The organism is Corallococcus sp. BB11-1 (genome assembly GCF_026626625.1).
GTDB lineage: Bacteria > Myxococcota > Myxococcia > Myxococcales > Myxococcaceae > Corallococcus > Corallococcus soli.
In genome coordinates, this window is the sequence record NZ_JAPNJY010000028.1 from 456,818 (window position 1) to 918,190 (window position 461,373).

Annotated in this window: 333 protein-coding genes, 3 tRNA genes, 1 other RNA gene and 3 pseudogenes (2 of these 340 only partly in view); 179 read left to right on the plus strand and 161 right to left on the minus strand. The window is 70.9% G+C overall.

Features of this window, described 5'->3' with window-relative positions; genetic code table 11:
* The 3 genes from OV207_RS23230 to OV207_RS23240 all read left to right on the plus strand — a co-directional run.
* Positions 1 to 323, plus strand: the 3' portion of a protein-coding gene (locus OV207_RS23230; RefSeq protein WP_120533476.1) for a DUF507 family protein. It extends 196 nt beyond the left edge of the window; only the last 323 of its 519 coding nucleotides appear in the window; its start codon lies beyond the left edge, outside the window; it ends in the stop codon at positions 321 to 323.
* Between the two features lie 60 nt (positions 324 to 383).
* Positions 384 to 1,739, plus strand: coding sequence for a hypothetical protein (locus OV207_RS23235; RefSeq protein WP_267557324.1), 1,356 nt, complete (start codon positions 384 to 386; stop codon positions 1,737 to 1,739).
* 183 nt (positions 1,740 to 1,922) lie between these two features.
* Positions 1,923 to 2,273: a hypothetical protein gene (locus OV207_RS23240; RefSeq protein WP_193429753.1), complete on the plus strand. Its 351-nt coding sequence runs from the start codon at positions 1,923 to 1,925 to the stop codon at positions 2,271 to 2,273.
* 76 nt (positions 2,274 to 2,349) lie between these two features.
* Here OV207_RS23240 and OV207_RS23245 read toward each other — a convergent pair whose 3' ends face one another.
* The 3 genes from OV207_RS23245 to OV207_RS23255 all read right to left on the minus strand — a co-directional run bounded on the left by OV207_RS23245 (position 2,350) and on the right by OV207_RS23255 (position 5,864).
* A complete protein-coding gene (locus tag OV207_RS23245; protein WP_267557327.1) occupies positions 2,350 to 3,321 on the minus strand; it encodes a DUF3108 domain-containing protein in 972 nt (323 codons plus the stop codon).
* 24 nt (positions 3,322 to 3,345) lie between these two features.
* Positions 3,346 to 4,965 (minus strand): DUF4091 domain-containing protein, encoded by a 1,620-nt coding sequence (locus tag OV207_RS23250; RefSeq protein WP_324291558.1) that lies wholly within the window; start codon positions 4,963 to 4,965, stop codon positions 3,346 to 3,348.
* 101 nt (positions 4,966 to 5,066) lie between these two features.
* Complete coding sequence (locus OV207_RS23255) at positions 5,067 to 5,864, minus strand: DUF3108 domain-containing protein (protein ID WP_267557330.1); 798 nt, start codon at positions 5,862 to 5,864, stop codon at positions 5,067 to 5,069.
* A gap of 340 nt (positions 5,865 to 6,204) precedes the next feature.
* Between OV207_RS23255 and OV207_RS23260 the strand changes: the two genes are divergently transcribed.
* Positions 6,205 to 6,423, plus strand: coding sequence for a hypothetical protein (locus tag OV207_RS23260; RefSeq protein ID WP_193429757.1), 219 nt, complete (start codon positions 6,205 to 6,207; stop codon positions 6,421 to 6,423).
* 22 nt (positions 6,424 to 6,445) lie between these two features.
* On the opposite strand, the gene OV207_RS23265 is transcribed toward OV207_RS23260, so the two are convergent.
* Together OV207_RS23265 and OV207_RS23270 are read right to left on the minus strand one after the other, a co-directional pair.
* Positions 6,446 to 7,117 (minus strand): YggS family pyridoxal phosphate-dependent enzyme, encoded by a 672-nt coding sequence (locus OV207_RS23265; protein ID WP_267557332.1) that lies wholly within the window; start codon positions 7,115 to 7,117, stop codon positions 6,446 to 6,448.
* Positions 7,114 to 7,710, minus strand: coding sequence for a Maf family protein (locus tag OV207_RS23270; protein ID WP_193429759.1), 597 nt, complete (start codon positions 7,708 to 7,710; stop codon positions 7,114 to 7,116). The genes OV207_RS23265 and OV207_RS23270 overlap by 4 nt, the downstream gene beginning before the upstream one ends.
* 61 nt (positions 7,711 to 7,771) lie before the next feature.
* Between OV207_RS23270 and OV207_RS23275 the strand changes: the two genes are divergently transcribed.
* Positions 7,772 to 8,866 (plus strand): sensor domain-containing diguanylate cyclase, encoded by a 1,095-nt coding sequence (locus tag OV207_RS23275; protein WP_193429760.1) that lies wholly within the window; start codon positions 7,772 to 7,774, stop codon positions 8,864 to 8,866.
* Positions 8,867 to 8,890: 24 nt separating this feature from the next.
* Here OV207_RS23275 and OV207_RS23280 read toward each other — a convergent pair whose 3' ends face one another.
* The gene (locus OV207_RS23280; RefSeq protein ID WP_267557336.1) at positions 8,891 to 10,471 is read right to left on the minus strand and encodes a peptidylprolyl isomerase; all 1,581 of its coding nucleotides are present in this window, start codon (positions 10,469 to 10,471) and stop codon (positions 8,891 to 8,893) included.
* 228 nt (positions 10,472 to 10,699) lie between these two features.
* Between OV207_RS23280 and mreC the strand changes: the two genes are divergently transcribed.
* From mreC to OV207_RS23305, 5 genes are read left to right on the plus strand one after another with little or no spacing between them, the layout of a single operon-like run.
* On the plus strand, positions 10,700 to 11,563 hold the full coding sequence (gene mreC / locus OV207_RS23285; RefSeq protein WP_193429762.1) for a rod shape-determining protein MreC: 864 nt from the start codon (positions 10,700 to 10,702) through the stop codon (positions 11,561 to 11,563).
* On the plus strand, positions 11,560 to 12,060 hold the full coding sequence (locus tag OV207_RS23290) for a hypothetical protein (RefSeq protein WP_267557339.1): 501 nt from the start codon (positions 11,560 to 11,562) through the stop codon (positions 12,058 to 12,060). Before mreC ends, OV207_RS23290 begins: the two co-directional genes overlap by 4 nt.
* Complete coding sequence (gene mrdA / locus OV207_RS23295) at positions 12,057 to 14,117, plus strand: penicillin-binding protein 2 (RefSeq protein ID WP_193429764.1); 2,061 nt, start codon at positions 12,057 to 12,059, stop codon at positions 14,115 to 14,117. Before OV207_RS23290 ends, mrdA begins: the two co-directional genes overlap by 4 nt.
* 7 nt (positions 14,118 to 14,124) lie before the next feature.
* The gene (gene rodA / locus OV207_RS23300) at positions 14,125 to 15,252 is read left to right on the plus strand and encodes a rod shape-determining protein RodA (protein WP_267557639.1); all 1,128 of its coding nucleotides are present in this window, start codon (positions 14,125 to 14,127) and stop codon (positions 15,250 to 15,252) included.
* Positions 15,253 to 15,273: 21 nt separating this feature from the next.
* Positions 15,274 to 15,921, plus strand: a complete 648-nt coding sequence (locus OV207_RS23305) for a PilZ domain-containing protein (RefSeq protein WP_420715257.1) — start codon at positions 15,274 to 15,276, stop codon at positions 15,919 to 15,921.
* 12 nt (positions 15,922 to 15,933) lie between these two features.
* On the opposite strand, the gene OV207_RS23310 is transcribed toward OV207_RS23305, so the two are convergent.
* Complete coding sequence (locus OV207_RS23310) at positions 15,934 to 16,275, minus strand: hypothetical protein (RefSeq protein WP_193429765.1); 342 nt, start codon at positions 16,273 to 16,275, stop codon at positions 15,934 to 15,936.
* 447 nt (positions 16,276 to 16,722) lie between these two features.
* Entirely contained in the window at positions 16,723 to 17,049 is a 327-nt protein-coding gene (gene trxA, locus OV207_RS23315) for a thioredoxin (protein ID WP_193429766.1), read from the minus strand.
* 104 nt (positions 17,050 to 17,153) lie between these two features.
* On the opposite strand from trxA, the gene OV207_RS23320 reads away from it, so the two are divergent.
* From OV207_RS23320 to OV207_RS23350, 7 genes are all read left to right on the plus strand, one after another.
* Complete coding sequence (locus tag OV207_RS23320) at positions 17,154 to 17,591, plus strand: hypothetical protein (RefSeq protein ID WP_193429767.1); 438 nt, start codon at positions 17,154 to 17,156, stop codon at positions 17,589 to 17,591.
* A gap of 45 nt (positions 17,592 to 17,636) precedes the next feature.
* Positions 17,637 to 18,449 (plus strand): cytochrome C assembly family protein, encoded by an 813-nt coding sequence (locus OV207_RS23325; protein WP_267557346.1) that lies wholly within the window; start codon positions 17,637 to 17,639, stop codon positions 18,447 to 18,449.
* Positions 18,450 to 18,451: 2 nt separating this feature from the next.
* Positions 18,452 to 19,780, plus strand: a complete 1,329-nt coding sequence (gene hemA, locus OV207_RS23330) for a glutamyl-tRNA reductase (RefSeq protein WP_267557348.1) — start codon at positions 18,452 to 18,454, stop codon at positions 19,778 to 19,780.
* The gene (hemC, locus tag OV207_RS23335) at positions 19,777 to 20,718 is read left to right on the plus strand and encodes a hydroxymethylbilane synthase (RefSeq protein WP_193429770.1); all 942 of its coding nucleotides are present in this window, start codon (positions 19,777 to 19,779) and stop codon (positions 20,716 to 20,718) included. The genes hemA and hemC overlap by 4 nt, the downstream gene beginning before the upstream one ends.
* Positions 20,719 to 20,729: 11 nt before the next feature.
* On the plus strand, positions 20,730 to 21,491 hold the full coding sequence (locus tag OV207_RS23340; protein ID WP_193429771.1) for a uroporphyrinogen-III synthase: 762 nt from the start codon (positions 20,730 to 20,732) through the stop codon (positions 21,489 to 21,491).
* A gap of 71 nt (positions 21,492 to 21,562) precedes the next feature.
* Positions 21,563 to 23,332 carry an MYXO-CTERM sorting domain-containing protein gene (locus tag OV207_RS23345; protein WP_267557351.1) on the plus strand — a complete coding sequence of 590 codons (1,770 nt, stop codon included), beginning with the start codon at positions 21,563 to 21,565 and terminating at the stop codon, positions 23,330 to 23,332.
* A 77-nt stretch (positions 23,333 to 23,409) separates the two neighbouring features.
* The gene (locus OV207_RS23350) at positions 23,410 to 25,170 is read left to right on the plus strand and encodes a GspE/PulE family protein (protein WP_227027962.1); all 1,761 of its coding nucleotides are present in this window, start codon (positions 23,410 to 23,412) and stop codon (positions 25,168 to 25,170) included.
* A gap of 63 nt (positions 25,171 to 25,233) precedes the next feature.
* Here OV207_RS23350 and OV207_RS23355 read toward each other — a convergent pair whose 3' ends face one another.
* The 3 genes from OV207_RS23355 to OV207_RS23365 form a co-directional block, all read right to left on the minus strand.
* Positions 25,234 to 26,763: a hypothetical protein gene (locus tag OV207_RS23355; protein ID WP_193429774.1), complete on the minus strand. Its 1,530-nt coding sequence runs from the start codon at positions 26,761 to 26,763 to the stop codon at positions 25,234 to 25,236.
* Between the two features lie 89 nt (positions 26,764 to 26,852).
* Positions 26,853 to 28,835 carry a hypothetical protein gene (locus tag OV207_RS23360; RefSeq protein WP_267557354.1) on the minus strand — a complete coding sequence of 661 codons (1,983 nt, stop codon included), beginning with the start codon at positions 28,833 to 28,835 and terminating at the stop codon, positions 26,853 to 26,855.
* Entirely contained in the window at positions 28,835 to 31,111 is a 2,277-nt protein-coding gene (locus tag OV207_RS23365) for a bifunctional metallophosphatase/5'-nucleotidase (RefSeq protein ID WP_267557355.1), read from the minus strand. Before OV207_RS23365 ends, OV207_RS23360 begins: the two co-directional genes overlap by 1 nt.
* A gap of 231 nt (positions 31,112 to 31,342) precedes the next feature.
* Between OV207_RS23365 and OV207_RS23370 the strand changes: the two genes are divergently transcribed.
* From OV207_RS23370 to OV207_RS23400, 7 genes are all read left to right on the plus strand, one after another.
* Complete coding sequence (locus OV207_RS23370) at positions 31,343 to 32,023, plus strand: NUDIX hydrolase (RefSeq protein WP_267557356.1); 681 nt, start codon at positions 31,343 to 31,345, stop codon at positions 32,021 to 32,023.
* A 127-nt stretch (positions 32,024 to 32,150) separates the two neighbouring features.
* Positions 32,151 to 33,620: an MFS transporter gene (locus OV207_RS23375; protein ID WP_267557357.1), complete on the plus strand. Its 1,470-nt coding sequence runs from the start codon at positions 32,151 to 32,153 to the stop codon at positions 33,618 to 33,620.
* 102 nt (positions 33,621 to 33,722) lie between these two features.
* Complete coding sequence (locus OV207_RS23380) at positions 33,723 to 35,294, plus strand: hypothetical protein (protein ID WP_193429779.1); 1,572 nt, start codon at positions 33,723 to 33,725, stop codon at positions 35,292 to 35,294.
* Between the two features lie 45 nt (positions 35,295 to 35,339).
* Entirely contained in the window at positions 35,340 to 36,107 is a 768-nt protein-coding gene (locus OV207_RS23385; RefSeq protein ID WP_267557359.1) for a hypothetical protein, read from the plus strand.
* A gap of 129 nt (positions 36,108 to 36,236) precedes the next feature.
* The gene (pdhA, locus tag OV207_RS23390) at positions 36,237 to 37,364 is read left to right on the plus strand and encodes a pyruvate dehydrogenase (acetyl-transferring) E1 component subunit alpha (RefSeq protein ID WP_267557360.1); all 1,128 of its coding nucleotides are present in this window, start codon (positions 36,237 to 36,239) and stop codon (positions 37,362 to 37,364) included.
* Between the two features lie 57 nt (positions 37,365 to 37,421).
* Positions 37,422 to 38,408: a pyruvate dehydrogenase complex E1 component subunit beta gene (locus OV207_RS23395; RefSeq protein ID WP_120531808.1), complete on the plus strand. Its 987-nt coding sequence runs from the start codon at positions 37,422 to 37,424 to the stop codon at positions 38,406 to 38,408.
* A 3-nt stretch (positions 38,409 to 38,411) separates the two neighbouring features.
* The gene (locus OV207_RS23400; protein ID WP_267557361.1) at positions 38,412 to 40,055 is read left to right on the plus strand and encodes a pyruvate dehydrogenase complex dihydrolipoamide acetyltransferase; all 1,644 of its coding nucleotides are present in this window, start codon (positions 38,412 to 38,414) and stop codon (positions 40,053 to 40,055) included.
* A 64-nt stretch (positions 40,056 to 40,119) separates the two neighbouring features.
* Here OV207_RS23400 and OV207_RS23405 read toward each other — a convergent pair whose 3' ends face one another.
* Entirely contained in the window at positions 40,120 to 40,326 is a 207-nt protein-coding gene (locus tag OV207_RS23405) for a hypothetical protein (protein WP_267557362.1), read from the minus strand.
* A 195-nt stretch (positions 40,327 to 40,521) separates the two neighbouring features.
* Between OV207_RS23405 and OV207_RS23410 the strand changes: the two genes are divergently transcribed.
* Both OV207_RS23410 and OV207_RS23415 read left to right on the plus strand, forming a co-directional pair.
* Positions 40,522 to 40,782, plus strand: a complete 261-nt coding sequence (locus OV207_RS23410) for a DUF2795 domain-containing protein (RefSeq protein ID WP_227027942.1) — start codon at positions 40,522 to 40,524, stop codon at positions 40,780 to 40,782.
* A 146-nt stretch (positions 40,783 to 40,928) separates the two neighbouring features.
* On the plus strand, positions 40,929 to 42,086 hold the full coding sequence (locus tag OV207_RS23415; protein ID WP_193429785.1) for a sensor histidine kinase: 1,158 nt from the start codon (positions 40,929 to 40,931) through the stop codon (positions 42,084 to 42,086).
* On the opposite strand, the gene OV207_RS23420 is transcribed toward OV207_RS23415, so the two are convergent.
* Positions 42,058 to 42,636, minus strand: a complete 579-nt coding sequence (locus tag OV207_RS23420; protein ID WP_267557363.1) for a hypothetical protein — start codon at positions 42,634 to 42,636, stop codon at positions 42,058 to 42,060. The two genes, OV207_RS23415 and OV207_RS23420, sit on opposite strands and share 29 nt — an antisense overlap.
* Positions 42,637 to 42,708: 72 nt before the next feature.
* Here OV207_RS23420 and OV207_RS23425 point away from each other — a divergent pair, with 72 nt between their 5' ends.
* Positions 42,709 to 43,674 (plus strand): response regulator, encoded by a 966-nt coding sequence (locus OV207_RS23425; protein ID WP_193429787.1) that lies wholly within the window; start codon positions 42,709 to 42,711, stop codon positions 43,672 to 43,674.
* 109 nt (positions 43,675 to 43,783) lie between these two features.
* Here OV207_RS23425 and OV207_RS23430 read toward each other — a convergent pair.
* The 4 genes from OV207_RS23430 to gltX form a co-directional block, all read right to left on the minus strand.
* A tRNA-Glu gene (locus tag OV207_RS23430) sits at positions 43,784 to 43,855 on the minus strand.
* Between the two features lie 76 nt (positions 43,856 to 43,931).
* Positions 43,932 to 44,002, minus strand: a tRNA-Gln gene (locus tag OV207_RS23435).
* A 61-nt stretch (positions 44,003 to 44,063) separates the two neighbouring features.
* Positions 44,064 to 44,471, minus strand: a complete 408-nt coding sequence (locus tag OV207_RS23440; RefSeq protein ID WP_267557365.1) for a hypothetical protein — start codon at positions 44,469 to 44,471, stop codon at positions 44,064 to 44,066.
* Between the two features lie 46 nt (positions 44,472 to 44,517).
* Complete coding sequence (gltX, locus tag OV207_RS23445; RefSeq protein ID WP_267557366.1) at positions 44,518 to 45,960, minus strand: glutamate--tRNA ligase; 1,443 nt, start codon at positions 45,958 to 45,960, stop codon at positions 44,518 to 44,520.
* 89 nt (positions 45,961 to 46,049) lie between these two features.
* Here gltX and OV207_RS23450 point away from each other — a divergent pair, with 89 nt between their 5' ends.
* From OV207_RS23450 to OV207_RS23465, 4 genes are read left to right on the plus strand one after another with little or no spacing between them, the layout of a single operon-like run.
* Complete coding sequence (locus tag OV207_RS23450) at positions 46,050 to 46,649, plus strand: hypothetical protein (RefSeq protein WP_267557367.1); 600 nt, start codon at positions 46,050 to 46,052, stop codon at positions 46,647 to 46,649.
* Entirely contained in the window at positions 46,649 to 47,542 is an 894-nt protein-coding gene (locus OV207_RS23455; RefSeq protein WP_267557640.1) for a myxosortase-dependent metalloprotease, MXAN_2677/MXAN_2678 family, read from the plus strand. The genes OV207_RS23450 and OV207_RS23455 overlap by 1 nt, the downstream gene beginning before the upstream one ends.
* Complete coding sequence (locus tag OV207_RS23460) at positions 47,539 to 48,513, plus strand: myxosortase-dependent metalloprotease, MXAN_2677/MXAN_2678 family (protein WP_267557368.1); 975 nt, start codon at positions 47,539 to 47,541, stop codon at positions 48,511 to 48,513. Before OV207_RS23455 ends, OV207_RS23460 begins: the two co-directional genes overlap by 4 nt.
* 9 nt (positions 48,514 to 48,522) lie before the next feature.
* The gene (locus OV207_RS23465; RefSeq protein WP_267557369.1) at positions 48,523 to 49,242 is read left to right on the plus strand and encodes an HAD family hydrolase; all 720 of its coding nucleotides are present in this window, start codon (positions 48,523 to 48,525) and stop codon (positions 49,240 to 49,242) included.
* A 33-nt stretch (positions 49,243 to 49,275) separates the two neighbouring features.
* On the opposite strand, the gene OV207_RS23470 is transcribed toward OV207_RS23465, so the two are convergent.
* Positions 49,276 to 51,324 carry a TonB family protein gene (locus OV207_RS23470; RefSeq protein ID WP_267557371.1) on the minus strand — a complete coding sequence of 683 codons (2,049 nt, stop codon included), beginning with the start codon at positions 51,322 to 51,324 and terminating at the stop codon, positions 49,276 to 49,278.
* 245 nt (positions 51,325 to 51,569) lie between these two features.
* On the opposite strand from OV207_RS23470, the gene OV207_RS23475 reads away from it, so the two are divergent.
* The 6 genes from OV207_RS23475 to OV207_RS23500 are packed head-to-tail and all read left to right on the plus strand — an operon-like array spanning position 51,570 to position 58,783.
* Complete coding sequence (locus tag OV207_RS23475) at positions 51,570 to 52,133, plus strand: chemotaxis protein CheW (protein WP_267557373.1); 564 nt, start codon at positions 51,570 to 51,572, stop codon at positions 52,131 to 52,133.
* A complete protein-coding gene (locus OV207_RS23480; protein ID WP_267557374.1) occupies positions 52,130 to 53,590 on the plus strand; it encodes a CheR family methyltransferase in 1,461 nt (486 codons plus the stop codon). The genes OV207_RS23475 and OV207_RS23480 overlap by 4 nt, the downstream gene beginning before the upstream one ends.
* A 32-nt stretch (positions 53,591 to 53,622) precedes the next feature.
* Positions 53,623 to 55,230: a methyl-accepting chemotaxis protein gene (locus OV207_RS23485; protein ID WP_415835084.1), complete on the plus strand. Its 1,608-nt coding sequence runs from the start codon at positions 53,623 to 53,625 to the stop codon at positions 55,228 to 55,230.
* Positions 55,227 to 55,640 carry a response regulator gene (locus OV207_RS23490; protein ID WP_120531825.1) on the plus strand — a complete coding sequence of 138 codons (414 nt, stop codon included), beginning with the start codon at positions 55,227 to 55,229 and terminating at the stop codon, positions 55,638 to 55,640. Before OV207_RS23485 ends, OV207_RS23490 begins: the two co-directional genes overlap by 4 nt.
* A gap of 4 nt (positions 55,641 to 55,644) precedes the next feature.
* Positions 55,645 to 56,226, plus strand: coding sequence for a chemotaxis protein CheW (locus tag OV207_RS23495; protein WP_193429797.1), 582 nt, complete (start codon positions 55,645 to 55,647; stop codon positions 56,224 to 56,226).
* 16 nt (positions 56,227 to 56,242) lie between these two features.
* Positions 56,243 to 58,783, plus strand: coding sequence for a hybrid sensor histidine kinase/response regulator (locus OV207_RS23500; RefSeq protein ID WP_267557375.1), 2,541 nt, complete (start codon positions 56,243 to 56,245; stop codon positions 58,781 to 58,783).
* Positions 58,784 to 58,876: 93 nt separating this feature from the next.
* Here OV207_RS23500 and OV207_RS23505 read toward each other — a convergent pair whose 3' ends face one another.
* From OV207_RS23505 to OV207_RS23515, 3 genes are all read right to left on the minus strand, one after another.
* Positions 58,877 to 59,086 (minus strand): hypothetical protein, encoded by a 210-nt coding sequence (locus OV207_RS23505; protein WP_193429799.1) that lies wholly within the window; start codon positions 59,084 to 59,086, stop codon positions 58,877 to 58,879.
* Positions 59,083 to 59,718 (minus strand): hypothetical protein, encoded by a 636-nt coding sequence (locus OV207_RS23510; protein WP_267557376.1) that lies wholly within the window; start codon positions 59,716 to 59,718, stop codon positions 59,083 to 59,085. Before OV207_RS23510 ends, OV207_RS23505 begins: the two co-directional genes overlap by 4 nt.
* 125 nt (positions 59,719 to 59,843) lie before the next feature.
* A complete protein-coding gene (locus OV207_RS23515) occupies positions 59,844 to 60,803 on the minus strand; it encodes a histidine kinase dimerization/phospho-acceptor domain-containing protein (RefSeq protein ID WP_267557383.1) in 960 nt (319 codons plus the stop codon).
* A gap of 279 nt (positions 60,804 to 61,082) precedes the next feature.
* Here OV207_RS23515 and OV207_RS23520 point away from each other — a divergent pair, with 279 nt between their 5' ends.
* The 3 genes from OV207_RS23520 (at position 61,083) to OV207_RS23530 (ending at position 66,403) form a co-directional block, all read left to right on the plus strand.
* On the plus strand, positions 61,083 to 63,158 hold the full coding sequence (locus tag OV207_RS23520) for a heparinase II/III family protein (protein WP_267557385.1): 2,076 nt from the start codon (positions 61,083 to 61,085) through the stop codon (positions 63,156 to 63,158).
* Positions 63,159 to 63,229: 71 nt separating this feature from the next.
* The gene (locus OV207_RS23525; RefSeq protein ID WP_324291565.1) at positions 63,230 to 64,549 is read left to right on the plus strand and encodes a nucleotide sugar dehydrogenase; all 1,320 of its coding nucleotides are present in this window, start codon (positions 63,230 to 63,232) and stop codon (positions 64,547 to 64,549) included.
* 162 nt (positions 64,550 to 64,711) lie between these two features.
* The gene (locus tag OV207_RS23530; RefSeq protein ID WP_193429908.1) at positions 64,712 to 66,403 is read left to right on the plus strand and encodes a TldD/PmbA family protein; all 1,692 of its coding nucleotides are present in this window, start codon (positions 64,712 to 64,714) and stop codon (positions 66,401 to 66,403) included.
* On the opposite strand, the gene OV207_RS23535 is transcribed toward OV207_RS23530, so the two are convergent.
* The 3 genes from OV207_RS23535 to OV207_RS23545 form a co-directional block, all read right to left on the minus strand.
* A complete protein-coding gene (locus OV207_RS23535) occupies positions 66,400 to 69,495 on the minus strand; it encodes an alpha amylase C-terminal domain-containing protein (protein WP_267557387.1) in 3,096 nt (1,031 codons plus the stop codon). The genes OV207_RS23530 and OV207_RS23535 overlap by 4 nt on opposite strands.
* An 84-nt stretch (positions 69,496 to 69,579) precedes the next feature.
* Positions 69,580 to 70,500 (minus strand): hypothetical protein, encoded by a 921-nt coding sequence (locus tag OV207_RS23540; RefSeq protein WP_267557389.1) that lies wholly within the window; start codon positions 70,498 to 70,500, stop codon positions 69,580 to 69,582.
* 10 nt (positions 70,501 to 70,510) lie between these two features.
* On the minus strand, positions 70,511 to 71,446 hold the full coding sequence (locus tag OV207_RS23545; RefSeq protein WP_267557392.1) for a metalloenzyme: 936 nt from the start codon (positions 71,444 to 71,446) through the stop codon (positions 70,511 to 70,513).
* A gap of 32 nt (positions 71,447 to 71,478) precedes the next feature.
* Between OV207_RS23545 and OV207_RS23550 the strand changes: the two genes are divergently transcribed.
* Positions 71,479 to 72,564 (plus strand): DUF4388 domain-containing protein, encoded by a 1,086-nt coding sequence (locus tag OV207_RS23550; RefSeq protein ID WP_193429804.1) that lies wholly within the window; start codon positions 71,479 to 71,481, stop codon positions 72,562 to 72,564.
* 14 nt (positions 72,565 to 72,578) lie between these two features.
* Here OV207_RS23550 and OV207_RS23555 read toward each other — a convergent pair whose 3' ends face one another.
* The 16 genes from OV207_RS23555 to OV207_RS23630 form a co-directional block, all read right to left on the minus strand.
* Positions 72,579 to 74,735, minus strand: coding sequence for an ABC transporter ATP-binding protein (locus tag OV207_RS23555; RefSeq protein WP_267557396.1), 2,157 nt, complete (start codon positions 74,733 to 74,735; stop codon positions 72,579 to 72,581).
* The gene (locus tag OV207_RS23560) at positions 74,732 to 77,566 is read right to left on the minus strand and encodes an ATP-binding cassette domain-containing protein (protein ID WP_267557398.1); all 2,835 of its coding nucleotides are present in this window, start codon (positions 77,564 to 77,566) and stop codon (positions 74,732 to 74,734) included. Before OV207_RS23560 ends, OV207_RS23555 begins: the two co-directional genes overlap by 4 nt.
* On the minus strand, positions 77,563 to 78,714 hold the full coding sequence (locus OV207_RS23565; protein ID WP_267557400.1) for an HlyD family secretion protein: 1,152 nt from the start codon (positions 78,712 to 78,714) through the stop codon (positions 77,563 to 77,565). Before OV207_RS23565 ends, OV207_RS23560 begins: the two co-directional genes overlap by 4 nt.
* Positions 78,715 to 78,726: 12 nt before the next feature.
* A complete protein-coding gene (locus OV207_RS23570) occupies positions 78,727 to 80,469 on the minus strand; it encodes a WD40 repeat domain-containing protein (protein WP_267557401.1) in 1,743 nt (580 codons plus the stop codon).
* Entirely contained in the window at positions 80,466 to 82,397 is a 1,932-nt protein-coding gene (locus OV207_RS23575) for a WD40 repeat domain-containing protein (protein ID WP_267557403.1), read from the minus strand. The genes OV207_RS23570 and OV207_RS23575 overlap by 4 nt, the downstream gene beginning before the upstream one ends.
* Before the next feature lie 43 nt (positions 82,398 to 82,440).
* On the minus strand, positions 82,441 to 83,265 hold the full coding sequence (locus OV207_RS23580) for a formylglycine-generating enzyme family protein (protein WP_267557406.1): 825 nt from the start codon (positions 83,263 to 83,265) through the stop codon (positions 82,441 to 82,443).
* 28 nt (positions 83,266 to 83,293) lie between these two features.
* Positions 83,294 to 83,464, minus strand: a complete 171-nt coding sequence (locus OV207_RS23585) for a hypothetical protein (protein ID WP_158625138.1) — start codon at positions 83,462 to 83,464, stop codon at positions 83,294 to 83,296.
* A gap of 136 nt (positions 83,465 to 83,600) precedes the next feature.
* On the minus strand, positions 83,601 to 84,212 hold the full coding sequence (locus OV207_RS23590) for an NADPH-dependent FMN reductase (RefSeq protein ID WP_267557410.1): 612 nt from the start codon (positions 84,210 to 84,212) through the stop codon (positions 83,601 to 83,603).
* 25 nt (positions 84,213 to 84,237) lie between these two features.
* On the minus strand, positions 84,238 to 84,858 hold the full coding sequence (ribA, locus tag OV207_RS23595) for a GTP cyclohydrolase II (RefSeq protein ID WP_267557412.1): 621 nt from the start codon (positions 84,856 to 84,858) through the stop codon (positions 84,238 to 84,240).
* Positions 84,858 to 85,991 carry a bifunctional diaminohydroxyphosphoribosylaminopyrimidine deaminase/5-amino-6-(5-phosphoribosylamino)uracil reductase RibD gene (ribD, locus tag OV207_RS23600; protein ID WP_324291559.1) on the minus strand — a complete coding sequence of 378 codons (1,134 nt, stop codon included), beginning with the start codon at positions 85,989 to 85,991 and terminating at the stop codon, positions 84,858 to 84,860. Before ribD ends, ribA begins: the two co-directional genes overlap by 1 nt.
* A 116-nt stretch (positions 85,992 to 86,107) precedes the next feature.
* On the minus strand, positions 86,108 to 87,253 hold the full coding sequence (locus OV207_RS23605) for a GTP-binding protein (RefSeq protein WP_267557417.1): 1,146 nt from the start codon (positions 87,251 to 87,253) through the stop codon (positions 86,108 to 86,110).
* The gene (locus OV207_RS23610; protein WP_267557418.1) at positions 87,250 to 88,413 is read right to left on the minus strand and encodes an anhydro-N-acetylmuramic acid kinase; all 1,164 of its coding nucleotides are present in this window, start codon (positions 88,411 to 88,413) and stop codon (positions 87,250 to 87,252) included. The genes OV207_RS23605 and OV207_RS23610 overlap by 4 nt, the downstream gene beginning before the upstream one ends.
* A 65-nt stretch (positions 88,414 to 88,478) precedes the next feature.
* Positions 88,479 to 89,441, minus strand: a complete 963-nt coding sequence (murQ, locus tag OV207_RS23615; RefSeq protein WP_267557420.1) for an N-acetylmuramic acid 6-phosphate etherase — start codon at positions 89,439 to 89,441, stop codon at positions 88,479 to 88,481.
* Between the two features lie 17 nt (positions 89,442 to 89,458).
* Positions 89,459 to 89,650: a 50S ribosomal protein L28 gene (gene rpmB / locus OV207_RS23620; protein ID WP_120540363.1), complete on the minus strand. Its 192-nt coding sequence runs from the start codon at positions 89,648 to 89,650 to the stop codon at positions 89,459 to 89,461.
* Positions 89,651 to 89,755: 105 nt separating this feature from the next.
* Entirely contained in the window at positions 89,756 to 91,276 is a 1,521-nt protein-coding gene (locus OV207_RS23625) for an NAD(P)-binding protein (protein WP_193429808.1), read from the minus strand.
* Positions 91,277 to 91,332: 56 nt separating this feature from the next.
* Complete coding sequence (locus OV207_RS23630; RefSeq protein ID WP_267557424.1) at positions 91,333 to 92,022, minus strand: HAD family hydrolase; 690 nt, start codon at positions 92,020 to 92,022, stop codon at positions 91,333 to 91,335.
* An 81-nt stretch (positions 92,023 to 92,103) separates the two neighbouring features.
* On the opposite strand from OV207_RS23630, the gene OV207_RS23635 reads away from it, so the two are divergent.
* A complete protein-coding gene (locus OV207_RS23635) occupies positions 92,104 to 93,177 on the plus strand; it encodes an enoyl-CoA hydratase/isomerase family protein (protein WP_267557426.1) in 1,074 nt (357 codons plus the stop codon).
* A 17-nt stretch (positions 93,178 to 93,194) separates the two neighbouring features.
* Here the strand turns inward: OV207_RS23635 and OV207_RS23640 are convergent, their stop codons facing one another.
* The 3 genes from OV207_RS23640 to purM form a co-directional block, all read right to left on the minus strand.
* Positions 93,195 to 93,695 carry a DUF523 domain-containing protein gene (locus tag OV207_RS23640; protein ID WP_267557428.1) on the minus strand — a complete coding sequence of 167 codons (501 nt, stop codon included), beginning with the start codon at positions 93,693 to 93,695 and terminating at the stop codon, positions 93,195 to 93,197.
* A 62-nt stretch (positions 93,696 to 93,757) separates the two neighbouring features.
* Positions 93,758 to 94,423, minus strand: a complete 666-nt coding sequence (purN, locus tag OV207_RS23645; RefSeq protein WP_267557431.1) for a phosphoribosylglycinamide formyltransferase — start codon at positions 94,421 to 94,423, stop codon at positions 93,758 to 93,760.
* Positions 94,420 to 95,457, minus strand: a complete 1,038-nt coding sequence (gene purM / locus OV207_RS23650) for a phosphoribosylformylglycinamidine cyclo-ligase (protein ID WP_267557434.1) — start codon at positions 95,455 to 95,457, stop codon at positions 94,420 to 94,422. The genes purN and purM overlap by 4 nt, the downstream gene beginning before the upstream one ends.
* A 154-nt stretch (positions 95,458 to 95,611) precedes the next feature.
* Between purM and OV207_RS23655 the strand changes: the two genes are divergently transcribed.
* The 10 genes from OV207_RS23655 to OV207_RS23700 all read left to right on the plus strand — a co-directional run bounded on the left by OV207_RS23655 (position 95,612) and on the right by OV207_RS23700 (position 106,968).
* Positions 95,612 to 96,262, plus strand: a complete 651-nt coding sequence (locus OV207_RS23655; protein ID WP_193429813.1) for a Crp/Fnr family transcriptional regulator — start codon at positions 95,612 to 95,614, stop codon at positions 96,260 to 96,262.
* 1 nt (position 96,263) lies between these two features.
* The gene (locus OV207_RS23660; protein WP_267557437.1) at positions 96,264 to 97,019 is read left to right on the plus strand and encodes an MBL fold metallo-hydrolase; all 756 of its coding nucleotides are present in this window, start codon (positions 96,264 to 96,266) and stop codon (positions 97,017 to 97,019) included.
* 95 nt (positions 97,020 to 97,114) lie between these two features.
* Positions 97,115 to 97,966 (plus strand): acetyl-CoA carboxylase, carboxyltransferase subunit beta, encoded by an 852-nt coding sequence (accD, locus tag OV207_RS23665; protein ID WP_193429815.1) that lies wholly within the window; start codon positions 97,115 to 97,117, stop codon positions 97,964 to 97,966.
* A 19-nt stretch (positions 97,967 to 97,985) separates the two neighbouring features.
* Entirely contained in the window at positions 97,986 to 99,269 is a 1,284-nt protein-coding gene (locus OV207_RS23670; protein ID WP_267557440.1) for a bifunctional folylpolyglutamate synthase/dihydrofolate synthase, read from the plus strand.
* Positions 99,270 to 99,308: 39 nt separating this feature from the next.
* Positions 99,309 to 100,580: an alpha/beta fold hydrolase gene (locus tag OV207_RS23675; RefSeq protein ID WP_324291560.1), complete on the plus strand. Its 1,272-nt coding sequence runs from the start codon at positions 99,309 to 99,311 to the stop codon at positions 100,578 to 100,580.
* 92 nt (positions 100,581 to 100,672) lie between these two features.
* Positions 100,673 to 102,160, plus strand: a complete 1,488-nt coding sequence (locus OV207_RS23680; protein WP_267557445.1) for an AMIN domain-containing protein — start codon at positions 100,673 to 100,675, stop codon at positions 102,158 to 102,160.
* 51 nt (positions 102,161 to 102,211) lie between these two features.
* Positions 102,212 to 104,893, plus strand: a complete 2,682-nt coding sequence (locus OV207_RS23685) for an LPS-assembly protein LptD (RefSeq protein ID WP_267557447.1) — start codon at positions 102,212 to 102,214, stop codon at positions 104,891 to 104,893.
* A gap of 64 nt (positions 104,894 to 104,957) precedes the next feature.
* Complete coding sequence (locus OV207_RS23690) at positions 104,958 to 105,308, plus strand: helix-turn-helix domain-containing protein (protein ID WP_014398120.1); 351 nt, start codon at positions 104,958 to 104,960, stop codon at positions 105,306 to 105,308.
* A gap of 149 nt (positions 105,309 to 105,457) precedes the next feature.
* Positions 105,458 to 106,237: a TetR/AcrR family transcriptional regulator gene (locus OV207_RS23695; protein ID WP_267557452.1), complete on the plus strand. Its 780-nt coding sequence runs from the start codon at positions 105,458 to 105,460 to the stop codon at positions 106,235 to 106,237.
* On the plus strand, positions 106,186 to 106,968 hold the full coding sequence (locus tag OV207_RS23700) for an enoyl-CoA hydratase/isomerase family protein (protein WP_267557455.1): 783 nt from the start codon (positions 106,186 to 106,188) through the stop codon (positions 106,966 to 106,968). The genes OV207_RS23695 and OV207_RS23700 overlap by 52 nt, the downstream gene beginning before the upstream one ends.
* A gap of 74 nt (positions 106,969 to 107,042) precedes the next feature.
* On the opposite strand, the gene OV207_RS23705 is transcribed toward OV207_RS23700, so the two are convergent.
* Positions 107,043 to 108,092 carry a M23 family metallopeptidase gene (locus tag OV207_RS23705; RefSeq protein ID WP_267557457.1) on the minus strand — a complete coding sequence of 350 codons (1,050 nt, stop codon included), beginning with the start codon at positions 108,090 to 108,092 and terminating at the stop codon, positions 107,043 to 107,045.
* Positions 108,093 to 108,406: 314 nt separating this feature from the next.
* Between OV207_RS23705 and OV207_RS23710 the strand changes: the two genes are divergently transcribed.
* The 8 genes from OV207_RS23710 to OV207_RS23745 all read left to right on the plus strand — a co-directional run bounded on the left by OV207_RS23710 (position 108,407) and on the right by OV207_RS23745 (position 112,776).
* Positions 108,407 to 108,919: a hypothetical protein gene (locus OV207_RS23710; RefSeq protein WP_267557460.1), complete on the plus strand. Its 513-nt coding sequence runs from the start codon at positions 108,407 to 108,409 to the stop codon at positions 108,917 to 108,919.
* A 22-nt stretch (positions 108,920 to 108,941) separates the two neighbouring features.
* Complete coding sequence (locus OV207_RS23715) at positions 108,942 to 109,706, plus strand: endonuclease/exonuclease/phosphatase family protein (protein WP_193429823.1); 765 nt, start codon at positions 108,942 to 108,944, stop codon at positions 109,704 to 109,706.
* A 179-nt stretch (positions 109,707 to 109,885) separates the two neighbouring features.
* Positions 109,886 to 110,356: a phage holin family protein gene (locus OV207_RS23720; protein ID WP_267557462.1), complete on the plus strand. Its 471-nt coding sequence runs from the start codon at positions 109,886 to 109,888 to the stop codon at positions 110,354 to 110,356.
* Complete coding sequence (locus tag OV207_RS23725; protein ID WP_193429825.1) at positions 110,346 to 110,555, plus strand: DUF3618 domain-containing protein; 210 nt, start codon at positions 110,346 to 110,348, stop codon at positions 110,553 to 110,555. Before OV207_RS23720 ends, OV207_RS23725 begins: the two co-directional genes overlap by 11 nt.
* Before the next feature lie 76 nt (positions 110,556 to 110,631).
* Positions 110,632 to 110,829, plus strand: coding sequence for a hypothetical protein (locus OV207_RS23730; protein ID WP_120532066.1), 198 nt, complete (start codon positions 110,632 to 110,634; stop codon positions 110,827 to 110,829).
* 36 nt (positions 110,830 to 110,865) lie between these two features.
* Positions 110,866 to 111,249, plus strand: coding sequence for a hypothetical protein (locus OV207_RS23735; RefSeq protein ID WP_193429826.1), 384 nt, complete (start codon positions 110,866 to 110,868; stop codon positions 111,247 to 111,249).
* Positions 111,250 to 111,310: 61 nt separating this feature from the next.
* Positions 111,311 to 111,619: a YtxH domain-containing protein gene (locus OV207_RS23740; protein WP_193429827.1), complete on the plus strand. Its 309-nt coding sequence runs from the start codon at positions 111,311 to 111,313 to the stop codon at positions 111,617 to 111,619.
* Positions 111,620 to 111,903: 284 nt separating this feature from the next.
* A complete protein-coding gene (locus tag OV207_RS23745; RefSeq protein WP_267557642.1) occupies positions 111,904 to 112,776 on the plus strand; it encodes a hypothetical protein in 873 nt (290 codons plus the stop codon).
* A 7-nt stretch (positions 112,777 to 112,783) separates the two neighbouring features.
* On the opposite strand, the gene OV207_RS23750 is transcribed toward OV207_RS23745, so the two are convergent.
* The gene (locus OV207_RS23750) at positions 112,784 to 113,650 is read right to left on the minus strand and encodes a hypothetical protein (protein WP_267557465.1); all 867 of its coding nucleotides are present in this window, start codon (positions 113,648 to 113,650) and stop codon (positions 112,784 to 112,786) included.
* A gap of 107 nt (positions 113,651 to 113,757) precedes the next feature.
* On the opposite strand from OV207_RS23750, the gene OV207_RS23755 reads away from it, so the two are divergent.
* Positions 113,758 to 116,364 carry an adenylate/guanylate cyclase domain-containing protein gene (locus tag OV207_RS23755; protein ID WP_267557466.1) on the plus strand — a complete coding sequence of 869 codons (2,607 nt, stop codon included), beginning with the start codon at positions 113,758 to 113,760 and terminating at the stop codon, positions 116,362 to 116,364.
* On the opposite strand, the gene OV207_RS23760 is transcribed toward OV207_RS23755, so the two are convergent.
* From OV207_RS23760 to OV207_RS23790, 7 genes are all read right to left on the minus strand, one after another.
* On the minus strand, positions 116,357 to 116,728 hold the full coding sequence (locus OV207_RS23760) for a (2Fe-2S) ferredoxin domain-containing protein (protein WP_267557467.1): 372 nt from the start codon (positions 116,726 to 116,728) through the stop codon (positions 116,357 to 116,359). The genes OV207_RS23755 and OV207_RS23760 overlap by 8 nt on opposite strands.
* 174 nt (positions 116,729 to 116,902) lie before the next feature.
* Entirely contained in the window at positions 116,903 to 117,679 is a 777-nt protein-coding gene (locus OV207_RS23765) for a NuoI/complex I 23 kDa subunit family protein (protein WP_267557468.1), read from the minus strand.
* Positions 117,680 to 117,727: 48 nt separating this feature from the next.
* Complete coding sequence (locus OV207_RS23770; protein ID WP_193429833.1) at positions 117,728 to 119,173, minus strand: complex I subunit 1/NuoH family protein; 1,446 nt, start codon at positions 119,171 to 119,173, stop codon at positions 117,728 to 117,730.
* A 2-nt stretch (positions 119,174 to 119,175) separates the two neighbouring features.
* Positions 119,176 to 121,056 carry a 2Fe-2S iron-sulfur cluster-binding protein gene (locus OV207_RS23775; RefSeq protein WP_267557470.1) on the minus strand — a complete coding sequence of 627 codons (1,881 nt, stop codon included), beginning with the start codon at positions 121,054 to 121,056 and terminating at the stop codon, positions 119,176 to 119,178.
* On the minus strand, positions 121,053 to 122,312 hold the full coding sequence (nuoD, locus tag OV207_RS23780; RefSeq protein WP_193429835.1) for an NADH dehydrogenase (quinone) subunit D: 1,260 nt from the start codon (positions 122,310 to 122,312) through the stop codon (positions 121,053 to 121,055). The genes OV207_RS23775 and nuoD overlap by 4 nt, the downstream gene beginning before the upstream one ends.
* An 11-nt stretch (positions 122,313 to 122,323) precedes the next feature.
* On the minus strand, positions 122,324 to 122,842 hold the full coding sequence (locus OV207_RS23785) for an NADH-quinone oxidoreductase subunit C (protein WP_120532092.1): 519 nt from the start codon (positions 122,840 to 122,842) through the stop codon (positions 122,324 to 122,326).
* A 170-nt stretch (positions 122,843 to 123,012) separates the two neighbouring features.
* On the minus strand, positions 123,013 to 124,326 hold the full coding sequence (locus tag OV207_RS23790) for an adenylate/guanylate cyclase domain-containing protein (RefSeq protein WP_267557471.1): 1,314 nt from the start codon (positions 124,324 to 124,326) through the stop codon (positions 123,013 to 123,015).
* 114 nt (positions 124,327 to 124,440) lie between these two features.
* Between OV207_RS23790 and OV207_RS23795 the strand changes: the two genes are divergently transcribed.
* Both OV207_RS23795 and OV207_RS23800 read left to right on the plus strand, forming a co-directional pair.
* The gene (locus OV207_RS23795) at positions 124,441 to 126,621 is read left to right on the plus strand and encodes a sulfatase-like hydrolase/transferase (protein ID WP_267557472.1); all 2,181 of its coding nucleotides are present in this window, start codon (positions 124,441 to 124,443) and stop codon (positions 126,619 to 126,621) included.
* Positions 126,608 to 127,081, plus strand: coding sequence for a PaaI family thioesterase (locus OV207_RS23800; protein ID WP_193429837.1), 474 nt, complete (start codon positions 126,608 to 126,610; stop codon positions 127,079 to 127,081). Before OV207_RS23795 ends, OV207_RS23800 begins: the two co-directional genes overlap by 14 nt.
* Before the next feature lie 88 nt (positions 127,082 to 127,169).
* On the opposite strand, the gene OV207_RS23805 is transcribed toward OV207_RS23800, so the two are convergent.
* Both OV207_RS23805 and OV207_RS23810 read right to left on the minus strand, forming a co-directional pair.
* Entirely contained in the window at positions 127,170 to 127,733 is a 564-nt protein-coding gene (locus OV207_RS23805; protein WP_193429838.1) for an NADH-quinone oxidoreductase subunit B, read from the minus strand.
* 6 nt (positions 127,734 to 127,739) lie between these two features.
* Positions 127,740 to 128,108 carry an NADH-quinone oxidoreductase subunit A gene (locus OV207_RS23810; RefSeq protein WP_193429839.1) on the minus strand — a complete coding sequence of 123 codons (369 nt, stop codon included), beginning with the start codon at positions 128,106 to 128,108 and terminating at the stop codon, positions 127,740 to 127,742.
* A 244-nt stretch (positions 128,109 to 128,352) separates the two neighbouring features.
* On the opposite strand from OV207_RS23810, the gene OV207_RS23815 reads away from it, so the two are divergent.
* Positions 128,353 to 129,900, plus strand: a complete 1,548-nt coding sequence (locus OV207_RS23815) for a methyl-accepting chemotaxis protein (RefSeq protein WP_267557473.1) — start codon at positions 128,353 to 128,355, stop codon at positions 129,898 to 129,900.
* A gap of 13 nt (positions 129,901 to 129,913) precedes the next feature.
* Here OV207_RS23815 and OV207_RS23820 read toward each other — a convergent pair whose 3' ends face one another.
* Positions 129,914 to 130,741, minus strand: coding sequence for a PHP domain-containing protein (locus OV207_RS23820; RefSeq protein WP_267557474.1), 828 nt, complete (start codon positions 130,739 to 130,741; stop codon positions 129,914 to 129,916).
* A gap of 197 nt (positions 130,742 to 130,938) precedes the next feature.
* On the opposite strand from OV207_RS23820, the gene OV207_RS23825 reads away from it, so the two are divergent.
* The 3 genes from OV207_RS23825 to OV207_RS23835 all read left to right on the plus strand — a co-directional run bounded on the left by OV207_RS23825 (position 130,939) and on the right by OV207_RS23835 (position 133,308).
* Complete coding sequence (locus OV207_RS23825; protein WP_193429842.1) at positions 130,939 to 132,162, plus strand: deoxyhypusine synthase family protein; 1,224 nt, start codon at positions 130,939 to 130,941, stop codon at positions 132,160 to 132,162.
* Positions 132,163 to 132,208: 46 nt separating this feature from the next.
* The gene (locus OV207_RS23830; protein ID WP_193429843.1) at positions 132,209 to 132,646 is read left to right on the plus strand and encodes an OsmC family protein; all 438 of its coding nucleotides are present in this window, start codon (positions 132,209 to 132,211) and stop codon (positions 132,644 to 132,646) included.
* Positions 132,647 to 132,780: 134 nt separating this feature from the next.
* Positions 132,781 to 133,308, plus strand: coding sequence for a hypothetical protein (locus OV207_RS23835; protein ID WP_193429844.1), 528 nt, complete (start codon positions 132,781 to 132,783; stop codon positions 133,306 to 133,308).
* Between the two features lie 18 nt (positions 133,309 to 133,326).
* Here the strand turns inward: OV207_RS23835 and speA are convergent, their stop codons facing one another.
* On the minus strand, positions 133,327 to 135,336 hold the full coding sequence (gene speA / locus OV207_RS23840) for a biosynthetic arginine decarboxylase (protein WP_193429845.1): 2,010 nt from the start codon (positions 135,334 to 135,336) through the stop codon (positions 133,327 to 133,329).
* Between the two features lie 231 nt (positions 135,337 to 135,567).
* Between speA and clpX the strand changes: the two genes are divergently transcribed.
* Complete coding sequence (gene clpX / locus OV207_RS23845) at positions 135,568 to 136,641, plus strand: ATP-dependent Clp protease ATP-binding subunit ClpX (protein ID WP_267557475.1); 1,074 nt, start codon at positions 135,568 to 135,570, stop codon at positions 136,639 to 136,641.
* Here the strand turns inward: clpX and OV207_RS23850 are convergent.
* Positions 136,631 to 137,392, minus strand: a complete 762-nt coding sequence (locus tag OV207_RS23850; protein WP_267557477.1) for a CvpA family protein — start codon at positions 137,390 to 137,392, stop codon at positions 136,631 to 136,633. The two genes, clpX and OV207_RS23850, sit on opposite strands and share 11 nt — an antisense overlap.
* A gap of 27 nt (positions 137,393 to 137,419) precedes the next feature.
* Positions 137,420 to 138,391, minus strand: a complete 972-nt coding sequence (locus tag OV207_RS23855; protein WP_267557479.1) for a J domain-containing protein — start codon at positions 138,389 to 138,391, stop codon at positions 137,420 to 137,422.
* A gap of 238 nt (positions 138,392 to 138,629) precedes the next feature.
* Between OV207_RS23855 and OV207_RS23860 the strand changes: the two genes are divergently transcribed.
* Together OV207_RS23860 and OV207_RS23865 are read left to right on the plus strand one after the other, a co-directional pair.
* Positions 138,630 to 138,989 carry a hypothetical protein gene (locus tag OV207_RS23860; RefSeq protein WP_267557481.1) on the plus strand — a complete coding sequence of 120 codons (360 nt, stop codon included), beginning with the start codon at positions 138,630 to 138,632 and terminating at the stop codon, positions 138,987 to 138,989.
* Between the two features lie 6 nt (positions 138,990 to 138,995).
* Positions 138,996 to 139,904 carry a hypothetical protein gene (locus OV207_RS23865; RefSeq protein ID WP_267557483.1) on the plus strand — a complete coding sequence of 303 codons (909 nt, stop codon included), beginning with the start codon at positions 138,996 to 138,998 and terminating at the stop codon, positions 139,902 to 139,904.
* Here OV207_RS23865 and dnaK read toward each other — a convergent pair.
* Positions 139,901 to 141,508 carry a molecular chaperone DnaK gene (dnaK, locus tag OV207_RS23870; protein ID WP_193429850.1) on the minus strand — a complete coding sequence of 536 codons (1,608 nt, stop codon included), beginning with the start codon at positions 141,506 to 141,508 and terminating at the stop codon, positions 139,901 to 139,903. The two genes, OV207_RS23865 and dnaK, sit on opposite strands and share 4 nt — an antisense overlap.
* A 214-nt stretch (positions 141,509 to 141,722) precedes the next feature.
* Between dnaK and OV207_RS23875 the strand changes: the two genes are divergently transcribed.
* Positions 141,723 to 142,556, plus strand: a complete 834-nt coding sequence (locus tag OV207_RS23875) for a class II glutamine amidotransferase (protein WP_193429851.1) — start codon at positions 141,723 to 141,725, stop codon at positions 142,554 to 142,556.
* 22 nt (positions 142,557 to 142,578) lie between these two features.
* Here OV207_RS23875 and mrtX read toward each other — a convergent pair whose 3' ends face one another.
* Genes mrtX through polX form a run of 3 tightly spaced genes read right to left on the minus strand, consistent with a single transcriptional unit; the run spans position 142,579 to position 145,698 of the window.
* Positions 142,579 to 143,304 (minus strand): myxosortase MrtX, encoded by a 726-nt coding sequence (gene mrtX, locus OV207_RS23880; protein WP_193429852.1) that lies wholly within the window; start codon positions 143,302 to 143,304, stop codon positions 142,579 to 142,581.
* Complete coding sequence (locus OV207_RS23885; protein ID WP_267557487.1) at positions 143,301 to 143,918, minus strand: serine protease; 618 nt, start codon at positions 143,916 to 143,918, stop codon at positions 143,301 to 143,303. Before OV207_RS23885 ends, mrtX begins: the two co-directional genes overlap by 4 nt.
* Positions 143,919 to 143,937: 19 nt before the next feature.
* The gene (gene polX, locus OV207_RS23890) at positions 143,938 to 145,698 is read right to left on the minus strand and encodes a DNA polymerase/3'-5' exonuclease PolX (protein WP_267557489.1); all 1,761 of its coding nucleotides are present in this window, start codon (positions 145,696 to 145,698) and stop codon (positions 143,938 to 143,940) included.
* An 80-nt stretch (positions 145,699 to 145,778) separates the two neighbouring features.
* On the opposite strand from polX, the gene OV207_RS23895 reads away from it, so the two are divergent.
* The 6 genes from OV207_RS23895 to eutB all read left to right on the plus strand — a co-directional run bounded on the left by OV207_RS23895 (position 145,779) and on the right by eutB (position 153,469).
* Complete coding sequence (locus tag OV207_RS23895; RefSeq protein WP_267557490.1) at positions 145,779 to 146,093, plus strand: Rieske (2Fe-2S) protein; 315 nt, start codon at positions 145,779 to 145,781, stop codon at positions 146,091 to 146,093.
* A gap of 308 nt (positions 146,094 to 146,401) precedes the next feature.
* Complete coding sequence (locus tag OV207_RS23900) at positions 146,402 to 146,869, plus strand: MogA/MoaB family molybdenum cofactor biosynthesis protein (RefSeq protein ID WP_193429914.1); 468 nt, start codon at positions 146,402 to 146,404, stop codon at positions 146,867 to 146,869.
* A 60-nt stretch (positions 146,870 to 146,929) separates the two neighbouring features.
* Complete coding sequence (locus OV207_RS23905) at positions 146,930 to 147,859, plus strand: TIGR02757 family protein (RefSeq protein WP_267557491.1); 930 nt, start codon at positions 146,930 to 146,932, stop codon at positions 147,857 to 147,859.
* A gap of 138 nt (positions 147,860 to 147,997) precedes the next feature.
* Entirely contained in the window at positions 147,998 to 149,881 is a 1,884-nt protein-coding gene (locus OV207_RS23910; protein WP_193429915.1) for an ATP-binding protein, read from the plus strand.
* Positions 149,878 to 151,032: a hypothetical protein gene (locus OV207_RS23915; RefSeq protein ID WP_267557492.1), complete on the plus strand. Its 1,155-nt coding sequence runs from the start codon at positions 149,878 to 149,880 to the stop codon at positions 151,030 to 151,032. Before OV207_RS23910 ends, OV207_RS23915 begins: the two co-directional genes overlap by 4 nt.
* Before the next feature lie 133 nt (positions 151,033 to 151,165).
* The gene (gene eutB, locus OV207_RS23920) at positions 151,166 to 153,469 is read left to right on the plus strand and encodes an ethanolamine ammonia-lyase subunit EutB (protein ID WP_267557493.1); all 2,304 of its coding nucleotides are present in this window, start codon (positions 151,166 to 151,168) and stop codon (positions 153,467 to 153,469) included.
* A 16-nt stretch (positions 153,470 to 153,485) separates the two neighbouring features.
* On the opposite strand, the gene OV207_RS23925 is transcribed toward eutB, so the two are convergent.
* The 4 genes from OV207_RS23925 to OV207_RS23940 form a co-directional block, all read right to left on the minus strand.
* A complete protein-coding gene (locus OV207_RS23925; RefSeq protein WP_267557494.1) occupies positions 153,486 to 154,973 on the minus strand; it encodes a phytoene desaturase family protein in 1,488 nt (495 codons plus the stop codon).
* A gap of 186 nt (positions 154,974 to 155,159) precedes the next feature.
* Positions 155,160 to 155,927 (minus strand): energy transducer TonB, encoded by a 768-nt coding sequence (locus tag OV207_RS23930; RefSeq protein ID WP_267557495.1) that lies wholly within the window; start codon positions 155,925 to 155,927, stop codon positions 155,160 to 155,162.
* Positions 155,928 to 156,043: 116 nt separating this feature from the next.
* Positions 156,044 to 156,766, minus strand: coding sequence for a response regulator transcription factor (locus OV207_RS23935; RefSeq protein WP_267557496.1), 723 nt, complete (start codon positions 156,764 to 156,766; stop codon positions 156,044 to 156,046).
* Positions 156,763 to 158,592, minus strand: a complete 1,830-nt coding sequence (locus OV207_RS23940) for a sensor histidine kinase (protein WP_267557497.1) — start codon at positions 158,590 to 158,592, stop codon at positions 156,763 to 156,765. Before OV207_RS23940 ends, OV207_RS23935 begins: the two co-directional genes overlap by 4 nt.
* Positions 158,593 to 158,708: 116 nt before the next feature.
* Here OV207_RS23940 and OV207_RS23945 point away from each other — a divergent pair, with 116 nt between their 5' ends.
* Complete coding sequence (locus tag OV207_RS23945) at positions 158,709 to 160,199, plus strand: hypothetical protein (protein ID WP_267557498.1); 1,491 nt, start codon at positions 158,709 to 158,711, stop codon at positions 160,197 to 160,199.
* A 19-nt stretch (positions 160,200 to 160,218) separates the two neighbouring features.
* Here OV207_RS23945 and OV207_RS23950 read toward each other — a convergent pair whose 3' ends face one another.
* Positions 160,219 to 161,247: a lipoate--protein ligase gene (locus tag OV207_RS23950; protein ID WP_193429862.1), complete on the minus strand. Its 1,029-nt coding sequence runs from the start codon at positions 161,245 to 161,247 to the stop codon at positions 160,219 to 160,221.
* A 141-nt stretch (positions 161,248 to 161,388) separates the two neighbouring features.
* On the opposite strand from OV207_RS23950, the gene OV207_RS23955 reads away from it, so the two are divergent.
* Positions 161,389 to 162,141 carry a hypothetical protein gene (locus OV207_RS23955; protein WP_193429863.1) on the plus strand — a complete coding sequence of 251 codons (753 nt, stop codon included), beginning with the start codon at positions 161,389 to 161,391 and terminating at the stop codon, positions 162,139 to 162,141.
* A gap of 8 nt (positions 162,142 to 162,149) precedes the next feature.
* On the opposite strand, the gene OV207_RS23960 is transcribed toward OV207_RS23955, so the two are convergent.
* Positions 162,150 to 162,935 (minus strand): hypothetical protein, encoded by a 786-nt coding sequence (locus OV207_RS23960; RefSeq protein WP_267557499.1) that lies wholly within the window; start codon positions 162,933 to 162,935, stop codon positions 162,150 to 162,152.
* 256 nt (positions 162,936 to 163,191) lie between these two features.
* Between OV207_RS23960 and OV207_RS23965 the strand changes: the two genes are divergently transcribed.
* Together OV207_RS23965 and OV207_RS23970 are read left to right on the plus strand one after the other, a co-directional pair.
* A complete protein-coding gene (locus tag OV207_RS23965; RefSeq protein WP_193429865.1) occupies positions 163,192 to 164,118 on the plus strand; it encodes an esterase/lipase family protein in 927 nt (308 codons plus the stop codon).
* Positions 164,119 to 164,136: 18 nt separating this feature from the next.
* Entirely contained in the window at positions 164,137 to 165,183 is a 1,047-nt protein-coding gene (locus OV207_RS23970; RefSeq protein ID WP_267557500.1) for a lipase secretion chaperone, read from the plus strand.
* A 9-nt stretch (positions 165,184 to 165,192) separates the two neighbouring features.
* Here the strand turns inward: OV207_RS23970 and nadE are convergent, their stop codons facing one another.
* The 8 genes from nadE to OV207_RS24010 form a co-directional block, all read right to left on the minus strand.
* Positions 165,193 to 166,188 (minus strand): NAD(+) synthase, encoded by a 996-nt coding sequence (gene nadE, locus OV207_RS23975; protein WP_193429916.1) that lies wholly within the window; start codon positions 166,186 to 166,188, stop codon positions 165,193 to 165,195.
* Positions 166,189 to 166,190: 2 nt separating this feature from the next.
* The gene (locus OV207_RS23980; protein ID WP_267557501.1) at positions 166,191 to 167,786 is read right to left on the minus strand and encodes a class I adenylate-forming enzyme family protein; all 1,596 of its coding nucleotides are present in this window, start codon (positions 167,784 to 167,786) and stop codon (positions 166,191 to 166,193) included.
* A complete protein-coding gene (asnB, locus tag OV207_RS23985) occupies positions 167,783 to 169,753 on the minus strand; it encodes an asparagine synthase (glutamine-hydrolyzing) (RefSeq protein ID WP_267557502.1) in 1,971 nt (656 codons plus the stop codon). Before asnB ends, OV207_RS23980 begins: the two co-directional genes overlap by 4 nt.
* A gap of 7 nt (positions 169,754 to 169,760) precedes the next feature.
* The gene (locus OV207_RS23990; RefSeq protein WP_267557503.1) at positions 169,761 to 170,009 is read right to left on the minus strand and encodes an acyl carrier protein; all 249 of its coding nucleotides are present in this window, start codon (positions 170,007 to 170,009) and stop codon (positions 169,761 to 169,763) included.
* Between the two features lie 99 nt (positions 170,010 to 170,108).
* The gene (locus tag OV207_RS23995) at positions 170,109 to 170,705 is read right to left on the minus strand and encodes an acyltransferase (protein ID WP_193429870.1); all 597 of its coding nucleotides are present in this window, start codon (positions 170,703 to 170,705) and stop codon (positions 170,109 to 170,111) included.
* On the minus strand, positions 170,702 to 171,244 hold the full coding sequence (locus OV207_RS24000) for an acyltransferase (RefSeq protein ID WP_267557504.1): 543 nt from the start codon (positions 171,242 to 171,244) through the stop codon (positions 170,702 to 170,704). Before OV207_RS24000 ends, OV207_RS23995 begins: the two co-directional genes overlap by 4 nt.
* A gap of 3 nt (positions 171,245 to 171,247) precedes the next feature.
* Entirely contained in the window at positions 171,248 to 172,117 is an 870-nt protein-coding gene (locus OV207_RS24005; protein ID WP_267557505.1) for a hypothetical protein, read from the minus strand.
* A gap of 145 nt (positions 172,118 to 172,262) precedes the next feature.
* A complete protein-coding gene (locus OV207_RS24010) occupies positions 172,263 to 173,720 on the minus strand; it encodes a mechanosensitive ion channel family protein (RefSeq protein ID WP_267557506.1) in 1,458 nt (485 codons plus the stop codon).
* A 115-nt stretch (positions 173,721 to 173,835) separates the two neighbouring features.
* Between OV207_RS24010 and holB the strand changes: the two genes are divergently transcribed.
* From holB to OV207_RS24035, 5 genes are all read left to right on the plus strand, one after another.
* Positions 173,836 to 174,870 carry a DNA polymerase III subunit delta' gene (holB, locus tag OV207_RS24015; protein ID WP_267557507.1) on the plus strand — a complete coding sequence of 345 codons (1,035 nt, stop codon included), beginning with the start codon at positions 173,836 to 173,838 and terminating at the stop codon, positions 174,868 to 174,870.
* A gap of 8 nt (positions 174,871 to 174,878) precedes the next feature.
* Positions 174,879 to 176,183, plus strand: coding sequence for a DNA polymerase III subunit delta (gene holA / locus OV207_RS24020; protein WP_420715258.1), 1,305 nt, complete (start codon positions 174,879 to 174,881; stop codon positions 176,181 to 176,183).
* A 70-nt stretch (positions 176,184 to 176,253) separates the two neighbouring features.
* Positions 176,254 to 176,703 (plus strand): hypothetical protein, encoded by a 450-nt coding sequence (locus tag OV207_RS24025; protein WP_193429876.1) that lies wholly within the window; start codon positions 176,254 to 176,256, stop codon positions 176,701 to 176,703.
* 337 nt (positions 176,704 to 177,040) lie between these two features.
* Positions 177,041 to 178,948, plus strand: coding sequence for a M4 family metallopeptidase (locus tag OV207_RS24030; RefSeq protein WP_193429877.1), 1,908 nt, complete (start codon positions 177,041 to 177,043; stop codon positions 178,946 to 178,948).
* Positions 178,949 to 179,208: 260 nt separating this feature from the next.
* Positions 179,209 to 180,105 carry a patatin-like phospholipase family protein gene (locus tag OV207_RS24035; RefSeq protein WP_267557509.1) on the plus strand — a complete coding sequence of 299 codons (897 nt, stop codon included), beginning with the start codon at positions 179,209 to 179,211 and terminating at the stop codon, positions 180,103 to 180,105.
* Positions 180,106 to 180,116: 11 nt separating this feature from the next.
* Here the strand turns inward: OV207_RS24035 and OV207_RS24040 are convergent, their stop codons facing one another.
* Complete coding sequence (locus tag OV207_RS24040) at positions 180,117 to 180,911, minus strand: NRDE family protein (protein WP_267557643.1); 795 nt, start codon at positions 180,909 to 180,911, stop codon at positions 180,117 to 180,119.
* Between the two features lie 111 nt (positions 180,912 to 181,022).
* Here OV207_RS24040 and metG point away from each other — a divergent pair, with 111 nt between their 5' ends.
* The 3 genes from metG to OV207_RS24055 all read left to right on the plus strand — a co-directional run bounded on the left by metG (position 181,023) and on the right by OV207_RS24055 (position 185,208).
* Positions 181,023 to 183,176, plus strand: coding sequence for a methionine--tRNA ligase (gene metG, locus OV207_RS24045; RefSeq protein WP_267557510.1), 2,154 nt, complete (start codon positions 181,023 to 181,025; stop codon positions 183,174 to 183,176).
* Positions 183,177 to 183,460: 284 nt separating this feature from the next.
* Positions 183,461 to 184,435: a HEAT repeat domain-containing protein gene (locus tag OV207_RS24050; RefSeq protein WP_267557511.1), complete on the plus strand. Its 975-nt coding sequence runs from the start codon at positions 183,461 to 183,463 to the stop codon at positions 184,433 to 184,435.
* Positions 184,432 to 185,208 carry a TatD family hydrolase gene (locus OV207_RS24055; protein WP_193429881.1) on the plus strand — a complete coding sequence of 259 codons (777 nt, stop codon included), beginning with the start codon at positions 184,432 to 184,434 and terminating at the stop codon, positions 185,206 to 185,208. The genes OV207_RS24050 and OV207_RS24055 overlap by 4 nt, the downstream gene beginning before the upstream one ends.
* Here OV207_RS24055 and OV207_RS24060 read toward each other — a convergent pair.
* The 5 genes from OV207_RS24060 to OV207_RS24080 form a co-directional block, all read right to left on the minus strand.
* Complete coding sequence (locus tag OV207_RS24060) at positions 185,195 to 187,156, minus strand: HD domain-containing phosphohydrolase (protein ID WP_193429882.1); 1,962 nt, start codon at positions 187,154 to 187,156, stop codon at positions 185,195 to 185,197. The genes OV207_RS24055 and OV207_RS24060 overlap by 14 nt on opposite strands.
* 5 nt (positions 187,157 to 187,161) lie before the next feature.
* A complete protein-coding gene (locus tag OV207_RS24065; protein WP_267557512.1) occupies positions 187,162 to 188,685 on the minus strand; it encodes an HD domain-containing protein in 1,524 nt (507 codons plus the stop codon).
* 73 nt (positions 188,686 to 188,758) lie between these two features.
* Entirely contained in the window at positions 188,759 to 189,898 is a 1,140-nt protein-coding gene (locus tag OV207_RS24070) for a class I SAM-dependent rRNA methyltransferase (protein ID WP_267557513.1), read from the minus strand.
* A gap of 127 nt (positions 189,899 to 190,025) precedes the next feature.
* Positions 190,026 to 190,397 carry a hypothetical protein gene (locus tag OV207_RS24075; RefSeq protein ID WP_267557514.1) on the minus strand — a complete coding sequence of 124 codons (372 nt, stop codon included), beginning with the start codon at positions 190,395 to 190,397 and terminating at the stop codon, positions 190,026 to 190,028.
* Positions 190,398 to 190,443: 46 nt separating this feature from the next.
* Positions 190,444 to 192,039, minus strand: coding sequence for an NAD(P)/FAD-dependent oxidoreductase (locus OV207_RS24080; protein WP_193429886.1), 1,596 nt, complete (start codon positions 192,037 to 192,039; stop codon positions 190,444 to 190,446).
* A 331-nt stretch (positions 192,040 to 192,370) separates the two neighbouring features.
* On the opposite strand from OV207_RS24080, the gene OV207_RS24085 reads away from it, so the two are divergent.
* Entirely contained in the window at positions 192,371 to 192,574 is a 204-nt protein-coding gene (locus OV207_RS24085) for a hypothetical protein (RefSeq protein ID WP_267557515.1), read from the plus strand.
* Positions 192,575 to 192,721: 147 nt separating this feature from the next.
* Here the strand turns inward: OV207_RS24085 and OV207_RS24090 are convergent, their stop codons facing one another.
* Positions 192,722 to 193,366 (minus strand): diacylglycerol kinase family protein, encoded by a 645-nt coding sequence (locus OV207_RS24090; RefSeq protein WP_267557516.1) that lies wholly within the window; start codon positions 193,364 to 193,366, stop codon positions 192,722 to 192,724.
* Between the two features lie 80 nt (positions 193,367 to 193,446).
* Here OV207_RS24090 and OV207_RS24095 point away from each other — a divergent pair, with 80 nt between their 5' ends.
* The 8 genes from OV207_RS24095 (at position 193,447) to OV207_RS24130 (ending at position 222,134) form a co-directional block, all read left to right on the plus strand.
* Positions 193,447 to 196,344 (plus strand): N-acetylmuramoyl-L-alanine amidase, encoded by a 2,898-nt coding sequence (locus tag OV207_RS24095; RefSeq protein ID WP_267557517.1) that lies wholly within the window; start codon positions 193,447 to 193,449, stop codon positions 196,342 to 196,344.
* A gap of 100 nt (positions 196,345 to 196,444) precedes the next feature.
* Positions 196,445 to 197,455 carry a type I glyceraldehyde-3-phosphate dehydrogenase gene (gene gap / locus OV207_RS24100; RefSeq protein ID WP_193429889.1) on the plus strand — a complete coding sequence of 337 codons (1,011 nt, stop codon included), beginning with the start codon at positions 196,445 to 196,447 and terminating at the stop codon, positions 197,453 to 197,455.
* Positions 197,456 to 197,523: 68 nt separating this feature from the next.
* The gene (locus OV207_RS24105; protein WP_267557518.1) at positions 197,524 to 198,717 is read left to right on the plus strand and encodes a phosphoglycerate kinase; all 1,194 of its coding nucleotides are present in this window, start codon (positions 197,524 to 197,526) and stop codon (positions 198,715 to 198,717) included.
* Between the two features lie 50 nt (positions 198,718 to 198,767).
* Positions 198,768 to 199,538 (plus strand): triose-phosphate isomerase, encoded by a 771-nt coding sequence (gene tpiA, locus OV207_RS24110; RefSeq protein ID WP_193429891.1) that lies wholly within the window; start codon positions 198,768 to 198,770, stop codon positions 199,536 to 199,538.
* A gap of 84 nt (positions 199,539 to 199,622) precedes the next feature.
* The gene (gene secG / locus OV207_RS24115; protein WP_193429892.1) at positions 199,623 to 200,018 is read left to right on the plus strand and encodes a preprotein translocase subunit SecG; all 396 of its coding nucleotides are present in this window, start codon (positions 199,623 to 199,625) and stop codon (positions 200,016 to 200,018) included.
* Positions 200,019 to 200,102: 84 nt separating this feature from the next.
* Positions 200,103 to 200,184 (plus strand) — tRNA-Leu (locus OV207_RS24120).
* Between the two features lie 360 nt (positions 200,185 to 200,544).
* Positions 200,545 to 217,347 carry a non-ribosomal peptide synthetase/type I polyketide synthase gene (locus OV207_RS24125; protein WP_267557519.1) on the plus strand — a complete coding sequence of 5,601 codons (16,803 nt, stop codon included), beginning with the start codon at positions 200,545 to 200,547 and terminating at the stop codon, positions 217,345 to 217,347.
* A complete protein-coding gene (locus tag OV207_RS24130) occupies positions 217,344 to 222,134 on the plus strand; it encodes an SDR family NAD(P)-dependent oxidoreductase (RefSeq protein ID WP_267557520.1) in 4,791 nt (1,596 codons plus the stop codon). Before OV207_RS24125 ends, OV207_RS24130 begins: the two co-directional genes overlap by 4 nt.
* 9 nt (positions 222,135 to 222,143) lie before the next feature.
* Here the strand turns inward: OV207_RS24130 and OV207_RS24135 are convergent, their stop codons facing one another.
* Both OV207_RS24135 and OV207_RS24140 read right to left on the minus strand, forming a co-directional pair.
* Positions 222,144 to 222,683 (minus strand): MepB family protein, encoded by a 540-nt coding sequence (locus OV207_RS24135; RefSeq protein WP_267557521.1) that lies wholly within the window; start codon positions 222,681 to 222,683, stop codon positions 222,144 to 222,146.
* 107 nt (positions 222,684 to 222,790) lie between these two features.
* On the minus strand, positions 222,791 to 223,435 hold the full coding sequence (locus OV207_RS24140; protein ID WP_193429067.1) for a class I SAM-dependent methyltransferase: 645 nt from the start codon (positions 223,433 to 223,435) through the stop codon (positions 222,791 to 222,793).
* Between the two features lie 304 nt (positions 223,436 to 223,739).
* Here OV207_RS24140 and OV207_RS24145 point away from each other — a divergent pair, with 304 nt between their 5' ends.
* From OV207_RS24145 to OV207_RS24200, 12 genes are all read left to right on the plus strand, one after another.
* Positions 223,740 to 224,009 carry a hypothetical protein gene (locus OV207_RS24145; RefSeq protein WP_267557522.1) on the plus strand — a complete coding sequence of 90 codons (270 nt, stop codon included), beginning with the start codon at positions 223,740 to 223,742 and terminating at the stop codon, positions 224,007 to 224,009.
* Between the two features lie 16 nt (positions 224,010 to 224,025).
* The gene (locus OV207_RS24150; protein WP_267557523.1) at positions 224,026 to 243,924 is read left to right on the plus strand and encodes an SDR family NAD(P)-dependent oxidoreductase; all 19,899 of its coding nucleotides are present in this window, start codon (positions 224,026 to 224,028) and stop codon (positions 243,922 to 243,924) included.
* Between the two features lie 8 nt (positions 243,925 to 243,932).
* Positions 243,933 to 253,046 (plus strand): SDR family NAD(P)-dependent oxidoreductase, encoded by a 9,114-nt coding sequence (locus tag OV207_RS24155; RefSeq protein ID WP_267557524.1) that lies wholly within the window; start codon positions 243,933 to 243,935, stop codon positions 253,044 to 253,046.
* An 11-nt stretch (positions 253,047 to 253,057) separates the two neighbouring features.
* Entirely contained in the window at positions 253,058 to 269,641 is a 16,584-nt protein-coding gene (locus OV207_RS24160; RefSeq protein ID WP_267557525.1) for an SDR family NAD(P)-dependent oxidoreductase, read from the plus strand.
* Between the two features lie 68 nt (positions 269,642 to 269,709).
* On the plus strand, positions 269,710 to 275,046 hold the full coding sequence (locus OV207_RS24165; protein ID WP_267557526.1) for an aminotransferase class I/II-fold pyridoxal phosphate-dependent enzyme: 5,337 nt from the start codon (positions 269,710 to 269,712) through the stop codon (positions 275,044 to 275,046).
* Between the two features lie 34 nt (positions 275,047 to 275,080).
* The gene (locus tag OV207_RS24170) at positions 275,081 to 275,770 is read left to right on the plus strand and encodes an ABC transporter ATP-binding protein (RefSeq protein WP_193429072.1); all 690 of its coding nucleotides are present in this window, start codon (positions 275,081 to 275,083) and stop codon (positions 275,768 to 275,770) included.
* Positions 275,767 to 276,999, plus strand: a complete 1,233-nt coding sequence (locus OV207_RS24175) for an ABC transporter permease (RefSeq protein ID WP_267557527.1) — start codon at positions 275,767 to 275,769, stop codon at positions 276,997 to 276,999. Before OV207_RS24170 ends, OV207_RS24175 begins: the two co-directional genes overlap by 4 nt.
* A gap of 69 nt (positions 277,000 to 277,068) precedes the next feature.
* Positions 277,069 to 277,806 (plus strand): outer membrane lipoprotein-sorting protein, encoded by a 738-nt coding sequence (locus OV207_RS24180; RefSeq protein ID WP_193429074.1) that lies wholly within the window; start codon positions 277,069 to 277,071, stop codon positions 277,804 to 277,806.
* Between the two features lie 56 nt (positions 277,807 to 277,862).
* Positions 277,863 to 279,365, plus strand: coding sequence for a hypothetical protein (locus tag OV207_RS24185; protein WP_267557528.1), 1,503 nt, complete (start codon positions 277,863 to 277,865; stop codon positions 279,363 to 279,365).
* Between the two features lie 16 nt (positions 279,366 to 279,381).
* Positions 279,382 to 281,859, plus strand: coding sequence for an ACP S-malonyltransferase (fabD, locus tag OV207_RS24190; protein WP_267557529.1), 2,478 nt, complete (start codon positions 279,382 to 279,384; stop codon positions 281,857 to 281,859).
* Between the two features lie 20 nt (positions 281,860 to 281,879).
* Positions 281,880 to 282,827, plus strand: coding sequence for an acyltransferase domain-containing protein (locus tag OV207_RS24195; protein ID WP_267557530.1), 948 nt, complete (start codon positions 281,880 to 281,882; stop codon positions 282,825 to 282,827).
* Between the two features lie 23 nt (positions 282,828 to 282,850).
* Positions 282,851 to 283,963, plus strand: a complete 1,113-nt coding sequence (locus OV207_RS24200) for a hypothetical protein (protein ID WP_267557531.1) — start codon at positions 282,851 to 282,853, stop codon at positions 283,961 to 283,963.
* Between the two features lie 7 nt (positions 283,964 to 283,970).
* Here the strand turns inward: OV207_RS24200 and OV207_RS24205 are convergent, their stop codons facing one another.
* The gene (locus tag OV207_RS24205) at positions 283,971 to 284,333 is read right to left on the minus strand and encodes a cytochrome c oxidase assembly factor Coa1 family protein (protein WP_193429079.1); all 363 of its coding nucleotides are present in this window, start codon (positions 284,331 to 284,333) and stop codon (positions 283,971 to 283,973) included.
* Positions 284,334 to 284,624: 291 nt separating this feature from the next.
* On the opposite strand from OV207_RS24205, the gene OV207_RS24210 reads away from it, so the two are divergent.
* Together OV207_RS24210 and OV207_RS24215 are read left to right on the plus strand one after the other, a co-directional pair.
* Positions 284,625 to 285,167, plus strand: a complete 543-nt coding sequence (locus tag OV207_RS24210; protein WP_193429080.1) for a DUF2378 family protein — start codon at positions 284,625 to 284,627, stop codon at positions 285,165 to 285,167.
* A gap of 104 nt (positions 285,168 to 285,271) precedes the next feature.
* Entirely contained in the window at positions 285,272 to 286,837 is a 1,566-nt protein-coding gene (locus tag OV207_RS24215) for a fibronectin type III domain-containing protein (RefSeq protein ID WP_267557532.1), read from the plus strand.
* An 84-nt stretch (positions 286,838 to 286,921) separates the two neighbouring features.
* Here OV207_RS24215 and OV207_RS24220 read toward each other — a convergent pair whose 3' ends face one another.
* Both OV207_RS24220 and OV207_RS24225 read right to left on the minus strand, forming a co-directional pair.
* Positions 286,922 to 287,617 carry a pirin family protein gene (locus tag OV207_RS24220; RefSeq protein ID WP_193429082.1) on the minus strand — a complete coding sequence of 232 codons (696 nt, stop codon included), beginning with the start codon at positions 287,615 to 287,617 and terminating at the stop codon, positions 286,922 to 286,924.
* 109 nt (positions 287,618 to 287,726) lie between these two features.
* The gene (locus tag OV207_RS24225) at positions 287,727 to 288,635 is read right to left on the minus strand and encodes a LysR family transcriptional regulator (protein ID WP_267557533.1); all 909 of its coding nucleotides are present in this window, start codon (positions 288,633 to 288,635) and stop codon (positions 287,727 to 287,729) included.
* 135 nt (positions 288,636 to 288,770) lie between these two features.
* On the opposite strand from OV207_RS24225, the gene OV207_RS24230 reads away from it, so the two are divergent.
* A complete protein-coding gene (locus tag OV207_RS24230) occupies positions 288,771 to 289,322 on the plus strand; it encodes a YceI family protein (RefSeq protein WP_267557534.1) in 552 nt (183 codons plus the stop codon).
* Between the two features lie 13 nt (positions 289,323 to 289,335).
* On the opposite strand, the gene OV207_RS24235 is transcribed toward OV207_RS24230, so the two are convergent.
* The 6 genes from OV207_RS24235 to OV207_RS24260 all read right to left on the minus strand — a co-directional run bounded on the left by OV207_RS24235 (position 289,336) and on the right by OV207_RS24260 (position 294,841).
* Positions 289,336 to 290,268: a DUF4382 domain-containing protein gene (locus tag OV207_RS24235; RefSeq protein WP_267557535.1), complete on the minus strand. Its 933-nt coding sequence runs from the start codon at positions 290,266 to 290,268 to the stop codon at positions 289,336 to 289,338.
* Between the two features lie 68 nt (positions 290,269 to 290,336).
* Positions 290,337 to 291,257, minus strand: coding sequence for a carboxypeptidase-like regulatory domain-containing protein (locus tag OV207_RS24240; protein WP_267557536.1), 921 nt, complete (start codon positions 291,255 to 291,257; stop codon positions 290,337 to 290,339).
* Positions 291,257 to 292,903 carry a caspase family protein gene (locus OV207_RS24245; protein WP_267557537.1) on the minus strand — a complete coding sequence of 549 codons (1,647 nt, stop codon included), beginning with the start codon at positions 292,901 to 292,903 and terminating at the stop codon, positions 291,257 to 291,259. The genes OV207_RS24240 and OV207_RS24245 overlap by 1 nt, the downstream gene beginning before the upstream one ends.
* Positions 292,900 to 293,718, minus strand: coding sequence for a hypothetical protein (locus OV207_RS24250; protein WP_267557538.1), 819 nt, complete (start codon positions 293,716 to 293,718; stop codon positions 292,900 to 292,902). The genes OV207_RS24245 and OV207_RS24250 overlap by 4 nt, the downstream gene beginning before the upstream one ends.
* Positions 293,719 to 293,721: 3 nt before the next feature.
* Positions 293,722 to 294,297: an RNA polymerase sigma factor gene (locus tag OV207_RS24255; RefSeq protein ID WP_193429089.1), complete on the minus strand. Its 576-nt coding sequence runs from the start codon at positions 294,295 to 294,297 to the stop codon at positions 293,722 to 293,724.
* A 118-nt stretch (positions 294,298 to 294,415) separates the two neighbouring features.
* A complete protein-coding gene (locus OV207_RS24260) occupies positions 294,416 to 294,841 on the minus strand; it encodes an OsmC family protein (protein WP_193429090.1) in 426 nt (141 codons plus the stop codon).
* 196 nt (positions 294,842 to 295,037) lie between these two features.
* On the opposite strand from OV207_RS24260, the gene OV207_RS24265 reads away from it, so the two are divergent.
* The gene (locus tag OV207_RS24265; protein ID WP_193429091.1) at positions 295,038 to 295,382 is read left to right on the plus strand and encodes a hypothetical protein; all 345 of its coding nucleotides are present in this window, start codon (positions 295,038 to 295,040) and stop codon (positions 295,380 to 295,382) included.
* Between the two features lie 45 nt (positions 295,383 to 295,427).
* On the opposite strand, the gene OV207_RS24270 is transcribed toward OV207_RS24265, so the two are convergent.
* From OV207_RS24270 to OV207_RS24285, 4 genes are all read right to left on the minus strand, one after another.
* Positions 295,428 to 296,738: a PQQ-dependent sugar dehydrogenase gene (locus OV207_RS24270; RefSeq protein WP_267557539.1), complete on the minus strand. Its 1,311-nt coding sequence runs from the start codon at positions 296,736 to 296,738 to the stop codon at positions 295,428 to 295,430.
* Between the two features lie 183 nt (positions 296,739 to 296,921).
* Positions 296,922 to 298,157 (minus strand): FAD-dependent oxidoreductase, encoded by a 1,236-nt coding sequence (locus OV207_RS24275; protein WP_193429093.1) that lies wholly within the window; start codon positions 298,155 to 298,157, stop codon positions 296,922 to 296,924.
* Positions 298,158 to 298,556: 399 nt separating this feature from the next.
* Positions 298,557 to 299,192 (minus strand): PAQR family membrane homeostasis protein TrhA, encoded by a 636-nt coding sequence (trhA, locus tag OV207_RS24280; protein ID WP_267557540.1) that lies wholly within the window; start codon positions 299,190 to 299,192, stop codon positions 298,557 to 298,559.
* 95 nt (positions 299,193 to 299,287) lie between these two features.
* Entirely contained in the window at positions 299,288 to 301,369 is a 2,082-nt protein-coding gene (locus tag OV207_RS24285) for a methyl-accepting chemotaxis protein (protein WP_267557541.1), read from the minus strand.
* A gap of 526 nt (positions 301,370 to 301,895) precedes the next feature.
* On the opposite strand from OV207_RS24285, the gene OV207_RS24290 reads away from it, so the two are divergent.
* Positions 301,896 to 302,186, plus strand: coding sequence for an alpha/beta fold hydrolase (locus OV207_RS24290; protein ID WP_267557644.1), 291 nt, complete (start codon positions 301,896 to 301,898; stop codon positions 302,184 to 302,186).
* Between the two features lie 205 nt (positions 302,187 to 302,391).
* Entirely contained in the window at positions 302,392 to 303,951 is a 1,560-nt protein-coding gene (locus OV207_RS24295) for a carboxylesterase/lipase family protein (RefSeq protein ID WP_267557542.1), read from the plus strand.
* Between the two features lie 77 nt (positions 303,952 to 304,028).
* On the opposite strand, the gene OV207_RS24300 is transcribed toward OV207_RS24295, so the two are convergent.
* From OV207_RS24300 to OV207_RS24330, 7 genes and pseudogenes are all read right to left on the minus strand, one after another.
* The gene (locus tag OV207_RS24300) at positions 304,029 to 304,421 is read right to left on the minus strand and encodes a hypothetical protein (protein WP_193429098.1); all 393 of its coding nucleotides are present in this window, start codon (positions 304,419 to 304,421) and stop codon (positions 304,029 to 304,031) included.
* 76 nt (positions 304,422 to 304,497) lie between these two features.
* Positions 304,498 to 305,514: a hypothetical protein gene (locus tag OV207_RS24305; protein ID WP_267557543.1), complete on the minus strand. Its 1,017-nt coding sequence runs from the start codon at positions 305,512 to 305,514 to the stop codon at positions 304,498 to 304,500.
* Positions 305,515 to 305,610: 96 nt separating this feature from the next.
* Complete coding sequence (locus OV207_RS24310) at positions 305,611 to 305,991, minus strand: response regulator (RefSeq protein WP_193429100.1); 381 nt, start codon at positions 305,989 to 305,991, stop codon at positions 305,611 to 305,613.
* Between the two features lie 97 nt (positions 305,992 to 306,088).
* Positions 306,089 to 306,316, minus strand: a pseudogene (locus OV207_RS24315) (MATE family efflux transporter); the annotation flags it as partial.
* Positions 306,317 to 306,344: 28 nt separating this feature from the next.
* The gene (locus tag OV207_RS24320) at positions 306,345 to 306,701 is read right to left on the minus strand and encodes a response regulator (protein ID WP_267557544.1); all 357 of its coding nucleotides are present in this window, start codon (positions 306,699 to 306,701) and stop codon (positions 306,345 to 306,347) included.
* Positions 306,698 to 308,368, minus strand: coding sequence for an RAD55 family ATPase (locus OV207_RS24325; protein ID WP_267557545.1), 1,671 nt, complete (start codon positions 308,366 to 308,368; stop codon positions 306,698 to 306,700). The genes OV207_RS24320 and OV207_RS24325 overlap by 4 nt, the downstream gene beginning before the upstream one ends.
* A gap of 23 nt (positions 308,369 to 308,391) precedes the next feature.
* The gene (locus OV207_RS24330) at positions 308,392 to 309,525 is read right to left on the minus strand and encodes a hybrid sensor histidine kinase/response regulator (RefSeq protein ID WP_267557546.1); all 1,134 of its coding nucleotides are present in this window, start codon (positions 309,523 to 309,525) and stop codon (positions 308,392 to 308,394) included.
* Between the two features lie 221 nt (positions 309,526 to 309,746).
* Between OV207_RS24330 and OV207_RS24335 the strand changes: the two genes are divergently transcribed.
* Complete coding sequence (locus tag OV207_RS24335; RefSeq protein ID WP_267557547.1) at positions 309,747 to 310,508, plus strand: alpha/beta fold hydrolase; 762 nt, start codon at positions 309,747 to 309,749, stop codon at positions 310,506 to 310,508.
* A 24-nt stretch (positions 310,509 to 310,532) separates the two neighbouring features.
* Here OV207_RS24335 and OV207_RS24340 read toward each other — a convergent pair whose 3' ends face one another.
* From OV207_RS24340 to OV207_RS24360, 5 genes are all read right to left on the minus strand, one after another.
* Positions 310,533 to 312,443: an RICIN domain-containing protein gene (locus OV207_RS24340; protein WP_267557548.1), complete on the minus strand. Its 1,911-nt coding sequence runs from the start codon at positions 312,441 to 312,443 to the stop codon at positions 310,533 to 310,535.
* Between the two features lie 53 nt (positions 312,444 to 312,496).
* Complete coding sequence (locus OV207_RS24345) at positions 312,497 to 314,728, minus strand: FUSC family protein (RefSeq protein WP_267557549.1); 2,232 nt, start codon at positions 314,726 to 314,728, stop codon at positions 312,497 to 312,499.
* A gap of 66 nt (positions 314,729 to 314,794) precedes the next feature.
* Positions 314,795 to 315,832: a D-alanine--D-alanine ligase family protein gene (locus OV207_RS24350; RefSeq protein ID WP_267557550.1), complete on the minus strand. Its 1,038-nt coding sequence runs from the start codon at positions 315,830 to 315,832 to the stop codon at positions 314,795 to 314,797.
* Between the two features lie 3 nt (positions 315,833 to 315,835).
* Entirely contained in the window at positions 315,836 to 316,906 is a 1,071-nt protein-coding gene (locus OV207_RS24355; RefSeq protein WP_267557551.1) for a putative zinc-binding metallopeptidase, read from the minus strand.
* An 89-nt stretch (positions 316,907 to 316,995) separates the two neighbouring features.
* Positions 316,996 to 317,868: an aldo/keto reductase family oxidoreductase gene (locus OV207_RS24360; protein WP_267557552.1), complete on the minus strand. Its 873-nt coding sequence runs from the start codon at positions 317,866 to 317,868 to the stop codon at positions 316,996 to 316,998.
* A 103-nt stretch (positions 317,869 to 317,971) separates the two neighbouring features.
* Here OV207_RS24360 and OV207_RS24365 point away from each other — a divergent pair, with 103 nt between their 5' ends.
* On the plus strand, positions 317,972 to 318,895 hold the full coding sequence (locus OV207_RS24365; RefSeq protein WP_267557553.1) for a LysR family transcriptional regulator: 924 nt from the start codon (positions 317,972 to 317,974) through the stop codon (positions 318,893 to 318,895).
* A 197-nt stretch (positions 318,896 to 319,092) separates the two neighbouring features.
* Positions 319,093 to 322,089, plus strand: coding sequence for an ATP-binding protein (locus OV207_RS24370; RefSeq protein WP_267557554.1), 2,997 nt, complete (start codon positions 319,093 to 319,095; stop codon positions 322,087 to 322,089).
* Between the two features lie 68 nt (positions 322,090 to 322,157).
* On the opposite strand, the gene OV207_RS24375 is transcribed toward OV207_RS24370, so the two are convergent.
* The 4 genes from OV207_RS24375 to OV207_RS24390 form a co-directional block, all read right to left on the minus strand.
* Positions 322,158 to 324,221: a M20/M25/M40 family metallo-hydrolase gene (locus OV207_RS24375; protein ID WP_267557555.1), complete on the minus strand. Its 2,064-nt coding sequence runs from the start codon at positions 324,219 to 324,221 to the stop codon at positions 322,158 to 322,160.
* Positions 324,222 to 324,570: 349 nt separating this feature from the next.
* Positions 324,571 to 324,867 carry a hypothetical protein gene (locus tag OV207_RS24380; RefSeq protein WP_267557556.1) on the minus strand — a complete coding sequence of 99 codons (297 nt, stop codon included), beginning with the start codon at positions 324,865 to 324,867 and terminating at the stop codon, positions 324,571 to 324,573.
* A gap of 411 nt (positions 324,868 to 325,278) precedes the next feature.
* Positions 325,279 to 328,842: an endopeptidase gene (locus tag OV207_RS24385; protein ID WP_267557557.1), complete on the minus strand. Its 3,564-nt coding sequence runs from the start codon at positions 328,840 to 328,842 to the stop codon at positions 325,279 to 325,281.
* Positions 328,843 to 329,063: 221 nt separating this feature from the next.
* Entirely contained in the window at positions 329,064 to 330,563 is a 1,500-nt protein-coding gene (locus tag OV207_RS24390) for an ArnT family glycosyltransferase (RefSeq protein ID WP_267557558.1), read from the minus strand.
* Positions 330,564 to 330,665: 102 nt separating this feature from the next.
* Here OV207_RS24390 and tesB point away from each other — a divergent pair, with 102 nt between their 5' ends.
* The gene (tesB, locus tag OV207_RS24395) at positions 330,666 to 331,535 is read left to right on the plus strand and encodes an acyl-CoA thioesterase II (RefSeq protein ID WP_193429111.1); all 870 of its coding nucleotides are present in this window, start codon (positions 330,666 to 330,668) and stop codon (positions 331,533 to 331,535) included.
* 9 nt (positions 331,536 to 331,544) lie between these two features.
* Here tesB and OV207_RS24400 read toward each other — a convergent pair whose 3' ends face one another.
* The gene (locus OV207_RS24400; protein WP_267557559.1) at positions 331,545 to 332,111 is read right to left on the minus strand and encodes a hypothetical protein; all 567 of its coding nucleotides are present in this window, start codon (positions 332,109 to 332,111) and stop codon (positions 331,545 to 331,547) included.
* A gap of 80 nt (positions 332,112 to 332,191) precedes the next feature.
* Positions 332,192 to 333,409 carry a heparin lyase I family protein gene (locus OV207_RS24405; RefSeq protein WP_267557560.1) on the minus strand — a complete coding sequence of 406 codons (1,218 nt, stop codon included), beginning with the start codon at positions 333,407 to 333,409 and terminating at the stop codon, positions 332,192 to 332,194.
* Positions 333,410 to 334,026: 617 nt separating this feature from the next.
* Between OV207_RS24405 and OV207_RS24410 the strand changes: the two genes are divergently transcribed.
* Positions 334,027 to 335,820, plus strand: a complete 1,794-nt coding sequence (locus tag OV207_RS24410; RefSeq protein ID WP_193429114.1) for a sigma 54-interacting transcriptional regulator — start codon at positions 334,027 to 334,029, stop codon at positions 335,818 to 335,820.
* Positions 335,821 to 335,836: 16 nt separating this feature from the next.
* Here OV207_RS24410 and OV207_RS24415 read toward each other — a convergent pair whose 3' ends face one another.
* Entirely contained in the window at positions 335,837 to 337,246 is a 1,410-nt protein-coding gene (locus OV207_RS24415) for a hypothetical protein (RefSeq protein WP_267557561.1), read from the minus strand.
* Between the two features lie 439 nt (positions 337,247 to 337,685).
* Here OV207_RS24415 and OV207_RS24420 point away from each other — a divergent pair, with 439 nt between their 5' ends.
* Together OV207_RS24420 and OV207_RS24425 are read left to right on the plus strand one after the other, a co-directional pair.
* Entirely contained in the window at positions 337,686 to 338,402 is a 717-nt protein-coding gene (locus OV207_RS24420) for a class I SAM-dependent DNA methyltransferase (RefSeq protein WP_267557562.1), read from the plus strand.
* 12 nt (positions 338,403 to 338,414) lie between these two features.
* Positions 338,415 to 339,254 carry a ThiF family adenylyltransferase gene (locus OV207_RS24425; protein ID WP_267557563.1) on the plus strand — a complete coding sequence of 280 codons (840 nt, stop codon included), beginning with the start codon at positions 338,415 to 338,417 and terminating at the stop codon, positions 339,252 to 339,254.
* Positions 339,255 to 339,372: 118 nt separating this feature from the next.
* On the opposite strand, the gene OV207_RS24430 is transcribed toward OV207_RS24425, so the two are convergent.
* Both OV207_RS24430 and OV207_RS24435 read right to left on the minus strand, forming a co-directional pair.
* On the minus strand, positions 339,373 to 339,822 hold the full coding sequence (locus OV207_RS24430) for a DofA protein (protein WP_193429118.1): 450 nt from the start codon (positions 339,820 to 339,822) through the stop codon (positions 339,373 to 339,375).
* 339 nt (positions 339,823 to 340,161) lie between these two features.
* Positions 340,162 to 342,726 carry an acylase gene (locus OV207_RS24435; protein ID WP_267557564.1) on the minus strand — a complete coding sequence of 855 codons (2,565 nt, stop codon included), beginning with the start codon at positions 342,724 to 342,726 and terminating at the stop codon, positions 340,162 to 340,164.
* 141 nt (positions 342,727 to 342,867) lie between these two features.
* Here OV207_RS24435 and OV207_RS24440 point away from each other — a divergent pair, with 141 nt between their 5' ends.
* The 12 genes from OV207_RS24440 to OV207_RS24495 all read left to right on the plus strand — a co-directional run bounded on the left by OV207_RS24440 (position 342,868) and on the right by OV207_RS24495 (position 361,602).
* Positions 342,868 to 343,518 carry a CDP-alcohol phosphatidyltransferase family protein gene (locus OV207_RS24440; protein ID WP_267557565.1) on the plus strand — a complete coding sequence of 217 codons (651 nt, stop codon included), beginning with the start codon at positions 342,868 to 342,870 and terminating at the stop codon, positions 343,516 to 343,518.
* Between the two features lie 201 nt (positions 343,519 to 343,719).
* Positions 343,720 to 346,671: a choice-of-anchor D domain-containing protein gene (locus OV207_RS24445; RefSeq protein WP_267557645.1), complete on the plus strand. Its 2,952-nt coding sequence runs from the start codon at positions 343,720 to 343,722 to the stop codon at positions 346,669 to 346,671.
* 211 nt (positions 346,672 to 346,882) lie between these two features.
* Positions 346,883 to 347,188: a hypothetical protein gene (locus OV207_RS24450; RefSeq protein WP_324291566.1), complete on the plus strand. Its 306-nt coding sequence runs from the start codon at positions 346,883 to 346,885 to the stop codon at positions 347,186 to 347,188.
* A gap of 103 nt (positions 347,189 to 347,291) precedes the next feature.
* Complete coding sequence (locus OV207_RS24455; RefSeq protein ID WP_267557567.1) at positions 347,292 to 350,060, plus strand: protein kinase domain-containing protein; 2,769 nt, start codon at positions 347,292 to 347,294, stop codon at positions 350,058 to 350,060.
* Between the two features lie 18 nt (positions 350,061 to 350,078).
* Positions 350,079 to 352,193, plus strand: coding sequence for a serine/threonine protein kinase (locus OV207_RS24460; protein ID WP_267557568.1), 2,115 nt, complete (start codon positions 350,079 to 350,081; stop codon positions 352,191 to 352,193).
* Between the two features lie 201 nt (positions 352,194 to 352,394).
* Positions 352,395 to 352,919: a MerR family transcriptional regulator gene (locus OV207_RS24465; protein WP_014397953.1), complete on the plus strand. Its 525-nt coding sequence runs from the start codon at positions 352,395 to 352,397 to the stop codon at positions 352,917 to 352,919.
* A gap of 54 nt (positions 352,920 to 352,973) precedes the next feature.
* On the plus strand, positions 352,974 to 353,468 hold the full coding sequence (locus OV207_RS24470) for a sigma factor-like helix-turn-helix DNA-binding protein (RefSeq protein ID WP_193429122.1): 495 nt from the start codon (positions 352,974 to 352,976) through the stop codon (positions 353,466 to 353,468).
* 106 nt (positions 353,469 to 353,574) lie between these two features.
* Positions 353,575 to 355,119, plus strand: a complete 1,545-nt coding sequence (gene purH / locus OV207_RS24475; RefSeq protein ID WP_267557569.1) for a bifunctional phosphoribosylaminoimidazolecarboxamide formyltransferase/IMP cyclohydrolase — start codon at positions 353,575 to 353,577, stop codon at positions 355,117 to 355,119.
* A 4-nt stretch (positions 355,120 to 355,123) separates the two neighbouring features.
* A complete protein-coding gene (locus OV207_RS24480; protein ID WP_267557570.1) occupies positions 355,124 to 358,120 on the plus strand; it encodes a zinc-ribbon domain-containing protein in 2,997 nt (998 codons plus the stop codon).
* A 1-nt stretch (position 358,121) separates the two neighbouring features.
* Positions 358,122 to 359,381 carry a phosphoribosylamine--glycine ligase gene (purD, locus tag OV207_RS24485; protein ID WP_267557571.1) on the plus strand — a complete coding sequence of 420 codons (1,260 nt, stop codon included), beginning with the start codon at positions 358,122 to 358,124 and terminating at the stop codon, positions 359,379 to 359,381.
* A complete protein-coding gene (locus OV207_RS24490; protein ID WP_193429126.1) occupies positions 359,378 to 360,490 on the plus strand; it encodes an LptF/LptG family permease in 1,113 nt (370 codons plus the stop codon). The genes purD and OV207_RS24490 overlap by 4 nt, the downstream gene beginning before the upstream one ends.
* Positions 360,487 to 361,602 (plus strand): LptF/LptG family permease, encoded by a 1,116-nt coding sequence (locus OV207_RS24495; RefSeq protein ID WP_193429127.1) that lies wholly within the window; start codon positions 360,487 to 360,489, stop codon positions 361,600 to 361,602. Before OV207_RS24490 ends, OV207_RS24495 begins: the two co-directional genes overlap by 4 nt.
* A 23-nt stretch (positions 361,603 to 361,625) precedes the next feature.
* On the opposite strand, the gene OV207_RS24500 is transcribed toward OV207_RS24495, so the two are convergent.
* From OV207_RS24500 to OV207_RS24510, 3 genes are all read right to left on the minus strand, one after another.
* Positions 361,626 to 362,801 (minus strand): acetate/propionate family kinase, encoded by a 1,176-nt coding sequence (locus OV207_RS24500; protein WP_267557572.1) that lies wholly within the window; start codon positions 362,799 to 362,801, stop codon positions 361,626 to 361,628.
* Positions 362,798 to 365,158 (minus strand): phosphoketolase, encoded by a 2,361-nt coding sequence (locus OV207_RS24505; protein WP_267557573.1) that lies wholly within the window; start codon positions 365,156 to 365,158, stop codon positions 362,798 to 362,800. The genes OV207_RS24500 and OV207_RS24505 overlap by 4 nt, the downstream gene beginning before the upstream one ends.
* Positions 365,159 to 365,314: 156 nt before the next feature.
* Positions 365,315 to 366,784 carry an MDR family MFS transporter gene (locus OV207_RS24510; protein WP_267557574.1) on the minus strand — a complete coding sequence of 490 codons (1,470 nt, stop codon included), beginning with the start codon at positions 366,782 to 366,784 and terminating at the stop codon, positions 365,315 to 365,317.
* Between the two features lie 198 nt (positions 366,785 to 366,982).
* On the opposite strand from OV207_RS24510, the gene OV207_RS24515 reads away from it, so the two are divergent.
* Positions 366,983 to 368,320, plus strand: coding sequence for an O-antigen ligase family protein (locus tag OV207_RS24515; RefSeq protein WP_267557575.1), 1,338 nt, complete (start codon positions 366,983 to 366,985; stop codon positions 368,318 to 368,320).
* On the opposite strand, the gene OV207_RS24520 is transcribed toward OV207_RS24515, so the two are convergent.
* The 4 genes from OV207_RS24520 to OV207_RS24535 are packed head-to-tail and all read right to left on the minus strand — an operon-like array spanning position 368,231 to position 371,966.
* Complete coding sequence (locus OV207_RS24520) at positions 368,231 to 368,986, minus strand: SMI1/KNR4 family protein (protein ID WP_267557576.1); 756 nt, start codon at positions 368,984 to 368,986, stop codon at positions 368,231 to 368,233. The genes OV207_RS24515 and OV207_RS24520 overlap by 90 nt on opposite strands.
* Positions 368,968 to 369,855: a hypothetical protein gene (locus OV207_RS24525; protein WP_267557577.1), complete on the minus strand. Its 888-nt coding sequence runs from the start codon at positions 369,853 to 369,855 to the stop codon at positions 368,968 to 368,970. The genes OV207_RS24520 and OV207_RS24525 overlap by 19 nt, the downstream gene beginning before the upstream one ends.
* Positions 369,856 to 369,909: 54 nt before the next feature.
* Positions 369,910 to 370,959 carry a hypothetical protein gene (locus OV207_RS24530; protein ID WP_267557578.1) on the minus strand — a complete coding sequence of 350 codons (1,050 nt, stop codon included), beginning with the start codon at positions 370,957 to 370,959 and terminating at the stop codon, positions 369,910 to 369,912.
* Positions 370,956 to 371,966, minus strand: coding sequence for a DUF2169 family type VI secretion system accessory protein (locus tag OV207_RS24535; protein ID WP_267557579.1), 1,011 nt, complete (start codon positions 371,964 to 371,966; stop codon positions 370,956 to 370,958). The genes OV207_RS24530 and OV207_RS24535 overlap by 4 nt, the downstream gene beginning before the upstream one ends.
* 125 nt (positions 371,967 to 372,091) lie before the next feature.
* Between OV207_RS24535 and OV207_RS24540 the strand changes: the two genes are divergently transcribed.
* From OV207_RS24540 to OV207_RS24600, 13 genes are all read left to right on the plus strand, one after another.
* Positions 372,092 to 372,967 carry a GNAT family N-acetyltransferase gene (locus OV207_RS24540; protein ID WP_267557580.1) on the plus strand — a complete coding sequence of 292 codons (876 nt, stop codon included), beginning with the start codon at positions 372,092 to 372,094 and terminating at the stop codon, positions 372,965 to 372,967.
* A 275-nt stretch (positions 372,968 to 373,242) separates the two neighbouring features.
* Entirely contained in the window at positions 373,243 to 374,091 is an 849-nt protein-coding gene (locus tag OV207_RS24545; RefSeq protein ID WP_193429133.1) for an HpcH/HpaI aldolase/citrate lyase family protein, read from the plus strand.
* Positions 374,092 to 374,147: 56 nt separating this feature from the next.
* Positions 374,148 to 375,380 (plus strand): aminotransferase class I/II-fold pyridoxal phosphate-dependent enzyme, encoded by a 1,233-nt coding sequence (locus OV207_RS24550; protein ID WP_267557581.1) that lies wholly within the window; start codon positions 374,148 to 374,150, stop codon positions 375,378 to 375,380.
* A 31-nt stretch (positions 375,381 to 375,411) separates the two neighbouring features.
* The gene (locus tag OV207_RS24555; protein WP_193429135.1) at positions 375,412 to 375,933 is read left to right on the plus strand and encodes a MaoC family dehydratase; all 522 of its coding nucleotides are present in this window, start codon (positions 375,412 to 375,414) and stop codon (positions 375,931 to 375,933) included.
* A gap of 5 nt (positions 375,934 to 375,938) precedes the next feature.
* Positions 375,939 to 376,922, plus strand: a complete 984-nt coding sequence (locus tag OV207_RS24560) for an NAD(P)H-quinone oxidoreductase (RefSeq protein WP_267557582.1) — start codon at positions 375,939 to 375,941, stop codon at positions 376,920 to 376,922.
* Positions 376,919 to 377,398 carry an aminoacyl-tRNA deacylase gene (locus tag OV207_RS24565; RefSeq protein WP_267557583.1) on the plus strand — a complete coding sequence of 160 codons (480 nt, stop codon included), beginning with the start codon at positions 376,919 to 376,921 and terminating at the stop codon, positions 377,396 to 377,398. The genes OV207_RS24560 and OV207_RS24565 overlap by 4 nt, the downstream gene beginning before the upstream one ends.
* Before the next feature lie 14 nt (positions 377,399 to 377,412).
* Positions 377,413 to 377,685 (plus strand): acyl carrier protein, encoded by a 273-nt coding sequence (locus OV207_RS24570; RefSeq protein WP_120543509.1) that lies wholly within the window; start codon positions 377,413 to 377,415, stop codon positions 377,683 to 377,685.
* Positions 377,682 to 379,070: an aminotransferase class III-fold pyridoxal phosphate-dependent enzyme gene (locus OV207_RS24575; RefSeq protein ID WP_267557584.1), complete on the plus strand. Its 1,389-nt coding sequence runs from the start codon at positions 377,682 to 377,684 to the stop codon at positions 379,068 to 379,070. The genes OV207_RS24570 and OV207_RS24575 overlap by 4 nt, the downstream gene beginning before the upstream one ends.
* On the plus strand, positions 379,067 to 379,504 hold the full coding sequence (locus OV207_RS24580) for an acyl-CoA thioesterase (protein ID WP_267557585.1): 438 nt from the start codon (positions 379,067 to 379,069) through the stop codon (positions 379,502 to 379,504). Before OV207_RS24575 ends, OV207_RS24580 begins: the two co-directional genes overlap by 4 nt.
* On the plus strand, positions 379,459 to 379,983 hold the full coding sequence (locus tag OV207_RS24585; RefSeq protein ID WP_267557586.1) for a 3-hydroxyacyl-ACP dehydratase FabZ family protein: 525 nt from the start codon (positions 379,459 to 379,461) through the stop codon (positions 379,981 to 379,983). Before OV207_RS24580 ends, OV207_RS24585 begins: the two co-directional genes overlap by 46 nt.
* Positions 379,977 to 381,236 carry a beta-ketoacyl-[acyl-carrier-protein] synthase family protein gene (locus OV207_RS24590; RefSeq protein ID WP_193429140.1) on the plus strand — a complete coding sequence of 420 codons (1,260 nt, stop codon included), beginning with the start codon at positions 379,977 to 379,979 and terminating at the stop codon, positions 381,234 to 381,236. The genes OV207_RS24585 and OV207_RS24590 overlap by 7 nt, the downstream gene beginning before the upstream one ends.
* The gene (locus tag OV207_RS24595; RefSeq protein ID WP_267557587.1) at positions 381,233 to 381,799 is read left to right on the plus strand and encodes a coronafacic acid synthetase; all 567 of its coding nucleotides are present in this window, start codon (positions 381,233 to 381,235) and stop codon (positions 381,797 to 381,799) included. The genes OV207_RS24590 and OV207_RS24595 overlap by 4 nt, the downstream gene beginning before the upstream one ends.
* A gap of 2 nt (positions 381,800 to 381,801) precedes the next feature.
* The gene (locus tag OV207_RS24600; protein ID WP_267557588.1) at positions 381,802 to 383,211 is read left to right on the plus strand and encodes a class I adenylate-forming enzyme family protein; all 1,410 of its coding nucleotides are present in this window, start codon (positions 381,802 to 381,804) and stop codon (positions 383,209 to 383,211) included.
* 26 nt (positions 383,212 to 383,237) lie between these two features.
* Here OV207_RS24600 and OV207_RS24605 read toward each other — a convergent pair whose 3' ends face one another.
* The 3 genes from OV207_RS24605 to OV207_RS24615 form a co-directional block, all read right to left on the minus strand.
* Positions 383,238 to 383,984 (minus strand): DUF5953 family protein, encoded by a 747-nt coding sequence (locus tag OV207_RS24605; protein ID WP_267557589.1) that lies wholly within the window; start codon positions 383,982 to 383,984, stop codon positions 383,238 to 383,240.
* Positions 383,981 to 384,904 carry a DUF6310 domain-containing protein gene (locus OV207_RS24610; protein ID WP_267557646.1) on the minus strand — a complete coding sequence of 308 codons (924 nt, stop codon included), beginning with the start codon at positions 384,902 to 384,904 and terminating at the stop codon, positions 383,981 to 383,983. Before OV207_RS24610 ends, OV207_RS24605 begins: the two co-directional genes overlap by 4 nt.
* A gap of 197 nt (positions 384,905 to 385,101) precedes the next feature.
* Positions 385,102 to 392,181, minus strand: a complete 7,080-nt coding sequence (locus OV207_RS24615; protein ID WP_267557590.1) for an amino acid adenylation domain-containing protein — start codon at positions 392,179 to 392,181, stop codon at positions 385,102 to 385,104.
* 196 nt (positions 392,182 to 392,377) lie between these two features.
* Between OV207_RS24615 and OV207_RS24620 the strand changes: the two genes are divergently transcribed.
* The 4 genes and pseudogenes from OV207_RS24620 to OV207_RS37820 form a co-directional block, all read left to right on the plus strand.
* Entirely contained in the window at positions 392,378 to 392,941 is a 564-nt protein-coding gene (locus OV207_RS24620; protein ID WP_267557591.1) for a hypothetical protein, read from the plus strand.
* Between the two features lie 96 nt (positions 392,942 to 393,037).
* The gene (locus OV207_RS24625; protein ID WP_267557592.1) at positions 393,038 to 393,259 is read left to right on the plus strand and encodes a hypothetical protein; all 222 of its coding nucleotides are present in this window, start codon (positions 393,038 to 393,040) and stop codon (positions 393,257 to 393,259) included.
* A 92-nt stretch (positions 393,260 to 393,351) separates the two neighbouring features.
* Positions 393,352 to 394,701, plus strand: a complete 1,350-nt coding sequence (locus tag OV207_RS24630) for a hypothetical protein (protein WP_267557593.1) — start codon at positions 393,352 to 393,354, stop codon at positions 394,699 to 394,701.
* A gap of 243 nt (positions 394,702 to 394,944) precedes the next feature.
* Positions 394,945 to 395,271 (plus strand): annotated as a pseudogene (locus OV207_RS37820) (IS5 family transposase); the annotation flags it as partial.
* Between the two features lie 136 nt (positions 395,272 to 395,407).
* Here the strand turns inward: OV207_RS37820 and OV207_RS24635 are convergent.
* The 3 genes and pseudogenes from OV207_RS24635 to OV207_RS24645 all read right to left on the minus strand — a co-directional run.
* Positions 395,408 to 395,599, minus strand: a pseudogene (locus OV207_RS24635) (transposase domain-containing protein); the annotation flags it as partial.
* A 92-nt stretch (positions 395,600 to 395,691) separates the two neighbouring features.
* Entirely contained in the window at positions 395,692 to 396,396 is a 705-nt protein-coding gene (locus OV207_RS24640) for a hypothetical protein (protein WP_267557594.1), read from the minus strand.
* Positions 396,393 to 397,478, minus strand: a complete 1,086-nt coding sequence (locus OV207_RS24645; protein ID WP_267557595.1) for a glycosyltransferase family 4 protein — start codon at positions 397,476 to 397,478, stop codon at positions 396,393 to 396,395. The genes OV207_RS24640 and OV207_RS24645 overlap by 4 nt, the downstream gene beginning before the upstream one ends.
* A gap of 64 nt (positions 397,479 to 397,542) precedes the next feature.
* On the opposite strand from OV207_RS24645, the gene OV207_RS24650 reads away from it, so the two are divergent.
* The 3 genes from OV207_RS24650 to OV207_RS37690 all read left to right on the plus strand — a co-directional run bounded on the left by OV207_RS24650 (position 397,543) and on the right by OV207_RS37690 (position 404,757).
* Positions 397,543 to 398,673 (plus strand): glycosyltransferase, encoded by a 1,131-nt coding sequence (locus tag OV207_RS24650; RefSeq protein WP_267557596.1) that lies wholly within the window; start codon positions 397,543 to 397,545, stop codon positions 398,671 to 398,673.
* A gap of 225 nt (positions 398,674 to 398,898) precedes the next feature.
* On the plus strand, positions 398,899 to 400,293 hold the full coding sequence (locus OV207_RS24655) for an undecaprenyl-phosphate glucose phosphotransferase (protein WP_267557597.1): 1,395 nt from the start codon (positions 398,899 to 398,901) through the stop codon (positions 400,291 to 400,293).
* A 120-nt stretch (positions 400,294 to 400,413) separates the two neighbouring features.
* On the plus strand, positions 400,414 to 404,757 hold the full coding sequence (locus OV207_RS37690) for a hypothetical protein (protein WP_324291562.1): 4,344 nt from the start codon (positions 400,414 to 400,416) through the stop codon (positions 404,755 to 404,757).
* A 143-nt stretch (positions 404,758 to 404,900) separates the two neighbouring features.
* Here the strand turns inward: OV207_RS37690 and OV207_RS24670 are convergent, their stop codons facing one another.
* On the minus strand, positions 404,901 to 407,696 hold the full coding sequence (locus tag OV207_RS24670) for a vitamin B12-dependent ribonucleotide reductase (protein WP_267557598.1): 2,796 nt from the start codon (positions 407,694 to 407,696) through the stop codon (positions 404,901 to 404,903).
* A gap of 614 nt (positions 407,697 to 408,310) precedes the next feature.
* Between OV207_RS24670 and OV207_RS24675 the strand changes: the two genes are divergently transcribed.
* Positions 408,311 to 408,646 carry a (2Fe-2S) ferredoxin domain-containing protein gene (locus OV207_RS24675; protein ID WP_193429153.1) on the plus strand — a complete coding sequence of 112 codons (336 nt, stop codon included), beginning with the start codon at positions 408,311 to 408,313 and terminating at the stop codon, positions 408,644 to 408,646.
* 69 nt (positions 408,647 to 408,715) lie between these two features.
* On the opposite strand, the gene OV207_RS24680 is transcribed toward OV207_RS24675, so the two are convergent.
* Both OV207_RS24680 and OV207_RS24685 read right to left on the minus strand, forming a co-directional pair.
* The gene (locus tag OV207_RS24680; protein ID WP_193429154.1) at positions 408,716 to 409,429 is read right to left on the minus strand and encodes a Bax inhibitor-1/YccA family protein; all 714 of its coding nucleotides are present in this window, start codon (positions 409,427 to 409,429) and stop codon (positions 408,716 to 408,718) included.
* Positions 409,430 to 409,507: 78 nt separating this feature from the next.
* Complete coding sequence (locus OV207_RS24685) at positions 409,508 to 410,977, minus strand: hypothetical protein (RefSeq protein ID WP_267557599.1); 1,470 nt, start codon at positions 410,975 to 410,977, stop codon at positions 409,508 to 409,510.
* 232 nt (positions 410,978 to 411,209) lie between these two features.
* On the opposite strand from OV207_RS24685, the gene OV207_RS24690 reads away from it, so the two are divergent.
* The 6 genes from OV207_RS24690 to OV207_RS24715 all read left to right on the plus strand — a co-directional run bounded on the left by OV207_RS24690 (position 411,210) and on the right by OV207_RS24715 (position 415,881).
* Positions 411,210 to 411,659, plus strand: coding sequence for a hypothetical protein (locus OV207_RS24690; protein ID WP_267557600.1), 450 nt, complete (start codon positions 411,210 to 411,212; stop codon positions 411,657 to 411,659).
* 289 nt (positions 411,660 to 411,948) lie between these two features.
* Complete coding sequence (locus OV207_RS24695; protein WP_193429156.1) at positions 411,949 to 412,443, plus strand: hypothetical protein; 495 nt, start codon at positions 411,949 to 411,951, stop codon at positions 412,441 to 412,443.
* Positions 412,444 to 412,480: 37 nt separating this feature from the next.
* On the plus strand, positions 412,481 to 412,864 hold the full coding sequence (locus OV207_RS24700) for a hypothetical protein (protein WP_267557601.1): 384 nt from the start codon (positions 412,481 to 412,483) through the stop codon (positions 412,862 to 412,864).
* 111 nt (positions 412,865 to 412,975) lie between these two features.
* Positions 412,976 to 413,509 (plus strand): hypothetical protein, encoded by a 534-nt coding sequence (locus tag OV207_RS24705; protein ID WP_267557647.1) that lies wholly within the window; start codon positions 412,976 to 412,978, stop codon positions 413,507 to 413,509.
* A gap of 10 nt (positions 413,510 to 413,519) precedes the next feature.
* Positions 413,520 to 415,259 (plus strand): hypothetical protein, encoded by a 1,740-nt coding sequence (locus tag OV207_RS24710; protein WP_267557602.1) that lies wholly within the window; start codon positions 413,520 to 413,522, stop codon positions 415,257 to 415,259.
* Positions 415,260 to 415,332: 73 nt separating this feature from the next.
* Positions 415,333 to 415,881 carry an isochorismatase family protein gene (locus OV207_RS24715; RefSeq protein WP_267557603.1) on the plus strand — a complete coding sequence of 183 codons (549 nt, stop codon included), beginning with the start codon at positions 415,333 to 415,335 and terminating at the stop codon, positions 415,879 to 415,881.
* A gap of 28 nt (positions 415,882 to 415,909) precedes the next feature.
* On the opposite strand, the gene OV207_RS24720 is transcribed toward OV207_RS24715, so the two are convergent.
* The 6 genes from OV207_RS24720 to OV207_RS24745 all read right to left on the minus strand — a co-directional run bounded on the left by OV207_RS24720 (position 415,910) and on the right by OV207_RS24745 (position 421,299).
* Positions 415,910 to 416,782, minus strand: coding sequence for a metal ABC transporter permease (locus OV207_RS24720; protein ID WP_193429161.1), 873 nt, complete (start codon positions 416,780 to 416,782; stop codon positions 415,910 to 415,912).
* Positions 416,763 to 417,557, minus strand: a complete 795-nt coding sequence (locus tag OV207_RS24725; protein WP_193429275.1) for a metal ABC transporter ATP-binding protein — start codon at positions 417,555 to 417,557, stop codon at positions 416,763 to 416,765. The genes OV207_RS24720 and OV207_RS24725 overlap by 20 nt, the downstream gene beginning before the upstream one ends.
* A gap of 13 nt (positions 417,558 to 417,570) precedes the next feature.
* Positions 417,571 to 418,422 (minus strand): hypothetical protein, encoded by an 852-nt coding sequence (locus tag OV207_RS24730; RefSeq protein WP_267557604.1) that lies wholly within the window; start codon positions 418,420 to 418,422, stop codon positions 417,571 to 417,573.
* A 4-nt stretch (positions 418,423 to 418,426) separates the two neighbouring features.
* Positions 418,427 to 419,350 carry a metal ABC transporter substrate-binding protein gene (locus OV207_RS24735; protein ID WP_267557605.1) on the minus strand — a complete coding sequence of 308 codons (924 nt, stop codon included), beginning with the start codon at positions 419,348 to 419,350 and terminating at the stop codon, positions 418,427 to 418,429.
* A 22-nt stretch (positions 419,351 to 419,372) separates the two neighbouring features.
* On the minus strand, positions 419,373 to 420,560 hold the full coding sequence (locus tag OV207_RS24740) for a zinc-regulated TonB-dependent outer membrane receptor (RefSeq protein WP_324291563.1): 1,188 nt from the start codon (positions 420,558 to 420,560) through the stop codon (positions 419,373 to 419,375).
* Positions 420,561 to 420,879: 319 nt separating this feature from the next.
* Positions 420,880 to 421,299, minus strand: a complete 420-nt coding sequence (locus tag OV207_RS24745) for a hypothetical protein (protein ID WP_267557606.1) — start codon at positions 421,297 to 421,299, stop codon at positions 420,880 to 420,882.
* Positions 421,300 to 421,635: 336 nt separating this feature from the next.
* On the opposite strand from OV207_RS24745, the gene folE reads away from it, so the two are divergent.
* From folE to OV207_RS24770, 5 genes are all read left to right on the plus strand, one after another.
* Positions 421,636 to 422,193, plus strand: a complete 558-nt coding sequence (gene folE / locus OV207_RS24750) for a GTP cyclohydrolase I (protein WP_227027819.1) — start codon at positions 421,636 to 421,638, stop codon at positions 422,191 to 422,193.
* A complete protein-coding gene (locus OV207_RS24755; protein ID WP_267557608.1) occupies positions 422,190 to 423,620 on the plus strand; it encodes an FAD-binding oxidoreductase in 1,431 nt (476 codons plus the stop codon). The genes folE and OV207_RS24755 overlap by 4 nt, the downstream gene beginning before the upstream one ends.
* A gap of 232 nt (positions 423,621 to 423,852) precedes the next feature.
* Positions 423,853 to 424,593, plus strand: a complete 741-nt coding sequence (locus OV207_RS24760) for a sigma-70 family RNA polymerase sigma factor (RefSeq protein ID WP_193429168.1) — start codon at positions 423,853 to 423,855, stop codon at positions 424,591 to 424,593.
* A 181-nt stretch (positions 424,594 to 424,774) separates the two neighbouring features.
* The gene (locus OV207_RS24765) at positions 424,775 to 425,503 is read left to right on the plus strand and encodes a tetratricopeptide repeat protein (RefSeq protein ID WP_324291564.1); all 729 of its coding nucleotides are present in this window, start codon (positions 424,775 to 424,777) and stop codon (positions 425,501 to 425,503) included.
* The gene (locus OV207_RS24770; RefSeq protein WP_193429170.1) at positions 425,500 to 427,368 is read left to right on the plus strand and encodes an AMP-dependent synthetase/ligase; all 1,869 of its coding nucleotides are present in this window, start codon (positions 425,500 to 425,502) and stop codon (positions 427,366 to 427,368) included. The genes OV207_RS24765 and OV207_RS24770 overlap by 4 nt, the downstream gene beginning before the upstream one ends.
* Before the next feature lie 174 nt (positions 427,369 to 427,542).
* Here OV207_RS24770 and OV207_RS24775 read toward each other — a convergent pair whose 3' ends face one another.
* Together OV207_RS24775 and OV207_RS24780 are read right to left on the minus strand one after the other, a co-directional pair.
* The gene (locus tag OV207_RS24775; protein WP_193429171.1) at positions 427,543 to 427,779 is read right to left on the minus strand and encodes a twin-arginine translocase TatA/TatE family subunit; all 237 of its coding nucleotides are present in this window, start codon (positions 427,777 to 427,779) and stop codon (positions 427,543 to 427,545) included.
* Positions 427,780 to 427,856: 77 nt separating this feature from the next.
* A complete protein-coding gene (locus tag OV207_RS24780; RefSeq protein ID WP_267557649.1) occupies positions 427,857 to 428,864 on the minus strand; it encodes a sensor histidine kinase in 1,008 nt (335 codons plus the stop codon).
* Positions 428,865 to 429,071: 207 nt separating this feature from the next.
* Here OV207_RS24780 and OV207_RS24785 point away from each other — a divergent pair, with 207 nt between their 5' ends.
* The 3 genes from OV207_RS24785 to OV207_RS24795 all read left to right on the plus strand — a co-directional run bounded on the left by OV207_RS24785 (position 429,072) and on the right by OV207_RS24795 (position 431,153).
* Positions 429,072 to 429,446 (plus strand): response regulator, encoded by a 375-nt coding sequence (locus tag OV207_RS24785; protein ID WP_193429172.1) that lies wholly within the window; start codon positions 429,072 to 429,074, stop codon positions 429,444 to 429,446.
* Positions 429,447 to 429,541: 95 nt separating this feature from the next.
* Positions 429,542 to 429,871: an SCP2 sterol-binding domain-containing protein gene (locus OV207_RS24790; RefSeq protein WP_193429173.1), complete on the plus strand. Its 330-nt coding sequence runs from the start codon at positions 429,542 to 429,544 to the stop codon at positions 429,869 to 429,871.
* Between the two features lie 103 nt (positions 429,872 to 429,974).
* On the plus strand, positions 429,975 to 431,153 hold the full coding sequence (locus tag OV207_RS24795) for a CaiB/BaiF CoA transferase family protein (RefSeq protein WP_267557610.1): 1,179 nt from the start codon (positions 429,975 to 429,977) through the stop codon (positions 431,151 to 431,153).
* Between the two features lie 12 nt (positions 431,154 to 431,165).
* Here the strand turns inward: OV207_RS24795 and OV207_RS24800 are convergent, their stop codons facing one another.
* From OV207_RS24800 to OV207_RS24815, 4 genes are read right to left on the minus strand one after another with little or no spacing between them, the layout of a single operon-like run.
* Positions 431,166 to 432,275, minus strand: coding sequence for a hypothetical protein (locus tag OV207_RS24800; protein ID WP_267557611.1), 1,110 nt, complete (start codon positions 432,273 to 432,275; stop codon positions 431,166 to 431,168).
* 51 nt (positions 432,276 to 432,326) lie between these two features.
* A complete protein-coding gene (locus tag OV207_RS24805; RefSeq protein ID WP_193429175.1) occupies positions 432,327 to 432,902 on the minus strand; it encodes a MarR family winged helix-turn-helix transcriptional regulator in 576 nt (191 codons plus the stop codon).
* Positions 432,902 to 436,051, minus strand: a complete 3,150-nt coding sequence (locus OV207_RS24810) for an efflux RND transporter permease subunit (RefSeq protein WP_267557612.1) — start codon at positions 436,049 to 436,051, stop codon at positions 432,902 to 432,904. Before OV207_RS24810 ends, OV207_RS24805 begins: the two co-directional genes overlap by 1 nt.
* Positions 436,052 to 436,095: 44 nt before the next feature.
* Positions 436,096 to 437,199, minus strand: coding sequence for an efflux RND transporter periplasmic adaptor subunit (locus tag OV207_RS24815; protein WP_193429177.1), 1,104 nt, complete (start codon positions 437,197 to 437,199; stop codon positions 436,096 to 436,098).
* Positions 437,200 to 437,534: 335 nt separating this feature from the next.
* Between OV207_RS24815 and OV207_RS24820 the strand changes: the two genes are divergently transcribed.
* Positions 437,535 to 438,674 carry an acyl-CoA dehydrogenase family protein gene (locus OV207_RS24820; RefSeq protein ID WP_193429178.1) on the plus strand — a complete coding sequence of 380 codons (1,140 nt, stop codon included), beginning with the start codon at positions 437,535 to 437,537 and terminating at the stop codon, positions 438,672 to 438,674.
* Here the strand turns inward: OV207_RS24820 and OV207_RS24825 are convergent, their stop codons facing one another.
* Positions 438,675 to 438,962, minus strand: coding sequence for a hypothetical protein (locus tag OV207_RS24825; protein ID WP_120539867.1), 288 nt, complete (start codon positions 438,960 to 438,962; stop codon positions 438,675 to 438,677).
* A gap of 72 nt (positions 438,963 to 439,034) precedes the next feature.
* Positions 439,035 to 439,442 (minus strand): hypothetical protein, encoded by a 408-nt coding sequence (locus tag OV207_RS24830; RefSeq protein WP_193429179.1) that lies wholly within the window; start codon positions 439,440 to 439,442, stop codon positions 439,035 to 439,037.
* 80 nt (positions 439,443 to 439,522) lie between these two features.
* Between OV207_RS24830 and OV207_RS24835 the strand changes: the two genes are divergently transcribed.
* Positions 439,523 to 440,167, plus strand: coding sequence for an SAM-dependent methyltransferase (locus tag OV207_RS24835; protein ID WP_193429180.1), 645 nt, complete (start codon positions 439,523 to 439,525; stop codon positions 440,165 to 440,167).
* 50 nt (positions 440,168 to 440,217) lie between these two features.
* Positions 440,218 to 446,256: an alpha-2-macroglobulin family protein gene (locus tag OV207_RS24840; protein WP_267557613.1), complete on the plus strand. Its 6,039-nt coding sequence runs from the start codon at positions 440,218 to 440,220 to the stop codon at positions 446,254 to 446,256.
* Between the two features lie 196 nt (positions 446,257 to 446,452).
* Here OV207_RS24840 and OV207_RS24845 read toward each other — a convergent pair whose 3' ends face one another.
* A complete protein-coding gene (locus OV207_RS24845; protein ID WP_267557614.1) occupies positions 446,453 to 447,649 on the minus strand; it encodes an EndoU domain-containing protein in 1,197 nt (398 codons plus the stop codon).
* An 86-nt stretch (positions 447,650 to 447,735) separates the two neighbouring features.
* Here OV207_RS24845 and OV207_RS24850 point away from each other — a divergent pair, with 86 nt between their 5' ends.
* Complete coding sequence (locus OV207_RS24850) at positions 447,736 to 448,560, plus strand: SDR family NAD(P)-dependent oxidoreductase (protein WP_267557615.1); 825 nt, start codon at positions 447,736 to 447,738, stop codon at positions 448,558 to 448,560.
* A 49-nt stretch (positions 448,561 to 448,609) separates the two neighbouring features.
* Here OV207_RS24850 and tyrS read toward each other — a convergent pair whose 3' ends face one another.
* From tyrS to ssrS, 3 genes are all read right to left on the minus strand, one after another.
* On the minus strand, positions 448,610 to 449,872 hold the full coding sequence (gene tyrS, locus OV207_RS24855; RefSeq protein ID WP_267557616.1) for a tyrosine--tRNA ligase: 1,263 nt from the start codon (positions 449,870 to 449,872) through the stop codon (positions 448,610 to 448,612).
* Between the two features lie 85 nt (positions 449,873 to 449,957).
* On the minus strand, positions 449,958 to 450,590 hold the full coding sequence (locus tag OV207_RS24860; protein WP_193429185.1) for a 5-formyltetrahydrofolate cyclo-ligase: 633 nt from the start codon (positions 450,588 to 450,590) through the stop codon (positions 449,958 to 449,960).
* A gap of 20 nt (positions 450,591 to 450,610) precedes the next feature.
* A non-coding RNA gene (gene ssrS / locus OV207_RS24865) (6S RNA) lies at positions 450,611 to 450,801 on the minus strand.
* 273 nt (positions 450,802 to 451,074) lie between these two features.
* Between ssrS and OV207_RS24870 the strand changes: the two genes are divergently transcribed.
* The 3 genes from OV207_RS24870 to OV207_RS24880 all read left to right on the plus strand — a co-directional run bounded on the left by OV207_RS24870 (position 451,075) and on the right by OV207_RS24880 (position 453,226).
* Positions 451,075 to 451,953 carry a hypothetical protein gene (locus OV207_RS24870; RefSeq protein WP_267557617.1) on the plus strand — a complete coding sequence of 293 codons (879 nt, stop codon included), beginning with the start codon at positions 451,075 to 451,077 and terminating at the stop codon, positions 451,951 to 451,953.
* Positions 451,950 to 452,942, plus strand: coding sequence for a serine/threonine-protein kinase (locus OV207_RS24875; protein WP_267557618.1), 993 nt, complete (start codon positions 451,950 to 451,952; stop codon positions 452,940 to 452,942). Before OV207_RS24870 ends, OV207_RS24875 begins: the two co-directional genes overlap by 4 nt.
* Positions 452,943 to 453,049: 107 nt before the next feature.
* Positions 453,050 to 453,226 (plus strand): hypothetical protein, encoded by a 177-nt coding sequence (locus OV207_RS24880; RefSeq protein WP_193429188.1) that lies wholly within the window; start codon positions 453,050 to 453,052, stop codon positions 453,224 to 453,226.
* Between the two features lie 25 nt (positions 453,227 to 453,251).
* Here OV207_RS24880 and OV207_RS24885 read toward each other — a convergent pair whose 3' ends face one another.
* The 7 genes from OV207_RS24885 to OV207_RS24915 form a co-directional block, all read right to left on the minus strand.
* Positions 453,252 to 454,412, minus strand: coding sequence for a cysteine desulfurase family protein (locus OV207_RS24885; protein ID WP_267557619.1), 1,161 nt, complete (start codon positions 454,410 to 454,412; stop codon positions 453,252 to 453,254).
* Positions 454,409 to 455,530: a DHH family phosphoesterase gene (locus OV207_RS24890; protein WP_193429190.1), complete on the minus strand. Its 1,122-nt coding sequence runs from the start codon at positions 455,528 to 455,530 to the stop codon at positions 454,409 to 454,411. Before OV207_RS24890 ends, OV207_RS24885 begins: the two co-directional genes overlap by 4 nt.
* A 13-nt stretch (positions 455,531 to 455,543) precedes the next feature.
* Positions 455,544 to 456,377 (minus strand): deoxyribonuclease IV, encoded by an 834-nt coding sequence (locus OV207_RS24895; RefSeq protein ID WP_267557620.1) that lies wholly within the window; start codon positions 456,375 to 456,377, stop codon positions 455,544 to 455,546.
* Positions 456,378 to 456,382: 5 nt separating this feature from the next.
* Positions 456,383 to 457,222 carry a Fic family protein gene (locus OV207_RS24900; protein ID WP_120531867.1) on the minus strand — a complete coding sequence of 280 codons (840 nt, stop codon included), beginning with the start codon at positions 457,220 to 457,222 and terminating at the stop codon, positions 456,383 to 456,385.
* A 120-nt stretch (positions 457,223 to 457,342) separates the two neighbouring features.
* Positions 457,343 to 458,683 (minus strand): AAA family ATPase, encoded by a 1,341-nt coding sequence (locus OV207_RS24905; RefSeq protein ID WP_267557621.1) that lies wholly within the window; start codon positions 458,681 to 458,683, stop codon positions 457,343 to 457,345.
* 59 nt (positions 458,684 to 458,742) lie between these two features.
* A complete protein-coding gene (locus OV207_RS24910) occupies positions 458,743 to 459,690 on the minus strand; it encodes a branched-chain amino acid transaminase (RefSeq protein WP_267557622.1) in 948 nt (315 codons plus the stop codon).
* A 177-nt stretch (positions 459,691 to 459,867) separates the two neighbouring features.
* Positions 459,868 to 460,809 carry an AAA family ATPase gene (locus OV207_RS24915; protein ID WP_267557623.1) on the minus strand — a complete coding sequence of 314 codons (942 nt, stop codon included), beginning with the start codon at positions 460,807 to 460,809 and terminating at the stop codon, positions 459,868 to 459,870.
* A 192-nt stretch (positions 460,810 to 461,001) separates the two neighbouring features.
* Here OV207_RS24915 and OV207_RS24920 point away from each other — a divergent pair, with 192 nt between their 5' ends.
* A complete protein-coding gene (locus tag OV207_RS24920) occupies positions 461,002 to 461,226 on the plus strand; it encodes a hypothetical protein (protein ID WP_267557624.1) in 225 nt (74 codons plus the stop codon).
* A gap of 118 nt (positions 461,227 to 461,344) precedes the next feature.
* Here the strand turns inward: OV207_RS24920 and OV207_RS24925 are convergent, their stop codons facing one another.
* Positions 461,345 to 461,373, minus strand: partial view of a response regulator gene (locus tag OV207_RS24925; RefSeq protein WP_267557625.1) — the end only. 4,561 nt of this gene lie beyond the right edge of the window; the window shows 29 of its 4,590 coding nt (coding positions 4,562-4,590); its start codon lies off the right edge, out of view; the stop codon is at positions 461,345 to 461,347.

Here is a 461,373-nt window from a genome sequence, read left to right on the forward strand (position 1 = left end):
ATGACTACTCCAAGTTCAACCAGGTGAAGCGCGAGATGGCGGACGTGCGCGGCTTCAAGATGGGGGACGAGGGCATCGAGTACGTCATCAACCAGATGATCGAATTCCTCCTCATCAGCCGGAACGTGGAGGAGGTCTTCTCCCCCGACAACGTGCTGCGTCAGAAGATGTTCCAGGGAATGAAGAAGCACCTGGACGTGGACGACGAGATCGACCGGGAGGCCCGCTCGCGGCTGAAGCACCTGCAGGAAGGCACGAGCGCCTTCGACATCGAGTACAACAAGACCGTCGAGCAGATCCGCCGCGCTCGCGGCCTGATTTAGTCCGGGGCGTGCCACGGCCCGCTCCGCTGCCTACCTTCAACTCCAAGGGAGGCAGCGTCGATGGCGGGTCCAATCATCACGAGCATCTTGATGTCCGGTGTCCTGGCGGCGGCGCCAGGGGGCGGCGGGTTCACGTTCGAGGGCCGGGAGGCCAGCGCGAGGACCGAGCAACCGGGCGGGTACTTCATCCAGGGTTCGCTTCCATTCAGTGACCTGGCCGAGCGCGGTACGGGGCAGGCGTCCCTGTCCGTGCAGGACCGCGTCGGCATGGCCAACGCCACGTTCGGCGACAAGGCCCAGCTCAGCGCGAGCCTGCGTCTGGGGGGCACGGACTACCGAGTGGAGCTGACGCAGACGGGCTTCCCGCCCGCCCAGGCGATGGCGCAGGCACCCGCCGGGCCGCTTCCCCAGGCTCCGCCGCACGTCATCGAGGGTGGCGTGCTGATGGGCACGCCGCTCTACGGCGACAGCGGCATCGGCTGGCGGGCCACGACGCGGGCGCATGCGGCCATGGCCGTGTGGGGCATTGGCAGCGTGTGGCGCAACGGGACGCTGCTAACGGACTCGGCGCTGGTGCACGCGGCGGCGCTGGACGCGGGCACGTTCGCGGACGACGACGCCAAGGGCATCCTGCGCCAGGCGCGCCCGGGTGACGCGGAGCTGGTGGTGGTGGTGTGGAACCTGCCGGCGGAGCAGGAGCCGCGCGGGTTCCTCCAGTTCGTCTTCGACGAGGTCTCCATCGAGGTGGAAGGGGTGGCGATTCCGAGCGTGGCGGTGGTGCCGAGCGAAGGGGCGCTGCCGGCCGACCTGGCGACGCTCACGCCGGTGGCGCCCACGGCGTTCCCGACGGCGGTGGCCCCGGTGGCCCCTCCGCGCTTCGCTCCGGCCCCGCAGGGGACGGGAGGCAGCGGGACGTCGGGCACGGGGCCGGTGGGCTCCACGGCGACGGCGCCCGCGTCGCCGGCGGACGCGCCGTCCACGTTCAGCGGCGCATTCGGGCCGGCCGCGCCGGCGAATCCGCCCGCGATCGTGTCGGGCGTGGCGCCGGGCTCCACGGACACGGTGGGGCAGGGGACGTTCGCCACGCCGCCCACCGTGGGTGGGGTGTCCGTGGGGGGCTTCACGACGCCGCAAATCTCCGCGCCGGACTTCAACAACTTCGTCGGCACCGGCCAGGTGAGCCCGGGAATCATCGCCACGGTGCCGCCGCTGTCGCAGTCCTCGAGCACGCCGCCGTCGCCCATCCTGGGGACGCCCGCCCCGCTCAACACCGGCACGCCCACGCCGCTGCTGACGACGCCCGCGCCGCTGAACGCCTCCCCGAGCACCGCGCTGCCGGCCACGCCAGCTCCGGCCAACGCCGCGCCCGCGACAGGTGCCCCGGCGGCCCCGGCGGCGGCCCCGGCCGGGCGCTGACGCGGCTTCGGGCCCTCCAGAAGGGTCGAGGCCCCAAGGCCTCGGACCCTCCTGGGGGCTCGTCGTCTCCGCTTCGGACGCAGCGCACGGCTGCCGCACCCCTGCGCTGGCGTGGGGCTTTCGCACCGGAGGGCAGGCGGTGGGAAAATTGACCGGACGCTACGGGCCTGTAGCGTCCTGGGCATGCCCTCTCCCGTCGCAGCCCTCGCCACCACCGCGATGTTGCGCCGCACCGACCCCGTCAGCGGGGCGGTGGAGCGTCTGGCCCAGGCGCTGCCAGCGCGCGCGGACGCCACCGTCCTGCTGGACTTCGTGGAGGACGACCTTCGCGAGGGGCTGGACGCGCTGGGCGACGTGCAGGCCCACTTCCACGACCTGCTCCAGGCCCTCCAGCGTGACACGCTCACGCCGGGGGCCCTGTTGAACGCGGGCGAGGACCTCCACGTGCTCCAGCGCCTGGAGGACCTTCACGAAGCGGTGACGCACCTGCGCCGCCGGATGTCCCAGGCCGCCGGGATGATGCGCCGCGGGTAGTCCTCGCGCCCCAGGTGGCCTCCGTCGTTGGCGTCAGCCTCGAAGGCGGGCCGCTTGAGCGGGGCTCAACCCCGCGTCACCACTTGAGATCTTCCTTGCCCTGGGCCTCCATGGGCTTCTCCCCGGGGCGCTTGACGCCGGACAGGGTGAGGCGCACGGCGCCCAGGTCGATGGCGCCCACGGCGGCCAGCGGCAGGCGGCGCTCGTCGTCGGTGATCCAGACGTGCACGTCGCGCGTCTGGGACGGGCGGTCCAGGCGCACGGCGGTGCCGGACAGGTGCCAGGCCTCGAACTCGCCCAGGGGCAGCGACACGTGCTCGCGCTCCACCACGGTGGCCGTCAGGCGCCACATGCGGCGGATGCCGTACACGTCGAAGCACACCGGCAGGTCCTTCTTCAGGGGCAACTGGCGGATGAGGTAGATGGCGCCCGCGACGTCCAGGCCGTCCTTGTCCCAGGTGTAGTTGAACTGGCCCTTGGGCCGGTCCGCGATCTGGTAGTCCACCTTGACGCTGCGCTCCTGCGCGCCGAAGACCACGTTCACCTTGCGGCGCTGCTCGTTCTCCACCGCGTCCTCGGTGTAGCGCGAGGGCCTCAGCGTGCGAGGGTGCAGGTAGCTGGTCGCGCTGCCGCGCACCCGGCGCACCTTGGAGAACAGTGTGTTCGTCTGCGCCTCCACCAGCACCGGCAGCGAGCCGTTGGCCTGCCGCTGCACGCGCATGGTGAGCTTGCCCGCCTTGGCGCCCATGGCGTCCATGTCGAACTCGAGCAGCTCCCCGGGCTTGAACGCGAGCGGCGTCTTCAGCGCGGGCAGGCCCTGCTCACAGGGCTTCACCGCGATGGGGCGCTCGTTCGGGGGCGCGGGTGCCGCCGCATCCCCGGTGTTCGCCTCCGCCCCGGCCCCCGTCCCGGCATCGGGCGCGTTGGCTGGCGCGTCCGACACGGGGTGCAGCAGGGGAGGCATCTTGAAGCCATTGGGCTCTTGGGCCCAGGCGGTGGCGGCGCTGAAGGCCAGACAGGCCGCGACGAGGGTGCGCATGGAGATCATTCTGCTTCCTCCCAGGGGGAGTGACTACGGGGTGCCCCCGGAAGTCCGACGTCCGGGGCCCTTCGCTTGTTCAGACGTCCACCGCTTCGCGAGCCGCGCCGTCACCTCCCGGCGCACCTGCTCCCATTCTCCCGGGTCCTGGGAGATTTCATACCCCGAACGCGCGAGCCGCTTCGCCGCCGTCCGGGCGAAGTCGCCGTCGCCCAGCTGCGTGAGCAGGCGCAGGTATTCGTAGTCCTCCAGGCCGTCGCGGATGTGCTTCAGCCGCAGGGACACCACCGGCTGGTGCTCGCCGCCCCCCAGCTTCGCGGGCGTGCCCGGGTAGAAGAGCGTGCCGTCTCCGTTGCCGCCGAACTCGAAGAGGTCCGTCCAGACATCCTTCTTCGTGTTGTAGGCGAAGACGGTGTCGAAATAGAGCTCGCCGTCCACGCCGCTGGAGAAGGCCAGCACCCCCATGGCCCGGTTGAGCGGGGCGGGGTGGTCCACCATGTACGAGGCCCAGTCGCTGTAGGCCCGGTCCAGCTTCGCGTCCGGGGGCGTGCCGCCGGTGCAGCCGTGCGAATTGCAGCTCTGGTACCACCACACCTTCGCGCGCGGCGGCAGGCGCGTGCGCACCTGCGCGGTGTTCGCCACCGCGCGGCACGTCTGCGGGCCCTCGCGCGGATAGAAGCAGTTGAGCGTGGGCGTGAGGATGTCCGCGGCGCCCTGCAGCGCGGCGTCCAGGGGCGTGGTGACGAGCACCGGGATGCCGCCCCCCGCGTCCCGCACGCGCTTGGACTGCGCCTTCACCAGCGGCACGTCCTCCGGCTTGGGTTCGTCCTTGGCGTAGAAGAAGAGCTGCGCGGGCCAGCCCTTGTCCTGGAAGTGCTGCTGGAAGGCGCGGTAGTACGCCGTCTTCTCCGCGTCCGTGGACGCCTTCTTGCTGTCGCGCACGTCGCTCGTGGTGAAGCGCGCGCCGGAGGGCAGCAGGCTGCCGTCCAGGAAGGGCGCCATCTCCGCGTCGTACGCGGTCCAGTCCAGCACCGCGCGGCCGTCCTGGAACTTCACGCCCGGCGGATCCATGCCCATGCCGTGCGCGCTCACCCGGTGCTCCAGGAGCGCCTTGCCGTACGCGCGCAGCAGCCCCTTCGCCTCCGGTGACTCGGCCGCCAGGCCGTGCCCCTTCGCGATGCTGTACAGCGAGATGCCGAAGCTGTTGGGCAGCGAGGACGTGGCCGGCAGTTCGAACGGCTGCACCTCCACGGTGAAGGGCACCTCCGGCAGGGGCTTGCCGTCCGCCGCCGCGCTCAGGCTTCCGGCATAGGTGCCCGCGGCCTGCTTCCTGGGAGCGCACACCTCCACGTAGACGACGGTGGGGTGTCTGGGATTGGCGGGCGCCGACAGCGGCACGAGCGCGTCCGGCCACGGCCCTGGCCGTCCCTGGCCGTTGGAGGGCGTCTTCACGTCCAGGTAGGCCTCGCGCCACGCCTCCGCGGTGAGCGGCGCGCCCGGGCCCTTGAGGGCCAGGGGCTTCATGGTCACGCGCGTCACCCCCTTGGGGAGCACCACCTGCGTGGCCTCGCACTCGCCGCGCGCCACGCTCAGGTGGGCCTTGGCGGCGCCCTTCGGCGTCGCGTCCGGCCGCACCTTCACGAGCGGTGACACCACCTGCGGTCCACCCGGGGCGGCTGAAAGCACCGCCGACACTGCCCACGCCCAACCCACGCCCATGCCTGCCCCTTGGGACGACCTTCCCGTCGCCCGCGTCAGTCGTCCGCGCGGGCCACCGCCACCGCGCGGCCCGGCTTGTAGTCGGTCATCTCCACCACGATGGAGCCCAGCGCGAACTCCGCCTCCATGCGCAGCGGCACGTGGCGCGCGTCCGTCGTGAAGTACGCGGTGAGGTCGCGCTTGGACTCCAGGTTGCCGCCGAACTCGGTGTGCACGCGCACGCGGAAGGCGTCGCGAGGCCCCATCTGCGTGGCGAGCGTCTCGCGCGCCTCCACCGTGGCGCTCATCGTGAACAGCCTGCTGCCGGTGAACACCGGGTACGTGTACGTGCGGCCCACCGTCAGGTCCTGGCCGCGCAGCGAGAACGCCGCGCCCGTCATGTCCAGCGCGCCGTCCGGCAGCTCGTGGTTCGTCTCGCGCGGCGGGTCGCTCTCCTTCTGCTTCACGACCTTCGCGCCCTTGCTGTCCGGCGTGAGCTGGATGCGCTGACGGCGGCGCTTGCGGTTCTCCTCCGAATGCAGGTCGCTGCCCGTGATCCGCTGGGTCGCGGCATTCCAGTACGTCACGTAGCGGCTCTTGACGGGGTACAGGCCGACGATGTCGTCGGACTTCGCCAGCGCGACGATGGGCCACACGCTCTGGCCCCACTGCGTCATGGGCGCGCCCACCGTCACCGTCGCGGTGCCCGCCGTCATCCCCAGGTACTTCACCCGGTACTGCGCCTGCTCACCCGGCCCGAACGCCGGCGCGGCGGGCTCCTGGGCGTGCGCGATCGCGGACCCCATGAGTCCGACCATCGCCGCCGTGAACCCCCACCTGGACAGACTGCGCATCGGGTGTGCTCCCTTGCTTGCAAGTTAGGTGGCCGGCCCGCCCAAGCCAACCGCGCAACGCAACCGACCCCACCACCGGACATTTCCAGGACGGGCCCATGTCCAGGGGCATTCAAAGTCGTCCGGCCGCCCCCCGGGCGCTCCAGCGACAGCGGGTGCTGGAGGAGGGCGGGGGCACAGGGGTACACGCCGGCGCCCCGCGCTGACAAATGCAGGACAGGCCTCCGCGCCCGCCTGGATGCTTGAGAAGGACGGCTTCCGCGGCCTCCCGGTGCGTCACGCGGGCCGGGACTGGTAGCCTTCCGGGCCCCGTCCACGCCCTCCCCAGGAGCCAAGGCCCATGTCCGGCAATTCCCATTTCGATGACGACGACTTCGCCAAGGAGGCAAGCGCCGCGGGCGGTCGCTCGTTCGATGAGTTCGACTGCCCCGACTGCAGCGCCAACAACGTCAACGTGGAGAACTTCTCCGACGGGGACGAGGTGCGCTGCATGTACTGCGGCAACGAGTACGTGGCCCGCATCAGCGCCGAGGGCAAGCTCAAGTTCAAGTCGGCGTGAGGGCCCCGGCGGGCGGAAGGCCTTACGCCCGCTCGCCGAAGATGGCGGTGCCCACGCGCACGACGGTGGCGCCTTCCAGGATGGCCTGCTCGAAGTCGTGCGTGGTGCCCATGGACAGCGACGGCAGCGCATGGGCCCGTGCCAGTTCGCGCAGCCGGGCGAACCCCTCGCGCATCCGCGCCACGTCGTCCGTGGGCGGCGGCAGCGCCATCAGGCCCACCGGCTGGAGGTTCGGCAGCGCGCGCACCTGGGTGAGGAAGTCCCCCAGCGCCTCCGGGGCCAGCCCGTGCTTGGTGTCCTCCTGGCCCAGGTTGAGCTCCACGTAGCAGGGCAGGGGGGCCACGCCTTCGCGCCGCTTGGACAGCTCGGCGGCGACCTCCCACCGCTCCAGCGCGTGGAAGGCGTGCGCGACGCGGGCCACGTACTTCACCTTGTTCGTCTGCAGCGCGCCAATGGCGTGCCAGCGCAGGCCGTCCAGGTCCTGGAGCTCCACCGCCTTGTCGCGCAGCTCCTGGGCGTAGTTCTCCCCGAAGTCGCGCTGCCCGGCCGCGTACGCCTCGCGGATGAGGGAAGCGGGCTTGAGCTTGGACACCGCCACCAGCGTCACCGACGACTCCGGCCGCCCCGCGCTCGCGCAGGCCTTCGCCACGCGCTCGCGCACCCTCGCCAGGTTGTCCGCCACCGTGCCGCTCATGTGGGACCCGCCTTCTTCCATGGCAGGGGGAACCCGGCCTCCTGGAGGAGGGCCAGCGTTTCGCCCAGCGGCAGGCCAATGACGTTGGTGGGGCTGCCGTCCACGGACGCCACCAGGAAGCCGCCCTTGCCCTGGATGGCGTAGGCCCCCGCCTTGTCCAGGGGCTCGCCGGTGTCCGCGTACCAGGCGATCTCCTCCGGAGAGAGCGCCCGGAAGGTCACCTGGGTGCGGACGACCTGGGACGCCCGGGCCCGGCCCGCCACCGCGATGCCCGTGAAGACCTCATGGGTGTGGCCAGACAGCCGACCCAGCATGTCGCGCGCCTCGGCCGCGTCCCGGGGCTTGCCGAGCAGCTCCGACCCCAGGGCCACCGTGGTGTCCGCGGCCAGGACCCACGCGTCCGGGTGCCGGCCGGCCACCGTCCGCGCCTTCTCCTCCGCGAGCCGTTTCACATAGTTTCGCGCAATTTCTCCGGCCGTCGGCGTTTCATCGATATCCGCTGCTGTCACGGTGAAGCGCAGGCCCAGCTGGGCCAATAAATCCTTGCGCCGGGGCGAAGCGGAGGCGAGAACGAGCAAAGCGGTTGGATCCATGGGCGGGTCAGGTTTCCTGACTCGCGGGCCTTAGCAGAAGCGCGCTCCGGAGGGCATCCCGATGAACCCCGCGGACCTCCTGTCGGCCATGAAGCGGACAGTGGAACAACTGGCCGCCTTCAATGAGATGGCCAAGGCGCTGACCTCCACGTTGGAGCTGCGCGAAGTCCTCACGCTGGTGATGCAGAAGGTCAGCGCGCTGCTCCGGCCGCGCAACTGGTCGCTCATCCTGCAGGACGAGCGCAGCGGGAAGCTCTACTTCGAGATCGCGGTGGGCGAGGGCGCCGAGGCGCTCAAGGGCCTGCAGCTCAACCCCGGGGAGGGCATCGCCGGGGCGGTGTTCGCGTCCGCCACCCCCAGGCTGGTGCACGACGTGGGCGGAGACCCCAGCTTCGCGCCCCGCTTCGACGAGGCCTCCGCCTTCCACACCCGCTCCCTGCTCGCCGTGCCGCTGGTGGCGCGCGAGCGGGTGCTGGGCGTCATCGAGCTGGTCAACGGCCCCACCGAGCCGGGCTTCACGCCCGAGGACCTCACCACCCTCACGGCCATCGCGGACTACGCGGCCATCGCCATCGAGAACGCGCGCAACTTCCGCCGCGTGCAGGAGCTCACCATCACCGACGAGCACACCGGCTGCTTCAACGCGCGGCACCTGCGCGCGCAATTGGAGCAGGAGGTGAAGCGCTCGGCGCGCTTCCGCCACCCGCTGTCGCTCGTGTTCCTGGACCTGGACCACTTCAAGTCCATCAACGACAGGCATGGGCACCTGGTGGGCAGCGCCACGCTCAAGGAGGTGGGCGACCTGCTCATCAGCCTGGGCCGCCACAACCTGGACGCCGTGTTCCGCTACGGCGGCGACGAGTTCGCTGTGATGTTGATTGAGACGGACACCGACGGGGCCCGCGTCATCGCCCAGCGCATCTGCGAGGCCTTCCGTGCCCAGCGCTTCCTGCGCGAGCAGGGGCTGGACGTGGCGCTCACCGCGAGCGTCGGCGTCGCGTCCTTCCCGGACCACGCCACGTCCTCCACGGACCTCATCCGCGCGGCGGACTTCGCCATGTACGCGGCCAAGGCCAAGGGGCGTGACGCCGTCGCCGTCGCTGAACGCGTGACGGGCGAAGAGGTCCCCCGCATGGAGGTCCCCTTCGCCCGCTGAAACACCCCGCGCTGTCCGGCGGGACTACCCCGCGGCGCCCAGCACCGAGTCGATGGCTTCGGTGTTCATCACGACGTTGCCGCTCTTGCGCAGCGACTTGAGGAAGGACTCCGTCAGTTCAATCTGCTTGGCCTGACGGGCCTGGGTGCGCAGCTCCTCCTTGCGCTTGTCGAAGCCCGCAGTGTCCGGCTTCTCCCGCTCCACCACCTGCGCGACGACGTTCGCCTCGCCCACGGTGAAGACCTCTTCCAGCGGCTTGGGGGCGGACGCCTCGAAGGTGGCCTTCACCAGGCCGGGCGCCGGGCCCAGGTGCGGCACGGAGTCACCCGCCGCGGTGAAGCTGTCCGTCTCCACCGCCTCCGGCTTCGTCTCCGTCTCGAAGCGCAGCAGCGCCGGCTGCTGGCCCTCGGCGACCGGGAACAGCTCCTTCAGCGACTTGCCGGCCTTCACCGCCGCCAGCGCCTTGTCCGCCTCCGCCTTCGCCAGGCCCCTGGCCTTGTCCTGCTTGTAGAGGGTGGTGGCGATCTCCGCCTTCACGTCCTCCAGCTTCTTGTTCTGCGCCTCCCGCTTCTCCTCCACCTTCACCAGGTGCACGCCCAGCGGCGACTCCACCGGCTGCGTCACCTCGCCGGCCTTCAGCGCGAACGCCGCGTTGGCCAGGATGGGGTCCCACGAGTTGCGCTCCACCCAGCCCAGCTCGCCGCCCTTGGCCTTGGTGACGTCGTCGTCGCTGCTGGCGCGCGCCACGGTCGCGAAGTCCTTGCCCGCCTCCACCTCCTTGCGCAGCCCCTCCGCCTTCGCCTTCGCCTCGGCCTTCTGCTCGGCCGTCGCGTCCGGCGCCACCTTCACCAGGATCTGCCGGGCCCGGATGCGCTCCGGCACGTTGTAGACGAAGCTGTTGGCCGTGTAGTAGTCGGCGATCTCCTTCTCGTGCGCCTTCTGGAACTCCGCCAGCTGCGCGGGCGTGGGCGCCGGGACCTTGTCCGCGAACATCGTGGGCAGGAAGCGCGCGAACACCAGCTTCGCCTGGTTGCCGTCCTTCTCGTAGCGCGCGCGGACCTCGTCATCCGACACCACGGCACCCGTGCGCACCACGTCGAGCATCTTCTGCGCGGCCATCTGCCGGCGCAGCTCCTGCTCGTACTCCTGCGGCGTGCGGCGGTAGAAGTCGCGCAGCACCTGCTGGTAGCGCGCGAAGTCGAACCCGCCGTCCTTGATATGGAAGTCGGTGTTCTGGTGGATGAGCTTGCGCAGCTCCTCGTCCGACGGGTTGATGCCGTGGCGCTCCGCCGACTGGGCGAGCAGCTCCGCGTTCACCAGGCGGTCGAGCACCTGCTTGTCCATGCCGAACTGGCGCGCCATCGACTCCGGGATGGGGCTGCCCTGGGAGCGCAGGAAGTTCATCTGCCGCGACCAGGCCATGCTGAAGTCGCGCAGGGGGATCTCCTTGCCGTTCACCACCGCGGCCGCGCCAGCGGAGGCCGGCGCGGCGTCACCGCCCGTGCTGAACCCGTTGCTGCCAGGCCCGAACTGGAGCGTGAACACCACGGCGATGCCGAAGATGAACAGGAGGGAGAAGACCTTCCGGAGATTCAAACCGTCCATTGTCGTCACTTCACGGTCGGAAGCGCCCGCGATTCACCCTTGCGGAAGGTCTCGCGGCGCCGTGTTGTTGGTAGCCCGGCCGGTGGGGGGTGGACCTGCATTCCCCCCTCATCCGGGCCTTGACTGCCTAGGACAACAGACCGGAAAATGCAAGCGATTCAGAGAGTTTAGCCCACCCCTTCCCCCCTCTTCCGCAGTCCCCCGTCCACCCCGGGAAAGCCCCCGTCCGTGCTGTCTCTTCTCAAGCGGTACCGCCGCTTCCTCCTCGTGGCCGCCCTCCTCCTGTACCCGCTCGGCGCCTTCCTGCTGGGGGGGCGGCGGGGCAGGGATCCGAACTTCATCGACCGGGGCGTCATCGCCCTGACGGCACCCGTGCAGCAGGGCCTCACCGCCGGCATCGAGGGCATCGTCGGCACGGTGCGCAACTACCTGGACCTGCGCGGCGTGCGTCAGGACAATGACGCGCTGCGACTGGAGAACCTCCAGCTGCGGGCCACGGTGCAGGTGCTGGGGGAGACGCGCTCGGAGAACGGGCGGCTGCGCAAGCTCCTGGCCTACTCAGAGGCGGCGCCGGGCCCGGAGATTCCGGCCCGGGTGGTGGGCGTCAACCCGGTGGCGAAGCTGCTGTCGGTGCGGATCAGCAGCGGGGAGAAGGACGGGGTGTTCCGGGGCATGTCGGTGGTCACGCCGGACGGCATCGTGGGGCAGGTCATCCGCTCCACCGGCGGCTACGCGGACGTGGCGCTGGTGACGGATCCGCAGAGCCGGGTGGCCGTGCGGGTGCAGCGCTCGCGGGCGCGCGGCACGGCGGCGGGCGCGGGCAACGGGCCGCTCAACCTGGAGAACATGCTGCGCACCGAGGACGTGGAGAACGGCGACCTCATCATCACCTCCGGCACGGACGGCATCTATCCGCCGGGGCTCGTGGTGGGACGGGTGACACACCTGGAGAAGAAGGAACACGGCATGTTCCAGGGCGCGGACATCCAGCCGGCGGTGGACACCAGCCGTCTGGAGGAGGTGCTCGTGGTGGGCAGTCCCTACAGTGAGATGGGCTCCGGCGGGGCCTCGGCGGAAGGCGCGCAGAAATGAAGTTCCTGGTGACAGTGGCCCTCGCCCTGGCGTTGCTCACATTGGAGTCGGTGTTCGTCCAGCAGGCGGGGCTGGTGCTGGGCCGCGTGGACGTCACCGTGGTGCTGGTGGCCTTCCTCGCCCTGCGCGCCAGCCTCACCGAAGGCGCGTGCTCCGCCTTCGCGGTGGGCTACCTGCTGGACCTGATGAGCGGCCAGCCCACCGGCCTGTTCACGTTCCTGGCCGTGTTCACCTTCCTGGTGGGCCGGCTGGTGGCGTCGTTCGTGGACGTGCGCGGCCCGGTGGCCTTCGCGCTGTTCGCCATGGGCGCGGACCTGGGCCATGCCCTGCTGGCCACGTTCTTCACCTGGCTCACGGTGAAGGAGGGCTCCACGGCGCCGCTGTTCGCGGGCATGCCGGTGCAGCTGGCGCTCACGGGCGTGGCGGCGCTGCTGCTCTTCCCGCTCTTCAAGCGCTTCGAAGTGGCCCAGGAGCGCCCGGTGGGGATGCTCCGTTGACGCCTCCGACGATTGGCAACACCACCCCGGGCCGCGACCTGAAGCGCCGCTTCCTGTGGCTGGGTCTGGCGATGTCGCTGGGCATGGTGGCGCTGGCCATCCAGCTCTACCGCCTGCAGCTCATCCGGCACGACGAGTACGCCGCCAAGAGCGTGGCGAACTTCGTGAAGGAGGTGCGCCTGCGCGCCGACCGCGGCGTCATCAAGGACGCGCGCGGCACCATCCTGGTGGACAGCCGCCCCTCCTTCGACGCCTTCGTGACGCCCGCCTTCTGCACGGACTGCTTCGAGCAGGTGATCCCCCGCCTGGGCGAGCTGCTCCAGTGGGACCCCGACCAGCGCAAGAAGATTGAAGACCTGGTGCGCTCCAGCCGCCGCAACGCGCCCTTCATGCCGGTGCCCGTGCGGGTGGACCTGACGCGCGACGAGTACGATCGGCTCAACGCCCGGCGCGACATCCTGGACGGCGTGGAGGTGGTGCCCGTGCCGCACCGCAACTACCGCGCGGACACGGTGCTGTCGCACGTGCTGGGCTACATGAACGAAATCACCCAGGAGGAGCTGGAGCGCCTCAACGGGGACGGCGCGAAGTACGCGCTGGGCGACTACATCGGCCGGCGCGGCCTGGAGCGCTACTTCGAATCCAAGCTGCGGGGCCAGGACGGCGTGCGCAAGGAAGTGGTGAACGCACGCGGCCAGACGATTGAAGAGCTCAACGTCAAGCTGGGGGAGCATTCAGTGATTCCGCCCACGGCCGGCGGCAACCTGGTGCTGTCGCTCGACATGCGGCTGCAGGAGGCTGCGGAGCGCTCCTTCCCGGGTGTGACGGGCGCGGTGGTGGCCATCGACGTGAACACCGGCTTCATCAAGGCGCTGGTGTCCCGCCCCGGCTTCGACCCGAACCTCCTGACGGGCCGCGTGACGCCGTCGCAGATGGCCACGCTGGCCAGAGACCCGCTCCACCCGATGATCAACCGCGTGGCGGCCGAGCACTACAGCCCGGGCTCCACGTTCAAGGTCATCACCCAGCTGGCCGCCTTCAAGTCCGGCATGTTCCGTCCGGAGACGGTGGTGCAGTGCTCCGGCGGCTACCGGCTGGGCGCGCGCGTCTGGCGTTGCCACAAGGACAGCGGCCACGGGCCCATGGACGGCAGGGCCGCGATGAAGGCGTCGTGCGACCCGTGGTTCTACAAGGTGGCGGACACCATCGGCCTGGACCCCATCGCGGAGATGGGCAAGTCGCTGGGCCTGGGCCGTCCCACCGGCATCGGCGTGGTCGCGGAGGTGCCGGGCATCATGCCGTCCAGCGCGTACCACGACAAGGCGTCCCCCGGCGGCTACACCAAGGGCATGGCGCTCAACAGCGCCATCGGGCAGGGCGACGACAACGTGACGCCGCTGCAGCTGGCCCTGGTGTACGCGGCCATCGCCAACGGCGGGAAGCTCTACAAGCCGCAGATGGTGCTGCGGCTGGAGAACCTGGACGGCCAGGTGATGGAGGAGTTCAAGCCGGAGGTGGTGAGCCAGGTGGACATCAACCCCGCGCACCTGAAGGTCATCGTGGAGGGGCTCGTCGCGGTGGCGCAGGAGCCCGGCGGCACCGCGTACCGCGCGAAGCTGAAGTCGGGCCTGCCGCCGGAGATGTCCATCGCGGCGAAGACGGGCACCGCGCAGGTGGCGCGCATTGGCGCCATCCGCCTGAAGACGCACCAGATGAGCTACTTCGAGCGCGACCACGCGTGGTTCGCGGGCTTCGCCCCGGCGGACAAGCCGGAGCTGGCGGTGGTGGTGCTCAACGAGCATGGCGGCCACGGCGGCGTGGACGCGGCGCCCACGGCGATGGCCGTGCTGAAGAAGTACTTCGAACTGAAGGCCGAGGACGCCACGTCCCCGCCGCCCCGCGCCAACCAGCCCTACACCCCGTCGCTGCCGCCGGCGCCCAGCCTGGACACGACGACGCTCACGCGCGCCGTGGTGCGGCCACCCCGCGTGAACCTGCCCGGGGAACCCATCCAGCCGCCCTCGGAAACCGGAGACGACAGTGCAACTGCGGATTGAGCGCCGGATGATGCCCCACGTGCCGTGGGGGCTCGTCGTGTGCGTGCTGGGCGTGTGCCTGCTGGGCATCTGGAACCTGGCGTCCGCGTCCCGGCCCCCCATGGCGCCCGTCTGGACGAGCCAGGCGCTCTACCTGGCCGTGGGCCTGGGCGCGGTGATGATGGTGTGCCTGGTGGACTACCGCTGGATCCAGCGGATGGCCTTCCCCATCTACGTGGCCAACATCCTGGCGCTGCTGGCGCTGCGCGTCTTCGGACACACGGCGAAGGGCGCGGAGAGCTGGTTCGTCATCGGCCCGTTCCGCCTGCAGCCCGCGGAGTTCATGAAGATTGGCGTCGTGCTGATGCTCGCCAAGGTCTACCACGACGACTTCCAGCCCAACCAACCGTCCTACGGGCTCATGCGCCTGTGGAAGCCGGTGCTGGTGGTGATGGTGCCCTTCGTGCTGGTGCTGGTGCAGCCGGACCTGGGCACCGCGCTGATGATCTTCCTGTCCTCCGGCACCGTCATCCTCTTCGGCAAGGTGCGCTGGTACCTGGCCGGCACGCTGGTGCTGGGCGTCCTGGTGGGCGGTCTCATCATCTGGAACGACTACGTGCGGGAGATGCCCGAGCCGCGCTCCACCGTCGTGCGCCACCACCTGAAGAAGCACCAGAGCCAGCGCATCTCCGGCTGGTTGGATCCAGAGGCGGACCTGCGCGGCTCCGGCTACCACGCCGCGCAGTCGAAGATCGCCGTGGGCAGTGGCGGCCTCACCGGCAAGGGCTGGCGCGAGGGAACCCAGACAGGGCTGCGCTTCCTGCCGGAACAGCACACGGACTTCATCTTTTCCGTGTGGGCCGAGGAACACGGCTTCTTCTCATGCTTGCTGCTCTTGCTGCTCTACGGCGGCATCTTCATCCTCGGGCTGGGCGTGGGCTTCAGCGCGCGGGACCGTTTTGGAGCGTTCGTTGCGGTGGGGGTGGTGGCCACACTTTTCTGGCAGGTGTTCGAAAACATCGGCATGGTCATTGGCCTGTTGCCGGTGACGGGCATCACGCTGCCCCTCATGAGCTACGGCGGCTCCTCGATGCTGTCGGTGATGTTGTGCATCGGGCTGCTGGTGAACATCAGCATGCGCCGTCACATGTTCTGACGACGGCCGGAGGCTTCGATGGTGCAGAGGAAGGGTGCCGTGAAGGCCAGCCCGGGTGTCCGGGAGCTGGGGGGCGCGGTGGCGCCGCGCGCGTTCGTCCCGCCGGTGGGGCCTGGGGCAGGCCCGGCGGCCTCGCGCGTCGTGCCCACGCCCGGCGTGGCCCCGCGCATCGAAATGAACCAGGGCGAGCCGGAGCACCGGCACTTCCCGCGCGCGCAGCTGGCCACGCACTTCGACCTCTGGATGGAGGATGGGGAGGGAGGCCGGCGCTTCTCCGCCAACCTCGTCTCCATCAACGTGAGCGTCAGCGGCGCCTTCCTGGCGAGCACGTTCTTCCTGCCCATGGGCACCGTGCTGCGCGCGCGCTTCGCCCTGGAGGAGGGCGCGGCGCCCGTGGAGACCCGCGCGGAGATCGTCCGTGAGGAGCGGGGTCCGGAGGAAGAGGGCAAGAGTGGCTTCGCCCTGCGCTTCCTGGACTTCTCCGGTCAGACGGAGGTGGCGCTGGCCCGGCTCTTCCTGGGCGCGCGCCTGCGGGCCTTCACGGAGGACTATCTCAAATCCGCCCGCGCCCGCTCCCTGCCCAATGAGCTGGAGCGGGTCATCGACGTGATGGCGGCCTGGGAGCTGCTCAAGGCCACCACGCCCGGCGATCCCTGGCGCGGCGAGTAGGTCCCCCGACGCTCAGGCGGGCTTGCCGGTGGCGATCTGCCGCCGACGCTCGGCCTGGTAGTGCGCGGAACACAGGCCCTTGGAGCGCTGCTCGCGGGTGCAGCCATTCACCGTGCAGCGGCGATCCATGGGCACCGGCCCGCCCGCCACCGTCTTGGGAGGACGGCCCCGGCGGCGGCCCGCCATCACCGCGCCGTTGCCCGGCGACGGCGCCACGCTACCCATTGCCGGCATCCCCGTGTTCAGCGCGCGCAGCATGCCGCGGCCGATGGCGTCACCCAACGCCTCCGCCCACGACGTGAGGGCAGGGGTCAGCGGCGCTTGTGAGGTCAATTCTTTGCGAAGGCGTGCCATGAAGAACTCCTGTTGAAACTCGCCAATCAAGACAGGCGTGTACCTTTGCCTTGTGTCTGGTGTGGCGAACTCTGTCAACAAGACACGTTGGGGTCTTGTTTGACTCGCAATGTAATTTCAATGTCTGTTGAACAAAACACGACGGGAGGATCGCCCTCCCGTCCTGTCAGGGCGTTTGTCTCAACACCAGAGAAACGGCTCTCTCGAGGGGCGTTTGGCACCCGGTACGTGAAAGCCCTTACGGTCCCGGTGAGTTGTCTTTCTACAGACAGAACGAACGCGTGAGCTGTCACAAGCGGGTGTCTTCTGCCGTCCGTGCCCGCGGCTGGAGGGGGCCGGACGCGACACGTCCCCTCGCACCGCGCGCGGGGCCAGAGCGGGGCCCGGTGCGTCATCGGCGGGAGGGGACGTGAAGGGCGGGACGGGAGGGTTCGTCCGCCCGTGCGGCTAGAGGCTCTTCTTGACGGCGTCTTCAATCTTCGACTTGGGCACCGCGCCGACGATCTGCTCCACGACCTTGCCGCCCTTGAAGATCAGCAGGGTGGGGATGGAGCGGATGCCGAACTTCTGGGGCGTGTCCTGGTTCTCGTCGATGTTCATCTTCGTGAAGCGCACCTGGCCCTTGTACTGGGTGGACAGCGCATCCACGGAGGGCGCGATGGCCCGGCAGGGCGCGCACCAGGTGGCCCAGAAGTCCACGAGCACGGGTTCCTGGGAGTCCAGCACCTGCTGCTGGAAGTTCGCATCGTTGATTTCCTGCACTTCGCCAGCCATGTCGTCTCCTCGGGCGGTCCACACTCTGCCGACGGGGCGCCCTGTTAGTACGCGTCCGGGGGCCCCGCAAGCCGCGGGAGCGGGCCCGGCCCCCGCCACAACGGATGCGGAGGGCGCCGGGGGGTTGCACCCATTTCACAGCCCGCCCGGTGGGGCGCTGGTGTAGACTGAACGGTGTGACGAAGCTCTTTCTGTCCCAGGCGCAGCTCGAGGAGTGGGCGCTGGCGGACAAAGCAGACCTGCGCGAGGGCCGCCTGGTGGTGGCGGCCGAGGGAGGGACCGACTGGCCCCTCACCCCCGCCGTCCACGTCCTGCAGTTGGTGTCCGGCGAGGACACCCACCAGCTGGTGTCGAAGGTGAAGACGGAGGAGCAGCTCGCCCGGCTGGGGGCCGAACAGATGGCCGACTCCATCCTGGTGGGGGACTCCGCCTACGAGGTCGTTCCGGGCTATGTCGCGGAAGTGGGCGCGCCGGCGCCGGAGCGCAAGCCCAACTCGGAGACCGATCTGCTGGCGGCCTTCATTCTCAACAAAATGGGCTGAGGACGGGCTGAATGCCTCCTCGGCCGGGGTTATGAGCCTGCCGCCATGAGCCACATGCTCGTCTCTCTTGCCTGCCATGCCTACGGGCTGGCCGCGCTCGTCTACCTTGCGTACCTGGTGCGCCAGTCGCAGGTGCTCGCCGTCTCCGGGCGGGTGCTCGTGGGGACCGGGCTGCTGATGCATTGCGTCGCGCTGGTGGAGCTGCTGGGGGCCCAGGGAGGCCGGCCGGTGGGGCCCGCGCAGGGCATGTCCGCCTTCGCCTTCCTGCTGCTGGCGCTGTTCCTGGCGTTGGACATGCGCTACCGCAAGCCGGTCATCGGGGCGTTCCTCACGCCGCTGGCGGTGGCGGTGCTGCTCGTCGGCATGCTGTTGCATGGCGGGCCGGCGCCGCTCCCGGCCGCGGTGCGTCAGCCGTTGTTGCCGGTGCACGTCACCATCGCGCTGCTGGGGATGACGGCTTTTGGCGTCGCGGCGGGGGTGGGGGTCATGTACCTGCTGATGGAGCGGCAGGTGAAGGCCAAGCACTTCGGCCTGCTCTTCGCGCGGCTGCCTTCGTTGGAGTTCCTGGACACGCTGAACCGGCGGCTGGTGGTGTGGGGTTTCATCGCGTTGTCGCTGACGCTGGCGACGGGGGCGCTGTTCGTCTCCACGGTGCCCGGGCTCGCGTGGAGCCTGGACGCCAAGCAGCTGGCGACGTTCGTGGCCTGGGGTGTCTTCGCCGCGCTCGTCATCGCGCGCATCTTCGCGGGGTGGCGCGGTCGTCGCGTCGCCCTGCTCACCATGGCCGGCTTCTGCCTGGTGCTGGTGTCCTTCCTGTCGTCCTACGACTTGTCCGCCGCTGGCCCGGGGATGCCGTAGCCATGGATTTCATCTGTATCGGCGTCTCGCATCGCACCGCCCCGCTGGGCATCCGGGAGCGGCTGGCATTGCCCGAAGCCCGGCAGACAGAGCTGTTGCAGCGGCTGGCCCAGGCGCCCGTGGAGGCGCTCTGGGTGTCCACCTGCAACCGCGTGGAGGTGTACCTGGCGGCGCCCACCGCGGAGCAGGCGCGGGAGCGCGCGCGTGAGGCGTTGCGCTCCCTGGGGGGCGAGGAGGCGCTGGAGCACCTCTACGAACACCAGGGCGAGGCGGCGCTCGTGCACCTGTTCCGCGTGGCCTCCAGCCTGGACTCCATGGTGCTGGGCGAGGCCCAGATATTGGGGCAGGTGAAGGACGCCTTCGAGCGGGGCCAGGGCGCGGGCGCGGTGCGCGGGGAGCTGACGCGCGCGTGCGCGGCGGCGTTCGGCTGCGCCAAGCGCGTGCGCACGGAGACGGCCGTGGGGCGCGCGGCCACGTCCATGGCGTCCGCGGCCGTGCAGCTGGCGAGCAAGGTGTTCGACGGGCTCAAGGACAAGACGGTGCTGGTGGTGGGCGCGGGGGAGATGGGCGAGCTCGCGGCGCGGCACTTGATGAACGCGGGCGCGGGCAAGCTCATCGTGACCAACCGCACGCTGGCGCGCGCGGAGGCCCTGGTGGCGCAGGTGGGCGGCGTCGCCCGGCCCTTCGAGGAACTCTTCACGCTGCTGTTGTCCGCGGACGTGGTGGTGACGAGCACCGCGTCGCCGGTGCCGCTGTTCACCCGGGAGAACGTGGGCTCGCTGGGCAAGGCCCGCCGGGGCCGGCCGCTGTTCCTGGTGGACCTGGCGGTGCCGCGCGACGTCGACCCGGCGGTGGGCACGCTGGACTGGGTGCACGCGTACGACGTGGATGACATCCAGAAGTTCGTCGCGGACAACGCCGCCCAGCGCGCGGAAGAGGCGCACAAGGCGGGCGGACTGGTGGCGCAGGAGGTCGCGCGCTTCGCACGGGAGCGCGCGCTGCGCGAAGGCATGCCGGTGCTGGCGCGGCTGCGGCAGCGCGCGGAGGCCATCGCGCGCGCGGAGGTGGAGCGCACGCTGCTGGGATTGGGCGACGGGCTGTCCGACAAGCAGCGCAAGAGCATTGAAGCCATGGGGCGCGCCATCGTGAACAAGCTGTTGCATGAGCCCACCGCGCGGCTGCGCGCCGTGGGGCCGCAGGGAGAGGGCAACCGCCTGGCGGGCGCCGCCGCGGAGCTGTTCGGCCTGACGGAGGAGGAGGCCGCCGCCATCGCGCCGGAGCCGGAGGCCGTGCCGCTGGCGAACGTGGTGGCCACCGGGAGCCGGCGATGAAGGCCGTGCGGATCGCGACGCGGCAGAGCCCGCTGGCGCTCTGGCAGGCGCGCCACGTGGCGGCGCTGCTCACCCGGCACAACCCGGGTTTGGAGGTGTCGCTGGTGGAGATGACCACCGAGGGTGACCGCTTCCTGTCCGCGCCCCTGTCCGCCGTCGGGGGCAAGGGGCTGTTCGTGAAGGAGATTGAGCAGGCCCTGCTCGACGGCCGTGCGGACGTGGCGGTGCACAGCCTCAAGGACATGACGTCGGTGTTCCCGGACGGTCTGATATTGGCGGCGGTGCCTGCGCGCGAGGATCCGCGCGACGCGTTCTGCAGCCCGGACGGGCACACGCTGGAGCTGCTGCCGCCGGGCGCGAAGGTGGGCACGTCGTCCCTGCGCCGCAGCTGCATCCTGCGCTCGCGCCGCCCGGACCTGGAGATCGTCTCGCTGCGCGGCAACGTGCAGTCGCGGCTCCAGAAGACGCGCGACCTGGGGCTCGCGGGGGCGATGCTCGCCGCGGCGGGCCTCAAGCGCCTGGGTCTGGAGCACCACATCACGCAGGTGGTGCCCGTGGCGGACAGCCTGCCCGCGGTGGGGCAGGGCGTGCTGGCCATCCAGTGCCGCGGCGAGGACGCGGACCTGCGCGCGCTGCTCGCGCCCCTGGAGGACCTCACCACGCGCGGCGCGGTGCGGGCCGAGCGCGCCTTCCTGGCGAAGCTGGAGGGCGGCTGCTCCGTGCCTCTGGCGGGCCATGCCACGGTGGTGGACGGCCAGGTGCACCTGCGCGGCCTGGTGGGCCGTCCGGACGGCACGCACGTCGTGCGCGGCGAGGTGCGGGGCCCCGTGCCGGAGGCGGAGCGGCTGGGGGAGGCGCTCGCGGACGAGCTGCTGTCACGCGGCGCGGGTGACATCCTGCGCGATTTCGGCCGACGCGACGGCGCGTCCCGCGCCTAGAGTGCCGGCCCGTGGACCGGCGACTGGAAGGCATCCGAGTTTTGGTGACGCGCCCGCGTGAGCGGGCCGAGGAGCTGTGCTTCCTGCTGGAGGACGAAGGCGCGGACGTCTTCAGCCTTCCGCTGCTGGAATTGCGCCCCCCGGAGGACCCCCGGCCGCTCGCGTCCGCGGCCGAGCACGTGCAGCGCTACCACTGGGTGCTGTTCGCCAGCCCCTCCGCGGTGGAGGCCTTCCTGGAGGCCCTGCGGCTGGCGGGCACCCTGGACCGGCTCGCGCGCGTGAAGCTGGCCGCGGTGGGGCCGCGCACCGCGAGGACGGTGGAGGCCTTTGGCCTGACGGTGGCCGCGGAGCCCTCCGAAGGCACGGGGGCGGCGCTGTTCACCGCCCTGAAGGACCTGCTCGGCCCCGACGACGACGTGCTCCTGCCGTCCGCGGAAGAGGGCCGGCGCGAACTGGAGGACGGCCTGCGCGACCTGGGCGTGCGCGTCACGCGCGTGACGGCCTACCGCTCCACGCCCGCGCCGCTGCCGCCGGAGGCCCTGGCCCACCTGACGGAGGCGCCGCCGCAGGTGGTGCTCTTCGCCTCGCCGCGCACCGCGGAGGCCTTCCTGGAGGGGGCGGGCCGCGAACCGCTGGCGGCCGCGAAGGTGGTGGCCATTGGCCCCACCACGGCCACCGCGCTGGGGCAGCTGGGCATCGACGTGGCCACGGTCGCGGAGCGCCCCACGCCCGAAGCGCTCGTGGATGCCACCGTCCGCGCCGTTCACGGCTAGACTGCCCGCCCGGTGACGCTCCGGGTGCCAGTCAGGTGCCCGCGCGCGCGTGACGCGAAGAGGTGCGGGTGATGAAGCGTGGCTTGCAGCGGAGTGTCTTCCTGCTCGGACTGCTGGCGCTGGCCGCGACGGCGAGCGCGCAGGATCCTGTGGAGTACAAGTACCTGGACCACTGGGTGCTCAACAACAGCCAGGATCCGTTCCCGTACTACCTGGATTCGACCAACGCGCAGCCGGGTGGCAACAGCCTGTCGTTGGTGGAAGACGCGGTGAAGAAGGCCTTCCAGGTCTGGCAGGACGCGGACTGCGCGTGGCCCGCCTTCACCTACAAGGGCCGCTCCACCACCGTCCCCATCCCCAACGTCGCCGACCGGCTGGATGGTTTCAGCGTCTCCGCCATCTTCATCAACGACTCCACGAGCGCCAGCTACAAGGACGTGCTCAACGAGGGCGACAGCGTGTCGGAGACGGTGGTGCTGTCGCACGCGGGCTACGTCTACCAGTGCGACATCTACCTCAACGACGTGGACTACAACTTCACGACGCTCAACCCCACCCCGGCGAACTTCGTGGACCTGCAGACCGCGATGATGCGCGAGGTGGGTCACTGCCTGGGGCTCGCCAGCACGTACAGCGACGAGAATGCGGTGATGTATTTCAACCTGGGACCGGGCTTCCAGCAGCGCACCCTGACGGCCTACGACCGGGGCGCCTTCTGCCAGCGCTATCCCCAGACGGGCGCCGTGGGCTCGCCGTGTGACAGCAATTCCTGCTCGGCGGGACTCACCTGCGTCTCCACCCCGTCCACCACCAGCGGCGCGTCCCTGCGCATCTGCGCCAAGGCCTGCCCGGACGGCGTGCCTGGCTTCTGCCCCGACCCCTACGTGTGCCGCGCCTCCACCGTGGTCGCGGGCTCGTCGTTCGCCTGCCTCCCGGCGCTGGGGGGCGGGACGAAGGTCGGCAATCCCTGCACCAGTCCCAGCCAGTGCGGCGCGGCGGAGTCGCGCTGCCTCACGCCCTCCGACATCACCACCGGCTTCCCCAGCTGGAAGGAAGGCTACTGCACCGAGTCCTGCGTCTCTGGCGCGGACTGCCCCCGGGGGTCGACCTGCGCGGACGTGGGCGGCGCCGTCGGCAAGCGCTGTCTCAAGGACTGCCGTCCGGGAACGGGCGACTGTCGCAGCGGCTACACGTGCACCACCGTGGCCGAGGGCCGGGACGTGTGCGTCGCGGACTGTGCCACCAACAGTGACTGCGGCGGCAACTTCGCCTGCCGCTCCTGCGACCACGCCTGCATCAAGCAGCAGACCGGGAGCCGCAACGTGGGCGACCCCTGCACGCAGGACACCGAGTGCGGAACCAACCAGCAGTGCCTGAAGGTCAACGGCAACCCGCAGGGCGTCTGCGCGGAGCCGTGCTCGGTGGCCACGTGCACGTGCAGCCCCGGCAACACCTGCCGCCCCGCGGGCACCGGTGGCGACCGCTTCTGCTTCCACGACTGCTCGGACGGCACCTGTGCCTCTCCGCTGCAGTGCGTGCCGTTCGCGGAAGGGACCGCCTGCCTCGCGCCCTGCCGCAACAGCCAGGACTGCCCCAACGGCCTGTACTGCGGCAACGGCGGCAAGTGCTACGACCCGTTCGCCCAGACGGATGGCGGCACCTGCGCCCTGTGCGGTGACGCGGGTGTCCCCCCGCCGCCGCCGCCCACGGATGGCGGGACGGGCGGCCCCGCGGACGGGCCGGATGGCTGCGGCTGCCAGGGCGCGCCCACCTCCGCCGCGGCATTCCTCGCGGGGCTCGGGGTGTTGCTCCTGGCCACCCGAAAGAGGAGGAACGGTTGACCCAGGCATCCCCCCCCGGAAGCGGCGGCCCGTCCCGTAGCAGCACCGACTTCACCCTCGCCTTCCTGCTGGAGGCGATGGTGGCCCAGCGCCTGCTCACCCCGCAGCAGGCGCAGGAGGTGCTGGTGCGGGAGCCGGCGGCGCGCGCCCGCGTGCTCAAGACGCAGGGTGGGGCGGGCAAGGACGCGGCCCGCTACGACGTGTCGCCCGTGGAGCTCATCGCGGCCTTCCAGATCCCCGCGCCGGGCGGGCGGGGCGTGCTGGACGAGGACCGCGTCACGGAGGCCGCGGCGCGCGCGGCGGGGCTGGAGTACCGCAAGCTGGACCCGCTGAAGATGGACATGGCGCTGGCCACCCGCACGGTGTCCCGGCCCTACGCGCAGAAGCACGTGCTGCTGCCCCTGGAGCGCACCGAACAGGGGCGGCTGCGCGTGGCGGTGGCCAACCCCTTCGACCGGGAGCTGTTCGAAAGCTTCCACCGGCTCACCGGCGAGCCGGTGGAGCCGGTGCTGTCAGCGAAGGCGGACATCCTCAAGTCCATCGCGGACATCTACGGCTTCAAGAAGACGCTGGCGCGCGCGGCGGACGACTTCGGCGGCACGCAGGCGCAGCCGATGAGCAACTTCGAGCAGCTGGTGTCGCTCAGCGGCACCCAGGAGCTGGAAGCCTCCGACAGGCCGGTGGTGCAGGCGGTGGACTACCTGCTGCGCTACGCGTTCGACAACCGCGCGTCGGACATCCACCTGGAGCCCAAGCGCGCCACCAGCGTGGTGCGGCTGCGCATCGACGGCGTGCTGCACCCCGTCTACACGCTGCCCGCGCAGGTGCACGCGCCCATCGTGTCGCGCGTGAAGATGCTGTCGCGCATCGACATCTCCGAGAAGCGCCGCCCCCAGGACGGCCGCATCAAGACGGAGCGCGACGGCCGCGAGGTGGAGCTGCGCGTCTCCACGCTGCCCACCGCCTTCGGCGAGAAGGTGGTCATCCGCATCTTCGACCCGGAGACGCTGGTGCAGGACATCGCCCAGCTGGGCTTCGAGCCGGATGAGAAGGGCCACTTCGAGTCGTGGATCGACCAGCCCCACGGCCTCATCCTGGTGACGGGCCCCACGGGCAGCGGCAAGACGACGACGCTCTACTCCGCGCTCAAGGCGGTGGCGGGCCCGGACGTCAACGTCACCACGATTGAAGACCCCATTGAAATGGTGTGGGACGCCTTCAACCAGGTGCAGGTGCAGCCCAAGGTGGGCCTGGACTTCGCCGGGGCCCTGCGCCACATCCTGCGCCAGGACCCGGACGTCATCATGGTGGGCGAAATCCGCGACGCGGAGACGGCGGAGAACGCGCTCCAGGCCGCGCTCACCGGCCACCTGGTGCTCTCCACGCTGCACACCAACGACGCGCTGGGCGCGGTGGCGCGCATGAAGGACCTGGGCGTGCCCGCCTTCCTCCTGGCGCAGAGCCTGCTGGGCGTCATGGCCCAGCGCCTGCTCCGCCGCGTCTGCGTGCACTGCGCGGAGGAGGCGGTCCTCACGTCGGATGAGCTGCAGGCGCTCCAGGCGCCCCTGCCGCTGCTGCCGGGCGGGGTGCGGCTCTTGAAGGGCGCGGGGTGCGTGCGCTGCCGGGGCACCGGCTACACGGGCCGCACCGGCGTCTTTGAAATCGTCTCCACCACGCACGAGGTGCGGGAGCTCATCGCCCAGGAGGCCCCGTACGAGCAGCTGGTGAAGGCCGCCCGCAAGAACGGCATGCGCACCCTGCGCGAGGCCGCCGTGCGCAAGCTGGCCCAGGGCCTCACCGCCTTCGACGAGGTGGTGCGGATGACGTCCGCCCTCTGAAACACGAAGGGCCCGCCGTGATGCACGGCGGGCCCCGGATGCGACACGACGGAAGGCCAGGGCCTAGAAGCGCGCCTGCAGCAGCGTGTTGAAGCCCAGCGCGTGCGGCTTCTCGAAGTTCGGCTGCGCGATGCCGGTGACGTCGTCCTCGAACGTCGTCCGGTTGGTGTCGTAGGTGTAATAGACCTCACCCACGGCGGCCACGGACTCGGACAGGTCCCACCGGAACGTCGCCTTCGCGGAGAGGATGGGCTCCGCCTCGCACACGCCGCTGCCGCAGGTGCTGGGCAGGATGCTCAGCTGGTTGGCGTCACGCACCACGACGGTGCGCGTGCCGCTGATGCCCAGCGGCGGGTTGCTGCCGCCAATGAGCGGCTGCGGGCTGCGGAAGGACGCCGGCTGCTGCACGCCCAGGATGAAGCCCGGCGTCAGGTGCAGGTCCGGCAGGTGGTAGTCCGCGCCCACCGCGACGAACATCTCCGGCTTCAGCTCCGTGCCTGTGGGGAAGTCCTGGAACGGCGGGAAGCCCGGCACGTCGAACTGGATGAAGGACAGGCTGCGGTAGAGCGCCAGCACGTTGAAGCGCAGCAGGTTGAACTTCGCGCGGCCCTGCAGCGCGAGCGCCGTGGCGCCCTGGGGCTTGGTGGCGCCGAACGTGTCCGGGTCCTGCAGCGTCTGCGTCAGGTAGCTGCCCTCCAGCGACACGGAGTAGGACAGGCCACCCGGGTACTGCTCCGGCGCGAAGAAGCGCTGGTAGATTTCCGGGTCGTTCTTGTAGAGCCGGAAGTCGATGCTCGTCCCGACGGGGACACCCACGTGGTAGACGATCTGGCCGGACACGCCCGCGGCGTTGACGCTCGCCTCGATGCCCTGGTTGGCCAGGCCCGGGACGATGCCCTTCTGGAAGAAGCCGCCACCGGCCTCCACGCGCAGCGTCTCCAGGATGTCCCAGCCGGCGCCGCCCATCACGCCGTAGAGCGTCTCCTGCTCCAGCACCAGGTCGTTGAGCACCAGCGCCGTCTTGCCGCCCAGGTACGCGTACCAGGTGTCGCGGGTGAGCTGGAGCTTGGCGCCCGGCACGCCCGCCGCGGCGGCGCGGTTGGTGAAGATGGGGCTGCCGCCCCAGGAGATGCGGTACGCGTAGCCCAGACGGAAGCGGTCCGCGGACACCGGGAAGCCGGTGAGCGACAGGCCTTCCTTCTCACCCCAGCCGGGCGGCTGGTAGTTCAGGCGCACGTAGCTGGAGTTGTCGAGGATGTCGACGCCGCCAGAGGGCCGCTCCAGCACCAGCAGCGTGAGGGCCGCCTCGGTGGTGAGGCCCTCGAAGAACGCCGGCATGCGCTTGTAGAGCACGATGTTCGACAGCGACTCGAACCCGGAGAACTTGGTGTTGAAGTTGTCGTAGAACTGCGTGTTCTGGTTGCCCGCGCCAAACCGCGCGTTCGGGCTGTTGGGCGTGGTTTCACCCGCGCCCGCGAGCACGTTGTCGTCCGCGAAGACGAACGACAAACGGGTGTCCACGAAGTCCCCGGCCCATGCGGGCGCGGAAAGAGCTGTCAGGCCCGTCAGGGCCAGCGTCTGCAACGTTTTCAATGTCCCTCCAGGAAGCGGTCCGGGGGAGACCGCTCCTCCCTGCGCCCCGGCATCCACCGGGGCGCGATGCGACTTTTAAAAGTGAAAGACTACGGGCACGGCTTGATGGGCTTCGGGCACTCCAGGCCGGGCCCGGGGTAGCAGCACAGGTCGTCCTGGTCACGCGGCAACACGTTCCACCGGGGCCGCGCGGGGCCTACATGCTTCAGGTGGCCCACGACGTCGAAGGTGGCCGCGTGCAACTGCTTGCACTGGAGGGCCCTCGCCGCGTCGGCGTCGCTCTCGCTGCAGTCCGGGTTGAGGTCCGGCACGGCGTCCTTGATCTGCAGGCTGATGCGCGTGCGGGAGTCCGGCGCGTACTGGCAGGTGGCGTCGGCGGTGGCCGTGGCATCCCGCACCACCGCGACCGTCGTCTCAGAGCCCTTGAGGGTGTACTCCAGGGCGGTGTTGGCCGCGAGCAGCGTGTCGCCCGCGGTCGCCGTCACCCCGCCCTGGCCGAAGCGCACGCGCACCGGCTGATCACAGACGAGGTTGAGCCGGGTGCCTTCGGACAGCAGCTTGTTGGAGTTGACGGAGGTGGTGCCCGCGGTGAGCTTGGTGATGCGGCCGGGGACGGACGCGTCCAGGTTGGCGGAGGCCGGACCGGAGGCGTTCATCTCCACCACGAACTGACCGAAGCTCGTGTACGTCGTGCGCTCCGCGCAGATGGTGCCGGCGAACTCGCCGATGCCCAGCGTGCAGTCGATGACGCACTGGCGCTCCGGCAGGTCCGGATCATCCGGCGGCTCCTCGAAGCAGTTCTTCCACGTCCGCGACGCGCCGCTGCCGGACGGGCAGAACATGGGCATGTCGTTGTTGCCGTTGGCGTCGCAGTTCTTGAAGACGCGGGGGAACTTCACCCGGCGCAGCTTCACGAGCGACGACTCCAGGCTCTCCATCTTGAAGTTCTTGTAGCTGTAGCCGCACAGCAGGTCGTCCAGGTACGGGGACCCGCTGAAGCCGCACAGCCGGCCGTTGATCTCCACCGGCGGCACCTGGTCCAGGTACTTGTTCCACTCCGTCTGGGGCAGCAGCCGGACGTTCTCGCGCAGCGTCCAGGCGGGGAAGCTCACCTGCGTGGTGTTGGTGAACTCCGCCACGGTGCCGGACAGCGTCCAGATGAGGTCGCCGGAGTCCAGCCCTTCCGGGAACTGGTAGTTGTAGACGTAGAGGCTGTTGAAGCGGCCCGGGTTGAAGCCGTCCGGCTCCGGCGTCTGGATGTTCGCGCCAGAGACGCTCTTCTCCAGCACGCGGCAGGCCGTCATGTCCGTGACGTAGAAGCCGCTGGAGTCGGTGCCCGTCACCAGCAGCTTCATCTGCTGGCCGTTGTTCGGATCCGACGGGTCGCAGTTCTGCACCAGGGGCTCGCCTGCCTCCGGGTTGCGCCCGATGCGCAGGAACTGCTTCACGAAGACGCTCGTCTCCGTGCCGCCCTCCGGCGTCTGGAGGCTGGCGATGCTGGGCTCCTCGAAGCGGATGGGGTTGGACAGGCCCGTCGCGAACGTGCGCGTGGCGGGCTCCTGGGGCACCTGGGTCAGGTCGCCCACGACGCCGCCATCCGAATAGTCCAGGTCGAAGGGCTGGTCCTGCACCCAGACGTGCGTCTCGCCGTACAGGTGGGCCACGCGCACGCTGCCGGTGCCCTTGCCGTCGGTCAGCATGGCCCAGCGCTGGCTGTAGTCGCCGGTGAGGTCACCCGGGACGACGCGGAAGGAGACCGGTCCGTTGAAGGAGGTCATCTCCCCGCCGTTGCCGTCCAGCGCGGTGATGGTCAGCCCGATGTCGATGTTGCCGCGGGGCAGGTTGTAGAGGCACTCCGGGGTGCCGCGCACGGAGGGCGGCACCGCCGCCTGGTCGTTGCCGTACCGGGCGACGCACGCGTTCACCACCGGCAGCAGCGCGGCGGCGGAGTCGCCGGTGGTCACCTTCGTGACCTCCACGCGGAAGGAGGTGAGGCCGGTCGGCTCCTCGGACTCCTTCGTGTAGCAGCCGGCGCTCAGGGCCAGGGACGTCAGGAGCAGCAGTCGCTTCATCACTTCACCCTCCGCCCGATGCGGCCATCCTCGATGGCGTTCGCGATGGGCATGGCAGTGGGCTTCTCACAGAACGAACGCAGCTGGCTCGTCACGGTGCCGCAGGTGGGATTGTTTCCGGTGAGCAGGTCGCGGCAGCTGCAGCGGCCCGTGTACGGGCCCTGGGGCACCGCGCACTGGGCCTGGATGGCCTCCGGCGTCAGGTCCGGCACGCCGCAGCGCTGCGAGGCATCCGCCGGCAGCTTGATGAGGTCCAGGCAGGAGCAGCTTCCAATCGTCTTGTTGAGGGCGGCCTCGAAGGCCTGCGACTCCCGGCAGGAGCCCAGCGTCTTCTCATCCACCGTCCAGGCGCCGTTGACGAGCGAGCCGCAGCGCGTGCCGTTGCTGGACGTCTCACGGCCGGCGAGCAGGTCCGAACAGGAGCAGAAGCCCTGCATGTAGCCGATGAGCGAGTCGCGCAGGCTGATTCCCGTCTCGATGCGCGTGGTGTTGCGCTTGAGCACCGTGAAGCCGGAGCCGCCCTTGGCGATGTAGTCGTTCACCGCGATCTTGTACGTGCCGGTGATGTCCAGCGGCTTGCCGTTGATCTGGATGTCGATGCCGGTGTGGGCCCAGCAGCGCGAACCGCTGGTGTCCTCCAGGCACTGCCACTTGGCGTGGCCCTCGCGGCCCGTCTGCGGGCAGTCCTGCTCCACCGTCTGCGGCGTGCAGGGGATGCGCAGCTCGTTGAGCTGCACCTGGGCGCAGTCCATGGTGAAGCGGGCGCCGGAGACCTGCGCCTGGCTCACGCACCCGCGCTCGGCGGAGCGGTCGGTGACGAAGTCGAACATCTCCTGCATCTCCGCGCCGGACAGGTACATGATGTTGATGGTGTTCTCGAACGGGAACACGTTGAACATCGCCTCCTGCGTCACCACGCCCGCGTAGAGGTTGTCGCGGATGCCCAGCGAGTTGGTGAGCGCCATCTCCGCCTCCACGCGGTTGCGCTTGCGCATGGAGTCCGCCGCGATGTTCCCCAGCGGCGAGTCACCGCCGTTGGAGTTGTTGCGGCGCTGCACGTCGAGCGGCGCGTAGGAGAAGATGGACGTCAGCTGCAGCTTGAAGTCCATGCCCAGCACGTAGGGGATGAGCATGTCGGAGACGGCCGGATCCTCCTGCCTGCGGCACTCCTCGATGGCCTCGCGCACGCCGGGGCGCTGGATGAACTCGCCCGGATCCCAGAACTCGTTGGCGTCGAAGCGCAGCTTGCGCATCGCCTCGTTGCACCAGAGGCCGTCCACCGGGAACGCGCGGTAGTCCTGGCTGATGATCTCCGCGCCCTCGTCCGCGCCCTTCTGCGAGGGCATCTTCACGACCAGCTCCAGGCGGCCCACGTACTTGGCGAACGCGCCCGAGTGCGCCAGCACGACCTTGCGGCCGCTGGGGTCGCTGACGACCTGCGGGGGGTTGAGCACCACGTGCAGGTGGCCGCCCATCACCGCGTCCAGGCCGCTGACGCCCGCGATGTGCACGCGCACCACCGACTTGTCGTCGCCCACGGGGCCGAACCACTCCAGCACCTTCCAGGCGTCCTTCGCGCGCTCCACGAAGGGCTTCGCGCGGCTGTACTCGTAGAAGGCCTCGTAGCCCTGGATCATGTCCTGGTCCTCATGGAGGCCCAGGTGGCTGACCGCGATGATGACGTCCGTCACCGGGCGCAGCAACTCCACATAAGAGCGCGCGACCTCGTTCTGCTCCAGCGGGGTGACCTGCAGGCTGTTGCCACCCTCCACGATGGAGTTGAGCGAGGAGATGTTGGCCATGCCGATGATGCCCACCCGCAGGCCCTTCACGGTCCGGATGCTGTACGGGGCGGTGACCATGGACGTGCCGTTGCTGCCCACGGCCTTCGGGTCATCCCACTGGTAGTTGGCGGCCAGCAGCGGGAAGTTGGCGAAGTTGCGCGCCTTCTGGGTGAAGTTGAGCGCGCCGGCGTCGAACTCGTGGTTGCCCACCACGGCCGCGTCCAGGCGCACCTCGGAGAGGAAGCGGAACTCCGCCTCGCCCGTGTTCACGTTGAAGATGGGCGCGCCCTGGAAGCAGTCGCCGGAGTCCACGTGCAGCACGCGGTCGCCGCGCTTGCGCTCGCGCTTGAGGATGGACGCCATGCGCGTCGCACCGCCAAACGGGCCGGCCTCCGGAATGAGTTCCAGGTCCTGGTCCGTCTTCAGGGGGGTGAAGTCGTACGGAACGAGGCGCGAGTGGATGTCAGAGGTATGAAGGAGGGTAAGACGCACCTCTTGACCTTCGAGGTGGTAATCCTGGCCTTCCAGCACAGGCATGCACGAGGCGAGGGCCAGGGCGCAGGCACAGAAGAGGCCGAGCAGTGCGCGACACATTCGTGGCGGATCCGTGATTCAAGAGAGTGACGACTTGAGGACGGCGCAACCTACGGGATCAAGGGTGCACGGGCAAGCAACGCCACCGTGGCACCTCCACCTACCAGGGCAGCAGGAGAGCAGGCAGACATGCGTCCCAGCAGTTCCAATGTGACTGACATCGAGATCATCGAGGACTTCTCCGCCACGGCGCGTTGTGACGAAGGTTTTCTCCGGGTGCGGCGTCTGCGGTGCAGGAACCGGCGCGCGGACGGGTCGTCCTCGTCGGTGTACCGGGTGGACGTGGTGGACCGGCCCCGGCTGGACGCGGTGTCGGTGCTCGTCTACCGCCGTGCGTCAGACGGAAACCTGGAAGTCCTGACCCGGCTGAACCTGCGGCCGGCGGCGTACTTCCGGCGCGAGCAGACGTCGTCCATGACGGTGCCGGACCCGGTGAGCTACCTGCGCGTGGAGGAGATCGTCGCGGGGCTGCTGGAGCCGTCCGACAAGGGCGAGGAGGGGCTTCGCCGCCGCGCGGCGGAGGAGGTGAAGGAGGAGGCGGGCTACGCGGTGCGTCCGGAGGACATCCAGCTCTTGGGCGGCGCGTTCTTCCTCGCGCCGGGCATCCTGTCGGAGAAGGTCTTCCCGGCGGCGGTGGACGTGACGGGCGTGGCGCAGGGGGAGGTGGAAGGCGATGGCTCGCCTCTAGAGGAGGGCATCCACCTCCAATGGCGGCCGGTGGCCACGGTGCTGGAGGCGTGCCGGCGCGGCGACATCGCGGACGCGAAGACGGAGGTCTCCCTCACGCGGCTGCTCGCCCGGCTGGGCTGAGCCGCCAGGGGTAGTGGGCGCCGGGGGCCGGTGCCCCGCGTCCTATGTGGCTTGCGACTTTCCGGGGTGTGGACGGACGGGGTAGGGTGCCCCCCGTTCGTTCTCTCCCCCAGGTGAGGTTCGTCGCATGCCGTCGTTGCCCCCGTGGCTGACCCAGCTGTTGCCCATCGTCATCCTGCTCGGGGCCATTGGCCTGGTGCTCTCGCGGCTGCCCCGTGTCGAGCTGGGGCACAGCGACGCGTTCCGCCGCCGCCGCTTCTTCAACTGGTTCCCGCTGGGGCTCACGTACGCGTTCCTCTACATGGGGCGCTACAACCTCAACGTGGCGACCAGCGCCATGGGGCAGCAGACGTCCAACGCGGACTTCGCGACCATCTTCTTCTGGGGGACGCTCACCTACGGCGTGGCCTTCCTGATCAACGGCCCGCTGACGGACAAGCTGGGAGGGCGCTTCACCATCCTGCTGTCGGCGGCGGGCTCCGCGGCGGCGAACGTGGCCATGGGCGGCGTCGTCTACGCGGTGCTGAAGAACGGCTGGGCGCCCCCGGGCGGCGTCGTCGCGTGGCTGGCGTTCCTCTACAGCGTCAACATGTACTTCCAGAGCTTCGGCGCGGTCTCCATCGTCAAGGTGAACGCGGCCTGGTTCCACGTGCGCGAGCGCGGCCAGCTGGGCGGCGTGTTCGGCATCCTCATCTCGCTGGGCCTGTACTTCGCGTTCGACTGGTGCCGCTTCATCGCGGACGCGGCGCCGGTGTGGTGGGTGTTCTTCGTGCCCGCCGGGATGCTGGTGGCCTTCCTGGTGCTGGACTCGTTCGTCATCCGCGACACGCCCTCCCAGACGGGCCACCCGGACTTCGACACCCAGGATGCGTCCAGCGGTGACACGGGCCCCGCGCCCTCCGTGCCGGAGCTGTTCAAGAAGCTGTTGAGCAACCGCGTCATCCTCATCATCCTGGGCGTGGAGTTCTGCAGCGGCTTCCTGCGCAACGCGGTGATGCAGTGGTACCCCAAGTACGCCAAGGCGGTGGGCGAGGGCGGCGCCTTCGTCGCGTCCAACTGGGGCATGCTGTCGTGCGTCGCCGGCATCCTGGGCGGCATGTTCGCGGGCGTCATCAGCGACCGCATCTTCGACTCGCGCCGCGGGCCCGTCTCCACGGTGCTCTACGCGGGCCTGCTGCTGGGCGCGGTGGCCGCGGTGTTCCTGCTGGGCACGCCGGGCGCGGGCTGGGCCGTGGTCTTCATGTCCCTGTGCGTCATCGGCGTGCACGGCATGCTGTCCGGCACGGCGACCATGGACTTCGGCGGCAAGAAGAACGCGGGCGTCGTGGTGGGCATCATCGACGGCGCGGTGTACGCGGGCACGGCCATCCACGCGCTCGTCTACGGGCGCATCCTGCCCACGGGCGACGCGATGAAGGACCCGGCCAACTGGAGCCCCTGGCCCCTGGCCATGCTGCCCCTGGCGGTGGTGGGCCTGGTGCTGGCCTCGCGGGTGTGGAACGCGAAGCCGCAGCCCAGGGCCGCGCCGCTGCCCGTGGGCGACGTCGTCCCGGGGGCCGTGCCGGGTGCGTCCTCTCGTACGGGGACCAACGGTTAGCGGCCAACACCGGAGGCGTCAGGGGTGTGTCTCCCCTGACGCTCTCCATCCGTTCGTCCAGGGTGGCTCCCGTGTGACAGGCGCGTGACGTAGAGTGGGGCCGTGTCCCAGGTCCCTGAAGCGCTCCACAGCCGGTTCGACGTCCACGACCGGAAGCAATTCGAGATAAAGCTCGAGTACCAGCCCACGGGCGCGGACGAGACGCGCTATCTCGTGGAGGCCTATCTCTTCCTCCCGTCGAGCCTGAACATCGACTCGGAGACGTACCCGCGCGCGGACTTCTACGCGGACATCCACAACTACGTGCGCTTCAAGACGCCGGTGATGGGCCTGGCGGAGATCCTCGCGTCGGAGGGCTCGCCGCTCATGAAGCTGGAGGCGTGGCAGCGCACGGGGCTGGCGCCGGAGGCGGACGTCGTCTACCAGGCGAAGCTGCTGTCCTGCGTCCTGCGCGGCGCGCTGCGCAGGTTCGCCACCACGGTGGAGACGCGCTGCGAGGCGAAGACGGGCGATGCGGCCCGCGCGGACCTGGAGACGGTGGTGCGCTCCGCGGGCGAGTGCGTGCCCGCGGTGCTGGAGCGCTTCCGCGCGTGGCTGCGCGCGACGGGGGAGGCGAAGCTGCAGGAGAAGACGCGCGCGTCGCTGCGGCTCGTGGACGAGTACGTCAGCCTGCTGGTGGAGCAGTTCTTCCGCCGCGCGGTGGCGGACATGGACGCGCTGCCGCGCACCGGGCCCTGGCTGCCGCTGCGCAAGGGGCTGATGGAGGCGGTGCTGCGCGAGGAGTCCTACCGCAAGGAGCACCGGCTGCGCAGCGTCCTCAGTCCCACGGGGGACAACGAGGAGTACATGCAGCGGCTGGGCTTCCTGAAGAAGTTCTGCATGAACGTGCTCTTCCTGTCCTCGCGTCGGCGCCAGCGCCGGCAGGGCTGGGAGGAGGTGCTGTTCGCCATCGCGGCGGGCGTGGCCATGGCCTTCGCCACGTCGGTGGCCATCTGGGCGCAGGTGCGCTTCACGCAGGTGAGCCTCAACTTCTTCCTGGTGGCCGTGGTCGGCTACATGATGAAGGACCGCATCAAGGAAGGTCTGCGGCGCATGTTCAGCCGCTTCGCCGCCACGCACCTGTACGACAGGACCACGGACCTGGTGGACCCCGTCACGGCGCGCGCCATCGGCATCTGCGAGGAGCGGGTGGACTACGGCGCGGCGGTGAAGGTGCCCGCCGGGGTGTCCGCCCTGCGGCTGCACGACGACTTCCTCACCGTGTCCCAGGGGGAGCTGTCCGAAGCGGTCATCCGCTACCAGAAGCGCATCGTGCTGGACGCGCGCCTGCTGCCCCGCTCCGAGCGGGGCCTCACGGGCGTCACCGACATCCTGCGGCTCAACGTGGGGCGCTTCCTGCGCGACATGGACGAGCCGGAGTTCGCGCTGGAATACGTGGACCTGGAGGACTTCTCCGTGGGCCACATCCGGGGCGCGAAGCGCTACCCGGTGGACCTGGTGTTCCGCTTCACGGTGATGGAGGCGGGCACGCGCAAGGAGTCCGCGCAGCGGGTCCGGCTGGTTTTGGATCGCAACGGCATCCAGCGCATGCAGAACTTCCCGCAGCCCGTCGCGGCCCCGGAGGCCGCAGGGACCGTGCCCGTCCAGCCAGCCGCCCTGCGCGCCCGCGCGTGATTTGGGCACCAGCCCCGCGCCGGGGGCATGTATCTTCCGGCGCCCATGGCTTTTGAAGACCTCAAGCAGCGAATCCGCCCTGACTGGCGCGACACCCTGAAGGGCATCCTGGAGAGGGCCCGCTCGCTCGGTCCCCAGGCCGTGCTGGCGTTCGACCTGGACTCCACGCTCTTCGACAACCGGCCCCGGCAGGCGCGCATCCTGCGCGAGTACGGCGACGCGCGGGCCCTGGGCCTGCTGTCCGCGTGCGAGCCCCACCACTGGGAGACGGGCTGGGACATGCGCGCCGCCATGCGCGCGTGCGGCCTGGAGGGCGCGGACGTGGAGCAGCGCTTCGCGGACGCGCGCGCCTTCTGGCAGGAGCGCTTCTTCACCAGCGCCTATTGCGTGTCCGACGAGGCCATTGAGGGGGCCGGGGCCTTCATGCAGGCGGTGGCCGCCACTGGCGCCCAGGTCGTGTACCTGACGGGCCGCCACGAGGCCATGCGCGAGGGCACCGTCGCGTGCCTCGCCCGGTGCGGCATGGTGACGCCCCCCGGCGAGGGCGGACGCGTGCACCTGGTGATGAAGCCCACGCTCAAGGAGGACGACGACGCCTTCAAGCGCGAGGCGCACGCGCGCCTGGGGCGGATGGGCACCGTGGTGGCCGCGTTCGACAACGAGCCCACCCATGCCAATGACTACCGCCAGCGCTTCCCGGAGGCGACCGTCATCCACCTGGCCACGGACCACTCCGGCCGGGCCGTGGAGCTGCTGGACGGCATCGTGTCGGTGCCCCATTTTGCCCTGGAGGACGTGACGCACCGCGCCTGAAAGAAAGGCGTGGCGGAGGGTGGTTCTGAAAGGCTTTGGAAGTCCCTTGGCCGCGCGCTAAGAGGCGCACGGCGTTGCCGCCCTTCCCCCTCGGGTCCACAGGGGCGGCCCAGATGGAGGCATGCCGCGGTGGCCAGCGCGTACTCGAAGGACCTGTTGTTGAAGATGTACCGGAAGATGTACCTGCTGCGTCGCTTTGAAGAGCGCGCGGGCCAGCAATACACGCTGGGGAAGATCGCCGGGTTCTGCCACCTGTACATCGGCCAGGAGGCCGTGGCGGTGGGCTGCAATGAAGCCATCCGTACGGATGACTACATGCTGTCCGCCTACCGCGACCACGGCCAGCCGCTCGCCCGCGGCAGCGACGCCGGGATGGTCATGGCGGAGCTGTTCGGCCGGGGCTCCGGCTACAGCAAGGGCAAGGGCGGCTCGATGCACATCTTCGACATCGAGCACCACTTCTACGGAGGCTACGGCATCGTCGGCGGGCAGATTCCGCTCGCGGCCGGCATGGCCTTCGCGGCGCGCTACCGCAACGAGGACCGCGTCACGGTGTGCTTCTTCGGCGACGCGGCCGCGAACCAGGGCGCGTTCCACGAAACCTTCAACATGGCGCAGAAGTGGAAGCTGCCGGTCATCTACATCTGCGAGAACAACCGCTACGGCATGGGCACGGCCATCGCGCGCACGTCGGCGGTGCCGGAGATCCACAAGCGCGCCTCCGCGTACGGCATGCGGGGCGAGGCCGTGGACGGCATGGACGTCCTCAAGATGTACGAGGCGGTGAAGGACGCGGCGGAGTACTGCCGCGCGGGCAAGGGCCCGGTGCTGATGGAGGCGAACACGTACCGCTTCCGTGGCCACTCCATGGCGGACCCGGCCAACTACCGCTCCAAGCAGGAGGTGGAGGACGAGCGCCGCAACGACCCCATCCCCAAGCTGCGCGAGTACGCGCTGAAGCAGGGCCTGGGGCTGTCGGACGCGGACTTCGAATCCATTGAGGAGGAGGAGAAGCGCACGGTGGACGCGGCGGTGAAGTTCGCCGACGAGTCGCCGGAGCCCAGCGTGGACGAGCTGTGGCGCGACACCATCGTGGAGCCGGGTGAGGAGGACGTGCGCCCGCGCGAGCGCGTGCTGGGCGTGAAGGTCACCAACTGGCCGAAGTACCCGTCCGGTCAGGAGCTGAAGGTGACGTGGGACCTGGAGCCTCGCGCAGAGGCCGAGGCCGCTGACAAGAAGGCGGGCCTGAGCCGCTAGCGCTCGGGTCCTTCCCCCCAGGCACAACCCTTTCGAGTTCGAGTTTCGGAGCCGACGATGCCCGAGTTGATGTATCGCGAAGCGTTGAACCAGGCGCTCGCCGAGGAGATGGAGCGCGACGCCAATGTGTTCCTCATTGGCGAGGAGGTGGGTCGCTACAACGGCGCCTTCAAGGTGTCCCAGGGCCTGCTGGACAAGTTTGGCAGCGCGCGCATCATCGACGCGCCCATCAGCGAGCTGGGCTTCACCGGCCTGAGCGTGGGCGCCGCCGCCGTGGGCCTGCGCCCGGTGGTGGAGATGATGACGTGGAACTTCGCCATCCTGGCGATGGACCAGATCGTCAACAACGCGGCCAAGCTGCGCCACATGAGCGGCGGCCAGCTGAGATGCCCCATCGTGTTCCGCGGCCCGGGCGGCGCGGGCGGCCGGCTGTCCAGCCAGCACAGCCAGTCGCTGGAGGCCAACTACGCGCACTTCCCCGGCCTGAAGGTCATCGCGCCGGCGACGCCCGCGGATGCCAAGGGCATGCTCAAGAGCGCCATCCGGGACGAGAACCCGGTCATCATGTTCGAGGGCGAGCGGCTCTACGCGCTCAAGGGCGAGGTGCCGGAGGGTGAGCACATCGTCCCGCTGGGTGTCGCGGACGTGAAGCGTGAGGGCACCGACGTCACGCTCATCACCTGGAGCCGGATGTACTACTTCTGCATGGAGGCCGCGGAGGCCCTGGAGAAGGAAGGCATCAGCGTGGAGGTGCTGGATCTGCGCACCCTGCGCCCGCTGGACGAGGAGGCCATCCTCAAGAGCGTGCGCAAGACGAACCGCGCGGTCATCTGCGAGGAGGGCTGGGCGCTGGCCGGCATTGGCGCGTCCGTGGTGGACCTCATCCAGTCCCAGGCGTTCGACGAGCTGGACGCGCCGGTCGTGCGCGTCACCGGGCTCGATGTGAACATGTCGTATGCGGCGAATCTGGAGAACGCGACCCAGCCGGACGCGCCCAAGATCATCGCCGCCATCAAGAAGGTCCTGTACCGCGAGGGAGCCTGAGCGATGGCGACGCCCATCCAGATGCCCAGCCTGTCCCCGACGATGAAGGAGGGGAAGATCGTCAAGTGGCTGAAGAAGGTCGGCGACAAGGTCTCCTCCGGAGACGCCATCGCCGAGGTGGAGACGGACAAGTCCAACCTCGAGGTCGAGGCCTTCGACGACGGCTACCTGCTGCAGATCTCCGTGCCCGAGGGCGAGGTCGCGACGGTGGGAGCCCCCATCGGCTACCTCGGCGCCAAGGGCGAGAAGGTCTCCGGCGGAGCCCCGGCTCCGGCGGCCGCCGCGCCCCCGAAGGCCGCGGCCCCGTCCGCGCCCAAGGCGGAGTCGCCCGCCGCGAAGCCCGCCCAGCAGGCCCCCGCCGCTGGCGGCGGTGAGGGCATCGCCATCCTGATGCCCTCGCTCTCCCCGACGATGAAGGAGGGGAAGATCGTCAAGTGGCTGAAGAAGGCCGGCGACAAGGTCTCCTCCGGGGACGCCATCGCAGAGGTGGAGACGGACAAGTCCAACCTCGAGGTGGAGGCGTACGACGACGGCACGCTCGCGCGCATCGTCGTGAACGAGGGCGACCTGGCCACCGTCGGTGCGCCCATCGCGTTCCTAACGCCCAAGGGCGCCAAGGCCGGGGCCTCCGCTCCGGCGGCCGCGCCCGCCGCGCCGAAGGCCGCACCCCAGGCTCCCGCCGCCGCGGCTCCGTCCGCGACCGCCGGGGGACAGGGCGGCGCGCCGCGCCGTGAGGCCGCTCCGACCGCGAGCGGGGGAGGCCGGCTTCGCGCCAGCCCCCTGGCGAAGCGCATCGCGCAGGAGCGCGGGCTGGACCTCTCCCAGGTGCGTGGCTCCGGTCCGCTCGGGCGCGTGGTGAAGCGCGACGTGGAGCAGGCGCTGGGGCAGGGCCTGACGAAGGCCCCCGCCCAGGCGGCCCCGGCGAAGAAGGCCGGTGCGCAGCCCGAGGCCCGCGCCTTCGGCACGCGTCCGGAGCCGCAGTCCGTGCCCATGTCCTCCATGCGCAAGGTGATTGGCCAGCGCATGTCGGAGGTGAAGCCCGGCGTGCCGCACTTCTATCTCACCGTGGAGGTGGAGATGGAGGCCGCGGTGAAGATCCGCGAGGAGGCCAAGGCGCTGGACGTGAAGGTGTCCGTCAACGACATCATCGTGAAGGCGGCGGCCATCGCGCTGCGCCGCTCCCCGAAGATGAACGTGTCGCTCCAGGGCGACCAGGTGCTGCACTACGGCACCGTGGACGTGGGCATCGCGGTCGCCATCGAGGACGGGCTCATCACGCCCATCATCCGCGACGCGGACCTCAAGGGCCTGCAGACCATCTCCGCCGAGTCCCGCGACATGGCGGAGCGCGCCCGCAAGCGCGCCCTGAAGCCCGCCGAGTACACCGGCGGGTCGCTCACGGTGAGCAACCTGGGCATGTACGGCATCGACCAGTTCATCGCCGTCATCAACCCGCCCCAGTCCGCCATCCTCGCGGTGGGCGCGGTGGCGGAGAAGGCCGTGGCGCGCGACGGACAGGTCGTGGTGCGCAAGGTGATGACGGTGACGCTGTCGGGTGACCACCGCGTCATCGACGGGGCTACCGGCGCGGAGTACCTGCGCGAGCTGAAGGGCCTGCTGGAGCACCCCACGCGGCTGCTGTTCTAGCGGTCGAGCGGCCGCCCGCCCTTTGCCCCCGTGCGTCATGCACGGGGGCAGGGGAGGGCGCTGGCTACTCCCGCGTCTTCTCGTCCGCTTCGACGTCCTCTTCCAGCTTGCGCTGCGCGTCGGTGACGCTGGCCTGGTCCGCCCGCTTCGTGTCGGTGTCCAGCTCCGCCTCGTGGTCCTGCGAGCGGCCCTGGATGCCGGGCCACGGGTCCGGGCGGGTCGCCTGGACGTGCTTCACGGCCTTCGGGTCCTGATGCTTCTTGTCCGCCATGTGTCACTTCCTCCCCCCGGAAGTCGGGGCGTGAAGGGCCTTGTCGTGGCGGTACGGTGGGATGCCCACGCCCCTGTGGCCACCCGGAGGCGTGTGGGCGGGGAGGGCTCGCCTGCCTGACTCCCTTCGGATGGCGAAAAAAGATCGGCAGGCGGCGCGGTTCGCTGCTTAACTTCTCACTCAATGAACGACGACATGACTCGCGAGCGCCTGGGGCTTGGACTGCGGGAGGTGGAGCCTTCGCCGGTTCCCCTGGTTCCGTCGGTGTCCCTGGCGCACTCACTGCAGCAGGCGCTTCACGGCGCCGTGTTCCCGCTCACCGCGGAGCAGTTGACGTGGGTGGCGCGTGAGAACGAAGCGCCGGCGCACGTGGTGTCACTGCTGGGCTCGCTGCCACGGGGGCGTTTCTCCTCGGTGGAGGCCGTGGCCCACGCCCTCGAGGACACCGCCGGCTGAGTCGGGGATGGCCCCCGGTTTGACTTCCACCGCTCGCTTCCGGGCGTGGGTGGAAGCTACCCCCAGGCGCGCGGTCGGACGCGCGCGGTATCTTCGCGCGACCAGCCTGCCTTCCGGATGAGGAAGCCACGGTCTGGAGGAGCTCCATGAACGCCTCGGACCTGCCCGCCGTGCTGTACGTGGACGACGACGCCCTCAACCTGAGGGTGTTCGACGCCAACTTCGGGCAGAAGTTTCGCATCTTCCGGTGCTCGTCCCCCAACGAGGCCCTGGCGCTGCTGGAGCAGCGGCGCGGGGAGATTGGCGTGGTGCTGTCGGACCAGCGCATGCCGGGCATGACGGGCGTGGAGCTGCTGGAGCGCGCCCGCACCATCGCGCCGGACGCCAAGCGCATGCTCGTCACGGCGTACGCGGACATGCAGGCCGTCATCGACGCGGTGAACCGCGGTCAGGTGACGCGCTACTTCGTGAAGCCGTGGGACCGCGCGGAGCTGCTGGCGGCGCTGGAGGACGCGCTCAAGATTGCCCGGCTGGAGCTGCGCATCCGCGAGGTGGAAGGCCGGATGATGAAGTCCGAGCGTCTGGCCACGCTGGGGCAGGTGACCGCCGGCATCGCGCACGAGCTGATGGGCCCGGTGGGCTACCTCACGCAGAACGTGTCCTCGCTCCAGCGCGACATGCAGCGGGTGGTGCAGTACGTGTCGCGCCACCTGGCGACGGACCCGGACGCGGAGGTGTCCTCCACCATCGAGGACCTGCCGGCGCTCATCAAGGACCTGTCGGAGGGCGCGGGCCACCTGAGGGAGGTGGCGCTGGGCCTGAGGACGCAGGCGCGCGGCGAGGACCTGGAGGCCACCGCGGACGTGGCCGAAGTGGTGTCCTTCGCGGTGAAGCTGGCGCGGGCGGAGGTGCGGGACAGGGCGCGTCTGACGAGCAGCGGCGACCCGGTGCGCATCATCTTCGGGCCGGTGAAGCTGTGCCAGGTGCTGCTCAACCTCATCGTCAACGCCGCGCAGGCCATGGAGGGCACGGGCCGCACGGGCCGCATCGACGTGCGCTGGGCGGCGACCGAGTCCGACGTGGTGCTGTCGGTGGTGGACAACGGCTGCGGCATCCCCGCCGCCCTGCAGGAGCGCGTGTTCCAGCCGCTCTTCACCACCAAGCCCGTGGGCGTCGGCACGGGCCTGGGCCTGTCCATCTGCCGGGAGCTGGTGACGCAGTTCGGAGGCCAGCTCCGCCTGTCGTCCACGCCGGGCGAGGGGACGGAGATAGAGCTCACCTTCCGGCGAGCCCCGCCCCCTTGAGCCCGAAGGCGTTGTGCAGCAGGCGCCACACCCGGTGGAGGGTTTCGCCTTCCTGGGGCCGCACGCCCCGCACCAACAGTGCGCGCTGGGGCGCTTCTTCGGGGCCGTACTCCACCACGAGTGAATAGCGGCCGCCCGGAGGCTGGACGATGTGCACCGCGCGCACGTCGTCGAAGGGCAGCGTCTGCGTGCGGGCGGCCCCGGGCGCCCAGGCGAGCGTCTCCAGCCGCAGCGACTCCGTCTTGAAGTGCAGCACGAAGCGGCGGCGCTTGAGCCGCGCCTCCAGCACGAGCGCCCCCACGACGAGCGCGCCCGCGAGGCCCAGCAGCAGGGACGCGGCGCCGGGAGTCCGGGCCGTGTCCAGCACGAGCATCACCATGCCCACGACGGTGCTCACCCCGGCCAGCCCCAGGCACAGCGAGGGCAGGACCCGCAGCGTCCAGGGCGGCGGCAGGGACTCTCCCACCAGCCGCCCCCCGTCGTAGAACAGCCGCACGTCACCCAGCAGCGGCGGCACCCGGTTCTCCCGGAGCGCGTCTTCGAAGCTCACTCCCTGAGCATAGGCACACCACCGTGTTCCCACCCTCGAAGTTGGACGTGAGCTGTGCGATCCTCCCAATTCATGGATCTCCCGTTCGAGACCGGTGCAGGTGAAGGGGAAGGGCGGGGGACGCTCGCCTCGAAGGTGCTGTTGGTGGATGACGAGCCGGTGGTGCTCGACATCTGCGTGCGCCTTCTGGGGCGCGAGGCGGACCTCGTCGTGTTCCCGGTGGGCAGTGCGGAAGAGGCGTTGACCCTCTTGAGGGACCAGCGCATCGACGTGTTGGTGACGGACAAGAACCTGCCCGGCATGGGCGGGGTGGAGCTCATCTCGGAGGCGCGCCGGATGCAGCCCGCGCTGGAGGCGGTGATGATCACCGCCTACGCCAGCTCCGAGTCCGTCATCGCCGCGTTCGCCGCGGGCGCCAGCGACTACATCCTCAAGCCCTTCGACGACTTGCGCGTGCTGCGCGCCAAGGTGCGCGCCGCGCTGGAGCGCCGCACCGAGCGCGTGCGCACGCGCAACGGCGCCCGTGAGATGGCCCGTCAGGCCGCGGCGCTGCTGGACGCGGGCCGCGACGCGCCAGAGCCCGCGCACGTGGCGCTGGAGTCGGAGCTGCGCAACTACGAGGAGACGGTGCGCCTGGTCCAGCACGGCAGCGTGGCCGTGGTGGGCAGCAGCGAGGCCGTGAAGGTGCTGAAGGAAGCGCACTTCGAGGTGCTGGACCTGCCGCCTTACTCCCCCCAACTGGAGAGCGCGGACGTGGTGGTGGTGGAGACCGGGGATCCGCAGTGGCGCACGCTGGCCGAGCGCCTCCAGGGGCGCTCTCCCGACGTGGTGCTCCTGGCCGGCGCGGACGCCGACCTGAGCGACCTGCTGGAGGCCATCACCCTGCGCATGGACCTGGTGGGCTACGGCCAGGCCAACGCCACCCGTGCGCTGCCGGACAAGGTGCGCATGCTGCTGATGCGCCGGGGCATCCAGCGCGCCCAGGAGAAGCTCACCGCGGCCCTGGACACCTTCCGCCAGAGCATCACGTCGGCCTGAGCCCGGGGGCGGGGGCGGCGCTTCCGCCCCTTCCCGCGGCGCCGCGCCTGCCATCCCAAGCCCGCAAAAGCGAAACGCCCACCTTCTTTTCAGAAGGTGGGCGTCTCAGTGACCCTGCCGGGATTCGAACCCGAGTTTGAGCCGTGAGAGGGCTCCGTCCTAACCACTAGACGACAGGGCCGACTTTCCTACAACCGCGCCTTTGCTGCCGGCGCTTCCTACATTTTCTGGTTGCTGACGTCAACCAGGAACTTCAGCTGGGGAACTAGGATTCGAACCTAGATAAGCAGAGTCAGAGTCTGCTGTCCTGCCGTTAGACGATTCCCCAAGGACCTGCGGGACCTGCGACTTCGGGCGCTTCTACTACCCACTTCTCTGCTCGACTTCAACTACTTCGTTTTCCTGACCGGCTTCGTTTCTTTCTTCGCCGGTTTGGCCGCCCCCTGCAGCGGGACGATGTAGATGCGAACCTCTTCGTTCGCCTCGTAAATGTTCAACCCCTCGAAGTTCTTCCCCGACGGGTTGCTGATGTGCACCGCCTTGACGCCCGGCTGGTTGACGATCGACCGCCTCGGGTAGTTCGAGGACGGATAGACCGTCTTGTAGTAGTCGAGCGTCGCCTCGTAGTCGCGCGATGCCCGGTACCGGTTTTCGCCCACCTTCTGGACGCCATCCGGGAGTTGGGCGCCGTTCACCACGTCGGCGCCCGACGCCGTTGCCCAGAGGGCGAGCAGCACCACCCCGAGCGGGCGCGCCTTATAGAAATGGGGTCGCAGGCTGTCAAGCGGTCGCGTCATCGCCGGCCAAGATAGGGCCCGGCGACGCCCGCGTCCACCGTCAATCTCACCCGCCGCGCGCGAGCGCCGCGTCGATGCGCCGCAGGGCTTCCTCGCGCCCCGCGAAGAGCAGCGTCTCACCGATGCCGGGGCTGGTGGTGTTGCCGGTGATGGCGACGCGCAGGGGCTGGGCCACCTTGCCCATGCCCACGCCGGCCGCCTCGCTCACCGCCTTCACCACGCCATCCAGCAGCTCCACCGTCCAGGCGGGCAGCGCCTCCAGCCGCTCCCGGGCCTGGCGCAGCAGGCCCAGGGAGTCCCCGGTCAGGTGCTTGGCGGCGGCCTTCTCATCCAGCGTCACGCCTGAGCGGAAGTAGATGGACGCGGTGTTCGCCATCTCCTCCAGCGTCTGCGAGCGCTCGCGCAGCGCGACCACCATCGGCTCCAGCCGCGCGTCGCCCCGGGCCTCGAAGCCGCGGGCGTCCAGGAAGGGCAGGAGCCGCTCCGCGATGACGGCGGCGGGCAGGCGCTTGAGCCACTCCTGGTTGAACCACTTGAGCTTGACCGGATCCCACACGCCGGAGGTGCTGCCCACGCCGTCGAAGTCGAACCACTCCACCATCTGCTCGCGGGAGATGACCTCGTCGTTGCCGTGGCTCCAGCCCAGGCGGATGACGAAGTTGAGCAGGCCCTCCGGCAGGATGCCGGTGCGCGCGTGGAGCATCACGTCCGCCTCCGGGTGCTTGCGCTTGGAGAGCTTCTCCCGATCCGGCCCCAGGATGAGCGGCAGGTGCGCGAACTGGGGCGGAGTCCACCCCAGCGCCTGGTAGAGCATCAGCTGGGGGAAGGTGGAGTTGATGTGCTCCTGGCCGCGCGCCACCAGGGAGATCTCCATCAGGTGGTCGTCGATGACGCAGCCGTAGTTGTAGAGCGGGATGCCGTCCGCGCGCATCATGACCCAGTCATCCAGGTCCGAGTACGGCTTGGTGATGACGCCCAGGACCTTGTCGTCGTACGACACCTTGCCGTCGCCCGTGGGCATGCGGAAGCGGATGACCGCGTCCTCCAGCTTCCTGCCCTCCGGCGGGGCCTTCAGGTCGTAGCAGGTGCCCTCGTAGCGGTAGGCGCGCTTCTCCTTGTCCGCCACCTCACGCCGGGCCGCGATCTCCTCGCGCGTGCAGTAGCAGCGAAAGGCCTTGCCCTCGGAGATGAGCTGGTCGGCGTGGGCGCGGTAGGTGTCCAGCCGCTGGGTCTGGAAGTAGGGGCCGAAGCCGCCCTCCTTGCCGGGGCCTTCGTCCCAGTCCAGGCCCAGCCAGTTGAGGCCGTCCAGGATGGCCTTGACCGACTCCGGGGTGGAGCGCTCCTGGTCCGTGTCTTCGATGCGCAGGATGAAGGTGCCGCCGTAACGCCGCGCGTAGAGGTAGTTGAAGAGCGCGGTGCGGGCACCGCCGATGTGGAGGTATCCAGTAGGTGACGGAGCGAAGCGGACGCGAGGTTTGGACGGGGCCATAGGACAGGCGCGCGATAGCAGGAGGACTGCACGAGGGTCAACGCAAGCCGCCCTCTTGGAGTTAGGCTTCGCGGCCAAGGAGACTTCACATGTCGATTCGACACGCAGTTCGCACGCTGGTGCTGGCCGCCCTGCTCGGGGGGCTGCCGGTGGGGGCCACGACGATGCTGCGCGCGGACCTTCCCCAGATGGCGCAGGCTTCCGACGCGGTGGTGCAGGGCGTCGTCCGGCGCGTGCAGAGCCGGTGGAGCGGCGACAAGCGGCGCATCGTCACCGACGTGGAGATCGAAGTCACCGAGTCCCTCAAGGGCGAGCCCGGCGGCACGGTGCTCGTCACCCAGCCGGGAGGCCGGGTGGGCGACATCGGGCAGGTGGTGGGCGGGCTCGCCACGTTCTCCGAGGGCGAGGAGGTCGTCGTCTTCCTGGAGAAGAAGGGCGCGGCGGCGTTCCAGCTGTCGGGCATGGCGCAGGGCAAGTACCAGGTGCGGCGCTCCGCTTCCGGCTCCGGTTCGGACGTCGGCGCCATGGCGGTTCCGGCCCCCACCGGGGACGCGGTGCTCGTCGATCCGAAGACGCATCAGGAGAGCGCGTCGAACGCGAAGCCGGTGACGCTCGCGCAGCTCAAGAGCGCCATCCGCGCGGCGCTCCAGGCGCAGCAGGCCGTGCCCGCGAAGAAGGGGGCGAAGTGATGGGCGCGCTCGCGTCATGGGTGGTGTTGGCGGTGGCGCTGGGGCAGAGCTCCGCGCCGTACGTGCGCAGCCGGGTGACGCCCGGGGATGCGGCCACGCAGTGCCTGTACTGGACGCAGAACCGCGTCGTCTGGCAGCAGAGCACCGTGGGCAACCAGAAGGTGACGAACCACACGGAGTTCAAGGCCATCTCCGACTCGTTCCAGAGCTGGCAGGACGTCTTCGCCAACTGCGGGAACCTGACGCTGGCGGAGGGCCCGCGTGTCGACAGCCGGACGGTGGGCTACGCGCGCACCGGCGACAACATCAACCTCATCCTCTTCCGCAGCCGGAGCTGCCGGGATGTCGTGGCCCCCACGGACGCGTGCTTCGCGGACGACACCTGCGCGAACACCTACGACTGCTGGGACGACAGCAACGGCACCATCGCCATCACGCTGACCACCTACGACGAGCGCACCGGCATCGTCTACGACTCCGACATCTCCTTCAACGCCGCGGCCTTCAACTTCACCACCGGCAACGGCGGGCCGTGCGGCATCGTGGCCAACCCGGACTGCGTGGAGACGGACGTGCAGAACACGGCCACGCACGAGGTGGGCCACTTCGTCGGCCTGGACCACACGCTGGCGACCGGCTCCACGATGAACCCCAGCGCGCCGCCGGGCGAGGTGTCCAAGCGCATCCTGGACACCGGCTCGAAGTCCTTCGTGTGCGCCGCGTACCCCAGGGGCAGCGCGAGCCAGCCCTGCATCCCGCTGCCGCCGGACCCCAATGGGGGCGGGGACGATGACGACGACGGCTGCTCCGCGGCGACGGGGGGGCTGGCCGTGCTGCCGCTCCTGGCCGCCGCGTCGCTGCTCGCGCGCCGCCGCCGTCGGGGGATGCGGTGAGTCGTCACCTCCTGCTGCTCGCGGTGCTCCTGGGCGCGCAGGTGGCGGGGGCGCAGCAGGACTCCAGGCGCACGCTCGTGCCGGGCCGGCCGCTGTGCCTCGTGTGGCCGGGGCGTGACTACGTCTACCACCTGGACGTGGCCGGCAGCACGCGCGCGCCCGACGCCACGGAGTTCTCCGCCATCGAGGCCGCGTTCGACGCGTGGCGTGCGGTGTCCGCGACGTGCAGCGACTTCCGCTTCATCCGGGGCGACGACTGGCGACGCACGGTGGACATCGGCTACGACGAGGAACACCCCTTCGACAACTACAACGTCGTCACCTTCCGTGAGCGCAACTGCCAGGACGTCGCCCCCGCGGACGACGTGTGCTGGGCGGACGAGACGTGCGGCAACGTGTACCAGTGCTGGGCGCACGGGGGCGCCACCATCGCCCTCACCACGTCGTCGTTCAGCTTCAAGGACGGGCGCGTGGTGGACTCGGACATCGAGCTCAACGCGGCGGAGACGGCCTGGGGGCCCACCTTCTTCTTCACCACCGTCAACGGTCCGCCGTGCGGCGCTGACGGGCCGGCCGCCACCTGCGTCGCCATGGACGTGCAGAACACGATGACGCACGAGATTGGCCACGTCGTCGGCCTGGACCACGTCTTCTCCGCGGGCTCCACCATGGAGGCCACGGCCTCACAGGGGGAGACGTCCAAGCGCATCATCGACGCGGGCTCCGCCGCCGGCTTCTGTGCCATCTATCCGCGCGGCCTGCCCCCCACCCAGTGCCGCGTCCCGGAGGATCCGGGCCTCAAGCTGGTGGCGGAGGGGAAGGGCTCCGGCTGCGGGGCCACCGCGGGAGGGCCCGGGGTGGCGGCCCTGCTGCTCTGGGCCACGGCGCTCCTGCGACGTCGTGGGGGCCAGCGCGCGGGGGGCCTGCCTCCCGGCTCGCTCCAGGCTGCCCGGGAATGGCGACGCGGTTAGACTGTGGGCGTGGCTGTCGCCTTCTTCGACCTCGACCGGACGCTGCTCGCCGCCAACTCGGCGTCGCTGTGGGTGCGTCGCGAGCTGTCGCTCGGGCACATCTCCCGGTGGCAGGCGCTGCGCGCCAGCGTGCTGCTGGCCCGCTATCACCTGGGCTTCGTGGCCATGGAGGACGTGCTGCTGCGCGCCACGGCCCTGCTCACGGGCTCGGAAGCGCGTGAGCTGGAGCTGCGCTCCGAGGACTTCTACACGGCGCTGGTGCGGGGGCAGTACCGGCCGGGCGCCCTGGCCGCGCTGGAGGCGCACCGCCAGGCAGGCGACCAGCTGGTGCTCCTGACGGCGTCCTCCAGCTACCTGTCCGAGCTGGTGGGGCGCGAGCTGCGCCTGGACGGCGTGCTGTGCAACCGCTTCGAATTGGACGCGGAGGGGCGACACACCGGCCGCCCGCTGGGCCGCATCTGCTTCGGCGAGGGCAAGCGGCACTACGCGGAGGCCACCGCGAAGGCGGCGGGCGTGCCGCTGTCCGAGTGCGCCTTCTACACGGACTCGTACACGGACCTGCCGGTGCTGGAGGTGGTGGGGCGTCCGGTGGTGGTGAACCCCGACCACCGGCTGCGGCGCGCGGCCCGGCGGCGGGGCTGGCCGGTGGTGGACTGGGGCGTGCCTCCCGGAGGCGCCGCCTCGTCCGTCCCACCCTCGCCGCCGCTGCTGCCCTCCACCGGTCCCTGAGGCCCAGGGACGCGGCGGGGGCTGGCCGCGGCTTCAGCGCTTCGGGGCGACGAGGCGCATGGTGAACGTGTAGTCCACGTTCACCGGACGGCCCTGGTACTGGATGGGCTTGTAGACGCGGGACTGGAGCGAATCCAGCACCGAGCGCTCCATGTGCTGCACCATCTTCAGGACGCGGCAATTCTCCACGCGGCCCTTGGTGGTGATGGTGCAGCGCACCGCCACGAGCCCCTCCGACTTGGTGGCGAGGGCTTCGCGCGAGTAGGCCATGGACCGGCCCTCCTCCAGCATCACCGGGCGCTCCATGCCTTCGTTGAAGGGGATGACGGCGTCGGCCCGGACGGGCGCCAGCGCGCCGGTCGTCAGCGAGGGCACCGCGAGGCTGCCCGCGGCGCTCACCTGCACCGTCGCGGCCGAAGCGCCGAGCGCGCCCGCGGACGTGTCGCTCGCGGTGGCGGGCACGGCGGCGTTGGCCGAACTCGCCTGCATCATCACCGGCGCGGCCAGGCCGCCCGGCGTCGCGGGGGCCACGTTCTCGAAGTCCTCCGGGGTGGTGGCGTTGTTCAGCTCCACGCGGCCCGGACGCTCCGAACCGCCCCGGCGCTTCGACAGCTTCTGCGACAGCACCACCTCGCCGGAGCCGCCGGTGACGACCGTCTCCGTCTGGTAGCCCTCCATCACGAACGTCAGCTCCGCGGTGATGCTGCCCTCGTTGCCCAGCGGCAGCTCCAGGATGAAGGGCGTGGTGCCCTTCTCCTTGCCCTTGTGGAAGACGCGCGCGCCGGACGGCTGGCTCATCAGCCGGAAGCGCACCTTGCCCGCCGCGGGGGCCGCCTGGGCCTCCGCCACCGCCGGCTGGGCGGGCGCGGCCGCCTGGGCCACCGGCTGCGCGGGCTTGTCCTCCGAGCCGCCGCGCATGAAGAACAGCAGCGTGCCGACGAGGCCCGCCACCACCACGCCACCGACGAGGCCGCCCATCAGGAGCGTGCGCTGGCGGGCGCGCTGCACGTCTTGCGGCACCTCCACGCTGATGTCCACCGCGAGCCCGTCGTTGCCGTCGTGGTTGCCCACGTTGGCGAAGATGGGGGACGCGTAGGGGCCCGTCGTCGGCGGAGAGGGGTAGGGGCCGGTGGTGCTGGCGCCGCCCATCCGGCGGAACACGCCGCTGTTGCCGCCTGCGGACATGTGCGCCTCGCGCAGGCCCTCCAGCAATTCATCCATCGTCTGGAAGCGCCGGGACGGCTCCTTCTCCAGACAGCGGCGCACCACCATCTCGATTTCCGGCGGCACCGCGAGGTCCGGGCGCACGGCCTGGAACGTGGGAGGCGGTTCCTTGTAGTGGGCGAAGATGAGCTCGATGTGGTCGCGCGCGATGAACGGCGGGCGGCCCATCAGCATCTGGAAGAGCATGATGCCCAGCGAGTACACGTCGCTGCGCGCGTCGGCCACGTTGCGCGCCTGCTCGGGCGCCATGTACTGCGGCGAGCCCAGGAACGTGCCGTTCTGGGTGATTTCAGGGCTGACCGGCCCCTCCTGCGGCGCCACCGACTTCACGAGCCCGAAGTCCAGGACCTTCACCAGCTCCTGATCCGACTCGCTGAGGATCATGATGTTCGCGGGCTTCAGGTCGCGGTGGATGATGCCCAGGCTGTGCGCCTCGCGCAGCGAGCGGCACACCTGCTGCGCGACGGACACCGCGCGCATCCATGGCAGCGGGCCCACCTGGCCCAGCACCTGCGCGAGCGTGCGGCCCTCCAGGTACTCCATCGCGATGTAGTAGATGCCGTCGTCCGTCTGCCCGTAGTCGATGACGGTGACGGTGTTCGGGTGCCGCAGCTTGGACGTCAGCGACGCTTCCCGGAGGAAGCGCTTCTGGAAGCCCGGGTCGCGGCTGCTCGGGAAGTTGGGGTTGAGCACCTTGAGCGCCACCACGCGCTCCAGCGGTGCCTGCAGGGCGCGGTACACCTTGCCCATGCCGCCCACTCCAAGGGGCTCCAGAATGCTGAAGCGGCCGTTCAACGTCCGGCCGATGAGCGGATCCGTTCCCGGGGCTTCTGGGCTCGGGGAATCGCTCTTGATCATTCGTGTCCCCTGGATGCTTGCAGCATGGTTTCTCCGGCAATCACGACAGGTCCTCATCCAAGCACAGTTCCACGGTCGGGCGCACCCCAAGGGGGTCCAGAATCCACCACGTCGGGGCAACACCGACCCGGCGCTTGAGGGCAGGGCCCGGGCGGGCAACTTCTGGCTGCCCCGCATTGCGTTGGACGGGCCTCCCGGTTTACGGTTTTTGTCCCTGCCCGCCTTGTGGTGGGCGGAGTTCCCTGATGGCCGAAACCCCCAAATCCCCCGTTCAACCCCAGGTCCGCCGGGTCTCCGTGCAGCAGCGGCTGACCGCCTTGGAGGCGGAGCAGGTGCTGCTGCGGCAGGAGCTTGCCTCCCTGCAGGGCGAGCTGCGTCTGCCCGGCCTCTACCTGACCGTGGAAGCAGGCAACACGTCCGCGCTGGTGCCTGCCCGGCTGGTGCGCGAGGTGGTGCGGCTGGTGGCGTTGGATCCGCTCCCCGGCGCGCCCGCGCACGTGGCGGGGACGTTCGTGTACCGCGGCAGCCCGGCGGTGGTGGTGGACCTGGCGCGGATGCTGGGCGTCAAGCGCGTGCCGGACCTGGACTCGCACCTGGTGGTGGTGGAGACGGGCCGCACGGTGGCGCTGCTGGTGGACCGCGTGCGCGACCTGGTGGAGACGCCGGTGCTGCTGGACGGCACTCCGGGCGGCGAGGAGGCCCTGCCGTGGGACGGCACCGGGCTGATGGCGGGGCTGTGCCGCACCCCTGAAGGCCTGCGTCCGCTGCTGCGCACGAGCGCCGTGCTGACCGGGATGGAGGGCCTGTGAGCGACGGGCTCCTCGACGACGCCACGCTCGCGAAGGTCGAGGAGGTGCTCCAGGGCGCCTGCGGCCTGACGCTCGCGAGCAGCCTGCGTCGCTCGTTGGAGCCCGCGCTGTCCCGCGCGGCGCTGGCGCGGGGCCTGTCGGAGGTGACCTTCCTGCGCCAGTTGCTGCTGCGCGAGCCGGTGGCGGTGGAGGCGTTCATCGAGCACGCCGTCATTGGCGAGACGTACTTCTTCCGCCACCCGGAGCACCTGCGCGCGCTGGCGTCGCGGGCGCGCGTCCACCCGGGCACGTTCCACGTCTGGAGCGCGGGCTGCGCGAGCGGCGAGGAGCCCTACAGCATCGCCATGGCGCTGATGGCCGCGGGGCTGGGGGACGGTGGGCGCTTCCGCGTGCTGGCGACGGACGTGTCGGGCCGGGCGCTGCTGCGCGCGAAGACGGCCGTGTACAGCCCGTGGTCGCTGCGCCGCATCGAGCCGGACCTGGAGCGGCGCTTCCTCACCCTGCTGCCGGGCCAGCCGGGCCAGGATCCGCAGCACGGCGTGGTGCCGGAGGTGATGCGCGCGGTGGACTTCCGCCGCCACAACCTGGCCACGGACGCGGTGCCGTCCATGGGGTTCCAGGCCATCTTCTGCCGCAACGTCCTCATCTACTTCACGCCGGAGCTGGTGCGCGTGGTGCTGGCGCGGCTGGTGTCCGCGCTCGCGCCGGGCGGGCTGCTCTTCGTGTCGCCCGCGGAGGTGCCGCTCACCAACGGGCTGGGGCTGGAGACGCTGGACGCGGAGGGCACGCCCGTGCTGCGCGTGCCGCTGGAGCCGTGGCCCGCGCTGGAGGCCGCGTCCGCGCACGCGCGCCGGGACACGCCGGTGTCCCTGACCGCCGCCGCGCTCCGCCGGGACACGCCGCCTCCGGCCAACGTGGTGCGGCTGGAGTCGCGCCGTCCCGCGCCCGCGCCCGCGTCGCGCCCTCCCGTGCCCCCGGCCGCGGCGTCCGTGGCAAGGCCGCCCCCGTCGCCCCCGCCTCCTGGCATGGCGAAGGCCCGGCCCGGAGACGAGAACGGCCTGCTGACGCGCGCGCTGGCGGCGGCGCAGGCGGGGAACTTCGAGGACGCCGAGGCCCTGGCGCGCGAGGCGGCCCGCTCGATGTGCCCGGAGGCCTACCTGCTGCTGGCGATGGTGGCCGAGGCGCGGGGCGACCTGTTCGCGGCGGTGGAGGCGGTGCGCAAGGCGCTGTACCTGGAGCCGCAATTGGCGATGGGACATGCGACGCTGGTGGCGCTCTACAGCCGCCTGGACCGGCGCGACGAGGCGGAGCGCGCGCGGCAGAACGCGCTGCGTGCGCTGGATGGATTGGATGACGAGCACCCGCTGCGAGGGGTGGAGACGACGATGACCGCGGGCGGGCTCCGACAGGCGCTCTCTCCGCGGCCTTCGCAGGTGGGTTGGCAGGGCGCGCGCTGACGGCGTCCGTCCGGACGTGAGGTGGAGACAACGTGGAAGTGCAAGGGATGAAGGTGGCGCTGCCCGAAGGGCTGGACTCGGCGCGGCTCAGCCTGCGGACGAAGATCCTCGTCGGCACGGGCATGTTCGGCATCGTGCTGGTCGGCATCCTGACCTTCGCGTTCTGGATGCAGATGAGTGACGGCCTGCTGGACGAACTCACCAAGCGCTCGCGCGCGGTGGGGCTGGCCATGGCGTTCAACGTGGCCGCGCCCACCGCCGCCCAGGACGCGGCGGCGCTGCAGCAGGCCACCGACATGGCCCTCAAGAGCATGCCGGACGTCGCGTACATCGTCGTGCGGGACGCGTCCGGCAAGGTGCTGGCGCGCGCGTCGGGCGAAAGCTTCGCGAGCGCCACGGCGGTGGAGCCGGCGGACGGCGACGCGGCGGTGGACCGCCAGCTGACCGTGGGCACGCTGCCCGTGGTGGAGACGACGGCGCCCGTCCTCTTCGCCCGGCCGGGGGCCACGGCCCTGCGCGTGGGCACCGTGCAACTGGCGGTGGACCGCGCGGCGCTGGTGGCGTCGCTCTCCTCGAGCACCTGGCGCACGGCGGGCATCGGCCTGCTGGTGCTGGTGGTGGGCCTGCTGGCGGCGGCCGGCATGGCGGGCCTCTTCATCGTGCCGCTGGAGCGGCTGGCCCGCGCGGCGGTGGGCATCGCGGCGGGGGACCTGCGCCAGCAGATCGACACCGCCGGGACGGACGAGATTGGCGAGCTGGCGCGCAGCTTCGCCACCATGGCGGACGCGCTGGCGCACCTGCTCCATGACCTGCGGGGCGCGGCGACGGACCTGGAGTTCGAGGCGGCGAACGTGCTGGCCACGTCCACGCAGCAGTCCGCGATGGCGCACCAGCAGGCGTCCGCCATCAACGAGACCAGCACCACCGTGGCGGAGATCGCCCAGACGTCCAAGCAGGCCACGTCCTACGCGGACGCGGTCATCGCCCAGACGCAGAAGTCGGAGTCGCTCAGCGCGGAGGGCCAGAAGGTCGTCACGGAGAGCGTGACGGGCATGGAGAAGCTGGGCGAGCAGGTGAAGGCCATCGCCCTGGCCATCACCGACCTGAACGAGCGCACGCTGCAGATCAGCGACATCATCGGGCAGGTGAAGGACGTGGCGGAGCAGTCCAACCTGCTGGCCCTCAACGCCTCCATCGAGGCGGCGAAGGCGGGCGAGCACGGCCGCGGCTTCGCGGTGGTGGCCACGGAGATGCGCACGCTGGCGGAGCAGTCCCGCATGGCGGCCGAACAGGTGCGCGTGCTGCTGGGCGAGGTGCAGAAGGGCACCCGCGTGGCGGTGACGACGACGGACGAAGGCAGCAGGCGGGCACAGGCCGCGATGGAGCTGGCGCGCAGCGCTGGCAACACCATCCTGGGACTGTCGGAGGTCATCCGGGAGTCCTCGGGCGCCGCGCGGCAGATCGCCGGCAACACGCGGCAGCAGACCATCGGGGTGGAGCAGATCGCCACGGCGATGGGCGAACTGACTTCCGCCATGAGTGATTCGGTGGAGGGCACCCGGCGCATCGAACAGGTGGCCGGCAACCTCTCCACCTTGTCGAAGCGCTTCTCGGATCTAGTGGGCAGGTACCAGCTATGAACAGCAACGTGACGGGCGGGGCCAAGAAGGCCGCAAAGGTGCTCATCGTGGAGGACACGAAGACCATCACCAACCTCCTCCAGGTGTACCTGATGGGCTGGGGGCTGGACTTCGTGGACGCGCCCAACGGCGCGGTGGGGCTCAAGCGGGCGCGCGAGCAGAAGCCGGACCTCATCATCTCCGACGTGCAGATGCCGGAGATGGACGGCTTCGCGCTGTGCGCCGCCATCCGCAGCGACCCGAAGCTGAGCGAAACGCCCTTCCTGCTGCTCACGTCCCTGAAGGACGACGCGAGCCGGCAGAAGGGCAAGCTCGTGGGCGCGAGCGCGTTCCTCAACAAGCCGGTTTCGGTGGATGATCTGCGCTCGAAGGTGCGGGACTTCCTCAAGCTGCCGGCCACCAAGTACTAAAGCGATGCCAGCCGACGACCCCAATTTCCAGCCCATCGACTTCGAGGAGCTGAAGGCTTCGCTCGACGCGGCGCAGATGCTGCTCGAGGGGGGCCAGGTGGTGAGCGCCCACAGGCGGCGCGAGGTGCTGCACACGCGCGCGGTGGCGCTGGCCAACTCGCGTCACGAGACGCGCCAGGAGGTCGTCACGGTGCTGGCCTTCCAGGTGGGCGGCGAGCGGTACGCGGTGCGCATCGAAATGGTGGACCACGTGCTGGAGGCGCGCGGCATGTGCGCGCTGCCTGGGGCGCCGCGTCACGTGCTGGGGGCGCTGGTGAGCCGCTCGCGCATCGTGCCGGTGTTGGACCTGCGGCAGCTGCTGGGGCTGGAGGGCGGCGGCATGTCCGACCTCAGCAAGGTGCTGGTGGTGGAGGTGGAGGACGAGGCGTTCGGCCTGGCGGCGGAAGTGGTGGATGGACGCAAGGAGCTGCCGCGCGCGGAGCTGTCCCAGCCGCCGCCGGGCCCGTTCCTGTTCCTGACGCCGGACCGGCTCACGGTGCTGGACCTGACACAGCTGGGCAACCCGGCGGCCGCTCGACGCGGCTAGAGGGGACTGGGGTTTCATGGATCCGCAGTTGTTGCGCAGCATCTGGCCGGTGTTCGCCGCGGAGACGCGGGAGCAGATTCAAGCCATCGGGTCGAAGGTGCTGGGGCTGGAGCAGCCGGCCACCGCTCGCGAGCCGGACCTCCTGCCGTCGCTCAAGCGCGTGGTGCACAGCCTCAAGGGCTCCGCGGCCAGCCTGGGACTCGACGACATCGAACGCATCGTCCACGCCATCGAGGACGGGCTGTCGCACGTCAACGTGGAGGAGCCCATCTCCCGCACCGCCGTGGAGGCGATGCTGCGGGGCCTGTCCGCCATCGAGAACGCCCTCAACCGGGGCGATGCGGGGGAGCAGCCCGTGGTGGACGGCGTCCAGGCGCTGCTCCAGGCCCTGGGCCATGGCGACGCGGCGACGGCGGCGTCGGACGACGGCCCGGACTCCGGCGCGCTGGGTTCGGAGGGCTTGAAGATCCTCTCCGCGCTGGAGGCCGCGCTGGGCCGGCTGGTGTCTCCCAAGGTGGAGGACCGGGCGGGCGCGGTGCGCGCGGCGGTGGAGCGGGCGCACGCCCTGCGCCAGAGCGCGGAGGCCGCGCAGGCGGAGCAGGTGGCGTCGCTGGCGGAGGCCGCGGCGCTGGGCTTCACGCGCATGGAGGAGGGCGGGGACGCGGCGGGGCAGGCGGCGTCGGAGGTGGCGGGCGCGCTGGTGGACCTGCGGGTGGCGCTGGGCCTGTCGGAGGACCCGGGCGAGGCCCCGTCCTCGGCTCCCGCGCCCATGGCGACGCCGGTGGTGCCGAAGCCCGCGGCGCGCGCGACGGCGGCGTCCGAGGCGCGGGGCGGGGCGGTGGACCGCGCGGTGCGCGTGTCGGTGAAGACGCTGGACTCGCTCGCGCTCCAGGTGGAGCACCTGGTGGCGGGCCGCGCGCAGCAGGGCCGGCGCACGGAGGGCTACCGCGCGCTGACGGATCAGGCGCATGAGGTGCTGCTGCACCTGGAGCGCGTCGCCTCGCAGCTCGCGCTGTCCGGCGGGGGGACGGCGCTGGAGCAGCTGCGCACGGGCGTGAACCTGATGCGCCAGATGCAGAAGCGCCTCCTGGAGCAGGCGAAGGAGGCGCACCGCGACGGCGAGCAGCACGCGCTGGTGGCGCAGGTGGTGCGCGACGACCTGCGCGACCTGCGCATGGTGCCGGCCTCGCAGGTGCTGGAGCCCCTGCGGCGCACCGTGCGCGAGACGGCGTCGCGGCTGGGCAAGGAGGTGGTGCTGGAGCTGGGCGGCACCGACGTGCGGTTGGACCGGCGCATCGTGGACGCGCTGAAGGATCCGCTCGTGCACCTGGTGCGCAACGCCATCGACCACGGGCTGGAGATGCCGGCGGCGCGGCGCGCGGCGGGCAAGCCGGATTCGGGCCGGCTGACCGTGCGCGTGGAGGCGCGCGGCACCCGCATTGGCGTCATCGTGGAGGACGACGGGGCGGGCCTGGATCCGGTGCGCGTGCGCGCGACGGCGGTGCGCCGGGGCCTGATGAACCAGGAGGCGGCGGACAAGCTGACGGACGCGCAGGCCGCGCGGCTCATCTTCCAGCCGGGCTTCTCCACGCGCGACGAGGTGACGTCCACGTCGGGCCGTGGCGTGGGCCTGGACGTGGTGCTGGCCACCGCGCAGCGGCTCCAGGGCTCCGCGGACGTGGAGTACACGCCGGGCAAGGGCACGCGCTTCATCGTGGACCTGCCGCTCACGCTGGCGGCCGCGCTGGGCCTGCTGGTGCGCACCGGCAACACCATCACCGCGATCCCCTCCGACACCGTGAAGCGGGTGCTGCGGCTGGACCGGGACGACATCGGCACGGTGGCCGGACGCGTGGTGGCGCGGCTGGATGGCGAACAGCTCACGTTCCTGACGCTGTCGGAGGCCATCGGGTTGCCCCGCCTGGAGCTGGCGCTGGAGTCCGGGCGGCGGCAGACGGCGGTGCTGCTGGCGCTGGGGGACGAGCGCGTGCTGTACGCCATCGACGAGGTGGTGGGGCAGCAGGAGCTGGTCGTCCGGGCGCTGGGCAAGCACCTGCAGGGCGTCCCCCACCTGGCGGGCGCGGCGGTGCTGGACGACGGCCGCGTGGTGCCGGTGCTCAACGCGCTGGAGCTCTTGCGCGCGGCGAAGCCGGACATGCGCTCGGCCGTGGGCGAGACGAAGATGCCGCGCATCCTGGTGTGCGACGACTCGCTCACGACGCGCTTCGCGATGAAGTCGCTGCTGGAGATCGCCGGCTACCCGGTGGTGACGGCGGCGGACGGCGAGGAGGCCTGGTCCGTGCTGGACCGCGTCCACTGCCAGCTCGTCGTCAGCGACTGGCAGATGCCCCGGCTGGACGGCGTGGGCCTGGCGCGGCGGATGAAGAGGCACCCCATGTTCCGCCGCACGCCCATCATCCTGGTGACGTCGCTGGACAGCCAGGAGGACCGGATGGAGGGCCTGGAGGCCGGCGCGGACGGCTACCTCGTCAAGCGCGAGGTGGAGCGCGGCAAGCTGCTGGACCTGGTGCGGCAGCTGCTGCCGACCTCGGGCTGACCGCCCGCGCGCGGGGCGGGCACGAAAGACGACGCCCCGTCCCCGCGCGAGCGTTGGGACAGGGCGTCGGTACGGCCCGGGGGGGCGGACACGTCACTTCGACGGACGGCTCCAGGCCTTGGGCCAGTCGTCGAACTGCGCGACCTCCTGCTCCCCGACGAGCAGCGTGTACATGGACTCCTCGGGGAAGTCGCCGATGCGGATGCGCAGCTCCTGCCCGTCCGCCTTGGCGCGCAGCGGGTGCAGCACGTCCGTCGTCTTCACCCATTCCAGCTTCTGCTTCAGGAGTTGCTCACCGTTCATAGCTTGGCCTGCGGATTGGCGAAGTGGTTGTTCACGGTCTGGTTGGTGCGCTTCGAGCTGTCGATAAGGCTCTGGTAGACGTCGTCCCCAGTCAACCCCTTCGCCTTGGCGCCCTTGACCAGCTGGTCGAAGGAGGGCCCGTCCAGCCGGCCGTAGGTGAAGAAGTCACGCGCCTTGAGCATCATGACTTCGAGCGGGTTGCTCATGAAGCTGCGCGCCTCCAGGCGGGCCTCGTGGCGGATCTTCACCGCCGCCTTCGCGCGGTCCTCCAGGGACGCGCCCTGCGCCGCGAGCTTCGCGTCGTTCGCGGGGATGCTGGCGACCTTCTGGTTGTACCAGTTGCGGATCTCGCTGTTGGTCGTGGGCTTCTTCACCGGGGCCGCGTCCGGGCCATTCACCCGCGCGGCGCCGTCCGGGTCGCGCGGACGCGTGCGCGACGGGCCGCCCGTCACGTCCGCGGGCTGCGGCCGCGCGGGCGGGGGCGCCGAGTTCGAGCGCGTGGGCCGCGTCGGGGACGACGTCGTCGTCGTGTTCGGCTTCGAATCCACGGAGTTGCTGCGGCGCGGAGGCGGGGACGACGGCGCCGAGTCGGACTTCGTGGAGCGGACGCTCGAGTTCCGGGAGAGCTTCATGGGGGAGGCCTTCGAGGGTAGGAAGAAATACAGCTTTCCCTTTTATCGCAGTCACGGGTAGGCGAGTTGCGACCTCTGCCTACCTTTCGTGCGAAGCCCTGACGTCTCCCTGCAATCCCGCACGCTTAGCGGTGGGCAGGCACGGCGAAGACCTCATCCCGCGGACAGCGCAGGGTGATTTCGAGCCGGGGCTCCCGCTGCACGGCCAGCGTGCCTCCCAGGCGCCCTGCCAGGTGGCGCAGCACGGACTCGGTGCGCGGGGGCAGGGGCGTGCCCGGACAGGCCTGGACCCGCAGCTGCCACTGGGACGCGTCCGGCGCGGGGCCCAGGTGGACGTCCACGGCCACGGCGTTGGCGGTGCTCCGGGCCACGGTGCGGGTGAGCAGCTCCCAGTCCGCGCGGGCGCCCTTGACGCTCACCGGCTGCTGCGCCGGCAGCGTCAGCAGGGGCGGCCCCCGGCGGCGCCCGGGCGTGGGCGCGAAGGCGCGCTCCAGCACGGGGCGCAGGTCGTCCAGGCCCGGGGCCAGGGGTGACAGCCGCCGGTCGATGAGCTCCTTCTGCTCCGTGCCGGACTTCGCCAGCCGCTCCAGGTAGCGCTGCATCTGCGCGTTGAGCGGCCCCGCGGTGCCCTTGAGCATCATGTCCACGTAGCCCCGGATGACCATCAGGGGCGTGCGCAGGTCATGCGCCGCGCGGGAGCGACGCTTCTCCAGCGTCACCACCGTGCGCTCCAGGCGCAGCTTCGCTTCAAGCAGGCGCGCCTGCCGCTCGCCCTGGGCCACCTCCCGCGCGTGCGCCTTGAGCAGCGCGGGGGCGAACGCATTGAAGCGCGCGACCACGTGGCGCTGGGACGTCGTCAGCGGCGCCGGCCAGATGTGGAGGGCGGCGTTTCGCGCGCCCGGCTTCGTTGTCGCGTCGTGATGCGCGGGGGGACGCCCCACCTTCATCACGCACGCCCGTCCTTCGTAGAGGGCCGCGCCGGTAGCGCCGGTCAGCCGCAATGTCGCCTTCAGGAGGGCCTCCAGGCCCGCGCGCGTTCCCTTGCGCAGCGCCTGCTCGGCCACCGCCGTCAGCGTCGTTTCCACCCTGGCATCGAGGTCGTCCTCGATGCGCCGCCCCATCCAAGCCCCAGCCCGCACGCGCCAAGGAATGGCCATGCCCCGGTGGAGGCGCAACGGGTTCCCGTGCTGGGAACTTCGCGCGCCGCGGGTCGGCAATCCTTTCTCCAACGTGATCGGCAGAAGCGGACATTTTTACCGCCGTTCGGGTGCCCCACCTGCGCCAACCCCTTGCTCCCATTGGGAAAAGGTTTTGGCCGGGCCCTTGCTATCAGCCCTCCTCGTCAGGCGGTCCGGAAGGGGCGGATGGGAACTCTCGAGTACTACGCGGCGATTGCTCGGATGGCGCCAGGGGCCCTGGCGAAGAGCGCGGTCCGCCGTGTCCAGGGTGTCGCGCGGCAGGCGCTCTACCGCCGTCGCGAGCAGGTGGACGAGGCCCAGTTGCTGGAGTCCTTCGGTGCCACCCGGGCCGAGGAGCTGGTGTCGCTGGCGCTGGATCACCGCTCCTCGCGCGCCTGGTGCGAGGTGTCCCAGCGCGAGTCCGTGCGCGCCGCCATCGCGAAGCTGCCGGGCGCGCAGGAGCGCACGCAGGCCCGCGCGGCGCAGGCGCTCAAGCAGGAGTGGAACGTCTTCGGCACGCCGGTGTCCTTCGGCGAGGGCCGCCCGGTGGACTGGTCGTTGGATCCGCTGAGCGGTGAGCGCTATCCCGTGGAGGCCGTGGAGTCGCTGCGGCTGCTCGTGCCGGGCATGGATCCGAAGTACCCCTGGGTGATGGGCCGGCTCGACAGCGTGGTGGCGCTGGCCCAGGGCGCGTGGGTGACGGACTCCGCCGAGGAGCGCTCGCGGCTGGCGACGGCGTTCGTCGCGCAGACGCTGGACTTCCTCCAGGCGAACCCCGTGGGCATGGGCGTCCACTGGACGTGCCCCATGGAGATTGCCCTGCGCGCGGCCAACGTCGCGCAGGCGCTGGTGATGTTCGCGGACGCGCCGCGGGTGCGCCGCCCGGAGTTCCTGGTGCCCGTGCTGGGGGCGCTCGCGGAGCACTGCGCGTGGGTGGAGGCCCACCTGGAGGACCACGGCGCGGTGCCCAACAACCACCTGGTGTCCAACCACGTCGGGCTGGCCGTGGTGGGCCTGCTGTTCCCGGAGCTGCCGGGCGCGCCCCGTCAGGTGGCGCTCGCCGTGAACGGGCTGCGCGCGCAGATGGACGCGCAGGTGCATCCGGAGGGCACGTCCTTCGAGGGCTCCATTCCCTACCACCGCCTGTCGGTGGAGCTGTTCACGCTGGCCTTCGTGGTCGCGCGCGGCGCGGGCGTGTCCCTGGGGCCGGCGTACGAGGCGCGTCTGCGATTGATGTATGTCGCGTCGCGCGCGTGGTCTTCCGAAGCGGGCCTGGCGCCGCAGGTGGGCGACAATGATTCGGGCCGCGTGTTTCCCTTCCAGGACCGGGATGATCGCGAGCAGGGCTATCTGTCCGGCCTGGGCGCGGCGCTCTTCAACGACGCGGGGCTGTCCGGCGGCGTGTTCCCGGACGAGGCGGCGTGGCTGCTGGGCAGCGCGGGCCTGACGCGTTTCCTCGCGCTGCCCGTGGCGCCGGCGCCCGTGTCGGTGAGCTTCCCGGAAGGTGGATTTCACACCTTGCGCGGCGCTGGGGTCGTGCTCACTGTCTCGGCCGGAAAACAAGGGCAACGGGGCGTCGGGGGACACAGCCACAACGACAAGCTTTCCTTCGAGCTCCATGTCGACGGCCGCCCCGTCATCGTCGACCCGGGAACCGGTTCGTACACGCGGGATCCGGCGCTGCGCAACGCGATGCGGAGCACCGCGGCGCACAACACGCTTCAGGTGGATGGGGCCGAACAGGCCCCGCTGGATCCGGCGCGGTTGTTCGCGCTGCCGGAGGACGCACGGGCTCGCGTCGTGGCCTTCCAGCCCGGCGCGCGGCATGACCGGCTGGTGGTGCGCCACGACGGCTACCGCCACCTGGCGTCGCCGGTAGGCATTGAGAGGACCTTCCTCCTGGACCGGCACGTTCGCGCGCTGGCCGTGGGAGACCGGCTCATCGGTACGGGCCGTCATGAAGTGGTGGGACGTTTGCATCTGCCCGATGGGCAGGCGCGGTGGTGCGAGCCCGACGCGGCGGTGCTGGCGCGGGCCCAGCGCGTGCAGGAAGGACCTCAATCCTTCGAGGCACGGGCTGTCGAGATTGGACCGGCGCGGGCGCCCGTGGGTTGGGTGCTGCTGGAGCGGGGGTTGGAGACCTCGCTCGTGCCGTCGAAGTACTCGCCCGGGTATGGGCGGGTGGTGTCGTCGGTGTCGGTGGAGTTCCGGAGGCAGCAGACGCCTCCGGCGAGGCTGGGGTGGGTGTTCGTCTTCAGGTGAACGGTGTGGGTCGGGACAGGTGAGCCGGCGAGGCCGCCTGTCAATTGCTGGGAGTAACGACAATGCGCGTGATGGTTGGCAACCCCTTGCTGGAGCGGATCAGCAATCGGGAGGCGAAGGTGGGCGTGGTGGGGCTCGGTTATGTCGGTCTTCCCCTGGGCATGGCGTTCGCGGACGCCGGCTTCATGGTGACCGGCCTGGACGTGGATCAGCGCAAGATTGAGAAGATCACGAAGGGTGAGAGCTACATCAAGCACATCCCCAGCGAGCCGCTGGCGAAGCTCACCCAGGCGGGAAAGCTCACGGCGAGCAACGAGTTCGCCAAGTCGCGTGAGCTGGACTGCGTCATCATCTGCGTGCCCACGCCGCTGACCGCGTCGCGTGAGCCGGACATGAGCTTCATCATCGCCACGGGCGAGGCGCTGGCGCCGTACGTGCGTCCCGGCCAGCTCTTCATCCTGGAGTCCACCACCTACCCGGGCACCACCGAGGAGATCCTCAAGCCCCTGCTGGAGAAGGGCGGCCTCAAGGCGGGCGTGGACTTCTTCCTGGCCTTCAGCCCGGAGCGCGAGGACCCGGGCAACAAGGGCTTCAACACCAAGACGATCCCGAAGGTCGTCGGCGGCTACTCGCCCGCGTGCCTTGAAGTCGCGGTGGCGCTCTACGGCAGCGCGCTGAAGGAGGTCGTCCCGGTGTCCTCCACGCGCGTGGCGGAGCTCTCCAAGCTGCTGGAGAACATCTACCGCTGCGTGAACATCGCGATGGTCAACGAGATGAAGATGCTCTGCGACCGCATGAACGTGGACGTCTGGGAGGTCATCCAGGCCGCCAGCACGAAGCCCTTCGGCTTCCAGCCGTTCTACCCGGGCCCCGGCCTGGGCGGGCACTGCATCCCCATCGACCCGTTCTACCTGACGTGGAAGGCGCGCGAGTTCGAGTTCCACACCAAGTTCATCGAGCTGGCCGGCGAGGTGAACTGGCAGATGCCGTACTACGTGGTGCAGCGCACGATGGAGGCGCTCAACGCGGGCAAGAAGGTCCTCAACGGCGCGAAGGTCCTCTGCCTGGGCGCGGCGTACAAGAAGGACATCGACGACTTCCGTGAGTCCCCGTCGCTGCGCGTGATGACGCTCCTGAAGGAGAAGGGCGCGGACATCAGCTACCACGACCCGTTCGTGAAGGAGCTGCACAAGGGCCACGGCTTCAACATGGAGATGAAGTCCGTCCCCCTGGATGCGGAGACCCTGGGCCAGTACGACGCGGTCATCATCCTGACCGACCACTCGCACATCGACTACAACGAGCTGGTCCAGCGCTCGAACATCGTCATCGACACGCGCAACGCGACGAAGGCCGTCACGGAGGGACGCGAGAAGATCATCAAGGCGTAGGGCTGGAAGGTACAGCTTCCAGGCGAGAGGGTCCTCGCTTCACGCGCCGCCGGGAGGGGCTGCGCGTGAGGGGAGGGCCCTCGTCCTTTTTTGGCTACAGTGCGCGCCGTGCCCAGAGCCTCCCGTCCCCTGTTCCCGCTGTTCGTGGCCGCGTCCCTGTTGATGGGCGCGGCGCCCGCGCCGGATCCGCGCTCCCAGCTGCTGGAGGCGATGTCCACGGAGCTGACGCGCAACCAGCAGCAGCTGAAGGTGACCGGCCACGAAGCGCCGTACTTCATCAGCTACCTGGTGAAGGACTACGAGTCGCGGCTGCTCGTCGCGCGCTACGGCGCGGTGTTCCAGGACGACGACTACCGCGAGCGCAAGCTGGGCGTGGACGTGCGCGTGGGCAGCTACGACTTCGACAGCTCCGTCGCGGACTCGCTCGACTTCGGCTTCAGCACCAGCAAGGGCGCGAGCTTCACCGCGCGCAAGGAGGGGCCGCTGGACGCGTCCCCGCTGGCGCTGCGCACCGCGCTGTGGCTCGTCACCGACGAGAAGTACAAGGCCGCGCTCTTCCAGTTCCTGAAGAAGAAGGGCGAGGACGTCTACGCGGTGGAGGACCCCAAGCGCGCGGCGTCCTTCTCCCGCGAGACGCCCTCCACCTACGTGCAGCCGCCGGTGGCCTTCCCGTTTGATCGCGAGAAGTGGCGCAAGCTGGCCCGCGACGTGTCCGCGCGCTTCAACCACCACCCGGAGCTGTTCGACTCGGAGGTGCGCATCACCGCGGACAAGGCGACGCGGCTGTTCGTCTCCTCCGAGGGCACGAAGCTCATCACGGAGGAGACGCTGTACGCGCTGCACGTCTCCGCGGTGACGCGCGCGCCGGACGGACAGCTCCTGGACAACTCGCGCACCTTCTACCTGCCCACGGAGGCCGGCATGCCGGACGCGGCGAAGGTGCACACGGCGGCGCAGAAGGTCATCGACGAACTGCTCGCGCTGCGGCAGGCGCCCGCCATCGTCCCGTACGCGGGGCCCGCCATCCTGGCGCCGGAGGCCGCGGGCGTGCTCTTCCACGAGACGCTGGGCCACCGGCTGGAGGCGGAGCGCCAGGACGGCGACAGCGACGGCAAGACGTTCAAGGGCCAGGAGGGCAAGCAGATCCTCCCGTCCTTCCTGTCGCTGCGGGATGATCCCTCCAGGCGGGAGGTGAACGGCGAGCCGCTCAACGGCTACTACCTCTACGACGAGGAGGGCGTGAAGGCGCAGCCGGTGACGCTGGTGGAGAAGGGCGTGCTCAAGGGCTACCTGATGAGCCGCCACCCGGTGGAGGGCTTCGCGAAGTCCAACGGCCACGGGCGCGGCCAGGGCACGCTCCAGCCGGTGGCGCGCATGGGCAACCTGCTGGTGGACAGCACGAAGCAGGTGAGCGACGCGGAGCTGAAGAAGATGCTCGTCGCGGAGGCGAAGCGGCAGGGCAAGCCATACGGGCTCATCATCCGCGACATCACCGGCGGCAACACCAACACGTCCAGCTACGGCTACCAGGCCTTCAAGGGCGTGCCGCGCATGGTGTACCGCGTGGACGTGAAGACGGGGGAGGAGACGCTGGTGCGGGGCGTGGAGATTGTCGGCACGCCGCTGTCGTCGGTGAACCGCATCCTCGCCACGGGCCAGCGCCTGGGCGTGTTCAACGGCTTCTGCGGCGCGGAGAGCGGCAACGTGCCGGTGTCCACCGTGGCGCCCGCGGTGCTGCTCCAGGAGCTGGAGCTCCAGCGGGCCATGGAGGGCAAGGACCGGCCGCCCCTGCTCCCCAGCCCGGCCGCCCCGAAGCAGGCGGCGACCGGACCGGAGGCGAAGCGCGGGGGCTAGCCGACCCGCTTCATCACCACGTAGCCGGCGGCGGGGATGTTCACCTTGGTGTTCCCGCCGTTCAGCGTGGCGCCGAAGTTGCCGAAGTTGCCACCGCCGTACGCGCCCGCGTCGCTGTTGAGCACTTCCTTCCACTGCCCGGGAGGCAGCGGCAGGGTGTAGCCGTCCAGGTTCTTCTTGTTGAGGCTGCCCACCACGAGGAACTCCTCGTTGCCCGACTTGCGCGTGAAGGCCAGCACGCTGTCGTCGTTGTGGGTGTAGACGCGCTTGACCTCCGCCGCCGCGCTGAAGGCCGGGCTGCTGTTGCGCAGGCCGATGGCGTCCTTGTAGAAGTTGAAGCTCTGCCGGCGGGTGACGTCCAGCATCGCGTCCTTGCGCTCGGAGGCGGGCAGGCTGGAGATCTCCTTGAAGAGCTTCCGGTCGTCCGCGGAGAAGGCCTTGTAGGCAGCGTCCTTCGCCTGCGCGTCGGGGGAGAGCGTGAAGAGGCGCTCGTAGGTGGCCTTCGTCGCGTCGTTGAACGTGACCTTGCCGAAGTCCACGCCCTTGCCCACGTCCTGCCAGCTCCAGTCGCTGTCCCAGGTGGAGGGGTTGCCCCAGCGGAAGTCGTTCTGCGCGCCGAACTCGTCACCCTGGAAGAACATCGGGATGCCGGGGCCGGCCATGCCCATGCCGCCGGTGAAGCGCGCGGCGCCGCGCGTCCACTGGTCCGGGAAGTCGGTGGCGTTCTCACCCTCCGCGGTGTTCATCGTGCGCTGGGCGTTCCCCACCTCGTCGTGGTTGGAGATGATGGACAGCGCCTTCTGCCAGCTGTCCAGCCCGCGCGGCGCCGTCATGAGGTTGACGAACGCGTCCATGTCCGTCTTCAGCCCGCGCGCGGCCGCCTGCACCAGGCCCGGCTTGCTGTTGTCGTTGACCAGCCGGTGCTGGAACTCCGTGTACCACTGCGCGTCGAAGCCGCCGCCGGTGCCGTCCGCCTGCGCGGGGCGGGAGATGGAGGGGTCGTAGTCGAACTGCTCCGCCACGGTCCACACGTCCGGGTTGACGAAGTGCACCTGGCGGTTGATCTCCCGGAGCATCTCCCAGCCGTCCTTGCCGCCCGTGCCCTTGATGGGCTCCGTGAAGTCGAATCTCAGGCCGTCGAACTTCAGCTCCTGCACCTGCTGCACGGCGTGGTCGATGAAGAGCTGCTTCACCTGCGGCGTGTTGTACGCGGGGACGGCGCCCCAGGCCGTGTCGCGCTGCTCGAACTTGCCCGGCTCCTTGGACCAGTTGAAGTACGGGTTGCTGGGGCCGCCCACGTTCCACAGGCCGTTGTGGTCGCCGAAGACGTGGTTGTAGACGACGTCCGACACCACGTTGAGGCCCTTGCCGTGGGCCGCGTCGATGAAGCGCTTGAGGGCCTCGTCGCCCTCCACCCACTGGCCCGTGTCGTCCTCGAAGCCGAGCGAGCTCTCCGCCGCGAGGCTGTTGACGCCCAGGTAGCCCCAGTTGCGGCTGCCCTCCACCTCGTTCGTGGGCAGCAGCTCCAGCGTGGTGACGCCCAGCTCCTTGAAGTAATCCAGCTTCTTGAGCAGGTCCTCCATGGTGGAGCGGTTGGCGTTGCCCGCCTGGCCCAGGAAGCTGCCCGCGTGCAGCTGGTACACCGTCCACTTGGACGGGTCCTTCTCACGGGGCACGTTGTCGTTCTTGAACTGGAACGTCGTGGGGTCCGTGAAGATGGAGCCGCGGAAGTCCACGCCGCTGCCCACGGTGATGAGGTCGCTCCAGGGGTCGTTCTCCGACGAGGCGATGCGCTCCGCCTGGGACAGCTTCCCGTCGCTGTTCACGTCGTCGCGCAGGTGCAGCTTGCCCTGCGCGTCCTTGTCGAACACCTGGAACTCGTAGCGCAGGCCCTCGAGCTTCGACGGATCATTGACGAGCGCGGTCCACGCGCCGCCCTGGTTCTTCATCTTGATGCGGCCGTCGTCCGTGACGTTGCGCGACCAGAAGTCGCTGTTCGCCGCGCCGCCCCGGAGCTTGTCGACGAGCGTCTCGTCGAACGTGCCCAGGCGCTCCTGGAGCTGCGCCTTGTCGAGCGGGTTGCCGTCGCCGTCCTTGAGGACCAGGTACGCGCTGTCCGCGTCCTCGGCGTCGTCCACGTCGAAGCGCATCAGCTCGGTGGCGCCGGGGAAGTAGCGGTTCACCTCCTGGCCGCGCATGGGGTCCAGGAAGAGCCGGTCCAGGCCGCGCTGCTCGCCCATCATCCGGCGCGCGTACGGGTCCGGCCGGTCGCTGGTGGCGCCCGTGGAGTCCACGACTTCATAGACGTAGGACTTGCCCTCCAACTGGCTCCAGGCGCCCTTCGCCTGGGCGGTCCAGTTGCCGCCCTCGTCGCGCGTGAGCGGGATGCGCTGCTGCTGCCCCTGCTTGTCGGTGACCTTCACCTGCACCGCGCGCGCGTCCGGCGCCCAGAACTTGAAGGACACGTCCTGGCCGGAGCGCTGCGCGCCCATCTGGTGGTACGTCGTGGGCGAATAGGACGCGGTGGGCTTGGACAAGTCCAACTTGAGGTTGCCCTCGCCCATCACCGCCCACTGGTCCTTGCCGGACGGGCCGTCCACGCTGACGCCCCACTCCCAGTTGCGCGCGAGGCCGTCGTCCGCGACCTTCACGGTCGCCTCGTACTTGCCATTGCCCAGGGGCTTCATGGGGATGCCGCCGCCGCTCCACTGCGCGCTGAAGCGGCCGTCCGCGTCCCAGCTGCCCTTGAGCTTCGGGTGGGTGAGCTGGTTGTGCGGGCCCGCGTCGTACGTGAACGTGATGGTGCGGGTGACGGGCTTCTCCACCGAGGCGCCCGGACGCACCGGGGCCGTGGGAGAGGCGCCCAGCAGGGCCTCCGTGTTGCCGGAGCGGGCCAGGGTGCCAGACCCCGCGACCGGGCCCTTCGCACTCGCGGTCGGGGTGGCTTCGAAGGCGGACGTGTTCCGGCGGGCGGCGGCGGCCCTGGCGGCGGCCGCCTTCTGCTGGGCGAGCACCTTGTCGGCGTCGACCGTGGTGGACGCCGTGGCGGGGGCCTGGGCGCGGGTCGGGCGGTTGATCTTGGAGTCACTCACGGGGGGAATCCTCCGACGGCCCGCGCATCGCGGGCGTCTTCATCTTTTCGGGCTTGTGCCCTCCAGAGTTGTGTCTGGCGGGCCTCAAGGCGGGGGCAATGGTTTGGAGAACAAAGGAATCCAGGGAAGCCCCCGGTTCTCGCCGCGCGAGCGGTCCACGGCAGGCACTGCCGGTGCGAGCCGCCCACCCTTGAAGCCACGCAGGTACACGTAGCGGCGGAAGTCGCGCAGGAAGGCCTCCACGGGGATTCCCATGGCTTCCTGGAAGGCCGGGGGAAAGTCCTGACCCCGTTGCATGGCGTGGAAGGTGTCGCGGACGCGCACCTCACCGTAGCGGGCCATGAGGAAGGTGAAGGCGTGGTGGGCGGCGCCGTAGACGGTGGCGTTCTCGGACTCGTAGAGGGACTCCGCGCGTGCGAGCGGGTCGGCCTGGGGGTGTTCGTGGAGGAAGCGGGACAGGTCCTCCAGGCTGGGGACGCGGTAGCCCTGGCCCGCGGTGTAGGAGGCCATGCCTTCGCTAAACCACAGGGGGATGCCCTTCTTCGTCCAGGTCATGCGGCTGGCGGACACCTGGTACATGAGGCTGTGGGTGAGCTCGTGCAGGAGCAGCTCGTCCACCTGCTTCTGGGAGGCCCCGGAGCGCGTCCACGTGCGGGGGCTCTGGACCTCCACCTGTTCAAAGCGGGCCCAGGCGCGCAGGAAGTCGTGGTCGGGGCGGTTGGCGGCGCGCTCCAGGGCGGCGTGGGTGGGGTGGATGACCAGGGTGACGGGCTCGTGGAAGGCGCCCCAGCGGGCGAGCCGGGGCCCGGCGTGCTCCACGGCCCGGCGCACCATGTCCGCGGCCTGGGCTTCCCTGGGGCCATGGGCGAAGTGGAACCGACCGCCGGGCAGCTCCAGCGAGGCGTCCGGGTCCACGGGGGGCTTGTGCATGGACGCGCACGCCGACAGCAGGGCCAGCGCCACGACGATGATGCTCCCGCGTCCACCGGTACCGCCCACCCGCATCCCGAGCCCCTCAGTTGGCCCCAAGCCAGCGCATCACGGCGCGTCCCACGTCCGCGACGGTGGTGAAGGACGCTACCTCCGGGGCGGAGGGCCCGAAGTAGAGCATGGGCACCGGGTGCACGGTGTGTCCGCGAACCGACAGGTCCTCCACGTTGCCGTGGTCACTGCACACCAACACGCGCGCGTCGGCGGGGCGGGTGGCGGCGACGGCGCGGGTGAACGCATCGAACGTGTCCAGCGCGGCTCTCGCGGCGGTGAAGTCCTGGGCGTGGCCGGCCTCGTCCGCCAGGTAGTGCTCGAAGAAGGTGAAGTCCGCGCCTCCGGCGATGCGCCAGAAGAGGGCGGCGGCCTCTTCCGGGGTGCGGGTGGGGACGGACAGGCCGTGGGCGCGGGCCTGCGCGCCGGTGATGTCGTGGGTGAGGCCGTCGTCCGCGCGGGCGTCGTCCAGGGTGCGCAGCAGCTCACCGCCCGCGGCGAAGGCGAGCTTGGCGGCCGACGCGCGCACCTTGCGCGCGGTGCGCGGGGGCAGGGTGAACTCCGGCGGGGAGGTGGAGGGGCGCCGGGAGATGCCGAGCGCGTCCAGGTAGGGCGCGGGGTAGGCGTTGGCGAAGGTGGCGGTGCGGCCCTGCGCCTTGAGGCGGCGCACGATGGAGCGCTCCGCCATCAGGTCTCGCAGGGCGGCGTTGGGGTAGCCCAGCACGTGGCCCCCCACGAGGGCGGGGGCGGGGTCCCCGGTGAGGATGGCCGTCTGGTTGGAGGCGGACTGGGGGCGGCCAGGGACGCCGAAGGTGGTGTCCACCGGGAGGCCGAAGCCGCCGTGGGGCAGGGTGGGTGCGGGGGCGTCCTGGAACCAGGACAGCAGGTGGTCCCGGCCCGACAGGGGGTTCACCGCCGGGTCATTCCGCCCGACGCCCACCCCGTCGATGAACAGGACCGCGACGCGCACGGCGCGGAACTGTATCCTCGAATCCGACACGCATGGCCATCCACGGCGACCTCTTCAGCTACCCGCTGCCCGAATTCCTCCAATGGCTGGACAGCTCCCGCAAGACGGGGACGTTGCAGCTGTCGTGGGAAGCGGGCGAGCGCAAGTTGTTCCTCCTGTCCGGCCAGGTGGGGGCCACCGCGAGCGACGGCTTGCGCGGCCGCGTGGCCCGCCTGTTGTCCCTGCCGAAGCTGGCCCAGGGGCAGCGGGTGCTGGCGGCGTTCGACGAATTGACGCGCACGCCGGACGTGGACGCGGCCTTCGACGCGCACGGGGTGCAGGCGCGGTGGGTGCGCGACCTGGGCCGCGAGGAGCTGTTCGCGGCGATGACGGACCTGACCATCGCGGGGCGGGGCACGTTCCACTGGACGGAGGACGCGGACCGCACCGGCGAGGACTGGGTGCCGTCCGACATGAGCATCCGCGAGCTGCTCTTTGAATCCCTGCGCTGGGTGGATGAGCAGGCGGACGTGGACAGGGCGCTGCCCATCGACGCGATGAGCGTGCGCGCGCTGTCGCCGCCCAGCCCCAGCCAGCCGCTGATGCACCGGATCATCCTGGGCCTGACGACGACGCCGCAGAACCTGGGCCGGCTGCGGCTGTCCATGGGCGTGTCGCGCTCGTCGGTGACGCGGCGGGTGCACGAGCTGCTGCGCGCGAAGCTGGTGGAGGTGGACGGCGCGCCGCAGGTGGAAGCGGATCCGGTGGCGGAGATGCTGGAGAAGGGCGCGGTGCTGATGCGCGAGGGTCAGTACGACGCGGCCGGCATCGTGTGCTCGTCACTGCTGGCCAGCGACCCGGCGGACCGGCGCGTGCGCGAGTTCGCGCGCCTGGTGCAGCGCGAGCACGTGGCCGCGCTCTACGCGGACCTGCCGCCGCTGGTGGTGCCGCAGCTGGTGCAGGCGCCCCAGGCCATGGTGATGCTCAAGCCGGAGGAGCGGCAGATCGCCGGGCTCGTCAGCGGCACCTGGGACGTGTCCACGCTGGTGCTGGCCAGCCCCGCGCGCGAGTTGGAGACGCTCAAGACGCTGGCGAAGCTGCACCGCATGGGCTTGCTGAACCTGACGCTGCCGCGCTGACGGCAGCGCGCGGTTCAGGGGTGCGCGATGAGCATCAGGGTCCGCGCCCGCGAGTCCACGCAGGCCATGACCTTGCCGAGCGTGTCCGGATCCAACGCCGCGAAGCTCTCATCCAGGATGATGACGTCCGCGTCCTGGAGCAGGGCGCGGGCCAGGAACACGCGGCTCTTCTCGCCGTGGGACAACTGCCAGCCCGCGTCGCCCACCAGCTCGTTGAGTCCGCCCGGCATGCGCTCCAGCAGCGGGCCCAGGCCCAGCTCCTCGCAGACCGTCCGCGCCTCCGCGAGGTCCGCGGGATCCGCCGGCCAGCGGCGCCCCATCAGCAGGTTGAAGCCGAGGCTCGCGGCGAAGATGTGGTTCTCGTGGAACTGGGGCACCAGCACGATGCGCTCGCGGAACTCGCGGTCGCCCAGCGTGGCGCGGTCCACGCCCCTTAGCAGCAGCAGCCCCGAGTCCTGCCGGCGCAGGCCCGCGAGCAGCGCCGCGAGCGTCGTCTTCCCGCCGCCGGACGCGCCCTGCAACAGGATGCGGTCCCCCGCGAGGATCTTGAACGAGCAGCCATCCAGCACCGGCCGCACGCGCGACGGGTGGCGGAACACCAGGTCGCGCGCCTGCACCACCACCTCGCCCGTGCCGGAGGGCGGATCCAGGATGATACCCCCGCGCTCGCCCGTGCTCGTCTGCTCGTTGCGCGCGGCGCGGAACAGCGACGCGATGCTGCGCCACGCGACCACCGCGCTGCCCGCCGTCAGCCCGCCCTGGCCCAGCTGCTGGAGCGTGCCCCAGCCCAGCAGGAGGCCACCCACGCTCGTCGCGACGAGGCCCGGTGAGGCGCCCGACACGAGCGCCGGCCCCAACACCGCCAGCGCCAGCACGAACCACGCGCGCGCCGCGTACACCAACCACAGCCTCGCCGCGTCCATGGGCCGGGACAGCCGCGCGTAGGCCGCGAGCTGTGCGTCTTCGCCCGTGTGCCAGAGCGAGCGGGGCTGCTGCGCCAGGCGCGTGCGCTGCCCGGACAGCTTCTCCACCAGGTCCTGCGTCAGCGACTGCCGGGCGCGCGTCCACCGCTCCCGGGCGCGCAGGTGCCAGCCGGACAGGGCCACGATGAACACCGCGAAGCCCAGGAACAGCCCCACCTGGGCCATGGGCGCGGCCCCCGCCAGCAGCACCAGCGGCACGAGCACCAGGTTGATGACCATGGCGAACGCCTGGAAGCCCGTCTCCAGCGCGAGCATCTCCATGGACTCGCTTTCGAACACCGCCGACAGCAGCGCGCCGCTGCCCTGCTGGCGCACGGCGTCCGGGTCCATGCGGAACGCGCCGTGGAGCAGGTGCTGCTTGAACTGCCGCCCCAGCAGCAGCCCCAGCAGGGACTGGAGGAACTCGCCCCGGCTCATCAGCGGCACCTGGAGCAGCACCAGCAGGCCCCACGCCACGTGCCAGCCATCCGGCTTGTGCCCGGCGAGCGCGTTGGTCCCCAGGTTCATCCACATCAACACCGCCACCAGCGCCATCGCCCCGTGCACCAGCAGCAGGGCGCCGAGCTTCGGCAGGATGCGCTCGCGCTTCAGCAGGGTCTTCAGCGGCGTGCGGCCCGGCACTGGCCGCAAGAGCCAGCAGTTGGTCAGCGTCAGGTCGGAGCGGAACTCCGCGCGCAGCCGCACTGCCTCCTGGCTTCCGCGCTCCACCCTCGCGGCCAGGGGGCCCAGGCGCTTCGCGAGCCAGGTGTCGATCTCCTCTTCGAACGCGGCGAAGCGGGCCGCGCGCAGGCTGGGCACCGGAAGGGTCTGCTCGCGCCCGTCCGGCAGCAGCACGGTGAAGTGCTTTGGATCCGCGCGGAGGATGACCAGGAAGCGGTACTCGTCCGCGGTGGGCGCCTTCAGGCGGATGATGGCCGGCGCGCACCGGGACGCGAGCCCGTCCACGTCCTCGTAGCGGCTGCTCACCAACTGCATCTCGACCTGGAGCGCGTCCGCCGCGTACTGGAACCAGCGGTGGATGCCCGCGATGTCGTGCGGCGCCATCTGGCGATCCAACGCCAGCGCCTCACGGGGCTCCGCCACGAAGCCCGTGCGGCGGGCCAGCAGCAGGACCGCGTCGGACAGGCGCTCGAACGGCCACGCCGTCGAGAAGGCCTCCGGAAACTCCTGTGCCACGAGCGCGGTCATTCGACGAGCCTCCCTCCCTCCAGCCGCCAGCGTCGCCAGGCCGGAGCGTCATGCAGCAGTCCCTGCGCCACGGCCTCACCCTCCAGCAGCGCGCGGTAGCGCGAGCCGGGCACCGACAGCAGCGCCTGCGGTGTCCCGCGCTCCACGACGCGGCCGTCCTCGATGACCACCACCGCGTCGAAGCCCTGCGTCTCGCTCACGTCGTGCGTCACGCACAGCAGGGTGGTGTCCTTCCAGTGCTCGCGCGCCCGGCCCAGCAGCTTGCGGCGCGTGGTGCGGTCCAGGCCTCGGAACGGTTCGTCCAGGAGCGCCAGCCGCATCCCGGGACGCAAGAGCGCGCGGGCCAGGCGCAGCCGCTGTCCCTCTCCGCCCGACAGCCGCAGGCCGTTCTCACCCGTGCGTGTCTGGAGCCCGCCCTGCATGTGCTGGAGCGCGGTCTCCAGGTCGGCGGACTCCAGCGCCCGCGCCATGTCGCCGCTGCCCACCTGCTCCTGCCCGTACGTGAGGTTCGCCGCGATGCTCTGGTTCCACAGCTGCACGGCCGGATCCACCCACGCCGTCCGGGTGCGCAGGTCCTCGATGTCCGACGGCTCCAGCGGCCTTCCGTCGAGCCGCACCGTGCCGGACGCCACCGGATACCAGCCGAGCAGCACGCCCAGCAGCGTGGACTTGCCCGCGCCGGAGCTGCCCACGATGGCGACGTGCGCGCCGGGGGCGACGTCCAGGTCGATGTCGTGGAGCAGCCGGTGGCCGGAGACCTCCACGGACACGCCATGGAGCGAGAGGGCCGCGGCCTGTGAGCGGGAGACGTCCGTCAGCGGCGCGGGGACCGCGGGCCTCGGTGCGACCTCGGGAGCGCCCAGGGGCTCCATGCAGCGCAGGGCGACGTTGCGGGCCGCCGGGTAGCCCTGGATGACGCCCGCGAGCTGCTGCGCGTGGTCCGGCAGGCCCATGATCCAGTAGGCCACGAGCAGCATGCCGCCGGTGACACCCTGGGAGCCCAGGTGCAGCGTGAGCAGGGTGATGCACAGCCCCGCGTCCACGGTGGCCTGGACGAAGCGCAGGGACACCATGGTGCGCAGCAACTGGAGGCTGCTGCGCATCCAGCCGGTGAGGAGGATTTCGTGCTCGCGGCCCAGCGCCGTCTGCGCCCCGTGCGCGCGCAGGGGCACCGCGCCCAGCAGCGAGTCCAGGTAGTAGCGCGACAGGCCGCCCAGCTGCGTGCGGGCCCGCATGTCCTGCTCCGTCATCCGCTGGCGGAAGGCGAGCGGCAGCACCACGCTCAGCACGGCAAGCACGACGGTGCCCCCCCACAGCCGCGAGTCCATCAGGCCGATGGCCACCACCGTCGCGACCAGCCCCACCAGCGCACGCGCGCCCGTGAAGGCCAGCGCGGGCAGGCCCCGCACGACGTGCATCATGTGGCTGCGCTCGGCCATGTCGGAGCTGAGCCGGCTTTGCAGGTACAGGTCCTGGAGCCGGGGAATCTTCTGGATGAACGCGAGGCGCAGGCGCAGCTCCAGCACCCGTCCCAGCCGCTGCATGCCCGCGTAGACGCCGGCCTCCAGCGCCCCGAGCAGCGCCAGGAAGCCCACCACGAGCACGCCCGCGCCCACGCGCTGCATGCCCATGCCCAGGTCCGGCGCCAGGTCGAACAGCCGGCGCAGCAGCACCGTCTGGCAGAGGAGCCCCAGCGGTGTCATCAGCGCGCCCACCGTGAGCAGCGCCAGCCCCAGCCGCGACTCGCCCGCGAGCAGCTTCGCCAGTTCCTGCTCGGGCCGCTCGTCGCGGGTGTCCAGCGCGGCCTGGAGTTCCTTCGGCAGCGCCGTGCCTTCCTCGGCCGTGTGCAGGAGGCCCGGCGCCCGGGCTTCCGTCGCGAGCCTCGCGTGCACGAGCAGCACGCCCGTGGACGCGACCACTGCGTCGTCGGGCGACTCGCCTTCGACGGACCAGTAGGGGCGGGGCAGCAGGTCGAAGCGCTCCGCGAAGGAGGTCCGCACCCGCTCCACCATCGCCCGCACCGTCTGGGCCTCGGAGCCCCGGACGATGCCCGCCTGCTGGAGCGACGCGCAGAAGCGCACGGCCGCGTCCAGCGCGCCCAATCCCAGCCAGCCGTCCGCCGCCCGCGCCAGGTCGAGGAGCGCCTCCGCGTCCCGCCGCGACACGCCGAGCGCGCGCAGCCGTGCCTCCAGGGGCCGCAGGAACGTGGGGCTCTCCGCCCAGGCCCGCCAGTCCTTCGTGGGCACCGTCGCCCGGTACTTCAGCGTCGAGGGCGCGAACTCCGACCAGCGCACCCAGATGCGTCCGGCCGCCGGATCCATCACCTGCACGTACGGCCCCACGCGGTTCCAGAGCACGACGAAGTGGTTGCCCAGGTGCGGCCGCTTCACGACCACCAGCGCGGGGAGGGCGTTCGCCGCGGGCAGCGGGACGTGGTCGGTGGGCACCACCGTCTGCCGAGCGTCCAGGCCGAATGCCCCCGCCAGCTCCTCCAAGGTGTCGATGGAGGTGCCGTCCACCGACGTGCGGCAGGCCTCGCGCAGACGGCCGTAGTGCACGGAGATGCCGAAGCCACCCAGCAGTGCCTTGAGCGCCGCGGGACCGCAGTCCATCTTCGAGGACTGGATGACCTCCGGGATGAAGAAGCGCCGCGCGAGCGGCTTCCGGGCCGTCTGAACCGGGGCCCCGGCCGGCGGTTCCACCGGCGCCGGAGCCCCGGTGCTCCCAGCGACATGCGCGTCGTCCGGGACATCGTTCGCTCCGCCGTCCACGGGCGGAAACACCGCCGGAGGCGGAGGAGGCGCCCGTCGCTGGGGATCTCGCACGGTCATGAAGTCGTGCCCAGGGTCTCGGCGAAGCCCCGGAAGAGGAGCGCGAAGGGGGACAGCTGCTCGACTTCGATCTCCACGCTGCCGCTGAGGCCGTGCTCCAGCGACACCTCGCGCAGGGAGTCGGGCGAGGCGCTCAGCTCCACGCGGATGAGCCCCTGCTGGGCCTCCTGGGCCACCCGCGCCACCCGGGCCTCCATGGCGCCGAAGCGCGTCCACGGAAAGCCATCCAGCCGCAGCCGCGCCTCCTGTCCCGGCCGCACGCGGCCCAGCGCGGTGGGTGCCGGCAGGTACGCGATGATCTGCAGGGCGCGCTCGGGCACGAGCATCGCGAGCTGCTGGCCCGCCGTCAGGTTCATGCCCGGGTGCAGCGGCAGCACGCTGCCGATGGTGCCGTCCGTCGGCGCGGTGATGCTCCGCTTGTCCACCTCCGCGCGGAGCCGGGGCAGGGCGGCCTCCACGGCCTGCTGCTCACCGATGAGCCGGCTCAACTGGATCTCCAGCGCCGCGATGCTCGCGAGCCGGTCCTTCTGTCCCACGCGCAGCTCCGCCGAGCGGCGCTCCTGTGAGAAGCGCAGCACCGTGCTGGAGGCCGCGTGACGGGTCGCCTCGCTGACGGCGGCCTCGTACTCCGCCTCCGAGACGAAGGACGAGCGCAGCAGTCCCTCCGTCCGCGACGCCTGGCGCCGGGCCTGCTCGGCGACGACGGCCGCCTGCTGCTCCTGCGCCGTGGCCTCTCCGAGCGTGGCCTTCGTGAGCTGGAGGTAGCCCTCCAGCCCCTCGCGCTCCGCGTCCCGCTGCTTGCGGAGCGCGACGGCCTCCGCCTCCAGGGCCGCCTGACGCGCCAGTTGTTCGCGCAGCACCGACTCCTGCTCCTGCGACTCCAGGCGCACCAGCACCTCGCCCGCCCGCACCTTCTGGCCCAGGCGCAGCGAGGATGCAGCCACGCGCCCCGCGATGGTCGGCTCCACCGGGAACGCCGCGCCTTCGACTTCCAGCCGCGACGTGGTGCTGCTCACGTACACGGACACCCGGCCCAGGCCGAGCCAGGCCCCCCAGGCCACCAGGAACACCAGCACCGTGGCGATGACGGGCGTGCTCCGGCGGCCTTCGTCCAGCGAGGCCAGTGAGTCTCGGAAGTCGTAGGACATGGGGGCTCTCGCCTACGCCGCCAGGGCCTGGGGCGGGAGCGGCTCCACGCTCGCGCGGAACACGCGGCGCGGGGCCGCGTCCCGGGACACCTCGTAGACGCAGCCGTCGTAGGCGCTCGCCAGGAACTGCCCGGGCTCGTGGCCCCGGGACACGGTGGAGATGCCGAAGTCGGTGAGCCGCTCCGTCTTCAGCCACTCGCCGCGCTCGGCGTCGAACAGCGCCAGCGTCCCGTCATACGCCGCCGTGGCCAGGAGCATCGTCCGGGGGCAGCTGGCCACGCAGCGCACGGAGCGGCCGTGCGGCGTGCGGTGGACGCTCGCCTGGCCCTCGCGCCAGACGCGCAGCATCAGGTCGCGCCCCACGGAGGCGAAGCGACCATCCGGCAGCGCGGCGGCGCCGTTGGTGATGCGCTCGTGCGCGTTCGCCGTGCGGGTCACCTCCAGCGTGGACAGGGAGACGTGCGCCACGGTGCGGTCCGCGCAGGTGGCGAACAGCGTGTCGCCGTGCACCGCGAGCCCCTTGATGGCGGCGCGGAACACCGACAGCCGCTCGCGCAGCACCATCCGGCCCTCGGACCTGGCCAGCAGCCACGCGTCGCCGGAGTACGTCCCCAGCACCACCAGGGCCTCGCCTCCGCGCTGCACCTCCACCGCGCAGTTGATGGGCGACGGCTGTTCGAACAGCACCTGGCCGGTGAGCGCGTCGAAGAGCGTGCCCGTCTGCCCGCCGGTGAGCAGCCGGCCGTGGAAGGACAGGAGGAAGTTGCACAGGCTGTCGATGCGCCGCACCGCCACGCCGTCGCGGTACAGCACGCCCGCGTCGCCGATGGCCATGGTGGCGCCCGCGTGCACGCCCACTGCGTTGAGCCCCGGCGTGTCTCCCACGCGGGACAGGTCCCAGCGCCGCGAGCCGATGTCGAACGTCGCGTAGCTGGAGCCGAACGTGCCCACGACGACGCGGTCGCGCGAGTCCAGCGCGCAGGTGCGCAGCCACACCTCGCGCGGGGGCCGCGTCTCCGCCTCCAGCGTGAGCGAGCCGTCCGGCGCCGTGCGGAACGTGCGCAGGAAGCCGTCGTAGCCGGTGCTCGCCAGCCGCGCCTCGCGCCCGCTGTACGCCAGGCACTTGATGCCCAGCGCGTGCGCCTGGTGCGTGCGCACCTGTCCGTCCTTGAGGATGAGGATCTCCCCGGCGTCGTTGCCGGCGTAGAGCACGCCCTCGGGCCCCATCGCGATGGTGTCCAGCTGCACGTCGCCGAACGACACCTGCTGGAGCAGCGCACCCGTCTCCACGTCCCAGCGGCGGATGTCGGCGTCGTCGCTGGTGGACCACAGCTCGCGGCCGTCCGGGGAGAACTCCACGAACACGGCGTCCGCCGCGTGGCCTTCCAGCAGGTGCACGCGCCGTCCGGTCAGGTCGAACACGCGGATGGCGTAGTCGCGCGACGCGGTGGCGAAGCGGTCCCCCCGGGGGGAGAACGCGACGCGTTCGATGTCGTCCGAGTGGCGCATCACCGCGAGCAGCCCCAGGTCCGGCACGCTCCAGAGGCGCACCGTGTGGTCGCTGCTGCCCGACAAGAGGAAGCGGCCGTCCGGGCTGAAGGTGCAGTGGTTGGCCAGGTGGTCGTGCCGGGCCCGGGCCACCGCCGTCTGCGTGCGGGCGTCCCAGAGGATGAGCTGGCTGTCATAGCCGGCCGTCGCGACGTAGCGGTCGTCCAGGCAGGCCACGCCGCTGATGGGGGAGCGATGGTTGATCACGGGACGTACACCCCGGCGTCATCGTGGATGGCGGCGGACAGCGGCGCGTCGACCGTGCCCATGGAGTGCAGCCGTCCGTCGTGGGCCCAGTACCGGCGCAGCACCCCGGAGCGTCCGAAGACGACGAGTTCGTTCGGGTGCGCCCCTTCGGCGCGGTTCGCGGGCATCCACAGCAGGCCCTTGGGGTAGTCCATGTCGAAGCCCGTCACCGATAGCTCCTGGAAGGTCTTGAAGTCGAAGAGGTGGATGCGCCGCGCGTAGGTGCACAGCGCCAGGAACCGCCCCGAGTCATCCCAGGCGAAGTCCTCGATGGTGTTGCCCAGGTGGGGGATGACCTGCGTCATGGCCCCCGTGGCCACGTTCAGCTCGTACAGCTCCGCGCCGCGGCCCACGAGCAGCCGGTCCGCGTCACGCCACTGCATCCGCTTGGGCGCCCAGGTGCCCTCCACCGTGAGCAGGGGGCTCAGCGTGGTGGCGTCCAGCAGGCGCAGCAGGCCCTGGCGTTCGCACACGGCCAGCACCTTGCGCGTGGGGTTGTGGGCCAGCGCCCAGAGGGGCTCCTCGCCGGTGTGGACCTCCGCCTTCGCCTCGCCCGTCTCCAGGTCGATGCGCCAGGCGCGCGAGTCCTCCGAGATGGCGAACAGGTCGAAGCCTTCCTGCGACACGGCGATGTCGCGCAGGGGCGCGGTCAGCTTCGTCACCGGGCGGGTGATGCCGTTGCGGACACTGAGGATGGTTCCGTCCGAGCGGCCCTGCACCAGCGCCTGCGTCGGCGGGTGGAACACCATGCGCTTGGCGTAGGAGCCCCGCGACGCGGCGACCGTCTCCCAGCGGGTGGAGACCTTCGTCTCCAGGGTGCCGGGGTTCGCGCCGTCCACGTGGACGTGGAGCATCTCCGGCCCCTCGCCCGCGAACGCCAGGTCGTGCGTGCCCACCCGGACGCCGGTCCACAGGGCGTTGGGCGTCTCCTTGATGACGGCGGTGGGGCGCTTGCCGGACAGGCTCGCCTTGTAGAAGGCGCCGTTGCGGCACTGCACCAGCACGAGGTCGGGGTCGCGCTCCAGGTGGTGCAGCCAGCGCAGCTTGAACGGCGTCTGGAGCACCACGCCCTTCTTCGCGCAGGTCTCCGGGTCGATCTCTACCACCGTGCGGTCGAACCCGCTCGCGAGCACGCGGCCGGACGCGCGGTTGATGGAGAGCTGCTCCAGGTGGTCGCGCACCACCGGGGGGCCCACGAAGGGCTCCTGCTTGCCGCTGGCGTCGAACCGGATGACCCGGCGCGTGTCGCTGGCCAGCAGGTACATGGAGCCGCCCAGGTGCTCCGCGCAGTGGATGGTGCGCCGGTCATAGCGGTAGCGCAGCACCGGCTCCTTGGGCTTCTTCGGATCCACGACGGCCACGTGGCCGCCGAAGGTGGACGCGAAGATGTTCCCGGAGTCCGGCAGGTAGCGGACGTAGTCGATGTCGTACGCGATGCCGTCCGGATCCTGGAAGTAGCCCGCGGCCCACAGTGGATCATGGCGCGTGTCGTCGAAGGCAATCTCCGTGAGCGCGCCGTCCGCGTTGTGGGTGATGAGCTTGCGCTCCGTGGGATGGAACGCGAGCGGGCACGACAGGGGCAGGGTGGCGACGAACTCGTAGCCCTCCGAGCGGATGTCACGCAGGTAGATGTCCTGGAGCTTGCGCAGCTTGCGCGGATCGCTTCGGTCCCAGAGGGACACCGTGTAGTCGATGCCCAGCGTCGCCAGGTACGGCAGCGTCGGGTGCACCGCGATGGACTCGATGCTGGCGGCGTGCGCGACCAGGTCCGTGTGGATGGCGAAGTCATCCACACTCACGGACAGGAGGTGGCCACCGATGGTCGCCGCGAACATGAACTGTTCGGACGGCTCCACGGCGAAGGCGGAGGATTTGCGGAGGTAGTTCATGAGGGTTCTCCAGGAGCCGCGGCTCACGCCGGGCCAGCGGGGCTCACAGCGCGAGTCTGAAGCCAAACAAGTTGAAGTTCGGGTGGGGGCCGTGCCGGCGCGCGCAGCGGGCCAGGTCACCGCCACACTCCGCGGAGCCGCCCCGGAGCACCGGATAGACGGGCCCCAGCGCTTCGGTCAGGTTGTCTTCGATGAAGCGGCCGCCCGGGTAGGGCGCGTAGTCCGTGGAGGTCCACTCCTCCACGTTGCCGGCCATGTCACAGACGCCATGCGCGGTTGGATGGGCGGCGTAGCGTGTGACGCTCGTGGTGCCGCCCAGGCCCGCCTCGCGCGTGTTGCACAGGCGCGCGTCGAACTCGTCGCCAAACGGATAGTCCCAGTGCTCGGGGCCGCGAGCGGCGTACTCCCACTCCGCCTCCGTCGGCAGCCGCCAGGCGCGTCCGGTGCGCTGACGGGCCCACTCCAGGTACCGCGCGATGTCCGTGGCCGTCACGCCCCACACGGGGTGGTCGTCCGGCAGGCCCTGGCGCAGCGAGGTGGCCGGCGCATGGCCGGTCAGCGCCACGAAGGCGCCGTACTGCTGGTTCGTCACCGGGAAGCGCGCCAACTGGAACGCCGCGACCTCCACGCGGTGCAGGGGCATCTCCTTGAGCAGCCAGGACCCGAACGTGGCGCGGTACTCCGGTTTGATCAGCGTGGGGCCCCACCGCCGCGACGCCCGCGCCACTTCCTCCTCGGTGGAGCCCATCAGGAAGGCTCCGGCGGGGATGGGCATGAGCTCGACGGGTTCGAGCGCGGGACGGGTGAGGGCCAGGGGCATGGGAGGAGGGCAGTTGGAGGGAAGGAAGAACGGCAGGGGGCGAAGCACGTCTCGCCCCACCGCCGGGGGACGACGACTAGGCCGGGGCCGCGATGATGATCGGCGGGCGGACGATGATCGGACCCGTGATGATCGGGCCGGGGTTGGTGATGATCGGACCCGTGGGGAAGGTGAAGGCGCCGGCCTTCACGCCACTCTTGACCTGCACGGGGAAGGCAGCGGGGGCGCTCATGGTCTGGTTGTTCATGGGTTTGTTTCCTGGGTGTGTGGGGTTGTCCCCGTCACGCACGCGTGGCGGGTCCTCGGCGGAGGGAATGGAAAGACTTCCCTTCACCGAAGCTCGTGTCGCTGACCGGATGTGGATGGGTTTGAAGCGGCTGGTGTCACATTCCGTAGCGGAATCTCTTCTCGAACATGCCGGGCCGCGCTCTCAGCGGCTTCATGGCCCGGGCGTACTCAATCAATACGTTCGACGCGTAAAACATTCGCTCGCGCAAATACAAATCTTCATCACTTCCCGGCGCGGCCCCGTCGTTGAGGACCTGGGCGACGTTGCGCACGATGATGTGCTCCGGGATGAAACACAGATGCGAATTCTTGCCGCTGCTCATGCGCAGCTCGGCCACCGGGTAGGCGCCGCCCTGGCCTGACGACACGGAGACGATGAGCACGGGCCGGTGCCGCAGGCAGCCCTCGCTGCACAGGAGCAGGAAGTTCTTCATCGCGGGCGTGGCCATGCCGCCCCACTCCGGGGTCACCAGCACCAGGCCGTCCGCGTCCGTCAGCTCCCGGGCCACGGGGCCCCACGTCGTCCCCCACGCCTCGGTGCCGCTCCAGACGCCCTCATCCCAGAGGGGCAGGGGCGTCTCGGCCAGGTCCAGGAAGCTGGCCTCCCGGCCCGGGCCGCCCTGGAGGAACTGGTCCCGGGCGAAGCGCCCCACCTTCGCGGATTGCGACGGCGCGCGGTGGCTGCCAATGACAAACGCAAGCTTCAATCGGTCCTGGGTGGGCATGGGAGGTCTAGAGCAGGTGGCCGGACTTGATGCGTTTGGTTTCCAGGTACCGGACGTTCTCCGGGCGGGTGGGCCCGACGAGGGCGACCCGGCGCTCCACTTCGATGCCGTGGGTCTCCAGGCCGGCGATCTTCCGGGGGTTGTTCGTGTAGAGCGACACCCGCTGGATGCGCAGCGCGGCCAGCATGCCCGCGGCGATGTCATACGTGCGCAGGTCGTCGTCGAACCCCAGGTGCAGGTTGGCCTGGACGGTGTCCAGCCCCCGGTCCTGCGCCTGATACGCCTGGAGTTTGTTGGCGATGCCGATGCCCCGGCCCTCCTGGCGCAGGTAGAGCAGGACGCCGCTCTCCTCCCGGGCCAGCGCCTCCAGGGACTGCTCGAGCTGGTCCCTGCAATCACAGCGCAGCGAGCCCAGGGCATCCCCGGTGAGACATTCGGAGTGCAGTCGTGTGGGCACGGGGGCGGGCCCGTCGAGCTGGCCCCGGATGAGCGCGATGTCCTCCAACTGCGCGCCGGAGGCGTGCCGGAAGGAGACCGCGGTGAAGGTGCCGGCGCGCGTGGGGAGCTGGGCGCGCGCCAGGACGAGCAGGGTGGGGTGACGGGGCAGTGGGACCGCGGTCGAGGTCATCACGTGCCCACCTTCCGGTCGGGCTGGCGCTCCAACTCCCCGTCCACGAGGCCCGCGTCGCGCAGGCCCTGCTCCAGCGGCTCCTCCGCGTCCACGAAGAGGGTCACGACGCCCTGGCGGGACAGCTCGCGCAGCGCCTGGGACAGCGGCAGGGGCGTCCCGTCCGCGTAGGGCAGCGGCACCACGGTGATGGCGGCGGAGCCCGTGGCGAGCAGGTACTCGGCGTGCCGTGCCTCCGGGCAGAACACCAGACACCGGTCGGTGGTGGACGTGCTCCGGCGTGCCACGCGGCGCAGCAGCTCCACGCCCGGCGCGGCGACGACCGTCAGCGGCGCGGAGGCGGTGGGGGCCGCGTCCCATTCCCTGGCGCCCATCCACAAGGCATCCATCTCCATGGGGAGGATGCGGGAGCCCGTGCCCGTGGACAGCAGGACGTAGGGCAGGCCCGTCGTCTGGACCTTGGCCCAGGGCGCGACGAGCGCCTCGGCGCTGGCGGACAGCACCAGGGTGCGCACCTCCACGCCCGCGGCCCGCAGGCGCTCGATGCCGCCGCCCCGGACGTGGGGATTCGGGTCGACGGCGCCCACGACGACGCGCGTGATGCCCGCCTGGAGGATGGCCTCCGTGCAGGGTCCCGTTCGACCGTGGTGGTTGCACGGCTCCAGGGTGACGTACAAGGTCGTGCCCCGCGTGTCGCCCTGGGCATTGGCGATGGCGTTCACTTCCGCGTGCGCGGTGCCCGCCTTCTCGTGGTGACCGCCAGCGATGAGCCTTCCGCCTCGCGTCAGCACCGCGCCCACATGCGGGTTCGGTGCGGGACGCCCGCGTCGCCCCAACTCAATCGCGCGCAGCATCCAGTCTTCGTCCGATGGTTGCATCCCACGGCCCCGATGAACGGTCTCGCTCCGTGTATCGGAGCGCCCCTTGTGTTCACTTCCAATGGGTATACGGAGGCGTATTTCTTTATTCTCGGCGGTATTTTCGCCCCGTTTCCCGGGGCTGACCGGATTCTGAGCGGCTGAGAAGGAGCCGCGCCAACGCGCGTCCTCGCGAGGTGGAGCGGGAGCCGCGGGTCCAGGGCCCGACGATGGAGCCCACGGACTTCCTGCGCGGCATCGCCGAGGAAAGCGCATGCGCGCCACCTGGCTGGACTTCCGTCAGACGCTGATGCGCTATCGCCCCGCGAGCCGGACTTGGGACACCCGGGGCCCTGTCGTCCTATCGCGCTGGGAGCCCTGTCCCCGCGACTTCACCCGGCGGTCGGGAGCCCCACGGCGTTGAGGCGCACGAAGACCTGCATCAGGACGTAGAGGGAGAAGGCGGCGTCGTCCACGCGCAGGTGCGGCTGGGTGGACAGGCCCTGCAGGCGCAGCAGGTCCGCGCCATCCACGTGGAGCAGGAAGGCCTGCTGGGCCAGGGAGCCCTCACCGGCGAAGGCCATGGCGCGCCGGACGGCGTCGGTGCACGCGGTGACGCAGGTGGTGTAGTCCCCGGCGGTGAAGGCGGCCTCCGCGGCCCGGGCGTGGTCGAAGAGGTCCCCGGGCGCCAGCGCGCTCGTGGGCCCCAGAAGCCGGGGGCCGGTGCTCGCCACGACGATGGGCGCGGGCTCCACGCGCGGCGGGGCGGGCGTGGTGAGCGTCCGGGGCACGGGCGTGGGGGCGATGGTGGCGGCGGTGGGGCTCTGCGTCGGGGGCACCTGCGGCGGCGTGGACGGCTGCTGCCGGTGGGTCAGGTGCTGCGCGAGCTGCGCCTCCAGGCCCGCGGGGGCGGCGCCGGGCGGCGGCGGGGCGGGGCGGGGCGGGGGGACGATGCGCTTGGCGCGCAGGTCCTTGATGACCAGCCGGGTGATGGTCTTGAGCGTGTCCAGCACGCCGCGGCCGTTGGTGGCGGCCGTCTCGAAGTCGGGGACGCCGCGCGGGTTGAGCTCCCGGCGCAGCTCCTCCACGGACAGGGTGCCCTCCAGGTCGCGCTTGTTCCACTGCATCACCAGCGGGAAGCGCTCCAGGCGGATGCCGTTCTCCAGGAGGTTCTCCTCCAGGTTGGCCAGGGACTCGCGGTTGGCGTCCATGGCCTCCGCCTGCGAGTCCGCCACGAACACCACGCCGTCGGCGCCCTGGAGCACCAGCTTGCGGGTGGCGTTGTAGAAGACCTGTCCGGGCACGGTGTAGAGGGCGAGCCGCACGGAGCAGTCGCCCACGCGCTCCACCTTCACCGGCAGGAAGTCGAAGAAGAGCGTCCGGTCGCCTTCGGTGGCGATGGACATCATCTCGCCACGGTGCGCCGGGCGGACGGTCTCGTAGACCTTCCGCAGGGTCGTCGTCTTCCCAGACAGGCCCGGGCCGTAGAAGACGATCTTCGCGGCCACTTCACGGGCCATCAGGTTCACGCTGCTCACGGTGTCAGCTTACCTAGAACGACTCGGCGCCTCGCGCCAGTTGCGGGGCGAACATTCGCGGGCGTTCCGGCCCGGTGCTCGGCCGCGAGCAGGGCGAAGAGGGCCGCCTCCTTCGCCTCCTCGGGGAAGCCCAGCGCGTCCAGGCGCTCCAGCGGCAACGGGGCCAGGCGCGCCCGGAGGTCCTCCATCAGCGCCGGATTCCGGGTCCCCCCGCCGGAGACGTACACCGCCTCCAGGTGGGCGAAGCGGGGGTGTACCCAGGTCTCGAAGGCGCGCGCGGTGGCCTCCACGGTGAAGGCGCGCGCGGTGGCCATCAGGTCGTGGGGGCGCCCCGGCGCCGCCGCCCAGATGCGGTCCACCAGGGGCTCGCCGAAGCTCTCACGCCCGGCGCTGCGAGGGGGCGGCAGGGCGAGGAACGGATGGGCGAGCAGTTCCTCCAGGAGCGCCGGCAGCACCTGGCCCCGGGAGGACAGGCTCCCGTCCCGGTCGCACCCCAGCCGTCCGCCCGTCATCCGGCGCGCCAGTCCGTCCAGCACCATGTTGGCGGGCCCGGTGTCGAACGCGAGCGTGTCCTCCATGTGCTCGCCCACCACGCTCACGTTGCCGATGCCGCCCAGGTTGAGGAACGCGCGCGTGGCGTCCGGCCGCTCGCGGTTGCGGAAGACGGCCCAGTCCAGATAGGGCACGAGCGGCGCGCCCTGGCCGCCCACCGCCATGTCCCGGGTGCGGAAGTCGCTGACGACGGGCAGGCCGGTGCGCTCGGCGATGACGGCGGCCTCGCCCAACTGGAGGGTGGAGGGCGTGGAGGACAGGTCCGGCGGCAGGTGGGCCATCGTCTGGCCGTGCGAGCCGACGACGTGCACGTCCCCGGGGGCCACGCCCGCGCGCGCGATGACGGCGAGGACCGCTTCGGCGAACTGCTCTCCCAGCTCGAAGTTGAGCGCGCACAGGCTCCGGGCGTCCTGGGGGCCCAGCACCCGCGCGACGAGCTCCGGCGCGAAGGGGCGCGAGACGTGGGCCAGGAGCTGGAGCGTCACCTCCGCGCCGGTGCCCTCCACGCGGCACAGCGCGGCCTCCGCCGCGTCCACGCTGGTGCCGGACAGCACGCCCACGCACAGCCGGGGCGGCAGGGAGGGGGAGGTCGGTGGGGCGGGGCGCATGCCCTGAAGTCTAAAGCCCTGCTCCCACGCTCGCCGGACCCCGGCCCCGCGAGTCCCTCCGGTGTTCAGGACCGACGTCGCCGGGGGCTTTTTCCGCTCTTATGGGACGCGGCTGTCCGCCTGGGCACAGGAGGAGCGAGCGCCCGCAGCCCCCCGTCCTCCAGCCTGCGCCGCGCCTGGGCGGGTGGCAGCCCGGTGAAGTGCATGGCCAGCGCCAGCTTCACGCTGTCCCCCGCCGCGGCGAGCAGGGCCCGTGCCTTGACGGGAGACACGTCCGTCAGCTCCGCCACCATGCGCGCCGCGCGGGCCTTGAGCTTCGCGTTCGTGGGGCGCACGTCCACCATGCGCCCCCGGTACACCTTGCCCAGCGACACGAAGGCCGCCGTGGTGAGCGCGTTCAGCACCAGCTTCGTCGCCGTGCCCGCCTTGAGCCGGGTGGAGCCCGCGACCACCTCCGGCCCGGTGCGCGCCAGCACCACCGTGTCCGCCCGCATGGCCTTCCCGGGCGGGTTGCAGCACACCAGCACCGTGTGCGCCCCCAGGCGCCGGGCCTCGTCCAGCGCCCCCCGGACATAGGGGGTGGAGGCGCTCGCGGTGATGCCGCACACCACGTCGCGCGCCGTCGCCCGGAAGGCCCGCACCGCCCGGGCTCCCGCCCCGACGTCGTCCTCGGCGCCCTCCACCGCGTGCGTCAGGGCCCGCCTGCCACCAGCGATGGCCGCCTGGACGCGGGTGGCCGGCACGCCGAAGGTGGGGGGACACTCGCTGGCGTCGAGCACGCCGAGCCGTCCGCTGGTGCCGGCGCCCACGTAGAGCAGCCTGCCACCGACGCGCAATGCTTCCGCCACGGTCCGGGCCGCCGCCGAAAGGGCCGGCAGGGCCTCGCGCACCGAGCGAAGGGCGATCAGGTCTTCTTGATGCAACCGTCGGACGACCGCCTCGACAGGGAGGAGGTCCAGATCATCCGCGCGGGGGTGGAGCCGTTCGGTGGGCGGAAGCGCTGCTTTTGGGGCGCGCGTCGTGCCCACCGGAAGGACCCCGGACTTCAGGCGGCCTTGGTCACCTTGCCCGCCTTGATGCAGCGGGTGCAGGCCAGAACGCGCTCGATGCTGCCACCGACGTTGGCCCGCAGCTTCTGCAGGTTCGGCAGGCTCCGCTTCTTGGTCTTGTTGTTCGCGTGGCTGACGTTGTTACCCACCAGCGGACGCTTCCCACAGAGGTCGCACTTCCACGCCATGACTGCTAACTCCTTGAAAACTGGGGCGTTCTACAACAGCCCATAAAAGAGCGGCGGAACCTACCAGAAACAGTCCGAAAATCCAGCCGGATCCGTGCCGGATGTCTACCCCTTGAGGGGATCCTTCTTCTTCAGCATGTCCTGCACCAGCTTCGCGGCTCGCATCCCCGCGAGCAGCTCGCCTTCCAGGCCCAGGCCGGGCAGCACCTCGCGGCCCGCCAGGATCACGTTCTTGGCCGGCGTGCGCTGCTTCAACCCCGTGACGCCCAGGAAGGCTTCCGCTTCGAAGCTGTAGAGGGGGTGGGGCATGAGGCGGCTGCCGCGCACTCCCCCGGCGTCCAGGTAGGGGGCCGACCGCAGCGCGCGGTGCTGCTTCGTGAAGGGCATCAGCCGGTCCAGGTGCTCGTCGATCTTCGTCGCCAGGGCCTGCAGGTGCTCCTCGCCCAGCTCGCGCGCGGAGGCCGGCACGAAGGCGCCCGCGCACACCACGCGCACGCCCTCCACGTCCTTGCCGCTGCCCGCCGAGGACGTGCGCGCCGGGTGCTGCTGCACGAGCAGCGGGCCCAGCTCCGGGTCCTGGGTGTCCACCAGCACCAGCTCGCCCAGGCCGCGCGGGAGCGCCGACTCCGGCACCACCCAGTTCACGGTGAAGAGCAGCGACCGGGTGTTGGACTGGTCCAGGTGCTCCAGGAGGCCCCGGTGGTGCTTCTTGTCCGTCACCAGCCGGCGGAGGGCCCCGGAGTCCGTGGCCGTCACCAGGCACGAGGCCCGGTAGAGCGTTTCCGAGCGCACCAGCTTCACGCCCGCGAACTTGCTGCCGTCGAACGCCAGCTCCTCGACGATGAAGCCCGCCGGGTTGTCGCGGCCCAGCACGTCCCCGCCCAGCTCCGCGAGCCGCCGGGTGAAGACGTCGCGCAGGGCGTCCATGCCGCCGGGGTAGGTGGAGGGGGCGGCGAGCACCTGGGACAGGGCCCGGGTGAGCGCCAGCGGCGCGGAGGGCTTCTCCAGGTGCACCACGAAGGGCAGCAGGCCGCGCACCAGCGACAGCGCGGGGTCCTCGCTGGCGAGCCGGGGCGTGGCCTCCAGGCCCGGGTGTTCCTTGATGAGCCCCTTGAGCTTCCAGCCCTCGAAGAAGCCGTCGGGCGGCAGCTGGGGGCCCGTCTTGAAGAAGGCGTCGGTGGCCTCGTGCTGGGCGGCGCTGCCGCTGAGGGCGCCCTGGATGCCCTCGCCGGCCTCGCCGAACTCGCGCGTCAGCTCCGCGCGGCGGCGCGCGGCGTCCGTGGTCAGGTCCACCCGGTTGCGGGGCAGGACCAGCTGCAGCTCGGGCGTGTGGGGGCGCAGCGCGCGGCCGATGGCGGTGGAGATTCCCAGTTCGGCCAGGGCCTCCTCCACCGCGGGCATCGCCTTGAGGGGCGGCGCGACGAAGGGGGCGTAGGGCAGCAGGAAGCCGTCGTGCTCGTAGCCGGGGCCCATGCCGTCGTGCTCCACCAGCAACACGCGGTGGTTGCGCTTGGCCAGGAGCGCGGCGGCGAGCGCGCCGCCGACCTGGCTGCCCAGCACGATGACGTCATACACGTGCCGGGACGGGCCCGAGGGGAGCTTGAGTTTGGCGGCGGACGTCGACATGGCCGCCGAACACTACACAACGTCACCGCGTCTGGCGCCCTTTTGGAGCGTCGGTTTCAGGGACGCGCGGCGAACAGCCGCGCCAGCAGCTCCGGGGGCAGCGTGTCGAAGTCCGCGGCGGTGTAGTGGGCGCCGGCCTTCTTCAGGAGCTCGGCGGTGGTGGTGGTGGTGATGCCCACGGTGACCATGCCGGCGGCGCGCGCGGACAGCACGCCGTTGATGGCGTCCTCGAAGGCCACGCACGACTCCGGGGGGACCTTCAGCGCCTCGGCGGCCGCCAGGAAGATGTCCGGCGAGGGCTTGCCCCGCTTCACCTGCTCCGCGCCGACGACGCACGCGAAGAGCGGCCGCACGGCGAGCCCGTCCAGCACCAGCTCGCGGTTGCCCTGCGGCGCGGCGGTGGCCACGGCCATGGGCAGGCGCGCGTCCCGCAGCCGGTGGAGGAACCCCTCCGCCCCCCGGTGCAGCGCCAGGTAGGGCCGGTAGATGGCGCGGTAGTGGGACTCCTTCTCCTCCGCGAGCGCGTCCAGCTCCGCGACCGACAGCGTGCGCCCGAGGAGCTCCGGGAAGATCTCCTCGTTCTTCTTGCCCGCGAAGTCGTTCTGGAACCGCTCGGCGGTCAGCTCCTCCAGCCCGAGCTTCCGGGCAAGCGTCACCCAGGCCCGGTTGTGGAAGTCCATGTTGTCGACAAGCGTGCCGTCCATGTCGAAGACGGCGGCGCGCAGGGGGGCGGCTGCGGGAGTCATTTGCTTCCCATACCGCTTTCAGCCGCCTTGTCACCCCTGAATCTCCCATGTGTGCACGGCCGGCCTGATATCCCCGGAGGCATGAGCGAGGACGTGCTGCTGGAGACCCGGGGAGCCGTGGGCCTTGTCACCCTCAACCGCCCGAGGGCGCTCAACGCGCTCTCCCTGGGCATGTGCCGGGCGCTGCATCCCCGGCTGGACGCCTGGGCGGCGGATCCCGCCGTGAAGGCGGTGGTGATTCGTGGGGCGGGGGGCAAGGCGTTCTGCGCGGGAGGGGACGTGCGCGCGGTGGCTGGCTCGGTGGACCGCCCGGAGGGGGAGGCGTCGCTGTCCCGGGAGTTCTTCCAGGCGGAGTACGCGCTCAACCACCGCATCCACCACTTCCCGAAGCCCTTCGTCGCGCTGGTGGACGGCATCTGCATGGGCGGCGGGCTGGGCCTGTCGATGCATGGCGGGTTCCGCGTCGTCACGGAGAGGCTGGTGCTCGCGATGCCGGAGACGGCCATCGGCATCTTCCCGGACGTGGGCGGTGGCTGGTTCCTGCCGCGCTTCCCGGGCGAGACGGGCACGTACCTGGGGCTGGCGGGCGCGCGCTGTGACGCGGCGGACGCGGTGTGGCTCGGGTATGCGACGCACCGGGTGGAGTCCTCCAGGATGGAGGAGGTGTTGGCCGCGCTGGTGGCGGCGGACTGGAGCGCCCCCGCGCACCATGCGGTGGCGCACGTCCTGGCGGGCTTCCTCGCGGAGCCGGGGACCTCCGCGCTGGAGGCGCGGGCGGACGCCATCGCGCGGTGCTTCCGGGGGGACCGGGTGGAGGACATCCTGGCGGCGCTGGAGCGGGAGGGCTCGACGTGGGCGGAGCAGACGCGGGCCACGCTGCTGCGCATGTCGCCCACGAGCCTCAAGGTGACGCTGCGGCAGCTTCGCGAGGGGCGCGGCCGGGACTACGACGCGATGGCGCGCGTGGAGTACCGCTTGAGCCAGGCGCTGACCGCGCGGCCGGACTTCCGGGAGGGCATCCGGGCCGTGCTGGTGGACAAGGATCAGCAGCCGCGCTGGAGCCCGGCCACGCTCGCGGAGGTGACGGACGCGCAGGTGGAGGCGTGCTTCGCCCCGCGCCCCGGAGACGAGCTGGTGCTGCCCTCGCTGGGCTGAGCCGCGAGGAAGAGGGCCTACAGGTCCTCGTCGCTCACGACGGTGCGTCCGTCCGCGCGCAGCAGCGCGGTCGTGATGCCTTCGCCGGGACGCAGCACGCCGGTGTCATAGACGCGCTGGCTGCCGCACGAAGGGCTCTTCTCCTTCAGCAGTGCCACCGGGACACCGAACCGCTTCGCGGCGTCCAGCGCCAGCCGGGCCCCGTCCTGGAACGCGGCGGTGCGGTCCTCGCGCGTGTCCCGGGTGAGGGCGCGTGCGCGGCCGGCCCAGACGTCCACGCCCGTGCCACCGGCCAGGTCCACGGGAGGCCGGGGAATGCCCATGCCCGCGGCGGCCTCCGGACAGATGGGGACCACGGACTTGCCCTCCAGCGCCGCCAGCACCCGCTCCGAGCGCTGCGAGCGTCCGTCATACCGACACGCCTCACCCAGCAGGCACGCGCTCACCAGGACCACGGGCGCATCGCGCAGGGCCTGCCGTCGTGCCTCCCGCGCCGAAGCGCCTGGCGCGGAGTCCACCGCGCCGTCGCCTGGGGCGCTCGACGCAGGGGAGGCAGGCGCGTGCGGCCCCGCGTCCTGCTTCACTTCGGCGCACCCGGACTGCGCAGGGCCGTCCCATCTCCCGTGACAATCGCGTCCACGCGCGTGCGCATCCCCTCCAGCGTCACCGCGCCCGTCACCGCCAGCCGCACGGCGAGCGGATACAGCCGGTGCTCCTCCGCGAGGATGCGCGCACTCAGGCTCGCTTCGTCATCCCGCGGGAGCACCGGCACCGCCGCCTGCGCGATGATGGGCCCGGTGTCCGTGCCCGCGTCCACGTAGTGCACCGTGCACCCAGCCACCTTCACGCCGCGCTCCAGCGCCTGGCGCTGCGCATGCAACCCCGGGAATGCGGGCAGCAGGGAGGGGTGGATGTTCAGCACGCGCCCCGGGAAGTGCTTCAGGAAGTCGGCGCTCACCAGCCGCATGAAGCCCGCAAGGCACACCCACTCCACGCCCGCGTCGGCCAGCACGCCGCGCACCGCCGACTCGAAGTCCGCCTTGGACGCGAAGGCCTTGTGGTCCACCACCTCCGCGCGCACGCCCGCCTTGCGCGCGCGCTCCAGCCCGTAGGCGGTGGGCATGTTGGACACCACGCACGCCACTTCGGCCGGGAAGTCCGCCTGCGCGGCCGCGTCGAGCAGCGCCTGGAGGTTGCTCCCGCCTCCGCTGATGAGCACCCCCAGCCGCGCCCGCTTCGCGCTCATGGGTCGATGACCGCCGTGGCCTCGCCCTGGCCCGCTTCCACCCGGCCCACCTCGGACGCTTCCACGCCCCGGCCGCGCAGCACCTCCAGCGCCTTCGCCACGTCCTCCTTCGCCACCACGACGATGAGGCCCAGGCCCATGTTGAACGTGCTGAACATCTCGTCGCGCGCGACGTTGCCCGTCTTCGCGATGAGGTCGAAGATGGCCGGCTTCTTCCACGCCGCCTCGCTCAGCACCGCGCGCGTCCCGTCCGGCAGGCACCGGGGCAGGTTGCCCGGGATGCCGCTGCCGGTGATGTGCGCCATGCCCTTCACCTTCACCGCCTGGCACAGCGCGAGCGCGTCCTTCACGTAGATGCGCGTGGGCTCCAGCAGCGCGTCACCCAGCGGGCGATCCAACCCCAGCGGCGCCACGTCCAGCGCCAGCTTCGCGTCCTCCAGCAGCACCTTGCGCGCCAGCGAGTAGCCGTTGCTGTGCAGCCCCGACGACGTCAGGCCGATGAGCGCGTCGCCCGGCGCCACCGTCTTGCCGTCGATGATGGCCGAGCGCTCCACCACGCCCACGCAGAAGCCCGCGACGTCGTACTCGCCGCGCGCGTAGAAGCCCGGCATCTCCGCCGTCTCTCCGCCCAGCAGCGCGCACCCCGCCTGCTCGCAGCCCAGCGCGATGCCCTTCACCACCTCCGCCGCCGCGTCCACGTCCAGCTTGCCGGTGGCGAAGTAGTCCAGGAAGAACAGCGGCTCCGCGCCGCAGGTGAGGATGTCGTTCACCGACATGGCCACCAGGTCGATGCCCACCGTGTCGTGCCGCCCCGCGAGGAAGGCCACCTTGAGCTTGGTGCCCACGCCGTCCGTGCCCGCCACCAGCACGGGCGCCTGGTACTTGCCGGGCGGCAGCGCGAACAGGCCGCCGAAGCCGCCCACCCCGCCCATCACCTCGGGGCGCGTGGTGCGCGCGGCATGGGGCTTGATTCGTTCGACGAAGGCGTCGCCCGCCTCGATGTCTACGCCGCTCTGCTTATAGGTCGTTCCCACGGGCCGGCCTTGTACCCCTCCCGGAGGCCCCTGTCTCGGGGCTCGGAGCCCCTCTGTCGGGTTTGCGGCCCCCCTGCCCGCCGGCCTGCGCCCGGGCGATATCGCTCTGGGATATTTGACCGGTGGGGTGGGGGCTGATTGACTCGTTGGTCAGATGGGCGCCGAGGAAACCCTCTTTCAAAGATTTGGCAAGGAGTTCCCCAAGGGCACCGAGCTCTTCCGCGAGGGAGAGATCGGCAAGGAGATGTTCGTCATCCAGTCCGGGAAGATCGCCATCTCCAAGCGCGTGCGCGACGTGGAGAAGGTCCTGGCCGTCCTGGGACCGGGCGAATTCTTCGGTGAGATGGCCATCATCTCCAACAAGCCCCGGAACGCCTCCGCCATCGTCCATGACGACGCGAAGCTGCTCGTCATCGACCCGAAGACCTTCGAGGCGATGATCCGCGGCAACGCGGAGATCGCCGTCCGGATGATCAAGAAGCTGACCGAGCGCCTGTCGGAGGCGGACGCCCAGATTGAGAACCTGCTCCACGGCGACCCCGCCAGCCGCGTGGTCCATCAGATCCTCCAGACCTGCCAGGCGCGGGGCCGGCAGCAGGAGGAGGGCGTGGAGATCGACTTCGCGGTGCGGGAGATGCCCCGGCAGATCGGCGTGGGCGAACCGGCCGTGCGCAGCATGTTGGACCGGATGGAGCGCGCGGGGCTCATCGAGCGCAGCGGTGACAGACTGACCGTGTATGACACGGCCCGGCTGCATGACTTCCTCAACTACCTTGAGATGAAGTGGAAGTTCGGAGACCTCTAGCGTGAAGCTGCAAGTCCTCGGGTGCCACGGCGGCGAGCTTCCCACGTGCAGGAGCACCTGCTTCCTCGTGGACGACGTGCTCGCGCTCGACGCGGGCGCACTCACCGGGACGCTTTCGCTGGAGCAGCTGTGCAAGGTCGACGACATCCTCGTCGGCCACAGCCACTTCGACCACGTGAAGGACCTGCCGCTGCTGGCCGACCTGGTCATCGGCCGGCGCGACAAGCCCGTCACCATCCACGCCTCCCGCGAGTGCGCCCGGGCGCTGCGCGAGAACATGTTCAACAACGCGCTGTGGCCGGACTTCACGCGCATCCCCACGCGCCACAAGCCCGTCCTGGCCATCAAGACCTTCCGCGCCGGCAGCACCTTCCAGGTGGGCCCCTACACAGTGAAGAGCGTGCCGGTGAGCCACCCGGTGGAGTCGTGCGCCTTCATCATCTCCGACGGGAAGTCCTCCCTCGCGATGAGCGGCGACACCGGCCCCACGGACAAGCTGTGGAAGGCGCTCAACGCCACGAAGAACCTCAAGGCGCTGCTGCTGGAGGCCAGCTTCCCCAACAGCCTCCAGGCCCTGGCGGACATCTCCGGCCACCTGACGCCCGCCACGGTGGGCTCGGAGCTGCGCAAGTTCGACCGCAACGGCGCCCAGGTGATGCTCTACCACCTGAAGCCCGCCTTCATCTCCCAGCTCAAGAAGGAGCTGGCCCCACTGCCGGTGAACGTCCTGGAGCTGGGGGAGACCTTCCAGTTCTAGGCGCCCCGCGCCCCTGGAAGAGGGGGGGCGTGCCGCGGCGCGCCGTACGGGGGTATTGACGGCTGTCGGCGGGCGGACTAACCCCTGGCGCCCTCATGGCCTGGTTCTCCAAGAAGCCCCGTATCGCCGTCGACCCCGAGCCTGTCGCCGAGCCCCAGCCGTCCCGCATGCAGGGCCTGTGGGCCAAGTGCGAGAGCTGCGACGAGATCATCTACCGTCAGGAGTTGGAGAAGAACTGGATGGTGTGTCCGCACTGCGAACACCACCACGCCTGGACGGCGCGCTCCCGGCTCGCGGCGACGTTGGATCCGGACTCCTTCGAGGAGTTCGACAAGGGACTGGAGCCGTTGGATCCGCTCGGGTTCAGCGACACCAAGAAGTACAAGGACCGGCTGAAGACCACGCGCAAGAACCTGGACGAGAACGACGCGTTCATCTCCGGCGTGGGCCGCATCGAGGGCCACCAGGTCTCCGTGGGCTGCTTCCTCTTCGAGTTCATGGGCGGCTCCATGGGCTCGGTGGTGGGGGAGAAGGTGACGCGCGTGTTCGAGCGCGCCTACGAGCTCAAGTGCCCCGCGCTGGTGTTCTCCGCGTCCGGAGGCGCGCGCATGCAGGAGGGCATCTTCTCCCTGATGCAGATGGCGAAGACGTCCGCGGCCATCGCGCGCTTCCGCAACAGCGGCAAGCCGTACGTGTCCGTGATGCTCAACCCCACCACCGGCGGCGTGGCCGCGTCCTTCTCCTGGCTGGGGGACGTCATCCTCGCGGAGCCGCACGCCCTCATCGGCTTCGCGGGCCCGCGCGTCATCGAACAGACCATCCGCCAGAAGCTCCCGGAGGGCTTCCAGCGCTCGGAGTTCCTGCTGGACCACGGGATGATCGACGCCATCATCCACCGCAAGGAACTGCGCGCGAAGCTGGGGCAGCTCCTGGGCCTGCTGGGGTAGGGCGGTCGCTTCTTCCGCCATGGACGCGCCCCGCACTCCCGAAGAGGCCCTGCGCTTCTTCCAGGCGCTCAACCCCTCCGGCATCAAGCTGGGGCTGGAGCGGGTGCGGGACGCGCTCCTCGCGTTGGGCCACCCGGAGCGGGACTACCCGGCGCTGCACGTCGCCGGCACCAACGGCAAGGGCAGCACCTGCGCCTTCGTGGCCCGCGCGCTCGAAGCCGCCGGCCACCGCGTGGGGCTCTACACGTCGCCGCACCTGGTGCGCGTCAACGAGCGCATCCGCGTGGCGGGCGAGGACATCCCGGACGACGTCTTCGGGCAGCGCATCCTGGAGGTGCTGGAGCGCTGCCCCTCCGCGCTGACGGACCCGATGACGTACTTCGAGTTCGGCACCGTGGTCGCCCTCTGGCACTTCTCGCGGGAGCGCGTGGACGTGGCCGTGCTGGAGACCGGCCTCGGCGGACGGCTTGACGCCACCAGCGCCGCGAGCCCCGTCGTCACCTGCGTCACCCCGGTGTCCTTCGACCACATGGAGTACCTGGGCCACACGCTCCGGGACATCGCCTGGGAGAAGGCGGGCATCTTCAAGCCCTCCGTGCCGGTGGTGCTCTCGCGCCAGGAGCCGGAGGCGATGGACGCGCTGCTGCGCCGCGCCGGACAGCTGGGCGTCCCCGTCGTCGTGGAGGGGCGCGACTTCCACCTGGAGGCCGGCGCCGACGGCGGGCTGGCGTACCGGGGGCCTGTCTGGTCGCTCGACGGCCTGACGCTGTCCCTGCGGGGACCCTACCAGCGGCAGAACGCGGCGGTGGCCCTGGCCTGCCTGGAAGCCCTCCAGGCGCGGGGCGTGGCGGTGACCCCGGAGGCGGCCCGGGAGGGGCTGGCCTCCGCGCGCTGGCCCGGCCGGCTGGAAGAGGTGGCGGCCCATCCCCCGGTGGTGGTGGACGGGGCCCACAACCCGGCGGGCGTGGCGGTGCTGCTGGAGGCCCTGGATGCCCTCTACGCGGGGCGTCCCCTGCACCTGGTGTTCGGGGTGGTGGCGGACAAGGACCGGGGCCCCATGATGCGCGCCCTGTTTCCGCGGGCAGCCTCCGTCCACCTCGCGCCGCTGGACACGCCGCGCTCGCTGGCGCCGGAGCGATACCTGGACGAAGCGCGCGCCGCGTGTTCACGCGTGGTCGCCCATGCCTCCCTGGCGGAGGCCCTGGCCGGAGCCCGGGTCGATGCTGACGGCAACCCGGGGGGATGGGTCCTTTGTACAGGTTCCCTCTTCCTGGTCGGCGCCGTGAAGCGATTGCTCGCGTGAAACCTTGGCGCAGCGCAGCAGCGGCAGTAACTTTGAGACATGCGCCTGCCGGACTGGAGATCGGCCCTCCCGGGCCCTCCGATGCCCACCGTCGATGAAGTCGACTTCCGGGCGCTGTACTCGAAGACGAACTACGTGGTGGAGACGGCGGACGGATGGTCGCTCGTCATCACGCGATACCGGCCGGTGAAACAGGCGTTCGCGCAGCCGCTGTTCGGTGAGCCGCTGCTGCTCGTGCACGGCTTCTCCCAGAACCGGCACACCTGGACCAGCGGCCAGTTCGTCAAGAACCTGCTGTTCTTCGGCGTGGACATCCACATCCTGGAGCTGCGCGGGCACGGCAAGAGCTCCATCGCGTTCCAGAAGGAGCGCGCCGAGCGCTTCAAGCGCCCGCTGCCCACGGACCTGGACTACGGCTGGGACCTGGACAGCTACTTCCTCTACGACCTGCCGGCGGCCGTCTCCGGCGTGAAGCGCATCACCCGCCGCGAGCGCGTCTTCTATTGCGGCCACTCCATGGGCGGCATGCTGGGCTACGGCTACGCCGGCATCCACGACGACTTCGAGGGCCTCATCACCATTGGCGCTCCCGCGGACCTGGGGCGCGGGTTCATGCTGCTGCGCATGCTGGCGCACGGCTCGCCGCTGCTGGCCAGCGCGGTGGACATGGCGCTGGGCGGGATGAACCTGAACCGCCGCGCGACGTCGTTCGGCCGCTCGCTGCTGGCGAAGGGGGCGGGCGCCTTCAACCCGGAGCTCCAGAAGCGCCTGACGGGGGACACCCCGAAGTCGCTCGTGTTCAACGCGGTGCCGGTGGACGTCGTCCTGAAGTTCGCGGAGCGACAGCTGGCGCAGGCGGATGACTCCAAGCTGTATCAGCGTTTCACGCGCAAGCTGAACCGGCTGGTCAACACCGAACGCGTCAGCCGCGACGACATCCGCTGGCTGCTGCGCGAGGGCGGCGAGCGCGAGCCGCGCAAGGTGATTGAGCAGTTCGCCCGGTGGATCCGCCGGGGCGAGATGGTCTGCTACCGCACCGACTACGACTTCAAGCGCGGCTTCGGGAAGATTGAAATCCCCATGGCCATCATCTTCGGGGACCTGGATCCACTGGCCTCCGTGGAGTCCACCCGCAGCGTGTATCGCGCGGCGAAGAGCGAATACCTGCTGTGGCGGCCCGTGAAGGGCAACAGCCACGTCGAGCTGACCATGGGGCACGACATCCGGCAGATCTGCTACGACATCAAGAATCTCATTGAATACACACGCACGCACCGCACGCGCTCGCCAAGCCTGCCTCGCTTGCGTTGAAGCGCGGACGTTCCGGCCGACCTGAAAAGTTGGAGCCTCCCGGCTGCGTGCTAATTTCGCGCGCCTCTGACGTACGTCAATGGGAGTGGTCGATGAAGGCCTTTGCGGTGTCGCTGCTCGGATGGGTGCTCGTGCCCCTGGTGGCGCTGGCGCAGCAGTCGGCGCCGGCGGACCTCAACACCATCACCCGCATCAGCGTGAACGGTGGGACGGTGGAGATCACCGGCAGCAAGAAGCCGGACTTCAACAGCTTCACCATGACGGATCCCCCCCGGCTGGTGCTGGACGTGTCCGGCGCCGTCTTCCAGGGCGTGGATGAGGAGCAGCCGGTGGGCAACGGCACCGTCACCGGCATCCGCACCGCCACGTACGGCACCGAGTCCGCCTCCATCGCGCGCATCCTCATCGGCTACGAGCGCGAGGTGGAGACCGACATCCAGTCCTCCGGCAACACGCTGGTGGTGAAGGTCCTGGGCGGCGGCGGGGCGGCCGTCGCCGCGAACACGCCGGCGCAGCCGCAGGGCACCGCGGCCGCGGGCAACGCGCCCACCGGGGCCAACGCCCAGGACGCGGCCCGCGCCGCCGCGTCGGACCGCGAGGCCCAGGAGAAGGCCGCCAGGGCCGCCGCCGACGCCGCCCGCGCGGACCGCGAGGCCCAGGAGAAGGCCGCCGCCGAGGCCGCCGCCCGCGCCAAGGCGGACGCGGACACCGAGCGCCAGAAGCAGGAGGAGGCCCGCCTCGCCTCGCAGCGCCAGGACGCGGAGCGCCGGGCCTCCGAGGAGGCCGCCGTCGCCGAGCGCAAGCGCCAGGAGGAGGACGCCCGCGTGGCCGCGAAGCGCGCGGAGGACGAGCGCCGCGCCACCGAACAGGCCGCCGCCGAGGCGAAGCGCCAGCAGCAGGAGCAGGCCCAGGCCTCCGCGAAGAACACCCAGGAGCAGCAGCGCGCCGCGGCCCAGGCCGCCGCGGAGGAGAAGCGCGCCGCGGCCCAGGCCGCCGCGGAGGAGAAGCGCGCCGCCGCGCAGGCCGCCGCCGAGGCGAAGCGCCAGCAGCAGGAGCAGGCCCAGGCCTCCGCCCAGGCCCGCCGCGAGGAGCAGCAGCAGGCCCGCGTCGCCGCCGCCGAGGCGAAGCGCCAGCAGGCCCAGGAGGCCCGCGAGCGCCGCCAGGAGCGGACGGTGGCGTCCCGCGCGACGCCCTCGCGCGCCCCGAGCCAGGGCAGCGCGGCGCGCGCGCGCGGCGGGGGACAGACGTCGTCGCGCCGCAAGACGATGACGCTGGTGGGCTTCCAGCAGCAGCCGGACAGCTCGCGCGTGTTCGTGCGCACCAACGAAGCGGTGGCCTACAACGTGAGCGAGTCCGGCAACCAGGTGGTGCTGGAGCTGGAGAACACGCGCGTGGTGGAGTCCAACAACACGCTGCCCCTGGACACGCACTTCTTCCCGTCGGCGGTGACGCGCGTGGAGGCGTTCGCCGGCGCCGGCAACACCGTGCGCGTCGTCATCCAGCTGCGGCAGGGCGTTCGCTACCAGACGCGGCAGGACGGGGGGCTCATCACCCTCGACTTCCCGCGTCCGGGCCGCTAGGACGGGGCGGGCGCCGTTGCCGGCACGGCGCCCACCACCCCCGCCCCCTGCATGACCTTCCTTGCTCCGGTCGCCCTGACGCTCCTGGTGTCGGCCCAGATTCCGCTGGCCACCCAGGTGGAACTGCCCACCGGCGAGGTCGTGGAGCTGGCGGCAGACTACGTCGTCTACGAATCGGACATCCTCACCGCGCGGGGCCACTGCGAGCTGCGCAGCGGCGACAACGTCCTGCGCGCGGACGAGGTCACGTACAACGAGGCCACCCAGGTGGCCACCGCCACCGGCAACGTGATGTTCGTCAGCGGCACGCTGGCGGCCATCGCGGACGACGTGCGCGTGGACCTGCGCTCCAACGAGGCCAACGTGAAGGGCGGCCTCTTCATGCAGAAGAAGGGCGTCACGCCTGAAGCCCTCCAGGCCGCGAAGACCCCGGACGAACTGCGCAAGCTGGGGGAGACGCCCGTCCTGCTGAGCGGCACGCGCATCCGCCGCACCGGGGAGGCGTCCTTCTCCGTGGACGGCCTGGCCTTCACGCCGTGCCAGTGCGGCCCGGGTGAGCCTGGCTGGCGCGTGGAGGCGAAGGAGGCCAGCGTCGTCATGGGTGAGCGGGCCATCCTCACCTGGCCCGTGGTGTACGTGCGCTCGGTGCCGGTGTTCGCGCTGCCGTGGCTGTACCTGCCCCTGGCCGAGCGCCGCTCCGGCCTGCTGATTCCCCGCCCGGCCAACTCCGGCCTCAACGGCTTCGCGCTGGACGTGCCCGTCTTCCTCACGCTGGGGGAGAGCTACGACATCACCCTCACGCCCGGCTACTACACGGGCGGAGGCGACATCGACAACGTCGTGAACGACGTGGTCGTCCGCGAGCCGCGCCCCAACGGCGTGCAGGGGCCCCGGCTGCACACGGAGTTCCGCTACGTCCCCAGCGACCGCACCCGGGGCCGCGCCACGCTGGGCCTGCTCTACGACCTGCGGCCCCGGCTGAACCCCATCACCGGGGCGTTCTTCCGGCCCTATGACTTCGCCACGGATCCGCCCACCCAGCTGTCCCAGCAGATCGTGGACGAGAAGCGCGGGCTCCGGGGCGAAGCCTCCTGGCAGCACACGCAGGACCTGGGTGACGGCTGGTATGATCGGGTGGACGCGTACGTCGTGTCGGACGGCTTCTACACGCGCGACCTCACCGCCGACCTGCTGGTGCAGAACAACAACTACCTGCGCAGCAGCGCCGTCGTGTACCAGCGCAAGGAGGACCGCTACCTGGGGCTGGACGTGTCGCTGCGCCAGGACCTGCGCTACCCCTACCGCTTCTTCAGGATGAACGTCATCCCCGCGGTGGCCACCCCGGACAACGTCGCGGTGGACCCCCACGGGCCCACGACCTTCCAGCGGCTGCCGGGCATCACCCTGGCCCTCCCCGAGCGGCCCCTCTTCGGCGGGAGCGTGATGGGCGGGATGCAGGTGGAGTACAGCCGCCTGTCGCCCCTGCGCAGCGCCTTCGCGGACGACGGCCGGGACGGCATGTTCGCGCCGTACGGCCTCTGGCGCCCGGCGTCCGCGCCGCTGAACGTCGACTACTTCAGCCTCCCCGTGGACGAACTGGAGGGCAATGGCCGCCTCGACGCCTCCGAGCGCGAGGGCCGCGACCGCGTCACCCTGCTGCCGCGCCTGTCCACGTCCTACGGGCTGGGCCCCTGGGCGCGGCTGACGCCGTCGCTGGCGGTGCGCCAGGACTTCTCCGTGGGCGAGTCCTCCGGCCGCACCGCCCAGCGCGGCTACCCGATGGCGGACCTGGTGCTGGACTCGCAGCTGGCCCGCACGTTCACCGACAAGGACACGCTCTACCGCCACACGGTGTCCCCGTCGGTGGCGCTGCGCTACGTGCCCGGCGGCTGGGGCCGGACGCTCACCGCCGCGCGGGCGGAGGGCCCCGGCACCGTGCCGCTCGTCTACGACGAGGTGGACACCGCGGTGCCGCTCCAGTCCGACGGCCGCGTGCGGGGCTTCCTCCAGGCCGTGGTCGCCGTGGACCAGTCGCTGCGCGTGCGCAAGGGCCCCACCACCCGCGAACCCCTGCGCCTGCGCATCGGTCAGGGCTTCGACTTGTCCCGCCATGCCCCCATCGCCGGACGGGACTCCGTGCAGGGCGGCGTGCTGCGCGACACCTTCGCGCGCCTGTCCGCCAGCGCCGGCGTCCTCACCGCGGGCGCCCTCGTGCGCATGGACCCCACGACGGGGAACCTCACCCAGCTGGGCGCCGACTTCACCATCGACAACGGCAAGGGCAACGCGCTGTACGGCCGCTACGACGACCTGCTCGCGGTGAAGCAGCTCTCCATCGACCGGGGGTTGGATCCGCTCGCGCAGGGGCCCGACTTCGTGCGGCGGGGCATTGACATGCTGGTGGGAGACGCACCCCGCCCCCTGCCGTCACACACCGATCAGCTCGACCCCTCACCGACCGAACGGACGCAGGCTCTCACTGCCGGTACGCGAATCAAGCTCGGATTCGGGCTCGGGTTGCGATACGAAGCGTTGGTGCAGCCCCTCTATAAGGATCCGTCTACCCAGGAAAGTCAGCCCCTTGCCCAGCAGACCTTTGGCGTGTCCTACGGGCCCGCCTGTGACTGTTGGCGCATCGAGGGGGTGGTGATCCTGCGGCGCAATCAGTCGCCGGAATTCGCCGGTGTGAATTTCAGCGTCGCCGGTTTCGGATCCTTCGGTTCGGGGGGTTAGGAATCACCCGTCGTACGCGAGGGTTGCACTCACCTCGAAACATCCCCCCCAGGAGAAGTCTTTCGTGTCGGACCTCGGAAAAAGAATTGGCCAGCGCATTCGCGAGCTTCGCACGCAGCGCCCGGAGCGATGGACGCAGGAGGAGCTCGCTGAGCGGGCACAGATCAGCGTGTCCTTCCTGTCGATGATCGAGCGCGGCGAGCGTGTCCCCCATGTGGAGACGCTCGCGGCGCTCTCCAACGCCCTCAGCGTCAGCCTCGGTGAGCTCTTCACGGGCACCGAACAGACGCCCGCCCAGACGGAGGATCTGCTGCGTCCCTTGTCGGACTTCGCCCGCGCCCGGGGCCTCAACGCCCGGGACGTGGACCGCCTCCTGGGGGTCGCCCGGGTGATGTTCAACGGCTCGGCCGCCTGACGCCTTCCAGGCAGGCTGTCGCCCATCCAAAGCCTTCCGCCCGCCTCCCCCTCGGCGTGGCGGAAGGCCCCACGTAAGGATTGACCCCGGGGCCCTGCGTCCGTAGCGTGGCTGACTGATTTTCGAATCAACCAGCCATGGGAGGACGCGTGGGCCAGCAGAAGTCGGCACCGGAAGCCGGGACGCGGGAGAGCGAGCGTCGCCGGACCATCCTGCGGGCCGCCATCGACGTGTTCGCCCGCAAGGGCTACCACGGCTGCCGCATCGCGGACGTCGCCAAGGAGGCGGGCGTCGCGTACGGGCTCGTCTACCACTACTTCAAGAACAAGGATGAGCTGCTGGAGACCGTCTTCGAGACGGGCTGGAGCGGCTTCATCTCCCGCGCGCGGCTGGTGGCGGAGAGCGAAGGCCCGCTGGTGGACAAGGTGCGCCGCATCGCGGACGTGGCCTTCGAGGCCTACCGTGTCGACCCGCGCGCGGTGAAGGTCCTCATCCTTGAAATCGCCCGCAGCCCCGCGGGGGCCCGCATCAACCGGCAGACGGCCTTCGTGGACGTCATCCGCCTGAGCGCGCAGATGTTCACCCGCGCGAAGGAGTCCGGGGAGCTGCGCCCGGACGTGGACCCGCTGCTCGCCTCCGCGCTCCTCTTCGGCTCCATCGAGATGGGGCTCACGGCCTTCGTGGTGGGCCTCGCGGACGCGCGCGACACCGTGATGCTGGAGCGAGCCAAGGCGCAGATCGCCGACTCCTTCCTCCACGGCGTCCTGGTCTCCACCGGCGAGCCTTCCCGAAGCGCGCCGTCCCAGCCCGAGCCGTTGAAGGGCGAGCCGTCGAAGGTCGACGATCCAAAGAGCGAGCCCCCCCCGGAGGAGTCCACATGGAAGCGGGAGAAGTCCGGTACGAAGTCGAAGGCGCCCAAGCGCGGCTGACCATTGATCGGCCGAGGGCGCGCAACGCGCTGTCGCCCGGCGTGATTCAAGGCCTGCTCGACGCGCTGGAGCGCGCGGACGCGGATCCGGCGGTGCGCGTGCTCGTGCTCACCGGCGCGGGGGAGAAGGCGTTCTGCGCGGGCGGGGACCTGGGGGCGCTCGCCGGGGACGGCGGCTTCCTGGCCACGCACGAGGGGCGGCGCTCCTACGGGCGGCTGCTCACGCGCTTCCAGGAGGTGCGCAAGCCCACCGTGGCCCGCGTCAACGGCCACGCGCTGGCGGGCGGGCTGGGCCTGGTGCTCGCGTGCGACCTGGCCGTGGCCGTGGAGGGCGCGGACCTGGGCACCCCCGAAATCGACGTGGGGCTCTTCCCCATGATGATGATGGCGCTGCTGCAGCGGCACCTGGGCCGCAAGCGCGCGCTGGAGCTGGTGCTCACCGGGGACCGGCTGCCCGCGCGCGACGCCCTGGCGCTGGGCCTGCTCAACCGCGTGGTGCCCGCCGCGGAGCTGGACGCCACGGTGGCCGCGCTCGCGGGGAAGCTCGCCGGCAAGAGCCAGGCGGTGCTGGCCCTGGGCCGCCGCGCCTTCTTCACGGCGGAGGACCTGACGCTGCCGGCCGCGCTGGAGTTCCTGTCCTCGCAGCTGTCGTTGAACGTGCTCGCGGACGACGCGGCCGAGGGCGTGACGGCCTTCCTGGAGAAGCGTCCCCCGCAGTGGAAGGACCGGTAGTCCGCCGCGCGCACGAGGCGGGCGCGGCGGTGGTGCAGCTCCACGCGCGCGAACCGGTGACGCCCGACGAGGCGCTAGGGATTCGCCAGGTCGGGTGAGCTGACGGCCACGCCCGGCGACTCCTGCTCGCCCAGGAAGTCCAGCTTGAGCAGCGTCTGGCCATCCACCCACCGGTCGTCCGCCTTCACACCCCAGTGGAGGTGGGGACCGGTGACGCGGCCGGTGCTGCCCACCAGCCCCAGCCCGTCCCCCAGCTTCACCCGCGCGCCGTTCTTCACGTCGATGCGCGACAGGTGGAAGTACGCGGTGTAGAGGCCCGCGCCGTGGTGCACGAGCACGGTGTTGCCGGAGGCGTAGTTGTCGCGCGCCATCACCACCGTGCCGTCGTTGGCGGCGAACACCGGCGCGCCCGGGTCGCCATCCAGGTCCACGCCGAAGTGCTGGCTCTGCAGCTTGCCGTTGAACGAGCGGCGGTCGCCGAAGGGCGCCGTCACCGTGTCCTGCCGGGGCCACGCGAAGTTCTGTCCGAACAGCGGCGCCTGGAACGGCTGCGCGAACGCCTCGGCGAACGCCTTGCGGTCCGCCGCCATGCGCGCCTTCACCGCCTTGGGCGGCGACACGTACTTGCCGGCCACGCGCAGCTGGCGCTCGCGGTAGCCCGGCGCCAGCACCTCCAGCGTGCCCGACAGCGCCACCGGCAGGCCCTTGCCGGGGGCCACCACGTCCAGCACCTCCGCGCCCGCGTTGAGCTCCACCGGGAGGCTGGTGAGGGCGGCGTGGCCCTCCTTCCACGCGAAGAAGCGCAGCGGCCTGCCCCCCAGCGTGCCGGTGGGGAGCGCGGACGCGCCGCGCACCATCACCAGCACCGGATCCCCCGGCTTCGCGCTGGTCGGCTGGAACGCGAGCGCGGGCCGGTCCAGCACCGCGCCCTGGGCGGCCTTCACCGTCAGGGGGGCCATCTCACCGTGGACGACGGCGCCCGGCGCGCGAGGGCCCGGCGTGGGCGTGGCGCCCGTCAGCCCGGAGGCGGGGGCGGCGGGCGGCGCGGCGGCGAGCGCCGAGGGCCCGGAGGCGAGCAGGGTGAGGAGCAGGACGGAGGACGCGGAATGATTCCGGGCGGGCATGGGCCGTTCTTTACACCACGCGCGCGCGGAACCTTCCCGGACCGGCGTGGCAGGTGTCGGTTGGCCGCACTGCCGGACGAAAGGGCCCGCCTGGAGGTCTGCTGTCCGACGTCTGGTCGCCCGCCCCGGAGGCGGGCGGCGAACGCGTGCCATTGTCGGTACTTGCGTGCCCTGGAAGGCGAAAGTGTGTTCTTGGCCGGACGTGCGGCAGGCAGCCGTCTCGGATCCTCACTGTCAAGCCGTTACGGACGCAGGAGGGCTCCCTAGCTTCTCCCCATCAACGCAGCGCATTGATTTCGAAAGGGAGAGCGCGCATGCCTCGCTCCTATAGCTTCGACCACTTCCAGGTTCCCAAGACGTTGCCGGTGCAGAAGCGCGGCCTGCGGCAGCGGGACAAGGAGCAGCTCGTCCAGTCCTCGCAGGTGATGGTCGACGACCAGGAGGGCGTCCACTACGGCAAGAGCCACGCGCAGACGGAGGAGATCCTCATGGCGCGCAAGATGGAGCGTCAGCTGGAGGAGCTGGCCCGTCCGGAGCCGGACGCCAAGTTCAGCCACGCGCAGCCGGCGCGCTCCAGCGGGGGCGGCAAGAAGCGCAAGGCGGCCTCGGCGCCCATCATCGGGACGACGGCGCCCATCGGGGCCCTGCCGACCACGAAGGAGCCGCTGCCGTCGCAGGGCCAGCTGACGGACCTGGTCGACGAGGCCCGCCGGCAGCTGAAGGCCATCCAGTCCGGCGTGGGCGACGTGGCGTCGGCCGTGCAGCGGCTGGCCGCGCTGCCCCTGGAAGTGGTCCGACTGGCGGCCCGCCGCATCATCCCGGGCTGACGAAGGGGAGGGTGGACGACGCGTGGAGCTGACCCTCGTCTCGTACAACATCCACAGCGGCATCGGCGTGGACGGGAACTTCGACCTGTCCCGCGTGGGCGCGGTGCTCCGCGAGGTGAACGCGGACATCGTCGCCCTCCAGGAGGTGGGCGACTTCCGGGGCAAGACGTCCCGGGAGGATCAGCCCGAACACCTGGCGGAGATGCTGGGCCTGCACATGGCCTTCGGGCCCAACGTGGTCCGCAACGGCCGGCGCTACGGCAACGCCATCCTCAGCCGGCTGCCCGTCATCAAGTCGAAGAACTACGACCTCAGCGTGACGGGGCGCGAGCCCCGGGGCGCGCTGCGATGCGACCTGGACCTGGGGGACGGCAAGCAGTTGCACGTCTTCTGCCTCCACCTGGGCCTGTCGGTGAGTGAACGGCGGCGGCAGGAGTCGCTGCTCCTGTCCGCGGACCTGCTCCGGGACGCGGCGCGCAAGGACCCGATGGTGGTGTGCGGGGACTTCAACTCCTGGGGCAACGGGCCGGTGTCGTCGCTGGTGCGGGAGGCCATCCACGACGCCGCGTTCGAACTGGGCGCCGCCGCGCGCACGTACCCCACGCGGCTGCCGTTGTTCCGGTTGGACCGCATCTACGTGGACTCGGGGGTGCGCCCGGTGTCGGTGACGCCGCACCGCACCCCGCTGAGCCGGGTGGCGTCCGACCACCTGCCGCTCGTCATGCGCTTTGAAGCGCCCATCCCCGTGCAGCCGCCCCAGGCGCCGCCGGTGGAGTTGATCGGCTAAGGGACCCGCGTCAGCGCGGCGCGATGGGCTAGGGTGACGGGGGTCCGGAGGTTTCTCGCGTTGAGTGGCCGACGCTTGCGAACGCCGGACAGTTTCGCCGGGATGTGGTTGTCGCGGCGGGCAGGGGTGCCTAGGTTGGCGCCCACGCGCACAGGACGTGAGCGTCGGCCGGAGAGCGCATGCACGTGGGCAGTGAACAGACGGATCGCGGCGTGGCCGCACTCGTCGGGCGCATGGCGGACGGCTTCAGTCGGCTGGTGACGCAGCACCTGCAGCTGGCGCGGTTGGAGATCGCGGAGGACGCGAAGGCGGTGGGCCTGGACGTGGCGAGCATCGCCGTGTTCGTGCCCTTCCTCCTCGTGGGCTACGCGTTCGTCTGCGGCGCGCTGGCGGCCCTCCTGGCCACCTGGCTGGGGTGGGCGGGTGCGTTGGCGCTGGTGGGCGGCGTGAACCTCGTCGGGGGCTGCTTCGGCATCCTGCGCGCGGTGAAGCGCATGAAGTCCCGGCAGATGATGGATGACAGCGCGAGCGAGCTGTCGCGCAGCATGGCGGCGCTCACCTCGGCGCGCCCGCAGGCGGTGGCGGCGCCCGGGGTGAACTCGCTCAAGGACACGGGCAAGGTCTTCAAGGAGTCGCGGGATGGCCGCTAGCAATGGAACACTGCCGCGCACGAGCGCGGCGCTTCGCGAGGAAATCGAGCGCACCCGGGCCGACCTGGCCACGTCGGTGAGCGCGCTGCGCGAGGAGGTGGCGGTGGCCACCGACTGGCGCCAGTGGGTGCGGCGTCATCCCTACGCCTGCGTGGGGACCGCCTTCCTGGTGGGGTACGTGGTGGGCTCGCGGCGCTGAAGGCAGGCGCTGGCGGGCGGTGATGAACACATTCTTTCTGGACGCATCGAGAACGAACGCACAGCAGAGGGCTTCCATGGAAATCAATCCGCAGCAGATGTCGGACCGGGCGCGGCAGCTTCAGGACCAGGTGATGCCGCAGGTGGATGAGGCGCGGCAGAACCTGGTGGACCTGAACCGCCAGGTGGTGGGCTTCATCCGGGCGAACCCCGGGACGTGCCTGCTGGGCGCCATCGCGGTGGGTTTCCTGGTGGGCCGGATCGCCTCGCGCTGACCGCCCTTCGGGACGGTCCTGGAAGGGAGCACGACCATGACGACGTATTCGGGCACGACGGGCAATGGCAGCGCCGGTGAGCACGCTGACGACGCGGGCTTTGGCCAGCGGGTGGATCAGCTGGGCTCTGACGCGCAGCAGTTCATCGACAACGCGCGCAGCGCGGTGGCGGACCTGGGGCAGTCGCTGGACCTGAAGGGCCGCGTGGAGCGCAATCCGTACGGCACCCTGGCCATCGCCGCGGGCGTGGGCTACGTGCTGGGCGGAGGCCTCTTCACGCCGCTGACGGCGCGCATCCTGAAGCTGGGCGTGCGGCTGGCCGCGCTGCCCTTCGTGAAGGACGAACTGGTCGGGATGGCCGAGTCGGCCTTCCAGGGCTACCAGACGGGCCGTGGTCCGCCGCCGTCGGGCAGCGTCTAGGTTTCATCCGCGCCACACGCGTTTGTTTTTTCCACTGAAGTCTCCTCCCCCGGAGTCGGACATGCTGAGCCTGAAGGACTTGAAGAAGCTGGACCGCGACGACCTGCTGGACCTCGTCGGCCTGGAGACGCGCCGCACCACCGCGGAGGCGACGCTGCCCGCGCTGGGCATCTTCGCCGCCGGCCTGCTGGTGGGCGTGGGCGTGGGCCTGCTGCTCGCGGACAAGCCGGGGACGCAGCTGCGCGGCGACCTGCGCACCAGGCTGCAGGGCGGCCAGGACAAGCTCGTGGGCGCCATCAACAACGCGCGCGGCACGGAGACGCAGCAGGGCGCGGGCTCCACGGTGCCGCCGGGTTCGCGCACGACCTGATTCCAGGCGGGCGTTGAAGTCCACGCGAAGCCTCTTCCCGCGAGCGGGGAGGGGCTTTCGTGTTTCAATGGCCAGAGATTCCCGGTCATGTCCTGTCAGGAGCACGCACCGTGAGCGCGGCGAAGAATCGGCGGACGAAGCAGACCCCGCCTTCCGGTACGGAGGAGCCCCAGGTGACTCCGGGCCGTGTGTCCCGGCCCCTGCGCCACGACACGCCCGTGGATGTCCCCGCCGTGGACCCGGCGGCCCTGTCCGCCCGGAACCCGGAGACGCCGTGGGGCGGGATGACCTCCGGGCCGGAGTCCGCGCTGGGCCAGCTGCGCGCGCTGGAGACGCTGGAGTCCACCTATGACGCCTGGGCGGAGTTGAAGCGCGACCACGCGGCTTCGCTCATCCAGTTCCGCGAAGAGCAGGCGCGGCTCGCGCAGCAGGGCGCCTTCCTCCTGGGCGCGGTGCGCGCGGCCGGCATGGACTCCGGTGGCAATTCGGGGCCGGGCCTCCAGCCGCAGGGCGCCGCCAGCGACTTCCTGCGCGACGCGGAATCCAAGCTCGCGAAGGCGCGCGACGCCGTCCTCCAGCGTGAGGCGGAGAGCGAGGCCCGCTATCAGGCCGCGTTCACCGAAGTGCGCGCCACGCTGTTGGACCGCGTCCGCCGCTCGCTCGAAAGCCTCCGGCCCCACCTCACGCTGCTGCTGCGCCGCGTGGGCGCGGAGCGCTCCATCCTCCACGTCGCGCGCGTGCGGCCGGACGAAGCCGTCCTGCTCTGCTACCTGCTCACCGCGCGCGTGCCCTCGCGCTACGGCTTCCTCTTCGATGACTCCACCGAGGACCTGGCGCTCGCGCCCGCGCCGCTCTACCCGGAGGAGTCCGTCCCCGAGGACGGCGTGCGCCCGGATGCCCGGGGACTGCTGTCCGTCATCGACGCCAGCGCGGAGGTCCTGCCCCTGAAGGGCTTCGTGCCCCTGCGCGTGCCGCGTCCCGGAGGAGGGGAGGACTTCTTCCGCCTCCTCCAGCGCGGCGCCGTGATGGAGGTCGAGATCGCGGACGGCCCGGACTTCCGCAGCATCCTCACCCGCGAGGAGGCGGAGCGCTTCGCCGGCCACCTGCTGCGCCTCAAGCTGGAGGGGCGCATCGGCCTGGACATCGAAGCGGGGTAGCCGGCGCTCAGTTCGTCCGGACGATGCCGACTTCCGCGGTGCCTGCCAGCATCACGCTGCCCAGGAAGAGGTTGTCGGACTCCGCGCCGCCCATGCGCACGGCCTGGAAGATGACCAGGTACGTCTGCTTCGGGTTCGGGAACGCGGTGCCGGGGATCGTCACGCGCGCCTCCCGGAAGGTGGCCGGCACCGCCGCCAGTTGGAGGAACTCCACCGGCGTCGTCGGCACGTTGGAGTACGTGGCCGTGCCCTTCTCGCCGTTCGCGCTCAACGGCACCACCGTGACGAAGCCCAGCGTGCGGTCCGTGTTCGCAGGCGGCGCCGGCCTGTCGAAGCCGAAGGCCGTGTTCGCGTTGAGCCGCACGAAGCCCTCCGCCGGATGCAGCGCCGTGATGGCCTCCTTCGTGGGCGAGTTCTCCACCTGGCCCACGTACCGCACGTTGTCCTTGTTCGCCGTGAAGGAGTACGTGGCCCCCGACGCGTACGTCAGGTCGTCCGTGGAGTCGCTCGTCACGCCGTAGCTGCCGCCGCCCTGGCCGTTGAGCGCCACCGGCGTCGCCGAGCCCACGGGTTGCAACGCCACGGTGGCCCCGCTGACGCCCTCGGGCTGCGAGTTCGCCCCCGACTTCGTCCCGAAGAACACGAAGGCCGCCGTCTGCGCGGGGAAGGACACCACGTCCATGCCCCCGTCGCCGAAGGTCCCCGCATCGTAGCCCGCCATCGCGGTGGCGGACACGTCCACCTGCGGCGTGGCCAGCAGCGTGCCCACCATGACGTGATCCGCGGAGAGCTGGTTGCCCGTCTTCTCCAGATCGCAGGCCAGGGGCGACAGCAGGGACACGGCGGCGGCGGCGGACAGCAACAGGCGTTTCATGGGCGGCTCTTTCGGAGGGGGCTCGGGCCAGGTGATGCGGCAGCCAACCATACCCCGCGTATGTCCCATAGGCGCTGGGCCCCGACGCGCTATCCTGGGGGCCGCCCGTGCAACGCCTCCGCATCCACTCCTCCGGCCGCCGCTTCCTCCAGCGCCTTGGCTTCTCGCTCGTCCAGGCGGCCGTGTTCGGTTGTCTGCTGGGCCTGCTCGTGTCCCAACGCGTGTCGCGCCCCGTGCGTCCGGACGACACGCCCGCGCCCCTGCTGTCTCCCTCCGGCATCGTGGACCTGCTGTCGGGCTGGCTCGACGGCGGCGAGCGCGTCTTCTACGACTGGCGCATCCGCCAGCTGGGCGAACGCTCCGAGCGCTCCGACCGCGTGGTGCTCGTCTCCATCGACGATGACACGCTCGCGGAGGCCCAGCAGGGCCCCCGCGCCGACATCGCCGCGTACCCCTGGCCGCGTCAGGTGGTGGGCGGCATGGTGCACCGGCTGGTGGAGGAGGGCGCCTCCGTGGTGATGCTGGACTTCGCCTACCCGGAGCTCAGCCCGCGCGCCTGCGTCACCCCCACCCGCACCGGGCGGGGCGCGCTGTCGCAGGACGACGACGCGCTCCGGGACCTCCTGGACAAGGACCCCGGCCACTCCGTGCTCGCCTTCCGCTGGGGCGCGGAGGGCACCCGCAGCCTGCCGCCCACGGGACGTCTGTGGCCCTACCGGGTCCGCCTGGGCAGCTACCCCGGCCCCTCGGAGGCCCGCGCGCGCGCCCAGTCCGTGCTCGCCCTCCAGCGCCCGGCCTTCCTCATCCCCGCCGGCAAGGGCCTGGAGGTCTGGGCCGGCGTCGCCGACGAGGGCGAGGGCCGCAGCCTGGGCGAGCAGCTGGGCGCCGTCACGGCAGCCATCCAGGAGCGCCGCGCCGCGGACGACGCCTTCCGCGTGGCGCCCGCGGACCTGTTCCTCGCGCTGGCCTCCGTGCAGGTGGCGGGGTTGGATCCGGAGAAGCTCCTGGAGGTGCGCCAGCTCCAGCACCCGGTGACGCCGCTCCTGGGCACCTCCAGCGGCTACGGCGCCACGACGCTGCCCGCGGACCCCGACGGCGTGGTGCGCGGCGTGCCCCACCTGGTCGCGTACAGCCCGCGCGGCGGCGAGCGCTACGTGCTGCCCTCGCTGCCGCTGGCGGCCGCCATGCGCCTCGCGGGCACGCAGAAGCTGCGGTACGCGGACGGGCGGCTCTTCATCGGGGACTCGTACTCCGTGCCCATGGACGCGTCCGGCTACAGCCTGCTGCGCTGGGAGGCGCCGTCCGCCACCCGGGGCGCCCGGGGCCCGCTGGCCCGCTCCATCCGCGCGTGGAACGTGCTGCTCAACCTCTTCGACATCCAGGCGGAGCGCCCGGCCCGCTTCGACCACGACCTGGACGGCCGGGCCGTCATCCTCACCAACACCAGCAGCTACGCGCCGGAGCGTCGGGTGACGCCCATCGGCCCTGGCATCGCCAACGGCGCCATCCTGGGACAGGCGCTCGCCAACATCCTCGCGTCGGACGGCATCACCCGGGTGCCGTCCCGCGTCGACATGGTGGCCACCATGGGGCTCGCGTTCATCGGCGCGTTCCTGGCGCTGTCGTTCAGCTGGCTCTTGCGCTCGGTGTGGGGGGCCATCCTCTTCGTCAGCGTGGTGGTGGCCGCGGGCGCGGGCTACGTCGGCGCGGCCGGCTGGTTCTTCGTCAACGAGCGGCTGTGGATCGCCGTGGCCGGCCCGCTGTGGTCCATGGGGCTCGCGTTCCTGGTGACGACCGTCTACGCCTTCCGCACCGAACAGGACGTGCGCGACTTCGTGCACAGCGCCCTGGGCCGCTACGTGAGCCCGGACGTGGCGCGGCTCGTCGCGCGCGACGTGAGCCTGATGCGGCCGGAGCGCCGCAAGATGACGGTGTACCTCTGCGACATCGAGGGCTTCACCCGCCTGTCGGAGGTCCTCCCGCCGGAGCAGCTGGTGCCCCTGCTCAACACCTTCCTCACGGAGATGACGTCCGTGGTGCGGGCCACGGCGGGGCAGGTGGACAAGTACATCGGCGACTCGGTGATGGCCTTCTGGGGCGCGCCCGTGCGCACGGATCGCCACGCGCACCTGGCCTGCGAGGCGGCGCTGAAGCTCCAGGCCGTGCTCGCGCAGCGCCAGCCCCTCTGGGAGAAGCAGTTCGGCCACCGGCTGTCGGTGCGCGCCGGCATCGACACGGGGGACCTGCTGGTGGGCGACATGGGCAGCGAGCTCAAGTCGAACTACACCGTCATGGGGGACGCGGTGGGCATGGCCGGCCGGCTGGAGGCCGCCAACAAGCAGTACGGCACCCAGGTGCTGGTGGGCGAGGCCACCGCGCAGCTCGCCAGCGACGCGTACGTCTTCCGCGAGGTGGACCGCGTGCTCGTGCGCAACCGCGAGCAGCCGGTGCGCGTGCACGAGCTGCTGGGCCGCAAGGGTGAGTTCTCCCCGGAGAAGCAGGCCGGCATGGCCCTGTACGAGAAGGCCCTCACCGCCTACTACGCGCGCGACTTCCTGGTGGCCCAGGAGCTGTTCCGCCGCTGCGCGGTGGAGCACGGCGACGCGGTGGCCCACGTCTACGTCCAGCGCTGCCAGGGCTACGTCCTGACGCCGCCCCCGGCGGACTGGGATGGCGTCATCCGTTGGCGCCGGCGCAGCTCCGACCTCAAATAGGCTGGCCGTCGTCGCCGGAGTCCGGCTGGCCGAACAGCTCCTTCACGGGAGCGTCGTCCTGGATGTGCTCGCCCACCACGCGGGTCATCTTCTCCGCCGTCATGCCGGAGTAGTACACCTCACCGGGCCACCCCATGAGCTGGTAGTCCTCCGGGGACAGCGGGTCGCGCTTGCGGCCCGTGTCCTCGCGCACCACCACGTTGGGCCCCATGTGGCAGAAGCCGTAGCAGCCGCCCCGGTACAGCTCGCAGCGCGTCTGGAGTCCCCGCGCCGCCAGCGCCTCGCGCGCCGCCACGTGCACCGCGTCCGAGCCGCCCTCGCGGCAGCTGGAACCCTTGCACACGGACATCCGGTAGCGCTTCATCGCCGGACCCGATGTGCCCGGTTGGCACCACGCGCATTGAAGAGCTTCAGCGTCACCACATGCCCCCTGAAACGGCGGCGGCCCGCCCTTCCGTGAAGACGAGGAAGGAGGCGGGCCGGGATGCGTACGAAGGGGCGGAAGAGGACAACCCGCCCCGTAGGGTGCTGCCAGAAGCTACTTGAGGAACTTCGTCACCTGGATGGGACCCTGCTGCGTCACCACCGCCTGTCCACCCGAGGGCAGCGCCTTGCCGTGGCCGTGGCCACCACCGTGGCCGTGGCCAGCCCCCAGCGAGTGCGGCGTCTTCAGCTCCACCAGGCCCTCGCCGATGCGCGTGTGCGCTTCCTTGTGGACGTGGTGCGGCTCCGAGGAGCTGTCGCGCTTGTTCCACGGATCCGACGGGTGCGAGACGGCCGGCCCCTTGAGCAGCTTGGGGATGTCGTAGACGAAGTTCTGCCGGTTGTACTCGGACGGCGTGTGCATGTACGTGTCCATGCGGATGGCGTCCTTCGGGCACGCCTCCACGCACAGGCCACACACGATGCAGCGCAGCTCGTCGATGACGAACTGGGTGGGGTACTTCTCGATGACGACCGACTCCGAGTCGGCGTCCGTCGTCTCGTACTCACCCGCCTCGATGTAGATGCACTGCGCCGGGCAGATGGTCGCGCACATGTAGCAGGCCACGCAGCGCGGCTTGCCGTCGTCGCGCGGAACCAGCCGGTGCAGGCCGCGGTAGCCCTCCGGGTAGATGGGCTTCTCTTCCGGGTACTCCACCGTCGTCATCAGGTTCATGCCCGTGCGGTCCTGAACCTCGGGGTTCGGATCGCGCGTGCCAAACATGTTGCGGAAGAAGTGCTTGGTCGTGATGGCCAGACCGCGCAGCAGCTCCGGGATGTACATCCGCTCGCGGATGTCCGTGCGCGGATCCTGGGAAGCATTGAACGCCATGGTGTCTTGTCTCGCTTCCGGCGAAGGGCTGTGCCGGACGGAGCGCCGCTAGTGCGCGCCCGCCGGGGAATGGGAGTGGGGGTCCGCGTGCGCCGGCAGGTCATGCCCGCCGCCCGCCGGCTGCCCGTGGGCGTCGTGCCCGTGGCCGTGCGCCGTGTCGTGCGCGCCCGCCGCCTTGGAGCCCCTGGACATCGTCAGCGCGACGACGAAGCCGATCTGCAGCAGGCCCACGATGCCCAGCAGCCGCAGGGACGGATCCCACAGCACCAGCGCGCCGCTGATGAACACGTTCGCCAGGCCCGCCGGCAGGAGGATCTTCCAGCCCAGGTTCTGGATCTGGTCGTAGCGGAAGCGCGGGAAGGTCCAGCGGATGACCAGCTGCACCCAGATGAGCAGGACGACCTTGATCCAGAACACCGTGCCCAGGATGGTGCCGTACAGCCAGCCGTGCTCCTGCATCAGGGGCTGCGCCGCCAGCCACTCGCCGCCGAAGGGCAGGTGGTGACCGCCGAAGAACAGCGCCGTCGTGACGCCGGCCAGCACCACGACCTCCATGAACTCGGAGATCATGAACATGCCGAACTTCATGCCGGAGTACTCCACGAAGTAGCCGATGATCTCCGACTCGCCTTCGGGCGCGTCGAACGGCGCGCGCTTGGTCTCCGCGAAGGAGGCCACGAAGAAGGCGATGAAGCCCAGGGGCTGGATGAAGATGCCCCAGGCGGGCAGCCCCAGGTCGAAGGCGCCGTCGGAGCGCCACAGGTAGCGCGCCTGGCCGGTGCCGGCGACCAGCGCGTTGCCCACGTCACCCACCAGCGCGGGCAGCTGCACGGAGGAGAACGCCAGGAAGAGGCCCACGAGCGCCAGGCCCAGCGCCACTTCGTAGGCGATCATCTGCGCGGAGGCGCGCACGCCGCCCAGCAGGGCGAACTTGTTGTTGGAGGACCAGCCGGCCAGCGACGTGCCGTAGACGGCGAGCGACGCGATGGCGAGCACGTACAGCATGCCGAAGTCCGGCGTGGCGACGACCATGTCCACCGTCTTGCCGAACACCGTCACGGACGGGCCGGCGGGCACCACCGCGAACAGCGCGAACACCGGCGCGAACGCGAGGATGGGGCCCAGGTTGAACAGGAACTTGTTCGCCGTGCCGGGGACGAAGTCCTCCTTGGTCAGCATCTTCAGCACGTCGGTGATGATGTGCGGGATGCCGCCCAGGGAGCGGTTGCCCAGGCCGGGGATGGCCAGGCGCGCGCGGTTGGGGCCCACGCGGTCCTGCATGAACGCGCTCCACTTGCGCTCGGCGAGCGTGAGGAGCGTGGCGATGATCATCACGAAGGTGAGCATCAGGAAGAGGATGTTCGTCAGGCGGCTGGCGCCCGTGAACAGGTGCTCTTCCACCAGCCCGCCCACGAGGTACGCCGTGGCCACTCCGCCCGCGAGGGCGAAGATGCAGAAGGCCATGGCGAACAACATTGTCAGGATGCGGCTCATGGTCAGATGCCCCTCACGCGCGGCGCGCCGAATTCACGGTAGCCCGGCGGACGGCCGTCGGCCCCCGACGGCAGCGGATTGATGCCCGGCTTCTCCCGGTCCGGCGGAGAGGCCTTGTCCCAGTTGAACTCGGCGAACTCGGCCACCTTGGCCGACAGCGCCCGCCACACGTCGCGCGCGGAGGCGTGCGCGGCCTCGCCGCCCAGCTCGCGCGTCAGCTCCGTGGCCCACTTCCAGTGAGGCGAAGCGTCCCCCTTGGAGGGGTACGCCTTGCGGAAGCGCTGGGTGATGCCGTCCTGCTGGGTGAACGTGCCCTCGTCCTCGATGTGCGCGCTCGCCGGCAGCAGCACCGTCGCCTGCGCCGTCACGGGGGACTCGTTCTGCGCCTGGGCGACGAACACCTCCAGCTTCGCCGCGACCTCCGCGAAGGCGGCCGCGTCCGTGGGGACCTCGGTGCCCACCGCGTACAGCGCCTTTACCTTGCCGGCGTTGATGGCGGGGCTGAGCTCCTCGAAGCCCTTCAGCGACAGCCCCAGGCCCTTGGCGATGAGCGCCAGGCCCTGGCGGTTGGGGTTCTTGTCCGCCGTCATCAGGTAGTGGTCGGCCTTGCCCTGCGGCCGGCCGCCCACGAACACCGTCGTCACGCCCAGCGTCTGCTTCGCGAACGTCAGGCCCGCCAGCAGGTCCTCGTTGGACGCGAGCGGCGAGGCCAGCACCGCGAGCTGGGAGGCGCCCACGAGCGGCTTGAGCGCCTTGGCCGCGGCGACCACGGCGTCCTTGCGCGTGAGCGCCGGCTGCACCGTGTCCCGCGCCGTCATGCCGCGGCCCACCTGGGCGGCGAGCACGCGGCCCACGTTCAGGTCGCGGTAGGACAGCCGGCCCTGGTCGCACATCCAGCTCTTGTTGATGGCCTCGTTCTCACGCGGGCGGTAGCGGTAGGTGTCCTGGGACATCCAGTCCGCGGAGATGCTGCACCCGCGCGAGCAGCCCGTGCAGACGGACGGCGTGGCGGACAGGAACCAGGAGCGCGCCTTGAAGCGGAAGTCGCGGCTGAGCAGCGCGCCCACCGGGCACACGTCCACGGTGTTGAGCGAGTAGTTGCTGTCCAGCTCGTTGCCCGGGAACACGTCGATGCGCTCGTGGCTGCCACGGCCGAAGACGCCCAGCTGCGGCTCCTTCGGGATCTCATTCATGAAGCGGACGCAGCGCGTGCAGATGATGCAGCGCTCCTGATCCAGCACGACGCGGGGCCCCAGCACCTTGCGCTTGTGCTTGAGGGCCTTGGTGCCCTCCAGGCGCGACGGCCGGTAGTCGTACTTCATGTAGTAGTCCTGCAGCTTGCACTCACCGGCCTGGTCGCAGATGGAGCAGTCGACCGGGTGGTTCAGCAGCAGGAACTCCATCACCGCGCGCTGCTGCTCCTTGACCTTGGGGGTCGTGGTCTTGATGACCTGACCCTCGGCCATGGGCGTCTGGCAGGCGGGGACGAGCTTGGGCGCGTTGGACGCTTCAATGAGGCAGATGCGGCAGTTGGCCGCGATGGAGAGGCGCGGGTGGTAGCAGTAGTAGGGGATCTCCGAGCCGACCGACTTGGCCGCCTCGATCATGTTCGTCCCCGGCTTGACCACGACCTCCTTGCCGTCCACCACCGCCGTCACGAAGCCCGGGTTCTTGGGCTGCGGCTTGGGCGGAGGGCCGCCGGCCGGCTTGGGCGGAGGCGTGCCGGTGGGGCCGCTGGCGGCCGCCGGAGGGGTGTCCATCTTCGGCCCGGCGGGCGGGTTGGACGGCTCCGGGCCGATCTTGGCCGCAGGCGTGTCGGTGGGGGCGCCCTTGGGGGGCGTCTGCGCGTCACCGGTGGGCTTCTTCGTGTCGTTGTCGCTCACTGCTCGACCTCGCCGCCGATCATGTTGATGGTGTCAAAGGTGGGAACGAGGTCCGCCAGCATCTTGCCCTGGATGATGTGCGGCAGCGCCGCGAGCACCGGGAAGCCCGGGGCCCGGACGTGGACCTTGTACGGCCGGCCGCGACCGTCGCTCACCAGGTACCAGCCCAGCTCGCCGTTGGAGGCCTCGGTGGCGTCGTAGACTTCACCGGGGGGCACCTGGATGCCCTCCATCACCAGCTTGAAGTGCGCCATCACGCCTTCGATGGTGCCGTACACCTCCGGCTTGGGCGGCAGCGCGATGCGCCAGTCGTCCACGATGATGGGGCCGGCCGGGATGGTGTCCATGGCCTGGCGCAGGATGCGGATGGACTGACGCATCTCCTCCAGGCGCACGAGGTAGCGGTCGTAGTTGTCGCCGTGCTCGCCCACCACGGACTCGAAGTCGAAGCGCTCGTAGACCCAGTACGGGTGCGTCTTGCGCAGGTCGTGGTCCACGCCGCACGCGCGCAGGGCGGGGCCCGTCCAGCCGTAGTCGATGGCGTCCGCGGCGGAGATGATGCCGGTGCCCTTGGTGCGGTCCACGAAGATGCGGTTGCGCGTGAGCAGCCCGTCCATCTCCTGGAGCAGCTCCTCCGTGCGGGTGAGCGTCTTGTGGACCTTCGCGATCCAGCCTTCGGGCAGGTCGCGGTTGATGCCACCCACGCGGCCGAAGCTGGTGGTGAGGCGCGCGCCCGTGAGCTCCGTGACGCGGTCCTGGAGGAGCTCGCGCGCCTCCATGCCGTAGAGGAACGGCGCGAAGCCGCCCATCTCCAGGCCGGTGGCGCCCACGCACGTCAGGTGGTCGGTGAGCCGGTGCAGCTCACTGCCGATGACGCGGATGTACTGGGCGCGCTCGGGGATCTCCAGGCCGATGAGCTTCTCCACGGCGTTGAGGAACCCGAAGTTGTTCATCATCGCGGACAGGTAGTTGAGCCGGTCCGTGTACGGCAGGCACTGCGTCCAGGTGACGTTCTCGCAGCTCTTCTGGAAGCCGCGGTGGAGGAAGCCGATCTCCGGGTCGATCTTGACGATCGTCTCGCCCTCCAGCTCCACCTTCAGCCGCACGGTGCCGTGCGTGGCCGGGTGGGACGGGCCCATGTTGATGACCATGTGCTTCGACTGGAAATGGGACTCCAGCTCCGACTCCTCGTGGGCGAACCCATCCGTGTCGGGGTTGAAGGGCTTCGTCGCGTCGGTGTTGTGGCTGTCGGCCATGGGAGGTCTCGTCAGGCGACGCCGCTGGTGCCGGGGCCGCGGAAGATGTCCTTGATGGGGCGCTCGGGGATCAGCGGCTGCCGGTCACGCAGCGCGTAGTCCTTGCGCAGGGGGTGGCCCTGGAACTCCTCGTACAGGAGGATGCGGCGCAGGTCCGGGTGGTCCACGAAGCGGATGCCGTAGAAGTCGAACGCCAGCCGCTCCCACCAGTTCGCGCCTCGGTACACCGCCGCGAGGGAGGGCACCTCCGGCCGGGTCTCGGTGACGCGCACCTTCAGGCGCACGTGCTCCTTCCGGCTGAGCGAGTACAGGAAGTAGACGATCTCGAAGCGCGGATCGTTCTCCGCCAGGTGCAGGCGGTCCACGGCGTCCGCGGAGCCGAACAGCTTGAAGTCCAGCTCAGGGTCCATCTTCAGGAACGTGGCGACCTTCGGCAGCCACTCCGCATGGATGACGGCCCAGGCTCCGCCAGCGCGGTCCACATAGCGCTCCGCGACCGCCTCGGGAAACTGGGCGGCGACCCGGTCCAACGCGAAAATGCTCAAGGGGGGCCTCGAATAACGACAGAGGAAACCGCGGCTTTATAAGGACCGTTCGCGGGAGGCGTCAACGTAAACCCTCAACCATGTAGGCCACTTAGGTGGCCCAGTAGCCCGCGTCGCGATCCACCCCCTGCCTGGCCGCGAGCAGGCGGCGCCGCTCAGGCCGCCGCGCCAGGCCCGAGGGCGGGCGCGCCCTCGTCGGTGTAGGGGACGAAGGTCACCACCGGCTGGCTCTTGCCGGGGACGATGGCGACCGGCGCGGGGGCCCAGCGGAAGGCGTCGCCCGCCCGCTCGCGGGTCGCCTGGGAGACGAGCACGGCGACCCCGAAGCCCTTGGTCAGCCGCTCGATGCGGTTGGCCAGGTTCACGGTGTCGCCAATGGCGGTGTACTCCAGGCGCCGGAAGGGCGACCCGATGTTCCCCAGCACCACGGGGCCCGAGTGCACGCCCACGCCCATCCGCAGGCCCACCTCGCCCCGGGCGGCGCGCTCGGCGTTGACGGCCTCCAGCTCGCGCACCATCTCCAGGGCGCACCGGGTGGCGCTCCGGGCATGGTGGGCATCCGGCAGCGGGGCGCCGAAGTACACCATGAGTGCGTCCCCGATGAACTTGTCGAGCGTCCCGCCGTGGCGGAACACCACCTCCACCATGCGCCCGTAGTACTCGTTGAGGATGGTGACCACCTGCTCGGGGGGCAGCCGTTCGCTCAGCGAGGTGAAGTCGCGCACGTCCGCGAACAGCACGGACACCTCGCGCAGCTCCGGGGCGGGGGTGTCGCGGTCCTGGAGGCGCTCGGCGACGGCGGGGGAGAAGTAGCGGCCCAGGCGGGCGCGCTGGAGCTCCTCCTGGGTGACCGCGGCGGACAGCAGGCGGATGCGCTGGAGCAGCCGGGCCGCGCCCGCCGCCGTCATGGCCAGCATCACCGCGCCGGCCACCTGGGCCCCTCCGCCGATGGAGGCCTGACGCTGGAGCGCCACCTCCGCGACGATGGCGATGACGGTGACGAGCAGCGTGACGGACCGGCGCAGGCTCAATGCGGACAGCAGCACCAGCGCGGCGAAGATGCCCAGCGTGAAGCCGGCCACGCCGCCTGGAGACGGGGACACGGGCAGCGCCAGGTGCTGGAGCCAGTACACCGCGGGCACGTCCACGAACGCGACGGACAGGGACGCCCAGCGGGCGACGCGCGAGGAGGCGGTCACCGCCACGGCGACGACGGAGGTGCACACCAGGTACAGCGCGAACGGCCCCAGGTAGACGTCCCAGTCGTGCAGGTCGCGCCCTCGGCCCAGGTAGACCGCCATGCCGAACAGGATGCTCACGGCGCCCAGACGGACCCACGCCAGGTGGCGGCCGTTGGATTGACGCTCCACGGCAAGCGCGCGGCGTACGGACTCCTGGAGGCTGTCGCTGCGCGTGGCGCTGGAAGGCAAGAGGTCCCCCCGACCGACGGACGTGTCGACCCGGAACAATCCCGAGGCCATCTTGCAACGAGGCGGCCTGCGGCGCACGTCCGGGAGTCCTTGAAAGCCCGGTGGAACACAGACGTGGCCAGGGAATGCCCGGACGGAGTAGACGCAGGGGTCATGTCCGTGCGGTCCGTCGCCTCCCTGCTCCGCGCCGGTTCGGTGCGCCTGGCCCTTGGCGCCCTGCTGGGGCTCATGTTGTTCGCCGCCGAGACGGCCTGGCTGCTCAAGGCCGGGGTCGTGGGCGTGGACATCCCGCTGGACGGCCCGTACGCGGCGCTCGCGGCGGCCGTGCGTCCGCTGTTGCCGGGCGTCGTCCTGCGCGTGGCCACCGTCTACCTGGTGGCGGGAGGATTGCTGGGGCTCGCCTCGGCGGTGCTGGCCCGGGCCTGGACGGGGCGGGGCGGGTGGGTGGCGCTGGGCGTGACGGCGCTGCACTGGGTGGCGCTGCTCCTGTTCTGGGCGTGGGACCGGGCCCTGGAGCGGCCCGCGCTCTTTGATGACCTCCCGGCGGTGCGGCCCGTGCTGGCGTGGCTGGTGGATCACGGTGAGCCGTGGCAGGCGCGGCTGGCGGTGGGGACGTGGGTGGTGGTCCATCTGGCGGTGCTGGGCGCGCGGGGTGTGCTGGCGCTGCGCCGTCGGGCCGTGTCGGAGGCCCCGGTGGCCACCCCGGCTTCGACGCTGATGCCTGTGTCGGTGCTGGGTCCAGAGGCCGCCCCGGTCGCGCTGCCGACCGTGGCCCCAGTGCTCGCTCTGCCTCCTGGCAGGGGAGGCGGCTTTGGAAGGTGGGCGGTGGGCGGTGGGCTGACCCTGGTGCTGGTGGGCGCGGGACTCGTGGTGCGCCCCCAGGCGAAAGCGGAGCGCAAGCCGCTGGTGGTGGTCATCGGCATCGACGCGTTCCGGCCGGACCGGCTGGGCCGCTCGGGGCGCGGGGTGGCGCCCCACGTGGAGCGCTTCCTCGAGGACGCGACGCTCTTCACCCGGGCCTACACACCGGTGGCGCAGACGGAGCCCGCCTGGCGCTCGCTGCTCACCGCGCGCTGGCCGTACCGCACCGGCGTGCGCTACCCGCTGACGTCCGATGCGCGCCTCGTGCTGGCGCCCACGTTCGCGGAGCGCTTCTCGGAGGCCGGGTGGCGCACGGTGTTCGCGACCGACTGCTCGCGCTTCCACTTCGAGGGGCCCGCGTCCGGCTTCACCCGGCGCTGGCAGCCCCCGCGGGGCGCGCTCAACTTCGCGCTGGAGAAGCTGCGCTACCGGGCGCTCGGCCTCTTCGCGGACAACGCCGTGGGCGCCGCGTGGGTGCCCGAGTTCATCGACAACCGCGCGCTGGCGGGCATCCATGATCCGATGGGCTACGCCCGGCGGCTGTCCCGGGGGCTGGTGGCCGAGGCGGAGGCGGGCCCGCTGCTCTTCGCCTTCCACGCCACGGCGGCGCACTTCCCCGGCGATCCGGTGTACCCGTTCTACCGCCGCTACGTGCCGCCCACCGAACCGCTGGAGCGCCGGCTGCGCATGCACTTCGCCCCGGTGACGCCGGGCGCGAAGGGCGCGTGGACCCGCGAGGGCTCCGAGGGGCTCTACGACGAACTGCTCGCCCAGGCGGATGCACAGGTGGGGACGGTGCTGGACGCGCTCCGGCATTCCGGCCGCTACGACGACGCGACCATCGTGCTGCTGTCGGATCACGGCGAGAGCTTCCACGCGGATCGCCCGGACCTGGCCGGCGCGACGCCAGCGCATGGCGCGCGCCTGAGCGATGAGGAGAACCGCATCCTGCTCGCGGTGAAGCCGCCCGGAGGCCGGGGGTGGGGCCCCGCGGAGGTGGATGCCCTGGCGCGCCTGGTGGACGTGGGCCCCACGCTGCTGGAGCTGTCCGGCCTGCCCGCGCTGCCGGAGGCGGACGGCCTGTCGCTCACGCCCCTGCTGCGCGGCGAGGCGCGTCCGCTCGCGCCGCTGTACGCGGAGACGGGCTACACGCACGTGAGCCCGGAGGTCTTCGACCCTGGCCACTGGCCCGGTTCGCCGCGCACCTTCGACGCCTACCGCCTTCGCCCGGACGGCGTGGTGGAGATGAGCGACGCGGCGGACGCGGCGGTGCTGCGCGAGAAGGACGAAGGCGCGTTCGACGGCCAGCGCTGGTGGGTGGACCGGCCGCAGGCGGACGGCAGCGTGCGGCGGACCTGTTCGGGCGAGTGTGAAGGGCCGGACGCGGAGGCGCTGGCGGCGTGGCTGGACGCCGTGCGGGAGCGCACCGACGGGGCCGCTTCACGTAGAGTCGCCGGCCATGTCGACGACTGAATCCCCCGGCCTCCAGGAAACGTACGCCCCCCACAACACCTGCTTCGGGTGTGGCCCGTCCAACCCGAAGGGGCTGCGCATCCGCAGCCGCGTGGAGGGGGAGCAGGTCGTCGCGGACTGGACTCCGGAGGACCACCACCAGGCGTTCCCCGGCGTGCTCAACGGCGGCATCATCGGCGCGCTGCTGGACTGCCACAGCAACTGGACGGCCGCCTACCACCTGATGAAGGCGCAGGGCGCGGACTCCCCGCCGTGCACCGTCACCGCTGACTACGCCATCGTCCTCAAGCGGCCCACGCCCATGGACGGGCCGGTGCACCTGTCCGCGAAGCCCGTGGACATCCAGGCCGACCGCGCCGTCATCGAGGCCACGCTCACCGCCGGCGGCAAGGTGACGGCCACCTGCCGGGGCACCTTCGTCGCGGTGAAGGAAGGCCACCCGGCGTACCACCGCTGGTAGCCCTCCTGGAACGCCGAGGGCCCCGTCGCCGGCCTCGTGGAGGAGGCAGCGCGGGGCCCGTTCATGCAGCGGCGTCGGTGGAGAGGGGCTACTTGCCGGCGGAGAGCATGCGGGCGTGGTTCGCCGCCGTCTCGTTGGGCTGGCCGGTGTCACGCAGCCGGTGAACCTGGTTGCCGATCTTGTCCTGCAGCAGCATCAGGCCGTCCAGCACCTGCTCCGGCCGCGGCGGGCAGCCGGGGATGTAGACGTCCACCGGGATGATGCGGTCGATGCCCTGGAGCACCGCGTAGTTGTCGTAGAAGCCGCCCGAGGACGCGCACACGCCGAAGGACACGACCCACTTGGGCTCGGTCATCTGCTCGTAGACGCGCTTGAGGATGGGGGCCTGCTTCAGGTTGATGGTGCCCACCACCATCAGCAGGTCGGCCTGACGCGGCGAGAAGCGCGGGAACTCCGCGCCGAAGCGCGAGATGTCGTGCCGGCTGGCGGCCACGGACATGTACTCCATGCCGCAGCAGGCGGTGGCGTACGGGTACGTGAACAGGGAGTACTTGCGGGCCCAACCCAGGCCCTTGGACACCAGCTTCTGGAAGAAGCCCGTGGCCTCGTCCCGGCGGGTGGCGATGATCGGTGCGATGTCGGTGTCGGCCATGATGTCTCAGCTCTCCCAGTCCAGGGCGCCCTTCTTCCAGACGTAGATAAGGCCCACGACCAGGGTTGACGCGAAAACCAGCATCTCCATGTAGCCGAACCAGCCGAGCGCCTGGAAGTTCACCGCCCAGGGGTACAGGAACACCGCTTCCACGTCGAACACGATGAACAGCAGGGCGATCACGTAGAACTTCACGGCGAAGCGCTGGCGGGCCGGACCGCTCGACTCGGAGCCTGCTTCGAAGGGGGCCGACTTGGTGGTGCTCGGGCGCTTGGGCCCCAGGCGGCTGGTGACCTGCGGGATGATCATCGCGAGGACGCCGGCCAGCAGGAGCACCACCAGCAGCGGCAGGTACGGTGCGAGGGGTGTAGTCATCGGGCGCGGAACCTAATGACACCGCTGGCGCCGTGTCAAAGGGAAACGCCCCCGCCCGCGGAGCGCCAACCCCTTGAGAAGACGGCCGAAATGCCCCGTCCCTCCCGCCTGCTCCTCCACCCGCCGTCCCGCCCGGACGCAGGCGCCGGCCTGGGGGGAGGGAAGCTTCCGGCCCGCGTTTGACGCTCGGGGGGCCGACGCCTAGCGTCAGCCCCTTTCCGATCATCTGCTGGGAGCACCCGACATGTGGGGCCGTCTGAGCTTGCGGATGCAGGTGGCGATCGCGGTGCTGCTCCCGTGCCTCGCGGTGGTGTTCTTCAGCGGGGTGTACTTCCCCGCCCGGCAGCGCGCCACCGCCCTGGAGGTGCTCGCGCGGCGGGCCCTGACGGTGGGGACGCTGGTGTCCCGACACCCGGCGCTGGCGCTCCCGGACTCCGCCCCGGACGCGCGCGCGCGGCGGGACGACGTCTTCGCGCAGGTGGAGTCCGGCGGCTTCACGATCCTGTTCCAGGAGCTGTCCCGCGAGGACGGGACCGTCATCGAGTCCCGCGGCCAGGTTCCCTCCGGCCTGGCGCCTCCGACGACGCCCTCTTCCGGAGGATGTTCCGTGACGCGGCTGCCGGAGTCGGTGGTGGTGCGCTGCGAGCACGGGGGGCACGTGTACCGCGCGTGCTTCGGCACCCAGGAGGTGCAGGCCGTGATGTCCGCGACGGAGGGCTATTCGCTGCTGGGCTCCCTGGGCGCCGCGGTGCTGGGCCTGGGGCTGGCGGTGATCATCAGCCGCGCCATCGCGGATCCCGTGTCGCGGGTGACGCAGGTGGCGCGCGAGGTGGCCCGGGGCGACGTGTCCCGGGGCGAGCTGGACGTGTCCGCCGCCGGAGAGGTGCGGCTGATGGCGACCTCCTTCAACGAGATGCTGGGCACGCTGCGCGCCACGGTGATGGAGCTGGTGTCGCGCACGGAGCAGCTGTCCAGCGCGTCGCGCGGGCTCATGGGCGCGTCCGCGGATCAGGAGCACGTCATCAGCCAGCAGGCCGCGTACGCGCAGCAGATCGCCGCGACGTTCGAGGAGCTGAGCCGCACCGCCGAGCAGATCTCCTCCTCCACGGAGGTGGTGGAGACGAGCGCCCGGCGCACCCATGACGCGGTGGCGGAGGCGATGGCGGTGGTGGCCCAGGTGGTGGGCGGCATCAACGACATCCGCACCGAGTCCAAGGGCGTGGCGGACGCCATCGTCGGGCTGAACAAGGACCTGCAGCAGGTCTCCAAGATTGCCCAGGTCATCAACCAGGTGGCGGAGCGCAGCGACCTGCTGGCGCTCAACGCGGCGCTCGAGGGCACCAAGGCGGGCGACGTGGGCCGGGGCTTCTCGCTGGTGGCCGCGGAGATGCGGAAGCTGGCGGAGAACGTGTCCGCGTCCGCGCGCGACATCGCCCGCATCGTGGAGAAGGTGCAGGACTCCGGCGAGGAGGCGGCCTCCAAGGCGCGCGTGGGCATGGCGACCAGCGACCGGGGCGTGGAGGTGGCCGAGCAGGCGTCCGCCGTCTTCCTGCGCATCGTGGACCTGGCGCGCGGCACCAGCGAGGCGGCGCGGCAGATCACCATCGCCACGCGGCAGCAGCGTCAGTCCAGCGAGCAGGCGGTGCAGGGCGCCCGCAACGTGGCGGATCTGGTGAAGCAGGGCGTGGACGCCACCGGCCGCACCACCCGCATCGCCCAGGACCTCCAGTCCGTCGCGGAGGGGCTCACCGCCGTGACGAGCCGCTTCAGGACCCAGCCGCCGCGCTCCTGAGCGGGGCGGAACTTCAGGCGGAGGCGGACGGCGCGCGGGCGCGCAGCTTCTGGAACAGCTCCGGGGGCATGGCCGCGACGCCCAGGCGGTGGTCGGGCGACACCTCCTCGCCGTGGAAGTCGCTGCCGAAGGTGGGCACCAGGTCGAACTCCGCAGCCAGCGCCAGGTACTTCTGCCGCAGGCCGGGGTTGTGGTCTGCGCTCAGCACCTCCAGGCCGGACAGGCCCGCCTGCGCCAGCGCCTTGAGCTCCACGCGCTCCATCTTCGACGAGCCGGGGTGGGCGAGCGTCGCGGTGCCGCCCGCGTCGCGGATGAGGCGGATGGCCTCCGCGCCCTCCAGCTTGAAGCGCTCCACCCACGCCGCGCGCCCCGTGCCCAGGAAGCGATCAAAGGCGGCCTTCATGTCGATGCACCAGCCCTGGTTCACCAGCACCCGCGCCAGGTGCGGGCGCCCCAGCTGCGCGTCCCCGGCCACCTTCAGCACGTGCTCCATGCGCACCGGGAAGCCCAGCTCGCGCATGCGGGCGACCATGGCCTCCATGCGCTGCGTGCGCTCGTCGCGCAGCCGGTCCGCGAAGCGCGCCAGCTCCGGGTCCTCCGGGCGCAGGAAGTGGCCCAGGATGTGGGCCTCCCTGCCGTGGACGAAGGCGGACAGTTCAATGCCGGGCACCAGCTCCACCCCGTGGGCGCGGGCGGCCTCCCGGGCCTCGGCGAGCCCCGCCACCGTGTCGTGGTCCGTCACCGCCAGCACCGTCACCCCGGCGGCGGCGGCGCGCGCCACCAGCGTCGCGGGCGGGTACTGGCCGTCACTGGCGGTGGTGTGCGAATGCAGGTCGATCATGGCGGGCCCTCCAGGGGGCCGGGCGGCTGGGCAGGCTCCCTTATGCCACTTCCACGCGGGAGGGGGCCGGAAGAGCAGGCCCTGTGTGAATCAGCACGGCGGCCGGATTGTTCCTGTCCTCTGCCTGTCTTCCGGGGAGGGGTGGGGGTGAAGCCGGGCCTCCCCTTGTCCGGCTGGCGGTGTTAGATCGCCGCGCCATGGCCAAGACCCCGACCCCGAAGAAGTCCACCCTTCGCGCCGCCTACGCGAACGCGCGCAAGGCGGATCCTCGCCCCATCACCGGCAAGGAGAAGCCCGCGGAGCTGCTCGCGCACGCCTTCAGCGCCTACGTGGGCCGGCAGGAGCGCACCGCGTTCGAGCTGATGCAGCAGTCGGTGCAGCAGGACGCGTCCATCTTCCTGACGCTGTCGGGCGCGATGACGCCCGCGGGCCTGCACCAGTCCTGCCTCATCCCGCTGGTGGAGAAGGGCATCATCTCCGCCATCACCACCACCGGCGCGAACCTCTACCACGACGCCCACCGCATCATCGGCCACGGCATCCGCGAGGTGAACCCCAACGCGGGCGACCTCCAGTACCGCCTGGCGCGCATCATCCGCATCTACGACCTGGGCTTCTGGGAGGAGGCGCTGCTCGACACCGACCGCCTCTTCTCCGCCATCCTCCGGCAGCCCCAGTTCCAGAAGAAGATGACCACGCCGGAGTTCCACTACCTGCTCGGCAAGGCCATCCACGGCATCGAGAAGGAGCTGGGCGTCAAGCAGCCGTCGCTGCTGTCCACCTGCTACAAGCACGGCGTCCCCATCTGGGTGGGCGCGGTGCAGGACGGCTCCATCTTCCTCAACGTCGTGAAGCTCAAGCGCCTGCTGGGCGACGAATTCAAGTTCGAGCTCGACATCAACGACGACGTCTTCTCCATGGCCGCGATGCAGCACTACTGCCGCCACAACGGCAGCGGGAAGCTGGCCATCTGGATCCTGGGCGGCGGCGTGCCCAAGAACTACACGCTCCAGGGCGAGCCCCTGCTGGATCAAATCCTCAACGTCCCCACGTCGGGCTTCGACATCGACGTGCAGTTCTGCGTGGACCCGGTGGACAACGGCGCGCTGTCCAGCTGCCCGGCCGGTGAGGGCCACACCTGGGGCAAGGTGTCCGTGGAGGCGGTGGAGACGGGCTCCATGTACGTGCACTGCGACGTGACGGCGGTGTTCCCGTGGCTCACGCACGCGCTGTTCAGCGAGCCCAAGAACAAGCGCAAGCCCATGCGGCTGATGGACAAGATGGACGCCGCGGTGAAGTTCCTGGACGCGGCCGTGAAGAAGCGCAGCAAGGCGCTGATGAAGACCCTGGACTGGAGCGTCGAGGACGCCGAGCCCTCCACCGAGAAGGATGCGAAGGCCCACGACGCCTACGTCCGTTAGAGAAGGTCCCCTGCCTGGAAGTCCCTCAAGTCCCAAGGAGCCGGTGATGAGTCAGCAGTCCGCGGTGCCCGCGACGGGCGTGGTGATGACCCTGGTGAGCGCTCCCCAGTTCAAGACGCAGGTGACGCACGGACCGTCGGGCGCGAAGCTGCCCACGGAGGCGCCGAAGGACAACGGGGGCACCGGGGGCAGCTTCTCGCCCACGGACCTCATGGCGACGGCGCTCGCGTCGTGCGTCGTGACGACCATGCAACTGGCGGCCACCCGTGAGGGCTTCACCCTGGGCGAGGTGAGCGCGTCGGTGGAGAAGCGGATGAGCCCGCCGCCGCGCCGCATCGCGGAGCTGGTGCTGTCCATCCTGCTGCCCTCCGGCCTCGCGCCGCCGCAGCGGGCGATGCTGGAGAAGATCGTCCACGAGTGTCCGGTGGCGCGCAGCCTGCACCCGGACGTGAAGGTGACGGCGTCGTTCGGCTACCCGGACTGACGCCGCACCCGCTGGAGGGCTGGCGGGGGTCTGCCTGGCCGCCCGCCCTCCGGCCACCGGATTCAAGGTGCGGCCACGCGCCCGGATGCCCACCCTGGGCTGAGGCTATTGACGCTCCGGGGAGGGCACGCCGAATGAATCTGAAGCGACTGGGCATCTACCTGAACGACCACCTGATGGGCTCCACGGTGGGTGTGGACCTGGCGCGCAGGACAGAGCAGGAGAACCGCAGCAACCCGGTGGGCACGTACCTGTCCACGCTGATTCCGCTCCTGGAGCAGGACCGCGCCACGCTGCTGGCGGTGATGTCCTCGCTGGAGGTGAAGCCGGATCCGCTGAAGGTGGGCGGCGCGTGGGTGGTGGAGAAGCTGTCGCGGCTGAAGCTCAACGGCTCCTGGCTGCGCTACTCCCCGCTGAGCCGCCTGGTGGAGCTGGAGGGCCTGTGCGTGGGCTCCCACGGGCGGGTGTCCATGTGGAAGAGCCTGGAGAAGGTGGCCGCGAAGGAGCCGCGCCTGGCGCGGTTCGACTTCGCCTTCCTGGCCGAGCGCGCGGAGGGACAGCTGCTCACGCTCCAGAACCTGCGCCTGCGCGCGACGGAGGCCGCGTTCATGGACGCGTCCGTCGAGACCGGAGAGGACATCCCGGTCCCGACGGAGGCGTAGTCCTTCCGTGAATCTGAATCAGGTGCCCGAAGGGGACACCGGGGGACGGACCGCCCCGTTCTCCGGCCCGGGCAGCAGGCGCAGCTGGCTGGCGGAGGTGAACGTCGCGTCCACCTCCCGCTCCAGGTACGTGTAGCCCGACAGGCCGTCCTCGTAGACGCGCAGCAGGTTGCGCGACTCGTCCAGGGTGATGCGGCCCTGGCGCAGCGCCAGCTCCGTGAACTTGCGCAGCTTCGCGACGAGGTCGTCCTTGTTGTAGCTGACGTAGTTGAGCACTTCCGTCACGGTGTCGCCCGCGACGACGTGGTCGATGAGGTAGCCGCCGCCCGGGGCCAGCGACACCTGCACCGTGTGCGTGTCCCCGAAGAGGTTGTGCAGGTCGCCCAGGATCTCCTGGTACGCGCCCACCAGGAAGATGCCCAGGTAGTAGTCGTCGCTGTTGAGCGCGTGCAGCTCCAGCGCGTCCTTCACCTCCCGCTTGTCGATGAAGTGCTCGATCTTCCCGTCCGAGTCGCAGGTGATGTCCGCCAGCGTCGCGCGCCGGGTCGGCTTCTCCGCGAGGCGGTGGATGGGCATCATGGGGAAGAGCTGATCAATGGCCCAGGAGTCGGGCAGCGACTGGAACACGGAGAAGTTGCAGAAGTACGTGTCCGACAGCTGCTTCTCCAGCGCCTCCAGCTCCTCCGGAATCTCCCCGGACTCGCGCGCCACGCGCAGGATCTTGTGGCAGATGGCCCAGTAGAGGTTCTCCGCCGCCACGCGCTGCTCCAGCGACAGGTGGCCCAGGGAGAAGAGCTGGAGGCTCTCCTCCTTGGAGTCCTGCGCGTCGTGGAAGGCCTCGATGACGTTCTTGTTCGTCACCTCGCGGAAGGTGGACCAGAGGTTGCGCACCACGGAGGGCGCCTTGTCGTCCACCTTCTCGGGCGTCTGGGTCGGGTCGAACTCGCTCGTGCCCAGCACGTCCACCACCAGGATGGCGTGGTGCGCGACGACGGCGCGGCCGGACTCGGAGACGAGCGTGGGGTGCGGCACGCCCGCGCGGTCACACGCCTCCATCACGCCGAAGACGACGTCGTTGGCGTACTCCTCCGTCGTGTAGTTCATGGAGGAGGCGAAGTTCGTCTGGGAGCCGTCGTAGTCCACGCCCAGGCCGCCGCCCACGTCCAGGTACTTCAGCGGGGCGCCCTGGCGGGCCACCTCCACGTAGAAGCAGCCCACCTCGCGCAGCGCGTTCTTCACGTTGCGGATGTTGGAGATCTGGCTGCCCAGGTGGAAGTGCAGCAGTTCGAAGGAGGCCAGCAGGCCCGCGTCCTTCATGAAGCTGATGCAGGACATCAGCTCCGACGAGGACAGGCCGAACTTGGAGCGGTCGCCTCCGCTCGCCTCCCACTTGCCGGCGCCGCGCGTGGACAGCTTCACGCGCATGCCCAGCCGGGGCGCGATGCCGGTGCGGCGGGCGACCTCCGCGATGAGGGGCAGCTCGCTGGGCTTCTCCACCACGAGGATGACGTTGCGGCCCAGGCGCGAATAGAAGAGGGCCGTCTCGATGTACTCCTCGTCCTTGTAGCCGTTGCAGATGACGAGCGCCTCCTCGTTGTCGAGCAGCGCCATCACCGCGAGCAGCTCCGGCTTGCTGCCGGCCTCCAGCCCGTAGGTGAACTCCTTGCCCGCCTCGATGATGGTCTCCACCACGTAGCGGTGCTGGTTCACCTTGATGGGGTACACGCCCCGGTACAGGCCCTTGTAGCCCTGGTCCGCGATGGCCTTCTTGAACGCGTTGTTCAGGTGGACGACGCGGTGGCGCAGCACGTCCGTGAAGCGCAGGAGCAGCGGCAGGCCGATGCCCCGGCGGCGGACCTCGTCCACCAGCTCCTTGAGGTCCATGCTCGGAGCGGTGGGCCCGTCCGGGTGGACGCACACGTGGCCCTTGTCGTTGATGCCGAAGTAGGGCGAGCCCCAGTTGCGGATGCCGTACAGCTCATGGGCATCGGCCAGGGTCCAGCGGTGCTGAGGGGCGGTAGCGGGCATCGTTGTTTCGTTGCCTCCGGGAGGAGCGTGCGGCGGATGGAACTCCCATGAACAAGGGAGGGGGCCGGACTATCGGAAACGTCCCGGGCATTCAATAGCCGCCTGTTCGAGGAGCAGGCAGGCGGGCAGGGGCCCCATTCCGGTGCTGGCCCTGCTGGGCCGGTCAGCATCCAATTCCTACCCTTCCACCTGGAAGCCCAGGGAGGCCGAGTGGAGAGAAGGGGAGGGTACATGGAGTCGTCCGCACGCAGGGAAGAAGCACCTTTGACCCCGCGCGAGATCTTCGAGCGGTTGGACCGCTTCGTCATCGGACAGGACGCCGCGAAGCGCGCGGTGGCGATCGCCGCGCACAACCATCTCAAGCGCATCCAGGCACGCCGGATGCGCCGTCAGTCCCTCATCAAGAAGTCCAACATCCTGCTCATCGGCCCCACGGGCAGCGGCAAGACGCACATCGCGCGCAACCTGGCGGACATCCTCCAAGTGCCCTTCACCACCGTCGACGCCACCGAGTACACGGAGGCCGGCTACTACGGGAAGGACGTGGAGGTGATGGTGTCCGACCTGCTCTTCAAGGCGAACCACTCGGTGGAGGACACCCAGCGGGGCATCATCTTCATCGACGAGGTGGACAAGATCGCCCGCCGCACCCAGGGCGCGCGCAACGGCGCTGGCAGCCGCGACATCGGCGGTGAGGGCGTGCAGCAGTCCCTGCTGAAGCTGCTGGAGGGGCGCGAGGTGCACGTGCCCATGAACGTCACCCAGGCGTGGAACAAGAGCGACTTCGTGCAGGTGGACACGCGCGACATCCTCTTCATCTGCGCGGGCACGTTCAGCGACCTGCACGACTTCGGCGACGACGGCGGCCGGACGATGGGCTTCGGCTCGGACGCGGGCGACGTGAAGAAGAAGGAGAAGCGCATCTCCACCCGGCAGCTGGTGGACTTCGGGATGATGGCGGAGTTCCTGGGCCGCATGCCGGTGATGGTGCAACTGGAGCGGCTGGGCGAGCCGGAGCTGCTGCGCGTGCTCACCGAGCCGCCCGACGCCATCACCCGGGAGTTCAAGGAGCTGCTGTCCCTGGACGACATCGAGCTGGAGTTCCCGGAGGGCGGCCTGCGCGAGGTGGTGCGCTACTCCGTGGCGCGCGGGCTGGGAGCGCGCGGCCTGCGCTCCATCCTGGAGCACGTCATGTCGGACGTGATGTTCGAGGCGCCGGAGCGGCGGCACCGTCAGGTGGCGGTGGACGCGGACTTCGTGAAGGCGCGCCTGTCCAGCCTGGACGACGTGGAGCTCAACGCTTGAGGGACGTCTTCTCCGCGGCCCGCGCGGCGGCGCCCAACCGCGCCGCCGTCTGCGGGTCCTGGATGAGCTGGAGGATGGCGTCGTTGCGCAGCAGGGCCTGAGAGTCGCCTCGCTGGAGGGCGCCCTTCAGGTCGTGCTGCTTGAGGGCGGCCTGGAAGCGCGGATCCATGAGGAGGGCCTTGAAGGCCGGGTCGTCCTGGAGCCTGCGCGCGCGCTGCGGATCCTGGGTGGCCTGGGCCACGTGCACCAGGTCCTTCAGGGGCGCGAACTGGGTGAGCTCGAAGAGGTTGTAGCGGCGGGCCATCTCGAAGGAGACGGAGCCCATGGGGGACACGCCCACGCGCTTGCCGGCGATGACGACGTGCTGCTCCATGAAGGTGAGCGCGCTCAGACAGACCCAGAAGATGGCGGCCATCTTCCCGCCGCCCAGGATGAAGCCCAGGGTGCGGTCCACGCCGCGCTCGTCCGGGTTGCTCCCGGAGAGGAAGCGCATGAGCAGCGCGCTCAGGGCGTAGCGCACGGTGAGCCACGTCACGACGAAGACGAGCACCGTCCCGGCCAGGGTGCCCACGAGCAGCGGGGCGCCCAGGGCCGCGGCCAGCTTGGGGCCGATGATGGGCGCGAGCTTGCGTGAGACGAAGTAGCCCACCGCGAGGCCCGCGGTGTTGGCCACCTGCCGCGACGCGCCGGACAGGGCGCCCAGCAAGCCGAAGAAGAGCACCAGGCCCAGGAGGATGAGGTCGATGGCCATGAAGGGGGTTCCCGGGGTCGCGCGCGCTCAGCGGATCTTGAACGACGAATCGCCCTTGGACTTCTCCGCGGTCTGCTTCTGCGCTTCCGCGAGGGCTTCCTTGTAACGGGCGTTGGAGGGCTCGTAGGTGAGCGCCATCTTCAGGTTGCGCTCCGCGGCGGAGGGGTTGCCGGCGTCCAGGTCCTTCTGGGCCTGCGCGTAGAACTGGCGGCCCTTGGGGTGGGTGCCGATCTGCTCCTCCTGCTCCTTCTTCACCGCGGCCTTCGTCTCCGCCTCGGAGGCGTCGGTGAAGCGCAGCTTCTGCGCGCGGTCCGGGCCGGCGATGTCCACGAGGTACTTCTTGCGCTTGGTGTCGTCGCGCAGGACGTAATAGGCCTCGGTGATGCGCTTGTAGAGCTCGTGCACCTGCTCCTTGAGCGCCTTGGACTCCAGGTGGAAGAAGCGGTCCGGGTGGTAGACGCGGCTCTCCCGGTAGAAGGCCTTCTTGATGTCGGAGGGCACGGCGGAGCGGTCCAGCGCGAGCAGCTCGAAGTAGTCCGTCTGGTCCAGCTTCGCGCAGCGCGTCTCCAGCTCCGTGAGCTGCTCCAGGCTGAGCGCCGGACCCGCGGCGGCGGACGGCGGCGGGGGCGGCGTGAGGGCGGACACCGGCGAGATGGCGGGCGCCAGGTTCGTGCTCGACGGGGGGCGCGGGGCTCCGGCGGGCGCGACGGCGGGCAGGGAGACCGTGGGCCGGCTGCCAGGGCGCGGCGGCGGAGAGCCGGCCGGGGCGATGGGCGGCACGACCTGTCCAACGGCGAGCACCGGAGGCACCCCGACGGGGGCCATCACGGGCACGGGCGTGAGCGGGTTGATCCGCGGCGCGAGCGGCACCGGGGTGACGGGCCCGATGGCGGGCACGGGGCGCGCGCCCGCGGGCACGGACGGCGGTGCCGGCGCGATGGACGGCACCGCGGGGGTCCGCGGAGAGGAGGGCGGCGTGGCCGGGCCGGTGGGAGCCACCGCGGGGCTCAAGGGGGGCACACCGGGGACGCGCGCGGCGGGCGCGACCACCGGGGCCACGGAAGGGACCGAGGGTGGCGCACCAGGGACGCGCGCGGCGGGCGCGACTGCTGGGGCCACGGAAGGGACCGCGGAACTCGAGGGCGGCGCACCGGGGACGCGAGCAGCGGGCACGACCGCCGGGGCCCCGGTCGGTGCGGCACGCGCGCCGGGCGCCACGGGAGGTACTCCGGGGGCGATGGGCGGAGGCGTCTGTCCCTGGGTCGCGGGCGTCTTCGCGGCTGCGATGGGGGCCATGCTGGGCGGCATGGCGGGGGGCATCGCGGGAGCGGTCGGCTCGGAGGGGGCCGCGCTGGCGGTGGGCGGGACGATGGGCGCGACGCGAGGCATCGACGCGGGGGCCACGGGCGGCGTCACCGCGCCGACGGCGGGGATCGCGTTGACGGTGGGCCGGGCGTGGGCGGGAACGGAGGTGCCTGGCGACGGCGCGCCGACGGCGGGGATGGCGCTGACCGTGGGCCGGGCGTGGGCGGGAACCGGCTCAACCGGAGGCGGAGCACCGACGGCGGGGATGGCGCTGACCGTGGGCCGGGCGTGAGCGGGGATGGCCGCGCCCTGGGGCGGCGTCACCGCGCCGACGGCGGGGATGGCGCTGACCGTGGGCCGTGCAGTGGCTGGAGGCGATGCGCCCTGGGGCGGCGTCACCGCGCCGACGGCGGGGATGGCGCTGACCGTGGGCCGTGCAGTGGCTGGAGGCGATGCGCCCTGGGGCGGCGTCACCGCGCCGACGGCAGGGGCGCTGATGGTTGGCCGTGTAGCGGCTGGAGGTGTCGCGCCCTGGGTGGGCGGTATCACCGCGCCGACGGCAGGGACGCTGATGGTGGGCCTTGCCTGTGCGGGCGCGGTCCCAGCCTGGGGCGGCGTCACCGCGCCGATGGCGGGAATCCCAGCGGCGGTGGGGCGCGTCGCGGCCGGGGCCCCCACGGGCGGAATCCCCGGTGGCGCAGCGCGCGGAGGTGATGTCACCGGCGCGATGCCCGGCGGTGTCGGACGCGGCGGTGCTCCTGCCTCGCCCACCGGCGTGATGCCCGGCGGTGCTCCCCCCGCGCCCATCGACGGCAGGCTCGCGGGCGTCGAACGCGGTGGTGCTCCACCCGCGCCCATTGACGGCAGGCCCGCGGGGGTCGAACGCGGCGGCGCTCCCGCGCTCGCCGGGGGCACCGACGGGATGGCGCCCGACGTCGGAGCCTTCGGCACCGCTGGGGCCACCGGGGGCGCGACAGGCGGCGGCGTGGCACGGGCTCCCGGCGGGGCCGCGCGCGGCGGAACCGACGGCACCGCGCCGCTCGGGGGCCGGGGCGCGGCGGGCGCCAGGGGCGTGACGGACGGGGGAACCGCCGCCGTCAGACGGGGCAGCGCGGGCGCCGCCGGACGCGAGGGGACCGCGGGCGCGGGGGGCCCCGGCGGTGCGCCAGACGTCGGATCAGAAGGCTCGGACATCGGTGGTGCCTAGTTGGCCATGGCCGGCAGGTCGTTGCCGTCGTGGCCCGCGAGCCGCGTGTTGCGGTTGGCCTGGATCGACTGCTGGATGTCCGCCTCCGTCATGCCGGAGGACAGCGTGATCGACGTGGACGTCTTCTGGCCCGTCTCCACGTCACACGCGGACACGTTCACCAGCCCGTCCGTGTTGATCTCGAACGTCACTTCGATCTTCACCTCGCCGCGATACCCGATGCGGAAGCCCGCGAACTCGAACTCGCCCAGCATCTCGCACTCTTCGGCGCGGTTGGACTCGCCCTGGTACACGCGGATCTTCACCTTCTCCTGCCCGTCGCGGCTGGTGGTGAAGGTCTTCGAGCGGTCGATGGGCACCGGCGTGTTCTTGTCGATGATCTTCTCGGTGTACCCACCCACCGTGCCGATGCGCAGCGTCAGCGGCGTGACGTCCACCAGGAACGTCTCCGTCTTGCTGTCCAGGAGCGCGTGCGACTGGAGCGCGGCGCCCATGGCCACGACCTGATCCGGGTTGATGCCCTCCAGCGGCTCCTTCTGGAAGTAGTGCTTCACCGAGTTGCGGATGATGGGCAGCCGCGTGGGCCCGCCCACCAGGATGACCGCGTCGATGTCCGCCGCCGTCAGCCGCGCGCTCTGCAGCGCTTCGTCACAGACCTTGAACGTGCGCTGCACCAGGTCCATCACCATCCGGTTGAACTGGTCCTGGTTGAGCGTGTTGCGCAGGTCCATCACGTTGCCGTTGGCGTCCTGGCAGATGCCCTGGCAGAGCAGCTCCGCCGTGCCGTACGTGCCCACGTCGATCTTCGCCTTCTCCGCCGCGTCCTTGAGCATCTGCAGGCAGTACTTGTTCTGCCGCAGGTCCAGCCGCGTGCGGGCCAGGAAGTCGTCCGCCATCCACGTCATGATGCGGTCGTCGAAGTCGTCGCCGCCCAGGTACGTGTCGCCCGCCGTGGCGAGCACTTCAAAGACGTCCTTGCCGATCTCCAGGATGGACACGTCGAACGTGCCGCCGCCCAGGTCGTACACGACGACGCGCTGGTTGACGTCCCGGCCGAACCCGTACGCGAGCGCCGCGGCGGTGGGCTCGTTGAGGATGCGCAGCACCTCCAGCCCCGCGATGCGGCCCGCGTCCTTCGTCGCCTGGCGCTGGTTGTCGTTGAAGTACGCCGGCACCGTGATGACGGCCTTGGTGACCTCGCGGCCCAGGTACGTCTCCGCGACGGCCTTCATCTCCTTGAGCACCAGCGCGGAGATCTCCGGCAGCGAGTAGTTGCGCTCGCGCACGCCGATGCGCACCGAGTTGTTCTCGCCCTCGACGATGCGGTACGGCATCACCGCCTGCGCCTTCTTCACCTCGTCGGAGAAGTAGTAGCGACCGATGAGCCGCTTGGCCGAGTACACCGTGTTCTCGGGGCTGGTGATGATGTTCTTCTTCGCCGCGTTGCCCACCAGCACGGACCCTTCCTCCAGGAAGGACACGCACGAGGCATGCGTCGTCTCGCCCCACTCGTTGGGGATGACCGTGGGCTGGCCCTCGTGGACGACGGACACGCACGAATACGACGTGCCCAGATCGATGCCGATTGCGATGTCGTCCGCCATTCCGTCTCCGGTAAAGACCTGCACCCCGGCTCCCCCCTGGGGGGACTGCCGGGAAGCGGTCAGAGGTTAGGCCCCACGGTGTGACGTGTCAATTCACTGGCAGACCAAATGCCAGCCATTTCAAGGGCTTAGCGCCAGAGCAGGGGAGCAGGGGGGCAGCGCTGAAGCGCACCCGCCGCGGCCTTATCCCTTGAAGGGAAGGGGGGTACAGCGCATGTCCTCGATTCTCGCCGCGTTGTCGTCGGATCCCAATCTCCTGCGGTGCGAGCTGCACCGCCTCACCTCCCAGGTCGTCCTGCGCCCGGATGCCCAGGCCAACGCCCTGGGCGTGGGCTCCTACGCCCAGGAGGAGGTCCTGCTGCGCCGGCTGGCCCCGGGGACGGACGTCCGCCTGGACGACCTGGGGCCTCCGCACGAATCCGAGGCCGTGCTCTTCCACGCCGGCCGCCTGCCGCCCGGGCTGTCGCCCGAGGAGAACACGCAGCCCTTCCGTGCCCGTCACTGGCTGTTCGCCCACCAGGGCCCGCTGCCGGACTTCGCGCCCCTGCGCGCCCCGCTCCTGGAGCGCGTGCCGGACCACCTCCAGCGCCAGGTGGTGGGCGCCACGGACAGCGAGGTGCTCTTCGCCCTGTTCCTCACGCGCCTGCGCGACCTGGGCCGCACGGATGATCCGCGCCTGGAGCCGGACGTCGCGGGCCGCCTGCTGCGCGACACGGTGCGGGAGGTGGAGGCCGCGCTCGTGCGGGCAGGCCGGGTGCGCACGCCGCCGCTGAACCTGGTGGCCACCAATGGCGCGGTGCTCGTGGCCACCCGCTGCGGGGAGGCCCCGCTGTACTACACGCGGCTGGAGGGCAGCGCGGAGTGCGAGCGCTGCGGCGTGGACGCCGCCACGCCGGAGACGCGGCCCGCGGTGGGGGCGCACCGTCGGAGGCGGACGGTGGTGGTGGCCACCCACGTCACCCGCACGCAGGGCTGGGTGGAGCTGGCGCCGGGAACGACGCTCGCGGTGGGGGCGGACCTCCAGGTCCAGCACCTGCCGCCTTCCTGAAGTCCGGAGGACCGCGCGGGCCTCAGGGCCCGCCGAAGAAGGACACCTCCAGGAAGCGCACGTAGAGGTTGCACGCGGCGTGGAAGAGGGCGCAGCCAAGGATGGTGCCCGTGCGCTCGCGCATCCAGCCGAAGAGCAGGGCGGGGAAGAACACCGCCAGCCGCCACGTCTGGAAGATGGCCAGGTGGCCCAGCGCGAAGAGCAGCGCCGTCACCCAGAAGGCCTTCCCCAGCCGGCCGCCCAGCACCACGCGGCCCTGGGGCCACGCGTCGCGCAGGCGGGCCTGCACGTAGCCCCGGTAGAAGAACTCCTCCGGCAGGGCCACCACGAAGAGCTGGTCGATGACCCACTCGCCGAAGCGCGGGGGCAGGCGCGGCTGGAAGTGGCCTTCGCCGATGACGGGCGTCAGGTGCTGCGCGAGCGCGGGCGGCAGGTGCGGCACCACCTGCACGAAGCCGGCGAAGCCCACGAAGAACAGCGGCCCCACGATGAGCGACAGGACGACGAACAGGCGCACGTCCTGCTTCCACGCATGCAGCGACAGGCCGTAGTCGCGGTAGTCCTCGTCGCGCCAGCGCATGGGGATGAGCGGCAGGTAGAGGAAGCCCACCGTGGCCACCAGCTTGGGCACGCTGGTGCCGCCGGCCACGAGGAACGCGAACACGATGCCCAGGAAGCCCAGGGCCCACAGGCCCACCGCCTCCTGCACCGCGCTCACGCGGAAGGGTGGCCCCGGAGGGCGGCTCACGGCGCGTCCGCCGACGCCAGCTCCGCCTTCACCGCGCTCAGGGGCAGCGCGCGCACGCCCTTGCCCCGGCGCTCGACGACGACGGCCACCAGCCGCCCCTCGGCGTCGTACAGGGGGCTGCCCGGCGCCAGCGTCAGGGGCACGTCGAAGAAGGGCGCGGGCGCGGCCCGGGCCTTCGCGGCGCGCGGCGTGTCCCGGCGGGCGCTGCCCTTGCCCGTGCTCGCGGGCATCACGCCCACGACCCAGCGGCCCGCGAGCCCCTCCGGCACCAGCCGCACCGGCGCCGCGGGCCACGCGCCCTGGGGGCCCGCCACCACCGCGACCTGGAGCACCGCGCTGGTGAGCACCACGCGCGCCGTCAGCGCGTTGCCCGCGTGCTCCACCTGGGCGGACTGGGCGCCCACGTGCGCCGCGGCGGTGAGGACCTGCCCGTCGCTGCCCACGATGATGCCGGGGCCGGCGTGCTGGGGGCCTCGCACGCGCACCACGGAGCGGGCGTGCAGCTCCAGCACGCGCTGGAGGTCCGCGCGCGACGGACGGGCCTCCGCGCCGGCCCGGGTGGGCGTGACGAGGAGGAAGAGGAGGGCGAGGACGAGGACGGACGGGCGGAACATCAGCGCGCCCGCGAGCCTATCAGCGCTCTCGCAGGGCGGCGAGGAAGCTGGCCGCGGGCAGGGTGTTGAGGATGTCCTTCCTCCGCGCCCAGCCCCGGCGCGCGGTGGCCACCGCGTAGGACAGGTTGCGCAGGTCCTCCTGACGGTGCGCGTCGCAGCTGGCCACCAGCTTCACCCCGCGTGACACGGCCTGTCGCACGTACTCCGCCTTCAGGTCCAACCGCTGCGGCTTGCCGTTCACCTCCACCGCCACGCCCCGTTCGGCGGCGCGCTCCAGCACCTCCTCCATGCGCAGGGGGTACGGCTCGCGGCTCTGGATGAGGCGCCCGGTGGGGTGTCCCAGGATGTGCATGTGCGGGTTGTCCAGCGCGGCCAGCACCCGGCGCGTCATCTGGTCCTCGTCCATGGAGTGGCGCACGTGGATGGAGGCGATGACGACCTCCAGCTGCTCCAGCACGCTGTCCGCATAGTCCAGCGCGCCGGTCTCCAGGATGTCCACCTCGATGCCCTTGAGCAGCCGCACGCCGGGCACCGCCGCGTTCACGCGGTCGATCTCCTCCCACTGCCGCTTGAGGTCGTCCACCTTGAGGCCGCCCGCGTGGATGGCCGCCTCGCTGTGCTCGGTGATGGTGAGGTACTTGAGGCCCAGGGCCTGGGCCGCGCGGGCCATCTCCTCCAGCGAGTTGCGCCCGTCGGACCAGGTGCTGTGCGCATGCACCGCGCCCTGCACGTCCTCCAGCGTCACCAGGTCCTCCGGCAGCTTCCCGGCCCGCGCCGCCTCCACCTCGCCGGAGTCCTCGCGCAATTCCGGAGGCACTTCCTGCATGCCCAGCAGCCGGTACAGCGTCGCCTCGTCGGGGACGGGGACCTTGGTGCCGTCCTCGCGGTGCACGCCCCACTCGGAGATTTTCAGGCCCTTCTCGTGCCCCAGGTTGCGCAGCCGGATGTGGTGGCCCTTGGAGCCGGTGAAGTGGTGCAGCGCGGTGGCGAAGTCCTCGTCCGGCAGCACGCGCAGGTCCACCTGGAGGTCGCCCGCCGTCATCCGCACCGAACACTTGCTGTCGCCCTTGCCCAGCACCGTCGCGACTCCCGGCGCCTGAGCGAGGGTATCCAGCACCGGCCCGGCCTCCTCCGCGGAGGCGATGATGTCCACGTCGGACACCGTCTCCGCGCGGCGGCGCACGCTGCCACCCAGGCTCGCGCGCACCACGCCCGGGGCCGCGCGGATGAGCTCCAGCAGCTGCTCCGCGAGGGGCAGCGCGTCACCCAGCAGCTTGCGCTCGCCCTTCGCGCGCCGGTACACGGCGATGCCGTCCAGGAGCTTCGTCTCGCTCCTGGCGCCAAAGCCCTTGAGCTCGCGCACGCGGCCTTCCTGGCAGGCGCGCTCCAGGTCCTCCACGCTGCCCACCTGGAGCTCCTTCCAGAGGACGGCGACCTTCTTGGGGCCCACGTCCGGCAGCTTCATGAGCTCCAGGAGGCCGGCGGGGAAGCGGGCCTTCAGCTCCTCGAAGGCGCTCATGCGGCCGGTCTTCACCAGCTCGGAGAGCTTCTCGGCGAGCCCGGGCCCGATGCCCTGGAGGTCCTGCAGGCGGCCCTCGGTGACGATGGCGCCCAGGTCCTGCGGCAGGTTCGCGATGCGGTCCGCGGCGATGTCGTAGGCCCGGACGCGGAAGCCGGTTTCGCCCTGGAGCTGGAGCAGCAGGGACATGTCCCGGAGGACCTGGGCGACGGTCGCCTTGTCGGTGAGCACGGCGGTGGAGGGTGTCACGTCGGAAGTCACGACCGGGAAATTAATGCCTTGGGAAGGTGGGTGCAGGCCTGGACGCGTTGTGGGAAAAGGAACGCGGGAAAAGGAACGCCATGACGAAGATAAAGCTGGGGCCAGCGGACTTCGCCGAGAGGGAGATGCGCGGCTACGAGGTCGGCAAGCGCAACGTCTGCATCGCGAAGATCCACGGTCGGTACAAGGGCCTCGACGACTGGTGCAACCACGCCGGGTGCCTGCTGTCGGGAGGCCGCATCGAGGACAACACCGTCGTGTGCCCCTGCCACGAGGTCGGCTTCGACATGGACACCGGCCAGAACGTCACCTCTCCCGGGGTGTGTGACGACCAGCCGACGGTGCGACTCGCGGTCGAGGACGGCACGCTCGTCGTCGAGCTGCCCGACGCCTGACCTCTTCCCGCACCGCCCCCTCGCCTTCTCCAGGAGCGTCCACCATGGGACACGACGGACACGATCACGACCATGACTCCGGTCATGGCCATTCCCACCCGCATGGCCACGGCCACTCGCACGAGCACGGCCATGACCACGGCCACAGCCACTCGCACGAGCACAGCCACTCACATGAGCACGGCCACTCGCACGAGCACGGCCACTCGCACGAGCACGGCCATGACCACGGCCACGGCCACGGTCATGACCACGGGCACTTGCACGAGGGCTCTACGGTGGCGGCGGAGCACAAGTCGCGGGCGCCGGTGCATGTCAGCGCGTTCGTGGTGACGTGTTCGGACAGCCGGGACGCGGCGCACGACGGCAGCGGCAAGGACCTGCGCGAGGGCCTGTCCGCGGCGGGGCACACCATCGCCGGGCACACCGTGGTGAAGGATGATCCGGAGGCCATCCGGGGCGCGCTCGCGCAGGCGCAGGCGTCGGGGGCCCGGGCGGTGCTCTTCACGGGCGGCACGGGCATTGGCCGGCGCGACTGCACCGTGGAGACGCTGCGCGCGCTGTTCGAGAAGGAGCTGCCCGGCTTCGGCGAGCTGTTCCGGATGCTGTCGTACCAGCAGATCGGCAGCCCCGCGCTGATGTCGCGCGCCACGGCGGGCACGTACCAGGGGATGATCCTCTTCGCGCTGCCGGGCTCGCCGCAGGCGGTGCGGCTGGCGCTGGAGGCCCTCATCCTCCCGGAACTGGGCCACGCGGTGCGCGAGCTCACCCGTTAAGAAGGGAAGGGCGCGCGGCACCCCCGCCGCGCCCCCTCAAGAGACGCAGGAGCGCGGCAGATGAAGAAGCGCCGAGGCGCGCACACCGGACTGAGCCTCCAGGCGGCCGAGCGGCTGCGCCCCCGCCTGGATGCCTTCCTGGCGTCCATCGACGCGCGGGCCCGCATCGGCTTCGACCCGGTGGAGTTCCCCCACCGCTACCGGGACCCGCGCGACGTGGAGGTCAGCGCGCTGCTGGCGGCGGCGCTGGCGTACGGCCGCGCGGACCTGTTCCGCCCGAAGGTGGACGGGCTGCTCCAGCGCATGGGCACATCCCCCGCGGCCTTCGTGCGCACGCTGGACGTCGCCGGGGCGAAGGCGCTGCTCACGGGCTTCGTGTACCGCTTCAACGTGGGCACCGACCTGGCCGTGCTGCTGCTGGGCATGGGCCGGGCGCTGCGCGAACACGGCAGCCTGGAGGCGCTCTTCGTCCGGGGCTGGAAGGCGAGCGGCACGCTGCACGGCGCGCTCGCGGCCTTCACCGCCGCGCTCCGGGACGTGCCCATGGACGCGCTCCGGGAGGCGATGGGCCCCGAGCGGGGCCTGCACCACCTGCTGCCCTCGCCGCTGGGGCCGGGCGCCGCCAAGCGCCTCAACCTCTACCTGCGCTGGATGGTGCGGGGCCCGGACGCGGTGGACTTCGGCATCTGGAGGCAGGTGCCCCCGTCGGTGCTGCTCGTCCCGCTGGACACCCACATCGGCCGCATGGCGCTGCACCTGGGACTCACCCGCCGCACGGACCTCACCTGGCGCACCGCCGAGGAGGTCACCGCGTCCCTGCGCGCGCTCGACCCGGACGACCCCGTCCGGTACGACTTTGCTTTGTGCCACTACGGGATGAGCGGGGCCTGCCCCGCGAAGACGCTGCCCGAGCACTGTGTCCGGTGCTCCCTGCTGTCGTCGTGCAAGGTGGGTCCCCGCCTCGTCGCGCGCATTTCCCTGCAAGTCTGAGTCCCACCAGACCCTGAAAATGTTTGCAAGCGGTCACCATGGCCCCTCGTTGACGGGTTGGCCCCGGAGGGCTGCAATGCGGGTTGGCGGCGCGGGTGTCACGCACCGCGGGGCGCAAGGAGCAACGCGGTGCAGGCAATGCTGGTGGCGGTCCCAGCCCCGGTGGCCCAGGACGTGGAGCGCGACCTCTGCGCCACGGCCGAGGGACGCGCATGTCGCGTGCTCCGCGTCGAATCCGCACCGGAGCCGCTGCCCGAGGGGCTGCTCGTGCTGTGGGACCACGGAGGTCCCCTGGAGGCGGTGAAGGCGCGCTGTCAGTGGGTGCACGCCCGGCGGTTGCCCACGCGCTCGTGGCTGGTGGTGCTCACGACGCGCGACGGCGCGGAGGCGGAGGCGCTGAACGAGGCGGGCGCGGACGAGTGTGTCGCGCCGCCCGGCACGCTGTGGGGCGCGAGGCTCGTGGCGCTGCGGCGGCGCTCGGCGGATGGGGACGCGCTGGCGCTGCGGCGCACGCGCGACATCTTCCAGGGCGCGCTGGACGCGGTGCCGGAGCCGCTGTTCATCAAGGACCGTGAGCACCGCTACGTGGCGGTGAACAGCGCCTTCTGCCGTTTGATGGGACAGTCCGTGGACACGCTGCGCGGCAACGTGTCCATCGCGTGCATCCCCGCGCACGAAGCGGAGCTGTCCTGGCGCCAGGACGAGCGCGCCTTCACCACCGGCCAGACGGTGGAGGACGAGGGCGGCCTCACCGACGTGAAGGGCCACTCCCGCGAGGTGCTCACGCAGCGGGCCGCGTACACCCTGCCCACCGGAGAGCGCTTCCTCGTGGGGCTCGTGCGCGACGTCACCGAGCGCACCCGCCTGGAGACGCAGCGGCGGCTGGCGGAGCGGATGACGTCCGTGGGCATGCTGGCGGCGGGCGTCGCGCATGAAATCAACAACCCGCTCTCCTACGTCACGTCCAACCTGGCGTACCTCTGGGAGCGCGTGGCGCAGCCGGTGGTGCCAGTGGAGCAACTGGACGAGCTGCGGCAGGTGGTGGCCGAAGCGCTGGAGGGCGCGGGGCGCGTGCGCTCCATCGTGCGCGACCTGCGGACGTTCTCCCGGGCGGAGGAGGAGAGCCACGGCCCGGTGGACGTCCAGCGGGCGGTGGATGGCGCGCTCAAGCTGATGCGCGACGAGCTGCTGCACCGCTCCCGCCTGACGTGTGAAGTGGAGCCGGTGGCCGCGGTGCTCGGCAACGAGGGCCGGCTGGGGCAGGTCGTCATGCACCTGCTGCTCAACGCACTCCAGGCCTTCGGAGAGCGGCCGGCGGAGGAGAACCTGCTGCGGCTGCGCGTGCGCCCGGGCCGCGAAGGGCACGTGTTGATTGAAGTGGAGGACAACGGCCAGGGGATGCCCGGCGAGGTGCGCCAGCGCATCTTCGACCCCTTCTTCACCACGCGCTCCCCCAGGGGCGGCACGGGCCTGGGCCTGTCCATCTGCCTCACGCTGGTGCACGCGATGGGCGGCCACATCGAGGTCGCCAGCGAGCAGGGCCAGGGCAGCCTCTTCCGCGTGGAGCTGCCCGCGCTCAACGCGCAGGCGGAGGCGTCGAAGCCGGTGGTGCTCGCGGTCCCCGCGGAAGGGTCCGCGCAGGCGGCGCGGGCGACGAGGAACCTGCGGCGCCTGCTGCTCATCGACGACGAGCCGGCGGTGGGCAGCGCGGTGAGCCGGCTGCTGCGCAACCTGTACGACGTGCACGTCATCCAGGACGCGCGCGAAGCGCTGAAGCGGCTGTCCCACGGGGAGCGGTTCGACGCCATCCTCTGCGACCTGATGATGCCGGGCATGAGCGGCATGGACTTCCTGGTGGAGCTGGAGCGGCTGGCGCCGGAGCTGGCGCCGCGCACCGGGTTGATGACGGGGGGGGTGAATCCCCAGGCCCGTGAGTTCGTGGGCCGCCGCGCGAAGGAGCTGTTGGAGAAGCCCTTCGAGCGCGACCAGCTCTGCACCTTCGTCGAAACGCTGATGCAATGAAGCGCCGCGCCCGCTGGACGTTCGCGGCCGCGCTCGCGGTCCTGCTGCTCGCGCTCGTCTTCCTGCTGCCCCCGGAGCTGCGGGGGCTGTCCTTCATGTTGCGCGCGGCGGGCCTTCGCGGCGCCACGGCCGAGTCGCTGGCCCGCCTGGACACGGTGCCCTTCACGGTGTCGCAGCTCCAGGTGCCCACGCGCCACGGGCCGGTGCGAGCGCGGCTCTACCAGCCGGCGGAGCGCAAGGGCCGCCTCATCGTGCTCACGTCGGGCGTGCACGCGGCGGGCATCGACGAGCCGCGCCTGGTGAAGCTCGCGGGCGACCTGGCCACCGGGGGACAGCCGGTGCTCACGCCGGAGCCGCCGGACCTGCTGCGCTATGAAATCACCCCGCGCCTGCCGGACGTCATCGAGGACGTGGCCCTCTGGGCCGTGGGGCAGCCCGCGCTGACGCCCGACGGGAAGCTGGACCTGTTCGGCATCAGCTTCTCCGGGGGCCTGTCCGTCGTCGCCGCGGGGCGCCCGGCCCTGCGCGACCACGTGGCGGCGGTGCTGTCCTTCGGCGGCCATGGCGAGCTGTCGCGCGTGCTGTCCTTCCTGTGCACGGGCGTCCAGGCGGACGGGGTGCGCCGCAGGCCCCACGACTACGGCGTGGTGGTCATCCTGCTCAGCGCCGCGGACCGGCTGGTGCCCCCCGAACAGGTGGAGCCGCTGCGCGAGGGCGTCCGCACCTTCCTGCACGCGTCACACCTGACGCTGGTGGACGGGAAGCAGGCCGAGGCCCGCTTCGCGGAGGCTCGCGGGAAGGAGGCGGACCTCCCCGAGCCCGCCGCCACGCTGCTGCACCTGGTGAACACGCGCGACGTGCCCGCGCTGGGCGCCCGGCTGCTGCCCCTCGTGAAGGACTTCGCGGGAGACCCGTCGCTGTCGCCGGAGCGTTCTCCCCCTCCGCGTGCGCCGGTGTACCTGCTGCACGGGATGGACGACTCGGTCATCCCCGCCATCGAATCCACGCTGCTGGCGCGCGCGCTGGAGCCCTTCACGCAGGTCCACCTGCGCTCCACGCCGCTCATCACCCACGCGGAGATGGACCGGGACGTCGACGCGCTGGAGGCGCTGCGGCTGGTGCGCTTCTGGTCCGGACTGCTGGGCGAGTAGCGCGGCCCGCGCGCGGCGGCAGAACGTGGGAGCAGCAAGCTTTCGCGACAGCAGGCATCCGGGCGTCGTCCAGGCGACAAGGCCCTGGGGGGATGGTGGCGAGGCGGGGACGCCGGTTAAAGCTTGCGGCCCCATGAGCGTCCGCATCCCCGACGTGCTCCCCGACGAAGACGTGCTGGACTTCGTGCAACGGCAACACGGCGCCTTCGATGCGCGCCTGTATCAGCAGGTGCTGGGCGCGGCGAACGCGCTCAAGGAAGGCGACGCGGCCATCGGGGTCGCGGCGGCGGACGAGGACTCGCGGCAGCGGGCGCGGGTCCTGCTGTCGCGCACGCGGCTGGGCGACGTGCACGCGCATCCGCCCTTCGAGGACCGGCTGCACGTGTTCAGCCTGGAGGCGTGGGACGCGGCGCGCTGGCGGCGCGTGGCGGACTGGACGCTGGGGCAGCTCAAGGCCTTCCTGCTCACCGCGGACGAGGCGTCCGTGCACGACGTGCTCGACGGGCTCCCCAGCGACGTCATCGCGTGTGTGGTGAAGCTCATGAGCGACGCGGAGCTGAAGGCGGTGGGCGGGCGCGTGTTCCACCCGCTGCCGGGGAGCCGCGTGGGCGCGCGGGGCTACCTGGGCGCGCGGTTGCAGCCCAACTCGCCCACGGATCACCCGGAGGACATCCAGTGGCAGGTCTTCAACGGGTGGGCCTTCGCGGTGGGGGACGTGGTGCTGGGGACCAACCCGGTGTCGTCGGAGCCGGCGTCGGTGGCGGCGGTGGAGGCGGCGCTGCACGACGTGCTGGTGACGTTCGGGCTCACGGACGTGATGCCCCACTGCGTGCTGTCCCACATCGACGTGCAGGCGCAGGTGGAGGCGCTGCGGCCGGGCACCACGGGCATCTGGTTCCAGAGCCTTGGTGGGAACGAAGCGGCCAACCGCACCTTCGACGTGACGCTGGAGAAGATGGTGGCGCACGCGGCGGCCCGCACCGGGAAGTGGGGGCTGTACTTCGAGACGGGGCAGGGCGCGGACGCGACGAACGGGCACCACCACGGCACGGACATGCTCATCCACGAGTCGCGCAAGTACGGCTTCGCGCGCGCCCTCAAGCGCCGGGTCGCGGTGGCGCAGGCCAGCGCCGGGCGTGACGCGGCGCCGTGGGTGCACGTCAACGACGTGGCGGGCTTCATCGGGCCGGAGGTGTTCCGCACGCGCGAACAGCTGGTGCGCTGCTGCCTGGAAGACATCGTGATGGGCAAGCTGCACGGCCTGACGCTGGGCCTGGACGTGTGCTCCACGCTGCACATGGATGTCACGCTGGATGACCTGGGGTGGTGCCAGGAGCAGCTCGCTGAAGCGGGGCCCGCATACCTGATGGCGCTGCCCACGCGGAATGATCCGATGCTCAGCTACCTCACCACGTCCTTCCAGGACCACGTGCGGCTGCGCGAGCGGTATGGCCTGAAGGTGGATGATCGGATGTGGGCCTTCTTCCAGGAGCTGGGCGTCATCGACGCGGACGGCCGGCCCACGGAGCACTTCGGGGACCCGCGCCACGTCTACGCGCACTACCGCCGGCGGCGGGGGGACACGCGGACGGAGGAGGAGCTCCGGGCGGAGGCGGAAGCGCAGATGGCGAGGGTGCGCGCCCGGGGCGTGCCTCTGGCGGTGGGACACGGCGAGACGCCGTGGACGCTGGAGCCCGCGCTGGAAGAGGACCTGCGCCGGCTGTACGAGGACGCCAAGGTGGGGCTGTGGTCGGAGCTGTCCGACGCGACGGTGGAGTCCCTGTCCGGGGCGGTGCGGTTGCGGACGTGCTCCGAGGACCGGCGCGACTACATCCTGCATCCCCCGTCGGGTGAATCCCTGGACGATGCTTCGCAAACCGTGGTGCGCGCCTTGCGCGAGCGGCACGCAGGGCGGTGGGACGCGCAGCTCGTCGTGTCGGACGGCTTGGACCCCCGGTCGCTGATGGACGCGGGCCACCTGGCGCCCTTTCTGGACACGCTGCGGGCGGAACTGGGCGCGCAGGGCTGGAGCGTGGCGCCCGAAGTGCTGGTGGTGAAGCACGGTCGGGTGCGCGCGGGCTATCAGGTGGGTCGCCTGCTGTTCGGTGACGAGGGCGACGCAAGGCCCCGCGCCCTGGTGCACGTGATTGGCGAGCGCCCCGGCTCCGGCCATCACGCCTATTCCGCGTACCTCACGGCGCCCGCCGCGAGCACCTGGGCACAGCCGGGCGCGGTGGACCACGACCGCACGCGGCTCATCGCCGGCATCTCCGATACGAGCGTGCGGCCCGAGGATGCGGCCAGGGAGGCCGTGCGCATCCTCGCGGAGCTGGCGACGAGCGCGGGCACGGTGGCGCCGAGCGCCGGAGATTTGGCGGCGATGACGAGCGCGGGCACGGTGGCTCCGAGCGCAGGAAATTCGGCGGCGATGGGGTAGGGCGCGCGCCCGTGCCTCAACGCGCCGCCGCGATGCTCGCCGCCGTGCGCACGCCGCCCACCGCCGTGGCCAGGGTGCTCTGGCCCGGGAACACCGAGTCCCCCACGAGCCACAGGCCGCGCTGCGCCTGGAAGGGGCCCAGCGTGCGGTAGTTGTCCAGGCCCGCGCGCCGGGGCACGCCGCCCACCGCGCCGGCCTCCCGCAGCGTGAAGCGCTGGAACGTGCGCGGCGAGCCCGTCATCGCGTGCACCACGTTGCCCATCCACTCGGGGGCCAGCGCCTCCAGGCCTTCGCGCATCCGGGCATGCAGGTCGGTGAAGTAGGGCCCCTGCGCTTCCGCCGACAGGCCCGCAAGCTTCTTCAGCGGCACGTGCGTGGACACCGTCACCGTGCGCTGTCCCGGCCGCGCGTGCCCCGTGTCGGAGAGCCCGCTCATGGACGCGAACAGGTGGTTGCCCTCCGTGAAGGCCGCGCCGGGGTCGCGCACCAGCTCCAGGTGGTGCGCGCTTCCGGAGTCACCCTCGGGCGGACGCACCACGAGGTACAGCATCGCCGCGCCCCATCCGTCGGCCACGCGTCGCGCGAGCGCGTCCACGCGGGGCAGGCGCCCTTCGGGCACGTCCAGCAGCGAGCGCAGGTCCTGCGGCAGCACGTTGGCCACCACGTTCCGCGCGAGCAATTCACCCCGGCGCGCCGTCACCCGCCAGCCGCCGTCCACGGGCGTCAGCGCGCGCACCCGGTTGGCCAGGAGCACGTCGCCGCCCCGGGCCTGGATGGCCTTCGTGAGCGCCGTCGCCAACCTTCCGATGCCACCCTGAACGTGCCCCGTGCCGCGCCAGTAGTAGTCCATCGCCGCGAACGCGAAGGGGGCCTCCGCCTCCGCCGCGGAACACTGCACGGTGATTTGACAGAGCGCGTCCAGGTAGATGCGCAGCGGGGGGAAGTGCTCGAGCCCGTGATGCGCCAGCACCGCGCCCAGCGGCCGGCCCAGCCAGCGCGCGAGCGGCGCATACGTCCACGCGCGCCCCGTGTGCCGCAGCAGGGACTTCACGTTCAGCGGGGGCAACAGGTCCGGATCATCGAACAGGGGCCACAGCGCGTCGGCCGCCCTCGCCTGGAGCCCGAAGAAGCGCCGCAGGGGCTCCACCGGCGCGCCCGGCATGGCGAGGAAGGCGTCGATGAGCCGCGCCCGGTCCCGGTGCACGGGCAGCCGCAGCCCCGGCGCGCGCATCTCCACCAGCGGATCCAACCAGTCCACCGTCACGTCCAGCGAGTCCTCGCGGATCCACCGGCCGAAGAGCTGATGCGCGTCGAAGCCGGAGAACAGCGTGGCGCCGGACTCGAAGCCGTAACCACCACGGCGGAAGGTGCTCGCACAGCCGCCCGGGTAGTTGAGGGCCTCGCACAGCGCCACGCGAGCGCCCCGGCGACACAGCTCCCGCGCCGTGGCGAGTCCACCGAATCCCGCGCCCACCACCACTGCGTCGTACCAGGTGTCCGACATCGCGCTCGTGAAAGGGACCGGCACCGGAAGCGGGCCGGGGGAGGCCCGCTCCATCCGGTGCCGGTATCGCGCACATGGCCAGGCGCGACAGGAAGTTCCTAACGGGCGCGCCTTCCCATCGCGAACCTTTTCCCCTGTCCCCAGGGGGCAGGCGTCCGGGCGCTTTCACTGGCGGACACCCGGGACCTACCGGGGCATCCGGAGGTTGATGTTGAACGTGTACGACACGTTCACCGGGCGGCCCTGGAACGTCATCGGCTGATACCGCCGCGAATAGAGCGCGGAGAGCACGGCGTCATTCATGTGCGGCAGACCCTTGATGATCCGGCAGTCCCGCACATTGCCTTCCGCGGTGATGACGCACTTCGCGGTGACCACGCCCTCCACGCCCGCAAGCTGCGCTTCCCGCGTGTAGCCGAACTGCGCTCCGCTCAGCATCTGCGGCCGGGACATGCCGGCTCCGAAGGCGACCACGTCCGTGCCCGTGGGGGCCTGGGACGGGAGGTCCGGCACCCCGATGGCGCCGATGGGGCTGGTGCTGTTCGGATCCCCGTCCGGGTCTCCCACCGGCTCCGTGGAGTCCGTGCCCGTGGTCGCGTCCGTGGTCGTCGCGTCCGCCACCGACGTCGGCTCCGGCGTGGTGTCCGGCTTCGGCTCCGGGAGCGTGGTGGGCATCGGCCGGGGGTTGCGCGGGATGCGGTCGGTGCGCGGCTTGGGCTTCGGGGCCGCCGGGGTGGCGGCGGCCGGCTTTGGCTGCGCGGCCTGCTTCACGCCCTTGCGGATGGCGGGCTGGCGGAAGACGATCGTCGGCTCCACTTCGACGGGCTCGGGCGGACGCCCGGAGATGAAGAGCACCAGGCCCAGGAGCCCCGCGTGCACGCCGATGGACACCCACGCGCCCGTGCCGAACCGTCCCGAGCGCAACCCCCGCCGTTCGATGACCGACTCAAACATCTGCCCGCCTCCTGGTTGGGGTGGACGCTCCAGGCGTCCCGTCCCCACAAGAGGCAACCTACGGAGTCGCGCCCCCCGAAGGGCCGCCAGCGCTCCATGTGTTCGTCATGGTTGTGTCATGACGGCGAAGCACCCGGGACCTCCATGCGGTAGCCCACGCCGCGCAGCGTGTGGATGGTGAAGCCGGACACGCTCGTCCACCCGAGCTTCTTCTTCAGGTTGGACACGAAGTTGTCCACCGTGCGCGGATCCACGATGACGTCGCGGCCCCACACCGCGTCCAGGATTTCACCCCGGGGCAGCGCGCGGTCCCGGTGGCGCAGGAGGAAGGCCAGCAGGTCGAACTCCGTGCGCGTCAGGTCCACCTCGCTACCGTCCGCCCGCAGCACCGCCCGCCGGCCCAGGTCCAGCGTGAAGGCGCCGAACGTCATCACCTGCGGCGGCGCCGTGCCCGCCCGGCGCACCAGCGCCCGCACGCGCGCGAGCAGCTCCCGCAGCCGGTACGGCTTGGTGAGGTAGTCCTGCGCGCCCGCCTCGAAGCCGCGCACCAGGTCGTCCTCCAGCGAGCGCGCGGTGAGCATCAGCACCATGCTCTTGACGCCCTCGGAGCGCAGCCGGCGGCAGAAGCTGTAGCCGTCCTCGCCCGGCAGCATCACGTCCAGGATGAGCAGATCATACGCGCGCCCCTGGAGCAGCGGCCCCGCGTCCTTCGCGGACGCGGCGTCCGCCACCTCGTAGCCCTCGTCGCGCAGGTTGTCGCGCAGGCCCAGGCGCAGGTTGGCGTCGTCCTCGACGATGAGGATGGAGGGGCGGGTGGTGGGGGGCGGCGTCATCGTCATCGGCGCGTCTCGGGAAAGGTCAGCGCGAAGGTGGTGCCCTCCGGGCTGGAGGAGGCAATCTGGATGCTGCCCTGGTGCAGGCCCATGATTCTGCGGCACAGCGCCAGCCCCAGGCCACTGCCGTGCACCTCCGGCCCGGTCGTCGTCAGCCGGTAGAAGTCGTCGAAGACGCGCTCCCACTCCTCCTGCGGGATGCCCAGGCCGTTGTCGCTGAAGAGCACCGTGACGCCGAAGCCCGGCTGCGGGTACGCGCGCACGGTGAGCACCACCGGGCTGCGCTGGTTGTACAGACACGCGTTGCGTCCCAGGTTGGCGAACAGCATCCGCACGAGCGACGCGTCCGCGTCCAGCTCCACGTCGTCCACCTCCGAGCGCAGCTCCACCGGCACCTGCACGGCATCCAGCAGGTCGTCGCGCAGCGTGCCCACCGCCTCCTCCAGCCGGAAGCGCGTTGGCCGCAGGGCCCACCGCCCCTTGTCGATGCGGTTGAACGACAGGATGTTCTCCACGAGGAAGTGGAGCCCCTCCGCCGCGCGCACGATGCGGGTGGGGTAGTCCCCGGCCTCGGGGCTGTGGCCCAGCCTGCGCTCCAGCGTCTCCCCCAGCAGGCGGATGGACGCCAGCGGCGTGCGCAGCTCGTGGGAGACGGTGGACACGAAGTCGCTCTTCAGCTCCACGAAGCGGTACTTGCGCTGCTGGGCCACCACCGCCAGCGCGGCGATGGCCGACGCGAGCGCGCCGCACACCGCCACCAGCAGCGTCTTGAGCCCGTAGCGCGCCTCGATGTCCGCCTCCGCCGCGGCCCACCCGGGCATGGCCACCTCCAGGCCCGGCGAGGACAGGGGCCGCACCACGCCCGCGGGCCGCAGCCGCACCACGCCGTCCTTCGTGATGAGGTCGCGCGCGCGCAGGTCCTTCGTCAGCTCCGCCAGCAGCGCGCCCAGGTCCACCGCCAGCCCGCGCACCAGCTCCGTGCCGGGCTCCACGTACCACTGCTCGCCCAGCAGCGAAGGCTCCTGGACGGACTCCGGCAGCACCAGCGCCCCGGCGCCCGCTTCCTGGACGCGGGCCTGGAACGCGTCGCTGGGCTCCTCCAGCTCCTGGCTCAGCGCCACGATGCGCGCCTGGAGGAAGTCGAAGTCGGCCCGGGTGAGCCGGGGCCGCGCGCGCAGCAGATCCCTTTGCAGGCCCGCGCCCCGCGTCATTCCGCCCAGCTCCTCCGGGAGGCCCTCGCCCACCAGCGCGCGGATCAGCGGCGGCGTGTCCTCCCCCCGTCGCAGGCGCTCCACCACCAGCAGCGTGAAGGGCAGCTCCTCCTGGGTCGTCAGCGGATGATCCGCGTGGTAGCGCAGCAGGGCCTCCACCGCCGCGCCCGTGCGCGCGTCGCTGCCGGTGTCCAGGGCGGCCTCCACCGCGCGCAGCCGCGTCAGCCGCTCCTGCCAGGGGGGCGGAACGGGGCCCTGCGCCAGCGCCTGCGCCAGCTCTTCGTAGGTGGCCCTCGCGGGGGCCGCGCCGCCGTCCCGGGGCCAGTCCACGCGCGGCAGGAACTGGTGGCCGCGAAAACGCAGGTAGAAGCCCTCCGCGGGCAGCAGCGGATCCCCCATGGCCGCGTTCAAGGCGGGCAGGTGCTGCTTCATGCGCTGATCCAGCGTGGTGCGCAGGGCCTCCGACGCGAGCAGCTCCAGGGCCTCACGGCGGGAGCGCACCTGGGCGCGCGCGTCCTCCCGCTCCTGGGTGAAGATGCGCTGGAGCGTCACCAGGCCCCAGCCGAGGGCCAGCAGCCCACAACCCAGGGCCATCAATGTGGGCAGGAGTCGGCGCAGCATTCGCGTCCGTCCGGACTGTAGCAGTGTCGGAGGGAATACGGGCTCCTGGCCCGAAGGATGAATAAATAGGGAGACGTCCGCGTCCCCTCCGGGGTCTGGAGATTGGAGACGAAGTCATGGGTTCTCGATGGTGGCTCTGTTTGGTGGTCGGCCTGGCCTCCCAGGGAGCGTCCGCGCAGACCGCGCCGGTCGCCGCGGATGACTGGGGAGATGATGCGTACGTCGAGCAGGCGCAGGCGGACGACTCCGGGCCCATCGCGCCGAGCGCTCCTCCCGACATGCCAGCCGAGACGCCGACCGCCCGGCCCTACGCCGGCGCGGTGTGGACGTCCGGCCACTGGTACTGGGACGGCGACCAGTGGCTCTTCAAGTCCGGCGGCTGGGTGGAGCGGATGCCCGGCTACCAGTACGTCAACGGCTACTGGGCCCAGGACGGCGACGTGTGGCGCTGGGTGTCCGGCGGCTGGGCGCAGCAGGGCTCCGACGACGTGGAGATCCCCGTGGAGGTCGCCAGCGAGGACGTGACGGCGACCCAGGCGCCTCCGGCCCTGCGCGTCGAGGTGCGCCCCGCGGCGCCGGCCGTCAACTACACGTGGGCTCCGGGCTACTGGTACTGGGGCGTCAACGGCTACGAATGGGTGGAGGGCTCGTGGATGGAGCCTCCGCGTCCGGGCCTCGTGTTCGTGTCACCGCGGTGGATCCGCCGCGGCCCGTCCTACGTGTTCGTCGGCGGCGGCTGGGGGTGGGGTGGCTCGGTGCGCGTCGCCGTCCCCGTGTACCGCCACGCGCACATCGCCTTCTCCTTCGGGCGTCCCAATCCGTTCCTGCGCACCTGGTACCGCTACCCCGGCGTGTCGTGGCGCTACTACGGCTACGGCCACAGCCGCTACCACCATGACCGCTACCGCCCGGGGTACCACGGCCGGCAGAACGGCTACGGCTACGGCTACGGCCGCCCGGGTTCCGGTGGCTACCGCTCGCATCCGGCGTCGCCGGGGCCGCGCAACGGCGGCCGGGGCAACGGCAACGGCCGTCCCGGCAACGGCGGCTATCACCAGCAGTCCGGTGGCCGCTCCGACGATGGGCGTCCTTCGAGCGGCGGCGGCTGGAACTCCGGTCCCCGTTCGCCTCCGGGCGGCACCGGCTCCGGCGTGCGTCCTCCGTCGGGCGGGTCCAAGTCCAACGGTTGGGGTGGCGGCTCCGGTGGCGGGCGCAACTCGAGCAGCAACAGCTCCGGCGGCGTCCGCCAGACGAACGGCGGCGGCGGCGGCTGGGGCGGCGGCTCCGGTGGCGGGCGTCCTTCGGGCGGCCGTGAGTCCGGCAGCGTCCAGCCCTCCAAGGGCGGCTCCGGCGGCGGTTGGGGTGGCGGCTCCGGCGGTGGGCGTTCGTCGGGCGACCGTTCTTCCAGCGGCTGGGGCGGTGGTGGCTCCAGCGTCCGCTCGGCCAGCAGCGGCGGCTCCAGCTCCAGCGCCAGCGGTCGGGGCGCGGGGGGACGCGGCTCCGGCGGTGGCGGCTGGGGTGGTGGCAGTGGCGGTGGCAGCCGCGGTGGCGGCTCCCACGGCGGCGGCAATGGCGGCGGCGGTTGGGGCGGTGGCGGTCACCGCTGACGCTGTCCGGTGGGCCGGCTCAGACCTCGACCTGGCCCATCAACCACGCCTCCAGTTCGCCCAGCTCCCGCTCCTGCGCCGGATGGCGGGAGCGGGCCTCGGCCACGGCCTGCCGCATCCCGTCGCGGCTGTGCGGCTTGCCGACGAGCGCTCCCTGCAGGTCCTGCACGAGGTCCGGGTAGAGCGCATCCGAGAAGACCTGCGCCCGCGTGACATGGCCGTTCTCCGCGTCGACGTGGACCTCGAAGAAGCCCCAGGACAGGTACTCCACCATCTGGTGGCTGAAGCGGGGCGCGTTGCCGAAGCGCCAGTCCCATGATGCGTAGTGGTCGAAGGTGCGCTTGAGCGACGGCTGGCTTTCGAGGAACGACGGCTCCAGCAGCTCCGGCTCCGCGGTCGCCCCGTGGAAGTCGCAGAACGCGCCGATGAGCGCCTTCACCAGCGCTTCGTGCGAGGCCTCCGGCTGGACGTCGCGCAGGTTCATCACCCGCGAGCGCACCGACGCGCTGCCCTTGGACTCCAGCTTCTTCGGGTGCGGCGTGAGGTAGTTGGCCAGCCGTGAGAGGTCCGCGCCGATGAGGAACGTGCCGTGGTGGAACGCGCGGTCCTTCGTCTCGCGGTACGCGCTGCCGCTGATCTTCCGGGGCCCGTCCTCCAGCGGAATCACCAGGTCGTTGCGCCCGGACGCCTGCGCCTTCACGCCCAGGCGCGACAGCGCGTCGAGCAGGATGGTGACGTTGGCCGTCTTGTTGTAGCCCTCCTTGGCGGACAGGAAGGTGAAGCAGGTGTTGCCCAGGTCGTGGAACACCGCGCCGCCGCCGCTCGTGCGCCGCGCGAGGAAGACCTTGTCCTCCTCCATGCGCGTGAGGTTGCACTCGGACCAGGGGTTCTGGTTGCGCCCGATGACGACGGTGTTGTCGTTGCGCCACAGGAAGAGCGTCTGCGCGCGGGTGTCCAGCTCGCGGAAGATCCAGTCCTCCGTCGCGAGGTTGAACCAGGGGTTGTAGGTCTCCGACAGGAGGATGCGGACGCGCGGTGCTTGAGACATGGCGCGGAGCATAACCGTGGGGCGGCCGTCCTCCAGGGGACATCCGCCAGGGCCCGGAGGGTGATGGCCTCCGGGCGGGGGGGCCCGGACACTCGCGTCCTGGCGGGGCGCGCGACGTCGGGCGCGCCGGGAGGGCGGACCATGCGCACGACGTTTTCCCTGTCGCGTCCCCAGGCGGACGGGCCGGTGGTGCTGTGGGGCGGGGGACTGCCGTCCGGCAGCCTCAAGTACCTCACCTTCGCGCGCTACCTGGCCGCGCTGCCGCCGGGCTCGCGCGGGCTGGTGGAGCTGTCCGGGGCGTCGAGCGCGCTGGCGCTGGACGTCCTGGGCCGCGAGCGGGGCCTGCCCACCGTGGCGCTGACGGACGCGGCGGGAGAGGCGTACCTGCGCGCCCATGGCTTCCAGGGGCAGGTGCGCCACGCGGACTCGATGGCGCGGCTGTGGGAGCAGGCGCTGGCCTACGAGCGCGAGGGCTGGTGCTGGCCCCGACAGCTCTCCAACACCGCGCTGGTGGCGTGCGTGGAGTCCTGGGCGTCGGGCCTGCGTGCGCTCGTGCGCGAGCGCTTCCCGAAGGTCCAGCGGGTGGTGTGCGGCTTCGGCACGGGCGCGACGCTGGTGGGCCTGACGCGCGTCTTCACGCTGGGCGGCTTCACCGTCACCGGCCTGCAACCCGCGCCGGGACAGCCGCTGCCGGGCTGGCGCACGTGGGCCCACCAGAACCTGGGCCCGGAGGACCTGTTCTTCGCGCACCACCAGCGCATCCCGCTGGACACCGCGGGCCCCGCGTCCGACAGCTTCACCGCGCTCCTGGAGTGGGCCCGGCGACAGCCCCAGCCGGAGCAGGTGCTCGTCATCGCGCACAGCGCCCGTGAGGAGGCCTGCGCCCGGGCTTGAGCCCGGCGCTACCCGTGCAGGGCCTGGAGCCGCGCCTCCACGGCCGCCATCCCTTCATGCGGGAAGGCGGGCACGTGTGACAGCTCGCGCGCGCCCAGCCGGAGCAGCGCCCGCGCGAGCCCCGGCGAGTCCCCCTGCATCGCGCGGGCGAGCTCACCCCCGGGCCCCGGGTACACCCGCTCCACGCGCCGCAGCGGATCCAACCCGTCCAACACGGAGGCCTCCGGCGCGGGGACGTGGCGGGCCAGCAGGAGGCAGAGCAGGCGCGCCGCCTCGTCGAGCCGCGACCTCCCGCTGAGCACCTCTCCGCGCGCGTGGCGCCCCAGGCCCACCAGCACCTGCGTGAGCCATTGCCCGAACAACCACGCGTCGTCCGGCGCCGCGCCCTGGAGCTCCCGCGCCGTGGCCCGGGCGCGCTCTTCCATCCGCGCGGCCACGTCACCCCGGTCCAGCAACACGCGGTAGCGGTTGACGCGCGCCAGGGACAGCTCCTCCAGGTCGAACACCGCGAACTCCAGCAGGTGCCCGTCGCGGTAGACGACCTTCACGCCGTGCGCCGTCTCGCGGAACGTGTGTGAAATCGCCTCCGCGCGCGGCAGCCAGCCCCGCTCCTGTCTCAATGTTTCAGCGTGTCCCGGCTCCGCGATGGCGAAGAAGTCATGGTCGCTGAAGTCATCCGGCAGGTAGTCCCGCGCCGCCATCGAACCCAGCGCCACGAGCCCCCGGAACCGGCCATCCGCCCCAGCCCTGCGCGTCAACTCCGTGGTGAACCCCTGATAGGTCGCGGCGTCCATGGTGTGCTCCTCGGGAAGGCTCGCGCAGGGGGCCATCCCAACGCAGGGCGTTGTATTTGTGATGCGGTGCGTTGTCTTTTCGTGGCGCAATGTGTCGCAGGGGCGGGGCAGGCAACCCCTGGCGTCTGGCTTGACCCGGAGCTGACATGCTTTCCCGTTAAGTCAGGGGCCGGCTTGCTTTCTCTCAGTGTCTCGCTTTATGGGCTGATTCGCGGGTCAATCCCCTGACTGTCCCGCCCTCCCACCAGGAGCCTGTATGCGAAACGCTGTCCGGACCCTCGTTCTGGCCGTCGCGGTTCTTGCCCTCTGGGCGCAGCCTGCCCGCGCGGATACGTACACGCAGACGAAGTACCCCATCGTGCTGGCGCACGGCATGGCGGGATTTGATTCGTTGTTTGGCGTGCTCGACTACTTCTACGGCATCGAGTCCAACCTGAAGTCGGGCGGCGCGAAGGTCTACATCACGCACGTTCCGCAGTTCAACACGAGCGAGGCGCGCGGCGAGGCGCTGCTCGCGCAGGTGCAGGACGTGCTCGCGCGCTCCGGCGCGAAGAAGGTGAACCTCATCGGCCACAGCCACGGCGGCCTGGACGTGCGCTACGTGGCGGCGGTGCGGCCGGACCTGGTCGCGTCGGTGACGACGGTGGGCACGCCGCACAAGGGCGCGGACCTGGCGACCTACCTGCGCTCGAACATCCGCAACGGTTCGTTCACGGAGGGCGTGCTGTCCTACTTCGCCAACAACCTGGGCCTGGTGCTGGGCCTGCTGTCCGGCCACACGCAGTCGCAGAACGCGATTGGCGCCCTGGAGGCGCTGTCCGCGACGGGCGCGTCCAAGTACAACGCGAAGTTCCCGGCGGGCCTGCCCACCTCTTCTTGCGGCACCGGCGCGGCGACGGGTCCCCAGGGCCAGCGCTTCTACTCCTGGTCCGGCACGGATCCCTTCACCAACGTCTTCGACGCGTCCGACTACGCGATGAAGCTGTCGTCGTTCTTCTACAGCGAGTCCAACGACGGCCTCGTGGGCCGCTGCAGCTCGCGCTTCGGCACGGTGATTCGTGACAACTACGACATGAACCACCTGGACGAAGTGAACCAGGTGCTCGGGCTGACGGCCTTCTTCACCGACCCGAAGTCCGTCTTCCGCAGCCAGGCGAACCGGCTGAAGAACGCCGGCCTGTAGTCCCCGGAGCGCCCCGCCATGAAGAGCCGCGCCGTCATGCTCGTGGTCGCGCTGTGCGCCCTCCTGGGTGCCGGCGTCTTCTCGTGGTGGAAGGTCCGGGCGGTGGAGTCGCCCGGACCCGAAGTCCCGCCGTCTCCCGGCGCCGTCACCCAGGGCCCGCGCGCGCCGCTCGCCGGTGCGCCCGCCCCGGGTGTCGCTGGCGCCCCCACGCCGCCGTCCCCCGGCGCCGCGCTGCCGTCCCTGCCGGGCTCGCTCCAGGACACCCAGGAGGATGGCGCCGTCTTCGTGGATGCGTCCGGGCACCTGGTGCCGAACCCGGACCTGCTGCGCCTGTTCAACTACTACCTGTCCGCGACGGGCGAGGAGTCCCCGGCCCTCATCCGCGAGCGCATCCTCGCGTCGCTGCGGGCGAAGAAGCTGCCCCCGGCCGCCATGGACGAAGCGGTGCAGGTGCTGGACGACTACCTGTCCTATCTGGAAGCGGCCCGGTCGCTGGCGCGCACGCGCTCCGCCGCCACGATGGACACCGCCGAGCGCCTGGAGGCCCTGCGCAAGCTGCGCCGCGAGCACCTGGGCGGCAGCGCCGAAGGCATGTTCGGCCAGGAGGAGGCGGTGGACGCGGTGGCCGTGGAGCGGCTGAAGCTCCAGAAGGACGCGTCGTTGACGGCCGCCGAGCGCGAGCGGCGCATCGCCGCCCTGGAGGAGCGCCTGCCGCCGGAGGTGCGCCAGGGCCGCGAGGAGGCCGTGCGCCCGCTGCGGCAGCGGGCCGTGGAGCAGGAGCTGCTGGCCGGGGGCGCGACGGCGGAGGACCTGCACCAGCACCGGCTGTCCACCGTGGGGCCAGAGGCCACGGAGCGGCTGGAGGCCCTGGACCGGGAGCGCGCCCAGTGGACGCAGCGGCTGGCGGACTTCCGCGCGAAGCGCGAGGCGCTGGGCCGCACCCAGCCGGATCCAGCCCTGCGTCAGGCCGCCGTGCAGCGGCTGCTCTTCGACTCGTTCACCCCGGAGGAGCGCCTCCGGGTGGAAGCCTCGGAGGCCATCGAAGCGGCCTCCGGAGGCGGGTGAGGCGGAGGTTCAGGCAATCCTGAACGGCTTCAGCTCGGAGACCTCTTCGAGCAGCAGCGGCTGCGCGTGCAGGTACGCGGTGGTGCGGCGCTTCTGGTCGATGTCGTCGAACACGCGCTGCACCTGCTGCGGCGTGAGGCCCATCTCGGCGGAGACGTCCTCGGGCGTGACGCCGTGGTTCTTCGCCCAGAGGATGAGGTCCAACTGGGAGTAGTGCACGGAGAAGTAGAAGTCCTCCTGTGACTGCTCCAGGCTGAACGTGTCCGTGGTGGGCTCGCGGTTGAGGATGCCGTCGATGACGCCCAGGTGCCGCGCCAGCTTGTACGTCTGCGTCTTGTAGAGGCTGGCGATGGGCTTCACGTCCGCGGCGCCGTCGCCCAGCTTCACGAAGAAGCCCTGATCATACTCCAGGCGGTTGGGCGTGCCGGACGCGGCGAAGTTCAGCCGGTCCGCGTGGAAGTACTCCATCATCTTGCGCACGCGCTGCTTGAAGTTGGTGGCGGCGACAATCTGCACGTAGGCCTGCGGCGTGAGGCGGAAGCGCTGCTCCTGCCCGTCCACCTGCACCACCACGTAGAAGACGTTGAGGGCGTCCGTGTTCAGCCGGTCGCCGTGCATGACGATCTTCCACTTCATGTCCGGCTGGAAGTCGGGGAACACCGACCGCACCGCCGCGTCGCGCTGCGAATAGCACCCGGCGGCGTCCAGCACGGGCGCGATGTCGTGGAGCGTGTGCTGGATGCCCAGCTTCTCGCAGAGCTCGCGGCCCAGCTTGGAGGACAGCCCGCTGGAGTCGCGCTCCGGCAGCAGGATGCCGAAGACGCGGTCGGGGCCCAGCGCGCGCACCGCCAGCGCCGCGACGCACGCGGAGTCGATGCCGCCGGAGACGGCGACCACGAGCCCGCGCTTGCGCAGCTTCTTGAGCACCGCCTCCTTCAGCCCGGCCGACAGCGACGCGGCCTTGGCCTCCCAGTCCAGTTCCAGCACCTGCTTGGAGAACTTCATCGTCACGACCTCGGTCCAGGGGAAGTAAGTGAAGACAGCACGCGCGTGCGCAGGTCGGCCTTGAGCACCTTGCCGGTGGGGCCGCGCGGGAGCGCTTCGGTGAACAGCACGTGGCGGGGCACCTTGTGGGCGGGCAGGGCGTCGCGGCAGAAGCGGCGCAGGTCGTCCTCCTTCGGCGTGGCGTCCGGCTTCAGCACCACCGCCGCGCACGCCGCCTCGCCGCCCAGGTCGTCCGGCACGCCCACCACCGCGACCTCCAGCACCGCCGGGTGGCGCGCGAGCACGTGCTCCAGCTCCGCGGGGCTCACCCGGTGGCCGCCCACCTTGAGGATCTCCTTCGCGCGGCCCACCAGGAAGAAGAAGCCGTCCGCGTCCCGCCACGCCAGGTCGCCCGTCCACAGCCAGCCGTCGCGGAGGATGGCGGCGGTGTCCTCGGGAGCGCCCAGGTAGCCGGGCGTCACGTTCGCGCCCTTCGCGACGAGCTGGCCCACCTCGCCGTCCGCGAGCGGCGTCCCGTCCTCCGAGACCACCGCCAGCGTCACGCCGGGGATGCCCTGCCCGATGGAGCCCGCCTTGTCGGTGGCGCGCGAGGGCGGCAGGTAGCTCAGCCGCGCGGTGGCCTCCGTCTGGCCGTACATCACGAAGAGCTCCGCCGGGTGGAAGGCCTCCCGCGTCCAGCGCACCGTGTCCGGCGACATGCCGCCACCCGCCTGGGTGACGTAGCGCAGCGCGAGCTTCGACAGCGAGTCGGAGGCCGCCTGGCGCCGCAGCAATTCGAAGGTGAGGGGCACGCCCGCGAAGCCGGTGCACGCCTCGGTGGCCAGGGCCTCCAGCACGACCTGGGGGTACATGAAGCGCGGATCCAGGAACACGGAGCCGCCCGTGAGCAGGTGCGTCTGCAACACGCTCTTCCCGTAGCAGTAGTGCAGCGGGAGGATGAGCATGGCGCGATCTCTCGCCGTCAGGCCCAGGTACTCCACGATGGAGCGCGTGTTCGCCGCGATGTTGGCGAACGTCTGCACGACGCCCCGGGGCGTGCCCGTGCTGCCGGACGTGTAGACGATGGACGCGGGCGCACCGGGCGGGAGGGAGGGCAGGGCGGCCAGGGCCGCGGAGGCCGCGTCCGGATCCACCGCGCCGTCCTCCTGCACCCACGCGCAGGCCGCGGGCGCGAGCAGTCCGCGCAGGCGTTCGGGAGGCCGCGAGCCGTGCACCACGAAGAAGTGGGTGAGCGTGGCGCGGCCCGTCCAGCGGCGGGCGTCCTGACCGAAGATGACCGCGTGCCGGGCCCCCGTCTGCGCGAGGATGCCCTCCAGCGCGTCCGCGCCCACCTCACGGTCCAGCTCCACCGCGCACGCCCCCAGCGCCTGCACCGCGAGCCCCGCCACGGCCGCCGCGCAGCCCAGCGGCAGGGCGATGAGGACGCGCGCCCCGGGCTCCACGCCCGCGTCCCGCAGGTGCCCCGCCAGCGCCAGCATCCGGGCTTCGAGCTGGCCGTAGGTGAGCCGGGCCCACGGAGAGTCCACCGCCGGAGCGTCAGGGGTCGCCTCCGCGTGGGCGCGCACCCACGACGGCGCGGTGTCCGCCCGGGCGCTCACGCAACCTCCAGCCGCACGGCGTCCACGTCCGCCTGGGGCACCGCGCGCGGGGTGAGGAAGTGATGGGCGAGCAGCTGCGTGGACGCCACGGCGAACAGGGCCATGGTGTCCGCCTCGCTCTCCGCGGAGTTGGGCGCGCGCAGCTTCGCCACCAGCCGCTCCACCTTGCGCGCGTCGAAGACGCCCGTGGCGGCCACCGCCTCCGGCGCGAGCAGCTCGCGCGCCCAGGCCGGGGCCTCCGGTCCCACCAGCGCGCCCGCGATGGGGGCGCGGTAGGGGAACTTGCTCCGCTCCAGGATGGAGGCCGGCACCCGGCCGCGCGAGAAGCGCTTGAGCAGGTGCTTCTCATCCAGGCCGCGCAGGCGCAGGCGCTCCGGCACGCGCGCGGCGAACTCCATCACGCCCGTGTCCAGGAACGGGAAGCGCCCCTCCACCGCGTTGCCCAGCAGCATGCGGTCGCCCTGCGCGGACAGCAGGTAGCCCGACAGCAGCGTGCGCGCCTCCAGGTACTGGGCCCGCGCCAGGGGACGCCACCCGGCCACGGCCTTCGGCACCGACGCCAGCACCGACGCCACCGGATCCTCGTCCGCCACCCGCGCGGCGAACTCCGGCGCCAGGAAGCGCAGGATGCGGCCGCTGTTGCCCCAGCGCACCAGGTGCGAGAACGCCAGCGCGTCCGGCGTCTCCAGGCCCTGCCCGAAGAACTCGCGCAGCAGCTCCACGCTCTGCTGGCTCACCGACAGGGTGGGGTAGAGCTTGCGCAGGAGCAGGGGCCGCAGCTTCGACTCCGGCTGGCGCGCCCAGAACTGGCGCACCTTCGTCTCCTTGAAGAGGTCGTAGCCGAGGAACATCTCGTCCGACCCTTCACCCGTCAGCACCACCTTGATGCCGTGGTCGCGCACCCAGCCGCTCAGCCGCAGGAAGGGCGCGGGCGCGGAGCGCATCATGGCCTGTTCGGCGTGGAGGATGACGCCCGGGACCAGCGCGCCAATGTCCCCGTCGCGCATCTCCACGACGTGGTGCTCGGTGCGAAGCTGCTCGGCGACCGTCGCCTGGTGCGTGCGCTCGTCGAACCTCGCGTGCGCGAAGCCCACGGAGAAGGTGCGCAGCGTGCCCCCCAACTGCTCCTGGGCCAGCGCGCACAGCAGGCTGGAGTCCAACCCGCCCGACAGGTACGCGGCCACCGGCACGTCCGCGCGCAGCCGCAGCCGCACGGCCCGGTCCAGCACCGCGCCCAGCTCCTCCAGCAGGCGGGGCGCGTCCGGCGCGTCCGGCGTCACGCCGAAGTCCAGGTCCCAGTAGCGCTGGAGCGTCAGCAGCCCGTCCTGCCACTTCGCGGTGTGCGCGGGCGGCAGCAGCGACACGCCCTCGAAGGAGGTGCGCGGCGCCACCGGCGCCCAGAGCTGGAAGGTCTGCTTGAGGCCCCGGGCATCCAGCGCGGGCGCGACGAGCCCGCTGGCGAAGAGCGCCTTCGCCTCCGAGGCGAACGCCAGCTGGCTGCCCGGAAGCGCCGCGTAGAACAGCGGGCAGATGCCCACCCGGTCGCGCGACATCCAGAGCGCGCGGTCGCGGGGGTCCCACAGGGCGAAGGCCCACTGGCCCTCGAAGCGGCGCACGCAGTCGATGCCCCACGTCAGGAAGGCCGCGAGGATGACCTCCGTGTCGGAGCGCGTGCGGAAGGCGTACGCGCCGGACAGCTGCTCCCGCAGCTCGACGTGGTTGAAGATCTCCCCGTTGAAGACGACGGTGAGGCCCGTGGCCTCGTCGCGCATCGGCTGGTGGCCGGTGGCGAGGTCCACGATGGACAGCCGCGCGTGCCCCAGCGCGACGCCCTCCAGCAGCAGGGCCCGCTGCGCGTCCGGGCCCCGGTGCCTGATGCTGGCCGTCATCCGGCGCAGCCGCTCGGCGTGCATCGCCGGAGCGGTGTCCGCGTCCGCCGCGAAGGTGAAGCCCGCGATGCCGCACATGGTGGACTCAGCTCGCCTTCGACAGCGCCTGCTTGCGGCCCACGAACGCCACCACGCGCGTCAGCGAGTCCAGGTTCTCCGGCACCAGCTCCTTGTCGTCCAGCTTGACGTGGAACTCCGACTCGATGAAGGCCACCAGCTCCATCATGCCCGTGGAGTCGATGAGGCCCTTGCGCAGGAAGGAGTCGTCGTCACCGAAGTCGTCCACGAAGAAGGTGTCGACGATGAAGGTGCGAAGCGTGTCACGCGTGCTCATGGGTGGATCCTGTCTGGCGCTGGGGTGTGGAAGGACGGTGCTGGAAATGACGCACCCGGCGCGGTTTGTTGGGCGCCGGGCGACGGGACGGGGACGGGCTCAGGCGCCGCTGGCTTCGCGGGCCACCAGGTCCAGGCTCATGCTGCGCGCCGGGTTGCCCATGGCGAGCGAGTCCGGCGGCACGTCCTGTGAAACGATGCTGCCGGCGGACACCACCGAGCGCGCGCCGATGCGCACCCCCGGCAGCAGGATGGCGCCGTGGGCCACCCAGACGTCGTCCTCGATGATGATGGGCGCGATGCGCTGGCCGTCCCGGTCGCTCACGCGCACGAACGACGCGAACATGCACCGGGCGCCAATCTGCACCGACTCCCAGGCCTCCAGCGACACGCCGTAGTTGAACTGGGACTGCGCGCCCACCACCAGCCGCGCGTTCTCGTAGCAGACCACCGACGTGGGCAGCATGCCGCCCAGGAACGTCAGCTTGTCCCCCAGCTCCGCGTGGCCGTCGTTGCGCGCCGCCACCGGGCCATACGCCGCCACGCCCTGGCCCACCCGGAAGGCCCGGAAGAGCCACCGCGCCCGCGCGACGCCCACGGCCCGCTCCGCGCGGGGGAACACCTCCGTGCGCACCACCTGGAGGCCCGCGCGCACCGCCTGCGCGGCCTCCGCCGGGGAGGGGATCCCGGGCCTCATCGCGCCACCTCGCGCCGCAGCGCCCGGGCCGGCGAGCCGCCCACCGTCACGCCCGGCGGGATGCGGCGGGAGATGACCGTGCCGGACGCCACGCTCGCGCCCTTCTGCAGGTGGGTGCCCGGCAGCAGGATGGAGCGGCTGCCCACCGTGACGCCTTCCTCCACCACCAGCGGCGTCGACTTGGGCCGCTCGTGCCGGTTGCCGCGCAGCGGGTGGTACATGTTGTCCAGCAGCTTGCACCACATGCCCAGGCGGCTCCGCGCGCCCAGCACCACGTAGGACTGCGCCTCGATGGAAGTGCCGCCCTCGATGGTCACGTCGTCTTCAATCACGATGCGAGCCCCCTGCTGCGCATGCAATTCAATGGGCGCCATCCGCGCGTCGAACACCACGCGGTGGCCCACCTCGATTTCACCCTCGCCGTGAATCCAGACGCGTCCCCAGACGGTGGGGATGGCGCCCACGGACTTGCAGCGGCGCAATTTCAGCCGCGCGACGGTCGGCCCGAGGCCGAGCATCATCATCAAGGGAATGCGCATATGTCAGGGATTGGCCTTCGCGGAGTCCGGGGCCTCGCGCGGGGTCCCGGGCAGGGCGCCCAGGAAGGAGACGAGCGCGGAGGCCACGCGCGCCTGTCCCCGGGCGTTGAGGTGGCCCCCGTCGTCCGAGTACGCGGGCACCATCGCCGGGTAGGGGCGGCCATTCACGTCGAACGTCTCCGGGGTGCCATCCGCCCGGGTGGACTCCAGCGCGGCCAGGTCGAACAGCGGCTCCCTGCCGCCGTAGGTCTGGCGCATCAGCGCGTTGAAGGCCTCGCGCGACACGTTCTCCCCGACGCCGAAGACGCTCCGGCCGCGCAGCTCGTTGAGCCAGGCCTTCACCCCGCGCTGCACCGTCGTCAGGGGCGCGGTGACGTGCACGAAGGTGACGCCCGGGTGGCGCGTCTTCAGGCCCGCCAGCGTGGCGCGGTACTTCTCGAAGAGGGCCTTCGCGTCGGTGCCGCTGTTGAAGTCGATGTAGCAGAACTTCACCAACGCCACGTCCACCTGCTTCGCGAGCCCGCCGTCCAGCAGCTGCGCGAAGTGCGCGAGCTTGGTCTCCGGCTGCTCGTTCTGCCCCACCAGCGCGTGCGCGAACGTGCCGGGCGCGAGCGCCGCGGTCGCGTCCTTCACCTCCACCAGGGCGGGCGCCGGCGCGCCCGGCGTCAGGCCCCGCACCCCGTCCAGGATGTTGCCGCCCACGGACTGGTGGCCGAAGAACACGCGGCGGTGGGACAGCCGCTCCAGGCCCGCCTGCGTCACGTCTGCCTTTGCCGGTTCCGAGGCCGCCGCGCCCAGGGGCAGCGTCATGAGCAGCGCGCCAGGAAGCAGCAGGGCGCCTAATCGCGCGGGGAAGCCACGAGCGGATTGCATATGTGAACGTTTAGACCCTTCTGGAGCCGAGCGTCAAAGCCCCTGGACTCAAGGACGGATGCAGGGTCGCCAACCCACCGCACCGCATGGCGGGGCGCGCCCCAGCGGGTCGGGATTGCCCCGGAAGTCCCCTACGGGAAAGGCACTACTCGTGCGTCAGGCCGAAGAGCTGGCGCAGCCTCCCCAGGATGCGGCCGGCCTCGGGGGTGTGGTCCGGTCCGCCGCCGGAGGACAGGGCCACGGCGCGCAGCTGGTTGCGGCGCTGGGCGAGGAGGGCGGACAGCTGGCGGGCCAGCCCCGGGTAGTCGGAGAACAGGCGCGCGAAGGTGGGCCGGTCCAGCTCCAGCAGCACGGAGTCCTGGAGGGCCACCACCGTGGCGGCGCGGCGCTCGCCGGTGAGCAGCGACATCTCCCCGATGTAGTGGCCCGGCCCCAGGCGGGTGATCTCGGATTGGAGCGTGCCGGCGCGCACGCTGACCTCGCCGGAGGCCACGACGTAGAAGGTGCCGCCCTCGTCGCCCTCCTGGATGATGCGCTCGCCCTGGCCGAAGCGGCGCACGACGACCTCGCGGTGCAGGCGCTCCAGCTCCTCTGGACCCAGGGGGCTGAACAGGTCCACCTGGCGCAGCAGGTCGCGCACGGTGGTGTCCGCCAGGTCGCGCCGCTTCGCCACGGCCTCGCGGCGCACGGTCACCGTGCGCTGGGCGTGCGGCAGCTCCAGGCCCTCGCGGCGCAGCCGGTACCACAGCCGCGTGTGCAGCTCCTCCTTCACGCCGTCCGACAGCGCGAAGTCGTTGAGGAAGACGCGCACCATGTACTGCACGTTGGAGTCGGTGAAGGACACCGTGCGCGCCATGGGCGGCGGCTGGATGAGGATCTGCGGAATCTCCCGGGCCACGTCCAGCAGGGCCTGCTTCACCTGGTTGGGCGGCGCGTCCAGCGACACGCCCACCTGCACCTCGATGCCCACGGGCTCGCGGTGCTGGGTGAAGTTCTTCACGTGCTCCTTGGCCACCATGCTGTTGGGCAGGGTGATGAGCTCGCGCCGGAAGTTGGCGACGCGGATGGAGCGCCAGCCGATGTGGACCACGCGCCCGGTGTGCTCGCCGATGCGGATGAAGTCGCCCACCTCAAAGGGGCGGTCCAGCTGCAGCGACAGGCCCGCGAAGAGGTTGCCCAGCGTCTCCTGGAGCGCCAGGCCGATGACCACCGTCAGCACCGCGGACGTGGCCAGCAGGCCCGCCAGGTCCAGGTTGAGCTGGCTCTGGAGGATGGGCACCGTGGCGAGCGCGTACAGCGTGAAGTCGATGACGTCGCGGAGGATCTTCGGCGTCGTCACCGGCGAGCGCATCCGCACGAGCTTCAGCGCGAACGCCACCGCCGCGCGGATGACGCCGTAGGCGAACGTGAGCATCCAGCCCACGCTCACGGCCTTGCGCAGGCCGTTCGACGTCGTCGCCTCCGGCAGGAAGAGCGACACCAGCCGCAGCACGAGGAACGCGAGGAGCATCCGCACCGCGCCGCGGAGGTCGTCGCGCAGGTCCGGGTCGCGGGTGCTGCCGCGGATGCCCAGCAGGAGCACCATCAGGATGGTACCCGCCACCAGGGGGAGATGGCCTTCGAGGAAGTTCAGCACGCACCGTGAATCTGACCGGCCCCATGCACGGGGGTCAAGGCGGCGGTTGACGGGTGCTCGCCGAGCGGAGATACACGCCCCCATGACGCTTGCCTCGGTGCAGGGACAGCCCCGCGCGATGGACGCGCTCCAATCCGCCCTGCGGACGGGCTCGGTGCACCACGCCTACCTGTTCGCCGGGCCGGAGGGGGTGGGCAAGGAGCTGGCCGCGGTGGGGCTGGCCCAGGCCCTCACCTGCCCGGAGGCCCCGGAGGTGGGCTGCGGCAGGTGCGCCAGCTGCGTGCGCATCGCGAAGGGGCTGCACCCGGACGTCACGTACGTGATGCCGGACGACGAGCGCGTGTCGCGGGGCCTGGCCGGCCGCTCGGACTTCACCGGCACGCCCAGCCGGGAGCTGCGCGTGGAGCAGATCCGCCAGCTCCAGGAGCGCCTGGCGCTGCGCGGCCTGGAGTCGAAGCGCAAGGTGGCCATCATCGTCAGCGCGGAGCAGATGAACGTGCAGGCGCAGAACGCCTTCCTGAAGACGCTGGAGGAGCCGCCCTCGGAGACGACGCTCATCCTGGTGGCCAGCGCCATGGACCGGCTCCTGCCCACCATCCGCAGCCGGTGCAGCAAGGTGCACTTCGCCCCGCTGCCGGTGGAGATGGTCGCCGAGCACGTGCGGGAGGCGCGCAAGCTGGACGCGGACACCGCCGCCCTGGCCGCGGTGATGTCCGGCGGCAGCCTGGGCCGGGCGCTCGCGCTGGACGTGAAGGCGCTGGCGCGGCGCAAGGACGTCATCACCGCCTTCGAGGCCCTCCGGGGCAGCGACATCCCGGCCCTCCTGCGCTTCGCGGAAGGCCACGGGGGCTCGCGCGAGGACGCGGACACGACGCTGGAGCTGCTCTTGTTGTGGACGCGCGACGTGGCGCTCGCGAAGGCGGAGGCGGAGGCGGGGATGGCGAACCGGGACCTGAAGGCCCTGGCGGCGGAGGTGGCGGGGCGCACGTCGGAGGCCGCGCTGCACCGGCGCAACGCGCTCCTGGAGTCGGCGCGGGTGGCCATTGGCACCCGCAACGGCGCGCCCCGGTTGCAACTGGAGCGCCTGCTCATCGAGCTGTGCGTGGAGGGCCGTTGAGCGCGGACATGGACGAGGTGCTGGCGGAGGTGAAGGGCGGCAAGGTGTGGCCGCTGTACCTCCTATGGGGCGAGGAGTTCCTGGTCCGCAAGGGCGCCGACGAGCTGGTGAAGACCCTGGTGCCGGACGCGGCCATGGGGCTGAACCTCGCGGTGCTGGACGCGGCCTCCCCGCGCGAGGTGGCGCAGGAGCTGGCCACGCTGCCCCTGTTCCCCGGCCGCAAGGTGGTGCTCGTCCGCGACCCGGAGTTCATCGCCCCCAAGAAGGGCAAGGGCGACGCGCTGGCCAAGGCGCGCGACGCGTGGAAGGCGGGCAAGCGCAAGGAGGGCGCGCGGCGGCTGCTGGCGCTCGCGGGCCGCGCGGGCTGGGGCGTGGACCAGTTGGATCCCCGCGTGCCCGGCGCGCCCACGGTGGAGCAGTGGAAGGACGAGCTGAACGTGGACCTGGCGGAGGCGGACCTCACCTTCCTCCAGGAGGCCGCGACCTTCTGCCGGGAGGAGCGCATCAGCGCGCCGGAGGGTGACGCGTCCGCGCTGCTGGAGCTGCTGCAGAAGGGCGTGCCCCCGGGGCATGCGCTGGTGCTGGCGGCGACGGACGTGGACTCGCGCAGCCCGCTGCTCAAGTTCGCGCAGGACAAGGGCCGCCTCTTCGAGCGCAAGGTGGCCGCGCGGCACAAGGACCTGGACCTCAGTGAGATTGCCCGCGAGTTCCTGGCCCCCCTGAAGAAGAAGCTGGGGCCGGGCGCGCTGGAGGGACTGAAGGAGCGCATCGGCGGCAACATCCGGCTGCTCCAGTCGGAGCTGGAGAAGCTGGCCGTCTACTCGGAGGGGCCCACCATTGAAGCGGCGCACGTCACGCTGCTGGTGCACCACGCGCGCGAGGAGGAGTTCTTCGAATTGACGGAGGCCCTCCAGAAGCGCGAGCTGCGGGACGCGCTGTCCTACGCCGAGGACGCGATGGGGCAGGGGACGCACGCCTTGCAGCTGCTGGGCGCGGTGGCCTCCATCGTCCGCTCGCTGCTGGAGAACCACGCCTGGCTGGAGCGCTACGCCGGAGGCCAGCCGCCCAAGAACGGCCGCGACGTGGAGACGCGCATCCTGCCGAAGCTGGAGGCGGAGCTGAAGGGCACCAAGCGCAAGACGCCCAACGCCTGGGCGCTCGCGTTCGGCATGCAGGCCGCCGCGCGCTACGAGCGCCGCGAGCTGCTCAACGCCCTGGTGGCGTGCGCGGACGCGGACCTGGCGCTGAAGTCCTCCGCCAGCGGGAAGCTCGTCATCGAACGGCTCCTGTGGACGGTGTGCACCCGCGTCTGAGGACCGGCCGGGCCGGCGGCCGCGCCGTGGGACGTGCGCGGCGGGCCGGCCCTGGGGTAGAGGAGGGTCCATGGCGGACAAGCGGCGCTTCGACCTCTTCGCGGACCTCCTCGTCACGCGCTTCCCCCAGGCCACCCGCGTCTATGACGTGGCCGGTGGCATGGGGAAGCTCAACGAGTCCCTCACCCAGCGCGGGCGCACCGTCACCACCTTCGACCTGCGCCACAAGCACCTGCCGGTGAAGTACGCCCAGCGCCCCTTCACGCTGGAGGAGCCCTGCGAGGCGGAGCTGGTGGTGGGCATGCACCCCGACGGCGCCACCCGCATCATCATCGAGTACGCCGCGCGCCACGGGCTGGGCTTCGCCGTCGTCCCCTGCTGCTCCGACAACGGCATGCCCTACAAGCCGTGGATGCGGCACCTGGCGGACGTGGCCCGGGACGCGGGCATCTCGCAGGTGGAGGAGGTCGCGCTGCCCATGGACGGACGCGCCCGCGTGCTCCTGGGCATGCCGCGCTGACGACCGCGCGGCCTGAAACCCGGCGATGCTTTGCTCACCAAGAAAAAGCCGCCAAACATGGATTGCCTGAATAGAGGACACCTTCCCCGGGGACTGTCATGGATGAGGACAGCCCGCGCGGGCGTCCGGAATCCCCTGGAAGAACGGGCACTTGTCCTCCGGTGCGTAACGAATGCGTGCACATTTCAGAAGATTTACTGGGCGCCCATGTGCCAGCCCGGTTTCGATGCATTTCATTAATGCGAGGTATTCCGAGTACTTGAGGCGTTGGCCCGAAGAATGCTCAGTGGAGCGCTGCCATGGCGACACCCCCTTTCGCCTGGCAGGAGGAACCACCTTGGTTCGCACCACTCGCTTCGTTGCCGCCATGCTCGCCACCCTTCCCCTCGCCGCCTGCGGCGTCGGGGAGACGGACATCAACCCTTCGAACGATCAGCAGAAGCCGGATGAAGTCGCGGATGTGCAGAGCGCCCTGAGCGTGATTCCTGGCGCCCAGATTGTCGGAACGAACGAGGACGGGACGCCCCACACCATCCAGGGTCGGCTCGGGCAGGCGGATCGCCCCCTGACGGGCTTCGCGGCGGCGGACGTGCACTCGGCCATCGCCGGGGCCATGCCGGGCATCGCGTCGCTGTTCCGCCTGAGCGCTTCGGACCTCCAGGTCCGCAAGGTGTCGGTGGACGAGCAGGGCGTTTCGCACATCCGCTATGCGCAGACGCTGAACGGTCTGCCGGTGATGGGCGAGGAGCTGGTGGTGCACGTGGACCCGTCCGGCGCCATCTTCGGCGCGAACGGCTCCGCGCGCTCCGGTGGCTCGGTGTCCGCGCGCCCGCTGGTCGCCGCGGAGGCCGCCCGCACGGCGGCGCTGCGCGACACGCAGGGCACGGACCTGGCCGTCACGGGGACGCGGCTGGTGTACGTCCGGGGGCAGGACGACCAGCGCCTGCGCCTGGCGCACGAGGTGACGGTGACGGGCGAGAGCGCCCTGATGCCGCTGCGCAACCGCGTCTATGTGGACGCGCTCAACGGCGCCACGCTGCTGACCGTGCCGGAGATCCACACGGCGCTCAACCGCCGCGTGTACAGCGCGAACAACGGCACCAGCACGCCGGGCACGCTCAAGCGCAGCGAGGGCCAGGCGGCCATCGGTGACTCGCACGTCGACACCAACTACGACATGCTGGGCTACACCTACGACTGCTACAAGACGCTCTTCAACCGCGACTCGCTCAACAACGCGGGCGCCGCGCTCATCAGCACGGTGCACTACAGCCGCAACTACGTGAACGCCTACTGGGACGGCACCCAGATGGTGTACGGCGACGGCGACGGCGTGAACTCCATCGAGCTGGGCAAGGACCCGGACGTCACGGTCCACGAGCTGACCCACGCCGTCACGTCGAACGAGTCCAACCTCACGTACTCCGGCCAGTCCGGCGGCCTCAACGAGGCGATGTCCGACACGTTCGGCGCCATCTGCGAGAGCTGGAAGACGGGCACGTGGAGCACCGCGCCGGTCATCTGGATGGTGGGCGAGGACGTCTGGACGCCCGCCACGGCGAACGACGCGCTTCGCTACATGGATGACCCGGTGAAGGACGGCGTGTCCAAGGACTGGGCGCCCAACGTGACGTCCAGCACGGACGTGCACTACAGCTCCGGCGTGCCCAACCTGGCGTTCGCGCTGCTGTCCAAGGGCGGCGTTCACCCGCGTGGCCGCTCCACCATCAACGTGCCGGCCATCGGCGTCGAGAAGGCCGCGCGCATCTGGTACAAGGCCAACACGGACATCTTCACGGCGAGCACCACGTTCGCCCAGGCGAAGACCTGGACGGTCCAGGCCGCGGTGGCGCTGGGCTACGACGCGGCCACGCAGGCGGCCGTGACGGCGGCCTGGGAAGCGGTGGGCGTGGGCGGCACGGTGACGCCTCCGACGTGCGTCACGCTGACCAACGGCGTCGCGAAGACGGGCCTGTCGGGCGCCTCCGGCTCCTCGACGAACTACTGCATCGACCTGCCGGCCGGCCGGGCGTCCACCTTCGTGATGAGCGGTGGCACGGGTGACGCGGACATGTACATCAAGTTCGGCTCCGCGCCGACGACGACGTCCTACGACTGCCGCCCGTACCTCTCCGGCAACAACGAGACGTGCAACGTGGCGGCGAAGACGGCGGCGGGCAAGATGTACATCATGCTCCGCGGCTACTCCGCCTACAGCGGCACGTCGCTGAAGGCCACGTACTGAGCGCCTCCACGCGCCCGGCGTGACACGCGCCGGGCACAGTGAAGGTCACTCTTCCGCCTCCGGGACGCCATGTCTCGGGGGCGGTCGTGTTTGCGGGCCTCCGGGTGATGCGTCCCGTACTTCTGGGGCACGTCGATGGGAGGAGGATGCGGATCCGCGCGAGGAAGCCAGCAGACCGACCCGGCGGGCTGTCCCGGGGCCGCGAGGCCGGGCGCACGGGAACGGGGTAGGGTGGCCGAATTTCCCTCACAGGAGGATGCATGGGGCGGCGGCTGGGCGGGGTGTTGCTGGCGCTGATGGTGGGCTTCGGGGGCGTGTCGTGCCGGCAGGGCGTGCGCGGTTCGCCTTCGCGCACCTGCGTGGTGCTGTCCGTGGGCGGCACCAAGGGGCTCGCACACGTGGGCGCGCTGGATGCGCTGGTGGCCCGGGGCATCCCCATCGACTGCGTGGTGGGCAACAGCATGGGCGCGGTGGTGGGCGGGCTCTATGCCGCCGAACCCGCGGGCCACCTGCGCGAGCGCTACCGGGCCTTCTTCGCGGACTACGAGCAGGAGACGCGCAAGACGACCGCGTCGCGGGGCGCGGTGGGCGCCGCCGTCGGCCTCCTGGCGGTGCTGGTGTCGGGGGGCGCGCTGGGCCCGGCCGTCGCGGCGGGCGCGCTGGGCGCGGCAGGGGGCGCGGCCACGGTGCCCCGGCTGAGCCATGAGCGCTTCACCCGGGTGCTGGAGCGCTTCTACGCGGGGGCCCGCGTGGAGGACCTGCCGGTGCCCTTCGTCACCTTCCACCAGGCGCCCACGGAGCAGGGGCTGCGGCTCGTCACCGTGACGCGCGGGCCGCTGTCGGAGGCCGTCGCCGCGAGCGCCGCGAACCCCCTGCTGTTCGAGGACGCGACGCTGGAGCGAATCGATCCGGGCGCGGATCGCGTGTCCGCGACCCCCATCCATGACGCCTGCCAGCGCTTCCCGGGCGCGCGGCTCATCGCCATCAACGTCACCGGCGAGCCGGCCTTCTACCGGGGCGACCTGGACTGTGACGTGCGGGAGATCCGCGTGGACGTGCCCGCGCCGCCCGTGGAGGCCTTCACCGGCCGGGGCCCCGCCTTCGACGCCGTGTACGACGCGGGCCGGGACGCGGTGCGGCGGGCGCGGCTGGACTGAAGGCCGCGCCTTCAGGGGGCGGTGAGCAGCCCCGTCACGTCGCGCCAGCCGCCCTGGCAGGGGGCCGTGTCGGTGGCCAGGTAGTGCCCCACGCGGCCCGGCGCCAGCGCGAGGATGGCCGACGAGCGCGTCCCGTACAGCTCCGTGTGGATGCACAGCGCCTGGAGCTTCTGGAGGAACCCGGCGGGCAGCTCCTCCTCCGACAGGGGCCCCGTCGCCGCCTCCCGGGGCGGCAGCGCGTGGTCCGCCACCGCCGCCTGGAGCCCCGTCACCCACTCCGGCCACGGGCGCCCGACGACGCCCTGCGCGAGCACATGGGCCCGCGCCACCTTGGGCAGCGCCAGGTTGTCCAGGTTGTCGTTGGGCAGCACGTGCACGCCGGGCGGCACGTCCTCGTGGAGCAGGTGGGGGTGGCCCGGGCGCGCGTAGGCCACCCGCAGCACGCGGCCGTCCCCGTAGAGCAGGTTGAAGGGCAGGAACTCCGGGGCGGGCAGGGTGCCGAGGTAGCGCTCGATGGCCTCCACCGAACCGGCCTGGAGGGCGCGCAGCACCACCTCGCCCCTTGAGCGGGGGGCCGGCCCCAGGCCGCGCGCGCCCCGCTGGTTCGTCAGGGCGACGAAGACCCCTTCGTGGGTGACTCCCATCCACGTTCCGCCCCGCTCCACGTCCTGGCCGCCCACCACGCGGGGGGATTCGCAGAGGACCTTCGGCCCGTGGGCCGGACGCGCGTAGAACTCATCCCGGTTGGCGGCGAGGACCAGCGGCCACTCGGGGTGGACGTCACGGAGGATGAGGACGGTGCACATGGTGGAGCGGTCGATAACATCCACCATCGGGCGCCGCACCTGTCCCCGCGCACGTTGGTCGATGACCTCGTATCCCCGAGCGGCTATGGTCCGCCGCCCTCAGGAGAGTCCATGGCGGAGAGAATCCTCGTCACCAGCGCCCTTCCGTACGCGAACGGCGCCATCCACCTCGGCCACGTCGTCGAGTACGTCCAGACGGACATCTACGTCCGCTTCCTCCGCTCGTGCGGCCAGGACGTCGTCTATTTCTGCGCGGACGACACGCACGGCACGCCCATTGAAATCAACGCCGCGAAGCAGGGCATCCCGCCGGAGCAGTTCGTCGCGCGCTTCCACGACGAGCACCAGCGCGACCTGCGGGACTTCGACGTCCGTTTCAACTACTTCCACTCCACCAACTCGCCGGAGAACCGCCAGTACGCGGAGCTCATCTACGGGCGCTTGAAGGACGCGGGCGACATCGACCGCCGCGACATCGAGCAGGCCTACTGCGAGAAGGACAAGCGCTTCCTGCCGGACCGGTTCATCCGCGGCACCTGCCCCAACTGCAAGTCGCCAGAGCAGTACGGCGACGCCTGTGAGAAGTGCGGCAAGACGTACAACCCCACGGACCTCATCGACGCGCGCTGTGCGCTGTGCGGCACGCCGCCGGTGCGCCGCAACTCCGTGCACCTGTTCTTCAAGCTGTCGCGCCATGCGGACTTCCTCCAGGAGGTCCTGAAGCGCCCCGGCTTCATCCACCCGGGGCTCGCCACCCAGCTCCAGGGCTTCTTCGAGAAGGGCCTGGCGGACTGGGACATCAGCCGTGACGGGCCCTACTTCGGCTTCGCGATCCCGGGGGAGACGGACAAGTTCTTCTACGTCTGGCTGGACGCGCCCATCGGCTACATCGCGACGACGGAGAAGTGGGCGAAGGAGTCCGGCCTCGCGAAGGACGCGCTGGAGTACTGGGACAAGGGCGCCCCCACGCGCATCGTCCACTTCATCGGCAAGGACATCGTCTACTTCCACGCCCTGTTCTGGCCCGCCGTGTTGCAGGTCGCGGGGTTCCACGTCCCCAACGAGATCAAGGTGCACGGGCACCTGACCGTGAACGGGGAGAAGATGTCCAAGAGCCGGGGCACCATGGTGCCCGCGCGGGACTACCTGGAGCAGCTGGATCCCAGCTACCTGCGCTACTTCTACGCGGCCAACCTGGGCGCGGGCGTGGAGGACCTGGACCTCAACCTCAAGGACTTCCGCCTGCGGGTGAACGGCGAGCTCGTCAACAACGTGGGCAACCTGGCCAACCGCGCGCTGTCGATGCTGGCGGGTCCGCTGGAGAAGAAGCTCGCGCCGGGCCGCGCGGAAGGGGCGGGGCGCACGCTGGTGGAGCAGGCCCTGGCCCGCGTGCCGGAGGTGCGCGAGGCGTTCGACAAGCTGGAGTACCGCGCCGCCATCAAGATCATCACGGACATCGCGTCCACGGCGAACGCCTTCCTCCAGACGGCGGCGCCGTGGGCCCTGGTGAAGAAGGACGCGGAGGCCGCGCGGGCCGACCTGTCGGACGCGGCGGACGTGGCGTACCTGCTGGGCGCGCTGCTGGCCCCGGTGACGCCGCGCGTGTCGGAGCGGCTGTTCGCCCAGCTCAACGCGCCGCCCCTGACGTTCCAGGCGCTCGCCACCGCGAAGTATCCACTGCTGGACCGTTCCCGGCCGCTGGGCACGCCGGAGCCGCTGCTGCCCCGTCTGGAAGAGGACCGCGTCAACGCCATCCTGAAGACCCCCCCGGAATCGGTTGTGGCCGAATCCGCGGCCGCGGGGTCTGGGGGCAAGAACAAGAAGACGGAGAAGAAGCCCGTGGAAGCGAAGACGACCGAAGCGCAGCCGGCGGTGCCCACGACCCAGGCGTCTCCGGGGGCCGGCGCCGGCACGGCGGGCGCGGAGCCCGTGCCCGCCGCCGACATCGAATACGCGGACTTCGCGAAGGTGGTGCTGAAGGCCGGCCGCATCGTGGCCGCGGAGAAGGTGAAGGGCGCGGACAAGCTGCTCAAGCTGGAGGTGGACCTGGGCGAGGGCACGCCGCGCACCATCGTCTCCGGCATCGCGGAGGCGTACACCGCCGAGGCGGTGGCGGGCCGGCGCGTGGTGGTGGTCGCGAACCTGAAGCCGCGCAAGCTCAAGGGCATCGAGTCGCGCGGCATGCTGCTGACGGCCGGCGCGGGCGGCAAGGACCTGTCCCTGCTGGACCCGGGCGACGTGGCCCCTGGCAGTGACGTGAAGTAGCGCGGAGGCCTCTCGCCGCGATTAATGGGGTTGGCACGCCGGGCGTCGGAGTGATGCGCGGCGGCGCCGTTCGCGGCGACGGAGCGGAGTTGGCATGCCGGGCGCCCCAGGCCGCCCGGCGGCGTGAGTTGGGGCGGCGCCGCTCGGAGCGGCCGCTGGGGCACGACATTCCGGGAGCCCTCTCAGTCCGGCTGCACCGGGAAATAGCCCGGTGCCGGGCGGGTTGCTCCTGGGACACGACACGTCGGGCGGTTCGTCACCGCCCGGCAGCGAGGTGATTGGACGTGGTGGACTGGCGTGCCGAGCGGGATCGCGCCCTGCTGACCCTGGAGCGGGAGAAGCGCCCGGCGAGCCGGGCCGAAGCCGCGAACCAGCTGTTCCAACTGGCCTCCGAGGAGTCCGCGCACGTCGCGGAGTTCACGGACGCCCTGGTGCGACTGCTCGCGGATGCACAGCCGGAGGTGCGCCGCTCCGGGGTGAGCCTCGCGTCGGTGGTGCTGCCGCCGGAGCAGCTGCCGGACATGCTCCTGCCGCGCCTGCGCGACGACGACACCCGGGTGCGGCTGGAGGCCACCGGACGGCTGGCGGACCTGGCGCTGCCGCACGCGCGCGGAGCCCTCGCCGGCATGTTGGAGGACCCCACGCCGGAGGTGCGCTTCGAGGCCGCGCGCGGCATCGCCGCCCTCAAGCACCCCGCGGGCCTGGAGATCCTGGTGGCCGCGCTGGACGTGGACAGCCTGCGCTTCCGGGCGCTGGGCGCGCTGGCGGAGCTGGAGGACGTCCGGGCGTTGCCGGCGGTGAAGAAGCTGTTCGGCAAGTGGCTGCTGCCCGCGTTCGACAAGACGCAGGCGGCGGGCGTGCTGATGAAGCTGGGCGCTCCGGAAGGCGCGGACTGGCTGATGCAGCGCACGCGCAAGAAGTGGAGCGCGGACCGGGCGCTCGCGGTGGAGCTGTGCGGCGAGCTGAAGGTGCCGGGCGCGCTGGAGCGCCTGAAGGACATCCTCCAGGACGTGAAGGACCCGTGCCGGGGCGCCGCCGCGCGCGGCCTGGGCCGGCTGGGGGATGCCCGGGCGCTGCCCTGGCTGCTCTCCGTCCTGGAGGACCGCGCCGCGCCGGAGGACGACCGGCTGGACGCGGCGGACGGGGTGTGGCGACTGGGCGTGGCGGAGGGGCAGGAGCGCGTGCGCGCCTCCGTGGCCACCTTCGCTTCGGAAGAGGCGCGGTTGGAGCTGGAAGAGCTGTTTCGGGAGGGCCCATGAGACTCGTTGACGCGCACTGCCACCTGGAGCCGAAGGACTACGCGGACGTGGCGCTGGTGGTGGAGCGCGCCCGGGCCGCGGGGCTGGTGCACGCGGTGCTGGTGGGCCAGTTCGAGAACCCCGGTGACTGGGGCCACGCGCTGGAGATCGCCGCCCTGCACCCGGACTTCCTGTCGCCCACGCTGGGCATCCACCCGCACGCGGCCGCCCGCGCCACCGAAGCGGACTTCGAGGTGCTGGAGCGCACCTGCGCCCGGCCGGAGCTGCGCGCGGTGGGGGAGGCCGGGCTGGACTACTACTACGACCACTCGCCCCGCGACGTGCAGGCCACCGTCTTCCGGCGGCAGTGCGCGCTGGCGAAGCGCCTGGGCAAGCCGCTGGTGGTGCACGTGCGTGACGCGCACGAGGACTGCGACGCGGCGCTGGCGGCGGAGGCCGTCACGAACGGCGTCATCCACTGCTTCACCGGCGACACGGACGCGGCCCGCCGCTACCTGGACCGGGGCTTCTACCTGTCGCTGTCCGGCGTCATCACCTACAAGAAGACGGAGGCCCTCCAGGACGCGGTGCGCTTCGCGCCGCTGGAGCGCCTGATGGTGGAGACGGACAGCCCCTACCTCGCGCCGGTGCCGCACCGGGGCCGCAAGAACGAGCCCGCGCACGTGCTGGAGACGGCGAAGAAGATGGCGGAGCTGAAGGGCGTCTCCCTGGAGGAGGTGGCCACCGTCACCACCGCCAACGCGGCCCGCCTCTTCAACCTCACGCTGGGCTGACGGCGCCGGCCAGGGCTTCCAGGTCCTGGTCGAGCTGCGGCATGTCCAGCAGCAGCGCGTCCGGGTCGTAGAGGAAGTCCGCCTGCTTCAGCTTCAGCAGGGCCTGCAACGCGGGCTCGCCCGCGTGTCCGCCAAACGAGGCGTAGACGACGCGGCCGCGCTCCAGGTGCAGGTAGCCCTCCAGGGTGTGGTGGCGCAGCTGGAGCTTCCCGCTCTTGCGGCCTCCGCCCAGCGTGCGCAGCAGCTCCCGGGGCGGCAGCTCGTCGAAGCTGCCGCGCACCACCCGGCCCGGGCCGTTGTGCTGCACCCGGTCCTGGAAGAGGGTGTGCACCGTGCGCGCGACCTCCGCCTTGTCGCCCGGCGCGAGCACCGCCGTCGCGCCCGCCATCAGCAGCCGCTCGCGCGCCTGCGCATCCGGCTCGCCCACCACGGCGATGGGCAGGCCCGCGCTCTCCGGCGCGGCCCGCGCGGCCTCCAGCAGGTCCAGCACCTCCTGCTGACCCAGCCGCAGGCTCACCACCAGCACGTCGCAGTCCTGCCGCGCCAGGCCGTCCAGCGCGCCGTCCAGCGTGGACAGCGCGTGCGCCACCAGCTCCTGCTTGAGCACCGCCTCCAGCAGCTCGCCCCGGGCCGTCTCATCCGGTTCGGCGATGAGCACCTGCCGGCCCTCGCTGGCCAGCCGGTGCACCAGCAGCTCGCCGCTCTGGAGCTGGCCGACGATGTCCGCCACCACCGGATCGTAGAGGACGCCCGCGTGCTTGCGCAGGTGCTCCAGCGCCTGCTGCTTGGTGAAGACGCGGCCGTGCGCGTTGCCCGGGTTCTTGGTCAGCTCCAGGAAGCTGTCCACCGCCGCCAGGATGCGCGCGCCCAGGGTGATGTCCTCGCCCTTGGCGCCCTGGGGCGTGCCGGAGCCGTCCCAGGCCTCGTAGAGCTGCGCGAGGATGGTGTTCACCTGCGTGGGCAGGTGCACCGTTTCAAAGAGCTTCGTGGGCGCGCGGCAGCACGCCTTCGCCTGGGCCTTCCACTCCGGGCTCGCCGCGTTGCTCGCCAGTGAGAAGTGGCGCTCCGCGGGCTTGCCCAGGTCGTGCAGGTACGCGGCGATGGAGAGCGCCGCCAGCTCCTTGTGGGGCATGCCCATGCGCTGGCCGACGATGCCCGCCTGCCGCGCCAGCTGCGCCGAGTGGCCCCGGTGCCGGGGCCGGTCCTGCTCCAGCAGGCCCACCATCAGGCTCAGCGTCTCCACGTAGTCGGAGTCGCTGATGAGCCCGCGCGGTCCTCCCGGCTCACGCCGCTGCGTGGCGGCCCGCACCTGGGTGCCGCTGCCAGGGCCGCGCAGCCGCATCCGCGCGTCCGTCTCCAAGCGCATCTGGAGGCTGGTGGCGCTGCGCCCGGGGGACGTGCCGCTGCGGCCGGACTCCGAGCTTCCGTTGTTGCTCGCCGGGGCCTCCGGCCGCCGGGGGCCGCCGCCGTGCGGGCCCTCCAGCAGCGCGGTGAACGCCGTGGGGTCGCCGTAGTAGTGCTTGCGGATGGCGGCGGAGATGGCGCTGCGCAGGCCGATGTACGCGTAGACCTCCGACATGCCGGTGACGAGCGCGATCTCGTCGAGCAGCGACTTGTTCTGCGGCTCGGCGGCCACCACCGACAACAGCTTGCGCTCCGGATCGATGGCCAGCGGAAGCACGTTCTGCGCTTCCGCCAGCCGCACCGGCAGCTTGTCGAGCACCTTCGTGTCGATGCGGACCTTGGCCAGCTTGTCCGCGGTGACGAAGCGGGTCTGGAACTCGTTGGCCAGGAGCCGCAGCAGCGCGGCCTCCTGGAGCAGGCCCAGCTCCACCAGACAGTCCCCCAGCTTGTGGCCGGTGATCTTCTGGTGCTCCAGTCCCTGCTCCACGGCCCCTGGCGTCACGAGGCCGGCCTCAATCAACCGCTCTCCCAGCCGCTTCGCCATGGACTTCAGCCCTCCGAGGAGCCCTCGCCTTCACCACCGGACTTCGCGGGCGCGGGCGGCGCCAGCGCGCTGAACGGCTTGAAGGTCAACTCGCCGGGCAGGTTCTTGGGGTCGCGCGGCGGACGGTCCTCGCGCGGCGGACGCTCGGCGCGGGGCTCGCGGGGCGGACGGTCCTCGCGCGGCGGACGGTCCTCGCGGGGCGGACGCTCGGCGCGCGGCGGGCGAGGCGGACGCTCGGGGCGGGCCTCGGTCGCGGGGGCGCTCGTGCCCTCCGCGCCGGCGGGGGCCTGCGACGGCGGACCCTTGTCACCCCGGGCCTTGCGCTTCTCGTCGCGGTGCTTGCGACGGCCGCTGCCGCCACCCTCCACGGGGGCGCGACCGCGGCCGGTGGGCACGGAGCCCTTCCAGAGCGCGCGGTCGTAGGCGCGCAGGTGCTCCGTCCAGCGCTCGTTGGGATCGCGCTGCATCGCCTCCACCCACGAGGAGATGCGCGTGTCGAGCGCGCTCAGCGAGTCGACGATCTGCGCCTCCAGCGTCAGCGGCGCCCGGGCTCCGACGGAGCCCCCCGGGCCCTGCTGGGAGATCGCCAGGTGCGTCAGGTGCTGCTCCAGGAGGGGAGGGAAGCCGGGGATGCCCAGCGTCTTCTCGCGGATCTTCTGAGCCGCCAGCACCGCGTGGCCCACGAGCCGGCCCTCGTCGGTGTGCTCGAAGCCCTTGTCGGACGAACCCTCGCCCGCCTTCATCACGTCGTGCAAGAACGCGCCGGCCAGCAGCAGGTCGCGGTCCGCCATGGGGTAGTGGTCCGACACGCGCAGCGTCAGGCGCATCACCGACAGGACGTGCTCGGCCAGCCCGCCGCGCCACGCGTGGTGCACGCCCTTGGCCGCCGGAGCGACGGGCAGCCCCGCCGACACCTGCGCGTCGTCCAGGAACGCCACCAGCAGCTGCTTCACGTACGGGTCGTTGACGCGCTCGTTGATGAGCTCGCGGATCTGCCCCACCGCGCGCGCGCCACCGGCGCCGCCCTCGTGACGGGGCTCCGCCTTCGGCTCACGGGGCTCCTTCGCGGCCTCCGGGGCCCTTGCTTCCTTCGGCTCCTTCGGCTCGCGCGGCTCCTTCGCCTCCGCGGCGGGCTTCGCCTCGGCGGGCGGGGCCGGGGGCGGCTCGAACTCCTTGGGGTCGAGCGGCTCCGGATCCAGCCGCTCCACGGCCTCCACCACGACCTGGGTGCGGCCGTGGAAGACGATGACGCCGCCCTGCACGAGGACGTAGTCACCGCTCTGGAACGTGGGCTCGAGCGCGTCCACCTTGTCGAAGACGCGGGCGTCGACGGTGCCGCTCTTGTCGGCCAGGGACAGCGAGAGGAACACCTTGCCGCTGCGCGCGCTCACCTTCTCCTTCTTGGTGACGCGGAAGACGGTATTGACGCGGTCCTTCTCGCGCAGGTCGACCGCGTACACCTTGCGGACGGTCTCGACGGAAGCCTCCGGGGTGGAAGTCGCGGCCTGGGTTTCGTTTTCGGTTGTCATCGCGGCGCGGACACTACCACCGAGCCACCCCCTCCAGGCGAGACAAGTCGCGTGGCCCCGGTCGGGTGTCCGCTCAGCTCACCTCGAGCGCCACCGCCTCCAGGTATTCCGCGCCCGGGGAGCCCACCGGCGCCGGGTGGTCCGGCGGCAGCCCCATCCGCACCAGCCGGAAGGCGATGCGCGCCTCCTGTTCGCAGGCCGTGGCCACCGCCTCCGTGAACGAGCCCATCGCCAGCGGTGGGTGATATCCGACCACCAGGAGCCGCCCTCCATGGCGGGTGCGCCTGAGGGCCAGCCGCACCTGTTCGGTGAAGTCCTCCTCGGACGCCACGCCCAGGGTGTCCAGCAGCACCAGGTCGAAGGTGTCCTTGAGCGCCCGCAGGACCGCCAGGGGCTCACCCTGTTCCACCGTCACCCGGCCGAGCAGCCCGTTCGCCTCCGCGTTCTCGCGCGCCAGCTCCGCGGCGTCCGCGTTGCCGTCGAAGGCGAGGATCTGTTTGGCGCCATGGCGCCCGGCGTGGACGAAGAGGCCGCCCACGTTGCAGGCCACGTCCAGCACGCGGTCCCCGTTGCCGGTGCGTCCCAGGAAGCGGCGCAGCTCGCGCTGATCATACGCGTAGCCCGTGCCCCGGCCGTACGTGAGGTCCACGGTGAAGCGCGCGCCCATCTCCAGCAGACGGCACCAGCGTGGAGGCGTGCCGTACATGACGTGCGGGCGCTGCGCGGGCAGCCCCAGCGCCTTGCGTCGGAGCGTGTCGTTGCGCAGCAGCACGGAGGCCGCCCCCGTCACCTCGCCCAGCGTGCGGGTGATCTCCTCCTGGCGCGCGTCCATGGAGCGCGTGAGCGTCTGCACGACGAAGTGCTGGTCGTACCGGTCCACGATGAGCCCCGGCAGCCCATCCCCGTCGTCGTTGACGATGCGACAGAAGCGCGGATCATCCACCAGGCGCGCGCGGCGCTCGAAGGCATGGCGCACGTGCCGGGGGATGAGGCCCTCCACGGCCTCGTCGGGCAGGCCCAGGCGGCGCACGGCGTAGGAGGCCTCCAGGTCCACGTCTCCCAGCCCCAGGACCTGCCCGTCCTCGTCCTTGAGCTGCATGGGCGTGCCGGGCTCCGGTTCGCCCTCCATGGAGACGATGTCCTCGCGCCGCAGCCAGGGCGCTCCATGGCGAAGCTTCCGGGCGGCTTCTCGGGACAGGTAGGTGCTGAGCAAGGTGCGGTCCTCCTCCAGCGCGATGGAAGGCTCCCCAGAGGGCGCCCTTCGTGGAAGATGGGCCGTGTGCGGCCTGCTGTCGGCGGGGGCCCCGCCGCTGCCCCGGAGGGCAGGGGGGCAGGCGTCGTCAGGGGACGGTGGGGGGCCGCTTGTAGGCCTTGAACGTCACCCGCGTGAGCAGCCCGCTGACCACCAGGGCCAGCGCGATGCCCAGCATGCGCATGTTGGAGGAACTGCCCGTGACGAGCAGCACGAGCGCGAGCACGCCCACCGCCACCGCGCCCAGCACGGTGAGCGTCTGGGCCCGGGTATCCTTCGCCGCCTGGGGCTTGCGGGCCTGGGCCAGCACCGGCAGCGAGGACGCCTTGCGCCACTTCTCCGCGCCGTCCTCGCGCACCTCGTCGTCGGGGTCCACCAGCCCCTGGACATAGGCCCGCTCGATGTCGCCCAGCGAGGGGAACATCAGCTCTCCGTCAGGGGTGCGCACGCGGTACGCCATGGGTTTGTCCCTCCCCGGCCACCCTGCCCGGAAAGGGGAGGGGACCTCAAGTCAGCTCGGTGGCAATCTGCTCAGCGATGCGCAGTCCATCAATGGCGGAGGACACGATGCCGCCCGCGTAGCCGCAGCCCTCGCCCGCCGGGTACAGGCCGCGCATGGACACCGACTGCAGATCGTTGCCCCGGGTGATGCGCACCGGAGAGCTGGTGCGGCTCTCGATGCCGATGAGCTTGCCCTCGTCGCTGATGAAGCCGCGCATCTTCTTGTCGAACGTGCGGAGCGCCGCCTTGAGCGACTGCGTCAGCCGCTCCGGGAAGAGCTGGTTCAGGTCCATGTGCGCCAGGCCCGGGCGGTAGCTGGTGTCGCCGGGGTCCTTCTTCACGCGGCCGGCCAGGTAGTCCGGGATGGTCTGCGCGGGCGCGTAGAAGCGGCCTCCGCCCAGCTTGTAGGCCTTCTCCTCCCAGTGCCGCTGGAACTCCAGGCCCGCGAGCGGCCCGCGGAAGCCCTCGCGCTCGAAGTCGGCCACGGACACGGAGACGACGATGCCCGCGTTGGCGAACTTCGCGTTGCGCCGCGAATTGCTCATGCCGTTGGTGCACTGCAGCCCGTCCTGCGTGGGCGTGGGCACCACGATGCCGCCGGGGCACATGCAGAACGAATAGACGCCCCGCACCTCGCCATCCACGTCCAGGTTCTCCGCCAGCTTGTAGTCCGCGGGCGGCAGCTTGGAGTGCTTCGCGGCGGCGCCGTACTGGATGCCGTTGATGAGCGACTGCGGGTGCTCCGCGCGGAAGCCCAGCGCGAAGGGCTTGGCCTCCACGCTCACCTGTCCGTCGGCGGCGAAGCGCTCGTACAGCTCGCGCGCGGAGTTGCCCGGCGCCAGGATGACGCGGTCGCTCTCCAGCGTGCGGCCGTCCGCCATCTTCACGCCCGCGATGTGGCCGTCGCGGTAGAGCAGGTCGTCCACGCGCTGCTCGAAGTGCACCTGGCAGCCGCCGGCGATGAGCTCGTCGCGCAGCTTCGCCACCGCGCCGGGCAGCAGGTCGGAGCCGATGTGCGGCTTGCCTTCGATGAGGATGTGGTCCGGCGCGCCGTAGCGGGCGAAGGCCTCAATGACCTTGCGCACCATGGGGTGGTTGATGCGCGTGGACAGCTTGCCGTCCGTGTACGCGCCCGCGCCGCCCTCGCCGAAGTTCATGTTGCTCTCCGGGTCCAGCGACCCGTCGCGCATGAGCTTCGCCACGTCCTTGCGGCGCGTCACCACCTCGCGGCCCCGCTCCAGCAGGATGCTGCGCACGCCGCGCTCCAGCAGGCCCAACGCGCAGAACAACCCCGCGGGTCCGGTGCCGATGATGAGGGGCAGCTTCTCCGGCTCCTTCACGCGCGGCAGCAGCTCCGGCGCGGCCGGCGCCTCGCTCACGTCCGGCGGCAGCCGCGGGGCCTTGCGGCCTGGCGCCAGCTCCACCTCCAGTGTGTAGATGTAGCGCGGGCTGCCCTTCTTGCGCGCATCCAGCACCGAGCGCACGACGCGCACGGAGGCGAGGTCACCCCGGGTGACCCCCAGCTTCTCCGCGGCGCGCTGGCCGAGCAGCTCCTCCGGCTCGTCCAGCCACAGCCCGATGTTGTTCACCCGGTACGCCATCTTGATCTTGCTCCTCGGTGGGGGCGCGTATGTGCTCCAGCCCCCGGAGGGAATGCAAGCACTTGAAAAGACGAGATGCTCGTCCGCGTGCCCGGGGGTGGGTGCGTACCCGCTGATACACCCGTTCCCCGCCTCGCGGGCGGAGGGGACGGCCGGGTGCGTAACCCCCTTCGCACCATCCATTTCCCGTGCCGTCCATTTCCGGGCTTCAACCCCTGGGGACTGCTGGGGAATCCGTTTGGAAGAGAACGGCTGGCACGCCGGTTGAACTCAGCAGCCGAGTGATGACGCGGCGCCCGTTGGACAGGGGCCGATTCCGGAGGCAATTCCCGTGAGCACCGACCAAAAGGGCACCCGCATCCTGGCGCGCACCTTCTTCAACCAGCTGCGCGCAGCCGGCTACACGCCGCACCAGGTCATCGGCATCGCGACGGAGCTGCTGGAGCTGGTCACCACCGACCTGCGGGAAGGCGACAAGGCGGGTGCCACCCAGCCGACACCTGAAGCCACGCCGGGGTGGCAGCCGCGCGTCTAGGCCGTTAGGCTGCGCGACAGACCCTCGCGGGTGAGCGGGCTCCGGACCGGTTCCGGGGCCCCCGCCCGCAAGGTGGTGGGAGCGAACCGGCGACCGCCGGTTTTTTTGTTCCCACCGCGCGCCCCTCGCTCCTGGACGCGGTGTGGCTCAGGGCTGGGGATGGCGCCTGCGCTCGCGGGCCGTCGCGCCGGCGATGAAGAGCAGCGCGGCGGTGAGCGCGGTGAACACGAGGCTGGCGGAGGTGGGCGCCGTCAGCGCGAGCAGCCCGCAGCCCGCGAGGAACGCGACCACGTCGATGGCCACCGGCCGGGGCTGGGGCAGCACGAGCACCGTGGCGCAGCCGGCCAGGGGCAGGCCCAGGGCGACCTGTCGGAGGATGGCGTCGGTGCTGGTGCGCACCGTCTCCCAGTAGTTGATGAGGATGGCGGCGAAGATGACGACGGTGCCCCCGGCGAGCACGAGCACGCCCGCGGCGGCCGCGTCCTTGGTGAGCCGGGCCTTCTCGTCGAACTGCTGCACGGCCAGGTCGACCAACTGCTCCAGCGCGCTGTTGAGGATCTCCGCGAAGAAGATGAGCAGCACGCAGAAGATGAGCGTCACCTTCTCCGCGAGTCCCAGCGGGATGCCGCTGCCCACCAGCCCCACCAGCACGCCGGAGATGAGGTGGATGCGCATGTTGCGCTGCCAGGCGACGGTGTGGATGAGCCCCGCCCACGCATGTCCGAACGACGCGAACAGTCCGTTGCTGCGGCGGGAGGGAAACTGGGGGCGGTGTGGTGCAGGAACGGTCATCGGAGGGTGAAGGGTGCGGCACGCTAGCACCCACGGGTCCGATTGCCGCTGCGGAGTGAACGGGTAAGGTCGCCCGGGTGATGCGAACCTCCCTCCCGTCCTGGTCGCGCCCCCTGGCGCTGGCCCTGCTCTTCACCGGTGTCCTCGCGCGAGCGCAGGGCGCCCCCGCTCCCGTCACGCCGACCTTCGAGGGGGATGACCTGGGCCTGGAGCCGCCCGGTGTTCACTATCTGCCAGCTCCGGGGCCCCGGGCGCACGAGCAGCGCCGGCTGTCCCCCCAGGAGCCGCCGGTGGTGCGGCGCGAGGCGCGCGACGCGAAGCCCGGCGTCGGGGTGAAGGTGGCGGGCGTGCCGCAGACGCGGCTGGGCGAGGGCGCGCTGTCCGGCAAGGTCATCTACCTGAGCCCCGGACACGGCTTCTACCGGGACAACGGGCTGAAGCGCTGGGCGACGCAGCGGCCCAACAGCTGGGGCGTGGTGGAGGACTTCATCTCCGTGGAGGTGGTGTCCCAGGAACTGCTGCCCCTGCTGGTGGGCGCGGGCGCCACGGTGGTGCCGGTGCGGGAGACGGACCTGAACCCGCTGCTCGCCATCGTGGACGACGGACAGGCGGGCTACACGGAAGGGGGTGATGCGGGCCGCTTCCACGCCGCCGAACAGAAGGGGTGGGGGGCTCCGCCGGTGCCCATGGGCAACAACGTGGAGCCGTTCACGCTGGGCACCACGCGCACGCTGGACACGGCGGCCACCGTCACCGCGACGGCGACGTGGACCCCGGACGTGCCGGCGGACGCGGCCTACCACGTCTACGTCTCCTATGGCTCGGACCCGTCGCGCGCGACGGACGCGCACTACGTGGTGAAGCACGCGGGCGGGGAGAGCCACTTCCGCGTGAACCAGCGGCGCCATGGCGGGACGTGGGTGCTGCTGGGCCGCTTCTTCTTCAAGGCGGGCCAGCACCCGGAGTCGGGCGCGGTGCTGCTCCATAACGACTCGGCGGCCGGCGCGGGCGCGACGCTGTCGGTGGACGCGGTGCGGCTGGGCGGCGGCCGGGGCCTGATGGGGGACGCGGCGCAGGGGCCGCTCGCGCGCCCCCGCTTCGAGGAGAGCGCGCGCTACCACGTGCAGTACAGCGGGGCGCCCTTCAGCGTGTACGCGCCGTCGGGGGCGAACGCGCTGTCCAACGAGCGCAACGCGGACGTGACGTCCCGGCCGCGCTTCGCCGCGTGGCTGCACGAAGAGGGCGAGGACGCCGTCTACGTGGCGTGGCACACCAACGCGGGCACGTCCGGCAACGTCAGGGGCACGGAGGCCTACGTCTACGGGCCGAACCCGGTGGACGGCACCCTCAACTTCACGGGCGTGAAGGGCAGCGACGTGATGGCGCGGGCGCTGCTCGCGCAGCTGGAGGCGGACCTCAAGCGCGAGGTGGATCCCGCCTGGCGCGTGCGCGCCCTGCGCTCGGCGAACCTGGGCGAGGTGAACCCCACGCACAACCCGGAGATGCCCAGCGTGCTGCTGGAGATGGCGTACCACGACAACGCGACGGACGCGGCGACGCTCAAGGAGGCCCGCGTGCGCCACGTGGCCGCGCGCGCCATCGTGCAGGGGCTCATCAAGTACTTCGCGGCCCGCGACGGCGTGCCCGCGCACCTGCCGCCGGAGGCCCCGGGCGCGGTGGCCGCCCGCAACGCGACGCCGGGCGCGGTGGAGGTGAAGTGGACCGCGCCGGCGCAGGTCACGTCGGAGGAGGGCCGCGACGCGCCGACGGGCTACCGCCTCTATCAGAGCGCGGACGGCCGGGCCTGGGACGAGGGCACGGCGGTGCAGGGCACCGACGCCACCGTCACGCTGGCCGAAGGCACGGTGCGCTACTTCCGCGTCTCCGCGGTGAACGCGGGCGGTGAGTCGTTCCCGTCCGCCACGGTGGGCGTGCGCGTGGGCGCCGCCGCGCCCGTGCTGCTCGTCAACGCGTACGAGCGGCTGGACGCGACGGTGGCCTGCGGAGAAGCGTTGGACCCCTACGATTTGTCGGCCCCGGTGCGCGTCTTCCTGGAGGCGATGAACGACGGCAGCTACCTGCGCCAGCACGGCGCGGCGTTCGCCCAGGCGGCGGTGGCCTTCGACAGCGCGACGGGCAACGCCGTGGCGGCGGGGCTCGTGTCGCCCGCCGGCTACCGGCTGGTGGACTGGTCCACCGGGCGCGGCGGCGTGGGGGGCGCGGGGCTGACGCGGACCGAACAGGACGCCCTGCGCGCGTTCGTCACCGGGGGCGGGCACCTGCTGCTGTCGGGAGGGCGCACCGTGTCCACGCTCGCGGCGGGCAGCGCGGAGGATCAGCTCTTCCTCGCGGACATCCTGCGGGCGTCCATCGCCACGGGGGCGCCCGCGTTCCAGGTGGAGGGCTCGGCGGGCGGCTTGCTCCCGGACCTGACCGCCGCGCCGCTGGACGACGGGACGCTCGGGGCCTACCCGGTGGGTGTTACCGACGTGCTGGCGGCGACGGGCGGGGGCGCGGACGTGCTGCGCTACGCCGGGACGACGCTGGGCGCGGGGCTTGTGTCCGGCACGGCGCCGGCCGGACAGGTGCTGGTGCTGGGCTTCCCCTTCGAGGGCCTCGCGTCGGGCCGGGAGCGCTCCCGGCTGGTGGGGGCGTTCCTGGTGCGCGCCGGGCTGCTCGCCCAGGCGCCGCCCCTGCCGGACGCGGACGTGACGCCGACGGTGAGCCCCCGGCCGCTGACGTCCTGCGTGGCGGTGCGTGAGCGCAACCCGCATCCCCCCGTGGATCCACCCCCGGTGGATCCGCCGCCCGAGCCGACCGTCGTCCCGCTGCTGCCGTCCGAATATTTCGGCAAGGCGGACACCGGCTGTGGGTGCGGGGCGGGGGAGGCGGGAACGGCCTCCGGGCTCTGGGTGTTGGTCGGGGTGATTGTTCAGCTCCGACGTGCGCGCGCGAAGGCGTCCCACGCGAAGCGTTGACTCGGCGGGGGCGCCTGCCTACGGTCGCCCGCCTTCTTTACGAGACACACGACGGGTGGGCCTTGAGGGCCCACTCCTGCTGACCAGGAGAACGCACATCATGGCCACCAAGATCGCCATCAACGGCTTCGGACGCATCGGTCGCTGCATCCTTCGCGCCGCGCTCAGCCGCAAGGAAGACCTCGAGATCGTCGCCATCAACGACCTCGACAAGCCGTCGGCGCTGGCCCACCTGTTCAAGTACGACTCCGTGCACCGCACGTGGCCGGGCGAGGTGAAGTCCACGGACAAGGGCATCGTGGTGGACGGGCGTGAGATCGCCGTCACCGCGGAGAAGGACCCCACGGCGCTGCCCTGGAAGTCGATGAACGTGGACGTGGTGCTGGAGTGCACCGGCCGCTTCACCGGCCGCGAGGGCGCGGAGAAGCACCTCAAGGCGGGCGCCAAGAAGGTCATCATCTCCGCCCCGGCCAAGGGCCCGGACCTGACCATCGCGTACGGCATCAACCACGACCAGTACGACGCGTCCAAGCACCACATCGTGTCCAATGCCTCGTGCACCACCAACTGCCTGGCGCCCATCGCCAAGGTGCTGGTGGACAACTTCGGCATCGAGTCGGGCCTGATGACGACGGTGCACAGCTACACCAACGACCAGCGCATCCTGGACCTCACCCACGACGACATGCGCCGCGCCCGCGCCGCCGCGCTGTCCATGATCCCCACCAGCACCGGCGCCGCGAAGGCCATCGGCGAGGTCATCCCCTCGCTCAAGGGCAAGATGCACGGCATCTCCGTGCGCGTGCCCACCCCGAACGTGTCGCTGGTGGACCTGACGGTGAACACCACGCGGAAGGTCACCGCGGAGGAGGTCATCGAGGCGTACCGCAAGGCCGCCGCCGGTCCGCTCAAGGGCGTGCTGGAGTTCAGCGACGCGCAGACGGTGTCGGTGGACTACAACGGCAACCCGCACTCGGCCATCTTCGACTCCACCAACTGCTTCGTGATGGGCGACACCATGCTCAAGGTCATGGCCTGGTACGACAACGAGTGGGGCTTCTCCAACCGCATGGTCGACACGGCGAAGTTCCTCGTGTCCAAGGGCCTGTAGTCGTCAGGCACGGCTTCGCATTCCGGCACCGTTGGGCTGACCGAGACAGGGCAAGGGGCACCAAAAAGATGATCCGCTACATCGATGACCTGCAGTTGACCGGCAAGCGCGTCTTCATCCGCGTGGACTTCAACGTCCCCATGGACGGCCGCCGCATCACCGACGACACCCGCATCCGCGAAGCGCTTCCGACCATCAAGCGCGCGCTGGAGATGGGCGGCAAGGTCATCCTGGCGTCCCACCTCGGTCGGCCCAAGGGCCCGGACCCGAAGCTGTCGCTGGAGCCGGTGGCCCAGAAGCTCGTGGAGCTGCTGGGCGGCAAGCACGAGGTCATCCTCACGGATGACAGCGTGGGCGACGGCGTGAAGAAGCAGGTGAAGGAGCTGAAGGAGGGCCAGGTCGTCCTCCTGGAGAACCTGCGCTTCCACAAGGAAGAGGAGGCCAACGACGAGGCCTTCTCGCGCGAGCTGGCGGCGCTGGCGGACGTCTACGTCAACGACGCGTTCGGCACGGCGCACCGCGCGCACGCGTCCACGGCGGGCATGGTGCCGTTCGTGAAGGAGAGGGCGGCCGGCTTCCTGATGCGCAAGGAGATTGAGTACCTGGGCGACAAGGTGCTCAAGAACCCGGCGAAGCCCTTCGTGGCCATCCTGGGCGGCTCCAAGGTGAGCGACAAGATCAAGGTCATCGAGAGCCTGCTGCCCAAGGTGGACGCGCTGCTCGTGGGCGGCGCCATGGCCTACACCTTCCTCAAGGCGCAGGGCATCGAGGTCGGCAAGAGCCGGGTGGAGGAGGGCGACAAGCTGGCGCTGGCGGCGAAGCTGCTGGACACGGCGAAGCGGCTGAAGACGCCGCTGGTGCTGCCCATCGACCACATCGTCGGCACGGGGCCCACGGCGGACAGCGTGGCCAAGGAGACGCCCGACCAGGTCATCCCGGCGGACATGATGGGCCTGGACATCGGGCCCAAGACGCGCGCGATGTTCACGCAGCGCATCCGCGACGCGAAGACGGTGGTGTGGAACGGGCCCATGGGCGTCTTCGAGGTGCCGAAGTTCGCGGAAGGCACCAGGTCGGTGGCGGTGGCCATGTCCATCAACACGCAGGCCACGACGGTCATCGGCGGTGGCGACAGCGCCGCGGCGGTGGAGCAGATGGGCTACGCGGACAAGATGAGCCACGTGTCCACGGGCGGCGGGGCGTCGCTGGAGTTCCTGGAGGGCAAGGAGCTGCCCGGCATCAAGGCGCTGGAGACGAAGTAGGCGACAACGCACCCGCAGTTCCTCAAACGCGCGGTACCGGGGGAGACACCATGGCGTCCCAGGCTCGTCGGAAGATCGTCGCTGGCAACTGGAAGATGAACAAGACGGTGCCGGAGGCGCTCGCGCTGGTGCGCGAGCTGCGCGGCGCGGTGGCCGCGCTGGGGGACACGGTGGAGGTGGTGATCGCGCCTCCGTTCGTGGCGTTGCAGCCCCTGCACATCGCGCTGGAGGGCGCGCCCATCCAGCTGGCGGCGCAGAACTGCCACTGGGAGGCGTCCGGCGCGTTCACCGGAGAGGTCTCCGCGGGGATGCTGGTGGAGCTGGGGTGCGCCTACGTCATCGTGGGGCACTCGGAGCGCCGGCAGTTCTTCGGGGAGACGGACGCCACGGTGAACCAGCGGGCGAAGGCCGTGAAGGCCGCGGGCATGACGCCCATCGTCTGCGTGGGGGAGACGCTGGCTGAGCGCGAGGCGAACCAGACGCTGGCGGTGGTGGAGCGTCAGGTGCGCGGCGCGCTGGAGGGCTTCTCCGCGGCGGACGTGGCGACGTTCGTCATGGCGTACGAGCCGGTGTGGGCCATTGGCACGGGCCGGACGGCGACGACGGCGCAGGCGCAGGAGGTCCACGCGGCGATCCGGGGCCTGCTGGGCCGGCTGTACGACGAGGGGACGGCGGGGCGGGTGCGCATCCAGTACGGCGGCAGCGTGAAGCCGGACAACGCGGCGGAGCTGCTGGGCCAGCCGGACGTGGATGGGGCGCTGGTCGGGGGAGCGAGCCTCAAGGCGGCCGACTTCGTGGCCATCGTGAAGGCGGCGGGCTAAAGGAAGATTCCCTTTTGGAAGTTGTCACCCGTTGACCACATTGTGTAGGGTGCGCCCTCTTTCCACGGAGCGTCTGGAAGCGCCATGCTGACTTTCTTTACGATCGTGCACGTCCTGCTCTGCGTGTTCATGATCTTCGTCATCTTGCTACAGCCGGGGAAGGACGCCGGCATGGGTTCCGCCCTGGGTGGCGGCGCCGCGACGAGCGCCTTCGGTGGGCGCGGAGCGGTGACCTTCCTGAGCAGGCTGACGGGCGTCTTCGCCGGCTTGTTCTTCCTGACGTCGCTGGGCCTGTCTTTCGTCGGCCTGCGCGGCTCCGTGGCTGCGGGGGGCTCGGTCGCATCGCCTCCTCCGGCGGCCTCGGCACCTGCGGCGACGACGCCCGCGCCTGCGGCTCCGGGCAGCGTCGAGCAGGAGCGTACGGCGACCCCGCCGGCCGAGGGCCAGCCGGCCCCCGCGCCGACGACTCCCGCGCCGTAATCGTCAGCCCGTTTCAAGCTCGCGCGTCGGTGATTTAGTCGTTGCGCGAGTCAGCGGGGTTCGATACATGAGCCCCGCGAGCAAGCCCAGGTGGTGGAATTGGTAGACACACCATCTTGAGGTGGTGGCGCCGTGAGGCGTGCGGGTTCGAGTCCCGCCCTGGGCACTCCGAAGAAGAGCCTCCGAATCGAAAGATTCGGGGGCTTTTTTCGTTTTCCCGCACCGGCACCCGCACCTCGGTGGACCCCTGACGCCCCACGCTCACCCAGCGTGAAGAGAGCGTCACCCGGGTTCCGGGGCGTCAGTGTCGTTTGCTATACACCCGCTCGCTTTGGCTGTTCTCCCGGCGCCCCGGTTCCCGGCGGCAGGCGGGACTCCACTGGGGTGGTGGGGGGAGCAATGCCACCCAGTCCCTTCGCCATGATCGGTCAAGTCCATGAAGCGTTCAGCGCTTTCCCTCTCGCCTGTTGAAGTCCTCGCTTCCCTGCTGGGCACTTCGCCTTCGGAGCTGGAACGTCAGTCCGGCGTGTTGCTCGGGAACCTGGGGATGGACTCGCTGACGGCGACGCGGGTGCGGGGCGCCTTCGTCCCCATGCCGTCGTACCAGGTGCTCTACGGACTGACGGTGGCGCAGGCGGCTGCGTCCCTCCGGCAGGCGGCGGTGGACGCGGGGGACGCGCCGGCGCGCGGGGCGGACGGTGATGCCTTGGCCCCGCACGGGGCGTTCGCGCTGACCCCCATGCAGGTGTCCTATGTGATCGGGGCGAGCGAGGACTGTCCCTGTCAGGTCTACTCCGAGTTCGATGTGGAGGGCCTCGACGTCGCCTGTTTCGAGCAGGCGGTGCGCGAGGTCGTCGCCCGCCATCCCATGCTGCACGCGGTCATCGTCGACGGGACCCGGCAGCGGGTGCTCTCCGATGCCGAGCGCCGCGCGCCCCTGCGCCTGGACGCGCTCGCGGTGGAGGACCTGGAGCGGCGGCGTCGCGAGTGCATGACGGTGTTGCAGTCCCAGCCGGACCTCCACTGGGACCTCCGGGTGAGCCGGCTGGGCGAACACACCGTCCGGATCCACCTCCTGCTGGACATGCTCTTCATCGACGCCACCAGCGCGATGCTGCTGTGTCGCGAGGTGGCCGGGCACTATGGCCGCCTCCGGCAGGGGGGCGCTCCCCGCGACCCCGTGGAGGCCGGGCTCTCGTTCCGGGACCATTGCCACCAGCTGGGGACCCGGCAGCCCTCCCCGGCGTCCGTCGAGTACTGGGCCTCGCGGTTCGAGGCGATGCCCGCCCCGCCGCAGCTTCCCCGCCGCAAGAGCGATGGCGCCCGGACGGTCGACTTCCAGCGGGAGTCCCTCCGGCTGGGCGCTGGCCCCTGGAGCGCGCTGAAGGCCCGCGCCAGTGCGCTGAAGGTCACGTCCAATGCCTTGCTGCTCGCGGTGTTCTCGGAGGTGCTCGGCTTCTACTCCGAGGATCCCGACTTCGCGGTCACCGTCACCATGTCCGAGCGGCCGGTGGCCCGCGACAACGACTTCACCGGCGTCGTGGGTGAGTTCACCAACATCCTGCTCTGCGCCATCACCGGACGGCATGCGGGCATCGCCGAGCGCGCCCTCTCCATCCACCAGGAGCTCAGCCAGGGGCTCGAACACAGCGACCTGAGCGGGCTCGAAGTGGTGCGCATGCTGCGCAAGCACCGCGCGGATCCGCACCTCAGCTTCCCGATTGTCTTCACCTCCTTTCTCGGCATCGTCGGCTCGGATCTGGGGCTTGAGGGCTGTCGCACGCGCCTGCACTTCCAACAAACCCAGACGCCGCAGATCACGCTGGACCATCAGGTCTATGAGCTTGACGGCGAGCTGCGGATCAACTGGGACTACGACAGCAACGTCCATGAGCGCGAGCTGATGCGCGACATGCTGTCCTGCTTCCAGCACCTGCTGGAAGGCGTGGCCACCGGAAACCTGCGCTCCTCGACCCTGCCTCCCGAAGTGCTGGCGCTGCGCGTGGGCATGAACCAGACCCACGTCGACTTCGATCCCCAGGCGCCGCGCCTGCTTCATGGGTTGGTGGAGCGGTCCGCGCACGCGACGCCCGACGCTGTCGCCGTCATCGATCAGGAAGTCTCACTGACGTATCGGGAGCTGCTGGCGCTGGCCCGGGCCTCCGCGCTCCGCCTGCAGGACGCTGGGGTCGGCGCCGGCTCCTGCGTGGCCATCGTCATGGAGAAGGGCTGGGAGCAGGTCGTCGCCACGGTGGGCATCCTGCTGTGTGGTGCCCACTACCTGCCGCTCAACCCGAGCAATCCTGACGACCGCCTGCGCAGCATCCTCACCCTGGCCGGCTGCGACATCGCCCTGGTCCAGGACAAGTGCGTGAGCGCCGACCGCCACTGGCACCGCGCGCAGCAAGCCGATGGCGCCATCCGCACCCTCCGCGTGCATCGCGCGCTGGTGTCGGAGGTGGAGGGCCGGGAGCCCCGGCCTGCCCAGGTGGCCCCCGAGGATCTGGCCTACGTCATCTTCACGTCCGGTTCGACCGGGGCGCCCAAGGGCGTGGAGATCGAGCATGGCCCCGCCGTCAACACCTGCCTCGACATCAACGCGCGCTATGGACTCGGCGCGCGGACCGTCACCTTCGCGATCTCCTCGCTCAGCTTCGACCTCTCCGTCTGGGACATCTTCGGGACGCTGGCCGCTGGTGGCACGGTGGTGGTCTGCAAGCCCGACGGGACGCGTGATCCGGACTACTGGTGGCAGCAGCTCCATCAGCACGGGGTGACGGTCTGGAACACCGTCCCGACCTCCTTCGAGATGCTGCTCGCCTCGCGGCCGCCGGGCGCGACCCTGCCCTTGAAGACCGCGCTCCTCAGTGGCGACGCCATCAGCATGCCGATGGCGGACCATGCCCTGGCCCTGTTCCCGGACCTCCAGCTCGTGGCGCTGGGCGGCGCGACCGAGGCCTCCATCTGGTCCAACTACCACGTCATCACCCGCGCCTCGCGTGAGCTGGGCACGGAGCTGGTGCCGTACGGGCGGGCGCTCTCCAACCAGACCCTGTCCGTGCTGGATGCGCGCTTCGAGTACCGGCCGGCCGGCGTCGTGGGTGACATCTACATCGGCGGCGTGGGCCTTGCCCGCGGCTACTTCCGGGATGCCGAACTCACGGCCAGCAAGTTCATCACGGTCGAGCCGCATGGGCGGCTGTACGCGACGGGCGATCTCGGCCGCTATCTCTCCAACGGAGAGATTGAGATTGTCGGACGCAAGGACTCGCAGGTGAAGGTGGGCGGTCACCGCGTCGAATTGGCGGAGATCGAGCACTGCGCGGAGCGGCTGCCGTCGGTCCAGCGTGCCGCCGTGGTGCACCTGCCGGGCGCCAGTGCCCGGGTGGTCGGCTTCGTGACCGCCAGCGGGGACCCCGACAGCGCGCGGGGCCTGGAGGAGGCGCTGCGGGCGCACATCGAGAAACACCTGCCGGACTACATGGCGCCCCAGAGCTGGACCGTGCTCGACGCGCTCCCGCTGACGGGTAACAACAAGGTCGACACCAAGAAGCTGCGCCAGCTTGCCAATGCCTCGCAGCCGAAGGCAGCGGCCCACCCGTCGCTGGAGAGCAACAGCGAGGTCGCCCTCATCCTGCAACTCGCCGCGCAGGTGCTCGGCGTGCCCGCCGACTCCCTTTCGCCCACCCAGAGCCTGGCGGAGCAGGGGCTGTCCTCACTCTTCGCCGTGCGGCTCGTCAACCTCCTGGCCTCGGCCTGGAACACCCGGCTCTCGTACACGCTCGTCTTCAACTACCCGAGCGCGGTGCGGCTGGCGGAGTACCGCGAGGGGCGCGCGACGGTTCGCGCCCCGGCGCGTCGCGAGGCCTCGGCGGTGGACTCCGCGGAGCCCATCGCCGTGGTCGCCCGGGCGCTCCGGCTGCCCGGTGACGTCATGTCCCCGGAAGATTTGTGGGAGATGTTGCTGGCGGGGATGGACTGCGTGACGGACGTGCCCGCCTCCCGCTTCGACATCGACGAGGTGTACGACGCGAACCCGGACGCGGTGGGAAGAAGCTACACGCGTCGCGGCGCCTTCATGCGCGAGGTGGAGAGCTTCGACCACGACTTCTTCGGCATCCCGGTCGCGGAAGCCCGCGCCATGGATCCGCAGCAGCGCCTGCTGCTGGAGCTGTCCTACGAAGCCTTCCACGCGGCGGGCTATGACAAGGAGCGTCTGCGCGGCTCCTCCACCGGCGTCTTCATCGGGCAGATGAACTACGACTGGATGACGGACTTCGATCACGTCACCGACTACGCCGGGACCGGCGCGGCGCCCTCCATCAGCTCCAATCGCATCTCCTTCACGCTCGACCTCGCCGGTCCGAGCATGACCATCGACACGGCCTGTTCGTCCTCGCTGGTCGCCGTGGATGCCGCCATCACGAAGCTGCGAAGTGGCGCCTGTCGCATGGCCCTGGCCGGCGGCGCCAACATGATCCTGTGCGCCACGCCCTACGTGACGACGTGTCAGGCGCGGATGCTGTCGGTTGACAGCCGGTGTGCCACCTTCGACAGCGCCGCCAATGGCATCGCGCGCGGCGAGGGTGTCGGCGTCGTGGTGCTCAAGCGCCTCGGGGATGCGCTGGCTGACGGCGATCCGGTGCTGGCTGTCATTCGCGGATCGGCGGTCAACCAGGATGGTCGCAGCGCGTCGCTGACCGCGCCCAATGGTCTGGCGCAGGAGGCGGTCATCCGGCAGGCCCTGGAGGTCGCCGGTCTGGAGGGACGCGAGGTCGACTACGTCGAGTGTCACGGGACCGGCACGTCGCTGGGCGACCCCATCGAGATTGAAGCGCTCAAGAACGTGCTGGGTGAGCAGCGCGACAAGTCCGTGGTGCTGGGGGCCATCAAGAGCAACATCGGGCACCTGGAAGGCGCCGCCGGTGTGGTGGGGCTCATCAAGGCGGTGGAGGTGCTGCGCCGCCGCGAGGCCCCCGGCAACGTCCACTTCAAGTCGCTGAACCCGAAGATCGATCTGCAGGGCTTCGCCGCCGTCATACCGACCCGGCCGACGGTGCTGGGGAAGGCCGGGGCCCCCCTGGTGGCGAGTGTCTCCTCGTTCGGCTACGGCGGCACCAATGCCCATGTCGTGCTCGAGTCCTATGCGCAGCCTGTCTCGAACACAGAACTCCTGACGCCGAGCGGCCTCTGGATGTTCACGGGCCAGGGCTCGCTGGTCCCGGGCTGCGCGCGGGAGCTGTACGAGGCGAATGCCGTCTTCAAGGAGGCCCTGAACCGGTACGCGGGGGTGCTCGAAACGAAGATGGAGGTGCCGCTGCTGAAGCTGCTGCTCTCGGAAGAGGCGGGCGTGGCGGAGCTGGTGCAGGAGACGCAGTACGCGCAGCCGGCGCTGGTGGCGTTGCAACTGGCGCAGCTGGCGATGTGGCGTTCGCGAGGGGTGCGCCCAGCGGTGGTGCTGGGGCACTCGGTGGGAGAGTTCGCTGCGGCGGTGGCGGCGGGGGTGATGGAGGAGGAGACGGCCCTGGAGCTGGCCGCGCTGCGCGGGCGGCTGATGTCGGGGTGCGAGCGTGGGGGCATGGCGGTGGTGATGGCCACCGTGGAGCAGTTGCAGAAGGTGCTGCCGGCGGAGCTGGTGGTGGCTGCGGAGAACGAGCGGACGCGGACGGTGGTGGCGGGTCCGAAGGAGGCGCTGGGGCGCTTCGTGACGGCGGCGTACGCGGGTGGGCACACGATGCTGGGGGTGTCGCACGCGTTCCACTCGCCGATGATGGGGCCCGCGGCGGAGGCGTTCGAGAAGGAGCTGGAGGGCAGGGAGTTCAAGGCACCGCAGGGGGTGCGCTTCATCTCGACGTTGAGCGGTGAGGAGGAGACGGAGCGGTTGAGGACGGGGGCGTACTGGGCGGAGCAGTTGCTGAAGCCGGTGAGGTTCCTGGGGGCGTTGGAGAAGGCGTGGGAGCAAGGCGCCGAAGTGAAGACGGTGGTGGAGCTGGGGCCAGGGACGACGCTGCTGCGGATGGCCCAGCGGAACATGGGAGAGGAAGGACGGCAGTGGATCGCGTCGAGCCAGGCCATCCGAGGGATTCGTGGCCCTCGACTGTTCCGGCACGTGCCGCTCGGGTGGAACAAGCCGGTGTCGAGGTTGGGGATCGGCAAGGCCGCGCCAGCGGTGGCGAAGGTGATGCCCTCCACGTCCGTCTACGAGACGGTGTGGATGCCTTCGCCTCCCGTGATGGAGAGCCCCCGCCACTCCGGCGAACACCTGCTGCTCACGCGGAAGACCGTGGAAGGGGAACTGCCCGCCGGTTGGACGTCGGTGGTGGTGACGGAGGAGGCGGAGGCGCTGCGGGCGGTGTCGGGCCAGCGGTGGTCCACGGTGGCGCTGTGGGGCAGCAACACGGAGGAGGACGTGGCGCTGGGGCTGTGGCTGCTCCAGACGGAGGCCCAGGCCGAGCGTCGGGTATTCGTGACGTCGGCGGAGAGCGAAGGGGATGCCGGGCTGTGGGGCCTGGCGCGGACGTTCCGGCTGGAGCGCCCGGACGTGCGGGTGCGCTGCATCGAGCACGGTGTGGGAAGCCCGTTGGCGAAGGTGCTCGCGCTGGCCACGAGTGAGGAGGCGGAGGACGAGCTGTCGGTGGATGCGGCAGGCATCGTCCGGGTGCCGCGCCTGCGCCGTTGCAGTGACGTGGGCGGAGCCGGGCGGCTGTCGGTGCGTGCGGACGCGACGTATGTGATTAGCGGAGGGCAGGGTGCGCTGGGGAAGGTGTCGGCCCGGCTGCTGGTGGAGGCTGGCGCGACGCACGTGCTGCTGCTGTCGCGCACGGCCGTGACGCCGGAGGGGTTGGCGCCGGAGCTGGCGGCGCTGCGGAGCCGCGCCCGGGTGGAGGGCGTGGCGTGCGACGTGTCGCGAGTGGAGAGCGTGCGAGCTGCGCAAGCGTGGCTGGCGGAGGCCGGGTGGCCTTCGGTGGGAGGCGTGGTGCACGCGGCGGGCGTGCTGAGCGACGGGACGGTGCCCAACCAGACGGCGGAGAAGCTGCGGCTGGCGTACGGGGCGAAGGTGCACGGCGCGCGGAACCTGCGGGAGGTGTTCGCGCCCCCGGACTTCCTGGTGCTCTTCTCGTCGATTGCCTCGGCTTTCGGTTCCGTGGCGCAGGGCAGCTACGCGGCGGCGAACGCGACGCTGGACGCGCTGGCGCGGCGGTGGTCGGCGGCGGGCGAAGCGGTGCTGTCGGTGCAGTGGGGCGCGTGGTCCGAAGGCGGAATGGCGGCGCGGCACGGCGCCGTCAAGCGCTCGGAGGCAGAGGGCCTGGGGAGCATCAGCGACGCGCTGGGCACGGCGGTGCTGTCTCAGTTGCTGGCGGCTGGCAAGCGCGGGACGGTCTGCGTGTCGCCCATCGACTGGAGCCGGCTGACCCTCAGGAGCACGCGGTTCGAATTGCTGTCAGACGCGGGCGGTGCGACGAAGCGCCAGACCTGGAGCCGCCCGGCATTGCAACAGTTGGTCCGGGACTGCGTCGTGCAGTTCATTCCGTCGAGCGCGGTTGAAGCCAACCGCTCGTTCATGGAGGCCGGATTCTCCTCGCTGGACCTGGTGCAGTTCCGTCGGCAACTGCTGGCGCGCCTGCCGGACTCGATCGAGCTTCCGGTCCACTTCGCCTTCAACTACCCCACCGAGGAAGACGTCACCCAGCACCTGTTCGAACAGCTCCAGCTCAAGACCGCGCCAGTTTCGGGCGCGAGCGGCATGTGGACGCTGTTGAACGGCCGGACGACCGGTACGCCCATCTTCCTCGTCGGCGGTGTGATGGGGACGGCGGAGAAGACCTTCGGCGTCCTGGCCGCGGCGCTGTCGGTTCCGGTCTACGCCACCATGCCGGGCATCCCCGCGGTCATTGACCCCTCCCAGACGCACGTGGAAGGGATTGCCGCGGAGCTGGTGGCGGCCATGCGGAGCACCGCGGCGTGCGACACGTACACCGTTGGAGGACTGTCCTTCGGGGCGACCCTCGCGTTCGAGATGGGCTTGCAGTTGGAGCGCGAAGGCCGGCTCGCGCGGATCGTGATGCTCGATCCTCGGCACATGCCGCCGTTCGTGGCGCCGGAAGCGCCGGCACCCTTCGAGAAGCTGCTGGAGTACTACACGCCGGGCGGCGCGGTCCGCTCGCCCGTGCTCGTCTTCCAGTGCGCGATCCCCCCGCTCGAAAAGCAGTCGGAGATGATGCGTGAGGCGTCGCGCTCCTTCCAGGGTGACGCCGACGTGCTGGAGCGCTGCCGTGTGATGTGCCCTGGGCTGGAGTTGATCCGGAGCGAGGGGCACCACTTCAACCTGCTCAACAAGCACTCCCCGCCCATCGCCGCCCGCATTGAACAGGACCTCCTGGCGTCGTCGAGCGCGGAGCACCTCGCGGAAGCGATTGCCATCGTGGGCAGGTCGTGCCGCCTGCCCGGTGATGTCCGGTCGCCGGACGCGCTGTGGAACATGCTGCTGGCGGGGAAGGACTGCGTGACGGACATCCCCGCCTCGCGCTTCGACATCGATGAGGTGTTCGACGCCAATCCAGACGTGGCGGGGCGCAGCTACACGCGTCGCGGCGCCTTCATGAACGAGGTGGAGAGCTTCGATCATGACTTCTTTGGCATCTCGGTCGCGGAAGCGCGGGCCATGGACCCGCAGCAGCGCCTGCTGCTGGAGGTCGCCTACGAGGCCTTCCACGACGCGGGCTACGACAAGAAGCGCCTGCGCGGCTCGGCGACGAGTGTCCACATCGGTCTGGCCAATGACGACTGGACCACGATGGGGCGTGACCACGAGGCCCACAGCCCGCACTTTGGCGCGGGTGTCTCCGGCTCAATCGCCTCCAATCGCATCTCCTACCTGCTCGGGTTGACGGGGCCGAGCATGACGCTCGACACCGCCTGCTCGTCGTCGCTGGTGGCGGTGGACCTGGCGGTGGAGAAGCTGCGCAGCGGCATCTGCTCCATGGCCCTGGTGGGCGGCGTCAACGTCATGCTGCACCACCGGATGTTCGTGAGCGCGTGCGCGACCAAGGCGCTGTCGCCCGTGGGACGCTGTGCCACCTTCGACGCGTCGGCGGACGGCTACTGTCGTGGCGAGGGTGTGGGCGCGGTTGTCCTCAAGCGCCTCGGCGACGCGCTGGCCGCGGGCGACGAAGTGCTGGCGGTGATTCGTGGCACGGCGGTCAATCAGGACGGGCGCAGCGCGTCGCTGACCGCGCCCAACGGACTGGCGCAGGAAGCGGTCATCCGACAGGCCTTGCAGGTCGCCGGCCTGGAGGGGCGCGAGGTCGACTACATCGAATGCCACGGCACCGGCACGTCGCTGGGCGACCCCATCGAGGTCGGAGCCCTCAAGAGCGTGCTGGGCGAGCGCCGCGACAAGCCCGTGGTGCTGGGCGCGGTGAAGAGCAACATCGGGCACCTGGAGGGCGCCGCCGGTGTGGTGGGGCTCATCAAGGCGGTGGAAGTGCTGCGCCGCCGTGAAGCTCCCGGCAACGTCCACTTCCAGGAGCTGAATCCCAAGATCGACCTGCGAGGCTTCCCCGCCGTCATCCCGACCGCGCTGACGCCGTTGGGACGACCAGGGGACACGCGCCCGCTCGTCGCTGGCGTCTCCTCGTTTGGTTTTGGCGGCACCAACGCGCATGTGGTGTTGGAGTCCCACGTGGGCGCCAGGGTGGACACCGGCGCGTTGCCCCGGCAGCTCATGGAATACGCGCCCCGGTTCCTGCCGTGGCGGCGGCTGCCGCATCCGTTCCTGAGTCGCAAGGAGGAGGGCGGCTTCGTGGCGGTGCTGTCCGGAGCGCAGGCGGAGCGGTGGAAGGACCACCGTATCGGCGAGCAGGTGCTGGTGCCCGCCGCGAGCCATCTGACGCTGCTGGGCGGCGCGGAGCTGTTGAAGCAGGGCTCCGACGGCGTCAAGGCCGTTGGCGTCGAAGTCCAGGACGTGGTGATGCCTCGGCCGCTGGTGGTGGGCGGTGAGGGTGGAGTGGTGCGCTGTCTCGCCAACGGCAGCCAGTGGAGCATCCAGGCTGAACGTGATGGGAGCAGCGAGCTGGTCGCGAGTTGTCGGTCCGCAAGGCTCCTGAACAGTGCGGAGCTGGTCCGCGGCGACGTGGATGTCGATGCGGTGCGCGGCCGTTGTGCCCCGACGGAGGTGGAGGCGCTGTATGAGGTGCTGGCCCGCCAGGGCGCACGGTTCGGGCGCGGCTATCGCAACCTGACGGACCTTTCCCTGGGCGAAGAGGAGGCGATCGCCCGGATCAAGGTGGAGCACGCGTCCGTGGCCGACCGCAGCCTGACGCTGCTGCATCCGGCGACGCTCGACGCGGGGATCCAACTGCTCGGGCTGTGCGCGATGCGGACGTGCGGCGTCTGCCTGCCGTTCAACGTGCAGGCGACGAAGCTGTTCCTGATGGAGGAGCAGCCCCGGGAACTGTGGGCGTACGCTCGGGTGAGCGCGCTCAGCTCCAAGAGCGTGGAAGGAACGGTGACGCTCTTTGGCGACACCGGAGAAGTCTATGCGGTGCTCGAAGGGCTGACCTGTCGGCAGGCGGGTGTCGACACGCGCGTCCAGGAAAGCGTCTTCGAGACGGAGTGGGTGCGGCTGCACGAGGCAGCCGATTCAAGCCTCCCGCAGAGGGGCGAACACCTGCTGCTCACGCGGAAGGCCGTGGAAGGGGGGCTGCCCGCCGGTTGGACGTCGGTGGTGGTGACGGAAGAAGCGGAGGCGCTGCGGACGGTGTCGGGCCAGCGGTGGTCCACGGTGGCGCTGTGGGGCAGCAACACGGAGGAGGACGTGGCGCTGGGGCTGTGGCTGCTCCAGACGGAGGCCCAGGCCGAGCGTCGGGTATTCGTGACGTCGGCGGAGAGCGAAGGGGATGCCGGGCTGTGGGGCCTGGCGCGGACGTTCCGGCTGGAGCGCCCGGACGTGCGGGTGCGCTGCATTGAGCACGCTGCGGGAAGCCCGCTGGCGAAGGTGCTCGCGCTGGCCACGAGTGAAGAGGCGGAGGACGAGCTGTCGGTGGATGCGGCGGGCATCGTCCGGGTGCCGAGGTTGCGGCGTTGCGGTGACGTGGGCGGAGCCGGGCGGCTGTCGGTGCGAGCGGACGCGACGTATGTGATTAGCGGAGGGCAGGGGGCGCTGGGGAAGGTGGCGGCCCGGCTGCTGGTGGAGGCCGGCGCGACGCACGTGCTGCTGCTGTCGCGCACGGCCGTGACGCCGGAGGGGTTGGCGCCGGAGCTGGCGGCGCTGCGGAGCCGCGCCCGGGTGGAGGGCGTGGCGTGCGACGTGTCGCGAGTGGAGAGCGTGCGAGCTGCGCAAGCGTGGCTAGCGGAGGCCGGGTGGCCTTCGGTGGGAGGCGTGGTGCACGCGGCGGGCGTGCTGAGCGACGGGACGGTGCCGAACCAGACGGCGGAGAAGTTGCGGCTGGCGTACGGGGCGAAGGTGCACGGCGCGCGGAACCTGCGGGAGGTGTTCTCGCCCCCGGACTTCCTGGTGCTCTTCTCCTCGGCGGCGGCGACCTTCGGTTCCGTGGGGCAGGGCAGCTACGCGGCGGCGAACGCGACGTTGGACGCGCTGGCGAGGCGGTGGTCGGCGGCGGGTGAAGCGGTGCTGTCGGTGCAGTGGGGTGCGTGGTCCGAAGGTGGAATGGCGACGCGGCACGACGCGGTCCGGCGTGCGGAGGCGGGTGGCTTTGGGAGCATCAGCGACGCGCTGGGCACGGCGGTGCTGGAGCAGTTGTTGGCGGGAGGCAAGCGGGGGACCGTGTGCGCCACGCCCATCGACTGGAACCGGCTCCAACTGGAGATGCCGCTCGTCTCCCGCTTCCGGCCCAAGCGAAGCGTGAGCAATGCGCTACCGCGTGCGGAGTCGCGCGGGGGGCCCACGACGGCGGAGTTGCTCGCGCTGGTGCGTCGCGCGGCCGCGGACTCGATGGGCTTGCCAGGAGGGCGGTTCGTCGATGATGAGCCGCTGATGGCGCAAGGGCTGGACTCCCTGGGCGCGGTCTCCCTGGCCCAGAGCCTCGGTCGGGAGCTGGGCCTGACGCTCGGGGCGGTGTTCGTCCTGAATCACCCGACGCTCGACGAAATCGTCGCGGCCCTGGCCGTACGCCTGGAGAGCGCGACGTCGAGCGCGCCACCGCCGCCACGTCCTCAATTGCAGCGCTCCGAGGAGCCCATCGCCATCGTGGGCACGGCATGCCGCCTGCCTGGGGGTGTCCGTTCTCCGGACGCGCTGTGGGAGATGCTGGTGGCGGGGACGGACTGCGTGACGGACATCCCCGCCTCGCGCTTCGACATCGACGAGGTGTTCGACGCGGATCCGAACGTCGCAGGGAAGAGCTACACCCGGCGCGGTGCCTTCATGAGCGGGGCGGAGAGCTTCGACCATGACTTCTTTGGCATCTCGCTCGCGGAAGCCCGCGCCATGGATCCCCATCAACGCCTGCTGCTGGAGGTCGCCTACGAGGCCTTCCACGACGCGGGTTATGACAAGAAGCGGCTGCGTGGCTCCTCCACCAGCGTCTTCGTCGGCGTCGCCAACCAGGACTGGATGATTGTCTCGGGTGAGCGCGAGGCGAAGAACCCCTTCTTCGGGGCCGGCGTCTCGTCGTCCATCACCTCCAATCGCATCTCCTACCTGCTCGGATTGACGGGGCCGAGCATGACGCTCGACACCGCCTGCTCTTCGTCGCTGGTGGCGGTGGACCTGGCGGTGGAGAAGCTGCGCAGCGGGGTGTGCTCGGCGGCGCTCGTGGGTGGCGTCAACGTCATGCTGCACCACCGCACCTTCGTCGGGTGCTGCGCCGCCAAGATGCTCTCACCCAACGGGCGCTGCGCCACCTTCGACGAATCCGCGGATGGCTACTGTCGCGGTGAGGGCGTGGGGGCGGTGGTCCTCAAGCGCCTCGGGGATGCACTGGCCGCGGGCGACGAGGTGCTGGCGGTGATTCGCGGCACGGCCGTCAACCAGGATGGTCGCAGTACGTCGCTGACCGCGCCCAACGGGCTGGCGCAGGAGGCGGTCATCCGGCAGGCCCTGGAGGTCGCCGGCCTGGAAGGCCGGGAGGTTGATTACGTCGAATGCCACGGGACTGGCACCTCGCTGGGCGACCCCATCGAGGTCGAAGCGCTGCGCAATGTCCTGACGGAGCGTCGCGACAAGCCCGTGGTGCTGGGCGCGGTGAAGAGCAACATCGGGCACCTGGAGGGCGCCGCCGGTGTCGTGGGGCTCATCAAGACGGTGGAGGTCCTGCGCCGTCGTGAGGCGCCTGGAAACGTCCACTTCAAGTCGCTGAATCCCAAGATCGACCTGCGAGGGTTCGCCGCCATCATCCCGACCGCGCCGACGCCGTTGGGGCCACCGGGGGACACGCGTCCGCTGGTCGCAGGCGTCTCTTCGTTTGGCTTTGGCGGGACCAATGCCCACGTGGTGCTGGAGTCATTCCCGGGAGCCGCCGCGGAGCGCCGGCAGCGCATGGAGTACGCGCCGCGATTCATTCCGTGGAGCCGGTTGCCGCATCCGTTCTTGAGCCGCAAGGAGGAGAACGGCTTCGTGGCGACGCTGTCGGGAGAGCAGGCGTCGCGTTGGAATGATCATCGCATCGGCGAGCAGGTGCTGGTGCCTGCCGCGAGCCATCTGACGCTGCTGGGCGGTGCCGCGCTGCTGAAGCAGGGCGCCGACGGCGTCAAGGCGGCGGGTGTCGAAGTGGAAGAGGTGATCATGCCGAGGCCGCTGGTGGTGAGCGGCGAGGGCGGCCTGGTTCGCTGCGTCTCCAGGGGCAGCCAGTGGGTCGTGGAAGGCGAGCGTGATGGCCTCAAGGAGGAGGTCGCGAGCTGCCGGTCCGCACGGGTCCTGAGCAGCGTGGAGCTGACTCGAAGCGGCGTGGATGTCGAAGCGGTGCGGGGGCGCTGCGCTCCGGTGGACGTGGAGGCCCTCTATGCTTCGATGTCTCAGCTCGGAGCGAGGTTCGGGCCCGGCTACCGCAACCTGAAGGATCTGCACCTGGGCGAAGAGGAGGCGATTGCCCGGGTCGAGGTCGTGCATGCGTCCGTGGTCGACCGCGGCCTGACGCTGCTGCATCCGGCGACCCTGGATGCGGGGATCCAACTGCTTGGGCTCTGCGGGATGAAGACCTGCGGAGTCTGTGTGCCATTCAGTGTCCGCAACGCGCGGCTGTCCTCCGTGGAGGAGCAGCCTCGCTCACTGTGGGCCCATGCGAGGGTGAGCGCGAGCAGCGCCAGGGGCGTGGAAGGCACGGTGACGCTCTTCGATGACAGCGGAGACGTGTATGCGGTGCTGGAAGGATTGACCTGTCGGCAGTTGGGGACGGACGCGGGCCTCCAGGAGAGCCTCTTCGAAACGGAGTGGGTGCCGCTGGTCTCGGCGCTGAGGATGCCTGTCGGCATGAGCGGTGAGGGCCTCCTGCTGTCGCGCGTGGCGCTCGAAGGCGAGCTGCCGGTGGGCTGGCGGATGGTGGTGGTGGACAAGGAGGCGCAGTGGTTGCCCACGGTGTCCCGCTCGCGGTGGTCGACCGTGGCGCTCTGGGGGGACAATGGGGAGGAGGACGTCGCGCTGGGGCTGCGACTGTTGCAACTGGCAAGCGGCGACGTGGCGACTCCCGCCGTGCTGCGGACCGAACGGTTGACGTTCGTGACGTCGGCGGAGAGCGAAGGGGACGCGGGGCTGTGGGGCTTGGCGCGGACGTTCCGGCTGGAGCGCCCGGACGTGCGGGTGCGCTGCATCGAGCACGCTGCGGGAAGCCCGCTGGCGAAGGTGCTCGCGCTGGCCACGAGCGAAGAGGCGGAGGACGAGCTGTCGGTGGATGCGGCGGGCCTCGTCCGGGTGCCGCGGCTGCGGCGTTGCAGTGACGTGGGGGGCGCCGAGCGGCTGTCGGTGCGTGCGGACGCGACGTATGTGATTAGCGGAGGGCAGGGAGCGCTGGGGAAGGTTGCTGCCCGGCTGCTGGTGGAGGCTGGCGCGACGCACGTGCTGCTGCTGTCGCGCACGGCCGTGACGCCGGAGGGGCTGGCGCCGGAGCTGGCGGCGCTGCGGAGCCGCGCCCGGGTGGAGGGCGTGGCGTGCGACGTGTCGCGAGTGGAGAGCGTGCGAGCTGCGCAAGTGTGGCTGGCGGAGGCCGGGTGGCCTTCGGTGGGAGGCGTGGTGCACGCGGCGGGTGTGCTTAGCGACGGGACGGTGCCCAACCAGACGGCGGAGAAGTTGCGGCTGGCGTACGGGGCGAAGGTGCACGGCGCGAGGAACCTGCGGGAGGTGTTCGCTCCTCCGGACTTCCTGGTGCTCTTCTCCTCGGCGGCGGCGACCTTCGGTTCCTCGGGGCAGGGCAGCTACGCGGCGGCGAACGCGACGTTGGACGCGCTGGCGAGGCGGTGGTCGGCGGCGGGTGAAGCGGTGCTGTCGGTGCAGTGGGGTGCGTGGTCCGAAGGCGGAATGGCGGCGCGGCACGACGCGGTCCGGCGTGCGGAGGCGGGCGGCTTCGGGAGCATCAGCGACTCGCTGGGCATGGCGGTGCTGTCTCAGTTGCTGGCGGGAGGCAAGCGGGGGACCGTGTGCGCCACGCCCATCGACTGGAACCGGCTCCAACTGGAGATGCCGCTCGTCTCCCGCTTCCGGCCCAAGCGAAGCGCGAGCAAGGCACTGCCGTCCGCGGAGTCGCGCGGGGGCCCCGGGGGCGCGGAGCTGCTCGCGCTGGTGCGTCGCGTGGTGGCCGAGTCGATGGGCTTGCCCGGCGGGCAGGTCCTCGATGACGAGCCGTTGATGGCGCAAGGGCTGGACTCGCTGGGCGCGGTCGTCCTGGCGCAGGGGCTGAGTCGGGAGCTGGGCCTGACGCTGGGGCCGGTGTTCGTCCTGAATCATCCAACGCTCAAGGAGCTGGCTGCCGCCCTGGCCGCACGCTTCGAGAGCGCGACTCCCAGCACGCCAGCGCCGACCCGCCCGAGGTCGCAGCGCTCCGAGGAGCCCATCGCGATCGTGGCCACGGCGTGCCGGCTGCCCGGCGACGTGATGTCTCCGGAGGAGCTGTGGAAGATGTTGTTGGAGGGGACGGACTGCGTGACCGAGGTCCCCTTCTCGCGCTTCGACATCGACGAGGTGTTCGACGCGAACCCCAATGCCGTGGGGAAGAGCTACACCCGGCGCGGTGCCTTCATGAGCGAGGTGGAGAGCTTCGACCATGACTTCTTCGGCATCCCGGTCGCGGAAGCCCGGGCCATGGATCCCCAGCAGCGCCTGCTGTTGGAGGTGGCCTACGAAGCATTCCACGCCGCCGGCTACGACAAGGCCAGTCTGCGCTCGTCACGCATCGGTGTGTTCGTGGGACAGATGAACCACGACTGGGCGCACATGAATGCCGAGGATCAACTCTCGGATCCATTCTTTGGCGCGGGCTCCTCGGCGTCCATCACCTCCAACCGCATCTCCTACCTGCTTGGATTGACGGGGCCGAGCATGACGCTCGACACTGCCTGTTCGTCGTCGCTGGTGGCGGTGGACCTGGCGGTGGAGAAGCTGCGTGGCGGGGTGTGCTCGGCGGCGCTCGTCGGTGGCGTCAACGTCATGCTGCACCACCGCACCTTCGTCGGGTGTTGCGCCGCCAAGATGCTGTCCGTCAAGGGCCGGTGCGCCACCTTCGACGAGTCCGCCGACGGCTACTGCCGAGGTGAGGGCGTGGGGGCGGTGGTCCTCAAGCGCCTCAGCGATGCGCTGGCCGCGGGCGACGAGGTGCTGGCGGTGATCCGCAGCACGGCGGTCAATCAGGACGGGCGCAGCGCGTCGCTGACCGCTCCCAACGGGCTGGCGCAGGAGGCAGTCATCCGGCAGGCCCTGGAGATCGCCGGCCTGGAAGGACGGGACGTCGACTACGTCGAATGCCATGGCACCGGCACGTCGCTGGGCGACCCCATCGAGGTCGAAGCGCTCAAGAACGTGCTGGGGACGAGGCGCGACAAGCCCGTGGTGCTGGGGGCCATCAAGAGCAACATCGGGCACCTGGAGGGCGCCGCCGGTGTCGTGGGGCTCATCAAGGCGGTGGAGGTACTGCGCCGTCGCGAGGCACCCGGCAACGTCCACTTCAAGGTGCTGAATCCCAAGATCGATCTGCAGGGCTTCTCCGCCGTCATCCCGACCGCGCCCACGCCACTGGGACGAAAGGGGGACAAGACGCCTCTGGTCGCGGGAGTCTCGTCGTTTGGCTTTGGCGGTACGAATGCTCACGTCGTACTCGAATCCTGGGATTCGCCTGTGTCACGCAAGGCGAACCCTTCTGCTACGGAAGTCGGAGGCTGGGAATGACGCAGCTATGGATGTTCACCGGCCAGGGTGCGTTGGTCCCGGGCTGCGCGCGGGAGCTGTACGAGGCGAACGCCGTCTTCAAGGAGGCCCTGAGCCGGTACGCGGGGGTGCTCGAAGCGAAGATGGAGGTGCCGCTGCTCAAGCTGCTGCTCTCGGCCGAGGCGGGCGTGGCGGAGCTGGTGCAGGAGACGCAGTACGCGCAGCCGGCGCTGGTGGCGTTGCAGTTGGCGCAGCTGGCGATGTGGCGTTCGCGAGGGGTGCGCCCGGCGGTGGTGCTGGGGCACTCGGTGGGAGAGTTCGCGGCGGCGGTGGCGGCGGGGGTGATGGAGGAGGAGACGGCCCTGGAGCTGGCCGCGCTGCGCGGGCGGCTGATGTCGGGGTGCGAGCGTGGGGGCATGGCGGTGGTGATGGCCACCGTGGAGCAGTTGCAGAAGGTGCTGCCGGCGGAGCTGGTGGTGGCTGCGGAGAACGAGCGGACGCGGACGGTGGTGGCGGGTCCGAAGGAGGCGCTGGGGCGCTTCGTGACGGCGGCGTACGCGGGTGGGCACACGATGCTGGGGGTGTCGCACGCGTTCCACTCGCCGATGATGGGGCCCGCGGCGGAGGCGTTCGAGAAGGAGCTTGTGGGCAGGGAGTTCAAGGCACCGCAGGGGGTGCGCTTCATCTCGACGTTGAGCGGTGAGGAGGAGACGGAGCGGTTGAGGACGGGGGCGTACTGGGCGGAGCAGTTGTTGAAGCCGGTGAGGTTCCTGGGGGCGTTGGAGAAGGCGTGGGAGCAAGGCGCCGAAGTGAAGACGGTGGTGGAACTGGGGCCAGGGGCGACGCTGCTGCGGATGGCCCAGCGGAACATGGGGGAGCAAGGGCGGCAGTGGATCGCGTCGAGCCAGGCTGTCCGCTGGGGGCGCGGTCCCGGATTGTTCCGGCACGTGCCGCTCGGGTGGAACAAGCCAGGGGCGAAGTCCGGGGCCGTCAAGGCCGCGCCCGTGGAGCAAGCGACGCCCTCCACGTCTGTCTACGAGACGGTGTGGACGTCAGCACCCCCCATCACCGAGCGGCCAGTGACCGTTGGCCAGCACCTGCTGCTCGCGCGGAAGGCCGTGGAAGGGGAGCTGCCCGCTGGTTGGACGTCGGTGGTGGTGACGGAGGAGGCGGAGGCGCTGCGGGCGGTGTCGGGCCAGCGGTGGTCCACGGTGGCGCTGTGGGGCAGCAACACGGAGGAGGACGTGGCGCTGGGGCTGTGGCTGCTCCAGACGGAGGCCCAGGCCGAGCGCCGGGTATTCGTGACGTCGGCGGAGAGCGAAGGGGATGCGGGGCTGTGGGGCCTGGCGCGGACGTTCCGGCTGGAGCGCCCGGACGTGCGGGTGCGCTGCATCGAGCACGCTGCGGGAAGCCCGCTGGCGAAGGTGCTCGCGCTGGCCACGAGCGAAGAGGCGGAGGACGAGCTGTCGGTGGATGCGGCGGGCCTCGTCCGGGTGCCGCGGCTGCGGCGTTGCAGTGACGTGGGGGGCGCCGAGCGGCTGTCGGTGCGTGCGGACGCGACGTATGTGATTAGCGGAGGGCAGGGGGCACTGGGGAAGGTTGCGGCCCGGCTGCTGGTGGAGGCCGGCGCGACGCACGTGCTGCTGCTGTCGCGCACGGCCGTGACGCCGGAGGGGCTGGCGCCGGAGCTGGCGGCGCTGCGAAGCCGCGCCCGGGTGGAGGGCGTGGCGTGCGACGTGTCGCGCGTGGAGAGCGTGAGGGCGGCGCAAGCGTGGCTGGCGGAGGCCGGGTGGCCTTCGGTGGGAGGCGTGGTGCACGCGGCGGGCGTGCTGAGCGACGGGACGGTGCCGAACCAGACGGCGGAGAAGCTGCGGCTGGCGTACGGGGCGAAGGTGCACGGCGCGCGGAACCTGCGGGAGGTGTTCTCGCCCCCGGACTTCCTGGTGCTCTTCTCCTCGGCGGCGGCGGCCTTCGGCTCCTCGGGGCAGGGCAGCTACGCGGCGGCGAACGCGACGTTGGACGCGCTGGCGAGGCGGTGGTCGGCGGCGGGTGAAGCGGTGCTGTCGGTGCAGTGGGGTGCGTGGTCCGAAGGCGGAATGGCGGCGCGGCACGACGCGGTCCGGCGTGCGGAGGCGGGCGGCTTCGGGAGCATCAGCGACTCGCTGGGCATGGCGGTGCTGTCTCAGTTGCTGGCGGGAGGCAAGCGGGGGACCGTGTGCGCCACGCCCATCGACTGGAACCGGCTCCAACTGGAGATGCCGCTCGTCTCCCGCCTCCGTCCCAAGCGAAGCGCGAGCGCCGGTCCGACCCATTCCGAGCCGGCCTCCACGCATGTCTCCGCGGAGGAGTTGCTCGCGATTGTCCGGCAAGCCGCGACCGAACTCGTGGGCAGGCCCATCGCGGATGATGCCTCCCTCCTGGAGAGCGGGTTGGATTCGCTTGGCAGCGTGTCGCTGCGCAACCGCCTTGCATCGCGCCTGGGCGTCGAGCTGTCGTCTGCCTTCGTGCTCGAATGTCCGAGCGTGAGCGCGATGGTCCGCTACCTGTCGTCCCTGTCTCCTCGCGCGGCCTCTCGTCCGGTGCCGGCGGTGTCTCACTCCCAGTTGCCGGTGCTTGTGATTGGGGCTGGCATTGGCGGGCTGAGCTTCGCCCGACAACTGGAGAAGGCCGGCACCTCCGTGGTCGTGATGGACGCCGCCGCGCGCGTCGGAGGGGTCTGGCAATCGCTCGCCAACGCTTCCTCCAAGTTGCAGATTGATTCGCCGGCCTATGACTTCGACAGCACGGCGATGCCCTTGCCCGGTGACCACAGCTGGAAGACCAGCTTCCCGTCCCAGGCGGAGATCCTGACCGGCTGCCAGAGCACGGCGGCCGACCTGATGGGCCCCGTGTATCTCGAAGCTCGGGTCCAGACCGTGCGCAAGGTCGAGTCGTCCGAATACGAGGTCACCTATCAGCGTGCCGGGCGCACGCAACGCATGCGTGTCTCAGGCGTGGCCGCGATGACGGGGGGACTCCACCGTCCCCGCCGTCACACGTTCCCGGGCGAGGAGGCGTTCGGCGGCCACATCGGGCTGGGCGTCGCCAACGACACGCCGCTGGAACTCTTCCGCGGAGCCTCGGTGGTGATCGTCGGTCACGGTGCCTTCGCCGTGGAGAACATGCGCACCGCCCTTGAGAATGGCGCCAGGCACGTGACCCTCTTGTGCCGCCAGCAGCACATGGTGCTCTCCACGTTCTGCAACTGGCTGCTCAATTCGAGCAAGGGGGTGATGCCCGTCTCCGACGTGGTCGACGTGATGCGCCCCTTCTACGCGGCCTGTGGCGTGGAGGTGCAGGACCTGCACTCCCTGGCGCGGGATGCGGCGGGCGAGTGGACGCTGGATCAGGCCACGGTGCCGCCCGGCTCCGACCTCTATTTCCTGGCCCAGATGATGGGCAAGCTGCGCATCGTCGTCGGGGAGGCTGCTGGATTCACCTCCAGCTCGGTGCTGACGCAGGACGGGCAGGAGCTCGCGGCGGAGGTCTTCCTCAAGTGCCTGGGCTCGCACACCGACGACTCGGTGCTGCTCGGGCTCTTTGGCGAGGGCAGCAGGGTGCAGGGGCTCTGGATCAACGGAGACCCCAACCTCATCACGTACAACGACGGCGCGCAGGTGCCGCGCAAGGTCAAGTCGCTGATGTGCGCCAGCTACGCGTTCTTCGTGCAGGCCTTCGCGCCCGCCTACCTGCACTTCCGCGCCCACCCTGACGAGCACGCACGCGCCCTGGCGCGCATCACCTCCGCGACCCCGACGAGCACCGACGCCGAGCGCGTGCTCCTGGAGCTGTGGGACTTCCTGGAGCCGACCAAGCGCGTCCTGGCCGAGCGCACCCTCGAACTCCTTCCGTTCGACCGCTTCCAGGTCGAGCGCGAAAACGAGTGGGAGCGCTACAGCCGGATGCTGGGCGGCACCGGCGAGGAGGGCCAGGCGCTGTGGCAGCTGCTGCGCCCGACGCTGTCCCTGGTGCACCGCCGCAATCCCCAGGCTCCCGTCGAGATGCGAAGCCGACATCCGGTCCTGGGCTCGCTGTCCGTGTTCGTGCCGCGCAGCCAGCGGGTGCTGTTCCTCCCAGGCCAGGGAACCAATGCCCGCCTCGCCCGGACCCTGCTGGAGCGGACCGGCTGGATCGACCGCTCACGCCTGGAGTTCGTCGTACCGGATGCCCCGTATGAGATGCCTGCCTTCACCAATGAGCTGCAGTTGGAGCAGGTGGGGCTGAGCAACCTGGTGAGCGCCGGGCTCTACGACAAGACGGCGCGCTATCGCGAGTGGCGCGCCGGCTTCGAGGCGCTCTATCAGCAGCACCATCACGGCAAGGCGATCAACGTGACGGATGTGGAGCGCGAACAGTGGCGCGTGACGCTGGCGTATCTGCGGGAGATCGTGGAGCGCTACGGTCCCTTCGACGGCATCGCCGGCTTCTGTGAGGGCGCGGCGGTGGCGTCGGTGGCGCTGCACCTCCAGGCGCGAGGGGAGGACCACGGACTGGGCTCGGTTCGCTTCTTCATCGCCATGGCCCCGTGGCGCTCCCCGATGCACCAGCAGGAAGGCATGTTCCGCCCCGGCCAGCCCCTCAAGCTGCCCATGCTCCAGATCGTGGGCGACAACGACATGGACGTGTTTCTGGGGGCGGCGCCGCACTTCTATGCGGACTTCGCGGGCGCCAGTGAGTTCCGCCACCCGGGCCAGCACGTCTATCCCCCGCTGACGCCCGGCCTGGAGGTCAAGCTGCGCCAGTTGCTCAACGCGAGCGCGGTGGCCTGAGCGGAGGCCTCACCCGGCGAAGAGTTTGCGCACCTGCGCCGGGTCGGGACTTCCACCGAGTGGAAGTGGCAGGAAGGACTGGAGCTGCCACTTCTGCGTCCTGATGGCTTCCGGCACCACCGGCTTGGACCAGGGGGGATAGACGCGGATGGCGCGCTTGCCGCCCTGGTGGGCGCGGGACATGACCCCCTTGTCCACCAGGGTCTTCTGGGTGAACACGAACTGGCCGCGGTGCTCCGCGTCGCCCACGCTCACCACGACGAAGGCCACGCCGTCGTCCCTGTCGAGCGGCGCGATCTCCCCTTCGGGCACGGGCCGCTTCCACAGCGTCACGAACTGCCCGACCTTGGTGGGGGTTGTCTTGGCCACGCGGAAGACGATGGGGCGACCGTCGAGCGCGAAGCGGCAGGCGCCATACTCGGCGCTCTCTTCTTCGCGCAGCGCCGGGGTGGTGACGTTCATCCCGGCCGGCGCGTAGGCCTCCCGGAGGGCGGTCAGGAGATCGTGGGGGAGATGCCCCAGGGCGGGGTCGACCAGGTGTGCGCTCATGAGGGGGCTCCACGGCGGATGGACTTCTTGTTTAGCCTCTTCAAAGCCCTTGGCCAGGATCTGGACGTGCTCGTCAGCCATGGCCTTGAGGAGGCCTGCCTGGCCGCTCACCCCAGGGGCGCGACGCGCTTGACGCCGGAGGCCCCGCCATATGACGACAGCATGTATTCGGCCTTCTCGAAGCGCTCGAGCTCCGCGTGCATCCGCCGGAAGACGGCGCCCGCGTTGTGGTGGCCTTCGTGGCTGCCGCCGTAGTCGCGCGACAGCCAGACCGTCAGCGGGTTGAAGAGGGCCTTCCAGCCGGTGGCCAGCTGCATGTCTCCGACGAGCACCAGGCCACCGGGACGCACGCTGTTCCACAGGCGCTGATAGGCCTCCTGCCAGTGGGGGATGATGGACAGCCCCAGCGTGCACACGCCCGCGTCGAACTGCGTGGCGCCGTGCTCCCTCCAGTTGAAGCGCGTGACGTCCGCGTGCTTCAGCTCCACGTTGCGCCACCCCGCCTTCTCCACCCGCTCCCGCGCCAACGCGAGCATGTCGTCGGAGAAGTCCACCCCCAGGATGTGTCCTTCCGGCCCCACCTTCTCCATCAGGAACGGCAGGTCCTTGCCCGAGCCGCAGCAGACGACGAGGACACGATCGCCCCGGCGCAACCCGGTCCGCCGGAAATAATCAGCCTTCGCGTCGTTGAAGACTCCGGGGAGCTTCGCCTCGTAGGCCCCGGCGCGCTGCCCCGCGTAGAGGAACGCCACCTGAATGTTTCTCTCCCCGTTCATGAAGCCCTGTCAGGATGGTCCAGAATGTGGATTGCAAGGATGGCGATTTTTACTGTTAAAGAGAAGAATCAACGGCTCTGACGGTCTTTCTCATTTCTCGCGAATTTAAGTGAGAACGGATCTTCCGGCTTCTATTGATCTTGGCCGGTAAGCGTCATAATTAAGAATCCGTTAAGAATGGTTCCCCGAAGAGAGAATTTTCCGTCGGGCTTGCCGAAGTAGCAGGGGGCGGCTGGGAAGGCTCGCGGGAATCCACATGACGGAGTGGAGGCTGTTCGCCGTGCCTTTTCCGAAGGGTGTGTTGCTACTCGCGGGGTGCGTGGACGTGGACTTCTTGTTGCCGGACCCGCGGGACCTGGACGGCTGGCGCTGCGAACGGGCGGGACCTTCGACGTCGGCGGCTCCGTGCCGGGCAGGCCCGGTATCTCCGGAGCGGTCGCCGGGTGATCGGCTGTCGGACCGTTTGCGCATGCTGCCGGACGCGCCCCGTATCGAGAGCTGGATTGCCCAGGGGGCGCTGAAGCAGCCCGCCCTCGCGAACCACCGCTGAGCCTGGAGACATCACCATGTTGGTTCAGAGACTGGAGTCTCAGGTCCGCCGTGTGCCCGGGCGCACGGCGATTGTCTTCGGTGAGCAGCAGATCACCTTCGCGAGCCTGTGGGCGGACATCACCGCGCTGGGCGCGTCGCTGGCGAAGCTGGGTGTGGGGCCCGGCACGTCGGTGGCCGCGCTCGTGGACAACCGCCCCGAATTCATCACGCTCTTCTTCGCCGTGGCCCTGCGGGGCGCGACGTTGGTGCCGCTCAATCCCGCGTCGAAGGAGAGCGAGCTCATCTTCTTCCTGCGCGTGAGCGGCGCCAGCCAGGTGCTGACCGACGGGGAGCACCTGGCGCTGTGCGAGCGCACCTGCGCGCAGCTGGCCCACCGGCCGGGGCTCATCACCCTGGGCGTGGAGGGCCACGCCGCCCCGCGCTACGAGACCCTGCTGCGCGAAGGGGCCGAGGACGCCGCGAAGGCGTCAGGGCCGCGCGTGGAGCACGACGGGCCGCTCGTGTGCCTGTTCTCGTCGGGCTCCACCGGCAAGCCCAAGCGCGTGCTGCGCACCCAGCGCAACTACCTCTTCGAGCTGGATGGGTTCCAGGCGCTCACGAACGTGTCCGCCAAGGACCGCGTGCTGTGCTCCATTCCGCTGTACCACTCGCACGGCATCGGCAGTTGCATCCTGCCCAGCCTGTGCGTGGGCGCGCCGCTCATCATCCTGGAGCCGGTGTCGTCGCGCACGGGCGAAGGGGACGTGCTCTTCCTCCAGAAGCTGCACCGGATGGTGGAGCTCATCCGCGCCGAGCGCATCACCCTGTTCCCCAGCATCCCCTACGTGCTGCGCGCGATGGCGGAGGACCCGGAGCTGGACGGCAAGGCGCTCGCGTCGGTGCGGCTGTGCTTCTCGTCGGGCAACTTCCTGGCGCCCTCCGTGTACGAGGCGTTCCTCGCGAAGTTCAGCCTGCCCATCCGGCAGATCTACGGCTGCTCCGAGGGCGGCGCCGTCGCCATCAACATGGCGAAGGGGCGCAAGTTCGAGCCCCCTTCCGTGGGCCGGCCGCTGCCGGGCATCGAGCTGCGGCTGGTGGACGACGAGGACAAGCCGGTCCCCGTCGGCACCGTGGGCGAGGTGATGATCCGCGGTGAAGGCCTGACAGCCGGCTACGCGGACCTGCCGGAGCTGACGGCGGAGGCCTTCCGCGATGGCTTCTTCCGCTCGGGCGACCTGGGCGTGATGAACCGCGACGGGCGCCTCACCATCACCGGCCGCAAGAAGCTGCTCATCGACACGGGGGGCAAGAAGGTGGACCCGTTCGAGGTGGAGGCCGTGCTCACCCAGCACCCGCTGGTGAGCGAGGCGGTGGTGCTGGGCGTGCCGGTGCCGTCCGGCAATGAGATCATCAAGGCCGTCGTCGTCACCCGCGGGCCCTGCGACAAGGCCGTGCTTTCGGCCTGGTGCCTGGAGCACCTGTCCGACTTCAAGGTCCCGAAGATCATCGAGCTGCGCGACCGCATCCCCAAGAGCCCCACCGGGAAGATCCTCCGCAAGGAGATGCTCTCCCAGGCGAGCGTGGTGGACGAGCTGCGCACGCTGATGTTCGGCATCCTGCGCCAGGGGCTCGCCGCCACCGACCGCGAGCGCACGTCGTTCCAGAGCTTCGGCATTGACTCGATCACCATCGTCGAGCTGAACGCGATGCTGGAGGAGCACTTCGGCCCGCTGCCCAAGACGCTCTTCTTCGAACACGACAACTTCGCGGACCTGCTGGACTACCTGCGCAAGACGCACCCGGAGCGGTTCGCCGCGCTGGTCGCGGAGCTGGGCGCTAACGAGGCGCCCGCTGCCCCGACGCCGGCCCCTGCCGCGCCCGTGACGGCCCCGTCCATGGTGGCCACCGGGGCTCCCCTGGCGCAGGCCCCGAAAGCGGAGGACGTGCCCTCCGACGCCATCGCCATCGTGGGCATCTCCGGGCGCTACCCCCAGGCCGCGACGCTGGAGGCGTTCTGGAAGCTGCTGGCGGAGGGCCGCGACTGCGTCGTGGAGATCCCCCAGGAGCGGTGGGACCACACGCGCTACTACGACGCCCAGCGGGGCGCCACGGGCAAGACGTACGCGAAGTGGGGCGGCTTCCTGGACGGCGTGGATCAGTTCGACGCGGCCCTGTTCGAGGTGTCGCCGCGCGAAGCGGAGGTGATGGATCCGCAGGAGCGCCTGTTCCTGGAGACCGCGTGGACGGCGCTGGAGGACGCGGGCTATCCGCGCTCGGCGTTCGTCGGCGGCCGGGACGCGCGCAACCCGGTGGGCGTGTTCGTGGGCGTGATGTGGGGCGAGTACCAGCTGCTGGGCGCGGAGGACATGGCGCGCGGACAGCCGGGGCGCTCACCCAAGGCGCACTACTGGTCCATCGCCAACCGCGTCTCCTACTTCTTCAACCTGCACGGTCCCAGCATGGCCGTGGACACCGCGTGCTCCTCTTCGCTCACCGCCATCCATCTGGCGTGCGACAGCCTGCGGGCCGGCGAGTGCGAGCTTGCCCTCGCGGGCGGCGTGAACCTGTCGCTGCACCCGGCCAAGTACCTGAAGATGGCGGATGATCAGTTCGCCTCCAGCGACGGCCGCTGCCGCAGCTTCGGCGCGGGTGGGGACGGCTACGTGCCTGGCGAGGGCGTGGGCGCGGTCGTGCTCAAGCGCCTGGACACGGCGCTGCGCGACGGCGACCCGATCCATGCCGTCATCCGTGCCACCGCCATCAACCACGGCGGCAGGACGCGCGGCTTCACGGTGCCCAGCCCCCAGGCTCAGGGCAACGTCGTCGCCCGCGCCTTCGAGAAGGCGGGCGTGTCGCCGGAGAGCGTCTCCTACATCGAGGCGCATGGCACCGGCACGTCGCTGGGCGACCCCATTGAAATCCGGGGCCTGGGCTTCGTCTTCGAGCGGGCCACGGAGCGCAAGCAGTTCTGCGCCATCGGTTCGGTGAAGTCGAACATCGGCCACCTGGAGGCGGCGGCGGGCATCGCGGGCCTCACCAAGCTGGTGCTCCAGCTCCAGCACGGACAGCTCGCGCCGTCCCTGCACGCGGCCGAACCCAATCCGCACATTGACTTCGCGGCCACGCCGTTCGCCCTCCAGCGCGAGCTGGGCGTCTGGAAGCGGCCCACCGTGGTGGTGGACGGGGTCGCGCGCGAGCTGCCCCGTCGCGCGGGCCTGAGCTCGTTCGGCGCGGGTGGCGCCAACGCGCACCTGCTCGTCGAGGAGGCGCCGAGGCGCGCTCCTCCGGAGGCCACGTCGGGTCCGGTGCTGGTGGTGCTGAGCGCGCGCTCGGTGGCCCAGTTGAAGGGCTCCGCGCGGGCGCTGCGCGACTTCCTGGGGGCCGGAGGGGTGAAGCCCGGCCTGCGGGAGCTGGCGTACACGCTCCAGGCGGGCCGTGAGGCACTGGAGGAGCGGCTGGCCGTCGTCGTGGAGGATGTGGCCGAGCTGCTGCGCGAGCTCACGGCGGTGGTGGAAGGCACCGCGCCGGGAGCACGGACGTGGCGAGGCCGGGCTCCGGTTCCGGCGGGGCAGGGGGAGGTGTCGCTCGACGCCCTGCCCACCGACGTCGAGGGGCTGTCGGCGCTGGCGCGGCAGTGGGCGGCGGGCTCGCGGGTGGCGTGGGCTTCGCTGTACGGCGCGGCGCGCCCCCAGCGCGTGTCGCTGCCGACGTACGTGTTCGACCGTCAGTCGTTCTGGGTGCGCCGCGCGCCGGAGACCCAGGCGCCGGTGCCCGCGCCCCGGACGGCGCTGCATCCGCTGCTGGAGCGCTTCAGCTCGCGGCTGGGTGAGCAGCGCTTCTCCACGCGCCTGTCCCAGGACGCGTGGTTCCTGCGCGATCACCGCATCGACGGAGAGCGAGTGCTCCCCGCCGCGGCCATGCTGGAGATGGCGCGGGCCGCGGGCTCGCTGTCGGGCGAGGGCGAGGTGCGCGCCCTGACGGACGTGTCGTTCCTTCAGCCGGTCGTCGTCCCGGAGTCGGGCCGCGAGCTGCACGTTCGCCTGGTGCCTGGAGCCGCGCCGGGCAGCATCCGCTTCGAGATCCTCACCGTGGCGGATGACGGTGAGCGGCTGCTGCATGCGCGCGGCCGGCTGGAGGTGTCCTCGACGGAGCCCGAGTCCTCCGTGCTGGAGCTGGCGGCGGTGCGGGCCAGGGCCCGGCCTTCGCTGACGCCCACCGCGCTCTACGCCCGCTTCACCGAGAAGCAGCTCGCTTACGGGCCGACGTTCCAGGTCGTGAACGGGCTGTGGCGTGACGGCGACGCGGTGCTGGCCCTGCTGGAGCTGACCCCGGAGGTCGCCGGGAGCGCCACGGCGTTCGGCCTCCAGCCGGCGCTGCTGGACGGCGCGCTCCAGGCCCTCCAGGGCTTCTTCGACACCTACGCGGAGACGCTGGTGCCGGTGTCGTTGGATCGGCTGCGCGTCCTCGCGCCGCTGGGCACGCGCTGCTTCGTGTACCTGACGCCCTCGCGCGACGAAGCCGTCCGCCGCGCGGCGGGGGTGCACCGCCATGACCTGGTGCTCGCCCGCGAGGACGGCACGGTGGTGGCCACGCTGTCCGGCGTGACGCTGAAGGCCTGGCGCCGTGAGACGTCCGCCGCGCTCGGCGTGTACCGGGCGGAGTGGCGGGCCGCGTCCCCTGTCGGCGGCGACAGCGCGTCGCTTCCGGCGGACACGGTGCTGGTGGAGGCCGGGGAGGGCACGCTGGATGCGCTGGCGAAGGGGCGCAAGGACGTCCTCTTCCTGCGCGCGGGCCAGGCGCTGCCCCAACTGGACGGGCGGGTCCTCCAGGCTTCCGATGCGGAGGACCTGGCGCTCCTGCTGAAGCAGTGGCGGACGGAGGGCCGGAGCCCGAGCGCCGTGGTCCTCGCGCTGCGGGCGGAGGACGCGGAGTCCGAAACCCGGGCCTGGGCGCGTCACGGCTTCGACGTGCTGTTCGCGCTGGCGCGGGCCCTGCGGGAGCTCCCTTCGGCCGCCGCGCTCCGCGTCCTGGTGGTGCTGCCGGTGCTGGACGGCGCGGAGGGCGTGGCGCCTCCGTTCTCCGGCCTCGCGGCGTTCGCGCGCACCTGGACGCTGGAGCGCCCGGACGTTCGCGTGAAGGTGCTGGCCGCAGATGCCGCCGCTCGTGCGTCCTCGACGTGGGCCGCGACGCTCCGCGCCGAGCTGGCGGAAGAGGGCGACACGGAGGTCCTCCTCCGGGGCGACCAGCGGCTGACGCGCGGCTCCTCGGCGGTGACGCCTCCGGCGGAGTTGGAGGCGTTCCGTGCGCGCAAGGGGGGCGTGTACCTGGTGACCGGCGGCGCCGGGGGCCTGGGCCTCCTGACGGCGGGCTTCCTGGCGGAGCACGGGGCTGGGACGCTGGTGCTCTCCGGCCGCTCCGATGCCTCCGCCATCCAGCGTGAGGCGTTCACCGCGCTGGAGGCGAAGGGCGCTCGGGTGGAGTACGTGCGCGCGGACGTGAGCGTGGCGGATGACGCGCGCCGGCTCATCGAGGAGCTGAAGGCGCGGCACGGTCGCCTGGATGGCGTGGTGCACAGCGCCGGGGTGCTGCGCGACGCGTTCCTGCTGCACAAGACGCGCGAGTCCGCGGAGCCGGTGCTGGGGCCGAAGGTGGACGGCACGGTGCTGCTCGACGTGCTCACGGCCGACCAGGACCTCCAGTTCTTCCTGCTGTATTCGTCCGTCACGGGCCGGCTGGGCAACGTGGGCCAGGCGGACTACGCGTTCGCCAACGGCTTCCAGGACGACTTCGCGGAGGCCCGCGCCCGCGAGGTGGCCGCCGGTCGCCGTCAGGGTCGGACGCTCGCGGTGGCCTGGCCGCTCTGGGCGGACGGAGGCATGCAGCCCGGCGCCGAAGCGCTGGCGGCGATCCGCGAGGCGACGGGGCTGGTGCCGCTGGACACCGTCTCCGCGTTCCAGGTCCTGTCGCAGGCGCTGGTGTCCGGCCCCTGCGCCATCACCGTCGCGAAGGGCGACCTGGGGCGCTTCCAGGAGGCCCTGCACCCGCGCCCTGTGCCTGCGCCAGCCGCCGCGACGCCCGTCGCCTCCTCCGGCGTGTCGGACGCGTGGCTGCGGGAGCGCACGGAGCGCTACCTGCGCGAGGCGCTGGCCCAGGAGGCGGGCATCTCCGCGGAGGCCATTGACGGCGCAGTGCCGCTGGAGCGCTACGGCATCACCTCCATCATGGTGTTGGCGCTCAACGGTCTGCTGGAGCGGCACTTCGGCGCGCTGTCCAAGACGCTCTTCTACGAGTACGAGACGCTGCACGAGCTGGCCGGCTACTTTCTCACCCGCCACCGTGAGGCGCTGGGCGCGCTCTTCCGCGACGAAGCCCCCGCGGCCGCCTCCGCCAGCCCCGGGGTCTCCCGCCCCATGCCCACGACCGTGGTGTCCCCGCGCGTCGCGGTGGAGCGCGCTCCGGCGTCCCCGGACGGGGATGAGCCCATCGCCATCATCGGCCTCGCGGGCCGCTTCCCGAAGGCCGACGGCATCGACGCCTTCTGGGACGTGCTGAAGGCGGGCCTCGACTGCGTCACGGAGGTCCCGGCGGATCGCTGGGACCTGGACGGCTTCTACGCGCCCGCCCGCGACACGGTGGGCCGCAGCTACGGCAAGTGGGGCGGCTTCCTCGACGGCGTGGACTGCTTCGACCCGCTCTTCTTCAACATCTCTCCGCGCGAAGCGGAGCTGATGGACCCGAACGAGCGCCTGTTCCTCCAGGCCGCGTGGCACACGCTGGAGGACGCGGGCTACACGCGCGCGGGCCTGCGCAACGAACGCGTGGGCGTGTTCGCGGGCGTCATGTATTCGGAGTACCCGCTCTGGAACGTGGACGCGCCGAACCGGTTCCGCCAGGGCGCGCCCCCGGCGGCGGTGGCCAACCGCGTCTCGTTCTTCATGGACTTCCATGGGCCGAGCCTGGTGGTGGACACCATGTGCTCGTCCTCGCTGACGGCGCTGTTCCTCGCCTGCGAGAGCCTGCACCGGGGCCACGCCACGGTGGCGCTCGCGGGCGGCGTCAACCTGTCGGTGCACCCCAACAAGTACCTCCAGCTCGCGCACGGCAACTTCCTGGCGAGCGACGGGCGCTGCCACAGCTTCGGCGCGGACGGCGACGGCTATGTGCCCGGCGAGGGCGTGGGAGCGGTGCTGCTCAAGCCGCTGTCGCGCGCGCTCGCCGACGGGGACCACATCCACGGCGTGCTGCGCGGCGTGTCCGTCAACCACGGCGGCCGGGCCAACGGCTACACCGTGCCCAGCCCCAACGCCCAGGCGGCGTTGATCCGCCAGACGCTGGAGCGCGCCGGGGTGGAGCCCGCCGCCATCAGCTACGTGGAGGCGCACGGCACCGGCACGTCGCTGGGCGACCCCATTGAAATCACCGGCCTGTGCAAGGCCTTCGAGGCGCCGGAGGTGGAGGCCGCGCCCACCTGCGCCATCGGCTCGGTGAAGTCCAACGTGGGGCACCTGGAGGCGGCGGCGGGCATCGCCGGCCTGGCCAAGGTGCTGTTGCAGATGAAGCACGGGCAGCTGGCGCCGTCGCTGCACTCGGCGACGCTGAACCCGAACATCCGCTTCGAGCGCACGCCGTTCTTCGTGCCCCAGACGCTCCAGCCCTGGGCTTCCAAGGGGACGCCCCGGCTCGCGTCGCTCAGCTCGTTCGGCGCGGGAGGCTCCAACGCCCACGCGCTCATCGAGGAGCACCTGTCCGCGGAGGAGACCGCGTGCGGTGACGTGCCGCCGGTGTTCCTCTTCAGCGCGCGCGACGGGGAGCGGCTGCGCGAGCTGATGCGGACGTGGGTGGCGTTCCTGGACCGCCAGGGCCCTTCCACGCCGGTCCTGATGGAGCAGGTGGCGCACGCGCTGCAAACGGGGCGCGAGGCGCTGGACGAGCGGCTGGCGGTCGTCTGCAAGGACCTGGGCGAGCTGCGCGCGCGGCTGTCGCGCTGGGTGAAGGGCGAAGCCGCCGCGGGCGAGGTGCTGGTCGGGCGGGGCAACCGCGAGAAGCGCGACCTGGGCGGCCTGCTGGGCGGGGCCACCGGCGCGGCCTTCCTGCGCATGCTGGTGGAGCAGCGCGAGTGGGAGAAGCTCGCGGGCGCGTGGGTGAGCGGCGCGGAGGTGGACTGGCTCCTGGGCCGTGGACAGCGGATGCCGCGCCGGCTGTCGTTGCCCGTCTATCCCTTCGCGCGCGAGCGCTACTGGGTCCCGGCGGAGGTGGAGGCGCCGGCGGAGGATGCGGCGTCCACCACGGCGCGGCTCCTGTCGCGCCTCGAATGGGCCCGCGTCTCCGCTCCGGCCGCCGTGGAGTCCGTGGCGCCGGCGGCGCTGCTGGTGCTCGCGGCCACGCAGGCGCTGCGCGACGCCTTCATGGCCGCGCGGCCCGCGTCCTCCGGGACGACGTTCGTGTTCGCGTCCCCGGGCGTGGAGTTCCGCGAGGTCACCGCCGATGACTACGTCATCGATCCGGAGCACCCGGAGCACTTCTCGCGGGTGCTCGCGGCGCTGAAGGCCCGCGGGCTCGCGTCGGTGTCCATCGTCAACGGCTGGGCGTGGGAGACGGCGGACGACGCGCAGGCCGTGGACTCGCTGACCGCGACGGACGACACCGCGCGGTTGGCGCTGACGGTGCTGCCCGCGGCCTCGCTGGCCTCCGCCATCGGCTCCGCCGACAAGGCGGGGCTCGTGGGCTTCACGCTGCTCGTGCGCGAAGGGGCGGGGTGGACGGGCGCCCTGGCCGCCTCCGCCTCCGCGCTCCACCCCGCGCTGCGGATGGCCTGGCCGGAGACGCCGGTGCGCGCCGTGCGCGTGACGGGAAGCGACGCGGGCCGCGCGGCGAGCCAGCTGCTCGCGGAGCTGCGCCATGCGCCGTCGGGCCTGGCGGAGACGCTCTATCGCGACGACGTGCGCTACGAGCGCCGGCTGGCCTCCTGGCGTGCGGGCGCCACCCTCCCAACGCCCCTGCGCAAGGGCGGGGTGTACCTGGTCACGGGCGGGCTGGGCGCGCTGGGCTACGTCCTGGCCACCCACCTGGCCCAGCGCTATCAGGCGAAGCTGTGTCTGCTGGGCCGCTCCGAGCTGGACGCCCCGCGACAGGCCCGCATGGACGCGCTGCGGGCCGCGGGCGCGGATCCGATGTACCTGGCGTGCGACGCGGGGGACGAGGCCGCGCTCACGAACGCGGTGGCCCAGGTGCGCGAGTGCTTCGGCGCGCTGCACGGCGTCTTCCACTGCGCGGGGCTGGTGGATGGCAAGCCCCTGCGCGAGAAGTCCCTGGTCCAGTGGCGCGAAGCGCTGCGCGCCAAGGTGCGCGGCACGCTGGCGCTGGACTCCGCCACGCGCTCCGTTCCGTTGGATCTGCTGGTGCTCTTCTCCTCGACGTCCGCGCTGCTCGGCGACTTCGGGGACGGGGACTACGCGGTCGGCAACCGGTTCCTGGACGAGTTCATGCTCGTGCGCGAGGGGCTGCGCGCCCGGAGCGAGCGCGCCGGTCGCACGGTCACCATCGACTGGCCGCTGTGGCGCGAAGGCGCCATGCACCTCAACGCGGGCGCGGAGCGGCTGTACCTGGAGACCTCCGGGATGCGCTACCTGGAGTCCGCCGAGGGGCTGGCGTGCCTGGAGGAGATCCTCGCCTCCGGCCAGTCGCAGGCCGTGGTCCTCCCGCGCCAGTCCACCGCCTCCAAGAAGCCCAAGGCCACGGAGCCCGCTCGTGCTCCGGCGCCCGCGGCCATCGCCGCGCCCGGTGAGGACGCGCTGGAGGCCGAGCTCAAGCAACTGGTGTCCGGCCTGCTGAAGATTCCGGTCGCGCGCCTGGACCCCGAGGAGAACCTGGGCGCGTTCGGGTTCGACTCGGTGGGGCTCACGCGCTTCGCCCAGCTCTTGAGCCGCCGCTTCTCCATCACCGTGACGCCCACCGTCTTCTTCGCGCACAGCACCCTGCGCGACCTGCGGCGCCACCTGGACGAGGCGCACGGCCCGGCGCTGCGGGCGCAGCTGTCCTCCACCGCCCCGGCCGCCGCCACGGGCGGTGACGTGGCGCGCGTGGCCCCCGTCGCGGAGCGCGCGTCGCGGGCCGTGTCGCACGACGAGCCCATCGCCATCATCGGCATGGGTGGCATCTTCCCGGGCGGCCCGGACCTGGAGTCGTTCTGGCACCTGCTCCAGGAGTCGCGCAGCGCCATCACGGAGATCCCCGCGTCGCGCTGGGACTGGCGCACGCACTACGGCGCGAACGTCCCCGAGGAGCGCCGCTCCAACACGAAGTGGGGCGGCTTCATCGACGGGTTGGATCGCTTCGACGCGCGCTTCTTCCGCCTCTCCCCGCTGGAGGCGGAGGAGATGGACCCGCAGCACCGGCTCTTCCTCCAGACGTGCTGGAGCACCCTGGAGAACGCCGGCTACGCGGTGCAGGAGCTGTCCGGCAAGAAGGTCGGCGTCTTCGCGGGCGTGCAGTTCAAGGACTACGAGCAGCTGATGACGGCGCGCGGCCGCAGCAGCGCCCACATCAGCACGGGCAATTCGCACGCGCTGCTCGTCAACCGCGTCTCGTACCTGCTCAACCTGCGCGGGCCGAGCGAGGCCATGGACACGGCCTGCTCCAGCTCGCTCGTGGCCATCCACCGGGCGGTGCAGTCGCTGCGCTCCGGTGAGTGCACGATGGCGCTGGCGGGCGGCGTGTCGTTGATGATGGATCCGTTCACCTTCGTGGGCACGAGCAAGCTGGGCGTGCTGTCGTCGGAGGGCCGCTGCAAGACCTTCGACGCGGAGGCCAACGGCTACGTGCGCGGCGAGGGCGTGGGCACCGTGCTGCTCAAGCCGCTCAGCAAGGCGCTGGAGGACGGCGACCACATCCACGCCGTCATCCGCGCCACCGCCGTCAACCACGGCGGCAAGGCCGCGTCCCTCACCGCGCCCAACTCGCGCGCCCAGGCGGAGCTGCTGGTGGACGCCTACGAGCGCGCGGGCATCGAGCCGGAGACGCTGACGTACCTGGAGGCCCACGGCACCGGCACCGCGCTGGGCGACCCCGTGGAGGTGCAGGGCATCCTGGAGGCCTTCCAGACCCTGGCGACCCGCCGGGGACGCGCGCTCAGTGAGACGCACTTCTGCGCCCTGGGGTCGGTGAAGACGAACATCGGCCACCTGGAACCGGCCGCGGGCATTGCCGGCGTATTGAAGGTCGTGCTGTCCATGACCCACCAGACGCTGCCCGGCAACCCGGAGCTGCGTCAGCCCAACCCCCTGCTGCGCCTGGAGGGCACGCCCCTCTACCTGCTGCGGCAGACCCAGCCGTGGGTCGCGCCGCGCGACGCGGCCGGCACCGTCCTTCCCCGTCGCGCCGGCATCAGCTCGTTCGGCTACGGCGGCACCAACGCACACGTCGTCCTGGAGGAGGCCATGCCCTCCCTTCCCGAAACACGGCCGGGCCAGCCCGGTCCCCAGGTCTTCACGCTGTCGGCCCGCACGCCCGCGCAGCTCCAGGCCTACGCCGGACGCTTCGCCGAACACCTGCGCCACGAGCGCGCCACGCTGTCCCACGAGGGCGCGTTCGCGAACCTGCTCTACACGTCGCAGGTGGGCCGCTCCGCGCTGAAGGAGCGCCTGGCCGTGGTCGTCTCCACCGCCGACGCGCTGGAGGCCGCGCTGCGCGCCTTCGCCCGGGGTGAGCCGCTCCCGTCGCACGCCTTCCGGGGAGGCCCGGACGCCGCCGCCGCCGAGGGCACGCACTTCGTGACGGGCGAGGACGCGCTCACCGCGCTCGCCCGCAACTGGGTGGCGGGCCGCGAGGTGGACTGGGCCGCCGAGTGGCGCACCCGCGTCCCCGGCTGGAAGCCGCGCCGCGTGCCGCTGCCGAGCTATCCCTTCGAGTCGTCCCAGCACTGGTTCGAGCAGCGCACCGCCGCGCCGTCGCCGGAGGCCCCCGTCGCGGGGACGGCGCCGGTCGCGGCCGCTGCCGTGTCCGCGGAGGTGGTGGACCGCGCCGCCGTGTCCGACCGCCTCCGCGCGGACCTGCTGGCCGCCGCGCGGCTGGTGACGAAGGTGCCGGAGCAGGACCTGGACTTCGACGAGGACCTGCGCGAGCTGGGCTTCGAGTCCATCACGATGATCGAGTTCTGCAAGGCGCTGACGAAGCGCAGCGGGCTTGAGGTGAAGCCGGACGTCTTCTTCGACATGGGCCGCCCGTCGCTGGGCGCGCTGCACCGCTACCTGATGGAGCGCTTCGCCGGCACCCTGGCGACGCTCGCCCGGCCGGGCGCGGCGGCTTCTTCGCAGGGCGCCGTCCTGGCGCCTCCCTCCACGTCGTCGCTGGAGGCGCGCGAGGTGCGTGCGTCCGTCCCGGCGAGGCCGGAGCCGGTGGCCATCATCGGCATGGCGGGCGCGATGCCCCAGTCGCCGGACCTGGACTCCTTCTGGGAGGGCCTGGAGGCGGGCCGCAACCTCATCACGGAGATTCCCTCCGACCGCTGGGACTGGCGCAAGTTCTACGGCGACCCGGCGAAGGAGCCCGGCAAGACGACGGTGCGCTGGGGCGGCTTCGTTCCGGACGCGGGCGACTTCGACGCGATGTTCTTCGGCATCTCCGCGCGCGAAGCGGAGCTGATGGATCCGCAGCAGCGGCTGTTCCTGTCCACCGTGTGGCGGGCCATCGAGAACGCGGGCTACCGGCCGTCGGAGCTGTCGCGCGGACGCACCGGCCTGCTGGTGGGCGTGGCGGCCAACGACTACCAGGAGCTCCAGCGCGACTTCGACCTGGACGTGGAGGCGTACACGGCCACGGGCCTCGCGCACTCCATCCTGGCCAACCGCATCTCGTACCTCCTCAACTTCAACGGGCCGAGCGAGCCCGTGGACACCGCGTGCTCGTCCTCGCTGGTGGCCATCCACCGGGGCGTGGAGCTGTTGCAGGCGGGCCGCTGCGACACCGTCATCGCGGGCGGCGTGAACCTGCTGCTCAACCCGCGCCTCTTCATCGCCTTCTCCAAGGCGGGCATGTTGAGCCCGGATGGCCAGTGCAAGTCCTTCGACAAGCGCGCCAACGGCTACGTGCGCGGCGAGGGCGTGGGCGCCGTCGTGCTCAAGTCCCTGAGCCGCGCGGAGAAGGATGGCGACCACATCCTCGCCGTCATCCGGGGCACCGCCATCAACCACGGCGGCCGGGCCGCGTCGCTGACCGCGCCCAACACGCAGGCCCAGGCGGACCTGCTGATGGCGGCGTACACGGCGGCGGACGTGGATCCGGCGTCGGTGGGCTACATCGAAGCGCACGGCACCGGCACCGCGCTGGGTGACCCCGTGGAGGTCAACGCCCTCAAGCGCGCCTTCACGGAGCTGCACCGCCGCCAGGGCCGCACCGCCGCGCCTCGCCACTACTGCGGCCTGGGCTCGGTGAAGACGAACATCGGCCACCTGGAGACGGCGGCGGGCATCGCCGGCATCTTCAAGGTCGTGATGGGCATGAACCGGGGCCTGCTGCCGGCGCACCGGAACTTCGAGCAGCTCAACCCCCTCATCGACCTGGACGACAGCCCGTTCTTCATCGTGGACCGCACCCAGCCGTGGCGGCGGATGTCCGGCACGGACGGGCAGTCGCTGCCCCGCCGCGCGGGCATCAGCTCGTTCGGCTTCGGTGGCGTCAACGCGCACGTCGTGCTGGAGGAGTACGTCCCGGCGACTCGCGCCGCCGCCCCGGCCGCCGTCGCGGGCTCCCGGCTGGTGCCCCTGTCCGCCAAGACGCCCGAGGCCCTCACGGCGTCGGTGCGCCAGATGGTGGAGCTGCTGTCGCGGCCCGCGCAGGAGGCGCCTCGCGATCCCCACGCGGAGGAGGTGCTGCGGCAGGGCGTGGTGGACGTCGTCGCCCGGATGCAGGACGTGTCCCCCTCGGACGTGGATCCCGCCGTCGACCTGGCGGACTACGGCTTTGATCGCGTGCGGCTGTCCGTGCTCGCGGAGGCGCTGACGACCCGCTTCGGCGTGGAGCTGGACCTGGAGGCCGTCGAGGACGCGGGCAGCGTGGCGGCCATCGCCGCGCGGCTCTCCAGCCTCCGTACGCCTCCGGCGGGGCAGGAGGGCACGTCGCTGGACGACCTGGCCTTCACCCTCCAGGAGGGGCGTGAGCCCTTCGAGGAGCGGCTGGCGGTGGTGTGCTCGGACGTCGCGGGCCTGCTGGCCGGCTGGCGCGCGTTCCTGGACGGACGCGGCGCGGAGAACGTGCTGCGCGGGCGCGTGCGCAAGTCGCGCGACGGCGCGGCGGAGCAGGAGCGACAGGTGGAGCGCGCCCGGCAGTGCGCGCGCGAGGGCCGCTGGACGGAGCTCGCCGGGCTGTGGGTCGTGGGCACGGAGGTCGACTGGTCGCTCGGGCGGGCTCCCGGGCCGCGCCGCCGTCTGGCGTTGCCGGGCCACCCGTTCGCTCGCGAGCGGTACTGGATCAGCCCGCGCGAGCCCCGCGCGGTGGTGGCCTCCACCGCGCCCGCGGCCTCCGGCGAGAGTGCCTTCCCGTCGCGCCTGACGGGCCAGGAGTTCTACCTGCGCGACCACGTCGTCGGGGGGCGCGCCATCCTCCCGGGCGTGGCCTCGCTGGAGCTGGGGCGCGCGGCGGGTGCCAGCGCTTCGGGCAGGCCGGTGCGCCGCCTGCGCAACATCCTCTGGGTCCAGCCGCTGGTGGCCTCGCCCCAGCCCATCGAGGTCCGCACGGAAGTGCGCCCGGTGGACGGCGGCCTCGCCTACGAGGTCCGCACGAAGGCCGACGATGGCTCGCCCGTCATCCACGCCCAGGGCACCATCGTCCTGGACGCGGCCATCGGTGAGGCCCCCGCGCGCGTGGACCTGCGCGCGGTGCGCGAGCGCTGCCAGGCGGTGCTGCCGCGGTCGGACACCTACGCCCTCTTCGAGAGCCGGGGCATGCGCTACGGCCCGTCGTTGCAGACCATCCAGACGCTCTATTCGGCGGACCGGGAAGCGCTCGCGGTGCTGCGCCTGCCCGACGAGGCCCGCGACGCCGGGGGGATGGTGCTGCACCCGTCGCTGATGGACGCGGCGCTGCAGACCGTCATCAGCTTCCCGGGCGACAGCACGCGCATGTACCTGCCGTTCGCGGTGGAGACGCTGACCGTCCACGGCGAGCTGGACCCCGAAGGCCACGCCTACGCGCGCCTGCTGGACGAGGACCGCGCCAGCCGTCGCTTCGAGGTCCTGCTGCTGGACCGCGAGGGCAACGTGCGCGTGCGCTTCGACAACCTGTCGGTCCGCGTCCTCAAGGCGCCCACCGCCAGCGTGGAGGCGGACACCTCCTCGCGCGTCCTGATGGTGCGCGAGTGGCGCCGTCACGAGGACGCCGCTCCTCCCGCGCCGCGCGCCCTGGACCGCGTGCTGGTGCTGGGCACCGGAGGCCCCCTGGAGGAGGCGCTGGTGGCCGCGCTCCAGGCCCGTGGGGTGGGCCCGGAGCGGCTGACGTGGGTCCGGGCCGGGGACACCTTCCGCAAGGGGCCGTCCGGCTTCGAGCTGTCCCCACAGGAGCCGGAGCACTTCCGCCAGCTCATCGACGCGCTGAAGCAGGGCGGGGGACTGCCGCAGACCGTCTTCCACCTGTGGGCGGACGGCGCCTGGAACGTGGGCGAGCCGTCGCGTGGCCTGAAGGCCGGCGCGGTGCTCCACCCGCTGTTCCACCTGTCGAAGGCGCTGCTGGAGGCCCGGCCGCCGGAGCAGGTGACGGTGGTGCACGCGTTCCATGGGAGCGCGGCGCGCACCCAGCCGCTGTCGGCGGCGATCGGCGGCTTCGCCCGCACGCTGCGCCTGGAGAACCCGCGCCTCGTGCTGCGCTCGGTGTCCTGGGACGACGTGGCCGGGGGCCGTGACACCTGGACGCGCGAGGTCGCGCAGCTGCTGGGCGCGCTGGACGCACCCGGTGGCGGCACGACGGAGACGCGCTTCCAGGCGAAGGACGCCTGGCGTCCGGCCTACGTGCCGGCGGTCGTGCCGGAGAAGGCCGTGCCCCTGCGTCGCGGGGGCGTGTACCTGGTGAGCGGTGGCGCGGGCGGACTGGGCCTGCGCTTCGCGGAGCACCTGGGCCGCACGCTCGGCGCGAAGCTGGTGCTCGCCGGCCGCTCCGAGCTGACGCCCGCGGCCTCCGCGCGGCTGGAGGCCCTGCGCGCTTCGGGCGCCCAGGTGAAGTACGTGCGCGCCGACGTGTCCTCGCGCGAGGACGTGGAGCGCTGGGTGTCCGAGGCCCGCGCGGCCTTCGGCGCCATCCACGGAGTGCTGCACGCGGCCGGGCTCAACCGCGACGGCTTCCTGCTCAAGAAGGGCGTTGGGGACGTGGACGCGGTGCTGGCGCCCAAGGTGCTGGGCACGGCGTACCTGGACGAGTGCCTCGCGACGGAGCAGCTGGATTTCTTCGCGCTGTTCTCGTCCGCCACGGCGCTGCTGGGCAACGTGGGCCAGGCCGACTACGGCTACGCCAACGAGTTCCTCAACGCCTTCGCCGAAGCCCGCGAGGCGATGCGCCAGCAGGGCACGCGCCACGGCCTCACCGTGTCCCTCAACTGGCAGCTGTGGGCGGACGGCGGCATGGCGGTGGACGCGGACACCGGCGCCTGGATGTTCAAGCAGGCCGGCATGCGGCCCCTCACCTTCGACGTGGGCGTCGCGGCCTTCGAGGAGTCCCTGCGCGTCGGCGCTCCCGTGGTGGGCATCTTCTACGGCGACCGCGAGCGCATCCTCCACGCCTTCGAGGAGGAGAAGGCCCCGCAGGCGTCCTCGTCACCCGCGGCCCCCGCGCCCACCGGCGACGCGCCGCGCTCCGAGCGCGTCATCCAGTACCTGAAGGAGGTGCTGGCCCGCACGAGCAAGACGCCCGTGGCCCGCATCGGCGCGGACGAACCGCTGGAGAAGTACGGGCTCGACTCCGTGCTCATCATGGGGCTGACCCGCGAGCTGGAGGCCGCCTTCGGGGAGCTGTCGAAGACGCTCTTCTTCGAGTACCAGAGCCTCGCGGAACTGGCGGCCTACTTCGTCGCCTCCCACGCGGACACCCTGCGCAAGATGGGGCTGACGGACGCGGTGGAGAAGGCCGCCCCGGTGGCCGTGCCGGAGGTGACGGGCGCCGTGCGTGCCCCGCTGGCCGTGGCCGCCAGGACGCTGGAGGCCACGCACCGCCCCGGCGTGCGCGAGGACATCGCCATCGTCGGCATCAGCGGTCGCTACCCGGAGGCCGGTTCGATGGACGAGCTCTGGGAGAACCTCAAGCACGGCCGCGACTGCATCATCGAGGTGCCGCCGGAGCGGTGGGACCACTCGAAGTTCTACGACCCGAAGAAGAACACCAAGGGCAAGGCGTACAGCAAGTGGGGCGGGTTCATCCGCGACGTGGATGCCTTTGACTCGCTCTACTTCAACATCTCTCCGGCGGAGGCCCGCTTCATGGATCCGCAGGAGCGGCTGTTCCTGGAGGTCGCCACGGAGGCGCTCCAGGACGCGGGCTACACCAAGGCCGGCCTCAAGGGGGGCCGCGTCGGCGTGTACGTGGGCCTGATGTACAGCCACTACCAGCTCTTCGCGGCGGAGGAGTCGCTCAAGGGCAACGTGATGGCGCTGGGCTTCTCCTACGCCTCCATCGCCAACCGCGTCTCGTACCACTACGACCTGCGCGGCCCCAGCCTGGCGCTGGACACGATGTGCTCCTCGTCGCTGACGGCGCTCCACCTGGCATGCCACGCCATCTGGGACGGTGAATGCGACGCGGCCCTGGCCGGCGGCGTCAACGTCTCCATCCACCCGAACAAGTACATCATGCTCAGCGAGGGCATGTTCTCCTCGTCCGACGGCCGCTGCCGCAGCTTCGGCGAGGGCGGTGACGGGTACGTGCCCGGCGAGGGCGTGGGCGCGGTGCTCGTGAAGCCGCTCAGCAAGGCGCTGGCGGACGGCGACCACATCCACGGCATCGTGAAGGGCCTGGCCATCAACCACGGTGGCAAGACGAACGGCTTCTCCGTCCCCAACCCCCACGCCCAGGCGGAGCTCATCGAGGACGCGTGGCGCAAGGCGGGCATCGACCCGCGCGAGCTGGGCTACCTGGAGGCGCACGGCACCGGCACGTCGCTGGGCGACCCCATCGAGATGACGGCGCTCAACCGCGCCTACCGCAAGTTCGGCCAGGAGAAGCAGGCCATCCCCATCGGCTCCGTGAAGTCCAACGTGGGCCACCTGGAGTCGGCCGCCGGCATGGTGGGCCTGAGCAAGGTGCTGCTGCAGATGAAGCACGGCCAGCTCGTGCCCTCCATCCACTCCTCGGACCTCAACCCCAACATCCGCTTCGACGACTCGCCCTTCTACGTGCAGCACGAGTTCGCGCGGTGGGATCGCCGCAAGGACGCGCAGGGCGTGGAGAAGCCGCGGATCGCGGGCCTCAGCTCCTTCGGCGCGGGCGGCTCCAACGCCCACGTCGTCCTCCAGGAGCACGTGGCGGACGCCGCGCGCGCGCCCCTGGCCGCGGGCCCGCACCTCATCGTCCTGTCCGCCCGGAGCGACGAGCGCCTGCGCGCCTACGCCGCGCGGATGGCCCGGCACTTCCGGGGGCCGGCCTCCGGCGAGGCGCTGGCGGACGTGGCGTACTCGCTCCAGGTGGGGCGTGACGCGCTCGACTTCCGCCTGGCGCTCGTCGTGGAGGACGCGGACGCGCTGGTGGAGAAGCTGGAGGCCTTCGCGGCCGGCGGCGCGGCGCAGGAGAACGTCTTCGTGGGCAGCGCGAAGCGGGGGGATGCCTCCGCGCAGCCGCTGGACGACGAAGACGCGGCCACGCTGATGCAGCGCTGGGTGGAGAAGGGCCGGCTGCCGAAGCTGGCCGAACTCTGGGTGCGTGGCGCGGACGTGGCCTGGACGGCGCTGCCGCAGGCCCGGGGCGCCCGCCGCGTCAGCCTGCCGCCGTACCCGTTCGCGCGTGAGCGGCACTGGTTCCGTCCCGCGCCCATGCCGGAGCTGGGCGCCGGGCCGTCCGTGCTGCACCCGCTGCTGGACGCGGTGGACGCGGCGCTCAGCCTGGAGTCAGGGCTCGTGTTCCAGAAGACCTTCCGCGCGGAGGAGCGCGTGGTGGCCCACCACCGCGTCGCGGGCCGGACGGTGGTGCCGGGCGTGGCGCTGGCGGAGATGGCCTGGGCCGCGGGCCTGGAGGCGCTCGGGGGGCTGTCGTTCTGCCTGCGCGGGCTGGTGTGGTTGCAGCCGCTCGCGGTGGGGTCCGGCACGTCGCGGGCCCGGGTGCACGTCAAGCGCGAGAAGGGCGACCCGTCCTTCGAGATCTTCACCGGCGAGGGCGACGCGCGCGTGGTGCACGCCAAGGGCCGCTACCGGCTGCTGGCGCCGCGTGACGGGGCGCCTCGCGTGGCCCTGGACACGCTGCGCGACCGGCTGCCTCGCGTGCAGGGGCCGGAGGCGTTCTACGCGGGCTACGCGTCCATCGGCATCGAGTACGGCGACTTCTTCCGGGGGGTGAGCGAGGTGCGGGCCGCCGGGGACGAAGCGCTGGCGTGGGTGCGCGTGCCGGAGGGCAGCCGCGCCTCCGGTGACGGCTACTCGCTGCACCCCACGCTGGCGGATGGCGCGCTCCAGGCCATCTCCGCGCTGATGCCCGCGAAGGCTCCGGGCACCACCACCGTGCCGTTCTCGGTGGAGGAGGTGGAGGTCCTGCTCCCGCTGGGCGAACAGGTGTTCGCCTACGTCAAGCGCGCGGGCCCGGACTCCTTCAACGTGGCCCTCATCAACCCCCAGGGCGTCGTGTGCGCCCGGCTGCGCGAGGTGTCCATCCGCTCGCTGCGCGCCGCCCCTCAAGCTTCCGCTCCGGTCGCCGCCCCCGTGGAGGGGAACATGGCCGGCTTCTTCCACCTGCCTGTCTGGGTTCCGTCTCACTGAAGACCGCCATGCGATCGAACCTCGTCCTCATCGTCACGCCGAAGCATGCCCGGGGCCTGGATGTCGCCCTGGCCCGTCACCACGCCGATGCCCCGGTGCTCCAACTGGTGCTGGGCTCGCAGGACCGTCAGCTCTCCGAGGGCGTCTGGGAGGTGGACGCCTGGGACGCGGAGGCGCTCGCGCGCCGCGTGACCCCGCTGGACGGCGTGGGCCTCATCTACTTCCTGGGCGGCCTCCAGTTCGAGGACGTGGACCTGGAGGACGACCGCGCGGTGCAGGAGACGCAGGAGCGCGGCGTCCTGTCGCTGTTCCGCCTGACGCGCGCGCTGCGCAAGCACCTGGGCAAGGACGGCCCGGAGCTGCGCGTCGCCACCAACGACACCCAGCGCATCCTCCCGGACGACGAGCCCCGCCCCTTCGGCGCGTCGCTGCACGGCTACCTCAAGGTGATGACGCAGGAGTACCGCCGCCTGCGGATCCGCTGCGTGGAGCTGTCGCTGCGCACGCTGCCGGAGCGTCCGTCGGACGCGCAGCTGAACGCCGCCATCGGGCCGCTGCTCGCGCCCGCGGCGGGGCCGGGCCTCACCGAGGTCGCCATCCGCAATGGCGCGCCCTTCACGCGGGCGCTGGAGCGCGTGCAGCTGCCTCCCGCTCCGGCGGCCCCCTTCCGCAAGCACGGCGTGTACCTGGTGCTGGGCGGCGCGGGCGGCATCGGCACGGTGTTCAGCCAGTGGCTCGCGAAGCACTACCAGGCCCGGCTCGTCTGGGTGGGGCGCCGGCCCCTGGGCGAGGACCGGGCCCAGGACGTGGCGGCCATCGAGAAGCTGGGCGGCAAGGTGCTGTACCTCCAGGCGGACGCGACGGACGCGCGGCAGCTTCGCGAGGGCCTCAAGCGCGTGCACGCGGAGTTCGGGCCGGTGAACGGCGCGGTGCACTCCGCCATCGTCCTGCGCGACAAGCTCATCGACTCCATGGACGAGGAGTCGTTCCGCGTGGCGCTCGCGCCCAAGGTGCAGGGCAGCGTCGCGCTGTACCGAGCGCTGCGCGATGAGCCGCTCGACTTCCTGATGTTCTTCTCCTCCGCGCAGTCCTTCGCGGCCAACGCGGGGCAGAGCAACTACGCGGCGGGCTGTGCCTTCAAGGACGCCTTCGCCACCTGGCTGTCCGGCCGGTGCGCCTTCCCGGTCAAGACGGTCAACTGGGGCTACTGGGGGTCGGTGGGCATCGTCGCGTCCGACCAGTACCGGGAGAAGCTGGCGTCGCGCGGCGTGTTCTCCATCGAGCCCGACGAGGGCATGGAGGCGGTGAGCCGCCTGCTGGGCCACGGGGTGTCACAGGTCATGGCCTTCAAGGGCAGCGAGCAGCTCTTCATGGAGCTGGGAGTCCGGCGCGAGTACGAGCGGCGCGTCTTCGCCGTGGGGCAGCGCTCGGTGATGGAGGAGCTGTCGGCGCCGGTGCCCGCGCTCACGGAGAACGCGCGCGCCTGGGCGGCGGTGACGGCCTTCGGCAGGGACCTGCTGCGCACGTCGCTCCAGCGCATGGGCGTGCTGCGCGCGGTGGGGGAGCGCTACACGCGCGACTCGCTCCGGGACCGGCTGCGGCTGGTGCCCGCGTACGAGCGGCTCCATGACGCGCTGCTGGCCATCCTCGTGGACGCGGGGCTGCTGCTGGTGGACGGGGACGGGTTCGTCACGGGCGAGGCGGTGCTCGCGCGCACGGAGGACGGGGCGGCGCAGCTGGAGGCGCTCTGCCAGGCGTTCCCGGAGATGGAGGCGCTGGCCCGGCTCATCCACACCTGCGTGGTGAAGTACCCGGAGGTGCTCACGGGCGCGCTGCCGGCGACGGAGGTCATCTTCCCCGGCTCGTCGATGCACCTGCTGGAGAACATCTACAAGAACAACGCCACCGCGGACTACTTCAACGACATCGTCACGCTGGTCGCCCGGCGCTATGTCGAAGCGCGGCTGGCGGAGCTGCCGGCGGGCGTGCCGGTGCGCATCCTGGAGGTGGGCTCCGGCACGGGTGGCACCAGCGCGCGCGTGCTGGAGGGCCTGCGCCCGCTGGGCGACCGGGTCCGCTACGTCTACACGGACATCTCCAAGGCGTTCCTCACGTTCGGGCGCAAGACGTACGGCACGCGCTACCCGTTCGTGGAGTTCTCCCTGCTGGACATCGAGAAGGATCCGCTCGCGCAGGGCTACGAGGGCGGCAGCTTCGACCTGGTGCTGGCCACCAACGTGCTGCACGCCACCGCGCGGATGCGCGACACGATGGGCAACCTCAAGGTCCTGCTGAAGGCGAATGGGTGCGTGGCCATCAACGAGGCCACGTCCGTGCAGGACTTCACCACGCTCATCTTCGGCATGCTGTCCGGCTGGTGGGCGTTCGCGGACGCGAACCAGCGGCTGCCGGGCTCGCCGCTGCTGGGCATCCCCCAGTGGACCGACGTGCTGCGCGCCGAGGGCTTCCGCCGCATCACCCCCATGGGGCGCTCCGGCATCGAGTCGCAGGCGCTCAACCAGCACGTCATCGTCGCGGAGAGCGACGGCGTCGTGCGCGTGCCCTGGGCGTCGCCTGACGCGCCAGCGGTCGCTTCCGTGAAGGCCGAGCCCGTGACGCCCAAAGCCCCGCCGCCGCCCGCGCCGGTGGAGGCGCCCCGTGCCGCGCCCGCAGCGAAGCCGGCGTACGCGCCCGCGCTGCCGGCTCCGGCCGCGCGCCCGGCCCCGGCTCCCTCCGTGGACGTCCCGGCGGCGGTCGCCGCTTCGGTGGCCCAGGTGCTGGAGCTTGCCCAGACGCAGGTGGACCGCAACGAGCGGTTCCTGGACATGGGCGTGGACTCGGTGCTCGCCGTGGAGATCGCCCGCGTCATCGGCGAGCGGCTGTCCATCGAGCTGCGCAGCACGGAGCTGTTCAACTACTCCTCGGTCGCCGAGCTGGCCCGCTACATCGGTGACACCTTCAGCCACGAACTGGGTGGCACCCAGGCCCCGGCTCCGCTCGCGACCTCCGCGTCCGAGAGCGACCTGTTCGCTCCCGCCGCCGCCGTCGCGAAGCCCGCGGCCCCCGCCGTGACCGTGGCCGAAGTGCAGGCGCCGCGCGCCCCCGGGGCGCCGCGCGCTTCCACGGGCGACCGCCTGCGCAAGGCGGAGGACGCCATCGTCCAGGGCGTCGCGGAGGTGCTGGACATCCCGCCGGACACGCTGGGGCGAGACGACGCCTTCACCGAGTTCGGCGTCGACTCCGTGCTCGCGGTGGAGATCATCAACCGCATCAACACGTCGCAAGGGCTGGACCTGCGCAGCACCGACCTCTTCAACTTCTCCAGCGTCCGCGCGCTGGCGAAGCACGTCGTGGAGGACCTGGGCGCCGGTGGCGAGGAAGTCGCCGCCGAGCCCGCGTCGGCCCGCGCTTCCGCCGCCCCGGTGGACGACGTGGCGGACCTCTTCGGTCCGGCTCCGGGCGCAGCGGCCCGGCCCGCCGTGGAGGCCCCACGCCCTGCGGCCCCCGTCCGGAAGGTGGACGCGTCATTCACCAGCGACTTCCCGAACATGGACGACGACGAGCCGGTGCGCGCCGCCATGCCGGTCGCGCCTCGCGCCTCGCAGCCCGCGTCCTACACCGCGCCGTCCGCTTCGTTCTCCGCGCCGACCCAGGCCGCGCCTCGCGCCTCCACGTCGGCGTCCTTCTCCGCGCCGACCCAGGCCGCGCCGCCCGCGTCCTTCTCCGCGCCGGCCCCGGTCGCGCCTCGCGCCTCCGCGTCGGCGTCCTTCGCCGCCCAGGCTCCGGCTTCGGGGCCGCTGACGGTGGCCATCATCGGCATGTCGGGCCGCTTCCCGGGCGCCCGGAACCTGGACGAGTTCTGGGACAACCTGCGCGAGGGTCGCAACGCCATCGGTGAGCCGCCCACGGGCCGCTGGGACGTGGAGCGCTTCTACGGTGGCGCCGAGCGCCGCTCGCAGAAGCCCTTCAGCCCGCGCGCGGGCTTCCTCGACGACGTGGAGTCCTTCGATCCCATCTTCTTCGGCATCTCGCCGAAGGAGGCGGAGATGATGGATCCGCAGCAGCGCCTGTTCCTGCAGGAGGCGTGGCGGGCGCTGGAGGACGCGGGCTACCCCAGCCGCGTGCTCAGCGAGAAGCGCTGCGGCGTCTACGCGGGCTGCAACGCGGGCGACTACACGCTGACGCTCCGGCAGAACGGCGTGATGGACGAGCCGTACTCCCTGATGGGCAACTCCGGCTCCATCCTGCCGGCGCGCATCTCGTACCTGCTCAACCTCAAGGGCCCCAGCATCGCGCTGGACACCGCGTGCTCGTCCTCGCTGGTGGCGCTGCACCTGGCGTGCGAGGCCATCCGCAACGGCAGCCTGGAGATGGCGCTCGCGGGCGGCGTGACGGTGATGACCACGCCGGAGTTCGCGCTGCTGGCGCACGAAGCCGGCATGCTGTCCTCCACCCGGCAGTGCCGCACCTTCGACAACAGCGCGGACGGCTTCGTGCCCGCCGAAGGCGTGGGCGTCGTCGTCCTCAAGGAGCTGAACGCGGCGCTGCGCGACGGCGACGTCATCCACGGCGTCATCCGCGGCACTGGCATCAACCAGGACGGGAAGACCAACGGCATCACCGCCCCCAGCGCCCCGTCGCAGACGGCGCTGGAGCTGTCCGTCTGGTCGCAGGCGGGCATCACCGCCGAGTCCCTGGACTACGTGGAGGCGCACGGCACCGGCACCCGCCTGGGAGACCCCATCGAGGTCCAGGCGCTCACGGATGCCTTCCGCCGCTCCACGGACGGGCGGCAGATCTGCGCCATCGGTTCGGTGAAGTCGAACATCGGCCACACCATCATGGCCGCGGGCGTCGCGGGCATCCTCAAGGTGCTCCTGTCGCTGCGCAACGAAGCCCTGCCGCCGTCGCTGCACTTCGAGCAGCCCAACGAGCACATCCGCTTCGAGCAGTCCCCGTTCTTCGTCAACGCCCGCCTGCGCGACTGGCGCCGTGGCACCTCCCGCCCGCGCCGGGCCGCGGTGAGCTCCTTCGGCTTCAGCGGCACCAACGCGCACGTCATCCTGGAGGAGGCGCCCGTCGTGAACTCGGGCGCCTCACCCGAGCGCGCCGCGTGGCTCTTCACGCTGTCCGCGAAGTCCGCTCCGGCGCTCGAGCGGCGCCTGGCGGACCTGGGCCGCTGGCTGGACCGGGACGCGGGCCGCACGTCGCTGGAGGACGTGGCCTACACGCTGCTCTGCCGCCGCTCGCAGTACCCGGTGCGCGTGGCCCTGGTCGCCGCCAACGTCCGGGAGCTGCGCGCGCAGGTGGCCGCGCTGGTCTCCGGCGCGGCGGCCGAAGGCACGCGCAGGCATGACCTCAAGGCGAGCCCCGTCCCCGTGGAGGCGCTGCACGAGGAGCTGGGCCGCCGCCTGATGGACGAACTGGTCGCCTCCGGCATCCGGAGCGCGGACGCGCCTCGCAAGCTGACCGTGCTGGCCGAGCTGTTCGTGAAGGGGTACGAGCTGCCCTGGGAGCAGTTGTTCTCCTCGGCGCGCACCGTGCCGCTGCCCACCTATCCGTTCGACGCCACCCGCTATTGGGTGGCCGAGGGCTCCGCGCTCGTGGCCCGCGTGCCTTCCGCGCCGCAGGCCCCCGTGGCCGCCGAGCCCGCGGACCCGGGGCCGACGGGCATGCTCCTGATGGAGCGCACCTGGACGCCGTCCACCTGGGGCCAGGAGCGCATCTCCACCGGGACGCTGGTGGTGGTGACGTCGCGCGACTCGGAGGCGCTCGCCCGCAGGTGGGATCTGGCGCCGGAGCTTCGCGACTACCGCTTCATCTTCGTGCAGCACGACGAGGGGGCGCCTCGCGACGCGCGCACGCTGGTGGTGCCGCCGGGTGACATCGCCCGGGGCAGGGAAGTGGCCGCGGAGATCGCCCGCCGGGTGGAGGACGTGTGCGGCTTCGTGGACCTGTCGGACGTGCTCGCTTCGCCCCGCTCCGACGTGGTGGACGCCCTGGGCAAGACGGCGCTCCTCCAGGAGCTGCTGCGGGCGCGGCTGGAGGGCCGCCGTGAGGGGTCCTTCGCGGTGCTGCACTTCACCCGGGGCGCGCAGGGCTTCCAGACGGCGCGGCCGACGCTCGCGGGCGCTTCGTTCGCGGGCCTGATGCGCGTCATCGGCGCCGAGTACCAGGGCGTCACCGCGCGCACGGTGGACCTGGATGATTCGCCGGACACCGAGCAGTCGCTGCCCTCGCTCCTGCTGCGGGAGATGGCCACCCGCGACGACGCGGTGGAGGTCTGCATCCGGCGGGGCACTCGCTACGGCTACACCCTCACGGTGCGCGAGCGCCGCGAGCTGGCGGACTTCGACGCCCGCTCGCCGCACTTCGCTCCGGCCGACGACGTGGTGGTCATCACGGGCGGCACGGGAGGCATTGGCCGGGCGATGGCGCGCGAGTGGATGCGCCGGGGTGCCCGCAAGCTGGTGCTGATGGGGCACAACGACCTGCCGGACCGCCGTGAGTGGGACCGGCTGCTGGCAGACCCGTCCACGTCGCAGGGCGTGCGCGTGCGCATCCAGGACCTGCGCGCCATGGAAGACGCGGGCGCGCGCGTGGAGCTGTACTTCGGACCGCTGACGGACGAGCCCGCGCTGCGTCGCTTCTTCGACCGGGTGCGCCGGGAGCTGGGCCCCATCCGGGGCGTCTTCCACTGCGCGGGGGCCTTCGTGAACGGGCACCACCCGTTCATCTACCGCGAGACGGAGGACATGCGCCGCGTGCTGGAGCCCAAGATTGAAGGGCTCATCACGCTGGACCGCGTGCTGGCGCAGGACGACCTGCTCTTCTTCAACCTCTGCTCGTCCATCTCCGCGACCTTCCCCATGCTCGCCGTGGGCATCGTGGACTACTCGCTGGGCAACGCGTTCCTCGCGTCGTTCGCGGACTACCAGTTCCAGCGCGGGCGCCGCTGCTTCCAGTCCATCGCGTGGACCAACTGGCGCGACGTGGGCATTGGCGAAGTGGACAGCGCCAACTACCGGCAGCTCGGCCTGAAGGCGCACTCCACCGGCCAGGGCATCTTCATGACCGACCGGGCCATGGCGCTGCTCGGCCAGGCGCCCGTGGTCGTCGCCGGTGTCTTCGACCTGGAGCGCGCGACGCCGGAGCGGTTGATCGCCCTGCGGCAGGACGCGGACGAGCGGCGCCAGTTCCTGCGCGTGGATGAGACGACGCGCAGCCAGGTGCAGGCCTCCTCCGACGTGGACGAGACGACGCGCCAGTGGCTGCGCCGTGTCTTCTCCACGGAGCTGAAGCTGCCGTCCGGGGTGCTGGAGGACAGCACCCGCTTCGAGGACCTGGGCGTGGACTCCATCCTCATGGTGGACCTGCTGCGCAAGGTGGAGAAGGAGCTGGGCAGCAAGGTCGACCCGACGGCCTTCCTGGAGTACCCGACCATCCTGGAGCTGACCCGCTACTTCTTCGTGAAGCACGGCGAGGCCGTGCACCGCGCATCGGGCGCGCTCAGCGCCCCGCCGAAGGCGCTTCCTCAGGCCCCGGCGACTCGGGGGCCCGCGCAGGTGTCCGCGCCGGGTCCCGTCACGGGACAGCCGGTGGCCCCCGCGGGGACCTCGTCGCTCACGGGCGCGCCGTTCCCGGTGGCCGTCATCGGCATCGGGTGCCACTTCCCGCGCTCGAAGGACACGCAGGCCTTCTGGGAGAACCTGAAGGCGGGCTTCAACGGCATCGGTGACGTCCCGGGCTCGCGCTGGAACGTGTCGGAGTACTTCAACCCCGTGCACACGCCCGGCCGCACCATGAGCCGGTGGGGTGGGTTCATCGACGGCATCGAGGACTTCGACGCGGCCTACTTCGGCCTGCGCGCGGAGGTCGCGCCGCACGTGGATCCGCTCATGCGCCAGATGCTGGAGGCGAGCGTGCAGTGCATGCGCGACTCCGGCTACGAGAACGCCCAGCTCTCCAACGCCCGCATGGGCGTGTTCGTGGGCTCGCGCGCCGGCACCTACGCCCGGCGCATCGAGACGATGCTCCCCGACAGCATCGTCGGCGTGGGCCAGAACTTCATCGCCGCGCACGTCTCGCACCTGCTGAACCTGCGCGGGCCGGCCATGGTGGTGGACACCGCGTGCTCGTCGTCGCTCACGGCGCTGCACCTGGCCTGCCAGAGCCTGATGACCGGCGACTCCGACATGGCGCTGGTGGGCGGCGCGGACCTGCTGCTCGACGAGGAGCCCTTCCTCACGCTCAGCGAGGCGCGGGCGTTGTCGCCGGACGGGCGGTGCTTCACGTTCGATCAGCGCGCCAACGGCTTCGTGCCGGGCGAGGGCTGCGGCGCGATGATCATCAAGCCGCTCGCGCGCGCCATCGCGGATGGCGACCGCATCTACGGCGTCGTGGAGGCCACCGCGCTCAACAACGACGGCCGCACCATGGGCATCACCACGCCCAACCCGGAGGCCCAGTACGAGGTCATCAAGGACGCCCTGCGGCGCGCGAACGCCAGCCCCGCGAGCGTGAGCTACGTGGAGGCGCACGGGACGGGGACGATGATTGGCGACCCCATCGAGCTGCGCGGCCTGTCGCGCGTGTTCCGGGAAGCCACCGACGAGCGGGCCTTCTGCGCGGTGGGCAGCGTGAAGTCCAACATCGGCCACCTGTTCAGCGCCGCCGGCATGGCGAGCCTCATCAAGGTGCTGCTGTGCCTGCACCACCGGCAGCTCGTGCCCACGCTGAACTGCGAGACGCCCAACCCGCGCTTCGCCTTCGCGGAGTCGCCGTTCGTCCCCAACACCGTGCTGAAGCCCTGGGAGCCGCGTCACGGCGCCCGCCGCGCGGGCATCAGCGCCTTCGGCTTCGGCGGCACCAACGCGCACGTCGTCCTGCGTGACTTCGAGCCGTCCCAGGTCCAGGGCTACCGGCAGGTGCGCAGCGCCCTGCCGCCCGTCCAGTTCGCGCGCAAGCGCTACTGGCTGGAGCCGCGCCACCGTCAGGCGCCGGCCCCGGTGGCCACCCCCGCTTCTCCGGCGCGCGCGCCGGAAACCCTTCCGCCCATGTTGGAGCTCACCTGGAACGACGCGCCCGCCGCGTCGCCTGGCGTCTCCACCTCCGCAGCCTGAGCCCGAATTCCATGAGCGACATCCAAGCGTTTGAAGTCACCACGGTCATCCGCAACGACGACTACGTCGTCCGCGATCACCGCGTGCACGGCGCGCGCATCATGCCGGGCGTCACCTTCCTGGACATGGTGTACCGGGGCCTGGCGCGCTTCTGGGAGCCGTGGCGCGTCGAGCTGAAGAACATCCTCTTCCGCCACCCCATCGTCACGTCGGAGGAGTTCGACCGGCGCGTGAAGTTCTCGTTCGTCCCCAACCACTCCGCGTCGTCGAAGGTGGTGCTGAACGTCACCGCCACCAGCCTGAAGGAGAAGGCGGGCGTCGCCATCACCAGCGTCTGGGAGGAGCACTTCTGGGGCGAGGTCGTCCTGCACGACACGCCGCTGCAGGGCTCGCTGGACCTGGAGCGCCTCAAGGCCGGGGCCGTGCAGGTGACGGACCTGGACGAGGCATACGCCATCGCCCGGGGGCTGGACATCCAGCACCGCGAGTTCATGAAGGGCGCGGGCCGCATCTGGCGCGGCGCGGACTCGGTGCTCGCGGAGGTGGGCCTGGGCGACGTGGCGCGTCCGTACGAGCAGCGCTTCCTGCTGCACCCCACCTACCTGGACACCTCCACCCTCATCCCGGTGCTCTTCCACGCGGGCAAGGCCGCCACGCGCCAGCCCTACATCCCGCTCTTCATCGAGTCCTTCCGGATGGCGGGTCCGCTGGTCGGGCCCGTGTACGTGCACGCCGTCGACCCGGGGGACAAGGCGTTCTCGGACGACCTGGTCCACGGGGACCACGACCTGTACGACGCGCGCGGCCGGCTGCTCGCGCGGTTCGTGAAGCTGACCGGCAAGCGCATCCGCAACGAGGATCTCATCACCCGGCTGTCCGGCTCCGACACCCGCGAGCCCGTACCCGCGCGCGCGCAGCGTCCGGTGGCGGCGCCCGCCGTGGCGACGTCTTCAGGCGGGGCCTCCGGGGCGCCTTCCTCCCAGGAGGAGCGGCTCGCCCGGGTGGAGGCGGAGCTGGCGGAGCTGGTGGGCGCCACCGTCCAGGTGCCCGGCGACGAGCTGCCGCGTGACCGGGGCTTCTACGAGCTGGGGCTGGACTCCACGCACCTGCTGGGGCTCGTGCGCAAGCTGGAGGAGCGGGTGGGCGCGTCGCTGTACCCGACGCTGCTCTTCGAGCACAACGACCTCTCCAAGCTGGCGAAGTACCTGCTCGCGGAGCACCCCGCGGCGTTCCAGGAGCGCGCCGGGACGAAGCCTTCCGTCGCCGTGAGCGCGCCCGTGGCGTCCGCGCCGCGCGGTCCGGCGGAGACGGTGTACTGCCGGCCGGAGTGGTTCCCCGCGCCCGCGGAGGCTTCCAGTCCGCTGACGGGCTGGACGCTGCTGCTCGCCTCGGAGCCGGAGGCACGGGACGCACTGGCGTCCGCGCTGGGTGAGGCTTCAAGCCGGCTGGTGTGGCTGCGCCCGGCGGAGGCCTTCGCGCACGAGGGCGCGGAGCGCTTCGCGGTCCGTCCAGGCTCGCATGAGGACGGCGCGCGCGTGCTCGCGGCCCTGGCCGAGGCGGGCCGCGCGGTGTCGCGCGTGGTGCTGATGGCGCCGCGGGGCGGGGTCGCGACGGAGACCGGGGGGCTGTTCCTTCTCCAGGGCGTGGTGCGCGCGCTGCTCGAGCGCGGCGGCACGGAGCCGGTATCACTGCTGGCCGTGCACGAGGACGTGGCGGAGCACGCGGCCTTCGTGGCGCTCGGCGGCTACCTGCGTTCGCTGCGCGTGGAGGTGCCCCGCATGACGGGGCGCACCGTGGCGCTGGTGCCGGGCACGGCGTGGGCGGACGTGGGCGCGCGCGTGGCGGTGGAGCTGTGCACCCCTGGTTCGGAGGCGGTCCGCCATGGAGCGGGGACCCGCTTCGTCCAGGCCCTTCAGGAGCTGAAGCCCGGCGCGGGCACCGGACTCCCCGTGCGGGCCCGGGGCGTCTACCTCATCACGGGTGGCGCCGGAGGCCTGGGGCTCATCGTCGCGCGGCAGCTGGCGCGGCGTGGGGCCGGGGTCGTGGTCCTGGTGGGGCGCTCCGAACTGGACGCGACCCGCCGCGAGCGGTTGCAGGCGCTGGATGGCTGCGGCGCCACGGTGATGTACCAGCGCGCGGACACGTCCTCCGAGGCGGCGGTCCAGGCCCTGTGCGCGCGCGTGCGGGAGCGCTTCGGTGCGCTGCACGGCGTGGTGCATGGCGCGGGCGAGACGCGCGATGCGCTGGTGCGGCAGAAGTCGGTGGAGGACATGCGCTCGGTGCTCGCGCCCAAGGTCCATGGCACGCGGCTGCTGGACGCGGCGACGCGCGACGACGACCTGGACTTCTTCCTCCTGCTGTCGTCGCTCTCCGCGCTGACGGGCAACGTGGGCCAGTCGGACTACGCCCACGCCAACGCCTTCATGGACGCGTTCGCCCACGAGCGCGAGCGGCAGCGCGGCCTGGGCCTGCGTCGCGGGCGCACCGTGTCCATCAACTGGCCGCTGTGGCGTGAAGGCGGCATGCAGGTGGAGGCCGGCGCCGAACAGGCCATGTGGCGTCACTTCGGCGCCATCCCCCTGGAGACGGCCGCGGGTCTGGAGGCCATGGACGCCGCGTTCCGGCTGGACGGGGCCCAGCTCGCGGTGCTGTCGGGAGACGCCGCGCGCCTGCGCGAGTCCTTCCACGTCCGCTCGCTCGCGGCTCCGGCTGCCCCGGCGACGGCGAGCGGCGCGGCGCTGGAGCAGGATGAGCCCATCGCCATCGTTGGCGTGAGCGGCCAGTACCCGCAGGCGGAGGACCTGACGGAGTTCTGGGCCAACCTGAAGGCTGGACGCGACTGTGTCACGGAGGTGCCTCGCGAGCGCTGGGACGTGGACGCGCTCTTCGACGCGGACCCGGCGCGCAGCGTGGAGGGCCGTTCGTACAGCCGTTGGGGTGGCTTCCTGCGCCACGCGGATCGCTTCGACCCGTTGTTCTTCAGCCTGTCTCCGCGCGAGGCCGGCTACATGGATCCGCAGGAGCGGCTGTTCCTCCAGACGGCCTGGAGCGCGGTGGAGGACGCGGGCTACAAGGCCAGCGAGCTGAACCGCTCGCGCGTGGGCGTCTTCGTCGGCGTGATGTGGGGCCAGTACCAGCTGCTGGGCGTGGACGGTCAGGACCCGGTGCTGCCGCTGAGCTCGTCGTTCTCCTCGGTGGCCAACCGCGTCTCCTTCTCGCTCAACCTCAAGGGCCCCAGCCTCGCGGTGGACACCATGTGTTCGTCGTCGCTCACCGCGCTGCACCTGGCGTGTGAGAGCCTGCGGCGGGGGGAGTGCGAGCTGGCGCTCGCGGGCGGCGTGAACGTGCAGCCCCACTCCAGCAAGTACGTGCTGCTCAGCCAGGCGCGCATGCTGTCGGCGGATGGCCGCTGCCGCGCGTTCGGCGAGGGCGGCACCGGCTATGTGCCCGCGGAGGGCGTGGGCTGCGTGGTGCTCAAGCCGCTGCGCCGCGCGGTGGCGGACGGCGACGTCATCCACGGCGTCATCCTGGCCAGCGCGCTCAACCACGGCGGGCGCACCGGCGGCTTCAGCGTGCCGGATCCCATCGCGCAGGCGGAGGCCGTGCGCGAGGCGCTCACCCGCGCGCACGTCGCGCCGGAGGAGGTCTCCTACATCGAGGCCCACGGCACCGGCACGTCGCTGGGGGACCCCATTGAAATCGCCGGACTCGTGAAGGCGTTCGGTGGCGGAAGCCGGCGCGGCGAGCCGTGCGCCATCGGCTCCGTGAAGTCGAACATCGGCCACGCGGAGTCCGCGGCGGGCGTGGCGGCGCTGACCAAGGTGCTGCTCCAACTGCGCCATGGCGAGCTGGTGGCGTCGCTGCACGCGGACACGCTCAACCCGTCCATCGACTTCCAGGGCGCGGGCTTCCAGGTCACGCGCAAGAACGCGCCGTGGCCCCGCCGCACGGAGCTGCGCGACGGCGTGACGGTGGAGCTGCCCCGCGTGGCGGGCCTCAGCTCCTTCGGCGCGGGTGGCTCCAACGCGCACGTCGTGGTGCGCGAATACCTGCCGGCGAAGCAGCCGGCGCGCGCCCAGGACGTCGCGCCCCAGCTCGTCGTGCTGTCCGCGCGGGACGAGGAGCGGCTGCGCGAGTACGCCCAGCGCCTGTTGGCCGCGCTGTCCGCGCCGGGCGCCGCATGGCGGCTCGATGACGTCGCGCACACCCTCCAGGTGGGACGCGACGAGCAGGCGGAGCGTCTGGCCGTCGTCGCCCGGACGTCCTCGGAGCTGGTGGCGGCCCTGGACGCGTTCTGCCGGGGCACCCTGGCGGAGGGCGTGCACCGGGGCACCCGTCGCAGGGCGGGTGGGGCTGGCGCGCTGGCGGAGAATGCTTCGCTCGACGCCGTGGCCCGGCACTGGGTCGCTGGTGGCGCGGTGGACTGGACGCGCCTGGGCCGGAGCACGGCGGCCCGGCGCATCTCGCTGCCGACCTATCCCTTCTTGAAGGAGCGCTTCTGGCCGCCGGAGCCCCGGGCCCGCGAGTCGGTCCAGGGGGCGGTGGAGGCACGCCGCGCGCCGTCGCTGTTCGAGCGGCAGACGTCCTCCGGGGGCGTGCACCGCTTCGAGCGGCGCTTCACCTCCCACGAGCCGCTGCTCGCGGATCATCGCTTCCAGGGTCAGGCGCTGCTGCCGGGCGCCGCGATGCTGGAGCTGGCGGTGGGCGCGGCCAGCCTGATGACCGGCGGCGCCGTGGCGCGCGTCCAGACGCTGTCATGGCTGCGCCCGGTGGTCGTCGGGACGGAGCCCGCGGTGGTCGCGGTGGAGGTGCGCCACGCACCCGAGGGCGTGACGTTCGAGCTGCGCGCGGGCACGGAGGACGACATGGGCCAGACGGTGGCCCGGGGCTCGCTCTCCTCCGGCGCGGTGTCGCCGGTGTCGAAGGTGGACGTGGCCGCGCTCCAGCGTCGGTGCCCGCGGCGCCTGGAGCGCGAAGAGGTCTACGCGCGCTTTGCCCGCGTGGGCTTCGAGTACGGCCCCTCGCTGCGCCTCATCGACTCCATCCAGGTGGGGGAGGGTGTCGCGCTGACGCGCGTGCGGCGTGACGGCATGGGTGGGGCGGCGCCCTGGATGGACACCGCGCTCATGGACGCCGCGCTCCAGACGGTGGTGGCGTTGGGGCCCGACGAAGGGGAGGCCAGCCGCTTCCTGCCGGCCTCGCTGTCAGGGGTGGAGCTGCACCGGCCGATGACGGCGGAGCTCTACGTGTGGACGCGGGCCCTGGAGACGGGCTCCGACGACGCGCGCGAGTTCGCGTTGGACCTGCTGGATGGCGAAGGAAACCTCCTGGCGCGAGTGGCCTCGCTGCGCATCCAGCGCGTGGCCGCCGCCGCGCGGCCGCCGCCGTCCGAGCTGCTCTTCCAGGTGCCCCGGTGGGTGTCCGCGCCGCTCGGCGCCTCGGGGGCGGTGTCCGTGGGGACGGTGCTCGTCCACGGTGGAAGCGAGGAGCGGGGCCTGGAGGCCGCGCTGCTCCAGGCGGGAGCGAAGCGCGTGGTGTCCGTGCGGCCCGATGCCGGATTCTCCGAGCGGGACGATGGCAGCTTCACCGTGGGGCGGAGCGCGGCGGACTACCAGCGGCTCCTGCAGGCCCTGCGGCGTCGCGGAGACTTCCCGTCGGGCGTGCTGGTCGTCGCGGACGCCACCCCAATGGGCGCGGACGCGGAAGGCGTTCGCGCCGCGATGGCCCGGGGGCCGGGCGAGTGCTTCCTGCTGGCGCAGGCCCTGCTGTCGGAGCGGCTGGAGCAGCCGGTGCGCATGCTCTACGTGCACCGGCCGGAGGCGGCCGGTCCGCGCGCTCTGGACGTCGCGGTGGGCGGCATGGCGCGCTCGCTGGTGAAGGAGAACCCCTCGCTGCGCATGGGCGCGGTGGCGGTGTCGGAGCTCGAAGGGGCGGCGCTCGCGGAGCGGCTGTGCGCGGAGCTGGCGAAGGGCACGGAATCAGAACTCCGGCTGCACGGGCCTTCGACGCGGGAGGTCCGCGCCTGGACGGCGTGGACGCCCTCCACCACGAACGGGGCCGTTCGGCTGCGTGAGCGCGGCACGTACTTGCTCACTGGCGGTCTGGGCGGCCTGGGCCGCGTGGTGGCAGGCCACCTGGCGGAGAAGTGCCGCGCGCGGCTGGTGCTGGCGGGGCGCTCCCCGGTGGATGCGCGCATCGAGCAGGAGCTCTCCCGCCTGCGGGCGAAGGGCGCGGAGGTCCTCTACGTGTCGGCCGACCTGGGCCGCGACGAGGACGTGGCGCGGCTGGTGCGGGAGGCGCACACGCGCTTCGGCGCGATCCACGGCGTGTTCCAGGTGGCGGGCGTCCTGCGGGACGGGCTCGCGGTGAGGAAGACGGCGGCGGACTGGGACGCGGTGCTGGGCTCCAAGGTGTACGGCACCGTGGCGCTGGATGAGGCGCTCGCGACGGAGCCGTTGGACTTCTTCGTCGCGTTCTCCTCGCTGGCGGGGGTCTTCGGCAACGCGGGGCAGGCGGACTACGCCTTCGCCAACGCGTTCCTCGCGGAGCACCTGCGCCTGCGGGAGCGGCGGCGCGCCGCTGGCCAGCGCACGGGCGCTTCCGTGTGCGTGGACTGGCCCTGGTGGGAAGAGGGCAGCATGGCGCTGGATGCCAGGGCGCTCGCGGGCATGGAGGAGCGCATGGGGTTGCGTCCGCTCTCCACCGCGGACGGCCTTCGCGCCCTGGAGGCGTGCCTGGCGTCGGAGCAGTCGCAGGTGGCGGTCGCGTGGGGCGTGCCCGACACGCTGCGCGCGGCCTTCGGCTCCCTGGGCGCCGCCCAGGACGTCCGGCCCGTCGAAACCGCCGCGAGTGAAGTGGACGAAGCGGTCGTGGCCCGCGTGGCGCAGGAGCTCAAGCGCGTGCTGGCCCGCCAGAACCGTCTGCGGCCCGAGCAGATTGATTTGGACGAGTCCTTCTCCGCCTACGGCGTCGACTCCGTGGCGGTGATGAACATGACGGCGGAGCTGGAGCGCGCGTTCGGCGAGCTGCCGAAGACGCTGTTCTTCGAGCACCCGACGCTGCGCGAGCTGTCCCGCTTCCTCACGGTGAGCCGCACCCCGGCCGCGCGCCGCTTCGCGGGACTGGGCGCGGAGCCCACGCGGACCGCGCCGCCGCCGCCCCCTGTGCGCGCGGTGGTGCCTGCTTCCCCGAAGTCCGCCGCGCCCACGCCCCGCCAGACGACGACGGACGACCGCATCGCCATCGTGGGCGTGAGCGGCCGTTATCCGCAGGCGCCGGACCTGGAGGCGTTCTGGTCCAACCTGGTGTCCGGCCGCGACTGCATCACGGAGGTGCCGCCCGAGCGTTGGGACGTGGAGGCGTTCTTCGACGCGAACAAGGACCGGGTGGGCACGACGTACACCCGCTGGGGTGGCTTCCTCGAAGGCATCGATCGGTTCGACCCGCTCTTCTTCCGCATCGCGCCGCGTGACGCGGAGTTCATGGATCCGCAGGAGCGGCTGTTCCTGGAGACCGTCTGGGAGGCGATGGAGGACGGCGGTTACGCGAAGCGCACGCTGGAGAAGCGCCCCGTGGGCGTCTTCGCGGGCGTGATGTGGGGCCAGTACCAGCTGCTCCAGGCGCGCGTGGGGGACGGCGTGGTGTCGCCGGGCTCCATCTTCGCGTCGGTGGCCAACCGCGTCTCGTACGCCATGGACTTCCGCGGGCCCAGCCTCGCGGTGGACACCATGTGCTCCTCGTCGCTCACCGCGCTGCACCTGGCCTGCGAGAGCCTGCGCCGGGGCGAGTGCGAGGTGGCGTTCGCGGGCGGCGTCAACCTGTCGCTGCACCCGTCCAAGTACACGTTGCTGAGCTTCCAGAAGTTCGCGGCCAGCGACGGCCGGTGCCGCGCGTTCGGTGAGGGCGGCGACGGCTACGTGCCCGGCGAGGGCGTGGGCGTCGTGATGCTCAAGCCGCTGGCGAAGGCGGTGGAGGACGGCGACCGCATCCACGCGGTCATCCGCGCGAGCGCGCTCAACCACGGAGGCAAGACGAACGGCTTCTCCGTGCCCAACCCCAACGCCCAGGGTGAGCTCATCGCCCGGACGCTGGCGGCCGCCGGGGTGCGCCCGGATGAGGTGTCCTACGTGGAGGCCCACGGCACGGGCACCGCGCTGGGAGACCCCATCGAGCTGGCGGGCCTGAGCCGCGCGTTCGGCGTGGCCTCGGCGTCCCAGTCGACGTGCGCCATCGGCTCCGTGAAGTCGAACATCGGGCACCTGGAGGCGGCCGCTGGCATCGCCGCGCTCACCAAGGTGGTGCTCCAGATGCGGCACCGCAAGCTGGTGCCGTCACTGCATGCGGAGACGCTCAACCCGCACCTGCGCTTCGAGGGCACCCCCTTCGTCGTGCAGCGCGAGCTGGCGGACTGGACGGTGGCGGGAGACCGCCCCCGCGTGGCGGCCATCAGCGCGTTCGGCGCGGGCGGCTCCAATGCCCACGTCGTGGTGGAGGAGTGGCCGCGGGACGAGCGGGGCGTGGAGGCCACGGGCCCGCAGGCGTTCCTGCTGTCGGCGCGCAACGAGGAGCGGCTGACCGCGTACGCCGCGCGCATGGCGGCGTTCCTGCGCGGCACGGCGCCCGTGCCTGGCGCGGCGCCTTCCGCCCCCGCGCCGAAGCGGCACGCGGCGCTGGTGGTGGAGCTGAAGGACCTGCTCGCCCGCGAGCTGGGCCTCGCCGCAGAGTCGCTGGACGCGACCGAGCCGATGCGTGACTACGGCATGGACGAGGTGCTGTTCGCCCGCCTGCTGGAGCGCGTGACGGAGCGCTGGGCCGTGGAGGTGTCGCCCACGCTGCTGGCCGAGTCTCCCTCGCTGGAGACGCTGGCCACGGTGCTGGCGCGCGAGCTGCCGGCGCCCGTCGAGGTGCTCCCCGAAGCGCGGCCCGCCGTGGCCCGGGGCCCGGCGCTGTCGCTGCGGGAGCTTGCGTACACGTCGCAGGTGGGCCGTGACGCCTTCGAGGAGCGGCTGGCCATCATCGCCTCGTCCGTGGAGGAGCTGGCGCAGCGCCTGGAGGCGATCGCGCGCGGCGAAGGGGAAGGGGAGGGCGTCTTCCGGGGCAACAGCGCGCAGGGCGGCAAGGACCTGTCGCTGCTCTGGAATGGCGAAGAGGGCTCCGCCTTCGTTCGCTCGGCCCGCAGCAACGGCCGCGTGGAGAAGCTGGCGCGGCTCTGGACGTTGGGCGCGGACGTGGACTGGGCGGTGCTGCACGAGCTGGACCGGCCCCAGCGCGCGCACCTGCCCGCGTACCCGTTCGCCCGGGAGCGCTACTGGATCGACGAGGTGCCGTCCTCGGGCCCCGGGGCTTCGTCCCTGGCGCGCCTGGCGCTCGCGCCGGGTGAGGCCCTCACGCTGGAGCAGACGCTGTCCCCCGGCGCGTGGCTGGTGGACGACCACCGCGTCGGAGGCACGCGGATCGTCCCGGCGGCGGCCCTGGTGGAGCTGGCCCGCGCGTCCGCGCGGCGGCTGGGCCTGCTGGGCGCTTCGGACCTGCGCGACGTGGCCTTCCTGAAGCCGCTGGTCGTGGAGGCGGCGACGCGGACCTTCGTGCGGCTCACCCCGGACGGCACGTCGGTGGGCTTCGTCATCCACTCGGAGCGGGGCGAGGTGCTGACGCGCGGGCAGCTGGTGCCTTCGGTTGGCGGCGCACCGGAGCGCGTGGCGGTGGAGCGGCTGCGGCAGCGGCTGCCCCGGACGCTGGAGGCGGCGGCCTTCTACGCGGGCATGGCGCGCGATGGCCTCGCCTACGGCCCCACGTTCCAGGTCGTCAGCGAGGTCTTCACGGATGGACGCGAAGCGCTCGTTCGGCTTCGCGCTCCCGACGCCCTCCGCGCCGCGACGCCGCGAAGCCTGCAGGAAGCGGTGTTGCTGGACGGAGGACTCCAGGCCATCGGCGGTCTGCTGGCGTCCGCGCCCGCGAGCGCGACCCGGGGCCTGCCCTTCGCCTTCACGGAGGTCCGCATCGCGCGGGCCCTGCCGGCGGAGGCCTTCGCCCACGTGGTGATGAACGCCACGGGCGGCTACGACGTGACGCTGACGGAGGACTCCGGGGAGGTGTGCTGGAGCCTGCGCGGCGTGCTGCTGAAGGGGCCGCAAGCGCAGGCCCCGGCGGCGCTCGACGTGGCGAACGCCTCGCCCGCCACTCGCGGGACGGACGCCGCGCTCGCCCCTCGGGCGGCGACGACCGCGCGTCAGGCCCTCACGACCTCGACGCCCGAGGACTCCGCCTTCCTCGCACCCGCGTGGGTGGCCACGCCGCTCGCGAACACCGACGCGGCGGTGCGCGCTTCGGGCTCGCGGTCGGTGCTCGTGGTGGCGCCGGAGGCGTGCTCGGGGATGGACGTGGCGCTCGCCGGCCAGCATGGCGAGGACGGGGTGTACCGGTTCGTGCTGGGCACCCGGACGCGGCAGGTGGGGGCTCGGGCGTGGGAGGTCATCGGCTCCGACGTCGCGTCGCTCACCCAGGGCCTGACGGGGCTGGGCGTGTCGCGGCTGGACGACGTGTACTTCCTGGGCGGCTGGGCCGAAGCAGAGATGGCTCCCACGGACCTGGACGCGCTGGAGCGCGGACAGGAGCAGGGCGTGCTCGGGCTGTTCCAGCTCGTGAAGGCCCTTCGCGGTCGCGACCTGCTGTCGCCGTCCCTGCGCCTCAAGGTCGTGACGAACGACACCTGGGCCCATGGAGGCCGGCCGTCGCTCAACGCCCAGGCGGCCAGCCTCTTCGGGCTCGCGTCCGCGGTGGCCAAGGAGTACGGCGCGCGGACCGCGGTGGTGGACGCGAGCCTCCAGGACGTGCGGCAGCCCGAGGGCGGCCTTCCGGGCCGCTGGGTGACGGCCTTCTTCGCCTTCCTGCTGTCGCTGCTGCTGCGCCGTCCGGCGGCGTCGCCGGGGGCGACGCAGGTGGCCCGGCGCATCGTCGATGAGCCGGTGTCGGATGATCCGCGTTGGATCCTCCTGCGCGGCAAGGAGCGGCTGCGTCAGGAGCTGCGGCCGGAGCCCCTGGCCGTGGCGAGCACCGCGCCGTTCCGGGAGAAAGGCGTCTACGTCATCGTCGGTGGGACGTCGGGGATCGGCTTCGAGCTGGCGCGTCACCTGGCGCGTGGCTTCCACGCGAAGCTGGTGCTGGTGGGTCGGCGTGAGGAGGACGCGCGCGTGCGCGAGGGCCTCGACACCCTCCAGCGCGACGGCGGCGAGGCGATGTACGTGCGCGCCGACGTGACGCGCCCCGAAGCCGTCTCCGCCGTGTTCCGCGAGGCGACCGCGCGGTGGCGTGGGGTGAACGGGGTCGTGCACTCCGCCATGGAGCTGAACGACCGCGTGCTGGAGAAGATGGACGAGGACACCTTCCGCCGGACGCTCGCGGCGAAGGTGCGCGGCTCCGCCGTGCTGTGGAAGGTGGCCCGCGAACAGTCGGCGGACTTCGTCGTCTTCTTCTCCTCCGCGTCGTCCTTCTCCGCCATTCCCGGCCAGTCCAACTACGCCGCGGGCAACGCGTTCCAGGATGCGTTCGTGCGCGGCCTCCGGGCCAGTGGCTACGGAAGCCTCCAGGTCATCAACTGGGGCTTCTGGGGCTCCGTGGGCGCGGTCGCGTCCGAGGAGAACCGCGAGCGCTTCGCCTCCATGGGCATCCGCTCCATCCAGACCGAGGAGGGGATGGAGGTCCTGCGTCGCCTCATCGCCTCGGGTGTGCCCCAGGCGGTGTACGTGAAGACGGGCCCCGGGCCGGTCCTCCCCGTGGCGGAGGAGCCCGTCGGGGTGGCCTCGCCGTCACCCGTCCCCGAGGTGCTTCCCGTGGCCGCCCTCCCGGTGGCCGCGCCCGTCGTGAAGACGCCCCCCGCCGTCGCGCCTCCCACCGGGGATGCGCTGGCGGAGACCGTTCGCGACGAGGTCGTCCAGGTGCTGTCGCGCGTGCTGCGCGTGCCGCAGAAGCGCGTCCGGGGTCAGGAGACCTTCGATGCCTACGGCATGGACTCCCTCGCCACGGTGGAGATCACCCGCGCGCTGGAGGCGTCCTTCGGCAAGCTGCCCGCGACGCTGATGTTCACGCAGAACTCCGTGCAGCGGCTCACGGAGTACCTGCTCCAGCACCACCGTCCCGGCGCGGAGCAGCTCCACGCCAAGCGCCACGGGGGAGCCGCGTCCGGCTCCGACACCACCCCGGTGCAGGCCGTCGCACCGACGGAGACGGTCTCCTTCCCGGTGGCCCTCCCACCGTCGGAGCTGACGCTGACCCCACCGTCCGCCACCCTCGCGCGGGCCCCCCGGTCCGCGCCGTCGGTGGCGAACGCCAAGGAGATCGCCATCGTCGGCATGAGCGGGCGCTACCCGGAGGGCCAGGAGCCCGGTGGGTTCGCGGCGCTCCTGCGCGAGGGCCGCAGCTCCGTCACGGAGATCCCCGCGGAGCGCTGGGACTGGCGCGACTACTACGTCGAAAACCCCACGCGGCCCGGTGACGTGTACAGCAAGTGGGGCAGCTTCCTGCCCGACGCGTACTGCTTCGACCCGGCCTTCTTCCGCCTCACGCCCATCGAGGCGGAGTTCCTGGATCCCCAGGAGCGCCTCTTCACCGAGGCGGCGTGGAGCGCGGTGGAGGACGCGGGCTACACGCCGTCCTCCCTGGGTGAAGCGGACCGCAAGGTCGGTGTGTTCGTCGGCGTGATGAACAACCACTACGAGCACCTGGCGGGTGAGTCCTGGGGCCGTGGGCAGGTGACCAACGCGGGCTCGCGCTACTGGTCCATCGCCAACCGCGTCAGCTTCCTGTGCGACTTCCAGGGCCCCAGCATGGCCGTGGACACCGCGTGCTCGTCGTCGCTCGTGGCGCTGCACCTGGCGTGTGAGAGCCTGCGGCGCGGCGAGTGCCGCGCGGCGCTGGTGGGCGGCGTCAACCTCATCCTCCACCCGAAGCACTTCGTCGCCTACAGCGCGATGAACATGTTGAGCGTGGATGGCCGCTGCAAGTCGTTTGGCGACGGCGCCAACGGCATCGTCCTGGGTGAGGGCGTGGGCGCGCTCGTGCTCAAGCCCCTGGACGCGGCGCTGCGCGACGGTGACAACGTCTACGCGGTCATCCGGGGCACGGCGACCAACGCGGGCGGCCGGACCAGTGGCTACACGGTGCCCAACCCCCGCGCGCAGGCGGAGGTCGTCGGACAGGCGCTGGACGACGCGGGCATCGACCCGCGCACGCTGGGCTACGTGGAGGCGCACGGCACCGGCACGGACCTGGGCGACCCCATCGAGGTGGCCGGGCTGACGCAGGCGTTCTCCCGCTTCACGAACGACCGGGCCTTCTGCGCGCTAGGGTCGGTGAAGTCGAACGTGGGACACCTGGAGTCGGCGGCCGGCGTCGCGGGCCTGACGAAGATCCTCCTCCAGCTCAAGGAGAAGAAGCTCTTCCCGTCGCTCCACGCGGACACGCTGAGCCGGAAGATCGACTTCGAACAGACGCCGTTCTACCTCCAGCGCGAGCTGCGTGACTGGCCGCGTCCGGAAGGCCACCCGCGCCGGGCCGCGCTCAGCTCCTTCGGCGCGGGAGGCGCCAACGCCCACGTCGTCCTGGAGGAGCTCGTGGAGCGCCCCGTGGCGATTGGGAACGCGCGTCCCGGCCCCCAGGTGGTGGTGCTCTCCGCGAAGAGCCCCGAGCGCCTGCGCGCCCGGGCCGAGCAGCTCCTGGCCCACCTGACCCACCTGCCGGAGCACGAGCAGCCGTCGCTCGCCGACCTGGCCTTCACGCTCCAGGTGGGACGCGAGGCGATGGACCACCGCTGGGCGCTCGTCAGCGACAGCCTGGAAGACCTCACGCGGCGCCTGGGTGCCTGGCTCGACGGCGCCGCCGTGGACGGCCTGCACACCGGCCAGCGCGACGAGGACGCGGACGGCCCCGCGGACGAGGTCGTGGACCAGGCGCTGTCGCGACAGGATGGCGAAGCCCTGGCGGCGCTCTTCGCCTCGGGCGCCACGCTGGACTGGACGCGCCTGCACGTCCGGGGCTCACGCCGCCGGGTGTCGCTGCCCACGTATCCCTTCGCCCGGGAGCGCCATGCCTTCCCCGGCCTGCCGCTGGGCCCGGCCCGCCTGCCCGACGCGCAGGCCCCGTCCCGGCCCTCCGCTCCGGAGGTGTCCGTCGTGGCGGCCCGTCCGCACCCGCTGCTGGAGTCCAACGCCTCCACGCTGCGCGAGCACAAGTACGTCACCGTCTTCACCGGCGCCGAGCAGGTCCTCACCGACCACGTCGTCGGTGGACACCGGCTGCTGCCCGCCGCGGCGATGCTGGAGATGGCGTGCGTCGCGGCCTCGCTCGCGTCCGAGGAGCCCGTCCTGGGCGTCACCGACCTGCGCTGGCGTCGCGCCCTGCGCGTGGGCGATGCGCCGGTGACGGTGGAGACGCACCTGGAGGGCCGCGACGGCGCGCTCGTGTGCACGCTGCGCGCTCCGGCGGAGGAGGGGGGCCAGGTCTTCGCGGAAGGCACCGTCATCACAGCGGAGCACGACGCACCCCAGCCCCCCGAGCCCCTGTCGCTGGACGAGACGCGCGCGCGGATGACGCACACCGTGACCGCGGACGCCTGGTACGCCGGGTTCGCGGCGGGCGGCTTCTCCTACGGCCCGGCCTTCCGCGCCGTGAAGGAGGTCCACGTGGGCGAGCGCGAGGCGCTGGCCCGGCTGGAGCTGCCCCCCACCGAGGACGCCTCCGCCTTCTTCCTGCCGCCCGGGCTGGTGGACGGAGCCTTCCAGGTCGTCGCGGCCCTCACCGCGCGGCGCCCTGACGCCGCGTACCTGCCCTATGCCGTCGGCGAAGCGCACCTGCACGGACCGCTGCCGTCCCCCTGCTGGGTGCACGTCGTGGCCCGGTCCCCGGAGGACGACGGCGCCGTGCTGAAGTTCGACGTGGAGCTGGTGACGGAGCAGGGCGAGGCGCGCGTCAGCTTCCTCGACTTCACCCTGGTGCGCCTCCAGGCCCCGGCCGCGCCCACCGTGGCGCCCGTCGCCCCCCGCGTGCCGCCCCCCGCGCCTCGCGCCGTGCCCGCCGCGCTCACGGTGGTCCCGGCCGAACCGCCCCCGACCGTCCCCGCGACGGACAGCGCCGGCGAGCAGGCCCCCGCGTCCGTCGTGGAGTACCTCCAGCCGGAGTGGGTGGAGGAGGCCGCCGTCCACGGGGAGCGCCCCGAGGACGCCCTGGACATGCTGCTGCTGTTCGACGTGGACGACGCGGTCCGCGAACGCATCCAGCACCTCACCGACGGCGCCGTCCGCACCGCCCTCGTCCTGCCCGGAGATGCCTTCCGCCAGGAAGACGGCCTGCGCTTCCACGTGCGCCCGCACGCGGCGGAGGACTACGAGCGGCTCCTCGACGCGCTCTGTCAGGAGGGCTTCGTCCCGGACCGCGTCCTGCACCTGTGGTCCCGCCGCACCGACACCGTCCCCGGGGCCCAGGCCTCGGACGTGCTCGACCACGGCACCCGCTCCGTCTTCACCCTGAGCCAGCTGCTGCTGCGCGAAGACCTGCCCCGCCAGGTGCGGCTCGTCTATGCCTACATGTCAGGCACCGAGCAGGCGGCCGTGCATGCCACGGCCTCGGGCCTGGGCAAGTCCCTCTGGTGGGAAGATCCGGATTTCGTGTACAAGACCGTGCAATTCGGGAATGCGGTAGAGTTGGAAAGTTACGATTTCCTTGAGTCGTTGATTCTGGAGCTGACGGTCCGGGAGCCCGAGGGTCGGGACGTCCGGTTCGTGAATGGAAGGCGTCTGGTCATGCGTTGGGGGCGGTTCGAGCCCGGGGCCATGGGGGCCGGGCACAAGGTCCTTCGGGAGCGAGGCACGTACCTGGTCCTGGGGGGCCTGGGGCGGCTCGGGTGGCTTTGCGCCGAACACCTGGCGCGGACCGTCCAGGCCCGGCTCGTGCTGACCGGCCGTCAGGCCGCGACCCCCGAGCGCGAGGCGCGGATGGAGTCGCTTCGCCAGCTGGGCGCGGAGGTGCTGTACGTGCCGGTGGACCTGGGGGTGGCTTCGGAGGTGACGGCGCTGGTGGAGGCCATCCACGCCCGCTTCGGCACCCTGCACGGCGTCTTCCACAGCGCGGGGGAGAACCGTGATGGCCTGCTGGGGACCAAGTCCCTGGCGGAGCTGGACGCGGTGCTCGGCCCCAAGGTGGACGGCTCGCTGCTGCTGGACGCGGCGCTCAAGGACGAACCGCTGGACTTCTGGATGGCCTTCTCCTCCCTGAGCGCGATGCGCGGCAACGCGGGCCAGACGGACTACGCCGCCGCCAGCAGCTTCCTGGATGCGTTCTGCGTCGGGCGTGAGGCGCTGCGCGCCCGGGGCGAGCGCTCCGGCCGCACGGTCTCCATCGCCTGGCCCCTGTGGCGGGACGGCGGCATGCACGTGGACGCGGCGTCGCTCGAATGGATGCGCGAGCGCTTCGGCCTGGTTCCGCTGTCCACCGCCGCCGGCCTCAAGGCCCTGGAGGATGGGCTCATCCCTGGCGGGCCCGCCCACTTCGCGGTCCTCGAACGCGTCCGGGACGCCCGCGACCCTGCCTCCGCGAGGGTCGGCTGACCGCCCCCGCGTCTTCACTCTTCCTTCCAAAACCCTCCCGTCCGTACGCCACACCCAAGGTTCTCACCATGAAAAGCACCCCGGAGTGGAACGTCGAACCCGCCGAAGGCGCGCCGCCGCAGCTGCCCGAGCAGCAGCTGTCCATGCGTGACCGGCTGCGCCTCACCGAGAGCGCGGAGTCCCACCTGAAGGAGCTGCTGTCGGCGGAGACGAAGCTCCCGCTCGTCTCCATCGAGGCGCAGAAGCCGCTGCAGAAGTACGGCATCGACTCCATCCTCATCTCCAACCTCACGCGCAAGCTGGAGGGGACGTTCGGCCCGCTGCCGAAGACGCTCTTCTTCGAGCACAAGACGCTGAGCTCGGTGGCCGAGTACTTCGTGGACCACCACCGGCCGCAGCTGGTGAGGGCGGTCGGGTTCTCCCCGGAGGATGCCCTCTTCCTGTCCGCAAGCGCCTCCCAGGCCGCCGTCGCCGGTCCCACGCCGGAGGCCCCTCCGGCGCCGTCGCGCCCCCAGGCCCCGGACGCCGCGGGCCGTGGACAGGCCAGCCGCTTCTGGCGCCGCGACGGCGCCAAGGCCCCGCGCGCTCCGGAGCCGCGCGCCAGCGAGCCGCCCATCGCCATCATCGGACTCGCGGGTCGCTACCCGGACGCGGACGACGTGGCGCAGTTCTGGGACAACCTGAAGTCCGGCCGTGACTCCATCCGTGAGATCCCCGCCGACCGCTGGGACGTGGAGAAGTACTTCGAGCCGGTGAAGAACCGCCTGGGCCGCACCTACAGCAAGTGGGGCGGGTTCGTGCGCGACCACGACCGCTTCGACCACCGCTTCTTCTCCATGTCCAAGGCGGACGCGGACTTCACCGACCCGCAGGAGCGCGTCTGGCTGGAGTGCGTCTGGCACGCGCTGGAGGACGCCGGCTACACGCCGCAGGGCCTGCACGGCAAGCGCGTGGGCGTGTTCGTCGGCGTGATGTCGAACATGTACCAGAAGCTGGACGTGGTGGTGGATGGCTACGCCATCGCGCCGGTGGCGTCCGCCGCCTCCATCGCCAACCGCGTGTCGTACCAGATGGACTTCACCGGCCCCAGCCTCACGCTGGATACGATGTGCTCCTCGTCGCTCACCGCCATCCACCTGGCCAGCGAGAGCCTCAAGCGCGGTGAGTGCGACGTGGCCATCGCGGGCGGCGTCAACCTCATCGTCCACCCGAACAAGTATGTGATGCTGAGCCTCAACGGCTTCCTCTCCACCGACGGCCGCTGCCGCAGCTTCGGCGAGGGCGGCGACGGCTACGTGCCCGGCGAGGGCGCGGGCGCGGTGGTGCTCAAGGCCGCGACCGCCGCGGAGGCGGACGGCGACCACGTCTACGGGCTCATCCGGGGCAGCTCCATCAACCACGGAGGCCGCGTCAACGGCTACACCGTGCCCAGCCCCACGGCGCAGGCCTCCCTCATCGAGGACGCCTTCACCCGCGCGGGCGTGAACCCGCGCCGGCTGAGCTACGTCGAAGCGCACGGCACCGGCACGTCCCTGGGCGACCCGGTGGAGGTGCGCGCGCTCTCCATCGCCATGGAGAAGCAGACGACGGAGCGGCAGTTCTGCGCCATCGGCTCGGTGAAGTCGAACATCGGCCACCTGGAGTCCGCCGCCGGCATCGCGGGCCTCACCAAGGTGCTGCTCCAGATGCACCATGAGCAGCTGGTGCCGTCGCTGCACAGCGACAAGCTCAACCCGAACATCGACTTCCGCAACTCCCCCGTCTACGTGCAGCGCGCGCTGACGGACTGGGCGCCCGCGTCCTCGGCCACCGGCGAGGCGCAGCCGCGCATGGCGGCCGTGAGCGGCTTCGGCGCGGGCGGCTCCAACGCCCACGTCATCATCGAGGAGGCCCCGGCCCCGCGGTCGCGCGCCGCGGAGGACGCCACGGGGGCTCGCGTGGTCCTGCTGTCGGCGGCCACGCTGGAGCAGCTGCGCGACTACGCGCGGCGCTTCATCGCGTTCCTGGAGGCGCCGGGCGCCTCCCGTCCGACGCTCGCGGAGGTGGCCTTCACCACCCAGGTGGGCCGCGTGGCGCTGGATGAGCGCATCGCGTTCGTGGTGAGCAGCACGGGCCAGCTGCTGGAGCGCCTGCGCGCCTTCGCGGCGGGCGCGGCGTCCCAGCCGGACACCTACCGGGGCACCGTCAAGGAGGGCGGCTCCGGGGGCGTGGCGGCCTCGCTCGTCAGCGGCCCGGAGGGCGCGGAGATCGTCCGCATCCTGATGGCCGGCGGCAACTTCACCAAGCTGTGCCAGCTCTGGGCCATGGGCCTGGACGTGGAGTGGGCCGGCCTCTACGGCGCCCAGCATCCCCGCCGCGTGTCGCTGCCCGGCTACCCCTTCGCGCGCACCCACTGCTGGGTGCCGGAGTCGTCGCAGGCCGCCGCCCCCGTCGCGCGGGCGAGCGCCGCGCCGCCGGCCATCACCCCGGTCGCCGCCGCGCCCGTGGCCGCCATGGACGCGGATCCGCTGCACGAGCTCATCCTCAACGCCGTCTCCGTCGTCAACCCGGTGGCGCGCGCGGACATGACGGTGGATCAGCTCCTGTTCGAGGAGCTGCACTTCGACTCCATCATGCTCGCGCAGCTCAACACGCGCCTGATGCAGTCGTTCCCGGACCTGGCCCTGTCCCCGGAGCTCTACTCGCCGGAGATCACCATCCGGAAGCTCGCGGACAAGCTGCGCGAGCTCCAGGGCGGCCCCGTGACGGCCGCGGCGCCGGCCCTGGAGTCCTCCACCACCCCGGCCCCGGCCACCGCCTCCGCGAGCGTCGCGGGCGAGGTCCCGGACCGCGTGGAGACCTTCCCGGAGGTGGCGGCCATCCGGCGCTGGAACGGGGTGCTGGAGCAGGCGGGCATGGCGCCGCTGCTGCCCCTGGAGGGCCCCAACGGCGTCGTCATCCAGCAGGGCGAGGCGTCGCTGCTCAACTTCTCCACCTATGACTTCCTGGGGCTCGCGTCGGACCGGCGCGTGAAGGACGCGGCCATCCAGGCGGCGGGGCACTTCGGCACGTCCGCGTCGGCCAGCCGGCCGGTGTCCGGTGAGATGCCGCTGTACCGCGAGTTCGAGCAGAAGCTGGCCACGTTCATGGGCACCGAGCACGCGGTGCTCTTCGTGTCCGGCCACGCCACCAACGTCACCACGCTGGAGATCCTCATCGGGCAGGGGGACCTGCTGCTCGTCGACGAGGCCAGCCGCGACCGCAACCTGGCCGAGGGCGGCTTCGTGTCCGGCGCGGAGGTGATGGTCTTCCCGCACAACGACCCGGCCGCGCTGGACGCCCTGCTCACCCAGGTGCGCAACCGCTACCGCAAGGTCGTCATCGCGGTGGAGGGCATCTACACGCGCGACGGTGACATCCCGGACCTGCCGCGCTTCGTGGAGCTGAAGAAGAAGCACCACGCGTTCCTGCTGGTGGACGAGGACAACTCCTTCGGCGTCCTGGGCGCCACCGGCCGCGGCGTGTGCGAGCACTTCGGCATCGCCCCGGGCGAGGTGGACATCCACTCCGGCGGCATCAACAAGTCGCTCGCCAGCTGCGGCGGCTTCGTCGCGGGCGACCGCGCGCTGGTGGACTACATCAAGCACCACGCGACCAGCCTCATCTTCGCCGTCTCCATCTCCCCCATGAGCACCGCCTCCGCCATCAAGGCCCTGGACGTGCTGGAGGCGGAGCCCGAGCGGGCCAAGCGCGCCCGCGACACCGCCAGCCTCCTGCGCGGGGAGCTCGTCTCGCGCGGCTGGAAGGCGGGCGGCAGCGAGGGCAGCCCCTACGTCGTCGTCACCGTGCCCGACACCACGGCCAGCCTGGCCCTGGCGCACGCGCTGCGGCAGAAGGGCGTCGTGGCGGACTGGCGCGGCGCGAACGACCTGGGCGAGGACCGCGCGCAGATCATCTTCTGCGCCACCGCCGAACACACCGAGGACCACGTCCTGCGCGTGCTCGAAGCCCTGGAAGGCGAACTGCCCAGGCTGACCGCGGGCGACGCCACCCTGGCAGCCCTGGTGAGCGAGGCGGAGGCCGAGTGGCGCAAGGCCTTCGGGCCCTCGCTGGACCACCGCATCGCCCGCGACGCGGCGGGCCTGCGCTCGCAGGCGCCGGTGTTCGAGGGCGAGGTCCCCACCGAGCTGTACCGGGTGGCGGAGTTCCCGGAGTACAAGAATATGACGAAGCGCCTCACCACGGTGGCGCCGGATCAGTTCCTGTACTTCAAGCCGCATGAGGGCCGCGTCAGCGATACCATCTGCGTCGGCGGCCGACGGATGATCAACTACTCCAGCTTCAACTACCTGGGCCTGTCCGGGAACGATGAGGTGGTCGCGGGGGCCCAGACGTCGGTGGAGCGCTACGGCACGTCGTCGTCCGCCAGCCGCCGGGGCAGCGGCACCTTGCAGGTGCACCGTGAGCTGGAGAAGGAGCTGGCGGACTTCATCGGCGTGGAGGAGGCCATCGTCTTCGACGCGGGCCACAACACCAACGTGAGCACGGTGGGGCACCTGTTCGGCAAGGGCGACCTCGTGCTGCACGACTCGCTCAGCCACAACAGCCTCATCCAGGGCGCGCTGCTGTCGGGCGCGGACCGCCAGCCCTTCCCGCACAACGACTACGACGCGGTGGACGCCATCCTCACCAACCTGCGCGGCCGCTACCGCCGCGTGGGCGTCATCATCGAGGGCATCTACAGCCAGGACGGCGACATCCCGGACCTGAAGAAGTTCATCGAGGTGAAGAAGCGCCACCAGGCCATCCTCTTCATCGACGAGGCGCACTCCATCGGCGTCATCGGGCCGTCCGGCCGGGGCGTCGCGGAGCAGTTCGGCGTGGATCCCGCCGACTGCGACATCCTCATGGGCACCATCAGCAAGAGCCTGGCGACGTCCGGCGGCTACGTGGCCGGCAGCCGCGCGCTCATCGACCTGCTGCGCGAAACGCCCTGCTACCGCAACAACGTCAACCTGTCCGCCGCGGTCGCGGGCGCGGCGCTGGAGGCCGTGCGCGTGCTGCGCCGCAACCCGGAGAAGGTGGCCACGCTGCACGCGCGCGCCAACCTCTTCCTCACGCTCGCCAAGGCGCACCAGCTCAACACGGGCCTGAGCAACGGGAGCGGCATCGTCCCGTTGATGACGTACAGCTCCGCGCTGGCCTACCGCATGACGTACGCGCTGCTGGAGATGGGCGTCACCGTCCATCCGTTCACGTACCCCGTCGTCCCGGAAGGACAGGCCCGCCTGCGCTTCTTCATCACGGCGGACCACACCGAGGAGCAGATCCGCTTCACCGTGAAGGAGATGGCGCGCGTCGCGCGCGACTTCCACGCGGAACAGGCAGCCGCGGGCAAGCCGCGTCTGTCCAACACCGGGAGCTGAGTCGTCCCGGAAACGACTTCCGAAAGGAAAACAGATGTCACTGATTGAGTTGAACGGAGTCGAGAAGAGCTACCAGATGGGTGAGATGCTGGTGCAGGCGCTCAAGGGCGTCGACCTGTCCATCCGCGAGCAGGAGTTCATGGCCGTGGTCGGCCCGTCCGGTTCGGGCAAGAGCACGCTGCTCAACCTGATTGGCACCATCGACGAGCCCACCGCGGGCTCGGTGTCCCTCAAGGGCCAGGACGTCAACAAGCTGAAGGACAACGAGCGCACGGAGCTGCGCAACCGCACCATCGGGTTCGTCTTCCAGCGCTTCAACCTGGTGCCGGTGCTCACCGCGCTGGAGAACGTGTCGCTGCCCCTGGAACTCCAGGGCATCAAGGCCGCGGAGGCCCGCAAGCGCGCGCTGGCGGCGCTGGAGGAGGTGGGGCTGGCCGCCCAGGTCCGCCACCGCCCGGATCAGCTCTCCGGCGGCCAACAGCAGCGCGTCGCCATCGCGCGGGCGCTGGTGACCAACCCCTCGCTGGTCATCGCGGACGAGCCCACGGCCAACCTGGACTCGGACACGTCCCAGAAGATCATCGAGCTCATGCGCAACCTCAACACGCGCCACAAGACCACCTTCATCTTCTCCACGCACGACCAGCGCCTGCTGGGGCACGTGGACCGGCTCGTCCACCTGCAGGACGGCCGCATCATCAGCGCCCCCGGTGCACACTCATGATTTCCACGTTCTTCGCCGTCGCCTTCCGCAACATCCTCAAGAACCGCCGCCGCTCGCTCGTGACGTTGCTGGCCTTCGGCGTGGGCTTCGCCGCGCTGTCGCTGTTCCGGGGCTACACCACCAACGTCTTCGAGGAGCTGCGCAGCTCCGCCATCCTGGACGAAGGCCTGGGCCACCTGACCATCTCCAAGGAGGGCTGGCGGGAGAAGGGCAGCCTGGATCCGGAGAAGTACCTGCTCACGAAGGACGAGCTCGACAAGGTCGCCGCCATCGTGAAGGCGGAGCCGGGCGTGGTGATGGTCAGCCCGAAGCTCAACCTGGCGGGGCTCGCGTCCAACGGCAAGGTGTCGCAGATCTTCATCGCGGAAGGCGTCGTCCCGGAGGACTTCAAGGCGCTCAGCCGCGCGGACGCCAAGGTGCGCTCGAAGCTCAGCCAGCAGACCCCCGACGCGGTGGAGATTGGTGAAGGCCTGGCGCGCCTGATGGACATCCAGGGCGGCGAGGGCTCCGCGGTGCTGTCGGGCGTGACGCTCGCCGGGCAGATGAACGCCATCGACGTGCAGGTGGTGCGCGCGTTCAACACCGGCGTGCCGGACACCAACGACAAGTTCGTGCGCATGCCGCTGGAATTGGCGCAGCAGCTGTATGAGACGGACCGCGCGGACCGCATCCTGGTGCTGCTCGATGACGTGGAGGCCACGGAGGCCACCCGCACGAACCTGCTCACCAAGCTGCGCGGGGCGGGGCTGTCCATGGAGATCAAGACCTGGGAGGAGCTGTCCGTCTTCTTCGCGGGCACCAACGAGATGCTGGGCATCCTGCTGAGCTTCATGGGCAGCATCGTGCTGGTCATCGTGGTGATGAGCGTCATCAACACCATGGGCGTGGCCGTCATGGAGCGCACGCGGGAGATCGGGACGCTGCGCGCGCTGGGCCTGAAGAAGCAGGGGACCGTGACGCTCTTCGCCCTGGAGGGCGCGATGCTGGGCGTGCTGGGGTGCCTCATCGGCACCGCCATCCACACCGCCGTGTGGGCCGTCATCAAGGTGGCGCAGCCCATGTACACGCCGCCGGGCTTCTCCGAAGAGGTGCCCTTCGTCATCGCCTACGTGCCGGAGTTCCTCGTGGGGCTGGGCTTCTTCATGGTCGTCTTCGCCCTGTTCGCGGCCATCCTCCCCGCCTCGCGCGCCTCCAAGCAGTCGGTGGTCGTCTCGCTGGGCCACATCTGACGAATATCCCGGGGGATGGGCCGTCCTTAGGGGCAGAGCCTGTCCCTTCTTCCTGAAAGTGGTGCCGTGATGAAGATGCTTCGGAATCTGCTGGGCCTGGGGGTGCTGCTGGTCGCGAGTGTCGCCGCCGCGGACGTGGACGGCATGGCCATCATCCGTGAGGCGGACCTGTCTCGTGGCAACTCCGAGGGCGTCGTGTGGGACGTCAAGGTGGAGGAGGCCACGGGCTCCAAGAAGACCGTGGGCGAGTACCAGGTGTCCGGCAAGGGCTACAACAGCCTGGTCGAGTTCACCGCCCCGGCGAACACCAAGGGCCGCAAGCTCCTGATGGTGGAGCGCAACATGTGGTTCATCCGCCCGGGCCTCAGCCGCCCGGTGCCCATCTCCCCGCGCCAGCGGCTGCTGGGCAGCGCGGCCAACGGCGACCTGGCGTCCACCAACTACGGCGGCGCCTACGTCATCGAGAAGATGGCCGAGGCCAAGGTGGGCGAGAAGGACTGCTACCTGTTCGACCTCAAGGCGGCCACCAACAACGCCACCTACGACCGTATCCGTTACTGGGTGGCCAAGGACTCCACCGTCGGCGTGAAGGCGGAGTTCCTCACCTCGTCGGGCAAGCTGCTCAAGAGCGCCACCTTCGAATACGACAACCAGGCCGAGTTCCAGGGCAAGGCGCGCAAGTTCATCTCGAAGATGGTCATCCATGATCCGGCGGCCACGGACTCGGTGACGACGCTGTCGTTCCGCAACGTGCGCGCGACGCCGGTGCCGGACTCGAAGTTCAACCTCAACCTCATCGCCCGCTGAAGCGGGCAGGTCGTCCCGGGGCCTTCGCGCACCCGGGACGGCCCAGGAGTCGTGGCGTGCATCGGTCGGTGGCAGCGTGGGTAGCAGGGCTCTGCGTGTTCGTGGGTGGCAACGTCCACGCCCAGGACGCGCGGACGCCGGTTGCGTCGGACGCGGAGGCCTCGGACGCGGAGGCCCTGGGTTCGGAGGGCGCCGACGGTTCGGAGGGCTCAGGGGGCTTGGAGGGCGCCGGGGGCGAGGGGATGCCGGGCGCCGCCGGGACGCCCGTGCCGGACGCCGCGCTGCCGCAGGGCCCGATGGCGGACCCCACGGAGGACGACCTGGGCGCCGCCTACGAGGAGCCCCCCGTCGAGGACACCTTCCAGTACCGGGTGCGGCTGGTGGCCACGGGGCGCCTGCTGGGCCTGTCGGACGGGCCGCAGAACCCCCAGAACCTGTTCCTGCGCATCCCCGACCGCTCCGGCACCGTGGAGGGCCGGCCGGAGTTCGAGCTGAACATGGGCCGGTGGGCCTTCTCCTTCCGGCCGCGCTTCCAGCTCAACCTGGCGGCCTGGCCGGACGGCGTCCCGGGCGGGGACGAAATCGACAACAACGAGTTCATCCTCCAGTGGTACGCGCGCTGGTCCCTGACGGACTCGCTGTTCGCGTCCTTCGGCAAGGAGAACCTCCAGTGGGGGCCGTCGCAGTTCTTCTCCCCCTCCAACCCCTTCTTCCTGGAGAACTTCCGCGCGGACCCCATCACGGAGGGGCGCGGCAGCTACTTCGCGCGCGTCACCTGGGTGCCGGACATCCGGTGGACGGTGAGCGCGCTGGCCAACCTCTTCGAGGAGGAGGTCACCAACCCCACGCGCGTGTTCGAGCGCCAGTACGCCCTCAAGGCGGACTACCAGGGCGACCGCATCCAGGGCAGCCTCATTGGCGCCTACGGTGAGCGCAGCCGCATGCAACTGGGAGGCTACGGCATCTGGACGGCCAACGACGCGTGGCTCATCTACGGTGAGGGCAAGGTGGCCGCGCGCAACGCGGCGCTCTACCCGGTGGTGGATGGCGCGTCGCCCTTCGGCGCGAGCATGGCGGTGCTGCCCAAGGACGACCAGGCCAACGCGACGGTGCTGGTGGGCAGCTCGTACACGCTGCAGATGAACGTCACGGTGACGGCGGAGCTGCTGCACAACAGCTCCGGCTACAGCAGCGCCCAGCAGGACCTGTACTTCGCGCTGCGCCGGAGCGCCTCGGGCGCGCTGTTCTCCCAGGGCCCGGAGGCCGGCTTCGCGGCCCAGGTGCTGGGACAGACGGCGTCCCCGGGCCTGCGCTTCACGGGCCGCAACTACGGCGTGCTTCAGGGCCGCTATGGCTGGGGGGATGACGGCGAGGTGCTGCTGCGCTGGTCCCACGGCCTGGACGACAGCTCCGGCAGCCTGGTGGGCATGACGTCCTTCCCGCTGGGCGACCACGTCTCGGCCGTCGCGCTGGGTGTCTACAACTACGGATCCACCGACAGCGAGTCCGCGAGCGTGCTGCGGTACACGGGGCTCGCGGGGCTGGAATACACGTTCTGAAGGACGAGGTCGCGCCATGGTGACGTTTGTGTTTCCCGGACAGGGGGCCCAGAAGAAGGGCATGGGCAAGGTCCTGTTCGACGCCTTCCCGGAGCAGGTGCGCATCGCGGACGAGGTGCTGGGCTACTCCATCCGCACGCTGTGCGAGCTGGACCCGGAGCGGCAGCTCGCGCAGACGCAGTTCACCCAGCCCGCGCTCTACGTGGTGGGCGCGCTGGCGTGGATGAAGCGGCAGGCGGAAGGCGCCCGCGCCCCGGACTTCGTCGCCGGCCACTCGCTGGGGGAATACAACGCGCTGCTCGTCGCGGGCGTGTTCGACTTCGCCACCGGCCTGCGCCTGGTGAAGCGGCGCGGGGAGCTGATGTCCCAGGCCAACGGCGGCGCCATGGCGGCCGTCATCGGGCTGGATGAGACGGCCATCCGGGGCGTCCTGTCCGACGCGCGGCTCACCACGCTGGACGTGGCGAACCTCAACACGCCGTCGCAGACGGTCATCGCCGGCCCGCGCGAGGACATCCTCAAGGCGCAGGAGGCCTTCGACAAGCGCGGCGGGCGCTACGTGGTGCTCAACGTGAGCGCGCCGTTCCACTCGCGCTACATGCGGCCCGCGCAGGAGGCGTTCTCCGCGTTCCTCCAGGGCTTCATCTTCAAGGACCCGTCCATCCCGGTCATCGCCAACACCACCGCGCGGCCGTACGCCCCGGGCAGCGTGCGCGCGAACCTGTCCGAGCAGCTGCGCAGCCCGGTCCGCTGGTGCGAGACGGTCCGCTACCTGCTGGCGCGCGGCGTGTCGCGCTTCGACGAGGTGGGGGAGAGCGAGGTCCTCACCAAGATGGTCGGGCAGATCCAGAAGGAGGCCGGTCCGCTGGAGCTGCGCGCGGAGCTGGCCTCGCCCGTGGCCGTCCCTTCCGTGCGCGCGGCGCAGGAGCCCGTGGTCGCGGGGCGGCCCGCTCCGGCGTCCGTGCGGCTGGAGTCCGTCCGGGACGTCGCCGCGCCCGCGCGCCCGCTGGCGGAAGCCACGCCCGTCCGTGAGCTGGCGCCGGCCGTGCGCGCCACGGAGCCGGCGGCCCCCGCGCGGCCCCGGTCCGACGGAGGCCGCGCGCACGCCGCGTCCACGCCCGCGTCGGAGGCGATGCTGGTGCGCCCGGACAACCTGGGCAGCGAGGCGTTCCGGCGCGAATACCAGGTGCGCTACGCCTACTACGCGGGCTCCATGTACCGGGGCATCGCGTCGGAGGAGCTGGTGGCGCGCATGGCCCGCTCGGGGCTGCTGGCCTTCTACGGCACGGCGGGCCTGTCACCGGAGCGCGTGGAGCGCGCCATCACCGACATCCGCGCGAGCGTGGGCCCGGGGCTCACGTTCGGCATGAACCTGCTGAGCACCGGCCACGAGTCGGAGCTGGTGGAGCTGTTCCTGCGCCACGGCGTGGACGTCATCGAAGCCTCCGCCTACGTGCAGCTGACCCCCGCGCTGGTGAAGTACCGGCTCGCGGGCCTGTCGCGCCGGCCGGACGGCTCCATCGCCGCGCGCAACCGCCTCATCGCGAAGGTGTCCCGCCCGGAGGTCGCGGAGGGCTTCTTCGCACCCGCGCCGGAGCGCCTGGTGAAGAAGCTGCTGGAGCGCGGCGAGGTCACCGCGGAGCAGGCGGACCTGGCGCGCCACGTCCCGCTGGCGGACGACGTGTGCGTGGAGGCGGACTCGGGCGGGCACACCGACCAGGGCGTGGCCTACGTGCTGATGCCCGCCATGCTGCGCCTGCGCGACGCCATGGCCGCGAAGCACGGCTACAAGCAGGTGGTGCGGGTGGGGGCCGCGGGCGGCATCGGGACCCCGGAGGCCGCGGCGGCGGCGCTGATGCTGGGCGCGGACTTCCTCGTCACGGGCTCCATCAACCAGTGCACCGTGGAGGCCGGCCACAGCGACGCGGTGAAGGACCTGCTGGAGAAGATCAACGTCCAGGACACCGACTACGCGCCCGCGGGCGACATGTTCGAGATGGGCGCCCGCGTGCAGGTGCTCAAGAAGGGCGTCTTCTTCCCGGCGCGCGCCAACCGCCTCTACGACCTGTACCGCAACTTCAACTCGCTGGACGAACTGGACGAGGCCACCCGCCGCACGCTCCAGGAGAAGTACTTCAAGCGCAGCTTCGAGGCCGTCTTCGAGGAGGTGCGCCAGTACAAGTCCGCCGCCGAGGTCGAGAAGGCCGAGCGCGACCCGAAGTACAAGATGCGCCTCATCTTCAAGTGGTACTTCGCCTACACGAACCGGCTGGCCTTCAAGGGCGAGCGGGAGAACCAGGTGGACTTCCAGGTCCACTGCGGCTCCGCGCTGGGCGCCTTCAACCAGTGGGTCAAGGGCACGCCGCTGGAGGGCTGGCGGGCGCGTCACGTGGACGAGCTCGCGGAGAAGCTGATGACGGACACCGCCCACCTGCTGGGCCAGCGGATGCGCGCGATGATGGGCCACTCGCCGCTGCTGCGCGCCACCGGCTGAAGTCCAGCAAGGGGATCCCCATGAAGAAGCCCGTCGTCCTGATGTTCTCCGGCCAGGGGTCCCAGCATCACCAGATGGCGCGCGAGCTGTGGGACAAGCACGCGGGCTTCCAGGCGTGGATGACGCGCCTGGATGCCGTGGCGCGCCGCCTGCTGGGCGCCTCCGTGGTGGAGGAGCTTCACGGCGCCTCGCGCGGGCAGCCCTTCTCCCGGCTGCTGGCCACGCACCCGGCCATCTTCATGGTGGAGTACGCGACGGCGCGGGCGCTGGAGGAGGCGGGGGTGCGGCCGGACTTCGTCCTGGGCGCCAGCCTGGGCGAGTTCGCCGCCGCGGCGGTGGCGGGGGTCCTGGAGCCCGAGGAGGCCCTGAGCCTCGTCATCGCGCACGCCCGCGCGTTGGAGTCGCACGGGGCGCCCGGGGGCATGCTCGCCATCCTGGGCGAGCCCCGGCTGCATGACACCGAGCCGGAGCTGCGGGAGCACAGCGAGCTGGCCTCGGTGAACTTCGCCACGCACTTCGTGGTGAGCGGCACCACGCCCGCGCTCCAGCGCATCAAGGCGTGGCTGGACGGCCGGAGCATCACGAGCCTGGAGTTGCCCGTGACGCGCGCGTTCCACTCCGCGCTGATGGACCCCGCCCGGCCCGCCTTCACGGAGGCGCTGCGCGCCGTCACGCCCCGCGCGGCGCGGGTGCCGCTGGTGTCGTGTCTGGAGGCCCGCGTGGTGCATGGCGTGGCGCCGGACTACTTCTGGGAGGCCACGCGGCGGCCCATCCGCTTCCGCGACGCCGTGCGCGTCCTGGAGGCCCGGGGGCCGTGCGTCTACGTGGACGCGGGGCCCTCCGGCACCCTGGCCACGTTCCTCAAGTACGGCCTGCCGAAAGAGAGCGCCTCCGTGGCGGTGCCGGTGCTGACCCCGTTCGGCAAGGACCTGGACGGGCTGCGCGCGGCGGCGACCGCGGCGGCCTGAGTTCCGGTAGAACGCCCGGCGTCATGCGTCCTCCCGCACAGCCCGCCGCGCCAGCGCGAGCCCCGCTGCCCGTCTGGCTGCCCTGGGCGCTCACGGCGCTGATGCTGGCCCATCACCTGGGGCTGTGGGCCTGGACGTCCGCCCGTCGCGACATCCCGCTGCTCGTGCTGTTTGATCGCTGGGATTCGAGCCACTACAGCACCCTGGTGCTCCAGGGCTACGTCTGGCCGCTGTGGGCCTTCCTGCCGCTCTACCCGGGCGCGGTGTGGCTGCTGCGCCAGGGGCTGGGCGGGACGCTGCCGCCGCAGGTGGTGGGCAGCCTGCTGTCCACGGTGTGCCTCCTCGCCTTCGTCGCCTGGAACACGCGCTGGGGTCGCCAGGGGCGGTTGGGCGGCGCCATGACGGCCGCCACCGGGTGGGGCTGGTTCCTGCTGCTCTACGGGCCCGCGAGCTTCACCCTGCACTCGCACCACACGGAGGGCCTCTTCCTCCTGCTGTCCTTTGGCGCGCTGGCCTTCGCCTCGCGTGGGGCCCTGCTGCCGTGCGCGCTGCTGGTGGCGCTGTGCGTGTGGACGCGCAACCAGGGCGTGTTCGTGGCCATCACCGCCGCGCTCCTGCTCGCTGGGCGTGAGCCTTCATGGCGGGGCCGCTGCACGCGCTTCGCCACCCTGGGGGCGCTGGCCCTGCTGGCCTTCGGAGGGCTGCTGGCCTTCGAGTGGGCGCGGGCGGGAGACCCCCTCATGTTCTTGAAGGCGCAGCGCGAGTGGAACCACGTCGACTCCGTGTGGGGCGCCATCCGGGGCCTGTGGTTGGGCAATCCCTGGCACCGGGGCTTCAGCGTCTGGCTGCTTCTTCGCCACGTCTTCGGCCTGCTGTGGCTCATCGCCGCGCTGGTGTTGCTGCGCCGGGACCGCGCCCTGGGCCTGTATGCCCTGCTGTCGCTCCTGGTGATGCTGCCCCAGGGGGACCTGGGCAACGCGTTCCGCTTCGGCGCGGTGCTCTTCCCGGTGATGTTCCTCGCGGGGGACTGGCTGTCCACCCGGCCCGTCTGGCTGCGCTGGACGGTGGCGCTGCTGCTCGTGTGGCTCAACCACAAGGTGACCCACGGGTATGCCATTGGCCGGTGGGCCTACTGAGCGGCGCTCAGGGGCCGCCGACGACGTTGATGACATTGCCGTCCTTCGCCACCACGCGCAGCCGGCTGAAGCCCCAGACCTGGCTCGTCTGGACGGCCTTCACCTCCAGCACGCCGTCCTGCTTGCTGCCGGACAGGTTGATCTTCATGTCGGCGATCCCGCCGTCGTTGCGCGTCCGGGTGTTGCCCGAGAAGAAGAACGCTCCGCTGACCGGGGACCCCAGGGACTTGATGACCGACGGATGCGTCGTCACCCGCGCCAGGGCCTCGTCGTAGGGGAACTGTCCCCGGAGCCACATGCCCCCGCAGCCGCAACACATCAGGGGCAGCCCCACGAGCGCTCCGAGCACCCACTTCATCGTCGGTGACATTTCCCGCTCCTGGCCCCGCTGGGGCGTGACGCCTTCGTTCCGGATTCCTGAACTCCAGGGAACACCCTATAGGCATGCGCCGGCTCCGACAAAAACCGCGTGGCGGGGGCCTGGCGCGGTGGATTTGTAACGGATCCCGTTACGTCCTCCGCGCCGCGAGCCATGGCGGCTCGCGCTCCGAGTGTCACATCCTGTCCTGGGCGGGGGCTGCTTCGGGTTCGCGGCGCGGATGCGCTACGCTGGAGACGGGTACGGCGGAACTGGGACCGCCGTGACGTGGGCAGGTGAAACGTGGCTGAAGAGATTGTGTATCGCCATACGATTGAAGGGCTGTATCGCTCCATTGGCGACCGTCTCTCGCCGGACCTGAAGGACAAGCTGTGTGACGCGGGCCTGGACCTGGACGCTGCGGAGCCTGGCAACACGTCCCGGACGGTCTTCGCCAGGGCCCTGCGCATCACCGTGCAGTACCTCCACCCCGACGTTCCGGAGGAGGAGGGCTACCGGAGGGTGGGCAGCGGCATCATCCAGGGCATGGCGCAGACGCAGCTGGGCAAGGCGCTCATCTCCATGTGGCCCATCTTCGGGCCCGAGCGGGTCGTCGTCCGCATCCAGGAGAGCTTCGAGAACGTCAACAACTACCAGAAGAGCGAGCTGCTCACCCAGGGGCCCGCGCACCACCTCATCCGCGTGAGCGAGTGCAATGGCAACCCGGGCTACCTGCGCGGCATCCTCGAAGCAGGGCTCGCCCGCGCCGGGGCCCGCAACCTGCGCGTGGAGCCCTTCGACTTCGACGGTCAGGCCTGCTCCTACCGCGTGCGCTGGGACCCTTGAGTCGTCTCCAGGCTGGCGTGTCCTACGGGGTGTGAGACATCCAGGTTGTTCTATGCTTCAAGGAGTTGCCGTTCCTTCGTGGCCCTGATGCCGAGGAGCAGTCCTTGAAGCGTCTGAAGACTCGCAATCGCATGCTGTGTTTCACGGGCGCCGTCCTGCTCTCGCTCTCCTGTGGCCCCCAGGGGGAAGGGGAGGGCGCGGTGGAAGCGGACGGGACGTACGCCACCGCCGAGGCGGCGCTCACCGCGCCGACGCTCCTGGAGGCCGTGCCGGGCGACGGGCAGGTGGCGCTGCGCTGGAGCGCGGGGCCCGCGGGCACCCAGGGCTACCAGGTGCGCTACCGCGTGGCGGGGGGAAGCTGGGCGTACCGGGGCGCGGGGACCGCGACGACGTTCGCCGTGACGGGGCTGTCCAACGGCACCCGCTACGAGTTCCTCGTGCGCATCAAGGGGTCCACGGGGGAGACGACCTCCACGTACTCGAATGGCCTGTCCGCGACCCCGACGGCGGACGGGTGCACGGGGACGGCGGTGCGCCACATCACCGTCACCGGGTCGGGGACGAAGGACGGCCTGACGGCGCAGAGCGCCGGCACGATGGCGAACCTGAACGCGTTCATCCAGGCGGTGGGCCCGGGCGGGACGGTGTGCATCCATGGCGGCACCTACGGCACCGGCACCACCGTGTCCCAGGGCGGCGCGGTGGGCGCCCCCGTCACCCTCAAGGGCGTGGCGGGCCGGCCCGTCTTCCAGTCCACCTTCGACGCCTCCACCCGCGCGAAGACGGGGCCGGTGGCCTTCCAGGTGCGCGCCAGCAACCTGGTCTTCCACAACCTGGAGTTCCGCCACGTGGGCTCGTGCTTCGCGTTCAAGGGTGCCTACCCCGTGTCGAACGTGACGCTGAGCCAGTTCCGCGCGGAGAACCTGGCCACCTGCGTGGACATGGAGCGCTCCACCGCCGCGGCCTTCACGAACCTGACCATCCGCGACGCGATGATCCTCCAGTTCACGCGCGGCGGCATCTTCCTCGCCTCCGGCACGAACCACTCGCTCGTGGAGGACGTCTACGTGGACATGGAGCCGGACCAGATTGGCGGGCAGGGCAGCGACTACCCCGTGGGCATCGCGCTCTATGACACCACGAACAACGTGACGCTGCGCCGGGCCACGGTGCTGAACGTCATTGGCATGAAGACGGGCTACACGCAGGGGGACGGCATCGACGGGGAGAGCTCCGCGAGCGACGTCCTCCTGGAGGACAGCTACTTCCGGGGCTCGCAGGATGGCTGCGTCGACACCAAGGTGCGCAACATGCTCATCCGCGACACCGTCGCCGCGGAGTGCAAGCGCAACTTCCGGCTGTGGCAGTCCGTCACGCCGGGCCCGCGCGTGGAGGGCGTGTCCAGCTACCAGCCGCGCGACGGCCACTTCTTCATGCACTCCGGGGCCACGACGGCGAAGGACGTCGCCGTGTACTCCAGCAACGCCGCGAAGCTGGTCGCCTATGACTGTGATTCGCCCGGGTGCACCTTCAACGCGGAGGGCCTCCGCGGAACGCTGCTGGATGCCAGCAGGCTCAACGCGACCGGCACCGTGACGGGCAACACCCTGGTGTACGGCCAGGCCGTCACGATTCCCCCCGTGCCCAACACCACGTCCTTCACTCCGTAGCGGGCGGCTTCCCCTCCAACGACGAAGGCCCCTGGAGCCACGGTGGCTCCAGGGGCCTTGCTGCTTCCTTCGCCCCAGCCCGGCTCACGCCAGGTCGAACAGCAGGGCCTCCATGGGCTCGGAGGCGACGAGCACGAGGCTCGACTCGTCCGTCACCGCGACGCCGTCACCGGCCTTGAGGGCCACGCCGTTGAGCGTGCCCGCGCCCCGGGCCACCTGGAGCCAGGCGTGCCGGCCCTTGGGCAGCGTGTACTCCGCCTTCTCCCCCGCGCCCAGCAGCGTGCTGGACAGCAGCACGTCCTGGTGCACGGTGAGGCTGCCGTCGCGGGCGTCGGGGCTGGCCACGACGCGCCAGCGGCCCTGACGGTCCTTCTCCGGGAACAGCTTCTGCTCATATTCGGGCTTCAGGCCCTTCGTGTCGGGGATGATCCAGATCTGCAGGAAGTGGACGTCCTCGTCGGAGCCGTTCATCTCGCTGTGCATCACGCCCGTGCCGGCCGTCATGCGCTGCACCTCACCGGCGCGCAGCAGGCCGTTGCCTCCCGTGCTGTCCCGGTGCGCGATGGCGCCGCTCAGCGGGTAGGTGATGATCTCCATGTCCCGGTGCGGATGCGTGTCGAAGCCCTCGCCGGACGTGACGCGGTCCTCGTTGATGACGCGCAGGGCGCGGAAGCCCATGTGGTCGGGGTCGTAGTAGCTGGCGAACGAGAAGGTGTGGTGGGAGTCCAGCCAGCCGTGGTTGGCATGTCCGCGCGCTTCAGAGGGTCGAACGTTGATCATGATGGGGTGTTTCCTTTCGAGAAACACAATGCGTCCCCGGACCCGTCCTGGCCAGACACGAACCCCGGGACACACCGTTCCACCCGTGGAACGAAACGCCGGAAGTGGCTTAGCGTTTCGCGCGCTTCGGGGCGTCCTGCGGCGTGGCGGGCCAGTGCTCGCGCAGGAAGTCCACGAACGCCATCACCTTGGGCACGTGGTGCCGCGTGGGCGGGTAGACGGCGTGCACCGGCGCTCCGGTGGAGCTCCAGTCCGGGAGCACGCGCTGCAAGCGCCCGGCGGCCAGGTCCTCCACGCAGTTGAGGCCGGGCACGAGCGCGACCCCGGAGCCCGCCACCGTCACCGCGTGCAGCATGTCCGGCTCGTTGACGACCAGCCGCCCGGAGACCTTGACCTCGACGGCCCGCCCGCCGGCGTGCAGCGTCCAGACGTGGCCCTCCAGCGCGGTGCCGAAGAGCAGGCAGTCATGCTTGCCCAGGTCCGCGGGCGTGCGGGGCGCGCCCTTCTCCTGGAGGTACGCGGGCGACGCGACGACGACGCGGGCGATGTCCCCCAGCCTGCGCGCCATCAGCGACGAGTCCGGCAGCCGCCCGGCGCGCACCGCGAGGTCGAAGCCCTCCGCCATCAGGTCCACCGCGCGGTCCGTGCACAGCAGCTCCAACTGCACCTCCGAGTAGCGCTCCAGGAACCTGGACACCAGCGGCGCCAGGAAGTTGACCGACAGCGGCGTCGTCACGCGCAGGAGCCCGTGCGGCCCCGCCTGCAGGCGCGTCACCGCCAGCTCCGCGGCCTCCGCCTCCGCGACGATGCGCTCGCAGTGCGCGTAGTACGTCCGGCCCACCTCCGTGAGGTTCAGCTTGCGCGTCGTGCGCTGCAGGAGCTGCGCGCCCACGCGCTCCTCCAGCTCCGACACCTTGCGGCTCACGGTGGACTTGGGCATGCGCAGCCCGCGCGCCGCCGCCGTGAAGCTGCCGGCCTGCACCACCCGGGCGAAGACGAGGAGTTCGTTGAGGTCCATGGGGCGCTCCGGCGCGACGCGGGCACTGTCCCAGGGGGGGAACAGTCCATCCTGTTCGTCCCGTCTAATCCGGATGGCCCCCCGCCGCTACCTTGCTCCTCGTCGGACACACCTCAGACGAAAAGGAACACGACCATGGCTCAGACCCTCTGGAACATCGACACGACGCACACGGGCATCCACTTCAGCGTGCGGCACATGGTGGTCGCGAAGGTCCGCGGCAGCTTCCAGAAGTTCAGCGGTACGCTGACGCTGGACGAGCAGGACCCGACGGCGTCCTCGGTGTCCGTGAACATCGAGGCGGCGAGCATCCACTCGGGCGTCGAGCAGCGCGACAACCACCTGCGCTCGCCGGACTTCTTCGATGTGGAGAAGTTCCCCGCCATCACCTTCCAGAGCACGAAGGTGGAGAAGGCGTCAGGCGGCGGGCTGCGCGTGACGGGCCGTCTCACCCTCCGCGACATCACCCGCGAGGTCGTCCTGGAGGCCGAGCAGCTCGGGGTGGCCAGGGATCCCTGGGGCAACACCAAGGCCGCCTTCGAGGCGAAGACGTCCATCCAGCGCAGCGACTTCGGGCTGACGTGGAATCAGGCGCTGGAGGCCGGTGGCGTGCTCGTGGGGGAGAAGATTGAAATCACCCTCGAGGTCCAGGCCGCGAAGGCCCAGGCGACCGACAAGGCCGCCTGAGCCGGACGTGCGACTAGAAGCCGATGGACGTGAGCGTGAAGTCCACGTGGGCCTCGGCGCCCGAGCCGACGGTGGCGGCCGCCGGGCGCGCGAGGTCCGTGGTGAAGCTCACGCCCTCGGGGGCCACCACGTCCACCTGGTAGGTGCCGGGCAGCAGGTACTTGAAGTCCGCCACGAAGACGGCGCTCGTGGTGGCGGTGAAGGGCAGCGTCTCCCGGCTGCCGTCGGCGTTGACGAGCACCGCGGAGAAGCCGGACAGCTGCGCCGTGCCGGGCACCGGGAAGCCCAGCCCGTCCTGGAGCTGGAGGGTGACCTCCACGTTGCCGGAGAACTGGAGGTCCGCGCCCTTGATGACCGGCCGCATGACCCACTTGCCGGAGTTGCCGGCCTCCTTGCCGAAGCTCTGCGCCACGTCGAAGTCCACCAGGATGACCTTCTGGTCGTCATCGCTGGTGATGGTGACGTCCGCGTCCTTGTCGAACTTCACCTTGAGGCCGGAGCTGGCGGCGCTCGGCATCTGCAGGTCCCCGTCCACCTGGGCGCCCTCGGGCAGGCCCTCGTAGCTGGGGGAGGTGGCGAAGATGCGGCTGCCGCCGTCCTGCTTCACCTGGACGTAGCCGCCCGTGATGACGAAGCGCAGCTCCTTGTACCTGCCCGGCGGCACCTCCGCGTCCTTCACCAGGTCCGCGGCGTCGTTGGCCAGGGTGAGCAGGTCGGTGGTGACGGGCTCGCTCAGGAGCACCACGTCGCCCTTGCCTTCCTCCCCGTCCACGTCGCCCTTCAGGTAGACCTTGGAGATGGTGACGACGGCCTTCTCGAACGTGTCGCCCGGAGCATCGGTCAGCTTCAGCGTGACGCGGGCGTTGTCGCCGCCGCCGCAGGCCGCCAGGAACAGCAGGCCCGTGGCCATCAGCAGGGAAGAGGTCAGTTGACGCAAGGAGGACATGCGGGGCCTTGGGAAAGGGGTGGACACCCCTGGAAGACCCGCCCCGCGTCGGAACGGCCACGCCCGGCCTATTGTCGGAAGTCGCCGCAGGTGGCGAAGCGGGATGGATCCGGCAGGCAGTGGCCGTCCTGGCAGGTGAGCCCGTCGGTGCACGCGGGCCTCCCGACGCCACAGTCCATCACGCAGGCCATGGCGTTGCCGGGAACGTCCGCGCAGCGCGCCGCGGGCGTGCACTGCCAGTGGCCCTCGCAGGGGGCGCACTCGGCGCCGGGTCCTTCGCACCGCATGCCCCGGCAGGCGAGCGGCGCGGCGCACTGCGAGTCGTCCAGGCACCCCACGCACTGCCCGTTGGGCGCGCAGTGGGTGTCGCTGTCGCAGCCGGTCTCCGCGCAGCCCCGCTGTCCCCAGGCGTCCTCGGGGATGAGCTCCAGCTTCAGCAGCTTCTGTTCCCCCGGGCCCACGCAGCCCTGGCCGGATGCCGTGGCGAAGTCAGGCGCCAGGACGCGCACCTCGTAGCAGCCCTCCGGCAGGGGCCCGATGCGCTGCTTGCCCGCGACGTCCAGCCGCAGCGCCTGGAAGGGCGTGCCCACGAGCGACACCTGCGCCTGCGTGAGCTTCAGGCTGCCCCGGGACTTCACCTTCAGGTCAAGGGTGCCGGCCGGCCTGGGCGCCACGTCCTCCACCGCCACGGACTGGCCCCCCTGCACGGTGAGGGGCACGCGCGCGGCCTTGCTGGCGGTGGCGACGATGAAGAGCTCCGCCGGGCCCGCGGGCACGTCCGCGAGCGTGAAGCGGCCCTCCGCGTCCACGGTGCCACGCGCGTCGGGCGCTCCCACCAACGACACCAGCGCGACGGCTGGATCGAACTCGGTGAGGCGGCCGTGCACGGTGCCCGTGCGAAAGGGGGTGTTGTCCAGGTTGCCGCAGGCGCCCAGGGCCAGCGCGAGGGAGGGCCACGTGAGCTTCAGGAGCCAGTGTGCGCGTCGCATCAGAAGCGGTACCCCACGCCGGCGTGTCCGCCGATGAAGCCCACGGCCTGTCCCTGTCCGTCCACCACCACGTACGTCAACATCCCGTGGCCCTGCGCGGTCAATTCCAGCCGCTGACCCAGGCGCCAGGCCAGTCCTCCCACCACACCCGGGCTGACGGTGAAGTAGCGCTGGCCCCCAGAGAAGGCTTCCACTTCAAAGGACCTGCGAAGGTACAGCGCGGCCACACGCGGCCCCGCGAAGAGCGTCAGCCGCTCCCAGCGCCACAGGTAGGGCACCGCGGCGCCCAGCGTGAGCGTGGTGTAGCCGAAGGGCACCTCGCTGCCGGGGGCCACCTGGAGCGTGCGCCGGCCCCGCCCCAGGCCCACGTCCACCATCAGCCCCAGGTCCTGGAGCGGCAGGTCCTCCAGGCGCAGCACCACGCCCACCTGGGGCGCGGCGGGCAGCAGCTCGCGGCGGCTCTTGCCGTCCGCGAACGACACCATGCCCCCCACGAGCGACAGCGCGCGGCGCGGGATGGCCTCCGACAGCAGGCGCTCCAGGGGCAGGCGCTCGCCCCGGGCCACGTCCACCTCGCGCCGCATGAGGACCGTGTCGCCCTTGGTCAGCTCCACCGTGCGCCGGCCCGGGCCCACCGCGGCGCCGCCGGGCAGCTCCAGGCGGGACTCCCCGTCCACCTTGAGGGTGAAGCCGTCCAGGCGCGGGCTGTAGGAGAACAGCTCGGGCTGGCCCGTCCGGTCGATGCGGCCGGCGAGGATGACCGGATCCGCGCCCACCTCCAGGATCTCCGCGGACGGCCGCTGCCGGCCCTCGGTGAAGGCGAAGGTGCGGCGGCGCGAGTGGTCGTGGGCCTCCGTGGCGGTGACGGCGCCATCCCCGTTGCGGTCCGCGGCGCCGCCCAGGCCCTCGATGAGGAAGTACGTGTAGATGTCGTTGCGCAGGCCCGCGTCCTCGCGCGCCGTCTCGCCCCAGTCGCTCGCGGCGAACACCATGGAGGCGCGCGAGGAGTCCTCCAGCGGGCGCGCGTAGAAGCCGGACTTGATGCCGGCCAGCTCCACCTCCAGCTCGCGGGGCAGCAGCGACTTGCCGCTGCCGCTGTGGCAGGTGGCCAGCACGAGCAGCCGTCGGCGGCTGGGCAGTTGTTCGAACTCCGCCTTCAGCGCGTCCATGGAGAGCGCCGTCTGGGGGATGGCCCGGTAGGACGCGTCCCGCGTGACCAGGTAGCGGGTCAGCTCGCCCCGGCCGTCGCGCGCGAGCGTGCCGTGCGCGGACAGGTACACCATCACCACGTCGTCCGGGCGGGTGGCTTCGCGCCGCAGCTGCCGCAGCGCCGCGAGGATGGCCTCCTTCGTCGTCTCCTCCGGACGCGTGAGCACGCGCACCTGGTCGAAGTGGCCGCGCGAGGGATCCTTCAACACCCGCCCCAGGTCCGTGGCGTCCTTGGCGGAGAAGCGCAGGTCGCGCCACTGGGGGTCGTCGAACGACGACACGCCCACGAGCAGCGCGAGCCGCCGGGGCGTGTACGCACGGGACAGGTCCGCCGCGTCGAGCCGCAGCGGCACGAGCCCGCCCTTCTCCCCGGATGCGACGGAGGGACCCGCGCAGGCGGTGAGGGCGGCGAGCAGGAAGAGGAGGAGGGGCCTCACGGTTGGCGCGAAGTCTGTCCTGTCCGCACGCGCACGTCGAACCGCGCGACCGTCCCCGGGCGTGAATCCGCCGCCGCGTCCGTCCCCAGCGCCGCGAGCGCGTCCGCCTCCGAGGCGGGCTCCCATGACGTGAAGGCGACCAGGATGAGGGTCAGCGGGCCCTCGTCCGCCTCCAGGCTCACGCCCGCCAGGCCCTCCGGCCCCGCCAGGTCGTGCGTGCCCGCCTCCAGGGGGAAGTGGCCCAGCAGCTCCGGAGGCTGGTCCGGCCGCTGCTGGTAGAGCAGGGCGGTGCCGGACTCGGTGGCGTGGTAGCGCACGAGCAGCACCTCTTCCTTCGTGACGTCGGCGCCGGAATCCACCCGGCGCAGCCCGCCCTCCGGGCTCCGGGCGACCACCGCCACCTCCAGGGAGATGCGCCCCGCGCCCTTGATTCCCTCGGCGCCTTCGATGCCGGCCGGCGCCGCGCCGGAGACGGGCCCCTTCACGCGGGGCACCAGCACCACCATCAGCACGGAGGCCGCGATGGCGCCGGCCATCCAGCCCCAGTAGCGCCCCGGCGGCGCGGCGAAGCGCGGGCGCGGGGCAGGGCGGCGCAGGGGGACCACGTTGGCGGGCTCGGCCCCTGCCTCCACCGCCCGGGCCGGGGCGAGGTTCAGCAGCAGGGCATCCGTGCGCCCGTCGAGCGCGTCCGAGTGGGTGGCGAGGAAGACCTCGCACGCCTCACACGGCGAGGCCAGGTGTTCACGGAACCAGGCGACCGCGTCGGGGTCCCGGTTCGCGAGGTCGCGCATCACGGCGGCATCCAGGTGTTTCACGTGTCACTCCCACCGTCCGGCGAGCACCCGTTGGAGGAGCTCCCGCTTGATGCGCCCACGAAACCGCTCCAACCGCATCGTGATCGTGCTCTTGCCCACGCCGAGCTGTTCGGCGATCTCCCGCGCTGACAGCTGTCCCTCCAGGTAGAAGAGCTGCACGGTCTTCTTCTCTTCACCCTCGGGCAGCTCGGCGATGAGCTGCCGCACCACCGCGATGTCCCGCTCCACCTGGAGCGCCGGAGGCAGGGCCGGCACCGACTCCGGTTCGGGATCCGCCAGCGTGTCCTCCATCCGCCGCAGGGCCGTGCGGCGCTCCAGCTTCGTGCGCGCCCGGTTGCGCGCGATGGTCAGCAGCCAGGGGGTGAAGGCCCCGGCCTCCTTCAGCCGGGGCAGCCCCCGGAACGCCCGGACGTAGGACTCCTGGAGGACGTCCTCCACCTCGTCCGCATCCAATGTGCCGAAACCCGCGACCAGTCGTGCCACCAGCGGCCGTGTGCGGCGGTAGAGCTCACTGAAGGCGGACGACTCCCCCTGCGTTGCCCGCCGAACCTCGTCCGCGAATGCCTCCGTCTCACCCACCTGTCAGGAAGACCTCCCTCCTGGTGAATCGGCCACAGGCCCCTTGAAGCACGAAGGCCCCTGGACGACGACATCCAGGGGCCTGCTTCGTGCGCATTCCCTGCGAGGGGTGCGGCCGTCAGCTCACGAGCTTCGCCTTGAGGGTGATGTTCACGCCGGCGAGGGCCTTGGAGACGGGGCAGCCCTTCTTGGTCTCCTCGGCGATCTGCTGGAACCGGGCGTCGTCCGTGCCGGCGACGGCGACCTCGGTGCTGAGCGCGATGGTGGTGATGGCGAAGCCCTCACCCTGCTTGTCCAGCTGCACGTCCGCGTTCGTCTTGATGCTGGTGGGCTTCAGGCCCGCCTTCTCCAGCCCCAGCGACAGGGCCATGGAGAAGCACCCGGACAGCGCCGCGCCGATGAGCTCCTCGGGGTTGCTGCCCTGCTGGCCCTCGAAGCGGGTGCCGAGCGAGAAGGGGACCTCCGGGGCGTGGCCCGGCTTCATGGAACCCTTGCCGTCCTTCAGTCCACCGGTCCACTGCGCACTGCCCTTGCTGATGCCCATGGCGTTCGTCTCCTGTTCCGTGTCCGCGCGGAAGGTAGGGCGCTGGGCAAGGCCTGACAATTCCTCACAAAACCAGCCATCACATCCCCAACCCTTCGCATGACACGGTTTCAGGGGCAGGGCTTGCGTGGAGCGGTGCACTCTGACGGACTGGGGGTGCGAGGCACCTGTGCCTCCACCACCTGGAGTCTCCTGCATGCGAAACATGATCCGCGTCCTGGTCCTGATGAGCGTCTCCGTCGGCATCCTTTCGGCCTGTGGCCCGGCGGAGGACGTGGACGTGACGCCGCCCGCAATCGTCGACGCCCAGGTCGAGCAGGAGATTGGCGACACGCCCCACTGTCAGATTGGTGGCAGCATCCAGTCGCAGATCATCTGGGCGGACGCCTGCAAGGCGTGCACGGAGGTGGGCGGTGACGGCAGCTGGCCGCGTGGCGCCTACGGCCGTCCGGGCAGCCTGCACCAGCGCTGCTGCTACGGCACCACGTGCGGCGCGTGGAAGCTCATCCGCCCGGTCTGCGAGACCTGCGAGCTGCACTGACGCACCCCGGGGGCCGCGGCGGCGAGGCCGTGGCCCCCCGCGCCGTCAGCGCTTCGCGGACACCTTCCACAGCGTGTTGCTGGCGTCATCCGCGACCAGCAGCGCGCCGTCCGGGAGCACCGTGACGCCCACCGGCCGGCCGTACACCTGGGCCTGGGCGGCGTCGGCGATGAAGCCCGTGAGGAAGTCCTCCGGCGGGCCCTGGGGGCGTCCGTCCCGGAAGGGCACGAAGACGACCTTGTAGCCGGACAGCTCCGCGCGGTTCCACGACCCGTGCTGCCCGATGAACGCCCCGCCCTGGTACTTCTCCGGGAAGGCCTGGGCTTCGTAGAACGCCAGCCCCAGGGAGGCGGTGTGCGCGCCCAGGGGCACGTCCGGCACCAGCGTCTTCGCCACCAGGTCCGGCCGCTGTCCGGCCATGCGGGGATCCTCGTGGGCGCCGAAGTACGCGAAGGGCCAGCCGTAGAAGCCGCCGTCCTCCACGCGCGTGAGGTAGTCCGGCACCAGGTCCTCGCCCAGGTCGTCGCGCTCGTTCACCGCCGTCCACAGCTCGCGCGTCCCCGGGGCCCAGCCCATGCCCACCGGGTTGCGCAGGCCGCTCGCGTAGACGCGCTCGCCGGAGCCATCCGGGTTGATCTCCAGGATGTTCGCGCGGCGCTCCTCCTCCTTCAGGCCATGCTCCGCCACGTTGCTGGCCGAGCCCACGGAGACATAGATTTTCGAGCCGTCCGCGTTGGCCAGCAGGTTGCGCGTCCAGTGGTTGTTGTAGCCGCCCGCCGGCAGGTCCAGCAGCTTCTCTCCCGGGGCCTGGAGCGTCGTCTCACCGGCGGTGTACGGGTAGCGCCAGACGCTGTCCGTGTTGGCCACGTAGAACCGGTCGCCCAGCAGCAGCATGCCCAGCGGCTGCTTCAGTCCCTCCAGGAAGACCTGACGCACCTCCGGGGTGCCGTCGTGGTCCGCGTCGCGCAGCAGGGTGATGCGGTTGGCGCTGTTGCCCAGGTTCTGCGAGCGCACCTTGCCGGACGCGATGGCTTCCTTCTGGTCCTGCTCGCTCTTGAACTCGGAGCTGGCCTCCGCCACCAGCACGTCCCCGTTGGGCAGCACGTACGTCCAGCGCGGGTTGCGCAAATCACTCGCGAAGCGCGTCACCTCGAAGCCTTCGGGGGCCACGGGGCGCTTGCCCTGCGGCCACCCGACGACGGAGCTGTAGCGCTTCACGTCGAAGCTGGGGTCCGGCGCGGGCAGGGCGGGCGCCTGTCCCGGCGGTGGCAGCGACGCGGTGGCGGGGCGGTGCGCGCAGTCCGTCAGGAACAGCGCGGCCGTCACGCAGAGCGAGAGGCGGGGGAGCACGGTCATGGGGACTTCTCTACGGACGCTCCTCCCGCCCAGGTGATGGATGGATGCCGGGCCCGCCCAAGGGTGTTGAGTTGTGGGAAGCGCGGGGCGCCGGCTGCTCAGCGCAGGACACGTCCCGCGTCCGCCCGTCCCGCGTGCGCCCTGGCGACCCGTGCAGCGGGGTGGCCGCGCACGTGCGGCCCTTCACCGCGGGGGCGGCGCGGCCGGTGTGCGGACGTGCTCAGGCCGGACACCCAGTCCGATGAGGCGCGCGGGGATGCGGCGCAGGGCGGGGACCTGCTGGATGAGCCAGAGGGGCAGGGGCAGCCGCGTGCGCGGAGACGGGTCCTTCAGCGCGGGGCTCAGCACGCGGTCCTGGATGAGGACCTGGGCCCGCTGGGTGAGGCGCGTGGGCCACTCCCTGCGCTCCTGGACCTGGCGCAGGTGCGCGGGCGTCACGCCGCCAGCGAGCAGCGGCGCGGCGAGCAGGTTCGCGGCGGCCACGGCGTCCTGCACGGCGAGGTTGATGCCCACGCCGCCCACGGGGGACATGGCGTGCGCCGCGTCCCCGATGCAGAGCAGCCCGGGCTGATACCAGGTGCGCAGCCGGTCCACCCGCACGGTGAGCAGCTTCACGTCGTCCCAGGTCGCGATCTCCGGGGCCCGGTCCGCGAGGAAGGGCGCGAGCTTCGCGAAGTCGCGCTGGAAGGACTCCAGGCCGCGCTCGCGCAGGGGCCCGAAGGCCCCCTTCGCGATGACCCGGCCGCACTGCCACAGGTCGCCCCGGTTGATGAGGATGAAGACCTGCCCGCCCTCGAAGCGGCCCACGGGCTCCACGGGGTCCCCGGGCTTGCGCGTCACGCGGAACCAGAGGACGTCCATGGGCGCGCCCAGCTCCTCCACGTCCAGGCCGGAGCGCTGCCGCACGGTGGACGTGCGCCCGTCGGCGGCCACCACGAGCGGGGCGCGCACCTCCAGGGGCCCTTCGGGGGTGCGCACCTGGACGCCCACGACCTGTCCCTGGTCGCCGCGCACCAGGTCCGTCACCTCGGCGCGCCGGCGCAGGTGGAAGCCCGGGTACGCGGAGGCCTTGCGCGCGAGGAAGTCGAGCAGGTCCCACTGGGGCATGAACGCGATGTAGCGCGCGTGCGTGGGCAGGTGCTGGAAGTCGCCCACCACCACGTCGTGCGTGCCGCTCTGGAAGCGCAGCAGCGGCGCCTTCGAGTGGGGCAGGGCGAGCAGCTCCTCCATCCATCCCAGCTCATGCATCAGCTCCAGGGTGGACGGGTGGAGGGTGTCGCCGCGGAAGTCGCGCAGGAAGTCCGCGTGCTTCTCCAGGACGGTGACGTCCACTCCGGCGCGCGCGAGCAGCAGGCCCAGCATCATTCCCGCGGGGCCTCCCCCCGCGATGCAGCACTGCGTGGTGACGGACTCGGACATGGTGCTCCCCTGCCCGGCAAGAAGCGGGGCGCGGGCATCCTAGACGCGCGGACACGCCCGACGCTCGAACTCGTGGGGCCTGGGGAAAAGAGGACCGCGGAGGGGTGGGCACGTTAAGCTTCGGCCCGCCGCAGTCCGGCGCAAGGAGACGCACCGTGCCCAAGGGTCAAGAGAAGGCGAAGAAGGACAACAAGCCGAAGCTGACGACGAAGGAGAAGCAGGAGAAGAAGAAGAAGGCCAAGGAAGAGAAGAAGAGGTAGCTCCTGGCCTCGGAACCCCTGCGCGCGCCGGACCACGGCAGCGCGTCAGGGTGCGCTGCCTGGAACGGCTGGACTCCAGTGGAAGCGGGAGTCCAGCGTCCGTTCCCGACCCGCCAGGATGCGAGTCCTTGCCCGGCCGCTAGGGTCCCAGGACATCCACCAGGATGACGTAGTGCAGGGCCGCCGCGGCGATGACCATGACGTGGAACAGCTCGTGGTAGCCGAAGACCGCGGGCTTGGGATCCGGCCACCGGCGCGCGTACACCACGGCGCCCACCGCGTAGAGCACCCCTTCGAACACCAGCCACCTGACCCGGGTGGGGCCAATCACGCCCGACAGCCGCAGCATCACCGGCGTCGACACCAGCCCCAGCGCGACGTAGAGCGAGGAGCGCAGCCCCCGTGACGCGGAGATGCCCAGCAGCGTGAGCGTCGCGCCCATGAGGGCCGCCGCCCACATCACCCAGAGCGACTGCCGGCTCCAGCCTCCCGCCAGGTCCAGCGTGGCCAGCGGCGTGAAGCTCCCCGCGATGAGGATGTAGATGGCCGCGTGGTCGAACTTCCCCAGCCGCTGGTAGGTCGCGGGGCTCCACGTGGGCCAGTGGTAGGTCCCGCTCACGCCGAACATCAGCACCATGCTGAAGCCGAACGTGAGGTTGGCCGCGTACTGCACGCCCTGCACGGGGGCCCGGGCCAGGTACACGCACGCCAACAGCGCCGCCACGAACGCCAGCATGTGCGACACGCCCCGCAGCCGGGGCTTCAGCTCATCCATGGCCTGCTCGTACCCCGGCCACGTCACGGTCGCGTCAGCGGTGGGCGCCGTGGCGGCCGGGTCCGTCCGATATCCGGCAGGCCCGTGGCGGGGGCTCAGGCGGCGGGGCGCTGTTCGTCCAGCGAGCCGGACTTGAGGGCCTGGCTGGCGATGCCCGACATGCTCTCCGCCAGCGTCTGGACGGAGCGGGTGACGGTCTGCGTCTCCTCCACGACCTTCAGCGTGCGCCGCATCTGGCCGGACAGCTCCTGGATGGCCTGGGCAATCTGGTAGGTGCCCGTGTCCTGCTGGGCCACCGCCTCCGTGATCTGCCGCACGCTGCCGGTGGTGTCACCGATGATGCCCGTGAGCTTCTGGAGCTGCGAGCCGGAGGTGCGCACCGCGTTGAGGCTGACCTGGACCCGCTGTTCGCCCTGCTCGCTCATCTTCGCCGTCTCGCGCATGGTCGCGCTCACGCCGTCGAGCACGTCGCGGATGCGCTGGGTGGCCCGGATGGACTGGTCCGCCAGGCTGCGCATCTCCTTCGCCACCACGCTGAAGCCCTTGCCGCTGTCGCCGTTGCGCACCGCCTCGATGGCGGCGTTGATGGCCAGCATGTTGGATTGATCCGCCAGCGTCTTCACGTCGTCCACGATGCCGGACACCTCGCGGGTGCGCTCGTCGAGCGCCAGGATGCGCGCGGCCATCTCCGACACCTCGGAGCGGATGGCGGCCAGGTCCGTCAGCGTCCGCCCGATGGCCTCTCCGCCCTCGCGTCCCACCCGCTCGGCGCTCTCCGCCGACGCGGCGAGCAGCCGGGCCTTGTCCGCCGTGATGTGCGAGCCCTGGCGGATCTCCTGCACGGTCTGCTCCAGCTCCTGGAGCGCGGAGGCCTGGCGGCTGATGCCGGCGGTCTGCTCCTCGCTGGTGGTGCGAAGCTGCTGCACCACGGCGGCCAGCTCATCCGCCCCGCGGCCCATGCTGTGGGCCAGCTCGCGCACCTCCTTGCGCCGCGCATCCAGCAGCTGGGCGTGCTCCGCCAGCGAGCGCACCACCAGCGACGAACGCCTCGCGACGATGCCCACGAGCGACAGCGTCAGCGCGAGGAACCCCCAGTGCACCAGGCTGTCGGTGGCCTCCATCAGGCCGAGCATGGGCAGCGTGCTGAGCATGAGGAAGAAGCTGAGGACGCCCAGGCCCGCGACGAAGATGCGGGCATCCGGGTCCCCCTTCCACGCCCTGAAGGCCGCCACGCCGACGCAGACCATCAGGCCGGGCAACGAATAGAGGATGAAGGCGGGCAAGAGCCGCCAGACGATCCCCAGGTCGACGAGCGCGAGCACGGCCTGGATGACGGCGGGCACGGTCACCACCGCCGCGCCCCGGCGGAACCAGCGCAGCTTGTCCTCGCTCACGGTATCGGAGATGAACCACGCGAGGCTCGGCAGCACGGCGTAGGAGCCCAGCAGCGTGAAGAGGCTCCCGACGGCCTCCTGGTTCCAGAGCGCCGTGGACAGGGAGCTGGAGCCCAGCAGGAGCATGCCGGAGCCGACGGAGAAGACCGCCAGCGCGACGAGCAGCCGCCGCTGGCGGCGCAGGATGGCGGCGCCCAGGGCCGTCACGCCGATGGCGACCAGCAGCGTCCCCATGACGAAGGGCGCGAGCCCCCGGCGCGTCTCCGCCGCGAGCAGCGCATGGCGCGCGCCCACCCGCGCGTCGCGCGTGACGCCGATGGCGGGGCCCGTGGCCTGGATGCGCAGCAGCACGTGCCGGCCCACGGCGGACGGAGGCAGGGGCACCAGGTGCCACGCCATGTTCGCCATCGTCTCCTGTCCCGCGGGGTCCAGCCTGCCGCTGACGTGGACGCGCTGGCCGTCGACGTACGCCTCGAAGGCGTTGGCCACGTTGCCCAGGAACAGGGCGGGTTCGTGCCACGGGCCCTGGGGCACCGGGATGCGCACCCAGAGCAGCGTGCGGTCTCCCCGGCCCGGCGGCATCTTGAGCGCGGTCATGGGCTCCCAGCCCGCGGCCCCCTCCGCCTGCTTCGCCCACGTGGGCACGCCGTCAGGGCCGAGCGGCGAATCCCCCCAGCGGAAGCGCCAGCCGTCCAGCGCCGGCACCGTCGCCTCCTGGGTCGGTTGGGCGTGCGCGGCCGGGGCCAGCGCGAGGACGAAGAACAATGCAAGGCCCAGGGCCATGAGCCGTGAAACAGCCCCCGTCCGGGTGTTCTTGACGCGAGCAGATACACGGAGGAGGTCGAGAATGAAGAAGCAGGAATGACCCATTTGCGACAGATGCTCCAGCGCCAGGGGGCCCTCTGTAAAATGGGTCCCCAATGCCTCGGCCGGCCGCCGTGCTGCCTCGCCTCCGGGGCGCCCGTGCGCAGGCGGGCGGAGGCTCATGCGCGTCGCATGTAAAGCTTGGAATCATTGTTTTCATTTTTCATGAAACATCCTCGCGAGAGGCTGTCTCACCAGGTTGTCCCAGGCCGCCGTCGTTCTCTGTCAGGGGTGCCACCGGTCGCGCAGGGGGCTGGAGGAAGCGGGACCTGCTGCGTTGGATGGGGCAGGAGGCGCGCATCCGTCCCTGCCTCCGTCTTCAAGGCTCCAGGCTGGAGGCCTGGATGCACGCTCGCCCGCCCGCGATGTGGTCCGGGGTGACCGGGGGCGGGGGCTGGCCACCATGTTCGCGGCGCGCGAAGCTGTCCGGCAACCCCCCGTGGCGATGCGACAGTTCCGGGCCATGGGCCGCGCGGACGCCACCCCGTTCCTTCGCGGGCTCTCCGGCGTGCCCACCCTGGTCGTGAGCGCCACGCATGATCCCATCGCGCCTCCCGCCGCGGGACAGGCGCTGGCGGCGGGGATCCCTGGCGCCCGCTACGTGGAGATGACCCAGGCCTCCCACGGCGTCACGCTGCGCTTCGCGGAGCGGATCAACGCGCTGCTGCGCGAGCACCTCGAAGGCGCGGAGGCCTTGAGCCCGGCGCCGTCCGCGGCAGGGCAGGGCGCGCGGTAGCGCCCGGGGCCTCCCTCCGCGTGCGTCAACGCGCCGCGCATGGCTCCCGCGGTACGGCGTCTCCCTGATGCTCCCGGGTCGCAGACGTCCGTCGGTTGCAGGACGCGTGTCTGCCTTTGGGGGGCGGCGCATTGACTTGCATCCGCTGAACCTCTACTTCGCTTCCGCCCGCCTGAAGTGGGCGGGCCTCTGGGGGGTTCAAATCATGGTCAAACAGTCCGCACCCGTCGTCAGCACCGTCGAAGGTCCGCTGCAGGGCATCGTGGAAGAGGGTGTGTTTGCCTTCAAGGGCATTCCCTACGCCCAGCCCCCCGTGGGGGACCTGCGGTGGCGCGCGCCCCGGGCCGTCATCCCCTGGAAGCACCTGCGTCAGGCGACTGCCTTTGGCAAGGCGTCGCTCCAGTCGCGCGAGGCCTGCATCGCGGGCGGCGGCGGGGACCCGGGCCCCATGGGCGAGGACTGCCTCTACCTCAACGTCTGGACGCCTCGCGTGGATGCGCAGGCGAAGCTCCCCGTCGTCGTGTGGATCCACGGCGGCGCGTTCGTCATCGGCTCCGGCGGGCTGCCCCCGTACGACGGCGTGCCGCTGGCCTCGCGCGAGGCCGTCTTCGTCACGCTGAACTACCGGCTGGGCCACATGGGCTTCTTCGCCCACCCCGCGCTGGAGGCGGAGCGGGGCGGGGGCCCGGTGAACTTCGGTCTGCTGGACCAGCTCGCCGCGCTCCAGTGGGTGAACCGCAACATCGAGCGCTTCGGCGGCGACCCGAGCCGCGTCACCATCGCGGGCCAGTCCGCGGGCGGCAAGAGCGTGCTGTCGCTGTTCTGCATGGAGGCGGCGCGTCCGCTCTTCCACCGGGGCGTGGCGCTCAGCGTGTACGGGCTGGATGAAATCCCCCTGGAGCAGGCGCTCGTCCGGGGCCAGGCGCTGTCGCGGGGCATGGGCGTGCCGGACGGCGAAGCGACGCCGGAGCGCCTGCGGAAGCTGCCCGCGGAGGACTTCTGGAAGCAGCCCGCGGAGACGTCCACCGCGCCCGTGGCCATCTGCGGGGACTCCGTGATGCCGCTGTCCATCCTGGCCACGTTCCAGGCGGAGCAGCAGGCGCGCGTGCCCCTCATCCTGGGGAGCACCAACGACGACGTCAGCGTGCTGGAGGCCTTCCGGCGCGACCCCATGGAGATCCTCCAGGCCCTGCGCGACAAGGGCGTCCCCATCAAGCTGCTCTACCCGGGCGTGAACGACGACACGGAGCTGGCGCGCCAGGTGTGCCGCGACATCCTCTTCACCCTCATCCCCCGGCAGGTCGCGGACCTGCACGCGAAGGCGTCGCAGGTGTGGCGCTGCTACTTCGAATACACCGCCACCCGGCTGCGCCCCGAGCGGCCCAACGGCGTGGGGCACGGCGAGGAGGTGCCGTACTTCCTCGACACGGCGGCCCGGTGCCCGCCCACGCAGGCCGTCATCACCGACGAGGACCGGGCGTATGCCCGCATGGTGAGCGGCTGGCTGCTGGACTTCGCCAGGACGGGGGCTCCCGCGCCCGCCAGTGAGTGGCCCCGCCACGAGAAGGGCGAGGACCACCTGATGCGCGCGCAGCAGCCGCCCAAGGTGGAGCAGAACTTCATGCTGCTCCGGCTCAATGCCTTCCTGCTCGCGAGCGCCATCATCAACGGCGCGGACACCGACACCACCCCGCCCACCGGGCGCTCCGTGCCCGAGCCCCGGCCGGAGCCCCGGGGTCCCCGGCCCGTGGGCACGCGCCCGTAGTCCAGGGGAGACAAAGCGGGGCCGGGGCGCGAGGGCGCGCCCGGGCCCCGTCGTCCTCCACCGGCCTGGTGGCGGGACTACGTGCTGAAGAGCACCAGCACGAACGTGTTCGACGCTGGCAGGTGGAACACGGTGCCCTGGCGCAGCGAGGACTTGAAGAAGGGCGTCGCCTCGTAGGCGGTGGCCTGCTTCAGGGCTTCGCGGGTGGCCTCCGGCAGCCACCCGCCGTCGTCCACCTTCACGGTCAGCCGCGTCGTCTTCAGCGTGGAGAGCAGCGCCTGCGCGTCCGCGGCCGAGTACTCCAGCACCGCGAGAAGTTGCGTGTCGGTGGGCCCCAGGCCCCCCTGGACGCCGCGCAGGGACTGGCGCCACCGCACCTGCTGGGGGCGCAGCGGCAGCGTGGCGTTCTTCTCCAGCGTCTCCAGGTCCGTCCCCGTCTTCGCGGCCGGAGCGGCCGTTTGCGTCGTCATGGATGAACTCCCGGATGCGGGCTTGTCACAAGCGAGCGAAGCACACCCCAGCAGCAGGGTGGAAGCGAGCGCGCGCCTAACGGCCGCCCATGGGACGTGACACCGCATTCTCGGGGCTCCCCTGCGTCCAGGTCACGTGACGCTGGAGCTGGCTGTAGTTGGTGTACTGGTGGCCCAGGCCGGTCCGCTCGAAGCGGCCGTTGTCCGCGTCCGGCGCGCCCGTGGCGATGTCCGCCTGGCCCGGGTTGAAGTTGTAGCGGTCCTCCGCGTGCAGCGTCATGTCCATCTCGAAGCGCGGCTTGCCGCCCGGCTGCTCCGGTGGGTAGACGGTGACGGTGGCGCTGTTCCAGGTGGAGTGGCCGCCAATGGCCTTCTGCCAGTTCTCCGTCTCCGGGTACGGGAACTGCTCGCTGGAGCCCACGCCAATCTGCGAGCCGGTGATCTGGAACGTCACCGGCTTGCCGGCGAGCGACGGATCATTGGCCACGAGCTGGTTGTAGTACGCCTCCGCGCCCTGCTGCGTGTCGCGCGTGGAGTTGGTGAGCACCGCCTGGCCGGACGGGTCCGTGGCCACGAAGCGCTCGTAGCTGAAGTGCGAATCCTCCCCGCCGCCATGCAGGAAGTGGTCGTAGGCATCCAGGCCGTCCGGGATGTTGTTGTGCGGCACGCCCGGCACGCCCTGCAGGGCGCGGGCCCCGCGCTGCTTCACTTCCCACTCGGCCAGCGCCGCGTAGTCCGCCAGGCCGGGGCTCTCCGTGGGGATGGGGTTCGGGTCGTTGGGGTCGTTGGGGTTCTGCAGGAAGCCGTTGTCGTGCTGGATGTTCGGCCGCTGGGGCGGGCCGGACTGGTACGTGGCCACCGTGTCGGTCGCCGCCACCGGGGTGCCCGTCGTCCCCACCGGGGTGGGCGTGGCCACCGGCGTGGGCGTCCCCAGCGCGGGCGAGCCCCGGTGGGCCGCGGGCGCGCGCTCGAAGGTGTCGGAGGTGTTGCGGACACCGGGGGCGGGAGGAGGCGGCGGCGGGCGGACCTCCTGGGCCCGGGCCTGCTGGACACGCGCTGCGACACCACCGCTGGCTTCACCGACTCTGGACATGGCTGGTTCCCCCTCGAACCACCCGGACGACGGTGGCCGTTGAGGGATTGTCGCCGGAAGGCGCCGGAAGTTGCGTGGTTTCGGACCTTCCGAGGACTACGGCCGGGCCCGGTAGCGGTCCACGGCGGCCAGGAGGACCTCCGTGCGCACGGGCTTGCCCAGCAGGCCCACGGTGCCCGGCAGGGGCGCCTGGAGGTCCGGATCCGCCGTCAGCGCCAGCACCGGCGGCCGGGGGGCCGGGTCCATGCTCCGCAGCCTGGACAGGAACGCCTGGTCCTCCGGGTTGCGGAGCATCAGGCTCAGCAGGATGAGGCAGGGGCGCCGGGGCAGCCGGGCCAGCACGTCCATCGCCTGCATGGCGGTGGCCACCGACAGCACCGTGTAGCCCTCGAGCACGAAGAGCGCCACGAGCGCCTCGCGCAGGTCGTCGTAGCCTTCGACGACGAGCAGTGTCGAAGGATTGTCGAGAGCATCCACTGTCAAACCCTATACCGCCCGCCGCGGCTTCGCATCCCTGTCGCCCCGGGAGGGCGGGGAAGGGGCACTTGCGGACAGTCACGTCCCTGAGCCGGCCTCAGTGGGCGAGGACGGGCGGCGCTTCCACGGGCGTCACCAGCGACAGGCGCTCCCAGGCCCGGCTGCGCCAGCGCAGCCACATGGCGAAGCCCCGCGTCCACTCATCCGCCGCCACCGCCAGCCACACGCCCGCGAGCCCCAGGTGCAGGTGGAAGACGAGGAAGTAGCCCAGGGGCAGGCTCATGCAGACCATGGAGGCCACGGCCATGTAGACGGGGAAGGTGGCGCCCTCGAAGACGTGCGCCCTCCCGGGCCTAGCTTGCCGTCAGCCGCGCCACGGCGGTCAGCAGGTCATCGAGCGAGAAGGGCTTCTTGAGGAAGCCGGCCCAGCCCTGCTCCGCGGACTTGCCCTTCGGCGGTTGGATGGCGCTCATCACGAGGATGGGGAAGGTGTGGCCCGTGTCCTTGCGGATGGCGTCGATGGTTTCATAGCCGTTCATCACCGGCATCATCACGTCGATGATGGCCAGGGCGGGCTTCAACTCCGTCAGCTTCTCCAGGGCCTCGCGGCCGTTGCCGCAGAGCACGACCCGGTAGTCCTCCTCTTCAAGGATGGCCTGGACGGCCTCCGCGATGTCCAGTTCATCGTCCACGACGAGCACGGTCTTCATGCGCGCCCCCGGCGGGCGGCGCCTGTCCTCGGCCTGGACTTCGGGGCCTTCGCCTTCGGGGCCTTCGCCTTCGGGGCCTTCGCCTTCGGGGCCTTCGCCTTCGGGGCCTTCGCCTTCTTCGCGCCCAGGGGGGCATCGAGCGCGGACTTGCGGCCCAGGCCCGCCGTCGCGCCCCTGGACGTCATGCGCGCATGGCCGGTGAGGATGCTCTCCGCGCTCTCGAAGGTGTCCGCGACGGTGATGCCGTCCTCGCAGATGGAGAACTCGCGGATGCTGCTGTCGTAGGCGCTCTCGCGCATCTTCATGATGGAGAGCAGCCGGTAGAGCTGGGAGCGCAGCTCCACGTAGCGCAGCAGGATGACGTTCTCCACGGTGGACGCGGCCTCTGGCTGGGGCATGTCCACGCCGGGGCTGAACAGGGGCGTCTCATCCGAGTACAGCGTGGTGACGTCCATCATGCGCAACTGGTGCGTGAGCGCGGAGAAGAAGCGGCCCATGCGGTCCGGGTACACGGCGGCGGAGCGGAAGCCGGCCACCCCGTCGATGAACAGGCGCAGCCGGTCCGCCTTGCGCGCGTCGATCCGCTCCAGCAGCCGCTCCGCCAGCGAGTCCAGGTTGTGCTCCAGGGGCGGCTGCCACTGGATTTCGATGAGGCCCTCGTCCACGTACTTCTTGAAGTCCTTCATGCCCGTGCCCAGGGCCTTCTCGATGAGGCGGGGGGGCGTTTCGAAGAAGCCGAAGTAGAAGCCCGGCTGGCCCGCGCGCGCGCCCTCCAGCAGGAAGCGCAGGCCCAGCAGCGTCTTGCCGGTGCCGGGCGCGCCCAGCAGCAGGCTGGTGGAGCCGGACAGCAGCCCGCCCCGCATCGCGTCGTCCAGGCGGGGGATGCCGAAGGGCATGCGGATGCGGTCCTCGCGCCCCTCCGCGGCGGGGTGCGCGAACTGCACCTCCGTGCGCGGGTGGATGACCATGCCCTCGTCGGAGATCTCCACCTCGTGGCGACCCAGCAGCGAAGGGCCGCCCCGGAACTTGATGGCGATGAGCTCGCGCACCGCGCGCGGCCCGTGCAGCCACAGGGACAGCTCGAAGATGCCGTCCACCGCGGTGTTCTCCGGGTGGATCTCCCCTTCGTGGTGCGGCGCGAGCAGCAGCGAGGTGCAGCCCAGGATGTTGCAGAAGGTCTGCAGGTCCTGGAGGAAGCGCTTGAAGCTCAGGTCCGAGCGGGCGAACTCCTTGGCCGCGTCCATGCCGTCGATGATGAGCAGCGTGGCGCCGTGCGGCTGGGCGTGCTTGCGCACCAGGTCCAGCAGGCCCTTGAGACCCTCCTTCTCCAGGTCGCGGTACGCGCTCAGGTACTGCAGCCGGTCCGGGATGGCGCTCGCGTCGAAGAACTTCATCTGCGACAGGTTCTCCAGCATGCGCCCGTGGGACTCGGACAGGAGCGTCACGTAGAGCGCCTTGCCGCCGTTGCGCACGTGCTGGAAGGCGATCTGGTTGGCCAGCACCGTCTTGCCGGAGCCCGGCGGCCCGATGATGGCGTAGGACGACCCCTGGATGAGGCCCCCCTTGGTGATGAAGTCCAGGCGGGGCACGTTGGTCACGAGCCGCTTCGAGGGGCTCCTGCCTTCCTGCGCCTGCACGTCGTTGATGCCGTCCTCTTTGTTCGCCACGAAGAAGTCTCCTGGGGGGATGCTCAGTACCGTCGGGTCAGGTGCAGGGGCAGCCGCAGCTCGAAGCGCGCGCCCTGGCCCAGGGCGCTCTTCACGGTGAGGGTGCCGTCGTGGGCGGTGGCGATGGCCTGCGCCAGGTAGAGGCCCAGGCCCAGGCCGTCGAAGCGCTCGCCCGTCGTCACGCGCTCGAAGCGGCGGAAGATGCGCGCGTGGTCCTCCGGCGCGATGCCCACGCCCTGGTCCTCCACCGTCAGCACCGCGTGGTCGTCCTGCTTCTCCAGGCGCGCGTGCGCGGGCTGGCCCTCACCGAACTTGATGGCGTTCGTCAGCAGGTGGGACACGGCCTGCGACAGCCGCTGGGCGTCCCCGAAGAGGACGACGGGCGCTTCGGGCAGGTCCGCGTCCAGGGTCACCCGCGCGCTGCGGGCCTGGGGCTGCAGCCGCTCCACCTGTTCGCGCACCAGCTGGGACAGGTCCACGGTCTGCACGTCCAGCTCCATGTCCCGGGTGGACAGGCGTGACACGTCCAGCAGGCTGTCCACCAGGTTCTGCAGCCGGGTGAGCTGGCGCACCGCGGGGGTGAGCCGCTTCTCCACCGGGCCGGTGGACACCAGACCGTCCGCGTCCGTCACCACGAGCTGCACGGCGCGCTCCAGGTTGAGCCGCAGCACCGTCATGGGCGTCTTCAGCTCGTGCGCCGCGATGTGCAGGAACCGGTCGCGCGCGCGCACCGCGTCCCGGGCGCGGGCTTGAAGGCGCAGCAGCGCTTCAATGTTGGCCAGCAGCTCGTCCTCCGCCAGGGGCCGGGTCCAGTACGCGTCCGCGCCCTGGGCCAGCCCCTTCACCCGGTCCTCGCGCCGGACGGACACGGAGGACAGGTGCGCGATGAGCAGGTCGCGGGTGCCCTCGTCGGCGCGCAGGCGGCGGCACACCTCATAGCCGTCGATGTCCGGCATGTGCACGTCCAGCAGCACCAGGTCCGGCATCCCCCGCGCGAGCGTCAGCGCCTCCTGGCCGCAGGTGGCTTCGATGACGTGGTAGCCGCCCTGCTTGAGCGTGAGGCTCAAGAGGTACAGCGTCGCCGCGTCGTCGTTGACGTTGAGGACGGTGGTCCTGGGGCGGGCGCCGGATTCTGGATGAAGGTCGGAGGTCGTCACGTGCCTTGGGCGTGCACGGAAAAGTGGGTGCTTGCCCGAGGAATGGAACCACCTGGATCGAAAAGAATGGTGAGCGCGTGCATGCCCGCCCGGAGGGTGTTGGGCTCCGGACGGAAGCGGCCGTGGGATGGGTCGATTTCCCGTCAGGGTGGCCCGGAATGGGGCGACGTGCTGGGCGAGCAGCGCGGGCCGGGAACGCCCGCGCGGAAAGGCAATGGGCCATGAAGGGCGCGGCTGGAGAGCTGTACGTGGATGATGGTGGCGCGGGGACGGGGACGCCGGTGGTGTTCGTGCACTCGGCGGCCGGGAGCACGGAGCACTGGGCCGCGCAGCTTGCGCACCTGCGCCCGCACCGCCGGGCGGTGGCCCTGGACCTGCGGGGGCACGGCCGGTCGACGTTCACGGCCCCGGGCCCCTTCACCATCGAGCAGCTCGCGGAGGACGTGGGCGCGGTGGTGGACGGCCTGGGGCTGTCGCGCGTGGTGCTGGTGGGGCACAGCCTGGGCGGCGCGGTGTGCGCGGCCTGGGCGGGCGCGCACCCGGAGCGCGTCGCGGGCCTGTTCCTCCTGGACCCCGCCTCCGACGGGCGCTCCGTCCCGCCCGAGCAGGCCCGGGGGATGATGGACGGGCTGGCCTCTGAACAGTGGCGGGAGGTGGCGGGGGCGTACTGGCAGGGGATGCTGACGACCTCCACGCCGGAGGTGCGCGAGCGGGTGCTGGGGCAGTTGGGGCGCACCGCCCACGGCGCGATGCATGCCGCCATGGGCGCGCTGCTGACGTTCGACCCGGAGTCCGCGCTGAAGCGCTACCCCGGGCCGGCGCTGTCCGTCATCACGCCGCTCAATGAATCCCCCGGCGCGTACCACGTGCTCGTCCCGGGGCTGCCGTTCAAGACGGTGACGGGCACGGGGCACTGGGTGCAACTGGATGCGCCCGAGCAGGTGAACGCCCTGCTGGACGCGTTCCTCGCGACGGTGCCCTGAAGCGCCGGGCCTGTCGCGCGGACTTCAGGGCATGGCTTCCAGGCGGAACTGCTGGCAGTCGTTGTTGGCCCAGCCCCACTGCTGGAGCGCGGCCCCGTCTCCCGTGTTCCAGCAGTTGGCCACGTCCAGCACCTTGCCGCTGTGGCGGGCCTCGAAGCGGGAGAAGCCCCCGGAGGTGGCCACCGGCTTGAACTGCTGGTTGGCCCCGCCCGCCCACGACCACTGCTGCGCGCGCGCCCCGTCCGCGGCGCTCACGCCTTCCACGTCCAGCACCTTGCCGCTGTAGCGCGACACGAGCCGCGAGTAGCCGCCGTCCGTGGCGACCAGCGCCCACTGCTGGCTTGCGCCCGTGTGGCACGTCCACTGGTGCAGCCCGGCGCCATCCGCCGCGGAGGGGCCCACCAGGTCCAGGCACTTGCCGGTGGCCTTGTTGACCATCCGGTACCACGGGCCCTGCGGGCCGCCCGTCGCGCCGCCCCACTGGAAGGACGCCACCGAGCGCGGCGGCAGCGAGTACTCAAAGGCCTGCCCGGCCCAGCGGACCTTGAAGCCGAGCGTCGCGCCGTCGTTGGAGTTCAGCGCGATGAGCGCGTGCGAGCCGTCCGGGTTGCGGAAGGCGAGCGTTTCGATGTTGTTGTTGCCCAGCGTCGTCGCGCCCACGCGCACGGCGCCCGGCCGCACCACCTTCGCCAGGTGCGCCCACGCGTAGTACTCCTCGTTGCGGGTGACGGTGCCGTTGGCGTTGTTCACGGTGAGCATGCCGCGGCAGTCCGCGCAGCCGCCCACGCGCGGCCCGTGGTTCGGATCCAACGCGATGTTCCAGTACAGCGACGTGCGCGCCCAGTGGCGCAGCGGGCCGAAGAGGTTGTTCTGCAGCGCCCACTCCAGGTTGGCCGCGGCGTTCGTCGCCCAGAACCCGCCGGTGCACTCGGTGAAGTGCACCTCCTTGTTGGGCCACGCATTCCGGAAGTCGCTCTGCACGGTGTAGCTGCCCTCGGGGCTCTCGTAGCAGTGGTACGCCGCGCCCGCGACGGCGCCCTGCGCCTGCCCGCCGTTGTAGGACAGCACCTCGTGCGGGAAGCCCGCGGGGCCGGAGCCGTCGTGCCAGTTGTGGTCCCACGCCAGCAGCTTCACGCCGCCGAAGCCCGCGGCGTTGAGCGCGGGCTTCAGGTGCTGCGCGGTGAAGATGGACTGGTCGTTGGACTCCATCTGCATCGTCGGGTAGCTGCTGTTGGCGTTGTGCGGCTCGTTCTGGGTGCTGAACGCGTGGATGGGCACGCCGTACGCGTTGTACGCCTGCGTGAAGCGCACGAAGTACTGGGCGTACATGCCGTACAGGTCGTTGCGCAGGTAGCCGCCGCCGGAGAGCGAGTTGTTGAACTTCATCCAAGCGGGCGCGCTCCACGGCACCGCGAAGATCTTCACCTCCGGGTTGATGGCGCGCGCCTGCTGGAGCAGCGGCAGGATGTACGCCGCGTCGTGCCCGACGGAGAAGTCGTTCAGGTCACAGCAGGTGTCGTCGTAGGTGTAGTTGCTGCGGGAGAAGTCCGACGCGCCCATGGGCAGGCGGATGACGCTGTAGCCGGCGCCCGCGCCCACGCTGAACAGGTCGTTCATGATGGTCGTGCGGTGGGGCGAGTTGTAGATGAGCCACGCGGACGAATCCGTCAGCGCGCCGCCAAACCCGTCCAGCGTCTGGTACGTCGTGTTGTCGTTCACGTCGATGGCCGGCGCCGTGCCGCTCTCCGCGCCGAACGTCCGGTTCGCCTCCGCGTTGAGCTTCTTCACGAGGCTGCTGCCCGACGTCGTGGTCAGCCACACCCGGACGGATTCGTTCGCCGCGCTCGCGGCGGGGGACACGAGCGTGGCGGCGGTCAGCAGCAGGCCACACAGGGGGACACGGGACAGCCAGGGACGCGACGGCACGGAGGACATGCGGGACTCCAACGACGAGGGGGAAGGCCCGGCTGTCTATTCTGCTTTTACGGCTATAGCCAGCCTGTCGTGGATGGCTGGGACGCGGGCGCGGGGCTCGGAGGGGCCTCCATGCGGCGGGTGGCGGCGCCGTGGAGCGCGGAGAGCTGGCGCGTGAGCCGCTCCAGCTGGGACTGGAGCAGGGGGGCCTCGTTGCCCAGGGCCAGTCCCGGCGCGTCCGGGGTGGTGACGTTCCAGCCCAGCAGCGCGTCGAAGGCGGGCAGGGCGCGGGGGCGCCGGCCGTGGAGCACCGCGTCCGCCAGGTCCTCCATCGCCGCGTCCATGGCGGTGGCGTAGCGCTCCAGGGCCTCGCGCACCCGCGGGGTGGAGGGCACGGAGCGCCGCGACGCGAGCAGGGTGCAGACGGCGGCGAAGCGGCGGGTGAAGGCGAGCAGCGTCATCAGCGGCTCCAGGGCCTCGGTGCTCCAGCGCGGCTCGTTGAGCAGGCGCTGGAAGGACGTCTCCGCGTTGATGGTGGCGAGCCCCAGCTTGCGGCGGGCCTCCGCGAGCGCCTGCTCCGGCGGCGCTTCGCCCCGCTGCCACGCGGAGGACAGCACGCCGAAGAACTCACGGTCCGCGCGCAGGGCCTCCGCCATCTGCGACGGGAAGCGCTCCTCCTCCGAGCGCTGCCACAGGAAGAAGGTGCCCGCGAGCGCGAGCACCCCGCCGATGAGCGTGTTGACGATGCGCACCGGCGCGAGCGTCCAGTCCCCGCTTCCCAGCTCCGCGAGCAGCACGAAGGTGAGCGTGGCGAAGACGGTGAACAGCCCGTAGTTGAGCGGGATGAGGCTCACGCACAGCGCCGCCGTGCAGAACACCAGCCCCATCATCAGGCGCGGATCCTGGAACCACGACGACACGGCGATGGCGAGGATGCCGCCCACCACGGTGCCCAGCACGCGCTGCAGGGCCTTGAGGAAGGTGGGCCCGGTGTACGGCTGCATCACGGTGAGGACGGTGATGGTGACCCAGTAGCTGTGGTTTGGCAGGAAGACGCTGGAGATCCACACCGCGGCGGTGGTGGTGACGCCCACGCGCAGCGCGTGCCGCGCCACCTCCGAGTCCAGCGTGAGGTGCGCGCGCAGGGGCTCCAGCAGGGAGGGGTGGGCCTCCTCGGCCAGCTCCCGCTGGGGCGCGGCCGAGCCCGCCACCGGCGGCCCGGGCAGCCGGCACGCGGTGTCCAGCGCCACGTCCGCGCGTTCGCGCAGCTCCGTCAGCAGCCGCGCCACGTCCAGCAGCCGCGCCCGCTCCAGGCGCGTCAGGAGCCCCCGCGCGTCCAGGTCGGTGAGCGCGTCGCGCAGCGCCCTGCCATCCCAGTCCGGCTGGGGCCGGCGGCTCCTGCCCTCCTGCTGCGTGAGCCGCACCAGGTCGCGCGCCGTGTGCGCGCAGTCCAGCAGCGCGACGACCACCGCCGCGCGCGGGTCGCCCACCGCGCTCACCGGCGGGCCCAGGCTCTCCAGCTCCTCCGCCAGCGCGACGAGGCCCATGAACATCGCGTCCGCGGTCTCCAGCAGCACCAGCAGCCGCTCTCCGCGTCCGCGCTCCACGCGGCCCTGGCGCGTGGCGGTGAGCGTGGTGCGCGCCACCTCCAGCGTCTCGCGGATGCGCCCGTGCTGCTCCTGGATGAGCAACTGCCAGGAGTCCTCGCGCGCGCCCTGCGACACGCGCGACAGGGCCTCCGCGTAGTCCGCCACCGCGTCGAAGCACGCCGCCACCGCCTTGCGCGCGGGCCGGTAGGGGCGGATGGGCCAGAGGACCAGCGACAGCACCATCGCCCACGCCGCGCCCGCGAGCAGCGCGGCCCCGGACACGAGCGCCTGCGCGGGCCCCTCACCGGGGAGCGCCACGGCGATGACGAAGGTGGTGGCGGCGATGTTGCCGGTGGTGTTCGCCGCGGCGCCGTACACGCCCGCGAAGCTCCACGCCGTCACCCACACCAGGGTGAGGGGGATGGACAGCGAGGGGGACAGCCCCACCAGGCTGCCCACCACCACGGCCGCCGCCGCCGCCAGCGCCGTGCCGCCCATGGCCCGGGCGCGCGCATGATAGGAGCCGCCCTTGTCGACGAAGGACGTGTTGAAGCCGCCAATGGCCAGCCACAGCTCGCCGGGCAGCTTCAGCGCGGCGCCCACGGCCATGGGGACGAAGATGGCGAGCGCGGCGCGCAGGCCCGCCTTCACCGCGGGCTTCACGGGGGCGAAGCGGGCCACGGCCTTGGCATGCTCCAGGAGCTGACGGCGAATCACCCGTCCCCCATAGAGCACCGGCCCCGGGCGGGGCCACCGGAATCCGGGCCGGCTGCCCGGCAGCCGTCAGTGGGGGGCGGCGGGCTCGGCCGGGTGGGGCGCCCCGGGGGCGCGCCGCTTCGCGCCGCGCAGGCCGTGGCGCTTCGCCGCCGTGTCCACGATGCGCTGGACCAGGGCGTCGTAGCCCATGCCGCGCTGCTTCGCCCCCAGGGCCACCTCGCACTGGGTCTCCAGGTAGGGGTTGGGGTTCACCTCCAGCAGGTAGGGCTCGTTGGTGCGGCTGGAGACGCGGAAGTCGATGCGGGCGTAGTCGCGCAGCTTGAGCGCGCGGAAGGCCGTCACCGCCGCGCGCCCGATGCGGCCCTGGAGCTCATCCGACAGGTCCGTGGGCAGCACGAGGTGGGGGCTGCCCGGCGACTCCGGAGCGAACTTCACCTCGCGGTTGGCGATCTTCATCCGCTTGCGGTTCCACCGGGAGCCGAAGTCCAGCTCCACCACCGGCAGCACCTCCGGGCGCGCGGCGTCGCCCACCACGCCGACGTACAGCTCCCGGCCCTCGATGAACTCCTCCGCCAGCGCCTCGTCGTCGTACTCCTCGCGGATCTTCTTCACCCGCCGCGCCAGCCCCTCCATGTCCTTCTCCACGCCCAGCCCCAGGGACGCATCCGAGCGCGCGGGCTTCACGACCAGCGGGAAGGACAGGTCCCCGCTCGTCTGGAACGACAGCCCGTCGAAGGTGGCGAAGCGCGGCGTGAGCACGCCGTGGAACTGGAGCAGCTGCTTGGTGAGCACCTTGTCCTGCGCCAGCAGCAGCCCCGCCGTGCCGGAGCCGGTGAAGGGCATGCGCGCCAGCTCCAGCACCGCGGCGACGTTGACCTCCAGGCGGTAGTCCTCCGCGAAGGTCTCGCACAGGTTGAACACGAGGTCCGCCCTGGCGCGGGTGACGAGCCGCACCAGGTCCGACACGCTCTCGTCCACGCGCACGTCCACGGGCTCGTGGCCGCCCGCGCGCAGGGCGGCGCTCACCTGCGTCACGACGGCGTCGGGAGGTTCGTCCTTCGGCTGGTAGTGGAGGACGGCGATGCGGAAGCACTCCTGGGGCATGTCTCAGTCCTCGAAGAAGCGGTCGGTGTGCAGGTAGTTCATCGCCAGCACCGTGACGAGCGAGGCCAACTGCATCGCCGCCTCGCGGCTGTCGTTCGGGTGCAGGGTGAGGTCCAGCGCGGCGGTGCGCTCCGACAGGTGGTCCACCAGGGCCCGCACCACGCCCCGGCCCACGCCGGAGTAGTGGCCCACCGTGGACAGCAGGCGCTGTCGCTCCGCCTGCACCAGCGTCGTCGCGCTCACGGGGGCCTCGCCCGGGCCCCAGAAGATGTCCTCCAGCGCGTGGTCGAAGGCGTTGCGCAGCTCCAGGTCCACCTTCTCGTCCAGCTCGCGCTGGCGGTAGTGCTCCTGGACGGTGCCCTCCATCTCCTCCGTGGTGAGGTCCGGCTGGGCCAGCCGCACCAGGGCGGGCGCGCGGCCCAGGCGCTTCGCGACGTCCTCCACGTACTCCAGCTTCTTGAGCGCCCCCCAGCCCTGGTAGCGCTTCTTCCAGTCGCTGCCCGGCGTGAGCCACACGGCGAAGGTCTCCGCGAAGTCCTCGTCCGGGTGCTTCTGCGCGTACCACCCGGCGATGTGGAAGACGTAGCGGCGGGAGAAGGGCCGGGGCTTGTAGTCGTCCTGGTACGGCCGCCCGTAGTCGCCGAACACGCGGCGCCACGCGTCCGTCTCATAGAGGCGGTAGGCGTAGTTGAAGGCGTGGCCGGCCTCGTGGCGCAGGTACATGAGGATCTCCGCCTCCGTCTCCGCGCTGCCCCCCAGCTCCGCCTCGATGGACAGCAGGTCCGGATCCGCCAGGTAGAAGGGCAGGCCGATGACGGGCACCCCCGACGGACAGCCCCATTCGTCGGACAGGTAGCACTGGGGTTTGAACGACAGCCCCTTCGCCTCCAGCTCCGCGTGCAGCTGCGCGATGTAACGCTCCAGCGGCGTGCCGGCGAGCCGCAGGGACAGGTCCTTGATGCGCGCCTGGAGCAGCGCCTCGCGCCGGGGTGACAGCCGGCCGCGGCCGTCGCTGCCCTCGGTGGGGTGTTTCTCGCGCAGCAGCCGCGACTCGGGCTGGGGGGATGGCATCATCCCTTCGATAGGTAGGAATCGAGCCCGGGGATGGACAGCCCGGCGAGCGTCGTGAAGCAGCCGGCCGGCCGAGCCCTTGAAGGGATGGATCAGGAGTGCTCGGCAAGCCCGTTCAGCGTGGTCAGGTCCCCGGCGCTCAAGACGATGGAGGCGCTCGCGAGGTTCTCCGCGAGGTGCGCGAGCGAGGACGTGCCAGGGATGAGCAGCACGTTGGGCGAGCGACGCAAGAGCCACGCGAGCGCCACCTGCATCGGCGTCGCCCCGAGCCGTGCGGCCACCGTGTCGAGCGTGCTGGACTGGAGCGGTGAGAACCCGCCGAGCGGGTAGAAGGGCACGTACGCGATGCGGAGCGCGGCGAGCTCGTCGATGACGGCGTCGTCGTTTCGGTGCGTCAGGTTGTAGTGGTTCTGCACGCACACGATCTCCGTGAGCCTGCGTCCCTCCGCGATCTGCGCGGCCGTGACGTTGCTCAGGCCGATGTGTCGAATCAGCCCGCGTCGCTGAAGTTCGGCGAGCGCGGTCAGCGGCGCTTCGATGGAGCCCTCCGCCGGGCCATGGGCGCTGAACATCGCGCGAAGGTTCACGACGTCGAGCACGTCCAGGCCCAGGTTGCGGAGGTTGTCGTGAACCGCGCGCTCGATGTCGGTGGCGGAGAGGGCGGGCTCCCACGACCCCGACGGGCCGCGTACGGCACCGACCTTCGTGGCGATGACCAGGCCCTCGCGATACGGATGCAGCGCCTCGCGGATGAGCTCGTTCGTGACGTGGGGACCGTAGATGTCGCTGGTGTCGACGTGGTTGACGCCCTGGGCGATGGCCTCTCGCAGCACGGCGACGGCGGCCTTGCGATCCCTGGGGGGGCCGAAGACACCGGGGCCGGCGAGCTGCATGGCGCCGTAGCCGAGGCGACGAACGGTGTGAGCGCCGAGGCGGTAGCTGTCTGCGATGTGGAGGTCGGTCATGACGGGTCCTTTGAAGATGGGCTTCGTCACGGAACCTACGAAGGACCCGCTGCGCGACGGGCCACTATAATCTGCACGGGCTGAGCGGTAATCTGCACAGTCCATGGATGAACTCGCGGACCTCACAGCGTTCTTGACGGTCGCCCGTGAGGGCGGCTTTCGCAGCGCCGCCCGTGCGGCGGGCACGAGCGCGTCGCGCATGGGCGACGCGGTTCGTCGGCTGGAAGCCCGGCTCGGAGTCCGGCTGCTCCATCGCACCACCCGCAGCGTCACACCCACCGACGCAGGCGCGCGCCTGCTCGAGCGGATCACCCCGGCGTTCAGTGAGGTGCGCGCCGCGCTGGACGTGGTCAACGACTTCCGGGATCGCCCCGCGGGTCGTCTGAGGCTCAACGTGCCGACCGCCGCCGCACGGCTCGTCCTCCCTCACATCGTGCCGCCCTTCCTCGCGAAGTACCCCGACATCTGCCTCGAAGTGACCGCGGAGGAGCGCAGCGTCGACGTGGTCGCCGAAGGCTTCGACGCCGGCATCCGCTACGAAGAGTGGCTCGAAAAGGACATGGTGGCGGTTCCCATCGGTCCGCGCGTCCAGCGCTTCGCGACGGCCGCGTCACCCGCATACCTTTCTCGCCGCGGTCGTCCCACGCATCCGCGTGAGCTGCTCGAACATGATTGCTTGCGCTGGCGCTCCACGAACGGGCCGCTGCACCCGTGGGAATTCGAACGCGACGGAGTGACGACCAAGGTCGAGCCGAAGGGCCCGCTGATCGTCGGTTTCGGTGGAACCATGGAGCTTGCCGTGGATGCCGCCGTGGCGGGGAGCGGGATCGTCTATCTGTTCGAGGATTGGCTACGTCCCTTCATCGACCGGGGAGCGCTGGTTCCCGTGCTCCAACCCTGGTGGATGAGCTTCTCCGGGCCCTTTCTCTACTACCCCAGTCGTCAGCACCTGCCGACGCCGCTGCGTGCCTTCGTGGACTTCGTGAAGTCGATGCAGTCGCAAGCTCGCCGACGTGACAAACGCTGAACTCCGGCGCGCTCGGCGTGAAGCGCCCCTCTCCCTGGCTGACCCGCATCAAGGCTGGCGAGCGGGCAGGACGCAGGGCATGCAGGCAGCGGGCGGGCAGGGTGGCCGGCCCCGGACAAGTGGGCATTTTTCCAGTGGGAAACCCCAGGGAGTCACCATAGGGACCGGTCTCCCCCATCCACGGAGCTCCACGGAACATGAGTCAGGCAGTCCCTCCCGGCCCGGAAGTCCTCTTCACGGGGAGCAGTCAGATGCACGCGCTCGTGCGTGCGCACGACTGGGCTTCGACCCCGGTGGGCCCCGTGGCTTCCTGGCCGACGAGCCTCAAGGTGCTCGTGAAGACGCTGCTCGGTTCGCGCTACCCCATGATCCTCACGTGGGGCCCGGAGCTCAGCCAGTTCTACAACGACGCCTATTCGGCGGTGATTGGCGACAAGCACCCGGGCGCGCTGGGCACGGACATCCGGGGCACGCTGGCGGAGGCGTGGGACGCGCTGGGGCCGCTGGTCATGGAGGCGATGACCACCGGCGTCGCCAGCTGGGTGCCGGCGCTCATGCTGCTGCTGGAGCGCAGCGGCTACCGGGAGGAGTCCTACTTCGACGTCAGCCACGCGCCCGCCTTCGACGACGCGGGCGCCATTGGCGGCATGCTGGCGGTGTGCGCGGAGGTGACGCAGCAGGTGCTGAGCAGCCGGCGCATGCGGCTCTTGCGCGACCTGTCCGCCCGGGCGTCGGATACGCGCAGCGTGGCGAAGACGTGCGCGGACCTGATGTCCGCCATGGCCGGGCACCCGCTGGACGTGCCCTTCGCGCTGCTCTACCTGCGCTCCGCGGACGGCCGGTCGCTGACGTTGAGCGGGGCCGCGGGCCTGGAGCGGGGGGGCCCCCTGAGCCCCGAAACCCTCGCGTTGGAGCCGGATGCCCCGGAGGCGGCCTCCTTCCTGCGCGCCCTGGCGGGGGAGCGCGTGCGCCGGGACGGCCTGGAGTCGCGGCTGTCGCTGAAGGGCGGGCCCTTCGGGGACGCGGTGGGTTCGCTGCTCCTCCAGTCGCTCGCGGGGGCGGGCACCGCCGCGCCCCTGGGCGTGCTCGTCACGGGGCTGTCACCCAACCGCGCCTTCGATGAAGGCCATGCGTCGTTCTGCGAGCTGATGGCCTCCCAGGTGGCGGTGGCGCTGCGCAACGCCCGGGCCTACGAGGAGGAGCGGCGGCGCTCCGAACAACTGGCGGAGCTGGACCGGGCGAAGACGGCCTTCTTCCACAACATCTCCCACGAGTTCCGCACGCCGCTCACGCTGATGCTGGGGCCGCTGGAGGACGTGCTCGCGCGGGGACCCGTGACGGAGGCCGCCCGGCAGGACCTGGAGGTGGTGCACCGCAACGCGGGCCGTCTGCTGCGGCTGGTGAACACGCTGCTGGACTTCAGCCGGCTGGAGGCGGGGCGCATCGATTCGTGCTTCGAGCCCACGGACCTGGCCGCGCTCACGCAGGACCTGGCCAGCCACTTCCGCTCCGCCGTGGAGCGCACGGGGCTGGCCTTCGTCGTGGACTGCCCGCCCCTGCCGGAGCCCGTCTACGTGGACCGGCAGATGTGGGAGAAGGTTGTCTTCAACCTGCTCTCCAACGCGCTCAAGTTCACCTTCACGGGCTCGCTCACCGTGCGGCTGACGGCCACCGACGACGCCGTCCTCCTGCGCGTCACCGACACCGGCACCGGCATCCCGGCCCAGGAGCTGCCCCACCTCTTCGAGCGCTTCCACCGCGTGCACAACGCGCGGGGGCGCACCCACGAGGGCACCGGCATCGGGCTGGCGCTGGTGAGCGAGCTGGTGGCGCAGCACGGCGGCGACGTGCGGGTGGACAGCGTGGTGGACGAGGGCAGCACCTTCACCGTCCGCATCCCCCGGGGAAGCGTCCACCTGCCCGCCGAGCGCATCCTCGCCCCACGCGAGCACGCGTCCACCGCCACGGGCGCGCGCCCCTACCTCCAGGAGTCCGAGCGCTGGTCGGACCCCGAAGCCGCGCCCGCGTCCGTCCTCCCGTCGCCCGGGGCGCAGGGGCTGTCGGGGCCGCCGCCAGAAGCCCAGCGGCCCCGCGTGCTGGTGGCGGACGACAACGCGGACATGCGCGAGTACGCGCAGCGCGTGCTGTCGCCCTCCTTCGACGTGACGCTGGTGGCGGACGGACAGGCGGCGCTGGAGGCCGCGCACGCGAGCGTCCCGGACCTGGTGCTGACGGACGTGATGATGCCCAGGCTGGGCGGCTTCGGCCTGCTGCGCGCGCTGCGGGAGGTGCCCGCCACGCGCGCCGTCCCGGTGGTGATGCTGTCCGCGCGCGCTGGCGAGGAGGCGGCGGTGGAGGGGCTGGAGGCGGGCGCGGATGACTACCTGGTGAAGCCCTTCAGCGCCCGGGAGCTGGTGGCGCGGGTGCGCTCCATGCTGGAGCTGGCGCGCATGCGCCGTGAAGCCGTGCGCCAGGAACTGCTCGCCGCGTCGCTGCGCGAGAGCCTCCAGGCCCGCGACGACTTCCTGGCGGTGGCGAGCCACGAGCTGAAGACGCCGCTGGCCGCCTTCCGGCTCCACCTGGAGCGGCTGGAGCGCAGCCTGGGCGAGGAGGCGCTGGGCCGGGCGAGGAGCCCGCTGGAGTCCGCGGGCCGGCAGGTGCAGCGGCTGCACGCGCTGATGGAGACGCTGCTGGACGTGTCCCAGCTCACCACGGGCCGGCTGGCGCTGGACCTGATCGACGTGGACCTCACCTCCGTGGTGGGCGACGCCGTGGCGCGGCTGCGCGACGAGGTGGAGCGGCTGGGCGTCACGGTGACGCTGGAGGCGGGGACGCCGCTCGTCGGCCGGTATGATCGACTGCGCATCGAACAGGTGATGACGAACCTGCTGTCGAACGCGGCCAGGTATGGCCAGGGCCGGCCCATCGCGGTGCGCGTGGCCTCTGAAGATGGCACCGCGCGCGTCATCGTGCGCGACGAGGGCATTGGCATCAGCCCGGAGGACCGCGCGCGCATCTTTGAGCGCTTCGAGCGCGCGGTGCCCGCCCGCAACTACGGGGGCCTGGGCCTGGGCCTCTGGATTGCCCGCCAGGTGGTGGAGGCGCACGGCGGCCGCATCTCCGTGGACAGCGCCCCGGGCGCGGGGTCCACCTTCATGGTGGAGCTGCCCCTGCGGGGACTCCCGGCGGCGTGACGAAGAAAGGGGGACCCGGGCGCACGGCCCAGGCCCCCCTACAGGGACTTCACGTCAGGGTGCGTGACTCACTGCCCGACGGTGAACACCAGGTCGTCGCGGTCGTTGTACTCGTTGGACACGCACGGCCCGGAGGGGCTGCCGCTGCCGTAGCGGAACTGCGCGCGCACGGCCTGGTTGGCGCCCGAGGGCAGCGTGTACGTGGCGGACAGCGTCTGGGCGCCCGCGGCCGTCGGGGTGATGGTGGTGATGAGCGTCCAGACCGGCGTCGTCGCGCTGGCGTTGGCCGTGTAGTACAGGTCCAGGCGGTCCGACGACGGGCTGGCGTAGGCCCACACCGTGGCCTCCACCTTCACCTGCTTGCCGGGGGCGAAGTTGCTGCCGTCCACGGTGGACACCTTGAGCGCGTCGTTGGACTCGTCGCTGTGGAAGGTGCCGCTGCTGCCGTCGACGCAGGTGCCCCTGAGCGTGTTGGGCGCGCTCGTCTCCGCCGGGCTCATGGCCCCGCGGCCCTTGAACGCCGTGCCGCTGTCGCAGGTGGCGGCCACCGCGCTGCAACGCAGCGTCCTGTAGGTGGCGTCATACGTGCCGGACGTGGACACGTTGGACACCGTCGCCGTGGTCGTGCTCGTGGTGGTGGCGTTGCCCGCGCTGTCGGACGCCTTCGCCGCGAAGGTGTGGCTGCCGTTGGCCACCGTGCGGCTGTCCCACGCGAAGGTGTAGGGGGACGTGAAGTCCGTGCCCCGGATGGTGCCGTCCACGAAGAACTCCACCTTGTTGACGCCCACGTTGTCGCTGGCCGTCGCGGCCAGGGTCACCGTGCCCGTCACCGTGCCGCCGTTCGTCGGCGTGGTGAGCGACACCGTGGGGGCCTGGGTGTCCGTGGGCAGGCCGGGGATGGTGCCCTTGCCCAGCTCCGCCAGGTACGCGGCCGCGATGCGCGCGAACTTCAGCGCGTTGTTCGCGTTGTTGCCGCTCTGCCCGTCCGTGCTGTTGGCCAGCGTGTCGTTGGCCGTGTGGATGTACGGGTTGTCCTGGCTCATCGTCGCTTCGAACGGGATGGACGCCGGGTAGCCCGCGCTGGTCCACGACGCGTGGTCCGAGCAGCCGTAGCCGCACGTGATGTTGGAGCGCGAATAGCCCGTGTACGTGTCGATGAGGTTGCCCAGGAACGCGTTCTGCGCCGCGTTGGTGTTGTCGGTGACGATCGTCACCTCCACCGTGGAGCCGCGGTAGTTGGTCATGTCCAGCTGGAGCACGCCCACCACGTTGGTGTTCGCCGCCTTGTGCGCCTGCGCGATGGCCTGCGAGCCCAGCAGGCCCACCTCCTCCGCCGCGTACGCCATGAACTTCACCGTGCGCGCCGGCTTGTAGCCCTTGGCCATCGCGACGCGGAACACCTCGGAGAGGGTGGCCACGCCGGAGGCGTCGTCATCCGCGCCCGGCGCCGTCGCGGTGGGGCGGCTGGAGGAGCCCACGTTGAGGTTGATGGAGTCCAGGTGGCCGCCAATCACCACCACCTCGTTGGGCAGCAGGGTGCCCGTGACGGTGGCGATGACGGAGGGCTGATCCCAGGTGGCGTGCGTGTACAGCTGCACGTTCACGTCGCTGCGGCCCGCCGCGTAGGACAGCCACGTGTCCCGCAGCCAGTTGGACGCCTGCACGGAGCTGGCCGAGCCCTTGTAGTAGCGGTTCGTGTAGCTGGACAGCTGCGTGATGGTGCTGCGCAGGCTGGACTCCTGGAGGCCGGAGTACAGCGAGCTGACCACCGCCGCGTTGTCCAGCGTGTAGCTCACCAGCGACGGGTTGATGGCCGGCTGCACGGGCGCCAGCACCGCCAGCGCCGCCTCCTGCGTGTCGTGCGTGAGGAAGCCCGCGCACCGGTGGTACTTGTCGTGCATCAGCTTGGACACGTCCCCCAGCTGCGACTCGCGCAGCTTGAGCACGCTCACGCCGTTCGCCTCGCGCACCAGCGTGGGCACGGCCTCACCCGACGCGCGGAACGACGTGCGCAGGGCGTCCAGCGCCTCCGAGCCCACGGAGATGTAGACCTCCTTCTCGCGCGCCTCCTGGGCGGAGGCGGTGGCGCAGCACAGCGACAAAACGACGGGGGCCAGCTTCTTCAAACGCATGTTCCGCTCCGATTGCAGGCGAGGCACGCCCTGCGTGAACGCCACCCGTGCCCGCTGCTCAGGGGGAACCGAGGTGAGAAATGGCACGGTGAAAGACCGCCCACGTCCGTCCCGGACGGCAGCGTCCTGGACCCCGTGGGTTGGGAGCGCATCCTGGGGAAATCAAGACGTGGCCGTCAAGGCGGACAGCAGCGTGAAACAGGATGAGACAGGCAAAGCCGCAGTCGCTGAGCGGTGGCGCCACGCGGCGCCATGGCCATGACGCACCCGGGCCATGCGCGGGCGCGCGCGGAAACATTTCGCGGTGTCTTGGAACAGGCGGGGACGGAAAGGGGGTAGGCGCCGCGCGTCAGGTCTGGAGGTTCAACGCCAGCGAACGACCGGCTTCGAAGCGGGGCTCGGACTTGAGCTTCTCCAGCACGCGCTCGGTGGCGATGAGCGTCACCTGGGGCAGCATCCCCGGTTCGCTCATCCACTTCACCGCGCCCAGCAGGTGATGTGCCTTGATGAACTCCAGCACGGCGCCGTGGAAGGCCTTGCCTTCCTCCTGCCAGGCCCGGGCCAGCACGTCCCTGCCGCGCCGCTCGGGGGCGCGACGTGCCGATGACCGCTCTTCGCGGGGCATGACGATGATTTCGATGAACATCGCGTCACCCTCCTGAAGGCAAGAACAACGAAGCGGCGCGCACTATCGCATGAACCTGTGTCCGCCCGCCGCCAGGTGCCCACCCTTTTGCGGAAGGTCCTTTCCGCTTCCGGGACTTACCGGGCGCCCCCACCTTGACATGCGCGAATTGCAGGTTTGATGGGTGGGTGTCTGCCGATTGTTGGACACGCAGAAAGTGGGAAACACCCAGAAGGAGGCTGTCCACGGAGCCGCACCGGGGCCGTTTGTTCGAGCACGTCCACCTCCCGCTCCGGGACCTTGAAGCAAGCAAGCGCTTCGAGAAGGCGGTGCTGGAGGTGGCGGGTGTCGCGTCGGGCGGGAGTGACGCCAGGGGCCCCCGGGATGATCCGGGAGCCCCTGGCGCGCGAGGCGACTTCGCGCGTGGCGCGACTACCGCGCCGTCACGGTGCGACCCTGGACCTGCTTCGTGGCCGGGCCCGTGGGGGACGCGGCCACCGCGGACACGACGCTGAAGGCCAGGTCGTCACGGTCGTTGAACGAGCCCGTGACGCAGGTGCTGGAGGCGGAGCCGCCGAAGCGGAACTGCGCGCGCACCGCGTGCTGGCCGGTGGTGGCGCCCACCGTCACCGGGATGGAGAACGTCTTGAGCCCCACCGCGGTGCAGGCCTGGGCGGTGGTGACGGTCGTCCATGAGGGCGTGGTGGTGTTCGTCGTGTAGTACAGGTCCAACTGGTCCGTGGTGCCGTAGCACCACACCGTCACGTCCACCGTGAGCTGCTTGCCCGGGGTGATGAGGCCCTGGTCCACCGTCTTGAGCGACACCCGGTCGATGCTCTCATCCGTGTGGTAGCCGCCGGAGTTGCCGTCCGCGCACGTCGCGCCCAGCGTGTTGGGCCGGTTGGGCTCCGCGCCGGTGGCCATGGAACCGCGCCCGTTGACGAGCGTGGGGCCGGTGTCACAGCCGCACACCGAGCCGCAGGCGGGCACGCGGATGTTGGCGTTGTAGGTGGCGACCACGGGGGTGCAGACGTTGGTGGTGGTGAAGCTGGAGGCGGCGCTGTACGCGCTCGCGCCGCAGTTGTCCGTGGCGCGCGCGCGCCAGTAGTACGTCGTGAGGTTGGACAGGCCGGGCGTCACGTTCCATGCGCTGGAGCCCAGGCCGGTGGTGCTGCGCACCACGTTGGTGAACGCGCTGTCCGTCGCCACCTGGACGTCGTAGGCCGAAGCGCTCGCCACGTCCGTCCAGTCCAGCGCGGGGGCCAGGGCGACGCCGGTGGCGCCGCTGGCGGGCGACGTCAGCGTGGGCGCCGCCAGGTTGACGCAGCCGCGCGTGGTGAAGCTGCGCGCCGCGGACCAGCCGCTGGTGCCGCCGCACGAGTTGAGCGCGCGCACGCGCCAGTAGTAGGCGGTGGTGGCCGACAGGCCGGGGGACACCGTCCAGGTGCTGGTGACCAGCGAGTTGGCGCTGCGCACCACGTTGGTGAACGCGCTGTCCGTCGCCACCTGCACCTCGTAGCCGGCCACGCCCGTCACGTCCGCCCAGTCCAGCACCGTGAGCAGCTCCACGCCGGTGGCGCCGGAGGCGGGGGTGGACAGCGCGGGCGCGCCGGGCGCGGCGCAGGACGGCGTGGTGCAGGTGCAGGTGCTCGCCTGGCCGAAGCACGCGTTGCTGCTCGCGGGCACGACCGAGTAGCAGTACTGCCGCCCGTTGGCGACCTCCGGGTCCGTGTAGCTGGTGCCGGTGACGGTGGCCACGCGCGCCTTGCCGAAGTCACAGCCCGCGAAGCCCTCCGTCTTCATCACCCAGTACTGGTTGGCGCCCGCCGAAGCGGTCCACGACAGGCCCACCTGGCCGTCGCCCGGGGTGGCCGTGGTGACGGGCGCGGCGGTGGGGCCGGCCGCGCAGCCGCCGTTGGTGGGGGCGGGCGTGGAGCAGGCGATGTTGTGGCGGTTGTAGGCCGCGTAGATGGCCGTCATGTGCGGGGTGCCGTCCGCCAGGTTGCCGTTGTCGTCGTCCGCCGCCAGCCACTGCATGTAGCCGTTGGTGGCGCCGCAGCCGTCGGACGTGCCGGCGGAGCAGTTGCAGGCGTGCCAGGTGCCCACGTTGCCGGAGCCCTGGTAGAACAGCTTGTTGCCCAGCAGGAACGCGTCGTTGGAGGTGTAGTTGAAGGGCGCCGCGGTGAGGTCGCGCGTCACCAGGTCCCAGGCCGCCTGACGCACGGGGGAAGCCGCGCAGTGCACCTGCTTGCTGCACGGGCCGCTGCCGGAGGAGCACATCTGGCAGGTGAAGTTCTGCGGCGTGGCGGGGATGTTCGGCGCGCTCGCCGCCCAGTCCGCGTCCCGCACGCCGGAGCAGCGCAGGTTGCACCAGGACTTGCCGGCCACCTGCGCCTCCTGCTGGTTGTAGCCGGAGCCGTCCGGCGTCAGGCCGCAGCCGGTGTTCGTCGTCTGGAAGAAGCCGTAGCCCACGCAGGAGGTCTGCAGGCGCAGGATGGCGGCGATGTCCGCGTAGCCCTCGCTGGAGTTGGACAGCGAGCCGTTGGCGTCGAAGTCGTCCATGCCGTGGCCCCACTCGTGGTCGAACACGGCGCCAATCTCACCCGTGTTCCGGCACCCGCCGCCGCTGCGGTAGAAGTTCACCGAGCTGCCGTTCCAGAACGCGTTGCAGGTGCTGTTGATGTTCACGTTGGAGAGCAGCTGGCTCTGCAGCCAGGTGTTGGTGGGCAGCCAGCCGCGGGCCACCTCGGTGATCTTGTTCAGCTCGTAGAAGCTGGAGCGCGCCGCCGCCGTATTGCCCGCGGAGGTGCCCGCGGGCACCGTGCAGTCGTGGTCGTTGTTCACGCCGCCCAGGTTGATGCTGCCCGTGGCGGAGCTCACGTTGATGGCGCCGCAGTTGTCGGCGATCCGCACGTACTTGCCCGCGAGCGTCGTGGTGACGTTGCCGGCGCTGTAGTTGTAGATGCCCGCGCCGTCGGTGAAGTTGTTGGGCGCCGCGAAGCCGGTGTTGGCCCACGGCATGGGGGAGTCCGGCTGCATCGTGCCGCACGTCGCGTTGGACGCGCACGTGCCCACGTTGGTGGACGGGTACACGCCGCCCTTCAGCTGCGCGTCCAGGTAGTGGTTGTCGTCCTCCACGGCGAGCACCTCGCCGGAGTTCGCGTCCACCGTCACCTTCCATCGCTCGTTCTCACCGGGGTTGGAGAAGCCGTAGCTCCACACCAGCGCGTGGCCGTAGCCCTGGCCGAACGCCGCCCCCGTGCGCGCGAACGGCGTCACTTCCAGCGTGGGCTGCTGCCAGAGGCTCGTGGGCGTCAGCGACTGGCCCAGGAACGTGGCTCCCGCGCCCAGCGCCTGCGACGCCCCCAGCGTGGGCTTCACGTCGATGGCCACGTTGGCCCACGACTCCGTGCCCAGCAGCACCAGGTTGCCGTGGCTGATGGTGGCCGCGATGCGGCCGTGGCGCACCGGCACGCCCCGCACCACCTGCGGGATGTGCACCTGCCACAGCGAGTCCGTCACCGCCGTCACCCGGGGGGCGCCCAGCTGCATCAGGTCCACGCCGAGCGCGTCCTGGTTGTCCGCGATGAACTTGAAGACGAGCTCGCCGACCACCGCCTCGTCCACGCTCCCCACCGAGCGGCCCAGCCCCTGGCGCACGTCGTTGAGCGTGACGGCGTTGCGGAAGCCGTCACCGGGGATGAGCGGGAAGCTGCCCTGGATGCCCGTGGCCGTGCCGGACAGCGGATCCACGTACACCTGCACGTTGCCGCCGCTGCGGGCCAGGAACCCCGCCCACCTGTCCGCGCTCACGCGCGGCATCAGCGTGCGCGCCTTCTCCAACGGCACGTTCTGGATGGGCAGGTACAGGTCCGGCTTGAAGAACGCCTTCTTCGCCACCGCGCCCTGCTGCGCGGGTTGAGGGGGTTGGACCGCGTACGTCGTGGATGAGACCAGGAGGGCCAGACAACAGACTGCGGACCGCAGGGGGCGCATGCACGTCTCCTCGGATGATGCCGTCGGACGGGACCAACGGGCTCCGGGGCGGAGCGCTGTCTGCTCTAGTGCAGATGCGGTTTGAGAATGAATTGCGGCTATTCCTGAGTAGGAGAGAATTTCGAAATACCGCCGGATTCCAGCGGCTTGTGATGTTCAGTGGTGAAAATTTCACTGACAGAGCGTTCTGTTCCGCTCGCAGTATTCCACCGGGGTCCTGCTCAGGGCTGGGGCCAGAGGCGGACGCGGTCGTCCTGGATGAGCTTCCCGTTCGTGGCGTCGGTGCTGCCGCTGGCCATGAAGCGGCGGGGCGGCTCGCGCGTGGCGAGCACGGCGGCTTCCAGCCACAGCAGGAGCAGCAGCGCCAGGGCCACCACGGGCGCCCCCCGGGCCACGGCCGCGCGGCGCTCCGCCAGCACCTTCAGCGGCAGCACCAGCAGGGGCAGCAGCGCGGGGAAGACGACGAGCAGCCCGCGCGCGTAGCCGAAGAAGGCGAGGGTGACGAGCACCCGGTGCAGCACCACCAGCGACAGCAGCCGGAACGGCGCGAACGCCGGCCGCAGGGACAGGAGCATTCCGGCGAGCAGCAGCGCGGTGAGCGGCCACTTGAGGCGCGCGTCGTCGGGAACGAACACGTCCACCGGGGCGCGGGCGCCCACCAGTCCCCCGGGCACGTCCGACACGCCGACGCCCAGGCGCAGGCCGTCCAGCCACAGGTCCAGCTTGGTCCACGCGAGCCGGGCCGCGTCGCCGGGCGCGGCCACCATCCACCGCAGCCCCTCCGCGTAGCCGTGCAGCAGCAGGCGGCGGTGTTCGGGGCGCGAGGGCTCCAACTGGCCGTTGGAGCCGCCCTGGTTGATGAGCGCCGGGGTGAAGCCGCCGGTGGCGCCCGCGTGGTTCGCCATCGCGAAGTTGAGCGGCCCGTACACGGTGACGGGCACCCACTCCGGCAGGGGCTCCAGGTGGGGGGCTTGTGCGTTCAACGTCCGCATCGTGTCCAGGTTGCGCACCGCGCCCGGCACCAGCACCAGCAGGGACACGCCCACCGCCGCGCCCCAGCGCCACAGCCAGGGCCGCGGGGGCCGCTCCCGCTCGCGCGCCGTCCACGCATACACGAGGAGGAAGGGCCACAGGCCCAGGTGTTCGGCGCGGGTGAGGGTGCCCAGGCCCATCACCGCGCCAAGCGCGACGGCGGCGGGCCATGAGAGGGATTCGCCCCCCTTGAGCACCAGCGCGCAGGTGAAACACAGCCACAGGGCCGACAATGTTTCATTGCTGTACGTGGTGGACAGCACCAGCCACCCGAAGCTCGTGGCGTACAGCCCCGCGGCGACCGCGCTCCACGCGGGGCCCAGCAGCCGCCGCCACCAGCCCAGGCACAGGGCCACGGTGGCCGCGCCCACGCAGGCGAGCGCCAGCTTGTACGGCAGCGCGCTGCCCCTGGGCTCGCCCAGCAGGTGGTAGAGGCCGCCGAGCAGGGCGGGGAACAGGGGCGGGTGGTAGGGCAGGGCGGTCGCGGCGTCCCGGCCGCGCGCCAGGTCCACCGCGGCGGTGTGGAAGAAGCGCGCGTCGCCCGCGAAGAAGATGGAGAAGGGCCAGTCCCGGTCCGGCGCCCCCCAGAGGTACAGCCCGCGCAGCAGCAGGCTCGCGGCGAAGGCGGCCCCAAGGCTCCAGGCCCCCGGGTGACGCCGGACGGCTTCGCGCAGGGAAGGCAGGCCCATGGGCTCCTCCGGAGGGGAAAGGCGCCGCACTCTACATTGGGCCGCGCGCCCGGGCCGGGGGCTGGGGTAGAGACGGGGTGCGTCAAACCGGGAGGACGAGCCATGAGTCGCGTGCTGGACGAGCTGTTGGGGCTCCTCAAGCTGGAGCCCATCGAGGAGAACCTGTTCCGGGGCGCCAGCCAGGACCTGGGCTTCCGCCAGCTCTTCGGCGGGCAGGTGCTGGGGCAGGCGGTGTCGGCGGCCAGCCAGACGGTGGAGCCCGCGCGCACGGTGCACTCGCTGCACGGCTACTTCCTGCGCCCCGGGGACGCGGGGCTGCCCGTCGTCTACACGGTGGACCGGGTGCGCGACGGCGGCAGCTTCACCACCCGCCGCGTCGTGGCCATCCAGAAGGGCCAGCCCATCTTCACGTTGATGGCGTCCTTCCAGGCGGACGAACCGGGTTTCACGCACCAGGCCACCATGCCGGACGTGCCGCCTCCGGAGTCGCTGCCCACGGACCTGGAGCTGCTGGGGCGCCACTCGGCGCGGATGTCGGAGCGCCACCGCGAGAAGTTCCTGTCCGCGAGGCCCATCGAGATGCGCCCGGTGACGTACGTGGACCCCTTCGAGCCGACGCGCGCGGAGCCGGTGAAGCACGTCTGGTTCCGCGCCGACGGCGACCTGCCCGACGAGGCCCAGGTGCACCGCTGCGTGCTCGCGTACGCCAGCGACTTCAACCTGCTGGGCACCGCGCTCCAGCCGCACGCGGTGAGCTTCCTCCAGCCGGGCCTCCAGATGGCCAGCCTGGACCACGCGCTCTGGTTCCACGGCGACCTGAAGGTCAACGACTGGCTGCTGTACTCGCTGGAGAGCCCCTGGTCGGGCAACGCCCGGGGGCTCGCGCGCGGCCACGTCTTCACCCGCGACGGGCGGCTCGTGGCCTCCGTGGCGCAGGAGGGGCTCCTGCGTCAGCGTCCGGACGGGCGCTGAGGGCGGGGCTCAGAACCGGAGGCCCCGGTCCTGCAGGCGGTCGAAGTCGATGCCGCCTCCGCCACCGTCCCCGTCCCCGTCCGTCGTGGGGTCGATGAGGATGCCCAGCGTCACCACCGACGCGAGCACCGCGACGCCGATGGCGCCCGTGAGCAGCAGCGTCCGGCCCAGGCTGAACTCGCGCAGCCGGCCGTGCTCCACCCGCGCCATGGGCACCACGAGCGGCGCGGCGTCCGGCTTGAGGGGCACGCCCTGGAAGCGGGTGGCGTCCACGCCCACCTGGATGAAGCGCTGCTCCTCCGTCTGGAAGCGCGCCCCCTCCGGCTCCGTCGCGGGGCCCACCAGCGCCAGCGGCGTGTCGGCGGTGAACGCGTGCGTCTCTCCGTCCACGTCCCTCACCAGGCGCCGGCGCTCGTTGGGGCGGTTGAGCATCACGTCCCCCAGCTCCCGCAGCAGCGCGGCGTTGTCGTCCTTGAAGCCATCCAGCCGCGCCAGCTCCGACTTCGGAATGGCATGGGTCGTCGTACACGCCGACGACATCAGGGACACGGCGAACAGCGCGGCGAACGAACGCATGGAGACGGCTCCTCCGGGGTGGGCCGCAAAGCCTATCCCGGTGCGTGCCCCGGCGCCTACCGGGGCACGCGGCCGGTGTCTCACTTCAACTGGTAGTTGGCGTTCAGCACGTCTTCCTTCGTGCGGCCCATCACCCAGCCGTCGTGGTAGACGACGCCCACCGGCGCCACGGTGTCGTTCCGGTACAGGCCGATCTTCAGGTAGTTGAGCTGGCCGCTGTACTGCGTCGCGATGTAGCGCTTGGGCAGCACCAGGGCGCCGTCGTAGTACAGCTCCACGAACCCCACGCTGGCGTTGGGCGACCACTTCACGTGGAAGACGAAGTCGTGCCACGCGTTGCGCACCAGCGGCGTCTTCCAGACGATGACGCCCGGGCTGCCGCCGATGTTGAGCCGCATCTCCTCCCCGTACACGTAGAACTCCACCGGGGGCGAGCCGCAGCAGCCGTCGTGGTGCCACTGGGTGAAGAGCTGCCACGTCCGGACGCTGGGGAAGTCCGACGGGAAGCGCGTGCTCCAGCGGTACCAGTACTCGGAGCCCGCCGCCTCCTTCGTCTGCTTGAAGATTTCGTTGCGGTTGCCGCTGGAGTTGATGGGGTCATCGCCCTGCCTCACGGTGGCCTTGAGGGCGAAGCCGCCTTCGCGCACCGGCGAGGGAATCACCTGCAGCCGGTCCGAGCTGACCATCTGCGTGCCGTCCCACTGGCTGCGGTCGCCGGACTCGAAGTCGCCCCGCCACACGATGCCGCCGGGCGCGGGTGACGTCACGCTGCCCGCGCAGGGGCGCGCCTCCGCGATGCTGGCCCAGTCGTTGACGGTGTTGCCCTGCACGTAGATGCGCACCCGGCGCGTGTTCACCGCGGTGAACTTGTACGTCTCCGCCGCCGTCGTCGTGCCGGAGCTCCTGCCGCTGTACACCTGGGTGTACGTCATGCCGTCCGGCGACACCGACACGCTGAACGTGTTGGCGCGCGTGTTGCCCTGGTGCCAGGCGACGGAGATGCCCCCCAGCCCCTTCGTGGAGCCCAGGTCGTAGTCAATCCACTGGCCCTTGCCCAGGCTGCTCCAGCGCGTGTCCAGCCTGTCGTCCAGGGAGTTGGTCGCGATGCTGCCCGCGCCGTCGTCGCCACTGGCCAACACGCTGCTGGGCGTCAACTGGGTGCAGCCGCTGGTGGTGAGGTCCTCGTCGGCGGCCGCCAGCGAAGGCGGCGGGTCATCCAGCGGGGCGTCCTCCGGCGCGCCACAACCAACGGCGCCCAGGACGAACAACGTTTCAACCAGGAGGAGGGTTTTCTTCAAGGAATGGCCCAGGGGGAAAGGACAGGCAGTGGGGAGGCCGCGCTCCCGGAATGCAAGACGGGGACGCGGCCAGGGGATGTCTGGCTTTACGGCGGGCAGTCCCCCTCCGCGCTCCGGCAACCATGAGACATGGCCCGGGCGTTGGAAGGGAAAAGACGGTGTGTCGTGTGTTCGTGCTCCATCCGGCAGCAGGGGAAGGCTGCCGTACTCCAAGGTGATGATTGGAATAGCGAAGTTCTATTTCGAACACAAGTCGAGCCACGCACGCCTGCATGCCCAGCAGGTACGAAAAGGAAAGACAGACATCTGTTTCAGACGGCCCGGTTGGAATCGTTCAACCCCCTGCGAGTGCCGATACGGCGCGTCGCGTGGGAGGCGCACCGGCGGCGTGCGGCTGCGTCCCGGGGGGACGCGCTGTGGTGCGGTGTGGGGCACGGCACGCACGCACCGGCCAGGGCATTTGCGACCCCTGTCCACTGGCGCCGTGTCTCGCGGGCCACCCCTTTGCCGCCGACTTGCGATGACGGGAGAATCAGGCAGAACGCCCCTGGAATGCTTGTGGATGACAACGAAGCCCGCCACACCGCGGACGTGAGGCCGGTCGAGTGACGCACCCCATGACGCGCCCCGAGTCCGCGCAGGTCCCCCGGAGCGAGCGCAAGCCGCTGTACGTGAAGGTCGTGACCCAGCCGGCGCTGCATGGCTGCTGGTCCGTGAACATCAGCGAGACGGGCATCGGGCTCATCGCCACGCCGCGCCGCCCGTCGGAGGGGCCGCACGAGAACGAGCCGGTGGAGCTGTCCTTCTCGCTGCCGGACACGGGCGCGTACGTGCGGGTGCGCGGCACGGTGCGCTGGCGCCATGACACCGCGGGCAGCGCGGGCACCGTCGCCGCGCTGGGGGTGAGCTTCGGCGCGTTCGACGCGGCGGACGGCGTGAAGCTGGCCCGCTACCTGTCCACGTCGCACCTCCAGGTGGTGGCCGCCTACGCCAGCGACGATGAGTCACGCGCGGTGCGCCAGGCCCTGGACGGGGTGGCCACGCCGCACTTCGCGGTCCACGCGGAGGACGTGCACGCGCTCTTGTCCCGCGGGGACATGGCCGCGCTGCTGGTGTGTGGCCAGGACGAGGCGCAGGCGCTGGCGCTGGTGGAGTCCCTGGGCGCGCTCCGGGCGGAGGTGGACCCGACGGGCGCGGGGCCGCCCAGCGACCTGGCCTCGCGCATCGTCTACTGCGCCCCCGCCGCGCCGGAGCGGCTGGTGGCGCTCTTCAACAGCGGGCGCATCTACCGGGCGCTGGGCGCGTGGCCGGACCCGGAGGACCTGCGCCAGGCGGTGCTCCAGGCGGGGCGCGAGCACGGCTTCCGCACCGAACAGTGGCGCATGGCGCTGGAGCTGGAGCGCAACCTGCTGCGCGAGCGCGCGCTCGCGCACGCGCCGGTGGGGGGCCCGGGCCGCACCGCGGAGGACGTGGGCTTCAGGAGCCCCGCCATGCAGCGGGTGATGGAGATGGTGCGCCTGGTCGCGCCCCACCGCGTGGCGGTGCTGCTGCAGGGCGAGACGGGCACCGGCAAGGAGGTGCTGGCGCGCATCCTCCACCGGCTCAGCGGCCGGGGGGACCTGCCGCTCGTGGTGCAGGACTGCGGCGCGCTCACGGAGACGCTGCTGGAAAGCGAGCTGTTCGGCCACGTGAAGGGGGCCTTCACCGGCGCGGTGTCGGACCACCCGGGCCTGTTCGTGCTCGCCAACGGCGGCACCATCTTCCTGGACGAAATCGAGAACACCACGCCCAACCTCCAGGCGAAGCTGCTGCGCGTCCTGGAGACGGGGGACGTGCGGCCGGTGGGCGGCACCCAGGTGCGCCACGTGGACGTGCGCGTCGTGGCCGCCAGCAACCGGGACCTGGGCGAGGAGGTGCGCGGTGGCCGCTTCCGCGCGGACCTCTTCTACCGGCTCAACAGCTTCACCATCGACATCCCTCCCTTGCGCGAGCGCCCGGAGGACATCCCGGAGCTGGCGCGCGCGTTCGTGGAGCAGTTCAACCGCACCCTCAAGCGCTCCGCCACGGGCGTGGCCCCGGACGCGGACGAGGTGATGCACGGCTACGGGTGGCCCGGCAACGTGCGCGAGCTGCGCAACGTGGTGGAGCGCGCGGTGCTGCTGTCCAGGCCCGGGGAGATGCTCACCCGGCGCCTCTTGCCCCCCGCGCTCATCAACAGCGCCGTCCCCCGCGCGGACCCCGCCGGGGACGGCTCCCTGCGCGCCCGGCTCCACCAGGTGGAGCGCGAGCTCATCCGCGAGGCCCTGGAGCGCCACGGGGGCGTCCTGCGCCGCGCGGCGGTGGCGCTGGGCATGGACCCGGTGACGCTGGGCCGCAGGGCCCGGCGTCACGGGCTGTGGAACCCGGAGTGACGTCCCCCGGCGCCCCTCAGTGCGCCTGGATCCACTGGAGCATGGGCGTCCACACGCGCGCCCGCGCATCCCGGGCGAGGAACAGGTCGGCGTGCCCGTAGTCCAGGGCGCGCTCGGCCTCCGGCCGGGTGCGCACGGTGTGCATGGTGACGTCGGTGCTGCCCAGCAGGCGCACGGAGTACTCCCCGTAGTTGCCCACGCCGCCCGCCGCGCCCACGTACATCACCGGCACCTTCACGTCCTTCAGGTGGTCGTCATAGGGCACGTCCAGGCCGCACAGCTGCGCCTCCGTCTCCACCACCTCGTTGAGGCTCTGGTAGGGCACCGCGAGCTGGAGGTAGTCGAACAGGGTGGCCTCCGGCGTGAAGGCCGTCTTGAAGGGCAGGCCCGTGGCGTCCGGGGTGCTGGCCGCCAGGTGGTAGCCCGGCGTCAGCGGCTGGAGCGGCGCGAAGAGGGCTGCGGTGGCCCCGGCCGCGATGACGGCGAACTGCCGGTTGGTGGGCGTGGGCTGGGCCACGAGCACGGGCGCCGCGAGCGGGGAGGGGGCGTTGGGTGCGTCATCCGCCAACTGCCCGATGAGCCGCACCGGCGTCCCCGGCGCGGGCCCCAGCAGGCCCCCTTCCGTGCGGCCCTGGTTCCGGGCGGCCTGCAGCGCCTCATAGCGATCACACGCCCAGCCGCGCTGCTCCGCCGCCTCCGGCGCGAAGCGCAGCACCATGTCCATGGGGATGAAGCCATCCACCCGCCGCAGGCCGCGCGGGCGCTGGGACTCCGCGTCCAGGTACGCATACCCGATGGTCGCGCCCCGGCTCCAGCCGAGCAGGAACATCCGGTTGTTGCCGTTGCTGCTCCCGCCGCCGGACAGCTTGCGCACGGCGTCCGCCAGCGTCAGGCCGGTGCCCAGGTCCTTCACGTGGGTCTCCAGGTTCCAGTTCGCCATGAACCGGAAGTCCACCTCCGACTCCGGCACCCCCACCCAGCGCAGGTCCAGGCCCCACACGTCCACGTCGTGGCTGGCCAGGAACCCCGCCACGGACTGGTCCGAGGGCATGGTGCTCACCCGCGTGTTCGTCAGGAACGCGGGCACGAAGCCCCACAGGTCCCCGTGCACCATGAACACCGCCCGCGACGTGCGGGCTGGAATCCAGGGGATGGACTCGCGCACCACCCGGTGCAGGGTGACGACGTCGTACGCGCCCGCCCCCACGCGCACCTTCCACGTGTAGTGCGCCAGGCTGCCACCCAGCGGCTCGCGCTTCGCGACCAGCCCGGGCAGCCCCGCGGCCAGCAGCGACCGCGAAAGCGCCTGCGCCTGCACCGTCTGCTCCGTCTGCTCCCTCGTCACACCCTGGGTCGCGGCCCCCGCTTCCACGCGCATCCCCAGGAACAACACCACCACGCACAACAGGCTCAACGACCTACGCATACCGACCTCGACTCGCATGAGGGTCCCCCACGCAGAGAAGCGCCTGGGGCTGACATCTCCCCCGTGCCTCCGTTGCAGGCACCCCAGGAGCACCTTCCGCGCCAGGACTCAAACCATTGATTTTATTGATTCAGCCCCGCAGGGCATGATTCACCGCTGAAGGCCACCGGACGTGTTCCCCGGCGCGCTCCGAGTGAAAACCCGGCCCACGGGGCGTGCTTCATCTCTGAGACATGCGCACCACGGATGGCGCGGGACCTTTCTGGCGGTGCCCACACACCGGCCGGCCCGCCAGGGTATGTCCGTTCACTCAATCCAACACATACATGTGAAACAGGCAAGTCCTGAATGATAGGGGAAGACGGCGGGGTGATCGCGCGCGGGACGGGGACGGGGGACAACAGCCCTTCACACCCCGAGGCTCCACCGAGGAGGACCCATGCCCGCGTCCGTCTTTGTCGACAACATCTGGAACGATTTCGCGCACAGCTACGATGAGATGATCCCGCAGCTGCCGTGCTACCAGCGGCAGCTCGCGAAGATCGTCCGCGACACCCGGGAGCGGCCCTACGTCATCGACGCCGGCTGTGGCACGGGCCTGGTGGGGCTGCCGCTGGTCCAGCGCGGCCAGCGGGTGGTGGGCTTCGACAACAACGCGGCCATGCTCCGGCTGGCGGCGCGCCGTCAGGAGCGGGAGCCGGACGCGGTGCGCGCCCGCTGGAAGCTGCTGCCCGGGGACGTGAGCGCCTTCCCGCCGGAGGTGGAGGGGGGCGCGGACGCGGTGGTGATGAACAACGTGCTCTTCTACGTGCGCGACCCGGAGGCGGTGCTGCGCGAGGCGTGGACGCACCTGAAGCCCGGCGGCGTGCTGTGCATGACGAGCAACAAGCGTCCCCGGCCGGACCTGGAGAAGGTGCTCACGAACTCCATCCAGGAGTGGCGGCAGGAGGGCCGGTGGGACGCGCGGCTCCAGAACGCGGTGGCGCACCACCGCACCTGCGCCCAGCGGCTCACCACGGACCCCAACGAGATGGTGACCTTCCTGGACACCGACGCGGCCGTGCGGCTGCTGGAGAAGGTGGGCTTCAGCGAGGCGCTGGTGGCCGACGGCGACGACTACTACGGCGAGAACTTCTACGTCTGCATGCGCAAGTAAGGAGCCAGCCCCATGGTCAACCCCCGTTTCCAGCGCAACCTCGGTGTCCTCCACCCCCAGACGATGGACAAGCTGTCCACCACGCACGTGCTCGTCGCGGGCGTGGGCGGCGCCGGGGGCCAGTGCGCGGTGGACCTGGCCCGCCTGGGCTTCGGCTGCCTGACGCTCGCGGACTTCGACGTGTACGAGCGCCACAACATCAACCGGCAGATTGGCTGCTTCGAAAGCACCCTGGGCCAGCCCAAGGTGGACGTGGTGGAGCGCATGTGCCGCGACATCCACCCGGACCTGCGCGTGCACAAGGTGCACGAGGGCATCACCGACGACAACGTGGCGGCCGTGCTCGCCGGCGGCGGGGGCCTGCCCCCGGTGGACTACGTGGTGGAGGTCATCGACATCGCGGGCGCGCGCGCCAAGGAGTCGCTCCACCAGACGTGCCGCCAGCAGGGCGTCCCCATCATGACCGGGCTGATGCTGGGCTTCGGCGCCGCGCTCCACGTCTTCCAGCCGGACGCGCCCCTCTACGAGGAGATGTTCATCCTGCCGGATGGCCGCATCGACCTGCCGAAGATCATCCCGCACCTGGGCAGCTACATGCTCCAGGAATACATGGACGCCTGCTACCAGGGAAAGGGCCACGCCCCCACCTGCGTCATTGGCGCCACCACCGCCGCGGGCCTGATGGTGAGTGAAATCATGCGCGGCGTGATGCTGGGGCCGCGCGCGATGGTGTCCTGGCCCGAGTACCTCTACGTGGACCTCTTCGACCACCGCTACGTCCGCGGCTCGCTCGTTCCCGCGCGTCCGGCCATCCCCGCGCAGCCGCTGGACACCGTGCGTGCCCGGGGCTGACGCCCGCCACTGAACCGCGCCTGCGTGCCCCACGGCCTGAGCGTGGGACGTCCCGGCCCCCGGGTCCCCTTTCCGAAGCGTGGAAAGGGGCGCGGGGGCCTGGGTCGTTCTGGGGGCGCTACAGCACCACGCCCCGCGTCCGCGCTTCGTTGACCACCTGGGTGCCGTCCACGCCCAGCCGCCGCGCGATGAAGCCCGCGGCCCCGTCCGCGGTCTTGTGCACGCGGATGAACTGGTCGTCGTACGTGCGCGTGACGATGAGCATCCCGGACACGATGACGCGCTGGAGGTTGTGCTGCAGCTCGTTGCCTTCGATGACGACGTGGATCTCCGAGAACAGCGAGCGCGCGTCCGACAGCATGTTGGACAGGTGCCGGCGCTGCTCGCTGTTGGGCACCGCCGCCTTGGAGCCGGTGCTCGTCACCAGGATCATCGGCTGCTGGTGCTGCTGGTAGGCCGTCTGCATCTTCTGGAACACGGACTGGATTTCATCCGGCGTCGGTGGAGCGTCCCAGCGCAGGAAGAAGACCTTGTCGATGACGTCTGTCTTGTAGACCGGAAGTGCCATGGCGTTCGCGACTCCTTCGTGACGGGCCCATCCCCCCGGGCCTGATGGCCATCCTGCGCTTCACCCGCGGTCAATAAACTAGCCCCACGGGCTGACATTGCTGAGACGACACATCCTGCCGTGCCTGACGGTGGCGCCGACTGTGTCCTCGCCTCACGGGCCCGCCGGATGTCCGGTGGTGGAAGCTGAACCCAGACGCCAGGGCCGCGCGCCCTGTCTGCCCATTCCGCTGGCCCTGGCAACTTTCAACGCGGACTCTCCGTGAAAACAAGAAGGCCCCGGGAGCGCGGGGCTCCCGGGGCCTTCGGTCAGCTCAAGGCCGTGGAACGACGGTGGGGGCTACCCGCCGCTGACGGTGGTCTCGACGAGGGCGGCGTCCGCGGCGATCTGCGCGTCCGTGAAGAGGATGGGCCGCCACTGCTTCTGGGAGAACAGCTGGGTCTGGTCGCTGTAGTGGGGCGACTTGGGGTCGCCCGACTCGCTGTACGTCAGCACCGCGTTGGCGCTGGGGCCGGCGTCGGTGAACTGCATGGCCATGACGAAGCTGCTGCCGTTGTTGATGGGGTAGCCCGCGCTGGACAGGCCCGTGTTGCCGCTGATGAGCTGCGCGCGGGTGGCGGTGTACTCGAACAGGGTGGTGCGGATGACGCCGTAGCCGACGACGTTGGTGATGCCCTCGCGGCTCAGGCCGCCCTGGATGGGCACGCGGGTGCCGCTGCGCGCGGTGTACTGCACCTCGCCCAGCGTCGCGTCCAGGGGGATGCCGGACGCGTTGATGCTGGCCACGCCCTGCGCCAGCCGCACGAGCAGCGGGTCCTCGCCGGTGGCCGGCGCGGGCGTCATGGTGTTGGGCGTGTTGACGGGGTCGGCCGGATCGAACGGGTTGGTGAACAGCAGGCCCTTGTTGAGCAGGCTGGCGCTGGGCACGGCGCCCAGGAACTCGCGGAACACGAACGCGCCCTTGGAGCTGGTGTCGAAGCGGCCATCCCACGCGGCGAGCAGCGCGCACGCCTGGCTGATGTCCACCGGCTTGTCCTGGAACATCACGGTCGTGCGGCCCGTGCAGCGCTGGACCAGGCCCTCACGCGTCAGCTCCGCCATGCTGCTGCGGTTGCTGAACACCGCCGTCTTCAGCTCCTCCAGGCTGAACTTGCCGTCCGCGCCCGAGGCGCCGGTGGCGCCCTGCTCCGTGAGGGTGAAGAGGTTCATGCGCGTGCGAGGCGACTGGGGCACGCGCTCCTCGCCGTGCAGCGGGGAGAAGCCCGTCAGGGGCGCCGCCGGGTTGGAGATCCAGTAGCTGTCGTTCGCGTTGAAGACGAAGTCGCGGCGATCCAACTGCGGCACCTTGGAGAAGGGCACGAGGCCGGGGCTGCGCGAGCCCGCCTCCACCTGCCACTCATTGGCCGGGTCGCTGCCGTCCAGGAACACGACGCCCAGCGTGGCGAAGAGGCCGTAGGTGAGGCTGGTGGCGGAGGGCGTCTTGGCGGCGGTGTACCACTTCGTGTACGCGTCCTTGCTGAGGTTCGGGGTGGGCGTCGCGTCCGTGTACCAGGCGTTGCCCTCCTTGTCGGCGTACATGGTGTTCACCCAGGGCAGGCCCTGGCGGCTGGCGTAGACGCCCTTGAACTCGGTCAGGTTCTTCGCCTTGTTCATGCCGTGGAACTGGTCCAGGAACTGGGTGTTCTCGATGTTGGCGTCGCGCAGGGTGAGCACCGACTGGGTGTTCCAGCGCAGCGTGCCCGGCGGCAGGCCGGGGGCGGCCGAGTCCGGGATGGCGATGATGGGGCCGTAGTGGCTGAAGTACATCGTCTGCTCGAAGTTCGTGACCGACCCCTCCGGCAGCTTCACGAGGATCCGGAACTTCTTGGACGTCATCTCGCGCTCTTCGTTGCCGTACTTGTAGGTGGTCGGCTTTCCGGGCACGAGGCTCAGCTGGTACATCGTCATGCGCTGGCCGGAGGAGAACGTGTGCGTCCAGGCCACGTCCTCATTGAAGCCGATGAGCACCGCCGGCACGCCCATCAGGCCCACGCCGTAGACGTTCATCTGACCGGGCACGGTCAGCTGGCTCTCCCACAGGCGCAGCTCGCCTTCCCAGGGGAAGTGCGGGTTGGCCATCACCATGCCCTTGCCGTTGTCGGTGCGCTCGGCGCCCAGGGCCCAGCCGTTGCTGCCGAAGTCCGTGTCGCGCAGCGTCTTGAGCTGCTCCAGCGTCGGCATCTGGGGCCGCAGGTGGGCCTGCTTGTCCACGCTCTGCGCGCCCACGACGGGGGGCGTCGCCGCCGCGATGGTGAGCGCCAGCTGGCCGATGCCGCCCACCAGCGTCAGGTCGATGTTGTACGCCAGCAGGTCCACGGGGGTGATGGGCTTGACCCAGTCCGCGTTGGCGCAGTTGGCGGGGCGCTCCGCCGCGGGCGTCTCCTCCAGGTACTTGTTGTAGCCGGCCACGTAGCCGGTGAGCATCTGCTGCACTTCCTCCGACAGCTGCGGGAAGGCGGCCGTGGCGCGCTCGATGAGGCCCAGCGACAGGTACGCCAGGTCGGAGCCCACGTAGGTGTTGCCGGGCCCCTGGCCCAGGTAGCGCGCGCGCTCGCTGCGCACCTTGATGATCTGATCCGCCAGGGTGCAGACGTGGTCCTGGGCGAAGGCATAGCCCTGTCCGAAGCCCAGGCTGCCGTAGTTGTCGGCCGTGATGTGGGGGATGCCGTAGGACGTCCGGCGGATCTTCGCGGTGTACTTGGCGGGCGCGGGGGGCGGAGGGGTGGTGGGATCCTCCTTGTCGTCACATCCACTGGCTGCGACCAGCGCCAGTGACGTCAGCAGGGAGAGGGACCAACGACGGGCCCGGAGGGACGTCCGGGAGCCGCCGCGACAGGGAGGAGAATCAGGGGTGTGCTCGAGCATGGCGGGCGGAGACTAGGAAGGTGGCGATCAGCCGGTCAATGTTTCTGGGATTTGACTTTTTTCACGGAACTGAAACACCGGGATGCGGTGCGTCGCAGGTTTAGGAAAGCCGGAAAGACGGTGTGTGTTACACGGGGCGCCATGACGTCCGAGCCCTCGCCGTCCCCGGCCCGCCGCCCGCGCCGCCACTTCTCCATGATTCGCACCTTCGTGCTGGCGGACTTCGTCACGCTCGGCAACGGCTTCGCGGGGGCGGGCGCCATCCTGGCGTCCATGCAGGCCCTGGCGACGGGGAACCCACGCTGGCTGTGGGTGGCGTTCGCGCTGATGCCGGTGGCGCTGGCCATGGACGTGGCGGACGGCCGCATCGCCCGGTGGCGCTTCCGCAAGTCCCCGCTGGGCGCGGACCTGGACTCGCTGGCGGACGTCATCTCCTTCGGCATGGCGCCCGCGGCGCTGGCGTTCGCGGTGGGCCTGCGGGGTGGGCTGGACGTGGCGGCGCTGCTCTACTTCGTCGCGTGCGGCATCAGCCGGCTGGCGCGCTTCAACGTCACCTCCGCGGAGCTGTCCGACGGCACCGGCAAGGTGAAGTACTTCGAGGGCACCCCCATCCCCACCAGCCTCCTGCTGGTGATGGTGCTGGCGGTGGCGCTCTGGCAGGGCCGCATTGGCGACGCGCTGTGGGGTGGGGTGTGGGACATCGGGCCCGTGCAGCTGCACCCGCTGGTGCTGATGTACGTCGCCAGCGGCAGCGCCATGATCAGCAAGACGTTGCGGATTCCGAAATTCTGAAGAGAAGCCCCGCCGTGGGTGGGCACCGTGCCTTCCAGTGGACGTTCTGGGGGACAGTTCCACTGTTTTTCCCATGATGAGGTGCTTGGCAGTCCCGGGGTGGGTGCCTAGCTTCGCCACCTGATCCGCAGGACCACCACGGTGTGGAATCCGGTGCGGCTTCGAGCTTGTGGTGCGGCGGGAGGGGACGGGGTGGGTGCCATGACGGGGCGCTGGAGTCTGCTGGGCCTGTTGTCGGTCTTGCTGGTGTCGGGTTGCGCGGATCGGGAGCGCTCGTCGCTCGCGGACGGACGGCTGACCGCGACGCCCGGCGGCGTGGACTTCGCGCGGGTCGCCATCTTCGATGCGCGCGAATCCCAGGTGACGCTGCGCAACGTGGGACGCGCGCGCATCACGGTGGACGAGGCCTGGGTGGAGGGGCCGGAGGGCGCCTACAAGGCGGAGTTCACGCACGAGGGACCCCACAGCCTGGTGCCCGGCGCCGAGTGCACGCTGAAGGTGCGCTTCGCGCCGATGGCGGAGGGCGGCCTGCCGGCGGTGCTGGTGGTGCGCTCCGACACGCGCATTGAACCGCTGATGCGCCTGCCGCTCAACGGCGCGGGCGTGGACGCGTGGGCGCGGGTGTCGCCGCGCAAGCTGGACTTCGGCCGCATCGAGGCGGACGCCACCAAGCAGCTGGGCGTCACGCTGGACAACCCCACGGAGCTGCCGGTGATGGTCACGCCCAAGCTGGTGGGCGCGGACAAGGACGAATTCGTCGCGGAGGCCATCACGGTGAACCCGGGTGAGCGCCGCGAGCTGCCCATCACGTTCACGCCGGTGCGCGTGGGCAAGAAGCAGATCGCCCTCGCGGTGTCGCCCTGCCACGGGTGCGCGGACGTGACGGTGCAGGTGACGGCGGAGGCGCTGGAGCGCGCGGTGGTGGCGGAGCCGGAGGTGGTGGACTTCGGCGCGGTGCCGGTGGACCGCGACGCCCTCAAGGCCTCCAGCCTGCGCAACATCAGCACGGAGCCCGTCACGGTGAACTCGCTGATGCTGGACGGCACGGACGCGTCCTTCAGCCACTCCAACACGGGCCTGCCGCTGGTGCTCCAGCCGGGCGAGGTGCGCGGCTTCGAGATCCGCTACAGCCCCGGCCACATGGGCCCGGCCACGGACCGCGCCGTGTACTCCGTGGTGAGCAAGCGCCACCCCACGCTGGCCGTGCCGCTGCGCGGCTTCGGTGGCGCCTCCGAGCTGTGCGTGTCGCCGCTGACGCACGACTTCGGCGAACAGCCGCTGGGCTCCAAGGTGCGCGTCGTCGTCAACGTGAAGAACTGCGGCACGAACAACGCGGGGCCGCTGACCATCAACACGCTGACGTGGACGCCGGACCCGTCCGGGCCGCTCCAGTTCAACCACAAGCCGCTGGCGACGCCGTACACGCTGCCGCCCAACGGCGAGGTCAACCTGGAGGTCTACTACGAGCCTTCGCGCGAGGGCTCCGCGGCGGGCTCGCTGGTGATGACGACCAACGCCTTCTCCGCGGCCACGGTGCAGCTGGACTTCTTCGGCCGCGCCCGGGCGCATGCGCCGTGCGACCTGGTGGTGACGCCGCAGGTGCTGGACTACGGCACGGTGCCGCCGGGGCGGGGCGCGGTGCTGGGCGTGAAGCTGGAGAACAAGGGCGCGGACCTGTGCCCGGTGAAGAACATCCGCGTGGTCAACGACGGCGGCGGCGTGTTCCGCATGCCCGGCGGGGACCTCTTCGGCGGCATCATCTACCCGGGGGACTGGTTCAGCTTCCAGGTGGCCTTCCAGGCGCCCTTCACCGGCGGTGACTTCGCGGGCGAGCTGCAGGTGGAGCAGTACAACCCGACGACGCCGGTGCTGCAGGTGCCGCTGATGGCGCACTCGCAGACGACGTGTCTGGTCGCCTCGCCCTGGTACGTGGACTTCGGCCTGGCGCGCAAGGACTGCCGGCCGGCGCCGCGCGAGGTGAACTACCTCAACGCGTGCACGACGCCCGTCACCATCTCCAACGTCTTCATCGGGCCGGGCACCACGGATTCGGAGTTCACGTTGCTGGACAACCCGGCGCCTCCCGCCTTCCAGCTCCAGCCGGGCGAGTCCTTCACGGTGGGCGTGGACTACTTCGCGCAGGTGACGGGCATGAACCTGTCGCCCCTGTTCGTGGACTCCAGCGACCTGACGGTGCCGCTGCTGGTGCCGCTCATCGGTGAGTCGTCGAAGAAGGTGGAGAAGACGGACAACTTCGTGCAGCAGGACGTGAGCAAGGTGGACGTGCTGTTCGTCGTGGACAACACGGCGTCCATGGTGGAGGAGCACCCGAAGCTGGTCTCCGCCATCCCGTCCTTCGTGGACGCCGCGCGCAACAAGGCGGTGGACCTGAACATGGCGGTGACGACGACGGGCATCTCCGCGGTGTCCGGCGCGTGCCCGGGCGGCGCGCTGGGCGGCGAGGCCGGGCGCTTCTTCCCGGCGGACAACACCCGCCAGCGCATCCTCACGCTGGCGACGCCCGACGTCACCCAGGTGCTCCAGCAGAACATGCAGGTGGGCCAGTGCGCGCAGGTGGAGCAGGGCTTCGAGGCGATGCGCCGCGCGCTCACCCCGCCCCTGGTGAACAACGCGGATGATCCGCGCACCGCGCTGCCCAACGACGGCAACCTGGGCTTCCTGCGCGACTCCGCGGCCCTGGTGGTGGTGTTCGTGGGCGACGAGGACGACCACTCGCCGGACGCGGTCTCCACGTACGTGCAGTGGGCGCAGCAGCGCAAGGGGGAGAACCAGCCGCAGCGGGCGACCTTCTTCGCCATCGCGCCCACCAAGACGGCCTGTGCCACGGCGGGCGGCGCCGGCACGCGCTACGCGGACGCCGCCGCGCAGACGGGCGGTGAGGTCCTCAACGTGTGCGCCGCGGACTACGCGCCGCTGCTGCGGCAGGTGGCCAGCAAGGCGTTCAGCGCGCAGGACCGCTTCCCGCTGAGCGAGGAGCCGGACACGGGCACGGTGGTGGTGAGCGTCAACGGCGCCTCCACCCCGTCGGGCTGGAGCTACGACGCCGCGAGCAACAGCGTGGTGTTCTCCGTGGTGCCCCCGCCGGGCGCGAAGGTGAGCATCACCTACCGCCGCGCCTGCGCCAACGACTGAACGGTCGCGACGCTGTGGGTGTGGACCCCGTGACGGGCCGGCCATCCGGCCCCGAACGGGGATGTCAGCCCCCGGTGCTACAGCACTGCATCTGCCTGTGCGGATGACCAGAAAATTGGAGGCGCTCCCTCGGTGTGTACCCTGCGGAGCGTCTAGCTGCTGTTGCCTTGGGAGGCACGCTGTGAGCACCCGGATCCCCGACGAGCATCCGATGTCCCCTCCGCGCCCCGGTGCGCCGGGGCTGCGGGTCATCCGCGGGGAGGGCCAGCGCCGCCAGGAGCCGCTGGCGTCCCGGGATGCCGTGGCGCGGGTGCTGATGGAGGCCGGGGCGGACATGCTGCTGCGGCGCATCAGCCCCCTGAGGGCGCAGGAGATCGAGCGCAAGGTGGACCGGGTGCTGGATCTGTTCGACCGGGTGGACGCGGCCCCGGTGCTGATGCCGGTGCTCAAGCGGCACCTGGACGAGCTGGAAGCCCTGATGCGGGAAACCCGCGAGGTCCGGGCAGTCCGCCGCTAGGGCGCCCGGACGCCCCTGGCTGGAAAAACCCCAAGGGGATTCGATGTTTGATTCCCCTGGCCGGGGGGCTTACGCTCGGGGCTCGCCTTCCCGCGTCCCGGCCGTGTCCATCGAAACCTACGGCAGCTACCAGCTCCTGAAGCGCCTTGCCACGGGCGGCATGGCGCAGATCTACCTCGCGCGCCGGCCAGGTTCGGATGCACCGGACAAGCTGCTGGTGCTCAAGCGCATCCTCCCGCACCTGTCGGAGAACGACGAGTTCGTCCGGATGTTCCTGGACGAGGCGCGGATCGCCGCCCGGCTCGCGCACCCCAACGTGGTGCAGATCTACGACCTGGGGGCGGAGGGGGACACGTTCTTCATCGCCATGGAGTACATCCATGGGGTGGACGCGCGCCGGCTCTGGAAGCGCTCGGAGACGTCCAACCGTCCGCTGCCCGTGCCGCTGGTGTGCCGCATCCTGCTGGGGGCCAGCGCGGGGCTGGACTACGCGCACCGCAAGACGGACGCGGCGGGGCGCCCGCTGGGCATCGTGCACCGGGACGTGTCGCCGCAGAACATCCTGGTGACGTTCGAGGGTGGCGTGAAGGTGGTGGACTTCGGCATCGCCAAGGCGGCGGACCAGGCCACCGTGACGCGCTCCGGGGTGCTCAAGGGCAAGTATTCGTACATGTCGCCGGAGCAGGCCTCCGGGCAGCGGGTGGACTGCCGTTCGGACGTGTTCGCGCTGGGCGTGGTGCTGCATGAGCTGCTGACGGGGGGGCGCCTGTTCAAGCGCCCCAGCGACATGCTGACGCTGTCGGCGGTGGCGGAGTGCAACGTGCCGCCGCCGTCGCTGGTGGCGCCCCGGGTCCCGGCGGATCTGGATGCCATCGTGCTCAAGGCGCTCGCGAAGGATCCGGACGCGCGCTACCAGCACGCGCACGACCTGCAGCACGCGCTGGAGGGGTGGCTGGCGGCGCAGTCGCAGCCGTCGGGCACGGCGGACCTGGCCGTGTACATGAAGGAGCTGTACGCGGACCGGCTGTCCGACGAGGCCCGCTCGGGCGAGGTGCAGGTGACGGACGAGGAGGCCGGCGTGTCACCGCGCTCGGAGCCGCCTCCCACGCCGCGCCGCTCGGTGATGCGGCCCGCCCTGGCGACGGGACGGACGGAGCACGAGCCCACCACCACCCTGCGCCCGCCCCGGGCGAACCGGCCGAGCGGGAAGGTCGAACCGCGCCGCGACGAGCCGGAGGCCGAGGCCCGGGCAGGGGAGGGACGTGCCGAGACCCGCGGGGTCGAGGCGCGTCCGGAGGCGCGGGGCGCGGAGTCTCGGGCTGATGCGCGGAGCTTGGAGCTTCGAGGCGAGGCTCGTGGCGGGGAGCTTCGCTCCGAAAGCCGCGGTGCCGAGGGTCGCAACGCCGACCTTCGGGGTGAAGGTCGCAACGCCGAGGGTCGCAACGCGGAGCCTCGCGGTGCCGAACCTCGTCACGCGGAGGTCCGCGCCGACGCCCGTGGCTCCGAGAGCCGCCTTCCGGAGGTCCGGGGGGCCGACGCCCGGCCGGAGACCCGACAGACGACGGGGACGCGGCGGGCGCTGGAGTCTCCGCCCTCTCGCTCCGTGCGGCCGGTGCGCCTGGAGGAGCCGTCCATCCCGACGGTGACCGTGGATGAAGGCCCCACGCTCGCCATGGTGGATCCGCTGGGCCGCCTGGCCCCTGCCGGCTTCCAGGTGGAAGAGGACGCGCCCACGCTCGCCATGATGGATCCGCTGGGCCGCCTGAATCCCCGGTTCCAGCAGGAGGACGAGGAGGCTCCCACCCTGGATCAGCGCCTGCTGGCGGCCCGGCTCCAGGAAGACGAGGACGACGCGACCCAGGACATGCGGTCCATCACCCACGCGGAGGACGACGAGGGGCCCACGCAGGACATGCGCGCCGTGCCCCGCTCGGAGGTTCCCATCTCCCTGCGCTCCGGTGCGATGCCGTCGGCGGAGCACCGTCAGGCCCGGTTCCCGGTGCCCGCGCCCCACGCGACGCTCGAGGAGATGACCGCGTCCACGGCGCCGCGCTCCGCCTCCCGCGCGCCCATGCCCAACGCCTGGGTTCCGCCGGCCCGCACGGCCACGGTCGCCGACCATGCGCTCGTGGCGCCGTCCAAGCACCGCTGGTTCGTGTGGGGTGGGGCGGCCCTGGTGGTCGTGGTGATCCTGCTGGGGCTCTTCTGGGGTTCGGGGATGGCCACGGGCGGCGTGCGGGTGGAGTCCGAACCCACGGGCGCGCGCGTGGTGTTCGAGGACCGCGTGCTGCCGGAGCGCACGCCCCTGGTGCTGCCCTCGGTGAAGCCCGGCCGCTACCGCCTCGTGGTGGTGAAGGAAGGCTACCGGGAGTTCCGCACGCAGATCGTGGTGCCGGACTCAGGGCCGCTCGTGGTGGGGCCGCTGAAGCTCGTGCCCATGACCTCCTCCGGGCGGCCCGGCGCGGAGACGCCGCCTCTGGAGCCTCCCCCGACGACGCCGCCCGCGCCCGAGGTCGGCCCCTCCGGCGCGGCCGGTTCCCAGGCTCCTGCCCCCACGGCGATGGAGGTGAAGGAAGCCCGGGCCGCGGCCCCCGCGGTCCGCCCGTCCCCGGTCGTGCCCGTCCCGGCCGCGGAGGGGCGCGAGCCTGCCCGGCCCGTGGAGCGTGCCGCGTCGGTGAGCTTCGTGGTGACGCCCTGGGCGGAGGTGACGTGCAACGGGCGCAAGCTGGGCGAGACGCCGTTCCAGCCCGTGGAGCTGCGGGTGGGCATGTATGACTGCAAGTTCTCCAACCCCGAGCTGAAGCGCACGCTCAACCGCCGCATCGAGGTGCGCCCCATCGACCTCAACGTGGTGACGGTCAAGTTCGAGTAGGCGGCGGTGGACCCTTCCATGACGCTCGAGGCAGGAACCCACGTCGGCAAGTACGTCGTGCGCCGCAAGCTCGCCGAAGGGGGCATGGCGGAGATCTTCCTGTGCACCGCGCGCGGACCGGAGGGCTTCGAGAAGGAAGTCGTCATCAAGCGCGTGCGCTCGTTCCTCGCGAGCGACCCGGACTTCGTCCAGATGTTCATCGCCGAGGCGCGGCTGGCCTCGCGGCTCAACCACGCCAACGTGGTGCAGATCTTCGACTTCGACAAGCACGAGGACACCTACTACCTGGCGATGGAGTACGTGCGCGGCTGCTCGCTGTGGGAGCTGCGCAAGCGGAGCAAGGAGGCGATGACGCCGATGACGCCCACGCTGGTGGCGCACATCGGCGTGGAGGTCGCGCGCGGGCTGCACTACGCCCACCGCCTGCGGGTGAACGGCGAATTGCTGCACCTGGTGCACCGCGACGTCACGCCCCACAACGTGCTCGTGTCCTACGACGGCGCGGTGAAGCTCACCGACTTCGGCATCGCGAAGGCGGGCAACAAGCTGACCAACCCCGGGGTGCTCAAGGGCAAGTTCGCGTACATGTCGCCCGAGCAGGCCCGGGGCGAGAGCGTCGACGCGCGCACCGACGTGTTCGCGCTGGGCGTGGTGCTGTGGGAGCTGCTCACCGGCGGGCGCCTGTTCCAGGGCGACTCTGAAATCGCCGTCCTGCGCGCGGTGCAGGAGAGCACCATCGTGCCGCCCGCGCGGCTCAACCCGGACGTGCCCCCGGACCTGGACGCCGCCATCTGCCGGGCGCTGGAGCGCGACCTGTCGAAGCGCTTCCAGACGGCCGGTGAGCTGGAGCGCGCGTTGGCGCAGTGCGTGCTGAACCAGGCCCGCTCCGTGGACGACACCGACGTGGGCGAATTCCTGCGCGGGCTGTTCCCGGTCGCCGCCAGCAACCTGGCGCTGCCCGCCATGCCGGAGCGCACGGCCCTGGTGGACGGGGCGCTCCCGCCGCCCGGTGAGGACGCGGCGCCGCCGCCCCGTGAGCCCACCGCCGTGATGCCCTCGCGCGGCCATGCCTCGGGGGCGATGCGGAGCCCTTCTCCGGACGAAGACCTGCACGGCACGACGCTGGTGCTGGGCCGCGACGAGCGCGCCGAGGCCGTGAACGGACGCCCTCCGGCCCCCACGCCGTTGATGCCCCTGCCATCCCTGGAGCGCGGGGCGCGGGAGCCGCAGGGGGCACCGGCTGGCAGGCGCCCCGCGTCGCGCGAAGTCGCCGCCTACTCCCAGGAGGCCTCGGAGGGTGGACGCCGGGCCATGACGCCCGGGGCAGGGGGGCGCTCCGGGGCAGCCGGTGATGCGTCGCAAGCCTCGACGTCCGAGGAGGCCTCTTGGGGAACGGGCGCCGACGCGGACGCAAGCCGGGGCTCCTCGCGACGACCGACGCCCTCCGCGCGGCGGTCCAGCACCCCGGGCGATGAATCGCGTGGCGCCCGGCGGTCGGGCGCCTCCAATGATGAAGCCCGTTTCGCCACCCGGTCCGACGCCGGGCTTCGCGAAGACGACACCGTGTCCGCCACGGAGCCGGGACCGCCCTCCGCGCCGGGCCGCAAGCGGGCCCTCTGGGCAGGAGCCGCGGTGCTGGGACTCGCGGGCGTCCTGGGCGTCATGGCCCTGGCGCGCTCCCTTCCGGGGGCCGCCGTCTCGGGGCAGGGGAGCAGTGCATCCCAACCGGCCGCGAACGTCCCCGTCGAACCGTCCCGGCCCGCGTCACCGGACGCCGTCGAGGCGGAAATCGAGGGGCAGCGGCGTGAGGCCACCCTGGCCACGCCCCCGCCTCCGCGGAAGAGCGCCCCCGCGTCGGTGACGGCGGCGCCCGCCAACCCCCCCGCTCCGGTGGCGCCCGCCGAGGACGCGGCGAAGGCCTTGGGCACGCTCCAGGTCAGCGCCAATCCGTATGCGACCGTCTACCTGGGCACGAAGCGGCTCGGGGACGTGCAGGGCCGCGCCTCCTACAAGGTGGCGCCCGGCACCTACAAGCTGACCTTCGAGCACCCGACCAGCGCCAGGTCGTACACCGTCGTCGTCCCCGCCAACGGCACCGTGACCCAGGAGTTCCGCGCCTCGAAGGGCCGCTGACCCCGGCCGCCTCCCCCCGCCTGGCCGGTGGGGGGCGAGGCAGCCGGCCGCCGTTCCCCGCCATCCCCCCGCGCCTCCCGGATGTTCAGTCCCCGACCCGAGCGTCGGACGGACGACGTCCGCCCGCCCGCCTGCTCGTCGTTCTTGACGAATGACGCGCGAATCTGGCACCTATGCAGTCCATTCAGTAGCCTCTATTCAATGGAATCGATGGACCTGCTGGCGCCCGAAGAGCTCGAACGCATCGAGCGCGAAAACGCCGGGGGGCTGCCCGCGAACGCGATTCTTGAAATCTTCCGGCCCCGGGGCGTGAGGCTCTCGGAGGCGACGTTCCGGAAGTACGTCCAGGCGGGGCTCCTGCCGCGCAGCCGTCGCGTGGGCCGCAAGGGCAAGCACCAGGGCAGCCTGGGCCTCTACCCGGTGGAAGCGGTGCGGCGCATCAATGTCATCAAGAAGATGATGGCCGAGGGACACACCCTGGAGGACATCCGCCGCTCCTTCGTGTTCCACCGCAACCACATCGACCAGCTCCAGCGGGACCTGTCGGAGGTGCTGGACGGGTTCCAGGAGGAGCTGGGAGGACGGCCCCTGGGAGGAGAACGGAGGAGGTCACTCGAAGCCCAGTTGGCAACGCTGAGGCAACGGGCGCAGGATCTGGTCCGCGATGTCGCCCGGTTGGGCAGCGCCGTCACGGCGCGCGAAGACGAAACGCTCCGGCCGCAATAGGATGCCCCCCAGGGTCCTGTTGAACCGGGTAGACTCCACACATCTGGAGGAATCATGTCGGAAGTGAAGCAGCTGCAGGAGGGCGACGGGGGAGGAGGCGAGGAGGAGCTGCCCGCGGAACGACGGCGCTCCAAGACCATGTCGCGCAAGGAGATGGCGCGCGACCTGCGCCGTCGCCGGCTCGCCGGCCAGCTGGACCCGGAGGAGGCGGAGACCCTCAAGCTCGTGGACGAGCAGCGGCCCCGCACGCGCGCGGACTGCATCAACGGCCCCCGGCCGTGTCTCTTCGTGTCCTGCAAGCACAACCTGTACCTGGACGTGAACCCGGAGACGGGCTCCATCAAGCTCAACTTCCCGGACAAGGAAATCACCGAGCTGGAGCACACCTGCGCCCTGGACGTGGCGGAGAAGGGTGGCATCACGCTCGAGGAGGTGGGGGAGATCATGAACCTCACCCGCGAGCGCATCCGCCAGGTGGAGACGCGCGGCCTGATGAAGCTGCGTGAGGCCGTGGACGAAGAGCCGCCCGTGTCTGCTCGCAAGCCCTGAAGTCGGGCCTGTGTGTCGTGTCGTCTCTGGGGTGACGTGTTGCGTTGACACCCCAGGGGGTGGTTGCTAGGACCCGCGCCACCCCCCCGCATCCCGAGGCGCACACGTGCTGGCTCTCCTGAGCGTTTCCGACAAGCGCGGTCTGGTCCCCTTTGCCCAGGGCCTCGTCCGGCTGGGCTACCAACTGCTCTCCACCGGCGGCACCCTGGAGGCCCTCAAGGCCGCCAGCATCCCCGCCACCCAGGTGTCCGAGCACACGCAGAGTCCCGAAATCCTCGGCGGCCGCGTGAAGACGCTCCACCCCCGCATCCACGGCGGCATCCTCGGCCGGCCCGACCTGGAGAGCGACCGGGCGGAGATGGCGGCGAACCGCATCGAGCCCATCTCGCTGGTGGTGGTGAACCTCTACCCGTTCCGCAAGACGGTGGCGTCGGGCGCGGCGGAGGAGGACATCATCGAGAACATCGACATCGGCGGGCCGGCGATGGTCCGCGCGTCGGCGAAGAACTTCAAGCACGTGGCCGTGGTGGTGGACCCGGACGACTACGCGCCGGTGCTCGCGGAGATTGAAGGCCACAAGGCGGTGGGCGAAGAGACGCGCCGGCGGCTGATGCGCAAGGCGTTCGCGCACACGGCGGCCTACGACGCGTCCATCTCCGGGTGGCTGTCGGGCGAGGCCCAGGAGCCGTTCCCGCAGGAGCTGTCGCTGGCGTTCCAGAAGGTGCAGGGGCTGCGCTACGGGGAGAACCCGCACCAGCGCGGCGCCTTCTACCGCGAGTTCCAGACGCCGAAGGAGCCGTCGGTGGCGTTCGCGAAGGTGCTCCAGGGCAAGGAGCTCTCGTACAACAACATCCTGGACCTGGACGCGGCCCTGGGGCTCGTCCTGGAGTTCCCGGAGCAGCCCTGCGCGGTGGTCATCAAGCACAACACCCCGTGCGGCGTGGCGGTGGACGACGTGCTGGAGAAGGCCTACCGCACCGCCCGCGCGGTGGATGAGACGTCCGCCTTCGGCGGCATCGTCGCCTTCAACCGCGAGGTGGACGAGGCCGTGGCCAGGGCCATGGCGGAGACGTTCCTGGAGGCCGTCATCGCGCCGTCGTACTCGGCCGCGGCCCTTCAGGTGCTCGCGGCGAAGAAGAACCTGCGCCTCCTGGAGGCCGGCCCGGAGCTGGCGTCCCCCGCCGCCCGGCCGCGTCCCCAGGTGGATGCCCGGAGCGTGTCGGGCGGCATGCTGCTGATGGATCGGGACGCGGTGGAGCCGCCCCTGGAGTGGAAGGTGGTCTCCAAGCGCGCCCCCACGCCGGAGGAGGAGCGCGCCCTGCGCTTCGCCTGGAAGGTGTGCAAGCACGTGAAGAGCAACGCCATCGTGTTCGCGGCCGGGCGCCAGCTGCTCGCCCAGGGCGGCGGCCAGACGAACCGGGTGGACTCCGTCCGCATCGCGATGACGCGGGGCGGCGAAGCCCTCAAGGGCAGCGCGGTGGCCTCGGATGCGTTCTTCCCCTTCCGGGACGGGCTGGACGAGGCGGCCCGGGCCGGGGCGACGGCGGTCATCCAGCCGGGTGGGTCCGTCCGGGACGCCGAGGTGATTGCGGCCGCGGACGAACATGGGATGGCCATGGTGGTGACGGGAGTGCGACACTTCCGGCACTAACTTCATGCGCATCGTCTGTCAGAAATGCGCGGCGGCCTACGCGATCGACGATCGGTTGATCTCGGCCAAGGGCGTCCGCGCGCAGTGTCCCCGCTGCCGGCACCTCCAGCTCGTGAAGCGGGAGGCGTCCGCCGCGTCGGTGACGGCGTCCCCCTCCGACGGAGCGGCTCCCCCCGCCCCCGAGCCGAAGCCCCCCGCGGCCGCCCCAGCGCCGCCCGCCGCGCCAGGGCCCCGGAGTCCTCCGGCCGCCGCAGCGCCGGCCCCGGCCTCGGACCTCTTCGGGGATCCGGGGGCGATGCCGGAGCTCGGGCCCCCGAGGGACGCGGATCCCTTCGCGGACCTGGGCCCTCCGGCCTCCCGGTCCACCGCGCCCGCGAGCCTCGCCGCGGACCCCTTCGCGGACCTGGGGCCACCGGCCTCCGCGCCCGCGAGGAAGGAGCCGGTCGCGAAGCCCGCGCCCGCCGCGCCCGCGAAGAAGGAGCCGGTCGCGAAGCCCGCCGCTCCCGCGCTGGAGCTTCCGGCGGACCCGCTGCTCGACTTCCTGGGGCCGCCGCCGAGTGACCTGGGACGGGATGGGGCCTCTCCCCCGGCGTCCGCGCCCCCTGCCGGAGGCGTGTCGCTGGGCCGCATGTCCGCTCGCGCCCCGGCGCCGGCTCCGGCCGCCGCGCCCGCGCAGACCCAGACGAACTGCCGCGCGTGCGGCAAGGCGCTGGCGGACCCGTTCGACCAGGCGATGGGCGCGTGTGACGACTGCCGTCAGCGCGACCCGGTGGGGGCCCAGGAGGCCTCGGTGGTGGTGGCGCCCCAGGCGCCGGCGGCGTCCTCCGGGGGTGACCTGGAGCTGCCGATGCTCAGCAACCTGGACCCCGGCGCCGCGTCGTCCGGCGGGGACCTGGACTTCGCGGGAGGCTCGCAGGGGTCGGGAGACGACCTCCGGCTCGCGGGGGCCACGGCGCTGTCGCCGGACTCCCGCATCAGCGCGGTGAAGCCCGCGCGCACCTCGCACCTGACGGCCGCTCCGGTCCGGACCGCCCAGCGCGCGGGCTCCGGAGGCGGGCTCCGTTCGCTGGCCGTGGGCCTGCTCGGGGTGGTGGTGTTGGGCGGCGTCGGCGCGGCCGGCTACTTCCTCGTCTACAAGCCGCATCAGGAGGAAGCCGCCCGGGCCGCCCTTCCGGCCGCCCCGGCCGCCGTGCCCCAGGTGGTGCTGGACGCGATGCGCAGCTGGAAGCTCCAGTTCCTGGAGCTGGAGGGCACCAGCGCGGAGCACCTTGCGACGGGCCAGCAACAGCTCGCGAAGGACCAGCGCATCGCGTACGCGGAGGCCGAGGAGTCCTTCCAGCAGGCGCTGCTGCTGGACGCGCGCAGCACCGACGCCATCGCCGGATATGTGCAGGCGCTGGCGCTCGGCCGTGGCTCCGGCATGGACGACAACTCCTTCCAGGAGGCGCGCGGACTCATCCAGGCCGCGGAGGACATGGCGGGCAGGACGCCCGCGCTGCTCGTCGCGCACGCGAACCTGCTGCTGGCCCGCATGCGCGTGCCGGGCAACCAGGAGGAGGCGAGCCTCCTGGCGACGGCGGTGCTGGCGCAGCCCACGGCGCTGGACGCGCACAAGGCGGAGGCGCACCTGGTGCTGGGGCGCGCCCAGGTGGCCTCGTCGCGCGAGCTGGCCAACAAGGCGTTCGACGAAGCGCGCCGGCTGGCGCCGGGCCTCAAGCGCGTGGACTACTACAGCGCGCTCGCCCACGAGCAGGCCGGCCAGTACGGGCTGGCGCTCAAGATGCTGGGCCGCCGGCTGGAGCTGGATCCGCAGGACTGGGACAGCCTGGAGGCGTCCGCCCGCATCTACGTGGAGGTGGGGGAGCCCGCGCGCGCGCGCAAGCTGTACGAGGACCGCGTGAAGGCGAACGCGGGGGACGTGCGCGCGTTGCTCGCGCTGGCCGTGCTGCGCTATCAGGCCGAAGGCGACGTGCACCTGGCGGTGCGCGAGCTGCGGGCCCTGGCGAAGAACGTGTCCCGCTACGGCCCCCGGGACGCCTCTGAAATCTGGGGACACCTGGCCGCGGCGGAGCGCTCCTCGCGCAACCCCGACGGGGCGGTGAAGGCCGCGGACGAGGCCTTGAAGGTGGTGAAGGACCTTCCGGAGGCCCACCTGCAGTTGTTCATGGTGGCCCTGGCGCGCAAGGACGCCGCGAAGGCGCGCGAGCACCTGAAGGGCTTCCAGGGCCGGTTGGAGGACTCCGCGCTGGAGCAGGTGCTGGAGGGCCGGGCGCTGCTGCTGGAGCAGAACCCGGCGGCGGCGCAGGAGCGCTTCATGAAGGCGGGGAGGATGGACGCCCGCCGCCTGGACGCGCAGCTGCTCGCGGGCGTGGCGGCGGCCAGCGCGAAGCAGCGCGACGAAACCTTCCGCCTCTTCTTCGGCGTGCTGGAGGCGCGGGAATGGGATCCGATGCGCCTGGCGCCGCGCCCCGCGCTGACGCGCTTCTGGCTGCGCCCCAACGACACGCTCGCCGGGGTGGAGGGCGTGGTGCAGGTCCTGGGCACGGGCCCGGACGACGTGCAGCCCGCGCTGTACGAGGGGCTCGTGCGCTACTACCAGGGCGACCTGCAGGGCGCGGATCGCCAGTTCCGCGCGGTGGTGGACACCGGCGTGAACACCGGCGCGGCGCTGGCCTACCGGTCGCTCATCGCGCTGGACGGGAAGTCCGCGCAGGCGCTCCCGCTGGCGGAGAAGGCGGTGGCGCTGGAGCGCAGCCTGCCCATCGCGCGCCTGTCGTTGGGGCTGGCGCAGGCGGCCAGGGACGTGGAGCTGGCCAAGCGCACGGTGCGCTCCGTGTTGGACGTGTCCCCGAAGATGCTTTCGGCGCAGACCCATCTGGCGGCGCTGGAAGTGGCCGCGCAGCCGGACGTGGCGCGCGCGATGCTGTTGAAGGTGGTGGGACTGGATCCCGCCTACTTCCCGGCCAAGAAGCTGCTGTTCAAGCTGGACGAGCGAGGTTGACGTGAAGGTCCTGTTGCTGGGGTCGGGCGGCCGCGAGCACGCGCTCGCGTGGAAGCTGGCCCAGAGTCCCCGCCTCTCCCGGCTCCTGTGTGGCCCGGGCAATGCCGGCACGGCGCGGTGTGGCACCAACGTGCCCCTGCAGGCGGACTCGCCGGAGGCCGTGGTGTCGCTGGCGCGCCGCGAGGGCGTGGACCTGGTGGTGGTGGGCCCGGAGGCGCCGCTGGTCGCGGGCGTCGCGGACGCGCTCGCCCAGGTGGACATCCCGTGCTTCGGCCCCGTGGCCGCGGCCGCGCGCATCGAAGGCTCCAAGGCGTTCGCCAAGGAGATCATGGCGGAGGCGGGCGTCCCCACCGCCGCCTTCAAGGTCTTCACCGACGCGGCCCAGGCGGAGGCGTACGCCGTCCAGCAGGGCCGCATCGTGGTGAAGGCGGACGGGCTGGCGGCGGGCAAGGGCGTCATCGTCGCGCCGGACGCGCAGGCCGCGCGGGACGCGGTGCGCGCGGTGGCGGCGCTGGGGCAGGCCGGCCAGCGGATGGTGCTGGAGGAACTGCTGGAGGGCGAGGAGGTGTCGCTGATGGCCCTGTGCGACGGCGAGCGCTACGTGCTCCTGCCGCTGTCGCAGGACCACAAGCGCGTGGGCGAGGGCGACACGGGCCCGAACACGGGCGGCATGGGCGCGTACTGCCCGGCGCCGTTCCTCACCGCCGAACAGCTGGCCCAGGTGGGCGAGCAGGTCATCGCCCCGACGCTGGCCGTGCTGCGCAAGCGGGGCACGCCGCTGCGCGGGGTGCTGTACGCGGGGCTGATGCTCACGGCCACCGGCCCGAAGGTGCTGGAGTTCAACGCGCGCTTCGGGGACCCGGAGGCGCAGGTCCTGATGATGCAGCTGGATGAGGACATCCTGCCGCTCCTGGACGCGTGCGCGAAGGGGACGCTGGAGCCCCGGACGCTGGCGCAGAACACGGGCAGCTCCGTGGGCGTGGTGCTGGCGGCGGAGGGCTACCCGGAGGCGCCGAGGAAGGGCCAGCGGATTGAGGGCCTGGAGGCGGTGCCCTTCAACGCGCCGGTGTTCCTGGCGGGCGTGGCGAAGGAGGGCGGCGCGCTGGTGACGGCGGGCGGGCGGGTGCTGACGGTGTGCGCGCGGGGCGAGGACCTGGCCAAGGCGCGCGAGCGGGCCCTGGCGTCGGCGGACATGGTCCGGTTCGAGGGCAAGCACTTCCGCCGGGACATCGGCGCACGAGGGCTCCGGACGCGGCCGTGAAGCTGCTGGCGCGCTACCTGCTGAAGGAGCTGCTCGTCCCCCTGGGCGTCTGGGTGGCGTTCATGTTCCTGCTGCTGTTCGTCATGCAGTTCCTGCGGGGCACGGACGTGCTGCTGGGCTCCGCGGTGACGCTGAGCGACCTGGGCCGGCTCATCGCGTACCTGGCGCCGCACTTCCTGGTGATGGCGCTGCCCATCGCGTTCCTCCTGGCCATCCTGCTGGGCCTGGGCCGGCTGGGAGAGGACCGCGAGCTGACGTCGCTCCAGTCCCTAGGCATCAGCCCGCTCCAACTGCTGGCGGCCCCCCTGGGCGTGGGGCTGGCGCTGAGCGGGCTGATGGTGCTGCTCACCTCCACGGTGGAGCCCTGGGGGCTCACGGGCGTGAAGGAGCTGGTGGGCGAGGTCATCCAGAAGAACGTCGCGGGCGACGTGAAGTCCGGCGTCTTCTACGAGGACCTGAGCGACCTCACGCTGTACGCGCAGAAGGTGGCGCCCAACGGGGGCGGGTGGACGAACGTGCTGCTGCACGACGACCGCGACCCCAGCTCCCCGCTGCTGGTGCTGGCCCACCGGGGACGCGTGGGCACCTCCGAGCGCGGCGAGGCGCTGACCATCGAACTGCAGCAGGGTGAGGTGCACCGCGCCAACCGCGCCTCGGTGGACGCCAGCACCGTCTCCTTCGAGAAGGCGCAGATCAACGTGGGGCTGGGCGGCTCGCTGTCGCGGCGCAACCGGTTCCGCTCCCCCAAGGAGGAGCTGACGCCGGTGGAGCTGCTGGCGGCGGCGAAGGACGCGGAGGAGCGCCAGGACAACCCGAGGCCGTTCCTGATGGCGCTGCACAGCCGGCTGGGCAACGCGGTGGCACCGGTGGCGTTCGCGCTGCTGGCCACGCCGCTGGCCATTGGCCGCAGGCAGTCCGGCCGCGCCTGGGGCTACCTGCTGACGCTGGGCGGCTACGTCCTCTACTACCTGCTCAGCCGCGCGTTCGAGCAGATGGGCCAGAAGGGGCAGCTGCCGGTGCTCGTCGCGGGGCAGCTCGCCAACGTGCTCTTCATGGTGGTGGGCGCGGTGGCGCTGTACCGGGTGGCGCGCTCGGGAACGGTGCGATGAACCCCACGCTGTTCGGCTACGTGGTGCGCGCCTACGTGCGCTACACGCTGGGCATCCTGGCGGGCGTGGTGGCGGTGTTCCTGGTGGTGGACTTCGTGGACCGCGCGAAGGCCTACGGGGGCGAGGGCTGGGTGTGGGACGTGCTCAAGCTCTACGGCTACAAGGCGCTGGTGACGGTGCAGCAGCTGGGGCCGGCGGCGCTGCTGCTGGCGGCGGGCACCACGGTGTCGGCGCTGCGCAAGAAGGGCGAGGTGACGGCGCTCCGGGCGCTCACCTTCGGGCCGGCGGCGCTCTACCTGCCGGTGGGGCTGTGCGCGCTGCTGGCGTGCCTGGGCCTGGTCCTCTTCGACGAGACGGTGGCCGCGAGGGCCGGCCGGCGCGTGGACGAAATCACCACGCAGCGCTTCAACCGGTGGGGGGACTGGCGCCTGTACTACACGCCGAAGCAGTGGTTCCGGCGGGGCGACAACATCTTCTTCCTGCGCGGCGGCGACGCGCAGGAGGGCTTCGAGAACGTCTCCATCTTCACGCTGACGCCGGAGTTCAAGCTGCGACGGCGCGTGGACGCGGGGCGGATGCGCTCGCTCGCGGACAACCGCTGGGAGCTGACGGACGTGGTGGAGCGCACCTTCACGGAGGACGGGCGCACGACCGTCCAGCAGCAGCCGCGCGCCGAGTACGAGCTGGGCGTGGGCGCGACGACGTTCCGCATCCGTCCGGGGAGGCCGGAGCAGATGCGCCTGGGGGAGCTGCGTGAGCAGATCGCCGCGCGCGCGGAGGTGGGGCTGGCGACGCGGGGCTTCCAGCTCGCGTGGCACAACCGGTTCGCGTACGCGCTGGCGGGGCTGCCCGCGGCCCTGCTGGCGGTGGGGCTCGCGCTGCGCACGAACCGGCGGGGACACCTGACGGCCGCCGTGGTGGAGGGCCTGCTCATCGCCGTGGCCATGTGGGGCCTGATGGTGGTGTCCCGCACGCTGGTGCTCACCGAACGGCTGGCGCCCGCCGTGGCGGCCTGGATGCCGACGACGTTGTTGACCCTGGTGGCCGGGGGCCTGTGGCTGCACCGCGAGGGCCTGCTGCCCCTGCCGCGAAGGCGGCGCGCGGCGAAGTAGCCGGGGCCCGGCACCCGAATTGCTCAGCCGCGCAGGAGCCGCCGGGTGTGCCGCGCGAGCTGCCCCTCCTCGTCGCTGGGGAGCACCCGCACCGGACACGCGGACGCCTGGGCGGAGATGACTTCCGCCCCTGCTTCGTTGCGGCCCGCGTCGAGCGTGATGCCCAGGTGGCCGAGCGTCGCGCAGACGCGCTGGCGCACCCCCGCGCTGTTCTCCCCGATGCCTCCCGTGAAGACGAGCAGGTCCAGCCCTCCGAGCACCGCGGCGTAGGCCCCCACCGTCTTGGCGATGCTCCGGGTGAACACGTCCAGCGCGAGCGCCGCCGCCGCGTCGCCCGCCTCCGCGTCGCGCGTGAGGGCCCGCATGTCGCTGGTCCCCTCCGACAGCCCCCTCAGCCCGGCCTCGCGGTTCACCACCGCCTCGAGCGCTCCCGCGTCCAGCCCGCATGTCCGCAGCAGGTACAGCAGCACGCCCGGGTCCAGGTCGCCCGTGCGGGTACCCATGGGGATGCCCCCCGTGGGCGTGAAGCCCATGGACGTATCGACGGAGCGCCCGTGGTCGAGCGCCACGAGGCTCGCACCGCTGCCCAGGTGGGCCACCACGGCGCGCGCGGGCACGGCGGGCCCAAGCCTCGCGACGATGGATTCGTACGACAGGCCGTGGAAGCCGTACCGCTGCACGCCCTGCGCGCGCACGGCGCGGGGCAGGGGCAGCGTGGACGCCGCGGGGGGCAGGGTGGCGTGGAAGGCCGTGTCGAAGCAGGCGAAATGGGGCACGCCCGGGTAGCGCGCCTGCGCGGCCCGGATGAGCGTGAGCGCCGGGGGGATGTGCAGGGGCGCGAAGTGCGTGGCGTCCTCCAGGGCCTCCAGCACCTCGGGCGTCAGGGCCTGGTGCTCGCGCAGCCGGGGCCCGCCGTGCACCACCCGGTGCCCGATGGCGAGGGGCCTCGGCGCGCCGGCCGCCTCCAGGTGCCGCACGGCGGCGTGGAAGGCGTCCTCCTGGGTGGGGTGCCGCACGTCCTCGGCGCGCACCTGTCGGCCTTCGCCATCCTCCAGGACGAACCGGCCCTGCTCCGCGCCGATGTGGGTCGCGCTGCCCTTGAACCGCACGGTGTCCCGGCCCGCGTGCTCGACGAAGAGCCCGAACTTCAGCGACGACGAGCCGCTGTTGATGACCAGCACCGCGCCGGCGTCGCTCATCGCGAGGTCCACTTCCAGTCGCGGACCTGGGGCATGTCCTCGCCGTGCTCCGACACGTAGAGCTTGTGCTGCTGCCGCACCTCGGAGAAGCGCTGCTCCGCGTCGTTCAGCCGGTGGCGCGCGGCGGGCGAGTACCGGATGGCATCCAGCGCCAGCGTGAAGCGGTCCAGGTCGTTGAGCACCGTCATGTCGAAGGGGGTCGTCGTGGTGCCCTCCTCCTTGTAGCCATGGACGTGGATGTTGTCGTGGTTGGCCCGGTTGTACGTGAGCTTGTGCACGAGCGTCGGGTAGCCGTGGAACGCGAACACGACGGGCTTGTCCGTGGTGAACAGGCGGTTGAAGTCCTCCTCGTTCAGGCCGTGCGGGTGGACGCGCACCGGGGCGAGCGTGAAGACGTCCACCACGTTGACGACGCGCACCTTCAGCTCCGGCGCCCAGGTGCGCAGCAGCGTCACCGCCGCCAGCGTCTCCAGCGTGGGCACGTCGCCCGCGCAGGCCATCACCACGTCCGGGTCGCCGTCGTCGTTGCCGGCCCAGTCCCACGCGCCAATGCCCGCCGAGCAGTGGCGCACGGCGCTCTCCATGTCCAGCCACACGGGCGCCAGCTGCTTGCCCGCGATGATGAGGTTCACCTGGTTCTTGGAGCGCAGGCAGTGGTCCGTCACGGACAGCAGCGTGTTCGCGTCCGGTGGCAGGTAGATGCGCACCGTGTCCGCCTTCTTGTTGGCCACGTGGTCGATGAAGCCCGGGTCCTGGTGGGAGAACCCGTTGTGGTCCTGCCGCCACACGTGCGAGCTGAGCAGGTAGTTCAGCGACGCGATGGGCTTGCGCCAGGGCAGCTCCTTCGCGGATTTGATCCACTTGGCGTGCTGGTTGAACATCGAATCGATGATGTGGATGAACGCCTCGTAGCAGCTGAAGAAGCCGTGGCGTCCGGTGAGCAGGTAGCCCTCCAGCCACCCCTGGCAGAGGTGTTCGCTCAAGACCTCCATCACCCGTCCGTCGGCGGAGAGGTGCTCATCCGTGGGCTCCCGCTTCGCGTCCCACGTCTTGCCGCTGACCGCGTAGACGTCCTGGAGCCGGTTGGAGGCGTTCTCGTCCGGCGCGAACATGCGGAAGTTCCGCGTGCCCAGGTTGTGGCGCATCACGTCCCGCAGGTAGCCGCCCAGCACCCGCGTGGCGCTGACCTGCCTGGAGCCCGGCGGGCCCGGGTCCACGGCGTAGTCGCGGAAGCCCGGCAGCGCGAGCGGCACCAGGAGCTGGCCGCCGTTGGCGTGGGCGTTGGCGCCCATGCGCAGCCGCCCCTTGGGCGCCAGGTCCGCCAGCTCCTCGCGGAAGGTGCCGTTCGCGTCGAACAGCTCCCGGGGGCGGTAGCTGTGGAGCCACGCTTCGAGCAGCTTCAGGTGCTCCGGGTTGGTGCGCACCTCCTCCAGCGGGACCTGGTGGGAGCGCCAGGTGCCCTCCACCTGCTTGCCGTCCACTTCGCGCGGGCCGGTCCACCCCTTGGGGGTGCGCAGCACGAGCATGGGCCAGCGGGGGCGGGTGGCGTCGCGGTTCTCCCTCGCGTGACGCTGGATGCGCAGGATTTCGGCGTAGAGCAGGTCCAGGAGCGCCGCCATCTCCTGGTGCATCCTCCTGGGGTCGTCGCCCTCCAGGAAGAAGGGCTGGTAGCCGTAGCCCCGGAAGAGGGCCTCCAGCTCGTCGGCGTCGATGCGGGCGAGCACCGTGGGGTTGGCGATCTTGTACCCGTTGAGGTGCAGGATGGGCAGCACGGCGCCGTCGGTGATGGGATTGATGAACTTGTTGGAGTGCCAGCTCGCGGCGAGCGCGCCCGTCTCCGCCTCGCCGTCGCCGACGACGCAGGGGACGATGAGGTCCGGGTTGTCGAAGACGGCGCCGTACGCGTGCAGCAGGGAGTAGCCCAGCTCGCCGCCCTCGCTGATGGAGCCGGGCACCTCGGCCGAGTCGTGGCTGGGGACGCCGTAGGGCCAGGAGAACTGGCGGAACAGGCGCTTCATCCCGTCGCGGTTGCGCTCGATGTTGGGATACAGCTCCGTGTAGGAGCCTTCCAGGAACGTGTTGGCGATGATGCCGGGCGCGCCGTGGCCGGGGCCAATCAGATACATCATGTTGGCCCGGTGCAGCCGGATGATGCGGTTCAGGTGCACGTAGATGAAGTTGAGGCCGGGCGTGGTGCCAAAGTGGCCCAGCAGCCGGGGCTTGATGTCGTCCACCACGAGGGGCCGCTCCAGCAGCGGGTTGTCCTTCAGGTAGATCTGCCCGACGGAGAGGTAGTTCGCCGCGCGCCAGTAGGCGTCAATCTTCTCCAGCTCGGCTTCACCCAGCGGTCCTGGCATCCGTGTCGCCCCCACGCAGATGGTGCGGGCAAACCAGACTCCAGTCATTGAACGTCACGCAATGGCCCGGGGTGCGAAACCCGGGCGGCCGGCCCGCCTGCCACGAACTCTGTCAGCGCAATGACAGTCGCCCTGCGTGACGTCGGTCCTGGGGCCTCAGTGGGTCGTGCTGGCGTCGGACAGGTTCACCGGCGTGGTGCCGCGCTTCACCTTGGGGAAGAACAGACCGGCGGAGAACGCGGCGACGGCGGCCGCGCAGATGATCCAGAAGTTGATGGTGAGGCCGGTGCCCAGCGCCCCGCTGAGCGTCTCCAGGATGGCGGGAGGCAGGCCGCGTCCGTGCTCGGGCCCGAGCAGCTCGTTGGCGGCGCTCACCGGCACGCGCGGATCCTTCATCAACTGGGTCACCAGCACGCCGCCCATCAGCCCCACGCCCAGCGCCCCACCGATGGTGCGGAAGAACATGTTGCTGGCCGTGGCCACCCCGCGCAGCTCCCAGCCCACGCTCGTCTGGACCGCGATGAGCAGCGCGGTGGACGTGAAGCCCAGGCCGATGCCGAACAGGCCCATCGCGAGCTCCGGCACCAGCAGGGACGCCCCCGGCTTGAGCAGCAGCGCCATCAGCCCCGTGCCGACCACGGACAGGCCCAGGCCCCCGATGATGAGCGGACGGAAGCCGGTGCGAAGCATCAGCTTCCCCGCGACGAGGCTCGCCAGCGGCCAGCCGACGATCATCGGGGTGATCATCCCTCCCGCCAGGGTGGCCGAGCCGCCGAGCACCCCCTGCACGTACAGCGGCACGTAGGTGGTGGCCCCGAACATGGCGGCGGAGAAGAGCGCGCCCGCCGTGGAGGAGATGGCGATGGCGGGGATCTTGAAGATGCTCATCGGGATGACGGGCTCGGCGGCGCGCCGCTCCACGAACACGAACGCGACCAGGAGCACGCCCGCGACGGGCAGGGCGAGCAGCGAGCTGCCGGTCCCCTGCACGCCGAACAGGAGGGCCACCACGCCCGCGGACAGGAGCGCCGCGCCCGCGTAGTCGAGCCGCACGTCCGCCTTCTTCTTCATCTGCTCCTGGAAGAAGAAGACGAGCAGCGCCATGACGCCCACGCCGATGGGGACGTTGATGAAGAAGACCCAGTGCCAGGTGAAGTACTTCACGATGAGGCCCCCGGTGAGCGGCCCCGCGAGCCCGGCGAGTCCCCACACGGCGCTGAAGGCCCCCTGGACCTTCGCGCGCTGCTCCAGCGTGTAGATGTCCCCGATGATGGTGAGCGCGATGGGCTGCATGGCCCCGGCGCCCAGTCCCTGGAGGACGCGGAAGGCGATGAGCATGTTCATCGACGTGGACAGGCCGCTGGCGATGGAGCCCACGAGGAACAGGCCCGTGCCGAAGAGCAGCACCGGCTTGCGGCCATACAGGTCCGCGAGCTTCCCGTAGATGGGCACGGTGATGGTGGACGACAGCATGTACGCGGTGAAGACCCACGCGTAGCTCTGGATGCCGCCCAGGTCGCTGACCACCGTGGGCATGGCGGTGGAGACGACGGTCATCTCCAGTGCGGCCATGAACATGCACAGCGCGAGAGCAAGGGTGGTGAAAGGTCGGTGGGTGGTGCGCATGGCGGGAGGTTCGGGCCCGGGGGAAGGGGCCCTGAGTAACGGGTGCCCGTCCGCGTCGCCAGGGTCAAGCGCGCCGGTGCGATTCCCGGCGTCCGCGCCCCGGATTCCGGGGCCTGCCCGGCAGGAGGGGAAGGTCCGCGCTGGAGGGGGCTCGCGGGTGAGGTAGGGTCCAGCCGCCTCGCGACGCCGGGGCGCACCATGAGCACGGATTCTCAGACGGTCGAGGGTGGGCGCTGGAGGACCGCGGTCGCCGCGGTGTTGGGGCTCTACGCGGTGGGGCTGGTGCTGGCGGAGGCCGTGCTCCAGGCGGGCGCCATCCTGGCCACGGCGCTGGCGCTGACGCTGGCGGTGACGAAGCGGCTGCGGCTGGAGCAGGACGTGCGCGCCTTCGTGGTGGCGAGCGTCGCGCTGTGCCTGTGGCAGCTGCTGTCCCCGGCGGTGGCGCTGGCGACGGGGGCGGCGACGAAGTGGCCCCGGGGCGCCCGGTACGGGCAGGCGCTGGACACGGTGGCGGGGGCGGCGGTGGCCTGCATCGGGACGCTGGGCGTGCCGTGGGTGTTGCTGGGCGGCATCGTCGTGGGCGGGTGGTTGCTGGCGACGGCGCTGGGTCTCTTCCAGCACCGGGTGCGCTGGCCGTGGGTGCCGCCCTCGTTCACGAAGCTGAACCTGTCGCGCCTGCATGAGAACTTCGGCACGGAGGAGTCCCCCCGGTACGCCTCAGGAGGCTTCTTCTTCCACCGGCTGCGGTTCGCGCACGGGGCCATCGCGGTGCTGGGGCCGGTGCTGGCGGTGCTGGGGCGCTCGCGGGTGGCGCGGCAGCGGGTGATGGCGGGGGCGGTGGTGCTGGGGCTCCTGCTGTCCATCTACGGAGCGTTCGCGCGGGCGGCGCTGGGGGCGGCGCTGGGCGTGTGCGTGCTGGCGCTGCTGCTGCTCCTGAGGGGGACGGCGCGCAAGGCGGGGCTCGGCGTGGCGGTGGCGCTGGTGGTGCTGGTGCTGCTGACGCCCGCGTGGCGGGAGCGGTTCGGCAAGGCGGTGGACAACCTCTTCGGCAGCGGGGAGCGCTCGCTGGCGATGTCAGTGGGCTGGCGGCTGGTGAAGGAGCACCCCTGGGTGGGCGTGGGCTTCGGCAATCACAAACCCGCGGCGCTGGCGACGCAGGCCCAGACGGGCATCACGGACCTGCTGGCCACGGACGCCCACAACCTCTGGCTGACGGCCTGGGCGGAGACGGGGCTCGTGGGGCTGGTGCTGCTGGCGGCGATGCACGGCCTGCTGGCAAGGGCGCTGGTGCGAAGGCACCGCCAGGGGTCCCTCATCGCGACGGGCGCGCTGCTGTCCTTCGTGGGCTTCCACGTCCTGGCCCTGGTGCACTACCTGCCGTTCCACCCCAGCGTGCACCTGTCGTTCATGCTCGTCTGGGGATTGGGGTTGTGTAGGGAGGGCGTCTCAGGGGAGGGGGGGATCCCATTCCATCCTCCTGAGCGTCAGGGGCGTTTCGGTCGTGATGGTGCCCAGGATCCTCCTCAGGGCTCCTGAATCGCTGCCCCCCAGGGTGAAGCCCATCACGACCAGAGGCTCGTCGCGAGGAACGACATCGCAGACCATGGCCGCATCCTGCCCCAGATACAGTTCGCAGTAGCGCCCGGTGAGGACCGGTCGGGCGAACCCAAGGCCGTCCATCACCGGAGTGAGGTATGAGAGGACTTCGGGCTCGTTGCTCCTGAACAATGCCGTGCAGCGCTGCTTCATCAGGCCAATCCGGAAGCTCAAGAGCGCTCCATAGGCCAGTTGTTCGCGGAAGGTCTCGAACTGGTCGTAACGCTCAAAGCCCTCCGCAGGCCGCCTCGTCACCCGGGCATCGCCTCGTACTGGCAGATCGAGATCGAAGAAGAAATGCAAGGGCATGTACTTGTCGGGATCGTGTCCGATGAACAGGAACTGGGAATCAGGCTCGATCAGACCGTCAGCGTAGCTGGTGAGCACGCGCTGTGCGGAGAAGTCCATCCGTTGGTAGGCCAGAGGACCCATGTTCCGACCCATGCGGCTCAGGAACCAGCGATAGCACGGAGGGAGTGGACGGCCCGCCAGTTCCTCGATTTGTGCAATCTCTTCCGGCGGGCTGCCTTGCCACTGCTCGGCGAGCCCTGGGACAATCTTCAGGAGGAACTCCTCCAGTCCTGATTCTAGTCCTGGTGTAGGCATTGTGCCTCCTTGTCGCCGGGGCAGAGCATCACCGGAACGATGAGTTCGCAGGTTCTGCACGGTGGGACGGTTTCGCCGCTCTTGAATCGCTCCGTCTTCACCGTGTTGGTCTTTGCATCCAGGAATTGGATGGGTGCCATTGTCTCACCCCCTTCCGTATGGAACCACCGCTCGGTGAGAGCACCCGTGGCGGCGCCGTTGTCCCATGCGAGCACGATTGCTTTCTGGGCCGCACAGGCTCCTGGAGGGTATGCGGCAGGAAAGTCTGGGACCTTGAACCGGTGCTCAATGCTGTCCTTGAAGCGCTTCTCCGCATCCACCCAGAGTTCCTCCACTTCGGATGCGTTGGCGAAACGAGCAAGAAGGCGCTCGCGAATCCGCCTTTCCGAGTTGTCCGCCGCCTTTGCATTCGCATCTCTTTCCTCCTTGGTCTTCTTGCCAAGGAAATCCCTGAGCGAGAGCGAGCCTGGCGGTGACCGCCATGGTGCCTTGAGTCGTCTCACCGCCTCTTCGAACTCCGTGAGCGTCACGGACGAGTGATCCGCATATTTCTTCTTGCCGCAACGGCACTGCACCACGCCGAGCATCCGCACCAGGCGATATCCCTTCTCCTTCAGGACAACCTCAAGCATTGAGGCCAGTTGCGCCGCGTCGGTCTTCGTCTGTTCCGTTTCTTCCAGGGGCCCATGGGGTTCATGGCTGGCGTTCAAGGGGCAGGCCTCATCTCCCGTGACAGCCGTGACGAACCCGCTCGTTTGGATCACGCCCATCAGCGTCGCCGCATTGGCCGGAGTGCCGCTGGGCCCTCCGTTATTGAGCATGGGGTCGCCCAGCAGTTGGACGTTCTTTCCTTCGATCTTCACGTCCATGGAGCCCGGACCCGCGAAGCTCGTGGGACCCTCCACGTTGATGGAAGTGACTCCTCACGAGGGTTGCGGCGCCTGCAGGAGCATCGCCCCACGCAGCCCGCCATCTGAACCTGCCAGCACCATGACCCGGGGGCCTGGCGCGTAGCCCCGGGCGAATAATCGTACCGCCAGGACGCCTCCAAGTGCTCCGAACGCCGCGCCCACATCTCCCCAGGAACCGCTTGGGGCAATGTACCTGGTGGACTTCCACACCGAAGGCGTCCGCAGCGCGACGAAACCCCATTCCTCGCTGCGATACCGCTCGCCGTTGATGTCCATGCAGAGGGAATCAACAGCCTCTCGTGGAAGGTCGAGCCCCGCGATGGCGCCCTGGACGGCCTGGGTCATTCCGGCACCGAACGAGCCCGTGGGACTGTCGCGCAATTGGACCTCCCGTGCCGTGCGCACGCCCCGGACGGTGGCCAATGGAGGCAGGCGCAAGCGACGGCGCAGCCCCGCGCTCATCAGGGCAAGACATCCGGCACCCTCTCCAGGGACGAAGCCGCCGCGAATCCCCCGCTGCGCGAACCGGCGCCCGTGCTCCAGCCAACCGAACGTTTCCGCGTGCAGGTAGCTGTCGACACCCACGACCAGGAACACATGCTCCCGCCCCGAGGAGCACTCCCTTTGTGCCTGCTCCACGGCCTGGATTGCCCCCGCGTGGCCGCGTCCCGCGAGTTCGACGCGAGGGCTGGAGGACTTCGACGGGTAGCGTGCCGTGAGGGTATGGACCAACCAGCCCGCGTCGTCCTCGGAGAAGCCCGGTCGGTTCTCTGGCAGGGCGAGCAACAGGCGAAGGCCGTTTGCTTGAGAGACTCCTGGACCGAGCTTGCTCTCGACTTCATCGAGAACGCTTTCGAGCATCGGCACGAGGCGCTCGCGGCCTTCGAGCTTCGGCTCGAGCAAGCCATCGGCGGCGACCACCACCGGTTCGCCACGCGCGTCAATGAAGGGATACTCGGCGTACCGCGAGATGCGGGCGCGCACCGCCGCCGCGCTGCTCTCCGCGGAGACTCCGACGGGTGTCCGTGCGCCCACGGCCACCACCTCGAACTCGGCGCTCATGTCACACCTCTCAGCTCGACGATCTCCGTTTCATCGAGATAGTCCGCCTCTGGCGTGGGGACTCGGAGCGCGCTCTGCCACACCAGTGAGAGCCGCCTGTCCTCAGGCTCCAAGAGAACCGTCGTCATCCGCGAACCGTGCTGCTCGCGTCGCGAGCCGAAGCGGGTGGTGAATCCGAGCGAGACGTGCGGAAGTTCGAAGCGCAGGACGCCTTCAGGGGTCATGTTCAGCAGTTCGACCCGTTCTCCACCGACCAGCGCTCTTGCGGGCCGCTGGTCGGAGGGGGAACTCAGCGCGAAAGCCGGGTCGAAGTCATCCGGGAGCAAAGGCTTCTTCGTCTTCTCCCACCGGGCGTCATACGTCCCCGCGAGCTTGCGGCGGGGCATCCAGGAGGCATCAATCGGGCCGAACCCCGCGGGGCCGGGGACCGAGGGCGCGTCGTCTGGGTACTCAATGGCGTGGGCCGGCTTTCCCTCCAGATGGGCAGCGCGTACCGCGAAGCCGCGCCCGAGCGGGTTGCGCTCATCGAAGAGATGCTTGCTGGGGTCGGCGTCACACAGATCGCTGCCACCCAACGCGAGTTCGTATCGGATCGGTCGGGAGGTGAAGGGTCGTGGGCGGGTCATGCTCATGTTGAACAGCCCCCGCTCGTATGTTCGTTCGCCGTGGACAAGCAATTCCTTCTGCAATTGGGCAAGGCGGAGCACGACCCTGACGGTCGGCGCAGGCTTTCCGTGAGGCGCGTGCGCGTGCGCAACGACAAGCACATCCGTTCCTGGCTTCACCGCGAGGAGATCGGAGTCGTAGCGCAGGCTGGACCGGCCTGGTTCGCTGAAGTACTCCGGCATCAGCACGGGCATGCTCTGCTTGTCCGCCAGCCGAAGCCGCCCTCCAGCCCTGATGTCAAATGTCGCCTTGATCGCGACGAGCCACCAATGCACTCCGTCCTTGTCACGCGTCCAATTTCGTTCTGCCGCGTAGACCGTCCGGTTCTTCAGTGCCCACATGACTTGAAGTTAGATTGACGTCGAAGAACGCGTCAATCCGAGGCGTCCCTGACTCGGTGACCTCTCCCCGCGTCGGGTGGTTGCCTCGGGATGAATTCCCTGGGCGCGCGTGCAATGGTCCCCGGATGAAAATGGACGCGGCCCCCCAGGTCACCGAAGTCGGTCCTCGCGACCCCGGCTTGCAGTCTGCCTTCTGCGACTTCGTGCCCCAGGTGTTCGGCCGCGCCGACTTCAGGCGCTGGTGTCAGTGGGGGGAATGGACCGACGACTACCGGGCCTTCGCGGTGCTGGAGGAAGGCCGCGTGGTCGCAAATACCGCGGTGATGAGGATGCGGCTGCTCGTGGAAGGTCGCGAGGTGGTGGCCTGGCAACTGGGCGCGGTGGGGTGTGTGCCGTCACATCGCGGACGGGGATTGTCCCAGGTGGTGATGAGCGCCGCGCTGGACGCGTGCGGCGGTGCGCCCATGTTGCTGTTCGCCAATCCCAGGGTGCTCCAGTACTACCCGCGCTTCGGTTTCCAGCCCTGCAAGCAGACGCTGTTCGCCGCTGCGTACGAGGCCCAGCCGGAAGGCCCCCCCGCGCCCAGGCCCGACCTGGAGGACGCGGCGGTGCGCGCGGGCCTGTCCGCGCTCTCCAGCGAGGGGCTCCCCGTGACGGAGCGCTTCGGCGCGCGCGGGTACTCGACCGCCGCGAGCTGGCACGTGGCCAATGGCTTCGCGCGGCCGTTGTTGCGACTGGGGGACGACGCGTGGATCTCCGCGGGCGTGGAGGGCGACACGCTGTACATCGATGACATCTTCGCCCGCGCGCCCTTCGACCTGCGCGCCTGGGTTCCCCGGCTGATTGATCGCCCCATTCGCTCCGTCCATTTCGGCTTCACTCCGGAGCGGTGGTGGCCGGAGGCAGCGGAGGCCGGCGAGGACCTGGAGGCCTACCTGTTCGTGCGCGGACTCTCCCTGTCTCACGAACCCCACGGTTTTCCCGTACTCGCGCGCACCTGACAGGTCATCCCATTCCCGCGGTGCTGGGATATTGCGACGACGCGGTTCGGCTTGTCACACGCGTGCGCTGACGCGGCGCGTGTGACTCAGCCGGTAGGTCTGGGTCTACCCATGCGCTGGGTGATGTTATTCCCCGTCGCACAACATCGCTCCACATTCAAAGACATATCAATACGTTTCGCCTGTGCGCCTGGGGATGTTTGGGTTGAAGGGTTTTGAATCTTGACGTGCTATGGATAGACGCGTACCCAGTCATTCACTGACTGGAGGCCGTCATGCGCTTCACCCGCTATTGCCGCTCCATCCTGTTCACCCCGGCGCTCGCTGTGGATCGCTTCGAGCGAGGGCAGCAGTCCGGCGCGGACATCAGTCTGGTGGACCTGGAGGACTCCGTGGCGGCGGCGCACAAGGACGCTGCCCGCCAGCACGCGGAGGCGTTCTTCACGGCGCCCCGGGTCGGGGAGAGCCGCCGCGCGGTGCGCATCAACTCCGTGACGCGCCATGAGGGCTTGCGTGACCTGCTGGCCCTGCGTGAGTACGCGGCGAAGCCCGACGCGATCATGATCCCCAAGGTGGAGTCGCCTCGCGACCTGGAGATCGTCGAACAGGTGCTGGGGCCCGAGTGCGCGAACGTGGACCTGCTCGCGCTGGTGGAGACGCCGCGCGGCATCGAGAACCTCGACGCCATCGTGTTCGCGACGCCCCGCCTCAAGGCGCTGGTGTTCGGCTCCGCCGACTTCTCCTTCAGCATCGGCGCGGCGCTCGCCTGGGAGCCCCTGCTGTACGCGCGCTCCCGGCTGGTGGCGGCCGCGCGCTCCGCGAACCTCCAGGTGGTGGACACGCCCCAGTTCGACATGGGCGACCTGGAGGGGCTGCGCGCGGAGTCCGCCCGCGCGCGCAGCCTGGGCTTCAGCGGCAAGGTGGCCATCCACCCGCATCAGGTGGAGATCATCAACAAGGCCTTCTCCCCGGATGAGCGCACCCTCCAGAAGGCGCGGAAGATCGTCGCGGAGAGCCAGGCCCGGGACGCGAACATCTGCGTCGTCGACGGCGCCATGGTGGGCACGCCGTTCATCGAAGCCGCCAAGCGCACGCTCGAGGACTTCGGCATCACCGAGGGCTGACGCCCACCGCCTCCCATCCCCGTCTTTCCCGACCATTCCGCGCAGGAGGAGTCCGCATGGCAACGAGCATTCCCGAGAGCGTCCTGGGGCCCCGGCGCTACCGCAACAACGAGAAGTTCGTCGGGCTGGGTGACGCCGGCTGGCAGCAGGCCGAGGACCACGGCCTCATCAACCTCAAGGTGGACTTCGAGTCCAACAACCAGCTCATCGACACGGCGACCCGGCACGCCTTCATGGTGCTGTGCTCGTGCTCGTACCTGGGCCTCAACCACCACCCGGCCATCCTCCAGGGCGCCATCACCGCGCTCCAGGAGGAGGGCACCATCGGCCTGGCGCTCTCCACGCTGCGCATCCGCCTGAGCCTGATGGCGCGGCTGGAGGAGGGCCTGCGGGACCTCTACGGCTGCCCGTCGCTGCCAGCCGCGTCGTGTACCGCGCTGACCGCGGGCATCCTGCCGCTGCTCGCGTCCGGACACCTGACGGAGGACGGGCAGCCGCGCGTCATGGTGTTTGATCGCTTCTGTCACTTCTCCATGGCGTACGTGAAGCCCATCGTGGGGGACGAGAGCCTGGTGCTGACCAGCCCCCACAACGACCTCAACTACCTGGAGGACGTCTGCAAGAAGTACCCGCGCGTCGCCTACGTGGCGGACGGCGCCTACTCCATGGGCGGGCTGACCGAGCTGGAGGGCCTGCTCCAGCTCCAGGAGAAGTACGGCCTGTTCCTGTACTTCGATGACTCGCACTCGCTGTCCATCACCGGGAAGCACGGCGAGGGCTGGGTCCGCTCGCGCCTGAAGATGAACCCGCTGACGATGATCGTCGCGTCGCTGGCCAAGGCCTTCGGCAGCGCGGGCGGCGTGGCCATGCTGGGCAGCGAGAAGCTGTTCAACTTCCTCAACCGCAACGCGGGCCCGCTGGCGTGGTCGCAGAACCTCCAGGTGCCGAACATCGGCGCGTCGCTGGCCAGCATCGCGCTGCACAAGAGCCCGGAGCTGAAGACGCTCCAGGACAAGCTGGCGCGGAACATCGACTACTTCGACAGCCAGTTCCCGTCGCAGCACGCGGGCAACGGCATGCCCATCCGCAAGATTGAAGTCGGCGCGGAGGAGAAGGCCGTGCGCCTGTCCCAGGAGCTGTACCGGGCGGGCTACTACTGCTCGGCGGTGTTCTTCCCTGTCGTCGCCAAGGGCGAGGCGGGCGTGCGCCTGATGATGCGCTCCGACATCGAACCGGACGAGCTGAAGCGCTTCTGCGCGACGGCGAAGGACATCATCTCCGGCTTCTGAAGCCATCCCCCTGAGCGCGAGGACACACGACATGGAGGGCACTGGCTACAAGCAGGTGGGACCGCAGCGCTACCGGGAGCTGCTGGGCTTCGCGTTCGAGGACTTCACCGTCGGGGACGTCTTCGAACACCGCCCCGGCCGCACGGTGACGGAGGCCGACAACGTGCTCATGAACACGCTGAGCCTCAACCCGTCCCCGCTGCACCTGGACGCGGCCTATTGCTCGCACACGCCGTGGGAGAAGCCGCTCATCTCCAGCCTGGTGACGTTCAGCGTGGTGTGCGGCATGAGCGTGCGCAGCACCAGCGGCCGGGCGCTGGCGAACCTGGGGTGGGACCGCATCCGCCTCACGCACCCGGTGTTCGCCGGGGACACGCTGTACGCGGAGAGCCGCATCCTCGCCAAGCGCCTGTCCGCGAAGCGCGAGGGCGAAGGCATCGTCACCTGCGAGACGCGGGGGCTGAAGTCCACCGGGGAGGTGTTCCTCACGTTCGAGCGCAGCTTCCTCGTGCCCACGCGCGAGCGCGGTGTCGACGAAAGGGCCGGGTACTGACCGTCATGCGCGCCATCGTCTTCGAAGGCTCCGGGGGCCCGGAGGTGGTGAAGCTCCGCGACGTCCCCCGCCCGGTGCCCGGCGGCAACGCGCTGCTCGTGCGGGTGCACGCCACGGCGCTCAACCGCGCGGACCTGCTCCAGCGCGCTGGCGTCTACCACGTCCCGGAGGGCCAATCCGCCATCCCCGGCGTGGAGGTCGCGGGCACGGTGGAGGCGTGGGGCGAGGACGTGAAGGGCTTCACCCGGGGCCAGCGCGTGTTCGGCGTGGTGGAGGGCGGCGGATACGCGGAGTACTGCCTGCTGGACGCGGACATGGCGCTGCTCATCCCGGAGGCCCTGGGCTTCGTGGAGGCCGCCGCCGCCGCCGAGTCCTGCCTCACCGCGAATGAGACGCTCTTCGAGCTGGGCGGGCTCAAGCCCGGACACACCGTGCTCGTGCACGCGGGGGCCAGCGGCATCGGCACGACGATGGTGCAGATGGTGAAACACATTGGCGCGACGGCGCTGTGCACGGTGGGCACGCCCCGGAAGGTGGAGGCGCTGGAGCGGCTGGGCGCGGACGTGGCCATCGACTACCGGCGCCAGGACTTCGTGGCGGAGGTGATGGCGCGCACGCGCGGCGAGGGCGTGGACCTGGTGATGGACTTCGTGGGCGGCGCGTACCTGTCGCGCAACCTCTCCGTGCTGAAGCACGAGGGCTGTCTGGTGTTGGTGGGCCTGCTGGATGGGATGGCGGCGGAGCTGGACCTGCTGCGCGTCGTCCAGCGCCGGTTGCAGCTCAAGGGCTCGTCGCTGCGGCTGCGGCCCATGGTGGAGAAGCGGCAGGTCAACGCGCGCTTCCGGCAGCGGTGGATGGAGGTGCTGGCGCGAGGAGGGCTGCCGCCCGTCATCCACGGGAGCTGGCCGCTGGAGGCGGTGGTGGAGGCCCACGCGGAGATGGAGGCCAATCGCAACATCGGGAAGATCGTCCTGACGGTGACGCCGTGACGGACCTGGGCGAGTTCCTGAAGCGCGAGCAGGTGGACGCGCAGCTGCTGACCCTGGCGACGCCGATGACGACGGCGGCGGCCGCCGCGCACGAGCTGGGCATCGCCGTGGGTGGCATCTTCAAGTCGCTGGTGTTCACCACGGACGCGGACGAGGTGCTGGTCGTCGTGCTGCCCGGCGACCGGCGCGTGGACTTCAAGGCGGTGGCGCGGGCGGCCGGCTGTCGCAAGGTCGCGTTCGCGAGCCGCGAGCGGGCGCTGGAGGCGACGGGCTATCCGCCCGGAGGCACGCCGCCCCTGGGCCATCCGCACCCGCTGCGCGTGTTCGTGGACGCGTCCGTCCTGGACTACCCGGAGGGCTACGGCGGCGGCGGGCGGCCGGAGCTGTTGCTGCGCCTGACGCCCGCGGAGCTGCTGCGCGTGACGAAGGGCACCGTGGGCACCCTGAGCATTCCAACCGAAGCAACGACCCCCTAAGCGAGGAGTTCCCCATGCAGGACGACATCTCCAGAAGCCTCAAGAAGATCCTGACGAACAACCTCTTCGTGGAGATCCCCGAGGAGCAGATTGGCGGAGACGACGGGTTGCAGTCCGTCGTCGGCCTGGACTCCGTGGGCTTCCTGGAGCTGCGGGTCATCTGTGAGGATCAGTTCGGCGTGAGCATCTCCGACCAGGACTTCGACACGGAGAACTTCCGCACGCTCAACCTGTTGTCGGCGCTCATCGTGAAGCTCAAGGCCCAGCAACAGGGGGGCGCGAAGTGAAGGTGCCCGCCGCGGGGGAGAAGCTGGGGGCGGACGACGTCGCCCGCCTGCGCGCCGGCATGGCGTTGCAGATGGACCACTATGGCGGCGGACGCCTGCCGTATGTCTGTCTGAAGGCGAAGGGCCTCGTGCAGCACATGGCGGCGCTGGAGGGGCCGGACGCGGGCCGCGTCGTGGAGGTGCTGGACGCCAGCGGTGGCTACGCGAGCGCGTGCCTGGGCGCGGGCCATCCGCGCATGCAGGAGGCGCTGCGCGACGGCCTGGAGCGCACGGGCTATGTCACCGACGAGCTGGGCTCGTTGGAGCGCACGCTGCTCCTGGAGGAGCTGTTCGGCGCGCAGGGCCTCTGGGCGGATCGCTTCCCGGGGGACGCGTACCACGCGAGCGGCCGCAACTCCGGCTCCGAGGGCCTGGAGCTGGCGCTGCGCCTGGTGCTGGAGTCGAACTTCGACCGGCGGCGGATGGCGCCGAAGCCGGAGCGCTCGGAGCGGCGGACGATCCTCGCCTTCGAGGGCGCGTGGCACGGCTGGACGCAGGGCCTGGTGAGCCTGCTCAACCGCCGGCACTACCGGCTGGGGATGCCGCTGCCCGCGACGGAGGCGCTCGACGTGCAGTTCCTGCCGTTCGGGGAAATGGCGCACCTGGAGGCCTTCTTCGCGGAGCACGGGCGCAAGCTGGCCGGTGTGTTCGTGGAGCCCATCCAGGGGGACGCCGGCATCCTGGTGCCGCCCGCGGGCTACCTGCGACGGCTGGCCGCGCTGTGCCGCGAGCATGACGTGCTGCTGGTGGCGGACGAAGTGCTCACGTTCGCGAAGACGGGCCGCTTCTTCGGCATGACGGACGCGGAGGGGCCCATTCCCACGGACATCACCGTCATCGGCAAGAGCCTGGGCATGGGCGTCGTCTCCACGTCCATGGTGATTGCCCGGCGCGAGCTGTCGGTGCGCTCCAGCGGCGCGGTGTCCACGTCGGATTTGCGCCCCCTGACGAGCGCGGTGATGCGCTCTGGCATCCAGTACATGTCCGGCGAGGGCCTGGTGGAGCGCACGGGCCCGCTGGGCGAGCTGCTGCGCGAGCGGCTGCGCAAGGATGTGGCGCAGGTGTTCCCGGAGGTGTTCCAGGAGGTCCGGGGCCTGGGCTACATGAATGGCCTGGAGCTGACGGAGAAGGCGTCGGGGAGCCTGGGGCGGCTGCGGACGCGGCTGCTCGACGCGGGCATCTTCGTGGAGTTCATGGCGGGCGCGGGGCGACGTTCGCGGGGCTTGCGCTACCTGTTCCCTGCGATGCGCATCGCGCCGCCGCTCATCGCGGGTGAGGCGGACCTCCAGGAGATGGTCGCGCGCATCCAGCGCGGTGTGCGGGCCTTCGTGGAGTCCGGGTCGTGACCGAGGCCGCGGTGCCACTGCCGGAGATCCTGCCCTCGCTGCGCAAGCGGGTGGAGCACGTGGACACGGATGCGTCTGGCGTCGTGCACTTCTCCCGCTACGCGTCGCTGCTGGAGACCGCGGGGCTGGAGGAGCTGGAGCGCCGGGGCGCGGGGCTCGCGGCCCTGACGGCGCAGGGCCTGGACCTGCGGGTGCGGGAGCTGCGCGTCAGCTACCGCGCGGCGGCGCGGTTCCAGGACTGGTTGGTGCTGGTGCCCTCCGTGGATCACGTGGGGCCCGCGAGCCTGAAGCTGGGCGTGAAGGTGTACCGCGAGGGCGCGGAGCCGTTGCTGCTCGCGTCCGGGAGTCTGGATTTCGCCATCGTCACCCAAGAGAACGGAGTGCCCGCATGTCTACCGCCGTCCCTCAGCAGCGCGCTCAAGCAGGCGCAGTGAACGAAGTGGAGCGCACGCCGAAGCCCCTGGGCTTCACGGCGCTGAAGCAGTGGCTGCGGCACCGCCACCCGATGATCTACCTGGACCGCATCGTGGACCATGAGCCGGGGAAGTTCCTGGACGCGCTCATCTCCATTTCCGGGAACATGGACAGCATCGCCGGGCACTTCCCGGAGCGGGCCATCTTCCCGGGCAGCCACCTCATCCAGTCCTACGCGCAGGCGGGCATCATCCTGTACCAGATGAGCACGTCGATGCTGGCCGAGGACGAGCTGACGCTCATCGGTTCGGTGGAGGCGCGCTTCCTCAAGGTGGTGGTGCCCGGAGACCAGGTGCTGCTGCACGTCCAGCAGAACCGGCTGGCGGGAGGGCTGTTCCACTTCACGGGCAAGGCCATGGTGGGGACGACTCGCGTGGCGGCGTTCCGCGCGAGCCTCGTTCGCTCCCGGGTCGCCGACCTGGGCTCGCCGCTGTGGTAGCACCCGTCGTCGTCACGGGCGCCGCGTGGACGACGCCCCTGGGGCGCGGCCTGGACGCCGTGTGGCGCCGGCTGCTCGCGGGCGAGCATGGCTTCGTGGAGGTTCCGTCCCCGCACCGGCTGCGCAACACGCAGGCGGCCGTGGTGCCACGGCGGTCGGGCGGGCTCGCGGAGGCGCGCTCTGGAGGCGTCGCGGCGAAGGACGCGCCGGCGTCCCGCGCGCTGCCGACGCTTGAGGTCGAGCCGGAGAGAGCACGCTCGCTTTCGTTGGAGCGTGCCGCTGACAGCCAGGAGCCAGCGGGCCCTGCGGAGCGGTTGCGCTCGCTCGCGGTGGAGACCCTGCGGGAGGCCTTGGCGCACGCGGACCTGGCGGGAGACGGGACGCGCACGCTCTTCGTGCTGGGAACCAGCCTGGGGGCCTACCTGGACGATGAAGGCGAGCGGAACGCCCCGCTGCACCAGTGGGCCGACGCGGTGGTGGGGACGCTGGGAGCGAAGGCGCCGCCCGTGGTGCTGTCCACGGCGTGCTCGTCGGGTTCGGATGCGCTCGTGGTAGGGGCGGAGTGCATTCGCGCGGGCCTCGCGGACGTCTGTGTTTGCGGCGGCGTGGACATCCTGACGCCGAGCAAGCGATTGGCGCACTCCGCGCTGTCCACGTTGTCTCCGTCGCGTGCGCGGGCCTATGACACGCGGCACGACGGCATGATGCTGGGGGAGGGCGCGGCGTTCCTGGTGCTGGAGTCGGCGGCGCACGCGGAGCAGCGGTCGGCGCGCATCCTGGCGCGGCTGCGCGGTGTGGGCTCGGCCAATGACGCGGCGAGCATGACGTCACCGGATCCCGCGGCGGCGGGTGCGCGGCTGGCGATGGAGCGCTCCCTGGCGGATGCGGGACTCGCGGCGTCGGAGATTGGACTGGTCAATGGTCATGGCTCCGCGACGCCGGTGAACGACCGTGCGGAGGCCGCGGCGTTCCGGAGCGTGTTTGGCTCCGAGGGCGGGCCGCTCGTGTTCGCGACGAAGGGCGCCTTCGGTCACACGCTGGGGGCCACCGGGGCGATGGAGGCCATCGCGACCATCCTGGGGCTACGGGAGGGCATCGTTCCGCCCATCGTCGGACTGGAGCAGCCGGACCCCGACTTTCCCTGCCCGCTGTCCGTGGGCGCGCCGACCCGGCACGCGGCCCGGAAGGGCTTGAGCGTGACGCTGGGCTTCGGTGGCTTCGACACGTCGCTCGTCTTCGAGGTGGCGCGATGACGTCCCTGCCTTCGGTGGCCCTGCGCGGCAGCGCGGTGGTGTTCGCGGACGCGCCGAATCCGCACCTCGTCAAATGGAAGCCGTCGGTGCGCTACGCGGATCCGCTGTCCTGGGCGCTGGTCATGGCCGTGGGCGAGGCGACCAGAGCATTGGGTGAGGAGTTCACGCGCGCCGCGGACCGGTGTTCGCTCATCCAGGTGGGCGCGGTGGGGCCTCGTGAGACGTGGGTGCAGGTGGCGAGCGATGCCGCGCGAGGCTTCGCGTCCCCGCTGCGCTTCCCCGCGGCGACACCGAGCGCCCCCACGGGCCTGTCCTGCATCGTCCATGGGCTGCGAGGCCCGACGCTCGCGCTGACGATGCCGATAGCGACGGGCGCGGAGGTCGCGCTGGCGATGTCCGTGGCGTGGCTCCAGCGAGGGGTCGTGGACTGGGCCCTCATCGGCTCGGTGCTGGGGGTCGAAGGCCGACCACCGGGCGCGGGCTGCGTCGTCCTGTCGCGGGGAACCGGCCCTGGCGTCAGCGTGGATGTCGTCGCGCGGTCCCTTCAATTCCAAGCGGAGTGAACATGGCCTCACCTCTCCAGGAACTCGCGGGCGTTCCGCTGGCCGCCGTCCAGGCGTTCCTGGACCGGATCCGCGACCTCACCGAAGCGCACCCGACCGCCGACCGCGCCGTGTCGTCCCTGGCGGCCGGATGGATTGCCCGGGGGCTCAGGCCGGGGGATGTGGTGCTGCTCGCGCTGCCCAATGGCGTCGGCCTGCTGGCCCAGGTCTTCGCGGTGCTCGCGGCCCGTGGCGTCCCCGCGCTGGTGTCGCCCGCGTCGCCCGCGGGCCGGCAGCAGTCGCTGGTGGATGCGTTGCCGGCGCGTGCGCTGGTGGCGATGCGCGCCCCCGCGCCGCACGCGGAAGGGGTGGAGCGCTTCGCCCTGGGTGGGGCGGAGGTGGCGCTGTTTCCGGACACCACGCCGCCGGGGGCCCAACCGGGGGAGATGGTGTTGCTCACGTCCGGCACCTCCGGATTCGCGAGCGGCTGTGTGTTCGACCTGGCCGCGCTCTTCCGCAACGCGGACCGGCACGCGGACGCGGTGGGCCTGCGCGCGGGGGACACGGCCCTGGTGAACCTGCCGTTGTATTACTCGTATTCGATGGTCGCGCAGGCGTTCTCCGCGCTGCGACGAGGGCTGGAGCTGGTCATCAGCGGCCCGCCGTTCCAGCCCGCGGCGTACCTGCGCCTCCTGGCGGAGCAGGGCATCACCGTGTCCGCGCTGACGCCGCTGCTGGTGCGCGGGTTGCTGCAACACGGGGAGGCCTTCCCTGAAGGGCTGCGGTGCCTGGGCGTGGGAGGGGACGTGCTCGCGCCCGAGCATGTGAAGCGGATGCTGCAAGCGCGGCCGGAGGGCGAGCTGTACCTGACCTATGGCCTCTCCGAGGCAGGGCCGCGCGTGGCGACGCTCGCCGCGCATGCGGAGCCGGAGCGCCGCTTCGCGTCCGTGGGATTGCCCCTGCCGGGCACGGAGGTGACGCTCGTGCCGCGTGGGCCGGATGGACAGCGGGAGCTGTTTGTCTCGTCAGACACGGTGATGAAGCGCCGCATCGGCATCGTGGAGGGAGAGAAGCAGCATGCGCTGCGAGGTCCCCGGCTGTTGGCCACGGGGGACGTGTTCGACATCGACGCGCAGGGCTACCTGTACTTCCAGGGACGCGTCTCCGACTTCCTGGTGCGAGGCAGTGAGAAGATCAGCATGGCCTCCGTGCGGCGTCTGGCCATGATGCTCCCAGGCGTGCTCACCGCACGCACGCAGGTCATCAAGAGCGCGGAAGGGGACGACTACGAAGTGATCCTCACCGTGGCGGATGAACGCCGCTCCGTGGAGCAGCTGTCCCGAGACCTGTTCCGCCTGCTGCGCCTCGCGGAGCGTCCCCGCGCCGTGCAGGTGGTCTCGGCGGATGTCGCGGCGGCCTCCCTGCACAAATGAAGGATGTCCGTGATCCTTCTTCCAGGTTAGCGCCCCGAGCGTCCGCCGATTTCCGGGAAGCGCTCATAGGCCCGCAAAAGCGCAGTCAGGTGGCCGGGTTTGTTGAAATCGAGAGGGGTGTCCGTGAGCCGGACAACCCAGCCGCCTGTCTCCGTGCGCCGCGCCCGTGACACCAGCTCGGCATCGCGGGCCGCGTCTGGGAACCCGATGTTCCGTGCGGCAGCAGCCGACCAGTAGTTCAACCACCCGAGGTGGTGCGGAATCTCGGGCGAACGGATTTCATCTGGAGGGGTGAGCATGGGCAGCCCACGCGGTGAGAGCGCCGGCCCATGCGTTGTGTTGCGCATCTGCTGCGCGACTTCCGCGCCGAAACCCTTCGGCGACGCATGCCCCCAGAAGGCGTGAGCTCCTTTCGCGATGCCCTCCAGCACACGTGATGCCGCCGCGATGTCGAGCGGCAGCTTCGCGTGGACCTGAAGCTGGGGCTGGCCCCCTGGGAGCAGGCTCGCGGGCCTTCGCAACCCCGTGATCGTCACCGGGTTGCTCTCGTCGCCATTGCATAGGAGGGGAAACTCTCCGCGCTGTGCTGCCTCTGCGAGCCATGCATCACGCTGAGGCAGCGCGATGAGCCGCCCTTCCTTGGAGACCTCCCACTCCAGTCGCAAGCCGGGCAGAGCCCTTTCCATTTCGTGGACGGCAGCAAGTGCGCGGCCGTCATCGCCCTCTAGCGCTGGCGCGTAGACAGAAATCAAGAGGCGACTTTGCATCGTCATCGTTCGCATCCCGTAACGACGAGATTGGGGGCAAGAGAAGGTTCCAGGTCGAGCAACGCTTCCCTGTGCGCGTGGGTGCTGACCCCGACGACGAAGCCATATCCACATGCACGCGCGATCCTGCGTTCTTCCAGCATCTCGGCCACCTGGTCCTTGACCACCTGCTCCTGGAGGAAGTCACTGTAGGTGTCAAATCGGTCGGTCTTGATCTCCCAGAGGACGCGCACCCCGACTTGCAACGCGTCGAAGTGCTTGCCGTCAACGAGCACGTCCATGCCCTGGTATCGGTTGGGCGGGACCCTGTCGGCGCACGCGTTGTGCGCGCCGTCTCCGCCTCGGTGTGGCACCGGAATGGGCTCGCACCGGGGGTGGCGCACCCGGTCAAGAGGGGCCGGTGGCATCGGGGGACGCAAGCCCTGGCCGGATGGCTCCGGCTCCAGCTTGGGATTCCGTTTCGATACAACTTCCTGGGGCGCCGCCTTCGTTCCTCGCGCGGTCGCTGTCTCCTCGGGATAGAGCTGACGTAGCTCATACGCATCCAGCTCCTCCTTGATGGCGGCAGCGACCACCACCACGCCAAGGATGACGATGGCTCCCACAACGACCTCGGGTGCGACCAGGACGCAGACGCCGAGTCCCATGACGGCCGCGTTCGCCGAGGCGACCGTGCATCTTCCCGTCGGGTCGTGAAACCGGACCCGGTCATGGTCGACCGACTGAAAGCACCGCTCCACCATCACGGCCCAGGGCTGGGCCGCTTCTTGGACGACGCAATGTCCACCGTCAGTCCAGGGCAGCTTCGCCGCTCGCTGGAGGTTGGCGATTCTCAGGCTCCGGGCTCCCTGCTCGACGGGAGGCGGTTTCGACGTAGCGCAGGCTGAAAGAAAGAGGAGGAGTGAGATGTACGCGCGGAAACGGATGGCCACGGCCTTTCCTTGAAGCCAGGGAGCGGCGGGCAGGATGGCCCATTCTGGCGGATGCCTGCACGCTCTGCCGGAGAGTGCACTCGGTACGTGCCGGAGTGTGACAACCCGGCACGGAGCTTCGGCAAGTGCGACGCAGCCGCCGCGCTGAAGAGTCTGAAGGCCGCACAGGCGAAGTCATGGTCGAGGTGGGGTCAGGACGCCTGCGCGCCCAGCCCCATTGGCAGGTCCGGGTTCGCGAGCACCGCGTCCAGCACGCGCATGAAGTCCGCGTGGATGCCCTCGGCGGTGCGTGCATCGAACAGGTCGGTGTTGAACTCCAGCACGCCGGAGAAGCCTCCGGCCAGTTCGGTCAGGGACAGGGCCAGCTCGTAGGTGACGGAGCCCCGGTTGACCTCCACGGGCGACACCGTGAGGCCCGGCAGCTCGAACGGGGCTTCCGGCGCGTTCTGCAGGACGAACATCGCCTGGAACACCGGGGAGCGGTTCACGGGCAGCTCGACGCCCAGTGAAACCACGATCTGATCCACGGGGACCTCCTGGTGCGCGTAGGCGCCCAGCGTCTCCTCGCGCACGCGCTGGAGCAGCGTGCGGAACGCCGGGCTTCCTCGCAGGCTGACGCGCAGGCACAGGCCGTTCACGAACATGCCGATGAGCGGCTCCACCTCCGGGAGCAGCCGGTTCGCGATGGGCGACCCGATGATGACCTCCTCCTGGCCGGAGCGGCGCGCGAGCACGACGCCGAACGCGGACAGCATGGCCATGAACGGGGTGACGTTCTCGCGCCGGCACAGGGCATGGAGCGCGTCGCTGCGGTCGCGGCCCAGGTGGACCTCGCGGTGGGTGCCGTTGAACGTGCGCACCGGAGGCCGGGGACGGTCGGTGGGGAGCTGAAGCTCCGTGGGCGCCCCCGCGAGCGACTGCTGCCAGTACGCCAGGCGCCGGGACAGCTCCGTCCCGATGAGCCACGTCCGCTGCCACGCCGCGTAGTCCGGGTACTGCACGACGAGCGGCGCCAGGTCGGCTGCGCGCCCCTGGGCCAGCGCCGAGTACAGCACCCCCAGCTCCCGGGCGATGACGCCCATGGACCAACCGTCCGCGGAGATGTGGTGCACGCAGATGAGGAGCAGGTGCTCGTCGTCCTTCACGGACAGGAGGGACGCACGCACCAGCGGATCGCGTGTGAGGTCGAACGGCGTCTGAGCATCCGCGTGGATGTGACGCCACGCCGCGCTTTCCGCGTCGGGCTGCTCGCGGAGGTCCTCGAAGCGCCATGGGAACTCGCCGGCGGGAGTGACCCGCTGCACGAGCTGGCCGTCCTCTTCCGAGAACCGGACCCGCATGGACTCGTGCCGCTCCAGCAAGGCCTGCAAGGCGCTGCGAAGCGCGTCGACCCGCACCGGACCCCGGAGCCGGTAGCCAATGGGGATGTTGTAGGCGCTCGACGTGGGAGCCCGCAGGAAGAAGCGGTACAGCCGCTCCTGCGAGTACGACAGCGGGAGCGCCCGGTCGCGAGGCGCGCGAACCAGTGGAGGCACCGCGCGGGGACCGTCCGCCGGAACGAGCGTGCCCAGGTGCTGCGCCAGCTCCGCGACCGTGGGGCCGGTGAAGAGGACACGAAGCGCGAGCTCCGCGCCAAGCTCCGCGCGGATCCGCGAGACCACCTGGGTGGCGAGGAGGGAGTGGCCGCCGAGGTGGAAGAAGTTGTCGTGGAGTCCGACGCGCTCGACGTCGAGGAGTGAGGCCCAGAGGCGGCAGAGGGCGACCTCGGTGGGCGTGCGAGGCGGGACGTAGGAGAGGGTGTCACCGCGAGCGGGCTCGGGAGCGGGGAGGGCGCGGCGGTCGACCTTGCCGTTGACGGTGAGTGGGAGCGAGGCGAGCGGAGTGAAGGAGGCGGGCACCATGTGCTCGGGGAGGCGCTCGCGCAGCCAGGCTCGCAGCTCTGAGACGTCGGGGAGTGCGTCGTGGGCGACGAGGTAGGCGGCGAGGCGCCGGTCGCCGCCGGCCTCTCGGGCGATGACGGAGGCGTCCTTGATGGCGGGGTGGAGGCGAAGGGCCTCTTCGATTTCACCCAGCTCGACGCGGTAGCCGCGCACCTTCACCTGATGGTCAGCGCGTCCGAGGTACTCGATGCGTCCGTCGGGGAGGAAGCGGGCGAGGTCGCCTGTCTTGTAGAGGCGTGCGCCGGGGACGGAGGAGAAGGGATTGGGAAGGTAGGTGCGTGCGGTGAGCTCAGGGCGGTTGAAGTAGCCGCGACCCAAGCGCTCGCCGGAGACATACAGCTCGCCTGGGACGCCCAGGGGGACGGGCTGGAGAAGCGCGTCGAGCAGGAAGAGGGGACCGTTGGAGAGTGGGCGGCCAATGGGCACGGGGAAGCCGAGGGCCGGCGGCGAATCCACCAGGTGGAAGGAGGAGAAGACGGTGCACTCGGTGGGGCCGTAGCCGTTGACGAGGCGCTTGGGCGGGCCGTGCTGGAGGACTTCGCGCAGGGCGAGTGGGTCCGCGGCTTCACCGCCGAAGACGAGGGTGTCCAAGCCCGCGAAGGCTGCGGGCACCTGCCGCGCGAGCAGGTGAAGCACGGCGGTGGTGACGAACATCACTGAGGCGCGTGCGTCGCGCACCTGGGCGGCGAAGTCCTGGGGCGAGTGCGCGGGATTGGCGGTGATGCCGATGAGGTGCGCGCCGTGCAGCAGCGCGCCCCAGATCTCGAAGGTGCTGGGGTCGAAGGAGGCGTTGGAGGCCTGGGCGACGCGGTCCTCGGGCGAGAAGGGATGCAGGAGCGGGTCGAAGGCGAGTGCGAGGATGCCCCGGTGGAGGATGGCGCTGCCCTTGGGCCTGCCGGTGGAGCCGGAGGTGAAGATGACGTAGGCGAGGTTCTCTGGCCTGGAGGTGCGCGGCAGGGGCTCGGTGGAGAGTCGACCCAGCGACTCCGCTTCCGTATCCAGGCACACGGTGGCGCCGGAGAACGCAGGCAGTTGCTGGCGCTTGTGCTCGTGGACGAGCAGGACGCTGACGCGCGCATCCTGGAGCATGAAGGCCAGGCGCTCGGCGGGATGGGACGCATCAAGGGGCAGGTAGGCGCCGCCGGCCTTGAGGACGGCGAGCATGCCGACGATGAGGTCCGGGGAGCGCTCGACGCAGAGTCCGACGAGGACCTCGGGGCCCACGCCGAGGGAGCGCAGGTGCCAGGCGAGCTGGTTGGAGCGCTCGTCGAGCTGGCGGTAGGAGAGGGAGAAGGGGCCGTAGGTGACGGCGAGTGCGTCTGGGGTGCGAGAGGCCTGGAGGGCGAAGCGCTCGTGGACGCAGAGGTCGCGGGGGAAGTGGGCGGTGGCGTCATTCCATGCGTGGAGGACGCGGTGGCGCTCGTCGTCGGGGAGCAGGGGCAGGGAGGCGATGGGGCGCGTGGGCTGAGCGACGGCGGCCTCCAGGAAGGTCTGGAGGTGGGAGGCCATGCGCTGGATGCGCTCGGCGTCGAAGAGGTCGGTGTCGTACTCGAAGGTGGCGCGCAGCCCCTCCGGTGACTTCGACATGAAGAGGATCAGGTCGCACTTCGACGTCCCGGTGCTCAGCTCCCACGGCTCCGCGGTCGCGGTCATCTGTAGCGCGGCGGAAGGTTGGGGCTCCAGCACCGGCGCGTTCTGGAGGACGAACATCACCTGGACGACCAGCGCGTGACTGAGGTTGCGCTCGGGGTGGAAGTCCGCGACCAGCTTCTCGAAGGGGAGATCCTGGTGGGCATAGGCGCCCAGGGTGGACTCGCGCGCGCGGCGCATCAGCTCGATGAAGCTGGGGTTGCCCGACAGGTCCTGCCGCAGCGCGAGCGTGTTGACGAAGAGCCCGACGATCCCTTCGATCTCCGGCCGGATCCGCCCGGCGATGGGCGCCCCGACGATGAGGTCCTGCTGGCCCGAGTAGCGATGGAGCAGGGCGCTGAAGCCCGCGAGCAGGCCCATGAACAGCGTGACGCTCTCCTGCCGGCAGAGGTCTTCGATGGCCTGGGAGACCGCTGGGGAGAGCCGGAACGTCAGCGTGTTGCCCCGGAAGCGATGGATGGGCGGACGGGGCCTGTCCATGGGCAGCTCCAGCAGGAGCGGCGCGCCCTCCAGTTGCTTGCGCCAATAGGTGAGCAGCCGCTCCAACGTGTCATCCCGCAGCCACTTCCGCTGCCAGACGCCGAACTCCACGTACTGGATGGGCAGTGGGGCAAGGGAGGAGGGGCGGCCCGCGGAGAAGTCCTCATAGACCGACCGGAGTTCGCGCAGCAGGACGCCCAGGGACCAGCCATCCGAGACGATGTGATGGATGGTCAGCAGCAGCAGGTGGTCCTGCTCATCGAAGCGAAGCAGCGCGCCCTGGAACAGCGGCCCCGAGGCCAGCTCCATGGACTGTTCGAGTTCAGCGCGTGCGTACCGTGCTGCCTCCGCTGCCTGCTCGGAAGGGGACAGGTGGCGGGCATCCACCACCTGGAGCGTGAACGGCTGCACGGGCTGGATGCGCGTGACGAAAGTGGTCTCGGTTGCCGCGAACACGGTGCGGAGCGATTCGTGGCGGCGGGTCAGCTCGGTGAGGCTGCGCTCCAGCACACCCACGTCGAGCGGCGAGGTGATGCGGTACGACACCGGAATCCGATACGTGGCGATCCCAGGATGGAGCTGCTCCACGAACAGCAGCCGCTCCTGCGCGAACGAGAGTGGCTGATCCCCATCATGCGGGAAGGCCACGAGCGGTGGGCCCTCCTCGGACACACCGGTCCGCCGAGCGGTCTCGATTGCCTCCGCCATGACGGCGAGGGTCGGCGCCTCGAAGATGCGCCGGATGGGCAGCCGCAGGTGGAACGTCTCGTTCACTCGCGAGACGAGCTGGGTGGCGAGGAGGGAGTGGCCACCGAGGTGGAAGAAGTTGTCGTGGAGTCCGACGCGTTCCACGTCGAGGAGTGAGGCCCAGAGGCGGCAGAGGGCGACCTCGGTGGGCGTGCGAGGTGGGACGTAGGAGAGGGTGTCGCCGCGAGCGGGCTCGGGAGCGGGCAGGGCGCGGCGGTCGACCTTGCCGTTGACGGTGAGGGGGAGGGAGGCGAGCGGGGTGAAGGAGGCGGGCACCATGTGCTCGGGGAGGCGCTCGCGCAGCCAGGCTCGCAGCTCTGAGACGTCGGGGAGAGCGTCGTGGGCGACGAGGTAGGCGGCGAGGCGCCGGTCGCCGCCGGCCTCTCGGGCGATGACGGAGGCGTCCTTGATGGCGGGGTGGAGGCGAAGGGCCTCTTCGATTTCGCCCAGCTCGACGCGGTAGCCGCGCACCTTCACCTGATGGTCAGCGCGTCCGAGGTATTCGATGCGTCCGTCGGGGAGGAAGCGGGCGAGGTCGCCTGTCTTGTAGAGGCGAGCGCCGGGGACGGAGGAGAAGGGATTGGGAAGGTAGGTGCGTGCGGTGAGCTCGGGGCGGTTGAAGTAGCCGCGACCGAGGCGCTCACCGGAGACGTACAGCTCGCCCGGGACCCCGATGGGGACGGGCTGCATGTGTCCATCGAGCAGGAAGAGGGGACCGTTGGAGAGGGGGCCACCGATGGAGACGGGGATGCCGAGCGGAGGCGGGCCGTTGATGAGGTGGAAGGAAGAGAAGACGGTGCACTCGGTGGGGCCGTAACCGTTGACGAGGCGTTTGGGCGGACCGTGCTGGAGGACTTCGCGCAAGGCGAGCGGATCCGCGGCTTCACCGCCGAAGACGAGCGTATGCAGGCCCGCGAAGGCTGCGGGGATCTGGCGCGCGAGCAGGTGCAGCACCGCCGTGGTGAGGAACAGGGTTGAGACGCGGGCGTCTTGGACCTGCGCCACGAACTCGTGGGGCGAGTGCGCGGGGTTGGCGGTGATACCGATGAGGTGGGCGCCGTGAAGCAATGCGCCCCAGATCTCGAAGGTGCTGGGGTCGAAGGAGGCGTTGGAGGCCTGGGCGACGCGGTCCTCGTGCGAGAAGGGATGGAGGAGCGGGTCGAAGGCGAGGGCGAGGATGCCCCGGTGGAGGATGGCGCTGCCCTTGGGCCTGCCGGTGGAGCCGGAGGTGAAGATGACGTAGGCGAGGTTCTCCGGCCCGGAGGTGCGCGGCAGGCCGTGTGTGGGCTGCTGGCTCAGCACTTCGGCGGTGGCGCTGGAGTCGAGGCAAACGGTGGCGCCGGAGAACGCAGGCAGGTGTTCGAGCTTTTGCTGGTGGACGAGCAGGACGCCGACGCGCGCATCCTGGAGCATGAAGGCCAGGCGCTCGGCGGGATGGGACGCATCAAGGGGCAGGTAGGCACCGCCAGCCTTGAGGACGGCGAGGATGCCAACGACGAGGTCCACGGAGCGCTCGACGCAGAGGCCGACGAGGACCTCGGGGCCCACGCCGAGGGAGCGCAGGTGCCAGGCGAGCTGGTTGGAGCGCTCGTCAAGCTCCCGGTAGGAGAGGGTGAGGGGGCCGTAGGTGACGGCGGGTGCATCCGGGGTGTGAGAGGCCTGGAGGGCGAAGCGCTCGTGGACGCAGAGGTCGCGAGGGAAGTCGGCGGTGGCGTCATTCCAAGCGTGGAGGACGCGGTGGCGCTCATCGTCGGGGAGCAGGGGGAGAGAGGCGATGGGGCGCGAAGGTTGGGCGACGGCGGCCTCCAGGAAGGTCTGGAGGTGGGAGGCCATGCGCTGGATGCGCTCGGCGTCGAAGAGGTCGGTGTCGTACTCGAAGGTGGCGCGCAGCCCCTCCGGCGACTTCGACACGGAGAGCACCAGGTCGCAGCGGGCGCGCTGAATATCCGCCGACTGAGGTTCCAGCGGCTCGAAGACGAACAGCACCTGGAACACGGGCGCATGGTTGAAGCCCCCTGTCGCCGGGAGTGCACCCACGATTTTCTCGAAGGGAAGCGCGCGATGGGTTTCCGCCGCTTGATGGACCGCGTGGACACGCGCCATCAGCTCCACGAACCGGGGATTGCCAGAGAGGTCCTGGCGCAGCGCGAGGACGCCGCCCAGTCGCGCTACCGAGGCCCCCATGACGAGATCCTCCTGCCGGGAGTAGCGGTGGAGCAGCGCGCTGTAGCCCGCAAGCAGGGGCACGAAGAGCGGCACTGCCTCCCGCATGGCCAACGTCTCCAGTGCCCCCGTGAGCGATGCGGAGGGCGTCCAGGGAAAGCTGCCCCGCTGGAGTCGCTGCGCGGGAGGCCGGGGCCGATCCGTCGGCAGCTCCAGGAGGGCTGGGGCACCCGCGAGGTGCTGCTGCCAGAAAGTGACGGAAGCGTCGGGTGGGAGGGGCTCCGGCGTCATCTGGGATTCCTTTCAACGGGGCGCGAACGGGGCGCAGGATACCGATGATCCACGCGCTCCCGGAAGCAGAGACACCGTCGTTGCGCACTCAAAGACAGGCAGCTACAGACGCGGACCGTCAGGGAGCAGGCTGGGCATCCGGACTGGCCGTGTATCTTCCGCCAGTCCCACCATTTTCCTGGCCTATGATGTGCGCATGAACCCATCCCTTCCACGCACGGTGCTCGCGGTCTGCGTCTGGAGCGTGCTCGCCCCCGGTTGCTACTGGCTTCCCGACGCCGAGGCCGAGGGAGAGTGTTGGGGGAACCACCTGGGGAAGAGCGTGCGGTGGCCCATCTTCAAAGATGGATCCTGGTTGGAGCGAATCGCAGCCGACAGGGGCGGAAAGGACCAGGTCCATGTGCATCTGGAATATGAAACACCAGGCATCGATGACGACGTGGAGGCTTTCGGCGTGGACATCCGCCTGGAGGATGGGGCGCTGATCGAGAGGCCGAACACGACGAAGCTGGTGCCGAAGGGGGATTATGGGATGGGCCCGCAGGACGAGTCGGTGGTGACGGAATGGTCAGGCAGGGTCTACACGTCGGAGGAAGCAAGAACCGGCTACATCCGGCCAGGACGCCCGGCGGAGGGTTCTGTGACCTTCGAGCGGGTGAATAACATCCAGGTGAAGGGACAGTTTGTCTATCTCTATCTGGATGGAAGCAAGTTGACTTGCACGTTCGATACACCGAAATACTCGTCAACAGAATCATGATTCAAGACATTCCAGGAAGATTCCGAGTGCTGCTTCGATGGTTGATTTCCTGTTCTGCTCTTTGTGCTGACTGGATGCAGCAGCATCGCGAGATCGGTGGCTCTCAGCACTACCGGCAGCGAAAATGTTTTGGGTCCTGCCCGGCTGCTCGGCCATTTGCGCCGTCAGGAGGCTCCAGAAATGTCCTTTGACGAATTCGGCCACTGGTTATTTACTTGGCACCCCAAACTTGACCTCGCGCCGATCGATTTCATCGGTTCAACGAGTTGCCTATTGCTTCTCGAAGAGACGACCGGCAACGATACCAGTTTGTCGTGACGGGCGGGAGACGTTTCTGTGAGCTGGAGGCTACGACGCGCCCGCCCTGTATTCACATCTGCACGCAGGCCAATACGGTGGAGGAATTTCAAATGAAGGCGCTTCTTTTGGGGCAACGTGGAGACGTCTCCGGCAACCTCATGTGGTACATAGAATTTCCGCACGACCTTGAATCCGCCCTTTCCCAAGGTTTAGCTGCGTTAAGGGCAAAAGGATATTGGGCGAGTGCATTTCCGGAGGGCGATGGAATCACGTTTCGAAAGGACCCGGAGGATGCGGTCCAGGCTCTTGTCGATTTCCGGGCCTGTCTGCCCTTCCTGGAAATCGAAGCCGCGAAAGAAGGATCGGCCCTTACGGCCCAGCTAGCCGCAATTGTGGGGGCCGAACTCATTGACTGCATCTGCCTTACGCCGATCGAGGGATTACGCCTGTTGGCACCGGTCGCGGATGGCAATACCCGCATCCATCCACCCGTCGATGGTGAGGAGGTCCCACTGTCTGGACATCCGTGGGGAGCTATCCTGTGTGACGAGAAGGAGGCGGATATCACACCGGGCTGGCATCCATACCTAAAGAATACAGACGGCACCGCCAAAATGCTGGGTTATCCCCTTATTGAGCGTAAGCTCAAAATACCGGCCTCACTACTCCTTGAGGCAGCGCAATCAGTGCGGGGGCAGGATAAGCTAATTGCCTTCGTAATCGAGGATGCCGACAGCGCGGTCGACCCTATACGTCTCGCCTTTTGCAATTGGCATCGGCTCGAATACATTCCGAACAAGGCGGGCTGGGTTGGTGAATTCGCTGAAGTCTACATTAAGCCTCAAACGCGCCGTTACAAGCCAAACAACTATGGCGGAAAACCTTCGGTGCTGCGTGTCAGTAACAACTGGTTGGGCCTCGAGGTGGGGGAAGAGGCGAGTATCGAGTTGGCGCCATACTCCGACGTTATCGACGGCGCGCGCACCGACGAAATGGCTCTGGCGATGAAGTCGGCGATCCGATCAGCAGGCCGTGCCTTTTACCTCGTCGACCCCGAAGCCGCATTCCTGCACATGGTTTATGCGATCGACGGCCTCTGTAATCCCGGCAAGCGCAAAGGAAGCCAACAAAGATTCTGGATATGCGCGAGCGCCGTCGCGGCGGATGAGGTTGATTTCAAGGCGCTGTATGCGAGGTATAGTCGCAGCTATAAGGTCAGAAACGGCCTCGTCCATGCTGGTAAGACTTTCGCGGCTTTAGGCGAAGACCCTGTTATGCACCTTCAGGCCATGATGGATGTCCTTGTCCGCATTCTGAAACAATGCGTGATTCTCGGCGAAGCTACACGTAGGGAATTTGTCGACCATGTGAACAAGCAGTTGCAACGTCCCGAAATCTATCAAGCTCAAAGAGACATCCTCCAGGCCGAAGACATCGCGAGCATCAAAGCCCTACTCTAGGCGGACAAAATGTTTGCCAGTATCAAGGCGAACCGAAGCACCGAGTGACATTGACTTGCGTGCAGCTGCCAGTGCGTCCGCTGAAGCGACGGTCCAGTGCCTTTGCCCAGGTCGCTTCAGCTAGGAGCTGTCCCTGATCTCTGGTCCGAAAGTCAACCCGGCGGATCAAACACCCGAGTTGGACCTGGCGTCAGAAGGCATCCGGAGGTTGCCAGCCAGCGTCGGACGTGAACAACGCTGGCTGTGCGCCGACATGAGCTGAGCGATGTCGAGTGGAGCCGCATCGAGCCCTTGCTGGGCTCGCGCAGCGGCCCTCCCTCGAAGCGTGGGGACCGCGACTTCATCAATGCCGTTATCTGGCGAGTGAAGACGGGAGTGCAGTGGCGGGACCTGCCTGAGCGATTCGGCCACTGGAAGACGGTCTACAGCCGCTTCCACCGCTGGGCGCAGGCCGGACGCTGGGAAGCCATCTTCAAAGCCTTGAGGCTTGAAGTCGATGAGCGCGGCTCCCTCGCGGACGCCTCCGTCGTCCGAGCACACCAGGACGCCTCGCGCGGAAAAGGGGGGGGCCGAAGAAATGCTCGGGGTGTTCTCAAGGAGGTTTTTCAACGAAGGTTCACGCCGTCACAACGTAACCGTCCGGCCAACGACGTGCCGGATCGCTTGAGGGCGGACGGAAAGCGTGCTCGGCGAGTGGTGCGACGGATTAAGACGCGAGGCGTTGGGATGCGTCGGCGGCGCGCAGACGCTTCCACGCATGCGGCAGCAGCTCGCCGATGCGGGCGCTCGGGTGCGTCTGGACACGCAGCAGCACGTCGGCGAGGTAGTCCTCGGGATTGACGCCATTGGCCTCGCAGGTGGCGACCAGCGCGTAGAGGCCGGCGAGGTTCTCGCCTGCGGCCGTAAGTCATAATTGCAAGTGTGCGCTATTGGCTTGAATGCACTTAGCAGCTTGGTATTTGTGTTAACACTGTGTTCTGAGATTTTCTGTTAGGCTTTGATTTTCTTAAATGCTGCCCGTAGCGCATCTGCTAGGTTGCGTCTGTTCATGTGCTGGTAGTTGCCTTCTTTGTCGACAACTTCGAAGTCCATTGCGCCGCACCACATGTTGATTCGTCCGTAGCCTGGGGCTCGTGCGTACATGGAGTCATTGCCGGGGGCGGCGTGTTTCGCCAAGTTCATCCGGAGGAGTTCGATCATTCGGAAGACGGGTTCAAAATGGTCCCATTCGTCGTTGGATTTGTTGCGAAAGGCATCGTCGTCTCGATAGCGCTCAAGTTGCTGCTTCTTGACGTCTCTCGTGAAGTTGATGTCATCGTCAGTTCCGAGTTTTTCTAGCACGACATTGATTCCACCGTTTTTGTGCCATTTCTTATAGCTGTAAATTCGGTCTCGCCAGATTCGCATGACTTCGTATAAGGCAAATGTCCACATTTGAGAAAGGGCTGAGACGGTCATCGCTGTCTCTAGAGGTGTCTTTTCGATTTCATTGTACTCGCGGAGGAGTTCGTGCTCCCATTGTGTGATGAGTCCATCTGTGATTCCGATGTTCATCCCTTGCATTCCCAGGAAGAGATCGTCTTCAAATATTGTTAGGGAGCGCCAGTGCATTGTGAGAATTGAGAAGTCAATGTCGTCGGCGTGTTCGTAGTCGATGTCTTCGTCTGTGTCTTCAGGGAAATCGTTGTCGTTCATGGTGTTTCGTGAGTGGTTGCGCTGGAGTGTGGTTGGTTTTTTGTGCGTCGGTAAACATTTAGTGTGCGTAGGGCACAGTCTTCCCAAGTGAACCGCGCGGCGCGCTCTCGGCCCAGCATTCGCAATTCCCTGCGCAGGGCGTCACCCCGAAGCACACGCAGCGTGGCATCACGCCAAGCAAATGCGTCGTTGGGATCCAGCCGTAATGCCGCATTGCCCACGACTTCCGGCAACGCTGTTGCATCCGCAGCTATCACAGGGCACCCGGCCGCCATGGCCTCCAAAGCCGGCAACCCAAACCCCTCGTACTTCGAAGGCACCAGCAGCACCGCCGCCGCCCCGTAGAACAGTGCCATCTCCGACTCCGGCAACTCCTCCAGGTCGATGACGTTCTCGTGCAGCCCCGTCTCGTGAGCCACCGCGCCCTTGCCGGCAAGCAGCACCAGGGGCACCGGCAGGTCCGCCGCGAACTTCCCCAGCATCGCCAGGTTCTTGAACGGCTTCGCGTTGCCCACCACCGCCACGTACCGCTCCGGCAGCTCATGCCGTTCCCGGAACGCCTTCGCCTCACCAGCCGAGGGTGGCTGGAAGCGCGGGTCCACGCCGTTGTGGATCACCTGGAAGCGGTACGGCGACATCTTCAGATACTTCCCCAGCTCCTCCCGGGAGAAGTCAGACACCGTGATCAACGCCGACGCCGTGCGCGCCCGCGGCCCCACCACCGCCTTGTAATAGATCGCCTGCACCGGCGTGTACTGGTCCGCCAGCGCCAGGTGGTTCGCGTCATGCAGCGTCGCCACCAACCGCCCCGGCCAGAGCAGCGGCAGCGAGAACGACGTCGCGTGGAACAGGTCCGGCTTGAGCTTCGTCAGCTCATACGCCAGCAGCGGCTGCTCCAGTGGCGTCAGGTAGCCCGCCCGGGAGCGGTGCAGCGGAATCCTCGGCGTCAGCTCACCCAGCCCGTCCGGCAACCCCTGGGCCGGGACGAGGGCGGAGAACTCCAGGTCCGGGGCGAGCCCCGGCAACCTTCGCGCCAGCTCCAGCGCGTAGCGCGCGATGCCGTGGAGCTGACCGCGCACCATTCGCAGGTCAAGAAGGACAGAGGGCACGTCCCCTGGCCTACCACACAGTGCTAGAAGGCGCCCCGTGAAGGTCGCCCTCGTCCACGACTGGCTTGTCACCCACCGCGGCGGAGAGCGCGTCCTCGACGCCCTCTGCGAGCTGTACCCCGACGCGGACCTCTACACCCTCATCCACCAGCCGGGCAGCCAGCCCCCGCGCATCGAGAACCGACGCATCACCACGTCGTTCCTCCAGCACATCCCCGGCATCCACGCGCGCTACCGCCACTTCCTGCCGCTGTTCCCCCACGCCATCGAAGCCCTGCGCATCACCGGGGACTACGACCTGGTCCTGTCCTCCAGCCACTGCGTCGCCAAGGGCATCCACGCCCCGCCCGGCGTGCCGCACCTGAGCTACGTGCACGCGCCCATGCGGTACATGTGGGACCTGTTCGACGACTACTTCGGCCCCGGCCGCGCCAGGCTCCCCGTGCGCGCCGCCGCCCTCGCCGTGCGCCCCTACCTCCAGGCGTGGGACCGCGCCTCCACCGACGGCGTGGACCGCCTCGTCGCCAACAGCCAGCACATCGCCGGGAAGATCCAGCGCTTCTGGGGCCGCGAGGCCTCCGTCGTCCCGCCCCCCGTGGAGCTGGAGCGCTTCACCCAGATGCCCCTCCAGGGAGGAGGGCAGGGCGGCTACTTCCTGTGGCTCGGCGCCTTCGCCCCCTACAAGCGCCTGGACGTCGCCCTGGAGGCCTTCCGCACCCTCTCCACGCCCCTGTGGGTCGTGGGCACCGGCCAGGAGGCCGCGCGCCTCACGTCGGGCCCGCTGCCGCCCCACATCCGCTTCCTCGGCAACGTCCCGGACGCCGCGCTCCCCGCCCTCTACCGCGACGCCCGCGCGCTCCTCTTCACCCCCGAGGAGGACTTCGGCATCACCCCCCTGGAAGCCCAGGCCACGGGCCGCCCCGTCATCGCCTTCGGCAAGGGCGGCGCCCTGGAGACCGTCACCCCCAGGACGGGCCTCTTCTTCCCCGAACAGACCCCCGCGTCCCTCGCCGCCGCCGTGCGCCAGTTCGACGCCTGGGAGCCCTCCTTCCGCCCCGAGGACGCCCGCGCCCAGGCCGAGCGCTTTGGCCGCGCCCGCTTCCAGCAGGCCATCCAGGCCGAAGTGGACACCCTCCTGGGTCTGACCCCGTCCTCCCCGGCGGTGTGACAGGGCTGTCCGCCCCGTCCCCACTTTCCCGAGGCCCGTCCGCCGTCTCCCACCCCGAGTGTTGGCTGCCCTCCGGGGCAACCCGTTGGTTTTACGGGAAAAGCCATGCTAGGACGCCGCGCGGGGGGCGGTGTCGGGCAGGTGACGAGGCCCTGACTTGAGGGTGCGCGTCTTGCAATGGAAGCGGCGGTTTCCCCCCCCGTCCTTCCGACAGGAGTCACCGCGGTGTTCGGTCGCCTGCAGCGCTTCTACACGTCCATCAAGGTCGCCGCCGACGCGGGGATGCTCGCGGTGGCGTTCGTGCTCGCGTACTTCACGCGCTTCAGCGGCGTCATGCCCGTCACGGAGGGCGTCCCTCCGCCGGGTGAGACGTTCGTCTCGCTGCTGATGGTGCTGATCATCTTCCCGGTGACGTTCCAGCAGGCCCGGCTGTACGCGACGAACCGCTCGCGCACGCACATGGGGGAGCTGTTCGAGCTCTTCAAGGCGACCATCACCGCGACGCTCGTCCTGGTGGCGGTGACGTACTTCATCCGCGAGCGCTATTCGCGACTCACCATCGCCATCTTCGTCGTCTACGCCTTCACGCTCATCGCGCTGTCGCGGCTGGCCTTCCGGCACGTGCTCAGCGAGGTGCGCCGGCGCGGCTACAACCTCAAGTCCATCCTCGTCATCGGCGCGGGGGACCTGGGGCTGCGGACCATCGAGACGGTGGAGAGCCACCGCGAGCTGGGCTTCCGCGTGATGGGCGTGCTGTCGATGGCGGAGGAGAAGGTCGGTCAGTGGGTGGGCGGCGTGCGCGTGGTGGACCACGTGAAGAACGTGGAGGCGTACCTGGATGCGCACCCGGTGGATCAGGTCATCATCGCCGTGCCGCTGGAGGACCAGGCGCAGGTGAAGCCGCTGATGGAGCAGCTGGCGCTGCGCACGGTGGACGTCAAGGTGGTGCCGGACCTGTACCAGTACATCACCCTGTACGGCGGCCTGGAGGAGTTCGGCGGCCTGCCCATCATCAGCCTCCAGGGCGACCCCATGGACGGCTGGAGCCGCGTGGCCAAGCGCGTGTTCGACGTGCTGTTCTCGCTGCTCGCCATCCTGGTGAGCGCGCCCGTGATGGCGGTGACGGCGCTGTTGGTGTGGGTGACGAGCCGGGGGCCCATCCTCTACCGCCAGGAGCGCATGGGCATGGACGGGCGCACCTTCCCCATCCTCAAGTTCCGCACCATGCGCATCGACGCGGAGGTGCAGGGCGCCACCATGGCCAGCGCCGTGGACGCCCGCCGCACGCCGGTGGGCACGTTCCTGCGCAAGTACTCGCTGGACGAGCTGCCCCAGTTCTTCAACGTCCTGCGCGGCGACATGAGCCTCGTGGGGCCCCGGCCGGAGCGCCCCGTCTTCATCGAGGAGTTCAAGCGCCAGATTCCGCGCTACCACCTGCGCCACAAGGTGAAGGCGGGCATCACCGGCTGGGCGCAGATCAACGGCCTGCGCGGCCAGACGTCCATCCAGAAGCGCATCGAGTACGACCTGTACTACATCGAGAACTGGTCGCTGCTGATGGACCTGAAGATCCTCCTGCGCACCGCGCTGGGCGGCTTCCTGTCGAAGAACGCGTACTGAGTCCCCGGGGCCCACCCGGGCCCGCGCGTTGGACCGAGCAGGCGGGCAGGGAAGGCGCGGAAGTCGTATTTCTGCGCACCCTCTCCACCTGCCGCGAAGCCGTCTAGAATCCGTCGGTACATGGCCGACAAGCTTGGAATCACCCTGGTCCGCAAGGGCCTCCTGACGCAGGCGCAGCTCGACCAGGGGTTGGGCGTGCAGCTCATCCACGGGGGCCGGTTGGGCACCCGGCTGGTGGAGCTGGGGTTCCTCGACATCGAGACGGTGGGCATGGTGCTGGGGGAGCTGACCCACTTCCCCGTCGCGATGGAGGCGGACTTCGACGCCGTCACGGAGGCGACGCTCAAGCTGCTGACGGCGGACCAGGCGGAGAAGCACCAGGCGTTCCCGCTGGCGGTGGAGGGCCGGCGGCTGAAGGTCGCGATGGCGAACCCGCTGGAGCTCCAGACCACGGACGCGCTCGGGTTCATCACCGGGATGCGCATCGTGCCGTACGTCACGCCGGAGCTGCGGCTGTTCCAGTACCAAGCGCGCCACTACGGCATCGACCGTCCGCACCGGGCCCTGCCGGCGCCCGCGCCCGTGCCCATCCGGCGCTCGGTGTCCGTGGCCACGGTGCCGCTGCCGCCCATGCCGGCTCCCGCTGCCGCTGCCGCCCCGGTGCGTCCGGAGCCGCAGCTGCCCGCGATGTTCGGGGGGCTGGCGCCGGGACAGTTCCTCAGCGACGACAGTGACGACTCGGCGGCGGAGGACGCGGTGCCGGAGATCGCCAGCGCGTCCGGCTTGTCCTTCGACAGCCCGGAGGAGGAAGAGCTTCCGCAGATCGTCATGGGCGAGCCGGTGCGGCCGCCGCCGGGGAACGAGGCGTTCCGTCCGGGTGGGGTTCCCATGCTGGAGCCCGCGCGTCCTCCGGTGATCGCACCGGCCCCGGCCGTGGCGGCGCCTCCGGTCGTGACGGCGCAGCCTCCGGGCATGGTGGTGCGGCAGGGTGGGCCGCCGGTGCTCGCGGGCCCGGGTGCGCCTCCTGCCGGGCCGGGTGGAGCGCCTGCGCGGGCGATGCCTCCTCCGGGAGCGCCGGGGTCACCTCCGCCTGGGATGGTCGCGCGCGGGGCGCCGGGGCCCGTGGGGGCTCGTCCTCCGTCAGTGGTGGGGATTCCCGCGGTGGGTAAGCCGCCGCCTCCGGGGATGCGCGCGGGTCCCCCGGGAGGGCCGGGACCGGCGATGCCGCCGCGTCCGCCAGGGCCTCCGGGGGCACCCCTGCCTCCGGGGATGGTTCGGGCGGGACCGCCTCCGGGACCGGGGGGCATGCCTCCGGGAATGGCGCCCCGGCCAGCTCCGGGCGCTCCGCCTCCTGGAGTGGCGGCTCCTGCTGGCGCGGGGCCTGTTCCTCCGGGGCCTGGGCGGCGTCCGTCGTCGGTCACGGGGATCCCGGTCGCGGGTGCTCCTCGCCCTGGAGGACCGCCGGGGGCTGTGCCTCCGAACGCCGCGCAGGGCAGGCCGGTGGGGCCGCCGCCTCCTGGCGCACCTCCGCGACAGGGACCGCCCGCTGGTGCTCCGTCATCCGTCGCGCAGCCTCGTCCGGGACTGGCGGGACCGGGTGGGATGCCGGCCGCCGCTGTTCCCGGTAGCGCTCCCGTGCTTGCACAGGGCGGAGCGGGTGGGGCGAATGCCCTCGCGGCTTCCTCTGTGGGGGGAACGCAGTCCGCTGCTGCTCCGATGACGGCGCCTGCACAGGGCACGGCTTCCTCTCCGGGAGGAATGCAGTCCGCTGCTGCCCAGGCGGCGCCTGCGCAGAGCGGGGCGAATGCCCTCGCGGGAACGCCTCCCGGGAGTGCCTCGCCAAGCGCTGCTGCCCAGGGCGGGGTGGGTGTCATTGCTGGGGCGCTGTCTGGCGCCTCGCCTGGTTCCTCCGGCCAGGGTGGGGCGAATGTCATTGCTGGGACGCCTCCTGGACCGTCGAATGGTCTTTCAGCCCCATCCGTGGAGAGCGTCGCCAACGCTGCTTCCCGGAGTGGGCCCGTCGCGGGAACTCCTCCGGTTGCGCTCGCTCAGGGTGAGCTTGGGGCCGCGGGCTCCGATGCATTGTCAGACATCGCGGATGACTGGTCTTTCGAGAGCGCTCCTGGGGGCGCCTCCGGTGGGACGTCGGGCGTCCCGGTCGCGGCGAATCCTGCCGCGAACACCCTCCCTCGCACCGAGGCAGGAATCACAAACGCCAGTCCTGGCGCGGCTCCCAAGGCCCAGCCCCCGCCGCTGTCCGACCTGGTGCTGGAAGCCGAGCTGGTCGAAGACGAAGACGACATCCTGATCCCCGAGTCGTTCGACGCCGAACCCGAGTCCTCTCCCGCACTGGCCGCTGCCCCCTCCGCGAAGGCTCCCACGCCTCCCGCCGTCCTCGCCGGGGACGCCCTCGACTCGGACATCCTCGAAGACGTGGACGTGACGTCGTCCGGTCTGCACGAAGTCCCGGCGCCAGAGGTGGCGGAGCAGGGCTGGGATCTCTTCACGGAAGAATCCCCGGTCAGTGAGGCTCCTGCGCTGAAGGGCGCGGCGACGGCGGAGGCGAGCCCGAGCCCGGCAGCCCCCATCCAGGCACCGTCAGGCGACGCATCCTCCGCCAGCCACGACGGTGGGTTGTTCGAAGCGATGGAGTTCGAGGACCTGCCCGACGCGCCGCCATCGCAGCCAGAAGTGCGCGAAGCAGCGGCACTTCCCGCACCGGCTGCTGTCGAAGTCGAGGAGCCGGTGCCCGCCGTTCTCGACGCGTCTGTCTTCACGGCCCCTCCGACCTCCTCCGAGAAGGAGCAGTTGGCGCAGTTCGACCCCTGGCTCGCGCCGGATGACGCGCCGGTGCCTGCTCCTTCCGGCACGCCGGCCCCCTCCGAAGCCGTGGCGCTCCCGCTCGAAGTCACGGCGCCTCCGGTCGTGGTTGCCCCGGCCGCGCAAGACGTCGATGCCGATGCGCTTGAGTTCAGTCTGGCGGGGGAGTCGCCCCGGCCGCCCGATATCCTCCCACCTCCCGCCGTCGCGGCGCCGGAGTCCGCGGAGCCGTGGCAGGTCGCCGTCGCGCCGAAGGCCGCCGCGGAGCCCACCGAGACGGCACTTGCCTCGGAGACGTCCCCGTCCACCGAGGCTTCGCGAACCGAACTTCCCGAGGAGTTCGACGTCGCGCTGGTCACTGATGCGGAACCGCCTCCGTCAGCTCCGCCAGTCCTCGCGGCGGAACCCGTGAGCGTGGAGCCCGCCTCCACGGCGCTCCCTGTCACCACGGAGCCCGAGTCCGCCTCCAAGGCGCTCGCTGTCTCCACGGCGAACTCCGAGCCCGTCTCCGAGGTGCTCCCCGTCACCACGGCGGAGTCCGAGTCCGCCTCCACGGCGCTCGCTACCTCCACGGCGAACTCCGAGCCCGTCTCCGAGGTGCTCCCCATCACCACGGCGGAGTCCGAGCCTGCTTCCAAGGCGCTCCCTGTCACCACTGCGGCGTCGGAGCCCGCATCCACGGCGCCCGCCGCCATGGCGGTGGAGCCCGAAGCCGTGACCTCCGAGCCGGCTCAGGCCCTGGAGGACTCCCCCCGCGACACGGAGCCCCAGTCGCCCACCGTCCCCGAGGACACCGCGCCACCGAAGCCGCGCCTCGTGGTCGCGCCGGCTCCGGCGCGCGAGCGGACGCCCATCTCGCTCGACGACCTTCCCGCGTCCTCCGAAGAGCCCATGCAGCTGGCCTCCACCTGGGAGTTCGTGGGCTGGCAGGGCGGGGAAGGGGAGGGGCCCGTGGGTCACAGCGCGGAGACCACCTGGGCGGACCGCGTGGTCGACCTGGAAGTCCCTGCCACGTCCACGCCGGCCGCAAGCGAAGGGGGCGTGGCGCTGGCCTCCGCGTGGGAGTTCATGCAGCACCCCTGGCAGCCGCAGGCCTCCGAGTCGCTCGACACCGCCCAGGCCCTGCTCGCCGCCGCCAGTGCTTCCACCGACACGCCCCCGAACGGCCCCACCGTCACGGCGGATCAGGTCCTCAGCGCGCTGGACACCGCGGACTCGCAGGGCATGGTCGGCAAGGTGCTGCTGGCCTACAGCGCGGGTCGCTTCCGCCGCGCCTTCCTGCTGGGAGACAGCTTCGGACTCGCGCGCGTGGGCCGCGCCTGGGGCCCGGGCAGCGAGCGCCCGGAGGTCACCGCGCTCAAGGTGGACCTGGACGCGCCGTCGCTCCTCGCGTCCGCGCTGAAGGGCCCCAGTCCCAGCGTCTTCAACGCGCCGCAGGGCCCCCAGGACGAGGCCATCTTCTCCGCGCTGTGCGAGGCCGAGTCGCACCTGCTCGTCTTCCCGCTGCACGCGCGCGGTCAGCCCGTGGCGTTCTTCGTCGCGGAGAACGGGCCCGCTCCGGTGGAACTCGACATGCTGGAGGAGTTGGGCCGCATCGCCGACCGGGCCGTGGAGATCTGCACCCGTCTCCACCGCTTCCCGTGAACCCGCCGCATCGCTGAGAAGACGAAGGGCCCCGGCGCCAACGCAGCGGCACCGGAGCCCCTCCCACCTTCATCCCCGGCGCCACCGCCGCGAAGTAGCGCTGGCGGTGCCCCCTCGGGAGGAGGGCACCGCCGTCAGGCAACCTAGCTGCAGCCGCTGGTGGTGCCGCAGTTCGCGCACTTGTAGCAGGCGCCGCTGCGCACGGTGATGGCGCCGCAGGTGTGGCAGGGCGGGGCGTCCGCCTGGTTCAGGTACGTGCTGCGTGAGCTGCTCATGGCGGACAGCTGCAACGTCTGCGTGGGCACCGTGGCCTGGGGCGCCTGCGCCGGACGGGCCTCCACCACCGGCGTCACCTCCGCCTCGTCACCGCACGGCGCGGTGGGCAGGAACTTCAACGACAGCCACCGGAAGATGTAGTCGGTGATGGACTTGGCGATGGGGATGTTCGGGTTGCCGGTGAAGCCGCTCGGCTCGTAGCGGGTGTGGCAGAACTTGTCGGCCAGCACCTGCATGGGCACGCCGTACTGAAGCGCCAGCGACACGCTGGTGGCGAAGCCGTCCATCAGGCCGCTCACCACCGAGCCCTCCTTCGCCATCACCACGAACAGCTCGCCCGGCGTGCCGTCCTCGTACATGCCCACCGTCAGGTAGCCCTCGTGGCCCCCGATGGAGAACTTGTGCGTGATGGACTGCCGCTCGTCCGGCAGCCGGCGCCGGTGCGCCTTGGGCTCGGGCGTCACCACGGGAACAGCCTCCGCCGCCACGCGCGGCGCGTCCCTGGGCTTGTCCTGGGAGGTGTTGAGCGGCTGCGTGCGCTTGCACCCGTCGCGGTACACGGCGACGGCCTTCAGGCCGCTCTTCCACGCCTCCAGGTAGGCCTTCTCGATGTCCTCCACCGTGGAGTCCGTGGGCATGTTCACGGTCTTGCTGATGGCGCCGGAGAGGAACGGCTGCGCCGCCGCCATCATCTCGATGTGGCCCATCCAGTGGATGCTGCGCTGGCCCTTGGAAGGCTTGAACGCGCAGTCGAACACCGGCAGGTGCTCCGGCTTCAGGTGCGGCGCGCCCTCGATGGTGTCGTGCTTGTCCAGGTACGCGATGATGTCCTGCGCCTGCGTCTGGGGATAACCCAGCTTCTCCAGCGCGAGCGGCACCGTCTGGTTGACGATCTTCAGCATGCCGCCGCCCACCAGCTTCTTGTACTTGATGAGCGCGATGTCCGGCTCGATGCCGGTGGTGTCGCAGTCCATCATGAAGCCGATGGTGCCCGTGGGGGCCAGCACCGTCACCTGGCTGTTGCGGTAGCCGTGCTCCGTGCCGCCCGCCAGCGCGTCGTCCCACGCCTGCTTCTGCGCCTGGAGCAGCTCCGCGCTCACCCCGTCCGCCTGGAGCTGGTAGGCCGCCTTGCGGTGCTTGCGGATGACGCCCAGCATCGGCTCCGCGTTGTTGCCGTAGCCGGCGAACGCGCCCTGCTTCTGGGCGATGCGCGCGCTCGTGGCGTAGGCCTCGCCGCACATCAGGGACGTGATGGCCGCCGCGTAGTTGCGGCCCGCGGGCGAGTCGTACGGCAGGCCCGTGGCCATCAGGAGCGCGCCCAGGTTCGCGTACCCCAGGCCCAGCGGGCGGTAGTCGTGGCTGTTCTTCGTGATGCGCTCGGTGGGGTAGCGGCTGAAGCCGACGATGATCTCCTGCGCCAGCAGCACCACCGACACCGCGTGCTTGAACGCGGCCACGTCGAAGCCGCCCTCCAGCGTGCGGAAGTGCATCAGGTTCAGCGACGCCAGGTTGCAGGCCGAGTCGTCCAGGAACATGTACTCGGAGCAGGGGTTGGACGCGTTGATGCGCGCCGTGCCGGAGCACGTGTGCCACGCGTTCACCGTGGTGTCGTACTGGAGGCCCGGGTCACCACACAGGTGCGCTGCCTCCGCGATCTCCCGGAACAGCTCCCGCGCCTTGTACGTCTCCATCACCTGGCCGTCGCGCACCGCGCGCGTCTGCCACGGGCCGTCGCTCACCACGGCCTTCATGAAGTCGTCCGTGACGCGCACGGAGTTGTTCGAGTTCTGGAAGTAGACCGACCCGTACGCCTCGCCGTTGAAGGACGGATCGTAGCCCGCCTCGATGAGCGCCCAGGCCTTCTTCTCCTCGTTCGACTTGCAGCGGATGAACTCCAGGACGTCCGGGTGCTCGGCGTTGAGGATGACCATCTTCGCCGCGCGCCGCGTCTTGCCACCGCTCTTGATGACGCCCGCGAACGCGTCAAAGCCGCGCATGAACGACACCGGGCCGGACGCCGTGCCGCCACCCGCGAGCAGCTCCTTGCTGCCGCGCACGGTGGACAGGTTGGTGCCCGTGCCGCTGCCGTACTTGAAGAGCATGCCTTCGGTGCGGGCCAGCCCCAGGATGGACTCCATGTTGTCGTCCACGCTGTTGATGAAGCACGCCGAGCACTGCGGGTGCTCCTCCACGCCCACGTTGAACCAGACGGGCGAATTGAAGGCCGCCTTCTGGCGCAGCAGCAGGTGCGTCAACTCCGCGTGGAACGCCTCGCGGTCCACCGCCGACGCGAAGTAGTTCCCCTCCGTGCCCCAGCGGGTGAGGGTGTCCACCACGCGCGCCACCAGCTTGCGCACGCTCGTCTCACGCTCGGGCGTGCCGGGCGTGCCCCGGAAGTACTTCGACGCCACGACGTTCGTCGCCAGCATCGACCAGGACTTGGGGACCTCGATGTCCTTCTGGTCGAAGACGACCTTGCCGTCCTCGCCCTTGATGCTCGCGCTGCGGTACTCCCACGCCAGCTCGTCCGCGGGGTCCACCCCGGGCGTCGTGAAGAAGCGCTCCACGGTCAGCCCCGTCGTCGTCGCCGCCTTCCCCTTCACCTTCGCCCCGCGACGCTCCTTGCCCCCCACCACCGCCTTACCGCCCAGTTCCTTCTCCATGACGCCCACCTCCAGATTCACTGAGAGTACGGATGCGAAATTTGCAGAATCGCCAACGCCGCGAGATCCCAGGGGATTGGTTGATCACCGAAGGACAGAAAGGGGCGACGTCCGGATGCATCAAGGAGGCAGGTTCCAGCGGTCCCGATGCTGGACTCCGGGCCCGGGCCTGACTGCCCTCCCGCCGGGCGGGCGGATCCATATGATCGCTCACGGGGTCCGTCAAACATCACCTGCTCCCACCACAGATTGTATTCAAAATCCGCTTACATACTTCATTTTGGGGGTCCTCCGTCAGGCGAACACCCGGGGCGCTGCTCACCTGCGCAGGGGGTGTGGGCTTGACCCAAGGCTGATCTAGGAACCCCTCATGCCGGTGGCAACCAATGCTTTGCTGGCAATGTAGTGTCATGACACTACAAATTCAGGCTGGAGGGGGAGGGGCTTCGGCCAAGGGGTCGTGATCACTGGCGGATGTTTGCTGTCAGTCCGTGCGCCCAGCCTAGGGCCGGTCTCCCGCCGGGGCGAGGAAGGGGCGTGGCGGGAGGGCCTGGGACGGTCGGTTGCTGAACGGCGGCGTCGATTTCGACGCCCGGCCGCGTTAGGAGGCCGACATGCCTCCTCCGTTCGAACGTCACGTCTTCGTCTGCACCAACCGTCGCCCGGACGGGAACCCCAAGGGTTGCTGTGCCACCAAGGGGGGGGAGGAGGTCCGCGCCGCCTTCAAGGCGGAACTGGACAAGCGCGGCCTCAAACGCGGCATGCGCGCCAACGCGGCGGGCTGCGTGGACACCTGCGCGTTCGGCGTCTCCGTGGTCGTCTACCCGGAGGGCACCTGGTACGGCGGCGTGAAGGTGGAGGACGTGCCCACCATCGTGGAGGAGCACCTGGTGCAGGGCCGCCCGGTGGAGCGGCTCCTGATGCCCTTCAACAAGAAGGCGGAGCGCTGAAGGCGACTCCCCCGGAAGGGAACCGCCTCGCGCCCCGCCTCGGGGTTCCGCGATGCCTTGGGCCTTGGGCTAGCGGCGCTTGCCCAGCAGGCGCATCAACGACAGGAACAGGTTGATGAAGTCCAGGTAGAGCGTGAGCGCGCCGACGATGCTCACCGTCGCGGTGCTCTTGAAGCCGGTGCCCGCGTGGTACTCGCGCAGCTTCTGGATGTCGTACGCCGTGAGGCCCGCGAAGATGAGCACGCCCGCGCACGCGGTGACGAACGACACCGCGTCATTGCGCATGAACAGGTTCACGACGCCCGCGATGACGATGCCGATGAGGCCCATGTAGAGGAAGGTCTTCCAGCCGCTCAGGTCCTTCTTCGTGACGGTGCCATAGACGGCCATGGTGCCGTAGACGGCCGCGGTGATGAAGAACACCTGCGCGATGGAGCCCGCCGTGTAGATGAGGAAGAGCACGGACAGCGTCACGCCCGTCAAGGCCGAGTAGCCCAGGAAGAGCGCCGCGGCCACCGGGCCGGAGATGCGGGGCGCCAGGAACGACAGCGCCATCACCACGCCGAACTGCACCAGCAGGAGGCCCATGCGGTACTGCGCCACCGCCTGGAGCATCGCGGGGTTGGCCAGCGTCAACGCCGCCATGACGCCCGTGAGGGCCAGGCCCGCGAACATCCAGCCATGCACGCGCGTCATGAACGCGCGCTGCGACTCCTGCATCAGCACCGAGTCCACTTCGCTCGCCCGCCCGCTGTGCCACCCACCAGAAGATTCCCACGCCATGTGCTTGCGTATCCTTTCGTGCCGGGACGGCTGCCCGGCCGCTCTGTGTCGATATAACGCGACCCTTGGGGGGACGCTCTAAAGGGCCTTCCAGGCCAACAAAAGCTTCGCGGCGACTTCCGTGGTGATGAGCGGCAGCACGCCCCCTCCGCCCACGATGTTGACGATCTCCGACATGGAGCCCCGGCACACCCCGCCCCAGGCGGGCTGCTTCGTCAGGCCCACCGACGCATAGGCCGAGTAGTCGACGAAGAACGACGTGGGCAGCACGCTGTTCTGCCCGCAGAGCAGGTGCTCCTCCGGCTGGGTGTCCACCACCTCCTGCACCACGAAGCCGCCGCCCTGGGTGTCCGCCGCCGCGCGCGCGCAGAGCTGCTCCCACGTCAGGGACTCGCCGTAGGCGCCCCGGGTGCGCTCCTCGTACGGCACCGTCCCCACGGAGCGGCCCAGGAACACCGCCTTGCCGCCGTAGTCCCACGCGCGCTTGAGCACGAAGCGCGCGGGCTCACCGGCCACGCGCGCCACGATGTCGTCCACCTTCGCGCCGTCCGGGCCGGTGCCGGGGCCATGGCGGAAGGACCGCGTCCACGGCACCGCCGCGCGCACCGCCTCCAGCTCGTCCGGGGTGAGGCCCGCGCTGTCCGCGAGCGCGGGCTCCGTCAGTGCCTGCGACAGGAGCGCGAACGTCGTCTTCACCTCCACCTGCGAGGCGGGCGGGTTGAGGAACACCGCCTTCTTGCCGGGCACCGTGCCCAGGAAGTCCTCCACCCACGGGGCGGGGGACTGCTCCAGCCGGCGCACGAACAGGTGGCGGTAGACCAGGTCGTACGCCTTGCCCTTCACCGTGAACGCGTCGTCGCCGGACACGTCCTCCGGGTGCACGATGTCCGCGTCCGCGCCGAACTCGCGGAAGCGCTCGCACAGCCAGCGCAGCTCCGTCACCTGCGCGTCGTTCTTGCGGCACAGCAGCGCCACCGTGTCCGGCAGCTTCCCGTCGCGCTCGGCCGCGTAGCCGTCCAGCAGCGCGCGGTAGAGCGCCAGCGCGTTGTTGCCGTTGAGCGTCTGGAGCGCCGCGAGCCCCTTCTCCGGGTAGCGCAGGTGCCGCGCGACCACTTCAATGAAGGTGCGCGCCGCGATGTCCGAATAGCCCTGCATGGCCGGGATGGTGGCGTTGACCTCCAGCGCCCAGGGGCGGCCCCCGGACACGAAGTAGTCCACGCGCGTCGTCGCCAGCGTGCGGCTCTGCTCCCAGGTGCGCTCGGCCAGCGTGCGCTCCAGGGGGGACAGCGAGCCGAGCAGCCGGTCCGGGTCCTCGCCCGCGAGCACCGCGCGCGCCATCTTCAGCGTGGCGGACGCCAGCTTCGCGGACAGCAGCGCGCGGCGTTTGATCTCCTCGGCGTCGAGGATGACGGGCGTGGCGGTGATGGGGATGGGCTGGGTGCTGCCATCCTGCTTCGTCACCGCGAGGCCGCGCTGGTAGGCCAGCTTCGCCAGCTCCGGTCCGAAATAGTGTGCCTGCCTGCGCAGGACATCCATGAACTCTTGCACGCGCGGAACCTACGACCCCTGGGGCTCGTGGGTCCACAACCCGCGCCCCGCCACCCTGTTCCCCAGGTCGGCCTCCTGGAGGCAGACGTCCGGAGGGCGGCCGGGCGTGGGGCGGCCCCACCCCGGGAGGCCATGTCGCATTGGAGGACCCCAGGGCGCATCCGCTCCTGGCTTGCGCCCGGAGACGAGGTCGCTTAAAACAACTCAGTTGCTTCTCTGCGATTGAGTGGATGTGAGCCGCCTCCGACGCCACCCCAGCACGAACCGCCCCGTGTCGCGCCTGTTGGCGTGGCAGTGGGTGCTCGTGTGCGTGCTGGCGTACGTGGGCAGCGTTCTCCACTTCGCGCTCGTGCAGCACACCACGTGCCTGGAGCACGGGGACGTGATGCACGTCAGCGATGGTTCGGCGGGCGCGGAGGGGGCGGCTTCCCAGGCTTCCCAAGCTTCCTTCGACGACGCGCGCGTGGCCCAGGCACCCCAGGAGCAGGCCGTGCCGCATGGCACGGAAGCCCATTGTCAGCATGCCTCCCTGCGCCGTGAGGCTCCGCCTCCGGCCGAAGCCGCCCCGATGCTGGTGGCCGTCTCCACGCGTTCCAGTCCGGCGCTGGCGGTGTTCCGCTTCCACGCGGCACCCGTCGCCCTGCTGAGACTCGCGCCCAAGCTGTCGCCTCCGCTCGCCTGATTCCAGCCCTCGAGGCCCGTCGTTCCCGCCCGGCGTGTGTCCGCGGTCCGGGAGGCGCCAGGTGCTCCGGAGCCCTCGCTCGCGCGCGTTCCCGTCGCTTGACGTGACGTGATGCCAGCGAAGGGCCTCCGGGCTGCTCCGGTCGCGAACGCTCGCGTGCCTCGTCCCCGCTGAGCCCCTTCCAGGCCCTGTCACGTCCCTCGTTCGGCCGTCCCCTTCCGGGGCCGGGTTCGACGTGGGCGTGCACGGACTGGTGTCCCCGCAGTCCATCCCCGTGGAGTTCCAAACCATGAAGAACAAGCTGCTGTCCGCGCTGCTCCTGTCCGCGTCGCTCCTCGTGTCCGCGTGTGGCGATGACGCCGAAGTCGAAGGCTCCGGCGATGAAGAGGGCTGCGAGCACCTGCAGGAAGGCCCCGCCGTCAGCGTCACCGCGGTCGCCTCCGGCGCGGGGCCCGCCGTGAGCAACAACCACTCGCGCTACGACATCACGCTGGTGGACGTGGCCGGAGGCAAGGGTGGCGCGGTGTCCTTCGCCGTCTCCGAGGCCACCGACTACATCCTCTTCACCAACGCCCCGGTGCCGGTGAAGGTCACCAACGGCAGCGGCGCGACGGTGGAGTTCGAGGAGAGCACCAACAGCTCCGAGACCTGCACCGACATCCAGGGCCGCCACGTCGTGCCCCTCACGGTGGGCACGCACACGCTGACCTTCGGGCCCTCGACGCTGTCCTCGGTGTCGCTCGTCATCGAAGAGGGCGGCGAGCACGACCACGACCACGAGTAACCGCCTCTCCCTTCGCAACCCCCCTCAGGAGTCAGACATGGGTGTCTTCCAGCAGTTCCTCGACGACAAGCAGATCTCCCCCGCGGTGCTGCTGCGCCGCTCCCGCCAGCTTGAAGCGCAGTCGGCGGAGGACCGGGTGCTCAAGCGCAAGCGCTCCGCGCACCGCCGTGAGAAGGAGGGCCAGCAGAAGCCCTACGCGGAGAAGGGCCTGGACAAGCCGCGCAGCGGCCGGGGCCTGAGCGAGCAGCAGCTGGCCGCCGCGCGCGAGGATCGCCCGGTGTCCCCGCGCGTGCGCTCCAAGCTGGTGCGCGCCGTCAACGCGCTGCTCACCAAGGGCGGCGGCGCGCCCGCGGATGCGAAGGCGCTCTTCGGCGAGGTGGCCGCCCGCGTGGGGCCCACGACGAAGAAGGCCGCGAGCTAGTCCCCCCGTCTTCCCCCGAGGCGCCCCATGTCCCCGCCGCATGCCGTCCCTGCTGGTGCCGTACTCCCCTGTGACGTTCGCCGTGATGGCGACCGTCTGTTCGACGTGGCCATGTGGTGCCTGGGCCAGGACGTGCGTTGCCCGGAGGGCAACGTGCTCCTGCGCCACGGCCTCGTGCGCACGCCGCGGCCTCCGGGCGCGGAGGGGCAGAGCGCGTACCAGGGGCGGCTGGCGGACGGGGGGCGCCTCACGCTGTGGGGGTTCGGCGCGCTGTGTGAGTCGTGCGGCGCGAAGCTCTTCGTGCCGCGCGACGGCTTCGTACCCCGGTGGGTGGAGGGCCCTGGCGCGGGGGCCGCCGCCTTCCGCGCGGAGGACGTGGGCGCCTGGCGGGAGGCCGTCACCGGGCCGGAGCGCCGCGCGGTGCGGGCGGGGCTCGCGCTGCTGGCGGACTGGCTGGCGGACTACGAGGCCTGGGTGGCGCGGGACGTGGGGCTCGGCTGGCGGCGCGCGTGTCTGTCCGCGCGTCGCAAGGCGTCGCCCCAGCCCGCGGAGGAGTTGTCGAACGCCTGGAGGCGGATGGCCGTGCGCGTGCGCGCGACCGACGCCGGAGTGCAACACCGTACCGCTCCGATGCTCGGAGCGTGAGGAGGACACCATGCTGGCACGACTGTTCCGAGCCGATGCGCCGTCCGTCCATGCCCACGTCCCGTGGGAGGACCTGCCGGACGAAGCCCTTCCCACGCCGCCGCTGTGTGACGGCTATGGGGAGGCCCACCTGCCGGTGACGACGGAGGTCCCGCTCGCGCAGGCCTACTTCAACCAGGGCCTGCGCCTGCTGCACCTGGGCTGGGCCCTGGAGGCCCGCCGCGCCTTCGCGGAGGCGGCGCGGCAGGACCCCTCGCTCGCCATGGCGTGGTGGGGGCTCGCGCTCGCGCGGGGCCCGGGGGCCCGCTTCGCCGCGGGCCGCGCGGAGGCCATCCGCAAGGCGCTGGTGCTGGCCGAGGGCGTGACGGACCTGGAGCAGCGCCTGGTGGTCGCCGCCAGCCTGCTCGCGGACAAGGGGCCCGCCAATGGCCGGCATGCCTTCGTGCGCGAGATGGAGTGCCTCGTCGACCGCTACCCGGAGGAGCCCGAGCCGCGCCTGCTGCTCGCCGGCTTCTTGCTGGATGGCTACGAGGCGGACGGACGCCCCGGCCAGGGCCAGCCGTATGCGCAGTGCCTGCTGCGCGACCTGCTGCGCACGCACCCGCGCCACGCGGGCGTGCACATGGCGTGGGTCCAGGCGTGGCTGCCGAGCGCCCGACCGGAGATGGCGCGCGAGAGCGCCGAAGTCCTCCCGACGCTCGCGCCCTCGGGCAGCCCCGCGCTGCTCACCGCCGGGCGCCTGCTCCTGCGCATGGGCCGCGTGGCGGAGGCGAACCTCGTCCTGGAGGCGGCGGTGGCGGCGGACGACGTGTACCTGGCCCGCGAAGCGCTGCCCCTGGAGGTCGCGCCCAGCGCGGACACGGCGCTGCGCCTGTTGAGCGAGGGCTGCGCGGAGGTGGGGCAGTACCGGGGCGCCCAGGCGTGGGCGCGCAAGCTGCGGCAGCGCGTGGAGGCCGCGGGCGCGCAGCCCCAGGCGGTGCTCTTCGCCGCCACCACGCTGGTGGCCGCGCACCTGCGCTTCGGCTTCTGCCGGGCGGCGGCGGACGTCCCGATGGAGCTGGGCGACGCCGCCACCGTCGCGGAGCAGGGCCTGCGCGACGCCGTGCGCCTCTATGCGCGCGGGGCCTGCGCCCTGGAGACGGGACGGCTGGGCGACGTGGAGCGAGCGTGCCTGTCGCTGGACGCGCTGGTGGAGGCCCTGTCGGAGGTGCCCCGCTCGGAGGGCCGCGCCCTGTGTGCTCGCGACGTGGCGCGCACGATTGAAGTCGCCGCGCAGGAGCTGCGGGGCACGCTGGACGCGCGTCGCGGGGACTCCGGCCGCGCGGAGGCCGCGCTCACGAGGGCGTTGCGCCTGGAGCGGCGCCTGCGCCCCGTGGGGCCCGCGCTCTTCTGCCGGCCTCCCCGGGAGACGCTGGCCCGCGTGCGCCTGCGCTCCGGCCGCGAGGAGAAGGCGCTGGAGCTGGCGCTGGAGTGGGCCGGGGAGCGGCCCGGGTGTGGCCACTGCATGCTGCTGGTGGCGGAGGCGCACGTCGCCTGCGCGTGCATGCCCGAAGCGGCGCACGACTACGCGGTGGTGTTGGACCTCTGGCGCGACGCGGATCCGCACCTGCCGGGCCTGCAACGCGCGCGGGGCTTCGCCTCGGGAGGAGGCCGCGGCCGCGCCGCGCTCCGGCGGGTCCCGGACGTGCCGGTGGACACGGCCACCGTCCCCCGGGGCGGGGAAGGGCCCTGGAGCGTGCATGGGGCGTGAGCGTCCGCGCGGCCGTGCTTGACGGGCGCGCGGGCTTCGCGTCACTAGGAGGCACCCGCCAAGGAGCTGCCCCATGTCCTCGTTCCGCCTGAAGTCCGAGCAGGCCGTGCTGCTCGTCATCGACATCCAGGAGCGCCTGTGCGCCGCGATGGAGCGCGACGCCCTGGACCGCATGCTCGCGCGCACCGGCGCCGCCGTGGAGGGCGCCCGGGCCCTGGGCGTGCCGGTGTTCGTCACGGAGCAGTACCCGCAGGGGCTGGGCCGCACGCACTCGCTCCTGAAGCTGAAGCTGGGCACGTACACCCCGCTGGAGAAGATGGACTTCTCCGCCGCCACGCCGGACGTGCTGTCGGCGCTCGGGGAGCGCAAGCAGGTGCTCATCGCGGGAATGGAGGCGCACATCTGCGTCTTCCAGACGGTGCGCGACCTGGCGGCCGGCGGCCGTCAGCCGTGCCTGCTGGCGGACGCGGTGCTGTCGCGCACGGAGGAGGACCGCCGTGTGGGGTTGGAGCTGTGCCGCGACGCCGGCGCGCGCATCCTCACCGTGGAGTCGGCCCTCTTCGACATGCTGGGCCGCGCGGGCACGCCCGAGTTCAAGAAGGTGTCCGCCGCCGTCCGCTGAAGGGCGCGGCGGCGGAGAGGGACGCGACCTACGCCTTGCGCAGGAAGGGCAGGCGCACCAGGCGCACCAGCATCATCAGCAGCACCAGCACCCCGGACAGGACGGTCTGCGAGCCGCCCACCGGGAAGTCGTAGAAGTACGCGAACAGGTAGCCGCCCGCGCCCGCGATGCCGCCCAGCACGGTGGCGGTGAAGAACGTCCACGGCAGCCGCAGATCCAACACCAGCGCGGCGATGGCGGACAGCGTGGAGAACGCGAAGACGGGCAGGGCGCCCAGGGCCCGCGCGCACACGCCCACCATGATGCCAATGGACACCATCAGCACCGTGTCCAACAGCCGCACCGGCAGCCCCTGCACCGTGGCGCCGATGCGATCAAAGCTGACGAAGGCGATGCCCCGGAACCACCACAGGTGCAGCACCATGAGCACCGCGCCCGCCACCGCCACCGCCTGGAGCTGGTCCGGCGTCACCAGCACGGCGGTGCCGAAGAGGATGCCCTGGATGTCGTGCGACTCCTGCGCGATGCGGTCGCCCACGAGGATGGCCGCGCCGCCCGCGAAGGCGAACGCGCACCCCAGCAGGCTCTCGCGGGACAGGCGCAGCCGCGCGGGCTCCACCATCAGCAGCAGCGTGGCCGCCACCGACAGCACCACCGCGCCCACCAGCGGGTCCACGTGGACGCCCAGGTGGATCTCCGCGAAGAAGGCCAGCGCCACGCCCAGGCCCGCCGTGTTCGTCACCGCCGCGCTGACGAACACCATGCGCCGCAGGACGACGTAGACGCTGAGGAAGCCCAGCACGCACCCGGCGATGAGCGCGCACAGGATGGGGTCCTGGAACAGCTCCCAGGCGGACTGGAACGTCTCCCACTTCGAGGGCTCAAGCAGGGCTGTTTCCACGATGAGGCCCCTGGGGTGCGCTGTGACAGTAGTCGTCGCCGTACTGGCGGCGGAAGGCCGGATGACAGAACACGGTGCGCGCATCGCCCATGACGAAGCAGCGGTGCTCGCGGTCCACGAAGAGGATGACGTCGGCGTGCTCGGCCGCGACGGACAGGTCGTGGCTCACCACCACCACGCCCAGGCCCCGGTCATGCGCGAGCGCGCACAGCCGCAGCATCGTCTGCTTCTCCGCCACGGCGTCCATCGCCGCGGTGGGTTCATCCAGCAGCACCACGTCCGCCTCGGTGGCGATGACGCGCGCGAGCAGGGCGCGCTGCTTCTCGCCGCCGGACAGGTCGCGGAAGGGACGCTTCGCGATACCGCGCGCCCCGGCGGTGTCGAGCGCCGCCTCCACCTTCTGCCTATCGGTGGCGCTGGGGAAGGGCCGCAGGAAGTTCCACCCCGACAGCCGCCCCCACCCGGTCAGCTCCCGCGCATGCACGGGGAGCAGCGAGTCGATGGACGACATCTGCGGCACGTAGGCGCTGCGGATGTTCGGGGTGCCCAGCGTGATGCGCCCGGACACCGGCGGGATGAGCCCCAGCAGCGTCTTGAACCAGGTGCTCTTGCCGGAGCCGTTGCGGCCCACCACGGCCACGAACTGCCGGCGGCGCACCACCAGGTCCATGGGCGGCAGGATGTCCTTGCCCCCGTAGCCGATGACGAGCTGCTCGCACTTGAGCAGCGCCTCCCCGGGCTCCGGGGGCGGCGCCGCGCGGTGCGCGGTGTCCAGCTCCGTCTCATGCTCACCGTGCGCCACGGCTCACCTCCGCGGTGGGGTTCACTTCGGCCATCCTCTGGAAGAGGGCGGTGCGCACCGCGGCGTTCGCGGGCACGTCCAGGTCCACGACGCCATCCAGCCCCACCGTCGCGGCGGACCAGTCCACCGCGTCGAACAGCTCCGGCGTCAGCTCGAGCTTCAGGCCCAGCGCCACGCGCGGCGCGCTCTCCCGGTCGGACGGCACGTCCAGGTCGCCCGTGAGCACGGCCAGCGGTTCGGCCTCCGCGCCCGTCGTCGTCGCGGTGAGCCGGAAGGGCAGGGCGCCGGTGAAGCGCGCCGGGACGCGGCCATCCCGCACGCTGCCCGTCAGCCGCAGGCCGGTGATGGCCCAGCGCCCGCGGGACACCGTCGTCCGCGTCAGCTCGCAGTCCGGCTTGCAGGACAGGCCCACCGTCGGCGCCGCCAGCAGATCCAGCTCGGTGTCGACGGGGAGGTTGGCCACCGTGGTGGTGGTGCTGCCCCCGCCGCCCAGCTCCGCCTGGATGTCCTCGTAGTCGACGAGCGCCCCATCGTCGCTGTGGCAGTGGCCGTTGTGGCACAGCGAGTAGCCCGGCGGCGGCGAGGAGGGGTCGAACGTGGTGGCGCCCGCGCCACCGGAGCTGGCCAGCAGGTCGATGCTGCCCAGGCGCAGCGCGCCGGAGTCCATGCGCAGCTGGAAGTCGGAGGCGAGCGCCTGGTAGCCGTCGCCCGCGTCGCGGCGGGGCAGCGGCGTGTACGCGACCTGGACGGAAGGCTCCAGCACCGCGAAGCCCTCGCCCGCGTCCAGCGCGCAGCCGGACAGGAGCACCAGGGGGAGCCACGGGAGAAGGCGTCTCATGGGCTCACTCCCCCTTCCCGGCGAGGCCCTGCTCCAGGCGGCCCACCAGCGATTCGATGCGCTGCACGTAGGTCTGGCCATCGCGGAAGTCGGTGCCGCCGGGGATGACGATGAGCGGCGCGGGGATCTTCGACGCCACGAGCCGCGCGGTGCCGTCCGGGTAGTAGCCCTCCTTCACCACCAGCTTCACCTTGCGCGCCTTGCCCTGGGCCAGCACCTGCGCGACGTGGGACGGGTTGGGCGGGATGCCGGGCTTGGGCTCCAGGAACGCGACGGTGGTGAAGCCCAGCCAGTCCTGGAGGTACGCCGTCGTGCGGTGGTACGCGATGACGGGCGCGCCCTTGAGGCCCGCGAGCCGCTTCTCCCATCCGGGCCGCGCGGCCTGCACCTCCTGCGTGAACTTCGCCAGGTTCGCCTTGTAGGTGGCGGCGTTCTTCGCGTCGAGCTGCGACATGCGCGCCTCGATGCCGCGCGCCACCGCGATGCCCTGACGCGGATCATAGAGATAGTGGGGGTTGCCGCCGGGGTGCACGTCGCCCTGGCTGCGGTCCACCGCCGTCGTGGGCACCTCCTGGAGGCTCACGAACCGCGACGCGTCCAGGAAGCCCTCGTTGCCCGTGAGGATGCGGTTGTTGCGCGCGCCCAGCTGGAGCGACGGCAGCCAGCCGATCTCCAGGTCCAGGCCCGCCGTGATCAGCAGGTCGGCGCGGTTGAGCGCGAGCGCCAGGTTCGGCTTGGCGTCCACGAAGTGCGGGTCCTGCGTGGGCAGCGCCAGGGCCACCACCTCCACCTTGTCCCCGCCCACGGCCTTGGCCACGGCGGCGAGGTCCGGGAGCGTGGCGACGACCTTCAGGTCCGCGAGCGCGGGGGCGGCGGTGAGGCACACGGCGGCGGCGAGGAGCGCCGCGAAGAGGCGAAGGGAACGCATGGAGGGGCTCCGGAAGAAGGGATCAGAACGCATGGGCACCGTGGGCGCCGGTCACGACCTCGAGCGCGACGAAGGCCGAATAGTCCGGCGTCGCGCGCCAGCCGACGCGGTCCGTGGCGGCCTGCAGGCGCAGGCGGGAGAACTCCGTGGGCCAGAACGTCAATGACGCGGTGATGCGCTGGCGGTCGGCGATCCACTCGGGGTCGAGCGGATCATTCGCGACGCGGCCCTCCTGCGTCTTCGCCGCCGTGCCGAACTCGTAGCGCACGCCCGTGGCCCAGCGGTTGGAGAAGCGCCACACCGTCTGCGCGTAGCCGCCCCAGTCGGACAGCAGGTCCCCGGGGGCCTGGCGGCGGCGGTAGAGCACCTCCGCCTGGAGCACCAGCTGCTGCGCGCTCGCCTCGGTGATGGGTCGGAACTTCAGGTAGACGTCAGTGCCGTAGATGCTGGTGTGGTTGCGGTAGCCCGTGGGGTTGGGCCCGGTGGCGGTGGACAGGCCCCACAGCAGCGACAGGTCGTCCGACAGCGGGAAGAACTGCTTCACCGCGCCGGTGAGCTGGAGGTCCAGCGGGGAGAGCACGCGCTCGTTGGACGCGCCAAAGAAGCTGCGCGCGGTGGCCTCGCCCTTTGCGTCGGTGACGCTGCCGATGACCTCCACGTACCAGGGCAGCGGCGCGAGCCAGGAGCCCTCCATGCCCAGGCCCCGGTTGCCCTCGCCGCCGAACACGCGGCTCATGACGAAGGGCTGATCCACGAAGTCCCACGCGTGCGGGTGGGTGGCGTTGATCCGCCCGAAGCGCGTGAGGAACTGGCCCGCGCGCACCTGGAGGTTCGCGGGCAGGTCCAGCGTGGTGGCGTACGCCTCTTCAATCTCCACGCCGAACTGGCTGAACACGATGTTGCTGTCGAAGCGGAAGTACGGATCCACCACCGACCCGATGGACAGCTCCAACTGCTGGAGGTTGAAGCCGTTCTGCGTCGGGTCGTGCGCGCCGCCCTGCAACGGCTCCTTGCTGGAGAACGCCGCCACGGCCATGTCCAGGATGAAGCTCAGGTTGAGGAAGCTGGTGCCGCCGGTGATGGCCGCCGGCAGCCGCAGTGGCGTCACGCCGGAGTCGTTGGTGGCGGTGGGCGAAGCGGGAGACGTGTCTCCGGAGGGCCGCGCGCGCGTGCTCGCGTCCACGCCCAGGGCCTTCTCAATCTCCGCCATCTCCTCCGCACTCAGGGCCGGGACATCGGATTGAGCGTCGGCCGGAGCCTGGGGCTGCGCGCCGGCCGGGGCCTGTGCGTCGGCCGGTGGGCTGTCTCCAGGCGCGGCGGGGGAGGGGGAAGGCGTCGGCCCGGGGGATGACTGGGCCCAGGCGGTGCTCGCGGACAGCTGCACGGCGAGCATGACGGCCAGGGCGCGGGGATGCCTGCGCGGATGAAATGACACGGGGTGTTGCTCCTCGGAACAGGACGCCGCGGAGCATGAAGCCCCACCCGGACCGTCCTCCAATGACCTGCTTCACCAGCACGACACGCGGAAGCTACGCGTGCGCGGGGGGCGAGGCCTTGGGTGCGGTGGCGAGGATGGCCAGCGGCGCGAACGAGCGCGGAGGCGCGGTGGCCGGGTGCTGGCGCTCCACGCAGGGCACCGCGCGCAGGACGTCCCTGGCGAACTGGGCCCCGAGCTGCGGGGCGGCCGTGAGCAGCGGGCACGTGTCGTGGTTGGGGCCCGTCGCATCCGCCACCAGCGGCGGGACGGACGAGAGGGTGGGGGCCCGCTCGGCGAACCGAGCCAGCGTGGGGTGGGTGCGCCGCGCGTCCTCTTCGAACGTCTGGTGCTGCGCGCAGTAGCGGTGCGCGTGCTGTTCGACGTGCAGCGTCAGACCCAGCGGCTGGGCACCCCAGAGCGCGATGAGCAGCATCGCGGTGAGGCGGGCGAGGGTATGGGCGCGCGAGAGCATCGGGGTATCCCGGCTGGCTTACTGTCGGCCCCCGGGAGTGTCAAGGCAGGGCGGGGGGCCGAAGCGGCCTCCTTCCAGGAGTGACGGAAGGGGCAGGACGGCGATTCAACGTCGGCGCGCGAACCCCGGCGTTGGCGCCCCGGTTTGAAACAGGGCGACAAGCGAACGGTGTTTTCATTCCAGGCAACCCGCCGTGCCGCATCGGCTAGGTTGGGTCCGCCTCCACCGCAGGCCCTCGCGCCAGGAGTACCGCCGCCCGTGCCCCCCTCCCGCCCCCGCCGTCGCGCCCCCGCGCCGCCCCCGGCCCCCAGCGCCCTGAAGCCCGATCCGGCCGCCATGGCCCGGGCCGTGCGCGACTTCCTCACCGCCGCGGGCCTCTCCCTCCAGGACGTGAACCTGGTGGACACCCCGACGCGCGTGGCCGACGTGTGGTCCAACGGCTTCCTAGACGGCTACGCCCGCACGCCGGAGGAGGCGCTCGGGAAGACCTATCCCGCGCCCGCGAACTCGTCCGGGGAGCTGGTCGTCGTGTCGGACCTGCGCTTCCACTCCATGTGTCCGCACCACCTGCTGCCCTTCACCGGCCGGGCCCACGTGGCCTACGTGCCCGGGACGCGCGTGGTGGGCTTCGGCCGGCTGGCGTCGCTGGTGGACTGCTTCGCCCACCGGCTCATCCTCCAGGAGGAGCTGGCCCGGCAGGTGGCCCAGTCGCTCGCCCGCGTGCTCGACAGCCCCGCCACCGCCTGCATCCTGGAGGCCGAGCAGGCCTGTCTGCGCTTGAGGGCGGACCACCAGCGCGACGCTGTCACGCACGCCGAAGCCTACGAGGGCCTGCTGCGCCGCGACGGCCCCCTGCGCCGCGAGCTGTGGGCCCGGCTGGGGGCCCGGCGATGAACCCGGCGGCCCCGACCTTCGAGCGGGTGGCCCCCGAGCGGGTCGCGAAGGTGCTGGAGGCCCTGGCGGACGTGCTGACGCAGGGACAGGTGCGGCGCGACGAGGCCTCGCTGGACGCCTACGCGCGCGACGAGTCCGACAGCGGCGTCTACCCGCCGGACGTCGTCCTGCTGCCGGAGGACACCGCGCAGGTGTCCGCCATCTTCAAGGCGTGTCAGGCCCACGGCGTGCCCTTCACCCCGTGCGGCGCGCGCAGCGGCAAGAGCGGCGGAGCGCTGCCCCTGCGCGGCGGCGTGGTGGTGAGCCTGGAGCGCATGAACCGCATCCGCTCCATCTCCACGGAAGACCTCACCGCGGTGGTGGAGCCCGGCGTCATCACGGGCGACCTGATGAAGGCCGTGGAGGCGCAGGGGCTCTTCTATCCGCCCGACCCCAACTCCTGGGAGTTCTGCACCGTGGGCGGCAACGTGGCGGAGAACGCCGGCGGCCCGCGCGCGCTCAAGTACGGCGTCACGCGCGACTACGTCATCGGCCTGGAGTGGGTGATGCCGGACGGCGAGGTGCTGCGCGTGGGCCGGCGCACCATCAAGGGCGTGGCCGGCTATGACCTCGTGGGGCTCTTCGTCGGCTCCGAGGGCACGCTCGGCGTCGCCACGGAGGTCACCGTCCAGCTCATCCCCTTGCCCCGCCAGGTGATGACCGCGCTGGTGGTGTTCCCTTCCGTGCTGCACGCGGCCCGGGGCGTCTCCGCCGTGCTCGCCGCCGGCATCCTGCCCCGCTGCCTGGAGCTCATCGACGAGGTCGCGGTCCAGGCCATCGTCCACCGGGGCAGCTTCCAGTTCCCCCCGGACGCGGGCGCCGCCCTCATCGCGGAGGTGGACGGCAACGCCCCCGAAGGGGTGTTCGCGGAGCTCACCCAGCTGGGCGCCATCTGCGAGGCCCAGGGGGCCACCCAGACCCTGGTGGCCCAGGACGAGGCCCAGCGGGAGAAGCTGTGGGCGGCGCGGCGGGGGATTTCGCCAGCGCTGCGCGCGCTGAAGGCCGCGAAGATCTCCGAGGACATCGTGGTCCCCCGGTCGAAGATTCCGGAGGTCATCGAGCGGCTCAAGAAGATGGGGGAGGAGCTGGGGCTCACCGTTGCCACGTATGGCCATGCGGGCGACGGCAACCTGCACGCCAACATCCTCTACGACGGCCCCGCCCAGCGCCCCCTCGTCGAGGAGGCCCTGAGGAGGATGCTGGAGCTCACCGTCGCCCTGGGCGGCACCATCACCGGCGAGCACGGGGTGGGCCACGCCAAGCGGGAATATCTGGCCCTGGAGCAGGCGCCCGCGCTCCTGGACCTCCAGCGACGCCTGAAGGCCTTTTTTGATCCATCAGGCCTGCTCAACCCCGAGAAAATCTTCCCCGCGCCCAAGCGTTCTTGAGTGCGTAGCCGGAAAAAAGCGCGGTGGCTTCTCCCACCCGTCGGACTTCTCACCTTTCGAGGCCCGAGAGGGCAGGTCCGTGACGGGCTTTTGACAGGGGTAAGCGGGCGAAATGCCCTTCCTCATCGGAATGAGAAACCCTTTCCGACGTTGCGCGTCCTAGAGACAGATGGACGCGGTTCGTCGGGGGATTCATCGCGTCCGGCAGCAACGAACGGAAGGACGGGAAATCATGGCCAACTCGACGAAGTACGCAGCAGAGGGCCTCTCGCATTACCTGCGTCACCTGGGCGGGCACCACCAGCTGACGCGTGAGCAGGAGTACGAACTCGCGCGCCAGGCCCGCAAGGGAGATGAGAGCGCCCGACAGACGCTCGCCAGCTCCAACCTCGCTTTCGTGGTCGCCGTCGCGAAGAAGTTCGCCAACCGCGGCGCCCGCCTGGATGACCTCATCCAGGAAGGCAACGTGGGCTTGATGAAGGCCATCGAGCACTTCGACCCGAAGAAGAACGTGCGCTTCGCCACCTATGCCGTCTGGTGGATCCGCGCCTACATCACCCGCTACCTCAAGGACAACCGCAGCCAGGTGCGCGGCGGCGAGGCGGAGCGGGGCAGCATGGTGGACTTCTCGCTGGACGCCACCATCGACGAGGAGGGTGAAACCACGTTCCTCGACCGGCTGGAGGACGGCGGCCCGTCGCCCCAGGAGTCGTTCCTGACGCGCGAACAGGACGCCGAGGTCCAGGAGGCCCTGGCCAAGGTGCGCAAGCGCATCGGTGACCTGGGCTGGGACATCCTCCAGGAGCGGCTGACGCAGGACAAGCCGCTGACGCTGGAGGAGCTGGGCCAGCGCTGGGGCGTGTCGCGCGAGCGCGTGCGCCAGGTGGAGCTGAAGACGAAGAACTTCCTGGAGCGCTACCTCCTCGCCTTCAACGAGAACGAGGAGCACACCGCCACGGCCGACGCCGCCTGAAGCGGTCGCATCCGCCCCTGCCTCCCCACCCGGGAGGGCAGGGGATGTGTTCAAAAAAGACGGGGACTGGCGGGTTGTTCAAACCTTGCCGGCCCCGTCTTCTTTTTTGCCGCGTTGCGTCTGGCGCGTTCGGTTGCTGGTGGGCAAGCGTGCGTGTTAAGGCGTTAGGATGCGCTTGAAATTGCTAGCCCTTTGGGTTCTGGCGGCCCTTCCGGCCCAGGCGGCGGAACCCGCGCTGCTCACCCAGCTCGACGCGTTGTTCGACAAACGCAACGACGCCGAATCCGTGAAGGCGCTGGAGACGGGGCTGAAGGACGCCCTGACGGCCGCGCCCGAGGACTTCGACCTCGTGTGGCGCAAGGCCCGCATCCTCCAATGGCAGGCGGACGGCGCCACCTCCGAAAAGCTCAAGAAGGTCCTAGGCAAGCAGACCTGGGAGCAGGGCGACAAGGCCGCGAAGCTCCAGCCCTCGCGCGTGGAGGGGCACTACTACGCCGCATGTGGCATCGGGTCCTACTCGCAGGCCGTGGGCATCATGAAGGCCCTGGGCGACGGCCTGGAGGGCAAGTTCAACGAGCGCCTGGACACCGCGCTGAAGCTCGACCCGGGCTACGACTTCGGGGGCCCCTGGCTGGTGAAGGGGCGCTACTTCTATGAGCTGCCGTGGCCGAAGCGGGACCTGTCCAAATCGGTTTCGTTCTACGAGAAGGCCATCGCCAGGTATCCGCAGTCGTTGCGCGCCTACTTCTACCTGGCCGAGACGTTGTTGAAGGACGGCAAGGCGAAGGAAGCGAAGGCCGCCATCGAGAAGGTCAAGCAGGGAAGCACCGCGTACAGCCTCGCCGAGGCGCAACGGGTGCAGCAGTGGGCCAAGAAGGTGGATGCAGACATCCAGGAGGAGCTCAAGTGAGGGCAGAGTCTCAGGTCACGACGGCTCCCGCAGCGAGTGGGACGCAGGAGCAGAACCTCGTCCAGTTGCTCGTTCAGCGGGCCCAGAACGCATCCAAGGTAGGCGTCACGCACAAGAAGGACGGCCGCTGGCAGGACGTCACCTTCGCCCAGGTGCTGGAGGACGTGAAGGGGTTGGCGTCCGGGCTCATCGCCCAGGGCATCCAGCCCGGGGACCGGGTGGCCATCTTCGCCAACACCAGCCTCCAGTGGATCGTCGCGGACCTGGCCATCAGCGCGGCGCAGGCCATCACGGTCCCCATCTACGGCTCCAACACGCCGGATGAGTGTCGCTACATCCTGAACCACTCGGAGACGAAGCTGCTGCTCGTCGACTCCGACGAGAAGGACGCGAAGCAGGCGGGCCGCCTGTCGCGCGTGCGCTCGAAGCTGGGCGAAATCCCCACGCTCCAGAAGATCGTCGTCTTCGAGGGGCCGGTCAGCGGCGACAAGGAGATCTCGCTGGCGGACGTGATGGCGTCCGGCAAGAGCGGTCCCCAGGCGACGGAGGAGGCGTTCGCGCAGCGCGTGGCGGCCGTGAATTCGGACGACACGAACCTGCTCATCTACACCTCCGGCACCACGGGTGACCCCAAGGGCGTCATCCTGACCCACGGCAACTGGGCCTATGAAGCGAAGGCCACCCAGGCCATGGGCATGATGAAGCCCGAGGACTCGGTGATGCTGTTCCTGCCCCTGGCGCACGTGTTCGCCCAGGTGGTGAAGGCGGCGTGGCTGTCCATGGGCTTCCGGCTCATCATCGCGGAGTCGGTGGACAAGCTGCTGGCGAACCTGGCGGAGACGCGCCCCACGGTGCTCCCGTCGGTGCCGCGCGTGTTCGAGAAGGTCTACAACAACGTCGTGGCCAACGGCTCCGCGGCGCCCGGGGTGAAGGGCAAGCTGTTCACCTGGGCCTTCGGCCTGTTCGACGAGTACGCCGACGCCATGGCGCAGGGCCGCGAGTACAACTCGCTGATGTTCAGCCTGGCGAAGAAGCTGGTCTTCTCCAAGGTGCGCAAGACGCTGGATGAGAAGCTGGGCGGCAACATGCGCATCTTCATCTCCGGCGGCGCGCCGCTGTCGCGGAAGATCGCCTACTTCTTCGACCTGCTGGAGCTCAAGGTGCTGGAGGGCTACGGGCTCACGGAGACGAGCGCGCCCTGCAACGCCAACCGCGTGGAGAAGATCAAGATCGGCACCGTGGGGCCGCCGGTGCCCGGCACGGAGATCAAGATCGCCGCGGACGGGGAGATCATGGTGCGTGGCCCGTGCGTGATGAAGGGCTACTACAAGAACCCGGAGGCCACGGCGGAGGTGCTGGAGCCGGACGGCTGGTTCCACACCGGCGACATCGGCGAGGTGGACTCCGACAACTACCTGCGCATCACCGACCGCAAGAAGGACATCATCGTCACCGCGGGCGGCAAGAACGTGGCCCCCCAGAACATCGAGAACACGCTCAAGACGTTCCCGCTCATCAGCCAGGCCATGGTGTACGGCGACAAGCGCCCGTTCCTCGTCGCGCTCATCACCGTGTCGGAGGATCCCGCGAAGAAGTTCCTGGAGGACAAGGGCATCGCGGTGGGCAGCTACGCGCAGAACTCCCAGCGGCCGGAGATCAAGACGGCCGTCGAGGAGATCATCAAGAAGGTGAACGCGGAGATCCCCCCGTACTCCAGCATCAAGAAGATCGCGGTCATGGACGCGGACTTCACGCAGGAGTCCGGTGAGCTCACGCCCACCCTCAAGGTGAAGCGCAAGGTGGCCAGCCAGAAGTACAAGGCCGCCATCGACGCCATGTACGACGGCGCGAAGGTGATGGACTGAAGTCCCCCGTCGGGGCTCCCTGACGTCCCGGAAGGGGCGGCGGGGAGCTCCCGGTGCCGGGGCACCCGCATCAAGCCTGACGCCCGTCCGAAGCCGCTTCGCGCGGTCCCCGGTACGGGCGTCAAGGGCGTGACGGCGGTGGAGGACGGGCCCTGGGGGCCCGTCCGGACGGCATCAGGCGTGGTGGCTGGGCGACTTGGCCGCCACGTCCTTGTCCACGCCGGAGGCGGCGGACAGGGTGCCCGTCGTCTTCTTCTCCTCGACGTCTTCCTTCTCGTCGGTGGAGAAGCCGCGCTTGAAGTTGCGGAGCGCACTGCCCAGGGACGAGCCGAGCTGCGGCAGCCGCGAGCCGCCGAACAGCAGCAGCAGCGCCGCGAAAATCAAGAGAATCTCAGGAAGCTTCAAACCCATGGCTTCGCTCCTCGCACAATGCGCGCCGAGCATAGCGGTGGGAGGTGGGTCGCGCTAGCAACTCCCACCCGGGCACGTCATGCCTGCCAGCCTGCTGGATGCGCGAGCTCACGGGCCAGCGGCACCGGGAGCGTGAGGAACAGGGTGCTGCCCCCCTCATCCGTCTGGGCGCCCACCTGTCCGCCGTGGGCCTCCACCTCCTGGCGGGCCAGGAAGACGCGCAGCGGATCCTCCAGCTTGCGCTCGCGAAAGGCGCGCTCCTCGCACTGGAAGACAGCGGCGCTGTCCTCTTCTGGAACGGGCGCGCCGTCGCGGCGCACCTCCACCCGCACCTGGTGTCCCAGCCGGGCGGCCCGGACGTGAAGCTCCTCGCCCGGCTGCGCGCGCGCCAGGTGGTGGTGCACGAAGGCCTCCACGGCGTGCTGGATGCGGCCGGCGTCCACCTCCACGTCGGGCAGCTCCGGGAGCGTGTCCAGCACCAGCGCCACGCTGGCGGCGGACGACGCGGCCCGCATGCGCTCCACCGCCGCGTCCAGGATGGGCAGCAGCGGCTGGCGCTCGCGCTCACACGCGAGCGCGCCCAGCTCCGCGCGGCTTGAGTCGAAGAAGTCCTGGGCGAAGGCGAGCGCCCGGTCCGCGTTGCGCAGGATGGTCTCCAGGCCGCGCTGCGCCTTGGGCTCCAGCGGCACGCGCCCGTTGAGCAGCAGCGCCGCGTAGGAGCGGATGTTGGCCAGTGAGCCGCGCAGGTCGTGTGACGCGAGTGACAGGTAGCGCACGCGCTCCTGCACGCGCTCGGTGCTCCCGGCCATGGGCAGCGTCCACACCAGCCGCCCCCCGTCCTCCAGGGCCTCCTCGCCGGCCATCAGCGCGTGGCCCTCGCGCTCCCAGACGCCCGCGACACCCTCGCGCGGATGGAAGCCCGCGGCCGTCAGCAGGCCCTCCACGCCCTGTACGTCCGCCGCCGGCGGCAGGGCCTCCAGGCCCAGGTGTTCGAGCAGCAGGGGGCCGAGCAGGCGTGGCGTTCCCTGGCGGGACAGGAGCACGAGGCCCGGTGCTGGCTCGTGGCCTGCCGCTGTCTCCCCCATCCACGTCACGCGGACCTCCCCCTTGCCGTACTTCGGTCTCCGGAAGGGTGGGCAGTGACTGTCGGTTTTGCAACGGGCTCCCACTCGGACGGGAGACGCCTTAATTTCTTGCGCCAGACGGTCCTCGGATGGTGGAAGCTAGGCTCCGGTAGCGGTATCGAGGAGACACCTCTGACCTCGCTCAACGCACAGCAGGCTGGTTCGCCCGTGGTTCTCGTCGTGGATGATGATCCCGACATCCTGGAGGCCCTTTCGGAGATCCTTGAAGCCGAGGGCTTCGAGATCCGTCGTGCCCGCAACGGCAAGGAGGCCCTGGAGCGACTGGAGCCGGATCCCCCGCAGCTCATCCTGTTGGACCTGATGATGCCGGTGATGGACGGCTGGGAGTTCGCCCAGCGCATGCGCCAGAAGCCGTCCGTCGCGTCGATTCCGCTCATCGTCCTCAGCGCGGATCGCAACGTCGGCAGCAAGGCCAAGGACATTGGCGCGGTGGGCCACCTGGCCAAGCCCTTCGAGCTCAACGACCTGCTCGCCATGGTCCGCCACTCCCTTGGGGGCGGCGTGGAAACGACGCGCATCTGAAACGGCCTCCTCCCGTGCTTGACCCGCCGGGGAGCCGCCGTTACGGTCTCGCGCGGTATTGATTCACCAATCAACGCTGAGAAAAGGAGCGAGTCATGGCGACCGCGAAGGACATCCTCGAGACCGACATTCCCGCCGTGCTGAAGGAGAAGCCGGAGCTGGCGAAGGACCTCAACGCCATCATCAACTTCGACATCTCCGGTGAGGGCGGCGGCAAGTGGACGCTGGACGCCACCAAGTCCGAGGGTTGGGTGACGGAAGGTCTCCACGACGCGCCGAAGATGGCCGTCTCCGTCAGCAACGACGACTTCGTGAAGATCCGCGAGAAGAAGCTGAACGCGCAGATGGCCGCCATGCAGGGCAAGCTCAAGTTCAAGCCCATGGACATGGGCCTCGCGATGAAGCTGGCGAAGCTGCTCGGCTGATTCCGCAGCCGTCGCACCTTCCGCACCCCGTGTCGCGTCGGCGGCGCGTTTCCTCCCGGGAACGCGCCGTCTTCCGTTTCATCCCCTGCCTGGAGTGCCCCCCATGTCTCCGACGTCATCCCCCCTCGCGGGCCTGCGCGTGTTGGACCTGTCGCGCCTGCTGCCGGGCCCCTACGCGACGCTCGTGCTGGCGGACCTGGGGGCCACCGTGGACAAGGTGGAGGATCCGGACGTGGGGGACGCCACCCGGCACATGCCGCCGCAACGCGACGGGGAGGGGGCGCTCTTCTACGGGCTGCACCGCAACAAGCGCTCGCTGACGCTGAACCTCAAGACGCCGGAGGGGCGGGACGCGCTCGTGCGGCTCGTGGCCCACTACGACGTGCTGGTGGAGAGCTTCCGGCCCGGGGTGATGGACAAGCTGGGGGTGGGGGAGGCGGTGCTGCGCGCGAAGAACCCGCGCCTCATCTACTGCGCCATCTCCGGCTATGGCCAGACGGGGCCGGACCGGCTCAAGGCGGGGCATGATCTCAACTACGTGGCCCGGGCGGGCCTGCTGGGCTACGGCGGTGAGGCGGGCGGCGCCCCGGCGTTCCCGGGCGTGCAGGTGGCGGACATTGGCGGGGGGAGCCTGTTCGCGCTGGTGGGCATCCTCGCCGCGCTGCACGAGCGCGAGCGCACGGGCGTGGGCCGCTTCGTGGACGTGTCCATGACGGACGGCGCGCTGGCATTCCTCCACCTGCACCTGGCCGCGCGCCTCTTCGCCGGCGCGGAGGGCACGCCCCTCACGCGGGGGCGCGAGGCGCTCAACGGCGGCTATCCCAGCTATGGCCTGTACCGCACCGCGGATGATCGCTGGCTCGCGGTGGGCGCGCTGGAGCCCAAGTTCTTCGGCGCGCTCGCGACGCGGCTGGGCCGCCCGGAGCTGCTCGACGACGCCTACGTGCCCGGCGAGCCCGGGGAGCGGGTGAAGGCGGAGCTGAAGCGCATCTTCGCAAGCCAGCCGCTGGCCCACTGGCGCGAGCTGCTGGCCGGCGCGGACCTCTGCGTGGAGCCGGTGGCGGAAGGGGACGAGGTGCTGTCCGACGCCCAGCTGCGCGAGCGCGGGCTCTTCGTGGAGGCGGAGGACGCGCAGCGGGGCATCCGCGTGACGCACCTGCTCACGCCGCTGCGCATGGGCGAAATCCCCCTGCGTCCACCGCCCGCGCTGGGCCAGCACTCGCGCGACATCCTCGAAGCCGCGGGGTTCACCGCCGAGGAGATTGCACGGCTGGGGGCCTGAAGTGCCCCAGGCTCACTTCGCGCCGGGCGGCGCCCACAGGTCCCAGCCGCGCGCCGCGTGGCACGCGTCGCCCACCAGGTCCAGGGCGAGCTGGGGCTCCTTCCGGGCCAGCGTCGCGGTGTCGCGGAAGGCGCCGGTGGCCTCCAGTTGGAGGGCCGCCCGCTCCAGCGCCGCGCGGGCCTGCTCCACCGCGCGGGCCTGCGCGGGCGTGGGCTTCCAGCCCGTCTCGTCGCGGTAGCGGCCCAGGGCCTCCAGCCAGTGCCCGTAGAACTTCACCATCTGCACCAGCACGGGGACGCGGAAGGCCGGCGCGGCGACGAGCGCGGCCTCGTACTGCCGGGCCTCCGAACCCAGCCGGTACACGAGCACGTCCACCTGCGCGTCCAGCCGCGCGCCCCACGCCTTGCGCACGGAGGGGAAGCGCGCCCAGCCCGCGACGGCCTGGAAGAAGTGGAGCCCGCCGCACGGGTGCGCGTAGATGCCCTGCTTGTTCTTGGGCACCTGCGCGCGGCCGGCCTTCATCCCTTCGGCCAGCGCTGAGTTCGCGGACTCCAGCGTGCCCAGCGCGGCGTCCATCACCGCGTCGATGCGCACCGTCTGTCCCGCGCCGTTCTGGAACGCGCCTCCCGGCTTGTGCACGCGCGACAGCGCATCCAGCGCCCACGCACCCTCCGGTGAGGTGGCGAGCGCGGAGCGGAAGTCGTGCTGGAGCGACGCCACCAGCTCGCGCAGCGACACCGGACCCCACGCCGCGGGGAAGGTGTGTGACAGCGGGTGGCCCGAAAGCAGGAGCGTCTTCACCTGGAGCGCCGGGTGCGGCTCCACGGGCGTGCCGTCGGGGGTGAACGCGTCGAAGAAGTAGCGCGCGGGGGTGCCCGCCTTCGGGAACTCGCGGCGCAGGAAGCCCGCGACGATGGCCTCCGCCGCAGGGCGGCCCTCGCGGGTGCGGAAGGCCCTGCCGTCCAGGTCCATGCCGTGCGCGAGCGCCCACGGGTTGCCCGGGTCCGCGGCGTGCGTGCGGCACTGCGCGTGGAGGACCGGGACCGCTGGCGCCGTCGGAGGAGGGGAGGGAGGTGAGGCGCTCAGGGTGAGCCCGAGCAGGGCCATGGAGGAGGGGAGCATGGGCGCGGGCAGTGTCGCAGCCCGCGCCCCTCCGCGCATCTTCCGGCCCGGTCAGCGCGCCGGGGAGGCGCCCTTCAGGCGTGTGAGCATCCGCTCGATGATGCCGAACAGCGACTCCCGGTCCTCGGGTTCGAGCAGGCCCATCAACCGGCGCACCCCGGAGTCCGTCATCAGGTGGATGAGCTTGTAGAGCTCACAGCCCTTGTCGGTGAGCTTCGCGGTGACGGCGCGGCGGTCATCCGCGTCCCGGCCGCGCTCCACCATGCCCATGTCCTCCAGCCGGTCCACGACGCCGGTGATGGTCTTCTTGGTGATGCCGATGCGCTGGGCCAGCACGCCCACCTGTGTGGGGCCGTCCATGCCCAGCCAGCCCAGGGCGTGCACCTGGGTGGGGGTGAGCCGCATGTCGTCACAGAGGCTGGCCAGCGGATCCCTCAAGGAGCGGAAGTAGGCCAGCTCCTTGAGGAGCGCCAGGAAACGACGGGAGTCCGGCGTGGACTGGTCGCCTTCCTGGAGCAGACGGTCCGCCGGCGACAGCTCGTCGGCGGGCTCGTCCGGGACCTCCTCCAGCCCCCCGGAGCGCGCGTCGTGCTCCGGGGGCGGGGTGATGGAGGTGGGGCGGCGCATCAAGCCGTCTCCACCCTCGCCGCCGCGGCGGCCGCGGCCTCCCGCTCGCGGTCCTGGTTGACGGGACCGCCGCCGTGCGCCGTGCCCGCGAAGCCCGCGTCGTTGTCCTTCTTGCGGCTGAAGCGCGCGGAGAGCTGATCCATCAGCGAGTACACCACCGGCACCACGCCCAGCGTCAGGAACGTGGAGGTGATGAGGCCACCGATGATGGTGATGGCCATGGGCGCGCGCGTCTCCGCGCCGTCGCCCTTCGCGATGGCCACGGGGATCATGCCGGCGATCATCGCGATGGTCGTCATCAGGATGGGACGCAGACGGATGGGCGCGGCCTCCAGCAGGGCCTCGTGCGCCGTGAGGCCCTTCTCACGCACCTGGAGCGTGAAGTCGACCAGGAGGATGCCGTTCTTCACCACCAGGCCCATGAGCATGATGACGCCGATGAGGGCGAACATGGACATGTACTGCCCGGTGATGAGCAGGCCACCAATCGCCCCGATGAAGGCGAAGGGCAGCGACAGCATGATGGTGAAGGGGTGGATGAGGCTTTCGAACTGGGCCGCGAGGATCATGTAGATGAGGATGATGCCCAGCAGCAGCGCGGTGCCGAAGGCGGCCACCGACTTGCCCAGCTCCTTCGCGTTGCCTTCCAGCTCACCCGTGACGCTCTTGGGCAGCTCCTTGGCGGAGTAGTCCTGCATGTAGGCGATGGCGTCGGAGAGCGCGTAGCCGGGGGCCAGGTTCGCCAGCATGGTGATCTGCCGCTTCTGGGCCTGACGGTCGATCTGCACCGGGCCGTCCGCGGGGACGATCTTCGCCAGGTTGCGCAGCTCCACCAGCTGCCCCGAGGGGGCGCGCACGGCGAGCTGGCCGAGCGCGTCCGCGGAGGCCAGGGTCTCCGGCGTGAGGCGCAGCTTCACCTCGTACGTCTCACCACCCTCGCGGTAGTCCAGCACCTTGTCGCGGCCCAGGTAGGCGCGCAGCGTGGCGCCCAGGGACGCGGCGGGCACGCCCAGCGTGGCCGCGCGGTCGCGGTCCACCTGCACGTCGTACTGCGGCTTGCCGGAGCGGTACGTCATGTCCACGTCGGTGAGGCCCGGGTTCTTGGCCATCGCCTGGCGCAGCTTCTCCGCGGACTCCGTCAGCTCCTTCCAGTTGTCACCGCGCAGGTTGTACTGCACCTGCTGGGAGCGGGCGCCGCCGCCGGCCACGCCGGTGACGTCCTGCACGGACAGGGTCACGCCCTTGGGCGCGCGCATGTTCTCGCGCAGGTACGTCTTCAGGTCGCCCTGCTTGAAGGCGCGGTCCTTCACGGCCGACAGGTTGATGAGCACCTCGCCCTTGTGGACCTCCTCCTGCACGCCACCGCCGGCCGTGGTGAACGTGGAGGTGACGCCCGGGATGGTGCGCACCTGCGCCGCCAGCGTGTCCAGCTGGGCCTGGGTCTCCTGGATGGTGGAGCCGATGGGCAGCTCCGCCGTGAGCTTGATGTTGCCGTTGTCCTGTTCCGGGATGAACGTGAACTTGAGGAAGCGCATCATCCCGAAGGTGGCGAAGAGCACCAGCACGGCGGCCAGCATGGTCAGCGCGCGGTGCTTGAGGATGGAGGCCAGGATGCGGCGGTAGCCGGACTCCATGCCCACGAGCACCTTCTCCACCTTCGCGGAGATGCCCGTCGGGTGGCCGTGCTCACGCAGCAGCTTCGAGGACAGCATGGGCGTGAGCGTCATCGACACCGCGTAGGAGATGAGCGTCGCCACCGCCACCGTGACACCGAACTGGTAGAAGAACTTGCCGATCATGCCGTCCATGAAGGCCACCGGGATGAACACCGCCACGATGGCCAGCGTCACCGCGAGCACCGCGAGGGCAATCTGTCCGGCGCCCTCCAGGGCGGCCTGCATGGGCGAGGCGCCCTCTTCCATGTGACGGACGATGTTCTCGATGACCACGATGGCGTCGTCGATGAGCAGACCGATGGACAGGGTCAGCGCCAGCATCGTGATCATGTTGAAGGTGAAGCCCAGCGCCGCCATCACGGCGAACGTGCCGATGACGGACACCGGCAGCGCGACGGCCGCCACGATGGTGGAGCGCAGGTTGCGCAGGAACACGAGCACGATGAGCACGGCGAGCACGCCGCCCAGGACCAGGTCCACCTGCACCGCGCGGATGGACGAACGGATGAACCGCGCGTTGTCCGTCACGGTCTCCACCTGCACGCCCGGGGGCAGCTGCGTGTTGAGCTCCGCGAGCGACTCCATCACCAGGTCCGCCACCTGCACCGTGTTGGAGCCGGACTGCTTGCGCACCACCAGCGCCACCGCGCTGCGATCGCCGCTCTTGGCGCTGGAGCGCTGCTCCGCCGGGCCATCCACGACCTCCGCGACGTCGCGCACGCGGATGGGCGAACCCGCCGCGCTGGAGATGATGATGTTGCGGATGTCGTCCACGCTCTTGGCTTCGGACGTCAGGCGCACCACGCGCTCGCGGCCGCTGTCCATGCTGCGGCCACCCGGGACGTCCAGGCTCTGGGCCTTGAGCGCCTGGCTGACGTCGCTGATGGCCAGGCCGTAGCCGCGCAGCCGCTGGGGGTCCACCACGAGCTGGATCTCCCGCTCACGGCCACCGACGATGTCGATGCTGCCCACGCCCGGCTGGCGCTGCAGGGCGGGCTTCACGATGTCGTCCGCGACGCGCGTCAGGTCCTCCACCGGCAGGGGACCCGCCAGCGCGAGGGTGATGATGGGGGCCGCGCCGATGTCGAACTTCTCCACCACCGGCGTCTCCACCTCGTCGGGCAGCTTGCTGAGCGTGGCCTGCACGCGGTCGCGCACGTCCTGCGAGGCGACCTCCACCGGGGTGGACAGCTTGAACTGGATGACGATCTGCGAAACGCTCTCCAGGTTGACGGAGCGCAGCGTGTCCACGCCGTTGAGCGTGTTGAGCGCCTCCTCCAGCGGGTCGGAGACATTCTTCTCCATGGACTCCGGGTCCGCGCCCGGCAGCACCGTCGTCACCGTGACGACGGGGAAGTCCACGTCGGGGAATTGATCCACGCCGATGCGCGGATAGGAGAACAAGCCGAACACCACCACCGCCAGCATGAGCATGGCGGTGAAGATGGGCCGTGTAATGAAGGTCTTGAGCATTCTTCAGGTACCCGAAGGAAAGGGGAGGGGAGGGAGGACCGGCGCTACTGCGTGACGCGCACCGCGGTCCCCTCCTTGACGTCCAGCGAGGCGTCGGCGAGCACGCGCTCCTCCGCCGTGAGGCCCTGCAGCACCTTCACGTAGCCCGGCAGCACGCGCTGCACGCGCACGTCGCGCTTGCGCACGGTGCCGTCCTGCACCACCCACACGAAGCCGTCCTGGCCCTTGCTGCTGACCGCCTGCGAGGGCAGGAACAGGCCCGGGGCCGAGTCACCCGCGGCCTTGGAGAAGTCCATCTCCACGAGCGCGCCCGGGCGCAGCGGCCGCTCCGTCTTGCCCGTCACGTCCGCCAGCACCTCCACGGTGCGGCTCTGCGCGTCGATGACGGCGCCCACGTTGGACACCTTCGCCTCGAAGCGCATGCCGCTGGGGTTCACGGTGCCCGGCGTCACGGTGCCCGGCACCACGCTGTCGATGACGGACTCCGGCACCATCATCCGGATCTCCAGCCCGTCGGCGTCCACCATGGAGAACACCGGGGTGGAGGGCGTCATCGCCACCGAGTCACCCACGTTCTTCGTGCGCGCGGTGATGATGCCGTCGAACGGCGCGGTGATGGAGTGGTCGCGCAGGTTCTCCTCCGCCAGCCGCAGCGCCGCGCCCGCCTGGGCCGCCTGGGCCGCCGCCTGCTTCTGGCCGATCTCCGCCTGCTCCAGGGCGCTGGCCGCGACGCCGCCGGACTCGGCGACCTTGCGCGTGCGCTCCAGGGTGCTGGTGGCCAGTTGCAGCGCCGCGTCCGCCATGTCCTTGGCTGCGCGCGTCTGGTCCACCGCGATGCGCACGTTGGACGTGTCCAGCACCGCCAGCACGTCGCCCTTCTTCACCTTGTCGCCCACCTTCGCGTTCACCTTCATGAGCGTTCCGGTGGCGGACGGGCCCAGCGTCGCCTCGTGCTTGGAGCGCACCTGCCCGGTGACGCGCGTCACGTTCTGCTCCAGCTCGGTGGCCGGGGTGATGGCCTTGACGCCCATGGCGTTCGCGCCGCCCGCCTGCTGCGTGGGCAGCTGCGCCTTCTCCGCCCCCGCCTTCGAGCACCCTGCCGTCGACACCGCAACGGCCACCACGGCGGCCAAGATTCGCTGATTCACGCGTCCGAACTCCTGCCGGCTCTCCGGCGGTTCACCCGCCCGGGTACCTGCTCCGGCCATATTCTTTGTGGGCTAGAAATTACCGACGCTCGATTATCTGTCAAGAGGATACTCCGTAATGCGGACTATCCACCCCGGGGTGGCCCTTTGCGCCTGGCCGCCTGCCCGCTGGGCCCCAACACCGAGGGCGTCGCATTGCGTCACGGGCGACTGACGCGGTGCGGGAGGGCAGGGACGTCGCGGGTTGCTTGTGGCTGACACGAAGCGCCTGTTATTGACTCGCGAGTCAATCCACCCCCGGAGCACCCGCCGGGGACACTTCCCGAGGATCAGCGATGCTCAACCCGTTCACCGAGGAGCACGAGGCGTTTCGCAAGACGGTGCGCACCTTCGTGGAGAAGGAGATGGCGCCGTACGGGCTGGAGTGGGACCGCGCGGGCATCTTCCCCCGCGAGCTGTTCAAGAAGTGCGGCGAGCTGGGCTTCCTGGGCATCAACCACGACCCGAAGTACGGCGGCAGCGGCCTGGACTACTGGTACGTGACGGCGTTCGCGGAGGAGCTGAGCCGCAGCCGCAACGCGGGCGTGAACATGGCGCTGCTGGTGCAGAGCCAGATGGCCACGCCCATCATCAACGAGATCGGCACCGACGAGCAGAAGCGGGAGTTCCTGGAGCCCGCGCTCAAGGGTGAGCGCATCGCGGCGCTGGGCGTGAGCGAGCCGGGGTGCGGTTCGGACGTGGCGAGCATCAAGACGACGGCGCGTCGGGACGGCGACGACTACGTCATCAACGGCTCCAAGATGTGGATCACCAACGGCACGCGCGCGGACTTCATCACGCTGGCGGTGCGCACGGGGGAGCAGGGCTACGGCGGCATCTCGCTGGTGACGTTCCCCACGGACGTGAAGGGGTTCAGCATCTCCAAGAAGCTGGACAAGATTGGCAACCTGTCCTCGGACACGGCCATCCTCTACTTCGAGGACTGCCGCATCCCGGCCCGCTACGTGCTGGGCGAGGAGAACCAGGGCTTCTACCACGTGATGACGAACTTCCAGGGCGAGCGCCTGGTGGGGGCCATCACCACGGTGGGCGGCATGGACCGGATGCTGGAGGACGCCATCCAGTACGGCAGCGAGCGCGAGGCGTTTGGCCGGCCGCTCATCAAGTTCCAGGTGTGGCGTCACAAGTTCGTGGAGCACCTGGCGGCGGTGGAGGCGGCGCGGCGGCTCACCTACCACGCGGTGGACCTGTTCGACCGGGGGGAGAACCCGGTGAAGGAGGTCTCCATGGCGAAGCTGTTCGCGGGCGACCTCGCGCAGCGCGTGGCCTACGACTGCCAGCAGTTCTTCGGCGGCATGGGCTACATCGAGGAGACGCCCATCGCGCGGATGTGGCGGGACGTGCGGCTCATCACCATCGGCGGTGGCACCTCCGAGGTGATGAAGGAGATCATCTCCAAGCTGTACGGCTTCTAGCTACTTCTTGCGGAACAGGGACTCCGCGGCGCTGAGGAGCGCGTCGCGGGAGTCCTTCTGATGCAGGCCGCCTTCGCCCAGCTGGAACAGCTCGCAGAAGTTGGCCCCGTCCTTGTCGCGGGGCACCTCCGCGAAGGGCTCCTTGCAGGCCTTGGCCACGGACAGGTCGAAGTGCCGGCAGTTGCGGCACGAGCGCAGGTCCTCGTCACAGCCGGGGCAGGTGTCGTTGCGGCCCACCTGGTTGGCGATGATGTCGAGCGAGCGTCCGCAGTGCGCGCAACCGGGCATGGCGAGGTCCTCCCCGTGAACGGGCCGGGGCGGCATCCTGCCAGAATCCGGGCGCGCGCGGCCCGGACGCCCTCAGCGCTGGACGCTGGGCGTGAACGCCGGGGTGGGGTGGGCGGAGGTTGACTGGGGCCGGTTCAATTCGCCCGTGGCGTCCAGCAGCTGGTCGTCCAGCCGCTTGAGCAGGAAGAGGACGTAGGCGGACACGGCGGACAGGATGGCGGCCATGACGCCCAGCAGCATGCCCCGCTGCCAGCGGTGGGCCTTCTCCATCACGCCACGGCGCTCCTTGAAGGTCTTCAACTGGGCGTCCACGGACGTCCCGTCCAGCTTCTGGGCGAAGTCCGTGGCCTGGGCGCTGCCCCGGGCCATCAGCCACCGCCCCTCGGCCTGGAGGGCCTCGGCGCGCGTGTAGCAGAACGCCGCTCCGCCCGCGAAGAGCAGGGAGATGCACAAGGCCGCTGTCACGCTCCGGGTGCCCATGCCCTCATCCCTCCGGAAGAACCGATGGCGCGGACGCTGAACAGGCCGCGACTGCTCCGGCTTTCCGAAGACAGTAGCGGATGCTAGGGACGGGGTCCGACATGGGCAAGTCCTACCGTCCTAAAGACCACTATTTCCAGAAAGCCAAGCAAGAGGGCCTGCGCGCGCGGTCGGCCTTCAAGGTGGATGAGATCCTCAAGCGCTTCCCCACCTCCGTGAAGAAGGGCGCGGCGGTGCTGGACCTGGGGGCGGCGCCGGGCGGCTTCCTCCAGATTTTGGTGGACGCGGTGGGTGTGTCCGGGCGCGTCGTCGGCGTGGACATCGTCGCCATCCGGCCTTTCTCACAGAAGCAGGTGACGACGGCGGTGCTGGACGTGCTGGCGGACGACTTCGACGCGAAGCTGGCCGCGCTGTACGACGGGCCGTACGACGCGGTGATCTCCGACATGGCGCCCAAGACGTCCGGCATCAAGGGCACGGACGAGGCGCGCAGCCTGCGGCTCGCGGGCAAGGCGCTGGAGGTGGCGGCGGCGCGTGGCCGGGCCGGGGGCACGTTCGTGGCCAAGGTCTTCATGGGGGGCGACTTCGAGGCCTTCCGCGACGAGGTGCGCCGACTCTACGAAGAGGTGAAGGTGGTGCGGCCGGAGGCCACGCGCGGCGCCAGCATGGAGGTCTACGTGGTGGGGCTGCGGCGCCGGGCCCCCGCGGCCCCCGTCGCGCCCTGACGCGCGAAAGGGGGACCTCCCGGGGGGCGGGCGGCGTCTAGAGTGCCGCCATGTCTGAACCCTCGCGCCCGCGTGCGCTCGTCGTCCTGCTGTGCCTGCTGTCGTTCGCCCTGCCGCACCCCACTCCCGCGTCCGCCCAGGCGAAGGCCCCTCCGACGTGGAAGGCCATCGACGCGCTCGTCGAGGACGACAAGGTGGAGTCCGCCGCGCAGGGGGCCGAGGCCCGGCTGGTCGCCGCGAAGCAGAAGAAGGACGCCGCCGAGTGGACGCGCGCGCTGGTGCGCACGGTGCAGCTTCGCACGCGGCTGCACGGCTACGAGACGGCGGTGCGCTTCCTGCGGGAGCAGCCGTGGCCGGACGACGCGCGGCAGCGGGCCACGCTGAACCTCTTCTACGCGGCGGTGCTCACGCACTACGTGGACGCGTACGGCTACGAAATCGGCCAGCGCGAACAGGTGGCGTCGTCAGGCCCGGTGGACCTGAAGGCCTGGACGAAGGACCAGCTGGTGACGGAGGCGCAGCGCGCCCAGGCCGCCGTGTGGGCGCTGCGGCAGGAGCTGGGCACCGAGCCGGTGAAGGTGCTGTCGGAGTACCTCCAGCCCAACACGTACCCGGATGGCATCCGCTCCACGCTGCGCGACGCGGTGACGTACCTGTGGGTGGCGCTGCTGGAGCGCACGGACCTGTGGCGCCCGGAGCAGGAGCAGCAGGTGTACCGGCTGGACCTGGGGGCGCTCCTGGCGGGCACGCCCAGGGTGGACCTGGTGGACCCCGCCGTGCACCCGTTGATGAAGGTGGCGGCGCTGCTGGGGGACCTGGAGGCATGGCACCTGGCGGCGGGGCGGCGCGAGGCGGCGTTGGAGGCGCGGCTGCGGCGCTACGACGTGCTCTCCACGTCCTTCACCGACACGGAGGATCAGCTGCGCGTGCGCGAGCACCTGGTCGCGCACCTGAAGGGCTTCCGGGACGTGCCCTGGTGGTCGGCGGGGCAGCTGCAGCTCGCGGAGCTGGAGGAGGCGGTGGGGCGCCGGGTGGCGGCGCACGCCGCGGCGAAGGCGGGCGCGGACGCGTGGCCGAAGTCGTTCGGGGGCCTGCGGTGCGCCGCGAAGGTGACGGCCCTGGAAGCCCCGGAGCTGTCCGCCACGGTCATGCACGTGGACGGGGCGGGCCGGCGCTCCATCGAGGTGCGCCACCGCAACGTGGCGCAGGTGCACTTCCGGGCGTTCGCGCTGGACGTGGAGGCGAAGCTCGCGAAGCCCGGACAGGACATGTCGCTCATCGCGGAGGGCTCGGAGGTGCGCCGGCTGGTCCAGACGCGCAAGCCCGAGGCGGCCTGGAGCACGGCGTTGCCGAAGACGTCCGACTACCAGTCGCACCGGACCTTCGTGACGCCGCCGTCGCTCAAGCCCGGCGTGTACGCGCTGGTGATGTCCGTGCGCGAGGACTTCAAGGAGAAGGACAACAAGCTCGTCTCGCTGCCGATGAACGTGTCGCCGTGGGCGGTGGTCACCCGTCGGGTGGGTTCCGGGCGGGTGGAGGTGCGGGTGGTGGACGGGGCGACCGGAGCGGCCACGCCCAACGTGGAGGTGCGGCTCGTCACGCCGGACTACCAGCAGCGGCGCTTCGGCATCGTCTCCCACCGCACGGATGCACGCGGAGAGCTCACGCTCGAGGCGCGGACCCGGGAGGACCACATGAGCGCCCTGATGGTGCTGGGGCGCGGCCGGGGCGTGATGGTGTACCCGGGCTCGGTGTTCCTGTACGCGGAGCGTGCTCCCGACGCGCGGCAGCAGACCCTCATCTACACCGACCGCTCCGTGTACCGGCCGCAGCAGAAGCTGTTGTGGAAGGTGGTGTCCTATCGCTCCGATGAGGGCATGAAGCGCCACCAGGTGATGCCGGACGCGCAGGTGACGGTGTCGCTGTTGGACCCCAACGGCCAGGAGGTGGAGAAGCGCGAGGTGCGCACCAACACGTTCGGTTCGGTGGCGGGGGAGTTCACCCTGCCCACGGGCCGTCCCCTGGGCCAGTGGCATGTCCGGACGAGTCCCTCGGGCTACGCCGCCGTGCGCGTGGAGGAGTACAAGCGCCCCACCTTCGAGGTGGCGCTGAAGGACGCGCCCGAAGCGCTCCGGCTCAACCGACCCGCCACGTTCAAGGGCGAGGCCCGCTACTTCTTTGGCCTGCCGGTGACCCGGGGCGCGGTGAAGTGGCGCGTGTCGCGTGAGCCGGTGCTGCCGCCCTGGTGGTTCTGGGAGCGCATCCCCACGACGGCGCAGTTGGTGGCGTCCGGCTCCGCGTCGGTGGGGGAGGACGGGGGCTTCTCCGTGGCCTTCACGCCGGAGGCGGACGAGCGGCTGGCGAAGACGCAGGGCATGTCGTGGCGCTACCGCGTGGAGGCGGACTTGACGGACGAAGGCGGAGAGACGCGCTCCGCGAGCCGCGCGTTCCGGCTGGGCTTCGTGTCGGTGGAGGGCCGCGTGGAGTCCGACCAGGGCTTCGTCCGCGAGGACCTGCCGTCGGCCGTGCGCCTCGTGCGCTCGAACCTGGACGGGGCCCCGCAGGCCGGCGCGGGACGCTGGCGGTTGCTCGCGCTGAAGCAGCCCGCCCGTGCGCTGATGCCGTCGGAGGAGCCCGTCGACGCGCCCCCCCCCCTGGAGGGCTCCGCGCAGGAGCACCGGCAGTGGACCGCCACGCCGGGGGATGCGCTCAAGCCGCGCTGGCAGCAGGGGTTCGAGCCCGCCTCCACGCTGCGTCGCTGGGAGGACGGGGCGGAGGTGGCCCAGGCAGCGGTGACGCACGGCGCGGATGGCGTGGCGAGCGTGAAGCTGCCGGCGCTGCGCGCGGGGGCCTACCGCCTGCGCTACGAGACGACGGATGCCTTCGGCCAGAAGGCGCTCGCACAGCACGACTTCGTGGTCGCCGGCTCGCGGGCGCCCACCGGGTTGCCCGGGATGCTGATGGCGGAGCGGTCGTCGGTGCGGGTGGGCGAGGTGGCCCGGCTGGTGGTGGCCTCCGGCTACGAGGGCCAGCCGCTGATGATGGACGTGTACCAGGGCTCGCGGCGCGTCGAGCACCGCCTGCTGACGGCGGGACAGGGCCGGGCCGTCGTGGAGATTCCCGTGACGGAGGCTCTGCGCGGCGGCTTCACGGTGGCGCTGTCGCTGGTGCGCGACTGGCAGCACCTGGGCTTCCAGCAGACGGTGGCGGTCCCCTTCGACGACAAGGAGCTGAGCGTGGAGTTCGCCACGTTCCGCGACACGCTGCGCCCCGGCGCGAAGGAGACCTTCCGCGTGACGGTGAAGGGCCCGAAGGGCGCGAAGCTGGAGGCGGGGGCCGCGGAGGTGCTGGCGTACATGTACGATCAGTCGTTGGACCTGTTCGGCCCGCACACGCCGCCCCAGGTGGCGCGGCTGTATCCGCAGCGGTCCACGTCGCTCGACACCCGCTCCTCCGTGAGCTCCAACGGGGGCGACTGGCTCTTCGATGACCTGGGGCGGAGCGCCTCCCTACAGGATCCGGAGCCGGATCAGCTGAAGTTCGGAAGCGGGTACGGGCTGGGCGGCCCGGGCTACGGCCGACGTTTCCGGGGGGGCATGACCATGTCCGGGGCCCACCGCAGGGAGAGCGACAGCGAGGAGGAACGCTCTGCTCCGGGCAGCCCGCCGCCTCCGCCGCCGCCTCCATCCCCTTCCATGGCTCCGCCAGCGGAGGCGAAGGTCCAGATGAAGCGGTACTCCGTCATCGAGATCAACAAGGAGCCGGAAGCGCCGCAGCCGCTGCGCTCGAACTTCGCGGAGACGGCGTTCTGGATTCCGCAGCTCCTGACCGGGCCGGACGGCGCGGCGGTGCTCGAGTTCTCCGTGCCGGATTCGGTGACGGCGTGGAACGTCTGGGTGCACGCCCTCACCCGCGACCTGAAGGGCGGCTCGGTGCAGCGCACCACCCGCAGCGTGAAGGAGCTGATGGTGCGCCCGTACCTGCCGCGCTTCCTGCGCGAGGGGGACCGCGCGGAGCTGGAGGTCGTGGTGAACAACGCGGGCGCGGCGACCCAGCAGGGGCAGCTCACGTTCGACATCGTGGATCCGGACACGCAGAAGAGCCTGCTCGCGGACTTCGGCGTGAAGACGACGGGGCAGAGCTTCACGGTGGCGGCGGGGAAGGGGACGCACCTGCGCTTCCCCATCACCACCCCGGCGCGCGTGGGCTCGGTGGCCTTCCGCGTCGTCGCGAAGTCCGGCGCCTTCAGCGACGGCGAGCTGCGCGCCCTGCCGGTGCTTCCGGGGCGCATGCACCTGGCGCAGTCGCGCTTCGTGACGTTGCGCGACAAGGATCGCAAGACGCTCACGTTCGATGACCTGAAGCGCTCCAACGACCCCACGCGGGTGAACGAGCAGCTCGTCGTCACGGTGGACGCGCAGCTCTTCTATTCGGTGCTCCAGGCGCTGCCGTACCTGGTGGACTACCCATACGAGTGCACGGAGCAGACGCTCAACCGCTTCGTGTCCACGGGCATCGTCTCCAGCCTCTACGCGAAGCACCCGGCGGTGGCGAAGATGGCGAAGGCGCTGAGTGAGCGGCCCACGCGCTTCGAGACCTGGGACGCGGTGGATCCGAACCGGAAGATGACGCTGGAGGAGACGCCCTGGCTCAACGAAGCCCGGGGCGGTGACGAGTCCTCGGACAAGCTGCTGCGGGTGTTGGATCCGAAGGTGGCCCAGGCGGAGCGGCTGTCCTCGCTGGAGAAGCTGAGGAAGGCGCAGACGGCGTCCGGTGGCTTCCCGTGGTGGCCGGGAGGGCCGCCCTCGCCGTACATGACCGTCTACATCCTCCACGGCCTGTCCCGCGCGATGGAGCACGGGGTGGCGGTGCCGCCGGAGATGACCGCGCGGGCCTGGGAGTACCTGGCCACGCAGTTCCGCGAGGACTACGCCAAGACGCTGATGAGGAAGGACCTGGGCTGGGAGTTCCTCACGTTCCTCAACTTCGTGGCGTCGTCGTATCCCGACGCGCGCTACACGGGCGAGGCGCTCACGGCGGCCGAGCGGCAGCGCATGCTCGACTTCTCCTTCAAGCACTGGAAGAAGCACGCGCCGTTCCTCAAGGGCTACCTGGCGCTCACGCTGCACCGCGCGAAGCGGACGCAGGACGCGCAGAAGGTCTGGGACAGCGTGATGGACTCCGCGAAGACGACGGAGGAGCTGGGGACGTACTGGGCGCCGGAGGACCGCAGCTGGCTCTGGTACAACGACACCACGGAGACGCACGCGTTCGCGCTGCGCACGCTGTCGGAGCTGCGCCCCAAGGACCCGCGCCGCGAGGGGCTGGTGCAGTGGCTGCTGCTGGACAAGAAGCTGGGCCACTGGAAGTCCACGCGCGCCACGGCCGAGGCGCTCTACGCGCTGGTGAACTACCTGGAGGCGGAAGGGGCGCTGGGCGTCCGCGAGGAGCTGAAGGTGACGGTGGGGCAGAAGGTCGTGCCCATGGTCTTCTCGCCGGAGGTCTACACGGGCAAGAAGAACCAGGTGGTGCTCACCGGGCCGGAGGTGAAGCCCGACACGGCGACCACCGTGGTGGAGAAGACGACGCCGGGCTTCGCCTTCGCCTCCGCGACGTGGCACTTCTCCACGGAGGAGCTGCCGAAGGAGGAGCGCGGCGACTTCTTCCACGTGTCACGCCGCTACTTCGTGCGCGTGCGCGAAGGCAACCAGACGCTGCTGCGTCCCCTGGCGGAGGGCGCGAAGCTGCAGCCCGGTGACGAGGTCGAGGTGCAGCTGTCGCTGCGCACCAAACACGCGGCCGAGTACGTGCACCTGCGCGACCCGCGCGCCGCGGGCCTGGAGCCGGAGAACGCGGTGTCCCGCCACAAGTGGGACCTGGGCATCGTCTGGTACGAGGAGGTGCGGGACTCTGGGACGAACTTCTTCTTCGAGGCGCTGCCGGTGGGTGAGTACACGTTCAAGTACCGGCTGCGCGCCAACCTGGCGGGCACCTTCCGCGTGGGGCCCGCGACGGTGCAGTCCATGTACGCGCCGGAGTTCACCGCCTACTCCACGGGCACGGTGATCACCGTGGGCAAGGCCCCGTAGTCCGGAAGCGGGGCAGGGGGCCGGCGCTCCTTCGGGGGCGTCGGTCCTGCCTCTTCGCGGCGAACGGCGGCTGCGCGGGGGGCGCATCTCCCGCGCAAGCCTCTGGGGCCCGGCCCCTGCTCAGGAACGCCCGCAGCACGGTTGACGGCGTTGTCGCCGCGACGACGGGCCGGTTCGTGCCCTTCGGGGAGTCCCGCTACTCCGCGCAGGTGGCGGCGTCGTCCGTCGGGTGCAGCGTGGCGATGCCGTAGGTGCCGTTGCGCGTGCCGCACCAGATGCGCCAGTTGCCGCCCCCGATGTCCGGCGCCGAGTACACGCCGCCTTCCTTCTTCGCCCCACCCCGGGCACAGCAGTGGGCGAAGGCGCGCGTCCCGATGGCGGCGATGGAGACCGCGTCCTGCGTCGAGGAGAAGCCCCCGAGCCGCTTCACCCCGCAGGACCAGGGGGCGTTGCCCCGGAAGCGGATCAGGTACTGCTCACCGCGCAGGGCTTCCTCTCCCTTGCCGGGGCCCTGGTAGCAGAGCTTTCCCTCCGCCTCGAGCTGCGCGTAGCGCGGCAGGAAGTGCAACCCGCCAATGGGCCCGCGCTGCCAGTCATCCCCGCAGAAGATGTGGGTGAAGGCGTTGCGCGGGCCGGTGCTCACCCAGAGGCTCGTGAGCCATTCGAGGTTCGCCTGCCGCGAGCCCGCTCCCGGCCGGCCCGCCGCGGAGAGCGCCCGCTGCACGCGGGCGTCGTCATAGTGCTTCGCGAAGAAACGCTGCACGTCCGCCGCGCTCACGCTCGCATCGGGACGCGCGGGGCACAGGTCCAGCACCTCGCGGTCCAGCGCGGACAGCGCGGGGGCCTTGGCGAAGAGGGGCGCGTTCTCGCAGGTGGTCGCGCAGGCCGGTGCCCCGTCCTTGGCGGGCATCGGAGGGGGCGCGAGCGCCTGGCTCGCGGGCGCGCGGACGATGACCTCATCGCCTGGGGCTTCCAGCGCGGAGCCCTTGCCTCCCGCGAGCCCGGACTCCGTCGCCGCGATGCCCGGGGTCGTCACGTCGGACAGGGCGTCACCGCCGCGGGCCGCCTGCTGCTGCCGCGTGTTCGCGTGGTCCGCCCTCACGAGGGCGTCCGTGTCCGGGGCCTTCTGGATGGCCTCCGTGGGGGTGCCATCACACAGCACCCAGCCTTCGACCTTGGGGCCCTGGAGCTTGCACCACGCGCGCGCCGGGCCCCCCTTCTTCACGAGCGGATAGGTCACCCCCGGTTCGACGGCGAAGACGACCGTGGAGGACTCCGGCTGCTCCACGGCGTCCACGCGCTCGTCGGAGACGAAGACTCCACCCCCGGCCCAGACGGCGGGGGCCACGGAGAGGGCCAGGAAGAAGCAGGCGAGCGACCCGGGAAGGCGCATGGTGCGCCAGACTCTAACAGGAGCGCCCGGGGAGCGCTGATCCCCGGTTGCGCCCGCCGCCCGGCCGGAGAATAACGACGCCCGATATGAAACCGATGAATTTCCGAGGCCGCTGGGTGCTCATCACTGGCGCGTCGTCCGGCCTGGGGCTGGAGATGGCCCGCCTGCTCGCGAAGGAGCACGGCGCCCACATCATCACCGTGGCACGCCGGGAGGACCGGCTGCTCGCGCTCAAGGCGGAGCTGGAGGGCGCGCACGGCGTGCAGGTGCTGCCCCTCACCGCGGACCTCACGAAGCCCGGTGAGGCCGAGCGCGTGCATGCCGCCGCCGTGGAGGCGCGCGCCGTGGACGGCGTCATCCTCAACGCGGGCGTCACCTTCTTCGGCCACGTGCTGGAGCAGCCGCCCGAGTCCTTCGCCACGATGCTCGCCACCAACGTCACCAGCGTGGTGCGGATGTCCCAGCTCTTCGCGGCGGACTTCGTCAAACGCGGAGGGCAGGGGTCGCTGATGCTCGTCGCCAGCACGGCGGGCTTCGCGCCGCTGCCGTACCAGACGACCTACGCGGCGACGAAGGCGTTCGTCATCAGCTTCGGGCGGGGCATGGCCCAGGAGCTGCGCAAGGCGGGCGTGTCCATCACCGTCTTCGCGCCGGGCGGCATCGCCACGGAGATGCTGTCGCTGTCGGGCCTGGACCGGAAGTTCAAGGCGGGCGACCTGGGCATCATGTCCGCGGAGGCCTGCGCGCGCATCGCCGTGGACGCGATGGTGCACCGTCGCGAGCTGGCCGTGCCCGGGGTCCTCAACCGCTTCCTCGCCATGACGATGAAGCTGCTGCCCCACGGCTTCATGGCCCAGCGGGCCGCCGCGCTGTACGAGGGCGGGCTCCCGAAGGAGCCTCCCGTCCCCTGAAGCCGTCACGTCCCGGGGCTTCGTGAGCCCCGGGCGGAGGCTTCCCGGCTCAGGCCAGCTTCACCCGCGCCACCTTCAGCTTGCCCACCTGCACCGTGTACTCGCCGGCCCCGAGTTCCGCCTTGGGGTCGACGACCTTCTCGCCGTTCACCCGGACGCCGCCCTGGGCCATCAGCTTGCGCGCTTCCGTGGCGGAGGCGACGAGCTTCGTCTCCGGCAACAGCTTCGTCACCGGCAGCTTCTCCGCGCCCGCGAGCGACACCTCCACGAGCGGCAGCTCGTCCGTGGACAGCTCCTTCTTGGCGAAGCGCTTCTCGAAGTCCTCGGCCGCCTTGCGCCCGGCCTCCTCGCCCTGGAAGCGCGCGGCCATCTCCTGCGCGAACGCGACCTTCGCCGCCTTCGGGTGGAGGGCGCCGGACTTCGTCTGCTCCTCCATCTCCAGGACCTTCTTGAGCGGCAGCGCCGACAGCAGCTTGTAGTACCGCCACATCAGGTCGTCGGTGATGCTCATCAACTTGCCGAAGATGCTGTCCGCCGGCTCGTCGATGCCCACGTAGTTGTCCAGGCTCTTGGACATCTTGTCGCCGGTGATGACGCCGTCGACCCGCTTCGCGTCCAGGCCCTCCAGGATGGGGCCCGTCATGATGACCTGCGGCTCCAGGCCCTCGTCCTTCATGAGCTGCCGGCCCACGCCCAGGTTGAAGAGCTGGTCCGTCGCGCCCAGCTCCACGTCCGCCTTCAGCGCCACGGAGTCATGGCCCTGCAGCAGCGGGTAGAGGAACTCGTGCAGGGAGATGGAGCGGTTCTCCCGGTAGCGGGTCTTGAAGTCGTCGCGCTCCAGCATGCGCTGCACGGAGTAGCGCGAGGCCAGGCGGATCATCCCCTCGGTGCCCAGCGCGTCGAGCCACTCCGAGTTGAACTTCACCACCGTCTTGTCGGCGTCCAGCACCTTGAAGACCTGCTGCTTGTAGGTCTCCGAGTTGACCTTCACCTCGTCGCGGGTGAGGGCCGGGCGCGTCGTGTTCTTCCCGGTGGGGTCGCCGATGAGCGCCGTGAAGTCACCGATGAGGAACACCACCGTGTGCCCGAAGTCCTGGAAGCGCCGCATGCGCGTCAACAGGAGCGAGTGGCCCAGGTGGAGGTCGGGACGACTGGGGTCGAAGCCGGCCTTGATGACGAGCGGCTTGCCCTTGTCGTACGAGCGCTGGAGCTTCTTCTTGAGGTCCTCCGGCACCTGCAAATCCACGGTGCCGCGAGTGACTTCTTCGTACTGCTCTTCGGGTGTCGCCTTGCGCAGTGCGTCCGGGTTCATGGCCCCGCGGACACTACCCGAAAGGCTCCGGGCAGGGCGGGACTTCGCGTCCGCCCCGCCCGCTCACCCCAGGAGCCTGCCTGCCTCAGGTGTCGAGGAAGTCCCAGTCACGGCACAGGCCGCGCAGGGTCTGGCTCTCCGTGACGATCTGGTCCATGTCCACGTCGTCCGGGGTCGTGGGCAGCGCCTGGACGATCTGGTCGCCGAAGGCCAGCCCCACCCGGCGGCTGCGCGCGCTGGCCGCCTTGAGGGTCGCGTCGTAGTAGCCGCCCCCGCGTCCCAGCCGCTTGCCATCCGGGCTGAAGCCCAGGCCCGGCACCACGAACAGGTCGATCTGATCCACGGCGATCAGTTCGGAGGCGTTCGTGGGCTCCCGGACGCCCAGGCGTCCCGGCTCCAGTTCGCTCTCCGACTTGATGGCCCGGAAGGCCAGGATGCGCCCGTGGACGTGGGACAGCGGATAGCAGACGATCTTCTCGTCCTGCAGGGCCGCGATGAGGATGTCCCGGGTGGGCACTTCGCCCCGGATGGGGGCATAGAGCGCCACCGTACGTGCCTTCTGATAGTAGGGCGATGCCAGGAATCGAGACTGAACCTTCAGGCCCCGCTCATCGATGAGGTCGTTGGTCATCGCCTTCCGGCGCGCCGTCAGTTCCTCACGAAGCGATACCTTCTTCTCCGCCGCCCCCGCCGCCGTCTCCACCGCAGTCTCGCTCACCGCCGCCGCTCCCCAAGAAAGAGTCCCCCGCCGAGCCGTGTGTCCAGCGTCCATTGAACCCTCGTAAGTCAGGTGGGGACCGAAATCATGCCGCCGCAGGCTTCCCTCATCCCCGTGAGGGGGAGGGCTTGCACATGGCGACCGAAACGGACCCCGGAATGGACGTATCGGTTCGAATTTCTGCTGGGCATCACGAACCCCGCAGGGAACAGACCTTTACCAACGCAAATCTAGTTACAAGTGCTCAGAATCACTGGGAAATCCCAGGGCGTTCTTGGGAAAATGATAAGGATGCAGAAGCGTGCGGTCAAGCCGTCCTCGCGCGTTTACAACCAGCCCCGTGGACTTCTATGATGTCCGCGCCCCCGACATGTCGCCCCCGACTCCAACATTGGCTCTCGCGGCGGTGGCCTGCCTCGCTTCCGGATTCGCGTGGGCGGGCCCGGCCGTCAATGGTTCCTATCAAGCAGATGCCTTCGGCCCCGTGGAGTTGCGGACGACCGGCGACCAGCTCGTGGGCACCGCCCCGGCCGGTGGGGTGTGCGCGCGCCCGGAGGCCCAGCAGGTCCTGACGGGCGAGTTCCAGGGCAACGTCTTCATCGGGAAGGTCACGCTCTGCCAGACGGGCGTGGCCTGCGAGACCACCGCCAGCTATGACGTGATGCTCGTCTACAGCTTCGATGAGCGGGCGCTGGGGGGCCTGGTGAGGCTGGAAGGCGGCTGCGAGTCGGTCGCCCTGCCCAAGAGCGGGATGCTGGTGTTCCGGGCGACCGAACAGGAGGCCGCCGCGCCGCCCGTGACGGCCCAGGCCTCCGAGCGCCAGGCCCAGGTGCCGGCCCCCATTCCCGCGGTGGCGTCGGGTTCGGCCGCGCAGGTGGCGGCGCAGCGCCGGCTGGAGGCGGTGGACGTTCCGGCCGCGCTGAGGCAGGGGCAGCAGGCCCTGGCGGCGAAGAATCCCGTGAGCGCGGTCCAGCAGTTCCAGCGGGTGCTGACCCAGGAGAAGAACAACGCGTCGGCGCTGACGGGCATGGGCGTGGCCTTCTTCCTGCGCGACCAGCAGCCGGAGGCCCTCCGGTTCCTGGAGCAGGCGCGTACCACTGGCAATCAGCAGGCCCGGGCGGAGGCGTGGTTCTGGACGGCGTGCGTGAAGCGGGCGACCCAGGACTCGAAGCTGGCGCAGGAGGCGCTGCGCCGCGCGGTGAATGAGGGCTGGTCCCCACCGGAGGGCAACGCGCTGGTGGACCGGGAGCTGCAACTGCTGGCCCGGGAAGGGCAGCCGTTCGACACGCTGGTGAAGCAGGCGCGCGGTCGCAAGCGGGCCCAGGGTCGAGATCCGCAAGGAGCTGGAAGCGCCAGCCCGTGACCGCGCCGACCCCCGCGCCGAAGCCCGTGAAGATCTTCGGCAACTACGAAATCCTGTCGATGCTGGGCAAGGGCGGCATGGCCGAGGTGTACCGCGCGCGCGTGCGCTCCGGGCCCCACGAGGGGTGGACGGTGGCGCTCAAGCGGCTGCTGCCCGCGCTCACCCGGGACCCGGCGTCGGTGGACCTGTTCGCGCGCGAGGCGCACCTGTCGCGCCAACTGGACCACCCCAACATCGTGAAGGTGTTGGACGCGGGCATGCTGGAGGACGTGTCCTTCCTGGTGATGGACCTGGTGGACGGGCGCGACCTGGGCCACATCCTGCGCCGGTGCAAGGCCCGCGGCATCCCGCTGCCCGTCGACTTCGCGGTGTACCTGGCGAAGGTGTTGCTGGAGGCGCTCGCGTACGCGCACACCGCCACCGGACCGGAGGGCGAGCCGCTGGGCATCGTCCACTGCGACGTGTCCCCGTCCAACCTGTTCATCTCGCGGGTGGGGGAGATCAAGCTGGGCGACTTTGGTGTGTCGCGCGTGCTGGTGGACGGCAAGCTTCAGGGCGGTGAGGTGCTGGGCAAGCCGTACTACCTGTCCCCGGAGTCACTGCAGGGCGCGGTGACGCCGGAGGCGGACCTGTGGGCCGCGAGCGTCGTGCTCTACGAACTGCTCACGCTGGGGCGCCCCTTCACCGGCACGTCGCCTGAAGAGGTGTTCGCGGGCATCCTGTCGCGCGACTACCGGCGGCTCAGCGAGGTGCGACCGGACGTCCCCAAGGCGCTGGACGCCGTCCTGGCGCGCGCCTTCGCGGAGAACCCCGAGGACCGCTTCCCTTCCGCGGAGGAGTACGCGCAGGCCCTGGCGCCCCACTATGACGAGCGCGTGGGCACGCCCCTGGCCATCGCGGCGGTGGTGCGCGGCCTGTTCGGCACCACCGACCAGGTGCCGACGATTCCCGACTCCGCGCTCGGCCGCTCCAGCGACACCTCCGAGTAGCCGGGCGGGCAGGGCCCCGATGCGCGGGTCCCCGGACGGGAAGGGTCGCTGCGACCTTCGGTCCGGATGATGACCTTTCTTCCCACCGACATCCGGGGAGGACATCCATGGCGAACGAGCGAAAGCAGCCCCAGCCCGAACAGGACAAGCCCACGCGCGAGACGCGACCGGAGGGCGAGCGCCTTCCGCCCAAGCCCGGCGAGGCCGGCAGGGATGGCATGCCCGGCTACGGCCAGCCTGATCCAGACGTGCGCGAGCAGGGCCTGCCCGACCAGAAGTGGTAGCCGCTCCCGGGCTCCTGGGCCTGCTTCAGGCGACGCTGGAGGAGGCTTCCAGGGCGCGCACGCGCGGGACGTGCGTGCACAGGGCTTCCACCACGCGCGTCACCTCCGCGGCGGTGGTGGTGGGCCCCAGGCTGAAGCGCAGGCTGCCGCGCGCCTGGGCGGGGGACAGGCCCATCGCGCGCAGCACGTGTGACGGGGACAGCGTTCCGGACGCGCAGGCCGCGCCCGATGACGCGCAGATGCCTTCCAGGTCCAGGGCCATCAGGAGCGCTTCGCCTTCAACGCCGTCGAAGCGCAGGTTGCTGGTGTTGGGCACGCGCGGGGCCCCGGTCCCGTTCACCGTCACGCCCGGCAGTCGCGTGAGCACCTGGTGCTCGAAGCCGTCACGCAGGGCGCCGACGCGCTCCGCGACGGCGGCCTGGTCCTTCGCGGCCAGCTCCAGGGCCAGCGCCAGGGCTTCGGCGTAGGGCACGTTCTGCGTGCCTCCCCGGCGGCCACCTTCCTGGTGCCCGGGCGTCAGCGCTCGCACGTCCACGCCCTTGCGCACCACCAGCACGCCCACGCCCTGGGGGCCGCCGAACTTGTGCGCCGACAGCGAGAGCAGGTCCGCGTCCACCTCGCGCAGCGTGAGCGGCACCTTGCCCGCGGCCTGCACGGCGTCGGTGTGGAACAGGATGCCGCGCTGCCGGCACGCTCGCGCTGCCTCCGCCACCGGCTGGAGCACGCCCGTCTCGTTGTTGGCCCACATCAGCGAACACAGCGCGGTGTCCGGGGTGAGCGCCTCCAGCACGGCCTCCAGCGGCACGCGGCCGGTGGCGTCGGGCGACAGCCTCACCACCTGGGCGCCCTCGCGCTCCAGGTGGGTGAGCGCTCCCAGCAGGGCGGGGTGCTCCACCGTCGAGCCCACCACCCGGCGGCGCTCCTTCACCGGCCGGGCCGCGTACGCGCCCAGCAGCGCGAGCGCGTCCGCTTCGCTGCCGGAGGCGGTGAAGCACACCTCCTTGGGTTCGCAGCCGAGCAGCCGCGCCACCCGCGCCCGCGCCGCGTCCAGCCGGCCCCGGGCCTCACGTCCTCCGCCGTGCACGCTGGACGCGTTGCCGAAGCCGCCCTGCGTGAAGGCCCTCGCGAGCAGCGCGCCCACCTCCGCCCGCACCGGCGCGGCGGCGTTGTGGTCCCAGTAGATCACGTGTCCTGCGCGGACAGCAGCGACACCGGCCGCTCCTCGGCGACGCCGAAGGCTTCGAGGAAGCGCGCCACCAGGTCGCGCTTGAGCGCCTTGCGCTTGTTGGCGCTGCCGGAGAGCGGGAGCCGCGCGCCGGCCATGCTGCCGTGGCCGCCGGACGAGCCGCCCAGGTCCTCGCACAGCTCGCGGATGAGGCGGCCCGCGTTCATGCGCCGGTCCTTCACGCGCAGGCTGAGGAAGAGCTGGTTGCGGAACGTCCCGTACGCCAGGGACCACTTCATCCCTTCGAGGAACATCATCCGCTCGGCGACCTCCGCCACCATGTCCGGGGAGTAGACCTCCTCCAGGTCGGTGATGATGGCGGTGCCGTAGACCTTGGCCTTCTCGATGGACGTGTGGAAGAGCTGGAAGAAGCGGGCGGGCACCTCCGGGTGCTCTATCTGCCCCAGCATCGACTTGTCACAGCGGGGGAACAGCCACAGGTAGCTGTCCACGTCCGTGTCGGTCGTCTCCCGGCCCAGGTCCCGCGTGTCCGCCTTGATGCCGTAGAAGAGCGCGGTGGCGATCTCCACGGACGGCTCCAGGCGCGCGGCCCGCAGGTACTCCACCAGCATCGTGGACGTGGCGCCGAAGTCACCGCCCACGTCCGCGAAGGGCGACTGGAGGCTCTCCTCACGCAGCGGGTGGTGGTCCACCACGATGTCGGCGCGATAGCGCGCGGGCAGCGAGTGGTTGCGCACCGGCGGCTGGGTGTCCACCAGACCGAACAGGTCGTACTCGGAGAGGTCCAACTGGGAGACGTGCGACACCGGCAGCCGCAGCACCCGCACGAAGGCGATGTTCTCCGCCCGGCCGATGATGCCGCCGTAGCCCACGTGGGCCTCCACGCCGGCCTTGCGCTCCAGCAGGTACGCGAGCGACACGGCGGCGGCCATGGAATCGGGGTCCGGGTTGTCGTGCGTCAGGATGAGCGCCCGGCGGTGGCCCTTGGCCACGCGCAGCAGGCGGCCCAGCTTTTCGACGGCCGGAAGGTTCGCCAGACGGGCTGGCGGAGGCTCCGTAAGCTCGCTGCCGGCGGGAAGCTGGGAGCGGCGGCTTTGGAGAGAAGGGGTCACGGGCATGAGGGCTCTTCTTTTACTTCCTCCGGCACAGGGATTCGAGAAGTCGGATGTTCTCCCCATAACGTTCCGGAAAGGGTGTTTCCAACACCCCAATGGTGTCGACGAAGCGCGGATCCTTCATGAGGCAGCGAAAGGCCGTCAGGCCGATTGTCCCCTTGCCTGGTTCCTCATGACGGTCCACCCGGCAACCCAGGGGCTTCTTGCAGTCGTTCAGGTGGAAGGCCGCCACGCGGGACAGGCTCACGCGCCGGTCACATTCCGCCATCACGGCCTCATAGCCCCTTTTCGTGGACAGGTCATACCCCGCCGCGAAGAGGTGACAGGTGTCCAGACACACCGACAGGCGGCCCTCCTCCTTGACGCGACCGAGGATGTCCTCCAGGTGTTCGAAGCGCCACCCCAGCGCGTGGCCCTGGCCCGCCGTCACCTCCAGGCAGATGCGCGCCTGGAAGCCCGGGCACCGGCGGTGCACTTCGTCCAGCCCGTGCGCGACGCGCTCCAGGCCGCGGGCGGTGTCGGGGTGTGAGCCGGGGTGGAGGATGAGCAGCGGGATGCCCAGCCGCTCGCAGCGGGAGAGCTCCTCGGTGACGCAGGCCAGGGACTTCTCCCGGGCCTCGGGCACCTCGCCGGCCAGGTTCACCAGGTAGCTGCCGTGGGCGATGACGGGGAGGCCCGCGCGACGGGCCTCGGCGCGGAAGGCCCGCGCCTCGTCCTCCGTCAGCGCGGGGGCGCTCCAGCCCCGCGCGTTCTTCGTGAAGATCTGCAGGGCCTTCGCGCCATGGGCTTCGGCGCGCTGGAAGGCCTGGCTCACGCCTCCGGCGATGGATTCGTGAGCCCCGATTCGCACGGCGGCTACTCGACGGTCTTGTACTTGCGGCCCAGGTCGCGGAAGTACTTCACGCCGTTGTCGAGCGAGTTCTCCATCGCGTCCATCAACACCGTGCGGAAGACGGCCACGGGTCCCCGGAAGGACTCGTAGTAGCGCTGCCGATCAATGGAGTGGATGACGGCGGGCATGTAGCCGTTGCGCAGCAGGATGAGGTTGCTGCACATGCGCCCCACCTTCCCGCTGTGCTCGGTGAAGGGGAAGATCTGCAGGAACTCATGCTGCACCACCGCCGCCTGCTTGATGGGGTGGAACTCGCGGAACTCCGCGCTGGCGGTGTGGTCCACGAGCTTCTCCAGCCGGGCCTGGATCTTCGCCGGCTGGGTGATGTCGTGGAAGTAGGTGCGGTGCAGGGGCATGTCCTTGCGCAGCCCCGCGCGGTCGCGCTCCTTGGCCAGCTCCTTCTCCGTGCGCTCGCGCCGCTCCATGCGCGCGCGCTCGGCGAGCGCCTCCGGCGTGTTGCCGAGGAAGAGGTCGTGCATCCGCTTGATGGTGGTGAGCGTCAGCGCGGACTGCTTCTTCGCGCCCTGCGCCTCCTCGCGGATGTAGTCCGCGACCGCCTTGTGGTTGCGGATCTCCAGGACGACCGGAATCATGGACGCCTCGGCGGCGGTGCGTGCCGGGAAGAGCGCGGCCATCAACTCCTGGTGCGTGTACACGACGCCTTCGAGCGCGGCGTCGTGGTAGATCCACGACATCTCGAACCGGTCGAGGAACTCGCGTGCTGGCTGCTTGTCCTTGTAGATGTCGAGGTACTCGCGCAGCTGCTCGTTCTTCTCGTCGATGTCTTGATAGCGTTCCTTCACGGACTGCGGCTCCTTCTCGCCCCGGCCCGCCCCGGGCGCTTTTCTCAGAGGCTGCGCCAGGCGGGTACAACGGCACGCGGATTCTAGAAATTCCGCGCGGTTGGAACAATTAAAACCTGACTACAGGTTCACCAGGAACACTTCGCACGCCTGGTCCAGCAGGTCCTTGGAGAGCGCGGGCGGAATCTGCCGGTACCGGGCCGCGTCCCGGATGAGCGATACCAGGTCCCGGGGGTGGCACGAGCGCATCTCCATGCTGCGCGGCTTGTAGTAGTGCTCCACGAGGTAGGTGATGGCCTGGTCCACGTAGGGGATGCCCGCCGCCTCGCACACCCGGCGGAAGATCTCCCGGTAGGACTCTTCATCCGGATTGCCTACTTCAATCTTGTACTTGATGCGGCGCAGGAACGCCTCATCCACCAGCTCCTTGGGGTCCAGGTTGGTGGAGAACACCAGGAGCTGATCAAACGGGATTTCGAACTTCTTGCCCGTGTGGAGGGTGAGGAAGTCCACCCGCTTCTCCAGGGGGACGATCCACCGGTTGAGCAGGTCCGTGGGGTGGACCTTCTGGCGGCCGAAGTCGTCGATGAGGAGCATGCCGCCGTTGGCCTTCACCTGGAATGGGGCCTCGTAGAAGCGGGTGCTCTCCGAATAGATGAGATCCAGCGTCTCCAGCGTCAGCTCGCCGCCCACCACCACGGCGGGGCGGCGGCAGAGCAGCCACCGCTTGTCCATTTCGAAGGTCTGCCGGCGGCCGCCGCCCGCGGCCGAGCCGATTTCGAGCGAGACGGGGGTGTGAATGATGCGGTCGTAGACCTTGATGATCTGATTGTCGATTTCGAGGCAGTGCGGGACGTACACCTCGCCGCCGAACATGTGGGAGATGGCCTCCGCGAGGCTCGTCTTGCCGTTGCCGGGCGGGCCGTAGAGGAAGAGCGAGCGGCCGGAGTTCACGGCCGGGCCCAGCTTGTCCATCAGCTCCGCGGACACGGTGAGGTGGCCCAGGGCCATCACCAGGTCCTCCTGGCTGACGACGGGCGTCTCCTCCGTCTGGCTGGTGATGAGCGCGTTGTACTGCTCGATGGGGACGGGGGCCGCGCCCACGTAGGTGGAGCGGGTGAGGGCGTCGCGGGCGTACTCGCGGCCCTTCTCCGTGAGGGCGAACTCCACGGACGCGCGGCCAAAGCCCTTGCCGCCGCGCAGGTCCACGAGCTTCTCCTGCGCGAGGAAGTCCACCACGTGCTCGACGACGCCCGACCAGGGCAGGCACATGCTCTCCGCGATGCCCATGCCCGTGCCGGTGCCGGCGTAGTAGAGGAATTTCAGGCCCAGGTCGGCCAGCAGGCCAATCTTGAGGCCGGTGTCCTCCAGCGACTTCGGCTCCGACGGAGCGATGTCGAGGACGGACGGGTTCTCGAGCTTGAACGGATTGTCTTCGTACGCGTACCCGGCGGGAGGCATCGGGTAGGGGTTCTACCCGATTCCCCCGCCCGCCGGGACGTCACGTCAGGCGACTGTTCTCAAACGTAGGTCAGCCAGTCCGCATAGCGGTCGTCCTGGCCCCGGACGATCTTGAAGTAGGACTCCTGGACGAAGGTGCCGATGGGGCCGGGCTTGCCCTCGCCCACCTGTCGGTTGTCCACCTCTCGCACGGGGGTGATCTCCGCGGCGGTGCCGGTGAAGAAGATCTCGTTGCAGATGTAGAGCGCGTCGCGGGTGAACGTCACCTCGTCCACCGTGCGGCCGCTGTCGCGCAGCAGCCTCAGCACGGTGTCGCGGGTGATGCCGTCGAGGATGGGCGAGGAGAGGGGCGGGGTCTTGATGACGCCCTTCTTGTTCACCATGAAGATGTTCTCGCCGGACGCCTCCGCGACGAAGCCGCTGATGTCCAGGAGGATGGCCTCGTCGTAGCCGGCGAGCACCGCCTCGCGCTTGGCCATGATGGAGTTGACGTACTGGCCGGTGATCTTGCCGCGCACCATGTTCACGTTCACGTGCATGCGCGTGAAGGAGCTGACCTTGGCGCGGATGCCCTCGCGGATGCCCTTGTCGCCCAGGTAGGAGCCCCACTCCCAGGCCGTGACGGCCACGCGGGTGGGGTTCACCGCGCCCAGGCCCATGGCGCCATCGCCCATGAAGGCCACCGGGCGCAGGTAGGCGCCGTTGGCGAACAGGTGCTTCTGCTTGCGCAGAAGATCCAGCGTGGCCTCCACCAGCTCATCCTCGGTGTAGGGGATGTTCAGCATGATGATGTGCGCGGAGTCCAGCAGTCGCCGGATGTGTTCGCGCAGCCGGAAGACGGCGAGCCGGCCGTCATGGGTCTTGTAGGCGCGGATGCCCTCGAAGACGCCCAGGCCATAGTGGAGGGCGTGCGTCATCACGTGCACGCCGCCCTCGTCCCATTTCACCAGCTTCCCATCGAGCCAGATGTGTTCGGCGCGCAGTACGGAGGATGAGGTCGAGCTCATCGGGAAGTTCCTCGTCGGGCTAGGGGTGGGACCTCTTGGGGCCATGGGATTCAGGCCACCTCAAGCCTTGTATCCAGGCCCACCGGGGAGGCAAAGCGCGAAACGCCAGGGGGGCGCCAGAACGGCCCCCCCGGTGCCTGAGCGTCCAAGTCGCCCGACCGTCCAAGTCGCCCTGCGTCAGGCCTGGGCGATCTGCGGCAGGTGGGCGCGGGCCTTTTCGATGTCGCCCTCGTACTTGAGCACGAGGTTGAGCGTGGCGGCGACGACGTCCGACGTGAGCGCTTCGGCGTTGAGCAGGGTCAGGCTCTGCGCCCAGTCCAGCGTCTCGCTGATGGACGGGGCCTTCTTCAGGTCCAGGGCGCGGATGGCGGCCACGGCTTCCACCACCTGCTCGGCCAGCACCTGGGGGACCTCCGGCAGGCGCGAGCGGACGATGCGCAGCTCGCGCTCGCGGTCCGGGAAGTCGATGTGCAGGTGCAGGCAGCGGCGCTTGAGCGCGTCCGACAGCTCCCGGGCGTTGTTGCTGGTGAGGATGACGCGCGGGATGTGCTTCGCCTTGATGGTGCCCAGCTCCGGCACCGTGACGGCGTTGTCAGAGAGCACCTCCAGCAGGAAGGCCTCGAACTCCGGATCCGCCTTGTCGATTTCGTCCACCAGCAGCAGCGACGGCTTCTCCGACAGCTGGGCCTGGAGGATGGGGCGGGGCAGCAGGAAGCGCTCGGAGAAGAACACCGCGTCGCCGGACGCGAGCCGGTCCGCGGCCTCCGCCAGCGTCTTCGTGCCCTGCGTCATCTCCCCAATCTTGTCCTTGAGCAGCTGGGTGTAGAGCAGCTGCTTGGCGTACTCCCATTCATAGAGGGCCTTCGCCTCGTCCAGGCCCTCGTAGCACTGCAGGCGGATGAAGCCCCGGTCCAGCGCCAGGGCCAGGGCGCGCGCCAGCTCCGTCTTGCCCACGCCCGCGGGGCCCTCCACCAGGATGGGCTTGTTCATCCGGTCCGCCAGGAACACCGCCGTGGCGATTTCAGGGGACGACAGGTAGCCCACCGCCTCCAGGCGACGCGCCGCGTCTTCCACGCTGGCGAAGGACGGAATCGGGGGAGTCAGTTGAGGGGGGCTCACACCCGTCAACTTAACCGACGGTCCCCGGGCAACTGCGGCAAAAATGCCAGGGTTGTGGGGGCGCCGTCCGCACCCTTGAGGGCCGTTGGGGCCGCAACCCCGCGTAATCAGAGTGCGTAAATATTTTCGCACCCTGGGCACGCACCGTGCATCTCAGTGGCGAATCTCAGGACACGAACGAGGTCGCGGGTCATGTGGGCGTGGTTGAAACTGGCGATGGCGGTGGTGGTGGTGGTGATGCCGGGCGGCATCCCCCTGGTGATGGCGTACATCGCGACGCGGACGTTGGCGGAGCGCTGGCGGATGGCCCAGGCGCAGGCCCGGGAAGCGGGACGGCCGGTGTCGGTGCGGGACGTGGTGGGCTCCCTGCACTTCCGTGACCTGCTGCGCGAGGCCCGGGCGGTGACGGCCCTGTAGCGTCCCCCCGGCGGCCGTCGCGCCGGGCCGTTGCCCTGAAGACCTGAGATGACGCACGAAGGGCCCGGCACTCCGAAAGAGTGCGCGGGCCCTCGTCATTTCCAGGGGCTGGGGGCGGCTACTTGTCGAGCTCGTCGACGAGCGCCG

What these genes read in the sequence shown, in the direction of transcription:
- OV207_RS23235 (WP_267557324.1), top strand. Translation starts at nt 384, where the DNA reads ATGGCGGGTCCAATCATCACGAGCATCTTGATGTCCGGTGTCCTGGCG.
- OV207_RS23240 (WP_193429753.1), top strand. Translation starts at nt 1,923, where the DNA reads ATGCCCTCTCCCGTCGCAGCCCTCGCCACCACCGCGATGTTGCGCCGC.
- OV207_RS23245 (WP_267557327.1), bottom strand. Translation starts at nt 3,321, where the DNA reads ATGATCTCCATGCGCACCCTCGTCGCGGCCTGTCTGGCCTTCAGCGCC.
- OV207_RS23255 (WP_267557330.1), bottom strand. Translation starts at nt 5,864, where the DNA reads ATGCGCAGTCTGTCCAGGTGGGGGTTCACGGCGGCGATGGTCGGACTC.
- OV207_RS23260 (WP_193429757.1), top strand. Translation starts at nt 6,205, where the DNA reads ATGTCCGGCAATTCCCATTTCGATGACGACGACTTCGCCAAGGAGGCA.
- OV207_RS23265 (WP_267557332.1), bottom strand. Translation starts at nt 7,117, where the DNA reads ATGAGCGGCACGGTGGCGGACAACCTGGCGAGGGTGCGCGAGCGCGTG.
- OV207_RS23270 (WP_193429759.1), bottom strand. Translation starts at nt 7,710, where the DNA reads ATGGATCCAACCGCTTTGCTCGTTCTCGCCTCCGCTTCGCCCCGGCGC.
- OV207_RS23275 (WP_193429760.1), top strand. Translation starts at nt 7,772, where the DNA reads ATGAACCCCGCGGACCTCCTGTCGGCCATGAAGCGGACAGTGGAACAA.
- OV207_RS23280 (WP_267557336.1), bottom strand. Translation starts at nt 10,471, where the DNA reads ATGGACGGTTTGAATCTCCGGAAGGTCTTCTCCCTCCTGTTCATCTTC.
- OV207_RS23290 (WP_267557339.1), top strand. Translation starts at nt 11,560, where the DNA reads ATGAAGTTCCTGGTGACAGTGGCCCTCGCCCTGGCGTTGCTCACATTG.
- rodA (WP_267557639.1), top strand. Translation starts at nt 14,125, where the DNA reads ATGATGCCCCACGTGCCGTGGGGGCTCGTCGTGTGCGTGCTGGGCGTG.
- OV207_RS23310 (WP_193429765.1), bottom strand. Translation starts at nt 16,275, where the DNA reads ATGGCACGCCTTCGCAAAGAATTGACCTCACAAGCGCCGCTGACCCCT.
- trxA (WP_193429766.1), bottom strand. Translation starts at nt 17,049, where the DNA reads ATGGCTGGCGAAGTGCAGGAAATCAACGATGCGAACTTCCAGCAGCAG.
- OV207_RS23320 (WP_193429767.1), top strand. Translation starts at nt 17,154, where the DNA reads ATGCGGAGGGCGCCGGGGGGTTGCACCCATTTCACAGCCCGCCCGGTG.
- OV207_RS23325 (WP_267557346.1), top strand. Translation starts at nt 17,637, where the DNA reads ATGAGCCACATGCTCGTCTCTCTTGCCTGCCATGCCTACGGGCTGGCC.
- hemA (WP_267557348.1), top strand. Translation starts at nt 18,452, where the DNA reads ATGGATTTCATCTGTATCGGCGTCTCGCATCGCACCGCCCCGCTGGGC.
- hemC (WP_193429770.1), top strand. Translation starts at nt 19,777, where the DNA reads ATGAAGGCCGTGCGGATCGCGACGCGGCAGAGCCCGCTGGCGCTCTGG.
- OV207_RS23345 (WP_267557351.1), top strand. Translation starts at nt 21,563, where the DNA reads ATGAAGCGTGGCTTGCAGCGGAGTGTCTTCCTGCTCGGACTGCTGGCG.
- OV207_RS23350 (WP_227027962.1), top strand. Translation starts at nt 23,410, where the DNA reads ATGGTGGCCCAGCGCCTGCTCACCCCGCAGCAGGCGCAGGAGGTGCTG.
- OV207_RS23360 (WP_267557354.1), bottom strand. Translation starts at nt 28,835, where the DNA reads ATGAAGCGACTGCTGCTCCTGACGTCCCTGGCCCTGAGCGCCGGCTGC.
- OV207_RS23370 (WP_267557356.1), top strand. Translation starts at nt 31,343, where the DNA reads ATGCGTCCCAGCAGTTCCAATGTGACTGACATCGAGATCATCGAGGAC.
- OV207_RS23375 (WP_267557357.1), top strand. Translation starts at nt 32,151, where the DNA reads ATGCCGTCGTTGCCCCCGTGGCTGACCCAGCTGTTGCCCATCGTCATC.
- OV207_RS23385 (WP_267557359.1), top strand. Translation starts at nt 35,340, where the DNA reads ATGGCTTTTGAAGACCTCAAGCAGCGAATCCGCCCTGACTGGCGCGAC.
- OV207_RS23395 (WP_120531808.1), top strand. Translation starts at nt 37,422, where the DNA reads ATGCCCGAGTTGATGTATCGCGAAGCGTTGAACCAGGCGCTCGCCGAG.
- OV207_RS23400 (WP_267557361.1), top strand. Translation starts at nt 38,412, where the DNA reads ATGGCGACGCCCATCCAGATGCCCAGCCTGTCCCCGACGATGAAGGAG.
- OV207_RS23405 (WP_267557362.1), bottom strand. Translation starts at nt 40,326, where the DNA reads ATGGCGGACAAGAAGCATCAGGACCCGAAGGCCGTGAAGCACGTCCAG.
- OV207_RS23410 (WP_227027942.1), top strand. Translation starts at nt 40,522, where the DNA reads ATGACTCGCGAGCGCCTGGGGCTTGGACTGCGGGAGGTGGAGCCTTCG.
- OV207_RS23415 (WP_193429785.1), top strand. Translation starts at nt 40,929, where the DNA reads ATGAACGCCTCGGACCTGCCCGCCGTGCTGTACGTGGACGACGACGCC.
- OV207_RS23425 (WP_193429787.1), top strand. Translation starts at nt 42,709, where the DNA reads ATGGATCTCCCGTTCGAGACCGGTGCAGGTGAAGGGGAAGGGCGGGGG.
- OV207_RS23440 (WP_267557365.1), bottom strand. Translation starts at nt 44,471, where the DNA reads ATGACGCGACCGCTTGACAGCCTGCGACCCCATTTCTATAAGGCGCGC.
- gltX (WP_267557366.1), bottom strand. Translation starts at nt 45,960, where the DNA reads ATGGCCCCGTCCAAACCTCGCGTCCGCTTCGCTCCGTCACCTACTGGA.
- OV207_RS23450 (WP_267557367.1), top strand. Translation starts at nt 46,050, where the DNA reads ATGTCGATTCGACACGCAGTTCGCACGCTGGTGCTGGCCGCCCTGCTC.
- OV207_RS23455 (WP_267557640.1), top strand. Translation starts at nt 46,649, where the DNA reads ATGGGCGCGCTCGCGTCATGGGTGGTGTTGGCGGTGGCGCTGGGGCAG.
- OV207_RS23470 (WP_267557371.1), bottom strand. Translation starts at nt 51,324, where the DNA reads ATGATCAAGAGCGATTCCCCGAGCCCAGAAGCCCCGGGAACGGATCCG.
- OV207_RS23475 (WP_267557373.1), top strand. Translation starts at nt 51,570, where the DNA reads ATGGCCGAAACCCCCAAATCCCCCGTTCAACCCCAGGTCCGCCGGGTC.
- OV207_RS23490 (WP_120531825.1), top strand. Translation starts at nt 55,227, where the DNA reads ATGAACAGCAACGTGACGGGCGGGGCCAAGAAGGCCGCAAAGGTGCTC.
- OV207_RS23495 (WP_193429797.1), top strand. Translation starts at nt 55,645, where the DNA reads ATGCCAGCCGACGACCCCAATTTCCAGCCCATCGACTTCGAGGAGCTG.
- OV207_RS23500 (WP_267557375.1), top strand. Translation starts at nt 56,243, where the DNA reads ATGGATCCGCAGTTGTTGCGCAGCATCTGGCCGGTGTTCGCCGCGGAG.
- OV207_RS23505 (WP_193429799.1), bottom strand. Translation starts at nt 59,086, where the DNA reads ATGAACGGTGAGCAACTCCTGAAGCAGAAGCTGGAATGGGTGAAGACG.
- OV207_RS23510 (WP_267557376.1), bottom strand. Translation starts at nt 59,718, where the DNA reads ATGAAGCTCTCCCGGAACTCGAGCGTCCGCTCCACGAAGTCCGACTCG.
- OV207_RS23520 (WP_267557385.1), top strand. Translation starts at nt 61,083, where the DNA reads ATGGGAACTCTCGAGTACTACGCGGCGATTGCTCGGATGGCGCCAGGG.
- OV207_RS23525 (WP_324291565.1), top strand. Translation starts at nt 63,230, where the DNA reads ATGGTTGGCAACCCCTTGCTGGAGCGGATCAGCAATCGGGAGGCGAAG.
- OV207_RS23530 (WP_193429908.1), top strand. Translation starts at nt 64,712, where the DNA reads ATGGGCGCGGCGCCCGCGCCGGATCCGCGCTCCCAGCTGCTGGAGGCG.
- OV207_RS23540 (WP_267557389.1), bottom strand. Translation starts at nt 70,500, where the DNA reads ATGCGGGTGGGCGGTACCGGTGGACGCGGGAGCATCATCGTCGTGGCG.
- OV207_RS23550 (WP_193429804.1), top strand. Translation starts at nt 71,479, where the DNA reads ATGGCCATCCACGGCGACCTCTTCAGCTACCCGCTGCCCGAATTCCTC.
- OV207_RS23555 (WP_267557396.1), bottom strand. Translation starts at nt 74,735, where the DNA reads ATGACCGCGCTCGTGGCACAGGAGTTTCCGGAGGCCTTCTCGACGGCG.
- OV207_RS23560 (WP_267557398.1), bottom strand. Translation starts at nt 77,566, where the DNA reads ATGACCGTGCGAGATCCCCAGCGACGGGCGCCTCCTCCGCCTCCGGCG.
- OV207_RS23565 (WP_267557400.1), bottom strand. Translation starts at nt 78,714, where the DNA reads ATGTCCTACGACTTCCGAGACTCACTGGCCTCGCTGGACGAAGGCCGC.
- OV207_RS23575 (WP_267557403.1), bottom strand. Translation starts at nt 82,397, where the DNA reads ATGAACTACCTCCGCAAATCCTCCGCCTTCGCCGTGGAGCCGTCCGAA.
- OV207_RS23585 (WP_158625138.1), bottom strand. Translation starts at nt 83,464, where the DNA reads ATGAACAACCAGACCATGAGCGCCCCCGCTGCCTTCCCCGTGCAGGTC.
- ribA (WP_267557412.1), bottom strand. Translation starts at nt 84,858, where the DNA reads ATGACCTCGACCGCGGTCCCACTGCCCCGTCACCCCACCCTGCTCGTC.
- ribD (WP_324291559.1), bottom strand. Translation starts at nt 85,991, where the DNA reads ATGCGCTTTCCTCGGCGATGCCGCGCAGGAAGTCCGTGGGCTCCATCG.
- OV207_RS23610 (WP_267557418.1), bottom strand. Translation starts at nt 88,413, where the DNA reads ATGCGCCCCGCCCCACCGACCTCCCCCTCCCTGCCGCCCCGGCTGTGC.
- rpmB (WP_120540363.1), bottom strand. Translation starts at nt 89,650, where the DNA reads ATGGCGTGGAAGTGCGACCTCTGTGGGAAGCGTCCGCTGGTGGGTAAC.
- OV207_RS23625 (WP_193429808.1), bottom strand. Translation starts at nt 91,276, where the DNA reads ATGTCGACGTCCGCCGCCAAACTCAAGCTCCCCTCGGGCCCGTCCCGG.
- OV207_RS23630 (WP_267557424.1), bottom strand. Translation starts at nt 92,022, where the DNA reads ATGACTCCCGCAGCCGCCCCCCTGCGCGCCGCCGTCTTCGACATGGAC.
- OV207_RS23635 (WP_267557426.1), top strand. Translation starts at nt 92,104, where the DNA reads ATGAGCGAGGACGTGCTGCTGGAGACCCGGGGAGCCGTGGGCCTTGTC.
- purN (WP_267557431.1), bottom strand. Translation starts at nt 94,423, where the DNA reads ATGAGCGCGAAGCGGGCGCGGCTGGGGGTGCTCATCAGCGGAGGCGGG.
- OV207_RS23655 (WP_193429813.1), top strand. Translation starts at nt 95,612, where the DNA reads ATGGGCGCCGAGGAAACCCTCTTTCAAAGATTTGGCAAGGAGTTCCCC.
- accD (WP_193429815.1), top strand. Translation starts at nt 97,115, where the DNA reads ATGGCCTGGTTCTCCAAGAAGCCCCGTATCGCCGTCGACCCCGAGCCT.
- OV207_RS23670 (WP_267557440.1), top strand. Translation starts at nt 97,986, where the DNA reads ATGGACGCGCCCCGCACTCCCGAAGAGGCCCTGCGCTTCTTCCAGGCG.
- OV207_RS23675 (WP_324291560.1), top strand. Translation starts at nt 99,309, where the DNA reads ATGCGCCTGCCGGACTGGAGATCGGCCCTCCCGGGCCCTCCGATGCCC.
- OV207_RS23680 (WP_267557445.1), top strand. Translation starts at nt 100,673, where the DNA reads ATGAAGGCCTTTGCGGTGTCGCTGCTCGGATGGGTGCTCGTGCCCCTG.
- OV207_RS23685 (WP_267557447.1), top strand. Translation starts at nt 102,212, where the DNA reads ATGACCTTCCTTGCTCCGGTCGCCCTGACGCTCCTGGTGTCGGCCCAG.
- OV207_RS23700 (WP_267557455.1), top strand. Translation starts at nt 106,186, where the DNA reads ATGGAAGCGGGAGAAGTCCGGTACGAAGTCGAAGGCGCCCAAGCGCGG.
- OV207_RS23705 (WP_267557457.1), bottom strand. Translation starts at nt 108,092, where the DNA reads ATGCCCGCCCGGAATCATTCCGCGTCCTCCGTCCTGCTCCTCACCCTG.
- OV207_RS23710 (WP_267557460.1), top strand. Translation starts at nt 108,407, where the DNA reads ATGCCTCGCTCCTATAGCTTCGACCACTTCCAGGTTCCCAAGACGTTG.
- OV207_RS23720 (WP_267557462.1), top strand. Translation starts at nt 109,886, where the DNA reads ATGCACGTGGGCAGTGAACAGACGGATCGCGGCGTGGCCGCACTCGTC.
- OV207_RS23725 (WP_193429825.1), top strand. Translation starts at nt 110,346, where the DNA reads ATGGCCGCTAGCAATGGAACACTGCCGCGCACGAGCGCGGCGCTTCGC.
- OV207_RS23730 (WP_120532066.1), top strand. Translation starts at nt 110,632, where the DNA reads ATGGAAATCAATCCGCAGCAGATGTCGGACCGGGCGCGGCAGCTTCAG.
- OV207_RS23735 (WP_193429826.1), top strand. Translation starts at nt 110,866, where the DNA reads ATGACGACGTATTCGGGCACGACGGGCAATGGCAGCGCCGGTGAGCAC.
- OV207_RS23740 (WP_193429827.1), top strand. Translation starts at nt 111,311, where the DNA reads ATGCTGAGCCTGAAGGACTTGAAGAAGCTGGACCGCGACGACCTGCTG.
- OV207_RS23745 (WP_267557642.1), top strand. Translation starts at nt 111,904, where the DNA reads ATGACCTCCGGGCCGGAGTCCGCGCTGGGCCAGCTGCGCGCGCTGGAG.
- OV207_RS23750 (WP_267557465.1), bottom strand. Translation starts at nt 113,650, where the DNA reads ATGAAACGCCTGTTGCTGTCCGCCGCCGCCGCCGTGTCCCTGCTGTCG.
- OV207_RS23760 (WP_267557467.1), bottom strand. Translation starts at nt 116,728, where the DNA reads ATGAAGCGCTACCGGATGTCCGTGTGCAAGGGTTCCAGCTGCCGCGAG.
- OV207_RS23765 (WP_267557468.1), bottom strand. Translation starts at nt 117,679, where the DNA reads ATGGCGTTCAATGCTTCCCAGGATCCGCGCACGGACATCCGCGAGCGG.
- OV207_RS23770 (WP_193429833.1), bottom strand. Translation starts at nt 119,173, where the DNA reads ATGAGCCGCATCCTGACAATGTTGTTCGCCATGGCCTTCTGCATCTTC.
- nuoD (WP_193429835.1), bottom strand. Translation starts at nt 122,312, where the DNA reads ATGGCCGACAGCCACAACACCGACGCGACGAAGCCCTTCAACCCCGAC.
- OV207_RS23795 (WP_267557472.1), top strand. Translation starts at nt 124,441, where the DNA reads ATGTCCGTGCGGTCCGTCGCCTCCCTGCTCCGCGCCGGTTCGGTGCGC.
- OV207_RS23800 (WP_193429837.1), top strand. Translation starts at nt 126,608, where the DNA reads ATGTCGACGACTGAATCCCCCGGCCTCCAGGAAACGTACGCCCCCCAC.
- OV207_RS23805 (WP_193429838.1), bottom strand. Translation starts at nt 127,733, where the DNA reads ATGGCCGACACCGACATCGCACCGATCATCGCCACCCGCCGGGACGAG.
- OV207_RS23810 (WP_193429839.1), bottom strand. Translation starts at nt 128,108, where the DNA reads ATGACTACACCCCTCGCACCGTACCTGCCGCTGCTGGTGGTGCTCCTG.
- OV207_RS23815 (WP_267557473.1), top strand. Translation starts at nt 128,353, where the DNA reads ATGTGGGGCCGTCTGAGCTTGCGGATGCAGGTGGCGATCGCGGTGCTG.
- OV207_RS23820 (WP_267557474.1), bottom strand. Translation starts at nt 130,741, where the DNA reads ATGATCGACCTGCATTCGCACACCACCGCCAGTGACGGCCAGTACCCG.
- OV207_RS23825 (WP_193429842.1), top strand. Translation starts at nt 130,939, where the DNA reads ATGGCCAAGACCCCGACCCCGAAGAAGTCCACCCTTCGCGCCGCCTAC.
- OV207_RS23830 (WP_193429843.1), top strand. Translation starts at nt 132,209, where the DNA reads ATGAGTCAGCAGTCCGCGGTGCCCGCGACGGGCGTGGTGATGACCCTG.
- OV207_RS23835 (WP_193429844.1), top strand. Translation starts at nt 132,781, where the DNA reads ATGAATCTGAAGCGACTGGGCATCTACCTGAACGACCACCTGATGGGC.
- speA (WP_193429845.1), bottom strand. Translation starts at nt 135,336, where the DNA reads ATGCCCGCTACCGCCCCTCAGCACCGCTGGACCCTGGCCGATGCCCAT.
- clpX (WP_267557475.1), top strand. Translation starts at nt 135,568, where the DNA reads ATGGAGTCGTCCGCACGCAGGGAAGAAGCACCTTTGACCCCGCGCGAG.
- OV207_RS23850 (WP_267557477.1), bottom strand. Translation starts at nt 137,392, where the DNA reads ATGGCCATCGACCTCATCCTCCTGGGCCTGGTGCTCTTCTTCGGCTTG.
- OV207_RS23860 (WP_267557481.1), top strand. Translation starts at nt 138,630, where the DNA reads ATGGGCGGAGGCGTCTGTCCCTGGGTCGCGGGCGTCTTCGCGGCTGCG.
- OV207_RS23865 (WP_267557483.1), top strand. Translation starts at nt 138,996, where the DNA reads ATGGCCGCGCCCTGGGGCGGCGTCACCGCGCCGACGGCGGGGATGGCG.
- dnaK (WP_193429850.1), bottom strand. Translation starts at nt 141,508, where the DNA reads ATGGCGGACGACATCGCAATCGGCATCGATCTGGGCACGTCGTATTCG.
- OV207_RS23875 (WP_193429851.1), top strand. Translation starts at nt 141,723, where the DNA reads ATGTCCTCGATTCTCGCCGCGTTGTCGTCGGATCCCAATCTCCTGCGG.
- OV207_RS23885 (WP_267557487.1), bottom strand. Translation starts at nt 143,918, where the DNA reads ATGTTCCGCCCGTCCGTCCTCGTCCTCGCCCTCCTCTTCCTCCTCGTC.
- OV207_RS23895 (WP_267557490.1), top strand. Translation starts at nt 145,779, where the DNA reads ATGACGAAGATAAAGCTGGGGCCAGCGGACTTCGCCGAGAGGGAGATG.
- OV207_RS23905 (WP_267557491.1), top strand. Translation starts at nt 146,930, where the DNA reads ATGAAGAAGCGCCGAGGCGCGCACACCGGACTGAGCCTCCAGGCGGCC.
- OV207_RS23910 (WP_193429915.1), top strand. Translation starts at nt 147,998, where the DNA reads ATGCTGGTGGCGGTCCCAGCCCCGGTGGCCCAGGACGTGGAGCGCGAC.
- OV207_RS23915 (WP_267557492.1), top strand. Translation starts at nt 149,878, where the DNA reads ATGAAGCGCCGCGCCCGCTGGACGTTCGCGGCCGCGCTCGCGGTCCTG.
- eutB (WP_267557493.1), top strand. Translation starts at nt 151,166, where the DNA reads ATGAGCGTCCGCATCCCCGACGTGCTCCCCGACGAAGACGTGCTGGAC.
- OV207_RS23925 (WP_267557494.1), bottom strand. Translation starts at nt 154,973, where the DNA reads ATGTCGGACACCTGGTACGACGCAGTGGTGGTGGGCGCGGGATTCGGT.
- OV207_RS23930 (WP_267557495.1), bottom strand. Translation starts at nt 155,927, where the DNA reads ATGTTTGAGTCGGTCATCGAACGGCGGGGGTTGCGCTCGGGACGGTTC.
- OV207_RS23935 (WP_267557496.1), bottom strand. Translation starts at nt 156,766, where the DNA reads ATGACGATGACGCCGCCCCCCACCACCCGCCCCTCCATCCTCATCGTC.
- OV207_RS23940 (WP_267557497.1), bottom strand. Translation starts at nt 158,592, where the DNA reads ATGCTGCGCCGACTCCTGCCCACATTGATGGCCCTGGGTTGTGGGCTG.
- OV207_RS23945 (WP_267557498.1), top strand. Translation starts at nt 158,709, where the DNA reads ATGGGTTCTCGATGGTGGCTCTGTTTGGTGGTCGGCCTGGCCTCCCAG.
- OV207_RS23950 (WP_193429862.1), bottom strand. Translation starts at nt 161,247, where the DNA reads ATGTCTCAAGCACCGCGCGTCCGCATCCTCCTGTCGGAGACCTACAAC.
- OV207_RS23955 (WP_193429863.1), top strand. Translation starts at nt 161,389, where the DNA reads ATGCGCACGACGTTTTCCCTGTCGCGTCCCCAGGCGGACGGGCCGGTG.
- OV207_RS23960 (WP_267557499.1), bottom strand. Translation starts at nt 162,935, where the DNA reads ATGGACGCCGCGACCTATCAGGGGTTCACCACGGAGTTGACGCGCAGG.
- OV207_RS23965 (WP_193429865.1), top strand. Translation starts at nt 163,192, where the DNA reads ATGCGAAACGCTGTCCGGACCCTCGTTCTGGCCGTCGCGGTTCTTGCC.
- OV207_RS23970 (WP_267557500.1), top strand. Translation starts at nt 164,137, where the DNA reads ATGAAGAGCCGCGCCGTCATGCTCGTGGTCGCGCTGTGCGCCCTCCTG.
- nadE (WP_193429916.1), bottom strand. Translation starts at nt 166,188, where the DNA reads ATGAAGTTCTCCAAGCAGGTGCTGGAACTGGACTGGGAGGCCAAGGCC.
- asnB (WP_267557502.1), bottom strand. Translation starts at nt 169,753, where the DNA reads ATGTGCGGCATCGCGGGCTTCACCTTCGCGGCGGACGCGGACACCGCT.
- OV207_RS23990 (WP_267557503.1), bottom strand. Translation starts at nt 170,009, where the DNA reads ATGAGCACGCGTGACACGCTTCGCACCTTCATCGTCGACACCTTCTTC.
- OV207_RS23995 (WP_193429870.1), bottom strand. Translation starts at nt 170,705, where the DNA reads ATGAGGCCCGGGATCCCCTCCCCGGCGGAGGCCGCGCAGGCGGTGCGC.
- OV207_RS24000 (WP_267557504.1), bottom strand. Translation starts at nt 171,244, where the DNA reads ATGCGCATTCCCTTGATGATGATGCTCGGCCTCGGGCCGACCGTCGCG.
- OV207_RS24005 (WP_267557505.1), bottom strand. Translation starts at nt 172,117, where the DNA reads ATGCAATCCGCTCGTGGCTTCCCCGCGCGATTAGGCGCCCTGCTGCTT.
- holB (WP_267557507.1), top strand. Translation starts at nt 173,836, where the DNA reads ATGACGCTTGCCTCGGTGCAGGGACAGCCCCGCGCGATGGACGCGCTC.
- holA (WP_420715258.1), top strand. Translation starts at nt 174,879, where the DNA reads ATGGACGAGGTGCTGGCGGAGGTGAAGGGCGGCAAGGTGTGGCCGCTG.
- OV207_RS24025 (WP_193429876.1), top strand. Translation starts at nt 176,254, where the DNA reads ATGGCGGACAAGCGGCGCTTCGACCTCTTCGCGGACCTCCTCGTCACG.
- OV207_RS24035 (WP_267557509.1), top strand. Translation starts at nt 179,209, where the DNA reads ATGGGGCGGCGGCTGGGCGGGGTGTTGCTGGCGCTGATGGTGGGCTTC.
- OV207_RS24040 (WP_267557643.1), bottom strand. Translation starts at nt 180,911, where the DNA reads ATGTGCACCGTCCTCATCCTCCGTGACGTCCACCCCGAGTGGCCGCTG.
- metG (WP_267557510.1), top strand. Translation starts at nt 181,023, where the DNA reads ATGGCGGAGAGAATCCTCGTCACCAGCGCCCTTCCGTACGCGAACGGC.
- OV207_RS24055 (WP_193429881.1), top strand. Translation starts at nt 184,432, where the DNA reads ATGAGACTCGTTGACGCGCACTGCCACCTGGAGCCGAAGGACTACGCG.
- OV207_RS24060 (WP_193429882.1), bottom strand. Translation starts at nt 187,156, where the DNA reads ATGGCGAAGCGGCTGGGAGAGCGGTTGATTGAGGCCGGCCTCGTGACG.
- OV207_RS24065 (WP_267557512.1), bottom strand. Translation starts at nt 188,685, where the DNA reads ATGACAACCGAAAACGAAACCCAGGCCGCGACTTCCACCCCGGAGGCT.
- OV207_RS24075 (WP_267557514.1), bottom strand. Translation starts at nt 190,397, where the DNA reads ATGGCGTACCGCGTGCGCACCCCTGACGGAGAGCTGATGTTCCCCTCG.
- OV207_RS24080 (WP_193429886.1), bottom strand. Translation starts at nt 192,039, where the DNA reads ATGGCGTACCGGGTGAACAACATCGGGCTGTGGCTGGACGAGCCGGAG.
- OV207_RS24090 (WP_267557516.1), bottom strand. Translation starts at nt 193,366, where the DNA reads ATGACCGTTCCTGCACCACACCGCCCCCAGTTTCCCTCCCGCCGCAGC.
- OV207_RS24095 (WP_267557517.1), top strand. Translation starts at nt 193,447, where the DNA reads ATGCGAACCTCCCTCCCGTCCTGGTCGCGCCCCCTGGCGCTGGCCCTG.
- gap (WP_193429889.1), top strand. Translation starts at nt 196,445, where the DNA reads ATGGCCACCAAGATCGCCATCAACGGCTTCGGACGCATCGGTCGCTGC.
- OV207_RS24105 (WP_267557518.1), top strand. Translation starts at nt 197,524, where the DNA reads ATGATCCGCTACATCGATGACCTGCAGTTGACCGGCAAGCGCGTCTTC.
- tpiA (WP_193429891.1), top strand. Translation starts at nt 198,768, where the DNA reads ATGGCGTCCCAGGCTCGTCGGAAGATCGTCGCTGGCAACTGGAAGATG.
- secG (WP_193429892.1), top strand. Translation starts at nt 199,623, where the DNA reads ATGCTGACTTTCTTTACGATCGTGCACGTCCTGCTCTGCGTGTTCATG.
- OV207_RS24130 (WP_267557520.1), top strand. Translation starts at nt 217,344, where the DNA reads ATGACGCAGCTATGGATGTTCACCGGCCAGGGTGCGTTGGTCCCGGGC.
- OV207_RS24135 (WP_267557521.1), bottom strand. Translation starts at nt 222,683, where the DNA reads ATGAGCGCACACCTGGTCGACCCCGCCCTGGGGCATCTCCCCCACGAT.
- OV207_RS24150 (WP_267557523.1), top strand. Translation starts at nt 224,026, where the DNA reads ATGTTGGTTCAGAGACTGGAGTCTCAGGTCCGCCGTGTGCCCGGGCGC.
- OV207_RS24155 (WP_267557524.1), top strand. Translation starts at nt 243,933, where the DNA reads ATGCGATCGAACCTCGTCCTCATCGTCACGCCGAAGCATGCCCGGGGC.
- OV207_RS24160 (WP_267557525.1), top strand. Translation starts at nt 253,058, where the DNA reads ATGAGCGACATCCAAGCGTTTGAAGTCACCACGGTCATCCGCAACGAC.
- OV207_RS24165 (WP_267557526.1), top strand. Translation starts at nt 269,710, where the DNA reads ATGAAAAGCACCCCGGAGTGGAACGTCGAACCCGCCGAAGGCGCGCCG.
- OV207_RS24170 (WP_193429072.1), top strand. Translation starts at nt 275,081, where the DNA reads ATGTCACTGATTGAGTTGAACGGAGTCGAGAAGAGCTACCAGATGGGT.
- OV207_RS24175 (WP_267557527.1), top strand. Translation starts at nt 275,767, where the DNA reads ATGATTTCCACGTTCTTCGCCGTCGCCTTCCGCAACATCCTCAAGAAC.
- OV207_RS24180 (WP_193429074.1), top strand. Translation starts at nt 277,069, where the DNA reads ATGAAGATGCTTCGGAATCTGCTGGGCCTGGGGGTGCTGCTGGTCGCG.
- fabD (WP_267557529.1), top strand. Translation starts at nt 279,382, where the DNA reads ATGGTGACGTTTGTGTTTCCCGGACAGGGGGCCCAGAAGAAGGGCATG.
- OV207_RS24195 (WP_267557530.1), top strand. Translation starts at nt 281,880, where the DNA reads ATGAAGAAGCCCGTCGTCCTGATGTTCTCCGGCCAGGGGTCCCAGCAT.
- OV207_RS24200 (WP_267557531.1), top strand. Translation starts at nt 282,851, where the DNA reads ATGCGTCCTCCCGCACAGCCCGCCGCGCCAGCGCGAGCCCCGCTGCCC.
- OV207_RS24205 (WP_193429079.1), bottom strand. Translation starts at nt 284,333, where the DNA reads ATGTCACCGACGATGAAGTGGGTGCTCGGAGCGCTCGTGGGGCTGCCC.
- OV207_RS24220 (WP_193429082.1), bottom strand. Translation starts at nt 287,617, where the DNA reads ATGATCAACGTTCGACCCTCTGAAGCGCGCGGACATGCCAACCACGGC.
- OV207_RS24225 (WP_267557533.1), bottom strand. Translation starts at nt 288,635, where the DNA reads ATGGACCTCAACGAACTCCTCGTCTTCGCCCGGGTGGTGCAGGCCGGC.
- OV207_RS24230 (WP_267557534.1), top strand. Translation starts at nt 288,771, where the DNA reads ATGGCTCAGACCCTCTGGAACATCGACACGACGCACACGGGCATCCAC.
- OV207_RS24235 (WP_267557535.1), bottom strand. Translation starts at nt 290,268, where the DNA reads ATGTCCTCCTTGCGTCAACTGACCTCTTCCCTGCTGATGGCCACGGGC.
- OV207_RS24240 (WP_267557536.1), bottom strand. Translation starts at nt 291,257, where the DNA reads ATGCGACGCGCACACTGGCTCCTGAAGCTCACGTGGCCCTCCCTCGCG.
- OV207_RS24260 (WP_193429090.1), bottom strand. Translation starts at nt 294,841, where the DNA reads ATGGGCATCAGCAAGGGCAGTGCGCAGTGGACCGGTGGACTGAAGGAC.
- OV207_RS24265 (WP_193429091.1), top strand. Translation starts at nt 295,038, where the DNA reads ATGCGAAACATGATCCGCGTCCTGGTCCTGATGAGCGTCTCCGTCGGC.
- OV207_RS24270 (WP_267557539.1), bottom strand. Translation starts at nt 296,738, where the DNA reads ATGACCGTGCTCCCCCGCCTCTCGCTCTGCGTGACGGCCGCGCTGTTC.
- OV207_RS24275 (WP_193429093.1), bottom strand. Translation starts at nt 298,157, where the DNA reads ATGTCCGAGTCCGTCACCACGCAGTGCTGCATCGCGGGGGGAGGCCCC.
- trhA (WP_267557540.1), bottom strand. Translation starts at nt 299,192, where the DNA reads ATGGATGAGCTGAAGCCCCGGCTGCGGGGCGTGTCGCACATGCTGGCG.
- OV207_RS24285 (WP_267557541.1), bottom strand. Translation starts at nt 301,369, where the DNA reads ATGGCCCTGGGCCTTGCATTGTTCTTCGTCCTCGCGCTGGCCCCGGCC.
- OV207_RS24290 (WP_267557644.1), top strand. Translation starts at nt 301,896, where the DNA reads ATGCGACAGTTCCGGGCCATGGGCCGCGCGGACGCCACCCCGTTCCTT.
- OV207_RS24295 (WP_267557542.1), top strand. Translation starts at nt 302,392, where the DNA reads ATGGTCAAACAGTCCGCACCCGTCGTCAGCACCGTCGAAGGTCCGCTG.
- OV207_RS24300 (WP_193429098.1), bottom strand. Translation starts at nt 304,421, where the DNA reads ATGACGACGCAAACGGCCGCTCCGGCCGCGAAGACGGGGACGGACCTG.
- OV207_RS24305 (WP_267557543.1), bottom strand. Translation starts at nt 305,514, where the DNA reads ATGTCCAGAGTCGGTGAAGCCAGCGGTGGTGTCGCAGCGCGTGTCCAG.
- OV207_RS24320 (WP_267557544.1), bottom strand. Translation starts at nt 306,701, where the DNA reads ATGAAGACCGTGCTCGTCGTGGACGATGAACTGGACATCGCGGAGGCC.
- OV207_RS24335 (WP_267557547.1), top strand. Translation starts at nt 309,747, where the DNA reads ATGAAGGGCGCGGCTGGAGAGCTGTACGTGGATGATGGTGGCGCGGGG.
- OV207_RS24340 (WP_267557548.1), bottom strand. Translation starts at nt 312,443, where the DNA reads ATGTCCTCCGTGCCGTCGCGTCCCTGGCTGTCCCGTGTCCCCCTGTGT.
- OV207_RS24350 (WP_267557550.1), bottom strand. Translation starts at nt 315,832, where the DNA reads ATGCCCCAGGAGTGCTTCCGCATCGCCGTCCTCCACTACCAGCCGAAG.
- OV207_RS24355 (WP_267557551.1), bottom strand. Translation starts at nt 316,906, where the DNA reads ATGATGCCATCCCCCCAGCCCGAGTCGCGGCTGCTGCGCGAGAAACAC.
- OV207_RS24360 (WP_267557552.1), bottom strand. Translation starts at nt 317,868, where the DNA reads ATGACCGACCTCCACATCGCAGACAGCTACCGCCTCGGCGCTCACACC.
- OV207_RS24365 (WP_267557553.1), top strand. Translation starts at nt 317,972, where the DNA reads ATGGATGAACTCGCGGACCTCACAGCGTTCTTGACGGTCGCCCGTGAG.
- OV207_RS24370 (WP_267557554.1), top strand. Translation starts at nt 319,093, where the DNA reads ATGAGTCAGGCAGTCCCTCCCGGCCCGGAAGTCCTCTTCACGGGGAGC.
- OV207_RS24375 (WP_267557555.1), bottom strand. Translation starts at nt 324,221, where the DNA reads ATGCGTTTGAAGAAGCTGGCCCCCGTCGTTTTGTCGCTGTGCTGCGCC.
- OV207_RS24380 (WP_267557556.1), bottom strand. Translation starts at nt 324,867, where the DNA reads ATGTTCATCGAAATCATCGTCATGCCCCGCGAAGAGCGGTCATCGGCA.
- OV207_RS24385 (WP_267557557.1), bottom strand. Translation starts at nt 328,842, where the DNA reads ATGCGCCCCCTGCGGTCCGCAGTCTGTTGTCTGGCCCTCCTGGTCTCA.
- OV207_RS24390 (WP_267557558.1), bottom strand. Translation starts at nt 330,563, where the DNA reads ATGGGCCTGCCTTCCCTGCGCGAAGCCGTCCGGCGTCACCCGGGGGCC.
- tesB (WP_193429111.1), top strand. Translation starts at nt 330,666, where the DNA reads ATGAGTCGCGTGCTGGACGAGCTGTTGGGGCTCCTCAAGCTGGAGCCC.
- OV207_RS24400 (WP_267557559.1), bottom strand. Translation starts at nt 332,111, where the DNA reads ATGCGTTCGTTCGCCGCGCTGTTCGCCGTGTCCCTGATGTCGTCGGCG.
- OV207_RS24410 (WP_193429114.1), top strand. Translation starts at nt 334,027, where the DNA reads ATGACGCGCCCCGAGTCCGCGCAGGTCCCCCGGAGCGAGCGCAAGCCG.
- OV207_RS24415 (WP_267557561.1), bottom strand. Translation starts at nt 337,246, where the DNA reads ATGCGTAGGTCGTTGAGCCTGTTGTGCGTGGTGGTGTTGTTCCTGGGG.
- OV207_RS24420 (WP_267557562.1), top strand. Translation starts at nt 337,686, where the DNA reads ATGCCCGCGTCCGTCTTTGTCGACAACATCTGGAACGATTTCGCGCAC.
- OV207_RS24425 (WP_267557563.1), top strand. Translation starts at nt 338,415, where the DNA reads ATGGTCAACCCCCGTTTCCAGCGCAACCTCGGTGTCCTCCACCCCCAG.
- OV207_RS24430 (WP_193429118.1), bottom strand. Translation starts at nt 339,822, where the DNA reads ATGGCACTTCCGGTCTACAAGACAGACGTCATCGACAAGGTCTTCTTC.
- OV207_RS24435 (WP_267557564.1), bottom strand. Translation starts at nt 342,726, where the DNA reads ATGCTCGAGCACACCCCTGATTCTCCTCCCTGTCGCGGCGGCTCCCGG.
- OV207_RS24440 (WP_267557565.1), top strand. Translation starts at nt 342,868, where the DNA reads ATGACGTCCGAGCCCTCGCCGTCCCCGGCCCGCCGCCCGCGCCGCCAC.
- OV207_RS24445 (WP_267557645.1), top strand. Translation starts at nt 343,720, where the DNA reads ATGACGGGGCGCTGGAGTCTGCTGGGCCTGTTGTCGGTCTTGCTGGTG.
- OV207_RS24450 (WP_324291566.1), top strand. Translation starts at nt 346,883, where the DNA reads ATGTCCCCTCCGCGCCCCGGTGCGCCGGGGCTGCGGGTCATCCGCGGG.
- OV207_RS24460 (WP_267557568.1), top strand. Translation starts at nt 350,079, where the DNA reads ATGACGCTCGAGGCAGGAACCCACGTCGGCAAGTACGTCGTGCGCCGC.
- OV207_RS24465 (WP_014397953.1), top strand. Translation starts at nt 352,395, where the DNA reads ATGGAATCGATGGACCTGCTGGCGCCCGAAGAGCTCGAACGCATCGAG.
- OV207_RS24470 (WP_193429122.1), top strand. Translation starts at nt 352,974, where the DNA reads ATGTCGGAAGTGAAGCAGCTGCAGGAGGGCGACGGGGGAGGAGGCGAG.
- OV207_RS24480 (WP_267557570.1), top strand. Translation starts at nt 355,124, where the DNA reads ATGCGCATCGTCTGTCAGAAATGCGCGGCGGCCTACGCGATCGACGAT.
- OV207_RS24495 (WP_193429127.1), top strand. Translation starts at nt 360,487, where the DNA reads ATGAACCCCACGCTGTTCGGCTACGTGGTGCGCGCCTACGTGCGCTAC.
- OV207_RS24500 (WP_267557572.1), bottom strand. Translation starts at nt 362,801, where the DNA reads ATGAGCGACGCCGGCGCGGTGCTGGTCATCAACAGCGGCTCGTCGTCG.
- OV207_RS24505 (WP_267557573.1), bottom strand. Translation starts at nt 365,158, where the DNA reads ATGCCAGGACCGCTGGGTGAAGCCGAGCTGGAGAAGATTGACGCCTAC.
- OV207_RS24510 (WP_267557574.1), bottom strand. Translation starts at nt 366,784, where the DNA reads ATGCGCACCACCCACCGACCTTTCACCACCCTTGCTCTCGCGCTGTGC.
- OV207_RS24515 (WP_267557575.1), top strand. Translation starts at nt 366,983, where the DNA reads ATGAGCACGGATTCTCAGACGGTCGAGGGTGGGCGCTGGAGGACCGCG.
- OV207_RS24520 (WP_267557576.1), bottom strand. Translation starts at nt 368,986, where the DNA reads ATGCCTACACCAGGACTAGAATCAGGACTGGAGGAGTTCCTCCTGAAG.
- OV207_RS24525 (WP_267557577.1), bottom strand. Translation starts at nt 369,855, where the DNA reads ATGGACGTGAAGATCGAAGGAAAGAACGTCCAACTGCTGGGCGACCCC.
- OV207_RS24530 (WP_267557578.1), bottom strand. Translation starts at nt 370,959, where the DNA reads ATGAGCGCCGAGTTCGAGGTGGTGGCCGTGGGCGCACGGACACCCGTC.
- OV207_RS24535 (WP_267557579.1), bottom strand. Translation starts at nt 371,966, where the DNA reads ATGTGGGCACTGAAGAACCGGACGGTCTACGCGGCAGAACGAAATTGG.
- OV207_RS24540 (WP_267557580.1), top strand. Translation starts at nt 372,092, where the DNA reads ATGAAAATGGACGCGGCCCCCCAGGTCACCGAAGTCGGTCCTCGCGAC.
- OV207_RS24545 (WP_193429133.1), top strand. Translation starts at nt 373,243, where the DNA reads ATGCGCTTCACCCGCTATTGCCGCTCCATCCTGTTCACCCCGGCGCTC.
- OV207_RS24550 (WP_267557581.1), top strand. Translation starts at nt 374,148, where the DNA reads ATGGCAACGAGCATTCCCGAGAGCGTCCTGGGGCCCCGGCGCTACCGC.
- OV207_RS24555 (WP_193429135.1), top strand. Translation starts at nt 375,412, where the DNA reads ATGGAGGGCACTGGCTACAAGCAGGTGGGACCGCAGCGCTACCGGGAG.
- OV207_RS24560 (WP_267557582.1), top strand. Translation starts at nt 375,939, where the DNA reads ATGCGCGCCATCGTCTTCGAAGGCTCCGGGGGCCCGGAGGTGGTGAAG.
- OV207_RS24570 (WP_120543509.1), top strand. Translation starts at nt 377,413, where the DNA reads ATGCAGGACGACATCTCCAGAAGCCTCAAGAAGATCCTGACGAACAAC.
- OV207_RS24585 (WP_267557586.1), top strand. Translation starts at nt 379,459, where the DNA reads ATGTCTACCGCCGTCCCTCAGCAGCGCGCTCAAGCAGGCGCAGTGAAC.
- OV207_RS24595 (WP_267557587.1), top strand. Translation starts at nt 381,233, where the DNA reads ATGACGTCCCTGCCTTCGGTGGCCCTGCGCGGCAGCGCGGTGGTGTTC.
- OV207_RS24600 (WP_267557588.1), top strand. Translation starts at nt 381,802, where the DNA reads ATGGCCTCACCTCTCCAGGAACTCGCGGGCGTTCCGCTGGCCGCCGTC.
- OV207_RS24605 (WP_267557589.1), bottom strand. Translation starts at nt 383,984, where the DNA reads ATGACGATGCAAAGTCGCCTCTTGATTTCTGTCTACGCGCCAGCGCTA.
- OV207_RS24615 (WP_267557590.1), bottom strand. Translation starts at nt 392,181, where the DNA reads ATGACGCCGGAGCCCCTCCCACCCGACGCTTCCGTCACTTTCTGGCAG.
- OV207_RS24620 (WP_267557591.1), top strand. Translation starts at nt 392,378, where the DNA reads ATGAACCCATCCCTTCCACGCACGGTGCTCGCGGTCTGCGTCTGGAGC.
- OV207_RS24630 (WP_267557593.1), top strand. Translation starts at nt 393,352, where the DNA reads ATGAAGGCGCTTCTTTTGGGGCAACGTGGAGACGTCTCCGGCAACCTC.
- OV207_RS24640 (WP_267557594.1), bottom strand. Translation starts at nt 396,396, where the DNA reads ATGAACGACAACGATTTCCCTGAAGACACAGACGAAGACATCGACTAC.
- OV207_RS24645 (WP_267557595.1), bottom strand. Translation starts at nt 397,478, where the DNA reads ATGGTGCGCGGTCAGCTCCACGGCATCGCGCGCTACGCGCTGGAGCTG.
- OV207_RS37690 (WP_324291562.1), top strand. Translation starts at nt 400,414, where the DNA reads ATGGCCGACAAGCTTGGAATCACCCTGGTCCGCAAGGGCCTCCTGACG.
- OV207_RS24670 (WP_267557598.1), bottom strand. Translation starts at nt 407,696, where the DNA reads ATGGAGAAGGAACTGGGCGGTAAGGCGGTGGTGGGGGGCAAGGAGCGT.
- OV207_RS24675 (WP_193429153.1), top strand. Translation starts at nt 408,311, where the DNA reads ATGCCTCCTCCGTTCGAACGTCACGTCTTCGTCTGCACCAACCGTCGC.
- OV207_RS24680 (WP_193429154.1), bottom strand. Translation starts at nt 409,429, where the DNA reads ATGGCGTGGGAATCTTCTGGTGGGTGGCACAGCGGGCGGGCGAGCGAA.
- OV207_RS24695 (WP_193429156.1), top strand. Translation starts at nt 411,949, where the DNA reads ATGAAGAACAAGCTGCTGTCCGCGCTGCTCCTGTCCGCGTCGCTCCTC.
- OV207_RS24700 (WP_267557601.1), top strand. Translation starts at nt 412,481, where the DNA reads ATGGGTGTCTTCCAGCAGTTCCTCGACGACAAGCAGATCTCCCCCGCG.
- OV207_RS24705 (WP_267557647.1), top strand. Translation starts at nt 412,976, where the DNA reads ATGTGGTGCCTGGGCCAGGACGTGCGTTGCCCGGAGGGCAACGTGCTC.
- OV207_RS24710 (WP_267557602.1), top strand. Translation starts at nt 413,520, where the DNA reads ATGCTGGCACGACTGTTCCGAGCCGATGCGCCGTCCGTCCATGCCCAC.
- OV207_RS24715 (WP_267557603.1), top strand. Translation starts at nt 415,333, where the DNA reads ATGTCCTCGTTCCGCCTGAAGTCCGAGCAGGCCGTGCTGCTCGTCATC.
- OV207_RS24730 (WP_267557604.1), bottom strand. Translation starts at nt 418,422, where the DNA reads ATGAGACGCCTTCTCCCGTGGCTCCCCCTGGTGCTCCTGTCCGGCTGC.
- OV207_RS24735 (WP_267557605.1), bottom strand. Translation starts at nt 419,350, where the DNA reads ATGCGTTCCCTTCGCCTCTTCGCGGCGCTCCTCGCCGCCGCCGTGTGC.
- OV207_RS24740 (WP_324291563.1), bottom strand. Translation starts at nt 420,560, where the DNA reads ATGGCGGAGATTGAGAAGGCCCTGGGCGTGGACGCGAGCACGCGCGCG.
- OV207_RS24745 (WP_267557606.1), bottom strand. Translation starts at nt 421,299, where the DNA reads ATGCTCTCGCGCGCCCATACCCTCGCCCGCCTCACCGCGATGCTGCTC.
- folE (WP_227027819.1), top strand. Translation starts at nt 421,636, where the DNA reads ATGGCCCGGGCCGTGCGCGACTTCCTCACCGCCGCGGGCCTCTCCCTC.
- OV207_RS24755 (WP_267557608.1), top strand. Translation starts at nt 422,190, where the DNA reads ATGAACCCGGCGGCCCCGACCTTCGAGCGGGTGGCCCCCGAGCGGGTC.
- OV207_RS24760 (WP_193429168.1), top strand. Translation starts at nt 423,853, where the DNA reads ATGGCCAACTCGACGAAGTACGCAGCAGAGGGCCTCTCGCATTACCTG.
- OV207_RS24775 (WP_193429171.1), bottom strand. Translation starts at nt 427,779, where the DNA reads ATGGGTTTGAAGCTTCCTGAGATTCTCTTGATTTTCGCGGCGCTGCTG.
- OV207_RS24780 (WP_267557649.1), bottom strand. Translation starts at nt 428,864, where the DNA reads ATGGGGGAGACAGCGGCAGGCCACGAGCCAGCACCGGGCCTCGTGCTC.
- OV207_RS24790 (WP_193429173.1), top strand. Translation starts at nt 429,542, where the DNA reads ATGGCGACCGCGAAGGACATCCTCGAGACCGACATTCCCGCCGTGCTG.
- OV207_RS24795 (WP_267557610.1), top strand. Translation starts at nt 429,975, where the DNA reads ATGTCTCCGACGTCATCCCCCCTCGCGGGCCTGCGCGTGTTGGACCTG.
- OV207_RS24800 (WP_267557611.1), bottom strand. Translation starts at nt 432,275, where the DNA reads ATGCTCCCCTCCTCCATGGCCCTGCTCGGGCTCACCCTGAGCGCCTCA.
- OV207_RS24805 (WP_193429175.1), bottom strand. Translation starts at nt 432,902, where the DNA reads ATGCGCCGCCCCACCTCCATCACCCCGCCCCCGGAGCACGACGCGCGC.
- OV207_RS24810 (WP_267557612.1), bottom strand. Translation starts at nt 436,051, where the DNA reads ATGCTCAAGACCTTCATTACACGGCCCATCTTCACCGCCATGCTCATG.
- OV207_RS24820 (WP_193429178.1), top strand. Translation starts at nt 437,535, where the DNA reads ATGCTCAACCCGTTCACCGAGGAGCACGAGGCGTTTCGCAAGACGGTG.
- OV207_RS24825 (WP_120539867.1), bottom strand. Translation starts at nt 438,962, where the DNA reads ATGCCCGGTTGCGCGCACTGCGGACGCTCGCTCGACATCATCGCCAAC.
- OV207_RS24830 (WP_193429179.1), bottom strand. Translation starts at nt 439,442, where the DNA reads ATGGGCACCCGGAGCGTGACAGCGGCCTTGTGCATCTCCCTGCTCTTC.
- OV207_RS24835 (WP_193429180.1), top strand. Translation starts at nt 439,523, where the DNA reads ATGCTAGGGACGGGGTCCGACATGGGCAAGTCCTACCGTCCTAAAGAC.
- OV207_RS24840 (WP_267557613.1), top strand. Translation starts at nt 440,218, where the DNA reads ATGTCTGAACCCTCGCGCCCGCGTGCGCTCGTCGTCCTGCTGTGCCTG.
- OV207_RS24845 (WP_267557614.1), bottom strand. Translation starts at nt 447,649, where the DNA reads ATGCGCCTTCCCGGGTCGCTCGCCTGCTTCTTCCTGGCCCTCTCCGTG.
- OV207_RS24850 (WP_267557615.1), top strand. Translation starts at nt 447,736, where the DNA reads ATGAAACCGATGAATTTCCGAGGCCGCTGGGTGCTCATCACTGGCGCG.
- tyrS (WP_267557616.1), bottom strand. Translation starts at nt 449,872, where the DNA reads ATGAACCCGGACGCACTGCGCAAGGCGACACCCGAAGAGCAGTACGAA.
- OV207_RS24880 (WP_193429188.1), top strand. Translation starts at nt 453,050, where the DNA reads ATGGCGAACGAGCGAAAGCAGCCCCAGCCCGAACAGGACAAGCCCACG.
- OV207_RS24890 (WP_193429190.1), bottom strand. Translation starts at nt 455,530, where the DNA reads ATGCCCGTGACCCCTTCTCTCCAAAGCCGCCGCTCCCAGCTTCCCGCC.
- OV207_RS24905 (WP_267557621.1), bottom strand. Translation starts at nt 458,683, where the DNA reads ATGCCTCCCGCCGGGTACGCGTACGAAGACAATCCGTTCAAGCTCGAG.
- OV207_RS24910 (WP_267557622.1), bottom strand. Translation starts at nt 459,690, where the DNA reads ATGAGCTCGACCTCATCCTCCGTACTGCGCGCCGAACACATCTGGCTC.
- OV207_RS24920 (WP_267557624.1), top strand. Translation starts at nt 461,002, where the DNA reads ATGTGGGCGTGGTTGAAACTGGCGATGGCGGTGGTGGTGGTGGTGATG.